This window comes from Paenibacillus sp. FSL M7-0896, from assembly GCF_037975415.1.
Lineage (GTDB): Bacteria > Bacillota > Bacilli > Paenibacillales > Paenibacillaceae > Paenibacillus_AQ > Paenibacillus_AQ silagei.
This window is the reverse complement of sequence record NZ_CP150250.1, coordinates 2,421,315-2,882,687: the sequence shown is the minus strand read 5'-3', so window position 1 is coordinate 2,882,687 and position 461,373 is coordinate 2,421,315. Positions and strand designations below refer to the sequence as shown.

384 protein-coding genes, 1 tRNA gene, 3 pseudogenes and 2 other annotated features (2 of these 390 running past the window's edge) are annotated in these 461,373 nt (G+C 53.4%); of the genes and pseudogenes, 101 read left to right on the top strand and 287 right to left on the bottom strand.

Features of this window, described 5'->3' with window-relative positions; translation table 11 throughout:
• A protein-coding gene (locus MKY12_RS12085) for an ABC transporter permease (RefSeq protein ID WP_036729369.1) crosses the window boundary here: on the bottom strand, positions 1-913 show its 5' portion. Its footprint begins 17 nt before the window's first position; 913 of the gene's 930 nt are visible here — the first part of the coding sequence; its start codon is at positions 911-913; the stop codon falls past the left edge of the window.
• A gap of 69 nt (positions 914-982) precedes the next feature.
• Positions 983-2,059, bottom strand: a complete 1,077-nt coding sequence (locus MKY12_RS12080) for an ABC transporter substrate-binding protein (RefSeq protein WP_339256065.1) — start codon at positions 2,057-2,059, stop codon at positions 983-985.
• A gap of 326 nt (positions 2,060-2,385) precedes the next feature.
• Between MKY12_RS12080 and MKY12_RS12075 the strand changes: the two genes are divergently transcribed.
• Positions 2,386-3,321: an NlpC/P60 family protein gene (locus MKY12_RS12075; protein WP_339256063.1), complete on the top strand. Its 936-nt coding sequence runs from the start codon at positions 2,386-2,388 to the stop codon at positions 3,319-3,321.
• Between the two features lie 149 nt (positions 3,322-3,470).
• Here the strand turns inward: MKY12_RS12075 and MKY12_RS12070 are convergent, their stop codons facing one another.
• Entirely contained in the window at positions 3,471-3,806 is a 336-nt protein-coding gene (locus MKY12_RS12070; protein ID WP_339256061.1) for a DUF2500 domain-containing protein, read from the bottom strand.
• A 266-nt stretch (positions 3,807-4,072) separates the two neighbouring features.
• Here MKY12_RS12070 and MKY12_RS12065 point away from each other — a divergent pair, with 266 nt between their 5' ends.
• Both MKY12_RS12065 and MKY12_RS12060 read left to right on the top strand, forming a co-directional pair.
• Entirely contained in the window at positions 4,073-4,447 is a 375-nt protein-coding gene (locus MKY12_RS12065; RefSeq protein ID WP_036729375.1) for a hypothetical protein, read from the top strand.
• A gap of 61 nt (positions 4,448-4,508) precedes the next feature.
• Entirely contained in the window at positions 4,509-5,381 is an 873-nt protein-coding gene (locus tag MKY12_RS12060; RefSeq protein WP_339256058.1) for a YitT family protein, read from the top strand.
• A 114-nt stretch (positions 5,382-5,495) separates the two neighbouring features.
• On the opposite strand, the gene MKY12_RS12055 is transcribed toward MKY12_RS12060, so the two are convergent.
• From MKY12_RS12055 to MKY12_RS12040, 4 genes are all read right to left on the bottom strand, one after another.
• Complete coding sequence (locus MKY12_RS12055; RefSeq protein WP_036729378.1) at positions 5,496-5,783, bottom strand: stage VI sporulation protein F; 288 nt, start codon at positions 5,781-5,783, stop codon at positions 5,496-5,498.
• A 66-nt stretch (positions 5,784-5,849) separates the two neighbouring features.
• Positions 5,850-7,901 (bottom strand): ATP-dependent DNA helicase RecG, encoded by a 2,052-nt coding sequence (recG, locus tag MKY12_RS12050; RefSeq protein ID WP_339313937.1) that lies wholly within the window; start codon positions 7,899-7,901, stop codon positions 5,850-5,852.
• Positions 7,902-7,916: 15 nt separating this feature from the next.
• Entirely contained in the window at positions 7,917-8,777 is an 861-nt protein-coding gene (locus tag MKY12_RS12045; RefSeq protein WP_036729383.1) for a DegV family protein, read from the bottom strand.
• Between the two features lie 50 nt (positions 8,778-8,827).
• Entirely contained in the window at positions 8,828-10,612 is a 1,785-nt protein-coding gene (locus MKY12_RS12040; protein WP_339313936.1) for a DAK2 domain-containing protein, read from the bottom strand.
• Between the two features lie 191 nt (positions 10,613-10,803).
• Between MKY12_RS12040 and rpmB the strand changes: the two genes are divergently transcribed.
• The gene (gene rpmB, locus MKY12_RS12035; protein WP_076074411.1) at positions 10,804-10,992 is read left to right on the top strand and encodes a 50S ribosomal protein L28; all 189 of its coding nucleotides are present in this window, start codon (positions 10,804-10,806) and stop codon (positions 10,990-10,992) included.
• Between the two features lie 173 nt (positions 10,993-11,165).
• On the opposite strand, the gene spoVM is transcribed toward rpmB, so the two are convergent.
• From spoVM to MKY12_RS11955, 16 genes are all read right to left on the bottom strand, one after another.
• Entirely contained in the window at positions 11,166-11,246 is an 81-nt protein-coding gene (gene spoVM / locus MKY12_RS12030) for a stage V sporulation protein SpoVM (protein ID WP_020431362.1), read from the bottom strand.
• A gap of 213 nt (positions 11,247-11,459) precedes the next feature.
• Positions 11,460-12,131: a ribulose-phosphate 3-epimerase gene (gene rpe / locus MKY12_RS12025; RefSeq protein ID WP_339256048.1), complete on the bottom strand. Its 672-nt coding sequence runs from the start codon at positions 12,129-12,131 to the stop codon at positions 11,460-11,462.
• Between the two features lie 4 nt (positions 12,132-12,135).
• A complete protein-coding gene (gene rsgA / locus MKY12_RS12020) occupies positions 12,136-13,041 on the bottom strand; it encodes a ribosome small subunit-dependent GTPase A (RefSeq protein WP_036729391.1) in 906 nt (301 codons plus the stop codon).
• 125 nt (positions 13,042-13,166) lie between these two features.
• A complete protein-coding gene (gene pknB, locus MKY12_RS12015; protein WP_339256046.1) occupies positions 13,167-15,431 on the bottom strand; it encodes a Stk1 family PASTA domain-containing Ser/Thr kinase in 2,265 nt (754 codons plus the stop codon).
• A complete protein-coding gene (locus MKY12_RS12010) occupies positions 15,428-16,204 on the bottom strand; it encodes a Stp1/IreP family PP2C-type Ser/Thr phosphatase (protein WP_036729396.1) in 777 nt (258 codons plus the stop codon). Before MKY12_RS12010 ends, pknB begins: the two co-directional genes overlap by 4 nt.
• A gap of 6 nt (positions 16,205-16,210) precedes the next feature.
• Positions 16,211-17,251, bottom strand: coding sequence for a 23S rRNA (adenine(2503)-C(2))-methyltransferase RlmN (gene rlmN / locus MKY12_RS12005; protein ID WP_036729399.1), 1,041 nt, complete (start codon positions 17,249-17,251; stop codon positions 16,211-16,213).
• A gap of 152 nt (positions 17,252-17,403) precedes the next feature.
• Positions 17,404-18,891 (bottom strand): 16S rRNA (cytosine(967)-C(5))-methyltransferase RsmB, encoded by a 1,488-nt coding sequence (gene rsmB / locus MKY12_RS12000; protein ID WP_339256043.1) that lies wholly within the window; start codon positions 18,889-18,891, stop codon positions 17,404-17,406.
• Positions 18,888-19,829: a methionyl-tRNA formyltransferase gene (fmt, locus tag MKY12_RS11995; protein WP_339256041.1), complete on the bottom strand. Its 942-nt coding sequence runs from the start codon at positions 19,827-19,829 to the stop codon at positions 18,888-18,890. Before fmt ends, rsmB begins: the two co-directional genes overlap by 4 nt.
• A gap of 5 nt (positions 19,830-19,834) precedes the next feature.
• Positions 19,835-20,320 carry a peptide deformylase gene (gene def, locus MKY12_RS11990; RefSeq protein ID WP_036694508.1) on the bottom strand — a complete coding sequence of 162 codons (486 nt, stop codon included), beginning with the start codon at positions 20,318-20,320 and terminating at the stop codon, positions 19,835-19,837.
• Between the two features lie 122 nt (positions 20,321-20,442).
• Entirely contained in the window at positions 20,443-22,974 is a 2,532-nt protein-coding gene (gene priA / locus MKY12_RS11985; protein WP_036729405.1) for a primosomal protein N', read from the bottom strand.
• The gene (gene coaBC / locus MKY12_RS11980) at positions 22,974-24,206 is read right to left on the bottom strand and encodes a bifunctional phosphopantothenoylcysteine decarboxylase/phosphopantothenate--cysteine ligase CoaBC (protein ID WP_339256037.1); all 1,233 of its coding nucleotides are present in this window, start codon (positions 24,204-24,206) and stop codon (positions 22,974-22,976) included. Before coaBC ends, priA begins: the two co-directional genes overlap by 1 nt.
• Before the next feature lie 271 nt (positions 24,207-24,477).
• The gene (gene rpoZ / locus MKY12_RS11975; protein ID WP_036694519.1) at positions 24,478-24,678 is read right to left on the bottom strand and encodes a DNA-directed RNA polymerase subunit omega; all 201 of its coding nucleotides are present in this window, start codon (positions 24,676-24,678) and stop codon (positions 24,478-24,480) included.
• Between the two features lie 55 nt (positions 24,679-24,733).
• Positions 24,734-25,303: a guanylate kinase gene (gene gmk / locus MKY12_RS11970; RefSeq protein ID WP_036694520.1), complete on the bottom strand. Its 570-nt coding sequence runs from the start codon at positions 25,301-25,303 to the stop codon at positions 24,734-24,736.
• Between the two features lie 18 nt (positions 25,304-25,321).
• Positions 25,322-25,582, bottom strand: coding sequence for a DUF370 domain-containing protein (locus tag MKY12_RS11965; protein ID WP_006209218.1), 261 nt, complete (start codon positions 25,580-25,582; stop codon positions 25,322-25,324).
• Positions 25,583-25,634: 52 nt separating this feature from the next.
• Positions 25,635-26,525, bottom strand: a complete 891-nt coding sequence (locus tag MKY12_RS11960; protein ID WP_339256034.1) for a YicC/YloC family endoribonuclease — start codon at positions 26,523-26,525, stop codon at positions 25,635-25,637.
• 38 nt (positions 26,526-26,563) lie between these two features.
• Positions 26,564-28,438, bottom strand: coding sequence for a bifunctional homocysteine S-methyltransferase/methylenetetrahydrofolate reductase (locus tag MKY12_RS11955; RefSeq protein WP_036729413.1), 1,875 nt, complete (start codon positions 28,436-28,438; stop codon positions 26,564-26,566).
• Between the two features lie 166 nt (positions 28,439-28,604).
• Here MKY12_RS11955 and MKY12_RS11950 point away from each other — a divergent pair, with 166 nt between their 5' ends.
• Positions 28,605-28,862 (top strand): hypothetical protein, encoded by a 258-nt coding sequence (locus MKY12_RS11950; RefSeq protein ID WP_339256031.1) that lies wholly within the window; start codon positions 28,605-28,607, stop codon positions 28,860-28,862.
• Here the strand turns inward: MKY12_RS11950 and MKY12_RS11945 are convergent.
• The 5 genes from MKY12_RS11945 to MKY12_RS11925 all read right to left on the bottom strand — a co-directional run bounded on the left by MKY12_RS11945 (position 28,835) and on the right by MKY12_RS11925 (position 36,769).
• Positions 28,835-29,935, bottom strand: coding sequence for a GerAB/ArcD/ProY family transporter (locus MKY12_RS11945; RefSeq protein WP_339256029.1), 1,101 nt, complete (start codon positions 29,933-29,935; stop codon positions 28,835-28,837). The genes MKY12_RS11950 and MKY12_RS11945 overlap by 28 nt on opposite strands.
• A 40-nt stretch (positions 29,936-29,975) precedes the next feature.
• Positions 29,976-31,181, bottom strand: a complete 1,206-nt coding sequence (locus MKY12_RS11940) for a Ger(x)C family spore germination protein (protein WP_339256027.1) — start codon at positions 31,179-31,181, stop codon at positions 29,976-29,978.
• Positions 31,171-32,838 carry a spore germination protein gene (locus tag MKY12_RS11935; protein ID WP_339256025.1) on the bottom strand — a complete coding sequence of 556 codons (1,668 nt, stop codon included), beginning with the start codon at positions 32,836-32,838 and terminating at the stop codon, positions 31,171-31,173. Before MKY12_RS11935 ends, MKY12_RS11940 begins: the two co-directional genes overlap by 11 nt.
• 168 nt (positions 32,839-33,006) lie before the next feature.
• A complete protein-coding gene (dapF, locus tag MKY12_RS11930) occupies positions 33,007-33,843 on the bottom strand; it encodes a diaminopimelate epimerase (RefSeq protein WP_339256023.1) in 837 nt (278 codons plus the stop codon).
• Between the two features lie 115 nt (positions 33,844-33,958).
• Entirely contained in the window at positions 33,959-36,769 is a 2,811-nt protein-coding gene (locus MKY12_RS11925) for a calcium-translocating P-type ATPase, SERCA-type (RefSeq protein ID WP_339256021.1), read from the bottom strand.
• 191 nt (positions 36,770-36,960) lie between these two features.
• On the opposite strand from MKY12_RS11925, the gene MKY12_RS11920 reads away from it, so the two are divergent.
• Positions 36,961-38,847, top strand: coding sequence for an NFACT RNA binding domain-containing protein (locus MKY12_RS11920; RefSeq protein WP_339313935.1), 1,887 nt, complete (start codon positions 36,961-36,963; stop codon positions 38,845-38,847).
• 572 nt (positions 38,848-39,419) lie between these two features.
• On the opposite strand, the gene MKY12_RS11915 is transcribed toward MKY12_RS11920, so the two are convergent.
• The 11 genes from MKY12_RS11915 to MKY12_RS11865 all read right to left on the bottom strand — a co-directional run bounded on the left by MKY12_RS11915 (position 39,420) and on the right by MKY12_RS11865 (position 51,107).
• A complete protein-coding gene (locus MKY12_RS11915; RefSeq protein WP_339256017.1) occupies positions 39,420-40,331 on the bottom strand; it encodes a PHP domain-containing protein in 912 nt (303 codons plus the stop codon).
• Between the two features lie 72 nt (positions 40,332-40,403).
• Positions 40,404-41,303: a selenium metabolism-associated LysR family transcriptional regulator gene (locus tag MKY12_RS11910; protein WP_339256015.1), complete on the bottom strand. Its 900-nt coding sequence runs from the start codon at positions 41,301-41,303 to the stop codon at positions 40,404-40,406.
• Positions 41,304-41,388: 85 nt separating this feature from the next.
• Positions 41,389-41,832 carry a hypothetical protein gene (locus MKY12_RS11905; RefSeq protein WP_339257441.1) on the bottom strand — a complete coding sequence of 148 codons (444 nt, stop codon included), beginning with the start codon at positions 41,830-41,832 and terminating at the stop codon, positions 41,389-41,391.
• A gap of 112 nt (positions 41,833-41,944) precedes the next feature.
• The gene (locus MKY12_RS11900; RefSeq protein ID WP_339313933.1) at positions 41,945-42,913 is read right to left on the bottom strand and encodes a GGDEF domain-containing protein; all 969 of its coding nucleotides are present in this window, start codon (positions 42,911-42,913) and stop codon (positions 41,945-41,947) included.
• A gap of 239 nt (positions 42,914-43,152) precedes the next feature.
• The gene (locus tag MKY12_RS11895) at positions 43,153-44,403 is read right to left on the bottom strand and encodes an MFS transporter (protein WP_339313932.1); all 1,251 of its coding nucleotides are present in this window, start codon (positions 44,401-44,403) and stop codon (positions 43,153-43,155) included.
• A gap of 159 nt (positions 44,404-44,562) precedes the next feature.
• Positions 44,563-45,054, bottom strand: coding sequence for a MarR family transcriptional regulator (locus MKY12_RS11890; protein ID WP_339313930.1), 492 nt, complete (start codon positions 45,052-45,054; stop codon positions 44,563-44,565).
• Positions 45,055-45,119: 65 nt separating this feature from the next.
• Positions 45,120-45,383, bottom strand: a complete 264-nt coding sequence (locus tag MKY12_RS11885) for a YlbG family protein (protein WP_036694997.1) — start codon at positions 45,381-45,383, stop codon at positions 45,120-45,122.
• A 42-nt stretch (positions 45,384-45,425) separates the two neighbouring features.
• On the bottom strand, positions 45,426-45,863 hold the full coding sequence (locus MKY12_RS11880; RefSeq protein WP_036729443.1) for a YlbF family regulator: 438 nt from the start codon (positions 45,861-45,863) through the stop codon (positions 45,426-45,428).
• Between the two features lie 46 nt (positions 45,864-45,909).
• Positions 45,910-48,030 carry a helicase-associated domain-containing protein gene (locus MKY12_RS11875; protein WP_339313929.1) on the bottom strand — a complete coding sequence of 707 codons (2,121 nt, stop codon included), beginning with the start codon at positions 48,028-48,030 and terminating at the stop codon, positions 45,910-45,912.
• Positions 48,030-49,742, bottom strand: coding sequence for a DNA repair helicase XPB (locus MKY12_RS11870; protein WP_339313928.1), 1,713 nt, complete (start codon positions 49,740-49,742; stop codon positions 48,030-48,032). The genes MKY12_RS11875 and MKY12_RS11870 overlap by 1 nt, the downstream gene beginning before the upstream one ends.
• Positions 49,743-49,925: 183 nt before the next feature.
• Positions 49,926-51,107: an amidohydrolase gene (locus MKY12_RS11865; protein ID WP_339313927.1), complete on the bottom strand. Its 1,182-nt coding sequence runs from the start codon at positions 51,105-51,107 to the stop codon at positions 49,926-49,928.
• Between the two features lie 240 nt (positions 51,108-51,347).
• On the opposite strand from MKY12_RS11865, the gene MKY12_RS11860 reads away from it, so the two are divergent.
• Entirely contained in the window at positions 51,348-51,695 is a 348-nt protein-coding gene (locus MKY12_RS11860) for a YugN family protein (RefSeq protein WP_339313925.1), read from the top strand.
• Positions 51,692-52,960 (top strand): putative lipid II flippase FtsW, encoded by a 1,269-nt coding sequence (ftsW, locus tag MKY12_RS11855; protein ID WP_339313923.1) that lies wholly within the window; start codon positions 51,692-51,694, stop codon positions 52,958-52,960. The genes MKY12_RS11860 and ftsW overlap by 4 nt, the downstream gene beginning before the upstream one ends.
• A 98-nt stretch (positions 52,961-53,058) precedes the next feature.
• Here ftsW and MKY12_RS11850 read toward each other — a convergent pair whose 3' ends face one another.
• Complete coding sequence (locus MKY12_RS11850; protein ID WP_036695005.1) at positions 53,059-53,424, bottom strand: Asp23/Gls24 family envelope stress response protein; 366 nt, start codon at positions 53,422-53,424, stop codon at positions 53,059-53,061.
• 154 nt (positions 53,425-53,578) lie between these two features.
• Here MKY12_RS11850 and cax point away from each other — a divergent pair, with 154 nt between their 5' ends.
• Complete coding sequence (cax, locus tag MKY12_RS11845) at positions 53,579-54,649, top strand: calcium/proton exchanger (RefSeq protein ID WP_076074340.1); 1,071 nt, start codon at positions 53,579-53,581, stop codon at positions 54,647-54,649.
• A gap of 144 nt (positions 54,650-54,793) precedes the next feature.
• On the opposite strand, the gene MKY12_RS11840 is transcribed toward cax, so the two are convergent.
• The 5 genes from MKY12_RS11840 to MKY12_RS11820 all read right to left on the bottom strand — a co-directional run bounded on the left by MKY12_RS11840 (position 54,794) and on the right by MKY12_RS11820 (position 59,875).
• Positions 54,794-55,096 (bottom strand): YlaN family protein, encoded by a 303-nt coding sequence (locus MKY12_RS11840; protein WP_036695007.1) that lies wholly within the window; start codon positions 55,094-55,096, stop codon positions 54,794-54,796.
• Positions 55,097-55,277: 181 nt separating this feature from the next.
• Positions 55,278-55,520: an HPr family phosphocarrier protein gene (locus MKY12_RS11835; protein ID WP_036695008.1), complete on the bottom strand. Its 243-nt coding sequence runs from the start codon at positions 55,518-55,520 to the stop codon at positions 55,278-55,280.
• A gap of 139 nt (positions 55,521-55,659) precedes the next feature.
• Positions 55,660-56,775, bottom strand: coding sequence for an aminopeptidase (locus tag MKY12_RS11830; protein WP_036729456.1), 1,116 nt, complete (start codon positions 56,773-56,775; stop codon positions 55,660-55,662).
• Positions 56,776-56,872: 97 nt separating this feature from the next.
• Positions 56,873-57,736, bottom strand: coding sequence for a hypothetical protein (locus MKY12_RS11825; RefSeq protein WP_155991624.1), 864 nt, complete (start codon positions 57,734-57,736; stop codon positions 56,873-56,875).
• Positions 57,737-57,868: 132 nt separating this feature from the next.
• The gene (locus MKY12_RS11820) at positions 57,869-59,875 is read right to left on the bottom strand and encodes a sensor domain-containing diguanylate cyclase (RefSeq protein ID WP_339313922.1); all 2,007 of its coding nucleotides are present in this window, start codon (positions 59,873-59,875) and stop codon (positions 57,869-57,871) included.
• Positions 59,876-60,348: 473 nt separating this feature from the next.
• On the opposite strand from MKY12_RS11820, the gene rpsD reads away from it, so the two are divergent.
• Positions 60,349-60,948 carry a 30S ribosomal protein S4 gene (gene rpsD / locus MKY12_RS11815; protein WP_036729464.1) on the top strand — a complete coding sequence of 200 codons (600 nt, stop codon included), beginning with the start codon at positions 60,349-60,351 and terminating at the stop codon, positions 60,946-60,948.
• A 226-nt stretch (positions 60,949-61,174) separates the two neighbouring features.
• Positions 61,175-64,159, top strand: a complete 2,985-nt coding sequence (locus MKY12_RS11810) for a transglycosylase domain-containing protein (RefSeq protein WP_339313921.1) — start codon at positions 61,175-61,177, stop codon at positions 64,157-64,159.
• A gap of 77 nt (positions 64,160-64,236) precedes the next feature.
• On the opposite strand, the gene acsA is transcribed toward MKY12_RS11810, so the two are convergent.
• Positions 64,237-65,961, bottom strand: a complete 1,725-nt coding sequence (acsA, locus tag MKY12_RS11805; RefSeq protein WP_339313920.1) for an acetate--CoA ligase — start codon at positions 65,959-65,961, stop codon at positions 64,237-64,239.
• 160 nt (positions 65,962-66,121) lie between these two features.
• Between acsA and MKY12_RS11800 the strand changes: the two genes are divergently transcribed.
• The gene (locus tag MKY12_RS11800; RefSeq protein WP_209877641.1) at positions 66,122-66,754 is read left to right on the top strand and encodes a GNAT family N-acetyltransferase; all 633 of its coding nucleotides are present in this window, start codon (positions 66,122-66,124) and stop codon (positions 66,752-66,754) included.
• Between the two features lie 21 nt (positions 66,755-66,775).
• Here MKY12_RS11800 and MKY12_RS11795 read toward each other — a convergent pair whose 3' ends face one another.
• From MKY12_RS11795 to MKY12_RS11785, 3 genes are all read right to left on the bottom strand, one after another.
• Complete coding sequence (locus tag MKY12_RS11795; RefSeq protein WP_339313919.1) at positions 66,776-67,471, bottom strand: 5'-methylthioadenosine/adenosylhomocysteine nucleosidase; 696 nt, start codon at positions 67,469-67,471, stop codon at positions 66,776-66,778.
• A gap of 94 nt (positions 67,472-67,565) precedes the next feature.
• A complete protein-coding gene (gene ccpA, locus MKY12_RS11790) occupies positions 67,566-68,576 on the bottom strand; it encodes a catabolite control protein A (RefSeq protein ID WP_036695017.1) in 1,011 nt (336 codons plus the stop codon).
• Between the two features lie 318 nt (positions 68,577-68,894).
• Positions 68,895-69,332: a hypothetical protein gene (locus MKY12_RS11785; protein WP_339313918.1), complete on the bottom strand. Its 438-nt coding sequence runs from the start codon at positions 69,330-69,332 to the stop codon at positions 68,895-68,897.
• A 232-nt stretch (positions 69,333-69,564) separates the two neighbouring features.
• Between MKY12_RS11785 and MKY12_RS11780 the strand changes: the two genes are divergently transcribed.
• Positions 69,565-70,089, top strand: coding sequence for a type 1 glutamine amidotransferase domain-containing protein (locus MKY12_RS11780; protein WP_339313917.1), 525 nt, complete (start codon positions 69,565-69,567; stop codon positions 70,087-70,089).
• A gap of 93 nt (positions 70,090-70,182) precedes the next feature.
• Here MKY12_RS11780 and MKY12_RS11775 read toward each other — a convergent pair whose 3' ends face one another.
• The 8 genes from MKY12_RS11775 to aroA form a co-directional block, all read right to left on the bottom strand.
• Positions 70,183-71,592: a DUF4179 domain-containing protein gene (locus MKY12_RS11775; protein ID WP_036729482.1), complete on the bottom strand. Its 1,410-nt coding sequence runs from the start codon at positions 71,590-71,592 to the stop codon at positions 70,183-70,185.
• Position 71,593: 1 nt separating this feature from the next.
• Positions 71,594-72,118, bottom strand: coding sequence for a sigma-70 family RNA polymerase sigma factor (locus tag MKY12_RS11770; RefSeq protein WP_051478334.1), 525 nt, complete (start codon positions 72,116-72,118; stop codon positions 71,594-71,596).
• Positions 72,119-72,330: 212 nt separating this feature from the next.
• Positions 72,331-74,097 carry a phosphoenolpyruvate--protein phosphotransferase gene (gene ptsP, locus MKY12_RS11765; protein WP_036729485.1) on the bottom strand — a complete coding sequence of 589 codons (1,767 nt, stop codon included), beginning with the start codon at positions 74,095-74,097 and terminating at the stop codon, positions 72,331-72,333.
• Entirely contained in the window at positions 74,094-75,980 is a 1,887-nt protein-coding gene (locus tag MKY12_RS11760) for a glucose PTS transporter subunit IIA (RefSeq protein ID WP_036729487.1), read from the bottom strand. Before MKY12_RS11760 ends, ptsP begins: the two co-directional genes overlap by 4 nt.
• Before the next feature lie 408 nt (positions 75,981-76,388).
• On the bottom strand, positions 76,389-77,060 hold the full coding sequence (locus MKY12_RS11755; protein ID WP_339313916.1) for a hypothetical protein: 672 nt from the start codon (positions 77,058-77,060) through the stop codon (positions 76,389-76,391).
• Positions 77,061-77,282: 222 nt separating this feature from the next.
• A complete protein-coding gene (locus MKY12_RS11750; protein ID WP_036729492.1) occupies positions 77,283-77,717 on the bottom strand; it encodes a CoA-binding protein in 435 nt (144 codons plus the stop codon).
• Between the two features lie 161 nt (positions 77,718-77,878).
• A complete protein-coding gene (locus tag MKY12_RS11745; RefSeq protein ID WP_339313915.1) occupies positions 77,879-78,379 on the bottom strand; it encodes a GNAT family N-acetyltransferase in 501 nt (166 codons plus the stop codon).
• Between the two features lie 53 nt (positions 78,380-78,432).
• Positions 78,433-79,725 carry a 3-phosphoshikimate 1-carboxyvinyltransferase gene (gene aroA, locus MKY12_RS11740; RefSeq protein ID WP_339313914.1) on the bottom strand — a complete coding sequence of 431 codons (1,293 nt, stop codon included), beginning with the start codon at positions 79,723-79,725 and terminating at the stop codon, positions 78,433-78,435.
• Between the two features lie 126 nt (positions 79,726-79,851).
• On the opposite strand from aroA, the gene MKY12_RS11735 reads away from it, so the two are divergent.
• Positions 79,852-80,160 (top strand): rhodanese-like domain-containing protein, encoded by a 309-nt coding sequence (locus MKY12_RS11735; RefSeq protein ID WP_209877658.1) that lies wholly within the window; start codon positions 79,852-79,854, stop codon positions 80,158-80,160.
• 37 nt (positions 80,161-80,197) lie between these two features.
• On the opposite strand, the gene MKY12_RS11730 is transcribed toward MKY12_RS11735, so the two are convergent.
• The 4 genes from MKY12_RS11730 to MKY12_RS11715 all read right to left on the bottom strand — a co-directional run bounded on the left by MKY12_RS11730 (position 80,198) and on the right by MKY12_RS11715 (position 84,787).
• Positions 80,198-80,704 carry a shikimate kinase gene (locus MKY12_RS11730; RefSeq protein WP_036729499.1) on the bottom strand — a complete coding sequence of 169 codons (507 nt, stop codon included), beginning with the start codon at positions 80,702-80,704 and terminating at the stop codon, positions 80,198-80,200.
• A 191-nt stretch (positions 80,705-80,895) separates the two neighbouring features.
• A complete protein-coding gene (gndA, locus tag MKY12_RS11725) occupies positions 80,896-82,308 on the bottom strand; it encodes an NADP-dependent phosphogluconate dehydrogenase (RefSeq protein WP_339255976.1) in 1,413 nt (470 codons plus the stop codon).
• Between the two features lie 264 nt (positions 82,309-82,572).
• Positions 82,573-83,169, bottom strand: a complete 597-nt coding sequence (locus tag MKY12_RS11720; RefSeq protein WP_209877659.1) for a hypothetical protein — start codon at positions 83,167-83,169, stop codon at positions 82,573-82,575.
• A 328-nt stretch (positions 83,170-83,497) separates the two neighbouring features.
• Positions 83,498-84,787 carry an MFS transporter gene (locus MKY12_RS11715; protein ID WP_339313912.1) on the bottom strand — a complete coding sequence of 430 codons (1,290 nt, stop codon included), beginning with the start codon at positions 84,785-84,787 and terminating at the stop codon, positions 83,498-83,500.
• A 144-nt stretch (positions 84,788-84,931) separates the two neighbouring features.
• Between MKY12_RS11715 and MKY12_RS11710 the strand changes: the two genes are divergently transcribed.
• Positions 84,932-86,407: an aminotransferase class I/II-fold pyridoxal phosphate-dependent enzyme gene (locus tag MKY12_RS11710; protein ID WP_036729506.1), complete on the top strand. Its 1,476-nt coding sequence runs from the start codon at positions 84,932-84,934 to the stop codon at positions 86,405-86,407.
• A gap of 75 nt (positions 86,408-86,482) precedes the next feature.
• On the opposite strand, the gene MKY12_RS11705 is transcribed toward MKY12_RS11710, so the two are convergent.
• The 6 genes from MKY12_RS11705 to MKY12_RS11680 form a co-directional block, all read right to left on the bottom strand.
• A complete protein-coding gene (locus MKY12_RS11705) occupies positions 86,483-86,806 on the bottom strand; it encodes a DUF1292 domain-containing protein (RefSeq protein ID WP_036729508.1) in 324 nt (107 codons plus the stop codon).
• Between the two features lie 83 nt (positions 86,807-86,889).
• Positions 86,890-87,444, bottom strand: coding sequence for a copper amine oxidase (locus MKY12_RS11700; RefSeq protein WP_339313911.1), 555 nt, complete (start codon positions 87,442-87,444; stop codon positions 86,890-86,892).
• A gap of 258 nt (positions 87,445-87,702) precedes the next feature.
• Positions 87,703-87,939 carry a DUF3892 domain-containing protein gene (locus tag MKY12_RS11695; RefSeq protein WP_036695032.1) on the bottom strand — a complete coding sequence of 79 codons (237 nt, stop codon included), beginning with the start codon at positions 87,937-87,939 and terminating at the stop codon, positions 87,703-87,705.
• 91 nt (positions 87,940-88,030) lie between these two features.
• Entirely contained in the window at positions 88,031-88,474 is a 444-nt protein-coding gene (locus MKY12_RS11690) for a GNAT family N-acetyltransferase (protein WP_339313909.1), read from the bottom strand.
• Positions 88,475-88,597: 123 nt separating this feature from the next.
• Positions 88,598-88,813: a hypothetical protein gene (locus MKY12_RS11685; RefSeq protein WP_339313907.1), complete on the bottom strand. Its 216-nt coding sequence runs from the start codon at positions 88,811-88,813 to the stop codon at positions 88,598-88,600.
• 70 nt (positions 88,814-88,883) lie between these two features.
• The gene (locus MKY12_RS11680) at positions 88,884-89,960 is read right to left on the bottom strand and encodes a site-2 protease family protein (RefSeq protein WP_076074247.1); all 1,077 of its coding nucleotides are present in this window, start codon (positions 89,958-89,960) and stop codon (positions 88,884-88,886) included.
• Positions 89,961-90,142: 182 nt separating this feature from the next.
• Positions 90,143-90,412: a binding site (T-box leader), on the top strand.
• A gap of 49 nt (positions 90,413-90,461) precedes the next feature.
• Between MKY12_RS11680 and metG the strand changes: the two genes are divergently transcribed.
• Entirely contained in the window at positions 90,462-92,180 is a 1,719-nt protein-coding gene (gene metG / locus MKY12_RS11675) for a methionine--tRNA ligase (protein ID WP_339313906.1), read from the top strand.
• Between the two features lie 41 nt (positions 92,181-92,221).
• Here metG and MKY12_RS11670 read toward each other — a convergent pair whose 3' ends face one another.
• Both MKY12_RS11670 and MKY12_RS11665 read right to left on the bottom strand, forming a co-directional pair.
• Positions 92,222-93,175, bottom strand: a complete 954-nt coding sequence (locus tag MKY12_RS11670) for an aldo/keto reductase (protein ID WP_339313905.1) — start codon at positions 93,173-93,175, stop codon at positions 92,222-92,224.
• Between the two features lie 155 nt (positions 93,176-93,330).
• Positions 93,331-94,140: a helix-turn-helix transcriptional regulator gene (locus MKY12_RS11665; RefSeq protein ID WP_339255961.1), complete on the bottom strand. Its 810-nt coding sequence runs from the start codon at positions 94,138-94,140 to the stop codon at positions 93,331-93,333.
• A 238-nt stretch (positions 94,141-94,378) separates the two neighbouring features.
• Between MKY12_RS11665 and MKY12_RS11660 the strand changes: the two genes are divergently transcribed.
• Positions 94,379-94,450: transfer RNA gene (locus MKY12_RS11660), tRNA-Val, on the top strand.
• Between the two features lie 151 nt (positions 94,451-94,601).
• On the opposite strand, the pseudogene MKY12_RS11655 reads toward MKY12_RS11660, so the two are convergent.
• Positions 94,602-95,153 (bottom strand): annotated as a pseudogene (locus MKY12_RS11655) (Rpn family recombination-promoting nuclease/putative transposase); the annotation flags it as partial.
• 123 nt (positions 95,154-95,276) lie between these two features.
• Entirely contained in the window at positions 95,277-95,819 is a 543-nt protein-coding gene (locus tag MKY12_RS11650) for a hypothetical protein (protein WP_339255959.1), read from the bottom strand.
• Between the two features lie 316 nt (positions 95,820-96,135).
• On the opposite strand from MKY12_RS11650, the gene MKY12_RS11645 reads away from it, so the two are divergent.
• Positions 96,136-96,666: a GNAT family protein gene (locus MKY12_RS11645; RefSeq protein ID WP_339255957.1), complete on the top strand. Its 531-nt coding sequence runs from the start codon at positions 96,136-96,138 to the stop codon at positions 96,664-96,666.
• A gap of 84 nt (positions 96,667-96,750) precedes the next feature.
• Here MKY12_RS11645 and MKY12_RS11640 read toward each other — a convergent pair whose 3' ends face one another.
• From MKY12_RS11640 to MKY12_RS11610, 7 genes are all read right to left on the bottom strand, one after another.
• Positions 96,751-97,146: a LytTR family transcriptional regulator DNA-binding domain-containing protein gene (locus tag MKY12_RS11640; RefSeq protein WP_209877684.1), complete on the bottom strand. Its 396-nt coding sequence runs from the start codon at positions 97,144-97,146 to the stop codon at positions 96,751-96,753.
• A 17-nt stretch (positions 97,147-97,163) separates the two neighbouring features.
• The gene (locus tag MKY12_RS11635) at positions 97,164-97,298 is read right to left on the bottom strand and encodes a cyclic lactone autoinducer peptide (protein WP_081751311.1); all 135 of its coding nucleotides are present in this window, start codon (positions 97,296-97,298) and stop codon (positions 97,164-97,166) included.
• A gap of 2 nt (positions 97,299-97,300) precedes the next feature.
• Positions 97,301-97,828, bottom strand: a complete 528-nt coding sequence (locus MKY12_RS11630; RefSeq protein WP_339255954.1) for an accessory gene regulator B family protein — start codon at positions 97,826-97,828, stop codon at positions 97,301-97,303.
• Positions 97,821-98,444, bottom strand: a complete 624-nt coding sequence (locus MKY12_RS11625; protein WP_339255952.1) for a hypothetical protein — start codon at positions 98,442-98,444, stop codon at positions 97,821-97,823. The genes MKY12_RS11630 and MKY12_RS11625 overlap by 8 nt, the downstream gene beginning before the upstream one ends.
• Before the next feature lie 182 nt (positions 98,445-98,626).
• A complete protein-coding gene (locus MKY12_RS11620) occupies positions 98,627-99,172 on the bottom strand; it encodes a hypothetical protein (RefSeq protein WP_209877689.1) in 546 nt (181 codons plus the stop codon).
• Positions 99,173-99,356: 184 nt separating this feature from the next.
• Positions 99,357-100,028 (bottom strand): stalk domain-containing protein, encoded by a 672-nt coding sequence (locus MKY12_RS11615; protein WP_036729545.1) that lies wholly within the window; start codon positions 100,026-100,028, stop codon positions 99,357-99,359.
• 83 nt (positions 100,029-100,111) lie between these two features.
• Positions 100,112-100,246 (bottom strand): hypothetical protein, encoded by a 135-nt coding sequence (locus MKY12_RS11610; RefSeq protein WP_339255947.1) that lies wholly within the window; start codon positions 100,244-100,246, stop codon positions 100,112-100,114.
• 244 nt (positions 100,247-100,490) lie between these two features.
• Between MKY12_RS11610 and MKY12_RS11605 the strand changes: the two genes are divergently transcribed.
• Complete coding sequence (locus MKY12_RS11605; protein WP_339255945.1) at positions 100,491-101,768, top strand: hypothetical protein; 1,278 nt, start codon at positions 100,491-100,493, stop codon at positions 101,766-101,768.
• Positions 101,769-102,216: 448 nt separating this feature from the next.
• On the opposite strand, the gene MKY12_RS11600 is transcribed toward MKY12_RS11605, so the two are convergent.
• From MKY12_RS11600 to MKY12_RS11570, 7 genes are all read right to left on the bottom strand, one after another.
• Positions 102,217-103,134, bottom strand: coding sequence for a glycoside hydrolase family 43 protein (locus tag MKY12_RS11600; RefSeq protein ID WP_339255943.1), 918 nt, complete (start codon positions 103,132-103,134; stop codon positions 102,217-102,219).
• A gap of 40 nt (positions 103,135-103,174) precedes the next feature.
• Positions 103,175-104,824 carry a hypothetical protein gene (locus tag MKY12_RS11595; RefSeq protein WP_339255941.1) on the bottom strand — a complete coding sequence of 550 codons (1,650 nt, stop codon included), beginning with the start codon at positions 104,822-104,824 and terminating at the stop codon, positions 103,175-103,177.
• Between the two features lie 78 nt (positions 104,825-104,902).
• A complete protein-coding gene (locus MKY12_RS11590) occupies positions 104,903-106,228 on the bottom strand; it encodes an extracellular solute-binding protein (RefSeq protein WP_339313904.1) in 1,326 nt (441 codons plus the stop codon).
• Between the two features lie 30 nt (positions 106,229-106,258).
• Positions 106,259-107,098, bottom strand: coding sequence for a carbohydrate ABC transporter permease (locus MKY12_RS11585; protein WP_339313903.1), 840 nt, complete (start codon positions 107,096-107,098; stop codon positions 106,259-106,261).
• A 3-nt stretch (positions 107,099-107,101) separates the two neighbouring features.
• The gene (locus MKY12_RS11580; RefSeq protein WP_339255937.1) at positions 107,102-108,016 is read right to left on the bottom strand and encodes a sugar ABC transporter permease; all 915 of its coding nucleotides are present in this window, start codon (positions 108,014-108,016) and stop codon (positions 107,102-107,104) included.
• A 64-nt stretch (positions 108,017-108,080) separates the two neighbouring features.
• The gene (locus MKY12_RS11575) at positions 108,081-109,721 is read right to left on the bottom strand and encodes a response regulator (protein ID WP_339255935.1); all 1,641 of its coding nucleotides are present in this window, start codon (positions 109,719-109,721) and stop codon (positions 108,081-108,083) included.
• Entirely contained in the window at positions 109,696-111,522 is a 1,827-nt protein-coding gene (locus tag MKY12_RS11570) for a sensor histidine kinase (RefSeq protein WP_339313902.1), read from the bottom strand. The genes MKY12_RS11575 and MKY12_RS11570 overlap by 26 nt, the downstream gene beginning before the upstream one ends.
• 232 nt (positions 111,523-111,754) lie before the next feature.
• Between MKY12_RS11570 and MKY12_RS11565 the strand changes: the two genes are divergently transcribed.
• Both MKY12_RS11565 and MKY12_RS11560 read left to right on the top strand, forming a co-directional pair.
• Positions 111,755-112,810 (top strand): LacI family DNA-binding transcriptional regulator, encoded by a 1,056-nt coding sequence (locus MKY12_RS11565; protein ID WP_339313900.1) that lies wholly within the window; start codon positions 111,755-111,757, stop codon positions 112,808-112,810.
• Positions 112,811-112,915: 105 nt separating this feature from the next.
• Positions 112,916-115,351, top strand: coding sequence for a glycosyl transferase (locus MKY12_RS11560; RefSeq protein WP_339313899.1), 2,436 nt, complete (start codon positions 112,916-112,918; stop codon positions 115,349-115,351).
• Between the two features lie 92 nt (positions 115,352-115,443).
• Here the strand turns inward: MKY12_RS11560 and MKY12_RS11555 are convergent.
• Positions 115,444-117,357: pseudogene (locus tag MKY12_RS11555) on the bottom strand (beta-L-arabinofuranosidase domain-containing protein).
• A gap of 249 nt (positions 117,358-117,606) precedes the next feature.
• Between MKY12_RS11555 and MKY12_RS11550 the strand changes: the two are divergent.
• On the top strand, positions 117,607-118,479 hold the full coding sequence (locus MKY12_RS11550; protein ID WP_339313898.1) for an AraC family transcriptional regulator: 873 nt from the start codon (positions 117,607-117,609) through the stop codon (positions 118,477-118,479).
• 12 nt (positions 118,480-118,491) lie between these two features.
• On the opposite strand, the gene MKY12_RS11545 is transcribed toward MKY12_RS11550, so the two are convergent.
• The gene (locus MKY12_RS11545) at positions 118,492-118,707 is read right to left on the bottom strand and encodes a hypothetical protein (RefSeq protein WP_339313897.1); all 216 of its coding nucleotides are present in this window, start codon (positions 118,705-118,707) and stop codon (positions 118,492-118,494) included.
• Positions 118,708-118,823: 116 nt separating this feature from the next.
• On the opposite strand from MKY12_RS11545, the gene MKY12_RS11540 reads away from it, so the two are divergent.
• The 3 genes from MKY12_RS11540 to MKY12_RS11530 all read left to right on the top strand — a co-directional run bounded on the left by MKY12_RS11540 (position 118,824) and on the right by MKY12_RS11530 (position 120,736).
• Entirely contained in the window at positions 118,824-119,405 is a 582-nt protein-coding gene (locus MKY12_RS11540) for a YitT family protein (protein WP_339313896.1), read from the top strand.
• Between the two features lie 98 nt (positions 119,406-119,503).
• On the top strand, positions 119,504-120,271 hold the full coding sequence (locus tag MKY12_RS11535) for a threonine/serine exporter family protein (protein WP_081751313.1): 768 nt from the start codon (positions 119,504-119,506) through the stop codon (positions 120,269-120,271).
• Between the two features lie 27 nt (positions 120,272-120,298).
• Entirely contained in the window at positions 120,299-120,736 is a 438-nt protein-coding gene (locus MKY12_RS11530; protein ID WP_036729575.1) for a threonine/serine exporter family protein, read from the top strand.
• Between the two features lie 112 nt (positions 120,737-120,848).
• Here MKY12_RS11530 and MKY12_RS11525 read toward each other — a convergent pair whose 3' ends face one another.
• The 11 genes and pseudogenes from MKY12_RS11525 to MKY12_RS11475 all read right to left on the bottom strand — a co-directional run bounded on the left by MKY12_RS11525 (position 120,849) and on the right by MKY12_RS11475 (position 130,689).
• A complete protein-coding gene (locus MKY12_RS11525; protein WP_209877713.1) occupies positions 120,849-122,879 on the bottom strand; it encodes a Na+/H+ antiporter in 2,031 nt (676 codons plus the stop codon).
• 180 nt (positions 122,880-123,059) lie between these two features.
• Complete coding sequence (locus MKY12_RS11520) at positions 123,060-123,926, bottom strand: VOC family protein (protein ID WP_339313895.1); 867 nt, start codon at positions 123,924-123,926, stop codon at positions 123,060-123,062.
• A gap of 245 nt (positions 123,927-124,171) precedes the next feature.
• Complete coding sequence (locus MKY12_RS11515; RefSeq protein WP_339313894.1) at positions 124,172-124,837, bottom strand: DUF4085 family protein; 666 nt, start codon at positions 124,835-124,837, stop codon at positions 124,172-124,174.
• A 30-nt stretch (positions 124,838-124,867) separates the two neighbouring features.
• Complete coding sequence (locus tag MKY12_RS11510; RefSeq protein ID WP_339313893.1) at positions 124,868-125,263, bottom strand: hypothetical protein; 396 nt, start codon at positions 125,261-125,263, stop codon at positions 124,868-124,870.
• Between the two features lie 30 nt (positions 125,264-125,293).
• A pseudogene (locus MKY12_RS11505) lies at positions 125,294-125,842 on the bottom strand (GNAT family N-acetyltransferase).
• Between the two features lie 386 nt (positions 125,843-126,228).
• Positions 126,229-126,651: an Rrf2 family transcriptional regulator gene (locus tag MKY12_RS11500; RefSeq protein WP_036729584.1), complete on the bottom strand. Its 423-nt coding sequence runs from the start codon at positions 126,649-126,651 to the stop codon at positions 126,229-126,231.
• Between the two features lie 107 nt (positions 126,652-126,758).
• Complete coding sequence (locus MKY12_RS11495; RefSeq protein WP_036695137.1) at positions 126,759-127,046, bottom strand: carboxymuconolactone decarboxylase family protein; 288 nt, start codon at positions 127,044-127,046, stop codon at positions 126,759-126,761.
• Positions 127,047-127,410: 364 nt separating this feature from the next.
• On the bottom strand, positions 127,411-128,157 hold the full coding sequence (gene map / locus MKY12_RS11490) for a type I methionyl aminopeptidase (RefSeq protein ID WP_339313892.1): 747 nt from the start codon (positions 128,155-128,157) through the stop codon (positions 127,411-127,413).
• A gap of 96 nt (positions 128,158-128,253) precedes the next feature.
• Positions 128,254-128,883 (bottom strand): SGNH/GDSL hydrolase family protein, encoded by a 630-nt coding sequence (locus MKY12_RS11485; RefSeq protein ID WP_339224502.1) that lies wholly within the window; start codon positions 128,881-128,883, stop codon positions 128,254-128,256.
• A 158-nt stretch (positions 128,884-129,041) separates the two neighbouring features.
• Positions 129,042-130,220, bottom strand: coding sequence for an NAD(P)/FAD-dependent oxidoreductase (locus MKY12_RS11480; RefSeq protein ID WP_076074185.1), 1,179 nt, complete (start codon positions 130,218-130,220; stop codon positions 129,042-129,044).
• A 31-nt stretch (positions 130,221-130,251) separates the two neighbouring features.
• Positions 130,252-130,689, bottom strand: a complete 438-nt coding sequence (locus MKY12_RS11475; protein WP_339313891.1) for a DUF1641 domain-containing protein — start codon at positions 130,687-130,689, stop codon at positions 130,252-130,254.
• A 323-nt stretch (positions 130,690-131,012) separates the two neighbouring features.
• Between MKY12_RS11475 and MKY12_RS11470 the strand changes: the two genes are divergently transcribed.
• The gene (locus MKY12_RS11470) at positions 131,013-131,630 is read left to right on the top strand and encodes a nitroreductase family protein (protein WP_339313890.1); all 618 of its coding nucleotides are present in this window, start codon (positions 131,013-131,015) and stop codon (positions 131,628-131,630) included.
• A gap of 72 nt (positions 131,631-131,702) precedes the next feature.
• Here MKY12_RS11470 and MKY12_RS11465 read toward each other — a convergent pair whose 3' ends face one another.
• The 9 genes from MKY12_RS11465 to MKY12_RS11425 form a co-directional block, all read right to left on the bottom strand.
• A complete protein-coding gene (locus tag MKY12_RS11465; protein ID WP_339313888.1) occupies positions 131,703-132,311 on the bottom strand; it encodes a hypothetical protein in 609 nt (202 codons plus the stop codon).
• Positions 132,312-132,947: 636 nt separating this feature from the next.
• Positions 132,948-133,928, bottom strand: a complete 981-nt coding sequence (locus tag MKY12_RS11460) for a hypothetical protein (RefSeq protein ID WP_339313886.1) — start codon at positions 133,926-133,928, stop codon at positions 132,948-132,950.
• Positions 133,907-134,500, bottom strand: a complete 594-nt coding sequence (locus MKY12_RS11455) for a sigma-70 family RNA polymerase sigma factor (RefSeq protein WP_339313885.1) — start codon at positions 134,498-134,500, stop codon at positions 133,907-133,909. Before MKY12_RS11455 ends, MKY12_RS11460 begins: the two co-directional genes overlap by 22 nt.
• Positions 134,501-134,677: 177 nt before the next feature.
• Positions 134,678-138,055: a X2-like carbohydrate binding domain-containing protein gene (locus MKY12_RS11450; protein ID WP_339313883.1), complete on the bottom strand. Its 3,378-nt coding sequence runs from the start codon at positions 138,053-138,055 to the stop codon at positions 134,678-134,680.
• Positions 138,056-138,568: 513 nt separating this feature from the next.
• On the bottom strand, positions 138,569-138,796 hold the full coding sequence (locus tag MKY12_RS11445; protein WP_339255897.1) for a hypothetical protein: 228 nt from the start codon (positions 138,794-138,796) through the stop codon (positions 138,569-138,571).
• Positions 138,797-138,844: 48 nt separating this feature from the next.
• Positions 138,845-139,111, bottom strand: coding sequence for a hypothetical protein (locus tag MKY12_RS11440; protein ID WP_339255895.1), 267 nt, complete (start codon positions 139,109-139,111; stop codon positions 138,845-138,847).
• 500 nt (positions 139,112-139,611) lie between these two features.
• Positions 139,612-140,262, bottom strand: a complete 651-nt coding sequence (locus tag MKY12_RS11435) for a DUF1775 domain-containing protein (protein WP_339314855.1) — start codon at positions 140,260-140,262, stop codon at positions 139,612-139,614.
• Positions 140,263-140,329: 67 nt separating this feature from the next.
• Entirely contained in the window at positions 140,330-140,995 is a 666-nt protein-coding gene (locus MKY12_RS11430; RefSeq protein ID WP_339313882.1) for a response regulator transcription factor, read from the bottom strand.
• On the bottom strand, positions 140,964-141,836 hold the full coding sequence (locus MKY12_RS11425; RefSeq protein ID WP_209877781.1) for a histidine kinase: 873 nt from the start codon (positions 141,834-141,836) through the stop codon (positions 140,964-140,966). Before MKY12_RS11425 ends, MKY12_RS11430 begins: the two co-directional genes overlap by 32 nt.
• A gap of 240 nt (positions 141,837-142,076) precedes the next feature.
• Here MKY12_RS11425 and MKY12_RS11420 point away from each other — a divergent pair, with 240 nt between their 5' ends.
• The 4 genes from MKY12_RS11420 (at position 142,077) to MKY12_RS11405 (ending at position 145,463) form a co-directional block, all read left to right on the top strand.
• Positions 142,077-142,772: a response regulator transcription factor gene (locus MKY12_RS11420; protein WP_339313880.1), complete on the top strand. Its 696-nt coding sequence runs from the start codon at positions 142,077-142,079 to the stop codon at positions 142,770-142,772.
• Entirely contained in the window at positions 142,765-143,862 is a 1,098-nt protein-coding gene (locus tag MKY12_RS11415; RefSeq protein ID WP_339313878.1) for a HAMP domain-containing sensor histidine kinase, read from the top strand. The genes MKY12_RS11420 and MKY12_RS11415 overlap by 8 nt, the downstream gene beginning before the upstream one ends.
• Positions 143,863-144,042: 180 nt before the next feature.
• On the top strand, positions 144,043-144,900 hold the full coding sequence (locus tag MKY12_RS11410; RefSeq protein WP_339313877.1) for a M15 family metallopeptidase: 858 nt from the start codon (positions 144,043-144,045) through the stop codon (positions 144,898-144,900).
• 47 nt (positions 144,901-144,947) lie between these two features.
• Positions 144,948-145,463: a VanZ family protein gene (locus tag MKY12_RS11405; RefSeq protein ID WP_339313876.1), complete on the top strand. Its 516-nt coding sequence runs from the start codon at positions 144,948-144,950 to the stop codon at positions 145,461-145,463.
• Between the two features lie 29 nt (positions 145,464-145,492).
• Here the strand turns inward: MKY12_RS11405 and MKY12_RS11400 are convergent, their stop codons facing one another.
• From MKY12_RS11400 to MKY12_RS11390, 3 genes are all read right to left on the bottom strand, one after another.
• The gene (locus tag MKY12_RS11400; protein ID WP_339313875.1) at positions 145,493-146,509 is read right to left on the bottom strand and encodes a hypothetical protein; all 1,017 of its coding nucleotides are present in this window, start codon (positions 146,507-146,509) and stop codon (positions 145,493-145,495) included.
• A 19-nt stretch (positions 146,510-146,528) separates the two neighbouring features.
• Positions 146,529-147,452, bottom strand: coding sequence for a cysteine synthase A (cysK, locus tag MKY12_RS11395; RefSeq protein ID WP_339313874.1), 924 nt, complete (start codon positions 147,450-147,452; stop codon positions 146,529-146,531).
• A gap of 540 nt (positions 147,453-147,992) precedes the next feature.
• On the bottom strand, positions 147,993-151,889 hold the full coding sequence (locus MKY12_RS11390) for a discoidin domain-containing protein (RefSeq protein ID WP_339313873.1): 3,897 nt from the start codon (positions 151,887-151,889) through the stop codon (positions 147,993-147,995).
• Between the two features lie 241 nt (positions 151,890-152,130).
• On the opposite strand from MKY12_RS11390, the gene MKY12_RS11385 reads away from it, so the two are divergent.
• The gene (locus MKY12_RS11385; protein ID WP_339313871.1) at positions 152,131-153,213 is read left to right on the top strand and encodes a nucleotidyltransferase domain-containing protein; all 1,083 of its coding nucleotides are present in this window, start codon (positions 152,131-152,133) and stop codon (positions 153,211-153,213) included.
• A gap of 53 nt (positions 153,214-153,266) precedes the next feature.
• On the opposite strand, the gene MKY12_RS11380 is transcribed toward MKY12_RS11385, so the two are convergent.
• The 3 genes from MKY12_RS11380 to MKY12_RS11370 form a co-directional block, all read right to left on the bottom strand.
• A complete protein-coding gene (locus MKY12_RS11380; RefSeq protein WP_339313870.1) occupies positions 153,267-154,970 on the bottom strand; it encodes a methyl-accepting chemotaxis protein in 1,704 nt (567 codons plus the stop codon).
• Between the two features lie 166 nt (positions 154,971-155,136).
• Positions 155,137-155,835 carry a cyclic nucleotide-binding domain-containing protein gene (locus MKY12_RS11375; RefSeq protein ID WP_209879837.1) on the bottom strand — a complete coding sequence of 233 codons (699 nt, stop codon included), beginning with the start codon at positions 155,833-155,835 and terminating at the stop codon, positions 155,137-155,139.
• 64 nt (positions 155,836-155,899) lie between these two features.
• Positions 155,900-157,438 (bottom strand): DUF4173 domain-containing protein, encoded by a 1,539-nt coding sequence (locus MKY12_RS11370; RefSeq protein ID WP_339313869.1) that lies wholly within the window; start codon positions 157,436-157,438, stop codon positions 155,900-155,902.
• Between the two features lie 123 nt (positions 157,439-157,561).
• Here MKY12_RS11370 and MKY12_RS11365 point away from each other — a divergent pair, with 123 nt between their 5' ends.
• Positions 157,562-159,238 (top strand): ABC transporter substrate-binding protein, encoded by a 1,677-nt coding sequence (locus tag MKY12_RS11365; RefSeq protein ID WP_339313868.1) that lies wholly within the window; start codon positions 157,562-157,564, stop codon positions 159,236-159,238.
• A 16-nt stretch (positions 159,239-159,254) separates the two neighbouring features.
• Here the strand turns inward: MKY12_RS11365 and MKY12_RS11360 are convergent, their stop codons facing one another.
• The 3 genes from MKY12_RS11360 to MKY12_RS11350 all read right to left on the bottom strand — a co-directional run bounded on the left by MKY12_RS11360 (position 159,255) and on the right by MKY12_RS11350 (position 161,764).
• Positions 159,255-159,728: a DinB family protein gene (locus MKY12_RS11360; RefSeq protein ID WP_339313867.1), complete on the bottom strand. Its 474-nt coding sequence runs from the start codon at positions 159,726-159,728 to the stop codon at positions 159,255-159,257.
• Between the two features lie 324 nt (positions 159,729-160,052).
• Positions 160,053-160,898: a DUF1835 domain-containing protein gene (locus MKY12_RS11355; RefSeq protein ID WP_339313866.1), complete on the bottom strand. Its 846-nt coding sequence runs from the start codon at positions 160,896-160,898 to the stop codon at positions 160,053-160,055.
• 38 nt (positions 160,899-160,936) lie between these two features.
• On the bottom strand, positions 160,937-161,764 hold the full coding sequence (locus tag MKY12_RS11350) for a copper amine oxidase N-terminal domain-containing protein (protein WP_339313865.1): 828 nt from the start codon (positions 161,762-161,764) through the stop codon (positions 160,937-160,939).
• A 228-nt stretch (positions 161,765-161,992) separates the two neighbouring features.
• Between MKY12_RS11350 and MKY12_RS11345 the strand changes: the two genes are divergently transcribed.
• The 3 genes from MKY12_RS11345 to MKY12_RS11335 all read left to right on the top strand — a co-directional run bounded on the left by MKY12_RS11345 (position 161,993) and on the right by MKY12_RS11335 (position 163,997).
• Positions 161,993-162,295 carry a hypothetical protein gene (locus MKY12_RS11345; protein WP_339313864.1) on the top strand — a complete coding sequence of 101 codons (303 nt, stop codon included), beginning with the start codon at positions 161,993-161,995 and terminating at the stop codon, positions 162,293-162,295.
• Positions 162,279-162,674, top strand: a complete 396-nt coding sequence (locus MKY12_RS11340; RefSeq protein ID WP_339313863.1) for a hypothetical protein — start codon at positions 162,279-162,281, stop codon at positions 162,672-162,674. The genes MKY12_RS11345 and MKY12_RS11340 overlap by 17 nt, the downstream gene beginning before the upstream one ends.
• 417 nt (positions 162,675-163,091) lie before the next feature.
• The gene (locus tag MKY12_RS11335; RefSeq protein ID WP_339313862.1) at positions 163,092-163,997 is read left to right on the top strand and encodes a helix-turn-helix domain-containing protein; all 906 of its coding nucleotides are present in this window, start codon (positions 163,092-163,094) and stop codon (positions 163,995-163,997) included.
• A gap of 409 nt (positions 163,998-164,406) precedes the next feature.
• Here MKY12_RS11335 and MKY12_RS11330 read toward each other — a convergent pair whose 3' ends face one another.
• The 13 genes from MKY12_RS11330 to MKY12_RS11270 form a co-directional block, all read right to left on the bottom strand.
• Positions 164,407-165,231, bottom strand: a complete 825-nt coding sequence (locus MKY12_RS11330) for a carbohydrate ABC transporter permease (RefSeq protein WP_036729652.1) — start codon at positions 165,229-165,231, stop codon at positions 164,407-164,409.
• The gene (locus tag MKY12_RS11325) at positions 165,224-166,120 is read right to left on the bottom strand and encodes a sugar ABC transporter permease (RefSeq protein ID WP_209879802.1); all 897 of its coding nucleotides are present in this window, start codon (positions 166,118-166,120) and stop codon (positions 165,224-165,226) included. The genes MKY12_RS11330 and MKY12_RS11325 overlap by 8 nt, the downstream gene beginning before the upstream one ends.
• A gap of 110 nt (positions 166,121-166,230) precedes the next feature.
• On the bottom strand, positions 166,231-167,559 hold the full coding sequence (locus tag MKY12_RS11320) for an extracellular solute-binding protein (protein WP_036729658.1): 1,329 nt from the start codon (positions 167,557-167,559) through the stop codon (positions 166,231-166,233).
• Positions 167,560-167,753: 194 nt separating this feature from the next.
• Complete coding sequence (locus MKY12_RS11315; protein ID WP_339313860.1) at positions 167,754-169,529, bottom strand: sensor histidine kinase; 1,776 nt, start codon at positions 169,527-169,529, stop codon at positions 167,754-167,756.
• A 5-nt stretch (positions 169,530-169,534) separates the two neighbouring features.
• A complete protein-coding gene (locus MKY12_RS11310; protein ID WP_339313859.1) occupies positions 169,535-171,238 on the bottom strand; it encodes a response regulator in 1,704 nt (567 codons plus the stop codon).
• A gap of 445 nt (positions 171,239-171,683) precedes the next feature.
• On the bottom strand, positions 171,684-172,583 hold the full coding sequence (locus tag MKY12_RS11305; protein WP_339313858.1) for an alpha/beta hydrolase: 900 nt from the start codon (positions 172,581-172,583) through the stop codon (positions 171,684-171,686).
• A 13-nt stretch (positions 172,584-172,596) separates the two neighbouring features.
• The gene (locus MKY12_RS11300) at positions 172,597-173,040 is read right to left on the bottom strand and encodes a GNAT family N-acetyltransferase (protein WP_339313856.1); all 444 of its coding nucleotides are present in this window, start codon (positions 173,038-173,040) and stop codon (positions 172,597-172,599) included.
• A 37-nt stretch (positions 173,041-173,077) separates the two neighbouring features.
• Positions 173,078-173,644, bottom strand: a complete 567-nt coding sequence (locus MKY12_RS11295; RefSeq protein ID WP_339313854.1) for a histidine phosphatase family protein — start codon at positions 173,642-173,644, stop codon at positions 173,078-173,080.
• Positions 173,645-173,656: 12 nt separating this feature from the next.
• Positions 173,657-174,094 (bottom strand): hypothetical protein, encoded by a 438-nt coding sequence (locus MKY12_RS11290; protein ID WP_339313853.1) that lies wholly within the window; start codon positions 174,092-174,094, stop codon positions 173,657-173,659.
• 28 nt (positions 174,095-174,122) lie between these two features.
• A complete protein-coding gene (locus MKY12_RS11285; protein ID WP_339313851.1) occupies positions 174,123-174,662 on the bottom strand; it encodes an AAA family ATPase in 540 nt (179 codons plus the stop codon).
• A 190-nt stretch (positions 174,663-174,852) separates the two neighbouring features.
• Positions 174,853-174,993, bottom strand: a complete 141-nt coding sequence (locus MKY12_RS11280) for a hypothetical protein (protein WP_339313849.1) — start codon at positions 174,991-174,993, stop codon at positions 174,853-174,855.
• A 161-nt stretch (positions 174,994-175,154) separates the two neighbouring features.
• Positions 175,155-176,561 (bottom strand): NAD-dependent malic enzyme, encoded by a 1,407-nt coding sequence (locus MKY12_RS11275; protein ID WP_036729678.1) that lies wholly within the window; start codon positions 176,559-176,561, stop codon positions 175,155-175,157.
• 81 nt (positions 176,562-176,642) lie between these two features.
• Positions 176,643-177,134, bottom strand: coding sequence for a hypothetical protein (locus tag MKY12_RS11270; RefSeq protein WP_339313847.1), 492 nt, complete (start codon positions 177,132-177,134; stop codon positions 176,643-176,645).
• 140 nt (positions 177,135-177,274) lie between these two features.
• Here MKY12_RS11270 and MKY12_RS11265 point away from each other — a divergent pair, with 140 nt between their 5' ends.
• The 3 genes from MKY12_RS11265 to MKY12_RS11255 all read left to right on the top strand — a co-directional run bounded on the left by MKY12_RS11265 (position 177,275) and on the right by MKY12_RS11255 (position 180,332).
• On the top strand, positions 177,275-178,267 hold the full coding sequence (locus tag MKY12_RS11265) for an acryloyl-CoA reductase (protein ID WP_339313846.1): 993 nt from the start codon (positions 177,275-177,277) through the stop codon (positions 178,265-178,267).
• Positions 178,268-178,441: 174 nt separating this feature from the next.
• Positions 178,442-179,896 (top strand): prolyl oligopeptidase family serine peptidase, encoded by a 1,455-nt coding sequence (locus MKY12_RS11260; RefSeq protein WP_339313844.1) that lies wholly within the window; start codon positions 178,442-178,444, stop codon positions 179,894-179,896.
• A gap of 37 nt (positions 179,897-179,933) precedes the next feature.
• Positions 179,934-180,332 (top strand): MerR family transcriptional regulator, encoded by a 399-nt coding sequence (locus tag MKY12_RS11255; protein ID WP_076074036.1) that lies wholly within the window; start codon positions 179,934-179,936, stop codon positions 180,330-180,332.
• A 107-nt stretch (positions 180,333-180,439) separates the two neighbouring features.
• Here MKY12_RS11255 and MKY12_RS11250 read toward each other — a convergent pair whose 3' ends face one another.
• The 6 genes from MKY12_RS11250 to MKY12_RS11225 form a co-directional block, all read right to left on the bottom strand.
• A complete protein-coding gene (locus MKY12_RS11250) occupies positions 180,440-181,201 on the bottom strand; it encodes a cupin domain-containing protein (RefSeq protein ID WP_339313842.1) in 762 nt (253 codons plus the stop codon).
• Between the two features lie 618 nt (positions 181,202-181,819).
• Positions 181,820-182,371: a YfiT family bacillithiol transferase gene (locus MKY12_RS11245; protein ID WP_339313840.1), complete on the bottom strand. Its 552-nt coding sequence runs from the start codon at positions 182,369-182,371 to the stop codon at positions 181,820-181,822.
• Between the two features lie 19 nt (positions 182,372-182,390).
• Positions 182,391-183,098, bottom strand: a complete 708-nt coding sequence (locus MKY12_RS11240; RefSeq protein WP_339313839.1) for an HAD family hydrolase — start codon at positions 183,096-183,098, stop codon at positions 182,391-182,393.
• 196 nt (positions 183,099-183,294) lie between these two features.
• Positions 183,295-184,035, bottom strand: coding sequence for a GTP pyrophosphokinase family protein (locus MKY12_RS11235; RefSeq protein WP_076074027.1), 741 nt, complete (start codon positions 184,033-184,035; stop codon positions 183,295-183,297).
• Positions 184,036-184,274: 239 nt separating this feature from the next.
• Positions 184,275-185,309, bottom strand: coding sequence for an HD domain-containing phosphohydrolase (locus MKY12_RS11230; RefSeq protein ID WP_339313837.1), 1,035 nt, complete (start codon positions 185,307-185,309; stop codon positions 184,275-184,277).
• A 154-nt stretch (positions 185,310-185,463) separates the two neighbouring features.
• Positions 185,464-185,922, bottom strand: a complete 459-nt coding sequence (locus tag MKY12_RS11225) for a hypothetical protein (protein ID WP_339313836.1) — start codon at positions 185,920-185,922, stop codon at positions 185,464-185,466.
• 81 nt (positions 185,923-186,003) lie between these two features.
• Between MKY12_RS11225 and MKY12_RS11220 the strand changes: the two genes are divergently transcribed.
• Positions 186,004-186,303: a Dabb family protein gene (locus MKY12_RS11220; RefSeq protein ID WP_339313835.1), complete on the top strand. Its 300-nt coding sequence runs from the start codon at positions 186,004-186,006 to the stop codon at positions 186,301-186,303.
• On the opposite strand, the gene lepB is transcribed toward MKY12_RS11220, so the two are convergent.
• From lepB to MKY12_RS11170, 10 genes are read right to left on the bottom strand one after another with little or no spacing between them, the layout of a single operon-like run.
• Positions 186,300-186,797, bottom strand: a complete 498-nt coding sequence (gene lepB / locus MKY12_RS11215; RefSeq protein WP_036729709.1) for a signal peptidase I — start codon at positions 186,795-186,797, stop codon at positions 186,300-186,302. The two genes, MKY12_RS11220 and lepB, sit on opposite strands and share 4 nt — an antisense overlap.
• Before the next feature lie 25 nt (positions 186,798-186,822).
• Positions 186,823-187,224: a DUF4265 domain-containing protein gene (locus MKY12_RS11210; RefSeq protein ID WP_339313834.1), complete on the bottom strand. Its 402-nt coding sequence runs from the start codon at positions 187,222-187,224 to the stop codon at positions 186,823-186,825.
• A 33-nt stretch (positions 187,225-187,257) separates the two neighbouring features.
• Positions 187,258-188,130, bottom strand: a complete 873-nt coding sequence (locus MKY12_RS11205) for an SDR family oxidoreductase (RefSeq protein ID WP_339313833.1) — start codon at positions 188,128-188,130, stop codon at positions 187,258-187,260.
• 16 nt (positions 188,131-188,146) lie between these two features.
• Positions 188,147-188,749, bottom strand: a complete 603-nt coding sequence (gene pgsA, locus MKY12_RS11200; protein WP_339313832.1) for a CDP-diacylglycerol--glycerol-3-phosphate 3-phosphatidyltransferase — start codon at positions 188,747-188,749, stop codon at positions 188,147-188,149.
• A 34-nt stretch (positions 188,750-188,783) separates the two neighbouring features.
• Positions 188,784-189,929, bottom strand: a complete 1,146-nt coding sequence (locus MKY12_RS11195) for a GNAT family N-acetyltransferase (RefSeq protein WP_339313831.1) — start codon at positions 189,927-189,929, stop codon at positions 188,784-188,786.
• Positions 189,926-191,242, bottom strand: a complete 1,317-nt coding sequence (locus tag MKY12_RS11190; RefSeq protein WP_339313830.1) for a F390 synthetase-related protein — start codon at positions 191,240-191,242, stop codon at positions 189,926-189,928. Before MKY12_RS11190 ends, MKY12_RS11195 begins: the two co-directional genes overlap by 4 nt.
• Complete coding sequence (locus MKY12_RS11185) at positions 191,239-192,093, bottom strand: MBL fold metallo-hydrolase (protein WP_339313828.1); 855 nt, start codon at positions 192,091-192,093, stop codon at positions 191,239-191,241. Before MKY12_RS11185 ends, MKY12_RS11190 begins: the two co-directional genes overlap by 4 nt.
• Complete coding sequence (locus MKY12_RS11180; protein WP_339313827.1) at positions 192,090-193,082, bottom strand: SDR family NAD(P)-dependent oxidoreductase; 993 nt, start codon at positions 193,080-193,082, stop codon at positions 192,090-192,092. Before MKY12_RS11180 ends, MKY12_RS11185 begins: the two co-directional genes overlap by 4 nt.
• The gene (locus MKY12_RS11175; RefSeq protein WP_339313826.1) at positions 193,079-194,296 is read right to left on the bottom strand and encodes an ATP-grasp domain-containing protein; all 1,218 of its coding nucleotides are present in this window, start codon (positions 194,294-194,296) and stop codon (positions 193,079-193,081) included. Before MKY12_RS11175 ends, MKY12_RS11180 begins: the two co-directional genes overlap by 4 nt.
• The gene (locus tag MKY12_RS11170; protein ID WP_339313824.1) at positions 194,286-195,287 is read right to left on the bottom strand and encodes a beta-ketoacyl-ACP synthase III; all 1,002 of its coding nucleotides are present in this window, start codon (positions 195,285-195,287) and stop codon (positions 194,286-194,288) included. Before MKY12_RS11170 ends, MKY12_RS11175 begins: the two co-directional genes overlap by 11 nt.
• A gap of 298 nt (positions 195,288-195,585) precedes the next feature.
• On the opposite strand from MKY12_RS11170, the gene MKY12_RS11165 reads away from it, so the two are divergent.
• Positions 195,586-196,410 (top strand): hypothetical protein, encoded by an 825-nt coding sequence (locus tag MKY12_RS11165; protein WP_339313822.1) that lies wholly within the window; start codon positions 195,586-195,588, stop codon positions 196,408-196,410.
• 23 nt (positions 196,411-196,433) lie between these two features.
• Here MKY12_RS11165 and MKY12_RS11160 read toward each other — a convergent pair whose 3' ends face one another.
• The 7 genes from MKY12_RS11160 to MKY12_RS11130 all read right to left on the bottom strand — a co-directional run bounded on the left by MKY12_RS11160 (position 196,434) and on the right by MKY12_RS11130 (position 201,048).
• Positions 196,434-197,225 (bottom strand): lipid II flippase Amj family protein, encoded by a 792-nt coding sequence (locus MKY12_RS11160; RefSeq protein ID WP_036729737.1) that lies wholly within the window; start codon positions 197,223-197,225, stop codon positions 196,434-196,436.
• A 120-nt stretch (positions 197,226-197,345) separates the two neighbouring features.
• On the bottom strand, positions 197,346-197,735 hold the full coding sequence (locus tag MKY12_RS11155; protein WP_339313821.1) for a DUF2809 domain-containing protein: 390 nt from the start codon (positions 197,733-197,735) through the stop codon (positions 197,346-197,348).
• Between the two features lie 34 nt (positions 197,736-197,769).
• Positions 197,770-198,246 carry an NUDIX domain-containing protein gene (locus MKY12_RS11150; protein ID WP_076073992.1) on the bottom strand — a complete coding sequence of 159 codons (477 nt, stop codon included), beginning with the start codon at positions 198,244-198,246 and terminating at the stop codon, positions 197,770-197,772.
• Positions 198,247-198,300: 54 nt separating this feature from the next.
• Positions 198,301-198,588, bottom strand: coding sequence for a hypothetical protein (locus MKY12_RS11145; RefSeq protein WP_339313819.1), 288 nt, complete (start codon positions 198,586-198,588; stop codon positions 198,301-198,303).
• 387 nt (positions 198,589-198,975) lie between these two features.
• Positions 198,976-199,563, bottom strand: coding sequence for a putative ABC transporter permease (locus MKY12_RS11140; RefSeq protein ID WP_339313818.1), 588 nt, complete (start codon positions 199,561-199,563; stop codon positions 198,976-198,978).
• A 260-nt stretch (positions 199,564-199,823) separates the two neighbouring features.
• On the bottom strand, positions 199,824-199,997 hold the full coding sequence (locus tag MKY12_RS11135; protein ID WP_209992293.1) for a hypothetical protein: 174 nt from the start codon (positions 199,995-199,997) through the stop codon (positions 199,824-199,826).
• 148 nt (positions 199,998-200,145) lie between these two features.
• The gene (locus tag MKY12_RS11130) at positions 200,146-201,048 is read right to left on the bottom strand and encodes an ArsR family transcriptional regulator (RefSeq protein ID WP_036729749.1); all 903 of its coding nucleotides are present in this window, start codon (positions 201,046-201,048) and stop codon (positions 200,146-200,148) included.
• 149 nt (positions 201,049-201,197) lie between these two features.
• Between MKY12_RS11130 and MKY12_RS11125 the strand changes: the two genes are divergently transcribed.
• Complete coding sequence (locus MKY12_RS11125; RefSeq protein WP_339313817.1) at positions 201,198-202,706, top strand: alpha-N-arabinofuranosidase; 1,509 nt, start codon at positions 201,198-201,200, stop codon at positions 202,704-202,706.
• A gap of 18 nt (positions 202,707-202,724) precedes the next feature.
• On the opposite strand, the gene MKY12_RS11120 is transcribed toward MKY12_RS11125, so the two are convergent.
• The 3 genes from MKY12_RS11120 to MKY12_RS11110 form a co-directional block, all read right to left on the bottom strand.
• Positions 202,725-203,414 carry an LrgB family protein gene (locus MKY12_RS11120; RefSeq protein ID WP_209875602.1) on the bottom strand — a complete coding sequence of 230 codons (690 nt, stop codon included), beginning with the start codon at positions 203,412-203,414 and terminating at the stop codon, positions 202,725-202,727.
• Positions 203,411-203,827: a CidA/LrgA family holin-like protein gene (locus MKY12_RS11115; protein WP_339313816.1), complete on the bottom strand. Its 417-nt coding sequence runs from the start codon at positions 203,825-203,827 to the stop codon at positions 203,411-203,413. The genes MKY12_RS11120 and MKY12_RS11115 overlap by 4 nt, the downstream gene beginning before the upstream one ends.
• Positions 203,828-204,065: 238 nt before the next feature.
• Positions 204,066-204,752, bottom strand: coding sequence for an NAD(P)H-dependent oxidoreductase (locus MKY12_RS11110; protein WP_339313815.1), 687 nt, complete (start codon positions 204,750-204,752; stop codon positions 204,066-204,068).
• 150 nt (positions 204,753-204,902) lie between these two features.
• On the opposite strand from MKY12_RS11110, the gene MKY12_RS11105 reads away from it, so the two are divergent.
• Positions 204,903-205,289 carry a winged helix-turn-helix transcriptional regulator gene (locus tag MKY12_RS11105; protein WP_339313814.1) on the top strand — a complete coding sequence of 129 codons (387 nt, stop codon included), beginning with the start codon at positions 204,903-204,905 and terminating at the stop codon, positions 205,287-205,289.
• Positions 205,290-205,638: 349 nt separating this feature from the next.
• Here MKY12_RS11105 and MKY12_RS11100 read toward each other — a convergent pair whose 3' ends face one another.
• Entirely contained in the window at positions 205,639-206,016 is a 378-nt protein-coding gene (locus tag MKY12_RS11100) for a YkvA family protein (RefSeq protein ID WP_339313813.1), read from the bottom strand.
• A 111-nt stretch (positions 206,017-206,127) separates the two neighbouring features.
• Positions 206,128-207,090, bottom strand: coding sequence for an acetylxylan esterase (locus MKY12_RS11095; RefSeq protein ID WP_339313812.1), 963 nt, complete (start codon positions 207,088-207,090; stop codon positions 206,128-206,130).
• Positions 207,091-207,187: 97 nt separating this feature from the next.
• On the opposite strand from MKY12_RS11095, the gene MKY12_RS11090 reads away from it, so the two are divergent.
• The 3 genes from MKY12_RS11090 to MKY12_RS11080 all read left to right on the top strand — a co-directional run bounded on the left by MKY12_RS11090 (position 207,188) and on the right by MKY12_RS11080 (position 210,186).
• Positions 207,188-208,030, top strand: coding sequence for a sugar phosphate isomerase/epimerase family protein (locus MKY12_RS11090; RefSeq protein ID WP_339313811.1), 843 nt, complete (start codon positions 207,188-207,190; stop codon positions 208,028-208,030).
• 123 nt (positions 208,031-208,153) lie between these two features.
• Positions 208,154-209,236: a glycosyltransferase family 4 protein gene (locus MKY12_RS11085; protein ID WP_339313809.1), complete on the top strand. Its 1,083-nt coding sequence runs from the start codon at positions 208,154-208,156 to the stop codon at positions 209,234-209,236.
• A 185-nt stretch (positions 209,237-209,421) separates the two neighbouring features.
• Positions 209,422-210,186 carry an SGNH/GDSL hydrolase family protein gene (locus tag MKY12_RS11080; protein ID WP_051478358.1) on the top strand — a complete coding sequence of 255 codons (765 nt, stop codon included), beginning with the start codon at positions 209,422-209,424 and terminating at the stop codon, positions 210,184-210,186.
• A gap of 50 nt (positions 210,187-210,236) precedes the next feature.
• Here MKY12_RS11080 and MKY12_RS11075 read toward each other — a convergent pair whose 3' ends face one another.
• Entirely contained in the window at positions 210,237-211,334 is a 1,098-nt protein-coding gene (locus MKY12_RS11075) for a glycosyltransferase family 2 protein (protein WP_339313808.1), read from the bottom strand.
• Positions 211,335-211,519: 185 nt separating this feature from the next.
• Here MKY12_RS11075 and thiD point away from each other — a divergent pair, with 185 nt between their 5' ends.
• Positions 211,520-212,332 (top strand): bifunctional hydroxymethylpyrimidine kinase/phosphomethylpyrimidine kinase, encoded by an 813-nt coding sequence (thiD, locus tag MKY12_RS11070; RefSeq protein WP_339313807.1) that lies wholly within the window; start codon positions 211,520-211,522, stop codon positions 212,330-212,332.
• Positions 212,333-212,447: 115 nt separating this feature from the next.
• Here thiD and MKY12_RS11065 read toward each other — a convergent pair whose 3' ends face one another.
• The 3 genes from MKY12_RS11065 to MKY12_RS11055 all read right to left on the bottom strand — a co-directional run bounded on the left by MKY12_RS11065 (position 212,448) and on the right by MKY12_RS11055 (position 214,791).
• Complete coding sequence (locus MKY12_RS11065) at positions 212,448-213,353, bottom strand: hypothetical protein (RefSeq protein ID WP_339313806.1); 906 nt, start codon at positions 213,351-213,353, stop codon at positions 212,448-212,450.
• A 74-nt stretch (positions 213,354-213,427) separates the two neighbouring features.
• Positions 213,428-213,958, bottom strand: a complete 531-nt coding sequence (locus MKY12_RS11060; RefSeq protein WP_339313805.1) for a GNAT family N-acetyltransferase — start codon at positions 213,956-213,958, stop codon at positions 213,428-213,430.
• Positions 213,958-214,791, bottom strand: coding sequence for an AraC family transcriptional regulator (locus MKY12_RS11055; RefSeq protein WP_076073962.1), 834 nt, complete (start codon positions 214,789-214,791; stop codon positions 213,958-213,960). Before MKY12_RS11055 ends, MKY12_RS11060 begins: the two co-directional genes overlap by 1 nt.
• 120 nt (positions 214,792-214,911) lie before the next feature.
• Between MKY12_RS11055 and MKY12_RS11050 the strand changes: the two genes are divergently transcribed.
• Positions 214,912-216,372, top strand: a complete 1,461-nt coding sequence (locus MKY12_RS11050) for an alpha-L-fucosidase (RefSeq protein WP_339313804.1) — start codon at positions 214,912-214,914, stop codon at positions 216,370-216,372.
• Positions 216,373-216,393: 21 nt separating this feature from the next.
• Here MKY12_RS11050 and MKY12_RS11045 read toward each other — a convergent pair whose 3' ends face one another.
• Positions 216,394-217,188 (bottom strand): AraC family transcriptional regulator, encoded by a 795-nt coding sequence (locus tag MKY12_RS11045; RefSeq protein ID WP_339313803.1) that lies wholly within the window; start codon positions 217,186-217,188, stop codon positions 216,394-216,396.
• Between the two features lie 159 nt (positions 217,189-217,347).
• On the opposite strand from MKY12_RS11045, the gene MKY12_RS11040 reads away from it, so the two are divergent.
• From MKY12_RS11040 to MKY12_RS11030, 3 genes are all read left to right on the top strand, one after another.
• Positions 217,348-220,461: a glycoside hydrolase family 2 TIM barrel-domain containing protein gene (locus tag MKY12_RS11040; protein WP_339313802.1), complete on the top strand. Its 3,114-nt coding sequence runs from the start codon at positions 217,348-217,350 to the stop codon at positions 220,459-220,461.
• 268 nt (positions 220,462-220,729) lie between these two features.
• The gene (locus MKY12_RS11035) at positions 220,730-221,275 is read left to right on the top strand and encodes a MerR family transcriptional regulator (RefSeq protein ID WP_036729788.1); all 546 of its coding nucleotides are present in this window, start codon (positions 220,730-220,732) and stop codon (positions 221,273-221,275) included.
• Positions 221,276-221,363: 88 nt separating this feature from the next.
• Positions 221,364-222,338, top strand: coding sequence for a phosphotransferase (locus tag MKY12_RS11030; RefSeq protein ID WP_339313800.1), 975 nt, complete (start codon positions 221,364-221,366; stop codon positions 222,336-222,338).
• Positions 222,339-222,348: 10 nt separating this feature from the next.
• Here the strand turns inward: MKY12_RS11030 and MKY12_RS11025 are convergent, their stop codons facing one another.
• Complete coding sequence (locus MKY12_RS11025) at positions 222,349-223,092, bottom strand: glycoside hydrolase family 16 protein (protein ID WP_051478359.1); 744 nt, start codon at positions 223,090-223,092, stop codon at positions 222,349-222,351.
• Positions 223,093-223,241: 149 nt separating this feature from the next.
• Here MKY12_RS11025 and MKY12_RS11020 point away from each other — a divergent pair, with 149 nt between their 5' ends.
• The 8 genes from MKY12_RS11020 to MKY12_RS10985 all read left to right on the top strand — a co-directional run bounded on the left by MKY12_RS11020 (position 223,242) and on the right by MKY12_RS10985 (position 235,072).
• Positions 223,242-224,162, top strand: a complete 921-nt coding sequence (locus MKY12_RS11020) for an ABC transporter permease subunit (protein ID WP_339313798.1) — start codon at positions 223,242-223,244, stop codon at positions 224,160-224,162.
• 34 nt (positions 224,163-224,196) lie between these two features.
• Complete coding sequence (locus tag MKY12_RS11015; protein ID WP_339313797.1) at positions 224,197-225,081, top strand: carbohydrate ABC transporter permease; 885 nt, start codon at positions 224,197-224,199, stop codon at positions 225,079-225,081.
• A 45-nt stretch (positions 225,082-225,126) separates the two neighbouring features.
• Positions 225,127-226,797 carry an extracellular solute-binding protein gene (locus tag MKY12_RS11010; protein ID WP_339313796.1) on the top strand — a complete coding sequence of 557 codons (1,671 nt, stop codon included), beginning with the start codon at positions 225,127-225,129 and terminating at the stop codon, positions 226,795-226,797.
• 148 nt (positions 226,798-226,945) lie between these two features.
• A complete protein-coding gene (locus MKY12_RS11005) occupies positions 226,946-228,787 on the top strand; it encodes a histidine kinase (protein WP_339313795.1) in 1,842 nt (613 codons plus the stop codon).
• A 2-nt stretch (positions 228,788-228,789) separates the two neighbouring features.
• Complete coding sequence (locus MKY12_RS11000) at positions 228,790-230,361, top strand: response regulator (RefSeq protein ID WP_339313794.1); 1,572 nt, start codon at positions 228,790-228,792, stop codon at positions 230,359-230,361.
• Positions 230,362-230,749: 388 nt separating this feature from the next.
• Entirely contained in the window at positions 230,750-233,407 is a 2,658-nt protein-coding gene (locus MKY12_RS10995) for a family 16 glycosylhydrolase (protein WP_339313793.1), read from the top strand.
• A 211-nt stretch (positions 233,408-233,618) separates the two neighbouring features.
• Complete coding sequence (locus MKY12_RS10990) at positions 233,619-234,113, top strand: RNA polymerase sigma factor (protein ID WP_339313792.1); 495 nt, start codon at positions 233,619-233,621, stop codon at positions 234,111-234,113.
• A 62-nt stretch (positions 234,114-234,175) separates the two neighbouring features.
• Entirely contained in the window at positions 234,176-235,072 is an 897-nt protein-coding gene (locus MKY12_RS10985) for a hypothetical protein (protein ID WP_339313791.1), read from the top strand.
• 86 nt (positions 235,073-235,158) lie between these two features.
• Here MKY12_RS10985 and MKY12_RS10980 read toward each other — a convergent pair whose 3' ends face one another.
• From MKY12_RS10980 to MKY12_RS10970, 3 genes are read right to left on the bottom strand one after another with little or no spacing between them, the layout of a single operon-like run.
• Positions 235,159-235,701 carry an AAA family ATPase gene (locus tag MKY12_RS10980; protein ID WP_339313790.1) on the bottom strand — a complete coding sequence of 181 codons (543 nt, stop codon included), beginning with the start codon at positions 235,699-235,701 and terminating at the stop codon, positions 235,159-235,161.
• Positions 235,698-236,237, bottom strand: coding sequence for a hypothetical protein (locus MKY12_RS10975; protein WP_339313788.1), 540 nt, complete (start codon positions 236,235-236,237; stop codon positions 235,698-235,700). Before MKY12_RS10975 ends, MKY12_RS10980 begins: the two co-directional genes overlap by 4 nt.
• Entirely contained in the window at positions 236,234-236,653 is a 420-nt protein-coding gene (locus MKY12_RS10970; protein WP_339313786.1) for a MerR family transcriptional regulator, read from the bottom strand. Before MKY12_RS10970 ends, MKY12_RS10975 begins: the two co-directional genes overlap by 4 nt.
• A 239-nt stretch (positions 236,654-236,892) precedes the next feature.
• Here MKY12_RS10970 and MKY12_RS10965 point away from each other — a divergent pair, with 239 nt between their 5' ends.
• Both MKY12_RS10965 and MKY12_RS10960 read left to right on the top strand, forming a co-directional pair.
• Positions 236,893-237,234 (top strand): hypothetical protein, encoded by a 342-nt coding sequence (locus tag MKY12_RS10965; protein ID WP_339313785.1) that lies wholly within the window; start codon positions 236,893-236,895, stop codon positions 237,232-237,234.
• A 214-nt stretch (positions 237,235-237,448) separates the two neighbouring features.
• Positions 237,449-238,333, top strand: coding sequence for a LysR substrate-binding domain-containing protein (locus MKY12_RS10960; RefSeq protein ID WP_339313783.1), 885 nt, complete (start codon positions 237,449-237,451; stop codon positions 238,331-238,333).
• Positions 238,334-238,354: 21 nt separating this feature from the next.
• Here the strand turns inward: MKY12_RS10960 and MKY12_RS10955 are convergent, their stop codons facing one another.
• The 7 genes from MKY12_RS10955 to MKY12_RS10925 form a co-directional block, all read right to left on the bottom strand.
• Positions 238,355-239,344 carry an aldo/keto reductase family protein gene (locus MKY12_RS10955; protein ID WP_339313782.1) on the bottom strand — a complete coding sequence of 330 codons (990 nt, stop codon included), beginning with the start codon at positions 239,342-239,344 and terminating at the stop codon, positions 238,355-238,357.
• Between the two features lie 181 nt (positions 239,345-239,525).
• Positions 239,526-241,955: an RNA polymerase recycling motor HelD gene (gene helD / locus MKY12_RS10950; protein WP_339313781.1), complete on the bottom strand. Its 2,430-nt coding sequence runs from the start codon at positions 241,953-241,955 to the stop codon at positions 239,526-239,528.
• Positions 241,956-242,236: 281 nt separating this feature from the next.
• Positions 242,237-242,830 carry a flavin reductase family protein gene (locus MKY12_RS10945; protein ID WP_036729833.1) on the bottom strand — a complete coding sequence of 198 codons (594 nt, stop codon included), beginning with the start codon at positions 242,828-242,830 and terminating at the stop codon, positions 242,237-242,239.
• Positions 242,831-242,861: 31 nt separating this feature from the next.
• Positions 242,862-243,800 (bottom strand): ring-cleaving dioxygenase, encoded by a 939-nt coding sequence (locus MKY12_RS10940; RefSeq protein WP_339313780.1) that lies wholly within the window; start codon positions 243,798-243,800, stop codon positions 242,862-242,864.
• Between the two features lie 410 nt (positions 243,801-244,210).
• Positions 244,211-244,696, bottom strand: coding sequence for a GNAT family N-acetyltransferase (locus tag MKY12_RS10935; RefSeq protein ID WP_339313779.1), 486 nt, complete (start codon positions 244,694-244,696; stop codon positions 244,211-244,213).
• Between the two features lie 18 nt (positions 244,697-244,714).
• Entirely contained in the window at positions 244,715-245,200 is a 486-nt protein-coding gene (locus tag MKY12_RS10930) for a GNAT family N-acetyltransferase (protein WP_339313777.1), read from the bottom strand.
• Between the two features lie 33 nt (positions 245,201-245,233).
• A complete protein-coding gene (locus MKY12_RS10925; protein WP_339313775.1) occupies positions 245,234-246,112 on the bottom strand; it encodes a MerR family transcriptional regulator in 879 nt (292 codons plus the stop codon).
• A gap of 198 nt (positions 246,113-246,310) precedes the next feature.
• Positions 246,311-246,567 (top strand) — a binding site (T-box leader).
• A gap of 44 nt (positions 246,568-246,611) precedes the next feature.
• Between MKY12_RS10925 and MKY12_RS10920 the strand changes: the two genes are divergently transcribed.
• Positions 246,612-247,613: a tryptophan--tRNA ligase gene (locus tag MKY12_RS10920; RefSeq protein ID WP_339313774.1), complete on the top strand. Its 1,002-nt coding sequence runs from the start codon at positions 246,612-246,614 to the stop codon at positions 247,611-247,613.
• A gap of 108 nt (positions 247,614-247,721) precedes the next feature.
• Here the strand turns inward: MKY12_RS10920 and MKY12_RS10915 are convergent, their stop codons facing one another.
• The 8 genes from MKY12_RS10915 to MKY12_RS10880 form a co-directional block, all read right to left on the bottom strand.
• Positions 247,722-249,320, bottom strand: coding sequence for a hypothetical protein (locus MKY12_RS10915; RefSeq protein WP_339313773.1), 1,599 nt, complete (start codon positions 249,318-249,320; stop codon positions 247,722-247,724).
• On the bottom strand, positions 249,313-250,026 hold the full coding sequence (locus MKY12_RS10910; protein ID WP_036729857.1) for an ABC transporter ATP-binding protein: 714 nt from the start codon (positions 250,024-250,026) through the stop codon (positions 249,313-249,315). Before MKY12_RS10910 ends, MKY12_RS10915 begins: the two co-directional genes overlap by 8 nt.
• 74 nt (positions 250,027-250,100) lie before the next feature.
• On the bottom strand, positions 250,101-250,859 hold the full coding sequence (locus MKY12_RS10905) for an ABC transporter ATP-binding protein (protein WP_339313771.1): 759 nt from the start codon (positions 250,857-250,859) through the stop codon (positions 250,101-250,103).
• Positions 250,860-250,868: 9 nt separating this feature from the next.
• Positions 250,869-253,187: an ABC transporter permease gene (locus MKY12_RS10900; RefSeq protein ID WP_339313769.1), complete on the bottom strand. Its 2,319-nt coding sequence runs from the start codon at positions 253,185-253,187 to the stop codon at positions 250,869-250,871.
• A gap of 3 nt (positions 253,188-253,190) precedes the next feature.
• Entirely contained in the window at positions 253,191-254,471 is a 1,281-nt protein-coding gene (locus tag MKY12_RS10895; protein ID WP_036730223.1) for an MFS transporter, read from the bottom strand.
• Positions 254,464-255,129, bottom strand: coding sequence for a TetR/AcrR family transcriptional regulator (locus MKY12_RS10890; RefSeq protein ID WP_339313768.1), 666 nt, complete (start codon positions 255,127-255,129; stop codon positions 254,464-254,466). The genes MKY12_RS10895 and MKY12_RS10890 overlap by 8 nt, the downstream gene beginning before the upstream one ends.
• A gap of 356 nt (positions 255,130-255,485) precedes the next feature.
• The gene (locus tag MKY12_RS10885) at positions 255,486-255,836 is read right to left on the bottom strand and encodes a metalloregulator ArsR/SmtB family transcription factor (RefSeq protein ID WP_339255713.1); all 351 of its coding nucleotides are present in this window, start codon (positions 255,834-255,836) and stop codon (positions 255,486-255,488) included.
• A gap of 47 nt (positions 255,837-255,883) precedes the next feature.
• A complete protein-coding gene (locus MKY12_RS10880; protein WP_209875689.1) occupies positions 255,884-256,339 on the bottom strand; it encodes a MarR family transcriptional regulator in 456 nt (151 codons plus the stop codon).
• Positions 256,340-256,514: 175 nt separating this feature from the next.
• On the opposite strand from MKY12_RS10880, the gene MKY12_RS10875 reads away from it, so the two are divergent.
• The gene (locus MKY12_RS10875) at positions 256,515-257,483 is read left to right on the top strand and encodes a zinc-binding alcohol dehydrogenase family protein (RefSeq protein ID WP_339313767.1); all 969 of its coding nucleotides are present in this window, start codon (positions 256,515-256,517) and stop codon (positions 257,481-257,483) included.
• Positions 257,484-257,661: 178 nt separating this feature from the next.
• Entirely contained in the window at positions 257,662-258,267 is a 606-nt protein-coding gene (locus tag MKY12_RS10870) for a histidine phosphatase family protein (protein ID WP_339313766.1), read from the top strand.
• Positions 258,268-258,381: 114 nt separating this feature from the next.
• Here MKY12_RS10870 and MKY12_RS10865 read toward each other — a convergent pair whose 3' ends face one another.
• Entirely contained in the window at positions 258,382-259,428 is a 1,047-nt protein-coding gene (locus MKY12_RS10865; protein ID WP_036729879.1) for an aromatic ring-hydroxylating dioxygenase subunit alpha, read from the bottom strand.
• Between the two features lie 348 nt (positions 259,429-259,776).
• Here MKY12_RS10865 and MKY12_RS10860 point away from each other — a divergent pair, with 348 nt between their 5' ends.
• From MKY12_RS10860 to MKY12_RS10840, 5 genes are all read left to right on the top strand, one after another.
• On the top strand, positions 259,777-260,607 hold the full coding sequence (locus MKY12_RS10860; RefSeq protein WP_339313765.1) for a PRD domain-containing protein: 831 nt from the start codon (positions 259,777-259,779) through the stop codon (positions 260,605-260,607).
• 139 nt (positions 260,608-260,746) lie between these two features.
• Positions 260,747-262,654, top strand: coding sequence for a beta-glucoside-specific PTS transporter subunit IIABC (locus tag MKY12_RS10855; RefSeq protein WP_339313764.1), 1,908 nt, complete (start codon positions 260,747-260,749; stop codon positions 262,652-262,654).
• 28 nt (positions 262,655-262,682) lie between these two features.
• Positions 262,683-264,140: a family 1 glycosylhydrolase gene (locus MKY12_RS10850; protein ID WP_339313763.1), complete on the top strand. Its 1,458-nt coding sequence runs from the start codon at positions 262,683-262,685 to the stop codon at positions 264,138-264,140.
• Positions 264,141-264,145: 5 nt separating this feature from the next.
• Positions 264,146-265,096: a 2-keto-3-deoxygluconate permease gene (locus MKY12_RS10845; protein WP_339313762.1), complete on the top strand. Its 951-nt coding sequence runs from the start codon at positions 264,146-264,148 to the stop codon at positions 265,094-265,096.
• A 196-nt stretch (positions 265,097-265,292) separates the two neighbouring features.
• Positions 265,293-265,835, top strand: a complete 543-nt coding sequence (locus MKY12_RS10840) for an NADPH-dependent FMN reductase (RefSeq protein WP_339313761.1) — start codon at positions 265,293-265,295, stop codon at positions 265,833-265,835.
• 129 nt (positions 265,836-265,964) lie between these two features.
• Here MKY12_RS10840 and MKY12_RS10835 read toward each other — a convergent pair whose 3' ends face one another.
• A complete protein-coding gene (locus MKY12_RS10835; RefSeq protein ID WP_339313760.1) occupies positions 265,965-267,026 on the bottom strand; it encodes a LuxR C-terminal-related transcriptional regulator in 1,062 nt (353 codons plus the stop codon).
• Positions 267,027-267,149: 123 nt separating this feature from the next.
• Between MKY12_RS10835 and MKY12_RS10830 the strand changes: the two genes are divergently transcribed.
• Entirely contained in the window at positions 267,150-268,286 is a 1,137-nt protein-coding gene (locus tag MKY12_RS10830) for a saccharopine dehydrogenase NADP-binding domain-containing protein (RefSeq protein WP_339313759.1), read from the top strand.
• Here MKY12_RS10830 and MKY12_RS10825 read toward each other — a convergent pair.
• From MKY12_RS10825 to MKY12_RS10810, 4 genes are all read right to left on the bottom strand, one after another.
• Positions 268,249-269,022 (bottom strand): DUF817 domain-containing protein, encoded by a 774-nt coding sequence (locus tag MKY12_RS10825; protein ID WP_339313758.1) that lies wholly within the window; start codon positions 269,020-269,022, stop codon positions 268,249-268,251. The two genes, MKY12_RS10830 and MKY12_RS10825, sit on opposite strands and share 38 nt — an antisense overlap.
• Positions 269,023-269,051: 29 nt before the next feature.
• Entirely contained in the window at positions 269,052-269,267 is a 216-nt protein-coding gene (locus MKY12_RS10820; protein WP_036729893.1) for a helix-turn-helix transcriptional regulator, read from the bottom strand.
• A 10-nt stretch (positions 269,268-269,277) separates the two neighbouring features.
• Positions 269,278-269,766: a DUF2975 domain-containing protein gene (locus tag MKY12_RS10815; protein WP_339313757.1), complete on the bottom strand. Its 489-nt coding sequence runs from the start codon at positions 269,764-269,766 to the stop codon at positions 269,278-269,280.
• A 99-nt stretch (positions 269,767-269,865) separates the two neighbouring features.
• Positions 269,866-270,750, bottom strand: coding sequence for a LysR family transcriptional regulator (locus tag MKY12_RS10810; protein ID WP_339313756.1), 885 nt, complete (start codon positions 270,748-270,750; stop codon positions 269,866-269,868).
• A 146-nt stretch (positions 270,751-270,896) separates the two neighbouring features.
• On the opposite strand from MKY12_RS10810, the gene MKY12_RS10805 reads away from it, so the two are divergent.
• On the top strand, positions 270,897-271,580 hold the full coding sequence (locus tag MKY12_RS10805) for an O-methyltransferase (protein ID WP_339313754.1): 684 nt from the start codon (positions 270,897-270,899) through the stop codon (positions 271,578-271,580).
• 112 nt (positions 271,581-271,692) lie between these two features.
• Here MKY12_RS10805 and MKY12_RS10800 read toward each other — a convergent pair whose 3' ends face one another.
• The 12 genes from MKY12_RS10800 to MKY12_RS10745 form a co-directional block, all read right to left on the bottom strand.
• Entirely contained in the window at positions 271,693-272,613 is a 921-nt protein-coding gene (locus MKY12_RS10800) for a metal ABC transporter substrate-binding protein (RefSeq protein WP_339313753.1), read from the bottom strand.
• Complete coding sequence (locus MKY12_RS10795) at positions 272,610-273,452, bottom strand: metal ABC transporter permease (RefSeq protein WP_209875708.1); 843 nt, start codon at positions 273,450-273,452, stop codon at positions 272,610-272,612. The genes MKY12_RS10800 and MKY12_RS10795 overlap by 4 nt, the downstream gene beginning before the upstream one ends.
• Entirely contained in the window at positions 273,445-274,188 is a 744-nt protein-coding gene (locus tag MKY12_RS10790; protein WP_339257435.1) for a metal ABC transporter ATP-binding protein, read from the bottom strand. The genes MKY12_RS10795 and MKY12_RS10790 overlap by 8 nt, the downstream gene beginning before the upstream one ends.
• A 466-nt stretch (positions 274,189-274,654) precedes the next feature.
• Positions 274,655-275,968, bottom strand: a complete 1,314-nt coding sequence (locus MKY12_RS10785; RefSeq protein ID WP_339313752.1) for an ectonucleotide pyrophosphatase/phosphodiesterase — start codon at positions 275,966-275,968, stop codon at positions 274,655-274,657.
• A 1-nt stretch (position 275,969) separates the two neighbouring features.
• Positions 275,970-277,196, bottom strand: a complete 1,227-nt coding sequence (locus MKY12_RS10780; protein WP_339313751.1) for an MFS transporter — start codon at positions 277,194-277,196, stop codon at positions 275,970-275,972.
• Between the two features lie 516 nt (positions 277,197-277,712).
• Positions 277,713-278,834, bottom strand: coding sequence for an acyltransferase (locus tag MKY12_RS10775; RefSeq protein ID WP_339313750.1), 1,122 nt, complete (start codon positions 278,832-278,834; stop codon positions 277,713-277,715).
• 83 nt (positions 278,835-278,917) lie between these two features.
• Positions 278,918-279,538, bottom strand: a complete 621-nt coding sequence (locus MKY12_RS10770) for a malonate decarboxylase holo-ACP synthase (RefSeq protein ID WP_339313749.1) — start codon at positions 279,536-279,538, stop codon at positions 278,918-278,920.
• Positions 279,532-281,205: a biotin-independent malonate decarboxylase subunit beta gene (mdcD, locus tag MKY12_RS10765; protein ID WP_339313748.1), complete on the bottom strand. Its 1,674-nt coding sequence runs from the start codon at positions 281,203-281,205 to the stop codon at positions 279,532-279,534. The genes MKY12_RS10770 and mdcD overlap by 7 nt, the downstream gene beginning before the upstream one ends.
• Entirely contained in the window at positions 281,195-281,494 is a 300-nt protein-coding gene (locus MKY12_RS10760; RefSeq protein WP_339314853.1) for a malonate decarboxylase subunit delta, read from the bottom strand. The genes mdcD and MKY12_RS10760 overlap by 11 nt, the downstream gene beginning before the upstream one ends.
• 78 nt (positions 281,495-281,572) lie before the next feature.
• Positions 281,573-282,400, bottom strand: a complete 828-nt coding sequence (locus MKY12_RS10755; protein WP_339313747.1) for a triphosphoribosyl-dephospho-CoA synthase — start codon at positions 282,398-282,400, stop codon at positions 281,573-281,575.
• A gap of 4 nt (positions 282,401-282,404) precedes the next feature.
• Positions 282,405-284,051, bottom strand: coding sequence for a malonate decarboxylase subunit alpha (mdcA, locus tag MKY12_RS10750; protein WP_339313745.1), 1,647 nt, complete (start codon positions 284,049-284,051; stop codon positions 282,405-282,407).
• Positions 284,048-284,887 (bottom strand): acyltransferase domain-containing protein, encoded by an 840-nt coding sequence (locus MKY12_RS10745; protein WP_339313744.1) that lies wholly within the window; start codon positions 284,885-284,887, stop codon positions 284,048-284,050. Before MKY12_RS10745 ends, mdcA begins: the two co-directional genes overlap by 4 nt.
• Before the next feature lie 207 nt (positions 284,888-285,094).
• Between MKY12_RS10745 and MKY12_RS10740 the strand changes: the two genes are divergently transcribed.
• A complete protein-coding gene (locus tag MKY12_RS10740) occupies positions 285,095-285,994 on the top strand; it encodes a LysR family transcriptional regulator (RefSeq protein ID WP_339313743.1) in 900 nt (299 codons plus the stop codon).
• 98 nt (positions 285,995-286,092) lie between these two features.
• Here MKY12_RS10740 and sbnA read toward each other — a convergent pair whose 3' ends face one another.
• On the bottom strand, positions 286,093-288,375 hold the full coding sequence (gene sbnA, locus MKY12_RS10735; protein WP_339313742.1) for a 2,3-diaminopropionate biosynthesis protein SbnA: 2,283 nt from the start codon (positions 288,373-288,375) through the stop codon (positions 286,093-286,095).
• A 111-nt stretch (positions 288,376-288,486) separates the two neighbouring features.
• Here sbnA and MKY12_RS10730 point away from each other — a divergent pair, with 111 nt between their 5' ends.
• Positions 288,487-289,323, top strand: coding sequence for a YheC/YheD family protein (locus MKY12_RS10730; RefSeq protein ID WP_339313741.1), 837 nt, complete (start codon positions 288,487-288,489; stop codon positions 289,321-289,323).
• Between the two features lie 49 nt (positions 289,324-289,372).
• On the opposite strand, the gene MKY12_RS10725 is transcribed toward MKY12_RS10730, so the two are convergent.
• The 5 genes from MKY12_RS10725 to MKY12_RS10705 all read right to left on the bottom strand — a co-directional run bounded on the left by MKY12_RS10725 (position 289,373) and on the right by MKY12_RS10705 (position 295,448).
• Entirely contained in the window at positions 289,373-290,080 is a 708-nt protein-coding gene (locus MKY12_RS10725; protein ID WP_036729911.1) for a response regulator, read from the bottom strand.
• Positions 290,077-291,804 carry a sensor histidine kinase gene (locus MKY12_RS10720; RefSeq protein WP_245368352.1) on the bottom strand — a complete coding sequence of 576 codons (1,728 nt, stop codon included), beginning with the start codon at positions 291,802-291,804 and terminating at the stop codon, positions 290,077-290,079. The genes MKY12_RS10725 and MKY12_RS10720 overlap by 4 nt, the downstream gene beginning before the upstream one ends.
• Positions 291,805-291,918: 114 nt before the next feature.
• Positions 291,919-293,496 carry an extracellular solute-binding protein gene (locus MKY12_RS10715; RefSeq protein ID WP_235192010.1) on the bottom strand — a complete coding sequence of 526 codons (1,578 nt, stop codon included), beginning with the start codon at positions 293,494-293,496 and terminating at the stop codon, positions 291,919-291,921.
• Between the two features lie 69 nt (positions 293,497-293,565).
• Positions 293,566-294,447 (bottom strand): carbohydrate ABC transporter permease, encoded by an 882-nt coding sequence (locus tag MKY12_RS10710; RefSeq protein ID WP_036729917.1) that lies wholly within the window; start codon positions 294,445-294,447, stop codon positions 293,566-293,568.
• A 17-nt stretch (positions 294,448-294,464) separates the two neighbouring features.
• Positions 294,465-295,448: an ABC transporter permease subunit gene (locus MKY12_RS10705; RefSeq protein ID WP_036729919.1), complete on the bottom strand. Its 984-nt coding sequence runs from the start codon at positions 295,446-295,448 to the stop codon at positions 294,465-294,467.
• A gap of 190 nt (positions 295,449-295,638) precedes the next feature.
• On the opposite strand from MKY12_RS10705, the gene MKY12_RS10700 reads away from it, so the two are divergent.
• The gene (locus MKY12_RS10700; protein ID WP_339313740.1) at positions 295,639-296,481 is read left to right on the top strand and encodes an AraC family transcriptional regulator; all 843 of its coding nucleotides are present in this window, start codon (positions 295,639-295,641) and stop codon (positions 296,479-296,481) included.
• Here MKY12_RS10700 and MKY12_RS10695 read toward each other — a convergent pair.
• The 10 genes from MKY12_RS10695 to MKY12_RS10650 form a co-directional block, all read right to left on the bottom strand.
• Positions 296,390-296,938 (bottom strand): hypothetical protein, encoded by a 549-nt coding sequence (locus MKY12_RS10695; RefSeq protein WP_339313739.1) that lies wholly within the window; start codon positions 296,936-296,938, stop codon positions 296,390-296,392. The two genes, MKY12_RS10700 and MKY12_RS10695, sit on opposite strands and share 92 nt — an antisense overlap.
• Before the next feature lie 253 nt (positions 296,939-297,191).
• The gene (locus MKY12_RS10690; RefSeq protein WP_339313738.1) at positions 297,192-297,830 is read right to left on the bottom strand and encodes a hypothetical protein; all 639 of its coding nucleotides are present in this window, start codon (positions 297,828-297,830) and stop codon (positions 297,192-297,194) included.
• A gap of 552 nt (positions 297,831-298,382) precedes the next feature.
• On the bottom strand, positions 298,383-299,414 hold the full coding sequence (locus MKY12_RS10685) for an endo-1,4-beta-xylanase (RefSeq protein ID WP_339314851.1): 1,032 nt from the start codon (positions 299,412-299,414) through the stop codon (positions 298,383-298,385).
• A 95-nt stretch (positions 299,415-299,509) separates the two neighbouring features.
• Positions 299,510-301,072, bottom strand: coding sequence for a glycoside hydrolase 43 family protein (locus tag MKY12_RS10680; RefSeq protein ID WP_339313737.1), 1,563 nt, complete (start codon positions 301,070-301,072; stop codon positions 299,510-299,512).
• 29 nt (positions 301,073-301,101) lie between these two features.
• Positions 301,102-303,024, bottom strand: a complete 1,923-nt coding sequence (locus tag MKY12_RS10675; RefSeq protein WP_339313736.1) for a carbohydrate-binding protein — start codon at positions 303,022-303,024, stop codon at positions 301,102-301,104.
• Positions 303,025-303,228: 204 nt separating this feature from the next.
• Complete coding sequence (locus tag MKY12_RS10670; protein ID WP_339313734.1) at positions 303,229-304,290, bottom strand: ABC transporter substrate-binding protein; 1,062 nt, start codon at positions 304,288-304,290, stop codon at positions 303,229-303,231.
• 190 nt (positions 304,291-304,480) lie between these two features.
• Positions 304,481-305,449, bottom strand: coding sequence for a galactofuranose ABC transporter, permease protein YjfF (gene yjfF, locus MKY12_RS10665; RefSeq protein ID WP_339313733.1), 969 nt, complete (start codon positions 305,447-305,449; stop codon positions 304,481-304,483).
• Positions 305,439-306,467 (bottom strand): ABC transporter permease, encoded by a 1,029-nt coding sequence (locus MKY12_RS10660; protein ID WP_339313731.1) that lies wholly within the window; start codon positions 306,465-306,467, stop codon positions 305,439-305,441. The genes yjfF and MKY12_RS10660 overlap by 11 nt, the downstream gene beginning before the upstream one ends.
• 19 nt (positions 306,468-306,486) lie before the next feature.
• Positions 306,487-307,998, bottom strand: a complete 1,512-nt coding sequence (locus MKY12_RS10655; protein ID WP_339313730.1) for a sugar ABC transporter ATP-binding protein — start codon at positions 307,996-307,998, stop codon at positions 306,487-306,489.
• A gap of 305 nt (positions 307,999-308,303) precedes the next feature.
• A complete protein-coding gene (locus tag MKY12_RS10650) occupies positions 308,304-309,344 on the bottom strand; it encodes an ABC transporter substrate-binding protein (RefSeq protein ID WP_036729933.1) in 1,041 nt (346 codons plus the stop codon).
• Positions 309,345-309,613: 269 nt separating this feature from the next.
• Between MKY12_RS10650 and MKY12_RS10645 the strand changes: the two genes are divergently transcribed.
• From MKY12_RS10645 to MKY12_RS10635, 3 genes are read left to right on the top strand one after another with little or no spacing between them, the layout of a single operon-like run.
• A complete protein-coding gene (locus MKY12_RS10645; protein WP_339313729.1) occupies positions 309,614-311,416 on the top strand; it encodes a sensor histidine kinase in 1,803 nt (600 codons plus the stop codon).
• A gap of 2 nt (positions 311,417-311,418) precedes the next feature.
• Positions 311,419-313,017: a response regulator gene (locus MKY12_RS10640; RefSeq protein WP_339313728.1), complete on the top strand. Its 1,599-nt coding sequence runs from the start codon at positions 311,419-311,421 to the stop codon at positions 313,015-313,017.
• Positions 313,014-313,976 carry a substrate-binding domain-containing protein gene (locus MKY12_RS10635; RefSeq protein WP_339313727.1) on the top strand — a complete coding sequence of 321 codons (963 nt, stop codon included), beginning with the start codon at positions 313,014-313,016 and terminating at the stop codon, positions 313,974-313,976. Before MKY12_RS10640 ends, MKY12_RS10635 begins: the two co-directional genes overlap by 4 nt.
• A 3-nt stretch (positions 313,977-313,979) precedes the next feature.
• Here the strand turns inward: MKY12_RS10635 and MKY12_RS10630 are convergent, their stop codons facing one another.
• From MKY12_RS10630 to MKY12_RS10595, 8 genes are all read right to left on the bottom strand, one after another.
• Positions 313,980-315,335: a hypothetical protein gene (locus MKY12_RS10630; RefSeq protein ID WP_339313726.1), complete on the bottom strand. Its 1,356-nt coding sequence runs from the start codon at positions 315,333-315,335 to the stop codon at positions 313,980-313,982.
• A 522-nt stretch (positions 315,336-315,857) separates the two neighbouring features.
• Complete coding sequence (locus MKY12_RS10625) at positions 315,858-323,972, bottom strand: endo-1,4-beta-xylanase (protein WP_339313725.1); 8,115 nt, start codon at positions 323,970-323,972, stop codon at positions 315,858-315,860.
• Between the two features lie 306 nt (positions 323,973-324,278).
• On the bottom strand, positions 324,279-325,196 hold the full coding sequence (locus tag MKY12_RS10620; RefSeq protein WP_339313724.1) for a carbohydrate ABC transporter permease: 918 nt from the start codon (positions 325,194-325,196) through the stop codon (positions 324,279-324,281).
• Positions 325,197-325,211: 15 nt separating this feature from the next.
• Positions 325,212-326,129: an ABC transporter permease subunit gene (locus MKY12_RS10615; RefSeq protein ID WP_339314849.1), complete on the bottom strand. Its 918-nt coding sequence runs from the start codon at positions 326,127-326,129 to the stop codon at positions 325,212-325,214.
• 97 nt (positions 326,130-326,226) lie between these two features.
• On the bottom strand, positions 326,227-327,909 hold the full coding sequence (locus MKY12_RS10610) for an ABC transporter substrate-binding protein (RefSeq protein WP_339313722.1): 1,683 nt from the start codon (positions 327,907-327,909) through the stop codon (positions 326,227-326,229).
• A gap of 133 nt (positions 327,910-328,042) precedes the next feature.
• On the bottom strand, positions 328,043-329,767 hold the full coding sequence (locus MKY12_RS10605) for a sensor histidine kinase (RefSeq protein WP_076073747.1): 1,725 nt from the start codon (positions 329,765-329,767) through the stop codon (positions 328,043-328,045).
• 8 nt (positions 329,768-329,775) lie between these two features.
• A complete protein-coding gene (locus tag MKY12_RS10600) occupies positions 329,776-331,335 on the bottom strand; it encodes a response regulator (protein ID WP_339313721.1) in 1,560 nt (519 codons plus the stop codon).
• 107 nt (positions 331,336-331,442) lie between these two features.
• The gene (locus MKY12_RS10595) at positions 331,443-332,795 is read right to left on the bottom strand and encodes a glucuronoxylanase (RefSeq protein WP_339313720.1); all 1,353 of its coding nucleotides are present in this window, start codon (positions 332,793-332,795) and stop codon (positions 331,443-331,445) included.
• Between the two features lie 240 nt (positions 332,796-333,035).
• Between MKY12_RS10595 and MKY12_RS10590 the strand changes: the two genes are divergently transcribed.
• Positions 333,036-333,902, top strand: a complete 867-nt coding sequence (locus tag MKY12_RS10590) for an AraC family transcriptional regulator (protein ID WP_339313719.1) — start codon at positions 333,036-333,038, stop codon at positions 333,900-333,902.
• Between the two features lie 151 nt (positions 333,903-334,053).
• Complete coding sequence (locus tag MKY12_RS10585) at positions 334,054-334,554, top strand: GNAT family N-acetyltransferase (RefSeq protein WP_339313718.1); 501 nt, start codon at positions 334,054-334,056, stop codon at positions 334,552-334,554.
• 369 nt (positions 334,555-334,923) lie between these two features.
• On the opposite strand, the gene MKY12_RS10580 is transcribed toward MKY12_RS10585, so the two are convergent.
• Positions 334,924-336,900, bottom strand: a complete 1,977-nt coding sequence (locus MKY12_RS10580) for a hypothetical protein (protein WP_339313717.1) — start codon at positions 336,898-336,900, stop codon at positions 334,924-334,926.
• A 149-nt stretch (positions 336,901-337,049) separates the two neighbouring features.
• On the opposite strand from MKY12_RS10580, the gene MKY12_RS10575 reads away from it, so the two are divergent.
• A complete protein-coding gene (locus MKY12_RS10575) occupies positions 337,050-337,895 on the top strand; it encodes an AraC family transcriptional regulator (RefSeq protein WP_339313716.1) in 846 nt (281 codons plus the stop codon).
• Positions 337,896-338,411: 516 nt separating this feature from the next.
• On the opposite strand, the gene uidA is transcribed toward MKY12_RS10575, so the two are convergent.
• From uidA to MKY12_RS10555, 4 genes are read right to left on the bottom strand one after another with little or no spacing between them, the layout of a single operon-like run.
• Entirely contained in the window at positions 338,412-340,223 is a 1,812-nt protein-coding gene (gene uidA, locus MKY12_RS10570; RefSeq protein WP_339313715.1) for a beta-glucuronidase, read from the bottom strand.
• Between the two features lie 36 nt (positions 340,224-340,259).
• A complete protein-coding gene (locus tag MKY12_RS10565; RefSeq protein ID WP_339313714.1) occupies positions 340,260-341,609 on the bottom strand; it encodes a sugar ABC transporter substrate-binding protein in 1,350 nt (449 codons plus the stop codon).
• A gap of 27 nt (positions 341,610-341,636) precedes the next feature.
• Positions 341,637-342,467: a carbohydrate ABC transporter permease gene (locus MKY12_RS10560; RefSeq protein ID WP_209875756.1), complete on the bottom strand. Its 831-nt coding sequence runs from the start codon at positions 342,465-342,467 to the stop codon at positions 341,637-341,639.
• An 11-nt stretch (positions 342,468-342,478) separates the two neighbouring features.
• The gene (locus MKY12_RS10555) at positions 342,479-343,423 is read right to left on the bottom strand and encodes a sugar ABC transporter permease (RefSeq protein WP_036729966.1); all 945 of its coding nucleotides are present in this window, start codon (positions 343,421-343,423) and stop codon (positions 342,479-342,481) included.
• 190 nt (positions 343,424-343,613) lie between these two features.
• Between MKY12_RS10555 and MKY12_RS10550 the strand changes: the two genes are divergently transcribed.
• Positions 343,614-345,413, top strand: a complete 1,800-nt coding sequence (locus MKY12_RS10550; protein WP_036729969.1) for a histidine kinase — start codon at positions 343,614-343,616, stop codon at positions 345,411-345,413.
• Positions 345,403-347,010 (top strand): helix-turn-helix domain-containing protein, encoded by a 1,608-nt coding sequence (locus MKY12_RS10545; RefSeq protein WP_339313713.1) that lies wholly within the window; start codon positions 345,403-345,405, stop codon positions 347,008-347,010. Before MKY12_RS10550 ends, MKY12_RS10545 begins: the two co-directional genes overlap by 11 nt.
• Positions 347,011-347,102: 92 nt before the next feature.
• Here the strand turns inward: MKY12_RS10545 and MKY12_RS10540 are convergent, their stop codons facing one another.
• From MKY12_RS10540 to MKY12_RS10510, 7 genes are all read right to left on the bottom strand, one after another.
• Positions 347,103-348,221, bottom strand: a complete 1,119-nt coding sequence (locus MKY12_RS10540; RefSeq protein WP_339313712.1) for a GNAT family N-acetyltransferase — start codon at positions 348,219-348,221, stop codon at positions 347,103-347,105.
• A gap of 79 nt (positions 348,222-348,300) precedes the next feature.
• On the bottom strand, positions 348,301-349,608 hold the full coding sequence (locus MKY12_RS10535; RefSeq protein ID WP_339313711.1) for an extracellular solute-binding protein: 1,308 nt from the start codon (positions 349,606-349,608) through the stop codon (positions 348,301-348,303).
• A 100-nt stretch (positions 349,609-349,708) separates the two neighbouring features.
• Positions 349,709-350,539, bottom strand: coding sequence for a carbohydrate ABC transporter permease (locus tag MKY12_RS10530; protein WP_339313710.1), 831 nt, complete (start codon positions 350,537-350,539; stop codon positions 349,709-349,711).
• Between the two features lie 11 nt (positions 350,540-350,550).
• Positions 350,551-351,462 (bottom strand): sugar ABC transporter permease, encoded by a 912-nt coding sequence (locus MKY12_RS10525; RefSeq protein WP_339313709.1) that lies wholly within the window; start codon positions 351,460-351,462, stop codon positions 350,551-350,553.
• Between the two features lie 63 nt (positions 351,463-351,525).
• Complete coding sequence (locus MKY12_RS10520; RefSeq protein ID WP_339313708.1) at positions 351,526-352,836, bottom strand: sugar ABC transporter substrate-binding protein; 1,311 nt, start codon at positions 352,834-352,836, stop codon at positions 351,526-351,528.
• 412 nt (positions 352,837-353,248) lie between these two features.
• On the bottom strand, positions 353,249-354,835 hold the full coding sequence (locus MKY12_RS10515; RefSeq protein WP_339255625.1) for a response regulator: 1,587 nt from the start codon (positions 354,833-354,835) through the stop codon (positions 353,249-353,251).
• Between the two features lie 2 nt (positions 354,836-354,837).
• Entirely contained in the window at positions 354,838-356,658 is a 1,821-nt protein-coding gene (locus tag MKY12_RS10510; RefSeq protein WP_339255623.1) for a sensor histidine kinase, read from the bottom strand.
• A gap of 434 nt (positions 356,659-357,092) precedes the next feature.
• Here MKY12_RS10510 and MKY12_RS10505 point away from each other — a divergent pair, with 434 nt between their 5' ends.
• From MKY12_RS10505 to MKY12_RS10495, 3 genes are all read left to right on the top strand, one after another.
• Positions 357,093-362,363 carry an S-layer homology domain-containing protein gene (locus MKY12_RS10505; RefSeq protein ID WP_339313707.1) on the top strand — a complete coding sequence of 1,757 codons (5,271 nt, stop codon included), beginning with the start codon at positions 357,093-357,095 and terminating at the stop codon, positions 362,361-362,363.
• A 204-nt stretch (positions 362,364-362,567) separates the two neighbouring features.
• Complete coding sequence (locus MKY12_RS10500) at positions 362,568-363,125, top strand: XRE family transcriptional regulator (protein WP_339313706.1); 558 nt, start codon at positions 362,568-362,570, stop codon at positions 363,123-363,125.
• Positions 363,126-363,179: 54 nt separating this feature from the next.
• A complete protein-coding gene (locus MKY12_RS10495; RefSeq protein ID WP_339313705.1) occupies positions 363,180-363,659 on the top strand; it encodes a YbaK/EbsC family protein in 480 nt (159 codons plus the stop codon).
• A 540-nt stretch (positions 363,660-364,199) separates the two neighbouring features.
• On the opposite strand, the gene MKY12_RS10490 is transcribed toward MKY12_RS10495, so the two are convergent.
• Together MKY12_RS10490 and MKY12_RS10485 are read right to left on the bottom strand one after the other, a co-directional pair.
• The gene (locus MKY12_RS10490; RefSeq protein ID WP_339313704.1) at positions 364,200-365,624 is read right to left on the bottom strand and encodes an alpha-L-fucosidase; all 1,425 of its coding nucleotides are present in this window, start codon (positions 365,622-365,624) and stop codon (positions 364,200-364,202) included.
• Positions 365,625-365,862: 238 nt separating this feature from the next.
• A complete protein-coding gene (locus tag MKY12_RS10485; RefSeq protein WP_339313703.1) occupies positions 365,863-367,878 on the bottom strand; it encodes a beta-galactosidase in 2,016 nt (671 codons plus the stop codon).
• A gap of 213 nt (positions 367,879-368,091) precedes the next feature.
• Between MKY12_RS10485 and MKY12_RS10480 the strand changes: the two genes are divergently transcribed.
• Genes MKY12_RS10480 through MKY12_RS10460 form a run of 5 tightly spaced genes read left to right on the top strand, consistent with a single transcriptional unit; the run spans position 368,092 to position 374,934 of the window.
• Entirely contained in the window at positions 368,092-369,738 is a 1,647-nt protein-coding gene (locus tag MKY12_RS10480) for an extracellular solute-binding protein (RefSeq protein ID WP_339313702.1), read from the top strand.
• A 39-nt stretch (positions 369,739-369,777) separates the two neighbouring features.
• A complete protein-coding gene (locus MKY12_RS10475; RefSeq protein ID WP_339255609.1) occupies positions 369,778-370,689 on the top strand; it encodes an ABC transporter permease subunit in 912 nt (303 codons plus the stop codon).
• Between the two features lie 19 nt (positions 370,690-370,708).
• Positions 370,709-371,578 carry a carbohydrate ABC transporter permease gene (locus MKY12_RS10470; protein ID WP_339313701.1) on the top strand — a complete coding sequence of 290 codons (870 nt, stop codon included), beginning with the start codon at positions 370,709-370,711 and terminating at the stop codon, positions 371,576-371,578.
• Positions 371,579-371,609: 31 nt separating this feature from the next.
• On the top strand, positions 371,610-373,370 hold the full coding sequence (locus MKY12_RS10465) for a histidine kinase (RefSeq protein WP_339313700.1): 1,761 nt from the start codon (positions 371,610-371,612) through the stop codon (positions 373,368-373,370).
• On the top strand, positions 373,348-374,934 hold the full coding sequence (locus MKY12_RS10460) for a response regulator (RefSeq protein ID WP_339313699.1): 1,587 nt from the start codon (positions 373,348-373,350) through the stop codon (positions 374,932-374,934). Before MKY12_RS10465 ends, MKY12_RS10460 begins: the two co-directional genes overlap by 23 nt.
• A 147-nt stretch (positions 374,935-375,081) precedes the next feature.
• Here MKY12_RS10460 and MKY12_RS10455 read toward each other — a convergent pair whose 3' ends face one another.
• The 17 genes from MKY12_RS10455 to MKY12_RS10375 all read right to left on the bottom strand — a co-directional run bounded on the left by MKY12_RS10455 (position 375,082) and on the right by MKY12_RS10375 (position 398,691).
• Entirely contained in the window at positions 375,082-375,285 is a 204-nt protein-coding gene (locus MKY12_RS10455; protein ID WP_036724896.1) for a hypothetical protein, read from the bottom strand.
• Between the two features lie 31 nt (positions 375,286-375,316).
• A complete protein-coding gene (locus tag MKY12_RS10450) occupies positions 375,317-376,483 on the bottom strand; it encodes a glycoside hydrolase family 27 protein (RefSeq protein WP_339313698.1) in 1,167 nt (388 codons plus the stop codon).
• A gap of 257 nt (positions 376,484-376,740) precedes the next feature.
• Positions 376,741-377,337 carry a hypothetical protein gene (locus tag MKY12_RS10445; RefSeq protein ID WP_339313697.1) on the bottom strand — a complete coding sequence of 199 codons (597 nt, stop codon included), beginning with the start codon at positions 377,335-377,337 and terminating at the stop codon, positions 376,741-376,743.
• A gap of 11 nt (positions 377,338-377,348) precedes the next feature.
• Positions 377,349-379,055, bottom strand: coding sequence for an RICIN domain-containing protein (locus tag MKY12_RS10440; RefSeq protein ID WP_339313696.1), 1,707 nt, complete (start codon positions 379,053-379,055; stop codon positions 377,349-377,351).
• Positions 379,056-379,203: 148 nt separating this feature from the next.
• On the bottom strand, positions 379,204-380,847 hold the full coding sequence (locus tag MKY12_RS10435) for a response regulator (protein WP_339313695.1): 1,644 nt from the start codon (positions 380,845-380,847) through the stop codon (positions 379,204-379,206).
• The gene (locus tag MKY12_RS10430) at positions 380,816-382,573 is read right to left on the bottom strand and encodes a histidine kinase (RefSeq protein ID WP_339313694.1); all 1,758 of its coding nucleotides are present in this window, start codon (positions 382,571-382,573) and stop codon (positions 380,816-380,818) included. Before MKY12_RS10430 ends, MKY12_RS10435 begins: the two co-directional genes overlap by 32 nt.
• Positions 382,574-382,606: 33 nt before the next feature.
• Positions 382,607-384,256 carry an extracellular solute-binding protein gene (locus tag MKY12_RS10425; RefSeq protein ID WP_339313693.1) on the bottom strand — a complete coding sequence of 550 codons (1,650 nt, stop codon included), beginning with the start codon at positions 384,254-384,256 and terminating at the stop codon, positions 382,607-382,609.
• 161 nt (positions 384,257-384,417) lie between these two features.
• Complete coding sequence (locus MKY12_RS10420) at positions 384,418-385,668, bottom strand: endo-1,4-beta-xylanase (protein WP_339313692.1); 1,251 nt, start codon at positions 385,666-385,668, stop codon at positions 384,418-384,420.
• A gap of 19 nt (positions 385,669-385,687) precedes the next feature.
• A complete protein-coding gene (locus MKY12_RS10415; protein ID WP_036724912.1) occupies positions 385,688-386,638 on the bottom strand; it encodes a carbohydrate ABC transporter permease in 951 nt (316 codons plus the stop codon).
• 16 nt (positions 386,639-386,654) lie between these two features.
• A complete protein-coding gene (locus tag MKY12_RS10410) occupies positions 386,655-387,560 on the bottom strand; it encodes a sugar ABC transporter permease (RefSeq protein ID WP_036724913.1) in 906 nt (301 codons plus the stop codon).
• Positions 387,557-390,121, bottom strand: a complete 2,565-nt coding sequence (locus tag MKY12_RS10405) for a DUF5696 domain-containing protein (RefSeq protein WP_339313691.1) — start codon at positions 390,119-390,121, stop codon at positions 387,557-387,559. The genes MKY12_RS10410 and MKY12_RS10405 overlap by 4 nt, the downstream gene beginning before the upstream one ends.
• 14 nt (positions 390,122-390,135) lie before the next feature.
• Positions 390,136-390,762, bottom strand: coding sequence for a YIP1 family protein (locus tag MKY12_RS10400; RefSeq protein ID WP_036724916.1), 627 nt, complete (start codon positions 390,760-390,762; stop codon positions 390,136-390,138).
• Positions 390,759-392,219 (bottom strand): hypothetical protein, encoded by a 1,461-nt coding sequence (locus tag MKY12_RS10395; RefSeq protein ID WP_339313690.1) that lies wholly within the window; start codon positions 392,217-392,219, stop codon positions 390,759-390,761. Before MKY12_RS10395 ends, MKY12_RS10400 begins: the two co-directional genes overlap by 4 nt.
• Positions 392,220-392,237: 18 nt before the next feature.
• The gene (locus tag MKY12_RS10390) at positions 392,238-393,119 is read right to left on the bottom strand and encodes a carbohydrate ABC transporter permease (protein WP_036724919.1); all 882 of its coding nucleotides are present in this window, start codon (positions 393,117-393,119) and stop codon (positions 392,238-392,240) included.
• On the bottom strand, positions 393,116-394,081 hold the full coding sequence (locus MKY12_RS10385) for a sugar ABC transporter permease (RefSeq protein WP_076073655.1): 966 nt from the start codon (positions 394,079-394,081) through the stop codon (positions 393,116-393,118). Before MKY12_RS10385 ends, MKY12_RS10390 begins: the two co-directional genes overlap by 4 nt.
• A gap of 18 nt (positions 394,082-394,099) precedes the next feature.
• The gene (locus tag MKY12_RS10380) at positions 394,100-396,994 is read right to left on the bottom strand and encodes an extracellular solute-binding protein (RefSeq protein ID WP_339313688.1); all 2,895 of its coding nucleotides are present in this window, start codon (positions 396,992-396,994) and stop codon (positions 394,100-394,102) included.
• Positions 396,995-397,302: 308 nt separating this feature from the next.
• Entirely contained in the window at positions 397,303-398,691 is a 1,389-nt protein-coding gene (locus MKY12_RS10375; RefSeq protein ID WP_339313687.1) for an extracellular solute-binding protein, read from the bottom strand.
• 253 nt (positions 398,692-398,944) lie between these two features.
• Between MKY12_RS10375 and MKY12_RS10370 the strand changes: the two genes are divergently transcribed.
• The 4 genes from MKY12_RS10370 (at position 398,945) to MKY12_RS10355 (ending at position 404,217) form a co-directional block, all read left to right on the top strand.
• Positions 398,945-399,715, top strand: coding sequence for a helix-turn-helix domain-containing protein (locus tag MKY12_RS10370; protein ID WP_339313685.1), 771 nt, complete (start codon positions 398,945-398,947; stop codon positions 399,713-399,715).
• Positions 399,716-400,639: 924 nt separating this feature from the next.
• The gene (locus tag MKY12_RS10365) at positions 400,640-401,413 is read left to right on the top strand and encodes an ABC transporter permease subunit (protein ID WP_339313684.1); all 774 of its coding nucleotides are present in this window, start codon (positions 400,640-400,642) and stop codon (positions 401,411-401,413) included.
• Entirely contained in the window at positions 401,410-402,375 is a 966-nt protein-coding gene (locus MKY12_RS10360) for a carbohydrate ABC transporter permease (RefSeq protein ID WP_081751123.1), read from the top strand. The genes MKY12_RS10365 and MKY12_RS10360 overlap by 4 nt, the downstream gene beginning before the upstream one ends.
• 45 nt (positions 402,376-402,420) lie before the next feature.
• Positions 402,421-404,217, top strand: coding sequence for a hypothetical protein (locus MKY12_RS10355; RefSeq protein ID WP_339313683.1), 1,797 nt, complete (start codon positions 402,421-402,423; stop codon positions 404,215-404,217).
• A gap of 549 nt (positions 404,218-404,766) precedes the next feature.
• Here MKY12_RS10355 and MKY12_RS10350 read toward each other — a convergent pair.
• From MKY12_RS10350 to MKY12_RS10340, 3 genes are all read right to left on the bottom strand, one after another.
• A complete protein-coding gene (locus tag MKY12_RS10350) occupies positions 404,767-405,543 on the bottom strand; it encodes an alpha/beta hydrolase-fold protein (RefSeq protein ID WP_339313682.1) in 777 nt (258 codons plus the stop codon).
• A gap of 164 nt (positions 405,544-405,707) precedes the next feature.
• Positions 405,708-406,607: a GNAT family N-acetyltransferase gene (locus MKY12_RS10345; RefSeq protein ID WP_339313680.1), complete on the bottom strand. Its 900-nt coding sequence runs from the start codon at positions 406,605-406,607 to the stop codon at positions 405,708-405,710.
• Between the two features lie 305 nt (positions 406,608-406,912).
• Positions 406,913-407,056 carry a hypothetical protein gene (locus tag MKY12_RS10340; RefSeq protein WP_339313679.1) on the bottom strand — a complete coding sequence of 48 codons (144 nt, stop codon included), beginning with the start codon at positions 407,054-407,056 and terminating at the stop codon, positions 406,913-406,915.
• A gap of 78 nt (positions 407,057-407,134) precedes the next feature.
• Here MKY12_RS10340 and MKY12_RS10335 point away from each other — a divergent pair, with 78 nt between their 5' ends.
• The 3 genes from MKY12_RS10335 to MKY12_RS10325 all read left to right on the top strand — a co-directional run bounded on the left by MKY12_RS10335 (position 407,135) and on the right by MKY12_RS10325 (position 409,894).
• Positions 407,135-407,449 (top strand): helix-turn-helix domain-containing protein, encoded by a 315-nt coding sequence (locus tag MKY12_RS10335; protein ID WP_339310606.1) that lies wholly within the window; start codon positions 407,135-407,137, stop codon positions 407,447-407,449.
• Positions 407,450-407,454: 5 nt separating this feature from the next.
• Entirely contained in the window at positions 407,455-408,387 is a 933-nt protein-coding gene (locus MKY12_RS10330; protein WP_339310604.1) for an IS3 family transposase, read from the top strand.
• Positions 408,388-408,694: 307 nt separating this feature from the next.
• A complete protein-coding gene (locus tag MKY12_RS10325) occupies positions 408,695-409,894 on the top strand; it encodes an IS256 family transposase (protein WP_339313678.1) in 1,200 nt (399 codons plus the stop codon).
• Positions 409,895-410,140: 246 nt separating this feature from the next.
• Here the strand turns inward: MKY12_RS10325 and MKY12_RS10320 are convergent, their stop codons facing one another.
• The 7 genes from MKY12_RS10320 to MKY12_RS10290 form a co-directional block, all read right to left on the bottom strand.
• Positions 410,141-412,165, bottom strand: a complete 2,025-nt coding sequence (locus MKY12_RS10320; RefSeq protein WP_339313677.1) for a right-handed parallel beta-helix repeat-containing protein — start codon at positions 412,163-412,165, stop codon at positions 410,141-410,143.
• An 89-nt stretch (positions 412,166-412,254) separates the two neighbouring features.
• Positions 412,255-413,196, bottom strand: coding sequence for a carbohydrate ABC transporter permease (locus tag MKY12_RS10315; RefSeq protein ID WP_339313675.1), 942 nt, complete (start codon positions 413,194-413,196; stop codon positions 412,255-412,257).
• A gap of 16 nt (positions 413,197-413,212) precedes the next feature.
• Positions 413,213-414,127, bottom strand: a complete 915-nt coding sequence (locus tag MKY12_RS10310) for an ABC transporter permease subunit (RefSeq protein WP_339314847.1) — start codon at positions 414,125-414,127, stop codon at positions 413,213-413,215.
• A 158-nt stretch (positions 414,128-414,285) separates the two neighbouring features.
• Positions 414,286-415,998 carry an ABC transporter substrate-binding protein gene (locus MKY12_RS10305; protein ID WP_209875808.1) on the bottom strand — a complete coding sequence of 571 codons (1,713 nt, stop codon included), beginning with the start codon at positions 415,996-415,998 and terminating at the stop codon, positions 414,286-414,288.
• A gap of 102 nt (positions 415,999-416,100) precedes the next feature.
• Entirely contained in the window at positions 416,101-417,843 is a 1,743-nt protein-coding gene (locus MKY12_RS10300; RefSeq protein ID WP_339313673.1) for a histidine kinase, read from the bottom strand.
• A 19-nt stretch (positions 417,844-417,862) separates the two neighbouring features.
• Positions 417,863-419,464 carry a response regulator gene (locus MKY12_RS10295; RefSeq protein ID WP_339313672.1) on the bottom strand — a complete coding sequence of 534 codons (1,602 nt, stop codon included), beginning with the start codon at positions 419,462-419,464 and terminating at the stop codon, positions 417,863-417,865.
• A 78-nt stretch (positions 419,465-419,542) separates the two neighbouring features.
• Positions 419,543-421,357 carry a family 43 glycosylhydrolase gene (locus MKY12_RS10290; RefSeq protein ID WP_339313671.1) on the bottom strand — a complete coding sequence of 605 codons (1,815 nt, stop codon included), beginning with the start codon at positions 421,355-421,357 and terminating at the stop codon, positions 419,543-419,545.
• A 171-nt stretch (positions 421,358-421,528) separates the two neighbouring features.
• On the opposite strand from MKY12_RS10290, the gene MKY12_RS10285 reads away from it, so the two are divergent.
• Complete coding sequence (locus MKY12_RS10285; RefSeq protein WP_339313670.1) at positions 421,529-422,314, top strand: AraC family transcriptional regulator; 786 nt, start codon at positions 421,529-421,531, stop codon at positions 422,312-422,314.
• A gap of 743 nt (positions 422,315-423,057) precedes the next feature.
• Here the strand turns inward: MKY12_RS10285 and MKY12_RS10280 are convergent.
• Positions 423,058-425,040 carry a glycoside hydrolase family 31 protein gene (locus MKY12_RS10280; protein WP_339313669.1) on the bottom strand — a complete coding sequence of 661 codons (1,983 nt, stop codon included), beginning with the start codon at positions 425,038-425,040 and terminating at the stop codon, positions 423,058-423,060.
• Between the two features lie 125 nt (positions 425,041-425,165).
• Between MKY12_RS10280 and MKY12_RS10275 the strand changes: the two genes are divergently transcribed.
• Entirely contained in the window at positions 425,166-426,056 is an 891-nt protein-coding gene (locus tag MKY12_RS10275) for an AraC family transcriptional regulator (RefSeq protein ID WP_339313668.1), read from the top strand.
• Here the strand turns inward: MKY12_RS10275 and MKY12_RS10270 are convergent.
• The 13 genes from MKY12_RS10270 to MKY12_RS10210 all read right to left on the bottom strand — a co-directional run bounded on the left by MKY12_RS10270 (position 426,053) and on the right by MKY12_RS10210 (position 444,680).
• Positions 426,053-427,564, bottom strand: a complete 1,512-nt coding sequence (locus tag MKY12_RS10270) for a glycoside hydrolase 43 family protein (protein ID WP_339313667.1) — start codon at positions 427,562-427,564, stop codon at positions 426,053-426,055. The two genes, MKY12_RS10275 and MKY12_RS10270, sit on opposite strands and share 4 nt — an antisense overlap.
• A gap of 18 nt (positions 427,565-427,582) precedes the next feature.
• Positions 427,583-429,016, bottom strand: a complete 1,434-nt coding sequence (locus tag MKY12_RS10265) for a glycoside hydrolase family 43 protein (protein WP_339313666.1) — start codon at positions 429,014-429,016, stop codon at positions 427,583-427,585.
• Positions 429,017-429,061: 45 nt separating this feature from the next.
• Positions 429,062-430,081: an endo-1,4-beta-xylanase gene (locus MKY12_RS10260; RefSeq protein WP_209880078.1), complete on the bottom strand. Its 1,020-nt coding sequence runs from the start codon at positions 430,079-430,081 to the stop codon at positions 429,062-429,064.
• Between the two features lie 116 nt (positions 430,082-430,197).
• Positions 430,198-431,718 (bottom strand): response regulator, encoded by a 1,521-nt coding sequence (locus tag MKY12_RS10255; protein ID WP_339313665.1) that lies wholly within the window; start codon positions 431,716-431,718, stop codon positions 430,198-430,200.
• On the bottom strand, positions 431,711-433,519 hold the full coding sequence (locus MKY12_RS10250; protein ID WP_339313664.1) for a histidine kinase: 1,809 nt from the start codon (positions 433,517-433,519) through the stop codon (positions 431,711-431,713). Before MKY12_RS10250 ends, MKY12_RS10255 begins: the two co-directional genes overlap by 8 nt.
• Positions 433,520-433,543: 24 nt before the next feature.
• Complete coding sequence (locus tag MKY12_RS10245; protein ID WP_339313662.1) at positions 433,544-435,076, bottom strand: response regulator transcription factor; 1,533 nt, start codon at positions 435,074-435,076, stop codon at positions 433,544-433,546.
• Positions 435,077-435,207: 131 nt separating this feature from the next.
• Entirely contained in the window at positions 435,208-436,119 is a 912-nt protein-coding gene (locus tag MKY12_RS10240; RefSeq protein WP_036724944.1) for a carbohydrate ABC transporter permease, read from the bottom strand.
• Between the two features lie 14 nt (positions 436,120-436,133).
• Positions 436,134-437,120 carry an ABC transporter permease subunit gene (locus MKY12_RS10235; protein WP_036693453.1) on the bottom strand — a complete coding sequence of 329 codons (987 nt, stop codon included), beginning with the start codon at positions 437,118-437,120 and terminating at the stop codon, positions 436,134-436,136.
• A gap of 111 nt (positions 437,121-437,231) precedes the next feature.
• On the bottom strand, positions 437,232-438,914 hold the full coding sequence (locus tag MKY12_RS10230; RefSeq protein WP_339313660.1) for an extracellular solute-binding protein: 1,683 nt from the start codon (positions 438,912-438,914) through the stop codon (positions 437,232-437,234).
• Positions 438,915-439,362: 448 nt separating this feature from the next.
• A complete protein-coding gene (locus tag MKY12_RS10225) occupies positions 439,363-441,612 on the bottom strand; it encodes a glycoside hydrolase family 95 protein (RefSeq protein WP_339313658.1) in 2,250 nt (749 codons plus the stop codon).
• Positions 441,613-441,630: 18 nt separating this feature from the next.
• Positions 441,631-442,650, bottom strand: a complete 1,020-nt coding sequence (locus tag MKY12_RS10220) for a zinc-binding alcohol dehydrogenase family protein (RefSeq protein WP_036724958.1) — start codon at positions 442,648-442,650, stop codon at positions 441,631-441,633.
• Positions 442,650-443,609, bottom strand: coding sequence for an aldo/keto reductase (locus tag MKY12_RS10215; RefSeq protein ID WP_339313657.1), 960 nt, complete (start codon positions 443,607-443,609; stop codon positions 442,650-442,652). The genes MKY12_RS10220 and MKY12_RS10215 overlap by 1 nt, the downstream gene beginning before the upstream one ends.
• A 228-nt stretch (positions 443,610-443,837) precedes the next feature.
• Complete coding sequence (locus tag MKY12_RS10210; protein WP_339313656.1) at positions 443,838-444,680, bottom strand: amidohydrolase family protein; 843 nt, start codon at positions 444,678-444,680, stop codon at positions 443,838-443,840.
• A 131-nt stretch (positions 444,681-444,811) separates the two neighbouring features.
• On the opposite strand from MKY12_RS10210, the gene MKY12_RS10205 reads away from it, so the two are divergent.
• Positions 444,812-445,681 carry an AraC family transcriptional regulator gene (locus MKY12_RS10205; protein WP_339313654.1) on the top strand — a complete coding sequence of 290 codons (870 nt, stop codon included), beginning with the start codon at positions 444,812-444,814 and terminating at the stop codon, positions 445,679-445,681.
• 54 nt (positions 445,682-445,735) lie between these two features.
• Here MKY12_RS10205 and MKY12_RS10200 read toward each other — a convergent pair whose 3' ends face one another.
• Entirely contained in the window at positions 445,736-448,162 is a 2,427-nt protein-coding gene (locus tag MKY12_RS10200; protein ID WP_339313653.1) for a TIM-barrel domain-containing protein, read from the bottom strand.
• Positions 448,163-448,281: 119 nt separating this feature from the next.
• Between MKY12_RS10200 and MKY12_RS10195 the strand changes: the two genes are divergently transcribed.
• Positions 448,282-449,175, top strand: coding sequence for an AraC family transcriptional regulator (locus MKY12_RS10195; protein ID WP_339313651.1), 894 nt, complete (start codon positions 448,282-448,284; stop codon positions 449,173-449,175).
• 108 nt (positions 449,176-449,283) lie between these two features.
• Here the strand turns inward: MKY12_RS10195 and MKY12_RS10190 are convergent, their stop codons facing one another.
• Positions 449,284-450,711 carry a family 43 glycosylhydrolase gene (locus MKY12_RS10190; RefSeq protein ID WP_339313649.1) on the bottom strand — a complete coding sequence of 476 codons (1,428 nt, stop codon included), beginning with the start codon at positions 450,709-450,711 and terminating at the stop codon, positions 449,284-449,286.
• A 71-nt stretch (positions 450,712-450,782) separates the two neighbouring features.
• Positions 450,783-452,600 carry a family 43 glycosylhydrolase gene (locus MKY12_RS10185; RefSeq protein ID WP_339313647.1) on the bottom strand — a complete coding sequence of 606 codons (1,818 nt, stop codon included), beginning with the start codon at positions 452,598-452,600 and terminating at the stop codon, positions 450,783-450,785.
• 225 nt (positions 452,601-452,825) lie between these two features.
• Here MKY12_RS10185 and MKY12_RS10180 point away from each other — a divergent pair, with 225 nt between their 5' ends.
• Positions 452,826-453,968, top strand: a complete 1,143-nt coding sequence (locus MKY12_RS10180; RefSeq protein WP_339313645.1) for a glycosyl hydrolase family 8 — start codon at positions 452,826-452,828, stop codon at positions 453,966-453,968.
• A 368-nt stretch (positions 453,969-454,336) separates the two neighbouring features.
• Here MKY12_RS10180 and MKY12_RS10175 read toward each other — a convergent pair whose 3' ends face one another.
• From MKY12_RS10175 to MKY12_RS10150, 6 genes are all read right to left on the bottom strand, one after another.
• Positions 454,337-454,633 carry a hypothetical protein gene (locus MKY12_RS10175; protein ID WP_339313643.1) on the bottom strand — a complete coding sequence of 99 codons (297 nt, stop codon included), beginning with the start codon at positions 454,631-454,633 and terminating at the stop codon, positions 454,337-454,339.
• 210 nt (positions 454,634-454,843) lie between these two features.
• Positions 454,844-456,463, bottom strand: a complete 1,620-nt coding sequence (locus tag MKY12_RS10170; RefSeq protein WP_339313642.1) for a response regulator — start codon at positions 456,461-456,463, stop codon at positions 454,844-454,846.
• Positions 456,450-458,246 carry a histidine kinase gene (locus MKY12_RS10165; protein WP_339313640.1) on the bottom strand — a complete coding sequence of 599 codons (1,797 nt, stop codon included), beginning with the start codon at positions 458,244-458,246 and terminating at the stop codon, positions 456,450-456,452. Before MKY12_RS10165 ends, MKY12_RS10170 begins: the two co-directional genes overlap by 14 nt.
• Positions 458,247-458,297: 51 nt before the next feature.
• Positions 458,298-459,185, bottom strand: a complete 888-nt coding sequence (locus MKY12_RS10160; RefSeq protein WP_051478002.1) for a carbohydrate ABC transporter permease — start codon at positions 459,183-459,185, stop codon at positions 458,298-458,300.
• A gap of 47 nt (positions 459,186-459,232) precedes the next feature.
• The gene (locus tag MKY12_RS10155) at positions 459,233-460,132 is read right to left on the bottom strand and encodes an ABC transporter permease subunit (protein ID WP_076073578.1); all 900 of its coding nucleotides are present in this window, start codon (positions 460,130-460,132) and stop codon (positions 459,233-459,235) included.
• A 72-nt stretch (positions 460,133-460,204) separates the two neighbouring features.
• Positions 460,205-461,373 carry the 3' portion of an extracellular solute-binding protein gene (locus tag MKY12_RS10150; RefSeq protein ID WP_339313638.1) on the bottom strand. It continues 559 nt past the right edge of the window, so 1,169 of the gene's 1,728 nt are visible here — the last part of the coding sequence; its start codon lies beyond the right edge, outside the window — the gene reads right to left on this strand; its stop codon occupies positions 460,205-460,207.

Sequence of the window (461,373 nt, the reverse complement as noted above, 5' to 3'; positions counted from 1 at the left end):
CGGCCCCTCCTCTCTGCTTACTGCGCTGAGCCAGCTCAGCAAGCTCTGCCGTCCGTCTGCGGGCCGTGCTCTTCTGCTTCACATACCGCTGAACCGACGGGAAGACGAGGGCAATAATGACGATAATTGCGGTGATCAGCTTGAGATCGGAAGGCTTGAGCCAAGACACCCGGAGTGCCAGAGCGACAACGATCCGGTACACGATGGAGCCGAGCAGCACAGCCAGTGTCGCCCGGAAGACGTTCTTCGCACCGAAGATCGCTTCCCCGATAATCACCGACGCAAGCCCGATGACAATCATACCGATCCCCATCGACGCATCGGCGAAGGAAGAATACTGGGCGATCAATGCGCCCGAGAGCGCCACCAGCCCGTTCGACAGGCTGATCCCCAGAATCGTTGTTGTATCCGTGTTCACTCCGAAGCTGCGGATCATCCGCGAGTTGTCGCCGGTGGCCCGCAGGGCCAGTCCCAGATCGGTGCGCAGGAACAGATCCATCAGGATTTTGACCAGTACAACGATAAAAGGCATGACCAGCAGCGGATTCATGGAGCTGAACAATGTGTCATCTCCCATCAAGGAGACATTCGGCTTCACCAGAATCCGCAGATTGATCGAATACAAGGCAATCATCATCAGAATCCCGGACAACAGCCCGTTGATTTTCCCTTTGGTATGGAGCAGACCGGTACACATCCCTGCCGCCATTCCCCCGAGCATTGCGCACAAGGTCGCCAGCAGCGGAGAATAACCGCTGCTGATCATCACTGCAGCAATCGCGCCGCCGGTTGTAAAGCTTCCATCCACCGTCAGATCGGGAAAATCCAGAATACGGAAGGTAATATACACCCCAAGTGCCATGAATGCGTAGAGCAGGCCCATTTCCAGAGCCCCGATTAATGAATTATACATTGCTGACTTCCTCCCTCAAGCGGCAAAGGGCGCCCAGCTCGGACGCACCCTGTTTATGAACTCTGTAGGTTATTGAATAATATTATTGCCCGGATCAGCCACTTCAGCCTTCATAGCATCCGTTACTTCAATTCCCTGTGCTGCCGCCGCCTTGAGATTAAGGACCAAGTCCAGCTTCTCCTGCATCGTCACCTTCATATCACCGGGACTTTTTCCGTTCTTAAGCACTTCTACCGCCATTTGGCCGACCTGATAGCCATGATCATAGTACTTGAAGCCTACTGTAGCAAAAGCACCCTTCTCCACCGTATCACGGTCTGCCGAGAAGAACGGAAGCTTGTTGTCGTTGGCCGTCTGGATAATCGCGTCTACGCCGCTGACCACGGAGTTATCGAGTGTAATGTACAGCGCATCCACGCGCCCTACAAGCGATTCCGCAGCCTGCTTCACTTCCGAAGTATTGGTAATCGCCGCCTTCACCAGCTCGATCCCGTGCTTGTCCAGCTCACCCTTTGCGATATCAGCCATAACTACAGCATTGGGCTCCCCTTCATTAATAACCAGACCAAGCTTCTTCACCTTGGGGAACTGCGTCGCAATGAAGTTCATCAGGCGGGTAATCGACTCCGGATTGGTATCCGATGCGCCTGACACATTACCTCCGGGATGCTCCAGATCACTGACAATCTTGGCATCGAGAGGGTCGGTTACCGCAGCGAACAGTATCGGAGTGTCCTTCACATTCTGTACGACAGCCTGAGCCGAAGGTGTAGCGATCCCCAGCACCAGATCGTTCTTGTCGCCGGCAATCTTCTGGGCAATGGACAGGTTGTTGGCCTGATCCGCCTGAGCGTTCTGAAGATCCACCTTCAGATTCTCCCCTTCAACAATCCCCGCATCCTTCAGTGCGGCCAGGAATCCCTCACGGGTAGCGTCCAATGACGGGTGCTCCACATATTGCGAGATGGCAATCTTGTAGGACTTGGCATCGCCGGAGCCTGCATTTGAGGCTGGAGCTTCTGTTGCTGCGGCCGGGGCATTCCCGGTGCCCGCGTCATTCTTCACTGCTGCATTATTGTTCCCGCAACCGGCAGCTACGAGCATCAAGGCCATACTTAGCCCCATCCAAATCTTCTTAGTCTTCATCAGATTACCCCTCTTCTTGTACGGGTTCAGCGCGAGAACCTGGGCTAGCGGTCCAGCATTATCGCTTTCATCTTTAAAAGCATTAAAGCGAAGACCCGCAGCCTGTCCCCATCCGCTCCCCGAATCTATTAAACATATATTATATGTAGGTTGATTTCCCGTCAATCATTTAAGTGAGGTCCATATTTTACAAAATACGCACAATGAGTGTCTCCTCGCTTCAACAATCTGCGGTTTCTCTTGACATTGTTTGCTAAGGCCTGCAGCACATAAAAATAGCGGTCCTGCACAAACTTACCTTAAAGTTTGAAGATGGAGCGTGCCCCATGCCAATAATCAATCTGCGTACCAGTAAAATTTTATTATCCTCCGCCATCCTAGTTACCGCCATTGCCGGAACAACCGCCTGCAGCTACACCAGCAAGGACAGCACTCCCAAGGTTAACTCGCTGACGCCAACCGGAACGTTCGCAGGCAGCTATTATGAGAAGAATTCTTTTACCGACAAAGAAGGAAAGTATTGGATTCCGCTCAAACCGGCTGTCGCCTCTATCGGCTTCCGGATGAAGGATGACACGGCAAGCGGCGGATACACCAAGCTCGGCTATAGTGATGTCATGTATATGCTGCGGCCGGATTCCAGCCAGGTGTTCTCATTGGGCCAGAAAATCACCCTTCCCGATGTCCCCGTCCGCCGCGAAGGTCAAATCTATATCACCCCCACCGCCTTGTCCAAGCTGCTGCAGACTGAGGTCGGCTGGAATCCCGTTACTGGCGAGATCAATATCGCGACTCCTTCCGACAGGGAGAATACAGAGGACTCCGCCAAGGTGGAGGCTGCGAAGCCGCTGCGGATTCAGAGTGTATCGAATGTGGACACGGGCGAGCTGATTTCTTATGCCAAAAAATTTCTCGGTGTACCTTATGATTTCGGTGCCGGACCGTATGAAGAGACCAAGCGCTTCGACTGCTCGTCCTTTACACGCCATGTCTTTCAGAAATTCGGGGTGGATCTGCCCCGGCTGGCCAAAGATCAGGACAATATCGGCAGACGGGTATCGCGCAGCTCGCTGGAGCCCGGCGACCTGGTCTTCTTCACCGTACCCGGACGTTTCGAGAGCGACGCGGTTCCCGGTCATGTCGGTATCTACATCGGCGGCGGGAATTTCATTCACACCTGGGGCGACCCCGGCGTGCAGATCAGTGAGCTGGACAGCGGATACTGGAGCAACGTAATTCTGCACATGCAGCGCGTGCTCTAGAACAGGACACAATAAATGCAAGGCAGCTTGCCCGGGCTCGCTCACTTAGCGACCGGTCCGCTTCCTTGCATTTTTTTTGCTGCAAATAAATGCTATTCCAAAGGTTACTCCCGGCTCTTCATGGAGGCATTCTCCGTTCGCTTCGACAATCACCCGCTATCCCTCTGCATCCCTGCCCGCACGAACCCTTTGAACCGGCTGCCCTGGTATGACAGTTCACCCCGGTCCCCCTCTACAATCATGGCATATGCCCTCGGCTTCACTTCAAGCTCTCTGCGGCTGCCATTATGGAATTCAAAGGTCACATAATAACTCGTATGCGTCCCCATATGCCCTCTTCCGCCCCAAACCTCTGTCCGTTTGGCAACAGCCGTAACTACCCTTGATTGCAGAGGGCTGGTCTGGTTCGTCATCCAGGTCTTGAGCCCTCTCCAAATCGTGTAAGTAACAAAGCCCGCGATCAGCAGCAGAATGAGCTTTAACAAGAATGGCCCCTCCGTGAAAAATCCGCTCTGGCTGCTGGCAACTGCCGGGTACAAACCGTTAAATACGCCTGCATTATGCAAATTAACCGCTCCTTCCGAACATTTTTTCACAAAAAGTTCAATTTACTAGAGAATACGCAGCGTAGCAGCTCCGGTTTCGTTATTCCGCAGTCGCAGGCCTTGAAATAATAGCGTATTATATTTGGTCCTGCTAAGATCCTATGATATGCTTTAACTGCGATGTACAAAAAAAAGGGGGGGTTCTCATGAGGAGAGATTGGACGCGTCTGACGCTGCTGGATCTGCTGAAGGCTGTGTTCCTTCCGGTGCTGCTGCTGATTTTTCTGATCATGGCCCTCCAGATGCTGCATGAACAAGAGCCTGAGATGCATTCTGTAAGGCCGGACCGCTATGAGCATAAGCTGGCCCAGCCAGTGCGCGTACATCATACGCAGATTTATGACACCCAGGCCGTCCGGCTTGCTCCCCGTGAGAACCCGCTAACGCTGGAGTCCGGACCTCCCGGGCTGCTGCTCTGTGTATCTCTGCTCCCCTTCATTTACATTCTGCTGAAGCGGCTGTTGCTGATTCCGCTGAAATATAATTCACATTTCGTAGGAGTACGGCTGTACGCTGAATGAAGCTGCAAGCGCCGTAATCCGCAACACAAATTCCGGTTTCCTGCTGAAAGGAGGAAATCTTATGAAGGTCAGATATAGAAACGCTGCACCCTTACGTTATTCCAAGACCTTGCGTCTGCTGTCCACTGTAGGCGGAGGATTACTTGCAGCCGTGGGTCTGGAGCTATTCCTGATGCCGCATAAGCTGCTTCCGGGCGGCATTGCCGGATTATCCGCCCTGCTGTCCCATGTGACAGAAATGCGGCTTGGATTATTCCTGTTCCTGTTTAACCTTCCGTTTATTCTGATGTCGCGCAGGCAGATTAATCTCCGCTTTGCCTTGTATACGATGCTCGGCCTGATCTGTCTGACGGCAGGGTCTCTGGCCTTGCACCATTTCCCGGCGGCAATCAGCGAGCCGCTGCCCGCGGCTATTGCCGGGGGACTATGTCTCGGGTTCGGCCTGGGCATCTCTGTACGCTTCGGTGGGCTGACCGCAGGAAGCGAGAAGCAGAGCGTACGGCTGCTGAATGGAGGGCCGCCCAAATCGGCTGAGATGCCGATCATGCTGTTCAACATGCTCATCCTGCTCTACGGCGGATCATTATTCGGCTGGGATCAGGCGATGTACAGTATCATTGCGTATCTGCTTGCCTTTGAAGCTCTGCGGTTCTCCTTAAGGGACCTCTCGCTCACGCAGGCGGTGTTCATTACCAGCAGCAAATGCGAGGAGATCCGCCGCAAGCTCCAGCAGACACTGGACCGCGAAGTGAAGCTCGTAAGGTCCACTGGACCGGAGGGTGAGCCAGGTACGGTATTCTGCCTGGCAAGCAGGCTGGAGGAAGAACAGCTCGCCTCTATCGTGCATGACTGTGATCAGAACAGTAAGATTGTGATCAATGCCGCGCGGAACAACCGCATCTCAGCGCTTTTCCGCAATAAGCCGCCGGGCTAAGCCGGATAGCCTTCAAGGATGGCGAAGAACAAGTAAGAAGCGTTCCCGTATGTTACTTACGGGAACGCTTTTTAGATTACAAAACTATCGGAGCTTCCTGAATCCCGCTATTTGTCAGCGGAACATCCCCCATAAGCGGATTAAGTGAAACGTATTGTTCGGATCAATCTTTTGGGCAATGACGAATTTCACAATTTGCTCTTCCTGTGCGTTCGTCAGCTTCTCATGCATCACCGACGAGGCATTACGCACCAGCTTGCGCACGACTGCTGTATCCTGCAGCTCCTGTTTGGAGATGCCGGTAATCATATTCTTGACGCGTTCCTTGACCGCCGGATTCTTCATTTTCAGCTTGATGCGATCCACCAGCTGCGGACTGATTCCATATTGCTGATAACCCAAGTACAGCACCTCCTGTCATATCCAATCATTCACAGTATATGAGGGCAGGTGCCCGGATGTGCCTGTTCAGTCAATTAAATCCCCCTGGAAAATTTGTTCCTGCTGCAAATACCCGCGCAGCGGCGCAACATCCGCAGAGGTCCAGAATGAAGCCTCCCGCAGCAGCTCAGCGGCATCATCGCGCGCCAGCTCCAGCGTCTCGAAGTCAGCGGTCATATCCGCCAGCCGGAATTCCGGCAGGCCGCTCTGCTTCGTCCCGAAGAAATCCCCCGGTCCCCGCAGCTCCAAATCCCGCCGTGATACCTCGAATCCGTCATCCGTATCTGTCATCGCGGTCATCCGTTCACGCCCGATCTCCGACTTCGGATCAGCCATCAGCACACAGTAGGAAGCATGCTCCCCTCTGCCGACCCGGCCGCGCAGCTGATGCAGCTGAGACAGCCCGAAGCGGTCAGCATCCATGATGATCATCAGCGTAGCATTCGGGACATCGACACCGACCTCTACGACCGTTGTAGACACCAGAAGCTGCAGTTCGTTACTGTAGAAGTTCCGCATTACTTCATCCTTCTCAGACGGCGTCATTCTCCCGTGAAGCAAGCCCACCTTATAATCCGGAAAAGCCTGCGACATCTGCACATGCAGATCAATCGCATTCTGCACATCCAGCTTCTCCGACTCCTCAATCAGCGGACAGATCAGGTAAGCTTGCCGCCCCTGCCCGATCTCGCGGCTGATCAGGTTCATCACCCGCTCCATCAGATCCGGCTTCACCCAGTAGGTGGTAATCGGCACACGCCCCTTCGGCCGTTCGGACAGCGTAGACACATCCATATCGCCAAAGACGGTGATCGCCAGCGTCCGCGGAATCGGAGTAGCGGTCATCGTCAGCACATCCGGGTTGTACCCCTTGCGCCGCAGAACACTGCGCTGGTTCACCCCGAAGCGGTGCTGCTCATCCGTAACCACAAGCCCCAGGCTGCGGAAGAAGACATCCTCCTGAATCAGCGCATGGGTTCCGACAACCACATCCAGCATACCCATCTGTAGAGAGGCCAGCAGGTCTTTCCGTTTGCGGCCGGATACGCTCCCGGTCAGCAAGCCCACGGTGATGCCAAACGGTTCAAACATTCTCGTGAGCGAGCGCATATGCTGCTCTGCCAGGATTTCAGTCGGGACCATCAGTGCACCCTGAAATCCGGATCTTACAGTCGCGTAGAGCGCTATGGCCGCGAGTACAGTTTTGCCGGAGCCCACATCGCCTTGAAGCAGCCGGTTCATGCAATACCCTGAACGCATATCCTGCAGAATCTCCAGCTCCACATGCTTCTGGGCATCGGTCAGCTCAAACGGCAGGCTGCGCACGAATTGCCTTACTGTTGCATTGTCCACCGTATGAACTACACCATCCATCCGGCCACGGTTCAGCACGCGGAAGGCTTGTACCTTGAGCTGGAACAGAAACAGCTCCTCATACACCATCCGGCGCCTTCCCTGCTGGCCCTCGCGCGTATCCTCCGGCTGATGGATCGTGGCAATGGCCCGCTTGCGTGACATGAAGTCATATTTGCGCATAATGCTGTGCGGCAGAATCTCCGGGATCAGGTCCCCGTACTGCTGTAGAGCCTGGCCGATAATTCTGCGAATCCAGGACTGTGTAATTTTGCCCCCGACGGAGTATACCGGTTGCAGTGTTCCTGTCTTGCCTTCGCCCCTGTCCGGGAATTCATAGTTGGTCACCGTAATCTGATTGCGCTTCTGGTCCCACTTCCCCGTCAGCACCACTTCACGGCCGACCGTCAGTTGTTCACGCGCATAATGCTGGTTGAACCACGTAGCAGTGAACATCCACGGCTCCGCCACCATCTTGCAGCTCATGCGGGACTTGCCTCCGAAGCGCTGGAGTACCGGAATACCGATGACCTTGGCTACCACGGTTGCCTTATCGCCGTGCTTGACCTCACTAAGAGATTTCGGACGGAAATCCTCATACCGGAAAGGGTAATACTCCAGCAAGTCCTTCACTGTAAAGACGCCAAAGGCGTGAAGCTCACTTTGCTTTTGAGCGCTCACGCCAGTTATTTGTTTCACTTGAATTGAATCCAAAGTAAGCACCATGTTCATCCCCTATACTTAGGCGGGCCAGATGAATACGGCTAAGGTTCCGTTCCCGACATGGCTGCCCACGACAGGGCCGACATTAGTCAGAACCTTCTCTTTCAAGGTGAAATGTCCGGCTAATTCCCGCAGGAACTCTTCGCCGGAAGCCGGTTCAGCTGTATGACCCACGGCCACATGTATTGTATTCACACCCGGCAGATCTGCCTTGAACAGCTCGATCATGCGGGCGACTGCCTTCTTGCGTCCCCTGACCTTCTCTACCGCATAGATAATGCCTTCCGCATCAATGGACAGGATCGGCTTGATATTGAGCAGCGTACCCAGGATTGCCGATGCCTTGCCGATTCTGCCGCCCTTTTGCAGATATTCCAGGGTATCCACGAGAAAATACAGCTTGCGGGATTGGCGCAGACTCTCCACCTTCGCCAGAATCTCCGCAGGAGCATGCCCCTGCTCCGCCAGCCGGGCGGCTTCCACGACCATGAACCCGAAGCCGTAGGAGGCGGAGAGGCTATCTACCACGGTGATAGCTTCTCCCTCCTCTTCCAGCATGGATTTGGCCATGACAGCAGACTGGTAGGTGCCGCTTAAGCCGGAGGAGATGTGGAAGGACAGGATTGAGCTGCCCGGATGCTGCTCCTGTATACGGCGGTACACATTCATATATTCTACAGGAGAAGGCTGCGAAGTGGTCGGCAATTGCGGCGAGCGGGGAAGACGCTCGTAGAACTGTTCCGGAGTCATATCCACATTATCCCGGAATGCCTCTTCGCCGAACATCAGCGTCAGCGGAACGACTTCAATGCCGTACTGCTCCGCCAGAGCAGGCGGGATATCGGAGGTGCTGTCGGTAACGATTACGGTACGATTCATAATGTTCCTCCCCATGCTATGATTTGGCTGCGCCACTCATCTAAGAGATTCTACGGCTCAACTGAGAAAAGATAATAGTACAGCGGCTGGCCGCCTTCATGAATCTCTACCTCAACCTGCGGGTACGTCTCTTCCAGCCAGCTGCCGAGGGCATCCGTAATATCCGCCTCAGTGTCTGCACCGGTCAGCACAGTAACGATCTCGTCACCATTCACCAGCATGCTTGACAGCAGCTGCTTGCTGACCGTAAGCAAATCATCGGCAGCTGCAACAATCTTGGAGCTCTCGATGCCGATATACTGACCGGATTTGATCTCCAGATTCTCCATCACGGTATCCCGTACAGCATTGGTAATCTGTCCGGATTTGACCTGGGCAATCGCCTCCAGCATATTGCTGGTGTTGGTATCAACCGCATCCTCTTCCTGGAAGGCAAAGGCAGCCGAGATCCCCTGGGGGATACTCTTGCTTGGAATCACTGTAATCTCACGTTCGCCCTCCAGCAGCTCCTTGGCCTGCTGCGCAGCCAGGACGATATTGGAGTTATTCGGCAGAATGTAGATATGCTTGGCCGAAATGGAAGAGATCGCATTCACGAAATCCTCTGTGCTGGGATTCATCGTCTGGCCGCCGGCCAGGATCGCATCCACACCCAGACTGCGGAAGATATCCGAGATTCCGTCTCCTGAGGAGACCGCAATGAAGCCGTACGGCGCCAGATCATCTGCAGGAGGAACCGCCGGCGCCGGCACGCTGGCCTTCTCTTCCGGGATATCGGCGAAGACATCCGGCATCGGTGCGATGTCCATGCCGGCAGTCAACAGATCGCGGTGCTGCTCACGCATGTTAAGGATGTGAATCTGGGTAATCTCCCCGTGGACGAGCGCCAGGTTAAGCACCTCTCCGGGAGTCTTGGAATGCACATGCACCTTGATTGTCTCATCATCCGAGATGACGATGATTGAATCCCCGTTAACTGATAACGCTTTCCGAAAAGCTTCCTCATCAAAATCCGTTTTCACGGATGCGCCAAGCTGACGGTTAATGAAAAATTCCATATCATATAAAAATTCAATGTCTTCCGTATGGAGCTGTGATTGCGCGGAAGATTGTACGGAGGACAACGCATGCTCAGGTTTGGATAGCACAGGCGCCGGCACAGCTACAGGGGCCGCAGCTTGTCCTTGCACAGGAGTCTGTGCAGGTGCTGAGACTGCTCCGCTGGTCAGATGCTGGTGGAAGCCTTCATAGATATAGACCAGACCCTGGCCACCCGAATCCACCACGCCCACTTGCTTCAGCACAGGCAGCAGCTCAGGTGTATGCGCCAAGGCTTCCTTGGCTTTGGCCAGGACTTCGGTCATCAGCTCGATAATATCCGTTGTGCGGCGTGCATAATACACTGCATGTCTTGCAGCTTCCTTGGCAACCGTAAGAATGGTGCCTTCAACCGGCTTCACCACTGCCTTATAGGCGGTATCTACCCCGGTCTGCAGTGCTGCAGCGAACTGCTGTGTGTTAAGCTCATCATATTGGGCCGCATAACGTCCAAGACCTCTGAACAGCTGTGACAAAATAACGCCGGAGTTCCCCCGCGCGCCCATCAATAGTCCCTTCGACAGCACTCCTGCACATTGACCGACAGAGGCTGTGTTGTTTCTCTTCAATTCGTTCGCGCCTGCGGTCATAGTCAGATTCATGTTCGTGCCCGTATCGCCATCCGGCACCGGAAACACATTCAATGAATTGACATGCTCGGCATGCTGCTGCAGCATTTCCGCACCGGCTAGTACCATTGCGGTAAAATCTGTCCCGTTTATAGAACGCTTACTCAATGAGAATTCCCCTTCCTAACTTCATGCCTAATCAATTCGATGATCAACTGGACATAATGCACTAATTTATATTGTACTATAAGAGTCTGCAGAAATAAATGTTTTTGAATCGGTTGACGAAGCAATTTTTGCTGTGATATGATATTCAAGTATTGTTTTACGCAGGTGTAAGTAACAAGGAGGTGTAATCTATGTCCCGCACATGTACAGTAACAGGCAAGAAACCGGGCAGCGGTAACCACGTGTCTCACGCTAACAACCGCAACCGTCGCTCTTGGGGAGTTAACGTTCAAAAGGTTCGTATCTTGGTGAACGGCAAACCGAAACGCGTGTACGTCAGCACCCGTGCTTTGAAATCCGGTAAAGTTGAACGCGTCTAGTTTCCGATCATTACCGGGCCTGGCGATATCTCATACCAAGTAGAAACGGACATGCCGTTCTTACACAGACGGTATCCGTTTCAGCGAGAATAGAAGAGATATTATATTTGTAGCAAAAAGCACCCTTTACATTCGTAAGGTGCTTTTTTTCATATTTACTTGTCTTCTTTAACCTAACTCTTCTGAAACGTGTTCAAAATCGCTTTAACAAAACCTCCCAAAAATCTTGGCAGCTTGAACGTATAAAATTTCATAATTAACCCTCCCATCAATTCATGCCGTGCAGTAGGAGACTATCCTGTCTAGATGAAAAATATACCATCGATTGCAGACCTCCGCAAAAAAGGCTACATGAGATTTCTGCTCATGTAACCATATTTATGCGACCACAACTTGGCCTATACCTTCCGTATGCGAATGCAGCAGATTGAGGGTCAATTCGTTCAATAGTAAATGGGCGTCATTACCTATTGCCGGACAGCGTTGTCCGCCGCCTCTCGAATGGCCTTGATCGCTCCTGCACGGTCGCTGCGGCCGAACACTGCATTACCTGCCACAAGCACATCCGCCCCTGCTTCAGCAACAAGCGGTGCCGTAGCTTCGGCTACTCCGCCGTCTACCTCGATAAGCAGACCCTTGTGATGGATCTCTTCAGCCCACTCCCGGAGCTGCGTAATCTTATGCAGTGTGCGCGGAATGAAGGCCTGCCCGCCGAAGCCCGGATTGACGGTCATCACAAGCACCATATCCACATCCTCCAGGACCTCACGCACCGCAGCAGCCGGCGTAGCCGGATTAATGGCCACCCCTGCCATCAGGCCGAGCTCCTTGATCTGATGGATTACACGATGCAGATGCACGCAGGCTTCGGCGTGTACCGTAATCACAGAAGCGCCCGCTGCCGCAAAATCAGCGATATAGCGTTCCGGGTTCTCAATCATTAAATGTACATCCAGAGGTAAAGAAGTATGGGATCTCACCGCGGACACAATCGCGGGACCCAGCGTAATATTCGGCACAAAATGTCCGTCCATCACATCTACATGAATCCAGTCCGCACCGCTGGCTTCCGCTTCGGCCACCTCTGCGCCCAGCGCTGCGAAATCTGCTGACAATATGGAAGGAGCAATTTTTACCATAAGTTTAGTACCTCCGCTTTTTATCTTTCATTTCATTAAAGAACAGCTTGTAATGCTCGTAACGGCTATCTGCAATATCCCCGGACTTCCAGGCTTCTATCACCTTGCAGCCCGGTTCATGCAGATGGCTGCAGCCGCGGAATTTGCAGTTCTCCGCATAAGAGGCGAACTCCCGGAAGCACACGGACAGCTCATCCACTCCCAGCTCCAGGAAATCCAGCTGGCTGAAGCCCGGAGTGTCGGCCACAAATCCTCCATTACCTATATCCATCAGCTCTACATGGCGTGTGGTGTGCCGTCCGCGCCCGAGACGGAGGCTGATCTCTCCTGTCTCCAGCGCCAGGCCCGGTACAAGGCGGTTGAGCAGTGTGGACTTCCCTACGCCCGACTGCCCCGAGAAGACGCTGATGATACCGGCCAGACGCTGACGCAGCTCATCCGCACCTGATCCGTTCAGCGAGCTTGTGACCATGACCTCGTAACCAATCTGCTCATATAGAGCTTTGACAGCTTCCGTAGCCTGTCCTTCATCGTCGGCCAGATCCTGCTTCGTGAGCACAATCAGCGTCTCCAGGCCGGAATGCTCGATATGAACCAGGAACTTGTCCAGCAGATTAAGATTCATATCCGGCTCCCGCACGGAGAACAGCAGCACCGCGAGCTTCACGTTAGCCACCTGCGGGCGGATCAGCTCCGATTCACGGGGAAGCAGCTCATCTACCATGCCCTCCCCGTTCTCGGTCAGCACATAGATTACCCGGTCACCGACCAGCGGCGCAATTCCTTTCTTCTTCAGAATGCCGCGCCCCCGGCACTGTACCGCCTCTTCCTCAGTTACAATCTGTTCATCCTTGAGCGGCTTAACATAGTAATATCCGCTTAACGCTTTGATTATGATTCCTTCAGGCATACATGCTGAGCCTTCCTCTCCTGATATTTACGCAAATGACCCAAGTGTGTAGAACCCCGGGTCATTTCGCTGCTTCAGCCCTGCCCGTATTCCCGGCAGCCCGGCTGAAGCTTATCTCTGTTCTATTATTTATGGCCTTTATCTTTGCCAGGCTTGTTGTCAGAGCCCTTACCGTTAGCTTTTCCCTTACTGTTGCCCTTGTTGAGGGCGGAAGCCAGCTCATTGTTATTCTGTCCGTTACCCGGAACATAACCCGTCTGGTCCGTCTCGCCCGTCACCTCTCCTTCTCCAGTGTCCGGCGGAATAATCGCCGGCTCTGCTGTCGGCTCGGGAGCCGGAGTCTCAGTAGGCTGAACAGGCTCGGTAGGAGCAACTGTCGGTGCAGGCGTCTGTGTCTCCACCGGAGGCGGTTCAGGCTGCTGCACCGTGTTATTCTTGACATCGACATAAGTGATCGGATAAGTCTCCAGGAACTCCCCGTCCCGGTATACAGATACCATGCCGTCTTTATTAGGGGCAAGCAGCATGTTCACGGATAGGGTCTGGCTTTTGCCAATCGTGCGCGTGCCCCACTCCTGGTTCTCGCCTCCGTTGCGCGCATCGGCAAACACAATACGGATCTTGCTCTTCTTGCCTTCCGCAGCCGGTGCTACCGGCACATTGAACGTAAATTCCAGAGCTTCCGGAGGATATCCTGTGCTGATATAGATCGTGATCTTCTCACCTGGAGGAACCAGATCCCCCGGCTCATAGGCCCATTGCTTCGTTACCTTGCCCTTCTCGTGGATGAAGCTTGGCTCTTCCTTGACCGCGTCCAGCACTAGACCTACACTCTCCAGCGCAGCCTTGGCTTCCTTCTCCGTCTTCCCGATGAGATCCGGCATTTGGGTGCTTTCTTTACCTTTGCTCACGATTAGCTTGATAGTTACCGTATCAGGATCATATTCAGTGTCTGCGGCAGGCTCAGAGCTAATGACCTTACCCTTGGCAAATTCCTCACTGAAGCGTTCATCAGGAGTGATTCTGCTCTGGGCTATGCCAAGCGCGATTAACTCCTTGACGGCATCGTCATAACTCAGGTTAGAGACATCCTTAAGCTTGGGAAGAACCTTGGCGGCACTTACCGTCAGAATAATATGAGTTCCTTCTTTGACCATCGTATTGGTCTTGTTCTGCTTCCAGACAATATTCTCTTCGAAATTAGGATTATACTCAACCAGCGCGGGCTCCTCGGCAAACAGCCCGACAGCCTCAAGCTCAGCCTTGGCCTCCTGGAAGGTCTTACCCGTCACCGCAGGCACCGAGACTTCATCGACCGACAGCTTGGAATTGACATACCATACAATTCCGGTCATGGCGATTAACACGACCAGCGTAAGGCTGATCCACAGCGCTGCACGGCTCTTGCGCTTCACAGCAGCAGGCGGCGGAGCTTCCTCCATACTGCGGATTCGCTCCTCTCCGCCGCCACGGCTGCTAAGCCCGCGCTGCAGCGGCTTGATCGCCGGAATGATGCGTGTTCTGTCCTCATCATCATCGTCCTGGAACAGCATCTTGGCTTCGCTGCGCCGTTCAGGCAGCAGACAGGTCTCCAGATCCTGCAGCATTTGCTTGGCCGACTGGTAGCGCTCCTCTGGGTTCTTGCGCATCGACTTCAGGATTACATTCTCCACGCTTTGCGGAATTAGCGGATTCAGCAGTCGCGGCTCCTCGAATTCCTCCTGCAGATGCTTCAGCGCCACGCTGATCGGACTCTCCCCTAAGAAAGGCAATACACCCGTAAGCATCTGATACAGTACGATGCCCAGGGAGTAGAGGTCCGACTTCTCGCCTGTAGTTACGCCCTTGGCATGCTCCGGCGAGAAATAATGCACGGAACCGACCACAGACCCCGTCTGGGTAATCGTAGTGGACGTAACCGCCCGGGCGATCCCGAAGTCGGTAACCTTAACCCGCCCGTTACGTCCAATCAGAATATTATGAGGCTTAATATCGCGGTGAATAATCTGGTTCATATGCGCATGGTCCAGCGCATCACAAATCTGCGAGGCAATCCGCACGGATTCATCCACCTGCATCGGTGCCCGCTCTTTGATAATCTCATTCAGGTTCTTGCCTTCAATATATTCCATAACGATATAATGGACTTCATCTTCCTGGCCGACATCGTATATGCTGACTACGTTGGGATGAGATAATGATGCAGCTGATTGCGCCTCCCGCCGGAACCGGCGGATGAATTCCTCATCATGCACAAATTGATTGCGCAGTACTTTGATAGCAACATTCCGGTTAAGCAGAATATCATGGGCTCTATAGACAAGCGCCATGCCTCCTCCGCCGATCCGTTCGATGACTTGGTAACGGCCGCCCAATTCGTGACCGATCATCTTTCCCACTCCTTTGTCTCGGGCACTGCGGCCTCTCCTTGGTGTTCCAGCATAGCAACGCTTATATTATCGCTGCCGCCCGCAAGCAATGCCAGTTGAAGTAATCGCTCTGCTCTTTCTTCCAGAGATATTTCATTGATTCCGGCTACCTTGCCCAGATGCTCCAGACTGACATAATTGCTGAGTCCATCACTGCACAGCAGCAGGAGCTCACCAATTGCAAGCGTAACATATGCCAGATCCGCGGATACCACTGTATCCGTCCCCAGCGCCCTGGTAAGCACATTGCGGCGCGGATGATTATCCAGCTCCTCCAGACTGATCTGGCCGTTCCTGAACAGCTCATTCACCAGCGTATGGTCCTCGGTTAGCTGCCTGGCTTCACCGTCCCGGATCAGATAAGCCCTGCTGTCTCCGATATGGCCGATATAGCCTGCCGACCCTTTCAGCAGTGCAGCAACGATGGTGGTCCCCATATTATGGAGCTTCTCATCGCTCTGAGCTTCTCTGTGAACTGTGTTATTGGCTTCCATGATGGCGGTAGTCAGCGCTTCCTTCAGCTCTGCCTCCGGGAGATCAGGCTCCAGCTGATCCAGAATACCCCTGACCGTCTCAAGTGCAAGCCTGCTCGCGGTATCGCCAGCCAGATGCCCCCCCATCCCGTCGGCAATAATGCCGAGGGTATAACCGTGGCGCGTAGCGCCGATCCAGACTGAATCCTCATTGACGGTACGTACCCGGCCAATGTCGCTGGCTTGAACTGTTCTGATCAAATATCCTCACCCCAACTCCATATGTTTGGCGCGCAGCTGTCCGCATGCGGCCGCAATATCATGGCCCTGCTCACGGCGGATGGTAACATTCACGCCATGATCGGCCAGTATACGCTGAAATTCAAAGATATCATTGCGGGAAGTCCGGACATACTTGCGCTCAGGCACATGATTGACCGGAATCAGATTCACATGGCAGAGCATGGTCTTGAGCACACCCGCCAGCTCCTCTGCATGCTCCTTCTGATCATTCACGCCGCCGATCAAGGCATACTCGAAGCTGATCCGGCGGCCTGTCTTAGCCTGATAGTAGCGCAGGGACTCGATTACATCGTCGAACGGATAACGGCGGTTCACCGGCATCAGCTTGGAACGGAGCGTATCGTTAGGAGCGTGAATCGAGATCGCCAGATTAATCTGTGTATCTTCATCCGCGAATTTGTAGATGTTCGGCACAATTCCGCTGGTGGATACGGTGATATGGCGCTGGCCAATATTCAGGCCCTTCTCATGGATCATCAGACGCAGGAATCTCATGGTTGCATCATAGTTCTCGAAGGGTTCGCCTGTACCCATAATGACAATGCTGCTTACACGTTCGCCGCGAGCATCAAGGATCTGCTGGGAACGGACAACCTGGGCAACGATCTCCCCTGCAGTCAGGTCCCGCTTGAGACCGCCAAGGGTAGAGGCACAGAAGGTACAGCCGATCCGGCAGCCTACCTGGGTGGTCACACACACGCTGTTGCCGTAATTATGCTTCATAATGACTGTCTCAATCGCATGATCATCATGCAGACCGAACAGGAATTTCACGGTGCCGTCCTTGGACTCCAGCTTCGTAATCTCGGTGAGTGCCGAAATACTGAACTGATCTACCAGCTTGGCTCTGAGTGCCTTGGAGAGGTTGCTCATGGATTCGAAATCATTGACCCGCTTCACATACAGCCAGTCAAAGATCTGCCCGCCGCGAAAAGCCGGCTCTCCATTGTCCTTGGCCCATTGCTGCAACTCTTCTAAAGAAAAATCATATATTAAAGGTTTCATTGTATTTTTGCACCTGTGCTTTCATAAATTATATGCGTATTGTTTCTCATTCTTCCTATTTTAACACAAAACTCAGAACCGGTAAAAGAAAAGCCCGCCGCGCGGAGGAATCTGCGGGCGGGAAGCTGTAGTCCTGAAGCACAATCACTATATTACAAGAGTCGCTCCAGCCGGGCAATATAGAAGCCGTCGCTGCCATAATGATGCGGGAGCAGCTGCATGCCGTCACCGGCAGCAAGCGCGGTTCCCTCCAGCCGCTCCCAGACGGCTGACTTGAAGCTGACCTGCGCGAAGCCGGGATTGCGCTCCAGGAAAGCAGCGACAACCCGGCTGTTCTCCGCCTGCTCAGTAGTACAAGTGCTGTAGACCAGCACGCCTCCCGGCTTCAGCAGCCCGGAGACCGATTGCAGCAGCTCAAGCTGCAATGCAGCTACGCTTGCAATATCTTCCGGCTGCTTGCGCCATTTCAAGTCAGGCTTGCGGCGGATGACCCCAAGCCCCGAGCAAGGAGCGTCCAGCAGAATCCGGTCATAGGATTCCGGCTGGAGGGCTGCACCCAGTTCCAGGGCATCCCCGCTTGCGGTGGTAATGCATTCCAGGCCGAGGCGTGCTGCCTGCTCGGCAATCAGCCCCGCTTTATGCTCATGCAGGTCATTGGCCAATATGGAGCCTTCGTCCTTCATCAGCTCGCCCATATGGGCGCTTTTGCCGCCGGGGGCAGCGCAGCAGTCCAGCACCTTCATTCCGGCTTCGGGAGCGACAACCTCGGCTACCAGCATAGAGCTCTCATCCTGAACGGACAGATAGCCGTCCCGGTACCAGGAGGTCAGCGCCAGATTGCCGCCGCCTCTGATGACCAGCCCGGCAGGACTCACCTTCGATTCTGCGGCATCCAGACCGGCTTCAAGCAGTTCTGCCAGCATGGCCTCCCGGCTAATCATCGTTGTATTGACACGGACACTGACTGCGGGCGGCTCATTATTCGCCGCACACATGGCTTCTGCCGTATCCGGGCCGTATTCCGCCGACCAGCGCTGCACCATCCACAGGGGATGGGAGTGCAGGATGGAGATCCGCTCTTCCCGGCTCAGCCCCTCAGGCAAGACCGGCAGCTCTCCCGCCCGCAGCACACTGCGCAGCACGCCATTGACCATACCCGAGATGCCCTGATGGCCGCGTCGCTTGGAGATATTCACAGCCTCGTTAACGGCTGCATGCGAAGGAACCCGGTCCAAATACATGATCTGGTACAGGCTTAACCGCAGCAGACTCCGTACCCAGGGCTCCAGCTTGGCCATCCCTTTGCTGACGAAGCTGCTGAGGACATAATCGAGGGTAATCATCCGTGAGAGGGTTCCGTACACCAGCTCTGTAGCAAGTCCCGTATCCTCCCGGCTGAGGTCCGCTTTCTGGAGGCTGCTTCCCAGCAGCAGGTTGCTGTAAGCACCCTGTTGCTCTACGCGCACCAGAATATCAAGAGCAACCTCACGCGCAGAAGCTGGCGCAGCAGGCTTGCCGCCCGGCCGATTCCGGCCCGCTCCGCCGGTTCTGTCGGAGGCAGGCTTTGTGCCGGAAGCCGCAGGCTGATTGCCGGAAGTACGCGGACGCGGTCCGCCGCCTCCCTTACCGCCCGCGCTCAACCGAGCACCGTGCCGGGTGCGAGGGTTGCACCACGGCTGAAGTCGGCTGCACTCATGGCTTTTTTGCCGGCAGGCTGGACGCTTGTAAGCCGAAGCGTCCCGTCACCGGTCTTCACCTCAACGCCGCGTTCGCTCACGGACAGCACGGTGCCCGGAGCCGCGCTACCGCCCGGCTGTTCCTCCGCCTGCGGCTTCACCGCTGCCCATGCCTTGAAGGTCTCGCCGTTCCACAGGGTGAACGCACCCGAGAACGGCACCAGGCCGCGAATCTGGTTGTATAGCTCCAGCGAGCCCCGGCTCCAGTCGATCCGTTCATCTTCCCGGTTTAGATTCGGCGCATAGGTTGCTTCACTGTCATCCTGCACGGCAGCTTCTACACGGCCGGCAGCCAGTCGCGGCATCTCTGCCTTGAGGAGCTCCCGTCCGGCCACGCTTAGCTTCTCGAACAGCGTTCCTGAAGTGTCGTCATCCTCTATCGCTACCTCCACCCGCGAGATCATATCTCCGGTGTCCAATCCTTCCGCCATATACATCAGCGTCACACCGGTCACCTTCTCGCCGTTCATGATACAGCGCTGTATCGGAGCACCGCCCCGGTACTTGGGCAGCAGGGAGCCATGAACATTCACACAACCGTTCGCCGGCAGCTCCAGAACACTCTTCGGAAGAATCTGTCCATAAGCGGCGGTAACAATCAGATCCGGCTCATAGGCAGCCAGCTCAGCCACCGATTCAGGGCGGCGCAGCCGTTCGGGCTGAAGGACAGGCAGGCCCAGCTCCAGTGCAGCCGCCTTCACCGGGGATGGGACCAGCGTCTTCTTGCGGCCTTGCGGCCGGTCCGGCTGAGTCACCACAGCCACTACCTCATAGCCCTCTTCCAGCAGCATCCGCAGGGAGGGGACTGCAAAGGCCGGTGTTCCCATGAACACTATTCTCATTTCATTCACTCCTCAGTTTCACTGCGTTCTGCTGTGTATTCATAGACCTTCTCAGCAATGTCTGTGAACAGCACGCCATTCAGGTGGTCGATCTCATGCTGAAAAGCCCGGGCCAGCAGGCCGCTTCCGGTAATGGTCACTTCCTCGCCCTCGCGGTTCAGGCCGCGTACAGTTACTGTCTCCGCACGGCGGACATCCCCGTTCAGGCCGGGAATACTCAGGCAGCCTTCGGGTCCGAACTGCTCCCCGTCCATACTGAGAATCTCGGGATTGATCAGCTTGATCAATCCATGCTCCTCATCGGCATCGATTACAATCAGCCGTTTCAGAATTCCTACCTGCGGGGCTGCGAGACCTACGCCTTCCGCGTCATACATCGTATCTGCCATATCATCGAGCAGTTTTTGTACATTGGGGGTAACGGTGGTTACCGTCTTCGCTTTTTTGTGCAATACTTCATCCGGTTCTTTCACAATCAGCCTGATTGCCATTTACACTAACACCATCCTTGTTCAAATATAAGAATGTATAGGTTTCACGCTATACATTATCCTTCTATTTCTCGCCGAAACGGCAGGGCAAAACCGCCTTACCATTGTAACATGCCCGAGAATTACATCAACATCTGCGGATCGACATCGATGCTGATCTGCAGCCCCTTATCGCGGACAGAATCCTCCAGCTCCTCCGCCACCTGGCGGGCCAGCGCAATGGCGTCAATCGCACCGCGCCATTTGATAATACACTGGAACCGGTAACGCCCCTTCAGCCGGGGCAGCGGCGAGGCCACCGGTCCCAGCAGATCCAGCGCATCCGAGGAGAGCTTGTCCAGACTGCCGTACCAGCGCAGCTGTCTGGCTTTGCCCTGAATGCTGAGCGCATAATTCTCCGCAAGCTTCAGCAGCAGCGGAAGCTGCTCATGCGACAGGGTGACCAGAATCAGACGGCAATAGGGCGGGTAATGCAGCTCTTTGCGGTGCTTCAGCTCATCCCGGACGAATGAACGGTAATCATGCCCGCTGGCATGGATAATCGAATAATGCTCCGGTGTATACGACTGGACCACCACCTCGCCGGGGAGCTGATGCCGGCCCGCGCGGCCGGCAACCTGCGTCAAGAGCTGAAAGGTCTTCTCCGCCGCCCGGAAATCAGGCAGATTGAGTGCAGAATCCGCAGTAATGACCCCAACCAGCGTTACATCGGGGAAGTCAAGTCCTTTGGCGACCATCTGTGTGCCCAGCAGCACATCGGCCTTCTTGTCCCTGAACTGGTTCAGGAGCTTCTCATGCGAGCCTTTCTCCGTGGTCGTGTCCACATCCATACGTATAACCCGGATACCGGGGAACAGCTTGCCCAGCTCTTCTTCTACCCGTTGCGTCCCTGTCCCGAAGAAGCGGATATGCTCACTGCCGCATTCCGGGCATACCTTGGGTGCAGGTTCTGCATGCCCGCAGTAATGGCAGCGCAGATTGTCGCTTCGGCTGTGATAGGTCAGCGAGATATCGCATTCCGGGCAGCCGGCAACGTAGCCGCAGCTCCGGCACATGACGAAGGTCGAGAAGCCTCTGCGGTTGAGCAGCAGCACTGTCTGTTCGCCGCGCTCCAGCCTGCTCACCAGAGCGGCATGCAGACTGCGGCTGAACATGGAGCGGTTACCTTCCTTCAGCTCCTCACGCATGTCAACGACAGCCACCTTCGGCAGCTCGTTGCCCAGTGCACGGCTCGGCATCTCCAGCAGAATCGGCGAGAAGTGGATGTCACTCTGCGATCTGGCGGCATGATAGCTCTCCAGTGAAGGTGTTGCAGAACCCAGAATTACCACGGCCCCGCCCTGCTCTGCCCTGCGGACAGCCACATCACGGGCATGATATTTCGGGTTCTCCTCCTGCTTATAAGAGCCTTCATGCTCTTCATCCATGATAATCAGGCCCAGATTGGCGAACGGGGCGAACACGGCTGAGCGTGCTCCGACCGCAACCATCGCCTTACCTTCGCGGATCTTGCGCCACTCGTCATAACGTTCGCCGACAGACAGGCGGCTGTGCATCACCGCCACCCCGCTGCCGAACCGGCCCTTGAACCGTTCCACCATCTGCGGTGTCAGCGCAATCTCAGGCACCAGCACCACTGCCTGCCGACCCTGCTCGATACAGCGCTGGATCGTCTGGAGATAGATTTCCGTCTTCCCGCTGCCGGTCACCCCGTGCAGCAGGAAGACTTCATGCGTCTGCTGCTCGACAGTACCCACAATCCGCTCATAGACCCTCTCCTGCTCCGCTGTCAGCGGAAGCGGTGTGCTTGGCTTGAAGTCCCGTCCCCGGTAGGGGTCACGGTAGACTTCGATTTCGCTGATCTCTATATACCCTTTGTCCGCAAGCGTCTTGAGCGTGCCCGCAGTGACCTGAAGGATCGCCAGAATATCCTTAAGCGGCATCGGCAGCATGGCTTCCATATCAATCAGGTAGGAGAGCACTTCCTTCTGGCGCGCTGAACGCGCGGGGAAGCTGGAGAGCGACTCCCGGGCTGCTGACAAGCCAATAGCCAGGTCAACGGCCTTGAGCTTCTTTTTGCCCATCTTATCCTTGATCGACTGGCTCTCTGCCAGGACTCCGCGCCGCACCATGAACTTGATCGTCTCCGCAGCCTCGGGGAAGGTACGGGTCAGCAGCTTCATGGATACTTCGCTGTGACGCCTAACGAAGTCAATGATCTGCTGTTCTTCGTTGTCCGCCTCAAGAAAGAGCGGAAACAGCTCATCTGCGGGGGCGCTGGACGCTTCCTCTGTATCTCCAAGCGAGATCAAACGCTCCGCTTTGCCCTTCAGGGCAGTCGGAAGCATCGCCTGCAGTGCGGAGATCCGTCTGCAGGCGTATCTTTGGCTCATCCAGTCGGCCAGCTCAACCAGCTCCGGCGATAGGGGAGGAAGCAGATCCAGTACTTCTACAATCGGCTTCATCCGGGAGACACTGCCGGTCTCCCCTGATTCCAGGGACACTACGAACCCCTGGACCGTACGGGGGCCGAACGGAACAGCGACTCTGCTGCCCACTTCAATCCACAGCTTCAGAGCATCCGGGATAATATAGTCAAACGGCCGGTCGGTGCTGCGTACAGGAACATCGACAATGACCTTGGCAATATCCATTATAATAAGGCTCCGGCAACACGCTCAGCCGCCAGCCGCAGAATCCGGCGCGCCACCTCATCCTTGGAAGCCAGCGGAAGATCAAGCACCAGGCCTTCGGCATCATACACTTTGACGATGTTGGTATCCGTGCCGAATCCCGCACCCTCCATGGCCACATCATTGGCTACAATCAGATCGAGGTTCTTGCGGACCAGCTTGTCCTTGGCATAGACCTCAGCATTTCCGGTCTCGGCAGCAAAGCCGATCAGGAACTGCTTGTCCTTGATTCTGCCCAGGCTCTCCAGAATATCAGTCGTCTTCACCAGCTCAAGCGTCATGGTGCTGCCGCTCTTCTTAATCTTCGAGTCACTGCTCTCGCGTGGACGGTAATCCGCAACCGCCGCTGCTTTCACAAGAATATCGCAATGACTCCAGCGGGCCATGACTGCATCGTGCATCTCCTGTGCTGACTGGACGCGGACCAGATCGATACCGGCATCACGGGGCGGCGCCTCATCGGTACGTGCGGCAATTAGCGTCACCGCAGCACCCATGGCGCGCGCGGCGCGCGCGAGGGCGAAGCCCATTTTACCCGAGGAATCATTGGAGATATAACGGACAGGATCAATACGTTCTACCGTGCCTCCTGCGGTAATCACCACTTTTTTACCGGCAAGCGGTCCGGAGGTCTTCTCCTTCTGCAATACAAAAAAGTTCTCAACCACCTTCACGATCTCTTCCGGCTCCTCCAGCCGTCCCTTGCCCACATACCCGCAGGCCAGCAGCCCTTCACCGGGCTCAATAAACTGAACACCTCGGTTATAGAGGGTATCCATATTGCTGAGGACCGCCGGATGCTGATACATATGGACATTCATCGCCGGAGCTACCATAATAGGCGCTGTTGTAGCAAGCAGCGTGGTGGACAGCATGTCGTCTGCCAGCCCGTGGGCCATTTTGGCGATAATGTTGGCCGTAGCCGGCGCAATCAGGACCAGGTCGGCAGCATCAGCCAGATCAATATGTGAAATCGAAGACGGGTCCCGCTCCTGGAACGTATCACTGTACACCCGCTGCTTCGACAATGACTGGAGCGTCAGCTCCGTAATGAACTGCTTGGCCGATGACGTCATAATGACATGCACCTCGGCGCCCTTCTGGGTAAGCTTGCTGGTCAGCGCCGCGGCCTTATACGCAGCAATCCCGCCGGTAATTCCGAGTATAATCGACTTCCCTTGTAAGCTCTTCAATCTGATCTCCCTCCGTTCCTCAATCTGCACCCATTCTATATCCAGCTATGAAAAGAAGAAATGAAAATCTTCATATTTACGGCTTCGTTATGTCATATTTACGCTAAAAGAAGCCTGCGCTTCAAATTTTCTTTATATATAGAGAAAAAAATAACAACCTTCCGGTTGTCAGGAACAGCCCGGTACGGGCCATTATCACTTCATTGTGCAGCTTAAGCGGGCAGAAACGGCTGCGCCGCCCTTATTCAAGGGACGGCACCATTTCAGGGGACTATTCCTCGCCGCGCGTTACTATAATACGGTCTTCATAGATTTCTTCAAGTGCAACACCGACATACTTATGCGATTTAGGCGCAACGATATCGGTCTTGCCGCCTTCACGGAGTGCTCTGGCCCGGCGGGCTGAAGCGACTACCAGGGAATACTTGCTGTCGACCTTAGTCACCAATTCGTCAATGGATGGATATAGCATGTAAGGCACCTCTTCATCTTTTACTGTAAATATGGACCAATCCTGTAGAACTTGTTCATCGCACCTTACAATGTTCGGCGATAATAATGCTTTCTATTCGCTTGCAGGCCAGATCAATCTCATCATTCACCACGGCATAATCATAATGCCGGATCAAACCGATCTCGTCTTCTGCCACAGACATGCGGTGACTGATTACATCAGGATGCTCTGTTCCGCGTCCGCGAATACGGTCCTTCAACTCGTCCATGGACGGGGGAAGAAGGAATACAAAGATCCCTTCGGGAAATTTCTCTTTGACCTTGAGAGCTCCCTGAACCTCGATCTCCAGAATAATATCTCTTCCGCTCTCAAGTGTTCTCTCTACAAAGTCACGCGGAGTACCGTAATAATTGCCTACGTACTCCGCATATTCCAGCAGCTTGTCGCCTTCAATCATATCGGCGAACTGCTCTCTGGATTTGAAAAAATAATTGACTCCGTTCTCTTCACCTGCACGCGGAGAGCGTGTGGTGGCAGAAACGGAATAGACGAGTTCAGGCATCTTCGGCCGCAGCGCTGTGCATACCGTACCTTTGCCGACACCGGAAGGGCCGGATAGTATAATCAGCAATCCTTTTGACATAGTACACTCCAATTGTTGTTATTCGTCGTTATCGTCGTCTTTGCTGGATAGGCGGTGAGCTACCGTCTCAGGCTGTACAGCCGAGAGAATCACATGGTCGCTGTCGGTAATAATGACAGCCCGCGTCCGCCTCCCGTAGGTGGCATCGATCAGCATATGCCTGTCTCTGGCCTCCTGGATAATTCTCTTAATCGGTGCCGATTCCGGGCTGACAATGGAAATAATGCGGTTCGCTGACACGATATTCCCAAAGCCGATGTTGATTAATTTGATTGCCATGTTCCGGTTGTTCCCCCCATAAGTAACATCATAGCTTGCTCCCTGGTTCCTGTCATTCCAGGTTCGCCGCCTGCTCCCGAATCTTCTCGAGCTCCGCCTTCATATCAAGCGTCAGATTCACAACCGCCAGATGACTGCATTTCGACCCTATTGTGTTGGTCTCCCTGTTCATCTCCTGGATGAGAAAATCAAGCTTGCGTCCGGCAGGCTCGCTGCCCAGCAGCAAGGCCCGGCACTGGCCGAAATGGCTGTGAAGCCGGGTCAGCTCCTCATCTATATTGCAGCGGTCGGCGAAAATAGCCATCTCCATGCCGAATTTATGCTCATCCCAGGGGAAGCTCCCGTCATTCAGCAGGTTAAGCCGTTGCCGCAGCTTCTCGCGCTGCTCCTCCACAACCAGAGGCGCATATCTGCTGATTCCGGCATGCAGCTCTTCCAGACGGTCAAGTCTGCGCGTCAGATCGGCCGCCAAATAGGAGCCTTCCCGTCCGCGCATCTCCAGCAGGGCCTCCAGACCAAGCTGGAGACCCTGCTCCAGAAGATCTGCAAGTTCTCCGGAGGAGTCAGCAACAGCCGTCTCTTCCTTCGGTTCCATTACACCGGGCATAGCAAGGATATCCCGCAGGGACAACTCTCCCTTGAAGCCATACTCCCGGACCAGTACCTCCGCTGCATCAAGATAGGAGCTCACCCTGCGGCGGTCCAGCACATGCGTGTCAGCCGCCCCGTCGGTGAGTTCTCTATTAATAATAACATCTACCCGTCCCCGTCTGATATGAGCCTGAACCATTCTGCGCAGCCTATCCTCATACCCCGTCCATTCCCTGGGCAACCGCAGCACAACTTCGCAGTACCGGTTATTCACCGATTTGACCTCGAACGTTATCTTGTGTCCGCCGTATTCCAGGGCTGACTGACCGTATCCGGTCATACTATATGACAACGGAATCACATCCATTACACTATTGTAATTGATTATTACTAGCGAAACAAGGGGGATAACTTACGTCCCTGCTTCTCCCAAATATACTCCAGCAGCTGCACGCTCATATCATAGAACATAAACGGCGTAATCAGATAGATTCCGTTAAAATGTGCAATAGCCGCATCCAGCAGCTCCTTGGCGATCAGCACCCCTTCGGCCCGTCCCGCTTCGCCTTCGAGTCCGGCCATCCGGCTGCGGACCTCGGCGGAGAGCTGAATGCCGGGAACCTCATTGTGCAGATACTCTGCATTGCGTCCGCTGGCCAGCGGCATAATGCCGATGAAGATCGGAATATCCAGGTGCTCAGTAGCCTTGGCAATCCGGGCAATCAATTCAGGATCATACACAGGCTGGGTCATAATATAATCCGCACCCGAGGCAATCTTCTTCTCCAGGCGCTCGACCGCTTTGTCCAGATGCTTGACATTGGGATTGAACGCTGCGCCGATGACGAACTTCGCGTTCTGCTTGAGCGGCTTGCCGGAGAAGGCCACGCCGTCATTGAGCTGCTTAATCATACGTATAATTTCAAATGAAGTCAGGTCATAGATCGAGCTTGAGCCGGGCAAATCCCCGAACCGGGCAGGATCTCCGGTCACGGCCAGCACATGGTCAATCCCCAGCGCGTCGAAGCCCATCAGATGCGACTGGGTGCCAATCAGATTGCGGTCACGGCAGGCAATATGCACCAGCGGCCGCAGGCCTGTGCGGGCCTGCACCAGATGCCCCAGCGCCATATTGCTCATCCGGGTGACAGCAAGCGAATTATCAGCCAGCGTCAGCGCATCGGCTCCGGCCCGGCGCAGCGCCTCTGCCCCCTTCATGAACTTCGCGATGTCCAGATCGCGCGGAGGGTCAAGCTCTACGATAACGGTGTGGCGTTCCTTGACCAGATCGACAAGCGTCGGTTCGCCGCCTCCCTGTCCCCCGTCATCCGCCAGATGCTCCTGCACCGCAATTCTCTCAGGCGCACTGAAGGCAGCGGGCTCAGGCAGCGGCTCCACCACATAGCCCTTCAGGGCAGCGGAGATCTCAGCGATATGCTTGGGGGTAGTCCCGCAGCAGCCCCCGATAATCCGGCTGCCCATATCCGCGAACACCGGAGCCATCTGTCCGAAATACTCCGGCGAGGCGCCATAGCGGTACTGGCCGTCTACATAATCGGCTACCCCCGCATTCGGATAGATCGACACCGGCAGCGCCAGCTTGCCCTGTAGCGTACCCAGCGCACGCTTGATCCCGTTCGGTCCGGTGTTGCAGTTGAAGCCGATCACATCGGCTCCGTCCTGCTGCAGAATATGGAACGCTTCCGGCAGGGTTAATCCATCCAGCGTCCGCGCCGAATCGTCCACAGCCAGCTGGCAGATTACCGGCAGCGTACTGAGCTTACGCACAGCCTTCAGCGCCAGATGAAGCTCCTCGACATCATAGAAGGTCTCCAGCATGATCCCGTCCGGCGCTTCCTCCAGAAGCGCGGCAATCTGCTGCGAGAAGAACTTCTTCAGCTCGGAGGAGGACAGATTCGCCCGTTTGCCTGCGCGGATCGAGCCGATGGCTCCGACTACATAACCATTCTCGCCTGCAGCCCGGCGGGCAATGCGGACTCCTGCCCGGTTGATATCCGCTACCTTGGCTTCCAGTCCGAACTTGGACAGCTTGTCGTAGTTCGCGGAATAGGTATTACTCTCCAGCAGTACAGCACCTGCATTGATATAGCTCCGGTGCACATCCTCAATGACCTCCGGTGAGGTCAGATTCAATTCCTCGTAGGAGATGCCGACAGGGAAACCCTTTTGATACAAAAAGGTTCCCATCGCTCCGTCTCCGACCAACACATTGTTCTCCCATGCAGAGCGCAAATCCGGCTTCACCGCAAGAACCTCCCCTTGACTGACATTAGTTTCATACTAATGTAACATAAATCGGGATGGATGATAAGCTTTAGCAGGCAAAAGAGGCGACCGTCCGTTATTCTTGTATGCCAGTCCGGCAAATGATTCATACTACGCTTAATCTTGCCAGAAGGAGACTGTAAGAATGAAGAAAAAAATAAGAAAACTGCTGCTGCGCAAATATGCCGTAATCCTCCTGCTGTCGGCGCTCTCGCTGCTGTACCTGTACATGCTGGACTGGATGTTCGGCTACGGCACGGAGAATATCCGCTATATACTGAATTATCTGCTCTATACTACCTCGGAGAAGCTGACTGCGGCTGTGCTGGTGCTGCTCCTTATCATACCTGATGTCATCTATTGGGTTAGCGGCCGTCAGCCCGGCCGGGGGGCGGAGAAATGATCGCGGACCGCCGTTACTATTACCAGCAGCGCCGGAACGACTATCATTAAATAGGGATACACCTTGTACAGCAGGGTCCCGCCCTCATCCAGATGTTCAATGAAGCTTCGTGCATCCAGCATCGAGGTGAAGAGGATAATCAGCGCACAGGGATAGAGCATTTTCCGGTACGGTATCTTGAAGAGGTCCGAAATTCCGATAAGCGCGGCAGCGAAGAAGACAGCCATTTTGAAAAACACCCCGATGATCAGCACCATCACCACGAAAATATCCACCCGCTGGATGATATCCGAAATGGAGATCTTGCTGATTGTCGGCATCAGCGGGAGCGGCGAACGCTCTACAATATCAGCACCCAGAACCGAAACATTCAGCGCCATGGTGAAGCTGAGCAGCAGCGCGGAGAACACCATGGCGGCGGCGATAATCCAAGGCCCTTTTTTGACACTGGACAGGTACGGCATCAGCATCGTGAAGCACACCATCTCCCCGAACGGAAACATATAATTCTGATGAATCACCGAGCGAAGCACGGGCTGAAAGCCATTCTCCAGTACAGGCAGCAGTCTGTGCAGATTAATCGTACCGGAGAGTATCAGCATCACGGTCCCGAACAGGCCGATCCCCAGAACGACAAACGCAAATACCATGGACGTTCTGCTCAGCACCTCCAACCCCTTATGCAGCACATAAGCTCCCGAGAGCAGCATCAGGGTGCTTAAGATAAACAGCGGAGTATGATGCATGGTTGACATTGCGAGCATGGTGCTGCCATCGCGCAAATCCCTGGCGGCCAGGTTTATGTAGAGAATAATGTAGAGCAGGCCTACAGGTGCCCCGATATATTTTCCGAGAATTTGCCGTGTATAAGCTGTAAAAGGCTGGTCCGGATGCTTGCGGTACAGATAGGCGTATCCCGTGAACATCATCAGCCCCGCCGCGCAGCCGAGCAGGATCGAGAGCCAGGCATCCCGGCCTGCCCCCATTCCCAGATTAACCACCAGCGCCGTGCCCAGCTCGAACAGCACCGTCAGGCTGAAGAATTCGACGAGTCCGATTTTGACCTTACCCATATTCTGTGGTCCTCCCCACCCGGTTACCTTACCGGCAGACTTAATGAATCTGAAAAGAGTTGCTGCGCATATCCGTATGCCGGATGACTACATCCGCATCGAACCGGATTTCACAGTCTGCGAATACGTCCTCCCAGTGGTCCCTGACCTTCTTCCAGCCGCGCGGATCCTTCCGCTGCAATGCCCGTCCAAAGCCGAGATAATCACTGCCCAATTCTTTGGCTGTGCTTATGGCTGCTTGGATATGCTTGACGCTTTCTTTTATGAGCCGGTCTGACAGCTCTTCCAGCACTTTAGGCGAGGTAAGATCGAGCGGATTCGGAGCTTCCTTGAGCGCAGCCTGCTGCGTGATTTTGACCGTAAAGACAGGATGCTCCGGGTCAGACGACTCGACGGCAAGTGACACCTGGGACTGATAGATGTTGAAGGAGAGATAACGGCCCTCCTGCTGCTTGAGCAGAACCGGGAACTCTTTGATCCGATTATGCAAAAGAACGGTACCGAGAGCAGCGTCACCCGTAAGCCAGCCCTTCAGCTTGTCATCCTTGAATGCCGCAAGGGAGGAGACTCTCAGGATCGACCGGGGTTCGATATTCTTCAGGCTGTCATTGCTGCCCGATGAGGGAGTCCACTCTCCTCTGGTGTATACCCCGTTGATCACCGGACCGCCTCCTCTGATCTGAATGCCCCGGATCACATCATCCACGGCCATCCGGAAGTTATAGCCGAACTGCTTGGAGGTCGTCTCCAGCTTCTCCACAAGATCATTGGCCGGGATTTTGCTGAACACGGTCATTGTGGACATGATCTCACGCGCAGGCTGTCCCTTGGAGATGAAAATCAGGCTGTTCAGCCGGGTATCGCTCTCCCGCTCCAGCACATCCAGAAGGTCCTTGATGCCTTCGCGGGCGAACGCCTCCGAGATCACCAGCACCCGCACATGTCCCAGGGAGAGGAAGCGTGCCGTCTGGCGGGAAGCGTCTGCCAGCGCCTCGAACATCGTGCGGCCTGTTCCTGTGTACAGCGCAACCGGCGATATACCTCTGCTCTTCTCTCCGGAGATTTCCTCCGCCACAATCACTTGAAAGGACAGCTTGTACCGCTCTGCCTCAGAGTCGCCCTTGTCGATCGCTACCCCCGAGACAATTGCCCGCCGGTTGAGTTCAACACTGTCCCAGCAGCCGGTAAGCAGCAGCATTGGAAGGACAAACAGTACACCTATGCCGCCGAAGATTCTATTCCTCACGGTTCTCCTCCTCAGTCCTGCTATTCTTGCGGATTAACGGGGGGAGCTGCTCTTCATGACCAGTCGTTAGCAGCATGTAGTCCGGCATTTCCTCGCGCATTTGTGCCGGCGGCTTGTCCGCGCCGTTCAGCCAGAGCGGCATTCTGAACAGTGTGTCCTTATGCCCTTTAATGGAGAGCGGCACGAAGGGGAAGAGATAAGGAACACCGAAGGATCTTAGGCTGCTCATATGTGCCACCAGCAGGATCAGGCCCAGAGTAATTCCATAGAAGCCGAATATACTGGCCATGATCAGAAAAGCAAACCGGATAATTCTCCCGGCAATCGCCAGGTTGTACGCCGGAAGGGCAAAGCTGGCAATCCCGGTCAACGCTACGACGATGACCATGATGGGCGCAATAATCCCGGCCTCTACCACCGCCGTTCCCAGGATAAGTGCACCGACCACAGAGACCGTCTGCCCGATGGCACGCGGCATGCGTACCCCGGCTTCGCGCAGGATTTCAAAGGCCAGCTCCATCAAGAGCAGTTCCACAAAGGCCGGGAAGGGCACATTCTCCCGCTGGGAGAGCAGATTGATCAGCAGCGTCGTCGGAATCATCTCATAATGATAGGTAGTCAGCGCAAGGTACACCGAAGGACCCAGAATCAGCACGAGGAAGCTCAAATAACGGACCAGCCGCATCAATATGGTAATGTCGAACCGTTGGGAATAATCCTCGGCAGATTGAAAAAACTGCGTAAACACCGCCGGAAGAATCAGTACAAACGGCGTTCCGTCCACGATAATTACCACCCGGCCTTCGAGCAGATTGCCTGCAGCCACATCCGGCCGTTCCGTATTGTAGATCGTAGGAAACGGCGTGAAGGTCTTGTCCTGAATTAATTCCTCGATGTACCCCGATTCCAGAATCTCATTGATGGAAATCTTGTTCAGCCGGTCTCTGGCTTCGCGGATCAGATCCTCCCCCGCAATCCCCTTCATGTACATCATCGCCACATGGGTATGGGTCTCCGAGCCGAGCTTCAAGACCTCCAGGTGCAGCTTGGCCGATTTGATTCTGCGGCGGATCAGGGCGATGTTCGTGGCCACTGACTCGACGAACCCGTCCTTTGGCCCCCGTACCACGAGCTGGGAGGTTGGCTCACTGACCGCCCGCTGCTCCCCGCCCCTGGTCCCGCACAGAATCGCTGCCCGGCAGCCCTCCAGCAGAATCGCAGTGTCCCCGGAGAGAATAGCAAGCATGATCTCCTTCCATTCCTCCTGGAGCAGCGCCTCACCTGTCTCCATTGCACGGCTAAGTATCTGCTGCGGAAGTGAAGCTTCTTCCCCGCGGCTATCAGCACCGCCATCCCTTCTGTCAAGGAACAGCTCCTCTGTATGATTCAGCAGTGAACCGAGTACGAATTCATTCACTGCCGCAGGGTCCGCCAGTCCGCTCAGATGAACAGCGGCCGCTTCCAGGCGGCGTTCTCCCCCGATCTGGATTCTGCGGATCTGGAGATCTGGACTGCCGCCAAGCTCCGTCTGAATATGGAGCAGACTTTGGGCGACCGTATCCGCAAGGCCCAGGGCAACACCACCCTCAGGTTGTCCCGGTCCCGGTGCAGTATCTGCTCCCGCATTCCGTGCTTTTCGGTTGGACCCTGACTTCATCTCCGCTCCTCCTCCCTGATTCTATGCAGAGTTCTATTATTCGCGGATATGCCTGCCATTATTCGGCTTTCATTTCATACTCCAGTTCCATACCGGCTCTGAATTACATAAAAAATCCCCTGCATCTGGCATGCAGGGGATTGCAAGTGGTTATATGGGAATCAAATATCAGATATCCACTGAGCCGGTATATACCACCTGGGCAGGGCCGGTCATATAGACATGATTGTCTTTCTCGTTCCATTCGATGAACAAGTCGCCGCCCTTCAGGCTGATGACCGCCGAGCGGTCCGTCACTCCGTTCAACACGGAGGAGACCAGAGTCGCGCAGGCGCCTGTTCCGCAGGCCAGGGTAGGCCCGGCACCACGCTCCCAGACGCGCATGTCCACGTGGCTGCGGTTCACTACGGTGGCGAACTCCACATTGACCTTACGCGGGAAGAGCGGGTGAACCTCCAGCTTCGGTCCCCAGCTTGCGAGATCGAACGATACTGCATCATCCACATAAATGACTGCATGCGGATTCCCCATGGAGACTGCGGTGAATCTGAACGCTGTGCCGTCCGCTTCAATCGGCTGGTCGAGCACAGGCTCCGCGTCGATCGCTACAGGAATCTGTAGTCCGGACAGGACCGGCTCACCCATATCCACCGTTACACTCTCCACAATCCCGTCCTTCACCTTCAGAGAGACCTTCTGTTCTCCGGCGCCAATCGTCTCAATGACAATCTGCTCCGATTCCACCAGACCATGCTCATATACATATTTGGATACACAGCGGATCGCATTGCCGCATTGCTCAGCCTCAGAGCCATCGGAGTTCATGATACGCATCATGTAGTCGCCGCGCTGCGAAGGGAGAATGTACACCAGTCCGTCTGCGCCGATGCCGAAGAACCGGTTGCACAGCTTAACTGCCAGCTCCGGGGCATTGCCCGGCAGCTCATCCTCGCCGAATACGATAATAAAATCATTGCCCAAACCGTGCATTTTAGTAAATTCCATTGTCAGGTCCACTCCTATAAGTAAGATCAGCTGTTTCCACATTCCTGGTTCATCATAAACCAAGCTTCTCAGTGAAACCAGCATACCTTATAGGAGTGGAGTGAGGCTATTGATTTTATGCTGAAAACTTTGTACTTTTTATCATCTGGCGTCCACCGCTGCGGCTGCGGTTCTTCTTGCCGCCCCAGACGCTGCCCGCTCCCATCAGGAAGGTCGGGATTCCGGACATCACCAGCACCAGGCACCATTCACGGAAGCTGAGCGGAACGGTCTTGAACACCGGCTGAAGCACAGGGAGGTACATTACAGCCAGCATTAAGAGGACAGAGGACAGGACAGCCAGGACCAGATATCTGTTCTGGAACGGATTCCGGTAGAAGACCGAGCGCGAGCTGCGGCAGTCGAACACATGAATGAGCTGTGCCATCACAAGGGTGGCAAAAGCAACCGACTGCGCGCGGATCAATTGCTGCGCGCTGCCTGGATCAATCCGCAGCGTCAGCCAGAAGGCGGCCAGGGTACAGAGTCCGATCAGCAGCCCGCGGCTGACAATCTTCCAGCCCAGCCGCCGGGCAAAGATGTTTTCTTTTGCACCGCGTGGCTTGTGCTCCATCAGATCCTTCTCCGGCTGGTCTACGCCCAGCGCCATTGCAGGTAAGCCGTCTGTAACCAGATTGACCCATAGAATCTGGATCGGAACCAGCGGCAGCGGCAGCCCGAGCATCATGGCGAAGAACATGGTTAGAATCTCGCCGACATTCGAGGCCAGCAGATACCGGATGAACTTGCGGATATTCTCATAGATATTCCGTCCCTCTTCAATGGCGGCCACGATGGTCGAGAAGTTATCGTCCCCGAGGACCAGGGCCGAAGCCTCCTTCGTCACATCCGTACCGGTGATTCCCATTGAGATCCCGATATCGGCGGCCTTAATTGCAGGCGCATCGTTTACTCCATCGCCAGTCATCGCTACGACATGGCCGTGGCGCTGCAACGACTTGACGATCCGCAGCTTATGCTCCGGAGATACCCGGGCGTAGACGAAGACATTGTCCGATACCTTATCGAGCGCATCATCGTCCATCCGGGTAAGCTCGCTACCAGTCAGAACCCTGCCGCCGCGCTGCAGAATGCCAAGCTGATGGGCAATCGCCTCTGCGGTCGTCCCATGGTCGCCGGTAATCATGACCGTCTTGATGCCTGCCCGGCGGGTCACGCTGATCGCATCGCGCACTTCCTTGCGCGGCGGATCGATCATCCCGGCCAGGCCCACGAAGACAAGCTGGCTCTCCGCCTCCTTCTCGCTGCCGGCCGTTTCTCCGCTCCGCAGATCGCGGTAAGCCATCCCAAGCACACGCAGTGCGCCGGAAGCCATCTGTTCATTGGCATCCAGCACCTTCTGGCGCAAGGTCGGCGTGCAGGGCACGACTCCGCCCTCCCACAGCATATACGTGCAGCAATTCAGGAGCACATCGGGTGCGCCTTTGGTGCAGATCATCCGGCCGCCGGGGTGATTTACAACCACCGACATCAGCTTGCGTTCAGAATCGAACGGAAACTCCGTCTCCCGGGTATAGGTTACAGCAAGCGTTTGGGCAGTTAGTCCCATCTTGGCAGACAAAGCGACCAGCGCACCTTCCGTAGGATCGCCCTTCAGTTCCCAGACCGGCTGAGCGTTAGCCCCTTTATCGGCCTCTGCGCCTTTGCCTTTCTTTTTGCTGCGCGTGTCGGGGAAGCTCTCATAAATCTCTGCGTTGCTGCATAATGCACCCACCTGAAGCATGCGCCGGAGACTCTGGTCATTCTTCAGATCAACGGGCCGGCCTTTCTGGAGCACACTTCCTACCGGAGCATAACCTTCCCCTGATACCTCAAGGGTCCGTCCGGCGTTCCAGAGCTGGGTGACTGTCATTTTGTTCTGCGTCAGGGTTCCTGTCTTATCCGAGCAGATGACGGAGGCGCAGCCCAACGTCTCTACCGAAGGCAGCTTGCGGACAATCGCCTTGCGCTTGATCATCCGCTGGACACCCAGCGCAAGCGCAATCGTCACAATGGCCGGAAGTCCTTCGGGAATAGCTGCCACCGCCAGACTCACCCCGGCCAGGAACATCGCCGTTGCCGGCTGACCATGCATAATTCCTGCCAGGACCACAACAATGGTCAGCCCCAGTGAGACGTAGATCAGAATCTTGCCAAGCTGCTCCAGACGGTGCTGCAGCGGGGTCTCCTGGGATTCGGTGTTCTGGATCAGATCGGCAATCTTGCCCATCTCGGTAGCCATACCGGTGCGGATGACCACAGCCCGGCCGGTTCCCCGGGTCACCATCGTACCCATGAAGCCGATATTCTTCTGATCGCCCAGCGGGATGTCTTCAGCATAGATCGCCGAGGCATGCTTGGAGACCGGCAGCGACTCCCCTGTCAGCGCTGACTCTTCGGCATAGATGCTGCTGCACTGCAGCCAGCGGACATCTGCCGGTATCCGGTCCCCGCTCTCCAGCAGGACGATATCTCCGGGGACCAGCATTCTGGCGGGAAGCACCTCCTGCTTCCCGCCGCGCATCACTTTGGCCGTAGGCGCGGAGAGCTGCTTCAGTGCTCTTAACGAACGCTCGGCGCGGAACTCCTGCACGAATCCGAGTACCCCGTTAAGCAGAATAATCGCGATAATCGTAATGGCGTCTAAGTATTCGCCGAGCAGGCCGGATACCAGAGTCGCCCCCATCAGCACCAGTACCATGAAATCCTTGAACTGATTGAGCAGCAGCGTAAAAGGTGATACCCTTTTGCCCTCAGACAGCTCATTGTACCCGCTCTCTTTGAGTCTTGCGGCGGCGTCCTCGGCGCTTAGCCCCGTTCCCGGCTGAACGCCGAACATCTCCTGCAGCTCCTCTGCACCGAGCCGGTGCCAGCTTTTTTGTTCCATAACTAATCTTTCCCCTCCCGGTCGTTTCTTGACTTCCGGCGGCGCACAGCTTTTCCACCTGTTCATGTCCAAGTGTATTCATGGTCGTCCCAAAATATCACCGCATCTGGGTTTCTCCTTTTGCGCGAACCGGTAAAAGTATGGCATCATAGAGGGAGTACTTTATTATCAGGCGACAGGAGAACCTTATCATGGCATTAGACGGCATTGTTACCCAAGCGATCGTGCATGAGCTTCAGCCCTTCATCGGTGCACGCGTCGGCAAAATATATCAACCCAGCACACATGACCTCATCTTCACCCTGCGCGGTGCGGGCGGCGGCGGCAAGCTGCTGCTGTCGGCGAACCCGACCTACCCCCGGCTGCACCTGACCGAGAGAAGCAGCATCAACCCGGCGGAAGCGCCGATGTTCTGCATGCTGATGCGCAAGCATTGTGAAGGCGGCACCATCGAGAGCATTACCCAGGTGGGGCTTGAACGAATTATTCATATCACCATCAGAACACGGGATGAGCTGGGGGATGTCTCCGCCAAAAAAATCATCATCGAGCTGATGGGACGCCACAGCAACATCATTCTGACCGAGCTGGCCACGGGGACGATTATCGACGGCATTCATCATGTCACCCCGTCAATCAGCAGCTACCGGGTCGTTATGCCGGGAGCGGCTTATACCCAGCCGCCGCAGCAGCATAAGCTGAATCCGCTGCAGATCAGCCAGCCGGATTTCCTTACCCTGATAGCCTCGGCAGAGGAAGCGGCCCGCTACGCCGCCGAGCATCCTCAGGAGCCGGAGGAGGATATGATCGAGGGCGAGATCGCCGGACTGCTGGCCTCACTTGAGGCACCGCAGGCTGACGGCTCCGGCGGCCCGGCCCCTTCAGCCGATCCGGCCGGCTGGCTGGTACACGCCTTCAGCGGCCTGAGTCCGCTGATCGCCGGAGAGATCCTCCACCGGTACAAGGAGATAGGCGGAGAAGCTGAGGATTTCAGCAGCGGGATGGATAAGCCCGATCAGCTCTGGGAAGCCTTCCATTCCGTCATGGAGCCGGTCAGCAAGTTGGAATTCGCTCCAGTCACCGGTTGGAATGCCAAGGGCAAGCCGGTATTCTCGGCCATTCCGCTGAAGCTCATGAGCGGGAATGTGAAGCATTACAGCTCCATAAGCTTGTGCCTGGAGGATTATTACGGGGACAAGGCGGAGAAGGACACGGTTAAGCAGCGGGTTAGCGACCTGATCCGCTTCCTCAGCAACGAGCGCAGCAAGAACATCAAGAAGCTGGCCAACCTGCAAAAGGATCTGAACGAAGCCGAGGATGCAGACCAGTTCCGGATCTGGGGCGAGCTGCTGTTCGCTTCCCTGCACACCGTGAACAAAGGCGACAAGGAAGCAAAGCTAGTAAACTACTATGATGAGAATCAGGCGGAGATTACCGTTCCGCTCGACCCGCTGCTAAGCCCTACAGACAATGCACAGCGGTATTTCAAAAAATATAACAAGTACAAGAACAGCCTGCGGGTGATCGGCGAGCAGGTCAAGAAGACACACGAAGAGATTGCCTATATGGAACTGCTGCTCCAGCAATTAGCCCATGCCTCACTGAATGACATTGAGGAGATCCGCGAGGAGCTGGTTAGCCAAGGCTATCTCCGCGACCGCAGCAAAAAAGGCAAGAAGAAAAAGAAGGCTGCCAGACCTACGCTGCAGGTATTCACTTCCTCTGAAGGGGTTGACATCTATGTCGGCAAAAACAATCTGCAAAACGAGTATGTCACCAACCGCCTCGCTGCTCCGAACGATACCTGGCTGCATACCAAGGATATTCCCGGCTCGCATGTGGTGATCCGCAGTGAGGAATTCGGCGATGCCACCCTGGAGGAAGCTGCTCAGCTCGCCGCCTATTACAGCCAGGCCAAGCAATCCAGCAGTGTGCCGGTGGACTGTACGCTCATCCGTTACGTGCGCAAGCCGAGCGGAGCCAAGCCGGGCTTCGTCATCTACGATCATCAGCGGACACTCTTCGTCACGCCCGATGAAGAGCGGATCAAGCAGCTCCCGAATGTGCTGCGGAGTTAAGCGGAAAACCGAACAGCAATGAGTTCGCTCAAGGCGCACGGGCCAAATGTATGTGGAAAACAGCATACATCATCCTCGCTCAAGGCGCACGGGCCAAATGTATGTGGAAAACAGCATACATTGGGTTCGCTCAAGGCGCACGGGCCAAATGTATGTGGAAAACAGCATACATCTGGCTCGCTCAAGGCGCACGGGCCAAATGTATGCGGAAAACAGCATACATTGAGTTCGCTCAAGTCGAGTGGGCCAAATGTATGTGGAAAACAGCATACATCTGGCTCGCTCAAGGCGCGCGGGCCCAATGTATGTGGAAAACAGCATACATCTGGCTCGCTCAAGGCGCACGGGGCCAAATGTATGCGGAAAACCGAACACAATAGTAGGTGGTTTCCTCTTACTAATCATGCGCTTTACTAACAGTAAGGATTGCTCCTACCAAAAAACCTCCGTCCTGTAGCGCCTGCGCTAAGGGTCGGAGGTTTTTAGTGTCTTGTGTCTTGTGTCTTGTGTCTTGTGTCTGGTATCTGGCGTTTTGTGTTTTTGTATCCTGCGCTCTTTGCTGTGTCCTACAGTCAGCCTCTGGCAGCCTTAAGCTGCTCCAGCACAGCGGCAGGCACACTCACACTGCCGAGATCCCCGTGGAAAACAACGCCCTGCCGCGCACCATGGAAATCCGAGCCGCCGGTTACCCGTAGGCCGAATTCCGCAGCCAGTGCAAGGTAGCGCTCATGCTCTGCCGGGCCATGATCGGAATGATACACCTCGATGCCGTCCAAATCACATTCCTCCACGATTCTGCGCACCAGTGCGTCATCCCCGTAGATTCCCGGATGGGCCAACACCGCTGCACCTCCTGCTTCACGAATCCACTGGCAGGCCGTCTCCGGGGTAATGCGCGGAGGCGAGACATAGGCCGCCGCCCCTTCACCCAGATACTTGTCAAAAGCATCCCGCATATCCACGGCTGCGCCCAGCCGCACCAGCTCATCCGCGATGTGCGGGCGGCCGATGCTCTCATCAGGCTTCAGCTTCCGGCCAAGCCCTGACACTACCTGCTCCAGGGTGATCGCAATGCCCAGCCCGCGCAGCTTCTCCAGAATTGCTTCATTACGCCCGAGCCGGATACCCCGCTGCTCCTCCAGGCGGGACAACAGCAGTTCCTGTTCTATGTCGATATAGTAACCGAGGACATGGATCTCCTTGCCGCTCTGCCGTGTGCTGATCTCTACACCGGGAACTACAGTAATCCCGTACCGCTTGCCTGCTTCCAGTGCTTCCGCTACTCCGCTGACCGTATCATGATCGGTAATGGCTAACGCTGCCAATCCAGCGTCGTAACCAAGCCGCACATTCTCTGCCGGCGGCTGCATGCCGTCCGAGGCCTGGGTATGGGTGTGCAGGTCGCATCTGCCGGCTATATCAGCAAGACCCGCTGTAGCTAACTCCGCCTCTGAATGCCCGCTATGACTTGTAGGGTCTGTCATGGAATTCCTCCGTTCTTTCAAGTAAGTTTACATGCTTTCATGCAGCTACACGCAGCTAGCTATGCATATCCGTTACTGTCCGCCGGCATGCTGGCGCAGAAAGCCTAGGAAGGTTACCGCCGAGATCGGCAGCAAGGTCGATTTCAGATGAATAGCGTAGAATTGCCGTTTGAAGGAGGCATCCGTCAGATTGACAATCTTCAGCAGGCCGAGCGCTACTTCATGCTTGACCGAGGAGGTCGAGATAATTGTAATCCCCAGCCCTGCCTCTACCGCCGACTTCACCGCCCCGGTACTGCCCAGCTCCATCACAATCTGCATCGCTGCAGGGTCAAGCCCGTTAGCCTCAAGCTGCTCCTCCATCACCCGCCGTGTGCCCGAGCCGCGTTCGCGCAGCACGAATGGATAGGCGAGCGCCTGCGCCAGCGTCACTTCCGCCTGACCGGCCAGCGGATGCTCATGGGGCACAATCAGCTTCAGCTCGTCGCCCATTACCGGCTCAATCACCATGTCCGGGTGGGAGACCGGCGCTTCAATCAGCCCGAAATTCAGCTGATGCTTATGAATCTCATCCATAATCTGTGAAGTGTTCATGACCTTCATCATAATTGAGATATTCGGATATTCCTTGCCGAAGGGCCCCAGCAGGCGGGGAAGCACATATTCACCGATGGTCAGGCTGGCTCCGAGCATCAGGCGGCCCTCCAGCATGTGGGTGAAGGCCGACATCGCCTGATCCGTCTCGCGCATCAGCTGCATGCTGCGCACCGCGAACGGCATCAGCGTCAGGCCGGCCTCGGTGAGTATGATTTTTTTGGTGGAACGGTCGAACAGCTTGGTTCCGAAATAATCCTCAAGCGCCTGAATCTGCATCGTCACCGCAGGCTGGGTCATATGCAGAGTCTGCGCCGCCGCCGAGAAGCTGCCCCGTTCGGACACGGTATAGAAAATATGAAGCTGATGAAAATTCATACGTTACTGACTCCTTCGCTAATTTCAGTCTTCAAGCAAAAAGGCACGCAGCCCTAAGCCGCATGCCTCCCTCGTTTCAAGTATCCTACTTGCGCCTGCGGCGTTTCTTGGACAGCTTCATGCGCCGGGAATGTCGCAGCCAGGAATAGTATCGCTTGAGATCCCGGAGCTGCGGAGTCACCGATATTTTGCCCAGAAAAGATACGATTACCATGACATACAGCGGCTCTCCGGAGAGGGCCGTGACGCCCTCAAGCTGCCTGAAATCAACCACGATCACCGTATCATTATCGATCAGATAGGCATTATAATCACTGTTCGAGTAAGGCCTCAGCCGGTTCTGCTTCAGGGCCTGCCAGATCCAGGCGGTCACCTCCACATTTCCGCTGTCCTCAGCAGCTACCCGGTCCGCATAACGGCTCTTGGCATGCCGGGTCAGCACGATGTCGGCAATCCCGTAGTTATTCAGCATGATATGGAAGGGTTCGTGCACCCCCCACCAGTCCATCCCCTTGCCCTGCATAGTCATCACACTCCACGTAAAAAGGGTCTTGGCATGCTCTTATTGTTGTCAATCTTACCGCATTGACGGCCGTTGTTCAAGCATACCGCCATCCCCGTGAGAGTTACATGGCGAAACCTCAGCTGCCCGTCCGGTGCATACTGATATCGCTGTCATCGACGTAGCTGCTGCCTCTGATCATTTTGCAGCTTTTTTTGAAGCGGGCCGCCTCTACAGACAGCTCCTCAATGGAAGCAAACCGGCGGCTGCGGTTCGTAACCACGGCAATCGAGATCGAGACCAGCGGGATCTCCTCCAGTTGTCCCGAACGGCTCTCGGTCAGCACGTATTTCTGGGCCAGATGTCCGGCATGATAGAAATCCTTAACCGCCGTATCGAACGCCGCGATGATGCTTCTGCAGCATTCCTCGTAGTGATAATCGCTGATAAAAATAATAAAATCATCCCCGCCGATATGCCCCAGGAATCCGTTCATCCGCAGCGCCTCATGCTTTAGCAGCTCCGCAGTGGCCTGAATCATACGGTCGCCTTCCTTGAAACCGTAGGTGTCGTTGTACGCCTTGAAATGGTCAAGATCGATGTAGAGCACACTGAATTCATCCTGCAGCAGCGACTTCACCATCCACTCGGTAATGCTGATATTCCCCGGGAGGCCTGTTAACGGATTCAGGAAGCTGGCGGCCACCGCCTGAATCTCCGCGAAGTTAAGCAGCAGATCCCGTACGCTAACCGCTCCGAACAGGGCCTTCTCATGAGTCACGATCACATAGTCGTACAGATTCTCATCCTGCCTCGACATCGCCTGCCTGCTTACCTCGATAATGGGCGTGTTATAGTCCACCACCAGCGGATTCTTGTCCATCACCAGTTCCACAGGTCTGCCCATATAGAGCGTGTACCCATACAGCGTACCTATTTTCTGATAAAAGCTGATCCTCATAATTAATCCGGCAGTCCGCCCGTTTTCCGTTACGGCTACGCCTTGGAGCTGGGGATTGCTTTTGAAAATCTGGTCCACAAACCCGCATTTGTGATGAATCGAAATGTCCGGGATTTGTTCAGCGATTTCACCGATCTGCAGAAACATGCTTACACCCTCCCTTGACTGGATACTGGAGCACCGGAGACGGAAGCGCTCCACGCTCAGGCCGATGAGCCGGTCTCCCGAGCACATAGCCAAGGGTCCCTGTCTTATTCATCTAATCCCCCGTATGCTTGTCTTCCTGAATTCAATAACTTCTCTTCAGCATAGATTGGAATTATTAAGCAGGGATAAACTTCGGGCCAGGGCATTGCCTTCTGCGCACCTTTTTTCACACTAACGACCTATTTCGACAATGCTCCTGCCCGGTTAATCGTATACAGCACAGGGATCGCCGCTCCAATGAGGATCACCCCCATGAATGCCGGTGCAGCCGGTCCAAGCGACACATAGAGCTGTCCGCCAACCAGCGGCCCGATCATTCTCGCCAGCGCCTGAATCGATTGGCTGCCCCCTTGAACCCGTCCCTGCTCGCCCGCTGCGGCAGATTTGGACAGCATTCCGTTGAACGAGGGCCCGAAGACCGAATCGCCGAAGCCGAAGATAAACATCCCTGCGATAAAAAGGGGATAAAAGGCGAACAAGGCCGACAACGCAAACAGGACATATCCAACAATTTCCGAGACCATTCCGAGGAGGGCGATTTGCCGGTCACTGTATCTTTTCAGGAGCTTCGGCATAATGAATCCTTGGGACAGAATATCCTGCAAGCCCATGATGGAGAACATCAATCCGATGATCACCGGCTTCCAGCTGAAATTATCCAATGTGAACTGTGAAAAAATAGCCTGGAATGAGCCATTCGGTATCCACAGCAGGAAGGCGGAGACAAACAGCCTATTGAGGTTCTTCATGGTCAGCAGGTTCGCAAGCTGCGTGAAGGGGTTCAGCCTGACTAAGGGGATTGCCTTCAGTCTCTTACTTTTCTCCAAACTCTCCGGCATGAACAGGAAGCCATAACCCACATTCAGTAATGTTACCGCTGCGCCAGCATACATGGGCACCGAATACCCGAACTTGGCCAGCAGCCCGCCCATCGACGGACCAATAATAGTACCGGCCCCTACCACCGCGCTCACCCAGCCAAAGTACTTGGTCCGTTGCTCCGGCGGAAGAATGTCTGCAAAATAAGCGAAGATTGTACCGATGCTCCCGCCTGTGATCCCTTCAATGATCCGCCCGGCGAACAGCACCCATAAAGCCCCTCCAAGGCCAAATATGAAGTAACCGGCAGCCGAACCCAGCAAGCATAGCAGAAGCAGCGGACGTCGTCCGTATTTATCACTCAGCGCACCCAGCACAGGCGCCGCACAGAACAGGCAGGCCGCATACACTGAGGTCAGCAGGGTAATCATCACCGCTTGTTTTCCGGGATCGCTAATGTAAGGCTGGACGAGGAATGGAACCACAGGAGCTATGATACTGAAGCCTATTCCGCATAAAAATACTGAGATTAGACCGAATATAAGCGCGTGCTTATCTACTTTTGGTTCTGAAGGTTGATCTTGATTGTCAGCTGGTTTGGATGTGGACATGTATCTTCTCTCCTTAGAGTTTATGATTTGTTTCCCAAGAAACAATATTATCCTAGCACACTTTTGATTCCAAGGAAACAAAAAAATAAACATAAAAAAACACCCTGCCGGGTGAAAGTAACTCTGCCTGTAATATTCTGCTGAAGTATAGAGGGGAAATTAATCTTCTTCCGTGCTGTTCTCCAGCTCCAGCTCCTGCTCCTGCTTCTTAATCTCTTCATCCAAATGCCTATTGTACTTCTCCATGAAGCTGAGCATACCGGCATACTGGCTATCGGTCACCTGCTCAAACACGGGTCTGTCCCGCTCCCGGAACTCACGGTGCAATTCGTCATGGATCTGATACACAGCCTTCCCTTGACCGGTAAGCCTGAAATAGATTTCCTTCTGATTGTCCGGCTTCTGATAGCTCTCGATAAGCCCCTTGTGCAGGAGCTTCCGTGTAATCTTGCTGATCGCCCCTCTGGTCATGTACAAGGCCTCTGCAAGCTTGGTCACGTTGACGTCTGCATGTCGTCCGATGTATTCAATACAGTGCACCTCCGAGGGTTTATTGCCCTTAAGACTGATCTCCATCTTGGACTTGTTCAGCCAGCTCATCTTATTGAATAATTCCCGGAAAGCGGTTAAGACCTGTTCCTCTTTGTTCATTGGTGGTCCCCCTCTTAAAAAAACAGACGCCAGCGGCGTCTGTCTAAATAACCCTTATCCCTGAACTACAGACCGTAGTACTTGGACTTGTCCGGTCCGTTGCTGGTATATTCCGTCTTCAGTTCATTGCGGTACGAACGCTCAATCTTGCGCACATAAGAAAGTCTGCGGACATTCTTCATGACTTCCTCGGCGCGCTCCGCATTGACGTACATTACCGCATAGTGCATTTTACGGGAAACGTAGTGCAATGTGCCGTACTTCTCCAGGTTGCGCGCCGCCTTGACGTCGCTAACCCATACAATATAACCTGTCCGTTCCGCAAACATAAGCTCATCCGCCTCTCTTTCTCTATCTCCTCACGGGTCAGCTTATCCGCAGGAGCATTTGCCGCCGCTGCCGCATCCGCCTTTGGGGGACGGATCATTGCTGGGAACCTTAATACTGTCCGAGACCGAGAATGCGATCGCCTCAGACATGGAATGAAGAATATCATCCAGCGTCTTCTCCGCATTCTTGAAGCGGACCACCGCTTCGAACTGCTCCAGCTCCCGCTCTACAGCCTCAACCTCATCCTTGGCCGAGTGATAGTTCGGGTGAAAATGACCAAACCGCTGTGTCTCGTCAAACAGCTCCTTCTTGCCTTGCAGCCGCTTGATCATGGCCTGGATTTGGGGATGGTTATCTACCTGTCCCTTCCAGTATAGGTAATCCGACACTTCTGCGGATTGATTAATCATATCGCCTAATTCATAGGCGTATGTCAGCACTTCAGCCATATCGACCGTATTTAATTCCGCTACGCTCATGAACTTCAACTCTTTTCTGCATTTAATGTTCTACCGCAGCGATAGACTACCTTATCATAACATATCCGCCCGCCTCAGCAGAAGAAGAATTTCTGTGCTTAAGCGGATGCAGCAGCTGAATTTCCTGCCAGTCCTCCGCTGCAAGCTCCGTCTCCTCTGCTGTCTCCGTTCCCGGGAGCAGCAGAATGCCCCGTACCTTCCATGGGCGTCCGCTGATCCGTTCAGGAATGAAATCCGCCGCCTTGCCCCCGTAGGAGAGCCGGACCTTGATTCCCCAGCTTAGGGCCTGCTCCATTACCTTTTGCGCTGTAGTGACATGATACTGCCTCCACTGATTGAACCACATCTGCGGCACGGCCTCCTCACCCGGCAGCTCCAGCATCGGGGGGCCGCCCCTGTCCAGCGGCAGGAGCTTCGGGGACGGGCCCGTTCCCAGCAGGCCCCGTTCCCCGGCTGCGGCAGGGAGCTCGTAGCGCAGCACTGGCTCGTCCGGCCCAGACAGCCCGAACAGCCGCTGCTGGCCCGCAGCCCCGTTCAGGTCCCCTGTCCTTACGGACGGCGCCAGACCGGCGGCTGCTAGCTCCTTGCGCAGCTGACCGGCAGCCTCCGGCCGGACGATGAAGTGGAGCGGGCCGATGCGGGTAACGATGTCCTGCAGCCGGGGATGGGCGGCGATGATCTCGCCCTCCTGCTCTCCGGCGCAGGACAGCAGAAGAACCTCCGCCAGTTCGGTCCGCCCGATCGCTCTGGCCCACTGCCGGAGCGCCAGTAGGACCTGCTCCGGCAATCCTCCGGCGGCATGGGCGTTCAGCCAGGAGATCACTTCACCCGGGGCGAACCCCTGGTCCGCCGCGGCTTCCAGCCGCTCACGGGTCAGCCGGAAGCTCCAGAGATCCTCGTGATGCAGCAGCTCCGCACACCCGGCCAAGGTCCAGCGGACCGTATAAGGGACCTCCGGTGGTACCAGCACCTCGAAATCCGGCTGAACAATGAAGCCGGGGGACGCGGAAGCCGATGCTTGCGGCAGCGGGCTACATGCGATTTCAGCTGCTACGGGTCTCTGCGGGCTGAGGACGGTATCTTGAGCTTCGGCGGCGCTGTCCAGGATTGCTTGGCTGTGTGAGGCTATGCTTGGACTGCTGCTGGCTGTTTCCGGGTTACTGTCCGCTTCTTCTGCACCCTCTTGATGCTGCGGGGTTATTCCTAGGCTATGTCTGGTCAGCTGCGGCTTCCTTGCCTTCCAGCGGAAGCACTCCGCCCTTTCTGCTGAAGACCCCAGCTCACACCAGCCGAAGGCGGCCAGAAGGCGAATCCAGGCAAGTGACGCCTGCTTAAGCCCTGAGTCTGAGCCTGTCCCTGCTGCCCCCGGCACAGGCTGCTCCCCGGCTAGACCATTCTGCCTTATCCAGCTTAGAACAGGCTCTACCGCAAACCACTCGTCCGTCTTAAACTCTGCTGCCGAGAGCAAATGTCTGAAATGCTGCTCTTCAGGCAGCGGAGCACCGTAGCGGCTGATTACCAAGGTGTAGAGCGTATCCGTCATCTCTTGTGCGGTAAGAGCCAGCCAGCGTTGCAGCATCGGTCTGTCTACTCCATACCCGCTGTTATCGCGGGTAATCAGCCCCAATACGCTCAGCAGATCAATGATTAATGTAACCGGCAGCGGATAGCTCTGGTGACCGGCCGAGGACTCAAGGAGGGCCAGAGACTCCTCCGGTATGGACAACCTTCCGGCTAACCGGCCAAGCTGCTTCTTATGTATCACTCCCTTAGAGGTCAGAGGCAGGCCTTCCTGGGCTATGAACAGCAGTCCCTGAAATAGCTCCCCTGCCAGTTCTGAACACGCTGCATGCTCCACCCGGACTGCCCCCTCCACCCGCACCTGCGGGCAGCCCGTCCAGAAGCTCCGCAGGATCAAGGGATACTGCTGCTGCGGAATCTGATACAGCCGCTCCCCCCACACCTTCTGACGCAGCTCCAGCATCCCGGTGTGAAGCAGTTCCTCCAGGGCCAGCGACTGCTCGGCTCTACACAGGAATTCAGGCCGCAGCCGCTCTGCAGAATCCGCTGTACATAGCGAAGCCGCATGCTCTGCCGCTATCCGCAGCAGCACTTCACAAGCATCCGCAGACAGCTTGCTGATATCATTTGCCGGTTCCAGTTCCATCAGAGAACAGCTCCTTCCGCCGGGTCCAGCATCCGGACCCCGTATTCGTAGCCTTGCTCTGTCAGGAACATCCGGCGGCGCAGGGCGAAGTCCTGCTCCCGGCTGTCTCCCGTGACCAGCGTGTAGAAATACGCCCGGTTATCCCCCGGCTTCGGACGAAGGATGCGGCCCAGCCGCTGAGCCTCCTCCTGCCGGGAGCCGAAGGCGCCGGATACCTCAATTGCTACTGAGGCATCCGGTAGATTCACAGCAAAGTTCGCAACCTTGGAGACAATCAGCACCGGCAGCTTGCCATCATTAAACGCAGCGTAGAGCGCATTCCGCTCCTTCTGCGGAGTCTTGCCCGTGATCAGAGGGGCCGCCAGCTCCAGCGCCAGCTGCTCGAGCTGGTCGAGGTACTGGCCGATCACAAGAATCGACGCTGCGGGATGCGCCGCAGCAATCTGCGCTGCAGCCTGCGCCTTAGCCTGATTAACGGCCGCCAGCCGGAACTGTTCCTTCGCACCGGCATACATATATTGCTGCCGCAGCTTCTGGTTCATCGGAACGATGACCTCGATGCAATCGACAGCTGCAATCCATCCCTGCCGCTCCAGCACCTTCCAGGGCAGGTCGTAGCATCTCGGGCCGATCAGGGAGAACACATCCCCCTCCCGCCCGTCCTCCCGGACCAGCGTTGCTGTCAGCCCCAGCCGCCGCGTAGCCTGAATATCTGCGGTCGCCCGGAAGACAGGTGCCGGAAGCAGATGGACCTCGTCATAGATAATCAGCCCCCAGTTTCGTTCATGGAACAGATTCATGTGGACAAACGCTCCTCCCTTGGAGCGCCTGTGGGTCAGCATCTGATAGGTTGTAACGGTTACCGGCCGCACCTCCCGGTGCTCTCCCGTGTATTCCCCGACCTCATCTGCGCTCAGCGTGGTCCGCAGCAGCAGCTCCCCGCGCCACTGTTCTACTGAAGTCGTGCTTGAAGTAATGATCAGTGTCTCGCACTGCAGCTGCTCCAGCACCGCAAGGCCGACAACTGTTTTGCCTGCCCCGCAGGGCAGCACGACCACACCGCTGCCGCCATGTCCGCCGGTTCCCTGGAACTTTCGGACAGCCTCCCGTTGATAATCCCGGAGCCTGAATTCGGCGCTGCTCTCTTCACCCGTTCCCCTTAGAGTTTCCCGCCAGGCCATCTTCAGCATCTGCCCGTCCCGGTACCCGGCATAGTCAAGAACCGGATAACCCAGTCTGGCCAACTCCTGCTTCAGCAGACCCCGGTTCATCTTCGGACAATGGCTATGCAGCTCCCCGGTCCGGCGCAGGCCCAGCTCCTTCAGCTTCTGAGAGTCATCCAGTTCATCCAGCCGGCTCGCCCGGTCAGCGGTTAACGTAACAAGCTGCGGATCACTCTCATCCGCATGCAGATGCAAGCTTCCGTAACGGGACATCAGCAGCTCCATCTCCGCCTCGACCCCAGAAGGAATGCCCCACCTGGACAGCCTGCGCAGTCCTTCAATGACCTCTGCCGCTGTCTGTCCCCCGGCTGCGGCGTTCCATAGGGACAACGGCGTGATCCGGTAAGTGTGGTAGGCTGGAGGACTTTTGACAAGCTCGGCGAATCCGCTTAGAACAGCCCGTGCCTCCTCAAATCCCGGATGTCCGCATTCCAGCAGAATTGTCCGGTCATTCCGTGTGATGCATGGCCCCGCCCCTGCTCCGCTCATCCTATTCCCTCCTTGTGTGCTATAGTGGTTCAATTTGTCCCTACAACGAAAAAGCCCACCTCCGCCTAACGGATATGAGCCATTCGTCATTCTATTAATGCGGCTGCTGCCGCTGTCAAGAATGAACCCTCCTGTCCACGTTACCATGGCATTTGAGAGTAGTTTTTCCTGGAGCGGTAACATTTATACGGATAAGGACTCATTGAGACAGGAATCGGCCATAGCGACCAGCAGCTTCACGCCATAGAGCATAGCATCCTCATCGAAATCAAATTTGCTGTGATGGTGTGGATAGACGGCATCCTTGGCCGCATTGCCCGCACCGACGAAGATGAAGCAGCCGGGAATCTCCTGAACATAATAGGAAAAGTCCTCCGCCGGCATAATCTTCTCCATCAGCATCACTTGAGCATCTGTACCCAGCGCCTCAGGGGCAACACGGGCGAAGCGTTCATACTCAGCAATGTCATTCACCAGCGGCGGGTACCCCATCAGATAGTCCACCTTCGCCTCCGTCCCATAGGCTGCGGCTATGGACGCCGCCAACTCTTCAATGCGGCGGCGGATCAGATGACGTGTCTCTTCATCAAAGGCCCGCACCGTCCCGGTAATCCGGCAGCGCTCGGCAATGATATTCTGGGCGGAACCGCCTTGCATCGTTCCCACGCTGACCACAGCAGGACGCAGCGGATCAACGTTGCGGCTGACAATCGTCTGCAGCCCGGTAACCAGTGCCGCACCGGCCACAATGCTGTCTGCTGTACGGTGGGGCATGCCGCCGTGTCCGCCCCGGCCGGTCAGATCAATGAAGAACTCATCGGCCGAAGCCATCAGCGGCCCCGGCGCACTGCCTACCGTCCCGAGCGGGAACGGCGTCCACAGATGCAGCCCGTAGACAGCATCCGCACCCGCAAGCACGCCTTCCGCAATCATGTCCACTGCACCGCCGGGACAGACCTCTTCCGCCGGCTGGAACATAAAGCGGATCTCCCCCCTCAGATCCTCCCGGCGGGAGCTGTAATACGCCGCCGCAGCCAGCAGCATGGCGGTATGCCCGTCATGCCCGCAGGCATGCATAACCCCGGGATGCTGGGAAGCATATTCCCGGCCGCTCTCCTCCGTAATACTCAGCGCGTCCATATCTGCACGCAGGACTACCGTTCTGCCAGTCTCCCGGCCCTTAAGTATGCCTGTCAATCCGTAGCCTGCTGCACTCCGCCGGACCTCAATTCCCAGCTCCGTGAGCCTTGCCCCGACATAAGCGGAGGTCTCCTTCTCCTGATAGGACAGCTCCGGATGACGGTGCAGATGGCGGCGCCATTTGATCATTTCCGGGAGCAGTTCCCCGATCTCTAACCTCTCCATAACTCTCCATTCCCTTCTCTGACAGCATCCTGCGGATAAGCCTGCGGGGCAAGCCCTTGAGCTCTGTCCGCTCCGCAGCCTGCCAACTTTCTTTTATTGTAGCAGAAACGCAAAAAAGTGGGTATTAATCAGCCTGTTCTACCTTGCACAACCCCGGGAAACAGACTATCATGAGGAAGAACAATAACAAATTTTAATTACAAATGAATCATTATACTTCATTAAGGGGAGTTGTGCGCTATGATATTTGAGAACACGGGCCTCGAAGGACTGAAGAGCGACCTTCTTTATCTCGACGAGAGTGCAGCAAGGGCAGGATTCATCAGATGGCAATGGGAATACTACCGCGCGACTTATGACTGCAAGATCGAAGACCGCAAGGACGGCGGCGAATACTTCCTGCGCATTAATACCCGTGCTGTGGAGGGGAAGCTGGAGAAGGCGGACGCGGTACTGGCGATTGAAGCCGTCTATCTGGGCAAGGCCACATTCCCCCACGGGCTGGAATATGAATCCCCGGTGCCTCAGCCGGTGCTTGAGGTAGCCCGGAAACATATCAATGAATTGAAAGCGCTGCTGGAAGTTTGAGTGCCGCGAAGGGAAAGACGGCCTCCAAAGCCCGCCCGCCCAAAAGAGGAACGCCCGATTTCCAGCTGCTTATTCTCACCCTGCTGTTCGTGGGCTTCGGCCTGCTGATGGTGTTCAGCTCCAGTTCCAGCTTAACCCTTGCCAGTGAGAAATACAGCAATAATGCATTTTTCTTCGTCAAAAAACAACTGATCTGGGCTGTGCTGGGCAGCTTCATCATGTTCGTTGTCATGAATATCCACTACAGCAAATTCAAGAAATGGTATGCCCCGATCTTCGTGATTACACTTGTACTGCTGCTGTTCGTAGCAACCACCGAGGGGATTAACGGCGCCAAGAGCTGGATGAGTATCGGAACTCTTGGCATTCAGCCTACCGAGCTGGCCAAGATCTCCATCATTCTGTATCTGGCAGCCCTGATCACCAAAAAAGGCGAGCGCCTGCGCGATTTGCGGACAGGGTATATCCCTGTCATGATTATCGTCGGCATCGTAGCCGGACTGATTATGCTTCAGCCGGATTTAGGTTCCTGTATGATTCTTGTCGCAACCAGCGGACTGATCATCTATGCCGGCGGCGCCAGTATGAAGCACATTATGGGCTCGATTGGCCTACTGATTCTGGGCGTGGCTCTCGTCTGGGGAGCCAAGACCGCCATTGACTCCCTGTCACCGCACACCGAGAAGGCTGAGATTAAGCAGGATTACCGTCAGGGCCGTATTGAAGCCTTCCTTGATCCGGCGAAAGATGCCTCGGGCAACGGCTATCATATCATGCAATCCCTTATCGCCCTAGGCGAAGGCGGAACACAAGGCTCCGGGTTTGGTAAGAGCATCCAAAAGCTTCACTACCTTCCTTATCCTTACACTGACTTTATATTTTCCGTCATCGGTGAGGAGCTCGGCTTCGTGGGAACAGCCTTGTTCCTGCTGCTCTATCTGTATTTTATCTGGAGAGGGATTCTGATTTCACTGCGGTGTACCGATCCCTTCGGCACCCTGGTCGGCATCGGAATCATGGGGCTCATCGCCATTCAGGCCTTCATCAATATCGGCGGTGTGACCAATACCATTCCGCTTACAGGGGTTACACTGCCCTTTATCAGCTACGGCGGCTCCTCGCTGCTTGTCACCATGCTCTGCATGGGGATCATGCTCAGCATCTCACGGGAGACCAACCGTCCGGCCAAGGAGGAAGTGGTGAAGTCTGTGACTACGGTCAGACAGGTACGCAACAACAGAAGTGCTGGCACCCGCGCACGCTAAGAGGCTACCTACATACAAATGAGGGTTGAGCCAAATAGAAAGGCAGTCCGGAATATATTCCGGACTGCCTTTTGCATGGATGCCTAATATAATTGTGCTTAAGAAATCTCGTCGTTCTTGAAGGCTACGCCTTCGACCTTAACGTTAACCTCTACGATGTGAAGCCCGGTCATACTCTCCACAGCCTCGCGGACATTCTGCTGAAGCATGCGGCACACTTCATGAATCGGCGTCTCGTACAGTACGATGATGCGTAAATCTACTGCAGCTTCCAATTGGCCAACTTCGACAGTAACACCCTTTTGCACGTTCTTGCCGCTCAGGCGCTTTGCCCAGCCCTCTGACAAACCGCCAGACATGGCTGCAATTCCGGGAGTCTCAAGCGCGGCCAGGCCGGCAATTTTTGAGACAACGTCATTCGATATCCGTATATTACCCAATTCCAGTTGAAGCTGTTCTGCCATGCCATATCCCCCCTACTCTCATTATCAATTATTGTAATTCCAAAGCGGCCTAAAAAGCAAATGACTTTCTCTCACCCCCGTTTACAGTCAGGAACAATTTGGGTATATTGATTATGAATTCAACCTACATATAGAGACTGGAGAGTGCTTAACCTTGAAAAAATGGATCTCACCGGCGCTGCTGGTCATCAGCTTCATCCTCAGCGCCATAGGGCATTACGCGAACTGGGATCATACCCTTCAGTTCATATTGTCTGCCGTTTCGGTCATCTTCGTGGCCGGGTTCCTCGGCCGGGCCACAGAGAGTGTAGCCCACTATGCCGGACAACGGCTTGGAGGGTTCCTGAACGCAACCTTCGGCAATGCGGCCGAGCTGATCATCGCCTTCTTCCTGGTCAAGGAAGGATTGTTTGACATGGTCAAAGCAAGTCTGACCGGCTCCATCATCGGCAACCTGCTGCTCGTCCTCGGACTCAGTATTTTTGCCGGGGGCATGAAGTTCAAGGTTCAGAACTTCAATGTCACACTCGCTGGTCTGAACGGCTCACTGATGATCGTTGCGGTTATCGCCCTGTTCGTCCCCGCCATGTTCTTCAACACGCATTCCATCACCGAGAAAGACACCAATGTGCTTAGCCTTGTCGTTGCCGGCCTCCTGATTGCCGCCTACCTCGCCTGGCTGGTCTTCTCCATGATCACACACAAGAAATACCTGGCGGATGTTACAGACGATACTGCGGAAGAGCTGCCGAATGAGCATGCTCCTGTCTGGTCCCGGAACCGTTCAATCCTCTACCTGGTCCTTGCCACAGTCATGGTCGCCTTCGTCAGTGAGTGGCTGGTCGGCACGCTGGAGACTCTCACCGAACGCTTCGGCTTCAGTGAGCTGTTCGTCGGCGCATTCCTTGTAGCGATTATCGGTAACGCCGCAGAACACAGCGCTGCCATTATGCTCGCCATGAAGAACAAGATCGGCGCCGCAGTCGAGATCGCCGTAGGCAGCAGTCTGCAGATTGCCCTGTTCGTCGCCCCTGTGCTGATCTTCGCCAGTTACTTCATGGGCAACACCATGTCGATTGTCTTCACCACCATTGAGATTGTAGCGATTGCCGTATCGGTGTTCATCGCCAAATCGATTATTCAGGACGGCGCAACCAACTGGTACGAAGGTCTCCTGCTGCTGGCGGTCTATTTGATTCTCGGTGTATCGTTCTATCTGGTCTGAAACACAAAACTTATAAATAATTGTAAAAAAACGCACATGATCGACCCCCGGGTCTTTCATGTGCGTTTTGTTGAAAATATAAGAATTAAACGGTACCGTCCTTTAACAAGGACGGCAAAGCCGTTTCCACTTGATGACCGGGACTTACATCTCCCGTTCCTCAGCCTTCTTGTTCAGTGCCTCGTATAGTACAGCCAAATTACGTTCCAGCTTGCTCAGCACCTGCTTGCCGGTAAGCTCCGGTACCAGCCCCGCTCTGACCGCAAAATCGACCTCTCTGGAGAAGCCGTACATCTGGGTATCCAGCACTTCCTCATAGAGAGGGCAGTAACGGGTTGCCAAATTCTCCATCTGTACTTCAATGAGCTTCTGAATTTTATCGGCATCTTCTTGAAGAAGATTGATTGCTTTGATATTGAGCTGTTCCTGCAAATCCGATGAAGTCATGCATTTTCCCCCCCATGTCCAAAAGTTACAGCAGCGATTGCTTATTATTCTTAATATTAGTCGAAATTAGGACCTAATACAAGATTGCAGTTTGGGTTATTCCTGAAGTTCCTGCAAAATCACCTGGTTCCACAGCAAAGACGCCCAGCCGCAAGGCCGGACGTCTGAGAAGAAACTGGAATTACTCTGCTACTACTGTAAAATTCAAATTGTGTTTGGCGAAAACTTCACTCATGGCTTTCTTGGCTTCCTCGGCATCTGTGCCATGTACATGCAGCTCATAGCTTTGGCTGGATACCAGGGTGGTGAACAAGCCCAGGATGCTCTTCACATCAATGTACTTGTTGTCCGCTTGAAGAACGATAGATGAATTAAATTGGCTTGCTGTCTGTGCAATATCCACGATTGCCGCATTGTTGGACATAGGAATCCCTCCGCAACTTGATTATATACTTATGTTCACTTGTTACCAATTCCATGATACATTGAATCCGCTTACTCACGCAAGGTGTTTCTTGGAAACCGGCCTTTACGTGCTTTTGGAATCCGGCTTTTGTACCATTTTATTTCAGGTTCTCCGGATTCAGACCTTCCAGCTCCGGCACCACAAAAATTCCGTCCTTACGGATCAGCACATCGTCGAAGTAAATTTCGCCGCCGCCGTAATCAGGACGCTGAATCAGCACGAGGTCCCAGTGAATGGACGAACGGTTGCCGTTGTCCGTCACATCATACGCCTGGCCCGGTGTGAAGTGCAGACTGCCGGCAATTTTCTCATCGAACAGAATATCCTTCATCGGATGCAGAATATAAGGGTTGAAGCCGATGGCGAACTCACCGATATGGCGCGCCCCGTCGTCGGAATCCAGAATTTCATTCAACCGCGCGGTATCATTGCTGGAAGCCTCTACGATCCGGCCGTTCTCGAACGTAAACTTCACATTCTCGAAGGTCACCCCGTTATAGATCGATGCGGCATTATAGCTGATCGTTCCATTCACGGAATCGCGGACAGGCGCGCTGTACACTTCTCCGTCCGGGATATTTTTCTGGCCGGAGCATTTCTCCGCCCCGATTCCCTTGATGGAGAATGTAAGGTCTGTTCCGGGACCTGCGATACGCACCTTGTCGGTTCTGCGCATAAGCTCAGCCAGCGAATCCTGGGCTTTATCCATTTTGGCATAATCCAGGTTGCAGACTGCGAAGTAAAAATCCTCGAAGGCCTCAGTGCTCGTGTTGGCGAGCTGAGCCATACTGGCGTTAGGATAACGCAGCACCACCCATTTGGTGTGCTTGACACGCTGCTCGCTATGTACCGGGTGGGAATACAGGGAGTTGTAGAGCTTCATGTTCTCTTCCGGCACATCGGACAGATCATTGACATTCTCACCTGCACGGATGCCGATATAGCAGTCCATCTGCTTCATCCGGTTCAGGTCGATCTCCGCCCAGGTCTTGATGCCTTCAGGTGTTGCATATTTGAGCATACTGCGCAGAACAGTGCGGTCGGTCAGCTGCACAAATGCACGGCCTCCGGCCTTCCCCACTTCCTCCACAACGGCTTTGATCAAATCTCGTTCACTGCCGATCATTTCGACGAGCACATTCTCGCCGGGCTGTACGTTTACGGAGTAACCTACAAGGTTCGCCGCAAGCTTTTGAATCCGGGGATCATTCATCAGTCTCTCTCTTCCTTCCTCTTGCTGAAAATAAACATACCGTTATATTGTAGCACGCCTGTCATAGAGCGCAAGCCATCTGCGGGAAGGGAACCGCTCACTTATAACCATAGAAATCCACCTGCGTAATGTAGGCTTCTTCCGTGGTCGCACCGCCCTTTCCGGGGTAGGTTAGGGTGCGGTTCGAGGTCAGCCGGGTGGGCAGATTCCGCTTCGGGTCAACCTTAAGATAATATACCGTGCGGATATCCGCCTGGTTCAGCCTCTGCTGCAGCTCTGTCTGCTTCTGTTCCCACAGTGCGGTCTTAGCCGCAAGTGCCTTAGCCTGAGTGTCAGCAGGCGCAGCAGCACCTATTCTGGCAGCCGGCTTGATTGCCTGCATCTTCTGCGCAAGCTCTGCCGAGAGCTGTCTGCGCGCCTCCTCTGCCGTTAATTCAATCCGCAGGACCCGTGTCCCTCTGGCGCTGCCCGCTTCCTCCGTCACCTTCTTGCCCATCTTCTCCAGCTCCTCCAGCTGACGCAGCGGATTCAGCGCCTCCAGGGGATTACTGCCGGCCAGGGCCGGAGAGGCCTGCTTCATCGTCCATTTCCCGTCCTCCTTCACCATCCGGGTATAGTAGACGGGCGCATCTCCCGAGCCCTGCTCCAGAGAACGCGGACCGGACTCCGCCGCAGAAGCGGGATGTCCGCCGTCCGGCAGGAGCGAATAGAGGCTGACCCGGTTATGATCTGCTACCTTTCCCCCATAGTAGAGCGAGGATTCCGGGATCGTTTTCCCGTCGATCAGAAGGGCAGCCGCCCCTTCAAAGGACACCCCGTCAGTGCCATCCATCCCCGCCATTACCAGATTCAAATCCTCCGCAGCCGGTTTGTCCTTCACACCCGCGCACCCGCTGAATGCAAGGCTGGAGAGCATCAGCAGGGCAAGTGTTCCCGTGCGGACGCATTGTAAGTTCATCATGGCCATCAAGCCCTTTCCGCAAGAAAGTAGAGTGTACCTGTATTCTACCTAGGGTCTCCTTGAATGCAGGGCTTATACGCCGGATGACGCCCCCCCACAAAGCAGGCTTTTGCACAAAAAAATCCTTAAGGCCTAAGCCCAAGGATTCTTCGAATTATTCTCTACGGTTTTGTTATCGATCACTACCTGGTTGCGCCCGTTGTTCTTGGCTTCGTAGAGCGCCATATCCGCCCGGTAAAAGAGAGATTCGACACTGACCCGGTCATCGGTCCAGCTCCACTCGGCGACTCCGCAGGACACGGTCACACGCGGCTCTGTCTCTCCCATCACACGCTTGCGGATACGCTCCCCTACGAATACGGCCTGCTGCACCCCAAGCTGAGGCAGATAGACTGCAAGCTCTTCCCCTCCCCATCTGGCGGCGACATCCCCCTGGCGGATCGAGGTCTTCACGATGTCGCTGACCTGCTTCAGAATTTTGTCCCCCTTCTGATGTCCATAGGTGTCGTTCACCATCTTGAACTGGTCAATGTCCACCACGATCAGGGTTCCGCAAAAATCACTCGACTGCCGCTGCTTAATCTCTTCATCCAGATAGTGCCGGGCAAAAAGTCCGGTCAGCGTATCCCGGTTCGCCAGGCGGTGCACCTCGGCATGAAGCCTCGCATTTCCGACAGCCAGCCCGATATGACCGGCCATCGCCTGCAGCAGCCGGTAGCTGTCATAGGAGAAGAAGTGGGCCTGCTTATGCGCCAGCATAATGGCTCCCCGCACTTCTCCCCCCACATTCAGCGGAGTAGCGATCAGCGACTGTGAGCCGGTAGCATCCATCAGCGTCGAGGTCTGCCCCGCAGCATACTTGTAATCGGACAGCAGCAGCGGCTCTCCCGTAGCATAAACCTTACCGCCGAGTCCCTGACTGCCATCCAATATTTCACCCAGCAGCGGCAGATAATTGCAGGCGATTACCTCAAGCCCGCCGCGTTCTTCATTCTTATGGAGGATACAGCAATAATCCGCCTCGAACATTGCCAGCAGCTCTTCAAAAGCAAACTGGAAAATATCGCCGAGCCTGAGGCTCTGATTCAGCCGCTGGGTAAGCTCATTGCTCATGCGCAGCTCCCTGATCAGCTGGTTGGAGCGTTCATACAGCTTCGCATTCTCAAAGGCTGTACCGGCGGTATCCGCGACCATGGTCAGGAAGCTAAGATCCAGCTCATGGAAGGACGCTTTGTCCATAATCATATGAAACACACCGTATACCCCCTGCTTGCCGCCGAGCGGAAGCGCTACCTCAACCGTCCCGTTCTCATCACGCCCGGCATGAAGCGTGACCCGCCCATCCTTGAAGGCCCGGTCACAGACATCATTGCCTGCCCATGTCAGCGGAAGCGGCTTGACCTGAGGATGCGTGCTGCGGTGGTCCTGGGACATGAACAAATCAAGCCGCGCCCCCGGATACATCGCAGCGATACTGTCAATGACCTCCGTCAGCACGGCATCTACATCAATGTTGTCATGCATACGCTGGACAATCTGAAAAAGCAGCGAACGGCGGCTGCCCTCACGCTCGGCATGCAGATGAATTCCCGCAAGATCCGAGACAAACACATGCTCAAACCGGTGATAAAAGCAGGTCTGGAAATGCATCGACATCGCTTCAGCCGTATGCTTCCCGCCCGACTCGTACTGCTCAGCAGGCATTCTGCAGCCAAGCACGGCAAAGATTTCCCGGTGCCCGCGCGTAAATACCGGCAAAGCCAGAAGGGTATAGGCTCGTCCTTCCTCCAGAACCTCGGCGGCATACATCCCTCCTGTCTGCAGGCAGATTCCCGCCGCTTCTTCCCACTCTGCTCTCCAGCGCCCCTGCCGGAATTCAGAGCCGGGTTCAATCCAATCACCTTCATAATTCAGCACACACCAGCTCCAGGCCTTCGCGAAGGAGGGGACTCCCTGTCCTTGCCATTCCCTAAAGCTCTCGGCAATCAAGCTGGCGGCGTAGGGGAAATCGTGAGATACGATATCCGTCTCCTTCAGCCAGGCGGCGGGATCTACATCTTCTCCGCCGGATTGCCTCATGTCCTGTAACAGCATACGGCTGTCCCGATCCTTATGGCCGTATGCCTCCTGCTCTGACATAAAGAGGACCTCCTTTGCATCTTCAATCAGGCCAGACCGGAGTACGCCCCCTGATTCTATAGTAGAGACATTACCAATCCAGCGTAAATATAGTCAGGATATTTGAAATCACAGTTTTCCGATAACATCCAATTAGTTATATTTTACTCCCTTTCTTGAGGTATTGCATTATATTTTCCGCAAAACCGGGATTTTTTTTAGGACCAAAGAACTAACGACAAACATAGACAAAAACTCTTTTAAGTTGCGCTTGACTTTGACTGTCATTTTCATATAATATTTATTGTTGAACAAGACTGTAACAAGTCTTATTGGGCGTAACGTTGTGTCACCCTCTACGCATTTCGTTACTGCCAGGGCAGCGGCTGAACTTCCCTCGGCAGTGTGAAACCATTTAACGCTTTCACGGATACGAATTGCGGCGCAAATAGGCCCTACAATAAATTTTTTCATTAAAAGGAGTCTACTATAATATGGCACGTTACACCGGACCTAAATTCAAACTCAGCCGTCGTCTGGGCATTTCCCTTAGCGGTACAGGCAAAGACCTGAAACGCCCTTTCCCACCAGGACAGCACGGCGCTAACCAACGCAGAAAAGTAAGTAACTACGGAATGCAGCTTTTGGAAAAACAAAAACTGCGTCACATGTACGGCCTGGGCGAAAAGCAGTTTAAAACTCTTTTCACTAAGGCACAAAAGCTCCAGGGTATTGCGGGCGAAAACTTCATGTTCCTGCTCGAAAGCCGCCTGGACAACCTGGTTTACCGTCTTGGATTCGCTAACTCCCGTGCAGGTGCACGTCAGTTGGTATCCCACGGCCACGTAACCGTTAACGGCAAAAAAGTCGACATCGCTTCTTACCGTGTAAGCATTGGCGACGTTATCGGACTCCGCGAAAGAAGCCGCGCTATGACTTCGATCAAGGAAGCTCTCGAGAACCGTAACCACCTTCCGGCTTACCTGGAATATGCTGACGGATCGTTCGAAGGCAAATATATCCGTTTGCCAGAACGTGCTGAGCTGTCCCAGGATATCGATGAGAAGCAAATCGTCGAGTTCTACAACCGTTAAGATTCGCTTAGAGCGGAATCTGATCAAAGCTCCCGGATTTCTATCCGGGAGCTTTTTTTATGATAAGAATGTATATGTTTTTGGGCCCCCGCAAAGTTTTTGGGTCATCATCGCAAGTGGAAGTCCCCACTTTGTGGGGTTATTTTAAAAATCCTCTCCGGCAGAAGCGCATTCAAAATCGCCAAATTGTGCTATAATAGTTCCGTTAAAAGGAGGATTATCGTCGATGGTTGAGGAGAAGAAAAAGAAGACCGCAAAACAGCGTCCACCGCGCAGATCCTGGCTCCGCAGGTTCGGTTCAGTTGTGAAGTGGATGTTCATACTCGGTATACTCGGCTGCCTGTTCGCCGGCGGCGCTGTAGCCGGCTACGTCACTTCAATAGTGAAGGACGACCCGGTCCGGCCCGAAGAACTAATCCAGCAGCAGGTTGGGCTGAACGCCATTACCGGCTTTGCCTATTTCAGTGACGGACAGCCGATCGGCCAGCTCCGCACAGAAGAAGACCGCAGACTTATTGAATTCAACGATATTCCGCAGCTTGTGATTGATGCCGTTCTCGCTATAGAGGACAATAATTTCTACAATCATAAAGGGGTGGATTTCAGCGGCACCCTGCGGGCCGTCAAGCAAAAGGTACTGAATGAATCCGTTCAGACCGGGGGCAGTACCCTGACCCAGCAGCTTGCACGGCGCGTGTTCCTGAACCTGGACCGCACGGAAGACCGCAAGGTGAAGGAAATCCTGCTCTCCCTGCGGCTGGAACGTTTCTTGTCCAAGCAGGAGATTTTAACGGCTTATTTAAATAAGGTTCCTTTCGGGAACGGTTCCAACGGCTATAATGTATTTGGTATCAAGGCCGCCGCCAAAGGTATCTTCGGCCTGGATGATCTGGAGAAGCTGAATGTGGCCCAGGCGGCGTATCTCGCCGGCTTGCCGCAGCTCCCTTCCAAGTATTCTGCGTTCAACGGCGTAGGCGAATTCAACGAGACGGCCTTCGGCCGGGCGATGGACCGCCAGAAGCTGGTCTTACGGCGGATGCTGGAGGAGAACAAAATTACCACCTCCCAATACGACGAGGCGCTGCTCTTCGACATCAAGAGCTCTCTTGCACCGCATACGAAGAAGGCCTATGCCACCTTCCCCTATCTCATGATGGAGACCGAACGCAAAGCGTCCGAGATCCTGCTGAAGCTGAACCAGGGCACGGCAGACAAGGCGGCCACTGCTGCCGATTCCGCCCAGCTTCTGGAGGAAGCCCGCCAGCAGCTGATGACCGGCGGCTACCGGGTGTACACCACCATAGACAAGAAAGTGTACAGTGCGATGCACAGTGTCTCGGATGACAGCAGCAATTTCACCAAGGACAGCAAGGCTAGAGGCAAGGAACAGACAGCCGGCATGATGATCAACAATAAGACCGGCGCGATTCTCGGCATGATCGAAGGGCGCGATTTCAACATCGAGCAGATGAACTATGCCACCCAGATGATCCGCCAGCCCGGCTCTACCATGAAGCCGATTGCAGCGTACCTGCCTGCACTGGATGCAGGGCTCATTCAGCCTGCCGGCATTCTGGATGATGCGCCGATTGTCATGAAGGACGGGGGCAAAGGCTACCACATTCCCAAGAATGCCAACAACCGTTATCAGGGTCTGGTTACCGCCCGGTATGCCCTGAACAAATCCCTGAACCTTCCCGCCTTGAAGCTGTTCAACGACAAGGTGGGAATTGAGAAGGCCTGGGCCTTCTCCAAGAAGCTGGGGATTACCACCATCCAGGACAATGACTATAGCGCTCAGACCGGGGTTATCGGGGGGCTGCGTTACGGGGTATCCGTGGAAGAGCTGACTAATGCTTATTCCTCCATCGGTAACGGCGGTGCCTTCAATGATGCTTATATGATCGAGAAGATCGTGGACAGTCAGGGCAAAATCGTCTACCAGCATAAAGTCAACCCGGAACAGGTCTTCTCCAAGCAGACCGCTTATCTGATGACGGATATGCTGCGTACCGTAATTACTGACGGAACAGCAACTACAGTGAAGAGGAACTACAAGCATTTCAAGGAAGTTCCAATTGTCGGCAAAACCGGCTCCACCCAGAACTACGGGGATGTCTGGTTCATGGGCTATTCCCCGGATGTCACCCTTGGAATTTGGGTGGGCTACAAAGAGCAGGTCAATACCCTTCAGGGGGATACGCAGAAGCGTCAGGCGCAGACCCTGTGGACCAAGGTAATGAATACAGTGATTGACAAGCGTCCCGAGCTGTTCACCACGAAGGAATTCGCCCAGCCGGAAGGCATCGTCAAGGCAACAGTCTCGGCATACAGCGGCAAGAAGCCTTCCAAGCTGACGGATAGATTCACAACGGATCTGTTCAACGCGAAATTTGTTCCTAAGGAGAGCGATGACGGAATCTCCAATGCCAAATACATCACTTATAACGGGGTGAACTACATCCCTCTTGAAGGAACTCCTGAGGATTTCTTGAAGGAGAAAATCGTAGTCAAGCGCGAGAAGCCGATTCAGGAGCTGGTCAAAGAGCTGCTGGCCGCCTTCCCGGCGATGAAATCGCATGAGTCGCTATCGTACTACATGCCGCAGGATGCCAAAACCGACTATCCGACGGAGGTCGATCCGCGGGTCGATGACGGCAACGGGCCAAGCGCTCCCGGTGAAGTCATGGTCTCCTACAGCACAGGCAAGGCTGTAGTTACCTTCACTCCAAGCGGTTCGCCGGATGTTGTCGGCTACCGCCTCTACCGTTCCCTGAACGGCGGATCTTTCCAGAAGCAGGCTGTTCTTGCGGCTGGAGAGAGCACCGTCTTCAGGCCGGGTACTCCGGCAGGTGCTAATGCTACCTTCTATGTGGCTGCCGTGGACGTAGCCGGACATGAGACTGCTTCCGGCAGTGTGGCTGGCGGCATTAAGCCTACACCTGAGCCGACACCAACTCCGGAACAGACGCCGGACGCTGAGCCGACACCGGACGCCGGAATCGTCCCTGACAGTACGGAAGACCCTGGCATGATCATTGTTCAGCCGCCTGCTGTGGATACTTCTACTCCATTAGGCGGTACCAATGCTGGCGGCGGGAATGCCGCTGGGAATACCGGCGGGAAGCCTGCAGGCAATGCCAACGGGAATACGGGCGGGAATGCCGGAGGCAGTACCGCTACTAACGCACCAGGCAACTCCGGACGTTAAGCTCATCAGGCAGACTTCAGTAAAAGCTTCAAAAGCCCGTTCCCCGGGATAGGGGAACGGGCTTTTTTAAATTCTGCCTAGTCTTCGATGGTAGACAAATCGCCTGCCGGAAGATGCAGCTCCCAGGCCTTCAGTACACGGCGCATAATTTTACCGGACCGGGTCTTGGGCAGCTTATCCTTGAACTCGATTTCGCGCGGTGCAGCATGGGCAGACAAGCCCGCTTTGACAAATGCCGCGATCTCTTCCTTCAGCTCAGCAGTTGGACTGTATCCATCCCGCAGCGAGATGAAGGCCTTGATGATCTCTCCGCGCATGACATCCGGCTTGCCGATTACCCCTGCCTCCGCGACAGCCGGATGCTCCACCAGCTTGCTCTCGACCTCGAAGGGTCCGATCCGCTCCCCGGAGGAATTGATCACATCATCAATCCGGCCCTGAAACCAGAAATAACCGTCTTCATCCATGTACGCCGAGTCCCCAGAGATATACCATCCGGGAATTCGGAAGTATTCATCGTATTTAGCCTGGTTATTCCACACTTTGGCCATCATAGACGGCCAGGGAGTGCGGATGGCCAGATTACCCATGGAATACGGCGGCAGTACGTTGCCGCGGTCATCAAGAATAGCTGCTTCAACCCCCGGCAGCGGCCGTCCCATGGAGCCGGGCTTGATGTCCATTCCCGGGTAGTTGCAGATGAGCTGCGCTCCCGTCTCGGTCATCCACCACGTATCATGAATCCGCTGCTGATAGATTTTATCGCCCCAGCGCACGACCTCCGGGTTCAGCGGCTCGCCGACAGACAGCACATGACGCAGACTGCTGAGATCGATCCCCTCCAGCGTCTCCTTGCCAGCCCCCATCAGCATCCGGAAAGCCGTAGGCGCACTGTACCATACCGTCACCCCGAAGCGCTCGATCGTCTTATACCAATCCAGCGGACTGAAGCGGCCTCCCCGGACTACATTGGCTACTCCATTCAGCCAGGGAGCAAAAATTCCGTAAGAGGTTCCGGTCACCCAACCCGGATCGGCTGTGCACCAGTACACATCATCCGGCCGCAGGTCCAGAACTACCTTGCCTGTATAATAGTGCTGGATCATGGCTCTCTGCACATGGTAGATGCCTTTGGGCTTCCCGGTGGAGCCGGAGGTATAATGCATAATCAGTCCATCCTCCAGGCTCAGCCATTCCGGTTCCAGCTCGGCGGAGGCATCAGCCATTTCCGCTTCATAGCTCAGCAACCCCGCATCCTCATCAGCAGAGGCTCCGACTACAAAGATATGGCGCAATCCGGGGAGCTGCTCCCGCTTCACCCGGTGCAGCAGCTCCGGCGTGGTCACCAGCGCCACCGCTCCGCTGTCCTCCAGACGGTCCTTGACCGCCGTCTCCATGAATGCCTCGAACAGCGGACCCGCCACTGCCCCCGTCTTCAGAATGCCAAGCAGGCTGAAATACAGCTCCGGAGTACGCGGCATGAAGATGAACACCCGGTCGCCTTTGCCGATTTCGTATTTGCGCAGTACATTACCGAACTTATTCGAGCGTTCCCGCAAGTCAGCAAAGGTGTACCGTTCCTCGCGCACCGCATCGCTGTAGATCAGTGCCGTAGCAGCCCCCCGCCCCTCTTCGACATGACGGTCTATAGCTTCATGTGCCATATTCACCTTACCGGTCCCATGCCAGGAGAAGCTGCGCTCGACATCCTCCCACCGGAATTCATCAACTGCCCGGGAATAATCCTCCATATTCGAATGCTGCACCCGGCCCGGTAAAATTTCGCCTTGAACTTGCCCCATTACTCTTGCCTCCCCTACTGGTTTGCTTTAAGCTTTAAGGGTACCCTCTAATTCTATTAATTCCGTCAATGCTCTAAATGTGAATATTCCGTGTCGGAATCAGTATATCACAGGAAGCGGTTACATTCCATATTATAGTGAACCGGAAGGGAGCCCAAGCATGGAGCACCATAAAATCCCTGTATCCCATACCATAGAGCATCAAGGCCGGCTGATTTCTGTCCGTGGACCCTTATCTCCCGAAACGCTCCAGACCTTAAGCATGCACCGCGATCTGGACGCCTTCCGTAAGCCGCAGGAGCAGCTTGAAGCCTTGATCGAAATATCTGGCTTGCCCGAAGGGCGCATCGTAGCAGCAGTGGTCTCAGACGTTATCGTGGGCTATGTTACTTTTCATTATCCGGATGAACTGGAGTTATGGTCTCAGGGCGGGATGGAGGATCTGATTGAGCTGGGAGCCATCGAAGTGGCTGACGAGTATCGCGGAAGCGGGCTTGCGAAGCTGCTGGTTTCAAGCGCTTTTGAAAAGGGACAACTGGAGAACTGCATCGTATTCACAACCGAATATTATTGGCACTGGGACCTCAAGGGGAGCGGTCTTAATGTATGGGAGTACCGCCAGATGATGGAGAAGCTGATGAAGACGGTAGATATGGTGTGGTATGCCACAGATGACCCGGAGATCTGCTCGCATCCGGCGAATTGCCTCATGGTCCGCATGGGCCAGGATGTGCCGCTGTCCTCCCGCGAGACCTTCGACCGGGTGCGCTTCAGACAGCGGTTTATGTATTAATTCAGGCGGCCTGCCTGCAGGTTACATAGCCTTAAGCATATGCTCCAGAATGGCATGGGAATGCTGCGAGGCCGTTACGGTGAACTCACTGTAATTCACATGGGCTGAGCCGTCGGCTTTGTCCGACATTGAACGTACGATTACAAAAGGGATCCCGTTCATATGGCAGACTTGGGCGACCGCCGCACCCTCCATCTCTGCACAGGCCCCGTCCATCTGCTCACGCAGCATAGCTACGGACGCCCTGCTGGCAATGAATTGATCCCCGGACAGCACAATGCCTGTTACAGACTTCTGCTCCAGCTCTAGACAGGCCTCTTCTGCTAACTTCACCAGCAGCGCATCTGCCTGGAAGACGGAGATCTCCTGATACGGAATCACCCCTCTGGCATAGCCGAGCGCTGTAGCATCCATATCATGCTGAATGCAGGAGGACGAAATCACAATATCTCCGATGTCCAGCTCAGGATGCAGCGCCCCGGCCACACCAGTGAACAGCACCTGCTCCACGCCGAAGCTGTCCAGCAGAATCTGTGTGGTTACGGCGGCGTTCACCTTGCCTACCCCTGATTTGCAGACTACAGCTGCCTTCCCGAACACTGTCCCTGCATAAAAGGTAATTCCGGCCTTCACAGTGGTCTGCCGATTCTCCATCTCTTCCAGCAGCAGCTTGATTTCTTCATCCATTGCGCCAATCAGACCCAAAACTCCGCTCATTTCATATCCCCCTCGAACTTTGTGTCCGCAAACATAAAAAGCTCCCGAAGGAGCTTCTTAAGAAACCTATGTTCACGAGCTAAACGTACTGAACTTATTTGTTGACATGGTTGACAGACAGACGAAGAATGGTCTCATGCGGCAAAATAACCCGCGGATTCTCAACCGTCTCCTTCTTCATCAGCTTCGTCAGCAGTCTCATCGCTACAGCACCGAGATCATACATCGGCTGTGCTACAGTAGTGAGGAGCGGGCGAACCATTGAAGCCATCCGGATGTTGTCTACACTGATAATCGAGAAGTCATCCGGCACCTTAAGGCCTTCATCCTGAATACTGTGAATGGCGCCAATCGCCATCTCATCGGTAGCAGCAAAGATAGCTGTCGGCTTCTTCTTCAGACCCAGGAAGTACTTCATGGCTTCGACACCGGATTCGTAACGATAGTTACCGATGCGTACCAGATCCTCCTGATACTCGATACCTGCCGCCTCCAGCGCCTTCTTGTAGCCGTGGAACCGGGCATAGCCGTTCGCAGGGTCCTGCAGCGTACCGCTGATCATTGCGATCTCGCGGTGTCCATGGCGGATCAGCGTATTCACTGCATCAAATGCAGCCGTCTCATGGTCGATATCCACGGAAGGATACGTTCCCTTCTCATCGCGGGTCGCACAGAGCACGATAGGCACAGCAGAGGTCTGGAACGCCTGAATATGCTCTTCCGTAACGGTTCCGCCCATGAACAGCAGCCCGTCCACCTGCTTCTCGAGCAGTGTGTTAATGACACGAATCTCCTTCTCTTTACGCTTGTCAGCGTTACAGAGAATAATGTTGTAGTGATACATATTGGCAATATCTTCAATCCCGCGTGCAATTTCCGCAAAAATCGAGTTTGAGATATCAGGGATAACAACCCCTACGGTTGTCGTTTTCTTGCTGGCGAGACCTCTCGCCACCGCATTCGGACGATAGCCCAAACGCTCAATCGCTTCAAAAACCTTCTTCCGGGTCTGCGGTTTCACGTTGGGGTTATTATTCACAACCCGTGATACCGTAGCCATAGATACGCCTGCTTCTCGAGCTACATCGTAAATGGTTACCGTCAAATTACTCTCTCCATTGCGATAAATTTTATCGTTCGACTAATTAAAATTATGATACGACACTTTGTACAATTGTGCAATGATAACGCTTCATTTTCCTTTCAAAATTTCTTTCAAAGGTTGAAACGCCAGTCCTGGCGCGGCTTTGACGCCTTCCGCCAATTCCTGATCCTCCAATAGCTTCCAGTGGAAAGCCCTTAAAATTTCAAGAATTCTGTATGCTTTCTCTATCGTATCAAAAAGCGCGTGAAAAATCCAACATTCGTTGAAAGTTTTTCATTGTTTTTGCAGACTTTTTTTCAAAATGTCAAAAAATGCTCTTTATTTGGCACTTTCTGCCGAATGAGCCGTCAACTGGGAGAGCCGCAGGCCGATCTCTTCCATCCACTTCTTGTCGGACATATCCGCCGCCGTGCGGTATACATCCAGCAGCAGATCAATCCGGCTCTGCATAGCCTTGCGGATAGCCTCCTCCAATTCCGGCAAGCCGCCGGCAAACAAGCCCGCAGCAAAGGTATCCTTCAGCACACTGGCCCACTCATTACGGTCCGCAAAGGACAGATGCAGCTTGTCCGCAGGGCGCTCTCCAAGCTCCCGGATCAGCAGGCCCAGGTCACGCTTAATAACCGGCAACGGCTCATAACGGGCGCATTGCCCGCAGGTATATACAGGGACATTAGTAATTTTGATCTTCGCACTATAAATCAGCGTGTGCATATGTATGGTCATGATCCCGCCGCAGCCACAAGACTTCTTCATTAATTGTTCCTTATACATCTCCCACACCTCAGAATGATCTTTTAAAAACGCATAGCTTTGCCTTTTCCCTCTCTAGTATTCGACTTCATCCCCCTGAATCCCTGCAAGTTTGCATATCATGTTTTAATTGGTAATTGTCGTAGGAATTTCCATGTTGAAAAGTGACTTCAACTCTCTCTTTTGATAGAATGACATAGATATCAGGAAGTTAAGCCGAAGGGAGCTGTACAGAATGAGACTGTCTGGTAAAAAAGTCATTGCGCTGGTGGACGATGAATTTGAAGACCTTGAGCTGTGGTATCCCGTATACCGCGTGCGTGAGGAAGGGGCCGAGGTACATCTGGCAGGCCTTGAGAAGGGCAAGAAGTATGTAGGCAAATATGGTGTACCCGCCACGGCTGAATACAGCTGGGACGAGCTGAAGGCTGCCGATTATGACGGCATCCTCGTTCCCGGAGGCTGGGCACCCGACAAAATCCGCCGGTACAGCGCAGTGCTGAAGCTGGTGCAGGATTTCAATACTGCGAAGAAGCCGATTGGCCAGATCTGTCATGCCGGCTGGGTCTTAATCTCCGCCAAAATTCTCGAAGGCGTAACGGTCACCTCCACGCCGGGCATCCGTGACGATATGGAGAACGCCGGAGCCATCTGGAAGGACGAGCCGCTCGTCCAGGACGGACACATCATCTCCGCCCGCCGCCCGCCGGATCTGCCGCCTTACGGCAAAGCGTTCTGCGATGCGCTGGCCGGTGAGTAGCAGGCAACATGAGATCTGCTATAAACAACAAGCCCTGCCCTGTCGTCTGACAGGGTTCAGGGCTTGTTGCCGCTTTTGCTTTTATATGGGGGATTAGCGGATAGGGACAGACAGCTTCTCTTTGATCAGGGCAGGATACGCCTCAATAGTGAACGTCAGCGGCTGCGGGTATTTATTGCTGCCCAGACCCCGGTAGTACATGTGAGGGATGGACTTCGCATTCTCCGGCTCAGTGCGCTGCGGAATATCGATATCAAATTTATCTGCTGAATGAACTGTACCTGCTCCATCGGTAAATGTTTGTCCCAGCATAAGGTCATTGTAGATGCTGTTACTCTGTGCTTGAGAATCATATTCCAGCACCATCGTGGAGCCCTTCTCCGTGTTGTGAATGGACATTTGCAGATTGTGATCCGGAGCCTTAATAATTTGTTGCTTATCCGTATCAATAATTAATTGGGTTGCCTGCTTATCCAGCGCCAGAATTCCATTGATTTGCAGCTGGAGCGATTGTGTCGAGCTCCTGTCGTTGGCAAATATCAGTCTGCCTCCACTGTCCGTAAAGCTGGCGGCGCGTAAAGCCAGATACGAATAATCACCGCTGCCGCCTGCTAAGAACCCCGGTTTGTACATAGAGAAGATCTGTTTGGAGTTCAGCGGGTCGCAGGTATAGTCCAGATAAATGCCGGAGGCGGCCAGATAGACCTCATTAATTTCAATTTTCTGACCGTCTATTTCCAGTGTTTTGTCTACATGTATGGTTTCTCCTGCCTTGGCGAGCTGCTCCCGGTCCAGCGGAAGAGCTACAGAAAATTTAGCGAGAGGGCTATCTGCTGAAGCTGGCGTGAACTGCTTGTACTTACCAAGCTCAAGCTCAAACTTAATTTGATTGGGAAGAGCGCCTGCATCATCACTCTCCCACTGCCTTACCTCATAACCGTAGGTTATACGTTTTGGGGAAATTGAATTATCAGGCCCCAGGGATGTATGCAAAGGATTTGAAACAGCTGATGTTAACTGAATATGTGCTACTCGGGCATTCTCATCAGTCTTATTCTGTAATGAATACAAAACGATAATCCCCTTCTGATCCGCAGCAATTCCATCTACAGTCAGAACAAATCCGTTATGCTCCGCAGTAACACCCGTGACGCGCTGTACAAGGCCATCCTCGATTGCCGAAGATACAGCGTTTGTGGTCATCACAGCTGGAATATACTTTTCAAAGGGTCCGTAGCTCTGAAATATTGCTGCCTGATCCGGAGCTGCCCCCTGTGACTTCAACACCTCACTCGCCCGGGGAAAGGAGAATAACAGCACAAGTCCAAGTACTGCCGCCGCTGTAGCCAGAGCATAACGCTTCCTTAATGACATAGAGCTTCTCCGGGAACGTGTTATGCCTCTGCGGATTGCCGTGTTCAGCCGCATTTCCGGGACCTCCTCCGCTTCTGCCGACAGACTGTGGTAATACTCCTTCAGCAGCTCTTCTTCTGTCTTGACCATGCTATAGTCCCCCTTTGATTTTCATTTTGTCACGTAACTGCTTAAGTCCCTTGTTCAGCCAGGTCTTGACCGTTCCTTCCGGCTTGCCCAGCACCTCGGCAATTTCTGTCAGTGTCATATCCCGGTAATACTTCAGCACAAGCACCTGACGGTATTTGGGCTTTACCGCTTCCAGAGCCTGCTCCATATCCAGCTTACGGTCACTGGTCATCTCCTGCAGTCCAGCGCTTGCCTGTTCCGGCACAGGAGCCGCTAGCCGCTTCCTCCGTTTCAGTTCGTCCTTGCAGCAGTTGATCAGAATCCGGGTCAGCCAGGGTGCGAACCGGACCTCATCCTTCAAGCTCCTGCGCTTTACCCAGGCCCGGTATGTAGTTTCCTGAACCATCTCGAGTGCCTCCGCCTCGCTGCGCAAGTAGCTGTACGCAATACTGTAGAGTATTTTCTTCTGCTCCAGTACCCGGTTGATAAACAGCTGCTCCTGTTCATTCAAGTGGCGCACCTGCTCAGCCTCCCATGTATGCTCCATCCAGGCTTAGTCTCCCCTTTCTTTTTTTGAATTCTGTATATACTGACTGTCCAGCAGTCCAAACGGTTTTACTTTTTTGCACGGCAGGCCTGTTCCCTCAGATCTCAAAACAAAAAGTCCGGTGTGTGGCCCCCTTGACCCTCACCCGGACTTTATTTAGATATTCTTGCTGCTTGTCCTTGAAAACCCGATAACGTTCAGCCGTTACCCGGCTATGATGTCTTCTCTTTGGAATCACCGCCGGCGCCCAGCGGGAATCCGCTCCGTGAGGCAAAAGCAGTAAGCTGCTCCTCTGTCTCGGAGCTGGTGCGGTTGCGGAAGCAGACCTTCGCAATCTCCCTGGCTTCAGAAGCCAGTGTGTTCAGTGTGCGGTGCTTCACCTTCAGCAAGGCTTGCGGTGACATGCTCAGCACATGGATCCCCAGTTCCAGCCAGAGCGGCAGTGAGCGCTCATCTGCGGCCATCTCACCGCATACACTGACATCGATGCCTACGCTGCGTGCCGCATCCACCGTCATGCGGATCATACGCAGCACTCCCGGATGGTACGGATGATACATATGGGCAATCTGCTCATTCATCCGGTCCACAGCCAGTACATACTGCACCAGATCATTCGTGCCGATACTGAAGAAGTCCACTTCCTCCGCCAGCAGGTCGGCAATCATCACTGCGGCCGGAACCTCGATCATTATACCTACCTTCATGTCACGGTTATACGGTACACCCCGGCTGTCGAGCTCGCTCTTTACCTCGTTCAACACTGCTTTGGCCGCCTGCACCTCTTCGACAGAAGAGATCATCGGGAACATCATCCGGACATTGCCGTAATGACTGGCCCGCAGAATGGCTGTAATCTGGGTTTTGAACATGTCCTTGCGGTCCAGGCTGATCCGGATGGCCCGGTAGCCGAGGAACGGGTTCTGCTCCTCCGGCAGCTGGAAGTAATCCAGATGCTTGTCTCCCCCGATATCAAGTGTACGGATGACTACGGTCTCCTTGCCGACTTTTTCCGCAACCAGCTTATAGACTTCGAACTGTTCATCCTCTGTCGGAAAAGTACTACGGTCCATGTACAGAAACTCTGTACGGAACAGTCCCACTCCCTCGGCCCCGTATTTCAGTGCCATGTTCAGCTCCTTCACGGAACTGATATTGCCGGCCAGCCGCAGAGACACACCGTCCTTCGTCACGGCTTCGACGGTTGCAAGCAGCTCCAATTGCTCCCGCTTCCGCTGCTGCTTCGCACGTCTGGTGTTGAAGTCCAGCAGTGTGGATTCATCTGGATGAATCATAACCGCCCCGGTCTCCCCATCGAGCACCAGCATGTCCCCTGTCTGAATAGGAGTCAGGATCTTGTTCTCCAGGCCTGCCACCAGCGGAATGCCGAGCGCACGGGCCATGATGGAGGAATGCGAGGTTTTGCCGCCCATCATCGTCACGATGCCCAGCACATACGCCGGATTCAAATGCGCCAGCTGTGAGGGGGACAGCTCCTTCGCTACCAGAATGTACGGCTGGGTATCTGACGGCAGAGTGACCTCCGGCGCACCCAGGAGATGCTTCAGCAGGCGGTTGCCGACATCCTTGATATCCACTGCACGTTCTTTCATATATTCATCGTCGAGCAAATCGAACATCGCCACGAAGTGGTCGATCGCTTCCTTGACCGCCACCTCGGCTGCCTTGTATTGGCGTTCGATAATGCCGCGGATTTCGCTCATGAACACCGGATCATCCAGGATCGCCAGATGGGCATCGAAAATGCTCGATTCCTCCGGTCCGACGACCTCGCGGAATTCTTTTTTGATAAACTCGATTTCGTCCTTGGAGGTCCGAATGCCTTCGTACAACCGTTCGAACTCCTTAGCCAGATCCACCGGATTCACCTGAGTGTCCGGCAGACTCCATTCCCAGTTCGGCAAGACAAAGGCCTTCCCAATGGCAACACCTGCTGCGGCGCCTACGCCTTGTATCATGCTTCGATCCCTCCAACATTGCTTTCATGTAGTACCACGGACATGACGGAAGACTGCCCCTTTTTCACGTTTTTGAATGGCGCGTAGCTCCAGGATTTGACCCGGTCCGGGTTGGTAATCACCATCGGTGTCGCCAGCGAAGCGGCATGCTCCTTCAAGAAGGCCAGGTCAAACTTGACCAGCAGCTGCCCCGGCTCCACGCTGTCCCCTTCCTGTACAAGCGCCTCAAACGGCCCTTTAAGCTGCGAAGTGTCGATCCCGATATGCATGAGCACCTCCAGCCCTTCGGGCGTAGCAATGCCCACTGCGTGCATCGTAGGGTATACGTGCATCACCTTGCCGAATACAGGCGAGACCAGCTCTCCTTTTTCCGGGACAAAGGCCACTCCATCCCCCACCAGCTTCGCGGCAAAAATATGATCCGGCACCTCTTCAATCGGCATCATCCGCCCCTGAATCGGCGCACTGAACAGCACCTGCGGCAGATCGCGCAGCATCAGCTTGTCGATCTCTTCGCGGATCAGCTCCGAATACGTCCCGAAGACGACCTGCACATTGCCGCCGCCCAGCTTGATAATGCCTGCGGAGCCCAGCCCCTTAAGCGCCCCTGTATCTATGAAGCGGTCATTATGCACCGTTAATCTCAGCCGGGTGATGCAGGCCTGAACCTGCACAATATTCTCCTTGCCGCCCAGCGCCTCCAGAATCAGCGGAGCCTGATACGGGATATTACCCGCCCAGTCGCCCAGCTCAGAGCCTTCCTCACGGCCAGGGGTAGGAATTTGAAACCGGCGGATCGCCCAGCGGAACACGTTGTAATACACAATGCCATAGCCGATCCCGATTGGAATCAGCAGCCAGGCCCGCTGGGACAGATGCATGTTGAGGAAGAAATCGATGGTCCCCGCCGAATAGGAGAAGCCGTGATGAATCCCGAGCGAGTAGGTCAGCACCATCGCAAGCCCGGACATAACCACATGCAGCGCAAACAAATACGGCGACGCGAACAGGAAGGCAAATTCAATCTGCTCCGACACACCGGTCAAAAAGCACACTAAAGCTGCACGCAAAAAAGTCTTCTTGATCTTGGGCTTGAGGTCCTCGCGCGCTTCCTGAATGATTGCAAAGGCAATTGCGGGCAGGGCGAACATCATAATCGGGAACAGTCCGGCCATGAACACACCCGCTGTAGGATCACCGGCAAAAAAGCGCGGCAAATCCCCCTGTACGACTGCACTGCCGTCAGGCGTCGTAAAGGAGCCTAATTGGAACCAGAACACATTATTAAGAATATGGTGCAGGCCAAAGGCCGTCAGCACCCTGTACAGCACCCCGTAGACGAACACTCCATAGCCGCCGGTCACCTGTACTACCCTGAATAGCTCATTAAGCAGCTCCTGCAGGAGCGGGGACACTCCGAGCATGACCCAGGCGAACAGCGCCGAGAATAAGCCCATGAACAGCAAAACAAAACGCGACCCGCCAAAAAACTGGATCGCCTCCGGCAGCTTGATATTCTTAAACCGGTTATGCGCTACACCGGCTACAATCCCCAGGATAATCCCAATTAATGTTGCAGGCTGTACAGCCCCGTCTCCCATGTTGGACACAATCCGGTCATAAGTGAACATCCCTGCGAGTGCGGCCAGTCCGGCCGGTCCGGCCTGATTGGACAACCCCCACGCCACACCGACAGCAAACAAATAAGGCATGAAATAGAATATTCCTTGCCCCGCGTACGTCGTCACTTCGGATACCGAAGAAAGTCCCCATGCAGACCACGGTAAGCTGCCCAGACTCAGCAGAATCGCTGCCGCCGGAAGCACCATGGTAGGAAGCATAATGGCTCTGCCCAACTGCTGCAAAGATCCGAGCCAATTCAAGGCGACCCTCTCCTTTCTTTCTATATTGAATGGTAAGCGTTACAGCAGTTTTTGTCAAAAGAATCTGGGCGTGAAAAGGACGACTCCTGCGACTCCTGCGACTCCTGTGACTCCTGTGACTCCTGTGACTCCTGTGACTCCTGTGACTCCTGTGACTCCTGTGACTCCTGTGACTGGATAAGTGTAGTTTGTACAACTATATTTGGCAATACGACCTTATATTTTACTTTAACTGCACTCTGTGCAACTATTTTTGGACAATTTAACTCTAATCGCAATAATGCGTATTTTTAGTTGTACGAAGTGCGATTAAACCCAATAAACACCTTATCCAGCGCATTTTAGTTGTACGAACTACACTTAAGCCGATTATCGCATAGATTACATGTTACATCTTGAGCTCCTCCTTCACCATATTTGATCTAGCCGCATGGAATTCACCTCGTAATACCGTATCCGTTCTTTTGAAGAGACTGGTTTGATGAAACCCTTATCACTCAACGCCACCAGCAGCTTGTGTGCTGTCCGGTAATTAATGTGTAAAGATTCAATTAAGTCTTTAGGCCGAAGCGGTCTAGAAATCCGCCATGCCAGCCTTAGCACATCCATTTCTTTTGACAATAGTTGCTCCCTGCTGGACGAACTCCGCGCCAAATACGGCGCCAGCGCCAGCTGCAGCAGCATCCGGCACACTTCGGGACGCTGCTGGATGTCGTCGAACGAGAAGTGCAGCATCTTCCAGCCCATCCCGGTCAGGAAGGTGTCCCGGTTAAGCGCATAGTTGAACTTCTCCCGGTCCATATCCTTGATATGGCTCTGATAGCCGTCACACTCAATCCCGAAGCGGGTCCCGTTCTGCGGCAGAAAGGCAAAATCCAGAAACTGCGATTTCCGGTTCCAGTCATACACCTCATATTCCGGGTGCAGCTGCTCCAGTGACTCGAATAGCGGCCACCATACATTCTGCAGAAATAGCTTCTCCGCATAGTTATGTCCGCGCAGCAGCCTCCCCCGCCGTTCACCCGTTCTTACAATCGTATGTGCCTCCATAAAGCTGCTGTGTACCTGCTCAAATTCCATATCTACTTCCCCCTCCCTGAAAATACAAAAAACGCCCTTTCCCCATTTAAAATGGAGTAAAGGACGTTCTTCGTCTGTGTCAAGTATAGCAATACTTATTAGTGAAAACTAATCGAGAATGCAGCAACCAGGTCTGAGGTACGTTTGGCAAAATTTAATCTGGATAGCTCTGAACTACAAGTATATCCGGATCTGTGTACCTGATCATGCATACGATTCGTCTTACCCCCGGCTCCGGCCCTTCATCGTGATCGCTTCCTCCACCTTGATGCAGCGGTCCATGATTGCGATCATATGATTTGCAGCGGCAATGTCCGCCGCCTCCTCGCTGATGATCCCCTGCTGCAGCCAGAGAACACGCGCGCCGATATCAGCAGCCTCCTGAGCTACAGCTGCGCAGTATTCGCTGCGGCGGAACACATTCACAATATCCACCGGCTCCGGAATCTCCGCCAGCGTATGGTAGCATTTCTCGCCCAGGATCTCCCCGTCTACTAACGGATTGACCGGAATGATCCGGTAGCCCCGGCTCTGCATAGCGCCTGCAACCATATATGAGGTACGGTCTGTTTTGTCGGATAGGCCAACAACAGCGATATTGCCTGCCGCAGCCAGAATCTCGCCGATTTCTTCCCTGCTTGGGTTCTCAAAGCTCATGTCTTATTCCCCTTCCGTCTGATTTCTTCCATGCCCTCCGCAGCATTACTGCCGCTTGAGTCACAGTTTTATCATTTTCAGCAACAACTACATCATACAGCGCTGCACTAGAAGTTCCAAATTCTCATCAGCTTGTGTAACCTGTCAATTCATCTCTGTGCCTACGAATCCTCCGGGTCCCCCACGCTGCATAGCCATACCATATGAACGGAACCCGGTCCCCAGTAATCCTGCACTGCTGCATAGGGCGTTCCGAATTTCCGCAGCCATCTGTCCTGGGCCCGCTTATATCCGCTGTCCAGGCAGAATTCGGAAATTCCCCGCTTTCTAAAAAATCCCATGACCTCATCAATTAACGCTGAGCCCACACCCTTGCCTTGATTCCCAGGCAGCACATACAGACTTCCCAGCTCACCCACAGCGGACAGCCGGTTATCAGTGCAGTTCCGTATGTCCTCTCCGCAAGGCGCGTAAGAAACGGTGCCGACGATCGTTCCATTGGCTCTGGCAACCCAGAAATACACATCCGTCTCCAGCGGATTCAACGAAGCATTAGCCATCCTTATCTTGGCCGCAATCTCCTCCCGGATGTCCGCCTGCAGGTGACCCAATCCTTCCTGTTCGAAGGCATCGGCGATCGTCACCTTGAATAGATTCGACACAGAAGGAATATCTTCCGGGGCAAGAGGTGTAATGCATAAAGAACCTAAAATGCTCACTTCACCCATTCCACATCCGCACCCAGCAAGCGCAGATGATCGAAATACTGCGGATAGGACTTCGCCACATGATGGGCATCTTTGATAAGCAGCGGCTGGCGGGCCCGCAGACCAACTACAGTAAGCGCCATAATCACACGGTGGTCATAGTGGGCATTAATCGTTACGCCGCCTTCCACGCCTTCCGGTGTACCATGCACAATGATCTCGTCCCGGCGTTCCTCAACCTTCGCACCGGCCCGGGTCAGCTCTGCCAGATAATCCGTGATGCGGTCGCATTCCTTGTAGCGCAGATTCTCCACATTGTAGAAGCGTGAGGTCCCCTCGGCAAAAACCGCCGCCGCTACCATAGCCAGCACCGCATCAGTTGCCGCATCGCCGTCGAATTCCACCGCCTTCAGGACCCCGTTCCCCTGCACGTGCACTGTTCCGTTCTCATGGGTGAGCGGCACCTCCATCATCCGCAGCACATCAACAATGGCCCGCTCCCCCTGCTTGCTTCTCTCCGCCAGCCGGTGAATGGTCACATCCGACTTAGTCACCGCAGCGGCCGCAAGCACTGCGGCTGATCCCGGATAATCGCCTTGCACCGTATAGGTCTTGGCAGCATAGCTCTGGCGTCCAGGCACCTTGAAGGACAAATAGTCGTCCGCCGCATGTACGATAATCCCTGCCTGCTCCAGCACCTCCAGCGTCTGCCCGATGACCACCTTGGATTTCAGATCATCCAGCACGATGATCTCACTGTCTTCTTCAAGCAGCGGGGTCAGGAATAAAAGTGCGCTGAGATACTGCGAGCTGACGGCACCGGAGACGGTAATCCGTCCGCCCTGCGGCTTGCCGCCGCGGATCGTAATCGGCAGTCTTCCGTTATTATGCTCTACTTCCACACCGAGCTGGCCAAGTGCGAGGATCAGGTCGTCATGCGGCCGCTTGCCCAGAGAATCGGGATACGTATTCACGAAAGTAACCTCCGGGCTAAGCGCAGCCACCGCCATCAGGAAGCGCAGCACAGCGCCGGCATTACCGACATTCAGCTCCTTTACGTCACGGGGATGGCGGCCGAACCCCTGCACGATGATTTTCTCATCATCTTCGGTCAGGACTGCGCCGAGATCGGCGATACATCTGCGGATCGCGTCGCTGTCCTCGCTGTGGGCAGGATGGTAGATCGTGCTGACTCCTTCAGAGAGAGCGGCTACCAGCAGGTAGCGCGTGGTGTAGTTTTTGGAGGACAGGGCTCCGAATTCTCCTTGCAGCGTCGGCGTAGGCCTAACAATAACGTCCATAGTATAAGCGCTCCTTCATAATATATAGTCTGTATGTACGGGCCTGTTTGACAGGGTAATCCGCAGTTGTGTTATTATTGCGTGAAGAGAATCCATTCCCATTCGGGCAGAAAAGAGGGTACTACCATGAATGAAATTCCGCAAATTACACCGCAGGAGCTGCGTAAACGGCTCGCTGCCGGCGAAGAGCTTGTACTGATCGATGTCCGTGAAGAGGATGAGGTTGCCTTCGGCATGATTCCCGGCGCTCAGCATATCCCGATGGGCCAGATCCCGCAGCAGACGGACAAGCTTCCGTCAGACACTGAGATCATCTTCATTTGCCGTTCCGGCAACCGCAGCCAGCGGGTCTGTGAATATCTGCAGCAATTCGGCATTCAAGGCTCTAACCTGAGCGGCGGCATGATCGAGTGGGATGATACCAGCGCGGAATAGCTTCATCCTGATGCATAGCACCAACACACATAAAAGCTCAAGCGCGGTAACGCAGTAAAATGTATTGCGAGACCTCAGCCACATTCAGCTCCGTTGTATCGACCGTGCAATGCGCGAAACGGTAAGCTTCCCTGCGCTGTTCCATAATGGAACGGACCCGATTCGCCGCATTGCCGGCGAGCAGCGGCCGGTTCTCATCCCCGCTGACCCGTTCAATAATGGTATCCTCCGAAGCTGTAAGGGCCACTACGAATCCATGCTCCAGCATGACTTCGGCATTCCCCGGCGCAAGCACCGCCCCTCCGCCTGTAGAGATCACTTTGCGCTCTCCCTGCAGCATTTCCTGAAGTACCGCTGATTCAATACTCCGGAATGCCTGCTCTCCGCCTTCCGCGAAGATATCCGCAATACTGCGGCCCTCTCTTCCGGTAATCACTGCATCCAGATCAACCAGTTCATAGTCAAGCTCCTCGGCCAGAATGGCGCCTACTGTGGATTTCCCCGTAGCCATCATCCCGACGAGAATGATATTTCGATCGTCCATAACAACCTCCAAGCCGCGACATTTGTCATATCATAACACAGGGTGAAAAGTTTGCACAATGCCGGCAGCCTTCATTTTCAGGCGGGCTGTGCCTGCCATGGCTATGCCTCATGGATGCAAAAAACCCGAAAGCCCTCCGCATGAAGCGGAAAGCATCTCGGGTTCCTAAGCAATAAGCTGAACGCTGCCTGTTACTCTGCCAGCCAGTTGTGGTGGAACACGCCTTCTTTGTCCACACGCTTGAAGGTGTGAGCGCCGAAGTAATCGCGCTGTGCTTGCAGCAGGTTCGCTGGAAGACGTTCTGTACGGTAGCTGTCGTAGTATGCAAGGGCGCTGGAGAATCCCGGAACCGGAATACCCAGAGTTACAGCCGAAGCGATAACCTTGCGCCATGCCGACTGGTAGTTGTCCATAACATCCTTGAAGAACGGATCAAGCAGAAGGTTCTTCAGCTCTGCATTATTGGCATAGGCATCCGTGATGTTCTGCAGGAACCGGGAACGGATGATGCAGCCGCCGCGCCAGATCTTGGCCAGCTCGCCGTATTTCAGATTCCAGCCGTATTCGTCAGAAGCCACACGCAGCTGGGCGAAGCCCTGGGCATACGATACGATCTTGCTGGCGAACAACGCTTTACGCACGTTCTCGATGAATTCAGCCTTGTCACCATCGAATGGAGCCGCAGCAGGGCCGCTCAGCACCTTGCTGGCTTCAACACGTTCTTCCTTCATGGCAGACAGGAAGCGGGAGAAGACGGATTCGGTAATCATGGACAGCGGCACGCCGAGATCCAGCGAGCTTTGGCTTGTCCACTTGCCGGTACCCTTTTGTCCAGCAGCATCAAGGATGACGTCCACCATCGGCTTGCCGGTCTCTTCGTCATACTGGGCGAAGATATCCTTCGTAATCTCGATCAGATAGCTGTCCAGCTCGCCATTGTTCCATTCTGCGAAGGTGCTGTGCAGCTCCTTGGCATCCAGACCCAGGACGTCCTTGAGCAGGTGGTAGGCTTCGCCGATCAGCTGCATGTCACCATACTCGATGCCGTTATGCACCATTTTGACATAGTGTCCTGCACCGTCCGGCCCGATATATGTACAGCAAGGCTCTCCGCCCACGTGGGCTGAAATCGCCGTAAGGATAGGTTCAACCAGCTTATACGCACTTTCTTGACCGCCTGGCATAATCGAAGGGCCCTTGAGTGCGCCTTCTTCACCGCCGGATACGCCGGTGCCGACGAAGCGGAAGCCTTTGTCTTCAAGATATTTGCTGCGGCGTACGGTGTCAGGGAAATAAGCGTTACCGCCATCGATGATGATATCGCCTTGATCCAAGTACGGCAGAAGCTGCTCAATGGTGGCATCCGTAGCCTGACCTGCCTGAACCATGATCAGAATCTTGCGCGGTACCTCCAGTGACCCTACGAACTCTTCAACGGAGAACGTGCCCACCAGGTTCTTGCCTGCTGCTTCTGCAACCAGATCATGTGTCTTCTCCGGGGAACGGTTAAACACGGATACGCTGAAGCCTTTGCTCTCGATGTTAAGAGCCAAATTTTTGCCCATTACCGCCAAGCCAATAACGCCGATTTGTTGTTTTGACATCTGGTTCTCCACCCTTTGCACCCTGTATTTTTGTGAAATCCATTTCTCGCAGTATAAGAATACCACCCTTTGTCAGAGACAGCAAAGTTCTGCCTGCGAAAGAGAGATCAATTTCATTGACAAACTTCGATCCATCAGGGAAATTGCTCACAATGACTATTTTAACGGTTTTGTCCGCAGAAGTGAACCCCCTCCACCAGAAAGGCACAATAAAAGGACACCCCATTATGGGATGCCCTTAATTGCCTAAGTTCACTCAGTGCACTACCACTCCAGCGCTGCCAGCTCCCTGGTCAATTGCTCAAGCCTCGCTGTGCTGGCCGCCACCGCTTCCGTATCTCGCTCACGCATAGCTTCATTCAGCAAGTCGAGCTGTTCATCCACGGCAAGCCTGCGGTCACGGATCCGCTCTTCGCCCTCTATGGAGTAGAACAGCTTCGTCAGTTCCTGATCCGACAGCAACGGCCCCTTCTGGTACAGCACACGCTGCTGATAACCGGAAATCTCCACCAGGCGGATGACTTCACCGAATAAAATATTCTCTATAATGATCTGACGGTCGCGGAAGCGCTTGACAACGGCATGACCTCTCATATCCCCAATCAGCTTCTCCATCCATTCTGACAGGCGCGCATCACGGATCATGTAGTCTCCCACCAGCTTGAAGCCGTCCTTAATCCGCTGGAAGCGCAGCTTCACAAGCTTGCGGCCGGTGCGCACCGAAATAAGAAAAACAGTCTCGTTCTCACTCCAGTACAGGGAATAACCTTCCTTGATCAGGTCCTTGATTAGATCCTGGATATGCTGTCTGTCGAACCGCAGCTCCAGATTGCAGTACTCCACTTCATCGTTTTTGTTCACGGCACTCCCCCCTAACTGCTTGATTTAAGCATAGTCAGCTTCACGGCCTAACCTAAGAGTAGAACAGACTGCCGGACCTCCGCTTGCACCTTGATGCTTTGTGTGGCTTACACTTATTTTATACTTCATAATATGTAGCGGTAACTTGGTTTATTGACTATTTTTACCCGTTTTTAGCCTTTTCCAAACGCTGGAACCCGTTTTAGGAGAGTTGAACCAGCCCTTTTATATGCAAAAACAGCAATAAAGCCGCATTGCGCCTCCTTTTCAGGCAGTCTACGGCTTATTGCATTTCCACACCGGCTTCCCCCCCCTGTGTCCGCTCTACTCAGTGCGCCCTGGTGTGCTTCAGCTTCGTCCGGTGGACGATCAGCAGATGCAGGCCGAATAACACAACCATTACTCCCGCGCTGGCCAGGAAAGGGGCACCGTGGCTGACCGTATCCCACAGCTTGCCTGACACCACCGGACCGGCAACCATCCCTGAGCCCTGCAGCGTCAGGAAAAGCCCCCAGACGGTCCCGCGCTCGCCCTCCGGCACCTGCTTGGCCAAGAAGGCGTTCCACGCCGGGAGAATCAGCGCATAGCTGATCCCGACCAGCGCCACCGCCACGAAGGCCAGCGGCAGCCAGCGGACCTGTGAGAAGAAAGCCATGGAGCAGGCTGCCAGCAGGAAGCCGATATTAAGGAAGATGGAGGTGCCGACCTTATCGACCAGCTTCCCGGCGGGTATAAGGGTTAGCACGGTAATCCCTCCTCCGGCAATCAGCAGCAGGCTGAACTGGTTGGGGGTGACATGCAGCTCCGAACGTGCGAACAAGGTGACCACCGGGGTCATAAGCCCGATCGCAAAAGCCTGCAGGAACAATGCCGGGAACAGCAGGCGGCTTACCTTCAGGGAGGAGGTGACCTGCTGCCAGGTCCGCTTCAGACTCTCCAGGGGCCTTACCGGCTTACGCGGCACCGGTGGCCCTTCCGCCGATATCTCTCGGACAACGCGCGGCGCATGACCGCCGATCTTCGAGGGCAGGAACAGCGCCACGGCTACAACAGCAGCAGCGAAGCCCATCAGCACCAGGAAGACCGTCCGGTAGCCCTGTCCGCCATGATCCATCATGAAGTTGACGATAATCGGACCGACGCCGGTTCCGGCCAGTGAGGCCATCTCCACCGCCCCCATGGCTGCGCCGCTGCTGCCGCTCCGGGTAGAGCCTGCCAGCTCGGTGATACCAGTCATCGTACAAGGCCACAGCGGCGAGGTGCCGATCCCCAGAATCAGACAGGCGAGGGACAAGCTTACGGCATCTTTGGCATAGATAATCAGCCCGACTGCCACCAACAGCAGCAGCAGCGCTCCTGTCATCGTCCAGCGGTAGCCGATCCGCTCCATGACCCAGCCGAACGGGCTGCGGAACAGGTTATCCCCGAGATACTGCAGCGCGAAGGCGAACCCGACCACCGTTACGGAGAGGCCCAGAATATTCTCCATATAGACCGGCAGCAGAGCTACCAGCAGCGATCCTTTGACGAATTCGACCAGGAAAATAATGATCCACATTTTTAATATGAACGGTGAGGCTAAACTGATATGCATACGTTCCGCTGCTTTGCCAGACATTTCATCACATCCTAGTATTATGTTGATTGATTTGTTATACTGATGCTTGCTCAAGTAGAAATAGGTATTCTGTCCCTCCGGGGACGCCTTTTGCTTCAGCGAAATCAAAAAACCACTCTTCGCGAAAGGTTGTGACAGCATTAAATGAATCAACAAGCTACTCCCCTCTTCACTGCTCTCAAAAAGCATGCCGCCGGAAATCCAGTTCAATTCCATATTCCGGGACATAAGAAGGGGCTAGGGACCGATGCCGAATTCCGTGAGTTTATCGGCGATAACGCTCTATCCATAGATTTGATCAATATTGCACCGCTTGATGATCTTCATCAGCCCACCGGGGTTATTCTTGAAGCTCAGAAGCTGGCTGCAGAGGCTTTCGGCGCCGATTACACGTATTTCAGTGTACAAGGCACGAGCAATGCCATCATGACTATGATCCTCTCTGTCTGCTCAGAAGGAGACAAAATTATTGTGCCGCGCAATATTCACAAATCGGTAATGTCGGCCATTATTTTCTCCGGAGCCAAGCCTATTTTCGTCTCTCCTGTACAGGATGAGAATCTTGGGATAGACCACGGCATAACCACCAGCTCGCTGGAACGGGCTTTAAGGCGCCATCCGGATGCCAAGGGTGTCCTCGTTATCAATCCGACGTATTTCGGCGTATGCGCCGACCTCCGTTCGATTGTCGACCTGGCCCACAGTTACGGGGTTCCCGTACTTGTGGACGAGGCACATGGAGTACTGATTCATTTTCATGAGGACTTACCGGTATCGGCCATGCAGGCCGGTGCAGATATGGCAGCAACCAGTGTGCATAAGCTGGGCGGCTCCATGACGCAGAGCTCGGTACTGAACCTCAATGCCAAGACGGGTCTTGTCAACCCACAGCGGGTACAGACCATTCTCAGCATGCTGACCACCACTTCAACCTCATATATTCTGCTTGCCTCTCTGGATACCTCCAGACGCAACCTTGCCCTGAACGGCCATGAGATGGCGGCGAGAACCATCGCCTTGTCCAATTATGCCCGCAATTCGATCAACGAGATCGAGGGGCTGTACAGCTTCGGCAAAGAAATTCTCGGAACAGAAGCCACCTTCAATCATGATCCGACGAAGCTGAACATTCATGTAAGGCATCTGGGTATTACCGGTTACGAGACCGAGAACTGGCTCCGGCAGAAGTACAACATCGAAGTTGAACTCAGCGACATGTATAATATTCTTTGCCTGATTACCCCTGGAGATACTAAGGAATCTGTAGATAAGCTGCTTGCGGCGCTGCAGGTGCTCTCAGCGATCCATTACAGCAAGGGTGAGATCTATGAGCTTAAGGTACAGGTGCCGAATATTCCGCAGCTGGCCCTAATCCCGAGAGATGCCTTCTATGCGGATACGCAGCTGATTCCCTTCCGGGAGTCTGCCGGCTACATCATTGCAGAATTCATCTACGTCTATCCGCCGGGAATTCCTATTCTTCTCCCTGGAGAAGTTATTACCCAGGATAATATCGACTATATCATTGACCATGTAGAAATCGGATTGCCCGTCAAAGGACCCGAGGACCGCAGCATTACCAATATAAAAGTAATTGTCGAAGCTGAGCCGATCTCCTAAGGCTTGTCCTATAGCAGTGCGACATACAAAACCCCGATACGTATAGTATCGGGGTTTTGCATGAATGCCTGAAATCTATTCTTGCTGGGCAAGCAGCTCGTTATAAGCTTCTTCAACAGCTTTCCATTCAGTTTCATCTTCAATGTTGTACAGAACCATTTCCTCGTCTTCTTCTTCCATACGAAGGATGATTCCGTCTGCTTCCGGATTCTCGCGCTCAAGCAGCAGGGCGTACAACTTCTCGCCTACGTCGAACGTTTCTACCAGTACCATTTCTACATCTTCGCCCTGCTCGTTCGTCAAGGTCAGCACAAACTCCTCGTGCTCATGGTCGTGATCATGTCCGCAACCGCATGCTTCACCATGTTCATGGCCATGCTCATGTTTGTGATCGCTCATTGTAATACCTCACTTTAATTGAATTATCCTACATTTGGTATCGTAACACGTAAGATAAGGACAGGTCAATTTGCAGGAGAGACTTAATTCTTGGATGAAGCCGTAACTACCTTCTCGGACACAAGAATGTAATCTCCGTTCTTCGACGCCTTCATGAAGAAGCCTACGCTATATTTGCCCGGTTCCTTGAAATCATAGGTGAATTCCGGTGTGGAGAACCAGAAATCCTCATTCTTGGAGCCGACGGCATCCTCGAGAATATCCTTCACATTCCCGGCAGGATCAGTGATTGCCACCTTCACGGCAGCGATGCTGTCCTTCAGGCTGTCCACCTGCGTCAGAATCTTCATCTTCAGCTTGCCTGTGTTGACATTGCCGAATACCGTGTCGCCTTTGAACAGGACGATATGAACATTCGGCTTGAGGATCGTCACTCTGCCCGAGCCGTCCCAGTTGACGACACCCCCGGCCTCCCTTGCGGGAATGTAGGTCTTGCCGTCAATCAAATAGCCGCCATCGGCTATTTCCTTTCCATTGCTCCATACTTTGATCTTCTGGTTCACAGCGTCCGCGAACAAATAGGAGCTTCCCATCATGAAAAACACAACCGTGCACAGAGCAATTTTTCTCCATCTCATTGTAAAGCCCCTCCAAATAATTCATGCTGTTAATGTATACTGCTAAGCCTTCGACAAGTTGCGCAGAATTCAGGGATTTATTTCTTTTTGCAGAAGAAAAGAAAAACAAGCCCTTCAGCAACCGGTTTCGGCATGTACAGCAGACCTTAAACGAAGTATTTTCAGAGAAGCCGGAGTCCCCCTTAGCACATAGAAACGGCCGGACTTCAGCGCCTGTAAGACGCCTGTCCGGCCGTTCCCCCTCTTATCTATGCCCGGCTAAAATTGCGGAAGCTGATCCAGATTGTTCGTAGGATCTCCATCTGCATCGCCGCGGATATACATTTCGCCGTCTTTGCCCTTAAATACATTGACCCCTGCGATGCTGCCGGACTGAACCTCCTGAAGTGCCTGCTGATAATCCAGCACGCGTCCGGAGGAGGTCTGGAACCCGGTCAGGTCCCCGTCACCGTTACGTTTGGCGGCAATAAAGCGTTCCCGTTCTTGATTCATCACTTAGGATCGTCTCCTTCGCACTAGAGTTAGCCAGCTATCCTGGCCCGATTCTAGCTTGTCCATAGCAGCGGAAGAGTATGTACCCGGCAGATTACAGGGCCTTGCTCATTCTGACATGCAGAATCCCGGCATCATAGAAGGGCTCCTTGGAGATCACTTCATAGCCGAGCTTGCGGTAAAAGGGTTCTGCTTGACACTGGGCATCCAGAATGGATGCCTGCAGACCCAGCTCACGTGCCCGTTCTTCCATAGCCAGCAGCAGGATACGTCCGCATCCCTTGGCGCGGAAGGCTTGGTGTACGGCAATCCGCTGCATCTTGGCGGTGTCCGCTTTATAATAGATCAGCCGGCCGGTTGCAGCCGGCTGCCCGCCCTCCATGAGCAGGAAATGATGCACATGCTCACTGATGGCATCATATTCATCGATCTCCTCTTCTACCGGCACCTTCTGTTCTTCCACAAACACCTTCTTGCGGATCTCCAGCGCCATTTGAAGCTGCTCCTCTGTAGTAACATGTACGATTTCCACTGCCATCTCCCTGGCTCCTCTCTATAGCTCCAATCAATATGGAGCATTATACAGAATTATTAATATCCTGTATAGAGCCTGAGAGCTTCAGGGCAAGGCCCTTGGACAGGGAACCTCCGACCACCTTGTTTACGGAGTCTCATAGACCTCCTCGGGAATCGAGCGGTCATACACATCCCGCAGAACCGGCGAGGTCAGGCTATCCCGTGAATTCAGACTCCCGTCCAGTCCAGTCATCCTGTGAACATCCGTATATTCAGGAACCTGCTCACCTGCCGTACATCCGGCGATTCCCAGAAGGAGACATGCTCCAATCCATAAGAGACATACTCTTGCCAACCGCATTGTTGTTAACCTCCTCATCCTTCTCGGCTCTTTACAGCTTTGACGAATCGGGAGGTTCATAAACGAAGCTTTACAGATTTACATTGCCAACTACATGGACAAGATACATCATACCCCCAAGAACTCCGGCAAGGACAAAATACGCGGCCCCATATCTCCAGCGGGTAGCAGCCGGTACTTCATAGTACTTGTCATTGTCATATACCGTGAAGCTGATCTCACAGGTCATCTTCATCTGCAGGCTGGCATCCACATACAGCTGATCGAGCTGCACGACTTTGACTTTTCCGATCAGCGACTGCACCGGCATGGTCGTCGTTCCATAGTAATCCAGGTTATCCCAGCGTACGCCGACAAACTGCTGGCGGTTCAAATCACTGTAGGTGGTGAACGGCAGCTCCCGCTTATGCTCGGGGCCGGGGATCAGATATCCTTGCTCCTGCAGATCCCCGATGGGGATCAGGAAGCTTTTGAGCACAGTATGCATCTGATTCTTCGTCCGCCGGCTGATGTACTTCTTATACATATCATAAGCGAACATTACCCAGATGATGGAGAACAGGATGGATTTCAGATAAATAATTACAGCCAGGCCGCCAACGAGCCCTACCAGCCATAACCAGCGTGTTACCGCCGTGGCAATTCGCCCCCCATCCAGCGGATGGATCGGCAGCAGGTTAATCAAGTTAAGCAAGAACCCGACGTATGCCAGCGAGTATAACAAAGGACTATGATAATAATAAGCCGCTCCGAATACTACAACCGCACCAATACTCCCGAGTATAGGGCCGCCAAAAGCTACATAAGCTTCCTGTCTGGCATCCAGCGGCTGCCGCTTCATCGTAATGAGTGCACCCATAAACGGAATAAACAGAGGCGCGCTCACCGGCAGCCCAATCCGCTTGGCAGCGATCACATGGCCGATCTCATGAACGAACATTAAGGCAACGAAGCCCACCGCGAATTGCCATGGCGAGATCAGGGCATAAGCCCAGATCGATACCATCATGGAGATCAGCGGACCTGCGATTTTCCCGAGCTTGAGCAGAGAGATAATGGCCTTTCCCTTGAGCAGCAGCAGTACCGCCCCGCTGCCCAGCCACCCCCATGCCCCCGAGCTTTTTTTCTCCTGTTTGTTTTCCTGCAATAGTCTCAATCTCCTTTTGATCACTGTGTCGCTTCACTTCCAGGCCAGGATCAGGCACTCCTCTGCTTCCCGTTAGCCCTTACTCTCTACTGTCGCACAGGAGTGCAGTGGATTGCAAATAGACTTACGGTGTTGACAAATCTCCCGGCCTGCGTATATGATATCCAGTAATTAGGATAACCACAATAGCTGCGAAGAGAAAGAGTACCCTGGCAATTCTTCCACAGAGAGCTCCGGATGCTGAAAAGGAGCAAAGAAAACCCTCGGGAATATGGTCTCAGAGCTGCGCATCGAAGCCCGCATCGCCGGGACGTAGGCTGCGCCGGAACCCGCATCCGTTAGCATGCTAGGGTATACCCGCTTTAATCTGCGGACGTACCTGAAGAGGTGGATGCTGCGAGGCATTGATGAATTTGGGTGGTAACACGTGAGCACAGGCTCTCGTCCCTTTAGGGGATGAGTGCCTTTTTTGCGTTCACATCATTTGAGGAGGAGAGAAATATGACTAACATTTTTATTGGAGGGGCTTGGCCTTATGCCAACGGCTCCCTGCATCTGGGCAGACTCGCCAGCATTCTTCCGGGAGATATTCTGGCCCGCTACCACCGTGCTAAAGGTGATGCTGTGCTCTATGTATCCGGCAGTGATTGTCACGGTACCCCCGTTGCTGTACAGGCGGCGCAGGAGGGTGTAGCCCCGGGTGAATTCGCCAGCCGGTATCATGAGGAGTTCGCCGCTTGCTTCCGCGCCATGGGCTTCACTTATGACTTGTATACCCGGACCGATCAGGCACATCACCACAATACGGTGCAGGAGCTGTTCCTTAAGCTGCTGGATCACGGGTATCTGTACCAGAAATCGAGTCTCCAGTGTTATTGTGAGCAGGACCAGCGCTTCTTGCCGGACCGTTATGTTCATGGCCTCTGCCCGGTATGCGGACAGCAGGCCCGGGGAGACCAATGCGATTACTGTTCAACGATTCTCGATCCGGTGGATCTGCTGGAGCGCACATGCGCCCTCTGCGGCTCTACGCCTGTGCTGCGCTCTACTCAGCATTACTATCTGTCGCTGTCCAGCTTCCAGCAAGCACTCACAGAATATACTGATTCCGCGCAGGGCTGGAGAGACAATGCCGTCCGTCTAACCCGCAGATATCTGCAGGAAGGCCTGCAGGACCGCGCAGCAACACGCGATCTGGACTGGGGCGTGGATGTCCCCACCCCAGGCTTCGCAGACAAAAAAATCTATGTCTGGATCGAAGCGGTCAGCGGTTATCTGTCGGCCAGCAAGCAATGGGCCGCCGAGACGGGGGGCCGCTGGGAGGATTTCTGGTCTGTAGCGTCCGCACAAGATAACGATGGGCAGCCGCCTATAACCGCTTACTATGTGCACGGGAAGGACAATATTCCTTTTCACAGCCTAATCTGGCCTGCTATCCTGCTTGGAGCTGAGGAACTACATCTGCCGGACCGGATCTTCTCTTCTGAATATCTGACCCTGGAAGGGCAGAAATTCTCCACCAGCCGCAACTGGGCGGTCTGGGTGCCGGATATTCTCAGCCGGTATGACCCGGACTCGGTCCGTTATTTCCTGACTGCGAACGGTCCCGAGAAGCGGGATGCCGACTTCTCCTGGAGAGAGTTCATCTACAGCCATAACAGCGAGCTGCTGGGCGCATTCGGCAATTTCGTCAACCGCAGCCTCGTATTCGTGAATAAGTTCTGGAACGGCAGAGTTCCAGATGGAGTCTTGGATAAAGCATGGGTTAGCAGTCTGGACCAGCTGTATAAGGAGGCAGGAAGGCTGACCCAAGCCGGACACTTCAAGGAGGCCCTGGAATTCATCTTCTCGCATATCCGCCAGGCCAATAAGTATTTCGATCAGCAGCAGCCGTGGCTCCAGATCAAGCATGATCCTGCAGCCGGGGCTAACACGCTGTACACCTGTGTTCAGATTATTGCCAATCTGTCTAACCTGCTGAACCCGTTCCTCCCCTTCTCCTGCGAGAAGATTAGAGGCTTCCTGTCCATAGAACAGCCCGTATGGCACCCGGTATCCGTCCTGGCAGAGCAGCCTATATTGGAGCTTGAGCTGCTGTTCGAGCGGATAGATGTAGAGCGCATAGAGGAGGAAATAGAGCGGATGAAAGACAAAAGCGTCCTGCCTCTCATACCGCTCACGAAAGCAAGCGGCGAAGGCAAGGACGCTCCGGGGTCTTAATATTGATGAATACACAGCGGCTGTCCGCTCTGTGTGATAACTTAGTTCTGGCCGGGGTAACGTGCTCCGGCTGCAATACCTTGCGGGGATATCCGCTCAATCCGGGCGAGATCCTCTGCCGTCAATGTAACCTGAAGCGCTCCGAGGTTCTCTTGTAACCGCTCCAGCCGCTTCGTGCCGGGAATCGGTACAATTTGATCTCCTTGTGCTAGAAGCCAGGCCAGGGCTAGCTGTGCCGGGACGTAGCCTTTCTCGGCCGCCATCTGCCCGATCAGCGAGACGACCTCCAGGTTCCGGGTGAAGTTCTCTCCCTGGAACCGAGGGTAATGGCGGCGGTAATCATCCTCCGGCAGATCATCGAAGCTCATGATCTGTCCAGTCAGAAAACCGCGGCCCAGCGGGCTATAAGGAACGAAGCCGATGCCCAGCTCCTTGACCAGCGGCAGAATCTCATCCTCCACCTCCCGGCTCCAGAGCGAATACTCTGTCTGCAGGGCGGTCAACGGATGCACCGCATGTGCCCGGCGGATCAGTTCAGGCGAAGCCTCGGATAAGCCGATATAACGGATCTTCCCTTCCTTGACGAGGTCAGCCAGGGTACCGGCGGTTTCCTCAATAGGCGTGTTCGGATCGGGACGGTGCTGATAGTACAGATCGATATAATCTGTGCCGAGATGATAGAGGCTGGCATCTACGGATTTTTTGATATAGGCCGGGTCTCCCTTGGGTCCCTGAGTATGCGTAATGCCGAATTTGGTCGCAATCACAGCCTGATCTCTCCGGCCCTTAAGCGCCCGTCCGAGAAGCCGTTCATTGCCGCCGAAGCGCTGCTGCTCGAAAGCTCCGTAGATATCCGCTGTGTCCAGCAGGGTTACGCCCAGGTCAAGCGCGCCATGAATGGTTCGTACAGACTCTTCATTATCTGGCATCATCATCGTTCCGAGTCCCAAAGCCGATACGATCAGCCCTTCGTTCCCAAGTGTTCTTGTGTGCATATGGTTGCCTCCTCTTGTCCCTGTAATAGATCTTATGAACATGACCTTATTCTAACCGTCCTGCCGTGGAGCAGCCACAGTACGTTCATGCTAGTAAGATCATTACCAGGGAGCAGCAACAGACCTGTAAAAATGCGCCTTCAGATGATTCTCTACTACGTTATGACAGGGGTATAGATACAAATATGCAGACCCGGGTGATCCGCCAGATTGGCCATCGAATTGATATCGTAGACTACAGGCTGGCTCGTGCCAAGACTCTCTATGACCACACGGTTGACCTTCTTGCCTTGAATATTGTGCTGCTTCCACATCTCAGCGAAATCCGCACTGTCCTCCAGGAGCTGATCGACCATCTCCTTGTACCAAGGATCGTGCAGGTTCATGTCATAATAGGTTCTGTACACCCCTACTGAATAGATTGCGAACTCCTCCCAGTTCCGCATCCGGCGGCGCAGCTCCAGATCCAGGAACAGAAGACGCATCATAATGCGCTCTGAAGCAGGCAGACCTCCGAAATCACTAAGCACTTCACTCGCTTTATCATTCCAGGCCAGTAACTCAGACCGCTCATTCGTAATAAAAGACGGATAAGTCAATTGGCGGATAATATTCCGCCACTGCGGATTCAGCTCCGGACTGGCTGTATCTATAGAAGCAAGTGTATCCGGCAAGCCCGGATTCCATAGCTCAAACAGATGCTTACGCTCATCTGCCGACAACCGCAGCGCCTGACTGAGACTCTCCATGACCTCTCTGGAGGCGGTAACCTCCCTGCCCTGCTCCAGCCAAGTATAATAGGTGCTGCTGAGACCAGCCAGAACCGCAACCTCCTCCCGACGCAGCCCCGGTGTTCTGCGCTGACTGTTCGTTTCCTTGATCCCTACAGCTTCAGGCTGCAGACGTTCCCGGCGTGATCTCAGGTAGTCGCCAAGACGCCTAAACCTCGTAATCTCGTAACTCATGAGCTGGGCCTCCTTTCGGCATTACTTTAAATTTTACAATCATGATAGAATTCCACCTTTTATGTTGGTTAAGTAACTTCCAGACAAGCGCCAATATTGTAATTTAATAAAGGTGGGGTGTCGTGGGTTTTTGTCATTGTGGTGGTGTGGGAGAGTTATGATTAAAGGTATCATTTGTATCATAGTAAAAAATATCTTGCCATTCCCTTACGTCCTGTGTTATTATAAATTTCGTTGCAGGACGGTAGCTCAGCGGGAGAGCACTATCTTGACAGGGTAGGGGTCATGGGTTCGAACCCCATCCGTCCTATATATGGAGAGTTTTAAAGAAACGAAGCCGATCATAAGATCGGCTTCGTTTTTCGTTGTTATCATTGCAACAGTTTTAAATTTTTAATTCCATTGCTCCATTGCCAAGAGCTTTCTAGAAGTTTCTCTTTTTCTCATCGGTTCATTCATGGTCAGTGTCTACCCATTAGTGATTTCAAGCTTAAAACTTCTTGCTCTGAGAGGCCAGAGGCTCTAACAATAATGGAAGTTTCCACTCCAAGAGCAAGAAGTTCACGCACCATTGCCTCTGCCTTTTTTCGTTCACCCTCTACTCGCCCTTCTGCTCGTCCCTCAGCTCGCCCCTCAGCCTTAGCCCCATTCATCCGTGATGCCTCATCACGCAAATACTTCATCCGGGCTTCATACTCCATCCTTGTAGCGGCATCCTGACTCAGGAACTCGAGCGTATCCATTGCTTTTTTCAACATCGGTTCATTCATGGTTAGCACCTCCCAATTTGGTTGTTCAACACCCTTTAGGAATAATAACCAGTTAATCAGACCACCAGTTAATGGAACGGCCTGCTCCTCAAGCTTTGTTAATTCCATCACATGAATCTCAAGATCATTGTTAAGAGATATCCCGGTATGATCTTCCCGAAGATGAAACACATTATGATGACGGTCATTCGGCAGACAGGAGTAGTTCAGTATATTGATCGTCACACACTTCTTCAAACACTGATTATATCATGGCAGAACTACTCGTTGTAGACAAGGCCAGCTTTTTGGGCTCCATATACTGCTATTCTGTCCCCTAAGCGCTATGAAACATACAAGAACATGTTTTATCTTTCAGCCCCCCCTCTACCTTAATGTTATCGCCATTCGCTTATCCACCAATACAACGGCGTCTGCTTCACCCTTACCGTTGAACATGGCTGAAATTACATATATTTTCGTGTCATCTTCCGCTTTCGCCACCCACTCTTTCTCCTGCAAATATCGCTTGTTGGTGGCATCGTAAGCATAATCCAGGTTGCGCTCCATCTCCTTCAGATATTGATCGCCATAGATTTGTTTGAAGTCATCCTTAGACATGCCAATTTTAAAACCGCCAGTGGTTTCATATGTATCTTTCGATTCCTCTGCCAGAGTAATCCCTGCCACTTTATCCTCCCGGTACATAATCCTCACGCCAGAGCTATACATGACTGAATTCGCAATATCCTTATCCTCCCCCTTGCCCAATACCTCTTCCACTTCTGCACGGCTCATTCCATACTCAACAACGGCTTTATGATCGTTCACCTTTTGAATGGCTAAGTCTTTGGTGGTTACCCCGTCCTTTGAATCCGCACATGCCGTCAATACGAACAAGAACAACATTACCAGTACCGTTTTTCTCATAATACCCTCCAGATCCTTTTATCTAAAGTTTACCTTGTTAGGAGGAATACGAAACAGTAGCATCCCTGACAGGACTGACCGTAAGCCTCTTTTTTGCATGGTTGCTGACAGATATTTATCAAAACCTGAGATCGCCACCAAGCAAAGCACCCTTCTTTATGAAGATTTGTTGAAACGGTCCTGAATCGATCTTAACTTCCTCCCTTGCATTCTATATAATAGAGGTAGCTTACACACGGAAAGGACTGAACTATGCGCAGATATCAATAGTTGCACCTCACCAATACCATATATATTTAATGGAGGTAACTTATTGATGATTACAGAATTACAAACCGAGAGATTAGTATTAAGACAAATGCGCACCGCCGATTCAGCCAGCCTGTTCCCGATCTGGTCCGATCCTGAAGTCACCCGGTTCATGAATATCAGCAGCTTCACGGATGAGAGTCAGGCCGTGGAAATGATTGAGCTGCTGGGTAAGTTAGCCACCGAGAATCAGGCGATCCGCTATTCCATCACGGAAGCAGAATCCGGCCGGATTATCGGCTCCTGTGGTTTCAATGCGCTGGACTATGACAATGCCAAGACAGAGATCGGTTATGACCTTAGCCGCGAGTGCTGGGGAAAAGGATATGTGCCTGAAGCCCTTCGCGCACTAATAGATTATGCGTTTGATACACTGGGCTTCAATAGAATAGAAGCAAAGGCCCAGCCTGCTAATATCAATTCTATTAAGGTACTGCAGAAATTAAACTTTTCGCTGGAAGGAACACTGAGGCAGAGTGAGCGGTCCAAAGGAAGCTTCATTGATCTGTGTATGTATTCCAGATTAGCTGCAGATTAAGCTAACCTGAACAAGGGCTGACCCAAGCGCTACAGAATGAACTGCGCAGGGTCAGCCTAATTTTATATACCATAAAAAACAAAGCTACCACTGGGGCAGCTCCACTAATTGAATATCCGATGCGGATGTCTTTACGTATTTGAGAATTTCTTTATAGCCCTTCTCTGACAGAAAACACTTTTGCTCGACTCCTCTGTGGTCTTCCCCAAAATAAGCAATATGAAACGTCTTATCCAGCTGGATAATGTTAGAAACCTGAATTAACGTGTTTCTATCTGCTAGAACGAAATTATATCCTGAACTGGCCAGGGTATTAAGCCAATATTTCAGCGTACCTACTGTATAAAAGGTCTGATCGTACGTATGGACAATGATCCGATAGATAGTCCGTTCAAATTCCATAAAAGTTATTTTTTCAATATCGAGTGAGAATACACCAGTGTTTCCCTCTGTGTCTCTAGTAACAGATATCGTGCTCAAAGGGATCAACTCCAATGTTATTTAAGTAACTCTTCAGGAACCTCCGGTTGATTAATGTATAATACACTTGCTGTAACCAACACGATAAGGGCAGCCAAGGCGGACAAACCAGAAGCAAGCTTATACACTACTTTGCGCTGCAAAGCTCTCATTGTCAGATGTTCACCTCCCTTCTAGCTATAATCAGACTGATGGATTGTGCCAAAAAGCTGGCTGCGATAACAGATGAGCCTATAACGATATTGGCAGCTACCAGCAGTAACGCCAAGATTCTCAGCTTAGGCCAGTGCCGCCTCGGAATCCGGGTCTGTCGTTCAATCCCAATGGGCGCCAGCCAGAAAACTATTAACAGACTCGCTGCATTCAATAACATAACGTAGAAGGAGCTAAGCTCCACGAAGGACAGTACTGTGAACAAGCTTACCGTAAACAAGACACAGGCTATACCAGATTTTAGATGGACCCCGCCCGACACCTGACGTAATACGGCAAAGGAGATCAGAATCTGCAGAGCTTCACTTGTCCTGCCCGTCAACAGGGATACTACCAGCGTCAGCCCAATAATAAACACCACATTAAGCACTACGCTAATAGCAAATTTCAGGACAGCGTAGGATGCCGGGTGCTCAGGTACGATATTTTTAATCGTAAATGCCAGCTTGCCGGACATGAATTCAAGCATCTTCCCGCTCCCTCCGGGTGGAATAATATAGAAGGAATACAGTCATCACCAGGAAAATCAAGGCATTTAGCAGAATATCATTATAGTAGAGTAGCACTGAAATCCCTATTACGAAGCCGAAAATCAGCAGAGACAGCAGAATATCCTCTATCTTAAAGCGGAGTTTATCCAGATCGAATGTGAAGCCCTTGCCTTTGCGGTACAGAAACCCGAAGACACCAAACACCATGGCCGCAGTCGCCACCTGTAGAAAATATCCGTTCGCGGTACTACCAATATTCGATATAGATCCGAACATGAGCAGGGTGAGCAGCGTCTGAATCCCGGCAAAAATAGCAAATCCTGATATTGTTGCGATGATGGATAGAATGAGCGGCATCCTCACCACCGCAGCGAAGAAGAAGATAAAAATCAAGATTAAAACAAGTGGTGCAACATTCGACATACCCAGTTCATTGCGTAACAGATAGCTTTGCAGATTGTTCAGCAAGATGACAAATAAAGCCTGCCAGATGTACCATCTCCACTTGAATCTATAGAGAGACATAATCAGATAATAGAGCGCAAGCGTCTCTATCGTTGAGAAAAACATAAAGCCTACAGGTTCCCACGACAAACCATAACACCGCCTGACTAATTTTCGTTCACAAGATTAATTATATATCCCCGCCGCACCTGACGTATACTACTTAATTACAAAATTCGACACTTTTTATCAAATCAAAAAAACATCCGTTGGCCGCTCTGAATCGAGCCTCAACGGATGTTCCTCTGTGTACAGCAGCTTGGCTGTCCGTACTAAATTTCAGACCAAATGACGTTAACCTCCACGGTTCCCTCCTGAGACGCAAGCGGACCGCCAATGATTGACCAGCTCTGCTTATCGTCCTTGGTCTTGCCTTGAATGATCAGGTTCTTGGGATCGATAGTCTTCACGGACTGATCGCCCAGCTTGGAAGCCAGATAATCATCATAGAGCTTCGTTACCGATTCCATACTATCCGTTGTTCTAAAAATCAGCAATGCCGTCTTCTTGCCCTCATTCTCCTCCGCATTCGAAAGAATGGTCTCCGTTACATTCTCCGGCATCGGGAAGTCCTCCGGCAGATATTTTGGCAGGTCCGCAGATCCGGCAGCCGTCTCGTTACTTCCGGCCGTCGCCTCAGGGGTCTGCTCCGGCTCTGTCGTTGGTGCTGGAGTCTGTTCGGCCTCTGTTGTCGGCGCTGGAGTCTGCACAGTCTCTGTTGCCGGTGCAGTGGTCTGCATCGATTCGGTGGACGGCTTATCCTCAGCATTACCGCAGGCACTGAGGGCCAAGAGGGACAACGTCAAGGATAAGGACATTATTAGCTTTTTGGTGTACATCTTCTCACTCCTCGTCAATTCATTGAAAGTTACATGGCCAGTTAGATTCACAGGCTTACCGGATAGTACCCATTTTCTTTTTCCTCAAAACAACGAATAGACAAAAAGAAGCCCGGAAACCAAGGCTCCCGGGTCATTCGTGAATGATGTATAAGTTCAGAATTTATTTATAATACGATGTCGTAAGCGGAACGAAGACCGAGGTTCCATCCTTCACATCTCCGTTGACATACAGGCTGCTTACTCCGGCAATATCCACTTCGATGGTAGTAAGCCCGCTGGCAGGGTCAATGGTCTGCTTCTTCAACACAGTATTGGTGTCGCTGTCTTGTACCGCGAAGTCTTTAATCTCTCCGCCGATCGCGGCTACCTGGAGATAAAGCTTCTGATATTTTTTGTTCGGGTGGAGCATGAATGAAGTGCCTCGGTCACCACTGGCGTTATCGAAGAAGACATCCTTGTAATCCTTGTCCTTGAAGACCGTCTTGCCCGGATCTTTGGTGTGATACATGTCGTCAAAACCTGTAGCGATTGGTACGCCCGCTGTCTGCTCCCCCAGAGATATGGTGTTGGTTGCAGCATCGAACTTAACGGTAACTCCCAGCAGATCGGATACGGAACGGACCGGCAGATACGTTGTGTCCTTATAGGAAATTGGGGCAACCACCGCACCGCTGCCATTCTTAAGCTGTACGGGCTGGCCGTTCATCTTGAATTTGATGCTTGGATTGAGATATGCCTTGATCTCCTGCAGGTTGGCTCCGGCGTACACACCTGTGCCCATTCCTCCAAGTACGGCAAATGCAGTCAGTGCAGCAGTCATCTTCTTCTTCATTCGATCATACTCCTCTCCATTTATAACAAATTTGAATATTCCTTATTGGGAGTATAATAAATCCTGCCATCAGATGCAATCATTCAGAACTCATCTCTCCGGTGAGCCGCTTCGTAACGTTCGCGTATCTCCAGATTTTTGGAGTGATTGTACAAATCCAGCGCAATGATTCCCCTGCGGGCAAGCTTCACCACCAGCACAAATAAATATATCCCCATTCCCAGACAACTCAACCAGAGTAAAAGAGCAAAAATACTGAACCCTCCAGCGAGCAAGGACCCAAAACCTGTCATATACACAGCTTACATCCCCCATTCAAAATGATATAAGATCTATATCCTAATCATAACAAGTTTGGCACGTTTGTGTAAGGAATGCAAAGTTCTATTAAATTTCACTGTAGAAATAATCCAATTTTGCTATACTGGCTAAGTATGATTAAACATTTGGGGGAAATTACTGATGTACGAAAAATTATCCAAAATGACTTTAGCTTTTGCTCTTTTAGCTTCACCTGTGATATTGAGCGGATGTGGCGGGTCTGCTGAGATTACTCAAGCCGAAACGGCGACTCCTTCTGCTGCTCCGACTGCTTCTCCTACTCCAGCGCCAGAGCTGAAGAACTTCTCAGTGAAAGATAAGACGCAGGAATACCTAGAGAACTTCGGTACTAATTCATGGAATATTGAGTCGTCCAAAGAAATTGCCAATAACATCCGGATTAAGGCCCGGGAGGATAAAGAGAATACCTTCACTTACCTGGAGATTGCTGACTCTATTGAGAAAAATGATGTGCAAAATGTAAAGAAGCTTTTCACAAAAATTGGTGGAGTTCTACCTGCTTCCGTTGCCAGCCGCTACCCGGATCCCACACCTACACCCGATGAAACGGATGTACCCTCTGGCGGAGATACGGATATGACCTACCTAGAAGCAGATCAGGAGTTTGGATCGAGAGGACTTAATTTAGCGAAAAGCTATCTGGAAAAGGAGATTACCCAAGAAATTAAAGATGATATTTCAGCATATTTTCTCAGTAGCGTGGATTTTATAATTAAGGAAAATCAAAGCAAATACAAGGAAATGGCTAATGCCATTCAAAAGGATGACAAGGCAACTGTTGAAAAGCTATACGCTGAGCTGCTGCCGTTATACCAAGGGATACCTAGTTCAGCCACATCTGCAGCCGCTACGCCAGCGCCAGCAAAGGACGAAGTCATACATCTCAAAGGGAAAAAGGACCAGGCTACAGAGTTCTTCTATTTGAACAGCGGGATCGCCATAATTGAGGCAACAGACAACGGGGATTCTAACTTTGTGATCTATATGTACGATGAAACAGGAGATACCAAAAAAATGCTCGTGAATGAAATTGGGCCTTACAAAGGAAAATCTTTAGCCGTGATTCCTGACGGCGGGAAATATATGCTGAAGGTGGAGTCGGATGGCTCGTGGAAAGCAGATATTAAGCAGAGCATCCCTGAGAACGTCAAGAGCGCTCCGGTTAAATTATCCGGTAAGGGGAACGATGTTGTGTTTGCAAGGCTGCAAAGCAAGCTGACCCGGTTCACATCTAAGCACACGGGTGAATCCAATTTTGCTGTCAAAGTGAATGATAGCCTCTTGCTGGTTAATGAAATTGGGAACTACTCCGGCTCCACAGCGGAAAAAATCGAATCCGACGGAATTTATGTCTTTTCCGTGGAAGCAGACGGACAATGGAGCATTGATATCGAATAAGCTTCCGCAGGTTACCTGCACCCAAAAACGATTGCCACTTTTTAAAGGAGGGCAATCGTTTTGTTCGTTTACAGGCTTAGGTTACTCCGATAGTGCAAATCAAACTTCACCCGGGAATGGGCAGCGTTTGGAAGATAGTTGTATTTTGTACAGCTAAATGACGGCGAATTGGCTGGCGCGCAGGGATAGTTGTATTCTGTACAGCTAAATTTGAGGAAAACGCTCTTTCCCGCCATGAGAGTAACTTATAAGTGTACAGAGTGCAACTAAAGCTCTCCCTGCGCAATATTTGCCCATTTTAGTTGTACAAATTACATTTAGAGCCTAAATCGCAGGGAGAGTGATGTTCTTGCCTCGTTGCTGATTTGTTGCTGAACCGCCGCTGATTCCTCGCAGACTAGTTACCCGCAGATTTGCCCTCCCCCTGCCCGCCTGCCCGCGTAAGTGCCTACGCCTTCACTCTCATCTCACCGTCCTGCTCCTCCAGCTCCACAAACACCGGCCGTTCATCAGGCGTCTGATTCGGCGTGTGGATGGCCAGCATCAGCTGACCGCTGAAGGTGCGGAAGACCATGGCGTGACCGCCGTCCTGCTGGTAGAGCGCTTGCTCCTGATGAAGCCAGGGTCCGGTTATCTCTCCGCTCCCGGAACGGGCGATACCCAGCGCGTAGGTATTATTAATGAAGCTGGCCCACAGCAGATACAAGGTGCCGTCCGCTGAGCGGAACAGGAACGGCCCGTCCGTGACATAATTAAGCTGATTCGCATAACGCTTGGATTCAAACGGAGTGGTCCACGGGGCTTCGGATGCCCGGAACAGAACAACAGGTTCCCCAGCGGCACTCCGCAGGTCCTCTGTTAGCCGCATGGCGCAGACCTCGCCGTCCCCGGTCTGCTGCCACTCATGGCAGAAGACCATCCACGGCTGGCCCTGCCGGTCCACATACAGCGTTCCGTCGAGTGAACTCCACTCCTGCGGAGTCACCGGCCCCTCACTATGCGGGATGAACGGACCCAGCGGATGCAGCGATATCAGAACGGCGGTGCCCAGCAGATCATTGTCCTTGCGCCGGAAGGTGGCGAACATGATGTAATTGCCGCCATAACCATAGACCTCCGGTGCCCAGAAATTCCGCTCCGCATAGAAATCCGGCTCCGGCCGGAAGACCGGGAACGGGCCATCCCAGTGCTCCAGATCTGTGCCGGTGTAGGCGTTGAACCCCGTGCCCGTGCCCCAGATATTGCTGTCGGTGCTGCCATATAAATAGTAGGTGCCCGCCTCTTGCCCCTCTCCGGCCAGCGGAAGCACATACGGATCTCTGATTTGCAGCTCGCTATTCGCTGTCGTTCTCATCGGGTGGTTCATTTAGACCCTCTCCTCACTTCGCTCTTATACTCTCCCTGATCTACCTGTATTCCGGCAGTACCACTCCAATATCGCTGACGCTCACGAAACCGCCGTCCGCATATTCAAGTTGCTCGTTGCCCTTGATGGTGAACGGGAGCGTCTGGCCCTCATAGCACAGACTCCCTTCGATCTGGCGGACACTCATGCCGATCAGCTTCAGCAGTTGTCCGCCCCGGCCCAGGACCACACGCACACCATATGGAAAGGTCAGGTACTCCTCTTCATTACGGTAGATTACAGACCGCTCACGCGTAGTAACCAGCTCGAAGACCGTGTCGTCCACGGTCCGGCGGTATCCGGTCTCATGGGCCACCTCTTGGCCATGATCCATGTCATAGGGAAGCAGGCCGGTGAACCATAGCTCCTCTCCGGCTACCGGCACGATCCCGCATAGCCGCTCCATATAGTCCAGCAGGCAGAGAATCGCAGGTGAATAGGTCTCCGTATATCCCTCTTCCCCGGTCCATGGGCTTAACGTCTGCCCGAACCGGGTCATCCGCGAGAACGCTGCGAGGATCGGCAGGATGACCCAGGTCAGCTCGACATAACGCCCGTGCTGCTCGAAGGCATGCGGCGCACGGATGAGGCTGAGGAAGTTCGACGAACCTCCCCAGGTGTTATAGCTGGAGAAAGGGTCGAACCTGGGATCATCCATCGCAATGGAGGTGAAGGGATATTTGGCAAAGAACTTGCCGGTATTGAGCAGGTAACGGCGGAGGGCTGACGCAAAAAACACCCCGTCCCCCACCTCGCAGGCCAGCACACGCAGCAGAACATCCGATTGTACACGGACGAACCGGCCTCCGCGATCCCGGTCATAGAAGAACTCATCCTCTTCGTCATAGCAATGGCTGAACAGGCTGTGGCTGCTTGCCGCTGCCCGGGCACGCCATTCGTCCCCGCTCCCGCCAAGCTCCACCGCTATCTTGGACAGGTAGAGCCGCTGACAGTAGACATTGGCCGTTAAATCCGGGGCCAGAAAAGGCAGCAGCGGCGAATCCGGGTTATATTGTCCCGCATCCTCCAGATGGGGCGTGTCGGGGACATGCCAGAAGCGCGGCGAGAGGTCATGTCCGGTATCGAACGTGCAGAAGGCTTCGACGCAGCCGGTCCCTCTAGTGTTGCGGTACATATGCAGCCAATGGTCGAACCGGCCCATCGCCTGATACATGGAGCGAAGGAAGCTCTTATCCCGCCCGTTCTCCAGATAATGATTCCAGACGCTGCGGGCCAGCGGCGTCACCATCTGAATCTGCCGGTAGGCCGGTCCCGCAGGCGTCACCTTGTAGGGCATCAGCCCATCCTGCCGCTGCTGGTCGGCGAACAGCCGGAAGGTCGCTCCCGCCACCTCCGGCATGAACCGCGACAGCCGTTCAGCGCAGATCGTACCCGTGCTCTCCAGCCAGCTCCCGAGATAGACCCCGCCTTCATGCAGCACAAGTCCGCCTCCGTCCATCGGCACGATACAGTCCAGCAGCTTGTGCAGCGCAGAGTAATAGACATTCTCCATGTTCTCCGATGAAGCCGCGAAGGCCACGCCCGATTGCTTCCACTCCTCCAGTGAATCCCGGTCCGCCGCTTTCTTAAGCACTCTAATCCGGTCGTCCACCGCTATCCTCCGCAGTCTCTCCAGTACACTACCCGTCATTCCATTCCCTCCTGTAACTTTAGTTGCTCTCCAGACAGAGAAGCAGACTGCCGGGGGCAGCCCGCTTCCGGGATATGACTACTGGGCTCCGAATAACTGCGTCGCGCCTGTATAGAAATCCTCTACCCCTTGCTTGACATCCTTTTGCTCAAAACCGATCTCCTGTACAGCGGTCTCCGCCAGCTTGGTGAATTCGGTGAAATTCGGCGGGTTATAGCTGACGGCAAACGGCTCCTTCTTCGTCGCTTCGGATACACGGCTTGTGAAGTCGTACACGGTCTGTTCCAGCGGCGTAGCCTCCTTCATCAGCAGGTCACGCATCTTGGAGGTCACCGGCACGCCGCGGTCACTGCCTAGAATCTGCGCGGCATCGGGATCATTGATCCAGAAGTTCATCAGCTCCGCGACCTCCTTCGGATGCTTGGTCTTGGCATAACCGGACAACCCTTGACTGGATTCAAAGACAACCCCCGTTCCCTTCGGCCCGCGCGGCACCTGAATCATGGTCAGCTTATCCTGAGTCAGATTCTGATGAGCGGCGAACTGGTTGGACGGAATCAGGCTCATCGCCACCTTGCCGGTAACGACCAGGGATTTACTTGTGTCTCCCGGAGGATTGGATACCTGCAGGGATGGAGTGACCATTCCGCCGTTCTTAGTGATCCCGTACCAGTAGTTGAACCACTCCTCTGCATCCTGCTGCCCGAAGCCCAGCGCCTCCTTCTCCATATCATAGACCTGCTTGCCGCGCTGCTTCATATAGATGTCCATCCCCTCAACGGTAAAGTTGTAGGTGCCGTAATAACCCTTGCCCAGCTTATCGGAGATTTCCTTGCTGATGCGGGCGTAATCCTCCCAGCTCCAGCCGTCTGCCGGAACCTCCATTCCAGCCTTCTTGAACAACTCCGTATTGAGTACCATCCCCCGGGCATTCGCCCCGGCTGAGATATGCACCAGCTTGCCTCCCAGCGTTCCGTACTCCACCATCGTCTGGTCCATATCCGTCAGATCCAGCTCTTGGCCGACATAGGGCTGTAAGTCCAGCAGCACACCTTTCGCGGCGTAATCAGTTACGTTCCCTCCCAGGAAAAACACATCAGGCGCTGTGCCCGAAGCGAGCTGGGTATTAAGCTTGTCGAAATACCCGGAGTTCGGAGCAAACTCCCCGACCACCTTAATGTTCGGGTGCTTCGACTCGAAGGCCCGCAGCGCCTCGTTCGTCTTATCTGCGCGCTTCTGGTCGCCCCACCACATAATCCGCAGCTCCACCTGATCCGCAGAAGCTCCCGCACTGCCGGAGTTGCCGGCCGCCGCAGGCTTGCCGTTATTGCCGCCCGAGCAGGCGGTTGTGGCTGCCAGCAGCAGGACACTCAGCGTAAGACCTAAGCTTTTCTTCATAAACATATCCCCCCAAGAATAATTGTAATCGCTTGCTCATTTCAGGCCGGTCGTAGCGATGCCCTCCAGGAAATGCTTTTGGAAGAGCATGAAGATCGTCATAATCGGCACCAGTGACAGCACCGACATCGCCAGCAGCGCGCCCCAGTCGGAGGAGCCCGAAGGATCATAGAGCGAGCGTATACCCAGTTGCACGGTGAACAGATTGATCCGGCTGAGGTAGATCATCTGGCTGAAGAAATCATCCCACGACCAGATGAAGGTGAAGATCGCCGTTGTAATCAGCGCCGGAACCAGCAGCGGAATAATGATCCGGAAGTACAGCTGGCCCTGGCCGCAGCCGTCAATCGTGGCACTCTCGTCCAGCTCCTTCGGGATGCCGCGGATGAACTGAATCATCAGCAGAATGAAGAACGAGTCATGCGCCAGCCATTTCGGCACGATCAGCGGCAAATAGGTGTTGACCCACTCCAGCTTGCTGAAAATAATATATTGCGGAACCAGCACGACATGGTAAGGCAGCATAATGGTCACCAGCATGCAGGCAAACAGCACACTTTTGAAGCGGAACTCCAGCCGGGCGAACGCATAAGCCGCCAGCGAGCAGGTCAGTATGTTCCCGATGACCGACAGGACAGAGATCGTGGCAGAATTGAGGAAAAAGCGGCTAAACGAGATGCCCTGCAGCCCCTTCCATCCGTTCACGTAGTTCTCCAGCGTAAATTTCCCCGGCCACAGCCCCGGTTCCGAGAAGATCAGCGCATTCGGCTTGAAGGAGCTAGACAGCAGCCACAGCACCGGATACAGCATCAACAGCCCGAACAGAATAATGACGCCATGTTTGCCTAGCCTAAAGATCATTTTGTCGTCTGTCATGAATTATCGCCCGTCCTTTCCGTCGCCGTAGAACACCCAGAATTTGGAGCTCACGAACACTATGGAGGTGAACAGGCCGATGATGATCAGCATGATCCAGGCCAGAGCGGCAGCATACCCCATATCGAAGAAGGAGAAGCCTTTGAGATACAGATACAGCGTGTAGAACAGGGTGGAATTCACCGGACCGCCGCGCCCGTCTCCAATGACATATCCCGGAGTGAACACCTGAAAGGAATTGATAATCCCCATGACCAGGTTAAAAAAGATCACCGGTGAGAGCATCGGCAGCGTAATCCGGCCGAACTGGCGCAGCTTCCCGGCTCCGTCCACCTGCGCCGCTTCGTACAGGTCCGCAGGAATCTGCTTAATGCCGGCCAGGAAGATGACCATCGCGGAGCCGAACTGCCAGACGGACAACGTGACGATGGTCGAGAGAATATAGCTGGGATGGGCAATCCAGGACGGGCCTTCGATCCCGAACCAGGCCAGGAAGTGATTAATCAGCCCTTCCCCGTCGAAAATCTGCCGCCAGACGATGGCGATTGCCACACTTCCTCCCAGCAGGGACGGAATGTAATACACCGTTCTGTAGATGCCCAGCGCCCGGATGCCTTTGTTCAGGACGATGGCGACCAGGAGGGCAAAGGCCATTTTGAGCGGAACAGAGAATAGCACGTACTTGAACGTCACGGTAAGAGACTTGTAGAAGTATTCGTCTGCCGTGAAGATGTGCCTGTAATTGTTCAGGCCCAGCCACTGCGGGGCATTGAGCAGGTCGTACTTGGTCAGGGACAGATACAAGGAGCCCAGCATAGGCCCGAGTGTCAGTCCGAAAAAGCCGATCAGCCAGGGAAGCAGGAACAGGTAAGCGGTACCGCTCCTTCTCCACATCGCCGATCTGTGTGCTGTCTTCATATGCGCCTTCTCCTTCTTCATGGATATAGGCTCATTATAGAAAGCAACGCTGCTTGCTTGAATGCTATTTCTTCGGCTGTTGACTACTGAATTTTTCAGGTGGATGCTGGCGGAAGTCCGACGGGGAGGTTCCATACATTTTTTTGAATCTGGAGCTGAAGTAGCTGGCATTCGAGAAGCCGGTCAGCTCGGCGATATCCCACAGGTTAAGCGTTGTCGTCAACAGCAGATGCGTGGCCTGGGCCATGCGGATGTCAGTCAGGTAGACCATGAAGCTCCGGCCCACCTTGGCCTTGAACAGCTCCGAGAAATAGGAGGAATTGTAATTGAACCGTCTGGCAAGCTGGGTCAGGTTAAGATCATACATGTAGTTGCTGTCGATATATTGCGTCGCTGTGCGGATGACCGAATCCTCGGCATCGCCGGCCCCCTGCATCATTCGGTACACGGAGACCGCCCGCTCCAGCAGGAATTGTCCGGCCTTGTCCACCGAATCCAGCTTGTGAACCGCCTCAGGATAGAGCCATAGCTCCTGGGACTGGATGTTGACGTCTGCAGCCTCTGCACCCGCCCCGTCCACGAGCAGGCAGAGCTGGAAGATCAGCTTCACCAGGCAGGAGCGGGACTGGGAGAACGCCTGCTGCAGCTCCTGGCGGATGCTCTGCCCGAAGGCGTCCCATTCCCCCTGGATCAGAAGCCTGCGCAGGGTCCGTGTCAATTCCTCCGTAAGCACCAGTCCCGGCTCGCTTCTTCCTTCGGCCGGCGGCTGGGCCGCATTCTCCGAGAGGTTCCAGGCCAGCAAAGATTCCAGGTAGCCTTCCTTCCAGCGGAGGAATCCAAGCTTCCCGCCGCTGTAGCCGATCACCGGATTGAAGCCCAGATGGGCGGCGACGCATTCCGCCAGCTCTGCACAGAAGCGGTCCATATCGGTCAGCGCATCCTGGAGAATGAAGTGGACCAGCCCTGGATAGCTCGGGTCCCGCAGCACCTGGCAGCGCTCCCCGGAGCTGCCCGCGAATTCCCTGGTCAGCAGCTCGAACGGCAGCCGCAGCTTGCCCGGCGTACGCTCCGGCAGCGCTGAACCTTTGCCGTGCCCAGGCTCCGGCACCGCCGCCGCCTCCCCCGCACGCTCACGGAGTCCGGCCGTTACGAACCGCACCTGCGTCAGGTCCCAGCCGTCCAGTTCGAACAGCGCAGCGCGCTCCTTCAGCGCATGGACCGGCTCCACTTCCTCTTTGACAAGCTGCACCAGGAAATGCTCCTTCATCTCCTTGTAGTACTGGGACAGCCGCCACTCATTCACCGCCTGCCGGTCACGGTCATTGCGCTCCTGATCCAGCTCGTCCTTCAGCTTCTGAAGCACGGCCGTCAGCTCATCGGCGGCCACCGGCTTGAGCAGATAATCACGCGCCTGATTGCGGATCGCTGCCTTGGCATAATGGAAATCTTCATAGCCTGTAATGACTACCAGCTTCAGCTCCGGGTACAGCCTGCGGCAATCGTCCAGGAACGATACGCCGTTCATCACCGGCATGTTCATATCCGTAATGACAATATCAACCGCCTGGCCTGCCAGCCGTTCCATGGCCTCCATGCCGTTGCCCGCCTCTCCGGTTACGCTGAGGCCCAGCGCTGCAAAGTCAGCCTTGAGCCGCAGGCCCTGGCGGATCTCCGGCTCATCATCCACGATCAATACGCGGTACATGGTCATTCCTCCTCTGAAGGGGCAGGCCCAGCGTGATGCAGGTGCCCGCCTCCTTGCTTGATTCTATGCTTAGGGTGAAGAGCCCTCCGTAATACAGCCGGCATCTGGCCAGTACATTGCGCAGTCCAATCTGATGGGTCATGCTCTGCAATAACTGCTCCGGCTGCTGGTGCATCGCCTGATCCTTCAGCTCGCGCAGCAGCTCCGGGTCCATTCCGATTCCGTTGTCGGCGACGGAGAGAACCAGCTGGTCCTTGTCCGCTCTGACGGTAATCCGTACCTTGGCCTTAGCCTGGTGAATGAAGCTGTACTTCACCGCATTCTCAATCAGCGGCTGCAGCAGGAACTTGACGATCTCCAGATCGTATGGCGCCTCCTCCTCGTCCAGCCGCAGATCCAGACCCGCACCGAAGCGGACCTCCAGGATGGACATGTAATAGCGCACGACCTTCAGCTCCTCGCGCAGCGGGATCAGATCCTCGCTGATCCGCAGCGAGAACCTGAGCATTTTGCCCAGCGATTCTATGACCGTAACCGTCTCCTTCGTGCGCTGCTGGATCGCCAGGCTGCTCATCAGCTCCAGCGTATTGAACAGGAAATGCGGATTGATCTGCATCAAGAGCGCCTTGTATTCAGCCTGCTGGCGCAGGAGCTTCTGTTCAAACTCGGTGCGGATCAGATGCGATAGCTGCTTGACCATATTGCGGAAGGTGACGGTGGCATAGTCCACCTCACTCTGGATTCTGCGCTCCGGCAAGGTAAGCCGCTCGGCTTGGGCGAAGTCGCCCTTCTGCACATGGCGCATGGCCGAGACCAGCCGCGAGAGCGGCTTGGTAATGCCCGCTGAGATCCAGTAGGCCAGCGCAAAGGCGGCCGCCAGCATCAGCGAAGCGAATACTATAATGCTGTTACGGAGCTTGAACAGATTGGCGTACAGGTCCTGCTCCGAGACGAAGCCGACCAGCAGCCAGTTGGTGATGGCCAGCTTTTTGTAAACGAGAATATGAGATGCTCCCTGCCCGTCCTTCAGGTAGACCACGCCTTGCGCCTCCCGTCCAGCCCGCACCCGCTCCACCTCCTTCGCCGCCTCCGGATGGGTGCTGTATTCCTGCTGGGACAGAATCGGACTGCCCTGCTCGTTGAGCAGGAAAATGGTACCGCTTTCACCAAGATGTATACGATTCAGCGGCTCCAGCAGGTAGTCCGCCTTGATGTTGACCTTCATCACATTCCTCGCCAGCGAAGGCTCGAAGATCCCGATCGGCAGCAGCAGGCTCACCACCTCGTATGGCTTAGCTCCCTTGATCTCCGCCTCATCGGTATGGGCCGGAACCCAGTGATTGCTGTGTTCGATGAAGTTGCGGTACCACGCTTCCTGCCTAAACGAGCTATCTGCCACCACCTGATTCTCGGCCCCGACCCGCAGCCCCTCCTTGCGGTAGATGTTGACCGAGGAGACGATCGAATAATTATTCGTCGTCTGGGTCAGGAACTTGCTCATGTTGATGCTGGCCAGCATCCTCTGCCCTTCGGTGGAAGCCGGCTGGGTAAGTATCGCATCCCACTTCTGGGTGATATCGCTGTTATAGACCAGAGAGGACAAGTCATAGCTCTGCTGGAGCGCCATATGAATAAAGGACCCGTATTCGTCCATCTTCTCCAGTGCCGACGTTTCGATATAAGAGCGGATAATCGAGCGCGCCTGATTGAACAGCAGCAGCGACATCGTGCCGAAGGACAAGACAAGCAGCACAACGAAGAATGCGATCAGTCGGTTTTTCAGCGAGTAAAAGATAGCCATCCCTCCTTCTCCTTGCTCAAATGCGAAGCGGATGCCTGTATCATGATCTGTTCCTGCCTTTCCCGTGGTACATTTTGTTTACTGCATTTATTTGTAACGCAGAACGGAGAATCCGGCAAGTGGAAACCGCTTGAATGCCTAGGTAAAAATATTGCAGAGGACGATTGACCTGCGGACCGGTTTATTTTACAATAAACTCATAAACGCGCGTTTACATTAGAGGGGGTACATTATGCGAAGCGAAGATATTGCCAAGCTAGCCGGGGTTTCGCGAAGCACCGTATCCCGTGTGATCAACAACTATTCCAATGTCCCTGAAGAGACCCGGGCCAAGGTGCTGAAGGTGATTGAACAGCATCAGTACGAGCCGAACAGCTTCGCCCGGGCGCTGGCCGGCAAGAAGACCGACACGATCGGGCTGTTTGCCATCAGCATGAACGAGAAGGAGAATGCGACGCGGATCTATCAGAACAATTATTTTGCCCCGTTCGTCGATGCTGTGGTAGATACGTCGAATGCCCGCGGCTGTTATGTTCTGATTCACACCGTCTATTCTCCCGACGACTTCCTGAAGGTCAAGCAAGCCTTCCTGCAGAAACGGATTGACGGCGGCATTATTGTCGGGACCCAGAAGGATATCGGGATTGTACGGGAAATGGTCGGTCTCAGCGCTCCGCTGGTGCTGATCGATTATGACATTTCAGAGATTATGTCAGAGCATCTGGACCGCAATCATCTCGCCATTGTGAATTCCAAGGATTATGAAGGTACGGTAGAAGCCATTGAGTACTTAATCGGTCTCGGCCATCAGGAGATCGGCATGATTTGCGGACGGATGAATACTTATTCCGGACGGGAGCGCTACATGGCTTACGAGAATACGCTGAAGCGCCATGGCCTTGCCCTGCGGAAGGACTTCGTCCTTCCGGGTGATTTTCTCAAGGAAACCGCCTATCAGGAAGTGAAGAAGCTGCTGGATTCCGGCGGCCCGCTGCCGACAGCCTTCTTCTCTTCCAATGACGATATGGCTATCTCGGCGATGGAAGCGTTCTCGGAGCATGGCATTTCCGTGCCGGAGGATATCTCCATTGCGGGGTTCGACGATGTGCAGCTTGCTGCGCGGATTCATCCCAAGCTGACCTCCGTCCGTCTGCCGATTTATGAAATGTCCAAAGCCGCTGTCGAGAAGGTCATTGAGCTGTGTGATTCACAGCAGCCTACCTTCAGCACCATCAGTTTTCCGGCGCGTCTGATTACCCGAGATTCCTGTCAGCCGCCGAAGAAGTAGAGCTACACTCCGATTCAGACAGATCCAGAAAAATCCCTTGCCCCGAGGGAATTTTTTCTCCGCTCTGTAAACGCGCGTTCACAATCGAAAGGAGACTTGTCTCTCATGAAATTCGGAACTTTTGACGACACCCGCAAAGAGTATGTAATCAACACCCCCAAAACACCTTATCCTTGGATTAACTACCTCGGCAACGAGCAGTTTTTCGGCCTGATCTCTAATACTGCCGGGGGCTATACCTTCTACCGCGATGCGCGGATGAGACGACTTACCCGTTACCGGTATAACAATATTCCGCTGGATACCGGCGGCCGCTATTACTACCTGTACGATGGCGGGGACTTCTGGACCCCGGGCTGGATGCCAGTGAAGCGGGACCTGGACTTCTACGAATGCCGCCACGGTCTCGGCTATACTTCTATCACAGGGGAGCGTAACGGCATTTCCGTGAATCAACTTGCTTTTGTACCGATGGGCCATAATGCGGAAGTCCACCGTCTGGTTGTTAAGAACACAGGCGATGTGAAGAAGACCGTGAAGCTGTTCTCTTTTGCCGAGTTCTGCCTGTGGAATGCCAATGATGATATGACCAACTTCCAGCGTAACCTCAGCACCGGCGAAGTAGAAGTGAAGGATTCCGTCATTTATCACAAAACAGAATACCGCGAGCGCAGAAACCACTATTCCTTCTATTCTGTAAATAAAGAAATTGCCGGCTTCGATACGGACCGCGAATCGTTCGTGGGCATGTACAATGGCCTGGATGCTCCGCAGGCGGTTGCTGCCGGTGAGGCTACTAACTCTGTCGCCAGCGGCTGGTCACCGATCGGCTCCCACGCCCTTGACATCACGCTGGAGCCTGGCGAAGCTCAAAGTTTCATCTTCGTGCTCGGCTACATCGAGAACCCTGAGGATGAGAAATGGGAAGCCCTGAACGTGATCAACAAGAAGCCGGCTCAGGCTGTTATTGATCAGTTCGCTACAGATGCCCAGGTGGATGCCGCCCTGGAGGTTCTGGCTGCACACTGGGATAACCTGCTGTCCAAATATCAGATTAAGAGCGGGGACGACAAGCTGAACCGGATGGTGAACATCTGGAATCCGTACCAGTGTATGGTTACCTTCAACATGTCCCGTTCCGCTTCCTACTTCGAATCCGGCATTGGCCGCGGTATGGGCTTCCGCGATTCCAACCAGGACTTGCTCGGCTTCGTCCACCAGATTCCAGAGCGCGCCAGAGAACGTATTCTCGATATCGCCGCTACCCAGTTCCCTGACGGCAGCGCGTATCACCAGTACCAGCCGCTAACCAAGAAGGGCAACAATGAAGTCGGCTCCGGCTTCAATGATGATCCACTCTGGCTGATCTCGGGTACAGCAGCCTATATTAAGGAGACCGGCGATTATTCGATCCTTGATGAGCAGGTTCCTTTTGACAGCAATCCGGATCACACTGCAACCCTGTTCGAGCATCTGAAGCTGAGCTTCGAGCATGTCACGAACAACCTCGGGCCTCACGGCCTGCCGCTGATTGGACGCGCGGACTGGAATGACTGTCTGAACCTGAACTGCTTCTCCACCGAACCGGGCGAATCGTTCCAGACTACGGAGAATATCGCAGGCGGCGTAGCGGAATCCGTGTTCATTGCAGGTCTGTTCGTCTTCGTTGGACCGGACTATGCCGAGATCTGCCGGATGCGCGGACTGGATGATGTAGCCGCTGACGCTGTTGCCAAGATCGAGAACATGAGTGCCATCACGTTGTCCCACGGCTTCGACGGCGACTGGTTCCTGCGCGCTTATGACCACTATGGCGACAAGATCGGCAGCAAGGAGAACGAGGAAGGCCAGATCTTCATTGAGCCGCAAGGCATGTGCGTAATGGCCGGAATCGGTGTAGAGAACGGTGAAGCAGCCCGCGCCCTGACTTCCGTGCAGGAACGTCTGGATACGGACTATGGTATCGTTTTGCAGCAGCCTCCGTATTCCAAGTACTATCTGAACCTGGGTGAAATCTCCACGTACCCTCCGGGCTACAAAGAGAATGCGGGGATCTTCTGCCATAACAACCCTTGGATCATGATTGCGGAGACGGTCCTTGGACACGGCGACAGAGCCTTCGAAATCTACAAAAAAATCGCTCCGGCTTACCTGGAAGACATCAGCGAAGTGCACCGGATGGAGCCTTACGTGTACTCTCAGATGATCGCCGGTAAAGATGCTGTACGTCACGGCGAAGCTAAGAACTCCTGGCTGACAGGAACAGCAGCATGGAACTATGTAGCGATTACACAGTCCATCCTGGGGATTCAGGCAGACTTTGCCGGGCTCAAGGTTGACCCTTGTATCCCTGCAGAATGGGACGGCTTCGAGATTACCCGCGTCTTCCGTGGCGACACTTATGTAATCTCGATCCAGAATCCGAACCATGTATCCAAAGGCGTAGCCAGCCTGACCCTCGACGGCGCTGCCGTGGAAGGCAACATTATCGCTCCTGTGGGCGACGGTGCTGTTCATCAGGTTGTAGTCACTCTCGGCTAATTATCTATCACTCCTATAAAAGCATAACAACCCGGTTGTCCGCTTAGGCGGTACAACCGGGTTGTTCGTTCATGGACAGGCGGCCCCCGGAATTACTCCGGTATCCATACCTTCATCTCTCCGCTGCCGCGGTTGCCCCACAGATAGTACGGAATTGCCGTTACTTCCATCGGCTGTACTGCCGCCCTGGTGCTGCCGTAGAGTCCGCCACTCCAGCTCTGCTCCTCCACCCTGTAGCCCTCCGCCCGGATTACTACAGCTCCGCCAAGCAGCTCTTCATCATAAGCCTCCTTGAACCTGCCCTCCTTGCTTAGAGATATTGAGCTTAGCGGCTCGCCGTTATCCGCAGATTCCAGACAATAGACCAGCGGCCCGTACTGAATAGCCGTCTTCCCGGCATTAGCCCGCAGTTCCGGGTGGGCGTATACACGGTGCGCTTCCATTGGAAGCATCAGCTCCACTATGTCACCGGGCTGCCATTCCCTGCGGATTACCGCATAACCCTGCTCCAAAGCATCAAGTGCTGGAAGGAGCCCGCCATTGACGCTGATCCGGACCTTTCCGCTGCTCCACGATGGAATACGCAGGGCGATACCGAACACCCCGGCTTCCGCAGGATCAACCTTCAGTGTGACTATGCCCTCCCATGGAAGCTTGCTGGACTAAGTGACCTTCACCTCTGTTCCTCCAAGTAGGGTTATAAGCTCACTTCCGATATACAGATTCGTATAGAGCGTATCGCTGTGTTCAGTGTAGATATACTGATTCAATGAGGTCAGCAGGCGCGCCACATTCGGCGGGCAGCAGGCACAGCCGAACCAGCCCTGGCGCTGCGCCTTCACATGCTGTTTGCCGGGATTACAGGTGCAGGCCTGCGGCCAGACCTCCAGCGGATTGACGTAGAAATAATGCTTGCCGTCCTGCGCCATCGAGCCGAGTACATTATTATAGAGCGCACGCTCCATCACATCGGCATAACGGCTATCTGGAGTCAATTCCAGCATTCGTCTGGCAAAAAAGATCAGCCCGATCGAAGCACAGGTCTCCGCATAGACCGTATCGTTAGGCAGATCGTAATCAAAGGTGAATGCTTCGCCGTGATGGGTGGAGCCGATTCCGCCAGTGATATACATCTGTCTCTCTGTCATATTGTTCCACAGGCGCAGGCACGCCTCGCGAAGTGCTTCATCTCCGGTCAGGCGGGCCAAGTCGGCCATGGCGGTATACATATAGACGGCGCGGACAGAGTGGCCTAGGGCTACCGTCTGCTCACGGACCGGTATATGGGACTGATTGTAGGCCATATCGATTTGATCCGTCTGGCCGCCCCAATGTGTAACCCTGCCCCGGCCCTCCCATTCCTGGCGCAGGAAGTTCGGCTCCTGCCCGCGCTGGTCAATGAAGAAGAGGCTGAGCTTCAGATACTTCTCTTCCCCTGTCAGCCGGTACAGCTTCACCAGCGCCAGCTCAATCTCCTGATGACCGTCGTAGCCCTTCAGCTTGCCTTCCTCCGTTCCGAAGACAGAGTCGATATGATCGGCCATACGGCGCATAATACTCAGCAGCTTGTCCTTACCGGTCGCTTCATAATAAGCCACTGCAGCTTCGATGAAATGTCCGGCGCAATACAGTTCATGGCAATCCTGGAGATTCGTCCAGCGCTTGCCCGGTTCCTTGACAGTGAAGTAAGTGTTCAGGTATCCGTCGGCCTGCTGTGCTTCTCCTACCAGATCGATCACCTCGTCCGCCTGGCGTTCCAGCTCCGGGTCCCGCCGGATGCTGAGGGAATAAGCCGTTGCCTCCAGCCACTTGGCTACATCGCTGTCCTGGAAGACCATGCCCCCGAACTTACCCTGTCTTCTTCCGGCAGCGATTTCAAAATTGGCAATGGCATGGCTCGGTTCAGCCCCGGCCACGCGGTCATGAAGCGCCTCATATTGATAAGGAATCACTGTCTCCTGCACCAACCGGATATAACGGCCCCAGAATTCATCCTGAACGTGCACTCTGTGGCCTCCCTGATCCGAATGACCGGAATGATCTGGTTGAACGGTTGTCCGAACCTTTGCACCTTCAAATTGACTCATTGTAGCATCTCCTCTTCAGCATTTCGTCCTCGCTAATTGCCATTATAGACGGTACAATATAACAAAAACAGAAGCATAAACAACCCCGTTTTTGTACTATTTCACACAACTTTTATATAAGGCTTAGCGAAGTTAATTCAGGACACATGCCTTTCCAAGGAGCTGCTAATGACACTTAATTCTTCCTATATTCATCTGGCCGCACCACCCTTCCCCTATTTCCTGGAATGCGGCCGTACCGTCTATTTGCCCGGAGACCAGCATCCGAACCGCAGCCGTATGGGCAAATTCGATCTGATCATCGTGGAGCAGGGATGCCTGCACATTGGAGAGGAGCATACAGAATGGGCAGTGGGCGCCGGGCATACCCTGCTGCTGCTGCCTGACCGCTACCATTATTCAGTGCAGCCGTGTGAAGCAGAGACGATCTTCACCTGGGTTCATTTTCACACGGTGGGAGAATGGACAGAATCAGCGGGTGAGCCGGTATATGCGGACCGGGAAACGCATTTCCGGCAGTTTCTTACCCACCCTTATACCATCCGTATTCCCCAGTTCGGACCGCTACCTGCCCCCTTCGCACGAAGCGGCCAGGCAGGGCAGTTGCTGCAGCTGAACCATAATAGGCGCTCAAGCGCCGTGTGGCAGCAGCAGCGTATCTTCGAGGAGATGCTGCGGACGATGGATCTGGCCCGGCAAGATACGGCCGGAAGCCAGGCAGACGAGATTGCCGAGCAGACGGAGGCCTATCTGCGGAATCATTATATGGAAGAAGTCACGAATACCTCTCTGGCGGATGCCCTGCATTTTCACTACAATTACCTGGCCCGCTGCATGAAGCGTGTCTACGGGCTTACGCCCATGGAGTACCTGACCGATTACCGGCTGGAGCAGGCCAAGCTTCTGCTGCTTAAGACAGAGATCCCGATCGCGGCAATCGCAGAGCGCACCGGCTTCGAGAGTACAGCTTACTTCTCCCGGCGCTTCAGCCGCAAGGTCGGAATCTCTCCGCTGCGCTTCCGCAAGCGATATTCCCGCTGAGCATGAATGCCCTTAGGCGGAACCCGGGGCAAGGATACGGAATTCGTGCAGTTCCCGGCAGTAGGATAACCCGCGAATCCGTACGGACTGGGGCGTGTAGGCTCTGATCGGGCCCGCTTCCAGCTGCTGCTCCGGCCCGCTCTTCAGCCACACTGCCACCGGCACCTCCGATAGTGCAGCAGCCAGCAGCTCCATATCAGTCTCCAGTATTTTATAGAAATAACCCATTTCAGACTTCACCTGCTTTATGGTCAATTGATTCGGGCAGCGCAGAACTTTTAGCTATTTTTTTCCAAATGGGCGCATAAAGATTAAGACATGCCTCAATTCCGGAGATGTTGACTATGCGATCCTTCCCAAGCTATATTATTATTCTGCTGGCCAGCCTGCTGATTGCAACAGGAACGAACTTCTTCCTGGTCCCCTATAAAATCCTCGATGGAGGAATTATCGGCATTGCCCTCATTATTAATTATATCTCCGGCACCAAAATCGGACTGTGCATTATGCTATGCAGTCTGCCTATCTTCCTGCTGGCCTGGTTCCGGCAACGGGAAATCTTCTACAATAGCATTCTGGGTCTGCTGGCTTCCTCCCTGCTGATCGAGCTGCTCTTTCCGCTTCAGTATTACTTCCTGTACTATATTGAGCTGGGCTCCATCTCAAGCGCCATTATCGGCGGCTTCCTGATGGGTACCGGACTCGGGCTGATGCTGCGCTTCAAAGCCAGCACAGGCGGAACAGACCTCCTCGCCAGATTCATCCAACGCTACCTGCCGCTGAATGTCGGCCTGATTATCTTCCTGACGGACTTCCTGATCATCGGCGCTGGCGGAATTCTGATCTCCAAGGAGACCTTTTTCCATTCGATTCTGACGATTGTTTCAGGAGGGGTCGCTACGGGATTATGCACGCTGGAAGAGTAAAAACCCGGAATTTGCCGGATGCTATGAATAAAGGTTGAAATTTTCAGACTTTCAGGCGACAATCGAATAGATAACATTCCCGGGGAGGATTAGCGAAGTTGGATAGTACAAGCACGAATAGCAACACTTCCATACATGACATTGTCGATCTGTGCCTGCTGGCAGGCAAGATCATGCTGCAGAGCGGTGCAGAGACCTACCGTGTGGAGGATACCATGAGCCGGATGGCGGCGGCACTCGGCTTCCCCGGTGCGCATAGCTATGTCACGCCGACGGTCATTATGTTCACCACCAGCCGGACCGAGCCGGTGAAGCTGTTCCGGATCGCCGAACGGACGACAGACCTGCAAAAGGTATCCGAGGTCAATGACATCTCCAGGCGGCTGACCGAGCGCCAGCTGACAGCCGCAGAAGCGCGGGAGCGGCTCGGCGTGGTCGATGACGCAGCCCATGCTTACCCGGTATGGGTACAGATCGCAGCGGCAGCCTTGACCGGAGCCTGCTTCACGGTCATGTTCAAGGGCAGCCTGCAGGATGCTCTGCCGTCGCTGCTGATCTCCGGTACAGGCTTCGCAGCGGCCACTTATCTTCACCGTCTGGTGCAGTTTCGCTTCTTCGCGGAATTCATTGCTTCCTTCATTATCGGTCTGCTGGCCTTCTTCTCCGTCAAGCTCGGCGTGGGACGGGAGATGGACAAGATTATTATCGGCTGTGTAATGCCGCTCGTACCGGGGCTGCTCATCACCAATGCGGTCCGTGACCTGATGGCCGGGCATCTGGTATCCGGCATCTCCAAAGGGGCCGACGCCTTTCTGACTGCGTTCGCCATCGGGACCGGCATCGGGCTGGTCCTGTCCATTTTTTAACACCCACTTGAAAGAGGTCGTCCTGCCATGATTTTGCAATTGATCACCAGTTTCATCGCTGCCTCAACCTTCTGCATTCTATTCAATGCACCGGTGCGCGCGCTGCTGCAATGCGGCTTCGCCGGAATGATCGGCTGGATGCTGTACCTGCTGCTGGATTACAGTTCCGATACTGTCGTCGCAACCTTTGGTGCTACCGTTGTGATCGGACTGATCAGCCAGTTTTTTGCGCGTTCCTTCAAGATGCCGGTCATTATCTTCAGTGTCGGCGGCATCATCCCGCTTGTGCCGGGCGGTCTTGCGTATGATGCCATGCGGAGGTTCGTGGAGAATGATAATAACCTCGGCATCCAGTATGGGGTTCAGGCGCTCCTGCTGTCCGGAGCCATTGCGGCTGGTCTGGTGCTAAGCGAGGTGCTCGGACAGATGTTTTTGCGTATCAAGAAATTGCCCAAACAACCGTAACGCTCCATTCCACAGACAAGCCCGCTTGCAGCAAGGACCCCGGGTCCCTGCGCAAGCGGGCTTTGTATATTGTATCAGGTAAAATATATTGCAACACCGGCGTTCTAACGGTCTAATCCTCCCAGATTGAGGTTTCGAGCTGGTCGACGAACCGCCGCAGCCTGCCGGCAATCTTAAGATTAATTGCCCCGTTCTGATACATCTCCTGTACAGTATTCCGTTGCTCCTGAATCGCCTGCAGCTTCAGCTCCAGCTTGTCATCATCCAGTACGCCGTCATTGCTCCAGCCTTCCCCCTGCACCAGCCTGGATTCCAGCCGTTCGTACTTGTCGATGACCTTCTGTGAGGCGAGCCGGTTCTCATCACTCATTCCTGCACTAACGGCGGATACTGCCGCCTGGCACATCGCAATCTTCGCCGTCCGCGCACTTTCGGCATTCTGCAGGGCGAGCTGTCCTTCTTCCCCGCTGAGCTTACCTGAGAACAGTCCAGAGAACAGCCGCTGAATTTCTGTTAAAGAGAATTTAATCTGTGTATTCAGCCGTTTGCACAGCAGAGACTCCGTATGATCCAGCAGCTCCTCCATCTTCACGGCAACAGGCTCCGGCAGCGCCCCGTTCTCCATGATCCGCCGCAACTCCGTGCGTTCGGCTTCGAGCGCACTCTTGCGTGCCTCGACACCCAGACGGAGGAACTGCTCATGGGCCGGGTCATGATCCGGTCTTGCAGCACATAGTCTATCAACCTTATCTGTAAATTCCAGCAGCACAGGCTGTGTTGAGCGCTCCGGGCTCTCAGAGACCAGGCTGCGCAGCATCGACATCCCGGCATCAATGACCACATTTCTGGCTGCCAGCTCCGTATTCCCGTATACAGCTCCGGCGCTCTGAACTACGGTCTCTTCACTGTCCGCAAGCAGCGGAAGGAAGATGCTGGCGATGACCAGCGACATCAGAATCACACCTGCCGCCAGCGCAATAATGAGATCCCGCTCCGGAAAAGGTGTCACCCCGTCCCCAAGCACCAGCGGAATGGAGAAGGCACCTGCAAGGGTTACAGCTCCCCTCACCCCTGAGATCGAGGTAATAATCTGTGACTTCAGCGGGGCCTTCTCTGCCTTCAGCCGCTTGCTCTCCCATAAGGAGTAACCATAGACCCACAGAAACCGCAGCACAATCAGCAGCGCCGTGATTGCCAGAACATAGCCGGCAACCATGAAGTTATTCAGCGTCTGATCCCGGTAAATCACCTCGATCACATCCGGAACGGACACACCGAGAATCAGGAAGACCAGCCCGTTCAGCACCAGCAGCAGTACAGACCAGGTACTGGCGGATACCAGCTGAAGCTTATATTGCGGGGAGACGGCCCGGTCCTTCTCAATGGCGTACATGACACCCCCTGCCACAACGGCCAGAATGCCCGAGACCCCGATCTCCTCGCTGATCAGATAAATAATGAACGGCGTAAGGATCTGCAGCAGCACATGGATGGTCACATCCTCCATACCGAACCTGCGGATGAACACGCTGAGCCGGATCAGCAGGAATGACAGCACTGCACCAAGCAGCAGTCCTCCTGCGGCAATCAGCACAAAACTAAACGAGGCCTTAGGCAGAGAGAACACGCCGGTAACCATGGCTGCAATCGCAAATTTAAAGGCGACCAGGCCGGAGGCATCGTTCATCAGCGATTCTCCTTCGAGAATCCGGTGGATGCTTTTGGGAAGATGAACCCGTCCAGCCAGCGCGCTTACCGCTACCGCATCCGTAGGAGACAGAATAGCCGCCAGTGCGAAGGAAGCTGCCAGCGGAATCGAGGGAATCATCCAGTTAATCGCATAGCCCGCCACAAATACCGTGACAAATACAAGTCCCAGCGCCAGCAGCAGAATCGGTGCCCTAAGGTTCCACAGCTCACCGCGCGGCGTCCGCCGCCCGTCATTGAAGAGCAGCGGAGCAATGAATAGTACAAAAAACAGCTCAGGCTCGAAGTGCATATGTATTCCCGTCGGAATTAGTGCAGCAATGATTCCTAGTCCGATCTGAATCAGGGGAACCGGGACAAACGGAATGAAGCGGTTCAATATATTCGATACGGCGATTAATCCAAGCATCAACAGCACAGCCAGAAAAGTCTCCAAGTCCATCATCTCCCCGTCTGATAATCAATTATATTATTGCAATGACCCGGCTAACGTCAACAAACGGAAGGCACAGCGGAAATTACAATCTCCGCCCGTACCTTCCGTTGCCTTATCATTTACGGCTTCCGCCGCTGGTCTAGCAGTAAACAGTAACACGATGCTGTCCGCCCTGTTATTTTAGCTTTTCACTAGCAGCTGTATGCCTATATTCCACGGGTCCCTTAGAGTGATGATACCGCCCTCTTCTTCCACACGGTATCCGGCACGCTTCACACGTTCAGCGGCTTCATGCACATCCTGAATGTTCGGGAGCAGCAGTGTAAAATAATCGATGCCCGCCGCATTCGCCGGAGCCGCCGGAGCCCCCTTGCCAGCCCAGGTATTCAGTCCCATATGATGATGATAGCCTCCAGCCGAAATGAACATGGCCGCATCGCCGTAATGGGCGGTCACCGTGAATCCAAGCGCATCCACGTAGAATTTCTTAGCCTCTGCCAGATCGCCCACATGGAAGTGAACATGACCCATTACAGTGCCCGCAGGCAGCCCGGTCCAGCTCAGGCCCTCCGATGCAGCCAGCAGACCGTCCACATCCACCGGATCGGTGGTCATGACCACATTGCCTGTTGCTTCATACTTCCAGGTGTCACGGGGCCGGTCGCGGTACAGCTCGATTCCGTTATGATCAGGGTCTTCGATGTATAGAGCTTCGCTGACCAGATGATCCCCCTGGCCCACCGATATCCCGGAATCGATCAGATTGCGCAGCACCAGTCCCAGAGAAGGCCGGTCCGGCAGCAGAATCGCAAAATGGTATAGTCCGGCCACCGAGTTCCGGCGCAGCACCTGAGCCTGCTCAATCTCCCGCAGGACAAGCAGCACCTGCTGGCCATCCGCCGTCAGCTCTACCACGCGCCCTTGCTGCCGCAGAATCTTCAGTCCGATTACATTCTGATAAAAGTTGAGCGAGCGTTCCAAATTACTTACACGAATCTGTACAAGTCCAATTTCCAGTTGTTGCGGTAATATAGCTGTTGCTGTCATAGGAATCCCTCCTGAAATGAATATAGGCTAATTCAAATAAAGTCCCTGGTACCAAAGCACGCATAATAACGGTTAGTGTTGACTGTTCCTATCCTGTCCATGCAAAGGTAATTTCAATTTCCGTTACACATTAACTTACTTAAGTATAGTTGCGATCTATATGTTTGTCAATTACTTTTACAATACACATTAGAGTCTACAAAAAAAGCCCAGCCGACAGGCCAGACTCCGAAGCAGTCATTTCGTTATTGAGATTCACCAAGGATCTCTATCAATACATCCTGTGCAGTAATTCTTAGTTCACTTGGCGGGGAATCCATTAGAACCCGAAGCTCGAACCCCTGCTCCGCGGCATAGATCTCGTCATACAGCCAATATTTCTTCACAAGCGGTTCAGGCAAGCGTAGTCCGCTCACACCTTTGAACTTTAGCTTGATCTCACATTGGTAATGCATCGCCCCGGCGCAGTCCAGAATCATCTCCAGCACACCTTCTGTAGGCATAGTATAGGAGATTACTCTGGCATCATGCAGACTCTTCTCGACTAACTGTACGGCGCTTTCCGGGAGTTCATGCTTAATGGCTTCGTACCCTTTGCGGTATTCTCTGAAGATCGCCTGCACCCGTTCATCATATTCCCAGCCCCACTGCAAGGCCCGTTGCTTGAACTCAGGCGCAGGATAAGTGGAATTTATCGTTCCGTCATGTATTGAAGCGTGGAAGTACCCGGGTAGATATTTCAGCAGATCTTTTTTCATATATTCCAGAAAATCCTTGGCCCGCTCCTCATAGCTGATCCCCTCCGCCGCATGCCAAGCCACATCCTCCACCCAATCCTGCTCCGTCTCCGGGAAGACCATGAACCCGCGCACCTGCATTTCTTCATACCAGGATATAGTGAAAAATTTCATTCTGAAGCTTCCTCCACTCTGTAGCGATCCTTAATTCCCGGCCAGCTTCTCCCCCAGATATACCCGGTGCTCCTGCGAAGCCGCCACAATCCAGACCGTCACTTGCTGCTTGCTGAACAGGAACTCGCTATCTACTTTGAGATACGGGAGCTTCGTCCCTCCGAAGGGTCCGTCATTACGCAACATTGAATTTTCCGCCTTCAAAATATTCTTCACCTGATCTTCGCTCAGGCGCAGGAACTGCGCAGTCTCTGCAAGTGTCATCAACGGATGGTCCTCAGCTTGGCTTTCCGTCTGCGCTCCGGCAGGTGTCTGGTGCTGTAACTCATAACCCGCTCTAATCCGATCGCCGATCACGAAACTGCTGGTAACCAGACACAGGCCCAGAATCAGGGCAGCTCCCAGGATGGTATAATTGTTCTTCATGGGCAAAATCTCCTTATATGTATGCTTGAATCAATGTGCAGGAGTATAAGTAAGGAGCCAACAGTCCCTCCACTCCCCTTCATGCAGTTCATGCTCCGGTAAAAGCTTGCTGCGTACAAATCCGATTTTCTCATAGACTCTGAGTGCCCTGTGATTCCAGCACTGCGGGTCCATGACAATGAGTTCTGCCTGCTCTGCTTCGAGCAGATGCTTCACCATCCCACCTACCAGTAGCGAACCTATCCCCTGGCTCCATAGCTGCGGCTCACCAATGAACTGATCCATTCCGTAGACCTTTCCCGTATAATCTGCTTAGCCGTACTCCGTCAGCTCTTCCCTGCCAACAGGATAGAACTGGATATAACCTATATCCTGACCCATGTACTGCACGATCCCACGGTATAATCCCTCTTCTTCACTTTCATAAAAATTCGTCTGTACCCGTTCCAGATCATGCGGACAGTCCCGGCCTTCATAATACTCCAGCACTGCCGGGTCCGAGAGCCATCGTACGAGCAGCGGTGCATCCTCCTGTTCCAGCCTGCGGACACTGAGGTCCCCGTTCTTAAAAAGAATCATTATGAGATCACTCCTTATATTCCTATAGTCCTGTCACATATGTGTCAGTCTAAACGATAGAAATCGCAGTGTAAAGTCAGCACCAAGCAGCTGCTCATCAAAAAAAGTGGCCCCGCCGGTAACCGGCAGGGCCAAAAGTCTATTGTAAGGGGGTCATGGGTCTACTATACTGAGCGAAGCTTAAGCCCAGATGAAAAACACATAAAGGTTTAATGAAAATAGACAGAATTCCGCAAGGATCAAAGAAAGACCCTGCCGAGGCACGGCGGGGTCTTCCACAAATGGTTCCACTGGGGGGTGGAGAACTTCACTATACTCCCCGAACCTTAAAAAAACATAAAACGGGGCTGAAGGTTTCCTTAAATTTACGTACATCAGATCCTGTCTCAAGCCACAGGAAGCTGATGTACGATCTGATCCAGGGTGACCTCCTGCAGCACATTCTCCATCGCCTTCTGTGCAAGAGAGAATACTGGAACAATAGCGCCTGCAATGTTCTTGCCTACCGGACACTCCGGGTTCGGATGCTCATGGACAGAGAACAGCGAGTCCTCTTCCACCGCATTCACCGCCTTATAAATCTGCAGCAGCGTAATATCAGCTGCACTGCGGGCAAGCTTCGCTCCGGCCACACCGGGACGAACCTCCACAAGTCCTGCCTTATTCAGCATACCCGTAAGGCGGCGAATCACTACGGGGTTCGTATTCACGCTGCCGGCGATCCACTCGGAGGTGCTTTTGCCGTCTTTGTTGCTGTCGATTAAGGTTAGAATATGAATAGCCACCGCAAATCGCGTGCTAATGTTCATAACAATCACTCCTTCACACTGGCCGGAATGCTTCCGCCAGATGCAACTATAATAGTTACATTTAGGACAATTGTCAATCCCATGAGGAGTGTGCAGACAACAGAACACTATTCACTGTCATACGCCTGCAATGCCACCGGCAGAGCTTGAATCACCACATTACCCACTGCCGGAAGGGGCAGCAGCACTGCGCTGATGATCTCATCACGGGTTGCGCCTAGTGCTTTGGCATGCTTAACATGAAAGGGGAGCCCGCTCTCCAGCCTAACCGCCGCGAGTACAGAGATATAGGCAATCTCCTCGGTTTTGGCATCCAGGCTGCTTGCGGCATCCAGCTTCTTCACAATTTCGCCAAGGGCCTTTTGCTGCTCCGGCGCTTCCTTCATAAATGTCATAAAGGCATGACTGACTTGCGGTACATTATCCACTTTAATTAACCCTCCGATTCTGGAAACAGATTCTTGCATTCCATATGATAACATCATCTTTAGTATGAGGGTTTCTTGCGTAATGCATACATTACAACTGTTAAATATTCCTATATATAAGATGCACTTAAGGTTCAAACTCTAATTTGGGTCGTCGCTGCGGTGAACATTTGGCCCTCCGGCCGCTGTTGTGTTTGGATTTCTTCATACAAACCGCTCCTCACGGTAGAAATCCAAACACAAAGGCGGACGCTATCGCTCCTCCAGTTCCAAATTTCCCCTCCACTTCTTTTTGCTTTTTGTTAATAGCTTTAGTGCGTCTTATATATCTTCACGCAGTAGTCAAAATAATCGGCTTGCCCTTGGTGACCACAATTGTGTGCTCAAACTGGGCCACGCGGCTGTTGTCGGCAACGCTGAGTGTCCAGCCATCCGGCTGCTGCTCTACGAAATCAGTGCCTGTGGACAGAAACGGTTCGATGGTAATGACCTGGCCTTCTTTCAGCACCGTCGTTACACGCGGATTATAGAAGGGCAGAATCTCAAACGGCTTTTCATGCAACGCTTTGCCAATGCCGTGGCTGCACAGGTTACGCACGACTTTATAGCCGCGCTTCCGTGCTTCCGACTCCATAACCCGGCCGATCTCGTTCACCTTCATGCCCGCCCGGAGATGATTAATCACGCTCATCATGGTCTCTTCCGTACTCCGGCAGAGGTGAATCAGCTTCTCATTATAAGGAGGCAATTGAAACGATACCCCGGCATCGCCAAAATAACCGTTCAGCTCGGCGGAGACATCGATATTGATCAGATCTCCGGCCTGAATGACACGTTGTCCCGGAATTCCATGCGCTACCTCTTCATTCACACTTATACAGGTCGTTCCGGGGAAGTTGTAGGTTACCTTTGGAGCAGATTTTGCGCCAAAATGGTTGAGAATCTTCGCCCCCACCTCATCCAGCTCCGCAGTCGTCATTCCGGGAACTACACTTTTCTTCATCTCAGCAATGGTGTGACCTACCACTGCACCCGCCGCTTTCAGCCCTTGCATATCCTGGAGCGTCTCGCTCGTCATCCCTGCTCACATTCCTCTCGTTATCAAAGCTTCACCTTGAGTATGTATCCTACAAGTATAACAGCCTTGTTACGCAGAGTGAAATCAACGTACCTCTTAGCTTATTGCACCTACGGCCTTCATCCAGGCATCAGCGATTAAGGCATGTCCGGCAGGCGAAGGGTGTACCCCATCCCCCGCCCAGAAGGCAGGTTCAGCCTTGACGGATGCCGCTGCGAACAGGCCGTCCAGCGGCACCAGCACAGCGCCGTATTCACGGGCCAGCTCACGGACTACGTGGATTTTGGGGTCCAGATCCTGACGCCAGCCCTTGCGGTCTTCCGGCACCGGCAATACGAACGGCTCCACCAGCACCAGCTTGGCATCCAGATGCTGCTTGGTCCGTTCAATCAGATCACGGTAGGACGACTCGAATTCAGCCGCTGTAGTCTCCTGCCCGGAATCATACCACCGCCAGGTATCATTTATGCCAATATAGATAGACACCCAGGTTGGCTTCAGCGCAAGACAATCCCTCTCCCAGCGCTCCTGCAGATCGACCGCCCGGTTGCCGCTAATTCCGCGGTTCAGGAACGTAAGATTCTTCTCAGCATACTGAAGGCCAAGCCGGGCACCCGCCATCAGCGCGTAACCTACACCCAGCGATGAAGCATCGGCGTAATTGCGTCCACAATCTGTGATACTATCCCCCTGAAACAGGATGATATCGTTCTTTTGAAATGGCATGCCTGAAATCCTCCTATGAAACATCTATAGTATGTAAACATGATCATTATAGCAAATCGGCTTTCCTGCGGACACGTTTTCATTGAAAATTATTCCTAAAACAGAAAACCCCCTAAGACTGCCATATGACAGTCCCAGGGGGATCTTAGAATAGAAATTTAATAGGCCAGGCTGAACAAGCCATGGATATGAGTCAGGTAACGGATGTTACTGGCTTCCTTCATCAGCGTTGCCGGCAGACCCTTCAGCGGAGTGGAGTTACCGCCGACAATGGCTACCCCGTCTTTGCGTCCGAGGCTGGCGAGTGTGCCGGAATTGACCGGGCTGAAGGCCTCCTGCGGTTTATCATTAAGATAAGCGAACAGATTGTAGCCAATCAGCTCACCCATCTGCCAGGCGATCTGTGCCGTTGGCGGATAAGGACGGCCATCCGGTGCAAAGACAACAGCGCTATCTCCGGCAACAAATACATTAGGGTGTGAAGTAGACTGCAGGAATTCATTCACCGTGGCCCGGCCGCGGTTGACTTCAAGACCGGATTCGCCAACCAGCGGATTGCCCTGTACCCCGCCGGTCCAGACGAAGGTGTTCGCCACAATCTGCTGCCCATCCTTGAGATCAATCTTATTATCGGCCACCTTCGTTACCGGAAGTCCCGTCAGGAATTGCACCCCGCGCTTCTCCAGGCTGGCTGTAGCGCGCTCAATCAGATGATCCGGCAGGACAGGGAGAATCTTCGGACCCGCTTCAACGAGCAGAAGCTTGATCTCAGCAGGATTCACTCCATATTGCTTCGTCAGCTTAGGCAGAATATCGGCAATTTCGCCTACTAGCTCTACGCCAGTCAGTCCGCCGCCGCCGATCAGAATTGTTGCATCTGCTGCGTTGCGGGTTTTGGAGTAGTCACGAATCCGGTCTTCAATATGACGGCGGATCCGCAGCGCATCTGCTGCTGATTTCAGCACCATGCTGTATTCTTCAAGTCCCGGAATACCAAAGTATGCGGTGGTGCTGCCCAGACCGACAACGAGAGCATCATAGGTCAGCATGACGCCGTCCGAGAGAATAACCTGCTTGTTCTCCGGGGAGAACGAATTGACCTTGGCGATTTTCAGATCAATATCTTTACCGGCGAACAGCTTCGCCAGCGGCATGGCAACCGCCTGTTCAGACGCACTGCCAGCTGCAAGCCGGTGCAATTCCGTAATAATCTGATGTGTCGGATACTGATTGACGACCGTAATTTTGGCTTCCGCTTTGCTCATATATTTACGAACGGTTAAGGCACTGAGCAGACCGCCGTAGCCTGCACCTAGAATCACTATATGTTTTGACATGATAATTCCTCCATCATTAAGTATTACGGGCTTATTTACCCGATTGACGTTCACCGCTGACCTGCAGATAGGCATTCATGAACCGGAGAGCCTTCTGTACCTGCGGGTCCTTGATCATCTTCATCATGCCGAACAGGCTGACTGTTTCGCTGCTTGCATCCGCGCGGTCCTTCGCTTCAATGACAGTAGCCGCCAGATTCTTGGCAGTGCCCACCACAGGACCCGCCATTTCCTTGATCGCACCAACTGTATCATTCTTAAGTACTTCATCCGTGGCAACTGACTGCACAAAATCTAGTGATTTGGACAATACACTGACCATTTGTGTGATCTGCGGCAGCTGCTCTACCAAAAGAATCAGAGATTGCTGCACCTCCGGCTTCAAAAGCTCTTTCAGCACATCCTCTCTGGGAAGAGCTGCTTCTGGTATTTCTTGTTCAGGCAGGGTTTGGGTAACGGTTTCTGACATATCGAAGTCTCCTTTTACAAATCGTATTCTTGCACAATGACATCCAGGTGAAACTATGTGACTATTATAACACTCTATTTGTTATTATTGTCACAATCTTTTTGCCTTTGCAACCTATTTTTGTGATTATTATCACTTCCTCATCGGTTTTATCGAACTCAGTCGTTTAATCAGGTTAAATTTACAAATTATTATGTTTTTCCTCATTGACGTATACAAAGAGTCGTGATATCTTAAGCAAGTAACTAAATGTAAGTTCATTAATTAATATCAGCAATTGATTATTACTAAGCAGCATACATATTAGATGGAGGTAATGACTTATGAGTACTTTTTCCGAATTGGTGCAGTCCCGCAGATCGGCTAATAATTTCGTGGAAGGTGTTACCATTCCGCAGAGTGAGCTCGAAGAGATGTTCTCCCTGGCCCGCCTGGCTCCCTCGGCTTATAATCTTCAACACACCCATTATAAGGTGATCAGCGATGACAACGTAAAGGAAGCCATCCGCAAGGACGCGTATGGTCAATACAAGATCCACACCGCATCGGCTGTTATTGTGGTGCTGGGTGACAAGAATGCCTATCTGCAGGCTCCTGAAATCTATAGCGGGCTTAAGCTTCTGGGAGCGATGAGCGAGGATGCATACGAGCAAACCATTCAATCTATCAACGATGCTTATACCGGGAACGATACTTTCCAGCGGGATGAAGCGATCCGCAATGCTTCTCTGTCAGCGATGCAGTTCATGCTGATTGCCAAGGATAAGGGCTGGGATACCTGCCCGATGATCGGCTTTGATCCGGAGGCTGTGAAGGCTACCCTCGGTCTCGGCGACCATATGGTTCCGGTGATGCTGATTACAATCGGCAAGGACAACCAGCATAAGATCAGACCGCGCGGCTACCGCAAGCCGGTTAATGAGTTTGTTGAATTCATCTAATAAAAAGGGTCTTTCGGCTACTATGCCGAAAGACCCTTGTCTATATCATCCTGCCGTATTCTCAATCCATACTCACCGCGCATACTGCAAAATCGCCACAGCCGCACGCTCCTGCCGCTCTACATCCGTGCTGTTCAAGGCTGCCTTCAGGACAGCCAGCGCCTGCGCTACTGTAGCTTCATCCACCTGAACCGGACAGGCACCGGCGGCATTCCCGCCATCCCCTGCCTGATTCCCCAGCCACAGATCGATTCGGGCTGCGGGCAGCACTCCTGAATAGGCAGTTATTCTGCTGTCAGAGGCAAGCAGCCCTGTTACAGCCGGATTAACCGCAGCGAGGGGCAGACTCTTCAGCCAGGTGACACCGCGCCGGTGGGCTGTACTATCCTCTGCGCCGCTGTGCCGGGTATCATAGAAGTAATCACCAAGGTCCCCGAGATACACCCATTCTTCATCGGCGATCAGCACGTAATCCCCATCCTTCATCGCATTGACGAAGGTATCCAGGGTATTCGTTGCACTCTCCAGCTCATGCCCGTCGTAAGCAGCGGCAGCTAACTTGCTGCTGATCTCTTCTCTGCTATGCTTCTCCAGATCACCCGTACCGGGATAGCCCGCACATATATAATTATCCTCCAAAAAGGACTTCAGCAGCCCGCTGCCGAGTTCCTCAAGCTTCATTGCATACAAGCTCATTTCCGTTTCCTTTCCCTCCAGGCAAAGCTGCCGGAGTCTACGCAGCATTGAAACCATCCTTTTCATTATACAGCAAAGGCAGCGGGATTTGAATTCGGCAGATTCTAAGGAAAACGCAGAATAACAGCGCTTACAATACCTTTTTCCAAACTGGGAGTGCAAATTTAAAAATTTCGGCTTTTTACTATTCCCCGCACGGACGGTATAATTCAGGTATCAGCTCAAGGAAACAGACACTGCAGGAAGAACGTAAGCCAGGACAGAATCTCCGGCAGCTAATCTTAAGCAGCGCTCCTCCTTGTGACTGAGACTATATCTTTGATCCTGGCATTCCCGTCTGAAGTGAGTCCCTGCACGAAACGGTATGAGCTTCTTAAAGCTCACAGGCTTCACAACCCCATCCTATCGTGGTAAGCGGATCAGTTTAGAGCAGTTTGAATGTGCAGGATAGGCAAATATACTGCCGCCTCGGACCATTTCTACCCGGCTGAGTACAAAGGATAGGATAAGGAGTCTGAGACTAACATGGGTATAGTGGTAACAATATAAACCTCTATTGTTGATGTACTGATCAACGATAGAGGTTTATATGTGTCTGCACGGTCTTACCGCCGCTCTAGGTTAACGCAGGCCTTCCGCCACTTGTAGCAGCATCTCTCTGGTGACTTCAGGCGATCCGGTCCCTACCTCATGCAATATATTTCTCTCCTCGTTCTCCCGAACCTCAATCCAACGGATGTACGCATAATAGCCGTTGCTGTTATTCTCATAGGCTTGGCGGTTTTCAACATACAAGGCTTCCTGAGATTTTACCTTCAGATGCTCAACCTTTGTATCCGCCCAAACATCAGATGTAAGCTGTGCCCACGGAGTAAGCGGGGAATAAGTAACGGAGATGTAATCATTTTCTCCCTTAGGACCTTGGTACACCAGCTCAGGACTGACCGTCCCGGCCTGCTGGTTGGGCACATTGAAGCTCTTGATCCAGGCGTAATGCTCACCGGGCTTCAGCCGCTTGGTAAGGACATTGGTGTATTTTTTAACCCAGGAGCTATCTGTAATGCCCACTGTACTGTCGGATCTTCCTTCGGCAAAATGGTATGCTTCCGGCATTCTGCCCGGCACGGCCAGCTTACCTGTGACAGGCTCTGTAGCCTTCTTCCAGCTTTCGATATCTGTGAATATCTGCGGACGGTTGATCATACGGAGCTCCTTCATCCCGTTTGATCTAGCAATTAACAGCATAGCCGATTCATTATCAGCAAGCTGAGACTGAATCTCTGTAATCACCCGCCGGGTCTGGTTGGCAAAAGCTGTTGACTCATTAGCGCCCTCATGAATATCCACTTCCAAACTGGTTGCACCATAGGTAACCTGCCATAGCCGCTCCGCACCATAGACCACGCCTCCGAAGAGCATCAGTCCGCAGAGTACCAGGGCGATCCTCGCTGTCCCGCGCACGCGCACGGGCCTATTTCCTCTCTGCTGCGGCTGCTGGAATTGCTCAAAGCTCGCTGCTAACCGCTGCTCCAGCGGCTCCGGCATCGCTGTATGTTGTTTATACCTGTTGAACTCCTGCTTCAGTTGATTTCCGATAGACATGTCCATTCCCCCTTCATCTCATCGTCCGCTGTAAATGCCGCATTCTGCCGCAGCTTGCGCAGCGCCTTATGGTGCCTGGATTTGGCGGTTCCCAGCGGGATGCCCAGGGCCGCAGCAATCTCGTCATAGCTGCACTCTCCGTAGTAACGCAGGACAATTACGCTGCGGAGCTTAGGCGGCAGTCCGCTGACCAGCTGCATCAGCTCTCCCTGCTGTTCCTGGACCAGAAGCTGCGCGTCCGCTCCCGGATACAGACTCTCAGATGCATGCTCCCGGCTGCGGTTCATGAGCCGCAGCCTGCGCCAGCTTCTGCGGTTCCAGTTGCTGCATTGCCTGACGATCATACCGTTCAGCCAGGCTCGAAAAGGCCGTTTGCCATCGTACTGCTGCTGGCAGCGGAATAGCTCGATGTAGATTTCATTGACTACATCAGCCACATCAGCTGGCCGGTTCACCAGCAGGCTGACGGTTCCGTACACCTGCTGCCTAATGGTGTTATGTAGTAAGGTGAAGGCTTCTTTATCTCCATGTTCCAGCCTTTGCAGACATTCCCGAAGCTCTTCTTCTGTCATCTTCCTCTCCCCTCTCTATCTTGCTTACACTCTATATTGGTCCGCTGGCGGTGGAAGGTTCCCTTGATATGCAATTTATTACATCCTGACATATCAAAAACCGGCTGCCCATGAATTTCATCATGTGCAACCGGTTCTTTTGCTGCCGCCGGAACCTCCCTGGCTATGCGTTACAGATTACAAGGGCTCATTCCCCCATACCAGACTGCCGGAGATATAGGCCGGAAGCTTGGCCCAATCCGCAGGAGCTGTACCTGCTGGATTAAAGGAATAATCGCCGGTCTGGGAGTAATTGCTCCAATCTGCCTTGGAGGCCCGCATCTGAATATCTATGCTGGCTCCCGGAGCAAGCGAGCCTGCTGCTGCTGTGAAGCCCAGCTCCAGGTAATGATCCGCGCCGCTCAAGGCTGCCGGAAGCTTCACGAACGTCCCAGTCACATTGGCGCTCCCTACCTGGGACCAGTCACAGAAGAAATTCTGGGCCTGCTCGCCATCACTGGTGTAATAATATCTGAGCTTCACATCAGCGAGGGAGACCGCAGCAGTACTGGTATTCACCAGCTTGATCCGCGGGCTGAGGGCATTGACAGCATTAGCCGTGCTGCTATTGAACATCTGGACCTTCAGACCGCCATCCACTGGTGCTGTCGTATCGGCTATTGTAATCGCCAGCGTCTTCGCGGCTCCGGCACTGAACTGGAAGCTCAGCGTTGTTGTCCCCAACGGCTGTGCCGCCAGATAAGCTTTGTGGATCGTCACAGCCGATCCGCTCACCGTATAATCCGTTCCAGCGGTTAACGCCGCCGAACCGTTTTTAATAGAAGCTAAAGTATTCCCGTTCAAGGTCATCGCTACTTCGATGTCGCTCTGATTCCCCGTTTTCTTGTCGAAGCTGGCCGTGACCGGTGTTATGGTTGAATCATTAGCCGTTGTTGTCGTATCCGCCACCGTAACCGTTAAGGTCTTCGCAGCTCCGGCACTGAAATGGAAGCTTAGCGTTGTTGCTCCGACGGGCTGTGCCGCCAAATAAGCCTTGTGAATCGTCACCGTTGAACCGCTGACTATATAATCCGTGCCAGCAGTTAGTGCAGTTGCACCATTGGTAATGGAATCCAGGGTATTTCCGTTCAGGGTCATCGACACTTCGACGTCGCTCTGATTCCCAGTCTTCTTATCGAAGCTGGCAGTGACCGGCGTAATGACGGAGCCTGCTGCCGGAGGGTTCACCGGATCAGCGTACAAGGTGCCGCGTCCGTTGGTTCCCAGATACACGCGTCCATAGATCCGCGGATCGCCGGTAATCGCCATGTTGATTCTGGCATACTGGTGTGCGTCATCGTTAATCCGCACCCAGCTGGCTCCGGCGTCATCCGAGCGGAACACTCCTCTTACTCCGTCAATCTGGGCTACAGTATATAGGGCCATATAATTCTCACCCGGCGCGGCCTTTCCGAACCCGATCAAGTCCGCTTCTTCCACATTGCTCAGCTTGGTGAAGCTTGCCCCGGAGTTCGTAGAATGCCATATGCCGTACTTATCCTGCGGATGTCCTCCGGCAAACCAGATATCGCCTTCCACGCCCGGCATGGCTTTCAGGCTCACTTGCGCCTGGTTCGGCTGCAGGCCGTTCACGTTATTGGCTGGCAAGCCGGTCGCAGCCGTAGCTGTGAAGGTGGCTCCGCTATCTGTACTGACATAGAGCTTGCCCTCATAGAAGCCATAGAATTTATTCGGATTCACCCGGTCGGATGCTATCTTCGCTCCGGCAGGAATTCCGCTGCTCGCCGTCCAGGAGTTGCCGCCTGACTTGGAGTAAAAGACCCCGATATCCGAGGTGCTCCACAGAAGCGCATTCCCACTGGCAGATACAGCTACCTGACCCTGCCCTACCGTGGTACTGCCTCCTTTGGAGGGTTCTGCATTCGGCATGTACCAGTTCTTGCCGTTGTCATTCGAGATCCCAATCGACTTACCGTTCGGATATTTCTCTTTGTCCACACCACCGACACGGACAACATAGGCCGGGTCCAGCTCCGCATAATCGATACTGTTCGTGCTGGCCCAGGAAGGGCTGGTCTGGAACTTGACTGGTGCCGCTGTCAGATCCTCATACCGGAAGCCGGATACATCGCCAAGCGCGGTAATCAGGTGGGCACCCGCTGGCGGGCTGATCAGCCCAAGCACTGCCGTCTCTTCTACCCCTTTGGCCATCACGGATATCTTAACCTTGCCGCCGGTGTCCCAGGCTCCGAGGTTATTCGTACCGTAGATCGTAGCACCCGTGCCGTACATCATCCGGTCCGAGTTGAACGGGTCAATCTCAAGGTCCCCGATCATCCAGCCCATCTTCGGTGCAGGATCAAGCGAGCTCGAAGTCAGCCCAAGATTAAGCCACGGCGCCGCCGTGATATCCATCTCGAACTTGTAGTTGCGCTCCGGATAGAAGCCCCAATCCCAGATCCGGCTCCAGGTCTCCCCGCCGTCCTTACTGCGGAAGATCACCTCGTCCGGCCACCAGGCATTGAGGCTGGCAACCATAAGCGTACCCGGATGCTGGGCATCCAGCGCAAGCCCCCCGAAGCCGTAGAAGTTGTCAGCCCCTGTTGTCGGGCTGATGTTTTTCCAGACCCCGCTGGTTGTGTTATACTTCCAGACCTCGCCTTTGCGTCCGTCATACGGCCCGACCCCGTCACTATAGGAAATGTACAGATCGCCGGTTGCCGACAGCTCCCCATGATGTGGAAGCAGGCCTACCGGCTGCCCCGGCAGCGCTGACCAGGTTGCACCTCCATCTGTACTGCGGAACACACTTTTGGCGGTATCCGCGACTCCGACATAGATCGTCTGGGTAGCTTGTCCGGCAGAGCCCGTGCTTTTATCAAAAGTAATCCAGGACAAGCCCACGATATCACTCTGATACTCATTCCCCGGATCTTGGATGTACGTCCCTACGTTAGTGAAGGAGGTAACCTTGGACCAGGTCACGCCGGAATCCACGCTCTTCCACAGACCGTTCCCGCTCCGCGCGCCGAAGAACAGAATGCTGTTCTTATTGGGGTCAATGACCAGCCGTTCCCCGGCCGAACGTCCCGGCATATTGCCTCCAACCTTGAACGGTAGCGGCGCAGATTGCCAGGTATCCCCACGGTCGTTAGAGCGCATAATCTGCCCGTTTCCGTCCCAGGAATTCGTGTAGGTTCCGGTTGCCATATACACCTTGTCCGGATCAACCGGATCGGTAGCCAGCGCATCGACACCATTCTTGTTCCAATCCGCCCACCCAACGCTGTCCGTCAGCGGAATCCAGCTACCGTCCGCCTCGTTCCAGCGGTAAGCCCCGCCAATATCCGTCCGCGCGTAGATCAGATTCGGTTCACTCTGGTTGAAAATAATCCCCGGCACAAAACCGCCGCCCGCACCGGTAACCACACTGTTCCAGCTGTAATCTTCACTGGCTGCGGCATGGGTTACAGCGGGAGAAACGTTAAACAAAGAGCCTGACATCGCTGCCAGCAGGACGAGTGTTCCTAGTCTTCGGATACGTTTTCGACTCATGATCCTAACCTCCCCAAACATACTTTGGTAACGCTTCCATTATAGAGCAGGTTTCGCCCGTTCCGTGAGAGAAAATGGTTGATTATGCGGGAATTTTGTCAGCAATTAGCGCACCATTTTCACACTTGACGAAATTGGGGATTAGGGTAGTACGTAATGGACAAAATCATCCTAACGGATAACTAAAATTACCTTTGCGCGAGCACAACGTATACTGTTTTTCACATACATTCAGGCCGATGTCAGCTTGCGAACACAATGTATACTGTTTTCCACACACATTCAGGCCGTGTATCAGCTTGCGAACACAATTTATGTTGTTTTTCACATACATTCAGGCCGTGTATCAGCTTGCGAACACAATTTATGTTGTTTTTCGCATACATTCAGGCCGTATGCCTGCTTGCGAGCACAACGTATACTGTTTTTCACATACATTTGTTCCAACACACCTTCTCCAAGGCAGGAAACTATAAAAAGCCTTGCGATCAGCAATCGCAAGGTAGTTCAGAGCTAGTTCTCTGTTGGCGGCGGCAGCACAATCGGCTGATAACCCAGCGCAGCATCAACAATCTCCTCCGGCGTCAGCTCCGGCTCATGCCAGAAGATCAGATCACTCACACCGGGATGAGGCACATTGCTCGCTACGACCTCCAGCCACTCGTCCAGCTCCGCCTCTGTTCCTTCGGCGTTCACGATCTTGGTTACGAGTGTGATCAGTTGTTGTCGGGATAGGGACATTTTGGGGCCTCCTTTTAGGGTGCATTTCAATCAATAAACATAACACATTTAGCGGCTTAGAATATCCCTAACATACACAGAGCATTCATGAACCAGAGCATGTAGCATACCCGCTTCTGTACAACGCTTTTCTAACAACGGATTCTCCCAATCGTAAGCTCTAATTACATATACCGCGAACTCTTTTCTATACCAGCCAACATCAAGAGTATACTTTCCTTCGAAATAACTGACTTGAAATATATCCTCTTGATCCAAGTACCTCGTTTCAATATAAGTAATTAGACCCGGTGAAAAATCAATGTCATCAAACATAAATGCACTCCCTTATTGGAAATATTTCTGAGAGATAACTTACTTAGGGTAAGTCTTTTCAGGTCTTAGACTCCGTTATCTGCAATTATAATAAAAGGTGCTGGTAATGGATATAGTGTTAGCTCCTCTATACATTCACAGATGATGACTCCCTTTACCCTCCAAACAACAATTGGATTTCCAACACTTATTCTCTCTTTCTCCACCACAACACCGACAGCAATTGGATAAACAGCACTTAATTCTGGTCTAATTTACTTATTATCTACTTTCGGCTAAATTAAGGAGCATTTATCCAACTGTTAGCCTGTTTGTAGGGATTTCAGCGAAAATAAATGCTGTTTTTCCACTTAGCCTCATGTTGCTTAACGGATAAGGAGCCGCGGCTTCAGCAGTATAATTTGGCACACTGGATATACCAACCACAAACAACCCCGCAGCAGAATTCACATCTGCTGCGGGGTTCTTCCATACAAGTCAACCCGCCACTTACCTCCAGCCTACTCCGTGCGGCCCCGAAGCAAAGCGATCGCTGCCAGCAGGAAGGAGACCAGCGAGATGCCGAGGGTAATGTAAACCATCGGCGAGGTGCCGGTGCTGGTGCCTTCCTTCTCCACAATGGCCTGATGCTCGTCCATGGTCATCGTGCCGTTGCCGGACATGTCTGCGGCACCGTGGCCGTGACCGCCATCGGCGCTGCCGGAGGCTTCAGCGATGGCGGTGATGGAATGCGGGGATTGCGAGCCGGGTTCGCCGGACCATTGCACGAGGCTGCCATCGGCATAGTGCTGATAGGCATCCCAGGCGATATCGCCTGCGGAGTCCGGGTTTTTGGCTGTGAAGTAGAAGCGCTGGAACTGTCCGGCCTGTATGCCGCCATCCTTGGCAATCCAGCTTACTTTATTCCCGTCCACTGTTACCTCCCAGCCGGGAGAGGCTTCGTATTGCTTAAATTCCGCGCCTGCCGGAATCCGCAGATCCACCTGCACGGTGGCGCTTTCTTTTTCAGACGGCACTTTCAGGGTATACGTCTCCCAGGCCCCCGTGCTGGACTGGGCTGGACTAACGGTTACGTGGGCACTCGCCACGGCTGCGAACAACAGTAGTGCGGCGGCTGCCGGTGCGGCCAATGCTGCTATTTTGCGAAACATTCTATTCAATGAAATCTCCCCTATTCTCTAATAATGGATATTGGGCCTGTCTACGCTATCTTAAGCTCTATCTCTTCCCCGGAAAATCCCGCTCCCGCGAAGCCAGCCCCTGCTCCAGGGCGTACCTTGTGAGCTGCGTGCGGTTCTGAAGCTGAAGCTTCTGCAGAATGTTCTTCAGGTGATTCTTGACCGTATGCTCGGAGATCCCGAGGGTGGCGGCAATCTCCTTATTGGTAGACCCGGAGGATACACAGCCCAGTATCTCCTTCTCCCGAGCCGTTAATGCCTCCCGCTCCTCCTTGACAGAGGTGACGGCGAACTCCTTCAGAATCTGGAACGCCAGCTCCCGGCTCAGCGGCACCTCTTCGCTTACAATCGCCAGCAAATATTCGATCCAGGTAGACGGAGCCAGGTTCTTCAGGAGGTACCCCTGCGCTCCCTGCTTCAGCGCTTCGAACAGATAAGAGATCTCATCCGACACGGTGACGATGACAATCCGGACATACGGATATTCCAGCTTAATGCGCCGCGTGGTCTCCAGACCGTCCATTCCCGACATTTCGATATCGATCAGGATCAGGTCCGGCATCCATTGCCCGGTCCAGACGATTGCCTCCGCTCCGCTGGCCACCGCACCGATCACTTCAAACCGTTCATCCAGCCCCACAATCTCGGTCATCGCTTCGCGTGCATGCGCATGGTCATCGACGATCAGCACCCGGCAGCGTTCCATCCTGCGCACCCCCTTTTACAATTTCTACAGTGGTTCCGTCCGCTCCTGAGTGAAGCCTAAGCGCCCAGCCCATACTACGGGACCGTTCCCTCATAATCTGCAGGCCATAGCTGCCGCTCACCGCAAAAGGATCATCATGCTCAATCCCCGCACCGTCATCTGCAACGGTTACACGCCAGCCGTGCTCATTCCCTTGACCTGATACGGACACCCTGCCCGCACGTGTGTGCTTACGCACATTAATAATCGCTTCACGAATGCAGGACAACAGCTCTGCCTGTTCCGCCGCTGTCAGCGCCCGCTCTTCCAGATGCCAGTCCAGCGATACCTCGATCATGACTTCTCCGGCTATTGCCGCCAGCTGCTCATGGATAGAACGCTCCAGCGAGAAGCTCTCCGCGCCGCTCAACGGCACCTTCAAATTGGCAATGGCCTGACGTACATAACGGTTAACCTCGTGAACGGTCTTCTTGATCTGATCCACACTGTCCGCGCTGATGCCGCCATCCTTGCGGCCGTGCTCCAGCCGGTCGATCCGTACAGAGAGCAGGAACAGGGACTGGGCCATGCCGTCATGCAGCTCTTTTGCCAGTGCCTCCCGTGCTTCCATCGCTCCGGTTGCCGCCCGCTCCTGCTCCAGCTCCCGCTGATTGCGCTCCATGAGGCGAAAGAGCGGCAGCAGCAGAATAATACTGAAGAGAAATACCAATACAGGTGTTAAGAAGTTGCCTGTGTCCATAGAGATGTACGGCATCAGGAACTGATGTCTCACCCACTCCCAGATACCCACCATGACCGTTGGAATCAGCAGAATAAGCACTTTAATTCGGGTATACGTCACAGTTCCCTCCCCAATTTCTGTTCGTTATTTTACCATTTCCGGGTGATCTCCGGCATGACTCTTTCGGGCTATGTTCGTCCGCATATGTTACAGAATTAAGTATTTAAAAGTTAAATCATTCTCTTCATAGCTCCCATCGTCCTATCATAACAGTTAGCGAAACAATATCCGATAGGTTACACTAGGAATGACATTTAATCAAGAATACATTCATACTGACACTACAGGAGAGATATTGAAATGAAACGGATTACGATTCTAATCGCCGACGATGATCCCGACATTGCCGATCTGATCGGACTGCATTTGGAAAAAGAAGGCTACCACCCCATAAAGGTTACAAACGGCCCGGCAGCGGTGCAAGTCATCCAGTCCAGGCATATCGACCTGGCGATTCTGGATATTATGATGCCCGGGCTGGACGGGTATGAGGTGACCCGGCAGATCCGGGAGCAGCATGGGCTGCCGATTATTTTTGTGAGCGCGAAGACTTCGGATCTGGATAAAATCACCGGGCTTGTCATCGGCGCCGACGATTATATGACCAAGCCCTTCAATCCCATGGAACTGGTCGCCAGAGTGAATGCGCAGCTCAGACGTTCCATGAAGCTGAACCAGCCGGTTACCGAGCAGAAGGCCGTGGTCGAAGCCGGGGGGCTGATCGTCGATCCGGACCGCCGTTCCGTGACCTTGTATGGAAATGCTGTGGAGCTGACGCCGAAGGAATTCGATATCCTGTATTTGCTCGCCAGCTACCCGAAGAAAGTATTCAGCGCCGAGCAGCTTTTTCAGCAAATCTGGGGTGAGGCTTATTATGAAGGCGGGAACACCGTGATGGTCCATATCCGCACCCTGCGCAAAAAGCTCGGCGATGACCAGAATAAAAATACATGGATCAAAACGATCTGGGGAGTAGGGTACACGTTCAATGGCTAAACTTGTCCGCAGCTTCCGCTTCAAAATGATATCGCTGCTGGTACTCAGCATGATTTGCTCCGGTGCTATTACCTTTGTACTCTACAAAAGCCTGCAAATGTATTATACCTCTCAGGTGAAGTATGAAGACAAACTGACCCGCTTCCGTTATCTGATTGCCGATTTCGGCGACCTGAATTTCTTCCTGATCTTCTTCATCCCGCTGGCGCTGCTGTTCTTCTTCCTGTTCACCAAGCCGTATGCCCGCTATTTCAAAGAAATCTCGCACCATATCCGCCTGCTGGCTAACGGGGATTTCAAAAGCCGGATTCAAATCCATTCTAACGATGAATTCGAGGATATTGCCGCCGATCTTAACCAGGCCAAAGACAAACTCGAAGAAGCGGTGGAACGCGGGGACTTCGCGGAGAACAGCAAGGACAAGCTGGTGCTGAATCTGGCTCATGATCTGCGGACTCCGCTGACCTCTGTGCTCGGCTACCTGGATCTGGTGCTGAAGGACGGGGAGTTAACCGCTGAACAAGTGAAACATTACACCACGATTGCCTACACCAAATCACAGCGGCTGGAAAAGCTGATCGACGAGCTGTTCGAGATTACCCGGATGAACTACGGCATGCTTACCGTGGAGCAGCGCCCCCTGGATCTGAGCGAGCTGCTGGTCCAGCTGAACGAGGAGTTGTATCCTCTGCTGGAGAACAACGGGCTGACTGCCCGCACCCAGGTCACTCCGCAGCTCAAAATTACCGGAGACGGGGAACTGCTGGCCCGGGTGTTCGAGAACCTGCTGACCAATGCAGTACGTTACGGCAAAGACGGCCGTTATGTCGATGTCCGCTGCTACCCGGAGGGTGAGACGATCGTTGTCCAGGTCATGAACTACGGAGATAGGATTCCGGCGGAGGACCTGCCTTTTCTGTTCGATATGTTCTATACAGGTGACCGGGCACGGACCCATCAGGAAGGCAGTACGGGACTGGGGTTGTTCATTGCCAAAAATATCGTCGAGCAGCATCAGGGGACGATCTCCGTACAGAGTGACACGATCCGCACGGTCTTCGAGGTCCGTCTGCCGGGTCTGATCCACTAGTCTGGTCCTGCTATAGCAGTGTTGCCGTCCTTTTAGAATTTAGAAGGGCGGTTTTTTGCGTTGACACTTCAGGTGGAAACGGCTTTAGTTTTATCTTTTAAGAAAAACTTTATCTTTCCCCCACTTCTATTTAAACACACTCCTCTATGCTTAAGTCATTGAAACAAGGAGGACGAGAACATGAAGAAATGGTTAGTAATCATCGTAATTGCCGGACTGCTCGGAATGAAATGGATGGATAGGGACCAGGAGACCGCAACGAATGAACTGAATATAGAGACGGTACAGATGAGTGCAGATAACAGCTCCAAGAATCTGACGGTTATCCCCGAAGAGCAAATCTATCAAGGGAACCTGCTGCTGGTCAACAAGGATTACCCCGTTCACGATACAGGAGTCAGCCAGGACATCGTCCGTCTGCTCGATCATGAGGAGCTGACTTCCGGCTACCTGCTGCTGGATCACAAAACGCTGCTCTCCAGGCAAGTCGCGGAGAAATTCACAGAGATGGTACATGCTGCAGCCGGAGAGGACATCAACAGCTTCCTGATCAGCAGCGGATATAGGGACAATGACAAGCAGCAGCAGCTATACGATGAAAAAGGGGCCGACTACGCTCTTCCACCCGGATACAGCGAGCATAACCTGGGCTTGTCGCTTGACATCGGTTCCTCCCAAATGGCCATGAGCCGTGCCCCCGAAGGGCAATGGCTACGGGACAATGCATGGGACTACGGCTTCATTCTGCGCTATCCCGAAGATAAGACCGATATTACCGGCATCAAGTATGAGCCATGGCATTTCCGTTATGTAGGGCTTCCGCACAGTGTGATTATGCGCGACAAGAACTTCACGCTGGAAGAATATCTTGAATTCCTAAAGGAGCAGAAGTCGATTGCCACTACCGTTAACGGGGTTGAATATCAGATCTCCTATATCGAAATTAACGGGAATACTCCTGTCCCTACCCCTGACGCCCAGCACGTTGAGTTCTCCGGCGACAATATGAACGGTGTGATTATGACGGTCTATCCTTAATGACTAACCCATATAACAGTACAATCTACAGAAAGCGGTGATGTAAAATGAATCAGGCACACAAGCAGACAAAGTACGGTTTGCAGGTACTGTTTACCGTCTACGTGTATATTTTGTTTAAAATCATTTTGTTCAAATTCGGGTCGATGGATCTCCCATTTCTATGGCAGCAGCTTCAGCACAGCCCGGGCCATATTGCGGCCAGTCTGCAACGCGGAAATCTGATCCCGCTGGCCACTTTGACTAACACCTATCACCATATCAGCACTAGCACCGTCGTTAATTTCTTGGGAAATATCGCCTTGTTTATCCCTTATGGCATCTTCCTGATGCTGCTCAACCCGAATGGAAAAGGCAGCGGCTCCTTCACCGGTGTCCTGCTGTGGTCCTTCGCGTTAAGCGCGGTGCTGGAATGCTCGCAAGCCGTCTTCTATATTGGAACGTTTGATGTGGATGATCTGCTGTTGAATACCTTCGGAGGTATACTGGGATACATGCTGATGAGGCCAATCCTGACGATCTACATGTCAGGCAGACAAGGCTCCTCCGTCACCCAGAAGTGACGGGGAGCCTTGCTGTCCGTTCACCCTGCTCACAAGGGAGAGATATAGCGGCCATATTCGATTGCTAGCTCTGTGAAGCCATTGCCTTCCTGCTTCAAGAAAAAGCTGTTCACACCCTCCGCTCCCCACCAGTTCAGCCCAAGCAGTAGTCCCTCTGCCGATTGTGCCGCCAGCAGCAGGGAGAACATCTGCGGGTTCACCTCACCGCCGTCATCGACACGCCAGACTGAATATTCATTATCCGTAATCTCCGCAGGATAGTCCTTGAAGCTTAGCTTCCCGCCTTCCTCCAGCACAAGACTAAACAACATATCCTTATCTTGTCTTACGAATTGCACCAGATAGAGCTGTCTGTCCGGGCCAAGCCCGGCCAGCTTCCAGGCTGCCTGGATCTTCCGCCCTTTGGCAGTTTCTACACTCTTACGAAGCGGATCACCAGCTGCAAGCTGCGGGCCTGCCGGGTCAGCGGGCTGAAGCTCCAGCAGGGCTGCCTGCGGAAAGACCGCAGAATCAACCAGAACATAGGTCTCATCCCGCATCGCTGCGCCACCCTCTACCTTGAACAGATACCCGGACAGGTTCGGAATATTATTCGCCAGCTCCCGTCCGTTGTTGTTCTCGTTACCCGTCTGCCACTTCTCCAGCTTCACAGCCAGCACCTGGCCCCCGTTCCCGATGGCAGTGTTCAGGGACTTCATCTGCTCCCCGGCCCCCTCCTCTTCCCTGGTGACCATGATATGACTCCCGGTCTCACTCGCGAATCCGAAGACCGGCTGCAGCTTGGCAGGGTCGAGCAAGGCAGCCGGGGCTGGAGAGGCCGTAGCTGACGATGATGCTGTCGGAACCGCACTTGGCGGGCTATCCGTCTGCTGAGCAGCTGGCGATGGACTGCCGGTAGACGGCCCGGCCGAAGCTGCTGCACTGCTGGCAGTGTCATTGCTATTCGTCCGGGCACACCCGGTCAGGCTAAAGACTATGGCTGCTGCAAAAATAAGACTTCCGGCCGCTCTTACCCTGTGCCGGAAACTGTGCTTCGCTTGATTCATAACGGTCCTCCAATATGATTTAGTCGAAAATCCCCATGCTGAGGTAACGTTCCCCGGTATCGGGCGCGATACATAACACCCGCTTTCCCCGTCCCAGGCGCCGCGCCTCCTGCAAGGCCGTCCAGATTGCGGCTCCGCCTGAAGGTCCGAGCAGAATTCCCTCGGTACGGGCCAGTTCTCTTACCATCTCCAAGGCATCCTCATCGGATACCTGCACGATCTCATCATAAACGCCGGTATTCAGAATTGCCGGCACGAAGCCCGGGCTGGTCCCCACCAGCTTATGGGGCCCTGGCTGGCCGCCGGACAGCACCGGCGAACCCTGCGGCTCCACGACAACCACGCGCAGCTCCGGCAATCGTGCGCGCAGCGCCTCGCCGGTTCCGGTAATGGTGCCGCCTGTCCCGGAAGTGGCAACGAAGACATCCAGCCGCCCCTCCATCTGCTCCAGAATCTCCGGCGCGGTGGTGGTGCGGTGAATGTCCGGGTTCGCCTGATTCTCGAATTGCTGCGGGATGAAGCTGCCGGGGATCTCCCGTCCCAGCTCCACCGCCTTGGCAATCGCGCCGGGCATCCGCTCCGCCGCCGGAGTCAGCACCACCTCCGCCCCGTAGGCCTTCAGGATATTGATCCGTTCCTTCGTCATATTATCCGGCATGATCAGGATCGCCTTATACCCCTTCGCTGCCGCGTTCATTGCCAGCCCAATCCCGGTATTCCCGCTGGTCGGCTCGATAATCGTCCCGCCCGGCTGCAGCCGTCCGTCCAGCTCCGCCTGCCGGATCAGATTATAAGCCGCCCGGTCCTTGACGCTGCCGCTGGGATTGAACATCTCCAGCTTCACATACAGCTCCGCGTCCTCCGGTCCGGTTACCCGGTTCAAGCGTACAACCGGCGTGCCGCCAATCAGCTCTGTAATATTATTGACTACCCGCTTCGTCATGGGTGTGCCTCCTTTGTTTCGGTTCTTATCCTATGCACCATATAACACCCATTGTATAGTTACGGGATAGCATTTGTCGATTTTAAAGAATTGCAGCCACGATCGGTCCTGTGACTTGATCAACATAACCCGGCAATTATGGTGAATAGCAGCTTAGGTAAGCTCCACCATAAGAATTGTGGAATCTGCAACACCGGCAATGTTGTACATTGTGCAGGATTTCCAGCCGCCGAGTAGCTCTGATCCCCGATTGTTGCACATTTTGCAGGAATAATCAGCAGATCGGGAAGTCTGAGTCCACATTGTTGTAATTTGTGCAGGATTTCCTTTTTGGAGGCTATAAAGAGACTGATTTGTTGTAAAAGATGCAGGATTTCCTATGACCAGGCGGGATATGAAAGGTAACATACGTGTACGAGTAGTCATGGGTATGATGTAAACCCAAGTACCTACGGCCGATTCAACAAAAAAACCGCCTCCCGGACACATGGGTTGCGGTTTTTTTGTGTGCTGCATCACAGAAGGCGTTACTTCGTTCCCCTACGGATTCACCGTTATCGTGAACGTGGAGGTTGTGTTTTTGATCGGCGTTACCGTGTTCAGAATCTTCAGGTTGTTGAAGACAACGCTGCCCACCGCCGGCCCCTGGCCGGGCTCCGGCAATTCATTAGCCCAGATGCCGACACCGGATTTGGCGTCGAAGGCGTCACCACTCTTGAGGGCACCGGAAATCGTAATGTTCGAGAAGATCGTATCGGCTACGGGGAACTGCGGCGTAGAGCCGGAATAGTTCGTCTGGAACATGATTCCGTGATAGGTCGGGTCGATGATGTCCACATCGCTGACCCGGATGCCCTGGAACACCTTGGAAGCGGAGAATACCCAGATGGCCGGGAAGGTCTGTGCGCCCCAGAAATGTCCGCCTGAGCGGACGACGGAGATATTCTGGAAGATCGTCGTCGGTGATGCCCCGAAGCCGTTCATCGGATAACCGAAGTCCAGCGAGCTGATCGTAATCCCCGAGTAGCAGAGAGTATCCGCAATATAGATGTTGCGGAAGGTATTCGCATACCCGCCGTAGACGGCAAGACCGGCTGCCCGCCAGGTCAGGATGGACGTCAGATTCTCATAGACATTGTCCTTCATGTCGGAGCCGCCGGAATCGATCGCCGAGAACAAGGCGAAGCTGTCATCTCCGGTTGCCCGCGCCTCGATGTTAGACACGAGATTGTTCGTGCTGCCGTTGGTCATATTGATGCCGTCGGCAAAGGTATTGCGGATGCGCGAGTTTTTAATGATCATATAATCGGTATTCGCGCCCCAGTACATACATACCTGATGCTCCGTCCAGATGTTGTCGATCGTTATGTTCGCCACATTGGAGAAGTCGAACACCTTGCCGGGGCCGTCAATCCGTGAAGTATAGTTGCCGAAGTAAGCAAACCCCGAGAAGGTTGAGCCATTCGCTGAATCTGTCGCGCGGAAGCCGATGTCTGTATTCGACTGGTTGAGCGGTGCGTAGAACCGGGTATACCACGGTCCGGCTCCGATGATCTTCACTGCCTTGCCGTAGACCTGGAATTTATTCGAGGTCTCATAGTTTCCGGCAGGAAGATAGACACCCGCAAGATTACCCGTTGTATCCATACGGACCTTATCCAGCGCATTCTGCACATCCTGATGCGTGAATCCAAGCGGAACGGTATACTTGGCCGGGTCTGGATTGGCTATCGGCGAGACCTGCTCCAGGCTGATGAAGTCAATGGCATATTGCGAAGTATTGGCTGCATCCTTCTGCAGCCGGATCGTGCTGCCTGCCGGAATCGTGCTGTCGAACATGATATTCGCTTCGTCATAGATGTGGCGCGGGGATCCGGCACTCGGCGAATTGCCGGGACTGGCCTCCGAGCCATACAGCCAGGCGTATTTGGAGGTCAAGGTAATGGCCTTGTTGAACACTCCATTGACGTAGATATTGAGTGTAGCTGTCGTGCCGTCACCACCCGGAGCATCGGGAATAGAGAACCGGGTAACCAGGGTATTCGTGCTGGCTTTGGTCGTGAATTCAACATAGCTGCCTGTGGTATTCAGCGTAACGGCCCGTCTGCCTGAAGCTTCACCGGCCAGATCGCCGATATTCCGGTTCGGTGCCAGCTTGACAGCTCCGCCGCCGATCACTCCATCTTCTGCCTCATACATGTCGTAAGGCATATTGGCCCCGCGTCCGATGTAGAGCGACTGGTTCTGGATGTTGTTGGCCCGCTTTACCGCCAGTTCGTTGCCATCCACGGCAATTTCTGTTTTGACATTATATTTTCCGTTCACCGCCGTCCAGGTCCCAAGAGCCACAGGGGCCGTAGTACTTCCGGCAGCAATGACACCGTTATAGGAGCCAGTCAACGTTCTGAGGACTGCGCCTGTCGTAGCATCGGTCAAGGTCAGCGTAATGTTGTGCGCACCGCTGGCTGAGGCCGCCGTTCCCTGATTCTTAATGGCTACCGAGAAGCTGACCGTGTTGCCTGCTGCCGGGTTGCCGGGAGACCAGCTTACCGGAGAAGCAATCAGATCCGAGCTGGATACCGGATTCACAGTAAGGCCCGTAGGATGGGCATAGCTGTTATTGCCCTCATTCAGCTCAATGACATTGTTGTTCTCGTCAACCTTGGCGCTTACCGTATAGGTTCCGGCATCCTTCGCTCCGAGGCTGAAGGATACATTCGCGGAAGCTCCTGCGGCGAGCGCACCCACCGGTGCTGTCCCGGCAAGGGTGGTGCCGACATAGAAGCTGACTGTGGTTGCGGCCGAAGCCGCTGAGCCGATATTCTTGACGCTGGCACTCAGCGTGAGGGCATCGGTCTCCACCGGAGCGGACGGACTCCATGACATCCCGGTTACCGTCAGGTCAGGATTCGCCGCCGGTGTGCCGATGACCTGTAGCTCGGCTACCTGTCCGGCGCCTGAACCGGAATTCGCCGTGATTCTGAGTTGCAGCTCACTGACTGTAGCGGTCATCGGAATGGTCACTGAATTGCCGCTGGCTGGATTAAACGTATACTCCGCCGCAGGTACCAGACTGGTGAACGTTCCTGTGGACTGGTTATGTCCCAGCACCTGGATCGTCTGGGTACGGGTTGACCAGGCGGCTGCCGGATTGAGCTTCACGACCACCGAGGTGACATTGGCATTCGCGCCGAGGCTGACAGTCAGCGTATTCGGGTAGCTGCCGCCCGCACCCTCCCAGTAGGTAGTGACATCTCCATCATTGGCATTGGAGGGGACGAAGGTGAAGATAGAAGAAGAAGCATGGATAGCCTTGCCGACCGCCAGATTCGAGCCGGGACCCGTGCTCGGGGTGGCCGTTGGCGTGATCGTCGGAGCCGGAGTCGCCGTTGGGGCTACAGTAGGTGTAGCCGTCGGTGCAACGGTCGGCGCGATCGTTGGAGCTACGGTTGGCGTAGCCGTTGGGGCTGCGGTCGGCACAGCCGTCGGAGCTGGCGTTGCCGTTGCCGTCGGCGTCGAGGAAGCGCTCAGCACAAGCTGATCCAGATTCACATTGCCGGAGTCAGACGCATCATATTTGTAAGCAATGGTGTTGGTGCCGGCGTTCAAGGCAAGAATCTCTGCCTGTGTCGACCAGGTATCCCAGTTCGAGAGATTGGCAAGCGAGGTCTGCTTGACCTTCGTTCCGTTCACGTAGATACTGAGGGTCTTCGTACTGCCTGAGGCATTCGCATAACGCAGAGCTGCGCTGTAATTCCCTGCCGCCGGAGCTGCTACCGTGAAGGTTGTAGCTGCCCCCTGCGTCAGGTAGCCATCTACGAAGGCCGCACCGGTATAGCCGCTGTGATCGGTATTCGTCTTGGCCCCGCCGGATAAGGCAGCGGCCTCCGCTTCATAGGTTCCGGGTGGCGAGGCCGTGGTGCCGTACACCTCAATCTCCGACAGCTGCGCTGCGGGCCAGCCGGTGTTGGCCGTGAAGTTGATTTTGACATACCGGGCGGTTGCAGCTGTGAAGTTGATGGTGACGGAGTTCGCACTGCCCGGATTGAAGGCATACCCCGCAGACGCCGCCAGATTGCTGTAAGACGCATCATCCGTACTGCCTTGCACAGACAGCGTCTGTGTTCTGGCTTCCCAGCCCGCAGGCAGCTTCAGTACAACCTGATTCACACTGCTGCTGGCACCCAGATCCACCTTGATCCATTGCGGAAAAGCATTGCTGGCACTCTCCCAGTACGTACCCTGGTTACCGTCATTAGCATTCGCTGCTACATACACATCACCGACTGAGCTTGCGTTGATCGTCTTGCCCTGAGCCAGATTGCCTGCCGCCGCCCCCACTGCCGGAAATAACGCGAGCTGTCCCACACATAACACAAGCATCAGACCGTACATCAGGAACGTCCTTGCTACCGAAGACCTGGTTCTGCTGATCATTTGACAACCACCTCCCATAGATTATGGTGCCACCTTCGAGTATGCGCTTTCATAAAACAAATTATGGTAATAATATAAGATAGAGCCTGGCTCAGGTCGATGGCGTATTCTATGAAAAGTATGTGCGTACATACGGAGCGCTCAGGGAGAGAACGGACATAACTGAAGTCGGCATACCCGCGGACGGCAGATCCTTTTACAATGAATACAACAACAAGCCACAGCGCAGGAGGAAACAGCTATGAATGAAAGTACCAAGAAGGAGCTATTATCCAAAAACGAAAAACTGATCAACATGGTGATCGAGCGGGCCAAACGGGATTATCCAGAGGAGATTGCGGTGATCGGGCTTACGGGCTCTTGCCGTACCGGGGATTATCATGAGAAAAGCGACCTGGATCTGATCATCATCAATAATAACAACCAAGGCTGGGGCATCTCGTCCTGCTTCATTCTGGGGGATATCGGTTATGATATCTACTGCACTCCTTGGGAGACCCGGATCGAAGAACAGGCCGCGCTTGAAAGTCCGATGATCTCCTCTCTAATAGATTTGCAGGTGCTCTACTATGCCAAGCCTGAGGATCTGGAGAAGCTTAGGGTCTATCAGCAACGGGCGCTGGATGCTCTGGCGAAGCCCATGGGACGCGATTCTCTGGAACGGGCGAAGAAGTGGATCGATCTGGCCAAGCAGGAATATGCGAATATTTGTCTTGCGGAGGATAAGGGAGCCGTAAGGCTGGCTTCAGCGGAGTTGGTCTACAATCTGGTGAACGCTTTGACGCATATGAACAATACTTATTTGAAAAGAGGGCTGAAAAGATACCTGGAGGACACCGCAGCTTACCGCTACCTCCCTGTGCATTATGAAACGATCTATATGAATGTGATCTGCGCGATGACGACGGACGAGATCCGAAGTACCTCCGGCATTCTGCTCAAAAGTATCCTCGATCTGTACAGCACCCTATATCAGAAATATGTGGAACAGCCTGTTCCTACCTATGATAATCTGGCGGGCACCTATGAGGAATTATGGTGCAACTACCGCAACAAGATCATTGCCAGCGCTGAAAGTAAGGATGCTTCTTACGCCTTCTACGCCGCCATGGGAGCGCAGGGTCTGCTGGATGAAATGACTGAGTCGCGGGGAACCCGGAAGTTCGAACTCATGCAGTATTTTGATGCAAGTAATCTGGATCTGTTCAAGGACCGGTTCCTCCTGGCAATGGATGACTATCTGGAGGAATATCAGCGGGTCGGCCGGCAGCCCCAGCGTTACGATACTTGTGAAGAGCTGTACCGGCAATATATGAAAAAGTAACAGATAAGCAAGATCAAGCCCCCTCCCTTCGTTCAGGTTGGGGGCTTGCCTAATTATACATTGAAGCGTGCTACCAGACCTTGCAGACCTTGCGCCAGCATGCTGAGTGCACTGGCAGAAGAGGCGATCTGTTCCACTGAAGCCATCTGCTCTTGTGATGCGGCGGATACTTGCTGTGTACTTGCCGCTGTAGTCTCCGAGATATGCGTAACGTTACGGATAGAGTCTACAATCTCTTCGGTCGCTGCCGTGATTTCTTCTACCGCGCCGGATACCTCCTGAACCTGTCCCGCTAGTGAATCAATCGAATGGCGGATGGCATTGAAGGACTGCCCGGCCTCTTCTATGATCCGGGTTCCCCCCAGCACTTCGTTCATGCTGTTCTTCATCACCTTCACTGCATGATCTGCATCGGCCTGGATACCGGTTGCCATTTCAGCAATCTGATTGGCGGAATCTGCGGACTGCTCAGCCAGTCTGCGCACTTGATCGGCTACCACAGCAAATCCTCTGCCGTGCTCTCCGGCCCGGGCCGCTTCTATGGTCGCATTCAGTGCCAGCATATTCGTCTCCGAGGCGATCCCCTTGATCACCCCGACAATGCTGCTAATGTCCTGTGAACGCTTCACGAAGCCCATAACCTTTTCCGATAAGGACTGAATGGATTCGTTGATGGATTCCATCTGCCGGACGGCAGATTGCAGGGATTGATCCCCGGCAACGGCATAATCTGCAGAACGCAGGGAAGCTTCCGAGATATCCTGTACACTGGCAGCAATCAGCTGGATACCGTCCGACATTTCAATAATGGTGTTCATGTTAGTCTTCAGGTCATTCATCTGCATGCCCGCACCACTTGCGACCTCACCCATAATTCCGGAGATCTTCTCGGTCGTTTCGGCGGTCAATCCGCTATCCGAGGTCAGCTTCACAGAAGAAGCCGCCAGACCGTTCGCGGATAGCTTCACCTGGGTGATCATCGTTGCCAGATTATCGGTCATTGTATTGAAATTCCGGGCCAGCTCACCGATCTCATCCTTCGTCTGCACACTAAGCTTGCGGGTTAGATCGGCATCGCCGTCGGCAATCTCCTGAAGCTGCCTGTTGACATCCTTCACCGGCTTCAGTATCCGTGCAGACAATACGAATGCGATCACCAGAGCCAGTACCACCGATAATCCCGTCACCCCCATGCTGGTAATCATAGAGGAGCTGCGGTGGGTTGCCGCCTGACTCTGTTCCTTCATAATTTCATCATGCAGCATCGTCTCGAACACCAGCTGTGAATCGATGATCGTCGTAAGGGAGAGGCTTGTGAACGACTTCTGCGCTTGCGGAAAGTTCCCTTCCTTGGCCAAGGCAAAAGCCTGCTCCAGCACCGTCAGATAATTGTCCCATTCTCCCTCCAGATTCTGAATTCCCGCAAGCTCCGCTTCATTCAGACCGGCTCCCTTAAGATCTTCGACTGAGGCTGTAATCTCTGGTATCTTGGCTTCATAGGCGTTCAGATTGGCTGTTCTCTCCTCCGTGGTATTACTCATCACATACCTTGCGGCCAGACCGTCCGCCGTCCGGATATCATCGGTTAATTTCTGTACCATCGACAGCTTGCTGTAATTACGGTTGATCTGCTCTGTAAGCATAGTCACCTTAGCCTGAAAAATAGTACTGCCTAGTATAGCGAGAATGAACACGATAATTACAGCGGCGAAGCCAAACATGATTTTGGCCCGGATTCCTCTAAGTCTGTTGAACATTATAACTACCTCCACTCGATATGTAAGCTCTACTGTGTAACCTCTACGTATCGTACATCATCATTCTTAAATGAAACTGAAATACGCTGCCGGGAGCACAAAAAAACCTCCACCCCTGCCAAAAGCAGGAATGGAGGTTCTATGAATTACGTCCCTTAATTCCGGTTCAATCATACAGATTCCCGTTCGCAAGCATTGCCAGCCGCTCCTCATCCCGCACAATCAGCCGGCCGTTCCTGCGTTCAATAATCCCATCTTCAATCAGGCGGCGCACTACCCGGTTCAGATGCCGGTAGCTGGTGCCGAGCAGATCGGCGGTCTCTGTCAGTGTGGAGGTGCGAATCTCTTCAACGCGCTGGGCGCCAGTGTTGTCCGCGAACAGCGACATCAGGTAGCTGGCGAACCGGTTCTCCACCGGATAGAGCACATTCATGGCTGAGGTCTGGCCGAGCGTGTACATTTTGTGGCTCAGCTCTCCGACCAGGAAACGCAGCAGCGCTGTATTGTCTTCAATCTCCCGGAGCAGCAGCTTCCTTCCGGCGACAAGCAGCAGGCTGTCCCCTACGGAGACCACCTCATTCTTGACGGGATACTGGCGCAGCAGCTCCACATCCCCGATCACTGACATCGGCCGGGCGAACCGGACCAGCATCGACTTGCCGTTAGGCAGCAGCGTATGAATCTTCAGCTTGCCCTGCATCAGGAAAAACATATGCTCCAGCCGGTCGCCAACCGAGCAGACTGCCTCCCCTCCGCCGTAACGCCGAAGCTCCATCTGTGCAATGGCGCTGCTGCTGAACATGGCTGTGAGACCATTCTGCTCGGTAAGGCTTCGAACCGCCTCCGGATTTATAATCGATTGCATGCGCTTCTTCTCTCCTTGTGTCATTTCTGCTGAAATTACTGTATCACAAGTCTGAGGCCGGAAGCTATTTCTGCATTACTTCTCCTGCAAAATACTCCGCAAGCGCTCTGCGCTCCCGGTGATTCGCCAGATTGAATGATGGCCAGCTCTGCTTAGGCTGAGTACGGTAAGACAGTCTGCTGCGCAGCGCCTCGTCCAGAATCCCCTTCTCCTGCTTGCTGAATTCGATCAGCTCTGGAACCACATCTGCGGAGAGTCCGGCCAGGTAACCGGCATCCAGTGTGCCGCTTGCTTCATAACGCTGGATATTCTGCTTCGCAATGATATAATCCATCCCTATATAGTTCATCAGCACATAGGAGAGCAGGCCGAGCACAATGTAACATTTTAGAAGCGGGAAGGGTTCCCGGCTAATCCGCACGGCCGCCAGCACCAGCAGCAATCCGAGGAAGATCATGAAGGCATGCACCAGGAACCGGATGTAGGTGTAACCGTACGCCTCTTCATATAGAGTCAGCCGCGAGTACGCAGAATACAGCATGACCATGGAGCATAACACCAGAATATACAGCAGGACCTGAATGACCCGCTTCAGAATTCCGCCCGCTTTACGCACTGCCAGCAAGGACAACAGCAAGATCGCGAAGTTAATGGATGTGACCAGAATCAGCTCCAGAAAACCGCTCCGCGCATAGTCCGCATACGTACTATTCTCCGGCAGAATCCCGTCCCAGGCCCCGAAGAGATACGAGAACTGGACACTCACAAACAGCATGTACACCGCATTAATTGCGGTCAGCACGGTAGTGATAATGACCGGGTCATCAAGACCGATACCCTCCTCCCCTGCTTCAGCCGCTTCCAGCTTCTGCCCCATCGCATCAAACTCACTGACCATAGGAGTGCGGATATAGGATTTACTCTGTACGAACCCCCAGACGAAGCCGAACATGCCCAGCCCGAGCAGCAGAACCCACAGACCCCGGAAGATCCAGTCCCCCAGTGAAATATTGTCAAAAATCCTCGGGAGTGCTTCCAGCAGCTGACTGAACACTCCGTCCGCCGTAGAGAGCAGCGAGATCACAATCAGCAGCAGCGGGACGGAAATCAGCAGACCGATCAGCACCCGCATCAATACCTGCTTGCGTTCATTCGGTAGCCCGCCTTTGCCCCGGCGCAGCAGCCTCAATGCCGTGGCCCAGTTGCGCAGACTTTGCGGGAACAGATGCTCAAGCGCCGCGCCGATCAGTGCGGGTCCGCTCCAGGCGGGCTTGCGGTAACTAAGCATATACGTCATATGTAATAGAATAAGCACCGGAATAACAACGATATTAAGCGCAAAGAAAAACCAGTTGCCGAACAGCATATAGGTCAGGGACAACAGAAATATGGACACCATCCAAACATAGCTGAACCAGGTCTGCTTGCGCAGCTGCTCCTTGGCGAAATAGAGCATAAAAGCATAAAATAAGACCACAAAAATCGGGTATGAGATCCCCGGCATCTTGCCGTAAAACAGGTACTGATGCACAATTGCAAGCAGAAATGCGGCCAGTAAGGCTACACGCCCAAGCCCCGGTTTGGATACCGTTTGTTCGTCCATGGTAAATTCCCCCATCTTTTTACTGTCATATCCTGATTCTAGCTGATAAAATAAGAAGAAAAAGAGAAATATAATATTATTAATTTCCTATTTTATAAATTAGGCAGGAGGTGAATGTCCCAAATGAAGCTGCACAGTCAATTCCTGAAGCTGCATTCGCAGCATGGAGGTCCGGCCGAGATCTCCGTCACCCTGGACGAATTGGCCTTGACCCTTGGCTGTACCCACCGCAATGCACTGCATGTGATCCGCAAAATGGCCGATCTCGGCTGGATCACCTGGACCCCCAGCCGGGGACGGGGGCGGCGCTCCAAGCTGGTGTTCCTCGCGGCGGCCGAGGACATTGCCCTGGAATCCATGAAGCAGGCCATAAGCAGCAAGGATATCAGCAGTGCCCTGGAGGGCATCCGCGGACATGCCCGCACCTCATCGCTGCAGGACACACTGCAAGGCTGGCTGCTGGCTTACTTCGGGCATCATGCCGAGGTGCACAGCGACAAGCGGATCGATACGCTGCGGCTGCCGGTCACCCAGCAGCTCCATACCTTCGATCCGCTCTATATGAATTTGCTGGCGGAGTCGTTTGTCTCGAGCCATGTTTTTGACGGGCTGGTCGGCCGCAGCGGTGAACGCGGCAAGGTGATCCCCGGCCTGGCCCATGCCTGGGAGATAGACGGGAGCCGGACGGCCTGGACTTTTCATCTGCGCAAGGAGGTCTTGTTCCATCATGGCAAGGTACTGACCGCCGAGGATGTCGTCTACTCGTTCGAACGGATGATGTCTACCTCGCAGCGCATGCTGTACAGCTATATTGTCAAAGAGATTCATGCAGTCCAGGCCTTGAATGCCTCTACTGTCCGCATCCTGTTGAAGAAGCCGAATGAGCTCTTCCTTCCCTTCCTCTGCACCAGCCGGGCGGCGATTGTGCCCCGCGATCTGGAGTCCATTGGAGAGAATCTGTTTGGACGCAGGCCTGCGGGCACCGGTCCGTTCAAGGTCGTAGAGATGAATGAGGATACCTGTGTGCTGGAGGTGTTCCCTTATTATTTTCAGGGGCGGGCCCATCTGGACCGTGTGGAGATTATCTATGTCCCATGGAGCCTTGACCGGGAGCCCTCAGAGACCGGCTCTGCCTTCCATGTCATCCCGAATCCGTCAGCAGCAGGCACAGACTCTCTAAGCAGAATCCACTCTGAGTCCTATGTCCGCAAATTCGTAACCTGCAACACGAAGAAAAAGGGACCGCTAAGCGATCCCCTTCTCCGTGCCGAACTGCTATCCTGTCTGCATGAAGCGCCGAGAGTTCCCTTCCGGCATTTCGCAGCGCCTCCGGCTGAAGTCTTGCAGATTGCCACGATCCCGCAGTACGCCGGGGATGCCGAATACATCGCCGCAAGACTAACGCAGCATGGATATTCCTGCAAGGTATTATCCGTGTCGCCGGAGGAATTCAAAGGTCCGATCCGCCTGAAATCCGACCTGATCGTCTTCTCGCTGCTCCGCGACCAGGACGAGCAGCTCCGGCTGTACGACCTGTACCTGACCCTCTCGCAGCACATCGAACCGCGCACCCGTGCGGGCATTGAGGGCAGGCTGCGCCAGATCTCGCGGGAGCCTGACGCCGCCGTTCGGGCGGAAGGCTTCCGGGTGATCGAGGATACTCTAACCCGTGACCACCAGCTGCATATTCTCTACGAACGGCCTGCCGAGACCGCCTATCTGCCCTCCGTGCGCGGGGTGACCTTCAACAGCCAGGGCTGGGTCGATCTGCGCCATCTGTGGTTTCCGCCGGAGCTGTAGGGGAACAGGAACGGGGCTACTTCTCTAGCCCCCGGCCGATCAGATTAGGCGAGACCGGCTTCCGGCCGAGTTCCCTTGACCAGATGGAGAGCTGGCCGATATGATGGATCTCATGGGCGATAACGTGGCGTATCACTTCGCCCCAGGTATGCTGGACAACCTGTCCATCCGGCCGCTCATCCCTTAGCTTCCTCTGCTCCAGCCCTTCATTCCAGGCCACTACGAAGGACTCCAGTTCGGGCCGAAAGCGTGCGTCCACCTCTCTGATTTTCTGCAAAGTGTTGTACTCCGTAAAGTCTAAACGGATATCCGGCTTACCTTCCATATCCCGGACCCAGCTTAATTCCACATCCACAATATGCACCAGCGTCTGCAGGATTCCGCCCACCCCGCCAATGCGTGTCTTCACCAGTTCTTCTTCCGGCAGTTCCCCGCACCATTGATACCATTCCTCGCGGACCTGCCAGTTATAACGAAATAAGGTTTGCATGGTTGTCCTCCTTTTGTCTCTATAGATTTAAACCCAAAGCTTGGTCGTCGCTGCGGTGAACATTTGGCCCTCCGGCCGCTGCCCAGTTTGGATTTCCAGATTATAACCGCTCCTCGCGGTAGAAATCCAAACACAAAGGCGGACGCTATCGCTCCTCCAGTTCCAAATTTCCCCTCCGCTTCTTTTTGCTTTTTGTTGATTGCATTAATGCTTCTTATAAAGCGGAAAATCCCGTGACATAGCGGGTGCTATCGCCCCCAGAGTTCCAAAATCCCTCTCATATTCTTTTGCTTTTTGTTAATTGCTTTAGTGCTTCTATATACCTTACCCTTTTCTGCGCCGGATGCTATAGAATCTCATCGCTGTGGGAACACCCTTGATCTCCAGCACCCCGCTGTAGATCAACTCTCTCACCCTGTACTCAAAATAAGCATCACCGACATACTGCTCACAGTATCCGAGCGCCTCTCCGACTAGCCGGGCTGATTTCAGGAATCCATCATCCCCTGGCGGCGGCTGAAGCGAGTCCAGCTTCTCCAGCAGATAGCTGTCGTAGTAATCAGCGGGCACCTCCAGCACAGTATCCTCATGCCAGATTCGCAGGACGCCGGACTGCCTGGTGATCTCCTTCCATTCCTGAGACAGCCGCGCAATATCCACGGCAGTTAGCCTGCTGCCGTCATTAATCCGCAGAAGCGCTTCCCGGAGCTTGTCTGACGGAATCTCACCGGAATGATAGTAGTTTATAAAAGCATGCGGCCGGTTGAACAGTTCCTCACAGATTGCGCAGGCATCACACACTATGATCTCGTTCGGTCTGTTCCCCAGCAGATGAGCGGTTAGACGCAGCGCAGTCTGCTCGCAAGCATTGCCACTGGTCCAGATTATAATCTTAGCCTGCTCAGGAATCTGCTCCAGATTGTCCAGCAGCTCCGTGTACTCTTCTTCACAATCATATGAGACATTATAGTTTTCCGTTATATTTTGGCGGAACCAGTCGCTGCGCAGTTTCCTCCCTACTGGCGTATCCAACTGCTCCAGCGGACCTATAGCATAATTCTCCCGCAGGATAATCAGCTTATGCGTATCCGTCCAGCCAAATTCTTTAAGCACCTGCTTCATGCTGCCCCCGAAGGAGTCGCCGCAGATAATGTGAATATGAGTGTCCATCAATCGAATTCACCTCTGATTCAAAATCGAAATTGAAATTAATTCCCGGAGCGGTCGAGCAGGCGCCCTTTTACAAGTAAATAAGCTGGAGTACTCGGTGTTTCGGTTTTAACGGTAACCTCAATCGTTCCATCCTTACGCACAGCCGGTCTTTCCCGTTCCTGCGGCGGCAATTGAATTAGTTCATCATAAAGTATATACGCGGCAACATCCGCCGCTCCTTCAGGAACATCCTTACCTGTTATATTCTTCGCCTTCACCGTGAAGCTTCCTTTTGCAGAGTCAAAGGTGTAAGAAACTGGCCGGAATGCATCATCGCTAATGATCTTCCCCGGTGGGGAAGTGAAGGGTCCTTTCTCAGTGTCCTCTAACGAAAGCTTGATGATATCCGTCTGCATCAGGGTTTCACCCGTCAGCGTGTAGAGCTGATTCGCCTGATCCCATTTGCTCACAATGCCCAGACGTCCGGCCAGCACACTGACCGGAATGAACATCGAATTCTGCTCCATCACCGGAACCGTGTCCATCGACCCGGCAACTCCGTTAACCGAAATAGATTTGGAACCAATTGTGAACTTAACTGTTACACTATCCTTTTCGATGGCAGCCGTTCTAGCCTTGGCATCATAGCTGACCTTCGCCCCCATCAGCTCGCTAATGGAGCGAAGCGGGATCATCGTCCGGTAGTTGGCATCCACATATGGCGCCTTCGGTGCCGTATAGAGCACATAATAATCGTTGATTTTCAGAAGCGCAGGGTATTTCTTAGCCGCTGCCTCTACCTTTCCCGGATTCACACCCGTCAACATGGCGAAGCTCAACCCCGCAGCCAGTAAGGCTGTCAACACTTTTTTACCTGTCTTCATCCCAAACATCCTCTCTTTTCCTCTATTTCATATTTTTCTATCATCTTTCTTATTACTCCAAATTTCCACATCAGTTGCGCCTCTCTACTAAAATCTAACAACCGGCACAGGGATGCAGTGTCATTTTCGTGACATGCCTTTTCTCAGCTTGAACACGTAAAAGCCGTTTGAATACTGACTTGATATATTTATAATTAGAGTGAAGTTATTGCAAAGGAGATTATTATTATGAGCTATGATATTCATATTACAAGAGCAAATCATTGGACAGAGAGTACGGAAAACCCCATTTCACTTGACGAGTTAAAGGATATATTTTTGAATAAAAATGATTTCGAGTATTCGAATATTTTCACAACATCTGGCCCATTTCAAATATCAATAAGTGGTGATTTTTTCATATGGAAGGTTGATGAAGTAACGGTTCCTTTTCGTTATTCTAATGGTAGACTTACAGTTTCCGGAGCCGATGAAGGCAATGTGATTGATAAGATGAAGGAGAATTATACTAAAAATGTCCAGAATTTATAAACCGCTCAATGATCTCTCCAGCGAGGAGATAAAGGACCGTCTAAAAAGAAATGACACCGCTGATCTTCTAACGCTCCCTCTTTCTGTCGGTGAATACCACTCGAACTGGAAGTTCGCTCAAGATATTTGTGCCCGGCTCTCTAACCATGAATCAGCTGCTGTTCGGGCTAATGCGGTTTTGGGATTCGCATATATTGCAAGGACAAAGGGACAATTAGAGAAACACATCGTTAAACCCATTGTTCTGAGAGAGCTCCGCGAAAACAAAGAGTATGAATGGAGAGTTCGCGATTCGATTGAGGATATTAATTTATTCATGAAGTGGAACATCGGAAATAGAATTATTTACGAATGCGGGGACGAGCATATTGGGTGTTAATAAAAAGGGAAGAAGAAAGTTCGTTCATGGCGAAAAGAGTTATTTCTGGTATGTTAGAGAAGATGATGAAGACTACGGACGGATCAAACTATTTATTGTTTCGGAAGATAAAAAATTCAATGTTTCCTATGAAGTTGTGGGATGACAACGTTATAACGCCGGGCCTTGTGAAAACTATAATTGAATGGAGCCTGATGGATAAAGAAAATCTCAATTTCGTGGATTGGGAGGAGTGGCGGAAGGGATGTTTGGAACTGTAGGAGCCGCAGCGTCCGAAAGTCCAAACGATCCCTGGAGCCAAGACTATTCCCAAAGTAAAGCGGCTCCAGCTCAGATGACCACCTGACAATATGCTGCATGGATAATCAGGCTACGATTACTACCGGATGATATGCTTCTTACGAAAGGAGGGATTGCGTGGAGTGGCTGGAGCGAATGAACCGGGCGATCAGCTATATTGAAGATAACCTGGAACAAGACATTGACTACGATCAAATCGCTAAAATCGCCTTATGTTCGGTTTACCAGTTTCAACGTATGTTTTCATTTGTACTTGATGTCCCCTTATCCGAATATATCAGGCGCAGAAGGCTGACACTGGCTGCGTTTGATCTAAAGGACAGAAAAAACACTGTGATGGAGATAGCCTTGAAGTACAGGTATGAATCACCGGAAGCCTTCTCCCGTGCATTTCAGAATCTGCATGGAATGACGCCTACATTAGCGCGTAATGCCGGAAGTGAGTTAAGAGCCTATCCGCGCATCTCCTTTCAAATCATCTTAAAGGGAGTGACCGGAATGAATTACCGGATGGAGAAACGGGATGCTTTTCAAGTGTATGGGCTGGAGGACATCTACCAGTACGACACTATTGCGAATGAAGCGGGCGTAACGATCCCGGAGGTTTGGCAAAATATCTGCAAGAATGGTGAGTTCGAACGTTTAGCCCAATCAGTAAGCGGGGCTTGGAGAGACGAAGGCAATTTCAGCAAGGAACTTGGAGCAGTCTTTGCCTTCGATGCCTACACCTTCACAAGCAACATGACCTTCCCTTATCTAATCGGGTGCTACAGAGCGCCAGGCAGCCAGGTGAACGGATACACTGTCGTTGATGTTCCCGCGTCTACGTGGGCCGTGTTCTCAACACTCCATGACGGGAACGGCAGCGGCAAATACGATCTGCAGTCATTGAAGAACCGGATCTTCTCGGAATGGCTGCCAACCTCAACCTATACGATTCTGGACGGTGGTAATTTCGAGATGTATGGTACAAGCGCAGACGGCTATGAATATTGTGAGCTCTGGTATAGAGTCGGGGAATAGTTATGGAAAAGCGCGGTGTCCGGAATGTCCGGTCACCGCGCTCTTTTTGTCTTTAGAAGTACTTCTGCAAAGTTAGTAAAGCATCAAATTCAAAATCACTGAACACAAGATGTACCGAGTGCAATTAAGCAAACCCTTTTGCTTTTGCTTTTGCTTTGCTTTTGCCTTTACTATTGCCTTTCCCCCTGCCCTACCCCAATAGTAAGTGAACTTGGTTCTCCCCCATTTGGGAGAAGTGGCGGAAGGGATGTTTGGAACTGTAGGAGCGGCAGCGTCCGCCTTTAGATTTGGATTTCTACCGCAGACTATGCGGCATAAATCAGGAAATCCAAATCTAACAGCGGCCGAAAGTCCAAACAATCCCTGGAGCCACGACTATTCCCAAGGTGTTGAATTGCCCATGTTCACCTTACTTCACCGACCCAATCATCCCAGCCACAAACTGCTTCTGCATCACAAAGAACACCAGCGCCGTCGGGATCGTGCCGATTACAATTGCGATCATAATCATCCCGTAGTCCGGGGCGTAGCCCGAGCCGAGAGTGGAGATGAGCAGCGGCATGGTCTTGGTCTGCGGAGTCTGCAATACGATCAGCGGCCAGAGATAGTTGTTCCAGCTCGACATGAACGTAATGATCGCTCCGGCGGCGTAAGTCGTCTTCATGGTCGGCAGGTAGATGCGCAGGAAGATGCCCAGCTCGCTAAGCCCATCCATCCGCCCGGCCTCCAGCAGCTCCTTTGGGAACATCTTCGTACTCTGGCGGAAAAAGAAGATCAGGAACGCGGTAGTCACGGTAGGCAGAATGACCGAGGTCATCGTATCGATGCCCATCCAGGGGAAGACGTTCGAGATCTGGCCGAACATCCGGTACAGCGGGATCATCAGCGCGGCGAACGGAATCATCATCGACAGCAGCAGAATGTTGAATACAATATCCTTCGAGCGGCTGCGGAAGACCTCGAAGCCGTAACCGGCCAGCGAGGCAATCAGCAGCGCCAGCAGCGTGGTGGTTATGGAGATTTTCGCTGAATTCATCAGGGATAACTGCAGGTCCGTGGTGTCCAGCAGCTTACGCAGATTCTCCAGCAGATGAGTGCCCGGCAGCAGACGCCCGCGGGTGACATCCACCGACTGGTTCGTCGAGCTGACGACCATCCACAGGAATGGAAAGATTGAGACAATAGCCGCGATGCTCAGGAACAGATACATGAAGACACGTTTACTTTTAGCCATTTTTATCACCTGCCACTTTGAACTGGATGACCGACAGCAGTGCGATCATAATGACAATCGAATACGATACGGTGGCTGCATAGCCGAAGTCTGCTGCATATTTGAATGACAAATTGTAGATGTACTGGGAGATCGTCTGGGTCGCGTTGCCCGGGCCTCCCTTCGTAATATTCATGACCTCGTCGAACAATTGCAGAGTCCCGATCGTTGAGGTAATCGAGGTGAACAGGATGATCGGCTTCAGCAGCGGGACCGTAATTCCGAAGAACTGGCGGGAAGAAGATGCCCCGTCAATTTTGGCGGCCTCGTAGATGGAGTGATCGATATTTTGCAGGGCCGACAGGTAAAAAATCATATTGTAACCCGTCCAGCGCCAAGTGATCGCTAGGATAATGGTGATTTTGGCCCAGAACGGATCGGTGATCCATTCGATCGGGGCACTGACCAGATGGAGCTTCAGCAGCATCGTATTCACCAGGCCATTGCCGGAGAACAAATACTTGAATACCACAGAATACGCAACCAGTGAAGTGACACAGGGCAGGAAGATCGCCGTCCGGAAAAACCCCTTAAATCTCAGCTTGCTGTCATTCAGCAGTACCGAGATAAACAGCGCGAGGATGATCATCAGCGGCACTTGAACCAGCAGATAGATGAAGGTGTTCTTAACCGATACAATGAATGTCTTGTCAGACAGAAGCCGTGAATAGTTATCGAAGCCGGTGAAGGTAAGATTGCTGCCCGTTCCCGTCTGGAACGACAGAATAAGTGCCTGAAGCATCGGATAGAAATAGAAGACGAAGATCAGAATGACCGCAAGCAGGACGAAGGACCATCCGGTCAACACGCTTTTGGTGCGGAATCTTAGTTTGGAATTAGTTTGATGCACAGCTGCCCAGTCCTTTCCTTATCATTTAAAATAAACCCCGGGCACAGCCCGCCTCCTGAACTCCCGGAAGCTGCAGGCCACGCCCAAGGTTCACGGTGTGCACAACCTAACTATTTAATCTGTGACTCGGCCTGGGCCTGGGCATCGCTCAGCACGCTGTCAATATCCTTGCCGTTCAGATAATTCTGCATCTCTACAATCAGGATGTCTTCAATCGCATACGTGTTGATTCCGTAATTGACGCTTGGGATCTGCTCCGTCCAGGCGGCGAAATCCGATACAATCTTCTGGCCGCTGAAGAATTCATTGGCCTGGCTGTAAGCCTCTCCGCCCGCAGCCGCTTTGAAGGTACCGATGACACCGATGTCCGTGAGCAGCTTCTGGTACATTTCCACATTCGAGCCGAAGGTCTTCGCCATGAAGTCTGCTGCCGTCTCCTTACCGTCCACATTCATGACATACCAGGAGCTTCCGCCCAGGTTCGAGGCATGAACGGATTTGTTCGCAGTCAGCTTAGGAAGCGGTGCGATTCCCCACTTGCCGGATTGAGAAGCTTCAGCCGTAATCGAAGGGGTGATCCAGTTGCCTGTCGGCACGGAGGCTACATCGCCGCTGTTCAGGGCGGCTACGAACTGACTCCAGTCTGCATGTACCTTAGCTACGTTTGATTCAGTCAGTTCCTTATAGATTTCAAAAGCTTCCTTAAGCGGTGCATTCCCCGCCAGGTTCGGTGTTTTGCCGTCTTCCTTCAGATACCACTCGCCTGCGGATTGAATCATCACCCGGATTAGTCCAAGGTCGTTCGGGTCCAGTGTAATCAGCGCTTTGCCGGTTTTCTCTTTCACGGCTTTGCCGATTTCAATATATTGCTTCCAGTCGATATCCTGCAGATCGGCCAGCTTGTAGCCTGCCTGCTCCAGATAGTCCGTTCTGACATAGAGTCCGGTAACGCCGGAGTCAAAAGGAACCCCGTACTGCTTCCCGTCCAGGCTGGTCGGCCCGCTTTTGTAATCTGCGAAGTCAGCGCCCTTGATCGAGCTGCTCAGATCGTAGAAGGAATCCTTGTACGATTGCAGGAAGCTCTGGGAACGGTAATCCTCAATCAGCACGATGTTCGGCAGACCCTTGGTGGTCCCGGAATTCAGCCCCGTGTTCAGCTTCTGGATAATATCAGCCTGTGCATATTCCACAATGTTAATTTTCACATCCGGGTTCGTCTTGGCATATTCTGCTTTGGCCACTTCCAGTGCAGCGATGTTGAATGCAGGGTCCCAAGCCCAAATGGTGATTTCCTTCGCCTGTGCAGGCTCTGTAGCTGCTGTATTCTCTGTCTTTCCCGTGTCCGCAGCGCTATTGCTGGTGTTCTTCGACCCGGAGTTCGAGCTGCAGGCCGTAAGCAGAAGCAGGCAAATCAGGACTAACGCAAAGCCTTTTTTCATTGGTAAGCCTCCCCTTTAATGCGCTTTACTGTCTCTCGCTTGAATGTAAGCGCTTATTTATTACATAAATAATCTTATCACCCGCCCCCGGGGAGCCGTTAGAACTTACTTTATGGGGATTGGTCATTTTATCGCCTGATTGTAAGCGTTACCTTGATTGCCGTTTGTTCTTTTTTTGGAAAATGGTAATAATCTCACTTCTTCATCAGCGGCAGGCGGATTCGGATCGCACTCCCCTCCCCCGGCGCACTCTTAATGGTGACTCCATATTCTTCGCCGTACATCAGCACCAGCCGGTCATGCACATTGCGGATACCGATTCCGGTGAACAGCTGGCGCTTCCCCGCAAGGCTCGACATAGGCAGATCAGCCGCTCCAGTATCCATCCCGTCCCCGTTATCCACCACCTCACAGAGCAGAGATCCGGCATCCTGGGAGATGAGGATATGGATATATCCGCCGCTTTTGCGCGTAAACGCATGGAAGAAAGCATTCTCAATGAACGGCTGAATAATCAGCTTCGGCAGATGGTATTCCATACAGTCCGGGGAGATGAAGAAATTCACCCTGATCCGTTCGCCGTACCGCACATGGTTGATGAAGACATAGGATTTCAGATTCTCCAGTTCCTGCGTCACCGTAATGCTCTCACTGACATTGCTCAGCGCATTCTGCAGCATTGAGATCAGTGCATGAATCGTCTGCACCGCCTTCTCCTGACTGCCCTGCTGCACCAGGAAGTTGACCGAAGCCAGCGTATTGTACAGAAAATGCGGGTTAATCTGATGCTGCAAGGCCGCAAGCTCGGCATTCCGCTGCTCCTTCTGCGTCTCCACCAGCTTCTCGACATATTCATTCAGCTCGTCCAGCATATAGTTATAGGCATGACCCAGCTCCTGAAATTCAAAGCTTCCCGTAACCGTAATGTAATTGTGGAAGTTACGCTCGGTGATCTTGGACATCTGCCGGGTAAGCAGCGTGAGCGACCGGGTCAGCCTTCTGAAGATCAGGAACACCACGATCAGGGCCACGGCCACGATGGCTGAGCAGAAGAGCACGACCATTTTACCGTTGACCATCTGGCCGAGGGCCGTCTGCTTATCGATCAGGTTCACAATATAGAAATCATAAGACGGCAGGTAATCCGCAATCAGAATCGAATCGGTGCCCTGGAAATCGGTGTTCTGGTAAGCAAGCTGCTGCTCCTCAATCTGCCTCGCCACCTGCAATAGATCCTCTGCCCGCTGGCCCATCAGATCACTACGGTTGCTGGACACTATCATCCCCTGCTTATTCAGGATCACCACATCGTTCCCGGTACTGACAAAGCTGCCATAGAAGGAGCGGAAATCCTTTTCATGAATGGTAAAATACAGCGTCCCGTAAATATCGCCCGTCGTCCGGTCCATCAGCGCTTTGCTGCCTACAATCACCGCTTCCTTCTGCGCCGAATCCGGCATCGTCTCTTCATAGAACTGATACATCAGCCGTTTCGGTTCAGCCAAAGTATTACGTGTCAGCTCATGCTGCTGCAGCTCCCGGTCACTCATCAGCAGATTGTTCGTGTTGGTGGAGTAACTGCGGCCGTTTTTGCCCATGATTTTGATCCCGACCTGGTAGGCATCGAGCGTGGACTGAATCTTCTTCATCTGTGTGGTCATATTGTAATAGGTCCGCAGCATCCGCAGGGAGTCCGAGTCCTCCTCAGACAGGAAGGAACGGATCGTGCCACTCAGCTGGGTATTATTAGTAGCCGTAACGATTGAATAATGAAAAGCTTCAAAGCTCGCCTTAATCTGGCTGATCACCTTGGAATTCGTAATGCTGAAGGTATTCATGAACAGCTTCTCCGACATGCGGACGGTCGTCCAGGAGGAGGCGATGGCTACGGCGATGATGCTGAACAGCATAACGAGGAAGATTTTGATGAACAGGCTGTGGAATTTAAAACGCTCCCAGTATCTGCGCATACGCTCTACTCCTGCCTGTAATGCTGACGCCGGTAGCCGCTCGGGGACAAGCCGTAATATTTCTTGAACACTTTGCAAAAATAGCTGTGATCGCCATATCCGACCATGCTGCTAATCTCCGCTATGGGTGCCTCCCCGGCCCGCAGCAGCTCTGCCGCCCTGCCCGTGCGGACCGTGTTGAGATGCTCCTTGAAGCCCTCGTGATTGTAGGTCGTGAACAGGCTCGACAGATACGAAGGGTTGAAATGAAAATGACGGGCCAGCTCCGTAAGGGTCAGCGGCTCAGTATAATGCTCTTCTATGTACTGAAGCAGCTTCGTCATACTGGCATTGCCGCCCGGTGCCGGCGCTGCCGATGCAGTCAGCTCCATGATCCGACGCAGGTAATCATCCAGAATCTGCATGGCCTGCTCGGCCGTGCCCGCTTCATCGATGGCCCGGAACAGGCCGTATTTCCCCTCCTCCAGCTCCTGCAGATGACTGAACTGATTCGTAATATTAAAAATCATATTGCTCAGGAAGGACTTAAACTGATACACATCTCCATCATTCTGGCGGCTGAGCGCATCCACATGCTGATGCAGGTCACCGAATGCTTCCGCCAGCTGCTGACGCTTCAACTGCTCGGTGAATTGCGCCAGATTGAACTTCGGCAACGGAGTCTCCGGATCTGGACGTTTTTCCTGGATTAGCAGGGTCTGCTCCGGCCGGAAAAACCGGCACTGCTGTAGTCTCGCATTGCTCTCCTGCTGGACGGCCGCAAGCTCGCTGAGGGAACTGAATCTCCGGCTGAGCGTCAGACGCAGCTCCACTTCCTGCCCGGCCATCGTATCGGCCGACTGGTGTACAGCCTTTAGCAGCTGCGGCCAATGGGCTTCCTCCAGATTGATCAGCATGAATGTAGTGCCCGAAGGCTCTGCGACTGGAATAATACACTGCACCCGTCCCGGTACACACTGGTTTAGTTCACTGGTGATAGTGGTGATGACGGTTGCGGATGCGGCCTCTTGTGCATTGGCTGCGCTGCTGGCAGTATTGATGGTGATACGGTTCATGGCATTGCTGCTGTTGACTGCGTTAATAGCGGTATGATTCATAGCGTTGTCGCTGCTGACCGCGTTTATGGCGGTATGGTTCATGGCTTCGCCGCCCGGTGCTTGCTGCACCGGTTCCCAGCCCAGCAGCGCGAAGGCGTGATGCGGAAGCTGCTGCTTCACATACACTTCGCTCTCCGGCGGCAGCCGGTAACCGGCCAGCATCCGGCCGAGCAAGGTATCCAGCGGCTGCGCTTCTGCCTCTGTTTGTCCTCCCGCGGCACTGAGTCCCGGGATGCGGTCCCGGGTTTTTTGTAACACCTGCAATAAGGCCCCGGCTTCCAGCTTCGGCTTCAGAATATAATCTGCCACCCCATGCTGGAACGTCGAACGCACATAATGGAACTCGCTGAAGCTGCTTAACACAATGACCTCGGTAGCCGGATAATCGCGCTTCACCAGCCGGGTTAACTCCTCGCCATCCATCACCGGCATGACAATATCTGTAATGATGATATGCGGCTGCAGGATCTGCAGCGAATTCAGCGCTTCCTGCCCATTGGCCGCTTCACCCACGATCTGAAATCCTTCCTGCTCCCAGTCCAGCACATATTTAATCCCTTGCCGGACCAGGATTTCATCGTCCACAATCAGCACCTTGCATATTGGATTCATGATTCTCCCCCGCTTTCTGTAGTCTTGACCTCTGGCCCTAGCCACTATGAACGGATTATAAAGCGCTATCATGGAGATGGTCAAACTTAAATTCTGGGATTTGTGGTGATAGAGCTTTCGGGACAAGTGTTCAGAGACTAATGCGGGGATGAAATCTGATGAAGTCTATAGGCTAGAGGATAGTTGTATTTCATACAGCTAAAAACGGGGAAAACCAGAACTTTTCTACTTTTATTGTATTCTGTACAGCTAAATCCAAGTAAACTCCCTCTTAAGGAGAACACTTAACATTCTAATTGCTGAAAATACAACTAAATCTCATTGAGCACTCCAATCTAAGTTTTTAATTGTAGTAAATACAATTAGAGCCGGAACTTAAACGTCCCAGCTACTGAGAATACTGAATGGTGAAGGGTAGGCATACAACCACGCTTCATCAAATGAATCAAGTAAGAATTCCAAGCATCTGCTCTATTGCATCGATAATAACCTGCGGTTTCTCAATATGTATGTTATGCCCACTGCCCTGTGCTTCAACTAAGTGACCGTTAGTGGAGGTATGCTTCAGCTCATTTGCCACTTCCTGCAGCTTCTCTCTTATGATCCGCTTCGTATCTTCCGAAGTCCCCGGATAGAAGTCATTGACTATTTCCGATTTGATAACGGTCAATGGAATATCGGTTTGCTTCAGTTCCCTAACCTGCTCATAGCCGGGCTGAACATTAGAGAACTCGCTGTGCATGGCCGCTATAGTCTTTTTTTGAAAGGATAATCTCCATAACAGCGCTTGCGTCTGCTTGGAAAAAGGCTTAATAGTAGCAGAGAATCCGGGGAAGCTTCTCAATGCGGAAAAGACCTTTAAAAATCCAGTTCTGGACAGCAAATTCAAGGCCCGATAGAACCTCACCGCCAAAAGCTGCCCCTTCACATGCTCTTCCGGAAACCGCGCTGTGACTTCATCCTCATGCATCGAATCTACCAGCACCACTCCCGCCACTAGCCCCGGGTATCTCCCCGCAAACAGCCTTACATTTAATCCGCCATAGGAATGACCGACCAATATGTAAGGCCCCACAACTCCAGATCTTTGCAACAGCTCGTACAGCTCGGATACGCACTGTTCATTGGTACGCGGGAACGGGCCTGCCTCGCTCCAGCCATAGCCCGCACGATCATATACGATCACTTGTGTGACCTTAGCAACCTCAGGAGCAACAAGCGACCAGAACAACGCGGAAGAACCACAGCCATGCTCCAACACTACTGTAGGCAGGCCTTTGTCCTCACCAATAATACTGATGTACAACTTGTGCTGTCCTACACTTATAAGTTTCCCGTGATCCATATTCTTCTCCATCCTAATGCGAGCTAAGATGCTTCCTATACCCCTCGACCTTCTCTTCCCTATACCCCATCGCCTCATAGAAAATATGCGCTTCCTTCCGCTTCTCCCCCGACACGAAAATGATATAGTAACAGTCCCGTTCATGCGCAATCGCTTCGATCGCAGTCATCAGCTTCTTGCCAAGCCCCTGCCGCCGTGCGCGCGAAGACACGACCACGTTCTCAATCACCATGAACGGGCGGCAATCGCCCACCAGATCCTGGCAGACGATCCCCATCAAGGAGCCCAGCAGTTCCCCGTCTACAAAAGCACCTAGCAGCACAACCCGCTCATCCTCCCGGATTGTCCGATAAGCGGTTTCCAGCTTCACCGGGTCCGTCGGCCCGCCTATTAATTCATGGTAAAGTGTGTTTAATGCTTCAAGCGATTCAATTCCGATTTCTTCTATGGTTACCATGACAGGTGGCCTCCGCTTTCATATGGTTGTGGAACTATCACTTCATTTCATACATAAATAATTGACCATTGCGAGGATAACGCATACGTTCAGCCTCATAGCCCCTGCGCCGGAGCCTGCGGTCTAGTACTTTCATGAATGCACCATGACTGACAATTAGCACACAACCTTCTTGCGCACACGCCTCATCAACAAGCAAAGCATCAATTACTCTATCCGCTCGCCGCAGTACAGCGACTCGGCTCTCCGGTTGAGAAGAATGACCTACCGACCAGAACAAACGTCCAAGTATAAGCCAGAAAGAAACAGGCAGACGCAGTCGGCTAAGCCTAATTCTCCCGAGCCGCAGTGCTGCCACGCTAATCTCCCTTAACAGCTCTGTATACACAAACCTCTGAGCCTCAAAATAACTTGCCGTATGTACCGCCCTCGCCTGATCACTACACAGACAAAGGGTCCAACGCTGCCCCCCAATCTCATGTTCAGGAGCTTGAATTGGTGCTAATTCATACTCTTGAAGCCACTGATCGAATTGTACCCCTGTCAGCCAAGTCCGCTGCGGTTTAAGGTCTACTTTGAAATGCCTAATTAGTCCCAGCTTCAATCTTCTAATCCCCTATTTCGCATTTCTCAACTCAAACTCCTCACTCTTCCCGTCCCACTCGACAGTGACTTTAATGACGGAGTCCTCATATTCAAACGCACCATTCCCATGTCCCCCCATATGCAGCATATCCCAGCGCACGGGTCCTTCCTCCGTCCGGGTGCTGCCGCCGCTGGTGCCTTTGTAGCCATATTTGAACTGCTTGATTTCTCCCAGATCAGACTGCTCACCCTTATATTTCAAATCGAAGGTATATTGTTTGGAGCTTTCACTTGTCACTTTATCCTTCTTCGTAATCAGCTTCTGGCTGGCCTCCTGCTTATAGACGCCCGACCAGGTGCCCCCCTCGCCCTTGAAGGTATAGTTGAAATGGGTCGTTTCCGTATTGCATGACGTTAGCAGCAGTATCAGAATTGCCGGAAGCAGCAGCGCACGCAGTATCTTCTTCATGGTCAGCCCCCTTTTCCCATAGATTACATTAACGTGAACGGGATAGGTATTGTAGTACTGCCTCCACCCGTTCCTCCACCGTAAGGTCTCCTTCCAGCCGCAAAAGATCGCCGCTTAGTCCGGCCATCCACTCCTCATGCAGCATCCGGCTGCGGATCTCCATTCCGCCCGTATCGTACAGCGCTGCCCAGTCAATGAAGCTCTCAACATCCTCATACTTGTCTCCGCCCGGCAGACCCTCATCCCCGTAACGTTCATACTCCCGCGCCCGCAGCCGTTCCAGACGAATCTCCTCCGGAATCCACAGGAAAATCACCAGGTCAAAGGTATCGCGCAGCGAATCCCCCCAGCCGCAGACCGCACCGGACAGAATCCACGGCTCATTCCTCGCCATATCTGCCTGCAATTTGTTCAGACGCTCTGCCACAACACTTTGCTTCGTATATTTCTGCTCCCAGAAATAATCGTCACTATCCAGATGTACATGCGGAAGCCTCGCCGCCAGCGCCTTGCCCAAGGTTGTCGTTCCCGCCCCGGAAGCTCCCATAATATGAATTTTGCGGTACATAAGCCCTCCTGAATGAAAGAATCATTGTATCCATTTGTATATTTTACCATGCTGCCCCTTATATATAAACAGCGAAGCCTGATTTTAAAGGAATCCAATCCTCCGGTAGGAAGCAAGTGGACAAACGTATCTTAATTTCTCGAATTTCGGGGATTTCCGGGAAACAAGTGGAAAAAGCACAACTGTTAACTCAACTTTTGAACGCTTTACTTGAATTACGATAATTAAGTGTTGTTAATCCAATTGTTGTCGCGCCATGCCCCAAACAGCCACCAGCAAGTGTACAAAATCCATCTAATTCCTGCCAGTCGTCCCCTCCCACCTCTCCCATAAGCACCGGCGTAAGCCGTAGTCCACAACCCTTCGCTCCCAGGCCCCTGGCATCCCGGCTCCCACATTGGTCAACTATATACTCCTGCGCAAAAGCAGACGCAAACAAAGCCGCAGCCTAAGGCCACAGCTTGTTCACCTTCCTAATGCTCAGCGTGCTCCTCAGCTCACATCCGGCGGGATGCGCCGGGCGATGCCGGTTGCGATAGCGGCCCGGATGACAGCCAGACGTACCTGCTCCACGACCTTTTCGTTGAAAATGCTCGGAATAATATATTGCTCATTCCGCTCATCCGGGTGCACCACTGCTGCAATGGCCTGCGCCGCTGCCAGCTTCATCTCCAGATTCACCGTCTTGGCCCGGCAGTCCAGCGCCCCGCGGAAAATCCCCGGAAAACACAGCACGTTATTAATCTGGTTAGGGTAATCGCTTCTGCCGGTTGCCAGCACCCGGACGTAAGGCTCCGCCAGATCCGGTTCAATCTCCGGGGTCGGATTAGCCATAGCGAACACGATGCTGTCCTGGGCCATGCTCTGCAGATGGCTAACCTGCAAAATCCCTCCCCTGGATACGCCGATGAAGACATCTGCCCCACGCACCGCCTCATCCAGTCCTCCGCTCAGATTCTCGGGGTTCGTTGCTTCGGCCAGCCAGCTCCATTCAGGATTGGTGTAGGCTTCGCTGCGGTTCAGAATCCCTTCCTTGTCTACTGCGTAGAGCTGCTTAGCGCCAGCCGCCAGCAGCAGACGGCAGATCGACACACCTGCCGCACCGATGCCGACGACTACAATTCTGGAGTCTGCAATCGACTTCTCCACGACCTGGAGCGCGTTCAGCAATCCGGCCAGAGCAACTACTGCCGTTCCGTGCTGGTCATCATGGAAGACTGGAATATCCAGCTCCGCCGACAGCCGCCGTTCAATCTCGAAGCAGCGCGGAGAGCTGATGTCTTCCAGATTGATCCCTCCGAAGCCGGGAGCAACCGCTTTCACAATCTGAATGATTTCTTCCGGGTCCTTGGTATCCAGACACAGCGGGAACCCGTCAATATCCGCCAGCTGTTTGAACAGCATGGCCTTGCCCTCCATCACCGGCATCGCCGCCTCCGGTCCGATATCGCCAAGCCCCAGCACAGCGGTGCCGTCGGTGACGACCGCTACCGTATTTCTTTTCATCGTCAGGGAATATGCCTTGGACGGATCTTCGGCAATCGCCGTACAGACACGGGCAACACCAGGGGTATACACCAGTGACAGATCCTCCCGGTTCTTGATCGGCATCTTCGGGGTGACTTCGATTTTGCCGCCGAGATGGGCCAGGAAGGTACGGTCGGAGACATTGATGACTTTGATTCCAGGCATATTCTTCAGCACACTTATAATCTCTTCATTCGCCGCATCCTGCACATTCACAGTCAGGTCACGGGTCGTCACATCCTTGCCGCCACGGATTACGTCAATCGCTACAATATCGCCCCCGGCTGCTGCCAGCCTGGACGCCACATCACCAAAAGAAGCTTCGGCCTTGCGGATTTCAAGCCGGATAATCATCGTTGTTGCAATGGACATAGAGTATGCCTCCCTCGTCAGACGGATGAATTCTATCCTCAATATACTACAGTTCACATGTTGTTCACAATTAAATCCGGGTTAACCGGGAATTTCCCAGTTTTCAGCCAGCTTTAACAGCTCTGCTTCCGCAGCCTCTTCATCTTGCCCCAATACTTTTGCTTCTATATAGTAGGTGACCGTATCATCGCTGTCACTCTTGCCGGGACGCTGATAACACAGCCAATAATAAGTAACTTCAGGAGCAGGATAGACCGCGCTTCCCCCCTGTACGAACTTGATCAGCTCCCCTTCACCTTCCGGAGTCGGCACCGGCTTCCTCGATAGCAATTCTGTATGATTAGGGATGCTGATATAATTACCCGGACGGCTCTGATCGCCAAGGGACAGCTCCAGCTGATCTTGAGTTACAGCCTCCAACCCTTGCAAATACCGCGCAGGCTCGTCCTCACTTAGACGCAGCCGGTGTACCGCTGGGGCGGAATCAGATGCCGCGAACCCGTATAGCGCTCCCCCGCCCAGAACGAGGCAGATTGCTGTGGCAAGCACGGTTTTACGTATTTTTACTCTCATATAAACGCTCCTTTGTAAGCATTTAGTGTAGGATATCATTGTGTTTCCTTAATTGACAGGGCACAATAGTAATGGCGCGAAGCCTATGAATTCTTATCTTTGAACCAAACAAATATAACACGGATTAGGAGAGAGAAGATATGACGAACCCTTTTCAAGCATTGGTAGTGGACAAGACAGAACCATTCTCCGTAGAGGTCAGACCGGTAACGCTGGAGGAACTGCCCGCCGGTGAAGTGTTAATTAAGGTAGCTTATTCCAGTGTAAACTATAAAGACGGGTTGGCAAGCATCCCGAATGGGAATATTGTGCGAAATTATCCGTTCATTCCGGGGATTGACCTGTCAGGGACGGTAGTTTCTTCTACTGACAGCCGCTTCCGCGAAGGCCAGTCTGTCATTGCCACCAGCTATGGGATCGGTGTCTCCCACTTCGGCGGCTTCAGCGAATACGCCCGCATCCCTGCGGACTGGGTTATTGAACTGCCAGAAGGCTTGACGCTGCGGGAAGCGATGATCTACGGCACGGCCGGATTCACGGCGGCACTGTCTGTGCAGGCACTGGAAGCTCAAGGAATGACCCCTGATCAGGGAAAAGTGCTCGTCACCGGTGCCACCGGCGGTGTCGGAGGTGCGGCAACCGCTATCCTGGCGAAGCTGGGCTATCAGGTCACTGCCAGTACCGGCAGAATGGATGAAGCCGGATATCTGCAGGCGCTGGGCGCTGCTGAGGTGATCTCCCGCGAAGAGGTCGCGGGCAGTGCGGTGAAGCCGCTGGACAAGCAGCTCTGGCAGGCCGCTGTAGATTCAGTCGGAGGCGCCCCGCTTGCTGCGGTCCTGAGCAAAATCGCCTACGGCGGCGCAGTGGCCGCAAGCGGCTTAACCGCAGGCACGGCTATCCCGACTACCGTCCTACCGTTTATCCTGCGCGGAGTCAGCCTGCTCGGCATCGATTCCGTAGCTTGTCCTATGGAGAAACGGGCCAAGCTCTGGCAGCGCATGGCAGGTGACATGAAGCCGGAGGTGCTGGATACGCTGGTGGACCGTGAGATTTCCCTGACTGAGCTGCCTGCCGCGCTTCAGGATATTCTCCAGTCGGGCACCCGGGGCCGGGTGCTTGTCCGCTTATCTTAGTCACACTTGATGAGGGTATAGCAGTATCGATGGCAGTTCGCTTCCGAATCTGGAACGGGCTGCCGTCTTTTTTTGCAACTGTGCCCGGCATCTTAAATTTAGCCTTGACCCTGAAGTATACTTCAACCTTTATACTCTAGTTATTCCAGATGAATAGAGTTGGAGGGAGTACAAATGAGAATATTTGAGATTATAGTCATTGTGGTGATTCTGGCTGTTACAGCAGGAATGATAGGGACCAAGAAAAACCGGAGACTGGATACCCTTATGCTGCTGGCTGTCGTTATGGCTGTGGTGATGCATGGGGTGCTGGAGAATTACCGTATCCAGATGGCTCCGGCCTACGCCGCAGTGCTCGGGCTGTTGAGCATACTCGGATTCAGACTTGTGAAGCGTCCCCGGACGGGCCAGCCTAAGCGGTATGCGAAGTTATGGAAGAGTCTACTGCTTATTCTCGTCCTCCTTCTTTCAGGAGTATCCATCTATGCGTCCAGGCTGCTGCCGATGTTCACGCAACCTAAGCCAACAGGGCAATATGCCATCGGGACGATCGCACGCGAGCTTACCGATGAGCAGCGTGACGAGACGCTGAGCGCTGAGGAAGGCGGCAAACGTAAGCTGATGGTTAATGTATGGTATCCGGCCGATCCTGACCAGACTGAGGGTAAGCCTAAGGAGCATTACCCTTCCGCACTAGGCGAAGCCATTAGCCTTGTATTCGGATTGCCGAAACAGCTATTCAGCCATGTGACCGATATTCCTACTCATGTTACAGACGGAGTGAAGCTATCGGCACAAGAACCCAGCTATCCGGTCCTGCTGTTCTCGCCGGGAATCCGCTCTACCCGATTCCAGAGTATGTCGATTATCGAAGAATTGGTCAGCCACAGCTATATTGTCGTAGGGATCGATCATCCTTACACCTCAGCCAAGGTCACTTACCCGGACGGCGCTTCGGCCTACTACGTGCCTGATCCAAAGTTCGATACTTCCGGAGAGCTCTACAACTACAATGTGAGCGGAATTGCCATCCGTACAGCGGACGCCAGCTTTGTGCTGGACACCCTGACGGCTTGGAATACCCAAGACCCGAATGGATTGTTCCAAGGCAGGCTTGATCTCAGCCGTGCGGGGATCTTCGGCCATTCCTATGGCGGGGCGACAACCGCCGAAGCTTTAGCCCAGGACAAGCGGTTTAAGGCCGGTGTCAGTCTGGAAGGCGGGTTCTGGGGCAAGGTTGCCCGTGAAGGGCTGACGCAGCCTTTTATGTATATGATGTCCGGAACGACTGCGCAGAATCTTGCACATCCTGAAGCGAACACAGATCCCCTGATCTATGAAGAATTCACGCCGGATCTGAAGTCAGTTATGGGCCGCAGCACCCGGGATACCTATTATCTGACAATGGATCATTTCATTCACCAGAGTTTTACGGATATAGCCCTGCTGTCGCCCTCCTTATTCGCCAATGGCCTTGATCCGGTGCATACTGTAGATATAAGCAGAACCTATGTCCGGTCATTTTTTGATCAGTATCTGCTAGATGAGCCGCAGGCGCTGCTGAACGGTCCATCGACCGAATACCCGGAAGTAAACTTTGAACCGGCCTACACGTACAAGAGACCATAGGAGCAGATTGATATCTAAATACAGGAGGTAATACCAGATGAAGGGAATGACCCGTGGTGAGCTGGCGCGGCAGGCGGGGCTGAGTGCGGCAACCATCCGTTACTATGAGGACAGCGGCATCCTGCCAGCCCCGGAACGGACCGCTAAGGGATACCGGATCTACTCTGCAGATATTCTAGTGAAGCTGAAGTTCATCAAGGATGCCCAGTCTCTGGGCTATTCACTGAAAGAAATCCAGGCGGCACTCGCCCTGCTCGGCTCGAAGATGGATGAAGATACCTTAAAGGAACTCGTCCGCGACAAAATCACCGAAATCGACGAAAAGGTTGCTGCCCTGTACGCTATTCAAAACATGCTGGCCGGTCTGCTTGAGACCCCGCAGGAAGATATTCAGAATTATCTGCGTTCCTTCCAGGTTCCAGATCAGCATCATTGAAGACAAGTTATCGTGTGAAACATATAATTTCTTATATTTGCAAAAAAATCGGCAGCGTCATTCTGCATTCACAGAATACGCTGCCGTTTGTGCCCTCTGGATCTCTGTTATTCGGCCCCCGCCTCATGCACTGCTTGCGGAGGAGCCTGGACGTATTGCTGCTGGCGGTAGGGCTGGGCATACGGCTGAGCATAATAACCGTGTACCGCCATCGGCTGGTATCCGAAGGATTGCGGAGCCTGCTGCGGGTGCATGTAAGACGGCATGTTCGCATTAGCCATCATCGGCGTCATATTGGCAGGAGCGATGTGGGTTCCCTTCATATTCTCGGTTGCCGCCTTCACAGGAGGACAGCAATCCGCAGGCGGACCAATGAAGGTCTGAGGCTTCACCGGAGCGAGTGCTTCCTTAACCAGCGCTTCATTAAGGCAGTAGGTATGTGCCAGCACATTAGCCGGGGTTAAGCTCAGAAGATCCGAGCCGAGAATGACCTCCGGTGTTGGAGCATCGAAGATCGCCAGCAGATGGGTGCAATCCATCGTGGCCACTTCATAGTGCCACCAGCCCTGCGGCACATTGGCAACCTGGCCCGGGGTGATCGGAAAATGCAGCAGCTCGTTCGTAAACGGGTTGATCAGCGACACCACAGCCGCGCCTGAGATACAATACACCAGCTCAGCGGCATTTTGATGATAATGCGGCTCTACCACATTGGATCTGCTGAGATAGATATCGAGCAGCGAGGTATTCTCCAGGGTGTTCAGATTTTTGATGCCCAGTACGTTGATATAATTGCAGTCATCCTTCTTGAATAAGGTGTTGCCGTTCATATCAAACGTAAACTGTGTATTGGGCGACGTATAGTCCATATAAGAGGTCACACAAATCCGTCCTTTCCTCGGGGCCGTTTTTTATCGTTCTGGTTATAGGATATGTATCCGCCCATGCCCAGGTGACGATGAATAGCACCGCCGCACAGTAAATTTGCCCCTTAAGCCGAATAATTAGCTGGACAGGTCAATTCGACAATGGATTGGGCGGACGGGCTGGATGGGGCTGCAACCATAAAAGGAGTAACGTCTCACATGCCCCGCAGCCTCACGAATGTATACTGTTTTCCGCATACTTTTGCCCGGAGCCCCACTTCCGCCCGAATGTATACTGTTTTCCGCATACATTTTGACCGGAGCCCCACTTCCGCCCGAATGTATACTGTTTTCCGCATACATTTTGACCGGAGCCCCACTTCCGCCCGAATGTATACTGTTTTCCGCATACATTTTGACCGGAGGCCCCGTATCTGCCCCAATGTATGCTGTTTTCCACATACATTCGGGACACCATGCCCATTGTATTCGGTTTTTTGTATACATTCCAGACTCCCCGTTTACTCGTCGGGCCTCCACACCCTTTTCAGGTCCCGGACAAAATAAAAAGACGGAGGGTACACACCCTCTCCGTCTGTTCATGGTACAACAAAGTTATCGTTACCAGCCGCTTCGCTGGATCAAAGCTGTAATCTGCGCGATATGATGGCGGCTGTGCCAGATGTACCTCTCCACTGCGGTATCCAGTGTCATCTCACCAAGACCACCGCTTACAAAGGTCCGGCTATAGTCCTCAGGCTGCAAGGATTCCAGTAAGTTCGCGAATCTGCGGTTAAGCAGTCCGATGAGCTGGAGTGAGGATTCCACCGGTTCGTTGGAAGAATCGCTCAGCTCCGCCCACAAATCCTGTCTATAGCTTGGAACCTGCGGTGCTTCCTCCGTCAGACCCCGCTTGAAGCGGAGGTATGCATACATGCCCGTATCGGCGAGATGATGCACGACCTGAACCACAGTCCAGCCGCCCGGCCGGTAAGGGGTATGCTGCTGTTCCGCCGTTAGCGGTTCTACTGCTGCCCGTAGCTCTTCTGCCAACTGCCTAAAGACCGCAACCGATGCTGCCCGCACTTCTGCTGTCCGGTTCCCCTTAGCGGCGAATCTTCCAAGCGGGTATTTTAACAACTCCAGCTCCTGCTCTTCCACATTGTCGTTCATTTCGCTCACAGCTCCTTTGTTATTGTTGTTTGGATATCATACCATTTTCGGGTGACAACAGCGCATAGGCCTCTTCCAGTGTTCCCGCCGTAACATCCGGCTTCACTTCCAGCTCCCAGGGCTGTCCGTTCCGGTTGAGCCAGCAGGACTTGATTCCGGCTCTGGCTGCTCCAAGAATATCTGACGCAGAATCTCCAATATGGATAATTTGCTCCGGCTCCACCCCATAATGGGCTATCACCTCAGTGAACATACGGTTATGCGTGTCATTCTTATACGACTGATACGTCTGCGAAGTGAACAGTAAGATTGGATAATTCCGGTAGAACTCAGGAAGCATAAGATCATCTGTATCACTTACAATACATACCTGATAATCCCGGCATATGCGCTGTAAGAACGCCTCGGTATCAGCGTACATTTCAGACAGCCGATGCTGGGCAAAGAGGTTATCCACTGCCTGCTCACAATCGTAATCCAAGCCGGACTCCTGAAATACGCTCTGAAACCCTCTGTAATAAATCTCTCTGCTGCTGATAAAAGTACCCGCCTCCCGGGCTTCGCAGGCTGCTGCATAATAACGGCTCAGCAATTGCTTACCGAGCTGGAGTGCCCTTGCTTCACTGAACTTCTGCTGGAGAATTGGCCTCCAGACCTCTGCCCGCCTGCTCTCAATATTCACCAAGGTCTGGAACATATCCAGACTAATCACTTTGAATGACTGCATGGGCCCGTCTCCTTATCTAATCAGCAATTGAATCTTGCCGTCACGAACAATGCCGGTGAATTCCAGTAGACTGTCACTCGCCATAGCAGCCCTTCCCCCCAGCCGAAGCTGTATTTGGGAAAGGCCACTTGGCCAGCTCAAGGACCGTTCCCTTCTTGACTCCTGTATGTACATGTCTTTCTTGTGAAACCATCATCTATTCCTTCAACAGCTTAACAAAGTTATCCGGCAGACTGAACTGTTGATTGTTAAGAATCATATCCCGCAACTCGGAGAATGGATCTTCGTCCTCCTGCGAATCCTTGATTTCCTTAATTTCACGGTGCAGCCGCTCCATCTGCAGATCGAGCTCGTACGCCTTGTCAGCCGCATTCTTAAGTTCACGGGTCAGATGCTCGGGAACCGCCTGGCTGTATTTATAGAAAATTTTATGCTCCAGACTGGCCCAGAAATCCATAGCAATCGTGCGGATCTGTACCTCAACACAGACATGCTCCTGACAGTCCGACATGAATACGGGAACCTCGATAAGCAGATGCAGACTCTGATAACCGTTGGGCTTCGGGTTTTTAATGTAATCCTTAACCTCAAGCACCTTGAGATCGTCCTGCTTCTGCAGCATAGCGCTAACCTGATAAATATCCGAAATGAATGAACAGGTGATCCGCAGTCCGGCGATATCCTTAATACTGGATCTGATCTGCGGGAGGGACAGTTCACTGTTCTTGCGCAGCATTTTCTTCATAATGCTCTCCGGGGATTTGATCCGGGACTTGGTATGCTCAATCGGGCTATAGTCGTGAAGCAGCTGGAATTCCTCTTTGAGGATATCAATCTTGGTCTCCATCTCGGCAAGAGCGAACTTGTAAATCATCATAAAGCGGGTAAGCTCATATTTGAGCTGCTTCAATTTCTCTAACTGGTTGTCGGTATGCATCTTCATTTCTCCTTTATGCTGCTGTACAGAATGACTATAATCTCCATACAACTCTTCCATCTCTCATTAATCATAGCCAATCTATGACGTGAACACAAACCTTCCTCCGGTCACCGGGACCCTCAGTTCTGTCCTCCTTCCTTCTCTCTGCCTACGAAAAAAAGCCAAACCGTCCAAAAGGACAGTCTGGCCGTTCTTTAGAAGCGGACGCTGTTGACAGCGTCTCTTCATCTGGTTATTCAGTTCACCACTTCATCGATGGACAGGCTGCGTTCACGCGACAAATCCCGGAAGCCCTCGCCTACTTTTACCAGCGGCTTAAAGAGGTCCAGCGGGTTATTCATGACGATCATACCCACTTCGCCGTTGCTGAGCTGTACATTCTTGCCCACGAAGCTAGGCAGTAAATGTCCGGTCAATGCCTGCACCACCGTCTCGTTCAGCTTGCCGAAGCCCATCTCATGCACCTTGCGCAGCACCGTAACCAGCCCCTGCTTGGGACGGTTCGCAGTAGAAGTGGTGAGCGACATATAGATGTTGGCTACCGAAACAATCTGGGCGTACGGATGAATCTCTTTTTTGAGCAGCTGATTCGGATAGCCTGAGCCATCCTCATACTCATGATGCTGTAGAGCTACCAGCGCGGTAACCTCGTCCATCTGGGAGCCGCGGATCAGATCATAGCCATAGAAGGTGTGGCGCGCCAGCTCATCCTTCTCGGAATCCGTCAGCAGACCCTGCTTGTTCAGGATCGATAGTGGCACTTGGCTTTTGCCGATATCATGCAGATAGCCCGCACGGCTGATCTGGTAACGCTCCTCCTTGGAGTAACCCATCCACGCTGCAATGTAATAGGATAATAAGCCCACCTGTAATGAGTGGTGATATGTATCGATGTCATCCCGGTCCAGCAGGAGCAGCAGGGAGACAACATCCTTTTGCCCCTCCAAGGTCTCCAGAAGCGGCTTCAACGTATCATCGACTGCAGACTGCGAGAAGCTGCCCTTCGTCAAGGCTTCCAGAAAAATCGCTTCATAATTCAAAATAGCGAGATCAAAATCATCGTGCAGCCCGTGGCTGGGCTCAGGTTCAGCGTCCGTATACAGCCCGCTGCGCGGCTCGATATCGACATAATCAATTTTGTGCCGGATCAGGATACTAATCTCTTCCCGCTCCACACGCGTCCCCTTGGGGAGAACGTGCAGCCCTACACCATTGAAAGTGTCTGCCATGAGACAATCACCGTGCTTCAGATCCGTGACATGTACTTTCAAGTACCAGCACCCCTTTTGTATGATAGGAATATTCCGTTATGCTCCACTTGATCATAGTCAACAGACGGTAAAGTAACAATCCGGTCAAAGTCACAAACTCCCCGTAATCTAGTGCTATAGAATCCCTGTCTTTAGACGCCTTTCCATATTCTGTTCAGAGCCATCTGACAAATCTCTTGTATTTTAGCCTAATTTCGTTCTCTTCTGCCCAGTACATTAGTCTCTTCCTTACCGCTACCGTGTCTTCTGTGAACCTGAAGCAGAGATTAACCGGGACAATCCATTTGCCTGCAGGCAATATTCCTACTATCGGACCATCTATGTAAATGGCCTTAATCCCTTGCGCGGAGATGCGCTTTTTGCGAATAATAAGCGAATCTGTCCCCCACTGAAGCTGACCTTCCTTACGCAACGCGTTGATGAGAATGAAGAGGCAGGCCGCGATGCTGAGTCCAACCCATACCTGTATGATGTAGTTTAAATAGAATTGTCTATCCGGGTCGGGGTTAGGGGGCAGTCTCAGAATAATAATGGGAATTAGCACACCTATCAAGACTCTAACAGGGTTAGGCGCTTTGATTCGGTCGGTTATGGCTAGAGAATCTCCGGTCAACGTATTCAACCTCCGTCCGGCTAATTTGTAGTATAATCGCTAATGCAGTCCAACACTTTGTCCAAGGAGGATCATTCCATTATGTATGAGCATCTCGTCGTCTTCCGCTTCAATGAGCAATTCGAACCAAGCCAGGAGCATGCCCTGTTACAAGCACTGCTGGCGCTGAAAAAGCAAATCCCCGGCATCATTGACCTTACAGCAGGCGTTAATGTAACCGAGGAGCAGGAGAATGTCCACGGCTATACGCTGGGGCTCCGCGTGACCTTTGAGAATCAGGAAGCCCTGCGTGCATACGGGCCGCATCCGGCCCATCAGAAGTTCGTGTCCATGCTGGACGGAATTCTGGAGAACGTTGTGGTGGTCGACTACCCGATTTAGAACAACTGGTTCACATCGAACAGCACTTTGCCGATCAGCGCATCCTTGTCTACGAACGGAGTCTCCCATAGGTGAGCATCATAGCTGACGTTACGGTTGTCGCCCAAGAAAAAATACTGGTCTGCGGGAACGGTGACCGGCCCGAAGGTATAGGTCATCTTTTCCTGCAGGTATGGCTCATCGACCGCCTCATGATTACGGTACAGAGTGCCTTCCTTGATCTCAATCACATCGCCCGGCAGTCCGATCAGCCGTTTTACATATCTTTTATGTGCATCTTCAGCGACCGGCGGATGGAACACCACGATATCACCATGCTTCAGCGAGGTATTCCAGAGCATTTTGTCTACCACAAGCCGGTCGTTAATCGCTATCGTCGGAATCATCGAGCCGGTAGGTACACGCATTGCTTCTGCTACGTAGGTACGGATAAATAGGGATAGAATAATGCCAATGGCAATACTCGGCACCCACTGCTTCAAGAATTTTTTCAACTTCCTTCACCTCAGCTTCGTATAATTAGCCTTCAAAATGCTCAATAATCTGTGACATTTCCAGCTCCGCGTCTACTAGAGAGTGCTTCGGCAGATAAATCACCAGCAGGCCGCCGAAGATCTGCTCCCATCTGCCCCCATGCTCTGTAACCCGCTCCGTGAAGCTGCGGATCTCGCCGGAAGCCGCCGCCTCTTTGCTGAGCAGCCAGGCATACCGGACAAGTCCGGACTTCTTCACCGTCTCAACGTAATAAGCGATCCCCTCACGCTCACTCACTCGGATAATATCGCCAAGCGCAATCCCCGGGTTGAAAATCGGCGTCTCCTCAATCCGGTAGATATCCTTGTCGACCCGGGTCACATCCAGCACCTCAATCTCCCGGCCTTGCTCATCAAAGCATATATGTAATCCAACCGTTCCCGGCAAAAGCCTCCACCTCAATTCTGTTCTGTCATGCTATCATTTCATCGCCCGAAGTGTCCTCGAAATGATGCCCTCGAGCACCTTCCAGGGAAGCAGGGCCTTGCCGATCATCAGCACCCGCGAGCCCCGGCCTACAGGATAGCGTAGCTTCGGCGCACGTAAGGCAGTGATCCTTCCAATCAGATCAGCCACCTCCTGCGGATCGGGAGCCGTCTCGGACGCCCGCCGGGAGTACCGCAGCACCTCTTCAAGCCTGGTGTGATAAGGGGAGCCTTCACTTCTGTGCATCCCCGTAATCCCTTTGTCCCAGATGGGGGTACGGAAGGAGCCCGGTTCAACCAGTACAACGCGGACGCCAAAAGAGAGCATCTCCTGACGCAGACTCTCGCTGAACCCTTCCACCGCAAACTTCGAGGCGGCATACGGACCATAGCCCGGGAATCCACTCAGGCCGCTGACACTGCTCACGTTAATGATCAGGCCGCTGCGCTGGACCCGCATGTGGGGAAGCACCGCCTTCGTTACGGCAACCAGTCCGAAAAAGTTAGTCTCCAGCTGCCGCCGCCATTCCTCCATGCTGACCTCCTCCACGAATCCGCCTACGGCGAAGCCGGCGTTATTCACCAGCACATCCATTCTGCCGGCAAGCTCAAGACTCTCCTGAATAGCAGATGCAATCGAAGCTTCGTCGGTGACATCCAGTGCCAGCAGATGAATGCGCTCCCGTACCCCCGCCTGTTCAGCCTGCTGAACAAGCTCCTTGCTGCGGCCAAGATCCCGCATGGTGGCAATGACCCGGTACCCTCTGCGGGCCAGCGTAATTGCGGTCAGCAGCCCGAATCCGCTGGAGGTCCCTGTAATCAGCGCAACCGGATCAATTCCTTGGGGCTGGCTTGGATTAGAGTTCATTGGGCACCTCCTTTTTTTAATAATGTGATGTATGAGCTTCCAATTTCAGTAGATGATAATTGTTCTTAATGTAGTTGTAACCCGAGTATACGGTTATTACTAATGCACCATACATCAGGGTTAGGTCGACAGGGAAGGAAGTGAACAGGCTGAAGGGCGCATTATTCAAAAGCATTGCAGAAATAGCGACAACTTGCAGGACCATTTTCCATTTTCCGTATTTATCAGCTGCCAATGCTACCTTCTGCGCTGAAGCGGCAATACGGACACCCATCATTATAACTTCCCTTGCTAATATTAAGAAAGCAATCCAAGATGGGATCATATGCAGACTCACCATTAGAATCAGCGCGGCAGCAACAAGCAGCTTATCTGCCAACGGATCAAGCAGCTTCCCTAAATTTGTGGTCTGGTTATATTTTCTCGCCACGTACCCGTCCAGCTTGTCTGTTATAGAAGCCGCAATAAAAACTATAGCTGCATAAAAAACACCATGTACCTCTAAATAGGCCAGGATCGAGAATTGGTTGACCCATGCTTCCGGATAAATGGGAAAAAGCGCAATGAACAGCGGAATCAGCAATATCCTGAACAAGGTAATACGGTTAGCTAGATTCATCTTCTGCCTCCTGTCTCACATTCATGGTTCCGATCTACAGCTTCAGCCTCTGAATAAGCGGCATGCCGATCCGCCGGAGCAGCAGCTCCAGGAAGGACCAACCGCAGCGGTTGAGCAGTGAGGTGCCCCGGTCATACACCGCCGAATATTCGGTGGCTCCAGCCGCTCCCCGGTTGCGCTTGAACTGGCCGACGCCGGAGCTCTCGTGCAGTAATAGTTCTCTGCTGCCCGCAAGCCCGATCAGGACGGCGGACAGCATACGGTAGAGTCCTAGAGACTGAGGCAGACTTGTGTCATAACCGAATAATGGCGCAGTCATCGCGCCCTCCCGCTCATAGAAGCCAAGCACCGCATCCAGCCTTCCCTCCTTGCGCAGACCGTAGATTTGCAAGGTGCGCCGCTCCAGCGCCAGGGCAATATAGGCTTCGGTGAACTGCGGATTATAGGTCGAATATTTATCGATATACAGCAGTCTGTACAGCTCCACGATCCGGGGAATGTCCTCCCGTGTAATCTCCTCCGGGCCCACCTCAGTATAGCCGTGCTTCGCCAGCAGATTCCTGTCGCGTTTGACCAGCCACCTGGCCTTCGAGCCGGAGGTATTCGGATGCAGCAGGTAGATCTGACGGCTTGGAACCAGCTTGCAGCCATATCCTTGCAATTTGACAATGTGTTCTCCCGAAGTCTCCCGGCTAAGCGAACGATACATTAAGGTATAACCCGGATAAGTCTGCCGGAGGTAATCCAGTATCGCCGTCAGCTGTTCCGCATTTAAGGCAGGATACAGATTGGTGGACAGCAGCCAGTTATTCACCTGAACCACCCGGTTGAACCGTGCTTGTCGCAGCATCCAGCCCATGCCTGAGAGCATTAGCGACAATAGGCCCTCTAGAAGCCGGTTATTGAGCAGCGCCAGCTCCTCACGCGCATAGCTGACATAGTGGGTATAGGGTGAGCATACATACGAATTGTCATAGTCTGCTTCGTTGACCGTAATCGGAACCGGCAGCCCATCGATGGTCAACACCTTAACAGTTGTACTCACATTATCGATAAAAGGTTGCGCTCCCCGCTCCAGCAGCGGTGTAAGATACTCCCGGGCATACCGCCCGTACTCCGTATCCGGCCAGTCCAACCCGGCAACAGAATCGCGGTCATATTGCGTTACCCGGTCCTTCACGGCTTCCAGCCCCTCTCCACCCGGCGCAGCTTCACAGTTCCGGGCACGAAGCTGTAGGCGGTAAAAGTCAGCTGCGGCGGGATGCAGGACAGCCTGGCGAACAAGCGCGTCAGTTCTGAAGTAATCTGCTGCTCCGTCCCTTGATCAGTGCCGGTTCGTGTACAATAGGAGATTTCCAGCTCAGTGAGGCTGTGCTGAATGACCCGGTAATGCTCAATGTCTGCGGAAGCCGCCAGCACAGCCCGGGTAACGAAATCAGGGAATACTGTAACGTGCGTGCCGTCTGCCGTATGGGGCAGATACAGGATATCATCACAGCGTCCTTCGATCCGCTCAATGGCCGTGAACAGTGAACCGCAGGGACACGGCTCTGCCGTTTCGGTCAGAATATCATTCAGCCGGTAGCGGACGATGGGCTGCACACTTCTGGAGAAATCGGTCACGATAGGCACGAACCGGCGTGATTTTTCATCCAGTATTTCTTTTTCGATATGTACAATATCTTCGTTGAGATGCAATGTTCCGTAACTACAGGTAGCTCCGAGGAAGCCCTCGGTACACTGATAAGCCTGATGCACCTTCTGCCCGAAGGTCTGCTCAATCTGCTGCCGGTCGAGCGGGTCAAGCACTTCCGCAACCGCAATGATCCGGCGGGGATGCAGATTCATCTCACCCGATTGCTGTGCCCCGGCAAGCAGACGCAGCATGGACGGCGGTGCAATCCAGATATCCGGCTGGTACTCCTTCATACGGGTCAAGAGCCGGGGAAGCGGCTCCAGCAGATCGAAATACCGGAACTGCAGCCTTCCCTGCTTCACGGATTCATACAAATTACTATTTGCCCGCAGAAAAAATGCAATGCTCGCCCGCTTCCACAGTCCACCCGGCAAAAGCTTTGCCAGCACCGTGCCGGTCCAGGCAGCCTGCTCTTCTTCGCCAACGAGAAAAATCCCCCGGTTGCCGGAGGTTCCCGAGGACAACCCGACGGTGACGCCTTGCAGCGTAGGCTTGAAGTTCCTGCTGTTCTCCGCTTCATAGGCCTCGGCAAAGGCCTGCTCCTTCGTAATACCCGCAGTGTTAAGCTGATCGAAATTCTCCATCATCTCCGGCTTCCCGATCACAGGGAAACTCCGCCATTCCTTGGACGGAATGCCTGCCCACAGCTCCCTGTAGAACTTCGAACGCTGCCTCACCCTCTCTACATGAAGCCGGATACGCTTCTCCTGCCACTGCTCGAGTGCTGCCCGGTTCTTCCAGCGTCTGCCCCACTTGGTGAGGATGTAATGGGTGATTACCAGCCTGAGCCGCTTCATGTCACCCCTCCCGTTCCCCAGTGCGCAAGCGCCTCGCGGCAATGGCTGGGCACAATCCGAAGCTTAGGAAATTGTTCATGCAGCTGGCGCAGCCGCTCGAAATTGCGGTGGTATTCTGTGCGGCTGGACATGATCAAGCCTGCTGCCAGGTGCGGCTTACGGTTCTCGCGAAACGCGCGGCTGGACCAGACCGTATCTGCACAGAGCAAATAATCATGCTGGGTGGTGGAGACGAATACGCCGATCATCCCGGCGGCATGGCCGGACAGCTCAACCGCCAGCAGGCTGCCGTCTCCAAGCAGATCATAGGCGTCCGTGAACGGAAGGCCTTGCGGCAACGCACGCTTCGCTGAGGCTTCATCCACAGGAATGGAGCGGAGGATGAAGTCATCCGGCAGCAGCCCGGGCAGGAATCCCGCTTTCGTCGCCCGCACCGGACCCAGCCCGCTTACGGCATCGTAAGATTTCTGCAAATAAATATACTGTGCCTGCGGGAAATCCCGTACCCCGCCGATATGGTCGGCATGAAAATGCGACAGCACCACATACCGCACCTCCTCCGGCGAGATCCCACCTGCCTGCAACCGCCGCACTGCACTCTCTTCCTCTCTATAGACAACCGGAGTAATCTTGCGGTATAGAGAAGCTGGCAGACTAGCTGTCTCCTGAAAGAAACGCGCGCTGTAGCCTGTATCGAACAGGATGGGGCCGTATTCCGGATGCCGGATCAGGGCGTAACCTGCCGGGAAGGCAACCGGCTTCAGTGTGCCTCCACGCAGCGTCAGACGCTCGGGATGCAGGCAATAGCCCGCAGACAGTATAGATAATTCAACTGGAATTTCTGTAATCATTGCTGTTCCCTCCACCATTCTGCAAAGGCACGAAGTCCCTCGTCTGTTGTTATACGCGGTTGATAACCCAGCTGCTCGCGGGCCAGTGTAATATCCAGTGTCTGGGAGATTCCGAGTGCGGCTGCAGAATAACGGGTCAGCAGCGGCTCACCCGGAATAGGCAGCACCTTGTAGATCCCCTCCATTAAGGCCGCTGCGGTATAAGCTACCGGGTAGGGCAATCGCCGGGTGTGCAGCGGAACCCCGAGCAGTGAGAATAGCCGGGTGACCAGCTCTTCGAACCTTAGCGGCTCACCATTAGTAATATTGTAGACGCTGCCGGAAGCAGACACCGGGGCTTCACAGCAGAGCAGCATGGCATCGACTACATTTTCTACGCAGGTGAGATCAAGCCTGGCCGCTCCGCCATTCATCAGCGGCACCCCCTTGCTCTCATTCGCTGCCAGCAGCCGGGGGAACAGGGCGTTGTCCAGCGGGCCGAATATGGCTCTAGGCCGGAGCATGAAGGCGGTAAGCCCTTCACTCGTAGCTTGACGGACAATTTGCTCGGCAATCAGCTTCGTTGCTGCATAAGCATTGGCCGGCCGGCCGGGAAGCGGATCACTCTCCCGGATGCCGAAGCGGGGCCGCTGGCTGGAATACACACTGGGCGTGGAGATATGAACCAGCCTTCCTACGCCATGCCGTTTGCACCCCTCAACTATATGGCTTGTAGCCTCCACATTGCATGTATAGAACTCCTTGTACTTCCCCCAGGGTGACGACAAGGCTGCACAATGGAACACCACATCCATTCCCCGGCAAAAGCCATAGGCAGTCTCCGGGTCACGCAGATCCCCGGCCAGGAACACTGCACCTTCCTGCTCCAGCTGCTTTCCCTGCTCCGGGTTGCGTCCCTGCGCGTAGACCTCCCAGCCCATCCGGGCCAGCCTCCGGGCGGTATGCCGTCCAAGAAATCCGGTTGCACCTGTTACCAGCGCTTTGGTCATGCCTCACCATTCCATTCTATATCTTCAGTTAACGCCTCTGTGATCGAGATGCGGTGCCGCCTGGCTGTCTTCCAGGCGGCGTATACTATGCGGAACTGCTCGCGGGCAGGGCGGCGGTCTTCCTTGCGGTAGACCACATCTGCTGCTCCAAGCAGCGCTTGCCGCCAGCTGCCGAAGCCCCCGGGTCCCGGCTTCAGCCCGCAGCCCAGCATGGGCAGTGTCAGCATAGCTGTGCGGGCTGAACGCGGAACAATGACTGTTCCGCTCTGCACGAGCAGACCGGGATTCAGCAGCGCCTCCGTCAACCCTTCCTCCGGCGAGAACAGATGAATACCGCTTGTAGCGCGCGGATTGCATTCAATTGGATACAGCGTCCCGTTCTCCGGTTCGATGAAATCGAATCCGATCTGGCCGCTGAAGCCGGTTGCTGCGGCGAACCGCTGGACCCATTCCAGGGCCGCAGGATGCTCCAACGGTTCAAAATACACGCTGGCCCCGCTGCGTCCCGTCCTGTACCTGCTGTCATACGCAGCATGCGCCACAACTGTGCCCTCGTGAAGTATGCTGTACGTACAAATCGCTCTGCCTTGAATGTACTCCTGGGACACCCAGGGAGCCTCAGCCGATAATCCGGCTGGAGGCTCTATTTCTCCCGGAACGCGGTTATGCGGATTAGTTGAAGCGGATCTTTTATCCGGGAGAATGACCTTCGAGGCAAAGCGGGAATATGCAGGTTTGTAGACCCGCTGCTCTCCCTCCTGCGCTGCCTGCATCACGGCTCTCCGCCACTCTTCTGCGCTGCTGATCAGCATCGTGTCCGGGATCTTGAATCCGAGCGAACGGAGCAGGATCATGAACTCCCCTTTATGGTGCAGCCCGGCCAGAATACTCCGGTCTGGCGTAAGTACGCGGCACCCCGTCAGATGCTCAAGACCGGCAGAGATATAGAATATCTCCTCGCAGGTCGGAATCAGGCAGTGAATGCCCAGTTCTTCCGTTAACGCAGCCAGGCGCTGGACATAAGCCTGCGGGTGATGCCTTGGGGCAGGCACCCGGAAGCTGGCTTCGACGGCAGAGGATACCCGGCACAGATGATACTCTGCACTTTCTGCCACATATACCCGGTGGCCTGCCGCCTTGAACAGCCTTGCCAGCTCCAGGGCCACCGGGGCGCGTCCGCCGGTAATCAGAATATGCCGGGCCTCAGTAATCAATAATCATGCCTCCCAGAGACAGCCCTGCCGCTGTGCCGAGCAGCATGATCCGGTCTCCGCGCGTTATCCGGCCCTGACGGATAGCTTCATGCAGCCCCATCGGGATGGACGCTGCAATCGTATTGCCATGGCCTGCGGTATTGTCGAGGAAGCGGTCCTCGGCAATTCCCAACTTTTTACGAAGGAGACGCATCGCCATTGCACTGCCCTGATGGGGAATAACCAGCCTGAAGTCGTCCATCTTATTGCCTGTGGCATTCAGCATGTCAGCAATGAAATCCGGAAGCAGCTTGGACGCTTTGCGGAATATAGCCTGTCCATCCATATGGAACAGATAAGGCAGTGCATCCTCTGCTGTATAATTCTGGGGATGCAGTCTGGTCCCGCCCCCGGCAATCTCCGAATAACGCGCACCACTGCTGTAGGTTTTGAGCGAAGCATGGAGGATCCGCGAGGAATCACCGGTCTCCGCAGGCCCGATCACCACCGCTGCCGCTCCGTCACCGAACAAGGCCGAGCTCTCCTTATCCTGCCAGTTCAGCCCCACCGATGCAATCTCAGTGGCCACCAGCAGCACATTCTTATATCTGCCCGCTTCCACCATGTAGGACATCACATCAAGCCCCACCAGAAAGCTGAGACAAGTCGCATCGATATCAAAAGCCGGCACACCGGAATCAGCCTGCCCCATGGCCTGCTGAATGAACACGGCGGTACTCGGCAGCGGCTGCTCCTTGGTTCCGCTCGTACACACCAGACAATCGACCTCACTGAAGCTGAGGCCTGCATCGGCGAGGGCCGCTTCAGCAGCTCTTGCGCCCATGAAGGAGGCGGTTTCATCTGTATTGACATAATGGCGGGTGCCGACGCCGGTGATTTTGTTCACCCAGCCCGGTGTTGTGCCAAGGATCTGATCAAGCTCTGCATCACTAACTACACGCTCCGGCAAATATTTGCCTGTTCCTTTTATTTTCACATGTCTAAGCTGCATAATGCATCTCCCATTCGTGTGAGTACCAAGATGTCGAACTTTATATATTATTGTAAACTACAGATATATTCTACTAGATTTTCCGGTTGAGTCATATACAAAAAGAAGATAAATATCCCATTTCGCGAACTAACGTTCTTAAAATGCTTGACGGCGCAGGTTCACGGGGTTATAGTAAATGCACAGGTAACACATATTAAGCGGGAGAAGCACCTCGTCAGGACAGGCAGTTCATGCCTTTCTTGGAGGTGCTTCTTTGTGTTTACTGCCAAATGAACAATCAGAGGAGCTGAACGCAATGTTTAAATTCATGGGCTTGACGAATTGGAGAGGGATGGGAGTTGTAACACCTTTCTCGGGAAGAGCTGTAAGAAGGCTGTTTGTGCTGGTGATACTGCTGTCACTTTGTACATCTCCCATGTCCGGTGTCTCCGCCGATTCCGGGTGGGATGCTGCGCTGGACGAGATTCATAATCTGTATACAGACTATACGGGTCTACAGGCATCGCTGAAGTCTGACCTCCAGCGAAATCAGGAATTGCGCAAGCAGAATAACGCCGCACTTGCCGCAGTGAACAAGCAGCTTCAAGCCACTAATGCTGCCCAGCTCGCCAAGCTCAAGGCTGCCGCGGAAGCGGTGCAGAAGAAGCATGCTCCGCTCCTGGACCAGTATACTGCTCTCAGCAAACAGATCACCGCTGCCCGCAAGGTAAGCAATCTGAAGAGTGCCACTGTGCTTGAGCTGAAGCGCAATAAGCTTAAGGCTGCTGCTACCGCAGCACGGGCTGAAGTGAAGAAGGCCACCTCAGCCTTGGCAGAAGCCAAAGCGTTAACTGCCGCGAAGAACAAGCCGGCTAAGGATGCCCTTGCCCCCATCACCCTGCTCAAGAAGCAGATTGCCGCTCAGAACAAGCTATTCTCAGCCGCACAATCAGAAAGAACCGAAGCCGACAAGCGCTACAAAGCCGCTGTCCAGGCGGGAGACGCTACCCAGGCTGCGGCTGCAATGAAGCTGTCTTATAACCGGATGAAGGAGATCCGTACTATGGCCGGACAGTTGTACGGCTGGGAGCAACAGATCAGCACGGCGCTCCGTGCCGCAGAGCTTAAGCTGCCGAAGTAGCCGAAGCAGCATATTCATCAGGGTCAGAGCAGCTTCACCAGCCAGGTGATAATGAAGGCTCCCGGTACAAGCAGGGCTTGCCCCAGCAGAGATCCCAGGAAGCGCGAGCCCATCAAGAGTACATAGATCTTCCCGAGCTGGTCACGGTATTCCGCATTCTCCGTTGCCTTATGGGTGATGATTCCCAGCTGCGGATCGATGAACACCGTCAGCAGTATCGTTGCTATCCCGTTAATCAGGCCGGATGCCTGGGAAGCAGTGGTGCTGAACGCCGGCAACAGTTTGGCCGCATACATCGAGGATAACACACCTACGGTGTAGAAGGCCGTCACGAAGACATTCATCACAATGAAGCGCTTGGGAATTCCAAGATAACGGAAGCTGCTCAGCCTGACCTTCGGTCTGCGGATATATTTGCGCGTATTCTTAAGTTGGCTGACTGTTACACTCGTCAGCAGCTTAGGGATAGATCCTTCGATCTCCAGCTTGGAAATTACTCTTGCGAACAGTCCTACGAAGGTTGGAAACAAGGCGATGGCGATCAATGTACCCAGTGAAGAAGCCAGCATAATAATCCGCAAATAGTTGAGCAGCGGGAAGCTGTCGTCAGCTTTGGCATAATCTACGAACTTCGCCGTTAAGGGGCCTTGTACCATATTTGCGGTTCTGGAGACCAGCACGATAATTCCGGTCAGGGATAAGGCGATGGCGATCTTGTTCAGCTTCACTCCGGCAAAACGCACCGAATACGACAAGGTCTCCGCCGTATGAATAATCAGAGTCAACAGACATACCACTAATAAGCTGTTCGTCATTTACGGTTACTCATCTCCAAATCAGGCAGCATTCGGCAGATGACCGGCATTCTTGTTCCAGATTATTACAGACCGGATCGCCTCACTTAATATATATTCTTCTTCCTATATAATCCAGAATCAATTTTGTAAGATTTGGTCAACCGTCCAGCAGAACAGAATTCCGGCTGTATACCGGACCAGATCAATCCAGAGAAACCCGTGGCCGAGAATCAAGCTGCCAAGGGTTGTAGCACGGATATGCACAATCCACTCTGCCTGATAGAGCTGGCTGAACTCAATTCCGAAGCTGAAGCACAGGCTAAGGACAAGCGACATCCATAGCGGATGCCGGATCAGCAGCACCCGGGAGGCAAGGTAGATCATCCCTGCCCAGATCGCATCCCCAAAGTGTTCGCTGACAAAGTGCGGCAGCGAGTTCCCGTATGCCCTGGTCGCAAGACCCAGCAGGGCGGCTAGCAGTACTGCACCGCAGTAGATCATTCTGGATTGTAAATTCAAAATCAGCAATCGTAACTACTCCTTCATTAATCAAATACAACCTTCAATCAAATATAACCTTCCTGGGCGCAGCTGCATCCCGCATGAACAGCTTCGGGGGATAAGGGATTGTTAGCCCGGGCAGTTCATCTTCCTTGAAGAATCTCAGCTCTTCCGCCTCCCCGTCCAGGCTCCTGAGCTGGCCTTTAACAATGACACATTCAAATACAATAACCGTGTACTCTACCTGATCCCCGTTGCTATATTCATATCTGAATTTCTCACCGCCGAATACGCCGATAATCTGTTCAGGCGTAACCATTAAGCCGGTCTCTTCGAACACCTCTCTGCGCAGCGCCCTGGACGGGGTCTCTCCAGGTTCAACCGCTCCGGCTGGCAGGCCCCATAAGGTCTCATCCTTTTTGCGGATCAGCAGAATCCGATCCTGTTCATCTCTTACTACAGCCGCTACAGACGGCATCATTAACAGCCCGCCTCCGGCCTTCCCGCGCAGCTCCCGGTAATACTCAGACATTGACATGAAGCATCCCCCCACTTTATTTCAATTGGTCCCTATATCATTCTTAATTCCAGTTTATAGCTCATCCTTGCGGAAAGAAACCGGATGAACCACGAAATCACCCGGCTGATTCTCACAATCCGTCAGCTCTACCTTATAGAATTCCTCGGTCTCGGCAAGCCGGATCACTCTGCACACATATTCAATCTTCCCGCCGTCGCCTGCCCAGTCCCGGCTGTTGTCCACCGTCCAGTGCAGTACCCTGCCATCGTTGTAGAAATCATGAATATACGGCCCGCTGTCAACACCCCACTCCAGCATGGTGAGGTTATCTCCCTTACCTTCCTTAAATCTATGTATCATTTCTGTAATTCTGTCCAAATCCAGCTGATCAAAATGCGTAATCAAGTTCCGCTGGTCCCTGACCAGAGGGGCTGGCTTGTTGACTTCCCGTATCAGCAATAGTGAGAGTACCGCAATAAGTAGCGTTTCAAGAATTATAATAGTCCGACTGTATTTGCTAAAAAAGTTGTTCATGTGCCCTCCCGCTCCATGGTTTATGAATAAACCGGTTTAGCACTATATTTGACATGGTTGTATGATATTCCTTGTCTGATCCACAATTGTGATGCAAGTGAATAAAAACTGTTACGAAACAAAAAGCCATGCAACCCAAAAATACCTCCAGACATACGCCGGAGATATCTTTGGGTTCTTTTGTTTTTTGTATTCACATTCGTCACTAATTCCTTAGCCTTCGCCAAGCTCCGGTGACTCCAACAGATGATCCAGCAGTTGCAGCCCGCGGCGGCGGGTGCGGAACGTCCACAGCAGATCAGCTGTGAATATAAGTAGGACCACGGGCAGTACAGGCATCCATACCCTCTCTATTTGCAGATACAGGAAGTGTACCAGCGGATGCAAGCCGAACATGCAAGCCACTGACAGTCCCCACCAATACAGCGAGAATTTCAGGCAGATATGCCCTTGCAGCTGAAACGGCATCCCTGAATAATCCCACCATTGTCTACGAAAGATCTCCTTAAGCAGCCAGCCGCTAATAAACTCAACCGCTGAAGGGACAATCAGCGCAAGCAGCAGGAATAACGGCAAGGGAAGCCTGATTTCATGTGCTGCCAGCAGTAGTAGCGGTGCGCAGCCATACATGGGTTTAAATGGCCCTTTGAGGAAGCCTTCTTTCCGAAAGGTCCCCGTGCTGTAGAGGTTATAGCTGCCTTCAAGGACCCACCCCAGAAACGAGTACACAGTGAAATAGAACAGATAGGGACTTGCCACAGCCACTATACTGTAACTTTGCTGTAAAAGTAAAGGTGTCATCGTAGTTATTCGCGCCTCCGGTCCCAATTATTTTCCAATTGGAGCTAGTATGTCTCCAAGAACGGGACATTATGACGGGAATATCTGTCGGTTTTTCTCATACATTCCAGACTCCTTATTAACTCCGTCGGCCTGCGTCCGGTGAAATCATAATCCCTATACCAGAAAAAAGACTGCCCCGTGAGGAACAGTCTGTAACATGCATATGCCTTATACCTTATGCTGCCTTATGACCTAGCCGCATGCCTTATCCCTATCCCCTAATTCTTAGGAAGCGGGTCAGGATGGGCGGTTTCGGCCGGTTTGGCTTCCCAATCATCGGCTTCAGGTTCAATATCCACACCATTCTCCATCTTTTTGCGTTCTGCGAGTGAATCCCCGTCTTTATTCTCCTTGTTGCGGATGTCTGCTTCATTTTGGGATTGATCCGACATGTGAATTCCTCCTTGTATGCAAGTTGTGCGCGATTTGGATTACTTAGTTATAGTTACCCGCGAACCCCTTTTGCAAACATCCCGTCTGAACAAAGCTCCTTTTTCCTTGTCTTATCCATTCACTTGCCATTCGGCGAACAGGTCCCTCTTATTCATAATAGACACGAAACACAATGTCCTGCTCGTAATTCCCGAAGCCGCGCCCGAATAACGTTAAGCCGCCCCGCCTTCGGGTCGTGTCTTCTGCCGTGAACCTGAAGCTCCACTGGTCCTGCTGCCAGCCCACCTGATCAATGGTAACTGCCGATATCTGCTGGCCGTCTATATAAGTTCCCCCTGCATTAATTCTGAGCACCTTGAGCAGCCCGTACTGGTTCACATCCGATTTCCACCAGGCTGGAGTCAGCCGGCCTCTCATTACGCCGAAGTCTCCGGGGCTGGTCCATTTGCCAAGCGAAATGCCATTCATCATAAAAGAGATATCCGAAGGCCACTTCTCGTTCACACTCGGTGCCTCCGAGCCGATCTCCATGGAAATCTCAATCTCCTGGACCGTCTGATCCATGAACAGATAATTCGGAACCTTATATTCCACGTATCCTTTGGCGAACCAGAGAATGCCGGCATCCACCCGCTGCGGGTCCAGGAAATAACGCGGGTCGTCATAATACCCGATCAGCTTCTCGGTTGTGGCAATGCCGCAGGTCGGTGAAGCTGCAAGGTCGGTGTAATGGCCCACAGGGACAGAGACCTCCACTACTTTGCGGGCGATGCCTTTGGCCCCGGATAATTTAATCTGCAAGAAATTCGCGGAAAGTGAGCAGAATTTATAAGTCCCCCCGTCGATCCGCTTCATCTGGGAGCTGACGATGCCGGCCTTCTGCAGCTTGGCAACATGCGAGCTGACAATGGCACTGCTGAGATACAGCCTGGCCGCAATCTCCTTAATATGCATCTCCTCGCTGCTAAGCAGATCGATGATCCGCAGCCTCACTTCACTGGCAAGTGCTTCATAGACCTTCAACGATTCGGAATCTGTGGTTAAATACATCGGTGGCCCTCCGCGCTCTTTGAATTAGTTATTAAGTTAATCCTGAAATTAGTTATTGCTTAGTATACCCCGTAATTCGTATCATGTAATCATAAACGGGCTTGAACGATTAGCTATTTCATTAATCTAATACAAAGGAGCTTCTAACTATGAGCATTCAATCCAAGATGATTGTCGACAAAGACTTCAAGCTGGCCGAGGTAGATCCAAGGCTGTACGGTTCCTTCATTGAACATCTGGGCCGGGCCGTCTATGGCGGAATCTATGAGCCGGGACATCCTACCGCTGACGAGAACGGGTTCCGCGGCGATGCCCTCCAGGCTATCAAGGCACTACGCGTACCGATCATCCGTTATCCGGGAGGCAACTTTGTATCCGGTTATAACTGGGAAGACGGCGTTGGACCCAAGGCGGAACGGAAGCGCTCTCTTGAACTTGCCTGGTGGGTTACAGAGACTAACCAGGTAGGCACGAATGAATTCGCCGATTGGGCCAAGCTGGCCGGTTCTGAAGTGATGATGGCAGTGAACCTGGGCACACGTGGAATCGACGCTGCAAGGAATCTGGTCGAGTACTGCAACCATCCCTCCGGTTCTTATTGGAGCGACCTGCGGATCTCCCACGGCTATAAGGCACCGCATAATTTCCGCACCTGGTGTCTGGGCAATGAAATGGACGGTCCATGGCAGATCGGAGCCAAGACTGCAGTCGAATACGGAAGACTCGCCAATGAGACCGCCAAAGCGATGCGCTGGGTGGATCCTTCTCTGGAGCTTGTCGCCTGCGGCAGCTCGGGCAGCAACATGAGCACTTTTGCCGAATGGGAAGCTACAGTTCTGGATCTCACCTATGATAATGTCGATTTCCTGTCGCTGCACACTTACTACAATAACAATGATGGGGATACAGCGAATTTCCTGGCCCAATCGCTTGATATGGATCAGTTTATCGACAGCGTAGCAGCAGTATGTGATTATATCAAGGCTAAGAAGAAAAGCAAGAAAAAGATTTACCTGTCCCTTGATGAATGGAATGTATGGAAATCGCAGGGCTCTAGCCGTGCCGAGCAGCACTGGCAGATTGCACCGCCTGAATTCGAGGATGTCTATACCCTGGAGGATGCGCTGGTAGTGGGCTGCTGCCTGATCAGCCTGCTTAAGCATGCAGACCGGGTCAAGATGGCCTGTATCGCCCAGCTCATTAATGTCATTGCACCGATTATGACGGAGGACGGAGGACCGCTCTGGCTGCAGACCACTTATTATCCTTACATGCATGCTTCCATCTACGGCCGGGGAACGGTGCTGCACCCGCTGATTACAAGTTCCAAATATGATTCCAAGGATTTCACCGACGTTCCATATCTGGAAGCGGTCAGTGTATATAATGAGGAGCTGAACGAGGTTACTGTGTTTGCAGTGAACCGCCATCTGAGCGAAGGCATGGAGCTGGCGGTTGATCTGCGGAGCTTCGGCGCTGTAGAGGTTATTCAGCACACGGTTCTTGAGCATGAGGATCTTCAGGCGGCCAATACCCGCTCCAACCCGTCGAATGTACTTCCGCACAACCGGGGAACAGCAGCCGCAGACGGCGGCCGGGTGAGCGCAATGCTTCCGGCTGCTTCCTGGAACGTAATCCGGCTGCGTGTGAACGGCTGATTACTGAATGCTGCAAGCTTAATGGTACATGATCCAGGCGACTAGCGGTCCGGCGATGGAGCCGACAATCGCGCACACAGTCATGGCTACAGAGCTCATGGACACCGACTCTTCGCCGTATTCCAGTGCCTTGGCGGTGCCGAGGGCATGGGAAGCTGTGCCCAGGCCAATGCCGATCCCCGACTCGCTGCGGATTCTGAACAGCTTAATTATATAGGGGCCGCCGATTGCTCCCGTGAAGCCGGCAACCATCACGAACACGGAGGTCAGCGATGAATCTCCGCCGAGATTGCTGGAGATCTGGATCGCTACAGCGGTGGTAATCGACTTGGGCAGAATGGACAGCACATACAGCTTGGAGAAGCCGAGTCCGGCTGCCATCAGCAGCCCGCTGAACATTCCGACCATAAGTCCGGTGACCGTTCCGCCGAGAATGGCAGGGAGATTCTTCCACAGTACATGCCGCTGTTTGTATAAGGGATAAGCCAGCGATACTACCGCTGGTCCCAGCAGGCGGTTAATCCAGTCGCCGCCGATCATGTAAGTCTCATAAGAGATATGGAAGCCCATGAGCAGCACAACCACCGTGAACGTTGCGGTCAGCGCGGGCAGGAGGACAGGAAGACGGTAACGTCTGTACAGTATGGACATGACCAGATAGATCACCACGTTCATCAGCACGAAGCTGGCAGCCAGCAGAATTCTCATGCTTCCTTCCCCTTCCCTTGGACATTACGGGCACGGTACGTCCGGCGTGTTAAGCGTTTGACGCTGCGGGCGGCAATCCACTGGCTGGAATGTGCTGTAACAACCATGGTCAACACACTGCTGATGACGAGAATGCCGATCAGAAGCAAGCCTCTTCCGCTAAAGATATCCAGATGGTTCATGATGCCTGCGGTGGCCGGGATGAAGAACATGGGCAGATACGCCAGAATAAAGGACGAGCCGTTCTCGATCAGCTTCACGGGCACAATCTTTAGCAGCAGCAAGACGAAGAGCAGCAACAGTCCCACGATACTGCCTGGAATCGGCAAATGCAGCAGCTCTTGCAGATAGTCTCCGGCCAGGAAGAACACATACAGCAGGCAGACCTCGGCGATAATGCGGATGATTTTCATAATGCAGGAATCCCTTCAATCTTGAAATGACGATCATAAGCAGCCGCTTACCGGCAGCAGGCTGACTTCCTAAGAGTAGCAGAGTTTTCAGCAAATTTTCAATAAGTTTTCGACTCTTCTATGTACTTTCATTATTGATCTAATATTTCAAAAAAAAGAAACGGATGCAACCCCTCAGGGCAGCATCCGTTTCTTTGTGATCCTCATAACAGCCTCCGGCCCGCAGGCCTTATCGCCCTTAGACCCACTCTACCACCTGCGAAGCGTTCTGCCGGGTCTTCACACGCGGCTCACCGCTCCGGTAGCCGAAGGCTACCATGCAGGCCAGCCCGAAATGTTCAGGGTCCATAATCCCCTCGTCGGCCAGAAGCTGCTCCATTTTCTGCTTATCGAAGCCTTCAATCGGACAGGAATCGATGCCGATCAGCGCAGCTGCGGTCATCATATTGCCAAGGGGCAGATAGGTCTGACGCGCGCCCCACTCGAAGATCGCCCGCTCATTGCCAGCCAGGCCGAAATCGTTTTTCAGGAATGCGCCGTAGACCCGCTGCTTGCCCTCTGCAATCTCAACCGGCAGCTTCTGTACCTCCGACATCATACTCTGAATATATTCTGAGTCAGCTGCCAGATCACGCGGCTGTCTGGCCAGAATAAGCACGAAATGGCTTGCGGTCGGAAGCTGCTTCTGCGCGCCCCAGGCGTATGGCAGCAGCTTCTGCCGGAGCTCCGGGTTCTGGACAACTACAAACTTCCAGGGCTCGAAGCCAAACGAACTCGGTGACAGACGTCCCGTCTCCAGAATGAAGCCGAAATCCTCCCCGCTGATCTTTCTGTTGCTGTCGAATTCCTTAGTCGCATGTCTGTACTCATAGGCTGCCAAAATCTGCTCTTTCGTCATTTGAGTTGCTGTGCTTGTGTTCTCCATCCTCCATACTCCCTTTCTGTGTACCGTTCATGATAAGGAATTGACGTTTTCCTGTTCCCATGCCTATAGTAATGGATATACAACACATTTAGAAGTACGCACATTTTTGTGATGTAGTATACAAAATGATACTAAGGAGCGTGTTCAGTAATGCGCAACCGTAAAGGCGGTTTCGGCACTTGCCCTGATAGCAATGCCTTTGCTTGTCCTGTAGAATTCACCCTCGATGTTATCGGCGGTAAATGGAAGGGTGTGCTGCTGTACCATATGATGGATTCCACAGTCCGGTTCAACGAATTCCGCCGCATCTGCCCCAGCATCACCCAGCGCATGCTGACCCTGCAGCTCCGCGAGCTGGAGGAGGATGGCGTCGTACACCGTGAGGTCTATCATCAGGTGCCGCCCAAGGTCGAGTACTCCTTGACTGATTTCGGCCGGTCTCTGATTCCGATCATCAAGCTGATGAGAGATTGGGGTCTGGAGTACCAGGCGAAGCAACAGACTTCAGAGCGTCCAACTATAGACACCGGAGTGTAACGGGGCATAGCAGAATAGGGACTGTCTCAAAGTAGATATTCTATAGACGGGTCAGATCTCAGATGTTTCAAAGGATTCAAATGTTAAAAAAGCAGCGATTCTCTCATATTGGAGAACCGCTGCTTTCTGTTTTTGTTGAAAAAATATATTTTCGTATCCCACTTAAACAGCGGAGAGGACGAAACGATTGTGTAAAAGCGTCAGCGGTCGCCTTGTTCTCCGGATTTTCACCGCTAAGGGGAATGAAAAAAATCTGGAGACCACAGCGATTGGAACAACGGTTCGTTCACGCAGCGTCCACCCAAGTACTCACGTTAATCCTGCTTAAAAAAAGGGGCCGTTTTCCAGTCTATTTTGAATCTTCGAAAAACTCCTCCGCCTTCTGCTTATGCTCCTCCTTGACCTGTCCGGCAATAGCCCGGATGCCCGCCGCCATGACGGCAGCATCGTCTGTGAAGCCCAGGCCGATCAGCGCATCGGGAATAGCATCAATCGGGGAAATGAAATACGCCAGCGCTCCAAAGGCAATCCCTTTCGCCCATAGCGGTGTTTTGGCATCCATAGCACAGTAATACATGGCTATCGCTTCTCTGGTGAAGGGGATTTTACCGGCGGCTTTCCTGGTTTTGCTCCAGAAGCTCTTCTTCACAAGCTCCTCATTCTTCTTGTCATACTCAAAGCTCTCCACCAATACTCCTGCCGGCAGCTTACCTGTCTGATTGTCCATCCGTAGTTCCCTCCCGGTGATTAGACTGCCTATATATGGCCTCGCGCCTACCCTTACTATATCTTCACACCATTCCCTTGCGGCTAATCACTGTGGCTTATAATGCTTCACTTAGGAGCCCAGATGCTCCTGGAAGAACAACGCCGTCTGTCTGCGCTGGAATTCGCTCACCTCATGCCCGGAGAACGGATAATCCATAATCTCCTTAGGCGATTCTATCCGGTTATACGCGGCATAGATCGTCTCCGGCATACATACCGTATCCTTCCAGCCTACGGACATCTGAACAGGGACGGTGAAGCGGTGAGCCAGATTGACGATATCGAAAAAGGCCAGATTCTCAAACACACGCTCCAGATGCTCCGGATAGCGCTTCAGGTATTCCGCGATCTCAGTAAGTGAGCTGGTGGAATTCAGCACCCCGAAATCCAGCCGGCACAGATTAGGAATATCTGCGGCTACCGCAGCCACGCGGCGGCTGAGCGCTCCCGCCAACAGAGCGATCCCTCCGCCCTGGCTGGCTCCTGTAATCGCAATACGCGCCGGATCAACCCCCGGCAGCTGTGCTGCCGTCTCTATAGCCCGTACGGTATCTATGGCTAACGCCAGATAGTAGGACTGCTCCTTCTCCAGCAGCCCCTGGGTAATCCAGCCTCTGACAATCCCGTGCTCTTGCGGCAGCAGATTGCCGGTCTCTCCAAGCTGACCACGAACATCTACGGCCAGTACTGTGTATCCAAGCAGCAAGAAATCTGCGTAACGCTCGGGATATCCCCGGTCACCGGTGTAACCTGGAAAGGTCACAACACACGGCCGGTCTCCCATGCCGTCCGTATCACCGGCAGGCTGGATATACCAGGCATTGATCGTAGTCTCCCCATAGCTCATATAGCTGACCTTGCTCACCTTCATGCCCGGATAGGGGGTATCTTCAGGGGTGATGCTCAAATCCAGCGGCTGCTCTTCATCTTCCGCGAGCAGATCATTCCAGAATTCATCAATCGTCTCCCGGTCCAGTGTAGGCTCTGGACGGCAGTTCTCCAGCTCTTGCTTACGCATCTCTATTGCATTCATCTCAATTCCTCCTGTGTTGCATGCATTCTTAAAACCTTGCATGTCTATGTAAGCGTCATTAATATTATAGATATAAATTCATAGAATTCCAAAGGAGTTGTTTATTATTCGTTACGGAACGTTGGCACACACTGCCGGCTGCCTGCCGCTTAAGGAATTGACCGCCGCTCTTCAGACCTACAATATTGACTTCGTACAGCTAGCCTTATCCAAAGCCATACAGGACATTGACCTCTCCCCCGGCAAGCTTAGTCCTGGACTGGCCTCATACATTGGCGAGCAATTCGACAGGGCTGGTATCCGCATCGGTGTGCTTGGCTGCTACATTAATCCGATTCACCCCGATCCTGCGGTCCGCCGGTCGGAGATTAACCGCTTCAAGGAGCATCTGCGCTACGCCCGCCAGTTCGGCGCGCCTATGGTCGCTACGGAGACGGGGGCATTTACGACCTTCCAGGAAATCGACCCTTACCGCTATGAGGAGATCGGTTGGGATGCCCTTAAGGCAACCATCGAGGAGCTGGCAGAGGAGGCGGAGAAATGGGGCGTATTCCTAGGTCTCGAGGGCGTCAGCACTCACACCCTGTCCTCTCCGGCCAAAATGCGGCGTATCCTCGACGAGGTGCCTTCGAGCTCCATCGGTGTCGTATTCGACCCATGCAACCTGATCGGTCAAGAGGTTCATCTCCAGGATGAGATCGTCGATCAATCCTTCAGCCTGTTCGGCGACCGGATCATCCTTGCCCATCTCAAAGGAATCTATGAGGACGGCGGACGCATTCGTCACGGCGCTCCCGGAACCGGACTGTTCCACACCGCTGAGTTCCTGAACAAGCTTGAGGCGCATAAGCCGATGATCGATGTCTCGCTGGAGGATGTCACCAGCCTGGAGATCCGGGACACTGTGAATCTGCTGCGTAATCTGCGCAAATCGTTATAATCCGGCCATAACCCCATTTCCTCCAAAAGTACCGCTTAGCGGTACTTTTCGCTTTTCACTGAATAAAATAGTATACCTATCGCAATTTTGCAGGGCGATGGTGCAGAAAGGAAGGGATCACAGATGCGGTTCACTTTCCCCATTCTTACCTTAAGCCATGGCGGGGCACAACGCATGCTCGTGGAGCTTACGAACGGTCTTACTGCCCGGGGCCACCAGGTTGTGATTGTCATGCCGCTGGGAGGGGATGTTTCCTATGACGTCCGTTCCACTCTGCTGATTACCGACTACCCGCTGCTTCGCGAATCCGATTTTCCGGTCAGTGATATCATCGTCTCCAATTTCTACACTACGGTTCCGGTCTCACAGGCAGCCAGCCTGAACGGCAAAGGTATGCATATCCGCCTCTCCTTGTGCTATGAACCTCTTTTTCTGCCGCAGAACGAGGTATCCTTCCCCTCCTATCATATTACTGATAAGCTGATCGTCCTCTCCAGATGGCAGCAGGAGTTGATTAAGCTGGGGCACGGAATCAGCGGAAGCATTGTGCCGGTAGGGATCAGCTCTTCATTCCGGAATATGAATATCCGCAAGGAGCTTCAGGAGCCGCTGAACATTACAGCGATCCTGCGCAAGGTGGAGCACGGCTTCTCCTGGCACCGCGAGCAGGATTACCTGGTGAATCAGCTGGATATCGTGAAGCAGAACTTCCCGTGGGTCAATATCAATTTCATCAGTCCGCCGGATGAATGCTTCACCTCCGATTCGCTAAAAAGGATGATGAACAGCGGCAAATACCGCTTCTTCACGCCGCTCAATGACGAGGAGCTATGCTATCACTATAACGGTGCTGATATTTTTGTCAGCTCCAGCATTTTCGACACCGGCTCGTTGCCCGGGCTGGAGGCGATGCGCTGCGGGGCGGCGTTGGTCTCTGTCTATGCGGGAGGAAATCTGGAGTATGCCCGCCATGAGGAGAACTCCTTGTTGTCCTACCGGTATGAGAACCGGCTTGCAGCGGATGTGATGCGGCTTATTCAAGATCCCGCACTCCGGAACCGGATCGCCGCGCGCGGGGAGAGCGATTCAAGATCATGGACCTGGGAGAACAGTGTCAAAATCATGGAACGGACAGCCGCTGCCTTTTTAAAAGGGAACGGTGCGGGAAAATCGCGCTCCGGCCGACCTTTTGCAGAGAATGGGTAGAGGCTCCGGAGAATGCAGGAAAAGGTCCAACTTATGAGGATGGGGTTGAACCTTTTCTGTATTTTCCACTGATCCGCCAGAATACTGCCGGCAAACCTAAGAACCCATGACATCTATACATAGGCACGGCTGCACGTATGGTTTACACTGATTGTATATATACTAGGGTTATCGGAGGCGGGAGCATGAACAGGAATGAGGAGCAGCAAGAGTCCATGGGGTCTCAGTTCAAATATATGGTCAGCGGGGATTCTATCTCCAAGGGCGTTGTGTATGACGAGACCCGAAGCAAATATGTCATTCTGGAGGATAATTATGTATCCATGCTTCAGGGCAAGCTCAAGGGAGCTATGCGCAATACTGCCAGATTCGGCAATACGCTGATGAAGGGCTTCGGTAATCTGAAGCGCGATGTCCTGAAGGAGAAGCCGGATGTGGTGCTGATTGAATACGGCGGCAATGACTGTGACTACCACTGGAGTGAGATTGCGAGCAATCCCGAGGCAGAGCATAGTCCTAAGACGGATTTTCCGGCCTTCGAGCGGATGCTGGCTGATATGATTCATTTCCTGAAGAACCAGGGGATCACGCCAATCCTGATGAGTCTGCCTCCGCTGAATGCGGACAACTACTTCAAGTGGGTCAGCGGCAACAATCCCGATTCCGAAGTGAACATTATGAAGTTCCTCGGCAGCGTCACCAAAATCTACTGGTGGCAGGAGCGTTACAACTCCGCTATCCTCAAGGTCGCCGAGAGCACCAGGACCAAGATTATCGATGTCCGGGGCGCCTTCCTGCAGCAGCCGGATTATACCAAGTTCATCTGCCGGGACGGCATCCACCCCAACCGGGAGGGCCACCGGATTATCTACGACAAGGTGCTGGAATTCATCCGCATGAGTGAACCCCAGCTGCTGCTGGAGCCTGCGGCAATGCCTGGACATCCGTAGACAATAACAAGCGCTCCCCCAGCCTCGGCAGGGGAGCGCTTGCTATGTGTTCAAGGCTGCTGCAAGGAGACATACTTGTCGCCCAGTAGCTTCTGGAAGTAATTCCGGTTATACAGCATGCTGGGATGGCTGGGGGAATGAAGCAGCGCAGTCTCATTATAGCGGTTGGCCCGCTCATGCTGGCCCAGCCGGTCATAGCAGAGCGCAAGCTGCAGATTCGGAATCCAGGTGGCGAAGGCCTCATTCTTCATCCCCATGGACTCCGCCTGTCCGGGCAGCTGAATAGCAAGCTCAAACCAGTAGATGGCCGGATGAAGCTGGCCCTTCTCCAGATGCCAGGCCCCCAGCCGGCAGCAGCCTTCGGCACGCGGGGCATCATATTGCAGCGTGCGGGTGACCGCAGTGAAGGCCGCTTCCTTGTCCCCCAGCGCTTCCAGGCATTCGGCCAGCCGCAGGCAGGCCTGAATATTATCTTCAATCCAGCCCTGCCCGCCGCTGAGGAACAGCTCGTAATACCGGCAGGCCTCCCGGTGAATTCCGTGGTCGCGCAGCTCATTGGCGTAATAATATTGATCGCGCGCAGAGAAGCTCTCGCCTTCCGCTTCCCGTCTGCGGTAGATCCGCAGATTACGGTCCGTGTACGCCTTATCCTTCTCATGGGTAACACAGACGGTACTTGCCAGCGATGGGCCGTACACCTCCAGATATTCATGCACCGGACCGATCCATTTGAACCCGCAAGCCCGGCGGACCAGCCGGTTGCGCCGCAAGGAGGCCGTCACTCTCCCTTCCCCGTCAAAAGCGAGATTATACTGCATATTCACACTGTCCACCTGTCCCGGCAGCGAAGACTTCAGCTCCTTGAACAGTACCTGATCCTCTTCTTTCAGATAGTCGTCCGCATCCAGCCAGAAGATATAGTTCCGGGTCGCCTTGCTGAAGGCGAAATTACGGGCAGCAGAGAAATCGTCAATCCAGGTAAAATCATAAATTACGGCTCCAAAGGCAGCGGCAATGTCCTTGGTGCGGTCTGCCGATCCCGTATCCACAATAATGATCTCATCGACCAGCCCTTCCACAGAAGTCAGGCAGCGGGACAGGCTCTTCTCCTCATTGCGGACAATCATACATAAACTGATCTCAATCATGGCAGCCTCCTGAATACATAATCCACTAGACTATCATGATATGCAGTACAGCAGAGCGGGAACCCTTGCTCTCACCTAAGGGCTGCGGGGCGTTTTTGGAGCTTATACTTTTTTTGCGGACTAAGCCGATGATTTTTGTTATAATAAGCAGCATACTATTCATATACAAGAAGGGGACGTTACCTTTGTCAAAAATCATTAAGACATTAACCATTGCCGGCAGTGACTCCAGCGGAGGCGCAGGCATTCAGGCAGACCTCAAAACCTTTGAGGAATACGGCACTTACGGCTTCAGTGCCCTGACTACCATTGTGACGATGGACCCTGACCGGGGCTGGCACCACAATGTATACCCTATCGATGCTGCCATCGTTGCCGAACAGCTCAAGACGATCTTCGCCGGTGGTCCAGTAGATGCCATGAAGACCGGTATGCTCGGCAGTGTGGAGATTGTTAAGGTGGCTGAACAAGCCCTGAAGAACAACAAACAGACCAATGTCGTGATCGATCCGGTTATGGTATGCAAAGGCGAGGATGAAGTACTGAACCCGGAGAGTGCAGATGCCATCCGTGATCTGCTGCTGCCGCTGGCTACCGTGGCTACTCCGAATCTGTTCGAAGCCGGAGTGCTCTCCGGTCTCGGCAAGCTGACTACGCTTGATCAGATGAAGGATGCTGCCCGCCTGATCCATCAGCTTGGCACCCGGAATGTTGTCGTCAAGGGCGGCAAGGCGCTGGGCGGCGACAAGGCGATTGATATCTTCTTCGACGGCAGCGAATACCTCGTCCTGGAGACTGCGAAGATCGAGCCTGCCCATAACCATGGAGCCGGTTGCACCTTCGCCGCAGCGATTACCGGCGGGCTGGCTAACGGCTTGTCGGTGAAGGATGCAGTGGTGAAGGCGAAGGATTTCGTATCCGCCGCCATCCGTAACGGATATGCGTTCAATGAATATGTCGGCCCTGTATTCCACGGGGGCTATCGTCTGGAGCAGTAAGGCTGGACCCTTAACAAGCATGTAATTGAGCAATAGGCATACCAAAAACCTCTCTTCCTGATGACTGTCCAGTTCATCGGTGAAGAGAGGTTTTTTGGTGTACTGTATATCCTGCTTACTTAACGGTCGGTTCCTCCGCAATATGCTTCACGAACTCCAGCATCTTATCCTTGTCCTTGTCATTCAGTACTCCCATAATGATGGATTTCGCATTATAATTGATAGGCAGCTCCGAGATGAACGGGGATTTCAGAATATCCACACCGTACAGCTCATTCTTGCCGGTGTCCTCATTGACTCCCCACTGCATGCGGGTATCATCCGCGGCAAGCTTCCCGTCCGCCGTGATTGCCTCCAGATTCTGGAATCCGGTCTGCCCGCCAATCCACTTGACAGTGGCCTCATCCAGCACGAGAATATCCGGCCGGTTCGCCGCCAGCTCCACAACTGCCTTTTGCATATAGTTCATATCCAGCGAGTCGGAGCCGTCGCCCGTTCTGGGCAGATACGTCATCACCGTCTCCACCCGCTTCCATTCCGGGTAAGCCGCGATGATCGCCTTCTCCAGCTCCTCAGTCTTGCCGCTGGTATCCGTGACTCCGAAGCTGCCGATGAACATAATCTTAGCATCTACTGGCGGCAGAGAAGCTAGATATTGTCTATGCTGATAATTGTCATAGAGGGCCTTCCCGCCAAAAATCACTACCAGCAGCCCGATAATGCCGAGGATCACATGTGTCCGGTATAGCCGCATGAAGGTCTCCCACTTGCTTGCCGTACCGGAGAAGCGTCCATACTTGGCAAGCCGTTCATCTTCAGCCTTCTGGATCTCCTGCTCATCCCAGGTATCGAGAATCAGCTTGTACGCCCGGAAATCCGCTTCGTAGGCTGCTATCTCCTCCTCTGTGGTCAGGGCGCGTCTTCGCTTCAGGAGCAGATCGAACCGCTTGTTCAGTTCCTCTCTGGTTACGGTTTCAGGTAATCCTAACTGTACATACGCTTGCTTCAGGTTCTCGTTCACATTGAATTCTCCTTTGATATGGATGATGCCGTAGTTCTATATTAACAGACTTCACCCTGAATTCTCCACTCGCGCTATAGGCGGGCAGCAATGTCCCGGGTCTCCATCAGCAGGAACTCCATTTCGCTGTCCCCGTGCTGATGTACGAAGCTATGCCGGAGGACGAAGCCTGCCTTCTTATACACGCTAACTGCCCTCAGGTTGAAGGCAGCCACCGACAATCTGAATCTCTTCGCGTCATACGTCCGCTCTGCAAACTTCATCCCCGCTTGCAGGAAGGCCAGTCCTCGGCCCTGCCCGGTCAGATCCGGCCTTAGCCCCAAGCCGATATCGAGGGAAGTTCCATCCAGGTAGAGTCCGCTCTCTATCCCTTCCCCCACCTGCGCGTTCTGTCCGTAACAGAAGAACCCAATCAACGCTCCGTCCGCCGCAGCTACACTGAAATAAGAGCCGTCCAGCAGCTCCTCGATATCCTCTGCGTCATCAGCCGCGTCCAGCATATTGTACAGGGCATATGGCGTCTCGTATCTCCAATTAACAATCTCCCTGGCCGCCTGCTCATCCATTAACCGGATCTGATAACCTCTGCTCTGTTCCAGAATCACTATATCATCCCTCCGCTCTTGTGTTTCCTGAATTCGGTGGGCGTAAGCCCGGCATGCTTCTTGAACTGCTTGGAGAAATAGAACAGATCGCCGAAGCCGAGCTGGTCGGCAATCGCACTGACCGAACCGGAAGTGGTGGTCAGCAGCTCTTTGGCCTTTTCAATCTTTTGCCGGGTAATGTACTGGATGGGGGGCACGCCGATCTGCTGCTTGAACAGGCGCATGAAGTAGTTCGGGTGCATGTATGCAATCTCGGCAAGATCATGAATGGTCATATTCTGCTCGATATTCTCCGCGATATAATCCAGGACAGCCGTCAGCTTCCGGGCCGCCCCGAGATTCTTATAAGACAGCTCATCCAGCTTGAGATTCATCATGTAATAAGACATCAGCTCAAGCAGCTTGCTTCTCGCCAGCAGCGGGGCGTAGACCGCATCAGATCTGGCACTATCGGTGATCCCCTTGAACGCCGCCTCAACCGCAGCGGGATTCTCAGGAATACAGACATGACTCAGCTCAAGCACACGGAACAGGTTCATCTCCCCGACCTTGGCACTGAAATGACACCAGTATTTGAGAAAGGGACGTTCGCTGATGCAGGCATAGGATTGCCTCACACCCTCCGGCATTAGAATCAGCTCACCCGGCTTCGGATAATACTCCTTATCCCCGATCTTCAGCCAGCCTTCTCCCCCGATTATGTAATAAAACTTGCTGTAATCCGGAGTATAGTCCAGATCCCTCCAGTCCGTAGAGCATTCGTTATAGTCCGCTACGATCAGGTCAACCTTGAGATTGGCCAGGTAGCTGGTAAGCAGAGTATGGGAGTCCATGGGACAGACCGCCTTAAAGGTTATTTTTGTACATCAAAAAGTTAGTGCCGTACATTCTTACCTGTCCTGCCGTCCGGTACAATGAAGGCATTACCTCATACAAAGGGAGATGACTGGCGCATGATGAACACAACTGATTATCTGCAGGTTATTGACGAGACGATTAAGAACGGCCCTTACAAGGCGAATTGGGAGTCGCTAAGCGCTTATGAGGTGCCGCAGTGGTACCGCCAGGCCAAATTCGGGATCTTCATTCACTGGGGGCTGTATTCGGTTCCGGCCTTCAGCAATGAATGGTATTCACGCAATATGTACATTCAGGGCACGAAGGAATATGAGCATCATCTGGCAGTCTACGGGAACCACAAGGAGTTCGGGTACAAGGACTTCATTCCCCTGTTCACAGCGAAGCAGTTCGATCCGGGCGGGTGGGCTGCACTGTTCAAGGCCTCCGGCGCCAGATATGTCATTCCCGTGGCGGAACACCATGACGGCTTCCAGATGTATAAAAGCGCTGTCTCTCATTATAACACTTATGACATGGGTCCCGGGCGGGATATTCTCGGCGAGCTGAAGGCGGCCTTCGCAGAGCAGGGGCTGGAGCTGGGCGTCTCCTCCCACCGTGCGGAGCACTGGTTCTTCATGTCCCACGGCAAGGCGTTCGACTCCGATATCCGCGAGCCGCTTGTCCGCGGCGACTTCTACTGGCCGGCTATGCCGGAACCGGATCATCATGATCCCTATGGCTCTCCCCCGTCCGGGGAGTATCTGGAGGACTGGCTGATCCGCTGCTGCGAGCTGGTCGATCAGTACCAGCCCAAAATTTTTTACTTCGACTGGTGGATTGAGAATGCGGCCTTCCGGCCCTATCTGCAAAAGTTCGCGGCCTACTACTACAATCGCGCGGCAGAGCGCGGAATGCCGGCAGCTATTAATTATAAGCATGATGCCTTCATGTTCGGCAGTGCGGTCCCCGATGTCGAGCGCGGGCAATTCGCCGAGCTGAAGCCCTTCTTCTGGCAGACAGATACGGCGGCAGCGCGTAATTCCTGGTGTTATACGGAGAATAACGATTACAAATCCGCCGCAGAAATCATCCGCGACCTGGTCGATATCGTCAGCAAGAACGGCAATCTGCTCCTGAACGTGGGGCCCAAGGCCGATGGCAGCTTCGCAGAGGAGGATCAGGCAATTCTAACGGCCATCGGCAGCTGGCTGGGAACAAACGGAGAAGCGATCTATGATACCTCCTTCTGGCGCATATTTGGTGAAGGGCCGACACGTATTGAAGAAGGACAATTTACTGATGGCCAGGCCAAAACGTTCACACCGGAAGACATCCGCTTCACCGTGAAGGGTAGCTGCCTGTATGCAACCGTCCTGGTGTACCCGGAAGATGGTATTGTGCGCATCCAGTCGCTCCGGGAGAAATCCCCCTGCTTCGAGGGAATCCTGAGGGACATTACAGTCCTCGGGTTCAGCGAGCAGCCGGCCTGGGAACGGGATACTGAGGCCTTAACGATCCGCACCACTGCGGTCACAAGCGCCTTGCCGGTTGTGTTCAAGCTGGAGCTGGCGTGAGCTATCTTTGAAGCCGCTCCTCTAGTCCAATCCGTGCAGTCCTCTCCACTCTTCCGGCTGCATGCCGGTAATCCGTTTGAAGACGGCGCAGAAATAGCTGACATTCTCGAAGCCTGCCCGCTGGGCGATTTCATAGATCCGTTGACCCCGGCTGCTGAACATCAGCTGCTTGCTCCGGTTGATCCGCTGCTTGTTAATATAGGCCACCGGACGTTCACGGACGGTCCGCTGGAACAGCCGGCACAGATACTGCGGCGAGACTGACGCCACTTCGGCCAGCTCCTTCAGCAGCAGCGGGCGGTGCAGGTGAAGCTCAATATATTGCAGGACCGGCTTCATCCGCGCAAGCTCATTGTCCTCATTCGAGTCCGGAAGCAGGCTGCGCTTCAGATCGAGCAGCAGCGCGTACAGCAGCTTGGAACGCTCCATGTTGTCCTGAAGCTCATTGCCGCAGGAGAGCGTAAGCATCTCCTCAAGCGGAGCAAGGATGGATTCTGCTCTGAGACGTCCCACCCCGGACTCCCGTATTCCGGCGTAGAGCAGCATCTGGGCTGCTTCTCTTCCGTTGAAGGAGATCCAAGCCAGCTCCCATTCGCGGGTAAGCGGCGTATAAGAGTGGGGCACATCCGGGTAGAGACAGAAGATATCGCCCGCCTCGGCAATATAGGATTTCCCCTTGATATTCACTTCACCCTTGCCGCCGAGGACCTGGTGCAGCTGATAATCCGGGAAGCCCGCAGGCCGGGACATCTCCCCCTGATGCTCCCAATACCCGATGGTCATGGGATACAGGGGCAGCAGAAGCATATCTTCCATTTCGCAAAAGATCATCGTACTGTCCATAGCAGTCTCCCTCTAGATGCAATCTGGCATCACTTAGTTTCATATTCTATTATATCTAAACAAAATCATTATATATACCCAGAACATTTCCCATTCTATAATATGAATATAACAATATAAGGAGATGTTAACTTGCGCAACAAACTCTCATATCAGCAGCCTGCCAACGGATATCCCGAATGGAACAATAATCCTGAGATTTTTCAATTGAACCGTATAGATGCCCACGCCTCCATGATGTCCTTCCCGGCAGCAGCCGACGCTCTGCAAGGGGATAAAGCGTCCTCATCCCGTTACCAGACGCTCAACGGAACATGGAAATTCGCATTTGCCGAGACACCGGATGCACGGATCAAGGACTTCTATAAGGCCGGATACGACGCTGCCGGCTGGGCAGATATCGCCGTCCCTTCCCACTGGCAGTTCCAGGGATATGATTATCCCCAATACACCAATGTACGCTATCCTTGGGAGGTATCCGAGCCGGATCTGAAGCCTCCCTTCGCTCCGACGGTATACAATCCCGTTGGCTCCTATATCCGTTCTTTTAGCGTTCCGCAGGATTGGGATGGACAGCCGGTATTCCTCAGCTTCCAGGGTGTGGAATCCGCCTTCTATGTATGGGTGAACGGCGAACTTGCCGGATACTCTGAGGATACCTTCACACCGTCAGAATTCGATATCACCGCCTACCTGCTTCCCGGCGAGAACAAGCTGGCCGTTGAAGTCTACCGCTGGTGTGATGCAAGCTGGCTGGAAGATCAGGACTTCTGGCGTCTGAGCGGAATTTTCCGCGATGTCTATCTCTACACTGCGCCTCCAGTACGGGTAGCCGACTTCTTCGTCCGCACCGAGCTGGACAAGAGCTTCACCGATGCGGAGCTGCAGGTCGACCTGACTCTGGAGAACTATTATAACCGGGTCATCGGGGCACACACCGTTGAAGTACAGCTCTACGACAGCAAGCAGCAGCCGGTATGGGCAGCGCCGGTGTCAGCCGGATTTGCTTTTGAACAAGAAGGAACTCAGCTGCTTAAGCTGTCCGCAGCCGTAAAGAACCCGCTGAAATGGAGCGCGGAGAAGCCTAACCTCTACACCCTGCTGATTTCGGTGAAGGACGATCAGGGACAGCTGCTGGAAGCGCTCAGCTGCAAGACAGGCTTCCGGACCTTCGAGATCCGGGACGGCCTGATGAAGATTAACGGCAAACGGATTGTATTCAAGGGAACGAACCGCCATGAATTCTCCTGCGATACCGGCCGTGCGCTCTCCAAGGAAGATATGATCACCGACATTAAGCTCATGAAGCTGCACAATATCAATGCCGTGCGGACCTCCCACTATCCGAATCAACCGGTATGGTACGAGCTGTGCGATGAATATGGTCTCTATGTGATTGACGAGACGAACCTGGAGACACATGGCTCCTGGCAATACGGGCAGAAGGAGCTGCATGAGGGGAACGTTCCCGGCAGCCGCCCGGAATGGCGCGCGAACGTCATTGACCGCTGTAACTCCATGATGCAGCGCGACAAGAACCACACGTCCGTCATTATCTGGTCGCTTGGCAACGAATCCTTCGGCGGCGATAACTTCCTGGCCATGTATGACCACTTGAAGCAAGCTGACCCGACCCGTCCGGTGCATTATGAAGGCACTTATCATTACAGACCTTCGGACGCGGCCAGCGATATTGAATCGACGATGTACATCAAGCCGGATGAAGTCGTGGAGTACGCTCTCAGCAATCCGAAGAAGCCGTACATTCTATGTGAATACAGCCATGCCATGGGCAACTCCTGCGGCGGCCTGCATCTGTACACGGAGCTGTTCGACAAATATGACAGCATTCAGGGCGGATTCATCTGGGACTGGGTGGATCAGGCGATCCGTACAACCACTCCTGAAGGCGTGTCTTATCTGGCTTACGGTGGGGATTTCGGAGAGAAGCCGCATGACGGCAACTTCAGCGGCAACGGGCTGCTGTTCGCGGACCGCAGCGTGACGCCTAAGCTCTACGAGGTGAAGAAATGCTATCAGAATATCACCATCACCGCACTGGATCTGAAGAGCGGGAGCTTCGAGGCCCGCAACAACTTCCTGTTCACGGATCTGGCAGACTATCAGCTGAGATGGACGCTGGCGCTGAACGGCGTAGCGGCCCAGGAAGGACAATTGCCGCTCTCCGCAGCACCTGGCGAAGCGGTCAGCTTCACGGTTCCGCTGGATTCAGCGCTGCTGGAATCTGACAAGGAAGCTGTACTTACGGTGTCGTTCGTTCAAGAGGACGCAACCGACTGGTCTGAGGCCGCGCATGAAGTTGCCTGGGAACAGTTCGTGTTAACCCCGTATATTCCGTCCCGTAACCCGGAACTTTCGGGCGGCACCCTGCAAGTGAAGGAGCAGGATGGATTCGTGAACTTCGAGGGCAACGGATTCACGCTTGCCTTCGAGACAGCAACCGGCGCGCTTGTCTCGCTGAAGTCCTCCGGGAAGGAAGCTCTGCACGCACCGGTCAGACCTAACTTCTGGAGAGCTGTAACCGACAATGATCTGGGCAACAAGCATCCTGAGCGCTGCGCGATCTGGAAGGAAGCGTCCTACGAGCGTCAGCTGGCCCGGTTCAGCTGCCGTGTGGAAGGGGGCCTCGGCTTCGTGACCGCTGACTATCTGCTGGGTACGCAGCCGCAGTCCACCCTGCGTGTTCATTACGAGATTCGTACGGATGGTTCGGTCGAGATTGTACAGGAGCTTAACCCGGGCAGCAGCACCCTGCCGGAGATCCCGGAATTCGGGATGGTCTTCGAGCTGGACAACAGCCTGGACACGATTCTCTGGTATGGCCGCGGGCCGCATGAGAACTATTGGGACCGTAAGGCCGGAGCTCCGCTGGGACTCTACACAGGCAAGGTCAGTGAGCAGTTCACGAATTATCTCCGCCCTCAGGAGTGCGGCAACAAGACCGATGTACGGTATGCTTCCGTCACCGCAGGAAGCGAAGGACACGGATTATCCGTGGAAGGGGCCGTACCGCTTGAAGTCAATGCGCTGCCTTGGTCTCCGGCAGAGCTTGAAGCCAGCGACCACGGCTACAAGCTGCCAGCCTCTGACAAGACCGTGCTGCGTGTCAATTACAAGCAAATGGGCGTGGGCGGCGATGACAGCTGGGGTGCGCCAACCCATGAACAGTTCACTTTACCTGCCAACCGTCCGTATACCTTCAAGTTCAAGCTCTCCCTGCTATAACTAGCCTTCTCCCTTAAGACAGCTCAGCACAATGTCTGTAATGAACTGAAGATAGCTTTTCATAATTACCCGGAAGGGGTTATGGAAAGCTTTTTCTTTTTTATAGATTCTACCTCCGTAATGTAAGTATTGCACTGCTCTCTAGAGAGCAAGAATAGTCGTAATACCACTTTGCTTGGCGAATCAGCACTTCCTTTGTCACCTGTGCAGGGAGCCGCCGAAGAATAACGAATTACTCATAGAAGACTACTACACTGGAGGGATTGAAATGGAAATTCTGAAAACTAAGGAAGCTGCGGAGCTGCTGTCCGTTAGCCAGACTACGATCAAACGCTGGGCGGCCATGTTCCCCGATTTCTTTCCAAAGGACCGTCTTGGACATTATACCTTCTCGGAGCAGCAAATCAGCCAGCTCAATCATATTAAAGACCGTATTAATCAGGGGGAAGCACTGGAAGGCATAGATCCGGATCTTACGAACGACAAGCTGCCAAGGGGCCCGCTGCATGAGAATCCAAGCCTATATACAGACGGTGATCCTATGAATAAAATATGGTCCCGGATCGAGTATATTGAACATGCACTGGATCAAAAAGCGAGCGAGATCGTTTCGGTACAGCTGCTCCAGCAGCGTGCAGAGCTTGAGGATATGCGAGTAATGATTAAGGAATTATCCGCATCGCTGGAAACGATGCAGAAGCCCGGCAGTCCATCCCTCTCCCCGCGTGAAGAGCTTTATCCGGTTGCCGCTGGCAGGCTGACGTCTCCACCAAGGAAGCGAGGTCTATTGCGCTCTTTTTTTCCATTCCTGTAACCCTATCTCTTTCAGCATTACAGAGATTACACTAGTGTGAACACTTCGCTAACCCAGCCCCTATATTACCCCGGTGAGGAGATATTGTATGTCAGACACCGCCGCAAGAATCCGGGATGAGATCCTTGACTCCATGACACAAAGATTCGGGTTGCATGTCACTGAAGCGGTCCAGATCGATCAGGGCTTCCTGAATCTGAAGTGGAGGCTGGACAGTGATCAAGGCCGTCTGTTCGTGAAGCAGTACAGCAAGATCCGTTACCCTGAAGCCCTCACCCTCGGACTGGAGGTCTCCTTAAGCCATCAGGATCATCTGTACCTGGAAGGCCTTCCTGTTCCGAAGCTATTTTCGCATGAGGGAAATTATGTATTGAGAACGCCTTCACAGGAACGTTATGTCCTGATGACCCTGTGTGACGGGCACAGTATTGCCCCCGGATCGGCCACGGAGCAGCAGATGTATTCGTTGGGCAGGGTGGTCGGCCGGATGCACAAGTTACTTAACGCTCAGCCTGCTTCGTTGCCGCTGTACTGGGAGGTCCGCAGTAAGGCGTCAATGGTGAGAAACTGGGAGGCACGCTATCATCAGGCCACCGCCCGGCAGAGCGAGGATACTCTATCGGCGCTTGAGCTTCAGCGGAGGATCATCGACCGGATGGACACTGGCATCTTCGCGGACTGCGAACGGGGCTGGGGGCACCGGGACCTGTTCGTGGATAATATGCTGTTCAGCGCAGATCAGGTGGCGGCGATCCTTGACTTCGACCGGCTGCATTTCGTCTACCCGGAATTCGATATAGCCCGGCCGATCCTCTCCTGCGCGTTATCTGAGGACGGAATCGGGCTGGACCGGGTACGGGCCTTCGTGACGGGCTACCGTGAATATACCCCCTTGCCCGCAAGTACACTCATCCGGTCGCTTAAATTAACCTGGTGGAAGGAAGCCGAATGGATTGCTGTGCCTCAGCAGGATGAATTCCCTCCGCTCGTCCGCTTCCGTCAGGAGAATCGTTGGATCGCGGCCAACTGGGACCGCTTGAATGATATTTTTGCCGGGATCTGAGAGATAGTCCTTAGCTCTGATACAGCCGGATGCCCGACACCGTCATTACCGCAGGCAGCGCAGCTTCATCTACCGCGACAGGGTCATACCATCCGCCAACGGCAAGATTAAGCAGCAGATAAAAGGGCTGGTCGAACGGCATCCCCGGCTCAAGCCGCCGCTCGGCGAAGCAGTGCCCGTCCACCAGCCATCTCATGGAGCCTTCCTGCCATTCCAGCGTGTAATCCCGGAATTCTTCAATCGTTCCGCGCTCTAATTCGTAAGTGAACTCTTCAACAATCTTCCGCTCGATGTCTGCACCGTAATGCAGAGTTCCGGCTATCTTCCGGGGCAGACGCCCCTTCGCCTCCAGAATATCGATCTCGCCGGAAGCCGGCCAGGGTCCATACGCCTGATCCTGCGGAAGCAGCCAGATCGCAGGCCAGATTCCCTGCCCGGCCGGCAGCTTGGCGCGCACGGTCAGCCTGCCGTAGCAGAACGCGAAATGATCTCTTGTATCGATCCGGGCCGAGGTATAAGCGAAGCTCCGCCCCTCCTGCTCTGTGACCTCACGGCGCGCACACAGCCGCAATCCCTCCTCGCCAACCGACAGATTCCCCCGCCGCCCCGTATAGAATTGCTGCTCTCCATTCCCCCAGCCCGGGAAGATCGCTTTCCCGTCATTGTCCAGCAGATCATTGCCAAGGCGGATGTTCCATAGCTTCAAATCAGCAGTTCCCCCTTGGAAATCCTGCTCCCATACCAGTCTGTTCATCGTTTGGCCCACTCCCTTCATGTATTCACAGCATACTGAATTTCCGGCCCCAGCGGGAGGAATCCAAAAAATTGGGATAGGGCCAATAATCATGGCCTTTTTTTCCGCCAGCCTTTTTCATACGATGAAGAAGGAAGGGGGTACAGTACATGTTCCACACCCGAACGGGACAAATGAAAGCGCTTCTTAGGCAGTGGCAGCTGCAGAGCATGGTGATCCCGGGCATTCTCTGGATGTTTATCTTTTGTTACATCCCCATGCTCTGGCTGATCATAGCCTTTATGGATTTCAGTATCGCGAAGCCTATGCTGGAATCTCCGTTTGTCGGGCTGAAGCATTTCCGCGATTTCCTGACAGATGACCGGTTCTGGCGCTCGATCCGCAACACCCTCGGGATGAGCAGCATCAAGCTCGTTCTCGGTTTTCCCATCCCTATTCACTTCGCCCTGCTGCTGAATGAAATCCGCAGCCTGCGGTTCAAGCGCACGGTGCAGACGATCTCCTATCTGCCCCATTTCATCGCCTGGACGATCTTCGGCGGCATCGCGCTCAACTGGCTGGACGAAGGCGGTGTCATTAACCAGCTGATGATGGCGCTGGGGCTTCAGGACCGGGATATCCTGTTTAACAGTGAGCCGCAGTACTTCTGGTGGATCACCTTCTTCACCGATACGCTGAAGGAGACCGGGTGGAGCGCGATCATCTACATAGCCGCCATTGCTGGCATTGATCCCGGGCTGTATGAAGCAGCGGAGCTGGACGGCGCGAACCGCTGGCAGCGGATGTGGCATATCACGGTGCAGAGCATCCGCCCCACGATTGCCATTCTGTTCATTCTCGCCGTCAGCGGAATACTCGGCAGCAACTTTGAGCAGATCTTCATGCTGAAGAACAACATGAACATGAAGATGGCGGAGAGTCTGGACCTCTACATCTATAACATGGGGCTGGTCTCCGGGCGCCATTCCTTCTCCACCGCCGTCCTGTTCGCCCGCTCTATTGTAGCGCTGGGACTGCTGCTGTTAGCCAATCAGAGCTCCAAGAAGCTTACGGGGGACAGTATTTTTTGAACATACATTCACTTGGAAAGGAGACAACCGATTCATGGCAAGACGCGGAAGATTCCGGCGGATTGGTGCTTTCGAGATCGGCAATACGCTCTTGATGCTGGCCGTCTGCTTCCTAACGCTGTACCCGATGTGGTTCGTGCTCGTCAATTCGCTGAATTCGCCGGAGCAGGCTTCACTCGGCACCGTCAACTGGTTCCCCTCCGAGCTGTCGCTGGCCAGCTACAGTGTGGCTTTTAACGATAAGACCTTGATGAACGGGTTCTACATCACTACAATGCGCACGTTGATCGGAACGGTGGTGCATGTGCTCTTCACCGCAATCATCGCTTACGGAATCAGCAAGACGAATCTCATCGGCCGCAAGCTCTATCTCAAAATCTCTCTGATCACCATGCTCTTCTCAGGCGGGCTCATCCCCTCCTTCATTCTCATGACCAAGCTCGGCCTGTATGACAGCTTCTGGGTGTTCATCATCCCGTCCATGTATACTTTCTTCAATATGGTTATCTTCATGAGCTTCTTCCGCACCATTCCTGACAGCCTGGAGGAGTCGGCCAAGGTTGACGGCGCTTCGGATTACGGCGTGCTATTTCGGATTGTACTGCCTAACAGCATGGCGGTTATTGCTACTATTGCGCTGTTCTCCGCCGTCTATCACTGGAATGATTATTATCAGGGTGTGATCTACATCCATTCCCAAGAGCTGCTGCCGCTGCAGACCATGCTGTACAAAATCATCGCCGAGAACTCCATGTCCTTCATGCAGCAGCAGGCTATGGCCCAATTCGGTGCCCGGCTGCCCGGCAACTCCATCAAATTCGCCTCCATGATGGTGGCTACGCTGCCGATCCTGATCTTCTACCCCTTCATTCAGCGTTATCTGGTCAAGGGCGTGATGATCGGCGCGATTAAGGGATAACCGTAGGAAGTCTAACCACACCTAACCCGAAAGGATGATTATGCTGTGAAAAGCAAACCTGTACGCCCCATCCTGGCCGCAATGATGACTGTAACCTTGGCATTAAGCATAGCCGCCTGCAGCAGCAATTCCGCCACTAAGGAGAATATACCGACGGCTGCCCCTCAGGCCGAAGCGTCAGCGGAACCGCAGACCGAGACCAAGCTGAATGCGGAGGAGCCCGCCTGGAAGCTCGATACCAGTCCGGTGGATCTCACCTGGTTCGTCGGCGCGAACTGGTATGCCCACACCTGGGGTGAGAGCCTCGCCTCCAAATATGTCACCGAGAAGACGGGCGTGAACGTCAAGCTGGAGGTCCCTTCCGGGGAAGCGAATGAGCAGGTTACGCTGATGATGACCTCCGGCAAGCTGCCTGACCTGATCAGCATGGGCTCCTGGGAGACCGCTGTCAAAAAGCTGTGGGAAGGCGATCATGTCTATGCGCTCAATGAACTGGCCGACAAGTATGATCCCTACTTCTTCAAGGTTGCCGGTGACGGCACGCTGAAGTGGTACCGACAGGAGAACGGCAACACCTACGGGGTGCCGAATGATTCCTACAGCCCTAACCTGATGCACGAGACCGGCATGACGGCGGCCAACCAGACCTTCCTGGTCCGCAAGGATCTGTACGAGGAGATGGGCAAGCCGGACCTCAGTACCCCGGAAGGCTTCCTGGGTGCGCTGCAGCTGCTGAAGGATAAGTACCCGGAGTATAAGGGCCAGCCGATCAGCCCCTTTTTCGCCCAGGGCAATGTGCCTTACGGGATGACGGAATATCTCCAGAATCTGCTGGCGGTTCCACATGAGAAGGATGGCAAAGTATATGACCGTATTACCGACCCTGATTACATCGCCTGGCTCAAAACCTTCCGCACCGCCTACGAGCGCGGACTGATTAACGTCGATTTCCTGGTCGATTCCGATACCCAGGTAGAGGAGAAAACGAACAACGCCCGCTACTTCATGATGATCCGCGAATGGACCGGCATGTCAGCGGTCAATCCGATGCTGGCGGCGGGGGCCAACCCGGACTCCTACTACATCGCGGTTGACGGGCCGCAGAATAACAAGGGCGAGAGCGCCAAGCTGTTCCCCGGCAACATGGACGGCTGGATGGTGACCATGATCAGCAAATCCACGGAGAATCCGGAGCGGGCGATCCGCTTCCTGACCTACCTCGCCAGCGAGGAGGGCCAGCGCGACCTGTTCCTCGGCAAGGAAGGCGAAACCTGGGATTCCGTGGACGGCAAGCCGCAGCTGAAGGCCGAGTTCGCCGATATGCTGGGCAGTAATATCGAGAAGCTGGAGAAGGAATACGGCATTCTGGACACTTACTGGATGATGCGTAACCCGGTCATCGTCAACCAGTGGAGACCGGAGAAAGCCCCGGTCATCAAGCAGATGGAGGACTTCGCGAATGCGCAGGCCGATATTGACAGCGGGATCTACAAAGGCCTGGACCCGCTCGGCGATTCTGATGTGGCGGTCGCCTGGTCGCGGATCTCCCAGAACTGGGAAGAGGTGCTGCCGGAGCTGATTACGGCCAAGGATGAGGCGGCTTTTGACAAGGTGTTCGAGAGCTTCCGCTCCCGCCGCGACGGCTACGGGTTCGCGCAGGTGATGGAATACCGCCAGACCGAGCTGGATGCGCGCAAGGCTAAGATGGCGGAATAACCCGCCAAAGTAATGGAGCTGTACCGGCGGCCGTGAGGCCTGCCGGTATTTCCTGCATCGGGGAGATTCTGCTTAGGGCTGCATTGCCTTATTCCCTACCAGCCTATTTGTAATCTATACTATATTACAGGGACGGGAGGGGTTACCGATGAAAAGGCTGCTGATCACAATACGAAGACTATACCGCAATGCCCCCATCTCGCAAAAGCTGTTCCTGGCCTTCAGCCTGATGATTGCCGTTCCCGCTGTTGTGGTTTCCTTCCTGTTCATCCGCAACCAGGAGAGCCAGCTGTTCAAGCAGGCCATGGCCGAAGGCAGCAATCATGTGGCCCGGCTGAACGAACGGCTGCGCAGCCGGCTTGAACTTCTTGAGAACGCTTCCGCGACCGCCCTGACCCAGAAAGGATTCGTGGATTTCATCCACTCCAATATGCGCGCAGACGGCCTTAGGCTTGTGAAGTTCAAGCAGAACCAGTACGAACAGATGCATAACATCATTCAGAGTCATGAGATGATCAGCAGTCTGAGCTTCTATGTGGATAACCCTGAGGTCTATGAGATCTGGCCGGAAATCTATCATTACTCCAAGTTCTGGCCGCAGGACTACTGGATGACGCTGCGGGATGAGGGCGGCGCGGCGTTCCGGCTGTCTGCCTTCAAGGATGGCGCGGATACGCTGTCTTATTACAGGCTGGTGCGGCTTCAGGGCCAGCAGCAGAAGCTGCCCACCATTATGGAGGTCCGTGCGAAGCACAACGTGCTGTTCAATGACCTGCTGGAGGACAGCGGGCGCGACTTCTTCACGGTAATCATGGACGGCGCGGATGCTTCCAGCAATGTGTATCTTTCGGGGCATGAGCTGCCGCAGAAAGCCGGAGCGAAGCTGGACGATATCCTTAGCCGGGTTCATGCACAATTGGACGTACTGGAGCAGAAGAGTCCCGTTACCGTCCAGTCCGGGGATCAGTCCTACTATGCGCTGTACCGTTACATCGCTCCCCTCAACGCCTATGTGGTAGACATCGCTTCCCGCCATGAGCTGACAAAAGGTCCACGCGACGGATACCTGCTGGTCATCGCGATCACCTCCTCCGTCCTGCTGCTGATGCTGCTGCTGGTATCGAGGATGACCCGGCGCATCTTCCGCCGGCTGGAGAAGGTGCTGGGCTCGATGCGCAAGGTGCGCAGGGGCCAGCTGGATGCCAAGATTGATACCGGCCTTGGCGCGAACGAAACCGGTGACGAAATTGACTATGTCGCCGTCAGCTACAACAGTATGCTGGACGAAATCCAGCAGCTGATGACACAGGTAGTAGATAAGCAGCTTATTGCCAAGAACGCGCAGCTCCACTCTCTCCATTCGCAGATCAACTCCCACTTTCTGTACAATGCGCTGGAATCTATCAGAATGCGCGCAGAGGTGGAACGGCAGCCTGCCATTGCAGGCGCACTGGTCTCGCTGGGCTCCCTGCTGCGGTACAGTATGCAGTGGCGCAGCGATACGGTCGCGCTCAGCGAGGAGCTGGCCAACATCCGCAGCTATATCCGGTTCATCAACTTCATGGAAGGCGGGAGCATTGAGCTCGCGGCAGATCTTCCGCCGGAGGTGCAGCGCTACCGCATCCCCAAGATGTGCATGCAGCCCATTGTCGAGAACGCCGTACACCATGCGGCCCCTTCCGGCGGCAGTATTCAGATCACCATTTCGGTACGGGTAGAGAATGACAGCCTGCTGCTGATCGAGATCCGCGATGACGGCGCCGGGGTAGCTCCCCGGATGCTGGACAGCCTGCAGTCTGTGCTGCGGGGCGATTCTGACACCCCGATTATCAGCAGCAGCAGAAGCGGGCTGGGGCTGGACAATGTACATAAGCGCCTGCAGCTCCATTACGGCATGGATTGCGGCCTGTGGATCAGCAGCGTTCAAGGGGAACATACCTGTGTAACCCTGAGGCTGCCCTGGGAAAATGAGAATCTTGGAGGTTGGTAGGCATGATCAATATTCTGGTGGTGGACGATCAAAAGCATATCCGCGACGGGCTGCAGGCGATGCTCTGCCAGTTCCCGCAACAGCCGGGGCATATGTACAGCGCCGCTAACGGGCTTGAAGCCCTGGAGCTTCTCCGGGCGCATAGCATCCAGCTCGTCATTACCGATATCCGCATGCCGGATATGGACGGCCTTGCGCTTATGGCGCAAAGCCGGCAGGAAGGCCTGAAGGCGGATTATCTGATCATTAGCGGATACAGCGATTTCGCCTATGCCCAGAAGGCCATTGAGCTCGGAGCCAAAGGGTACCTGCTCAAGCCTGTGAAGCGTGAAGACCTGCAGGTCTCGGTGGAGCATGTCTGGCAGGAGATCGAGACGCGCAGATTGCTCACCAGCAATATCGAGCGGCTCTCGCAGCGCGCCCGGGAGACGGACCGCAAGGAGCTGCGGATGTATATGCAAGGTGCGGCGGGCGATGAAGCGTGGATTGCCGCGACTGAGCAGCAGAACCCGGGGCTGTGGCGCAGTTACCGCCTCTGCCACCTGCGCGAGGAGCGCTGGATTAACCAGCCGGGGGCCAGCAGCAGTCACAGCATCGAAGCCGTGGCCTACCGTGTGTACGGCAGACAGAGCTGCATCTGTCTCCAGCACCGCCCCCACCTGGTCCTGGCCGTGGATGCAGCCATAGATCCGGGAGCCTTGCCTGCTGCGCTCAGTGAAGAGCAGATCGGGGCCGTCACGGCCATGACTGATCCGCACCAAGGATTAAGCACTCTGCCGGGCAGTTATACACAGGTGCTTGATCTGTACCGCCACAGCTTTCTTTTCCCGGATACGCGCTGCCTTCTGCCTCAACACATCGCGCGGCTGGAGCAGCACTGGGAGCTTCCTTATGAGGAGCTGTATGCCCTCTTCCAGTTAACCGGCACAAGTAACAGCGGCAGAATCAGCCAAGGGATCTCCAGCCTCTTCCACAAGGAGGTGCTTCAGCGCTATCACATCCGTTACACCCAGCAGCTATGCCGCGCCGTTGTCCGGATGATGGAGGATTATGAGCGTGTCATCCGTCCTTATCTGGGTGAAGAAGCGCTGGATCTGGAGTGTCTGCGCAATCTGTTCGACTATCCCGGCATCCGCGAATATATCCAGGCCTTACAGCAGCAGCTCCTGCGGCTCGACCAGTTCTATTATGAATATAAGTGCAGCTACCGCAGCTCGCAGGATCTGAATGAGGCCATCCGCTTCATCCACGAGAATTACCACAAGCCGCTGGATCTCGCGATGGTGTCCAATCATGTCTCGCTGAATTACGCCTACTTCTCCAACCAGTTCAAGAAGAATATCGGCAAGGGCTTCGCCGAATACCTGCGTGATGTGCGTCTGGGCAAAGCGCGGCGTCTGCTGGCCGAGACCGACCACAAGATCATCGAGATCGCCGCCATGGTCGGCTACGAGAGCTACAAAAGCTTCACCCGCGCCTTCCGCGAAGCCATGGACATGCAGCCGACCGAATACCGTCTGCTGATCCGCCGGAAGCCTGCCATTGAAGAAGATTACCGGGACACGGTGCTGTGAAAAAAGCTGATCCCCAGTGGGCCCGCGCGGGTAGCGCGAGCTCACTGTATGCTGTTTTCCGCATACATCTGGCTACACGCCTCGCGCCAGCCCAATGTGTTCGGTTTTTCGCATACATGCGGTCCACTCGCCTCACGCCAGCCCAATGTGTTCGTTTTCCGCATACATGCGTTCCACTCGCCTCACGCCAGCCCAATGTGTTCGGTTTTCCACATACATTTGGCCCACGCGCCCCGCATCAACCCATCACTGGCAGCAGAACCCAAAAAATTGGGTTAAAACAAAAAGGATTGTCCCTTTTAGCAGCTGACAAGTTTCGATAGAATAAAGATGTTCTCTCATATGTAAGCGGTTACCTTCACTACCATTTAATTAAAGGAGGGCAAGTATGAAGCGACTTTATACTATGCAAACGCAACCCGGTTTCAAGCAGAAGGTGCTTAGTCTGTTCCTGGTCCTGCTGCTGCTGTCCGGCATCGGCCAGCTTCCTGCTTCAGGCATTCAGCGCGCAGAGGCCGCAGGAACTACAGTTAGCTCAATGGCTTATTTCTCAGCGGCAGACGGTCCGGTCATCTCCAAATCAGGCGTCGGGCAGGCGAGCTACGGGTTCGTGATGCCGGTATTCAACGGCGGGGCTGCGTCCTGGAGCGATGTTTCGGATGATGTAGGCGTCAAAGTGAAAGTAAATGGCAATTGGGTAGACATCGACAGCGTTGGCAGCTTTGTCTACAACCAGAACTGGGGACACTGGAGCGACGGAGGCCAGAACGGCTACTGGTTTACCCTCTCGGCTACAACCGAGATCCAGCTCTACTCCAAGGCGAATAGCGGGGTTACGCTGAATTATACACTGGCTTTTCAGAACCTGAACAAGACCACCATCACCGCAATGGCACCGACCCAGGGCCCGCAGATTACAGCAGGCTTCACGGGCGGCGCAGGCTTCACCTACCCTACCTTCAATAATGATCCGGCGCTCACCTATGAAGCTGTGGCCGATGATCTGAAGGTATATGTGAAGCCGGTGAACAGCAGCACCTGGATTGACATTGATAACAATGCAGCCAGCGGCTGGATCTACGACAGCAACTTCGGCCAGTTCACCGAAGGCGGCGGCGGATACTGGTTCACCATCACCGAATCGATCAATGTGAAGCTGCAATCTAAGACCTCATCAGCCAATCTGATCTACACCCTTACCTTCAACCAGCCGGTCAGAAATTCCTATGTACTCACCGCCTATGAAGGCACAGCTTTCACTGCAGATAACAACGGATCAATTGGTTTCCCTTTGCCGAAGATTGACGGGGGTGCACCAATCGGCAGCGAGCTGAACAAATATGTGTATCAGATCAAAATCGGCGGCCAGTGGGTCGATCTGAGCAGTTCCGCCCAGAGCGGCTTCGTCTACGCAGGCAACGGCTATAATAATATGTCTGCGGCGAACCAGTGGGGCTATTGGGCAGATTATGTGTATGGATTGTGGTTCCAACCGATCCAGGAGAATATGGAGATCCGCATCGGCTATCCGTTAAACGGCCAGCAGGGCGGAAATATCGGCAGCAATTATGTGTATTATACCTTCACCGGCAATCCGAATGCCCCGCGTCCAGATGAAAGCGATCAGGAAGATATTACGTTGGGTACTCCATCAGATCCTGCCGTAGCGGGCATGAACCTGCTCTGGCAGGATGAGTTCAGCGGAACCGCACTGGATACCAGCAAGTGGAACTATGAGCAGGGTTACTATATCACCAATGACCCTAACAGCTGGGGCTGGGGGAATAACGAGCTGCAGCATTATACGAATAGTAACGAGAATGTATTTGTCCAGAACGGACAACTGAATATCCGGGCCAAGAGCGATCCGAAGTCCTTCCCGCAGGACCCGAACCGGTATGCACAATATTCCTCCGGCAAAATCAACACTAAAGACCATCTGTCCTTCCAGTACGGCCGGGTGGACATCCGTGCCAAGCTGCCGACAGGGAACGGGATCTGGCCCGCCCTGTGGATGCTTCCACAGGATGCGTCTTACGGTGCCTGGGCGGCATCCGGCGAGATTGACATTATGGAAGCCAAAGGACGGCTGCCCGGCACGACCAGCGGCGCGGTTCACTTCGGCGGACAATGGCCGGTGAATAAGTACATCGCCGGGGAGTATCACTTCCCGCAAGGTCAGACCTTTGCGAACGACTATCACGTATATTCCATGGTCTGGGAAGAAGATAACGTGAAATGGTATGTGGACGGCAAATTCTTCTTCAAGGTCAATAGAGAACAGTGGTATTCTGTAGCGGCACCGAACAACCCTAATGCTCCCTTCGACAAGCCCTTCTATCTGATTATGAATCTGGCAGTGGGCGGACATTTCGACGGCGGACTGACTCCGGCTCCGTCCGATATCCCGGCAACGATGCAGGTCGATTATGTACGGGTGTATAAGGAAGGCAGCGGCGGCGGAAATCCCGGGAACCCGGGCAATCCGGGTTCCGTTCCGGTTAGCGGCATTACCGTAACTCCGTCAACCTCCCAAGTGGAGATTGGGCAGAATGTCCAGTTAACAGCTAACGTAGCACCTTCCGGTGCGTCCAACAAACAGGTAAACTGGACTGTAGCGAACAGCAACATTGCATCAGTGAGCCAGAGCGGTCTCGTCACCGGACTGGCTACAGGCACCACTACCGTAACAGCCACAACCGCTGATGGCAGCAAAACCTCGAGCAGCAACATCACTGTAGTCTCCCCTCCGCCAACAACCATTGTGATTGGAGATCAGGTGCGCGGCTTGAAGAAAACAGGCAATAACCTGCTCTTTTATGTGAACGGCGCCACCTTTGCCGATCTGCATTACAAGATCAACGGCGGCGGCCAGCAGAACGTAGCCATGACCTCCGCAGGCAACAGCAATTACACCTACGCGGTCAATAACGTGCAGCAAGGCGATTCCGTAGAGTATTTCTTCACTTACAATCCGGGCCAAGGGGCGCTGGACACCCCCTGGAAGACTTATATACACGGGGTAACCCAAGGAACGCCGGAGTAACCGCGGGATTGCTTCAAACAGACAAGTGGCCGGATGAGCCGGCTGCTTCATACGGCCTCTATCGCAGGGGATGAGGAAGTCTTGGACTTCTTCATCCCCTGTTTTTTGCTGTATCAGGGTGAGCTTAGAACAAGCAGAATAAATTCCCGGAAACAAAATGTGACCGGATGCCGTCCTAAAGGGTGTTATAGATAAAGGAGGGCATAACCTCATGCAGCAACCCATGACCCGGCCGGGCCATCCTGTGATGAAGAGCTACGAACAATATGCAGATATGCTGTACCGGATTGCTCTGATTCATCTGGGCAGCCGCCAGGATGCCGAAGAGGCTACGCAGGACACCTTCATCAAGCTGATGGAGAAGGCTCCCGTATTCAAAGATGACGAACACCAGAAGGCCTGGCTGATCCGGGTCATCACCAATCATTGCAAGAATCTGCTGGGCAGAGGCTGGCGCAAGCGCGAGGTCAAGCTCGAAGGGGTGGAGCCGGTTACGGCCGATAACCCCGAGGAGCTGGCGGTCTTGCAGCTCGTGCTGGCACTGCCGGTGAAGTATAAGACTGTCATTCATCTGTACTATTATGAGGATTACCCTGTCCAGGAGATCAGCAGAATTCTGCAGATCAGCGAGTCTGCCGTGAAGATGAGACTTCAGCGCGGACGGCAGCTGTTAAGACTGGAGCTGGAAGGAGCAGAAGCGGAATGAAGGAAGATCAGTTTCGAACCCAATATAAGAAAGCGGTGGATACTATGAGTTCAAGCAGAGAAATGAAGCAAGGTTTTGAAGGTAAAATGGAACAAAAGCGCCGTCCGCGTAAAATGGTCTATATCGCAGCAAGCGTGTTGGTCGCCGCCGCAATCGGCTTGGCCGGACCAAGCGTGATGAAGCAGCTGGGCGGAACGTCTTCCCCGAATCAAGTAGCCCAGGTAGATCCGGGCACATCTGCGGCCGGGAATTCTGCCGGAGTCGTCATTCCCAAGATCGAGCTGCCGGATAAAAGCTCCGGTGCTGTGGCCGATATGATCGGCCTGGTCGTCTACCAGGGCAATATATATACCCAGGCGGCGATCCGCATTGAAGCAGCCGATGCGGCTGCACTGCGCGGGGAGAAGCTGGGCCGCACCACCAGCGGGATTGATGAATGGAGCGGCAAGGATGCGTATACGGAGCTGGCCTCGAACATCGGAGAGACGGATATCTATGCTGTCAAAGGATATGATTCCGGCTTCCTGGTCATGTCCTATACAGAGGTGGACGGCCAGGTGTTCGCCGAGCTGTACGAGCATACGAACGGAATTACCGTGAACAGCGGAGCCGATCTGATCGGCAAGCTGAACCTGGACGGGCGCATTGCCTCTGCCCAGTGGGAGAGCTTCGATAGCTGGAACAACGGCAAGCAGCAATACCTTCCGCTGCCGGAAGGCGCAGCGCTTAACGGCTTCCTGAGCGCGCTTAATGCCGCCAAGCCGCTGTCCGCAGACTCGCTCATGGCGCAAGGCATCTATGACAATGAGGACCGCAAGCTGGTTTACCTCGAACTTGCTGACAAAGCCCGGGTAGAGCTAACCTTGTTCGGCAAGGGACTTGTGCGCTACGGCAATGCGCCAGTATTCTTCGAGGTTGAGCCCGGTGCCTTCCAGGCGCTGTGGGATAACCTAAAGTAGTTCAAAGGCCATCCCTGCCGGGATGGCCTTAAGCTTTTACACACGAATAGAAAGTAAACCATCCTATACACCGCAGATTTATTCACCTAAGAGACAATTCCCGTGCTACCCTTCCATTTTTCCTTAATATACTCCTTGATCTGTTCCGCCAGCGCGGCCGTAGGTGTAGAAGTGGTGTCAAAAGTCGGCATCGGCGGATCATATTCCGTATCGGCATGGTCCAGCAGCCACTGCGCGAATTCCTCGTGCTGCCTGAGCATATCTTCGGTCCAGGTCGTTGCATCCTCCCGGCCCCGCAGGCGGGCATTTCGGGTGGCATCGTCACAATGCAGGTTAATAAAGTGAACTTCGCTAAACGCATCGTAAACATCACATTTCTTGGCATCCCAGGGCATCATCGTCCCGCAAATAATCGTCCCTCTCCCCGATAATGCAACCGCACGCGCGCAATGCAGCAGCACATTATACCGGTCCTGATACTCCAGCTTCTTCCCCGTGCTTCCGAAGTTATCATCATCCGTACTGAACAGCACAAATTCCGGCATCTGTTCCCTCAGCTCGTGCATCACCGTTGTCTTCCCTACACCACTGGCTCCGGTGATAATGAATAATGGTAATTGGGTTCTCATATGCTCTCGATCTTAGCCCCTTCCACGCGGTATTTCTTCTCCCATTCCGACATAGCGTTGGAATCAAGCCTGATTAGCTTGGCCGGGGTGTATTCGTTATACTCATTCAGCTCACTTTTGTCTTGTGGAAGTCGCAGTTCTTTAATTCTGCGCACCACTTCCTCATCGGTATGAATCTCCACCGACTCCTCCTCAGACACGACCTTCAGCGGAATCACCTGCTTAACACTGGTACCGGTTCCATCCCTGTCCGTGTAAGACAATTCAACCGCCAGACTATTCTCCCCGCAAGGGACTGGCTCCCGGGTGAAGATTTCAACGTACAGGTCCGTTACTGACTGCGTATCATCAATCCATATTTTCCCACTTCTGTCTTCAACAGCACCATTCAGATTCGGGGACCGGTGAAGCCCTGCCGGAAGGATTAATTGTAAGCGGGCATTCTGCACTCCGCCGGGCAGCGCGATGTGAAGCCAGAGATGATTCATTCCTTCTTCCTGCTCTATAGCAGATTTTGCAAAACGCATTTGGATCATACCTGTCCCTCCTCTTGAACTAAACGGGTGAGCGCTTCAACCATCTTCATTTTGAGCGCCGGAGTGATCCGCGGGCTAATAGAGAGAATGACATCCTCACTAACAACATGCATCTCACTCTGGAGCATCTGATCCGATTGGTAGAGCCGCAGGTTATCGCCCAGCTTCATGATTTCGTCCATCGTCAGTCCGGCTAACTTCTCTTGGGCCGAGGCCAACGTCTCGCCACTCCTGGTTAATACAAGGATCGCCCGTAAATAATGCAAATGACTATCTGTATACGCCCTCTTATTGCCCACCAGTTCCAGAGGCGGCAGCATCCCGATCTGCGTATAATACCTGACCGTCCGCAGATTCATCTGCGGATCTTCATTCTGTAACACCTCAGCCAACTGCTTAGCAGTGTACGTATGCATCGTACTCCCCTTTCTTATCCAAACAAAAAAAGTTACACTACACTGTATATGTTACAGTTTAGTGTAACTATATTGTGTTGTCAATATTCATGTTTTGACAGAGTGAAGTGGAATAATATCTCATCCTAATTCCCTTTATTAATAAATTAATTCATATTTTTATGTATAATCCTTTACATATGGATATTTCTTCTGTAATATTTAATAATATCCTAATATTTGAAATGGAGTGAGAATTTATGAATAAGAAATTGCTCCCCGGGTTATTGACTGTATCTGCCTGTTTTTCTTTAGGATCAACATCCTTTGCTTCTAGCGTTGAAACTACTCTGGCTCCCAACGCATTCCTTCCAACTAATGTTGCTCAATCCGCGCCTAATGATTATGTTCGCGATTTAACAATTGCTGTAGGTGAAACTGTTGAATTTTACCCTTATCTATGGCATTTCCTTCGGTGGGATGGCAGTTTGCTAGTAACAGAAGATGGAAGATTCATCGGTCTTTCTCCAGGATATTCGGTTGTAGCTGCTGAGATCACTCCACAAGGTGACAGATTGATATTTAAAGTAACTGTACAATAACTCCTGATATTCATAATTTATTCAATTATTAAAATCATAAAACACCCTCTCTGACCAGGGACTGTCCCCTAATGTTGGTAAGGGTGTTTTTAGCTAATAGTTTCCTGGTCGAAAGAATTTACAACAATAAATTAGGCCCATACAGCGCAGCCAACCCCCTACTTCCCTTATGATGCTATACTAGCTTTATCTGTAGGAAAAGAGGACCACAACAATGGATATACGAAAATTACAATACTTCATTGCGGTTGCGGAAGAGCTTCATTTCCATCGTGCCGCAGAGAAATTAAATATGACACAGCCTCCGTTGACCCAGCAGATTCAAGCTCTGGAACAAGAACTGGGTGTGAAGTTATTTGAACGGAATAAACGTCAAGTCCGCCTCACACCAGCGGGGTCTGTTTTTTGGGAGGAAGCCAGCCGGGTTTTAGCTCAACTGGAGCGGTCTATTCAAACTGTACGGCTGGCTAGCCAAGGCATCATTGGACATTTGAACATTGCATTCATCGGTTCAGCAGAAGGCGGAATCATGGTCGATGTACTCAAAATATTCCGGCAACGGTTTCCTCAAATACAGCTGAACCTGCTGGAGATGACTTCTGCCCAGCAATGGCAGGCGTTGCATGACGGTACCATCCATATTGGATTCATGCGCTTCATTGAGCCGGCACAGAATATTAATCATTGCAGCTTGATCAACGAAACTCTGGTTGCCGTATTGCCTGATCAACATCCGCTCGCCAAGCTGCCTGCATTGCCAGTCTCCGCTTTGCGTTCCGAGCCTTTTATCTTCTTTCCGCGTAAGCACGGTCTTCCTTTTCATGATCTGATTATGGGCTTTTGCGCTGAGCATGATGTCTACCCTCAGGTTGTACAGGAAGCCGTGCAAATGTATACCATTGTGAACCTTGTGGCAGCGAACCTGGGGGTTTCCATTGTCCCTTCTTCAGTTTCCGTCTTCCAGCGCAGCGGAGTCGTATTCAGACCCTTTGAAGACAATGTCCCGCCTGTCCCCTTCTATGCCGCCTGGAGAACGGATACGAATCAGGCCATCCTCACTGCATTTATAGAGATTTTACAAGAACATAATTCCAGGTGAAAGGTGAGCGGACAGCGTTATTCACCCGGTTTTTGCAGGATCACGCTCAACTAGCCCCTCTAATATTCTGTCGATCTCACTCAGCAAATCAGATCCAAGACGCACCCCTGAAGCCTTAACATTCTCTTGTACCTGCTCTGGTCTGGATGCCCCAATGATTGCAGCCGATACCTGCGGATTCTGCAGCACCCATGCGATGGCCAATTGCGGCAGTGTCAGCCCCGCTTCGTGTGCAAGTGAGGACAGCCGGGAGACCGCCGTAAGAACCTCTGTGTGCAGCCACTGGCCAGCCAATCGTTCGAAGAACGGAGAACCCGCCGAAGTCGAAGCGCGGGACCCCTGCGGGACCGGTTGATTCGGCAGATATTTTCCCGACAGAATACCTTGGGCCAGCGGTGACCAGACAACCTGCCCGATCCCTTCCCGCTCGGAAGCCTGGATAACCTCCGCTTCGATCACCCGCCATAACATCGAATATTGCGGCTGGCTAGCCACCAAGGGAACCCTCAGCTCCCGGGCCAACACCGCAGCTTGTGTGATCTGTTCCGCCGTCCATTCGCTTATCCCCACATACAGAACTTTCCCTTGACGCACCAGATCGGAGAAGGCCAGGAAGGTCTCCTCCAGCGATACCTTCTTGTCAAATCTATGAGCATAATAGATATCTATATAATCCGTCTGCAGCCTTTCCAACGAGGAGTTACAAGCTTCCATGATATGCTTCCGGGATAATCCCCGGTCATTGGGGCCTGTTCCTGTAGGCTGATAGACCTTGGTACATAACTCGATGCTCTCCCGCCGCACACCTGTTAAGACTTGTCCCAGCACCGTCTCAGCCTTCGTATCCGAATACACATCTGCGGTGTCAAATGTAGTAATTCCCGCGTCCAATGCAGCATGAACACAAGCTTTGGCTGTGTCATTGTCCACTTGAGCCCCATGCGTAATCCAGTTTCCAAAAGCAATCTCACTGACCGATAAGCCGCTGGCACCCAATTTCCGATATTCCATCTTCTTACCTCCTTTTTAATAGCCATTTAAGCGTAACAAATCACTATTAATAGGTGAAATATCATTTAAAGAGTATTTTGATATGAAAAAAGTATCACAGATCCATTCAATGCATTCTCATAGGTGAACCAGGCTCAACATGCAAAGACCCCTCCATTAAATTGGAGAGGCCTTCTTAGATCTATAGCGTAGCTACTGTCTGCTCATACAACGCCCCATCTACCCCACCGACAAACGGCGTCCACTCCCCTGTAGTATACAACTGCAGCCGGTGCATAGCCCGAGTACATGCCGTATAAAAAAGCTTCCGCTCGCTCTCCCTGTGATACGTCTGCGGGGAGGCGTCGTAGATCAGTACGGCATCGAACTCCACGCCTTTGGCAAGATAAGCGGGGATCACCTGTATTCCTTTTTCAAAAGTGGGCGTATTCTTCGTAATCAGCCTCAGCTCCGGGGCGCCACCTTGGGCAGTCAGGCACTCATAAGCTTCTCTGCTCTCTGCGGCCGTCTTCGTAATCACAGCGATGGAGCTATAGCCTTCAGCCTGAAGCTCCGCGAGATCTTTCACGATGCGCTCTGCCTTCAACTCACGATTGTCCAGCTTAGCTAATACCGGCTTCCGGCCCCTCCGCTCAAAAGCCACAATCGCCTCGCCGCCGGGCAGCAGCCGCTTCGTAAACTCCACAATCTCAAAGGTCGAGCGGTAGCTGCGGACCAGCAGGAACTGGCTAGTCTCTTCTTCTCCATAGAGCTTCAGCAGCGGTGAGCTGCTTCCATACAGATTCGTCGCCTGCGTGAAGATCGCCTGGCCAAAGTCTCCCAGCACCGTCATGCGGGCACGCGGAAACAGCTTTTTGAGGAACTCATACTGGAACATGGAATAATCCTGGCCTTCATCCACAAAAATATGCCGCACCTGCGTATTCGTCCGCACACCTTCGATTAGCTCTTTTAAATACAAATACGGGGTCGCATCTTCATACCAGAGTGTCCCGCTATCCAGCATCTTCCGGGTCTGCCCGCAGATCTCCAGCCACAGCTCCGGCACCTCTGCTTCCCCTGTCATTTCCCGGTAGGCCCGCTCATCAGTGAACAGCTCGCGGTATAACCCGTTCATGTCGATAAAGGTGAACTTCCTGATCCCCCGTCTCAGCGGTTTGAACTGCTCCTTCACGATCATCTGGGCCAGCAGCTCTTCCTCCCGTTCGGCGAAATCAAAGTCACTCTCATCCTGCTCGCGCTTGTGGACCAGCAATTCCTGAAGGCGGAGGTATTTCTCGGCAAAATCAAACACGCCCCGTTCCCTGTGCAGCATTCGGTATACTTCAGCGTATTGGTCATTGTCGAGGTAATTCATCTCTTCCTCTACCCAGGAGGCTCCCTGCTCCAGCTTTTGCAGTCTGGTCAGCTCTTCGAGCAGCCATTTCTGCACCAGCGTAATCCGATTAGGCAGACGAATCGAAGGATCAAAGCTGTATAGCTTGCTCTTGATTAGCTCCCCCGAGATTAACACGCGGTCCCGGAAGCAAATGTCCTTGAACAGCATCCCCTCCAGCTTCAGCCACTGTGCATAACCCTGAAGTGCCCGGAGGAAGGCTTCCGACGCCTTATATCCGACTCCCTTGAGACGGGCTTCATACCCCTCTTCTTGCTGAGCGGTAAGCACGTATTCCATCTGATCGAACGAATCTTCAATCCGGTAATCCTGCCCCAGCCATGTTTCCAGATATTCCTGAAAGGTGACCTGCTGCATATTCTCTTCACCCAGCTCCGGAAGAACGGTAGATACATAGCTGTTGAACATCGGGTTAGGGGAAAATAACACAATCTGATCCGCCGTCAGCCGCTCGCGGTGTTTGTACAGCAGGTAGGCTACGCGCTGGAGCGCTGCCGAGGTTTTGCCGCTGCCCGCCGCTCCCTGCACAATAAGCATCCGGCTCGTATCGTTACGGATAATCGCGTTCTGCTCCGCCTGAATCGTGGCTACAATGCTCTTCATTTGTGAATCTGCGCCTTTGCCAAGCACCTGCTGGAGCAGCTCATCTCCGATCGTAACGCTCGAATCGAACAAATGCTGGAGCTGACCGTCACGGATCTGGTACTGCCGCTTCAGTTCCATCGTTCCGCTAATCCGTCCTCCGGGTGTGTCGAAGGCTGCTTTTCCTGGCGGATAGTCGTAGTACAGGCTCGCAATGGGGGTCCGCCAGTCATAGACCACGAAGCTCAGACCATCCTCTTCGATGAAGGAGGACACTCCGATATAGACCTGTTCCACAGCCTCCTGACCCTCCTCGTGAAAATCAATCCGGCCAAAATAAGGCGACGGCAGCAGCCGCTGCATATTCTTCCATTGCCGCAGCTTCCGCGCATGACTGCGTTCCCGTTCTGACAGGACTGCGTCCTGCTGGGTAATGGTGAAGAAGCTCTCTTCGAAATCCTCCTCCGTACTCGTATTGACCGTAACCTCTTCCCAGAATCTCCGGCGGATGTCTGTGGCCTGCTCCTTCAGCTGGCCAACCTCCGGCTCCAGGCTTGCGATCCCCGATTTCAGCTTCTCTTTGACCTGCTCCAGCCACTCCTGCTCCTGCTCCCAGCTGCTTACCTTCTCCATCACCTGATCACTCCTCTTTCTTGAAATAGTCCCAAACAGGCGGGTTGACAAACCGGATGTCCCTTTGCTATAATTAAGATATAAATAAGATGCGTTACCTCCGATCTGATTTCTGAAAATAGTCAACAGTCTTCTAACATTAGCATATTATTTCTTTGTATGCAATACTTTCTGAATCATAATTAACCCTGGCGCAAGCGCCAGGGTCTTGTTGTTTAGGTGATAACCTGTCCTTGTATTCCCCGCTGAATCGGCTAACCGTCTGCTCACCAGCACAGCCGTTACACCGGTCTCTCGATCTCAAAAATCTCCCCAATCCCCGCATAGTTATTCCCTGCCAGACGGCTGACCGCCCCTAAGGCCACCGGATTAATTCTTCCCTGTTCGTAGATCGCTTCATCCAGATGAAACTGCACGATCCTGCCGATCACTAGGTCATTATTCGGCAGCTCCAGGCAATGCTCCAACACACATTCCATCCGCACCTTCGCTTCCTGGACGCCGGGGACCTTAATTCGCTGGCTATCCACAGGCGTCATACCTGCTAAGGCGACCTCACTCTGGTCAGGCGGCAACGGTGCAGCAGTCATATTCACTTGTCTGACATTCTGCTCATCCACAATATGAACCACAAACTCCTTCATGTGCTTGATGTTGCGTGCAGTATCCTTGGACTGACCCCCGGCATGCTGAATAGAGATAGAGATCATCGGCGGGTTGGAGGATACAATATTGAAATAGCTGAACGGTGCACCGTTCAAGACCCCATCCTCCGACAAGGTGGTTACAAAAGCAATCGGACGCGGAATAATCGTCCCGACCAGAAGCTTATAATTATCCCGTTCGGTGCCCTGCTGCGGATCAATAGTGATCATGCTCGTGCCTCCTTTTTAATGTCAAAGCAGATTAGTCAAGCTCTCTTACAGTAACCGGCAGCAGAACTTGTTCAATCTGTGCTCTGTGCGGCTCGTATTGTTCCGGCAGCATCAGGCTGGTCCCCATCGTCTCCGGCGTTTCATCATGAGCGAAGCCCGGAGGATCGGTAGCGATCTCGAACAGAATCTCCCCATGCTCTCTGAAGTAAATGGCGTTGAAATAATTCCGGTCCTGCACAGGCGTTACCCCATATCCATTATCATGCACAACTTCCTGCCATTCAAGCTGATCCTGATCATCCTTCGCTCTCCAGGCGATATGATGTACGGTGCCGACACCCATTTCACCGCGCGGTACAGCCGTTACCTTCAGCTCAACCACATTTCCCAGATCCGCAGCCGAATGGTAACGGGCGACATCACCTTCTTGCCCCGCGAATGTAAGTCCCATCACCTTCTCCAGCAGCTCCGCCGTTTGTTCAGGTTGAATGGACAGCAGTGTTGCGCCGCCGAAGCCCTTGATCGCCACCTCGGGGGTTACCCCGCTGAAGGTCCATTCATTACGCTCACCCGCCTCCCGTTCCACCAGCTCCAGATGCAGACCGTGCGGATCATCGAATTCCAGGTAGTGCTCTCCGAACCGCTCCATCTCTGTGTAAGCCACCTTGAATGCCGTGAGCCGCTCTCTCCAGAACGCCATCGCCCCAACCGGAATCACATATGAAGTCACACCAACCTGCCCGCCGCCGATCTTACCCTGATACGCATCCGCCCACGGGAAGAAGGTAATAATCGTTCCCGGCTTCCCGCCATCATTGCCGAAGTAGAAGTGATACGTTCCCGGATCGTCGAAATTGACCGTTTGCTTCACCAGCCGCAGTCCCAGTACCCCTGCATAAAAGTCCATATTCTCCTGCGGATGCCCGACAATAGCGGTGATATGATGAATACCCAAGGTTTGCTTGTTCATTTGAATTGCCTCCTAAGTTAATAAAATTGAATAATATCTTTACTTTAAGATATTTGGTTGAACATTATCTTTAAGTTAAGATAATTTATATCCTCACTTTACTTTCTATAGTTACAGTTGTCAAGTACTTGAGTACAATAAATAGCCCCTTCTTAAGAAGAGGCCGCTGAACTAATAGTTTTTGAACACATTTTACTAGATGAACTGTGACAATCCTGCACATATTGCAACATTCTGCTCACTCTATGGCCCGTAATCAAAAAATGTTGCACAAAAGGCAGCTTTCCGCATCCACCAGACAGCTGGACGGAACTATTCCTGCTTTTTATACAACATTTCTCCCGAATACTTAGGTATTAATCAACCAGAGTTGCAATTTATGCAGTATTTCTTAGCTATCAGCATTAACTTTACTTAACAAGCTTTTTCTCATAAAAGCACAAGGTCAGCCTGTCGTTGATCTGTTGGGTCTCACCCGTCCTTCTGTAGCCCAGCTTTTCATACAAGTAGCAGTTTCGCTCCTCCTGCACGACGGTCGCCAGCCCCCACGTTTTCGCATCCGAATAGATCTCTTCAATCCGGGCGAATGCCTGCTGGGCGATGCCTTGGCTTTGGGATTGCGGAACTACACATAATTGACCGAGCCAGTAATGATGCTCATCTGTCTTCTTGACCCTAATGCTACCTGCTGCGACACCGGCATACCGGATGATGTAATAATCTACAGAAGCCTGATTAAGCCGTTCCGCCACTCTCTCCACCGTTTCATTGGCCGGGCTTGTCTCATAATCCTGATATTTCTCCAAGAGCGGCAGAAAGGCCTGAAGCTGCATAGCATGAATATCCGCCGCATCCTCCAACGTAGCTTTACTTAATGTAACCTCTGACTTTTCCATTGTATGTACCTCCTGGCTTTATACCCTATACACGTAGTCCCAATGTTCACCCTTAAGTACAGAGCCAGGACCCATGTGCCGTTTCTGCTGCAAAACAAAACCAACGCGCTCATACATCCGCTGCGCGGGGATCAGATCATTATTAGTGGTCACCCGAATCTGCCCGACTTTATTCCGCAGGATTCGGTCGACCGCTTCTTGAAGCTGCATGGTACTGTAGCCTTTGCCTTTGTGGGCAGTCGCAATACAGTTATGGCCGATTTCAGCGTATCTGGGCATCTGCCTCGGGTCCCAGGATACGAAGCCAATAGCCTTACCATGCAGCGTAGTCATGAACCCATATTGATCCGCAAGTTGCAGATTGTCAAAGAAAAAGTGGTCGAACTCCTGCCAATCCTCCAGACAGCTCTGCTCATACCTGCGGTCGAAGGAATAAGCATCCTTCAATAGTTCAAGCAATGTTCCCCGTTCAAACAGGCTGATTTTACTGAATTCAATGCTCATTTACTTCCCTTCTTTTCTTGTGTATAGTTACTTTCACTTCAACACTACAGGTTCCAGTAAACTCAAGTCATACAAATTTCCACCGCCCGCAGGGCTGTCATTGCGGATATGTTCTTCCAGACAGAGTCTGCTGCGGTCAGAGCGGTACTTTTGGCTATGCACCAACTGATCCATCAGCATCTTCCAGGAACCTCCAATGTCTTCACTGCTGTCCAGCTTGGCATATAGCCCGCCGGGCAGGATCATTTCCTCGAAAGGCTCGGGGACGCTGATTCCTTCAGGAATTGTCGCACACATTCCATAGCCATAGGGTTTACCTGCACTACTTGGCATAGGCTTCATATTCCCGCCGAATAACCGCGCCGTGCCCAGGAGATTTGCGGATTCCAACCAATCCATGATAGGACCCATCGCTTTGTCTTCCGGAGAAACGTCTACCACGATATGAAAGGCTACCCTCATAGTTGGCAGTGTAATCACTTTAAATGTGGACTGTCCGGTTACATTACTCATAAAGACATTCTCCATTTCGCTAAGCAGTTCCTCCTGAATGGAGGTTCTCTTATTGGAATTATTCAGGTAATCGAGTACCTGATGTAATTGCTGTCCCATCTGTTCTAGTTCTTCCCGGTGCACCTGTAGAGCAAGTATCCTGTTCTGTATAACCTGCTTAAGCACAGGCACAGAACTTTTATCCAAGACAGCCTGTATTTCTCTGATCGGGATATCCATTCTCCGCAGCAGCGCTGTGATCCTGATACACTTAAGCGCATGTTCATCGTAGATACGCCAGCCGGAAGATACCTCTCTCTTACTCTGAAACAATCCTTCTGCTTCCCAGTGCCGCAAGGTGCGGCTCGTCAGCCCGAGTTGCTCCGACAATTGCTGTATGCTAACAACCGTCCTGTTCATTTCTCCCTCCTTCCTGTGATCACATCCCTATCCTATCACTTGACGCAGCGGCAACTTCAAGGAGGAATTTGGATTACTGCCGTATGCTCCTCCAGCTTTGCTCGTATGGTCTGCATGGAATCACTCCTAAACCTACGCGAACTAAAGTTTGACATTCTCCAGAAAGTACTGTATAAATACACTAATTCAATATTATATAGCTTTGCAATGACGAAGAGAGTACGCATAACGAATACTTCAGAGAGCTGATGGTAGGTGCGAATCAGTGTAGGGAATATGCCGAAGTGGGCTTCTGAGCATCCAAACCGAACCTTCAGGAAGTAGGCTTTGGCGAAAGTCTCGTCGTTACAAGAGACGCGTATTCAAACCTATAGTGAGGTTTCGATACGTTCAAGCGGTCCGGATCACCGTTCGGACTAACTAAGGTGGCACCACGGGGTTTTCTCGTCCTTTTCAGGATGAGAAGACCCCTTTTTGATTTTATAGACGGAGGGATAATATGAGTAATGACATTGTATTAACAGGAATTAAACCTACGGGCAAAGTCCATCTGGGGAACTACATCGGAGCAATCAAGCCTGCACTGCAAATCGCCGGGGCCAGTGATTGCACTTCACTCTACTTCATTGCCGACTACCATGGGTTAAATTTTATACAGAATAGAGACGAGTTCAGAGATCTGTCTTATAGTATCGCAGCCACTTGGCTGGCACTCGGACTCAACCCGGACCGGGTGATTTTCTATAGACAATCTGATGTGCCGGAGATCTTCGAGCTGTGCTGGATTCTAGCCTGCCTGACGTCCAAAGGACTGATGAATCGTGCCCATGCCTACAAAGCGATTCAAGATCAAAATGAACAACTGGGCGTGGATGCGGATACTGGTGTTAATATGGGCCTGTTCACCTATCCAATTCTGATGGCTGCGGACATTCTGCTGTTTCAATCAGACAAGGTCCCTGTCGGTAAAGACCAGATTCAGCATGTAGAGATCGCCAGAGATATCGCCGAAAGCTTCAACCGGGTTTATGGAGATACGTTCAAGCTGCCTGACTATATTGTCGATGAGAGCACAGCGGTGATTCCTGGTCTTGACGGGAGGAAAATGAGCAAAAGCTATAACAATACGATTCCGCTGTTCGAAACGCCAGAGAACCTGAAGAAGCTGATCAGCAAAATCAAAACAGACTCTACACTTCCGCAGGATCCGAAAGACCCGGAAACCTCTAATATTTTTTTGTTGTATAAAGAATTTGCGACACCCGCTCAAGTGCAGGAGTTAAGAGACAAATATCTAAGCGGCATTAGCTGGGGGGAAGCCAAGCAGGAGCTGTTCCAGGTGGTTAATGCTGCTCTGGAGGAGCCACGGAAGAAATACTACGATCTCATAGCAGCGCCAGAGCAGATCGACACAATCTTGAGTGAAGGCGCCCGGAAGGCAAGAGCCCTGGCGGGACCATTGCTTAAGAAGGTTAAGTCGAGGATAGGACGTTATTCGTAGACCTGACTTAAGGCATAGGTGATCATTTGTTTGTCTTTGAATACACAAAGAAACCACTCTTGGAACAGGTCAGGTCTCTTCCCGCTCCAAGAGTGGTTTCTTCAGCAGCTACAGCTTCGCAAATAACCGCTCCCCGTTTGTCTGGATATATCTGTACATGCCGGCGCAGACCGCTGCCATTAGAATGCAGTATCCCAGCAGGATGAGATTTCCGCCCCCCCCAGGAAGAAGCATGAACAGTACGGCGGGAACAGCCAGCGTGAGAACGCCGATAACCATCGTTACCAGCACCGACGCACTCTGCTTGATCGCCGCAACTTCACTGGTCCAGTCCAGCTTGGGTAGCTTCAGGTTCACCATAACGCCCAGCAGCGCAGAATAGCAGGCATAGATTACCGGAACGGCCAGCATCAATATACTCTCCGTCAACCCAACACGCAGGGTATAGACCAGCAGCCCCCAGCTTACGGCTGTAACCGGTACCGTAATAGTGAGATTCACCGCCACCTTGCTGAATACAATTGCCGGTTTGGGCACGGGGGAGCTGGTCAAGATCCACAGATGATTGCCTTCCAGCGAAATAGAGCAGGCTGTCGTACAGCTCAGAACAACGAATAGAGAGATCACCAGCGGACTCAGCGTACTTAGGGAGTCCGACAGCTGCGGGATGTCAAGTATAGTTCCCAGCTGCTCTGAGCTGACGAATAATAAGGAAATGGACATCATCAGGAGCAGCACCATCCCGATCCCTGTGTTCAGCACATAATTGACCGAGCTGAAATAACGCCGCAGCTCCTTAAGATACAAGGCCTTGAATGCTGAATTCGCCTGCAGCGGCTTCATCGTGTATCCGCGGCTTGCGCGGCTGGTCATAAGCCCTGTATGAATTGCCTTGTACCGGGTCGCCAGCAGGACTGAGAACAGCATAAAGACCAGCACAGACACCGCGATGAAGAAGAGCAAGGCACTTACCCGGTACGAGCAGACCGCATCAACGTACAGGGAAGCCGGAGGATACACCTTGAAGATCATATCACCCAAGGCGGCTCCAACATCTGCAATCGCCTGCTGCCCTTGATTGAGCGTGAACGAGCCCAGCATCAGCACAATGATGAAGGCGAACGTGAGGATCATATTCAGGATTTTGCTCGACCGGAACCGGGAAGAGACCCAGCTAATGAGGGTGCCCACAAGCGTAGCCGCTATAATCGGCAGCTGAGTAATGAAGAAGAGCGTCAATAGGAAAAACAGATAGAACAGCACGCCCGGCTTCACATATATCGCATACACCGCCCCCGCTGGAAGCATGACCAGCAGCGTGAAGAACAGGTTCATCACATAAAGCTGAAGCACCCGGCTCGCCACCACATGGCTGGTCTTCACCGGGAGAGACATGATCATATCGTAGTCCTTATAACTGAATAATACCCCGCTTGCCTTATAGACCGTAGTGAAGAAGCCGACCAACGAAGTGGCCGCCATCATCACTGCCAGCAATAAGTCCATCCGCCCAAGCTGCTCGAACGACTGCGCCATCATGAAGCTGTAGCCGAATGACACGGCTCCGATCATGAGTATCCCGGCTATCATCGCGATGCTGAGCAGCAGCGCCTTCCGTCTCTGTGCAGAGTCTTTCGTATGCAGCGCTTTATTGAGGCCGAAGGAGGATAACAGCTGCAGCTTCGTTAATCTCCAGACATTAATCATGATCGATCAGCTCCATGAATACATCCTCCAGGCTGTTCTCGCCTCTGACCTCTTCGGTCTTACCATGGGCAATCAGCCGTCCGCCTTTGATGATCGCAATCTTATTGCAGAGCTTCTCAGCGGTATCCAGCACATGCGTGGAGAAGAAAATCGCACTGCCTCTGCTGCACACATCTGCCATGATCGTCTTCAGCGTATGCGCCGCTTTCGGATCAAGCCCCACAAAAGGCTCATCCAGCACTAACAGCTTCGGCTCATGGATCAGGGCAGAGATAATGGCCAGCTTCTGCTTCATGCCGTGGGAATATGAGGAGATCAGATCGCCCAGACTCGCTGTAAGCTGGAAGGCATCGCCGTACTGCCCAATCAGCCGCTCCCGGTTGGCCCCCGATACACTGAAGAGATCGCCGATGAAATTCAAGTATTGAATCCCCGTCAGGTGATCGTACAAGTCCGGGTTATCCGGGATGTAGGCAAGCTTCGCCTTGCAGGCTAACGGATCTTTTTTAATTGAGATGCCGTCAATTTCAATCTCCCCTTGTTCAAAATCAAGCACGCCCACCACAGCACGGATAGTCGTGGTCTTGCCAGCGCCGTTATGGCCGATGAAGCCATAGATGTCTCCCCGCTCGACTACCAGACTGAGATCATCTACTGCTTTTTTGCCGCCCTTATAGCTCTTCGTAAAATGTCTAATCGTCAGCATTTCCTCTCACCTCTTCCTTGGTGTTAGCAAATAACTATAATACGAACAGCCCGGGCTAATGGTTCATTTCAATATTAAATCCCATTCTCCCGCATTTTTGCCGTGATTAAGTTCATGCGGGGCTCAAGCGTTCCTCCGCTGTATTTCGGCAGGCGTATCTCATCGACAATCCGGCCGTCGCACATGAACATAATCCGCTGCGTCCTGGCTGCCACAGTGGCATCATGGGTGACCAGCATGATGGCCGTCCCTTCCTCATTGATTCCGGACAGCAGGGCCATGATCTCCTCGGCTGCCTTCAGATTCAGCGCACCGGTCGGCTCATCCCCGAAAATAATGCGCGGACTGCCCATCAGCGCGCGGCAAATGCCGGCCCGCTGCAGCTGTCCGCCCGAAGCCTCCGTGATATCACGCTTCGCCAGCTCCGCGATGCCCACCTTCTGCATAAGCTGCTGCGCCTTATCCGTAATCGCGGCAACCTTCCGCCGGTTGCCGCGCATCGACGGCAGAATGATATTATCCAGGATGTTCAGATTCTTCATCAGCGTCGGCTGCTGGAACACGAAGCCCATTTCCGTTCTGCGGAGATCCGCAAGCTCATCCTCTTCAAGTATCCCCAGATCCCTGCCCTCAAAAGTAACCAGGCCCCCGTCGATCCGGTCCATTCCGCTCAGTGCAAACAGCAGCGTGGATTTCCCTGAGCCTGAAGGTCCCATCACCGAGACGAATTCACCTTCGTGAATATCGACGGATACTTCGTCCAGCACCTTGCGCTGCTCCTCGCCGGTGCCGTATTGTTTGGTTATATTTTCACCCGAAATAATCTTCTTCATCTTCTTGATCTACTCCTTAATATTGCCGGATATTTGAATGTGGCCGATGCCCGATGTGCCGATAACCGCCCCGATGAGTACAGAACCGGTCATGATCAGCGGACACAGCAGATACGCCGAGAGTGGATTGATCACGAACTTGAACGACGAAGCTCCGAAGGAGGAGATCACAGCCCCGGCGAGAATCTGCCCCAGAGTGTTCGCCAGCAGGATGCCCAGAGCCATTCCGGTCACAAGCACAAATATAGAACGTGCATAATACTGTACAGTCAGATCGGAATTCCGGAAGCCCATGGATTTCATGACGGCTATAGAGTAACGGTCCTTGGCTACCAGCATCCGCATGAACAAGAGTGTAATCAGTACATTCAGAACCAGCATCACGGCTAGAGCAGCCCATGCAGCCTTACCGACTGAGCTAATGGTAGAGCCGAAGGTCTGCGTCACATATTCCCCGATATCGGACACCTTCGCATAACTGAACCGCTCTGCATATTCGCTCACCTTGCTGCTGATTAGCATGGAATCTGCAAGCTCCGCATAAATCACGGCCCACATGGCCTGATCAGAAGTCGTGGTGAAGGTGGCCTTGGCTGTTTTTCCGCCGTTGGTCACATCCGAATAAATCCCGGACACCGTAAGCTCCTTCGCTTCTCCGTCTACGAGCAGGGTCAGGGAATCACCGGCTTGCTTGCCCAGTTCCTTGGCATTCGCGGCGGAGAGGGCAATCTCATTCGCTGCAACCGGGCCATGTCCTTCACCATAGGCAACCGGAAAAATGGAATGGTCACCCAGCTCAACCTTTATCCGCTCAACGACACCATTGTCCAGCTTCACGTTCAGCGCCTGAGTGGTCAGCACGGCAAAACGGAAGATCATCACATCCTGCTCCATCACCCGCGCAATATCTGCGGCCTTCTCTGCAATATGGTCCGTCTGCTGGATATCCATGCGCAGATCACTGTCACCGATGCCCATGTATGTAATGAAGCTTGGAGAGGAGATCGTATGATAGAGATTCTGGGGCACAATCATAAGGAAGGAAGAGATGACGAGCACCGCAAGCATGGTTGCGTATAGACTTTTTCTGGACAAAACATCCTTAACGCCCAAGTAGACATTCGTGTTCAGCAGCCGGTTGCCGCTCAAGGTAAACCGCCCTGAGCCCGTCCGTGTCTGCTGGGATGTACCGAAACGAATGGCTTCGACCGCCGAAATCTTCCGGAAACGCTTCAGCACCCTGTTCACATAGGCAACAATAACGAGGAATACGAGCAGTACGCCAAGGATGCCGCAGGCCAGAGCAAGTGCCGGATGCGCACTTTCGCCCATATACAGCCTGATATTCTCAAGCAGCAGACCTCTGAAGCTGAACGATAATGCCAAGCCGAGGATACTGCCCAGAGCTGCTATCGCTGCATATTTGGCCAGATAGATTTTTTTGAGATCCGAGACGCGCAGGCCGATGGCCTTCATGACACCGATCTCCCGGTAATCGCTCTCGATGGTTGCCATGAGGGTGAACCGTATACATAGAAAAGCAATAATAACAACCAGCACACTCGCCAGCAGGATCACCGCAATCATCAGCCCGTCCGAGATCGCATTAAGCACTCTGAACAGGGGATATGTAATCACCGGACCGTTCCCCTCAAGTCCTGCTGCGGTATAGTCGGTCTCGAAGGCTCCCAGCATCGACAGGTCCTTCAATCTGAACTCAATCAGATATTCCGTGGTTCCGTACTGCGCCAGCTCCGCATAATCCTCCGTGCTGACGAGGAACCGCTTCGATGAAGCGAGCAGCGAGTTCATCTGTGAATCCCGCAGGAACCCCGCTACGGTGAGACTTGTGTCCCCCACGGTAACCTTCCCTCCGGCCTTGACGGAGCCATCCTTCATATAACTGATCGGGACATACACCTCGCCGCCCCGTACATCAATCACATTCCCGTCCAGATCAAGCAGATAATCAAACTTCCCGCTCTGTGTGCTGAAGCCGTTATCCTGAACACTGTCCGCAAGCGTATGCCCGTCCATGACAATCCTCGGGCCTTCTACATTGAGGAAATCAAGCACCTGGTATTCTTCCACCTTGTTGTTCTGCTCTGCAAAGGCCTTGAGCCGGGCTTGATCCAGCTGGCCGGAATGCATCTGCAGGAAATGCGGCGTCTTCGCCTGTGTCATTAAATGATCGATGGCCCCGCTCAGATTGACGACCAGAATGGCTGACAGAGAGACGAGCATGGCTGCAGCTGCTACGAACAGCATAGTCGTGAGCGTAATTCCCTTACTTGTACGGATATCTCTGCGGATGATTCGGTAAAACATAAGTTACCCCCTGCTCTCAAGACTTGTAATGGATTTGAGCCGATAGATCATGACCGAAGCAGCGCTTAACAGCAGCCCGGCAATGATGATGAGAAGTCCCATCCCCCGCCCGCTGCCAGTGCCGATGATCCGCCCCACACTATCCGCCAGAACTCCGCCGCTCACCAGCAAGGGAGTAAATACGTAGTCTGCCAGCACACCTGCCAGCATATAAGCCGCCACGAATCCCAGCTGTGAGAGCAGTCCGATCAATGACCAGGCCCTCCCCTGAACGGAATTGTCAATATTGGTGCGGACCAGATAATCCAGGGCCGTGTTCGTAAAGGGCAACATGGCAAAAAACATAAATCCGGCAGCGCCAATCAGCACAATATTCTCACGCAGTCCGAAGACGGCGATACTGATTCCTGAGCAAAAAAGCGACACTGTCAGCATGCGTACGAAATTTTTTTGTATATGCAGCATCCCTATAATGACACTCGACACCAGCATTCCCGATGCCATGACCGTCTCAAGCGTCCCCAGGACCGCACTGCTGGAGAACGCCAGAATCATCGGCATCGACAAGGTCTCGATGAACCCGATGAAGAAGGTCATGACCGAGGTCATAATCACCAGCACCAGTACTCCCCGATTCCCGGAGACTGCTCTCCAGCCTTCTTGAAATTCACGGATAAAGGCCGGTGCCTGCTCCGTCTTCTTGGAGGTAAGACCGCTGCGGACCGCAAGCGTAGTAGGCACGGTTAGAAAAAAAGTACAGATGTCGATAATCAGCAGCAGCTTCACATCAGAGACTGTAAGCAGCAGCCCGGCAATGAGCGGCGAAATCAGATATTTGGCGGAGCCGGCAATCTGCACAAACCCGCTGGCTTTCGTATACTGCTCCTCGGTAAGCAGATCCGTTATCGTAGCCTTATAGGCGGGATCAAGCAAGGAGGAGAATACCGAGCTTACAGTCACCCCTAAGCAGATCTGCCACAGCTGTGCATCTCCATTCAGCAGGCAGACCAGAATATAGATCAGACCTAAGGCAGAGAGCGTATCCCCCAGCACCATCAGCAGCCTGCGGTCATAGCGGTCCGCTAGCACGCCAGCGACTGGACTGAGTAGGAGGGAAGGCATGAATGCCAGTAATGTCACCAGCGCCATAGCCGAAGCCTGCCCGGTCTGCTGTAAGGTATATATCCCCAGCCCGAACGCGGTGAGCCCGCCGCCGATAGCTGAGATCAGTTGTCCTGACCACAAAAACAGGAATCTGCCGAAGCCTGTGCCGGATCTATTCATCACCATTGCCCGCTTCCACTCCACCGGAGGCGCCGAACATCTGCATCACGCTCATCAGACTTCCGCTCCCGGCACCGAGCAGCCTTTCCACATTGGCGATGAAGGCCAGAATGCGTGACATTCGCTCGTCCTCCGTCATTTCGACCATATCTTGGTCAAAAATGGTGGTGGCGTAGACCACAACCATCTCCATACATTCATACGGATAAGGCGTATTGAATATCCCCTGCTCGATCCCCTCGCTGATGATGGAGGCCAGAATGGGCGGAACGCTGCGGATGACCGCCTTTTGTACCTTCTGGTGCATCAGCGCATTCTGCGGCTTGTGGATATGCTCCATAATCTCCGTGCTGCTGCCGTCTCCGCCGCTGATGTTCAGCGCCATGACCGCACGGAGAATCCGCTCAATGACGGGGATGCTCTTGTCTTCAGCAATCTGCTGCGCGGCATGAAGGATAGTGGCATTCGTCCGCTCAATCAGCGCGTCCATAATATCCTCCTTCGACTTGAAGTGATAATACAGTGTCCCGCGCGCAATGCCGACCTTGCCCAGAATATCGCCCGTGCTGGTACCGTCGAAGCCCTTCTGTCCGAACAGCTCCTCTGCTGCATCCAGAATCTCATTTCTGCGGGCTTCTGCTTCTTTTACAACTCTCATGGTCATGTCTCCTTATGTGAAGGTGGGATGATACTAAGTTTGGGAGTAACTGTGATTGTAAGTGTACATGTAATTTTGGGTGTAACCTTGGCTGTAACTTTGGATGTAGCTGTGGATGCAACTTTGGTTTTAGCTTTGGCTGGAACTTTGCTGGAACTCCGGCTGTAACCGTAACTTGATCTGTAATGAATTATTTACTGACCGACTGTCTGTCGGTAAGTGATTATAGCATAGCATGCTTTTCTGAAACAAGGTAGCTTAAATTTTGCATATACATTTGTCCTGTGCACCCACGCACCTCACAGCAGCGATTGTATTCGGTTTTCCGCATACCGCACAGCAGGGATTCTCCATAATCAGAGAATCCCTGCCTCACGCTCGCATTGTGCCAGAACCTTCTCCAGCCCGCTCACCAAGCTTTTGAGCACCATCAGCTTGCTTCCGGAGTCCAGCCGGTAATAGTTGCGGGTGCCGTCTTTTCGGACGCTAACAATTCCGGCCTCTAACAATATTCTAAGATGATGGGACACGACCGGACGGGAAAAATGGGTGATCCCTCTTATCTCGCCTACACGCATGCCCGGATCTTGCGGCCCTTGCAGCAAGGCCATCAGAATGGCTTGCCGGGTCTCGGCACCGACCGCGTTCAGCACCTTCAGCGAATTCTTGAATTGAGATGCCAGCTCATTCATAAGCTCCTGATCCATGAAAATCCCTCCTATGTGCTTCATCGTCACGAATCCTATCGTTTCGTTCAGCGGCTCATCCCTGGAGCAGTGACCAGAATCTTGCTGGCCAGGGCTATTATCTGTGCCCGCTCCTCCCCGGTAAGACCATCGGTTACCGCCGTAATCTGCCGCTCGATCTGCTCCCCGACCTCGTGAATAATCTTCCAGCCTGCCGGAGTAGCCCTCACATTGAATGCCCGCCGGTCACTCTCTGATACGGTACGCTCTACCAGCCCGCGGCGCTGCGCCCGGTCAACGAGCCCTGTAATACTGGATTTGTCGAGGCCCAGATGCTTGGCCAGCTGCAGCATTCCCGGCTCCCGGTCGCGCAGTATCCCCAGCAGACGGATCTGAATGATCGACAGATCATGCTCCGTTCCTATCCGGGCAAGGATATTCTGCACCAGGAAGGATAGCTGCACAAGGCTGTCTACCATCGACAGATCATCCAGCTTATCAAAAGAATTATCGTAACCGCTCATTGATTTCACTCCGCACTTTTGTATATTTCAGACCTGTTCGCTCCTATTGTACCACAGCAGACGTTGACTTTGTACGTAATACAAACTATTATTGTTTGTATTACAAACCTTTTAGTTTGTTTCACAAACCAAAACACTCACCCGGGTAACTATCCGGGTAAATGGAGGCCTATTTATGTACGCTGCTATTGTAAGATCATTCGATTCAGGTCCGAAATACGAAAAGGTTGAAGCTCCGGTACCTTCAGGAGAACACGAAGCTCTGGTGGATGTGCTGGCTGCCGGATTACATCTCCGGGTCCGGGCACAAGCCAATGGTTCTCACTACACGAGTACGGATGAACTTCCGTTAATCCCAGGAATTGACGGCGTGGGACGGCTCCCGGATGGCAAGCTGGTCTATTTTGTAGCCCCCGATAATGCCCTGGGATCGTTCGCAGACCAGACCCTCATCGATCTTCGCCGTGCTGTCCCGCTACCCGGAGATGCTGATCCCGTGCTCATCGCCGCCGCGATGAATCCGGCCATGTCCTCCTGGGTAACTCTCCGCCGCCGCGTTCAGGCTAAGCCCGGGTTCAAGGTTCTTATTCTGGGTGCTACCGGCAACTCCGGGCAGATGGCCGTGCAGATCGCCAAGCTTATGGGAGCCAGTCAGATCATCGCTGCCGGGCGGAACCCGGAACGTCTGCGTTCGCTTACACAGCATGGTGCAGATGTAGTCATATCGCTTACCGGAGATCCCGGGGCAGTGGCCCGGAACCTCGGCGAAGCCTCAGCTGAAGTGGATATCGTTCTCGACTATCTGTGGGGTGATCCTGCTGCACTCTCCATGCTCCCGATATTAACCCGCCGGTCCGACCGCAGCCGGCTGTTAACCTGGATTCAGATCGGTTCCATGGCAGGCGCGGACGCCGCGATTCCTTCCGCTGCACTCCGTTCTGCCAACTTCCAGATCATCGGCAGCGGCCAGGGGTCCGTTACGCCTGCCGGATATCTGGCCGAATTCCCGGCGTTGATCCAAGCGATTGCAGAGGGTCAGCTTACAGCGAACCCTATCATTTATCCGTTATCTCAGATTGAACAAGTATGGAAGAATCCGCCAGACAATCAGCAGCGTATTGTCTTCGTGCCGCACAACAAGTAGTTTCCCGAACCCTCCAAGCAAGCTGTGTCCAGGTATTGTCAAGCTACGTTACTCCTACTGTAACTTCTGTTCTTGAACATTCTGGAAAGTAAGTGATAGACTTAGCAGGATATCCTTTTTGAAGGAACCTTTTAAGGAATCATACTTACGCATCATAGAACAGGGGGCCGAGGAGCAGTTGGCGATATATCTGGTAAGACACGGCAAGGATGACGAAGGATATCGCGGCGGATGGAGCCAGCGGGGGCTGAATACCCAGGGTTACCGACAAGCCGAGAAACTTGGCCGTTTTTTGAGAGAGAATTCGGCTTCATTCCCTATACAACGTATAGTTAGCAGCGATTTGCAGCGGGCGCTGGATACAGCCGGCGAGCTGGCAAGAGAGCTGGAGTTACCCTTAGAGCGCAGTATGGACTGGCGGGAGATGAACAATGGTGTGATCGCCGGTATGCCGAACGAAATCGTCAATGAACGGTACCCCGGCTTATACTTCTCAGGACTGCGGATGGACGAGTGTTACCCTGACGGAGAGAGTCCGCTCGATTTCTTCACCCGTATTCAAGAGACCTTCACCCGGCTCTGCGAAGAGCATTCGGACAGCAGCCCCGATGATAACATAATTATTGTTACACACGGCGGTGTCATAAATATCATCTATCACATCATCAAAGGGATCGATTGGAATAACCGTGGCAGTAAATTCCCGGCTTCCTATGCCAGCCTGCACAGAATTGAGCTTGTGGACGGAAGATGGAGCCTTTCTCTGGAAAATTATACGGTCTAGCTGCCGCCGCTGACTCGAAGTTACGCAGGCAGCCTAGACCCAATCAACACAACAGCACACGCCCGGCTGACGAGCTTCTGCTCTCTGCTGCCGGGCGTGTGCTGTTAATAATGCTCAGGACGTATAATTCTGCCCCAGCCCTAGACTGCTTAGCAGCTGTCTATAAGCAATGGAGGTGCGGTCTGCCGGAATATGGGCTTCAGCCTGCAGATCCAGCGGGAGATCCTCCGGCGTCTGCGACTCCACCATCTCCGCATCCTCCTGGAACACCTGCAGATTGAATTTCACCGTGTCCTCCAAGGGGGCGTTCTTGTCAAAATTCCGCGAGATCGGGCAGAACAGCCGGGTATAACGGGCCGACACCGGAGAAGCACAGTTCAGAATCTTCAGCCTGCCCTCATCCGGGAAATAGACAGTTAGCGAAGCGGCGAACGGTGCGAATACACGGAACTCCCGCAGCCACTGGAAGCCTTCCGGCGCAGGATTCTCCTGCCCTTTGCCATAGTTGCTGACCGTGCTCCAGTATTCGGCCACCAGCTCCGTCTCCCCTTCACGCCACACCTTGTACTGGGGGACCTCTGTATTATTGCGGTCACCGAAGGTTGCCGTATGCACGTAAGCGAAATGGGATACATCAAGGAAGCCTTCCATCTGCCGCCCGGACGAGCCGGCAATATCGAAGCTCGGGATCAGAATATTAATATAGTCGGGATCATCCCAGGCCGGGAAGGCGGGAATCTGCTCCGGCGCATCTGCCAGGCAGGTCCAGATCAGACCGTAGCGTTCGATGGCCGGATAGACAATCAATTTCAATTTGGGCGAGATTTTGGCGCTTGGATGTGCCGGTACCGCAGTACATTTCCCCTCACAATTATAGCGGAACCCGTGATACGGGCAGACAATCTCCCCGTTCTCCACCCATCCCTTACTCAGCGGTGCTCCCCGGTGAAAACACAGATCCCGGGCAATAACCACCTTGCCTCCGCTGCGGTAGCATACCAGCTTCATATCCAGCAGCTTCACGGCCACCGGCTGATCCTGTACCTCAGCTGCTGTAGCCACCGGATACCAGTACTGGGCCAGAATACGCCAGTCTTCTGGCGAGAAGGTGCAATCACGCGGGAGTTCAAGCTCTGCCTGCCGTTTCTTTTCCTCTATCATGGCTGCCCCACCTCTCCATATATTATAGATACATAAGATTCCTTAATTATATGTCAGAATAACTGACTTGTTGAGTGTATTTTAAGCTAATTTCATCATGACAATCAATTATTTCGCTGAATATTTTGTATCCGAGCCTAAAACCAGCCATTCAATGTTATGCAAAATGACATATAAATTGATTTCTAATACCCATAAAATGCATGATTGACATTTCGAAGCTGCTGATTATAATAAGGTTATATTCCTTACACGGACTGTTACTGGGCAACCAGGCATGACCGAAAACGATTACATTTTTTTGTAATCCTTTTCGGTCATTTTTATTTGGCGGGGAGGTGAGTATGTATGAAGGTCATCAAAAAAGTGAACAACAATGTAGCTATTGCTATTAATGACAACAATGAGGAAGTGTTTGTGGTTGGCAAGGGCGTTGGTTTCCTAAAGACCCCCTATCAGTTGACTGAAACCGATATGGTGGTGGAGAAAATCTTTGTCGCTCCCAAAAACATCCGCATGTACGACTTGTTGAACAGCATTCCGATTGAGCATATCTATCTGGCGGAAGAAGTCATTACCATGGGCAGCGACATTCTCCATAAGACGTTCAATACCAATCTGCTGCTCACTCTCTCTGACCATATAAGCTTCGCTCTGGCCCGTACCCGTGAAGGTGTCTCCATCAAGAATCCGCTGGAATGGGAAGTGCGCACCCTATACCCGGATGAGACCCGTGTAGGTGAAGCTGCAGTCCGGTTAATTGAAGCTACAGCGGGAGTCCGCCTCCCGGCAGCCGAAACGACCCTGATTGCCTTACATTTTGTGAATGCCCAGGTGGGGTCTGGAGAAATGAGCGATACAACCAAAATTACCACCGTTACCGGCGAGATGCTGTCCATCATCAAATACGCGCTGAAAATTGATTTTGAGGAAGAGTCCATTCACTTCATGCGCTTCGCCACCCATGTCCGCTATTTCATCATGCGGCAGATGAGCGGCAAGTCGCTGAAGAAAGAGAATGAAGCGTTGTTTGAGATGGTAACAGAGAAATTCCCGCGTGAACTGGAGTGTGTGGAGAAGATCGCGGCATTCCTGCAGAACAATTACGGCTGGAGCTGCACCAATGATGAGAAGCTGTATCTGATTCTTCACATTCAAAGGTTAATCTCCAACGACTAGCCGGCCCTGCCCGATAATTGCATACTATGAATTGGACTGTTACTGATTCGATCAGGCATGACCAAGCACACGGGAATGACGATTCCCTTGGCTTGGTCATTTTTTTATTCCCAGACTACTTTATGTAAGGAGAATGGTCATGAACAACAAGGAATTGGCCCAAAATGTACTGGAGCTTGTAGGCGGCGAACGTAATATCTCATCGCTCACCCACTGTGCAACACGGCTGAGATTCGTGCTTAAAGAAGACAGAAAGGCCGATCTGAAGGCGCTGGACCGACTCGAAGGCGTACTGAAGGCGCAGAATGCAGGCGGGCAGGTTCAAGTGGTGGTCGGGAACAAGGTAGATGCTGTGTATGCTGAGCTGCGCAATCTCACCTCGGAGAACCTCCAGAGCGAAGACGGGGATGCAGCTCCCAAAAAGAAACAAAATCCGGTAAATGTGGTCCTTGAGACGATTGCAGGCATCTTCACTCCAGTGCTCCCGGCCTTGATCGGCTGCGGTATGATCAAGTGCGTGGCTACAGTATTGGCAGCGCTAGGATGGATGGAAGGCTCCGGGTTCCTGTCCATCGTCAATATGATTGGCGATCTGATTTTCTACTTCCTGCCCTTCTTCATCGCTGTAAGTGCTGCCCAGAAATTTAAAACCAATCCGTATCTGGCCGTTGCGCTTGCTGCCGGATTAATGCATCCCGTGATTCTGGATGGCGCAGCCAAAATTGCCGAAACCGGCGTGAAAACAATCGATTTCCTCGGCATGCCGATCCTGCTGATGAAATATTCCTCGTCGGTGATTCCAATCATTCTGGGCGTGTGGGTCATGAGCTACCTCTACCCTGTAGTGGACAAATTCATTCCCAAGTTTCTGCGGGTGCTCTTAACTCCAATGATTGTATTGTTCATCATGATCCCGCTGGAACTGATCGTACTTGGACCGGTCGGCTCTTATATCGGTACTTGGCTGACCGACGGCATCAACTACCTGTATGCAACCGTTGGCGTATTGGCAGGTACGATTCTCGGGTTCTTCAAGCCCATTATGGTTATGTTTGGCATGCATTACGCCATTATGCCGATCCAGATTCAACAGATTGCCAGCATAGGCTCGACCATGCTGCTGCCGGCCTCTCTTGCAGCTAACCTGGCCCAGGCGGGAGCCGCCTTCGGTGTTTTCGTTCTCACCAAGAGCAATACGATGAAATCCGCAGCCGGGTCAAGCGGTTTCACCGCCCTGTTCGGTATTACCGAGCCGGCGATTTACGGCGTTAATCTTCGTTACAAACGGCCGTTCTTTGCCGGGTGTGCGGCAGCCGGAATCGTAGGCGGTTTCTACAGTATTGTTCATGCGAGTGCAAATGCCATCGCCCTTCCGGGAGTCTTGGCCCTGGGAACGTATACAGCAGACCGTTACGTCTACATTGTGATCGGGTCCATCGCAGCAGTCGTTCTGGGATTTGTATTCACCTTGCTCGCAGGCATCAAGGAAGATGCGGACGGGCAAGCCACTACGAAGGCTAAGAAGAATGCCGCTTCGCCGGCATCCGCTCAGGATGCCACCCCTTCGGCATCCCGCGCTGCGGATACCGCTGGTATGCTGATCGTCAGCCCGATGACAGGTGAAATTAAGCCGTTAGCCGAGGTTGAGGACCAAGCCTTTTCTCAGGAGCTGATGGGTAAAGGCATTGCCATCGTGCCAAGTGAAGGCAGAGTGTACGCACCTTTTGACGGAGTGGTTGAGGCATTGTACAGAACCAAACACGCCATCGGGCTTAAAGCAGCGAACGGCGTGGAAATACTGATTCATATCGGCGTAAATACGGTGAGCCTGAAAGGCAAGCATTTCAAATCCTATGTAGAGCAAGGTCAATCCATTCAGGCAGGCGACCTGCTGGTGGAATTCGATTCCGAAGGAATTATTGCCGATGGCTACCCTACAATTACCTCTATTGTCGTGACCAATATGCAGCAGTTCGCCGATGTACTGACGGCCTCAGATAGCGGTCCCATCCAAGAAAGCGGAGCACTGCTCAAACTGATTCCATAACTCATACCAATCAAGGAGGAACAATATCATGACACAATCTCTATTTCCGGAAGGCTTCCTGTGGGGAGGCGCTCTCTCCGCCTGTCAGGCGGAGGGTGCTTACAATATAGACGGCAAGAGCCTGACCATTCCTGATGTGATGAAATTCAACTCCAATAACGATCGTAAAGTAACCAAGCAGATGAAGATTAACCGCGAGATGATTGAAGAGGCCAAAAACGATCCGGATACGATTAAATATCCAAAACGCCGCGGCATCGACTTTTACCACACGTTCCGTGAGGATATCGCTCTGTTCGCCGAAATGGGCTTCAAGGTCTTCCGTTACTCCATCGCATGGGCCCGTGTATTCCCGGGCGGAGACGATGCCGCCCCGAACGAGAAGGCATTGCAATTCTACGATCAGGTGATTGAGGAGTGCCTGAAGCACGGCATGGAGCCGCTGATCACCATTAGCCATTTCGATACGCCGATCGTGCTGATTGACAAATTCGGCGGCTGGTATAACCGCAGGCTGGTGGACTTATATGTCAACTACTGCGAGGTGTTATTCAAGCGTTACAAGGGCAAAGTAAAGTATTGGGTTACGTTCAATGAGATCAATATGAGTGTCAAAGCCGGAGCAAAAACGCTCGGAATTATCGAATACGATGCACCGAATTATGAGGAAATGCTGTTCCAGGGGTTACACCATCAGTTCGTGGCAGCCTCTAGAGCGACCAGACTGGCGCATGAGATTGATCCGGGTAACCAAATCGGCAGCATGGTCGCTTACTTCACGACCTATCCGTACACCTGCAAACCGGAGGATGCCCTCCAGATGCAGAAGGATGACCAGATGAAAAACCAGTTCTTCCTCGATGTCTTGAACCTGGGCGAATATCCTTATTACGCCAAGACTTATTTCAAAGACAAAAATATCACGCTGCACATCGAGGATGGCGATCTGGATAGCATCCGTGCACATACGGCGGATTACGTCGGTATGTCCTACTACAACTCCATGATCTCCAGCAGTGACACAGAGCAGCTCGAACTGACGGCAGGCAACGTACACAGTGTCTATAAAAACCCGCATTTGCCGGAAAATGAGTGGGGCTGGCAAATCGACCCGGTGGGGCTGCGGTATACGTTGAATCTGGTGTATGACCGCTACCACAAGCCTGTGTTCATTCTGGAGAACAGCTCAGGCTTCTACGACAAGTTGAATGAAGACGGTACTGTGAACGATCCTTACCGCATAGAATTCTTGAGAAAACATATCGAACAGATGGGGCTGGCCATTCAGGATGGTGTCGAAATGATAGGCTATACCATGTGGGGGCCGATTGACATGATCAGCTCTTCTACCTCGGAAATGAGCAAACGTTACGGGTTCATCTATGTGGATCAGGATGACTACGGCAACGGGACGATGAAGAGAACCCGCAAGGATTCCTTCTATTGGTATCAGAATGTTATCCGGACGAACGGGGCCGAGCTGTAGGCAGTATGAATATACTACGGTCTGTCCAAAAAATACCTGGCGGTCTGCTCATCGTCCCCATGCTGCTGGCAGCCGCCGTCAACACGGTGTTTCCGCAGCTGTTCGGCATTGGTGATCCTACAACCGCTCTGTTTACCTCCAGAGGAACGATGGTGCTTATCGGCTTGATCCTGTTTGTATCCGGGACGCAGTTGGACCTCCGCCTGCTCCCTGCTACACTGAAGCGCGCCGGGGTGCATGTTCTGGCAAGAATCCTGATCGCCTGGATGTTTGGATGGGCATTCGTTTATGGATTCGGCATCGAGGGCTTTGCCGGCATTTCTGCCATTGCCTTCATCGCAGTGCTGACTAGCTGCAATCCGGGCCTTTACCTGGCGCTGATGAATTCCTACGGAGATGAAATGGATCAGGGAGCCTTTGGTATTTTGAACCTGATCGCCGTTCCGGTCATTCCGGTCATGATTCTGAACTCGGCCAGCGGGGCAGGAATTGATTATCTTAGCGTGGCGGCCACGCTGCTCCCTTTTGCCGTAGGTATACTGCTTGGCAATCTTGATGCTAACCTTCAGAGGATGTTTGCTCCGGGAACAGTGATCCTATTGCCATTCCTCGGCATCAGCTTCGGGTCTAGCATCAACCTTAGCCTGGCCTTCCGGTCGAGCTTATCCGGCCTGCTGCTAACCTTACTCTTCTTCCTGCTTTGTCTGCTGCCGCTGGTTATGATTGACCGTCACTTGTTAAAACGCCCGGGGTATGCAGCGGCGGCTACCTGTTCAGTCGCCGGTCTATCGATGGTTGTGCCCGGGATGGCTGCCGGTTTTAACCCGGCTTATGCTCCTTATGCGGATACAGCTATAGCACAGATTGCTTTTACTGTTATCCTGACTTCCATCACCATACCTTATGTGGTTAAACGGCTGGCTGGAAAAGTGAACTCGGCCGAAGCCGGCCATTAGCTGCAACCAGAGACATAATACCAATTGCGGTCCATTGCCTTCCCAGATTCGGGTCTGCGATTGGGCCGCTTTAATTTTTAGCTAAAAATTTAACTAGGTTTCAAAATTTCACTTGCTTTATTAAAGTTATCAGCTATAATAAAAAACATATCAAGCAAAACAAATTACGGAAAACAAAATTCGAGGAGGAATTACAATGACAGCACTTAATATCGGAATTATTCTTGGAAGCACACGCCAGGGCCGCGTTAGCCCGCAGGTAGGCGAATGGGTGAAGGGGATCGCTGATGCCCGTGGAGATGCTAATTACGAAATCGTAGATATTGCTGACTTCAAGCTGCCGCTGCTCGGGGAGAGCGACAGCTACGCTGAAGCTCAGGCTTGGGCAGCTAAGCTGGCTACCCTGGACGGATTCGTATTCATCGTTCAGGAATATAACCACAGTCTCTCCGGTGCACTGAAGAACGCACTGGATTCTGCCCGCGAAGAATGGAACAACAAGGCTGCCGGAATCGTCAGCTACGGCTCCGCCGGTGGCGCCCGCGCCGCTGAGCATCTGCGCGGTATTCTCGGCGAATTGTCCGTCGCCGATGTTCGTGTCCACCCGCTGCTCTCGCTGTTCACCGACTTCGAGAACGGCTCGGTGTTCAAGCCGGCTGACCTGCATGCTGCCAACGTCAACGCTATGCTGGATCAGGTCTTGGCCTGGAGCGGCGCGCTGAAGACACTGCGCCAGTAAGAATTCATTCGAAGCAGTTCCAGATCTATACAAGTCCGAACATGAAGCAAGGGGAATCTCCAGCCAAAGGCTGTGGAGATTCCCCTTATTTGTTCTACATTAGTAATTCACATAAGTAATTCTCGACCCTTATCGCGGAAGCAGCCGGCTGATCAGCTCTCTGCGGCTGGATACGCCTGTCTTGGCGAAAATGGATTTCAAATGATCCTGTACCGTGTAGGCGGAGATATGCAGCGATTCGGCCAGCTCCTTGGTCGATAACCCCAGCGCCAGCAGCTCTGCCAGCTCCTTCTCCCGCGCGGTCAGGGCGAAGGCTTCGGCCAGCAGCCGGAAAACATCGCCGGAGCGGGCACTTACCAAGGATACAGCGAGCTGTGTCTGCGGGCCGCCAAGCAGGCTTGCGGTAACCGTCAGATACGCCCCGTCTCCGATTGGAAGACTTATTCTTGCCTGAGAAGTCCCGGCTCCGGCGGGCTTCTTCGCGCCGAGCACCCGCAGGCAGACGGCACGCACCGGGCCTGGAAGCTGCCCTTCTTCCAGCTGCTCCAGGTTCCAGATCTGCTTCAGCCAATAACGGGCTGCTGCATTCGCACTGACCGGGACCAGCCGCTCACTCAGCACCAGAATACCGTTATCCTCCGGCACTACCCGGTCCGCTCCGGATACCGGCAGGATAGAGGAATACGCACGCAGACGTTCAGCGATCAGCGAAGCTACCGAAGCCAACAAGGCACATTCCTGCTCCTGAAACGCCGGCTGGCCCAACTGACGGAATAAGGTCAGGAACCCCCAGCAGACCCCGCCTGTGCGCAGCGCTACGCGCAGCTCATCCCCGAATCCGGCGGGCTGCAGCACCTTGCGGTACCGCGCGCTTTTCTCCAGGCTTCCCCCGGTCACTCCGCTTAAGCAGACTGCCGGAATATCCGACACCGCTAACTGCTCATACTTCATATAATCCTCATGCAGATATTCATATTCGAACAATAGCGGATGAACCTCTTCAAGTCCCTGCTCCGTGACTGCCCCTGTGGTTAAAAGCGTGTGCGGGTCTACTGTCGTACAACAGGCCGCAGCGAACGGAACCAGCAGGCGGAGCCTGGCAATTACCGCTTCGCGGTACTGCTGTGAATCCAGAACCGGACCACCCCGGACAGGGTCAAGCTGTAATAGGCTATGTACTCCCTTGTTCATCTTCTGTCCTCCCCGAAATCCCACAAATGTGGGATAGTCTGCCGCCCGCCTTAGCAGGATAATGATACGTAACGTTAATTATACCGCAGATTCTGCAATCCACCACGAAGGACGGGAATACTTATGAAAACAGATATTGTAGTAATCGGCGGCTACGGGCATGTCGGGTCACAGATATGCCGGCTACTCGGGGCACAGCACCCCGGCAAGGTCTACGCGGCAGGAAGAAACCTGAACAAGGCCGAGGAATTCTCCCGCAGTACCGGCGGATATGTGAAGCCGCTGCGCCTGTCGGCAGAGAAGCCGCTTCCCCCAGAGCTGCTGGGGAAGGTCAAGCTGGTCGTCATGTGTCTGGACCAGCAGGACACCCGGCTGGCCGAAGCCTGCCTCCAGAGCGGCACACATTATGTAGATGTCTCGGCAAGCGGAGACTTCCTGACTATGCTGCAAAGGCTCGACCCTGTGAAGCATAAGCTCAAGGCGGCAGCAGTGCTGAGTGTCGGCCTCGCACCGGGGTTAACGAACCTGCTTGCGGCACGGGCTGTCCAGGAGCTGGACCATACAGAGCAGATCGACATCTCGATCATGCTGGGACTGGGTGACAGCCATGGACAGGCGGCTATGGAGTGGACGGTGGACAACCTTGGAGCCGACTTCGAGATTACCGAACACGGCGGACCGCGCACCGCCTCAAGCTTCACGGAGGCTAAGACTGCGGATTTCGGGTTTGCTCTGCGGACGCATAGAGCCTACCGGTTTCCTTTTTCGGATCAGATGACTCTACCTCAGACCCTTGCCGTACCTTCTGTCTCGACCCGGCTCTGCTTCGATTCACGGAGCATGACCTCAGCCGCAGCGCTGCTGCGCCGCACCGGACTCTCCCGTCTGCTGCGTAACCGGACGCTCCGCAACCTCGCGGTCCAGGCGTTCACCCGCTTCCGCTTCGGGTCCGAGCGCTACGCGGTCAAAGTCGATGCCTGTGGCATGAAGGACGGTATACCCGCCTCCAGAGAATACGGAATCACAGGCGTACATGAAGCATCCATCACAGCAGCAACGGCTGCTGGAGTCGCCTTGAGACTCTATGAGTCAGCACCGTCTCCCGGTGTCTATCACATTGAACAGCTATTCTCCCTTGATTCCAACGGGGAACAATGTTCGCTAATCCCTTCCGTCTCCGGCGGAACGGGACCATCCTTCCGTTATCCGCTGGACGGACTGGCTATCTGGACCCGCTCCGGCCGGCCTTCACATGCTTAAGCTGGGCGACAATAATCACGCTGATAATCACCAGCAGGAACCATGAGCTGATCTTGCCGAAGCCTACCAGCTGCCAGCTCTCGTGCTGGTCCGGGTATTGCCACGCCCCCAGGAAGGTCGCAATATTCTCGGCCAGCCAGATGAAGAAGCCTACAATGGCAAAAGCCAGCACAAGCGGCATCCGGTACGTCTTGCCCTGCACCCGGTAGATGATCCAGGTTCTCCAGAATACCACTACTACCAGGGATGTCAGCCACCAGCGGAAATCCGGAATATAGTGGTGGGTGAAGAAGTTCAGGTAGATCGCTCCGCCCAGCAGTCCCGCAGCGGCAAGACCCGGCCAGCCGGTCAACTCCATCTTCAGTCTGCGCCAGATCTGGCACATATAGCTTGCCACACTGGCATACATGAATCCGCTGTACAGCGGCACACCGAGCAGCTTCGCATAACCGGGTTCCGGGTAGGCCCAGGAGCCCATTTTTATTTTATACATCTCCAGCACCAGTCCAATTACATGAAACACACAGATGACCTTAAGCTCATCCAGCGTCTCCAGCCCGCTCCGGTACATCAGGTACTGCACAGTAAGCAGAATTAGCAGAATCAGATCATAACGGTGGATGAACGGCAGCTCGATTGTGCGGGTCAGGATTAACGTTCCAAAGATCGCTACAGGAAAGATACAGCTCATCGCCTGATGATACCCGAAGTGCAGCAGCCGTGTCATGACTCTCAATACCGTCCCCTCCCCACTCCCGGTGCCCATTATTCTATAGCATCCGCTGTGTATTCCAGAATATCTCCCGGCTGGCAGTCCAGCGCCTTACATATCGCCTCAAGCGTTGAGAAGCGGATCGCCTTGGCCTTGCCGTTCTTCAGAATGGACAGGTTCGCCATCGTAATTCCCACCCGCTCCGTAAGCTCGGTTACGCTCATTTTCCGCTTAGCCAGCATGACATCAATGTTGATTATAATCGCCATGGTCGTCACCTCAGACTGTCAGATCATTTTCAAATTTCAGTTCAATAGCGTCTTTCAAAAGCTTCTGGAGAACTGCCGCGAACACGGCAATGACCAGCGAGGCAAAAATAAGGATCATCCCGATGACGATGATCCCCGGGGCATCATCCTTCTCCGCCATCAGATAGAACAGCGGCATACCTATAACGAATATCCCGCTGATGGCCACTGCGCAGTGCTTGATATTCTTCAGCACCTGTACCGAAGCCTCCGAGAAGGCCATGTTCTGGTCAATATACCCCAGCAGCCTGAAGGTCTGATAGAGCGCAATGTAGAAAGGTACCGCCGCCCCGTATAAATCAATCATGACCAGAGCCTTGAGGTACGCATGCTCAGGATACAGCTCGGCTACAAAGCCGGCGATGGACGGAACCGCAAAGATGCACAGGGCCAGTGCACCCATGCCCAGCAGAAGAATCACAGCCTTCAAAAAAGTGGTTGAAGCGGGTTTACGTTTCATCAAGATAAGCACCTCACTCATTAATTGTGAGTTCAATTTAACACAGTATTTATCGTTTATCAATATATTTAGATCGAATAATAATATTTAATTATTGTTTTATTGTTCCCGGCAGATGTCAATAAACCGCTGTAGCCCGGCTGACAAGGCCTCATTCTTGCGTGTACAGACAGCAATATGATTGCTAAGCTGAATGCCCTCCACCTGTACCCGGCATAACTGCTTCCACTCCACATAGTCCCGCACAGCCAGCGAGGAGATGAAGTTGGCACCATACCCTGCCATGACCGAACGAATGACTTCGCCCAACCCGCTGAATTGCAGGGTCACACGCGGCGGCTTCAGGCCGTAGGTTGTACAGAGCGAGACCAGACGCTCCCGGGTGGAGCTGCCTTCCTCACGCATCACGAACGGCTCCTGCATCATCTCCGGCAGCGATACCGTACCATTGGCAAAAGGATGGGAAGGGGCCACTACGAACCACAGCTCATCCTCAAACAGCTCCAGCCAGTCAACATCCTCCGGCTTCTCCTTGGCTCCGCCCCCGTAAAAGGCCACATCCGCTTCATGACGCTGCAATTGTTCAAAGGCCTGCGTGGAATTGGTCGTGGTAATCTCAATCTCCATCTCAGGCTGCCCCGCCTTGAACCGGGCGGCCCAGCCCGGGACCAGGAAATTCGCCGGAAGATAGGTGGCGGCAATGCGCAGCTTCCCCTTCCGTCCCTGGCGGTAATCCTCTACGAACTCCTCAATCCGTTCTTCATAGGTGAAGAGATTGCCTGCCTGCTTCGCCAGCTCTGTCCCGAAGGGAGTCAGCGAGATTCCCCGGCCGCTGGGACTACACAGCGGCAGCCCCAAATCCTTCTCCAGTCTCTTGATCTGGCTGGTCACCGCCGGCTGGCTGATCCTCAGCCGGGCAGCCGCCTTGGTGACGCTTCCCGTCTCGGCTACATAATAAAAAAGCCTCAGTGCATGAATGTTCATAAATGCGCTCCTATTCATGGGTTGTATTCATAACCTATACTTATGATTATACCATTAACATATATTAGTATTATGAATGATAATCCTTTATATTTAAAGCAGTTCTAATACACCAATACAAAAAAACAACTAACGGAGGGATTCACATGGAAGAACAGAACAAATGGAGCAACGTAGACGCTTATTTCAATGACCGATTATTGGCGGCAGATCCGGTCCTGGAAGCTGTGCTGGATGCGAATACAGGGGCCGGCTTACCGGCGATTGATGTCGCTCCTAATCAGGGGAAGCTTCTGCATCTGCTCGCCCTTATGAAGGGAGCGTCCAACATTCTGGAGATTGGCACCCTGGGCGGTTATAGCACCATCTGGCTGGCGCGGGCGTTGCCGGAGACGGGCAGGCTGGTCTCGCTGGAATTCGAGCACAAGCATGTCGTTGTAGCGGAGGATAATCTGAGAATGGCGGGGCTGGCAGACAAGACAGAGGTAATTGAAGGCCCGGCGCTGGATTCGCTGGCGCTGCTGGAAGCCCGGGGCTATGAGCCGTTTGACTTCATCTTCATTGATGCCGACAAGCCTAATAATCCGCATTACCTGAAGTGGGCGCTGAAGCTGGCCCGGCCGGGCGCAGTCATCATAGCCGATAACGTGGTGCGTGACGGCGAGGTTATTGACCCGGGCAGTACAGATGACCGGGTTCAAGGCATCCGGCAGTTCATGGAGCTGCTCGCCGCAGAGCCGCGTATAGATGCTACTGCTATACAGACAGTAGGCAGCAAGGGCTATGACGGCTTCGTGCTCGGGATTGTCACCACACAAAATAACCCCTAAGGATAACGAATAACCCGCAGGCAAGGATAGCAATGCTTATCCGGCCTTGCGGGTTATTTGTTGTTTCGTGTTATTTGTTGTTGCGGGCTCTTTTTCGCACACAGGCATCTGCCTATTCCTTCGATAAGCCCTCAATCACCTGATCGATATTCCACTTAATCATCTTCAGATAGGTGTCTCCGTCTTCGCCTTCCTTAGCCAGAGAATCCGTGAAAATCTTGGAGTGCACCGGCACACCGGTCTCGCGGGAAATCGTCTCCATCGTCTTGGGGTTGACGCTCGTCTCCAGGAATAACGCCGGAATCTGCTTCTCCTTAATGATGCCGATGATCCGGTTCATCTGCTCCGGTGTTCCCTGGCTGTCCGTGTTGATCTCCCAGATGAAGGCGGACTCAAAGCCATAGGCCTGGGAAAAGTATTTGAAGGCCCCTTCACTGGTAACCAGCACGCGCTTCTCCTGCGGGACCTTGCTCACAGCTTCCTTGGCATACTGATCCAGCTCCGTCAGCTCCTTCACATACGCGGTCTGGTTATCCAGATAATACTGCTTGTTGTCCGGGTCCCTTTCGATCACACGAGCGGTAATGACATCCACATACTTGACCGCGTTCTGTATATCCAGCCAAGCATGAGGGTCAACCTGAGACTCCTTCCCCTTCTCGGTTAGATACATCGGCGTGACCTCTTCGGAGACGGCAAACGCGGCCGCTTCCTTTTTCGTCACCTTGAGCAGATCCTGGAACCAGCCCTTGCCGGTCTCCAGATTCAAGCCGTTATAGAAAATCAGGTCCGCACTCGAGACCTTGCCTGTATCTGCGGGCAGCGGGTCATACATATGCGGGTCAGTGCCGATAGGCACCATGCTGTAGACCTCCGCTTTATCTCCGGTGATATTCCGGGTCATGTCTGCAATAATCGAATACGTGGCCACGATCTCCAGCTTACCGTCATCCGCTCCCCCCTTACTGGTGTTGGAGCATGCTGCTAGTAGTAGAATGAGTACGGATGCCGATAGTATTTTGAACAGTCTCATGCTTGCTTCAATCCTTTCCGCAGAAAATTATTCTTGGGCGATATGATGAATGAAATGCTGAACAGTGTGACGCCTACCAGCACGATGGTTGCACTTGTCGGCAGATTGTAGCGGAAGCTCACGTATACACCGATGATCCCCGAGGCTGCCCCTACTGCGGAGGCTAATACGATCATATGCAGCAAGGAATTGGACCACAGATACGAGGTGGCTGCCGGGATGACCAGCATGGCGATGACCAGCACAATCCCAACCTGGGACAGGGAGGAGACGGTCACTACGGAGAGCAGCATCATCAGCAGATAATGATAGAAGCCGGTCTTCAGTCCGTATGCCTTCGCTACCACCGGATCGAATGAGCTGATCAGCAGTTCCTTGTACAGCAGTGTAATAATAGCAAGCACCGCCAGCATGATGATGAAGGATTGCAGCAGCTCGGATTGCGGAACGGCCAGAATGTTGCCGAACAGAATATGAGTGAGATCCAGCCCGCTGCGGGCGAACGTAATCAAGACAATGCCGAGTGCAAAGAACGAACTCAGAATGATGCCGATGGAGGTATCGCTCTTGATATTGCTGCGGCTGGTGATGAATTGAATGAGAATAGCGGCTAACAGGCCGAACAACGAAGCGCCCAGCAGGATGTTGATGCCCAGAATATAAGACAGGGCGACGCCCGGAAGCACCGCGTGAGATAAGGCATCGCCCATCAGCGACATTTTGCGCAGAACGATGAAGCTGCCGAGCGCCCCCGAGACAATCCCGAGTATAATCGCAGATAACCCGGCGTTCAGAGCGTATACCGGAATATTCAGCAGGCTGGATAAGGACTCAAGCATGAGCGGCACCTCCCGCCCCCTGGATCATTACATTGCCGAGGGATGTACCATAAGCTCTGCGGATGTTCTCCGTGGTGAAGGTATCCTGCACATCTCCGAAGGCAATTAGCTGCTTGTTGAGCAGAATGATTTTGTCAAAATATTCTTCGACCTCATGCAGATCATGATGCACCACCAGGATGGTCTTGCCTTCCTCGCGGAGCTGCTTGAACAGGTTCACAATGATGCGCTCGCTGACCATATCAATGCCGACAAACGGCTCATCCAGGAAAAACACACTAGCCTCCTGGGCCAGCGCCCGGGCGATAAACACCCGCTGCAGCTGCCCGCCGGACAAATTGCTGATCTGCTTATCCGCAAGGTCACCGATCTCCACCATCGCCATGCTGCGCTCTGCAATCGCTCTCTCCTTCTTCCCCGGACGCCGGAACAGCTTCAGGTTCGGATAAGTTCCGGTCAGGACCGTATCCTTCACTGTAATGGGAAAAGTCAGGTCGATGTCATTCTTCTGCGGCACATAGGCGATATTCCGTCTGTACAGGGCAATGTCCTTCCCCTCTGCCTTCACCGTTCCGCTTCTCTTCTTGATCACGTCCAGCAGCGCCTTAATGAATGTGGATTTACCGGCGCCATTGGGCCCGATAATGCCTACCGAATGCCCGAAGGGGATATCGAGCGTCACTCCTTCCAGCGCCGAATGGCCGAAATAATCAACATTTAAACCTTTAATCTGAATCATGTCAGCACCCCGTCTCTTGTTTAGCCTATCTGATCTTTTTAGGTTTTGGGATTGGCCGTGACTCCAGAGAAGTGTTGGACTTCCGGCCGCTACGCTCCTCCAGTTCCAAAATTCCCCTCCGCCACTTTTCCCGCAACTTGAATTATTCAGTTCAAACTATATGGCCTATTAATGTGTCTATTGTTTCTCATCTGCATATATGTTTCCTTGAGGAAACTTTTATTCTTATGGATAATATATTTGATCATAGGCAAATTGTCAACGGTAATTTAAATTTAAATTACAGTCGTGGCGAGCTTGGGCAATGCCCATCCGTGGTCTGTCTGGTTAGAAAAGAATCATATTGGTCTCTGCTATCAACAACAAAAAAAGCCCAACCCGGTTGCCGCGTGCGCGGACATCCTGATCAGACCGATGGAAGTTGCTCTATTCATCATTCATACTACCATTACTATCCCCCTAGCTATGCCTCAAAAATCTCCTCCAACACCCGCCCGTCCCCCGGCCTGAACTCCATCCCCAGAATCCGTCCCATCGTCGGGGCGATGTCGACCATCTCCAGGTCACCGATAGGGTAGCTCTGCTTGATCCCAGCCCCTGCGATGACGACATTGCAGCGGTACCCGCTTGCATCCGGCGAGTAGCCATGCGTAGCATAGCGTATACCCTCCGCCTGCAGATCGGTGATCAGCGTGTCCGCCAGCGCTTCATCGAAGCTGTAGCCCCGCTGTGCTTCAAGCATGACTTTTGCCACCGGACTGGCGTGGAGCTGCTTCAGCGTCTCTTCCGTATATACACTCTCAATTCCTGGTGCACCGTCACGCCTATATTCATCCACCACCGCCAAGGCCAGCCGCTGCGCTTCCTCATCTCCGGGCTGCACATGCAGATAAGCTGAACCGCCGCCGCTCTGGAAGTAGGCCCGCCACTGCATCACGCCGTCCTTCTCATAGATCAGCCCCTTAGCCTGCAAAAGATTGTTCAAATGCACCTTGTAGCGCACGTTGAACTGACCATGGTCGCCCAGTACCATAATTACCGTCTCCTCCCGGATTCCGGCATCCTCTACCGCCTGCATGATCTCACCCAGCCGGTTGTCCATCCGCAGGAGGACATCGTCTACTTCACCGCTATCCGTGCCGTACATATGCTTGGTGTCATCCAGGTCGATTAGATGCATCATGAGCAGGTTCGGCTTATGCCGCTTAATCGTATCGGCGGCGCATTTCGTGGTGAAGTTATCGAGCTGCGGCTGGGCGATGCCCTGCCTGATCCGTCCGTATTTCAGCTCCAGCCGGGCGCAGTACAGGGGACTGCCGCTTCGCAGTATCTTGAGCGCCTGATTTTCTCCTTTTAACGCCCGGATCTCTGGAATATTATACTGAATCGAGGACTTGCCGCTTACCGGCCACAGCAGTCCCGCCGTACTCAGCCCTGCCTTACGCGCGGCATCATAGATCGTTGGCACCTGGACCGCCTCCCGGAACCAGAACCAGCGCTGCTCCTCCTCCGGCACGAACGGCTGCAGCGGATTGTTATGATAGATGCCGTGTTTATCCGGGTAGACGCCGGTAGCGATGGTCGTATGTACCACGTAAGTGAGCGTGGGATAGACACTTCTGAGACGGTTGCTGCAGGCACCGCTGGTGATCAGCTTGGACAGATTGGGCAGGCGGCTGGCCATCTCCCAGTGATCTTCAGAGAAGGCATCATAGGAAATGACGATCAGATGCTTGGCTGCTGAGGGTGGTGGCGGTTGCAGTCCAGTAGATTCCATACTATGTCCCCTTTGGCAATGTGATGAAGATGAAGAAGCCGATCAGAAAGAGCGGAATAATCGACAAAATACTGTAGCGGGCATCCCCGGTCAAGGTAGTGGTCAGAGACATTAAAGCAGGGCCGAGAATCGCCGCGAACTTGCCGAAGATATTATAGAACCCGAAGAATTCGTTGGAATTCTCCTTCGGGATGATTTTGGCGAAATAGGACCGGCTAAGCGCCTGAATACCGCCCTGTGCCGAGCCGATCAGCGCACCCAGCAGGAAAATATGCCATACCGAGCTAATGAAGAACGCTGCGATACAAGAAATAACGTAGGTGAAGATCCCGGCAATAATCAGATTCCGGGCGGAGTAGGTTTTAGCCAGGTTGCCATAGAGAATCGCGCAGGGAAAGGCAATAATCTGGATGATGAGCAGAATTCCCAGCAGCGTGAAGGTATCCAGGGCATCTGTGCCGAGGACGGAGGTGGCGTAGGGCACAACCATTTTGATAATCGTATCTACTCCGTCAATGTAGAAGAAGTAGGCGAGCAGGAACACAAAGACGATTCGGTGCTGGCGGATATTCCTGAAGGTGGCAGCGATACGCTGGAAGCTCCGGGCAACAGGCTTCGGCTCAGGCTCGATATAATATCTCTGCTTCACATCGCGGATCATTGGCACCGTCAGCAGCCCCCACCAGAGCGCCGTAATAATGAACCCGATCTGGTAGCCGATGGCCTTGTCCATTCCCAGCAGGAAGATCAGCAGCAGGCTGATGCCGAACGGAATACAACTGAAGATGTAGCCGTAGGCGAACCCTCGGGTAGACACCTTGTCCATCCGTTCATCCTCCGTAATATCCACCAGGAAGGAATCATAGAAGATGTTGGACCCGGCGAAGCCGACCGCTGACAGAATGTAAAAGGCGATGAGCAGCTGCCATTGACCACTGGCCGGGGACACGAAGGCCAGGGAGGCGGTGGCAAGGATACCGAGCGCAGCGAAAAAAATAAAAAACCGCTTCTTCCGGTCCTTATAATCCGCAATCGTACCGAGAATCGGGCTGAGGACCGCGACCAGAATACTGGCGATGGAGTTGAAGTACCCCAGGTCCATGCTGCTGCCCACATTATCGAACATCCCGAAGATAATCGGCAGCAGCGCCGTAGTCACGGCCATCGAATAAGCGGAATTCCCGCAGTCGTACAGAATCCACGATCTCTCCTCTTTGCTTAGCTTCATCTCATCTTCTCCTCTTATAACCGATTGTTTCAGTTATATCACGCCAACATATTAAGGATGTTAATGGGGTGTAAAATCACAGAATCCCGTGCATTGCAATGCACATGGTCATTATAACCTGAATTCCCAAGGGATAGAGTAAAAGAATATAGGTCTATATAAGAAATCTAAGGCCAGCAGCGGCCGGAAGTCCAAATATTGATCGCAGTGACGACCAAGCTTTAGGTTAGGTTCTTAAGTTCACCTTCTATAACTCACTGGATAGATGCAGAATGGCAAAAATACTTTAGAAATAAATGTTGTAGATTTTGCAACTTAGAATCATTGATAATCAGGTATTAAGATGGATTGTTGCATAAAATGCAGGAATAATTCTGCTAAGCCGCTTGGACAAGGGGTGAATTCTGCCTTTTGTACAACATTTTTCGATTGGAGGTGATAACGGCTATCGACGTTCTCCGGCAGCACTCCAAAGAGGCCCATGCATAATCGCATGGGCCTCTCCTATGTCTAGCCTTAATGATCCGCTTGCACAGCAAGCTCATCCTTCCTGAATGTCCGCTTGATCCAGGCGTAAGCTTTGGCAAAAGCATAAACGATGCAGAAGGAGCAAGAAATTGTCGTCAAATAGACCAGAACCAGCGCTACAAAGAACGGCAGCTGGTCAACCAAACCGCCAAACAGCTTCAATACGAAGTATAGAATGAACACATTCGCTGTAAACGCGCGGTACGCATACGTGGACAACCATTTATAGAACGGAAGCGCGCGTGAGTTCTTGTGAATCAGATGTCCGGCAAGCATGTGAATAAGGGCGATGACTACCAGACTGTACAGGGTCATGGATGGTTTCAGGTAGATCAGATTGCCGAAGCTCATATCCTCGAATCCGAAGCTGAAGAATTCATGGTTGGTCCATATGAGCAGCAGCAGCATGACCGGAATAAGAATGAACTGGAAGCGGCGGAGTATTCCGTCGAATTGCTCCTTATGCACCCAGGCGATTCCGCCGAGCAGGGCATAAATAAAGTAGCTGACGAACACGCGGTCCAGATACCGCAGACTGGTGGCATAAGCACCGTGGAACACATACGTATCATACATCCACAGCCACGCACCAAAGATGATGAAGCTTACAGCGAGCAGCGGGATCACACGTGACGGCTTGGAGAGGAACTTGTAGCAGATATAGATCAGTACCGGCATCAGCAATTGGAATTGCAGCATCATAACCGTATACCAATACTGGGGCGAAGCGTTGCCGACAACGTAAGATTCAATCAGCGTCCAGAAGGATGTCGCATGCCGATTGACCTGCACCCCAGGAATGAAGATCAGGCTTGCTGTGGCCCACAGGAAATACGGAATCACCAGTTCATTGAATTTCTCTTTGTAAAAATGGCCCGGCTTCGTATGCTGATTCCCTTTCACCATTCCATATACAATTGCGAAAATAAAGACAGGCGCGGTGTATTTGACCATAGTGTAAATTACGGCCAGCAGGGCCATATCCGAATGGCTGTGGGCATGCTTCAGGAACATTCCCAGTACGCTTTGCAGAATGGCTCCACTGACGGCAAACACCTTGAGTATATCGCTTTCGTTAATATTAAGTTGTGAGTCCACTGTATTCTCCATAATTTGTACGTAACCGTCTGAGGAGGACGGGTTTCCTCCCCCACGGTAGTACTTCCTCCCTTAGTCTCATTGATAGAATCCACTTACCGCCACGGATTCCTGACCAGCCGCGGACCCTGTGCAGTCCGCAGCATTACCGTGTCTGCCCGTCTGCCGACCAGTTCACGCAGGATGTAGGCGCCTTCCGGTGCCTCCAGCTGGATGTCGATCCGGACTCCGAGCTTATCCAGCCCGCACAGCAGGATTTCCGCCTGCTTATCATCGGTAGCTACCGGAGTATTGATTACAACATCAAGGTCGCTGGTTTCCTTCATCGCAGGATAACCTGTAACCATTTCGAAGCCCGCACTGCCGGTCGGTCCCCATTGCCAGTCTCTCATTAACTCCGCTACCCGATCCATGATCTTGGAGACAGGCAGCCCTTGCCTTTCAGCAGACAATGCCGTCCACATCCGCCGTTCCGTAATCTCATAAGGTGTAATGCTCCTCCCTATCCCCTGCGGAGCAAGGAAGGCTGCGTGCCGCTGATTCCGCTCTGTTCCCCTAATCCCTACGGGGATGCTGCCATCCTGGAGAGGCTCTGCCCTGCGGCCAACTACAAAGGGAGTTTGCTTCAGTGAGGCGGCTGCCCACATCGGGACCTCCTCGGAACGCAGGCAGGACAGACTGCTGACTTCAATTAGATCATGCGTCCGGATTACCATTGCTCCCTGAGCAAGCTGCGCACTTTAAGTGTTGCCAATCGGCCGCCGGCCAGAGCTTCGTCCGTCTGCAAGCGGAAGCTCAGGTCACGGGGTGCTCCCTGGGTGGACCCAATCGCTTCAACAATAGTCTGCTCAACGGTAGCAATATCACCTGCCTGAGGTTCGTCTGCCTCAATGCCGGACAGCAGTGTATACAGGGGACCCAGCGTGCTGTAACTGTTCACATCATAAGCCATAGCCGGAACCTTCTTGCTTGCCTCCTCCAGCTCCTCAATGGTCCGCTTCGTGATTCGTGCTGCGGAGGCCTTGGACATCGCCTGAATATTGATCTTGGAGTCATCAAGTGCAATCAGCCGGTTCGATTGAAGACCGTGGGAGAGGAAGGCTCCGGAGATCGCATTGCCGACAATCACGCCGATGACCGGATGACCCTTCAGTCTTGCCGTTGCGTACGCATCGGTGCTGGCTGCAAGCGCCAGGCTGATGCCGACCATCTCTTCCTTATAGCCATAGGCTTGACTTGGCACATCAATAACAGCGATGATCGGGCGTTTGTGCTCTTTGTCTTCGTCTTGCTTGATGGCATCTCTTACGATCTGGGCCAGTGTCCAGCCTTCCAGCAAACCAACCTCCCCAGCGCGGGCGCGCTTGAAACGGCTGCCGGAATCAGGAACGACCGATATTACCCTGCATAATTGCCCATTCTTCTCTACGTCGGCAGCAAGTACGGAAGGAACCTCACTGACCGGATGGGCAATCCCTGTCAGATGGGAGAACCAGCGGTATCCCCTGCCGTCCGCAGCATCCGCCGAGCCCTCCCGAGCCATTGGAACAGGCTGCGGAGCGGCTGTCTGCTGCTTGTAGAATTCCCGGTAGCGTTCAGGCGTCCATTCCGCTTCAGTATCCAGATGGTTCAGCAGGTTAAGATAGAACTCTACTTGCTCAGTTCTAGCAGGCTTGACTGGTGCTTCCAGAGCTGTAAGAACAGCTGCAATGACCGCTTCAGTCGCATCTTCTACAACCTCATCTACAAGACCTGTAACCAAACGCTGATTAGCGCCAATCGTATTCCAGATCAGGGCCTTGTCGCTGGCATCAAACTCCATAACCCCGGCTTCCTGTTCGATAACCTCAGGGCCGTTCAGACCGAGTCGGGCTTTCTTGGTAGCGATGAGGGTCGTGAACAGCTCCGCCGTAATCGACATTCCGCCAAAGGCTCCGACGCGTCCGGGAATCAGTCCCACTACCGGAACAACCTTCCGCAGGGCCACAATTTGTGTACAGATCTCTGAGATCGACAGCAGCCCATAGTTCGCTTCCTGAAGCCGGACGCCGCCGGTATCAAAGATCATCACCGGATACAGCTTATTGCCTCTGAGGTTCTCTTCCAGCGCCAGCTCCAGCGCACCGGCAATTTTGGCGCCGCTGACTTCCCCGATGCCTCCGCCCTGGAAGGCACCCTCCATTGAAATGACCAGCACCTTCCGTCCCCGGAGCTCGCCGAGTGCCAGCACAATTCCGTCATCGCTCTGCGGGACAATGCCCTGCGGTTCAAGATGCGGGGATTCCATCTTGTCGAGCGGGCCCAGCAGCTCACGATAAGTCCCTTGATCGAGCAGCGCTCTGGCACGTTCGCGTCCATTCAACTCTACAAAACTATTCTGCATAATCCAGCACCTCCAGCACCTGGGATAATCTTAAGGCCACTACTCCCGGAGTAGCTCCGAAGTCATGTACTGTAACCTTGGCGTGAATCGGATAACGTGTGAAGAACCGCTCCAGTACGTTATTCCATACCTGTCCAAAGCCATCGCTTCCTGTAAGAACACTGACGGTAGTGAATTCGCCTTCGGCCGGTTCCATAATAATCTCCAGATCTCCTGATCCAACAACACCGATATGCGCCGGTTTCTCAATCGGCTTCGTAGTTCTATATTGAAATTGCAGTTTCTCCATCTGCAGGAACACCTCCGTAAAATTCTTATAATTCAAGTAGAAACGCCTTTGCCCGTCTTTAATAAGGGCGGTGCCGTTTCAGTGTCTATCTAGAAACAATGTCGCGGCGAGAAGATCAGCACTGCCTCCAGGCGAAAGCCTTCTAGTATGGCAGTATTCAGACAATCGGCAGAATACTTCCCTGCCTGTCTGTGAGCTGAAGCCTCCTGCACGGAGGAAGGCTCTGGACGACTGCTGGATCACTATCAGATCCGACCAGCTTCCGCGGTGCAGGATGCAGGTGTCTTCGACGGAAGACATCAAGGCGAGAAGGGCCTCAATCCGCGCTTCCTCCTCTGTCTTTCCAGCGGCTCTGGCCCGGAGTAAAGCGGGCAACGCAGCCTCTTTGATATGCGGGAATCCCCGCTGTGCTTCCTCGGCGGCTCCAGCTATCTTGTATTTCCGCTTAACCGCCTGACCGTTGGTAGACCCGGGCGGTACATCGCGGTCTTCAAAGGAGGCAAGCTGTCCGGCGATGCTCATGATCCGGTTCGGATCATGTTCGCCGGGACAAGCTGCACGCACACTGGTCAGCAGACCAAGCGCCCAGATGGCCCCTTTATGCGTGTTCACACCGCCTGTAGCAGCAAGCATATGCTGTTCGCCTTCGCGTCCGATGACAGCAATCTTCTCACGCAAGGACTGATTCACCGGATGGAGATACGAGACATCCGCAATTCTCTGAAACGTCCCTTCGAGTGCATGGGCCGATGCCAGCATAAGCCCGACGGACATATCCGTATGGGAGCCACTGTCCCTGGCATCGACAAGTCCAGGCTTCGGCGTTAGCAGCGCCTCCTCGACCAGAGCCTGCACAGCTTTGGCGGCCAGACCAGCTCCGAACGTTGTACTTGCTGCGGCTAACATAAGCCTAAGACCAGGTCCGGAACTTCGCCGGCGGCTGGTACAAGCCACCCGACCAATCCACCAGATCATTAATCGTCTGTGCGGCCAGCAAGGAGCGTTTGGCTTGTCTGCGCATGATTCCGAGATCCTCTGGCAGAGCTATAATACCTCTGCTGCGCAGCTCGGTCACATCCTGCTCACTGCTTGTCATGCCAAGCGGCGTAACTCCGGCAATGGCAGCCAGCGCCTGCTTCCGTTCCTCCAGACTGTCCGTTTTGTACAAGTAGGCAATGCCTTCTTCTGTGACGGTGTGAGTAACATCATCCCCATAGATCATCACCGGCGTAGTTGCCAGACCGGATTCATCCTTCACCTTAATGGCATCCAGCGAATCCACAAAGACCGGCTTCTTGTTGGCGCCATAAGTCTCGATCATCTGCACGACCAGCTTGCGCCCTTTGGACAGCTCATGCGGATGCTCAATCATATCCAGCCAGGCCGGTGAGGCATGGCGGCGTCCGCGTGGATCATGCCCCATGTTCGGCGCCCCACCGAAGCCGGACAGGCGGCCTGCAGTTACTGTGGATGAATTGCCGATCGGGTCCATCTGCAGAGTCGAGCCGATGAACATATCTACAGCGAACTGGCCGGCAACCTGACCCATTGCCCGGTTGGAGCGCATCGTGCCATCCTTACCTACAAAGAACACATCAGAGCGGGCTGAGATATATTTCTCCATCCCCACTTCGCCGCCGAAGCTGTGAATGCTCTCTACCCAGCCGGTTTCGATCGCGGGGATCAATGTCGGATGCGGGTTCAGCACCCAATGCTTCGCAATTTTGCCCTTAAGTCCAAGCTGTTCTCCATACGTTGGCAAGAGCAGCTCTATGGCTGCGGTATTGAATCCGATACCGTGGTTAAGTGACAGCACCTGATGTCTGCCGTAGATGCCCTTAATCGCCATCATCCCCATCAGAATTTGCAGCTCTGTGATGTTCTGCGGATCACGGGTGAATAACGCCTCCAGCGCATAGGGCTTATCCGCCTGAACAATGATATCTACCCAGGATGCCGGAATATCCGTTCTTGGCAGCACATCAACAATTTCGTTGACCTGTACAATCACCAGGCCGTCCTTGAAGGCGGCGGCTTCCACAATCGTCGGCGTTTCTTCCGTATTGTACCCGGTATACAGATTGCCTTCGCGGTCAGCCCTGTCTGCAGCCACCAGAACCACATCCGGGATCAGATCGACGAAGAGGCGCCCGAATAATTCAAGATACGTATGAATGTCACCGAGCTTCAGTGTTCCATCCTCAATCATTTGGGCGACACGCAAGCTCTGGGAGCCGCAGTAAGAGAAGTCCAGTTTGCCCGCTATGCCTCGCTCGAAGATATCCAGATGCTCGGGTCTCGAGATGCTGGACATAATCATGTGCAGATCATGAACCTTCGCCGGGTCCACCTCCAGAAGCTTCTGGGACAGGAACGATGCCTGCTTCTGATTATCCCCCTCCAGAACTACCCGTGCGCCAGGCTCAATCAATGCCTCCATGAGTTCGACAATCCGCGAAGGATCGACGTATTTTCCATCCAGCCATTTCTGGACCTTGGTTAATTTCTCAAGCTTCTTATCGCGTTTTTGTGACCAGGAACGCTGCACCTTATTCATTCTTCCTGCCCCTTCCATTTTTTGATTAAATACTGCGTTGCTTCAAGTCCTACCTCATCCAGGGTAATCTGCCGGGTATCCGGGTGCGCTTGCTTCACCAGACGGGACAGCGTGTTGCCGGGAGGCATTTCAATGAAACAATCGGCTCCAGCTTCAATGCATACACTTGCCATGTCCATCCACCGCACCGGATAAGCCACATTTAGAGCCAGATCCTCGGCAATTTTCTCCTTGACCCGGATGATCCTGCCCGTATGGTTGGACAAGTAAGGAATCTTCGGCTCCTGCAGCGGAACCTTTGAGATTAATTCTGATAACTCCTGGGATATACTTAACATCAGAGGAGAATGGGAGGGAATAGGTACCTTTAACAGCATAGTCTTAGCCGCTCCCAGTGCTCTGGCATGTTCAAAGGCAAGGCTGATTCCCGCAAGTGAACCTGAGACCGCAATTTGCTGAGCCGCATTCATATTGGAGAGATACACCGGCGCCTCCTGGGTATGAGACAGAGCAACGGCTTGCTCCACTTCATTTCGCGTAAGGCCGATAATGACTCCCATCCCATAGCCCCGGCTATAGGCGGAATCCATCAGATTGGCCCGCCGCCAAACGATTCGCAGCGCATCCTCGAAGGAGAGCGTCCCTGCAATTACCGCTGCCGGAAAAGCGCCTATCGAATGTCCTGCCACGAATTGCGGGGTAATACCCTGTTCCATCAGCCCGCCCGCCGCAGCGATTCCCTTAATGAACAACGCCGTCTGAATCCAGACGGTTGAAGCCAGCGCCTCTGCATCATCGCGCGGTTCTGTCCCTAAGACACTTGTTGCTTTTTTCACATACTCGGATACGTCTTGCAGCATACCGGGAATTTGTGAGCCTTGACCCGGAAACATAAATACTATATTCAGAATCACACCACCTTTAGCTTTGTGCGGATTCGAGCTAGTTACATTTACAATTGTATAGAGCAGGAATAACCCTGTACAATACATAGATGCATATATTATTGATAACCTGATGGTTATATAAAGGAGCCAGGTTCAATGGAACTTCTGCAGCTTAAGTATTTCCAAATCACGGCAAAATATGAGAACGTAACCAAGGCTGCGGGTGAGCTGTTTATTTCCCAGCCGGCGCTCAGCAAAATGATCAGAAATCTGGAGACAGAGCTAGGCGCTAAGCTGTTTGACCGCGAGGGGAAGCATATTGTACTGAACGCATACGGGAAGAAATTTCTCAAGCGGGTGGATCAGGCGATGTATGCCCTGGAGCAGGGCCTTACCGAGGTCAAGGATATGAAGCAGGTGAAGATTGAGATCATCACTCTTTATATCGCTGTAGGCTCCATGCTGCTGCCAAACATCGTGCGGCAATTCCGCGAGCGCTATCCGCATATCCGTTTCAACCTGACCCAGCATCAGGCCCAGATTAGGAAAGGTATGGCTTACGACTTCGCAATCACCTCCGAGATCATCGAAGGCAGCGAGCAAATTGTTCTGTTAGAGGAAGAAATATTGCTTGGCGTTCCTGTCTCTCACCCGCTTAGTACCTTCAGTACCGTAGCCTTAAAAGATCTTGAACATGAGAAATTCATCAGCCTGACCACCGGAAATGCACTGCGCAGAACTACAGACCGCTTCTTCGCCCATCTCTCTTATGATCCAGATATTGTATTTGAGAGCGATGATCCGGCTACGGTAAGAGGATTAATCCAGTCCGGTCTCGGCATCTCTTTTATCCCTTCCGTGCTGTGGAATAAGGTACTCACCGAGGACATCAGGTTAATCCCGATAAGCGAGCCACTTTGTATGCGTACCATCTATTTGTCCTGGTCTGCCGGGAAACCGTTCACGGACACGGAGAAGTCGTTCTTCGAATTCATCATCCAGCTGTTCAGAGATATCAGCTCGTCCCCGGAGCAGCGAATAGCGAAGGGGGATTAATCACGCAGTGAAACATTTAGCAGACATTCCCCCGGCATACGCTGGCATGGCAATGATCCGGTTACGGAGATTCTTATACCTGTCTCCTCCTTCTACGGTCAAGGTAGGAACTCTTCATCTGCTACCGACAGCTCCACTCCGAATTGGCTCTGCACCCAGGTGTCCGAGTATACCGTATCGAGATACCGTTCTCCCTTATCATGCAAGATGGCGGTGCAGACTGCGCCGGGAGGAATCTCCTCCTTAAGTTGCCGAATAGCAGCAAGCACTGCCCCGGAGGAGGCTCCGGCCAGAATGGATTCCCTGCGGGCCAGCGCCCGGCAGCCCTTCACCATATCGGCGTCGGCAACATGCACAATCCGGTCGATCAGGTCCAGTCTGCATAACGGGGGCACAATACCGGCACCCAGTCCAGGGAAGAGCCGCTTCTTCGGATGGCCGCCAAAAATAACGCTACCCTCTGCATCCACCGCCACAATCCGGGTCCGCAGTCCATTGTCCTTCACGTATTCTGCCAGTCCGTTTATCGTCCCGCAGGTACTGACACTACAGAACAGGTAATCGACCTGCCCCAGCTCCGTCACGATCTCAGGCATGGTCGTATCATAATGTGATAGATAGTTATTGGGATTGGCATACTGATTTGGCCAATAGCTGCCCGGTATCTCCGCGAGCAGCTGCTGCACACGCTTCAGCCGGGCCGGCAGGAATTCCCCGGTTTCAGGATCAGGGCGGTCAATGAAATCAATGTCCGCACCCAGAGTCTTCAGCAGCTGAAGATTCATCCCGGTGGTTCTGGCATCCACCACACTGATGAAGGTCATCCCGAGCTGCTTGCATATCATGGCCAGGCTGATCGCCATATTCCCGGAGCTGGATTCAATAATGACGGTCCCCGGTCCGATAAGGCCTTCCTTCCAGGCTTCCCGGATCATCCGCAAGGCTGGGCGGTCCTTTGCGCTTCCTCCCGGGTTCATCAGCTCCAGCTTGGCGTAAACGCTGAACCCGCTGGCAGCAAACAGATTATCCAGCTTCAGGAGTGGTGTATGTCCGATAGCCGATAAAATCCCGCTGTTAAGCTGAGGCTCTGCCCGCTGCTCCACTGTCTGCTGCTCCGTTTGATCTTTCCGGTAATACAGCTTCTTGTTCTTCACCTGCCCGCCGATAAGCTCTTCGTCCTCTTCCGTCAGAATGACCTCAATATCGTCAAGCAGGTGATTTGCGATCATCAGACCAATCTCCGGGATGCACGCCCTGATCTCTTCCCTGATGACCGGAATGCAGGAGGGAGCTGCTGACCTGCTCTGGATATACACGGATAATGCATTATGGCTGACCCCGACCCGGACCCTGGCCTGCTGAAGATGACGGTAGACCACCTGTTCAATATCGTAGATGCTGATTTTCTCCCCATGCTTCAGCTCACGGCCCACCCGTTTGACGATGGACTGGAAGCTCTGCCGCTCCACGCCGTCTACCTGCACGGTCCTGAAATCCCTCACCACATCATAGGTGACAAACCGGAGGGCAGGCAGCAGCTTACGCACGGTTGAGGTAAGGACGAGAATGCCTTCGCCGTTACCCAGCGGGTCGAGTCCTTCCCCTACGATCTCCGTTCCCACAGCTTCGGCAACGATGCCTTCAGCCAGCAGATACCGGCCCAGCTCATGCGAATAATAAGCAATCGTGCCGATTTCAATCGACCCGTACGTATCGGTAATATCCTGCGGCCTCAGGCCGAACAGGCGGGCCATATTCTGCTGCCACTCCCGGGTGGCGATCTCGCCGACCAGAATGATTTTGCGGATTCCAAATGCCCGGGGGTCCTCCGCAGCATATACGATATGATCCAGGATAGAGGGCATGGTGTACAGCAGGTCGGGCTGGAAAGCCTGAATACGCTCAATATGCTGTTCTACCGGCAACTCGAAAGGAATGGAGCTGTTAACCAGTCCCAGCCGTGCAAAAATAGCCAGCGCCGTATTCGCAGCATGTCCGGTCCCCATATCCGCCAGCGCCCGGGCACATCCGCTTCCCTGAAGCAATTTTTCGAACAGGCTGGTTTTGATATCGATATAATGCTGTTCATCCTCTTCCGAATAGACGATTGATTTGCGCCGTCCTGTACTGGTGCCCGAGGTCCGGTAGACGGCAAGAGAAGCATCGGGTTCGTTATTATAATAATGAGTATCCAGCAGATCCGAAGTCATAAGGGGAAGATGCTCCAGACTGTAATTCACGTGCTCATTGCCGATAAGATCCTTGTACCAGGGGAAGTACCTGATTACTTCGTTTACTTTATCCCGCCACTGCTCCGCCATTCCTTTCGACGCCTCCCGCACCGGTTGCCTGAACGCAGCCTCCCGGATGAATACCTTCAATAATCTATGTAATCATCTGCCTGTGTGTTCAGCCCCTGGGCATCCGCCCAAGCCAAATCCGGCTCTGTACCGTACTATAGCCTATTAGAGTCCATAGAACGGGGGATTGGCATGAAGGAGCAAATCAGCCGAATATCCAATAAATTAACGAAGACAACGATACTGGCGAAGAAGTCTGAATTAAAGCGGCATATCCCGGAGACCCGAAAACTAAGCCGGAGAGTACTCCAGGCCATGCTGCAAAATCATCAGATGGTCTATATTAAGCCCTGCTGCGGTTCGTTAGGCGAAGGGGTCATAAGGGTTGAACAGCGGATACTGCGGAGCAATAGCGGCGCTGGCGGAAGCGGGGCTGATTCGGGGAACGCGCGGTCCTACCGCTATCAGGCAGGGACAAGGATAAGCACATTCGGTAATTATAACGAGGCCTATCAGTCCCTCCTGGCGGAGACCCGGGGCCGGTCCTATCTGGTACAAAAGGGCATCCGGCTGCTGACTTACGGCGGACGGCCTTTTGATATCCGTGTGATGGTGCAGCGTAATCTTCAGGGAAAGTGGGAGGCTACAGGAGCGGCGGGACGCGTGGCGCATCCGCAGAAGGTGGTTACGAATGGCAGCCAGGGCGGAACCATCTATCCGGTGGAGACGCTGCTGAAGGCTTACACCCGTTCCGAGAAGCACAAGTCTCTGCTTGCCCAAATGTACGGACTTGGCGTGAAGTGCGCCCTCCAGTTAAGCTCTGCCTATCCCGGACTTAAGGAAATCGGCCTGGATGTGGCCTTGGACCGGCGGCTGACTCCCTGGATTCTGGAAGTGAACACCGCCCCTGATCCCTGCCCGTTCACCAAGCTGAAGGATACCCGGATGCTGGACCGGATCGTGAGATACGGCAAAGCCTACGGGCGTACGTACAATCTGAAGTGCCGGAAGGCCAAGAGAGGCGTGTAGGTACAGCATGCCCCATCCTTGCTCCCGGCCTCCCGGCCGAGCGCATGCTTCAGTGGTCTTCCCGGTAAGCCCCCGGGGTGCTGCCGGTGTATTTTTTGAACACCTTGTTGAAGTAATGCTTGTTCTCATACCCGACCCGGCGTCCGATCTCGACTATCGGCAGATCCCGGTGGAGGCTCAGCAGCTTCTGCGCTTCCTTGATCCGGGTGGTATTCAGGTAATTGACAAAGGTATCACCCGTGACCTTCTTGAACAGGCTGCTGATGTAATTCGGATGAAGGTTCATCAGCTCGGCCAGATGATCCAGGGACAGGTCATTCATATAATTCAGCCGGGTATAGGCAAGAATCCGCTTGGCATGAGGCGGACAGTCCGTACTGTCCAGGGAGGGAAGATTCCGGTTCACCTGACTCAGCAGCCGGGCTACCTCCTCCTTATCCACCGGCTTCAGCAGGTAGTCCACTACCCCGTAGCGGAGCGCCCGGCGGGCATATTCGAAGTCATCATGTCCGGTAAGAATAATGAAGCGCTCACATAAACCGTTCTCCTTCGCCTCCTCCATCATCTCGAACCCGTTCTTCTCCGGCATATGCAGATCGGTTACCGTCACATCCGGCATGTATTCCTTCATAATCTGAAGCGCCTCGAAGGCGTCACCGGCCTCGCGGATCTCAGCCCCGACCGGCGCGGCTCCGCCAATCACCTTCACCAGCCCTCCAAGGATAATCGGCTCATCGTCTACGATCAGAATTCTCATGCTTGCTCTGCCGCCCCTTTCGATAGGATGATGGTCAGGCAGGTCCCCTTGCCCTCCTCACTCTCAAGAACCAGCCGTGAGGTCCCGCCATAAAATGATTTAATTCGCTCGCTGACATTATACAGGCCCACGCCTCCCTCCGCCTCTTCCTGAGTCTTCACCTCTTCCCCGCGGGATAACCGAGCTTGAATAAGCCGCACCTGGTTCTCAGGAATGCCAATGCCGCTGTCGGATACGCTGATTCGGATCTCCTCTGCCGTCTCCTGCGCTTGAATCAGGATATGGACCGGCCGCAGCGTCACAGCAGCTCCGTGAATAATACTATTCTCAACCAGCGGCTGGAGGATGAATCTTGGACAGATCAGGGTCTTCGCAGCCACAGCGATATCGACCTCATAGGTAAGTCTTTTTTGCAGCCGCATTTTGTGAATATTGAGGTAGAAGACCACGGTCTCAAGCTCCTGGGAGAGAACGGTATGATCGTCCTGGGCGGACAGGCTGTAGCGCATCAGCTTACCGAACCAGTAAGAGATCTCCGCCACTTCCTTGTCGTTGTTCGATTCAGCCAGCATGCGGATGGTCTCCAGCGTATTATAGAGAAAATGCGGCTTGATCTGGGCCTGGAGCACCTTGTAAGCGGCTTCCTTATTGCGCAGCTCGGCCCGGTGAACATTGTTGATCAGCTCATCCATACGCAGGAGCATCGAATTATAGGTCTCAGTCAGGAAGCTGATCTCATCTCTGCGGCCCGGCTTATCTTCCTTGCTGATGGACTGCTTCAGATTATCATCATTCAGGTTGCGCATATGTCTGGCGAGCCGGAGTACGCGCTTCGTAATCGTTGATGCGAGTGTGTAATAGGCGAACGACAATAACGCAAGCAGCACCGCGAATGTCGTAATCATCACCAGCTCCTGGCTCCGGATCGAGCGGAACACCTCGGATACCTTGCCGATGACGGCGACACGTACGCCCAGTTCCTTCATATATAGCTGATTAACAATGACCTCCCGGTTGATAAAATAGGTCTGCGCTTCTCCCGAAGTCAGTCTTCTCCAGGTGGCATCGTCCACCGCTGCGGGGATACCTTCCCGCTCCAGCGGCCCGCCCTCTGCCGGCAGAAGCAGCGCGGTCCAATCCCCTCCGCCTGTCGCCCGGTAGAATTTGCGGATCAGCTCACTGCCGACCCGCAGCTCCAGCAATCCCACAATCTCGGTAAAGTCATTGTTATATATTTTCTGGTAGAATACCAGCGGGGGCGCTTCCACCTCAGGATCGGGAATGATCCACTTGCCCTGTCCCGGCCGCAGCATACGGGTAGCCTCGGCACCCTGTTCATCCAGCGCCGATAGTTCGAGCAGCCGGTCAGTAATGGGCAGCACGCCCTGCTTGGTTATATAGATTCTGAACGTGTCGATCTCAGGACTGATATTAAGCGATTGCAAAATCACCGGATTGATATAACGGTTATAGGCATATATGCTCTCTGAGTCCGTCTCATAGCTGCCGTCCAGATAGTCAGTGACATACGGGTTGTACTGCAGCATACGCTGGGTGGAATCAATCCGGGCCAGATCCGCCTTCATATTGGCATAGGCCTGCTCCAGTATCTTTTGACGGCTCTCCACAAACTGGCTGCTTACACTGTCATAGATCTTACTATAATAATAGTAGCCAAACGTAACTACAGGAATAAAAATCAGAAAGATATATCCTACTATCATCTTGCGTACGATGCTCACGGCAGTCTGTCCCTCCGGTGCCCGACTTGTGTTCTCTAATCCTACCATGAACATGTAAAACCCGGTAGAGACAGGTCTCTACCGGCAGGAATTCGCTTACTTGAACAGTTCTTTCTTCTTCTGATAGGTCGCATTCGCCCAGTCGGTCAGCTTCTGCAGGCCGATGTTCTCTGCGTTCTTCAGCATATTCTCATAGGCTGCTACTGCGGCTTCCTCCGATTCAGCCAGATAGATTTTGACCTTCTCATTCTTGACCATCTCATCGATCTTGGTCTTAATGGTCTTCTCCTGTGAATCCGGCTGGGTCTGGATCAAGCCGAGCTCCGGCTTGTAGATACGGACCGCCTTCAGTTCCATCAGCGCCTGGGTCTTCTGCAGCTCAGGAACATAGGACAGCATACCTTCGGTAACCCCATCGTTATAGAGATACCACCATTTAATCCCGTTGCTGTTCACGAAATCAGCGTCGGACGGATTATATTTGAAGTCGGGGTGACCCTCCTCATTCCAGGTCCAGTGTACCCCTTCGACTCCGAACATCGTCAGCTTCTTGCCTTCATCGCTCGCCAGATACTGAAGGAATTTGATGGAGGCCTCCGGGTCCTTATTCTTCTTGGTGATGAAGGTTCCGGAGAAGCCGAGTCCTGAGCTGACTACCTTGGCATCCTTCGACAATACGCTTGGCAGCATCTTGAAGGAGAAGTTCCCCTGATTGCTCTTGATCTTGATGTTATCGGTATCTGCCGTGGATACCGTATGGCTATGGGCGAAGGCTTTGCCGCCCGTAGCATATTGATCATCAATCTGGTCATTGGCCAGTGCGAAATTCTCAGCCAGGATATAGCCGTTGCGGTACAGGCTATTCATGAACTTGAAGAAGTCCAGCATTTTGGGCTGTCTGATCGCATATTCCACCTTGCCGTCCTGTTCATACCAGCCGTCGAGCAGAGTCTCCGTACCGAACTGGGCCAGGAAATACTGTTCGATCCAGTCCTTGTCCATGATCAGCGGGACCATCTCGGGATATTTCTCCTTGACCATGCCCAGCACCTTGACGAAATCATCCAGGGTCTTGATCGGCGGATTCCCCAGCTCCTTCAGAATATCCTCCCGGACCGCGATGCCCGGGTTGCCGTCGCTGCCTAACGAATATTTACTATTCTTCATCTCCTCCTGGGTCGCAAAGGAGTTCCGCACGGTATAGAACTTGCCGTCATCCATGGTATGAATGGCAATCCGGGTCTTGTCAATCTTGAAATCCGGCGCATATTTCTCAATCAGCTCATTCCAGGAATATGACAGCTTCGAGTCGGATAACCGGTCTATGTTGGAAGAGGTGAACACCAGGTCCGGCAGGTCACCGGAGGCAATCATCAGCGGAAGCTGCTTATCATCGGTAGCGACCGTAACCTTCAGCTTGACTCCTGTCTTCTCGGTAATCATGTCGGCGACCGGGCCCTTCCATTCCGTAACCGGGTACCACGACGCATCGATGAAGAGGCTTAACTCCTTCACCTGTCCGGGCTTGGCCGGCGCATTCCCGCCTGCTGCGGCGTCCGGGCTGCCGGACGGGGCGGGCTGGCCGGTATTTCCCCCGTTACCGCCGCAGGCGGATAACACGACGGCCATTGAGAGTGCGGCTGCAACGATCTTGAAGCTTCTGCTTTTGTTCAAGCTAATCCCTCCATGATTGAATTAATGAGCTGTATGTGCAATGGAACATTTGAACGCTGAAGCACTGGCCTAGCCTTTTACCGAACCCAGCATGATGCCATGTACGAAATACTTCTGCAGGAACGGGTACACACAGATAATGGGAACAATCGACACCACCATTGAAGTGACCTGTAAGGAGAAGCTGGTCACACCCGCCGAGGCACTGTTGGCTACCGCCAGCGAATCCATCGGAGAGTTGCTCTTGTTGATGACCTCCATCATGCGGAAGGCCAGCGTACGCAGCTCCTCGGACTGGACGAAATAAGCCGAATCCAGCCAGGAATTCCATTGCCCGACCCCCATGAACAAGGCCATAGTTGCCAGCACCGGCGTTGAGACCGGCAGGATGATGCGGAAGAATATCGTAAGCTCACCGGCCCCGTCTATGTGCGCAGATTCTTTTAGCTCAGCGGGAATTTCACGGAAGAACGAGATCGCAATGAGCAGGAAGAACGTGCTGAGCATAGACGGGATAATGTACACTGCAAAGGAATTTAACAAGCCTAGTGAACGCAGGACTACATAATAAGGGATCAGCCCGCCGGAGAAGTACATGGCGAATACGATCACTGTGAAATAGACCTTGCTGAATAACAGATCTCTATGGGATAGACCGTAAGCGACGATGCTGGTGAGCAGCAGTCCGAGCAAGGTGCCGGACACCGTCCGCAGTACGGAGATCAGGAACGCCTTCACCCACTTGGGATCATCCATGAACACCCGGTAATTCTCCAGGGTAAAGTTCCGGGGCCACAGATACACACCGCCCAGCAGCGAGTCCGAGCCTTTATTGAAGGAAGCAATTAACACATAATAGAACGGATACAGCATTGTGAGCATAATAATGAACAATACCACATAGATCACGCTGTCAAAAACCAAATCCTTCTGCCGCTGACTCTTCAGCATAGCCTTCCCTCCTCTCTCTAAAACAGACTGGAGCCTGATACCCGCTTGGCAATATAGTTACTGGAGAATATCAGCGCTACCGAAATCACCGATTGAATTAAATCTATCGCCGCTGCATAGGAGAACCGCCCGTCGCTTAACCCCACCCTGAATGCGTAGGTCTGGACAATCTCAGAGGTTGGATTATTGATACTGTTGCCTAACAGGTAGGCCTGCTCGAAGTTGGAGCCGACCAGTCCGCCGCCGAGAATACTCCCGATGGTCAGCACCAGCACAACAACGATGGTTCCCTTCATCCCCGGCAGGGTGATATAACGGATTCGCGCCAGCCTTCCGGCACCGTCAATCTCAGCAGCCTCATACTGGGAAGGACTGATCCCCGATATCGCCGCCAGAAAAATAATCGTCCACCAGCCCATCTCCTTCCACACCGCACTCCCTACCGCCAGCCCCCAAAAGTAATTCGGACTGGTCAGGAAGGCCAGCGGCTCATCCGTGAAGCCCATCGCCATCAGTGCTTTATTGACCACACCGACATCGGCGGACAGGAAGGCATAGGATACGCCAACCACGACCACCCAGGAGATAAAATGCGGCAGATAGCTGATTGTCTGCACAAACCGCTTGAAGGCCATGTGCTTCACTTCGTTCAGCATGATCGCCAGCAGGATCGGCGCCGGGAAGGCGAAGATGACCTTCAGCAGACTAAGGACCAGCGTGTTGCGGACCAGCTTGCCGAATTGATAGTCATGAACGAATTCATCGAAATACCTCAGCCCGACCCAATCGCTGGTGAAGATTCCTTTGATGCCGCTGGAGATGCTGTAATCCTTGAACGCCATCAGTATGCCGAACATCGGAGTATACGCGAAGATCAGCAGATAGATCATGCCTAGCCCGACGAACAAATGCAGTACTTTCTGTTTTTTAAACCGCTTCCATAATATCGACCGCCGGCCGCCGCCGGTTCCGAGACTTCTTGGCTGTGTTTCCAATTCCATATGCGCTCCTCCCTCGTACCTTTAGTTTACCTGCAAGCCCGGGGACGGCGTAAGCCAACATTCTTAAGAAAGCGTTGTCATTTTTGAATACGCTTCCTTTGTTTATTTGTTGTATTCGTCTTATAGTATAGAAGACAGACTTAAGATTCTAATAACAGAAGTTCTAAGATGAAGGATATAGGTGCCAACTATGAACTCTAGGGAATATGGACTCAATGAGGGTCCAATGGTAAAAGGGAACGGGTACAAGCCCCCCAATCTGCACAGATGGGGACCCGGCGTCCGTGATGTATATGCGTTGCATTATATCGTGAGCGGCAGAGGTTACTTGAAGACCGGCCAGGCGGTACACCCTGTGGAGACGGGTGAGAGCTTCATGATTTTTCCGCAGACGGAGGTGTATTATTATCCTGATCCGCAGGACCCGTGGGCGTATTGCTGGATTGAATTCAGCGGGGCGGAGGCTCTGCGCTTGCTTGCCATGATTCATATCTCACCGGACCAGCCCGTTGTAACGGCTGCCCCGCAGGATTTCAGAACTATGTTCGATCAGGTCAAGGGGTATCAACAGGAGCCGTATGCACGGGAGCGCTCGGATGCGGCGCTTCATCTGCTGCTGTCGTATTACATGGAGTATTATCCGAGTGAGCAGGCCAGTCTCAAGAAGGACTATGTAGGGTCAGCGAAGGCCTATATTGAGAGTAACTATTGGAAGTCTTCCTTGTCGGTGCTGGATGTGGTGGAATATGTGTCGATTGAGCGCAGTTACCTGTTCCGGCTGTTCAAAAAAGAGACGGGCACCTCTATCTCCGGCTACCTGACCACCGTGCGCATCCGGCGGGCCTCCGAGCTGCTGGCGGAGTCGCGGTTGTCGGTGAAGTCGTTGTCTTACTCAGTCGGCTACCACGACCCGCTGTACTTCTCGAAGATATTTAAGAAGGTCACTTCGTACACGCCTTCACAGTACAGGAAGGTGTATAGGGAGGGGACGCTGTCCCTTCCTTCGGCGGATGGGGGTGGGGGTAGCGGATAGGGGCCATTGTAATCGGTTTTCCGATTACATTTCCATCTACGCCACCCATCCAGCTGATTGTAATCGGTTTTCCGATTACATTTCCGGCTACGCCACCCATCCAGCTGATTGTAATCGGTTTTCCGATTACATTTCCGGATACACCACCCATCCGGCCGATTGTAATCGGTTTTCCGATTACATTTCCGGTTACGCCACCCATCCAGCTGATTGTAATCGGTTTTCCGATTACATTTCCGGCTACACCACCCGTCCGGCTGATTGTAATCGGTTTTCCGATTACATTTCCGGCTACGCCACCCGCCCGGCCGATTGTAATCGGTTTTCCGATTACATTTCCGGCTACTCCACCCGCCCGGCCGATTGTAATCGGTTTTCCGATTACATTTCCGGCTACGCCACCCGCCCGGCCGATTGTAATCGGTTTTCCGATTACATTTCCGGCTACACCACCCATCAAGCTGATTGTAATCGGTTTTCCGATTACATTTCCGGCTACACCACCCGCCCGGCTGATTGTAATCGGTTTTCCGATTACATTTCCGGCTACACCACCCGCCCGGCCGATTGTAATCGGTTTTCCGATTACATTTCCGGCTACACCACCCGCCCGGCTGATTGTAATCGGTTTTCCGATTACATTTCCGGCTACGCCACCCGCCCGGCCGATTGTAATCGGTTTTCCGATTACATGCAGGTGACACTGTTTATCAGACCAGATCTGGACTTTGAATTGTACCTATGTACTCGTAATATGTAACTCGTGGAGATGTCCCTCTCGCTATAGGGCGGAATTTCCCCTTATCCACCAGCATACGGCTGTATTTAATAATTGTGGTGTAGTGTAGCTCAAGCTCTCTCGCTGCATCGCCGGGACGAAGGACACGATAGTTACGGATAGCTAACCTCATCAATTCTCGTTCAATTCTGGAATAGGATTTCTCTGTGCTTCTATTAGCAGTTCCTGCCAACAAATAAGGAGACAGAACGTTCCGCAGTGTGGAGAGGACAAAAGACGGATTCTCTTTCATCTCATCCAACGAGATATAGAGAACCATGTAGTCCTGTGATTGCAGGAAGAGGCCGCGATTCAAGTCCATCCGGTATTTGCTCCGGTCCGTTCCATGCGATCCGTAATCCATAATCTCAAATGCAATACGCGAGGAACCCGCCATCCACAAAAAATCGATAAAATAGGATCTGCCGCGCCAGTCCTTAACTTCATATTCCGGATGGAGTCCGTGAAAATGTCCGGTAAGCGGCCACCACACACATTCAACGAATAAGCGGTTACCGTAGCTATGCCCCCGCTTAAGTGCATCGAGCCGCTCCCCCTTTCTTCGTTTCAAATGCTTGCTTAACCATTGGTCATGTTCTTCTGTAAAGCCCACTTTAATTCCCCCGCTCTGCAATGAAATTATTCTCTAAACGCACAAAACCCCGCCTCCTTCTGCAAGAGAAGGGAGCGGGGCATTCTTTGCCACGTTTGACATATCTAGCACTAGTGTGCCACTTTTGGTCAGCGAACGCAAGATAAAGATCACAAGGAGCCTTACGGTCCATCTGCAAACGCACATTGTGTTCGGTTTTTCGCCTACATTCGGCCCACGCGCCTCCGCACTAATCAATGTGTTCGCTTTTTCGCCTACATTTGGTCCACGCGCCTCCGCACTAACCAATGTGTTCGCTTTTTCGCCTACATTTGGCCCGCCCACCTACGCACTAACCAATGTGTTCGGTTTTTCGACTACATTCGGCCTATGCACCTCCGCACTGCATCCCACCAAAAAAAGGCTGCTCCCGGCGCATCTTATCACGCTGGGGAGCAGCCATATTCATACATCAGTAACAGCCTTGTTCACACTTTGGCAACAGCCCTTATGGTGAAGGCCTACCTCAGCTTACTCGGCCGGAACGGGTTCCAGCACGGGCTGGAGATCCAGTTGCAGGTCTGGTTCAACCACACTGTCCGGCTGGATCAGACTGTCGGTGATGTCCTGGGTGTCGGTGGTTTCCATCAGGGCTGACGAGCCGCCCAGGTATTGCTTCAGCCATTTCAGGGCAGGGCGCTCTGTACCGTTGGAATTCACCAGATGGGTATTGGCTGCCCAAGTCTGATTCTGGATGTAGCCCCAGAGGGTTACGCCCTTAACGGAAGGATGGTTCCAGAGCACAGGGAATTTCTGTTGGTATCTGGCAAGCTGGGTGTTGTCATCACCGGTAATATCCAGCTCGGAGACATAGATTGGCAGGCCTGTTGCAGCAAGCTTACCCAGTACAGTATTCATGGTGCTCACACTTACGTTATCCATATTGAAATAGTGGCACTGAATACCAATACCATCGATCAGTCCTCTGGACTTCAGGTGATTGATAATGGTCACATACTTATCGGCCGCACTGGGGTCACCGATAATGCCATATTCATTGATGAGCAGCTTGGAATTCGGGAACGCCGCCCGGGCTTGCTGGAAGGACCAGATGACCCAATCCCAGCCGGTGCTTCCGTCACCGCCGATGGCATTGCGGTACGAAGGCTTGGCATGCAGCGGTTCATTGACGACATCCACGAAGGCTGACTTGGCCGAATAACGCTGCCCTGCCTGAGTAATGAATGAGCTGATCTCCGCCTTCTGCTCCGCTGCCGACAAGCCGGCAACCCAGTTAGGCTCCTGGCTTCCCCAGACCAGGGTATGGAACTTGAACGGGATGTTTTTGCTAATCGCATAGTTATAGATCATGTCCGCATTGCCCCAGTTCATCTGGTTGCGGTTGCCTTCAATCGCTCCCCATTTCGTGCCGTTCTCAGGGGTGACCTGATTCCAATAGGTGGTGAAGTTGCTGGGCGCACTGCCTGCAATAATATTCCCCAGGAACTTCGATCCGTTGGTAATTGCTGCGCTGGCATTGCCTGCCATCACAGAGGTGAGCAGGACACTCGCTAAGGCAAGCCCGCCCACAACCTTCTTGATTCTATTCTTCAATTGAATACATCTCCTTTTTCTAATTGGGTTGAAATTCAAACAAGCTATTCCAGACGCAGATAATCAAAATCCGCATAGCCGCCCGCTGACTTCGTCGCATAATTAAACAGTGCAAACCGGTAGCCCATAAAGTGAGGCAGCGTATAAGACATCTGCAGCGTATTCCCTATGGATGTCCAGTTGTTGCCGTCCAGACTATAGGAGAAGTACGCCTTATCCGTCTGATTAGTGAAATCGCAGAGCACCTTCAGATAGACTCTGTTCTGGCTGAGCGGCACATTAGCCACTTGAGTCATAGACCCGGAGCTGGCATTGACCATCACAATGGATTTGGAATTGCCGGACATTTTCACGCCGACGAACCCGTATTTCGCCTGAAAAGCAGCCAGTCCGGCAACGTCCCCGTCCTTCATTCCGCCCGTCTCCAGAGCCGTGACGCCTGTGCTCTTCGGTCCGAACGTCCGCTGGGTCAGCGTGTTCCGGGCATCCAGCAGACTTGTGCTTACCTTGCCGGTCGTCAGCCGCATGAAGCCTTGGCGCTGAGTCAGCGACCACTTCGAGTTATCGGGATTGTGGTTCCACTGCCAGACCTTAGCCAGCCCTGAGCCTGAAGATGGGGCTGTGAACTCGTCTGACGCGTACACCTTCTTCACCGGATACCCTTCGGCAGGCAGGTTCAGGGTCCGCGGCGCCTTGCCCCCGCTTCCGAAGACCGGCCAGTTCCCTGACCAGGTTACCGGCACCAGATACGGCATCCGCCCGACCGCCCCGCTGTCTCTGAAGAGCATCGCGTACCAAGAGCCGGATGGCGTGTCCACGATTCCGCCCTGGGCAATGCCCGAGTCGTTAAGTGACACCTGCCCCGTATAGCCTCCAGTTAAGCTGGTGGAGCGGTAAGTCAATTGGGTGCGTCCGCTTCCCGAAGGCCAGCAGATCAGGAACACATAATAATAGCCGTTGATCTTCTGGATATGCGCGCCTTCGGCCTTCACGATGAAGCTCGAACCGGCAATATTGCTGGAATTCGGGATGATGACCTGACTGATTCCGCCAGACTTAATGGCCTTGGCATCTGCCGTCAGCTCAATCAGGCTGATATTATCCACTCCGTACACCAGGAAGACCCGGCCATTGTCGAACAGCAGCGACGCATCGTGATAATAGCTGTTCAGGACCGATGAGGTCCAGGGGCCATTTTCAATATTCGAGGTCTGATAGATATAAGTCCGGCCGGTTGAGTTGGACCCGAAGGACACATAGTAGATCCCGTTATTGTACCGGATGCTGCTGGCCCAGGAACCCTTGCCATACTCATTCTGTCCGTTGTTCAGGTTCTGGGAATCCCCGTTCGCATACGTATCGTAGACATAGTTCACGATTTCCCAGTTCACCAGATCATAGGACTTCATGATAGGGACTCCGGGGGTCATATGCATGGTGGTACTGGTCATGTAATACACATTGCCTACCCTGATGACATCATTGTCCGGGGCATCGGCATAGATAAACGGGTTGGTGAAGGTCGCCGCCGCAGCCGTAGAAGGATTGAACAGGATGCCAAGCATGAGCGAAATTGCCAGCAGGTACAGCCCTGCCTTTTTAGCCATAATCCCATTCCTCCCGCCCCATTGCCTCGTCACTGGCTCCATTCAATATAATCCACATAGGCATCCCAGCTTCCATTGTCCGTGGTTACGACCAGCTTGACCTCCTGATTGCCGGTGGCGTGGGCCACGTTGGTCAACGTCTGTACCGAGGGCGTTGTGCCGCTGAAATTGAAGGAGCCAACGTTCACACCGCCGATCAGCAGATCCACCCGCGCCGTAGAGGAATTGTTAGAAGCCCCCCGGACCGAGAAGTTATGCGTACCGTAGGCATAATATTGATTGAATGCAGCAGCGTCATCATTCCCGTACAGCGCCACTCCGCTGAAAGGGGAAGTGATCTTGCCCGCATAGGTCCCGCTGAGCGTCATGTCCTCCGCTTCCACCTTGCTTACCGGAGGAGGTGTCGTGCCGCCATCGCCGCCCGTAGAGAACTGCCAGTAATCGAAGTTGAACAGATTGCCGGAGCCTGATCCGGTGAAGACCAGATAGAGTCTGTGCACCCCTGTCGCATTGCTGACCGTAGTCTGTACCTCCTGCCAGGACTGCGCTCCTCCTGTATTAGGAACATTCAGCGTGCCGACCAGCGGGCCGGTTGCGCTGTCGAGCCGAATTTCGATTTTACCGCCGCCTGTGGCGGAAGCCACATTCGCCTTGAAGCTGGAAGCGCCGGAGGAGCCGAAATCGGCATTGCCCACAGCAACCCAGTCTCCATTGTTAATATTGGTCACATTCATATTGCTGACAGGACCGCCCGTAGCCTGCGTACGTTCCGTTGTAATGCCTGCATTCCAGCCGATCGTCTCGGCTTCCACCCGGGTGTACGGATTGAGATTGGCAATCTGGGCGATGCCCGCCATGTCTCCCTGAACCTCCTGGATGGTTCCGTTCGAATTATGGACCAGCTTGTTGATATGCGGAGAACGGTAGCCTTTGCCGTCACCAAGGACAGCCTTCGCTACAGTCTGGGCGTGATAGACTACGTACCATTGGTTGTTGAAGTTAAATACCGCATGGTGGTTGTTGCCGCCTACCCCGAAGAAGGTGTAAGGATTCTTCAGGAAATGCCCGGTGTACGTAAAAGGTCCCATCGGACTGTTGCTGACCATATACCCGATTTCACCTGCCGGATAGGCAGCCGGGTGCGTGCCGGAGAAGTTGAAGCAATACGAGTAATAATACTTGCCTCCGTACTTGTGGATGCCCGAATCCTCAAACATATAGGGAGCATCAATAGTGGAGGCGCTTCCAACAATGCTGGTCATATCCGCACCCAGTCTCAGCACGCGGGCTGTCTTGGGACTCGCAATCGATGCCGGGTCCGAAGTGTTGGGGATGCCCCCGCCCGCATACAGGTAGCCGCTGCCGTCGTCATCGACCAGCACCGCCGGGTCAAACAGCCAGGTCACCCCGGACATTCCCGGTGTACTGCCTGTCACCAGCGCTTTACCGAGCGGATCGGACCATGGGCCAATCGGAGAGTTGGCTGTCAGTACCCCGATGCCTGACGCCCCGTTGGCGAAGTACAGGAAGAATTTATCCTGGCCGTTGATTTTTTTGACGGCTGCTGAAGGTGCCCAGGAGAGCGAGGCCCATTTGGCAATACCCGCAGAACCATTGACATTATTGGCTCCGGCAACCGGGATGGCGCCATGGTCTGTCCAGTTCACCATATCTGCCGAAGAGATGACATTAATTTTGTTCAGTGCGCTGAAATCATTATCCTTCACGGTTCCGTTGCTGTTATAGACATAGGCATCACTCGACATATAGATATAGACTCTTCCGTTGTACGTCAATGCGAAGGGATCGGCACCCAGCTTGTGGTCCATCAGCGGATTGGAATTTCCCGGCTGTTTGGCTGTGGCATTCCCTGCCGCCTGAGCAGACAGCATAGGCAGACAGCCCAGCAGCAGAACAAAGGTGATCGCAAGCACCGAGAGCTTTTTGAACATCGGCATTCTCCTCCATTACAATTTTTTGTAAACCCTTTCAATCGGATGCGTTACTTATGCCGGAAGCTCACAATCCTCCCCTCCTATTGAATTACTTGAATGAATCTACTAATATTTGTTATTCGAGATCATCTTAATATACTTCTGCCCAATGAACAATGTAGATTTTTGTTTGAAAAGTTGAAATTTTTTGGTTTTTTTGTCTTAATATTTGCGGTTGTTGATCTCTATTACAGCCAGCTCCTGGGTGTATATATCCTCCGGGGTCACCATCCGCTTCGGCAGGGTCCGTCCGGCCATAATCTCCTTCACGGCCTGCATGAGCAGAGGCCCGAGCAGCGGATTACATTCGACCACCGCGTTGATGCTTCCCGCCACCATCTGCTCGAATGCCCGCCGCGTCCCGTCCACCGACACAATGATTATATCCTCCCCCGGCACAAGCCCGGCCTCCTTAATGGCCTCTACCGCGCCGATCGCCATATCGTCATTGTGGGAATAGAGTACGCGGGGCCACTTCTCCTTCGGCTGCTGCAGGAAGGCCTTCATCACCTCATGACCACCGCTGCGCGTGAAATCCGCCGGGGCGCTCAGGGTAATCCGCAGGTTCGGCTGATCCGCGATCAGCTTGCGGAACCCGCGCCCGCGGTCGATGGACGGCGTTGAGCCTACGGTTCCCTGCAATTCGGCAATGCGGATCTCTTCGCTGTGATGGCGCATCTTGTCCCTCACATACTTGGCCGCCTTCACCCCTTCTTCGTAGAAGTCAGAGCCGATGAACGTGACATAGAGCGAGCTGTCCGGTACATTCACTGAACGGTCCAGGATAATCACCGGAATTCCGGCCTGCTTAATCTCCAGCAGAATTGGCTCCCAGCCGGTCTGCACCACAGGCGCAATGGCGATCACATCGACCCCGCTGCGGATAAAAGAGCGGATGGCCTCGAACTGCTGCTGCTGATCCTGTTCGGCGTTCTTCAGCAGCAGCGTAATCCCCGCCTCCCCCGCGGCTTCGCGGATCGAGGCGGTGTTCGCTTCCCGCCAGGTACTCTCCGACCCGAGCTGGGAGAAGCCCAGCACGATAGGCTTGTTGTCAGCGGCACTCTCCGCTGCGGATGGCAGCAGGCCTGTAAGGGCCGCAGGCGAAGGCTCGGACATGGGAATAGACTCTTGCCCGCTGTTATTCCCGCCACCCGTGCAGCCTCCCAGCAACATCAGTGTTAGGACGAAGAACAGCAGCACCAGGCACTCTTTTACCGTTCGCAAGCAGATCCCCCCTTCCGTATGATAGCGATTACAATTATATAGCAAGTGGAAACGGCTTTGCCATCCTTTTAAAGGACGGTACCGTTTCGGCGAGAAATAGAAGGATAATGTATAGCGTGAAACATATACATTATATTTCAAAAAAATGGAGAGACAAGTATAAATTGTCTCTCCTCTCTATGCGCAGTGCTTATTCTTTTAAAGTCAGCCGCCTGGAGCTTAGCACCCGCTGCAGCAGGATGAAGATGAACAGCAGCAGGCCGATGACGATCTTCGTCCACCAGGAGCTGAGTGTGCCCTCGAAGCTGATAATCGTCTGAATCACGCCTTGAATCAGTACACCGAAGAAGGTACCCAGCACATAGCCTACACCTCCGGTCAGCAGTGTGCCGCCAATGACGACCGCCGCGATAGTATCCAGCTCGAAGCCGACGGCATGCAGCCCATACCCCGACAGCATGTAAAAGGTGAACACCACGCCTGCCAGCGCCGAGCATAGCCCGCTAAGCGTATAGACCAGCACCTTGGTTCTCGCCACAGGCAGCCCCATCAGCAGTGCCGATTGCTCACTGCCCCCAAGGGCATACACATTGCGCCCGAACCGGGTATAGTGGGCCGTGAAGATAGCGGCTGCTACGACAAGTATAGCGATAACCGCGCTGATGGAGAGGAAGCTGCCGCCCGGCAGCGGAATTCGCGTCTGGGCCATGGCGGTGTAGAAGGTGTTATCGATGGTGATGGTATCGATGCTGATGACATAGCATAAGCCCCGGGCCAGGAACATTCCGGCCAGTGTGACGATGAACGGCTGGATGGCGAAATAATGGATAATCGCCCCCATGACCGTGCCGAATACGGCCCCCATCAGGAGTACCAGCGGGATGACCACGGCGGGCGGCCAGCCCTGCTGCTGCACGAGGCTTGCCGAGACCATTGTGGATAACGCAATCACCGAGCCGACCGACAGATCGATGCCGCCGGACAGAATAACGAACGACATGCCCACCGCCGTGATTAGCAGAAAAGCATTGTCCACCAGCAGATTCATCAGCACCTGTAGGGAGAAGAAGCCGGTGTACCGGAAGGAACCGGCGGTGAACATGACGATGAACAGCAGAATGGTGACAACGATCGGAATATACTTGCGGTTAAGAGACATGACGGCTCATCTCCTTCTCAGCGGGGTAATGCCGCGACTTCCAGCGGGCGGCAATCGCGGCGCGGAAGGTATCCGACTGGATCAGGCAGACGGCCAGGACGACACAGGCCTTAACAACCAGCGTAATCTCCGGCGGGACGCCGATCATGTAGATGGTGGTGGTCAGCGTCTGGATGATCAGCGCTCCGATCACGGTGCCGGTAAGATAGAAGCGGCCGCCGTTCAGCGACGTCCCGCCGATGACCACGGCGAGAATAGCGTCCAGCTCATACCAGAGACCGGCATTATTGCCGTCAGCGCTGGAGACATTCGAGCTAAGCAGCAGGCCGGCGATACCGGCGCATAAGCCGCAGAACACATAGACAGACAAGATAACTAAGTGGGCACGGATGCCGGACATCTTACTGGCGGCCGGATTGCAGCCCACCGATTCGATGAACAGGCCGAGGGCCGTCCGCCGGGTAAGCAGCAGAGCGATCACCAGAACCAGAGCTACGACAAAAATAGAGAAAGGCAGCGCCGCCAGTGAACCGGACCCGATGTACGCATACTTGGTGCTGGTTACCGTAATAATCTGTCCGCCGGTAATGAGCTGGGCGATGCCTCTTCCCGCAACCATCAGAATCAGCGTGGCAATAATCGGCTGAATCCCGGCCCCGGAGACCAGCAGTCCGTTCCAGGCCCCCAGCATCAGGGACAAGCCTGCGGCGAGCAGCACCGAGGTCAGGATCAGCCCCAGACTGTTCTGATCCGCTGCTCTGCTGATGCTCAGACAGGCGATGGCGCCTGAGATGGCTACTATGGAACCGACCGACAGGTCGATCCCCTTGGTAGCCACTACCAGCGTCATCCCGATAGCTACCAGAATCAGCGGGGCACCGAAGTTCAGAATATCGATCAAGCTGCCGTATAAATGCCCGTCATGGACGGTGATCGAGAAGAAATCCGGCGAATAACACAGGTTGAACAGCAGCAGTGCAGCCAGAACGCACAGCGGCCAGAATAAATGATGCTTCATTATTGAGCTCATGATCGGTTCAGCCTCCCGCAATCGCCTGCATAATCTGCTGCTGGCTCATGTCCTTCTCTGAAATTTCCTTCACCTTGCGGCGGTCGCGCAGAATGGCGATCCGGTCGCTGACCCGCAGCACCTCCTCCAGCTCCGAGGAGATGAACAGGAACGACATCCCCTGCCGGGAGAGCGTCAGCACCAGCTTCTGAATCTCTGCCTTGGCTCCGATATCGATGCCCCGCGTCGGCTCATCGAGGATGAACAGCTCCGGCTCCGTCAGCAGCCAGCGGGCCAGCAGCACCTTCTGCTGATTGCCGCCGCTGAGGTTCTTGATCAGCTGGTCCGGGCTGGGAGGGTTGATATTCAGCATACGGATGTATTCTCCGGCCAGCTCCTCCTGCCGCTTGCGCGGGATCGTCTTGAACATCCCGTCCTTGGCCTGGAGCGCCAGAATAATGTTCTCTCTTACTGTCAGATCGCCGATGATCCCCTCGGTCTTGCGGTTCTCCGAGCAGAAGGCAATCCGCCGTCCTATGGCTTCCCGGGGGGAGTGCACCCCACCGCCAGTTGACGGCAGGATCACATGCCCGAAGTCCGGCTTGTCGGCACCGAACAACAGCCGGGCCGCCTCCGTCCGCCCGGAACCCAGCAGCCCGGCCAGTCCGACGACCTCTCCCTTACGGATATTCAGGTCGAACGGCTCGATTCCGCCCCGGCGGCCCAGCCCTTCCGCCCTCAGCAGCTCATCGCCCAGGCTGTTCTTGTCCTGTGCCGCAAGCTCAGGCAGCTCATCCAGCAGATGAAGCTCCTTGCCGATCATTTTGAGTACGAGATCCAGGCGGCTTAGCTCGTTCGCCATGTATTCTCCGACCAGCTCACCGCCGCGCAGAATGGTGACCCGGTCGGAGATTTCATACATCTGGTCCAGAAAATGCGTCACAAACAGGATCGACAGCCCCTCCTGCTGAAGCTTCCTCATAATGCGGAACAGCTGATCCACTTCGTTCTGATCCAGGCTTGAGGTCGGCTCATCGAGAATCAGCACCTTCGCCGAGATATTCAGCGCTCTGGCAATGGCAACCAATTGCTGAACTGCTACAGAGTAGCTCTGTAGAGGCAGGGTGACGTCAATGTGCAGATTCATCCGTTCCCGGAGCAGCTCCGCTGCCTGAAGGTTCATCTGCTTCCACTGAATGCAGCCGAACCGCCGCGGCTCCCGGCCGATGAAGATATTCTCAGCCACGGTCAGGTTGGGGCACAGATTCACCTCCTGATACACGGTGCTGATGCCCGCAGCCTGCGATTCCTGCGGGCTGCGCATGGAGATGGCTGTGCCCTCCATCTCCACAAGGCCTTCATCAATTGAATAGACGCCGGTCAACACCTTGATCAAGGTGGATTTACCAGCGCCATTCTCGCCCATCAAGGCATGAACCTCGCCGGGGAACAGGCGCAGACTCACATCTGTCAGAGCTTTCACCCCCGGAAACCGTTTATGGATCCGGGTCATTTGCAGTATGGGCTGCTGTGTGCTCATAGCTATATCCACTCCTTCTTCTCCATAGACAACCGCTCCGGCGGTTCAAGGACCGCCGGAGCAAGTTTTCTACCCGACTTACTGCTATATAAAACACACTTAAGGTTTGAACTCGAAGCTTGGTCGTCACTGCGGTGAACATTTGGACTTCCGGCCGCTGCCCTTCAACAGATTTCCTGATTTAATCCGCTCTTCGCGGTTGAAATCCGTTGACAAAGGCGGACGCTGCCGCTCCTCCAGTTCCAAATTTCCCCTCCGCTTCTTTTTGCTTTTCGTTAATTTCTTTAGTGTGTCTTATATAGTATTTAATACTGGCGGCTAGGCAAAGCTTCCTTGGCCTGCTCGGAAGTGAAGGTTGTCTCCTCGGTCACGATCCGGGCCTCTACCGGCTTGCCGTCGACCACATCTTTAACTACCTGCATCAGCTGAGGTCCAAGCAGCGGGTTGCACTCGACGATGAAGTTGATTTTACCTTCACTGGCCGCCTGCATGCCGTCCTTCACGGCATCGACAGAGATAATCTTGATATCCTGGCCCGGCTTCAGACCTGCTGCTTCAATCGCCTGAATCGCCCCCAGCGCCATATCGTCGTTATGGGCATACAGCACATCGATATCCTTATTGGCCTTCAGAAAGGCCTGCATGACTTCCTTGCCCTTGGCGCGGGTGAAATCGCCGGTCTGTGAAGCAATGACCTTGAGGTGCGGGTTATCCTTAATGGTCTCGGCGAAGCCTGCCATCCGGTCATTAGCCGGAGCTGAGCCTGTAGTTCCCTGCAGCTCTACAATGTTAACGTCCTCGGAAGCGTCCTTATACTGCTCAGTCAGCCACTTCCCTGCCTTGCGGCCTTCTTCCACGAAATCGGAGCCCAGGAAGGTAACATACAGTGAGGTGTCCTTGGAATCTACCGCACGGTCTGTCAGAACAACCGGGATGCCCGCAGCCTTCGCTTCCTTCAGCACCGTATCCCAGCCGGATTCTACTACCGGAGAGAAGGAGATGACATCGACCTTTTGCTGGATAAAAGAACGCAGCGCCTTGATCTGATTCTCCTGCTTCTGCTGGGCATCCGAGAATTTCAGCGTGTAGCCTGCTTCCTTGGCTGAATCCTGAATGGACTTCGTATTCGCGCTGCGCCAGCCGCTCTCCGCCCCAACCTGTGAGAAGCCGAGCGTGATGTCCTTGGCCTCTTTGGTGGCATTTGCCGCCGGCGCCTTCGTTGCTGCACTGTCTGTCTTACCCGCATCCGCCGCCGTGTTCCCGCCGTTATTGCTGCTGCATGCCCCTAACAGGGTCATGGACAGGGTCAGGGCCAGCACAGCCCCCACTTTTCCAAGCTTCTTCATATCTCCTTATTCCTCCCCCTTGACGTTCACCTTGTTCCGGTGTTGTGCCCATTATAGAACGCTTACAGAAGAGCATTATACGGGCAGCCTTTGGCGTTTACTTTCTAATTTTGGGTTTATTCCCTCCGAATAGGTATTTTGGTGTACTTTTTTATTCAAAAGGTGGATATTTTGTTTGCGCTTTCTTTTTTGTTTCGGTATTCCAATATTTGTTATAAAATAGAGTTAGGAACGGCATCTACTCTACTTGTGAAAGGGAATTCCCGATAATGCGGATTACACGCTGGATCTCCTCCAGTCTTAGAGCCAAACTGCTGGCTTTGTTCATAGTGCTGTCCACCATACCGCTGATTGCCGTCGGCCTCATTTCCTACCAGAAATCCTACCAATCCATTTCCAGTCACAGCAAGGCTTCAAGCATGCTTCAGGCCGAAATGCTGGGAACGAATATGGACAACCTGTTCAAGGATACCGAGCGTCTGCTGGAGCTTAGCAATAATCCTCAGGTCATCCACTTTCTGTTCTCACAGTCGGAGACCTATCAGGAGGCCAAGGACATTCTGCAGACCTTCACCCTCTACCGGGACACCTACAAGTATGAGAATGTGCTCAACATCAGCCTGATTAATCTGTACGGCAAAGGCATCAGCGAGCGCCGGGGAATCTTCCAGTCGGCTAGCAACCCGCTGCGCAATCCGCATTTTCAGGCGTTATCCCAGCATCCGGAGCTGATCCTCCGGGTGCCCCCGCCGCTGATAACCGGCTATGACCGGGTGGACGGATTCACCTACGGGGACGAGGGCGTGATCTCGATTATGACGGCGGTCAAGCAGCGGATTACGCATGAGGTCATCGGTTATATCATTGTGGATCTGAGCGATTCCTTCATTAAAGAGTTCTGCGACAAGGTGACGATCGGCACTACCGGATTCTTCTACCTGCTGGACGAGCAGAACAATCCCCTCTATGTTCCTCCTGTGAGGGCGGGAGAACTTGCCGTTATTCAGGACAACCTGATTCCTGCGGGGGAACGGGGCAGAAGCGGCAGCTTCGTGCTTCAGATGGGCGGACCGCCCCGGTTCATCGTCCATACCTCGTCGCTTGCAACAGGCTGGACGATTATCGGCATAGCCCCGCTGCAGGAGATCGTGGCCGAGGCGAACCGGATCAGGCAGCTGATTATTATCAGCGTGGCCTTAAGCATTATTTTTGCGATTACGCTCCATTATCTGTTGACCCGGCGGCTAACCCGGCCCATCCAGCTGCTCCAGCACAAGATGCGCCTGACCGCAAGTGGCTATCTGGAAGCCAAAGTCAAGCCGGACGGTACCGATGAGATCGCCGATCTCGGACAGAGCTTCAACATCATGGTCGAGCAGATCAAAGAGCTGCTGGCCCAGAGCATCCGTAAGCAGCAGCAGCTGCAAAAGGCAGAGCTGCGGACGCTTCAGGCGCAGATTAACCCTCATTTTCTATATAACACGCTGGATTCTATTGTCTGGATGGCGGAAGCGGGGAATCACGATGGCGTGATCCGGCTGGTGAAGGCGTTATCCGCGTTCTTCCGGCTTAGTCTCAACAACGGGCGCGACTGGATACAGATCCGCTCCGAGCTTGCCCATGTGCAGAGCTATCTGATCATCCAGCAGATGCGCTACCACGACATCCTGGAGTTCAAGGTGGAGGTGGCGGAGGAACTGCAGGAGTATCCGATTCTGAATATGACCCTGCAGCCGCTGGTTGAGAATGCCCTGTATCACGGAATTAAGAATAAGCGGGGCATGGGACTCATCCGCATTGGCGGGTACACCGACGGAGGCACCATTATGCTTACGGTCTCGGACAATGGCATCGGCATCCCCGCCGGGCGGCTGGAGGCGCTAAGGGAATCGGTTGAGCATCCCATTCAGTCGGAGGAACCCGAGGACACCGGCCAGGGCGGCTTCGGCCTGCAGAATGTGCATCAGCGGCTGCGGCTGTATTTCGGGCCCGAATATGGTATCCGTCTGGACAGCTCGGAAGGCTATGGCACACAGATTACGGTTCGCATACCCAAGAACAGGGGGGTCTAGTGATGAAGAAGATTATGCTGGTGGATGACGAGATCCTGATCCGCGAGAATATAAGGGAATGTATCGATTGGGAGAAGGAGGGCTTCCTCTATTGCGGTGACGCTCCCGACGGTGAGCTGGCGCTGCCTATTATTGAAGCGCAGCTGCCCGACATTCTGATTACCGATATCAAAATGCCGTTCATGAACGGCCTGGAGCTTACCTCTGTCGTCCGCCAGAAATTCCCGCAGATCAAAATCATCATTCTCAGCGGCCATGATGACTTCCAGTATGCCCAGCAGGCGCTGCGCCTGGGGGTCGAGGATTACTGCCTGAAGCCGTTCAGCGCAGCCGACCTGCTGCAGCTTCTGCACAGCGTCAGCGCCCGGATTGATGAGGAATTACGGATCAGGCACAAATATGCCTACACCCCCGAGAATCTGTTCGCCGATCTGTGCGGAGGCCTGATCAGCACCGCTGCCGCCTATGAAGCGGCGGCCCAGCTTGAGCTGCAGTTAACAGCTCCTTACTACGCCGCCGCTATATTTACTCTGCATCCGCCCAATATGGAGGAGTCCCCGGAGCTTCCCCCTGCTTCACCGGATGCTGAGGCGCTGTTAGCAGGCCTGCTCAAGGAAGCGGCCGACAGCTTCATCTACAAGCGCAGCCGCATGGAGATGGTTCTGATCTACAAAGGCAGTGATCCGCTCCGGATGAACCATACTCTGGATGACCTGTGTGCGGCTGCGAAGAAGCGGCTGAGGGAAGGCTGCGGGCTGGAGCTGTCCGTCAGCCGGGGCAAGGTCTGCGAACGTCTTCAGGGCATTCACCTCTCTTATCTGGAGGCTGAGAATGACCGGATGTTCAAGCAGATGTCCAGAATGCATTCCGCCGCTATGCTTGAGGCGTATTATGACCCTAGCGCCCATGGGGTTCTGCTCGACAGAAGCCGGCTGGTCCAGTTCCTGAAGTCAGGCGACCACAGGCAGATGTCCGGCTTCCTGCTGGAGCTGTCCAAGGAGCTTGAGCAGATGAACTGGAACTCAGGATATGCCTGTTACCTGATGAACGATATCACCCTGGAGCTGGTGCAGACGGCGAAGAACGGGTTCCGCGCAGCCGCAGGCCACGCCGGCATACTCCAGGAATTGCAGACAGAGCTGAAGCAAATCTCCAGTAGTGATGACGGCCTTCAGTATCTCAAGCAGCTGTACGAGCGGCTGTGGGAATGGCGGTCCGAAGGAGCAGACAAGCACCGTGAGCTGATCGACCGGGTGAAGCAGTATATCCGTGAGCAATACGACAAGGAGCAGCTCTCCCTGAATGACATCTCCAAGGTGGTCAGGGTCAGTCCCAGCCATCTGAGCAAGACCTTCAGTCAGGCGACCGGGCAGACCATCACGGAATTCCTGACGGCTACACGTATGGACCGGGCCAAGGAGCTGCTGAAATCCACGGGGCACAAAACCTTTGAAATCGCCTATCTGGTCGGCTACAATGATCAGCATTATTTCTCCAATCTGTTCAAAAAAGTAACGGGGATGACGCCCATGGAATTCCGCAGGCAGGGAAATACCGGGGAGCAGCTGCACACGATCCGCAGAGGGGCGGGACATGCGTGAGCGTAAACAGGCTTAGGGGATGGTCCGTGGTTCTCCTGCTGCTGACGGCAGGCTTCCTGCTTGGCGGCTGTCTTAAGGCAGCCGGAGCAGCGGATATTCCTGAGAAGACAACGGGAGATTCTCCGTTAAGTGCAGGTGAAGAACCTCCGCTGACCTTCGGCATTATCTACCCTATGGTGAATGCCACTTACGAGATGATCACCGGAAAAGCGGAAGCGGTAGCCCGGAAGCATAATGTAGAGCTGCTGGTCCAAGCTCCCGATGAAGCCAATCTGGAGCAGCAGATCCGCATCATGGAGATGATGATTAAGCGGGGGGTAGACGGCATTGCGATTGCTCCGGTGGATTCGCAGGCGCTCACCGCTATGATTAACAAAGCGGCCGCCCAAGGAATTCCTGTGGTCTGCTTCGAATCGGATTCGCCTGCCAGCCGGAGAGCAGCCTATATCGGGGCGGATAACCGGGCAACCGGCGCAGTGATGGGACAGACGGTGGAACGTCTGCTAAGCGGCAAAGGAATGATTCTGGTGGAGTCCGGAATGTCCCGGATGCAGAGCACCCGGGAACGACTGCTGGGACTTGAGACTTACCTGACTCAGCATACGGACATTGATGTACTGGAGATCCGTCACAATGACGGCAGTGAGGAGCGGGCTGCCGGGCAGCTGGAGCAGATGATCTCGGATCATCCCCATTTCAGCGCACTGGTTAATCTGGATTTCGTCTCCAGCACCAGCTCTGTCCTGGTCTGGAAGGCCAAGGGGCTGAAGCGTTATAACCTCGCCCTCGGCCTGACCCCGGCCTTGCAGCAAGCGCTGGATAACGGCCAGATTACCCGCGTAATCTCACAGAACGAGCAGAACTGGGGCGAGGATATTATTAACACACTGCTTCTACAGGCCAAGAGTGTAGACACAGCCAAATGGATCAACACGGATATTGCGATTATTGGGGAGTAGCCATTAATAAGACCCGGCGCTCAGCTTCAGAATCGTGCCGGTGGAAGCCGGAAGGACGTCGGCATAGCTCCCCAGTCCGAAATAGAAATCGCCACCCTGTTCCTCGAAGGAACGGGCGAACGTATCCCGGCTGAAGTGGAAGACCTGGCTCCAGCCTTCCCCGCCGGCTGCGAAGCTGGAGGTGCTTTTGCGGTAGACGTAATTCGTATATTGTCCCGAGGCTTCCTTGACATAACCGAGCACATATACCGTCTCCCCGCGCTCCAGAATATCCATAGGCACTACAGCAGAGTCAGGCAACAGCTCCTTGCGCACATTCTGGAAGTTGGCCGCTGCCGAGTACAGCCCTTGCGGAATCGATTGATGGTCGTTATAGATCACACCCGGAATATAGAGCAGCCGGTCGTTCACCGGGGTCGTACGCAGGAGCTTCAGCCAAGGCTGGCCGCTGACACCGGGAACATTCACTTCACCCGCTTTGATAACGAAGCTGAGACCCGGGAACAACTGGGTACTGGTAAAAGTCAGCTTGGACGTCTGAATTCCCCCGCTTGTGCTCTGCTTGATGGAGGTCATATACCCCTTTTCATTTGGAATCCCCTGGGTCTTCCCTGCCGTGGCTGAGGAAGCGAACAGTGTGTCACCCAGCTCGAACAGATTGTAGGCACGCATAATCCCGTACTGCGAGACGGTACCGAAGCGGGTCCAGGTGCTGCCTCCGTTAGAAGATACGTAAATCAAGGGCCCCTCGTTAGCGCCGAGTGCTGCGTAAAGCTTGCCTTTGTAGTAGGCCATATCGTACACATGGATGCCTCCGGGAATGTTCATGTATTGATCCCAGTGATCCCCGTTCAGGCGATAAAAATTCCCGTAAGCCCACCCTGGTACCCTGGAGTCATGCCCGGGAATATACAGCTCCCCATTCAGCACCTTGAAAGTGTCGATCTGCTCATCCATGACATAGACATTGGTGGTCACCTTGCCTGTCGCCGGGTTCGTATACGTAACATCCTGCACAGAGAATTTATTCTGGGCAAGATCCCAGTAATAGATTGGAACCGGCCCCGCATTGGGCGAAGGCGCATTGTTGCTGCTATTGCCGTGGCCCAGATAGATTTTGCCGCCAAAAAGCTGCATGTCCCAGACATTACGCGCATAAACCGCTTTCTTGAACGGGCTGCCCAGCACTGTAATGGAAGAACTGACGTCCACAGCAGCCAGAGCCGCTGCCCCTGTCCCGATAACCTGTCCACTCTGGACAGGCGAACCCAGTACCTGCTCCCCTCCCGCATATGATACAGCACCCAGCAGCATAAGCCCCGCACACAATCGGCTTATATGTTTTATTACTCCATGCATAGTAAATCCTCCTAATCTTTGGAATGAAGCAATGATAAACTAATTATTTGTAAAAAAGAAGATGCAGAGGAAATATTAGTACTTCCGGTATAACAGCAAGGTAAACGCGTAGCGGCAGGTCTGGGCGGGAAGACCCAGAGTTGCGGGATGCGGGATGCCCGATGCTATGTATTAGAGAGGATGAATAGTTGAGTAATTCAAGCAGTAAACAAATGGAAAAGTGTATCTTAATTCGCCGGTTTCCGTGAAATGTCCGGAAGCAAGTGGATAAACAGCATCTAATTTTTCCAGTTTCGCTACTTTGGATGAAATGGGATAAATTAAGTGTATTTTTTCCAACTGCTATTGTAATAGAGTCTATTGGTTCATCAGCAAGTGTACATTATCCAACTAATTCCGTTCTTGTTAGCCTTCATACTACTCAAAAAACCCTCCGGCCAGCCAACGTCCATCCCATCTTCCGATGTCTGTAGACGTTGACTGCCATAAGGGTTGTGCTTCTACGGATCTAACTATGGATTGTTACTTCTGCAATATGCGGAAGATCATGACGGCGGCTTCCGCCCGCGTGGCTGTTCCAGTGGGATGAAGGGATTTCCCGTCTCCCCGGACAATTCCCTCTTGGACCAGTGCTGCTACACTATCAATGGCATACTTCGCCACCTTCATTCTATCTGTGTAGCCGACCAGGTCTCCGGCACTGCCGCCGGCAGATAATTTGTTCACCACCTTCAAGGCTCTGGCTGCAATCACCATCATATCCTGCCGCGAGATTTCGCCCTTCGGATTGAAGTTGCTGCCGTCTGTTCCATTGATAATCCCCAGCTGCTTCGCAATACTGAGCGCTTCATAATAGTAGGCTCCCTGGCTTACGTCTGCAAAACCGGAAATGGATTCCGCTTCGAGACCCAATGCTCTCACTACCAGCAGCACAAAGTCCGCTCTCGTAATATTCTTCTCCGGGCTGAAGGTGGCCGCGGAGGTTCCTTGGATGATGCCCAGACTGTACAGTGTGTCTATCGCCTCCGAAGCCCAGCTGTATTTGGCACCTACATCTTTGAACGGGCTGCTTGGCACTGGTGTCTGCGTAGGTGCTGGTGTCTGTGACGCAGCCGGTGTACCTGTTGCTCCCGGCGTCGATGTTGGTGTCGGTGTTGGCGTAGCTGTTGATGTTGGTACTGACGTCGGTACTGGCGTCGGCGTAGGTGTTGGTCTTGTTGTTGGTGTTGGCGTCGGCTCAGACGGACCGCCACTGTCTTTCAGCGTAGTTACAGAGAGGGCAGGACCATTATTGCTCCAGTTCCCGGCTTCATCCCCGGCCTGCACCGAGAAATGATACTCTGTTCCCGCAGCAAGCCCGGTTACCTCGTACCGCAGCTCTGTTCCAGACAACGCAGCGATTTCCTCTGCCCCCCTATAGACTTTGTAGCCGTTCACTCCCGTATCGTCAGCAGCCCGCGTCCAGGTTAGTGTCAGACCGGATGCTGTGATCCGTGAGGCTTCAAGCTTGCTTCCCTCCATCCAGACCGGAGGTGTGGTGTCGGTAGCAGACAGTGTCATCGCTGACACAGAAGGCCCACCCTCGCTCCAATTGCCGCCCGTGTCTCCCGCTTCTACTTTGAACGTATACTGCATACCCGGCTGTAATCCCGTTACTTGATGACTGTATACAGCGCCGGTTACGGTCTCCGTATACACAGCATCTGTAACCGTAATCGGCTTATCTCCGGTTCCATTCGTAATCCGGTACCCGTAGATGCCGCTGTCATCTGTGGCCGTAGCCGACCAGGTCAGCGTCAGTCCGCTACTCGTGATACCGGAAGCGGCAAGCGTGCTTCCTTCCGCCCAGACCGGCGGCGTGATGTCTTCACCCGGAAGGGTGTTCACCCTAAAGGACGGTCCGTCCATACTCCAGTTCCCCGCAGCATCGCCTGCCTCTACCTTGAAGGTATATGACGTGTTCGGCAGCAGTCCAGCTACCTCATAACGATATACGGCTCCGGTTGCGGTCTCCACCGGCTCAATGCCGGTTACAAGCACCGGCTCGGAATCGATCCCGTTGTAGATACGATAGCCGGTAACACCAAGATTATCCATTGCAGCCGGCCACGATAAGGTAACCCCTGTACGCGTAATATCGGCAGCTTCAAGCTTGCTTCCCTCAGCCCACACGGGCGGAGCTGTGTCTCCCTTGCCGCTGAGGGTAAGGTTGCCGAACACCTCTGTTGATTTTGCAGCCCGGCCCAGCAGATCATTCCAGGTGGCTACACCGATCAGATTGGACCCGGTTGCATTGTTCACCTGCGCATCGAACCGGATCTGTGTCCCGTTCTCCGGCCTCAGTGTGCGGAATGGAATCTTCATCTCCACCGTATAAGCCGTTCCTTCGGTTACCGCCGCCGATTCAAATCCCGGTGAGACCGCCGGTGTCGAATTACTGAGGAACTTGAAGGACTGCTCCCCGGCATAGTTGACCCGGTATTGCCCGTCATCCTCGCGGTATGGCCAGGCGTTGATACGGTCTTCGTCCACATAAGCTTCCACGGAGTCCTGCTTCGTCTTATCCGTGCTGGCTTTGCTTAACTGCGTATCTTTGACCTGGAACAGCACATAGAGATTCTCTTCATCCCACAGCGTCCGGGCGGTTCCTGTGGTCTCCGCTGTCGCCATCAGATGATTGTCAATCCGGATCTCCGGCGCATTCGCCCAGAGGTCGTCTATGCTTCCATCAATGTCAGGGGTACCATACAGCGCCGTAGAGCTCTTAGTCTCTGGAGTCACATAGAGCGGATGCCCGGCCAGATACTTCTCAGGATCAAGGATGGCATAATACGCCGGCTTCGGTGCCAGCGAGCTGATGAACGGCAACGGATTCTGACCTGCTCTCCAGCTCGCGCTGTCTGCATATCCCCAAAGGGTGACACGCGCGATTACATCCGCATGCTTCTTGTAGATCTGGAACAATTGGGCATACAGGTTCGCCTGCTTCTCTGCCCACTCTGCTGAGAGGGAATAATTCATGCCTGCCAGCACATCCAGCTCGCTGATGGAGAGCTCCACGCCCAGGGAAGCATATTTCTCAATCGCCGCTTCCACATTGGCAGGCTTGGTTCTCATGTCGTAGTGGGATTGCATCCCGATGCCGTCAACCAGCAGCTTGCCGGGATGGGCCAGCGCATAACGGTCATTGATCTCTTTGACCATGTCATAGATGGCATCCCGCTTCTCCGGGAAATCATCGTTGAAATCATTGTAATACAGCTTGATATTCCACGACGGATGCTCATCCAGCACTTCCCTGGCGGCAAGGAATGCCTGCTCTACAAAGTCAGGGCCGACAGAATAGTACCAAGGTGACTTACGCAGCGCATCCTTCCAGTCCGTTACGGCCGGAGGACCATCCTGCATCGCCTCATTGACCACATCCCAGGAGATCACCGAATCCTTGTAATGCTCCATGACCGTACGGATATGGGTTTTCATATTTGCCAGAGCCTCACTGCGGCTGAGATAGACCGGATTCCCCGTCCCATCCTTCACGGCATTGCCTGAGGCATCCACCTGCTGCGTGAACCACGCCGGAGTCTGGCTATGCCATACCAGCACATGCCCATGGACCTCCGCCCCCATCGCCCGGGATTTGGCAACCATATCGTCTGATTTGTTGAAGGTAAAATTACCTTTGGTCTTCTGCAGCGCGTCCGGCTTCATCTCGTTCTCGAAGGTCACGGCATTGAAGTGATAATTGAAGAACGCATTCTGCCCGTTGCCCGGATTAAGATCATTAGTGCCGGGTATATTGCCTAGCAGGAAGTCGTTCTTATACACTTCTTGGAGCGGAAGAATGCTCTCCAGACCAGTGTCTGTGAAGCTGAAATCATCGATATAGTAAGATGCAGTAGTGCTATTAGGGCTCTCTACATATAAAGTGACATCATCATGCAGATATCGGTAGGTTCCCTCCAGCTTCACCCAGTCTCCGCTTGCACTGACCGTCTGTGTAGCCAGACTGACATAGTACGGCGTAGGTGCATTGACCTGTGCCGTCAGCTTGAGCTGTGCGCTTGCAGGGCTGATCAGCTTCACCCATACCGCCGCTTTGTACTCGTTGCCGATGGTGACGGTATCCTTGACCTGGACCGCAGGTCCGTCCGGGTTAGCCGCTCTGCCTGTGACCTTCAGGGCATAAGCGCCGCCCGTGGTATGGTTAGCTTCCTTGGTGACCTCCAGCTTCACGCCAGCACTTCCCTTCGGCTGGAAGCCTTGCACGGTCCCATCTTCGAAATCTCTTACCGCCTTCATCCCCGCTGCAACAGTGAACGGGCTGACCTTTATACTGACACTTCCCTTAGTTACAGTCAGCGTGAATCCGCCTCCCTGGAGAGTAATAGCGGTCTTAACTCCCAGTTGCTTCAGCGCTTCATTGCCATCCAGAATCGCCTGTGCTTTGGCCATCAGCTTAGTGTTATCTTCACCCTCCACTGCATTAGGAACGGTAATCCGGTTGCCAATCAAGGCCGCCGCTTCCTCTACAGCCTGTTGATCTGCAGTAATTTCCCCCGTCTCTCCCAGGGTCTTCACAAGGGTAACCCCCGAGAAGGTGACTTTGAAGTCCGTTACAGCGCTCGTATTGGTTCCATACAATTGCACCTTGGCAGCCTTGAAGAATTCCGGAGTATAGGTGGACGGATTGCCCATCGCGGTCCAGGAAGAACCGCTGTTGGTCGAGAAATAGCCTTGCACCACATTGCCTTCTTTTACAATCCGCAAGAAATAATTAGTACCGCTCAGGTTAGTCTGGTTCGTATTGTTGGTGAAGGATTGGGTGCCAATTTTGCCTGAATTATTGACTTTGATATTGCTGCTGACCTTCCTTGCATTGATTCTGTAAAATTCTCCGCTTGCAGTAGCGCTGATGCCAAGTCCAACCTGGGCATTCTCACCCATGGACGGATCATTCAGCGGTTTGTCAACGGTGAGCTTCGCTGTCAGCGTCCAGTTGCCTTCAGCAGAGCCCGGAAGCTGCAGCATATTATGGCTGCCCGGATAGTCCGTATCGCTCTTCAAGGTCTGAATGGCCGCACCCTCCGCGCTATAGCCAAGGGCAGTCTGCGGATCAGCCGGATTGATGACTTCCCAGCCCGCCGGAAGGCCAGCCGCGAAATCAATGACTTCGTTCGTACTGAAGAAGATTTTATAAGTCTTGATCTGTTCTCCTTTGACGAACCGGACCACTGCCGTGCCCTGCGCACTGTCCGCCTGCGAGATACTCACAAGCTCAGCCGGATCGCTGGTTACCGCTGTAACCTTCGGAATGGCGTTCCCGGTGACTGTATATTTATATTCATGCTTCGCTTCGTCAAAATCAGACGGCTGAACGCCATCAATAAAGAGGTTGTGCGACACGACCGCCTCAGGAGTAAGCGACATTTGATCAGCATACAGGATGTTCGCATCCTTCGCATACACCGCCAGGACCACCTTCGCTGTGCCTGCGGGTTCCTCATACGTGAATGGCTGATTAGGCGTCTCATGCCAGTCCGCCACCTTCACATCCACGGGCTGGAAGGAGCTTAAGCTAAGCGGCCCGCCCTCAAGAATGCGTCCGATGAATTTGCCGCCCGCCCAGTATGCAGGATCACCGGCTTCACGGGCTGCGTACGGTTCAGGCATATCGCGGCCATTGATCGGAGTCATTCCGAGCTGATTCCCGTTCCCGTCGTAATACACCAGAGCCGCTTCAACATCACCCGGATGCTCCGCAGCAACATCATAGCTATCCGGGCGGCTCATCATCGAGAGGAAGTATCCCTTGAAGTTATAGCTCTCCCCCTTGTTCAGCTTACCGGTAACATCCTGCCACATTCCATCATACTGCTCCGCAGCGTCGATGCGGCCACCAAGCTTGCCGGAACCGGCAACCTTCGAGGTCGAGCTGTTCTTCAGGTAACGTGACAGACCCGAATAGCTTTGTATGGTATCCGCCGTTAACACAGGTCCTGCGGCAGCAGGCTCAAAGGTTCCCTTGTTGTAACGTCCGGCAGACCAGTTGTCTGTATTGGAAGCGGTTGCCGTATCAAAATCCCCGTTGAGCAGCAGATTGCCCGGAATGGATACTGTAGAATTGTTAGCGGCAGTACTCCAGTCGGAATCGCCTGCTCCGAACAGGAAGCGGTCAACGGTAATGGTACCTTCAATTCCATTGGGCTCAGCCACAATATAGAGATCCTTATGGCCGTAAGCACTAAGATCGCCTGTATCGACCATGTCCTGGAATTTGCCGTAGCTGTCATTGGCCGGTACCGGAATCTCTGCGACCCGCGTACCTTGGGACAGGATATCGGCGCTGCTGCCGGCAGGGGTTCCCACCGGAAGCACATAAGCAGCAAGCTTGCCTCCCTGCGCCGACTTCGTCTGGGCGGTAAGATACAGCAAGTGTCTGCGGACCACACCGCCGTTCGCCGAGCCGTCTGCAAAATTCACATTGTTGTAAGCGAGGTAGCCGCCTGCCCCCAGCGTCACTGCCTCATTGGCACGGCCCGCATTACCTGCACTATCGCCGGGCACGCTGTTGTCATTCCCCTCTGCTTCCAGCGTGGAGAAGATATCGCGTTCCCCGTCCAGCCCCTGATAGGTGGCAAAGGTTCCCTTGGACGGAACAACCGTCACAACGCTTGCGGGCGGAATATCAATGACGAACTTGCCGCCCGATACAGGAATCGTACCCAGCTTCTTCTGGTTCTCGCTTCCCGAGGTGCGGAACACCGTTACACTATCTGTTCCTGCCGGGAAGTCCTTCAAATTGAATTCCAGCGGCTGAACGCTGTCATCGTTGTTGGCATTGGATACCGTCATCGAGAAATCACCCGTAGCCGGATTCTTGAAGCCGACCACATTCAGATCAGGCGCCGGTACGCGTGTAACCTCAAAGCGCACATCGCCGGGATTCATGAACCGGGAGAAATGCCCGTAGCTGTAAAAGCGCTTGAACAACCGGTATTCACCGGTCAGTGTGCTGATCCGTCCAGGCTCCTGCTGGGAATTGGTCGTCACGAAGCGGATGAGGTCAGAGCCGTCTGCTCCGTTGCTGTCCCACATGCTCCACCAGACAAAGCCGGTGAAGCCCGGGTTGCTGGTGAACATATTGGTCATCAGATTAGACCAGCGCACGGCATCATTAATATTCTGATTACCGTAGCGCTGCGTATACGCTCCAGCCGAACCGTCACCGGTGTCCTGGTTCATGAATTCTGCCTGCCAGAGCTTATACTTAGTAAGATATTCGGGATACTTGCTTCCATCCTTGGTATAATCCAGAGGATTCTTGGAGAAATCCCCGGTGTGGTACAGCTTGGTCTCATCCGTACCGATGCCAACTGTACCGTAGAGATGGGTAGTGAATACATCGAGATAGGGATTCTTGTCGAGCGCATTATCCGGGTCCGTCTGCGAGAACACCTCGCCGCCTCTGCTTAAGGAAGCGCCCAGATTGGTGCCGTCCACTGCGGCAAGCTGGGGAATGAAGTCAATGAGCTTGCCTTCCGGGTTCTTAATATCATAGAGGTCGCCGCCAGGCTGCATCGATTTTTTCAAAGCAGGTCCGATGTAACCGTTAATCAGTTCCGTAACGTAAGCAGCTGAGCCGCCCGCCAGATCGACTTCGTTGAAGGGATTGATGTGGGTAACCGGAATCCCATACTGCTCCCACATGCCGCGGATATAATTGACAAGATAATCTGCATAGGCCTGATAGTATATTTTTACCGGTTTTCCGCCAATGGTGGCGATGTCGCCACGGACAATTTTGCTGGGAGAATTGGTGTTGGACTGGCTCATCCAGTAGGGTACGGTCCAGGTGCAGGCGTAGAATTGCTTGACGCCATACTGCTGTGCCTGGCGCATGGTCCAGACCTGATCGATATCGAACAGCTCTTTGCGGGTACGCGGGGAATTCTTGATGACTACAGGCTGTTCACCGGGCTTACTGAGGAGATTGGTCGGGCCGCCGTCGTCATTGCCGATCGGCTGATTCCAGGAGGGATAATCCCATACAAAGTCTTGCACAGGTACAAGCGTTCCAGGAGCATGCTCCGGTTCAACCGGCCAGATGCTGTCGGTATTGCCGTCATAATAGCGGTTCTCCGCTTCGATCTTGTAGCCGTATTGTCCTGCTGTTCCACGCATGGGAATGGCATTCCCCTCAATGTCGAAGCCGGGATTATTCACATCGGCCAGGAGACTGGTGAGCGGGTTGAACCCCGGGCTTGCCGCAGTAGCCCCGGAAGTCGTCAGGCCGCCGTTGTCACCGATGATCACCCGGACAATGTCGTGACCTGTACCCTTCTGTTCACTGAAGGTCAGATCCAGCAGATGCCGGACCGTATCCTGATGGCCGGCCGAAGCGAGCTGCAGCATATGGACGGAATCCGTATACGCATAGGCGGCTCCTACACCATCCATCGTCTGATAGCTCTTGTACCAATCGGCGGTTACCTGTGCCGGAGCAATAGCAGCCTGCATGGCAGCAGCCGGAGCAGCTTGAAGCGGGTTAGAGAATGGCATAGGGGTAATAACGGATAGCAGCAGCACACCAGCCATTGAAACTGAGAGTGCCTTTCTCCTGATCTTTTTACTCATCCTAGAGATTCCTCCTCTTGTATGCGCTTACATTGTTTTGCCTGGTAATATCCTAACAAATCAGATTGTACATTTATAGAAGAAGGATGCACGATTCATTTTAAAATAACACTAAAACACTTTGATTTTTAACGATATGAGAACTTCATGTTAAAATCATGTATCCAGCTTGCCACTGCTTGTCGTTGTGCTATCAGGGAGATGCCTCCCGGATGTACAAACGGCTGCACCATCCTTGAACAAGGAAGGTGCAGCCGCTTCAGCAAAAAATCGTATCTATATAGTCCGACATAACCATACCCGCAATCAGCCCTTTACGCCGCCGACCGTCATCCCCTGCACGAAATATCTCTGCAGGAACGGATAGACTACCAGAATCGGAACACTGGCGATGATCGTCATCGTTGCCCGCAGCGAAGTAGGCGTTACCCTCACAGCATTTTCTGCGGATTGGTACGCGTCTACCGCCCCTGCGGTCGCAGAGGTGTTGGTGGTCTGCAGGATTTTCATCAATTCGTATTGCAGGGTACTTAATTTAATATTGGAGGAATTGTACAGAAAGACGTCGAACCACGAATTCCATTGCCCCACCGCGACGAACAAGGATACGGTTGCCATTGCGGGAATGGTGAGCGGCAATACCACACGGATAAAGGTAGTGAATTCTCCCGCACCGTCAATCCGGGCCGATTCCAGAATCCCTTCGGGAAGGCCTTCGATGAAGGAGCGGATAATGATCATATTGAACACCCCGATCACCCCCGGAACAATATAGACCCAGAAGGAGTCTGTCATGCCCAAATTACGGATCAGCAGATATCCGGGGATCAGGCCTCCGCTGAAATACATGGTAATGACGAAGAAAAGAGTGACAAACTTGCGCAGCACAAACTCCTGGCGGCTGACGGTGAAGGCCAGCATTGCTGTACAGAAGACCGACACCGCCGTACCAATCACGGTGCGCAGCAGTGAAATTAAGGTCGCGTGATAAATCTCCGATTCTCCGAAGATATATTTATAGTTGTTAAAGGTCCACTCGCGCGGCCACAAATAAATACCGCCTCTCACGGCATCATTGGCATCGTTGAAGGACACGGCGATCATATTAACAAAGGGATACATCGTGACAATCATCAGACAAATCATAAAGATTACATTGCAGATATCGAATATCCGGTCCCCCGGACTGGAGTTCCGTAAGCGGGACGCTTTACTTGATTGCATGACATAAACCTCCTTTTAGAATAATCTGCTTTCTCCCATTCTCTTGGCAATATGATTGGCGGAGAAGAGGAAGATAAAGCTGACTACGGTTTTGAATATGCCTGCTGCGGTCCCTAAGGAAAAGCTGCCCATTCCCAAACCATATTTCAGAACAAAAATATCCAGGTTCTCCGAGTATTCCAGATTCATCCCGTTCCCCAGCAAATATTGCGGCTCAAATCCGGATTCAAGAATGTTACCCAAATTCATAATCAGCAGGATAATGATCACCGGCTTGAGTCCGGGAAGCGTAATATTGAGCATCCGCTGAAAGCGGCCCGCCCCGTCGATTTCAGCCGCCTCATATTGAGAAGGATCGATTGCTGTAATCGCTGCCAAATAGATAATGGTGTTCCAGCCTACGTCTTTCCATACCTGGGTTCCCGCGAGAATCCCCCAGAAATAATTTCCTTTCCCCATCCATAGCACCGGTTTGTCCAGGAGATGCAGCTTCGTCAGCAGCAGATTCACGATCCCGTCCGGCGATAACACGGTCAGCACTATGCTTGACGCCACAACCCAGGAGATAAAGTGCGGCAAATAGCTGATGGTCTGAACCACACGTTTAAACACAATATTTTTAAGCTCATTCAGTAAAAGAGCCAGCGTAATTGCGGTTACGAAGCCCAGCACCAGCTGAAGGGTGCTCATCACCAGCGTGTTGCGCAGCACCCGGTAGAAGGTGCTGTCTTCAAACAGAATCCGAAAATGCTTCAAGCCCGCCCATTCCTGCTCGGAAAAGCTCCTGGCCGGCTTGTAGTTCTGAAAGGCCATGGTCCAACCCCAAATGGGCAGGTATTTAAACACAAACGCCCAGATTACGAATGGAATACACATAAAGGCCAGCGTTCTCTGCTGGACAAGGCGGCTAATGAACAAACTGGTTTTATTTATGCCCCCTCTATTATTCTTAAGGCTTGGGGGTACAGAATTCACTGGTTTCTCCACTTGATCTTACTCCCTTCCGGCTCCCTGCTGATTAATCTCTAGATCACCATTTACCGGCGACGCGGTCCTGTACCTTTTGAGTAATGAAGTCCTCATAGGTCTTCTTATCCAGCTTGTTGAGCTGATTCATGTAATCGTCCCAGTTCTTGCCGAAGTTGGCCGGTGTGTCCAGAATCATCGAAGGCAGGTGGTTCCGCTGGAGATCATCTGCTTTGGTGATGAACATCTGCTGGGGCGATCCCTGTTCAAGGGCAATCGACCACGCGGGGAACCATGATCGCTCGTCCGGATTGCTGAACAGCTCACTGAAGGTCTTCACCCCATATGCTGCAAGGAGCTTCTTGTCACCCTCCGTGTAGCTGAAGGTTGCCACCTCCGGCTGGCTGCCGGGACCATAGGCGTTGCCGTCCTGAAGAACAGAGGCGTTTCCATAACGGGGCCAGCTGTAATTGAAGTAGTCGAACCCGAATTTCATGCTCTTTTCAGGATCTTCATGCATTTGCCGTTGTTCATCGTTGGCATACGTGAAGCGGCCGTTCTCGTCAACTGCATAGCTCTGGTCCTTGATGCCCCACTGGACCAGAATCTGATTCTCTTCTTTCAGCAGGTTATCGAAGTACTTGATAATGCGGACCGGATCTTTGGCTTTGACGGTAATGCCAACCCCGTAATTGTTGACAAAGCCGGGAGGATCAATATATTGATCCTTCGTTCCTTTATCGAACACGATGGGCAACGATACATACCGTTTATCATCATTGCCGGCTTTCTTCAGATTGTTGGTTGCGTCCCCAACCTGCCAGGAGTAGCTGAAATAACCGAGGACGCGTCCGGAGGTCAGCTTCGCCAGATACTGGTCCTTGTTCATGGTGAAGGACTCCGGATCAACCAGCCCTTCGGCATTGGCCTCATTCAGCTTCCCGATCCACCGCTTCTGATATTCAGAGCCCGCCACCAGCTTAGCCTCATGGGTCTTCATGTCTATGATGGAGCTGCCGTCGTTAGGTGAGCCTGCCAAGTGCATGGCCGGATTCTGGAGGGTATAGAAGCTGCCCTGCTCACCGGCAAGAGTAGCGAAACCGATGGTATCCTTGCCCTCTATCTGAGGGTGCTTTTCCTTGTACTGCTTGATCAGGTCGAAATATTCATCCAGAGTGGTGATTTTAGGGTAATTGAATTCCTTCAACACGGAACGCTGGATATAGAACCCCGTCTGGAAGTTAGGCTCGGACAGGTAACCGATATTGGCTCCGTAAGGGAAGAAGTAGATTTTACCGTCCTTCTGTCTGAATTTATCAAAATAAGGGCCATAAACACGCTTGATGTTGGGTCCATACTTCTCAATCAGATCATCCAGCGGAATGAAGGCCCCTGCTTCCATCAGCTTGGCCATTTGGCCGCTGGAATCAATAATGTCAGGATAATCACCGCTGGCAATCATCACTCCAGCCTTCGTATCCCCATCGCCAACCAGATATTCAATGTTCCAGTCCACGCCGGTTTGTGTCTGCAGCTCTTTCCCGATCATGGTCTCACTGCCCAGGACCTGCTTCTTCGGCCCGCCAAAGCTGAAATACTTGTACGTAACCGCTGCGTTATCTTCTTTTCCTTGATCCGTGGTACTGTTCGCTGCACTGTCAGACGAATTATTGCTGTTACCGCAACCTGCCAAAGTCGCCGCCAACACGAGTGCCAAACCAGCGGTCATAATCCTGCTTTTTAACATTTCGACTAAATCCCCCTTATGATTCTTAAATTCCTTCAATGCTGTAAGCTCTTTCAATATAACAAGTAAACGCTTTCTTGATTACCCAACAAACCATACCTCATACTTAGAAAAACATATCCAAGTACATTCCTCATCCCGGCTTCTCTTCCATAACAGGAAGCGAAATTTCAATAGATGTCCCCTCCCTGTAGCGGGCATTCATTGAAAAAGCAAAGCCCTCCCGATAACAAAGCTTCAGACGGCAGTATGCGTTCTTCATCCCGACATGCTCGCCGATATCGTCGCCATCCTGCAGATACCGGTGAAGCTCCTCCAGCTTGTCTGAATCCATGCCGATCCCGTTATCCTGGAATCTGAAGATCAGCCTGTCCGCCTGCAGAGTGACTGAGATTACGATACTCCCCTTATCCGGACTTGATTCAATGCCATGGATACTGGCATTCTCTACGAACGGCAGCAGAACCATCTTGGGAATCCGCAGGCCGAGTGCTGCCGGTTCAGCAACAATGCTGTATTCCAGCTTGTCACCGAACCGGTATTGCTGGATCGTGAGGAAGCTCTCAATCAGCTCCAGCTCCTCGCGGACGGTAACATCGTTATGACTCCAGGAGAGCGATTTGCGGAACATTTTGGCCATATGCTGGATGATCTTCGCGGTCTCCTTCTCCCCCTTGATGATGCTGCGCATACGGACCGATTCCAGAGAATTGAACAGAAAGTGGGGATTGATCTGGCTGTGCAGGGCATGAAGCTGGGCCTGCTGCTGCTTCAGCTCCAGATTTTTCTTCTGAATATCTGCCACATAGACCTCATTGATCAGACTGTTGATCGTCTCGGTCATCCGGTTGAATTCGGCGGTCAGCTGTCCGATCTCATCTCTGGCATCTTCCGGGGGAATTGTCTCGAAGTTCTGCGCCTTCACCTTCTTCATATGCCGCAGAATCCGCACCAGCCGCACATGAATGGACCTCGACATGACGGCTATGATGATCGTTGGCAGTACAAAGTTGATGCATGCCAGCCATATAACAAAGGACCGCGACTTGCGGACCTCCTTCAGCACGCTTTCCTCGTCCATCACGCCTTTCAGGGTCCAGCCCTTTAGATAATTAATGTCACTGTACGCTTCATCAAAGATCCGAGAGCTGCCAGGAAAGCTGATCTCATGAAAATAAATATCCTTCGTGAGGTTCGCCGTCACATTCCCGAACTGTACTCTGCCCTGAGGGTCCACCAGATAGACCTGGCCGTCAAATCCGCTTCCCTCAAAAATCTGGTGAATCTGCTCCATATTCAGGTCAATCTTGACGAGCTGCTCGAAGCCGCCGGTATTGTAATTATTCAATCTCTGAATCAGGCTGAACTTCTGGTCTGTATAGATAAAGGTTGGATAGGAAGCAGAGGAGGCCAGGGAACGGGTATACCAGCCGGACTTTCGGATCTCGCCGGTTAACCGGTCCATATAGCCGGAGGCTAAGATGGTGGGATTATCCGTATATACCTGATACCAGCGGACCCCCTGCATATTCTCATCGGCAAGCGCGCCCCTCAGGTAGGAATTGAAGGTATCCACATAGTCTTTCTGGCTGGTGAATTTACGGGTAATGGTTTTGTTGAAGATGGAATCGGTATACAGGGAATACGAAAGTCCGACCCCCTGATCGATTGTCACCCGCAGGTCGTTTTTCAGATTATTCAGTGCCATGTCCGCATCGCGGATTTTTTGATTACGTATATTGGATGTGGTCACGTTATAGAACACTACATTGGTCAGTACGATAGGAATGAACACGGACAGCATATACATCAACAGCAGCTTGTCGCGCAGCTTCAGGTAATTCAGGAAGTTCTTCATAGGCCCCCCTATTCTTTGCCGATCAGCATATTCCGGTATTCAGACGGCGTCAGCTGTTCCAGCTTTTCAAATTGGGTTACGAAATAATCAGCATTCTGAAAACCGACCCTGCCAGCAATCTCGTACATTCTCAGATCGCTCTGCCGAAGCAGCTTCTTGGCTTCCTGCACTCTAAGCTCCAGGAGATATTCATTGAAATAGACGCCGTAAGTCTTGCGGAACAAGCGCCCCAGATAGACTGCATTCATATAAAACATGGCTGCGATGTTCTTCAGGCTGATATTCTCATGGTAATGGGTGTCAATGTACTGCTTGATCGGTTTGATTCCGCCCAGACTGTTCAGCTTGCGGAGCCGTGCAATAGATTCCGCTGCTTCTTGTATAGCCTGCTGGAAATGCTCCTGCAGCATGGCCAGACTCCACTGCCTGTGCCCCCGTTCAGCCAGCTCCTTCAGCCGGAGAATTTCCGCTTCGGTGCCGTCCATCTCCTTGATCACGCCAAGAATACCTGCCATACACCGGGCGAGGGAGCTGCTCACGGCTTGCGGGGTGAAGCGCTGCTCATGGAATAACGTGAACATGCCGTTCACGGTTTGCTGATAGTCCGTCATGTTGCCCTCCTCCAGCTCCAGAATCAGCTTGCTTGCCAGTACCGGATTCATATCAAACACGTACAGTGCTTTATCCTTAATCTGTGCATATGTAATGACTCCAGTATTCTCGGCATATTTGTGCCTGGCTGCTTCGTTAGCCTCTGAATAAGAGCGGTGGACATGGGCCAGCGTGTCAACAGGATCACCGGCATACAGGCTCAGCTCCATATATAGCCGCCCCGCGAGGGCTATGCGAAGCCGCTCCAAATGAAGCGCAAGACCTCCACATCCGCCTTCGATCCGGTCCGTACAGAACAGCATCCCGAAGGTCCCCGGCTGCTGTTCCAGGACAGGAATGCCGGCACCTCCCACCTCTGGGGAGTACAGCGCCTCCTGGAATTGCTTCAGGGTGGTTGGCTTGTCCTGCCCCCCTCCCGCATGAATCTCGGTCATGGTGTAGAGAAAGCCGCCCACTCCTTCCAGACCCAAGGCTGCTGCATAAGGTTCGGCCTCCTCCGGCTGGAGACTCTCCTGCACGAGCGCTTCCATGATTGCACTGGTCGTAAGATCATCATTAGTCAGCGAGGCAATCCGCTTCCTGCCCATGGCATACGACAGCTTGCGCAGCGCAGCGGTCATCTCCTCTTCATCTATGGGCTTCAAGATGTAATCATGAACCCCGTAGCGCAAGGCCTGCTGCGCATAGTTGAAATCGTGGAAGCCACTGATAATGATGAAGATCAGAGGAAGTCTGGCCTGTGCATACACACTGCGGATCAGATCCAGCCCGTCCAGAGTAGGCATGCGGATATCCGTAATCACCAGGTCAGGCTCCAGCTGTTCAATCATCTCCAGCGCTTCAGCGCCATTATTGGCCTCTCCCACAACGCTGAATTTCAACGCTTCCCAAGGAATGATTTCAAGCAGCCCTTTGCGAACATACACCTCATCGTCTACCAGCAACACTTTGAACACGATACCCCTCCTTATATTCTAAAAAATCCCGGCCCGCAAACGCACTGTACAAGCTGCTGTTTACAGGCCAGGATAAGGTTGCTTATGGAAACTGGAGTGAATGGTTTCTATTCTGCAACGATTAATGTAGTGTCGGCTTCGACTTCGGTGTCGGCCTCATAAGTAGTATCCGTTACTGAGCTTTTGCTGCTTCCGAGTGTGGCTACGAAGGTAGTTACACTAAGAGCCGGGAGTTGGGCAGTGAAGGCACCATTCGACACATTAATGTTAGAGCCGGCGGCTACCTTGCGGTTGGCGTCTGTGGTCCATGGGGACACACTCGATGCGGAGCCATTTTGCAGGACGAACCGCTGGCTGACCGCCGAATTGCTTTTATTAATAGCGACAATCACTGCCTTGTTACTGCCCTTGTAAGCCGAGACATAGACATTGGTGTTAGGGTTCTTCGTAGCATCAACTCTTACATAACCCGGGCGGACGAACTTGGAGAACTGGGCCATGCTGTCCCCGCGCTTACTGATACTGCCGTCTTCATTCATCGGGCTGTATTGGCGGCGGATATACCACCATACATAAGCCTGGAAATCCCCTTCCACCAGCGCATTGTGCATATGGTAGGCTACTTCCAGCGCTTCCGGCCACAGGTTGGCCGAGTTGTTATTGCTGTTCGGGTAATAGACCTCGGTCATCCACAGCTCTTTGCCTGCACCCTTCTGCTTGAAGAGCGGATAAGCGAAGTTGTTCACCTGAGTTCCATACAAATGTGCCCCCAGAATGTCCATATTGGCCAGCGCCTGGGAGTCATTCAGAATCGGGTCAGACATATTCTTCAGATATTGGAAGGACTCAGGAGCAATGACCCGGCAATTGATGGAACCGGCATAATTCTTCATAAAGTTCAGGACTTCGGCAGGTGTCCACCAGGTCCAGGTCTCGGCATAGTCCGGTTCATTCTGTATCGAGATCGCATACAGGTTAACCCCGTTATTCTTCATGTATGTCACGAAGTCATTCAGATGCTGGGCGTATGCGCCGTATTTATCATATCTGAGCCGCTTGGCTGACGTATTCCCATTGTGGTTGAAGGTCTCCGTCATACTTGCAGGAGGATTCCAGGGTGAAGCGAAGACGATGGCTCCCTTGGCAACGGCCGCCTTGGCCGTGTCCAGCTCCTTAGACCAGTTGTTCTTGTTATCGTCCACAGAGATTCTCAGAATGGATAATCCCAGCTGGTTCGCTCCGTTGCCGAAGGCGGTCTCCCGCTGCGCGGCCGTCAGATCGCCGATCCAGACCGGGTGGTTGATGCCCCCGAATCCGCGGATCACCTGCTTCTGGGCGGACAGATTGACCGTCACATCGCTGGCTGCTGAAACTTTGGGCGGCGGTGGCACCACCAGCATAGACAACATAGTTACCGTTGCCAGCAAGGTACATAGTGATTTTTTAAACGTTGATTTCATTGCTTCATCTCCTTATTATATGATTTCTGCACAACATTCCTGCCGAATTCTGCCTCTGGTCGCACCCCCTGTCTAATCGAAGCGGCAGCTGTACCCTGTACAGGCTCGTCCTTTTTCCTTGCAACACTTGCAAGCGCTTCCTATTCCTGTATTATATTAAATAGTTGCTATATCGTCGTTGCATATCAGCGATACTATATTGCGCGGATACCGATAATCCTTATATATCCAATTAAAGGAATGGATGCCATGGAGCAGCTTGCCCAGTATGTGTTCTCCCCGATCCCCGAAGAAATAATCTGCTTCCACAAATCAACCACCACGGAGCAGCTCAGCCCGGCTCAGCCTTACCACCGGCACGATGCCTACGAAATCTACCTGTTCCTGAGAGGCAATACCTATATGTATGTGGAGCAGTCCTGCTACAAGCTCTCCCCCGGCGATCTGATTCTGATCCGTCCAGGTGAGATGCACCGCTGTGTCTGTGCCGACAACCAGACCTATGAACGGATCGGGCTGAACCTGCGAAGATCTGCCCTGCGGCGGCTGTCCAGCAGCCGTACGAACCTGTTGGCCTGCTTCAACGCCTTTCCCTCGGGGCTGAACACGCTGATCCGGCTCTCCCGCGACCAGTGCGCCTTCTATTCCAGACTCGCGGACCAATTGATCTATAGCCTGCACTCCGAGGAGTACGGTCAGGATCTGCTGGCCGATTCCTATGCCACCCGGCTGCTTGTATTCATCAACACTCTGCAGCAGTCCTCTGCCGCTCTGCCGCATAATCTCATGCCGGAGCTTGTCCGCCGGACGATGGCTTACATCGAGGAGCATCTGCTCGAACCGATCTACTCCGCCCAGCTGGAGCAGGAATTTCATTACAGCGGCAAATATATAAGCCAGCAGTTCAAAGAGCACACGGGACTTACCGTCCGATCCTATATCGTTAACAAGCGCGTCTCCCTGGCCATGAGCCACCTTACCTCCGGCAAGAGTGTCGCGGCCGCCTGCGAGCTGTCCGGCTTCAGCGATTACGCCAACTTCATCCGCAGCTTCACCAAGGTGGCCGGCATGTCTCCGGGCAGGTACCGGGCCAGTATGCTGCCGTAAGTGCCCGGGCATTCTTTTGAAAAAGGTAACGTTAGTTATAGCTGTCTTTTCACCTTACGTTCGACGTAATGTGTGATACTGTATCGTTAGGGTAGCAAAGGTCCCCGTCAAACAAAGGGCACTGAAAAGAAGATAATATATGGGGGTTAAGATGAAGGCGACAATTCAACAAATAACAGAAACAAACAAAGAACCATTTGAGAACTTATTTAATTATTATCTCTATGAGCTTTCTGCTTACTCACAGGAGGATATTGGAGCAGAAGGTACATTCGAAATGGAAGATATCTCGCCATATTATAGGGACGAACGGTTGTATCCTTACTTCATCACGTTTAATGACAAAATCGTTGGCTTTATTCTGGTTACCTCTCCTCCTTATGTTGCAAAGGAAGTAGACTATTCAGTGCAGGAGCTATTTGTATTGCCCAAATACAGAGGCACGAATATAGTCAAAGATGCTGTCATGCAAATCTTCCAACTGCATTCTGGCCGCTATGAGGTGGGGATGTTCAAATCGAATGTAAAAGCTGTTAAGTTCTGGACGAAGTTGATATCAGCACTTGAAATTCCGGTCTTCGTAGAAGATGGTTCCACTGAAATTCAAGGAAATGCAGTGCAGACGATGGGTATGAAATTTACGATAGCTTAATTGGAGCTGTCCCTGAAGCCATGAAACGGCTGCTTGGGATAGCTCTTTATGCTGGAGTAGATTCAGCGTAAGCATTTGGGGGAGTGGGACGCTCCATGCGCGCCAGCAAATGTATGCTGTTTTTCGCATACATTCAGGCCTCACGCCTGCGCGTCAGCAAATGTATGCTGTTTTTCGCATACATTCAGGCCTCACGCCTGCGCGTCAGCAAAATGTATGCTGTTTTTCGCATACATTCAGGCCTCACGCCTGCGTGCCAGGCAAATGTATGCTGTTTTTCGCATACATATTTTCCACGATAAAAGAGGCTGTCCCTTTTGGGACAGCCCCATCTTTTTGGCAGAATATCAACATTGAGAATTAATAGCGTTACTCGCTGTCCGCCTCCCAGTACTCGCCAACCAGACCTTCAATAATACTGCCGCTGGCCCAGGGCATCAGGCAGAACCAGGTGCTGGCCGGTGAACCGTCACTGTAGGTCTCGGTTACCAGCCCCTCGGAATGGCAGAATCTCTCGGACATCCAGCCCGTCAGGCCGTGATCGAATTCCCGGTCATACCGGTTGTAGGTCTGACATCCCCAGCCGACGGTATCCAGCATCCGCTGCTTCACATACGGATCTTCACGCTGCTTCACATAATAATACAGCTCATCTACTACGCTGCTCGACATAGGATGAATATGCGGATTGGCGACGGAGGTCACGCTTCCCCCGCAGCTCGACCACCCCACCGTGCTTAGCGGCGGCACCTTCACTGGTGAATTGTAAGCAAATTTAAAGGTAAATTCGTAAGCAAGCGCATCCCTCATATGATCCAGATACAGCTCATCCCCAGTGAGGGCGTGCAGATATCTGACCGCCCGGATATACGCCAGAATCCCTTCAGAATCTACCGCCTTATCTGCATCAAGCGGCGCCCCGTAACATTCCATTCGTTTCACATAGGTCTCATAATAATGCCGCTCACTGCGCTTCAGGCTGTCCAGATGCGACCGGTTTCCGGTTAGCCAGCTATAGTAGGCTATGGCAGCCATGATCCAGGTCCCGCTGAAGGAATCATATTCAAGCCCGGCACCGGTTCGCTCAGAGAGAATCGTAGGGTATTCACCATCCGAATTCCGGCTTCTCTCCAATACAGGGAGAATCTTCCGCACGAAGTCCACCCACTCCTCGTGAACGACATGCTTGAGCCGTTTCTCGTATTCATAGGCCTTCATAATATAGAACAAGGCCTGGCCGCATAGATAAGCGGAATGTCCGGGCGTGCGCATCCCGTCAAACCACCAGCCGTGAATACTCCATTTCCCGTCCTGATAAGCCTCATAGGGAAGACCGGAAGCCGGGTTCAGGGAGTTCCCGATGATATGCTCAATGCAGGAGAGCGCCTGCCCGCGCATAGGCTCATCTCCCAGCCGCAGCGCAGCCATCAGCATAGGGGTGGCTACAGTCAGACCGTTTGTCCAGCTGATAGAGATGATTTTATTGTACCGGTACCCGCCCGTCTCCTTGTCCTCATAGACAAAGGTTGTGTAACTCCGGTCCTCAGGCAGCCACGCATACTGATAGATGGCCTTCGACAGATCGGCCGCAACGCTCCTGATCCCGCTCCCGGGTCTTGGGGGCTGATGATAGCGGGAATAGATCTCTTCCAGTGCAGCATTGATGCCTAGCTCAGACTCAGCCTTGTAGTCATACAAATCCAGCATGAACGCTACTGACTCTGAGGCCGCCAGTTCGAAGCAGTTCTCCTCCAGCGCTGCCCGTTCCTTGACAAGACGCGATTTGATGAACAGAAGCGGAGCATTCTCATACCCCAGCGTATAGCCGACCGTTCCCTTGGCAAGCGAGCAGGTGAAGCCGCCATACTGCAAGAACTCCCCCTCTAGCCCAGGCTTCCACTGGATCTTCTCCCCCTCCCTGTATATAAAATAAGGGCTGGCGCATAATCCGTACACTTTGCCCGTGTCATATACCAGCGCCGCCGGATGCGACAGCCGGTCGCTCCGGACCATCCACCAGGAAGAAGAAGGACGCGCGGGCTGCCCCTCCCTTAATCTCGGAAACTCATTCGGAACATTCTGCGGAGCTTCCCCCCGGTTACGGCCATACATAAATGCGGGAAGAAAAAAGCGCGGATCAGCCTTGGCAAACGGCAACTCCACATGAATGACGCCTGACCAAGGCGTGTCGTTCAGATTCGCGATCTGTACAAGAGCCTGAAAGGGATGCTGTGCACTGCCTGTCCCGCCTGTTATCTCAACGGATGCATGTAGTCCATGCCCGTTAAGCCCGGTATATTCAGGATCTTCCTGAGTCTTGCTTCTTGCCGTTATGATCAGTTCCACTATCCTGTCCTCCAGTCTGTTGTAATACGATAAAAGGGTTGCAAATCATATTCCTGCATGCTAGGATAATGTCATTTTAAAGTAGTTCCAGAGAATAATCATTGCAGGTTCCGCTGTTATTATTGCGCGAAATGATCCGGAGGTTACCCATGAACGAGCCATTTGAGCTTCGCTATGATCCTATCCATAAAGATTACCTCTACCTGCACAGGACAACCACCTATAATATGGGAACCTTCTATCACCGCCATGAAGCGTATGAGCTGTACATATTTCTGCGCGGCAACGTCAAGTTCTATATTGAGAACAGCTGCTACCACCTGCAGCGCGGAGATCTGCTTGTGCTGAACCCGGAAGAAATGCATCGTTCCTTCAGCCAGGATGAATCGGAATATGAACGGATTACGATCAATCTCCAAAAATCTTATCTGCACCGCCTGTCTACTCCGGCTACCCCTCTATCCTGGTGCTTCGACTACCGCCCGAAGGGTAAGGGCAACATCGTGCATCTGGAGGAAGACGAGCTTCAGCAGGCTCTCAGGTTGACCGGCGATCTGGAGGAGGTCCTCTCATCGGATGCGTATGGGGCAGATATCCTCGCCAACAGCATGCTTGCTCAATTATTGGTGCTGACCAACACCGTGTTTCATAGAACAAGCATCGTTCCTGCAGATATCATGCCGGAGCTGGTCCGCAGGACGATGGAGTATATTGATGCCCATCTGGGCCAGACCCTCACGCTTGAGCAGCTTAGCAGCACCTTTCATTTGAACAGCACCTATATTAGCCGCCAGTTCAAACAGCACACAGGCTTAACGCTCCGTTCCTATATCCTGGACCGCCGGATTTCGTTAGCTAAGGCCTGCCTCCGCGAAGGGCTTAGCATCACCGAGGCCTGTTATCAATCCGGCTTCAGCGATTATGCCAATTTCATCCGCAGCTTCACCAAGGTGGCCGGCATGTCCCCGGGCAGATACGCCAAGCAGGAACTGTAGGATGTCTCGCGGGAAGTGGAGCGGGCAGGCGCAGTGTCTGCGGAAGGCGGGACTGGATCATTAGTGGGCTGGGGATTTACAGATTCGAGAGAGTGTTGCTTACAGTTGAGAGCGCGGGGGACTTACAGCGTCTGACTCATGGCGGCGGACTTATACAAGTGGAAATTGTACATCTAATTTGGCGGTAAAGGGGTACGTAAACTAATTAGTTGGAAAAATGCAGCTTACTCAGCCCGACTTCTGCTAAATCCATCGGATTCCAGGAATTAAGTGTACTTTTTCAAACTGCTTGCTCTCAACCCTCGATTTCGGCAAAATTAAGTGCCTTTTTTCCAACTATATCCGCCCTTCCCTCTTGCAACGTATCACATAAGGCCCCCAGCCGAGCCGGGGGTTATTGTATAAAAAAAGCCTCCCATAACGGGAGGCTTGAAGGGTTGGAGACTTGCAAGCTTCGAGGCTTCGAGGCTTGCAATCTTGAAGGCTTGCAAACTTACGTTGCAACTTAAACTCAAATTACTTCTTATACCCAAAGTCCGGTATCTCCGTCCATCTCCGGCGCAGCTCGTGGGCTGCCGCCTTGGGCTTGCGGTCACGGGTGAAGATGCCTTTCTTGTTCCCCTGCACCCGGATGATGCCCTGGCTGGTGGCAAAGTCGGCAAAATTCCATACCTGCTCGCCCACAAACTCCTGGAACTCGTCGAAGACCTCGTGGTTAGCCTTGTAGAACGCCACCTGATACTCCTCTGTGAACATGATCGGCTCCACATCATGCAGTCCGGCCACGGTATCGGTTCCATATTCGGTCATCATCATCGGCTTGCCGGGGCACCGCCGGCTCCAAGCTTCCAGCTCCATCCGCAGCTTGACCTTCGCTGACTCCAGATCTCCCCCGTCTACATACCAGCCGTAGTACCGGTTGAAGGCCAGCACATCGATCAGCTCAGAGATTCTGTCGTTCGCCGGGGATGCCTCAATATGCGTCACCAGGGTCACCGGACGGTGCTGCGGATCTTCCTCCCGCAGCTGCTCAATCAGCGGCTTGAAGTATTCGTACGCTCCGTCCTCATAAGATGCCGGTTCGTTCGCTACATTCCACATCACTACACAGGCATGGTTCTTATCCCGGTTAATCAGCTCCCGGATCACCTGCCGGTGATGCTCGAAGGTCTGGACCTCTGCCCAGGTATCCTTCTTCGAACCTCCTGAGAACATCACCAGGAAATTAAGATCCAGGCCTACCGCCGGAGTCTCATTAATCACGACGAAGCCTTCACGGTCGGCCAGCCGCATCACTTCCTCGGCATACGGATAATGCGCCGTGCGGAAGGAGTTGGCCCCGGACCATTTCATCAGATTGAAATCCATAATGTTCGCCGCTTCATCTAGACCCCGTCCATGGAACGGAGTATCCTCATGTCTGCCGTAGCCCTTGAAGTAGAACGGAACGCCATTGATCAGGAACTGTCCGTCCCGCACTTCGACCGTCCGCACGCCGAACGGCAGCTCATAGACATCAACCACCTGCTCCGCTTGCAGAAGCTCAATCTTCAGGGTGTACAAGTAGGCGTTCAGCGGCTGCCATAGTCTGACAGATGGAATATCCAGTACACCGGACGGCTCCGTCCCTGAGCAGACCGTGTTCCCATCTTCATCCAGTACCGTAACCCGGACCTCGGCTTCGCCGCTAATGTCCACGCTATAGCGGATTATCCCTTGCCTCTCCTCCCCCTGCTCCTCCTTATAATCGGTCACTACAGTGACGTCCTGAACGAAGGTGAGTGGCGTGGAGTAGATTCTCACCGGCCGCTGCAATCCGGCAAAGTTGAAGAAATCAAAGTTCGGCTGGTTCTTCACCCTAAGCTTCCCGTCCGGTCCTTCGGTCTCCGTGTACAGGCCAACAGGCAATGTGGTGTAATCCACGACGTTATGAACAGCTACCGTCAGCCGGTTCGTTCCAGGCCGGATATAGTCATTAATCACTCCCTCGAAGGGAAGGAAGCCGCCGGCATGCTCCATCACCAAGCTTCCATTGATAAATACCTTCGCCTTATGGGTCGCCGACCCGAACCTCAGGACAAGCCGCTCATTCATGACGTTACGCGGAAGGGACAGCTCCCGCTCATACCAGACCCAGCCGACATGATTACGAATCTCCGGGCTTACGCCAAGATCATTGTAAGCCGAGGGCACCGCCATAGGGATCGTATCTGTGAGCTTCGATGCCTGCCAGCTCTCGTCCCAGCCGGAGCCATCGTCCAGCTTGAAATTCCATACCCCGCCCAGATCGTACAGACTGCGGGTTTCCGTCATTATTGGATACAGCACGGGCAGCACTCCTATCTAATCTGTGATATCTGCTTCTTAGGATTTGGAATCAATAATCTTCTGAATCTTGGTTTGTGCATGCTGAATCGTATCATCGATACTTTGACCGGACAGCATCATTTTGTCGAACTCCTCCAGCAGCACCTTCTCCAGCTCAGCATGATAAGGTACTGCCGTAGCTGCAGTAGTAGATTTGGTATTCTCCAGAACATAGAGCAGGGAAGCTTTGTCGATCATTTCCGGGGTCTTGCTGCCTGCGATGATCCGGTCCACCACATCATTCAGATCAGCTTTTTTCCAGGACGGGATATTCTTGCCTTGCAGTACAATCCCTTCCGTGGAGAACCAGCGGATGAAGGTGTAGGCTTCGTCTTTATGCTTGGACTTGCTGTAGATGCTCAGGACATCCCCGCTCACGTTCGATGACATTGGATCTTCCGCTTTCATCTTAGGCAGCGGAGCGAACACGGTCTTGAAGGTAGCTGGAATGGTATCCGTTCCGCCAGTCTCCGGGATCAGGAAGGTCCCCGTAACAAGCATACTGGTGTCCTGGTTGAAATATTGCGGTCTGTAGTTCAGCTTCTGGCTGACCACCTCGGAATACGGGGTTGCGGAGCCTTCCGATTCTCCCCGAAGCCGCAGCTCAAGCGACTTGCGCATGAACGGATTGTCAATATTGGCGGTCTTGCCGTCATCGGTAGTCAGATTCGCATTCACCGGCTGGCCGAAGTTCTGCACCACGTAGCCATATTGAATCCAGCTGTGGAAGTAGGTTCCGTACCGGGTTTTATCGCCCGTTTTCTTCGTCATCGCCTTGGCGTATTCCATATACTGATCCCAGGTCCAATCCTTAGGCAGCTCAAGTCCGGCCTCCTTCAGGTGATCCTCATTGATAATGACCAGACCCTGGGAGGACTTGCCGGGCAGTCCATAGATTTTGCCGTCAATGCTGGTATCGGATGTATATTCATCCTTGAAATTAATGCCGTCCTTAGCCAGATAATCATCCAGCGGCTGGATCATGCCGAGCCCTGCACGCTGGGACAGGAAGGTCATGTTACTGAACATGAGGATATCCAGATCATCGCCCCCGGCCACCGCCAGGTCGAGCTTCTTATAATACTCGTTGGAGTTGTTGTCCTCTGCAGAGGCGAATTCCACCTTAATGTTCGGATGCTGCTTCTCGAACTCGGCAATGACGATATCCCAGTTGTCCATTTTTTTGGCATACCAGTTGCTAAGCTTAATGGTTACCGCTTGTTCTGCACCTGTTCCGGCACCTGTTGCCGCCGGCTCCTTCTCTGCATTGCCCGCGCCTCCGCAACCGGATACCAGCAGGGATAACAGCGGTACAGCGATGAATAGATTGCGTTTTACTTTTGACATGATTTGGCCCCCTGTAATGTAATTAGTCTAGCCTTTGACACTGCCCATCGCAACTCCCTCAATCACCTGCTTCTGGCCGATCATGAAAATAATTAACAATGGCAGAATGGCTGATACGGCACCTGCCATCATTAAGGAGTAGAACTCGCCGCTGAAATCAGCGAATTTCCGGATGCCCAGCTGCAGGGTAAACAATGAATCGGAACGAAGGAAGATCAGCGGATTCTGGTAATCATTCCAGGTCCAGATAAAGCGGAGAATCATATAAGTAGCAAGGGCTGGCTGCACCAGTGGCATGGCAATCCGCATGAAGATCGTCCAGTGGCCCGCTGCATCAATCCGCGCCGATTCAATAATTTCATCATGGATTCCCAGGAAGAACTGTCTCAGCAGGAAGGTTCCCAGCACGCCGGAGGCGGCAAGCAGCACCAGCCCGAAATGGCTGTCGAACAGTCCAAGCCAGCGGTACATAATGAACTGCGGAACCAGAATGGCCTGCGTCGGAATCATGAAGGTGGCCAGGACAACCAGGAAGAGAATATCCCGCCCTTTGAAAATGATTTTGGAGAAGCCGTAAGCTGCCATAGCGGAAATAATCAGCGACAGCGCTGTAGACATCAGGGTAACCTTCGTCGTGTTCCAGTAATAGAGTGTGAACGGCACGGCTCCCGCCCATACCTGCTTGTAGTTCTCCACCGCATTCCATTTCGAGGGAATCCATTCTATCGGATATTTCATGACATCCAGCTCGGGCTTGAAGGAGGCGGAGAGCATCCATAAGAACGGCATGATGAACAGGATGCCCGCAACCCCCATGAAAACGGTAACAATAACACGGTTAAGCTTGATCGATCGCATGTGTATACCTCCTAGTAGTTGACCCATTTCTTTTGTCCGACCCATTGAAACAAGGTCACCAGCAGGATGAGGATCAGCAGAATAATGCCCATCGCCGAAGCATAGCCCGACTCCAGATTCACGAACGCCACCTCATACAGGTAGTAGACAATGACAGAGGTTGAGCCTGCCGGGCCTCCGCCGGTTAACACCATAATCAGATCGAAGACCTTGAAGGACCCGACAACTCCTGTGATAAGCAGGAAGAAGGACGTAGGCGACAGCATCGGCAGTGTAATTCTGAAAAATTGTCTGAGCGGTGAGGCCCCGTCCACATCGGCGGCTTCATACAGATCCCGTGAGATATTCTGAAGGCCCGCCAGATAGATGACCATATTGAAGCCGAGTGAAGTCCACACCATAATAATCATGACCGAGATCAGGGCGAACTTGGGATCAGCCAGCCACATGGGCGGATGCTCGAACCCTATAGATCTGAGGAAGCCGTTGATCGGACCGTTGTTCGGGTGATAGAGTACTCTCCAGAGCAGGGCGATGGCCACGAAGCTCGAGATGAAGGGCATGAAGTAGATCACTTTGAAAAAGGTTTTGAAATAGGTTGCCTTGTTGATCAGCACCGCCAGCACCAGCGCCAGGAACATCGCGACCGGAACGACGGCAATCATGATCAGGTTGTTGTAGAGCGAGCGGTGAAAGGACTCGTCCTGCACCAGCCGGGTGTAGTTATCCAGACCGACAAATTGAAACCCGTCCAGCCCGGATACAAAGTTCCAGTTCGAGAAGCTGATCACACCGGATAGTAGAATCGGAATAATTACCAGCGTTACGGTCAGAATGAGCATGGGAGCAATGAATAAATACCCTGCAATATTGTCGTAAAAGGATTGCTTGCGCATCTTGCTTATCCCGGGGCTGCCGGACCGTTTTGCCGTCCCCTCTTCAGTAATAACCTCCACTTTATCCACCTCTTTTTATGTTTGTAGCTTTATTATAGAAGGGCAAATTTCATAGCACATGCAACGAATTTATCTGTGGCGAAAACTTTGTATAGCATTATTTTTTCTAAATCGAAAAAATTATTGGATGAGCCGAACCGCAGAATCAAGTACCATAAGTCTGTGAAGGTCTACTACTGGAGGGATATTAATGAAAGAAAAGCACAGGCTCAGTCAGCTCTCCTTCCGGCAAAAGCTAATCCTTACCTCCATTGCCTGCCTCGTAATTCCGGCACTGGGGATGCTCTATATTACCAATGTCTATTCCAAACTGATTATCCGGGAGCATTCCCTGGAGAAGTCCACGCAGTCCCTGAGGATTGTCCAGTCGCAAATTGATGTAATCTTCGAAGAGATGGTCTCGGTGTCGAACTTCGTCCATTTCGATCCGGAGATCAAGACCCTGCTGGAGGATGCCAAGACCAATCCCGTAGCTGCGCGGAACCTGACCAGCCGCCTGGAGCAGGTGGCCGGAGACACCATCGATCTGAGGATCACTCTGCTGGATAAGGAAGGACATGCCTATTCCGATTATTCCTTCTATGATTATGATCCCCGGCAATTTTTGAAGCGGCGCTGGTTCTCCACTCTGGAGCAGCTCCCGCCGTATGACACCTTATTTATGGGAGCAGAAGACAATTACCTGACCTCCCTGCAGGCTGAGCAGCCGTATATCTTCATGACAGCGCGTGCCTTAAGAGAAGAAACGACTGCCGCTCCCTACGCCTACCTGATTGTCAGCCGCAGTGAGGCTTCGATCCGTGAGCGGTTTGCTTCAATGGAAGAGGATGTGTATCTGCTGGATGAAGAGGAGAACATTCTGTCGAACCGGAACCAGGAGCTGATAGGCACAAGCTTTGATCAACTGCTGCCTGTAGATGAGCTGGTCTTCCCTGACATCGTCAAGTTCAAGGGGCAGAATCAGCTCCTCCTTGAACTGCCGCTGAAGTTTGCCAGATGGAGACTCATCAGTGTCGCTCCCTATGAGCAGCTGACGGAAAGGTTGAACGGGATTAACCGGACCGGCCTGATTATTCAGACGATATTTGCGGTCAGCTTCTTGTTCGCGCTGACGGTTCTGCTGCGGAGATTCACCAAGCCCGTGCTTGTCCTGGGCAAGGCAGCCCGCCGGGTGGAGGATGGGGATCTCATGGTGCGCTCGGGCATCCGGGGAGCCGATGAGATCGGCAGCCTGGGGCACTCCTTCGATAACATGCTGGACCGGGTACAGCTGATGCTCAGGCAGGTGGAGACGGAGCAGGAATTGAAGCGCCAGGCAGAGATTGCAATGCTGCAGGCCCAGATTAACCCTCATTTTCTATTCAATGTACTTAGTTCGATCCGGCTGAAGCTGCTGATGAAGCAGGATGAGGAGAATGCTGCGATCGTCGGCTCCCTCTCCGCTATGCTGCGGGCCAGCTTCTCCAGCCGGGAGGAATTCGTCTCCATTGCCAGTGAGCTTGATTTCACGAAGCAGTATATGGAGTTAATGCGGTTCACGATGAGATATCCTACGGAATATGCAGTGCATGTGGACAAAGAGCTGCTGCTGGAGACGGTGCCGCGGTTCATCCTGCAGCCCATTATTGAGAATGCTTACAAGCACGGGTTCTTGCAGAGCGGAGGGCGGGTCGTCATCACCATCGGACTCGTTCAGTCCAGGCTGACCATTACCATCGAGGATAACGGCACGGGAATGGAGGAGCATACGCTCGCAGCCCTGCTTCAGCACATCAGGCAGAAGGATGCGGAGTTAGGTGCCCTGAGTGCTGACGGGACGCCAGTGGCAGAGTCCGCTCACGGCATCGGATTAATCAACGTCTACCAGCGGCTCAAGCTAATCTACGGGGAGCGCTTCGAGATGAACATTGAGAGCATTCACGGGCTACGCACCACCGTACAGTTAATCATGCCCGTGAAGCGGATAGGAGCAGATAATCATGACCTATAAAGTAGTACTGGCAGACGATCATTATCCGGTGTTGGAGTATTTAAGCACTTCGATTCCCTGGGACACCCTCGGCCTTGAACTATCGGCTTGCTGCTCGGACGGCAGACAGGCCTGGGAAGCCTGCCAGCTGCATCAGCCGGATATTCTGCTTACGGATATCGGCATGCCGGCGATGAATGGACTGGAGCTAATCCAGAAGGCGCGGGAGGTGAACCCTCAGCTGCAGACGATTATCCTGTCCTGCCACGGGGAATTCGAATATGCCCAGAAGGCTGTGAAACTGAACGTGGCCGAATATATATTGAAGGAGAGTCTGCAGATCGATCAGGTGATTGCCGTATTGACGGAGGCGGTGGCCCGGCTGGAGGTGAAATTGAAATCCCGTAACCACTATCTCCAGATGGAGAAGCTGGTCAGCCAGAACCATGCCGCCATCCGGACCCGGTTCATCCGCATGTTCGTGGAGCAGCCGGTCTGGGATGAAGCCGAGTGGTACGGACAAGCCGAAGCGATGGGCATCAGCCTGCACACAGGCACACCGTATCTGCCTGTACTGGCGGTCCCGGAGCGCTCCTATGAGCTGGAGAGGCGGTTCGGCGGAGTGGTGAACCTGCAGTTCGTGATGGATAATGTGCTGCAGGAATTCCTGGAGATAGACGGCATTATCCAGTTCGCGCTGACGGAAAGGCAGTTCATCCTGTTCATTCCTTTGCCGCATATCCTCGTCCGCAATCTTTATGAAGAGTTCCGTGAACACTTCCGGCATGTCCAGAGAATGGCGAAGCTGCATCTGCGGATGGGAATTTCCTTCTTTTACGGGGAGGCTACTACAAGTCTGATCGACATTAAGAAGCAGATTCAGGCGCTGCTGGATTCCCATGCCCTGCGCTTCTATACCGCCGAGGGAGCGATTATGAAGCTTGCGCCTGTCCAGACCAGCGGCGAGGACCTGTTCATCCATTATTCGGAGATCCTTCAGCAGCTGAGGGACTGCATTCAGCAGGAGGACAGCTCACAGCTTGCAGCCAAGGTCAGGGAGATCAAGCAGTACATCGGGGACCAGAAATATCCGGTGGAGAGTGTGAAGAGCTGGCTGCTCAAGATGGTGATGGAGCTGGAATTGAAATATGTCGTCATGCAGAACTTCGTCAGCAACTTCAACAGTGAGCGGCTCCAGCGCTCGATCCAGGAATTCGAAACGCTGGAGCAGCTCATGGAATGGCTGGAGGAATTCCTGAAGGATAAAATACTCATGCTAAGCTCCATGTGGAAGCAGAATGTCCGCAAAGAAATAGCCGAAGCCAAACGTTATGTAATGAATCATATCAGCGAGAAGGTTGGCATGGAGGAGATGGCGAAGCGTCTGGGCCTGAACCCCACCCATTTCAGCCGGTTATTCCGTCTGGAGACCGGGCTGACCTTCATTGAGTATGTAACCAGGGTGAAAATGGAGCACGCCCGTGACCTCCTCAATCAGACGAACCTGACCATCGTTGAAATTGCGGAGCAGCTGGGTTATGACAACGTCAGCTACTTCATCAAGCTGTTCCGTAACTTCTCCGGCATGACTCCGGCGGAATTCCGGAAGTCCTTCTAGACTGGTGTAAAACAATAAGCCGGAAGCAGACTCTAAGGGTCCGCTCCCGGCTTGTCCATTGTCTTATTTTGAATTATCGTGAAGTATGATACTCAGTATTTATCAATCTTGTACCAGAACAGAGGCAGCGGGAACCAGCCTGCGGGTGCATCCACTGCCATATATCGGCCATGCTGGGTAAGCAGAAGCGTCTGAGCCTGCTGCTTGCTGAGGACAACTGCATCCGGCATGGCAGACCGCTCGACACTCACGCCCTCTTCGTCCACCCGCGCCGTCACCGGCTGTCCGTCCATTACTGCGGAGAATTCTCCCGGGATAATGCCTGTGGTCTTGAACTTCAGCGTAAGGTAAGCCTTCAGGATGTTGGCGAAATCCAGAATATGATACATATCCGAATTCTCGATTACGAAGTCTTCGGCAATGCTGCCAAGCGCTGTGTTCAGCGGCAGGTCATATTCCGGCGCATGCAACGTTATTCGCCCGGCTCTGCTGTAGGCCATGTAAGCCTTAATCGTACGCTGAATATCATCCGCTTTCTCCAGCGCGAATTCAGCTATATCATCGCCCGCTTCGTTGACAACCACATACCCGATCAGCTTGCCCTGATCCAGAACGCCAAGTGCCTTTTGACAGAGTGTACCGAAAATCAGTGGCAGTTGCTCTAAGCTGCGTTCAACATAAGCAAGCCGCGAGGTGTTCAGGTTATGCACAAATTCTGCTCCTCCTTCAACCTCAAATAGCGGACTGAAGGTTATTCCGGTGTCATTCACCCCTCTTAAGCCATGGCGCACATTGGCCTCTGCCACGGTATATTTGAACTTGACACCGCCAAGCGTGAAGCCGAAATACTCATATCTCTGCCGCTGTCCATATAATACAACCATATCACAGGTACCCCGCAGCTCTTCAAGCCACAGGTTCATAAGCGCTTTCATATGCCCTTCGCCTCGCGCACGCGGATGAACAGATACCGTACCCAGATAGCCGGTGCGCAACGTATGATCACATACCGTCAGTGACTCTGGAAAAACAGCCACCAGCGCACGCAGCCTGCCCTGCTCGTCCACAGCAACCTTATGCATGGCGGAAGAATCTACACTTTTGTCATAAGCCTTGGGCATCAGGACCTCAAAATCAAAGCGGAAGGCAAGGTTGGCCAAATCTATGTATTCCTCGCGTTCGTGCGGAGCTGCCGTTCTGTATTTAACCATTGTGTCCTACCCTTTCAGTCTATATATTCAACTGCCTCCCTGACTATATTCTAGAGGCATCTCCTATCTCCTGCTCAGGTCACTCAGATTTCCGCCGCTTGGCCGCAGCCTCATCAATCGCCTGCTGGATATTGGCCAGTGCGGTCTCCAAGGGCTGTCCGGCAAGATACTGGTTGACGCCCTCCAGAATCTTCACCTGGAGCGACTCGGTCGATACCGTATGCGGCCAATAGAGCGTGGCGTCCTCACGCGTTACCGCAGCGGCAATGGACGAGACTGAATCGCTCCGGTCCGTCGGGGCCGAGATGACCGAAGGCACTGCCAAAGCGCCTGCGGCCAGCTTCTCCTGCGTAGCCCTGCCGTTCATGAACGCCACGAACTGCTTGGCCTCCTCGGGATGCTCCGTCCGCGAGCTGATCACCCGGTACGTGCCGACATTGATATTCGGCACCGTCCGCACACTGCCCGGCACCATCATAAAGCGGATATCCTGAGCCGGATTCCGCTCCTTGATGCTGGGGATGTCCCAGGTTCCGGTAATAATCATGGCCGCCTGGCCTGTGCCGACCAGATCCTTGGCCTGCTCATGCTTCAGGCTCTTCCAGTTCGGCGGCACGAACCCCCGGTCGATAATCTCCCGGTGCTTCTGGATGGCATCCACGAACACCGGATCATGGGTCCGGATCTCCCCGCTCTCCAGCTTCTTCGTCCAGGCGGCATCCGCCCCGTTATCCGACATGATAGACCCCCAGAAGAACTGGGCTGTGGACCACTCCGCATCCATTGCCACCGGAATAAGCCCTTCCTGCTTCAGCTTCACGCAGAGCGCAAGGAACTCGTCCCAGGTGCGCGGAACCTCCAGCCCGAGAGAGTCAAACAAGGTTTTGTTGTAGAGCAGCCCGTCACTGTGCATGACCTCCGGCGCTCCGTATACCCGGCCGCCCACCGTAACTGGCAGCAGGGAGTTCGGGTAGAATTCCTTGAGAAAATCGGCTCCGGTCAGATCCAGGTACATATCGCTCCGCAGAGCGCGGAATTCCTCGAACAGGCTGGGCGACCACGTATCGAATACATCCATCGGCTCACCGCCAAGCAGCCTGATCTTAATCCCCGCCGTATAATTATTGTTCTGGATGAAATCTGCATCGATCTGGATATGGGGATACAGCTTCTCGAATTCGGCAATCGCATCAAAATACACTTTGCCTGCTTGCGCCGTATCCAGCAGATAGCTGGAGTACCGGAGGATGACGGGTTCGCGGGTGTCTGAAGCTCCGCCTCCGCCGGACAGCAGGGAAGCGTCTGTACTGCTCCGGGTATCACAGCCGCCAATCATGAACAGCAGCAGAACAATGCTGCCCCCGATACCGGGTCTCCACTTCTTCATGACGCTTCCCCTTCCTTAATCTATTCTCCGTTCGCTTCTGTAACGTTCTTGCCCTATCGTTATATTCTGACCGATTCCATAGATTGCAGTCAACGGACAATCAGAGCTTCCCCCCCGAAGTTGCAATGCCTTCGATAAATTGCCGCTGGAACAGGATGTAGATAAGCAGCATCGGCCAAATGGCCAGCACGGAAGCCGCCATGAGCTCCGGATAGTCCACGGCGAAGGCGCTTTGAATCTTAGCCAGGGCCGAGGAGAGGGTCGCCGCGTCCGAGCTTGTGTTGACAATCATCGGCCACATCAGGTCCTTGAAGGAGAAGAGGGCCGTGAATATCCCGAGGGCCACCAGACCGGAGCGGACCAGCGGGAGCATGATTCTGGCGAAGGTCTGGCCGATATTGCAGCCGTCGATCTTCGCCGCCTCCTCCAGCTCCTTAGGCAGGCCCATGAAGAATTGTCTCAATAAGAAGGTGCCGAAGGCACTGACCAGCCCTGGAAACAGCAACGCAAAGATCGTATTGCGCATCCCCAGCGCATCGACCATCAGATATTGCGGGATGATGAAGATCTGGGTCGGCACCATCATCTGGAACAGCACCAGACTGAAGCAGAAGTCACGCCCCGGAAATCTTAGTCTGGCAAAAGCATACGCCGCCATCGCGCTGAACATCACCGCGCACAGCACCCTTAGCGCCATCATCGCAAACGTATTCCAGTACAGGATCAGGAAGTTATTCTGCCGCCATACCTCCAGATAATTCTCCACCCGCCAGGTCTTGGGGAAAAAGATAAACGGATTCATCGAGGTGGACTCCGTAACCGACTTGAACGAGGTCAGCACCATCCAGACGAACGGAAGAATCATCGCGGCTGCTCCCAGGAGCAGCACAAGGTGGGCTAAGATACGGTTAAGTTGTTTATGTTTGGCCATAGTGCCGCCTCCTACATGTAGTTGACCCATTTTTTTTGCGCTCGCATCTGGAAGAAGGTGATGATCATGATCAGCGCGAGCAACACCATTACAATCGCTGAGCCATAACCCTTGTTCGAGTACTTGAACGAGTTATTATAGAAGAGATACACAAGCGATACTGTATGGTCATAGGCCGGGTTACTCACATCGATCATCATATAGATGACATCGAACACTTGCATGGCCTGGATAATCGTGGTCACCACAACAAAGAACAGGGTTGGCGTTACAAGCGGCAGGGTAATCACGAAAAATTGGCGCACCCGGCTGGCTCCGTCGATATCCGAAGCCTCGTAGTAGTCCTTCGGGATCTCCTGCAGACCGGCGAGCAGCAGCACCATATTATAGCCGATGACACTCCAGATTCCGATCACCGCGATGGATAAGATCGCTACCCTCGGGTCCGTCGTCCAGTTGACGGCCGGAAGGCCCAGCTTGGACAGCCCGTAATTAATGAGGCCGTAGTGCTGGTTATACATCCAGCGCCATACCATGGTCACTGCCGCAGGAGCGGCGACCATCGGAATGAAATAGATCGTGCGGTACAGCGAGCGGCCCGCGAGCTTACCGTTCAGCAGGACGGCCACCAGCATGGCGATGGCAATGCTGACAGGAACGACCAGCAAGGTGTAGAGCAGTGTATTGCCGACAGCATGCCATACCTGGGGATCTTGAATCAGCTTGCGGTAATTGTCCCACCCGATGTAGATGTTGCCTTTGCCGAAGTCTCCGCTCTTGAAGAAGCTCAGGTAAGCGGTCTGCACTATTGGAATGAAGTTGAGGACGATAAGGCCGATCATCGTTGGCGCAATCAGGAACCAGCCCCAGGACCATTCATTCCAGGTTTTGGCTCCAATTTTCCTCTTGACGGTATGATTCATCTGCTTCCCTCTCCTATCAAACTTGCGGCAGCCCTATGGCTGCCGCAGGCATATGACTCTTGCTTATTTCTCTTCCGCCAGACTCTCATTCATCACCTTCGCTGCATTACGGGCTGCTTCCTCTACGGACACCTTGCCGGAGAACGCCGGCTTCAGCGCTTCATAAGCCTTGTCTTCCCAGACAGCCGTTGTATTGGAATACGGACGGATTACGCCATAGCTGACCATGTCAACGAATGCCTTGATGTTGAAGGTCTTGTTCGAATCCACCCACTTGTCAGCCGCGCCTTTGTACGCCGAGATGGCAACGCCCAGCTCCGCCTGGCGCTCCTGGCCGGTCTTGGAGCTTAAGTATTCCACGAACTTCCACGCTTCCTCCGGATGCTTCGTCTTGGCGTCAATCGCATTGCCCAGACCATTGTAGATGGAGGCCTGCGCAGCCTTCTTGGGCAGGACGGCCACATCGAAATTCTTCGCCATGAATTCGTTCTCTGTGAACCCGCTCAGGTTCCATGAACCGAACAGGCCCATCGCCGCCTTGCCGTTCTTCAGCAGATCGGCACGCTCGGCATCTCCGTACACCTCAGGGGACAGTCCGTCACGTACGAAGCTTATATAGAAATCCAGGGCTTCGATCGTCTTCGGATCGTCATAACCTGACTTCTTGTCCGCTGTAATAATGGTGCCGCCATTCTGATAGACGAAGTTGTAATACCCCTCCTGGTTATGCATCGGCGCGAGGAAGCCGTATACCCCATCCTTCGTGAGCGCTTTCGCGGCGCTGTGAAGATCATCCCAGGTCCAGTTCTCATCCGGGTATTTCACACCCGCCTGGTCAAACAGCGTCTTGTTGTACCACAGCCCGATGGTGTCGAAATCCTTCGGAACCGAATATTGCTTGCCCCCCAGATTATAGATCTGGTTCAGTCCTTCCGGGTAATTCTCCAGCTTGACGTCCTCGCTCTTACTGATGCGGTCTGTCAGGTCAAGCAGCATGCCGTTATTCGCATAGCGGTAGATCTCATTGGAATGCATCCAGAAGACATCCGGCAGCGAGCCGCCGGTGGCTCCCGCTTCCAGCATCGTCCAATAATCGGACCAGCCGGTCACCTCGATATCGACCTTGATGTCCGGGTTCTTGCTCTCGAATTCATCGGCAATGGTCCGCAGACCCTTCTCCTGATTGGAATCCCAGATCGCGTAGGTCAGCTGGACCTTCTCTCCGCTTGCCGCCTGGGTGGCCGCTGCGGCATCCGTTGCCTCTGCCGGTGGTGAAGCCGATGTATTGCTGTTGCCGCTGCCACTGCCGCAAGCGGTCAAGGTGGCCGCTGCAAGCAGGATGGACAATACGGTTGCTAAGCTTTTTTTCTTCACTAGAATTACCCCCAACTTCCATTTAGGATGTGCTGCATCTGCTGCACCTCCAATAGTAGGTGAACCCAGCCGCTCCCGGAATGGCCGTTTTTTACGGAAACATTCCCTTTTTTGACCAATCCCCGGAAGATGCAAAAAGTGCACCCGCAGCGGATGCACTTCTTTTACAGACTCTGTTCTTTTTTTGACAATTGCCGTTCTAGTACAGCGTCAGATTTATACTGGTGGATGGGCCACTATCCTGTCTGAATGACTAGAGGAGTGGAGCGCCCCTTCAGGTGCCATTCCCAGATGAAGACGGGAGTTGTCCATTAAAGGCGTAATAGCTCGGCGTAACGGACTGAGGCGCGCTTATTCTGGTTTAACATTACCACTTGGGCAAGTAACGGACTGAATTAAATCTAATACTTTTCTAGCCCCGGTATTCCTCGGGACTCATCCCGCTCAGCTTCTTGAACAGCTTACTGAAATACGCGGTGTTCGGATAACCCACACGCTCAGCAACCTCATAGACCTTGATGTTCCTGTCCCTGAGCAGGCTCTTGGCCTTCTCCATGCGCAGCCGGGTCAGGAAGCTGACGAAGTTCTCGCCGGTCTCCTGCTTGAATACCCTGCTGAGATAGGAGGCGTTCACGTTGATCCGGTCCGCTACGGATTGCAGGGAGATATCCTCCGCATACAGCTGCATGATGAGTTCACTCGCTTGCTCTGCATAGCTCCGGGAGGATTCGCCTTCCGACATCTGCGCCCTGCACTGCTCCAGATAACCGGCGACGGTCTGGTGCAGCCCCTCCAGACTCTCTTCATGGAGAATGCTCTCGTACACCGTAAGCCCGGCTTCATTCGGCTCGGGAAGCGCCGGGAAGCAGGACAGAATGGCGCCAAGCATCCGTATGTAGGTCGAACGCGCCGCCTGCTTCGTGCAGCCCTCCAGCAGCATAGTATCCTTCAGGCTGTTCAGGAAGGCAAGCGCCCCTTCGCTTCCGCTCTCGGTATCCTGCCTGAACTTCCGCATGCAAGGCTTGTCGATGAACAGCCGCTCCCCCCTTCTCTGACGGCTCCTGGCCTTATCATAGAAGGACAGGCCGCTCCCGCTGGCGAAGAACAGCTCGTCAAGCGCCATGTCCGCCTCCTGATAGGCCTGCTTCAGGCCGCCAAAGCCGGGAGCCGGACCGCTGACGCCGATGGACAGCGTCAGCTTCAGGAAATCCTTCATAGCCGCCTGAATCTTGGCGGCCGCGCGTTCAATCTCCGCGCGGACAATGCGCCCCTCCGGCCCGAGGTCCAGCAGCAGCACATATTCCGCAGAGTTCATCACAATGATCTCCTTCGCCCGCTTGCGCGGAAGAATCTCTTCAAGAATATTGGTGACTGAATAACGCAGCAGCTTCTCATCCTGCTCCACATACTTGCGTCTATGCTGTTCAAAATGGTTAATCCGCAGCTTCAGGAGCACCATCGGCGCATCTGCCAGGCGGATGCGCAGAGATTCGCGGTTAACCCGCACATCCCCGGCGGCCTTGAAGCCGCTGATCAGCTCCTTAAAGAGCGTCTCCTTCAAATACCCGATGCTCTCCTTGTAGGAGCCGGGGGGCATTCCGGAGGAGCTGCCTGCGGAGAGGCGGACCGCCCGCTTCTTAACCGTCTCCAGCACATGCACCAGCTCGTGCGGCTTCATATCGCTCTTGATCAGATAGTCCGCCGCCCCGAGCCTGAGCGCCTCCTGGGCGTACTGGAATTCCTCCAGACAGCTAAGGATGACGAATTGCCCGCCGATGTCCAGCCGCCGGGCCTCCCGGATCAGCTCCAGACCGTCCATCACCGGCATTTTGATATCCGTAATAATCAGATCCGGCCGGTGGGTCCCGGCCAGTTCCAGCGCTTCGCGCCCGTTAGCGGCCTCCCCCAGAATCGTAAATCCCTCATCTTCCCATTGAATAATCGATTTCAAGCCGATACGCATTAGCAGCTCGTCATCCACGATAAGCACACCCAGCATACTCAATAGGCCCCCTTCCTGTCCCGAATGGGAATTGTGATTACGAATACCGCACCTTGCCCCGGACTGCTCTCGAACGATACCCCGTACGGCTCGCCGTATAACCGGCGTACCCGCTGATGCACATTGATAACGCCGATGCCGCCGCTGTCCTCTGCACCGCAAAGCCTGCTGCGCAGCTTCGCTGCCGCCTCAGCGCTCATGCCCGCACCGTTGTCTCTGACCGTAATGGTGAGTTCAGCATTACCGGCCCGCCGGACCTCGATAGACAGCAGCCCGTCCTCCTGGTCGGCAATTCCGTGAAAGATCGCATTCTCGACCAGCGGCTGGATGCTCAGCTTCGGAATCTCCTGCTCCGCAAGCGTCTCCTCCACTTCCGAATGGAACTCGATCCGGTTGAAATACCGCACCTTCTGAATGATTATATAATGGCCGATGTGCTCCAGCTCCTCACGGATCGGCACCAGCCGGTTGTCCGTCTTGGCAGTATAACGGAGCATGGAGATCAGCGCTCCGGTCATCTCAACAATTTTCTCCGACTGCTGCATGGTGGCGATCCATTTGACTGAATTCAGCGTATTGTACAGAAAATGCGGACTGATCTGGGCCTGCAACGCGCGAATTTCAGCCTCGACCTTCTGCTCCTGCTCCACGTAGATCCGCTCCACCAGCTGCTTGAGTTCAGCGGACATCTGCTCGAACCGGCTGGCCATGACACCGATCTCATCATTCGAGCGGACCGCCGGGAGATTATCGAATTTCCCTTGCTCCACCAGCGTCATATTGCGGATCAGCTGCTTGATCGGCCGGGTGATCAGATTCGACATGTACACCGAGCTGGCCAGGGCGAACAGGATAAGCACGACAGCAATCGTCCACAGATTCCGCTTCAGGATGTCGCCTTCCACCGCGAGCTCTTCCACGGGCATATACATATAAGTCTTCCAGTTATGTTCCTCAAATGGCGACTGGATCAGAATATAGTCCTTGCCGGATACACGGACAATCTGCCTGCCTGAACCTGCGGCAAGTTCTTCCTCACGGACCGGGAAAAGTGTCCTGAACGGCTTGCCGATCAGGTTATAATTGTTGTTGAATATAATTATGCCGCTGTCATCGGTAACAGTGAAGGCCGAACGGTTGCCTGCCTCCATCCGCTTGTTCAGCCGGTTGATGAAATCTATGTCTACACTTACCGCCATTACGCCGATCAGCTTGCCGTTCTCCATATCGAAGATTTTGCGCAGATTATAGATCGTCCAATTGCTGTCCGCCTTGGTCTGCAGGTCCAGCCGGGTCGGCAGATCGCGCGTAATATCGTCAGAACGCAGGAATTCGGCGAACCAGTCCTCCTCACGGGGGTTATACGTATAATCGACAGGCTTGTTCGGGGCCACATAGAGGTCGCTGCCGTTCACCAGATTGTAGACATAGATAGAGATGGCGCGGTCCTTCATAGTGATGTAATTCATCAGCAATTGCGTGGCCTGCAGTTCGTTCGTCACGGAGCTGTCGTGCAGATAGTTCTGTACCGGGTAGTTCTCCTGCGAGACCGCTGAGATGTAGCTGTTAATCCCATAACTGGCGATGAGAGAAATCTGCTTCGTGTCCTCCAGGAATTCCTCGATGCGGATATTCGACTGTCTCGTCACATCGGCCAGCAGGTCCGTATATTTACGTTCAAGCATCTGCTGGGAGGAGATATAGGAGTTAGCGAACAGAATCACGACCGGAATCAGAATGGCCAGCAGGAAAAAGAACAGCATCTTGTTCTTCACGCTCACAAAACGGCGGCTGGGCTTCAAGGTGAAGGGAGCTTTCAAGTCATAACCTCCGGCGGCAGAGTTGGTGGAATACCTTTGTAGAATACCTTTAATGATAGACTCCCGGCTGCTTTCCCGCCACCCTGCTCTGCATGTCTTTTTTTTACTCTTTTCGTTCCCTTTTTTACATGTAGGGGGATTACGGGGAAAGGGCTGGCAGGATTCTACGGCTCCCGCCTCAGCTTCCCTGTCTGCCCGCTCCAGGCAGTAACCCAGAGACGTAAAGAAAGGAACAAAAACAGTAAAAAAGCTTGATTTTATAGTAAGGGTCATTCACTTAACATTCTCGGTGAAGCGAACAGCCATGACAGGGAGGTTGCGGTGCCTATGCGGAGATAGCGGAGATAAGTGTTAGTGAATAGAGAATTGTTCAAGTGCGCAGACCGTTCTATTAGGACAGGTATCCCCAAAAAAACAAAAGAGGTGAGTATCTATTGAGGCTATATCTTAAGCGTTCACTGATATCTATACTGGCAATTCTGACTCTCCTGCCCTCCAGTTTGGCAAGCGCTTCCACAGCTCCGGCCGCAGACCCGGTTCCTGTGGAAGATTCTGTATGGATGACTGATTCGGAGTTAGTGACCAATCCGGTTACGGCACCTGATTCCGATGAAACCCCTGCTTCCCCGGCGGAGCCGGAGGCTGCTCCTGTTCAGGAGACTGCGCCGGATCAGCTCCAGTTGAAGACCGCTGCTGAGGCGGCTCCGCTGTTCCAGTGGAGCTTCCGCTCCGGGCAGGTGCTTGACCGCACCTCGGTGGTAAACAGCGTCTACCCCGATGCGGCCGCTGAACGCGCCGAGCTTAAGGGAGTAGCAGCCATTGTCTATGACGACCAGCGCGGAGACGTCCTCTCTTTACCCGGCGGCGGGAACGGTACTGCCTGGCTGAAGCTGCCCGATCAGCTCTACAGCAGGATCAAGGATGAACTGTCCATCTCCTTTTGGGCCAACATCGACTCTTCGGCTAACGCCTATAACCGTCTGCTGTCCTCCACAATTGCCGAGAAGGGGCTGAGCAATGCCGGGGGAAGCGGCTGGCAGGACTCCGAGTTCATTATCATCGCCGGGGACGGCACGTTCAGCAACCGGATCTATACCGGCACGAATCCAAGTCAGATTGCCAGCTACAAAGGCGATATCGTCTGGAACCGTAACCCGGCCAAGGGCAAGTGGCAGCAGGTGACCGTCACTATGACCAGCAGCGGGGCCTACGAGGTATACCTGGACGGTGTTCCTGTTGGCATCAAAGGTCTGGATCAGAGCAAAAGCTCATCAGGAGCGACCATGCCCTCCGTTCTGGAGCATTTCTTCTCGCGTGATTATCTGAACGCCCTGAAATTCAATGATTTCGGCAGATCGCTCTATACCTCGGATGGAGATATCAAGGGGAAATTCGACGATCTGCGGATCTACAATGTCCAGTTAAATGCCAATCAGGTCAGCGCACTCTATGCAGAGACGAAGCATGAAGAGAACACTTCAGCCAAGCCGGCCAAAATCTCGGTTGATCTGGCAGACCGCTCGCTCGGACCTGTATTCCATGGCTCTTCCGGCGCACTGTATGCGATCAGCGAGCCGAATGTGCCGGATATCAATACACTGATTCCGATCAAGCCCTCGCATATCTCCCAAAAGCCGCCGAACGGCATCCAGCACCCGACTGGTGACGCGCTGCGGGTGTCGGACTATTTCTTCGAGGCTGGCGGGGAAGCTGTCAATATTGTCATGCAGGATTATTATCAGCATTGGTACTATCCGTCCAGAACGGCTAACGAATATATTCAGGAAGCCGTCATTCCGATTACAACGGCAGTCAAAGCGTATAAAGAGCAATGGGCGGCGGCGAATCCGGGGCGGGATGCGGATGCCAGATTCATCTATATCCCGTTCAATGAGCCTGAGCAGAACAATACCCGTTATCCCCAGCTGCTGGCGGATAACCAGACAGGCAAGAATTCAAGAGCTGTATTCAACAGCGACTGGCTGGCGGTAACGAAGAAAATCAAGGAGATTGACCCCGGTGCAGTCATTTCCGGAGTGAATCTGACCCAGTACGGAGCCAAGGTATTCGAGGATTTCATTCCCTACTGCGTAGAGAATGACTGTCTGCCGGACATTATCAGCTGGCATATGCTGTGGGACAAAGCCTTCAACCAGGCTCCCTCGAACGTAGCCACCTTCCGGACGGTGGAAGCGGGGTCCGTGCAGCGCTATAAAGAGCTGTACCCGGACCGGACGGTTCCCTTCCCGATCAAGGTGGACATCAACGAGTATGCCGCTACCTCGGAGATTGCCGTAGGCGGCTCGCTGATTCATTACATTGCACGTTATGATGAGCTGAAAATGAACAGCATGCTGCCGTATTGGAACACGGCCAACTCCTACGGGTCCCTGCTCGCCGGGCAGAACGAGCCTAACGGGGCATGGTGGCTCTACAAGTGGTATGCCGATATGATGGGCGGCGACATGGCCAAGATTGAGGTCATCAACGCCAGACATGAGAATGATGCCTTCGGTCCCGGCTTGTACGGGCTAAGCTCCATTCAGGACAACAAAAAGCAGGTCAGTATCGCGTTCGGAGGCACACAAGGAGACGGCCAGATCGTGTTCAATAACGTGACCGGCAATGGGAACAGCCCCTCCTTCCTCACAGAAGCAGAAGCGGTGCATATCACCGTATGGCATGCTGGATATACGGGCTTGACCGGATTTCTCGTAGAGCCTACCCAGATCCTGGACCGTGATTATCCCGTCAAGAACGGCTCGGTCACACTGGATGTCAACCTGAACGATTACACCTCGGCGTATTATGCAGTCATTACTCCGGCTGTAGATCATGCCCCGAAGGAGACTTTCTATAAGCGCTTCGAGGCTGAGAATGCGCAGGTGCGGACCAATGTGACCCTGACGGATCACTATCCGCGCAAGAGTACCGGACGCTCCGCCTCGAACGGCCAGTACGTCCAAGGCATCAAGGCTGCGGACAGCCTGGTGAAGTGGACCGATGTTACGGTTCCGGCAGACGGGAGCTACCGTCTGGATCTGATTGGCGGCAGCGGCGCAACCTCCACCCTGCGCAATCAGTCCAATACCGGAGATGCGAATCAGCGCATCAATTCCGAATGGTTCATCAAGATTGACGATCAGCCGGCAACGAAGGTGGTTCTGCGTGCGGATTACAACATGCAGCTGCTGGGAGGCAATACGATCTTTGCCGATCTGACGCAAGGAACGCATTCCATCGGCATCAGCAAATATAACCCGGATACGGGAGAAGCAGGCCAGGGCGAATCCACCCTTGACGCAATCGAACTAACGTATAGCGGCTTACCGGGCGCACACCCCAACTACCGTGTGCAGGCGGAATTCGCCGACTACGACCCTGCGCTGGGGTTGTCGAGAGAGAGCAGCCTTGAAGGCTTCGAGGGCGCCGGATATGTGACCGGTTACGGCAGCAGCCAGGACGCCAATACCCGCTTTGTGGTAAGTGTGCTGCAAGACGGCATGTATGATCTGCAGATTCGCTATGCCGCATCGGGCGCAGGCAAAATGCAAATTCAACATGACCGCAAGCCGCTCGTGGATCTGCCTGTTACGGATACTGGAGGACAATGGCAGACCGCTACAGTACCAACCTTCTTACGCACAGGCATTAACCTGGTTGATGTACGTTCCAGCGCTGCGCTTAGTCTCGATTATATTAACGCAGCCTTCGTCAGCCAGACTTCTGTATATTCCGTTGAGGCAGAGGCGGCAACGGTCGTAGGTACTCCAGCCGGCTCCGAGCTGCCGCTCATCCGTGAGGATGCCTTTGCCAAATACGCTTCCGGCGGCAAATATGTGAACGGCATTACCTCCTTCGACGGAGCAGAGCGGTATCTGGAGCTTAAGGACATCACGGTGTCCAAAGCAGGCACTTATAAACTGGTTGTTACCTACGCGAACGGTGAAAGTGCGGGGACACATGCCTACAACAATGACGTTGTTGAACGGTATGCGCAAGTAAGCGTCAACGGGGGCGAGCCGCAGACGGTCTTTTTCAAGAACACCATCTCATGGCAGCAGTTCGCCACACAGACCTTTGATGTTGAACTGAAAGCAGGCACCAACAGCATCCGTTTCTCCAATAATAATACGTATGACGGCGGCTCCAACCCTTATGGAGGAACCGGGGCGCAAGGATTCACTCCTTACACGGCGGTCCCACGCCAATACGCGCCTGCATTCGACCGGTTCGATATTTATGCGCGGCATACGCTTGCGATTGACGACGGCGGCAATAACGGCGGCGGTGATCCTGGCGGCGGCAACAACGGCGGCGGTGATCCCGGCGGCGGCAACAACGGCGGCGGTGATCCTGGCGGCAACAACGGTGGCGGTGATCCTGGCGGCGGCAACAACGGCGGCGGTGATCCTGGCGGCGGTAACAACGGCGGCGGTGATCCTGGCGGCGGTAACAACGGCGGCGGTGATCCTGGCGGCGGTAACAACGGCGGCGGTGATCCTGGCGGCGGTAACAACGGCGGCGGCGAAACTGGCGGCAGTAACAACGGCGGCAATAACGCCGGGAGTGGCAACGGCGGTGGCACTACCGTTGGTTCGGTCACCCCTGTTCAGCCGGAAGCACCAAGCGGCAGCGGCCATTTGACCGTCGAAGCAGAGGTTACAGGAACTACTGCTACAGCCACACTGGATGCGCAGAAAGTAAAAGCGGCAGAACAGATCACCGTCTCGTCTCCGCTCGGCACCTTCCACTTCCCTGTAAAAGCGGTTGATACCGCAGCTTGGGGACAGCAATTGGGAACCGGGGACTGGAAGCTTAAGGTCAGTATGACGGTCCTGCCGGAACAGCGGCAGCAAGAGATCCTTCAGGCTGTTCTGGCAGCCCAGGGCAAATTAATCAGCCCTGCCATTGAATACACGGTAACGGCTGAAGCCAACGGACGCACAGTGGAGATTCCAGGGTTCAAGGGCAGCTATTCCCGGGGCACCCTGCAGCTCGACAGTCCGGCAGACAGCCGGAATACGACCGTGGTCCGGATCGGGAAGGACGGAAGCTTCACCTTCGTCCCGGCGGTCTTCAACGGCACCGGTGTAACCTTCTACAGTCCGAACAACGGCACATTTGCGGTAATTTCAAGCAACAAGACATTCGAGGATATCAAGGGGCACTGGGCACAGGCATCCGTCGAAAAGCTGGCCTCCAAGTACATCCTCACCGGCTTAACGGACAGCAGGTTCGCACCGAACGCTACCACAACGCGCGCGGAATTCGCAGCGATGATAGTTCGTGCGCTGGGCTACTCCTCCTCCGATTCAGCAGATGTTTCGTTTAAGGATACCCCCTCCGGCGCATGGTACACCGGAAGCGTCGGAACAGCCGTAGAGCTGGGTCTGGTGCAGGGCGGAACGGACAATAATTTCCGGCCGAACGACATCATTACCCGCCAGGAGATGACCATTATTCTGGTTAAGGCGATGGCCCTTGCAGGCTCGCCGCTCCCGGCTTCAGAGCTTCAGCCTGCAGCCTTCAAGGATGCAGACAAAATTTCGGGCTGGGCGCAGCAGGATGTGGCCAAGGCGGTTCAGGCAGGCCTGATCACCGGTACACCTACCGGGCAATTCCAGCCGGGTCAATCCGCAACCCGTGCGGAAGCGGCAACCGTCATCCTCCGCTTGCTGTCACAAGCGAAATTAATGAACTAAGCTATGCTATCAACACCATAAAAATCAAGCAGAGCAGCGATTCTCCAATAACAGGAGAATCGCTGCTCTGCTGTTTTTGGTTTATGGAGGCTTGTTTATAGAAGGCAGCTTACATTTCTTGCACTTCATTTATTGGTCTTGCATCTGTGGTTTGTATGTTATAATATATTAAAAAATGTTATGACATACGTCAGGAGTGATGCAGTGCAATCGCCAGTATTAGCTATTGGAGAACGGTTAAAAGAAATACGAGCAACTAGAAATCTTACACTTGAAGATGTTTCTAAACTTACCGATGTAAGTAAGCCCATGCTTGGACAAATTGAAAGAGGGCAGTCTTCACCAACTATTACAACTCTTTGGAAAATCGCAGTGGGCTTAAAAGTTCCTTTATCTTTATTATTGGAAGAGCTAGAAGAGGAGTGCAGTGTGGTTGATACACTGTCCAAAAACGCTATCCTCGAAGAGGATGGAAAAATGAGAGCCTTTCCTGTTTTTCCTTTTGACCCTACCCGTAACGTTGAAATATTCTATATCGAATTTGATCCCGGATGCCAGCATCCATCTAAAAAGCACCTTGATGGTGTGGAAGAATATGTTTTTGTGGAGCAAGGTATGTTAGAAATGGTAGTCAACAACAACAAAATTGTTCTAAAAGAAAAGCAAGCACTCCGCTTTCGGGCTAATGTTTCTCATTCCTACAATAATCCCTATCAAGAAACATGTGTCATTTACAACATGATTTTTTACCCAAGAGCATAGGCAAGTTTCATCTAAGATCTTCTAGAAAATATTTAAAAATGAGGTGTGATGATTATGGCAATTGAAAAAGTAAAAGATTTTTTCAAACAATATGGGATGGATTCTCAAATTAAAGAATTTGAAGTATCTAGTGCAACCGTGGATTTGGCTGCATCTGCATTAGGTTGTGAGCCAGAGAGAATCGCAAAAACACTTTCTTTTATGGTAAATGGACAAGCTGTTTTAGTAGTTGCCGCCGGGGATGCAAAAGTGGATAACAAAAAATTCAAAGAGTATTTCAAAACAAAAGCAAAAATGCTTTCTCCAGATGAAGCCATTGATAGGGTTGGTCATGCAATTGGAGGTGTTTGTCCATTTGCTATTAAAAATGATGTTTCTGTTTATCTAGACATCTCTTTAAAACGTTTTAAGACAATCTATCCAGCTTGCGGGAGTAGCAACAGTGCGCTTGAACTTACAATAAAACAATTAGAACAATACTCTAGTTATTCAGTGTGGATTGATGTATGTAAAGGATGGAATGATTGCACATAAAACCGGAGTTTCCTTGGTATCTAAACGCATAGCAAGCCGCTACAGCTCATTTTGCTTCTTCAACAATCTTAGCCAATTTCTTTTTACTTTTGATGGTAGATCGTGTACGGTAGTAGCATATAGCTCGCCCCATAGCGGCCCGTAGCAGACTTTCACCGCCAAGTTTTCATCCATGGGGACGCTCTCATAAGTGAATTGGAGGTGTAATTAATGAAACTAATTCGTTTAATGAAATCATTCCGATTTTGGTTAGTTTTAATTTCATTTGTTGCTATTGTTATAAATATTTCAGGGAATGACGACTATAACATCCTGTTGGCCATAACTAGTCCGTTGGTCTGGATATACGAATCATCTCATTTTGTACGAAAAACAGGCATTCCAATAGCAGTAGTCTATCTCACAACATTAGCTTTCTGGTATCTTGTTGGTTTCATTCTGGATCGACTGTTACAAAAAATAAGGAACAACAAATCCTAGATAAGGGGGCGTCCCACGCAGCCATTACATGGCTTATGGGACGCCCCCTGCTGTCTCGGCTTACTCCACCGCGCTCAGATACACTTCAAATGCGGATAAGGTCGGGCACCAGCGTGATTGATCTATGGTCAGGCGGATATGCCTTGCTGTAACCTCCGGGAATTTGAGAATACGCTTGTGTCCGACAACCGTACATTCACTGAACCTTTTCCAGATAGCTCCGTCCAGATATTCCAAATGAAGCTGTTCGATACGCTGACCTGACTGGATATGCTCCTTGAGTACAATCGTATCGAAGGACTGCTCCACAGTCAGGTCAAGCTCAATGGAAGCCTGCTCCGTTCCTTCCTTGGGGCACCAGAATGTATCTCTGTTCCCGTCCAGTACCCGGCCGGCCGCATTGGCCTCTCCCGCCGTCTCCGTTGCGGTAGCCTGAGCCCCCGCAGCCAGATTATATTCGAAGGTGGACCGAATCACCTCTCCCAGCTCGGCCATTCGCCGGGCATCGTTCTCATGAATGAGACCGCGCTTGTCGGGCGGAAGATTGAGGAGGAACGTCGAGTTCCCGCCAACCGACTTATCATAGATGTCCAGCAGCTCTTCGAGGCTGCGGACCTGGTCGTCCTCAGCAGCGTGGTAGAACCAGCCGGGCCGGATCGAGGTATTCACTTCCGCCGGATACCAGACGAGCTCCTTCCCGGCGATGGCTTCCCGGCTCCCCAGATTCTCATCGCGGGAGTTGCTGCGTCTGGCGAATTCGCCGTCGTCCACATGCTGCGACTCTTCCTGGATTTTCTCGCAATCCTGCAGCTCTGCCGGAACGACACTCCACTCGGACTCACGGGTATGGCCGGCCTCATTGCCGCACCAGCGGACGTCCGGACCGCATACGGAGATCACCGCGCCCGGCTGCAGCTCCCGGATCACCTCATAATATCCGTCCCAGTCATAGACCTGCTTCAAGCCATTCGGACCTTCACCGCATGCACCGTCGAACCAGACGCAGAAGATGTCCCCGTACCCGGTTAACAGCTCACGTAATTGATCCTTGAGATATTCGTTATACTCCGAACTCCCGTACCGGCTGTCATGGCGGTCCCACGGAGACAAGTACACCCCGAATTTCAGTCCTCCCTCACGGCAGGCATCCGCTACCTCCTGTACCATATCGCCTTGGCCATCACGCCATGGACTGTGCTTCACCGAATGCCCGGTATGGCTGCTGGGCCAGAGACAGAACCCGTCATGATGCTTGCAGGTCAGGATCAAGCCTCTCATCCCCGCCGATTTACACACCTCCACCCACTGCTTCGCATCAAATTCTTCGGGATTGAAGATCGCCGGTGCTTCGTCGCCGAGTCCCCATTCCTTATCAGTGAACGTATTGACGCCAAAATGTATAAATGAATAGAATTCCAGCTCCTGCCAGGCCACCTGCCGTGGAGAAGGTACTACTTGCGCTGCGTTTCTGATATTAACATTCATCCCTATGCTCCCCTTTGATAGTAGTCTATATAAGACGCACTTAAGATTTGAACTTGAAGCTTCATCGTCACTGCGGTGAACATTTGGACTTCCGGCCGCTGTTGTCACCAGATTTCTTGATTTTGAACCGCTGTAAACGGTAGAAATCCGGTGACAAAGGCGGTCGCTACCGCTCCTACAGCTCCAAATTTCCCCTCCGCTTCTTTTGCTTTTTGTTTATTTCTTTAGTGCTTCTTATCTAGTAAGTTACCAGCTCTACCTCATAAGCGCCCAAAGTCAGCGAATCCGCGAAGCGGCTGCCGGACAGCAGCCCGGATGCCTCCCTCTCCAGCTGTATGGTCTGCTCTATACCGGTGGTGTTCACACAGAGTAAAGAGCCGTCTTCCAGGCTGCGTGCGACCACGCCTGAAGGGGTAACCGGACCTTTCTGGATGCCAAGCGCCGGGTACAGCCTATCGAGAAGCAGACTTAGAAAATCGGCATCCGCCGGTATCGCGACATAGATCGCCTCTCCCTTGCCATAACGGTTCCGCGTGACTGCGGGCGACTTCTCGAGTGTATTCGTGAACGAAGCCACAGTCTCGGCTGTACGGGCTTCCAGTATCTCGTAATAGCTGATCTCAGGCTGATATTCCTGCTCCCCGAGCAGAATAGCCGGCTTTTCCCGTTCCAGATGGAGCTCTGTCTTCTCAAGACCTCCGGCATTCTCCGCAGGCGTATGGCTTCTGGTTCTCATGAAGGCTCCGCTGCGGATGCCGAAGACATCGCTTAGCCCGCCGGGCATCGGGGTATCGAACACGCGGTTATGCTCATTGACCTTCGCAGAATACGCCGTCATCACAGCGGTGCCACCTGCCTCAACGAAGGTGCGAATAGCGGCTGCTGAGGCTGCATCCATAACGGCATGTCCCGGCACGATCAGAAGCTTATAATCCTTACGCAGACTGCGCAGATTCACAATATTACAGTCCAGATTGGCCCGCTCAATAGCCTCATAGGCCTCCAGGACTTGCCGGGTATAATCGGTTTTGTAGTAGCTCCGGTTGCCGTCCATCACCTTCAGGCTCTCGTACGAGTAGGCAATGGCAATCTGCGGAGAGGTCTGTCTGGGAAGCCCGCGTTCCTGCAGCAGCTTGAATTCCTCCGCGATTTGTTTGAACTCCTCATACTTCCAGCCCGGCGTGCCGTCATGATCCACCAGACCAAATACATATTGCTCCTCACCGCCCAGCATCGTCCGCCAGGTCCATGCGCAGACAGCCTGAGCCCTGTGGACAAGCGAGAGATAGGCATACATTCTCATGGCCAGGCGCGGGGAAGCGTAGCCTCCGAAGTCGCCAGTCTGGAATTCAAGACACCAGATGGGCTGGTCAAGCTCGCCAATGCGGTGATCCATGAAGAAGCAGGCGGCGGTCAAGGCCCGTCTGTCCTCGGGATTGGTGCCGGGGTAGAACCCGATACCGGGGAGATCAACGATCTCCTCATATTGCTTCAGATAATCGAACCCGTAGCCGGGATTCTCTGACCAGTGATTCGTCGATTCCCTGGCTTCAGGCGCGAACTGCCTGACAATCCGGCTCAGACCCTGCATATAAGCCAAGACTTCATCGGAATAAAATCGCCACATGTCCAGCACCCGTTCCGGCGCGCCTTGAATCTGGCCGGAGACTGGAAGCACGACATCGTGGAAGCTGCTCAATTTGCGCGACCAGCGCTGGGTAGTCCATGCCCGGTTCAACTGGTCTACCGTGCCGTACTTGTCTTTCAGCCAAGCTTCAAAGCGGTCTCTGGCCTCTCTGGAATAGGAAGGCGCTCCCGAGCCCAGCTCATTGCACAGTCCGAAGGCATACAGGGCCGGATGATTCCGGTATTTACATACCAGTGTCTCGGCGAACTTATACGCGTATTCCTGGAAGGCCGGGTGGCCGATATCCTCCATATAGCGTGTTTGCGCTTCCATACGGATGCCGTTTGTATCGGTCCGGTCAATCGCCGGATACTTCTTGTGGAGCCATGTCGGAGCCGGGCGGGTTGCGATATCCAGCACGACCTGTATACCCGCCTCGTGAAACAGATCCATGACTTCATCGAACCATTCAAACGTAAAGTTGCCTTCAGAGGGCTCAAAGCTGTCCCAGCACAAATGCCCCAGCCGGACAACGTTAAAGGATGCTGTCCGCATCCATTCAATATCTTGTGCCCATCTCTCCTTGGGCCAGTCATGCGGATGGTAATTCGCTCCTGCATACAACAATCTAATCACCGCCATATAAAAATAGTAAAATACACAAACTATATTAAATGCTGCCTTGATAATATGAAATATAATAAATGAATCAATTCATATAATAAAATGAAAGTAAAATAGAACGGCCAATATATTTGCATGAATCTCGCAATATTGTTATTTATCCCTGGGTCCCATGGGCGATATACTAAACAGCATCACATACAGGGAGGTCAATACATGAAGATAAAGTTTGCGAAGCAGGCGTCTATCGCCCTAGTGGCCGGAGTCCTGCTGACAGCTGTTGCCGGCTGCAGTGCGGCATCCGATCCGGGTCAGGCTGCACAGGGGGATCAGGGAAATACCGGGCAACAAGAGGCTACGATTACCTTAGGCCGTGTGGTCGGCTCCGACAACAAATTCAAGAATGGGGAGACCATCGAAAATAATGTCCACACCAAATGGGCCAAGGAGAAGTTCGGCATTGACTTTAAGGTAGATTGGACCGTAGGAACCGGAGATGCTTACACGACCAAGCTCCGCCTTCTGCTTAACTCCAATGAAAAGCTGCCGGATGTCTTCACCCTGAACGATCCGACGCTTGAGAATCAGGTCGTCGATTCCGGCAAGGTGATGGATATCGACGAGGCTTTTGACAAGTACACTTCGCAGCGGCTTAAGGATCTGTACGCCCAGTACCCCGAAATATGGAATACGGTTACTTATGACGGCAAGCATTACGGCCTGCCCACCTTCAACGCCAACAGCTCTTTCAGCGTGCTCTGGATTCGCCAGGATTGGCTGGATACCTTAGGCCTGAAGGCGCCCAAGACTATCGCGGATATGGAAGCTGTAATGGATGCGTTCGTCAACCGCGACCCTGACGGCAATGGGATCAAGGATACCCTCGGATTATCCCTGTCACTCAAAAAAGGCGTCACGGCCGTGAAGGACACCTTCATGGTATCCAGCGATTTCCTGTTCGGACATTCTGCTATCCCTACTTACTGGACAGAGGGGCCGGACGGCAAGCTTCAGTACGGCTCTGTTCAGCCTACAGTCAAGGAGGGCCTGATCAAGCTTAGCGAATGGATGAGCAAAGGCTATCTGGATAAAGACGCCGGGATCATGGATGAAGCCAAGGCGGCGGAGAGCTTTGTTCAGGGCAAATCCGGCATGGTCTTCGGCCCGACCTGGATGGCTTCCTATCCGTTCAGTGCGGATATGACCTTTGATTATGTACCGGTTCCCATTCCTGCAGGCATTGACGGCAAAATGGGCTTTGGCAGTGAACCGCAATCCTCCGTCCGCTTCTATTTCAACAAGGATTTCAAATATATGGAGGCCTTCTTCAACTATCTGGACGCCATCATGGGACCCGGCTTCTACGATCCTTCCTCCGAACTGGCTAACGGCTGGGCCGAGGGCTACGACTATGTCATCGTGGACGGCAAACCGGTCTATGACCAGGACAAAATCCCGGGCGGATGGATTGATGTGAAGAAATACACCATCTACGGCAACGACATTCAGACGCCCAAAAAGGAGCTGGAGGTCATGGCCAAGCTCGGCCAGGGCAAAACACCCGAAACCCCTTACGAAATGTATTTCTCGGCCAGACCGAAGAAATGGGCAGAGGCTGCTGCCGTACTGCAGACTTACATCGACGAAGCTTCCGTATTCGATAAATATACCGGCCCTCCGACAGCAACCATGGCCCAAAAGGGCGAGCTGCTCCGCAAAATGGAAAGTGAAGCTTTCCTGAAAATTATTTACGGGCAAGAATCGCCGGATTCGTTCGACAGCTTCGTGGAGAAATGGAAGTCCTCCGGCGGAGATGATATTACCAAAGAGGTGAACGAGTGGTATCAGGCGCTTAACCACTAGAAGACTTTTGCCAAATGAACCTATAGAGGAGTTGTCCGGATGATGGAATGGAAGAAGAGCAAGACGCGATTTACTCGCCAGCTACCTCTTCATTTGCTCATACTGCCATCTGTAATCTGTCTGCTGATCTTCAATTATGCGCCTATGGCGGGGCTTTTGATGGCTTTTCAGGACTTCAAGCCCCGGCTTGGGTTCCTGCATTCACCATGGGTTGGCTTCGAGCATTTTCAATATATGTTTACTTATCCTGACAGCGTGCAGGTCATCTATAACACCCTGCTTATCGCTTCGCTCAAGATCACGGCCAACATTATAGTCCCGATCCTCTTTGCCTTGCTGCTGAATGAGGTTCGCGCGCTGCTGTTCAAACGGTTCGTGCAGACACTCGTATATCTCCCGCATTTCCTGTCCTGGGTGATTCTGGGAGGGATTCTGACAGATATCCTAGGCAACAAAGGAATTGTCAATCACCTGCTGACGCTCCTTGGCACCGATACTGTATTTTTCCTTGGAGACGGAACCTGGTTTCGGATCACCGTAGTGGTCAGTGATGTCTGGAAGGAGTTCGGCTTCGCCGCAATTATCTATCTCGCCGCCATGAGCGGCATCAATATGTCGCTGTATGAAGCCGCCGAGATCGACGGCGCAGGCCGGTTCAAGCAGACGCTCCATGTCACCTTGCCGGCGCTGGTTCCCGTTATCCTGGTTGTGGGCACGCTCGCGCTGGGCAATATCCTCAATGCAGGCTTCGACCAGATCTTCAACCTGTACAATCCGCTGGTCTACCGTGAAGGAGATATTATAGATACCTTTGTATATAGGGTAGGTCTCATGAACGGCTCTTTCAGCTTCGCGACCGCCGTCGGCTTATTCAAATCGGTCATCAGCTTCATCCTGATCGTTACGGCTTACCGGCTGGCCTACCGGTTCGGAAATTATCGCATCTTTTGAGTAAAGGCAGGCGGAATCTATGTATCGGAAAACAATCTCTTACCGCTGGTTTACAGTGCTCAACACTGCGCTTCTTGCAGTCCTGGCCGTATTATGTATCCTTCCCCTTGTGCATGTTGCGGCCGTATCCTTCAGTTCCAGTGCGGCGGCTACGGCTAATCAGGTGTTTTTCTGGCCGGTCGGATTCACGGCTGAAGCCTACTCCAGAACGCTTACGAATCCCTTGTTTCTGCGTTCCTTAATTCTATCTGTGGAAAGAACGCTCGCCGGAACCCTGCTGTCTATGGCGTTGACCGTTACCGCCGCTTATACCCTGTCGCGTTCATTTTCCGGCAGAAGCTTCTACTCCTGGTTCTTTGTCTTTACCATGCTGTTCAACGGCGGCCTGATTCCAACCTATCTGCTGATCACGCAGCTTCATTTAACCAACACGCTGTGGGTCCTGATTCTGCCGTCTGCGGTGAACGTGTTCAATACCATTCTGATGATGCAATTCTTCCGCGCCATTCCCAAAGAGCTGGAGGAGGCGGCAAGCATTGACGGGGCGGGTTATCTGAGGTCTCTGATCACGATCTATCTTCCCTTGTCGCTTCCCTCCCTGGCCACCTTATCCTTGTTCTCGATGGTCTGGCATTGGAACTCATGGTTTGACGGGCTGATCTATATGACTGATTACCGGCAGTATCCGCTGGCGACATTTCTGCAGACGATCATTCAGAGCGGCGACATGCGCAACACGAACATTGACCCCAGTCAGCTGAAAATTCTGTCGGAACGCACGGTGCGTTCTGCGCAAATCCTGATAGGAGCATTGCCGATCCTGCTCGTCTATCCGTTCCTGCAGAGGTTCTTCGTACAAGGGTTGACGATGGGCGCAGTTAAAGAATAAGATAAGCACAAAACTTAGGAGTCAGAAGCAGATGGGCAACAAGGAACGTAGTCTTTTCTCCAAGCTGGTCGGCTCGCTGGTGTTATTATTGCTGCCTGTTCTGATCTTGTCGGTGTATTCGAGCAGAGTCAATGAGAATGTCATCACCAGTCAGATCAAACAGTCGGGCATCAGCAGGCTATCTACCTTAGCCACACAACTGGACAGTATTATTACGCAGCTGGAGACCTTCACCTACCTCCTGATCCGTGATCCGAACGTCATTGAATTTCAGGATCTGTCCCTGCTGAACTCCAGCTACTACGAACAAATCAGCCGCAAAAAGCTCATTCAGGATAAGTTGTATCTGCAAAGCGCCTCGACGGAATGGATCAATGAAATCACGGTCTATTCGCCGCGTTCAGGGCAGACCATATCTACGGTCAACGGAACCTCCTATGATCTGGAGCGTCTTCAGCGGCTGAGCAAGGACAACTGGAATTTCATTATGGATGACGATCACGGAGATAAACAGGGCACGGTCATCCACTTGACCTTTGAGCCCTACCAGTCCAGCAGCGGCATCGCCAGAGCCAATTCGATCATTGAAATCAGCTTTCACATGAACCATGTGATCCGGATGCTGGAGCAGTTTCAATCGCAGGGAATCGGGGAAGCGCTTTTTTATAAACCTGATGAAATCTTCTTGTCCACGCCCTCTTGCCCGCCTGAGCTTCTCCAGGAGGCTGTATCCGCCTTAAAGAGGACGCAGCTGACGCATGAGGGCAATATCACTCTGGATGTCAGCGGAATTTCCTACCTTCTGTCCTATTCCGATGTGCAGGTGCTGGACGGGTATGTGGTCAACATTGTGCCTTTATCCGAGATTCTGACGCCACTTAGGGTGACCAACCGGTTCGCCTATCTTGTCCTCGGACTGATCCTCATCGTGGGCATTGCCTTATCGTGGCTGCTATACCGGAATGTTCAGGTCCCGCTGCGTGCTCTGGTCAGAGGGGTTCAGCTCATCAAGATGGGACAATATAAGACCAGAATTCCGCTTCAGGCAAATAACGAATTCCGGCTCATTGTATCCAGATTCAACGAAATGTCGGCGCAAATCCAGCAGCTGATCGAGAATGTGCTGGAGCAGCAGCTGCTCACGCATGAAGCTGAACTGAAGCAGCTGCAGTCACAGATTAATCCCCATTTTCTGTATAACAGCCTGTCCTACGTGATCAGCATGACCAAGTTGGAACGGAAGGATGCCGTGCTGCAAATGGCCTATCACCTGTCCGATTACTACCGCTATACGACCCGGGTGGAGAATCAGGTGGTGAGACTGGCGGATGAGCTGAAGAACGCTGCCGATTACCTCAGCATCCACCGGATGCGGATGAGCCGCATCCGCTACAGCATCGAGGTGGCGGACCTCATGCGGGACCTTGAAGTTCCCCGGCTGATTCTCCAGCCGATCGTCGAGAATGCGCTGATTCACGGGATTGAAGCCCTGGAGGGCCCCGGGAGGATAACGATTAGCGGGAGCCTGGACGGCAGCGGATATTCACTGATAGTTGACGACAACGGCGGCACTATGACCACTGGCCGGCTTCAGGAGCTTCAGCAGCTGCTTGCGAACCGGTATGGAGAACGGCCGGAAGCCTGCGGCCTGCTGAATGTGCACCGGCGGCTCCAGCTCCGGTACGGGGCGGATTCAGGGGTGAGGCTGTCGGTCAATGCGGACTCGGGACTGCGGGTAGAGCTGTACTGGACAGAGAAGGCGGTGGAGAATGAAGCTGTTAATTGTGGATGATGAAGAGCACTTAGTGGAGAGCATGACCGCAAGCATTGCCTGGGAGACGGCTGGCATTACCAGCGTATTCTCTGCCTATTCCGGCAAGCAGGCTATGGAGCAGATGGACAAGAACGCCGCAGACATTGTGGTGACCGATGTCCGTATGCCCGGCATGAACGGCATTGAGCTGATCCGGGCGGTCAAGCAGAAGTGGCCGAGGACGGTTAGTATTCTGCTTACCGGCCATGCCGAATTTGAATATGCCCAGCAGGGGCTGAAAGCTAAGGCGGCACATTATTTCCTCAAGCCTGTGAAGGATGAGGAGCTGCTCGCTGCCGTCTCTGATGCGGCCCGTGCGCTGCAGGCAGAACGGGAGCAGATGACTGCCTACGTGCAGTCGCAGGCAATGGTTCACCGCAATCTGCCTATCCTGCGCTCCAACCTGCTGAACCATCTGATCCAGGGACGCATGTGGACTGAACGCAAATTGACAGAGCAGCTCCAGTTATACGGCCTTCCAATCGGATTAGGCGATACGATCTCCCTGATTCTGATCCGCATCGAGGACCCGCAGAAGCGCTACGATCCGTCCGATATGTCGCTTCCGGGCTTCGCTGTTACCAATATCGTGGAGGAGCTGGTGTCCCAGCACTTCAAAAGCTGGAGCTGCGAGGATGTATACGGCCATCTTCTGTTCATTGTGAATGGCGGCGGGGACGCAAGCGGCCGTCAACTGGAGCAGACCGCGGATGAGATGAGGCAGATTGTCAGCCGGCTGCTGCATCTCACGGTCTCGGTCATTCTCTCCCCTTCCGGGACCTTTCCGGCCAGTGTGGAGGAGCTGTATCAGCGCTGCGTAGCCACGGTCCGCTCGCAGATCGGCTACGACAACGACTTCGTCGTTCAGCTCGGCGGTCACCATGTCAAACCGGCCTCCCTGGTGGTCGCTTCCCTCTACTCGCCTCCCTTATTCCCGCATCTGCTTGAGGCCGGGAACTGGGAGGCGGCAAGAGAGAAGCTCCAGGAGGTGTTGCTGGAATGGGGCACGAAGTATAGCGGCTCGCATGAGCATTTATCGGAGATTTATTACGCCTTGAAGTCCGCGTTCTCCTACTTTGTGCATAAGAACGGCGGTCTGCTGACAGACTACCGCCTGCATACGCCGCTTGATATCAGGAGCATCGGAGAACTGGAGTACTGGGCAACGGGCTTGCTGGACAGACTTCAGCATGAGATGAACACTGAGCTGTCCGCCTCCCGTCACTCCGTTGTCGCACAGATTCATCAATTCGTACAGGAGCATCTGTCGGAGGATGTCTCCCTTCAGGCGATCGCCGAATATGTATATATGCACCCAACCCATGTATCCAAGGTCTTCAAGCGGGAGACGGGAGAGAACCTGTCCGATTACCTGCTGCGTCTGCGGATGGAGAAGGCTGTATTCTTGCTGAAGGACAGTAAATACAGAGTTTATGAAATAGCGAACCGCCTGGGATACAAGAACCCCACGTATTTCATCAAGGTCTTCAAGGAGCATTTTGGCGTCACACCCCAGGAATTCAGGGAGAGCACGCTTCTCTAATTGAGATCCCGGTAATTCTGGGCCAAAAAGCCCACCAAAGAGGCAATCGCCTTGACGGTGAGCTTTTTGTCGTTCTATATATGCGAAAAATCCACTACCGGCAAGCACGCGGTCCACAACAGCCTGTTCGCTGCTGTCTTCCGGTGACTAACGGAACAGCACGCATTTCCCCGATTCCCTGAAGTACTTGATCAGCCGCTCAATCGGCTCGCGTCCGCATTTCAGCTGCTCGCCAAGACAGTCAATACACAGGAAATCCTGGGCATTGCGCGTGACCAGCTTCAGGTAAATCGCCACATCATCCGTCATCAGAGGGACCCCGCATTGTCTGCAGGTTCTGTTCATGCTCATACGCTTCTCTTCTTTCTTATCTCTAGACCAATCAGACCAATTTCGCCCGCACGATCAGACAGTCATGGGCTGGAACGACCGGAGCAAACCGTTCTCTGAACACCCCAAGCTCCTTGTGCTCCCAGCAGTCATACAGCGACAGCGATTTGCCGGAGGCATACGGAAGCCCGAAATCCCAGAATTGCAGCGACATCTCTCTTTGACCATCACTCAGATTGAAGAATCCGATCGCGAGGTCACCATCCGCCAGCACTTTGACCAGCATGAATACTTCATTAGTATGGAACCACTGCGGCTCAGGCTTAATGCGGTAAGCTCCGCGGCCCTCGATATCCTGGTTGATGGCAATCAGATCCGGGTTCAGCAGAATGTTCTTGGTCGCTTCATTCGCCTTGCGGATGTCACTGCCGATCATCAGCGGAGAGCCCAGCAGGCTCCACAGCGAGAAGTGCGTCTTGTACTCCACATCCGTGCAGCCGCCGATCTGGCTGCCGATGAAGTCACTGTTGCTGCCCCCGTACATGCCGACTACCAGCATATCCAGATCGTTATGGCAGTAGGCCCCGGTGTAGGCGGCTTTATCAAGCTGTGACAGCGCCAGCGTCTTGATCGATTCCCAGCTGTCCTGGATATCGCCGGTGGAACGGTACATATGCGCGCCGGATTCACGAATCCACTGGTAGACGTTATCTTCACCCCAGTTACATGCGGAGAAAAGAATGTCTCTTCCGCAGTTCTTAAGTGCGAGACTCATCCGCTTATACAGCAGCTCCCCCGACATATGTCTGGGTTTGAAGCAGTAGTCATACTTCAGGAAGTCTACACCCCATTCCGCCAGCGATGCGGCATCCTGGAATTCATGCTCGAAGCTGCCCGGATACCCGGCGCAGGTATGCGTTCCCACACAAGAGTACATGCCGAACTTCAGTCCCTTGGAGTGAATATAATCTGCAACCGCCTTCATTCCGTTCGGGAATTTGTCCGGATCGGCCACCAGCTTGCCATCCTTGTCCCGTTCCTTCAGGCTCCAGCAGTCGTCAATCACAATGTATTCGTACCCTGCATCCTTATAACCGTCCGCCACCAGCGTATCGGCCGCTTCCCGGATCAATTGCTCATTGATATCCCAAGTAAAAGTATTCCATGAATTCCATCCCATCGGCGGCGTTAAGCCAAGCTGTTGCTGTTTGTCCATCATTCGTATTCATCCTTTCGAGTCCATCATTAAATAAATAGTTACCAGCTAGTAGTCATCTGCATAAATGCTGTATTCTTTATGTATTTAATCATACTGGGGCCTTGCATTCTATAGCTTGACGTTGCTTTCATATCGACAAATGTTGCTTTTGAGTGTGATGCTTATCTGCCTCCTTAGCCGCCATCAAAACTGCTTGATCCGTCTCCACTTCTAGACATAGATGGAAAAGGGTATCTTAATTTTCCGTATTCTCAGGATTAGGCGGGAGCAAGTGGATAAAGAGCATCTAATGGGTTTGATTTCGTCACTTTAGTGGAAATGCGCAAAATTAAGTGTTGTTTATCCAACCATTGCCGTAGGAGGAGCCTTTTGTTCACCAGTAAGTGTATAAAAGGCAACTGTTTCCCTCCACACCTTTGCGCCCGGCACTCCAGCCTTCGCCATCCGTCCTCCACACCTCCTCGCCCGCCGTATGTATTCGGTTTTCCGATTACCTTTCGCCCGCGCGCCTCCGCAGCGTCGAATGTAATCGGTTTTTCGATTACATTGAGCCCACGCGCCTCCGCAGCGCCGAATGTAATCGGTTTTTCGATTACCTTTCGCCCACGCGCCTCCCACACGCCGAATGTAATCGGTTTTTCGATTACCTTTCGCCCACGCGCCTCCATCCTGCCCAATGTAATCGGTTTTTCGATTACCTTTCGCCCACGCGCCTCCATCCTGCCCAATGTAATCGGTTTTTCGACTACATTCGGCACTCGCGCCTCCCGCACGCTCAAAAAAGCCCCCTTCCCCCCGCGTGGCAATCCGGTACTGTCCCGGACCGCCCCGCAGAAGGAGAAGGTGGCTCTCACGTCTAACCTTTTTAGTTCACCTGAACCAGCTTCCACTGCTGGTGCAGATCGCCGCGGTAGAGGTTCTGCTGGAGCTTCGCGCCGTCTGCGGTGGAGGCTCCTGTGACTTCCACTGCCTTGTTACTGTTCACATTTAGAATGCTCCAGTAGCCGTTGCTCAGCTTGATGAGCCGGAACTGCTGGGCGGTGTTGTTCAAATCCTGCATCAGCTGGATGGCTTCGCCGTTATTCTTCGTGCCGTTACGCACATCCATCACCTTATTGTCGGAAGAATTCACGCTGCGCAGCCGGTAAATATTATTGTACGTGCCCATATCCGTAACCGTCCATTGCTGAGCCAGCGCGGTGTTCTCCGGCCACTGCTGGAGCTGAAGGGCGTTCGTATTCTGCCCGTTCGGAACGTCAATCGCTTTGCCTGACGCCCGGTTGATCAGCTTATATTTCGCATTGTTGGTGACCCCGTTCCACACCCCATTCCAGGGGTTGAACTGTGCCCGCTCGTAGTACCATTCGAAGATAAAGCGCGCCATGCCGTCCCGGGTGGCGTTGCCGTCATAGAGCAGCCCGCCGTCCGGATCGGCGAAGGAGCTTTTGGGACCGGGATCGAGCAGGAAGCCGTTCATATGGACGGCAATGCTGACATTGCCGGCGGCGGTGAAGATCGCTTTGGTATTCTTGCCGAAGCCTGCATTCGTACCGTTGAACAGATCCCAATACGCGGAGTCGCCCGGCTGGTTCTTGAACCAGGTCGTTTCAGTAATATTGATCGGGTAAGCATCGGCAGCAGGCTTGATGCTGCTATCCCAGATCTGCTGAAGCGAGTTGAAATTGTCATAAGCGCCGTAGCCCGGGTACCAGTGAACGGCATAGCCGTAATTATTCAGCGGGTCAGTCAGCGGACTGGATGCCGTCAGCTGATAATGCTGATCCCAGCCGAGTCCTGAAGCCCAGATCACATTATCCGCGCCCTTGCTGCGGATCGTGGAGATCATGGAGTTCTGGAAGTTCTTCAGCGAATTCCAGAACGCTGCGAAGTTAGGCTGGGAGGGATTGCCGCCCCATTGTCCGTTCACATCGCTCAGCACCGGCTCGTTGACCAGCTCGAACATGACATTATCCGCGCTCTTGAGTCCCGGCTGGGAGGCCAGGTAACCCCAGATCTGATTGAACTTGTCCAGATTGGCCTGGGTGGTCGCCTTGTTGTCCAGCAGGGTGAAGTCCAGCCCCAGTGTGACATACAGCCCCTTCGTCTTCGCATACTCCACATAGGGAATGATCAGATTCTGGGTAGCTGCCTGAAGGCCCGCGAAGTTATACGTTCCTGCTGCGACATCACCCATATCCTCCCGGTCGATGAACAGGCGGACCTGATTCGAGTACCAGCCGTGGCTGTTGCCGTATTTGCCGGAGGTGCTGGTGAAGGTATCCGTGATCTCCTTCAGGTACTCCAGAGTGGCCTTATGCCGGTTCCCGCCGTTGCGGTTCAGATAATAATTGCTGTTCTGATACGTCCAGTAAGCCCCGGTAGGCTGATGCCAGCCGCTTAGCAGCACAGGCTGCCCGCTGCTGTTCACCAGCTGATTGCCGCTTACATGCAGCTTGGGAACAGGCGAACCCTCCCAAGCGTTTGCAGTGCCGCCGCCGGACTGCATCGGCGTCAGCAGCAGGGCCAGCATCACCAGCAGCTTCATGGATAAGCTTAACTTCCTTTTTCTCACAGATACCCATCTCCTTCTCATTTCGTGAAATCGGCGGATGCCGTCTTAATGAAAGCGAATACATCTGAATTGTACTCTGCGGGGAGACGGGCTGAAACCTGTGTGATTATAGTTGATAGACTTACAAATTATAGTTGATAGACTCAGATTATAAATTTACATGCAGAGACTCCCTGTATTCCTGGGGGGTCATTCCCGTTATTTTTTTGAAGAACCGGGTGAAGGAATGGTGGGCCTCATAACCGACATACAGCGCCACATCGCGTATTTTGAGCGTTTCATTTCCCAGCAGCTCCTTCGCCTTGACAGCCCGGCATTGATCGATGTACTCAGACAGGTTAATGCCCTGCTCCTGCTTGAAGAAGCGGGACAGGTACGACGGATTGAAATAATGCAGCTCGGCCAGCCGCACCAGAGACAGGTCTTCGCCCAAATGGCTGTGGATATAATCGCAGATCCGTTCAATAACCTCCGAGGAGCGCTCCTTCTCGGCTGTGCTTCTCCGCTCGAAGAGATCGGAGGCCAGCCTCTCCAGATAATAGATGCCCTCCCCCAGGGAAGAATGCTCGTCCAGCCGCATCAGCTTCCCATATTCATTGACAAGGCCGTAGAGCTCCGAGCGGTTCATATGGGACAGCAGCACAAGGGCAACTGTATAATACAGCTCGGCGGCTTCTTCCACGGAGACGCCCGAATGAATGCCTTCCCGGATCTCCTCCAGCGTCTCAGCGAACCGCTCCCGCCGTCCGGCATCCAGATGGGCCGCAAGATTCTCCACCCGCTGTTGGAGCCGGACCCCAGTCTCACGGACTGCGTCAGACTCCGGCGGACCGCTGCGGTCAATCTGCACCATGGAGATGCCGTCCCCGATCTTCATCTGCTGCAGCCGGTGAAGCCGCTCGTAATGGCGGCCGGTCTCTGTCCAGGCACAGGCCGAGCCGCTGACCGTAAAAGCAACCGGCAGGCCCAGCGTCTGCCGGCAGGATTCCTGGATCATCTCCAGCGTCCCCTCCAGATACCGCGCGAAATTCCCGCCGAAGGCAGCCCCGGCATTATGCAGAGGCTGCAGCAGCCACAGAAGATCCCCGTGCCTGTCAAGCACCCAGGCATGCCGGGTCATCTCCGCCAGATGGGAATTCCAGATCAGCCGGGAAGAGGTCAGAAGCTCACGCCGGTCCATGTAAGAGATGCCCTCCGGGTAGGTAAGCCGTCCAAGAACGAGCATGACCGGGGTATCCGCATTAAGGCTGATACCCAGCTTGCTGAAGTCTGCACGTAACGCATCCGTATCCTTACACAAGGCCTGGCTGTCTTGAAGCAGATGGCGGAGATAATCGCCCTGCGCCGCCGTCTCCATGGAATCGCGCTGCTCCCTGGACTGCTCCAGCAGCTCGCTCAGCATATTGCCCTGTTCAATCTCCTGCAGCACCTCCTGCACCGTCTCAATAATCTTGTCGAAGCCCTCCGTCTTCAGCAGATAACGGGCCCCGGGAAGCTGCAGCGCACTATAGGCATAATCGAATTCACTGTAGCCGGTCAGAAAAACAATCCGTGACCGCGGCCAAAACTCTCGGATTTGCTCAGACATCTCCAGCCCACTCATGCCGGGCATGCGGATATCGGTCAGCACAATATCGATCCGGGTGCGCGAGAGCCACTCCAGGGCCGCTTTGGCCGAATAGACCTTGTAGACATCAAGCTTGTCCGGAAGCAGCTGGTTGAACGCCTCGTATAAGCCGTCTGTTATTATCTCTTCATCATCAACGATCAATAGTCTGTACAAGACCTTCACCTCCCGTCAGCCTAATCCGGATCTCGACCCGGAGGCCGTTTAACATGCTTCTGTCCAGGAACAGGCCGCTGCCTTCCCCGTAGATTAATTGGATACGCCGGTGGATATTGCTCATGCCGGTGACTTCATGCGTTCCGCCGTTCTGATTCAGCCGCCTTCTCAGGGTCTCGATCCGTTCATCGGTCAGCCCACTTCCGTTATCCTCAACAATAATGCGAATCTCCCGTTCCTCCTGTTCAAAAGAAACCCGCAGCTCCCCATCCTCCGCCTGCTTCTCCAGACAATGCTCATAGGCATTCTCGATAAGCGGCTGGAGAATCAGACGCGGCACCCGCAGCTCCTCCATGTCTTCCGGCAGCTCATCGAACTGAACCTGAATGCGCCTGGAGAAGCGCATCTTCTGGATCTCCGTATACATCCGGGAATGGCGCGTCTCCTCCGCAAGCCGGACATTATCCTCTCCGTTACGGGTGATGAACCGGAAATATTCGCCCAGCATGCCGGAGAATTCCTCAATCCGGGAGCTGTCCCCCTGCTTCGCCAGGGCGCTGAGAATGAAGAAGCTGTTATAGAGGAAATGCGGATTGATCTGTGACTGGAGCTGCTTCAGCTCCGCCCGCTGCATCATCAGCTTCTGGGTGTAATCCTGGTCAATCAGCATCCGCAGCCTACTGAGCATCTGGTTGAACCGTAGATACAGATAGCCAAATTCATCCTTGCGGGCATGGTCAATCTGAATATCAAGCGAGCCGCTCTCCATCCGTTTGAAGCTGCGGATCAACACAAGCAGCGGTTTCTGGACGAACTTATAGGTGGCGTAGGAATAGATCAGCACCGCCAGGAAGGACGCCGCCGCGAACAGCCAGGCCCAGACCACGAACTTGGTCAGCGGGCGCTTGACCGCCTTCTCCGGCAAATAGGTAGCAACAGCCATCCCCAGCTTGTCCGAGGTGAAGCTGTCGATATGATACCGGATTCCGTCCAGCTCCCAGTTGTACAGGTTCCCTTCATCGATCGCCTGGTGATAGCTCTCAATCAGCTCCGGGGAGCTGTTCTCTGTGCCGAGTGCATAGTCCGTCAGCCGCGAGACCAGCAGCGAGCCGCTCTCCTCGTACGCGTTAATCGCCCGGAGCGAATCCTTCAGCTTCTCGTTGTCCAGCTCAATCTGCACGATGAAGAGCGGAGGCTCATTCCTCCTGCCGCTGGATTGGGTAACGCTTAGCTCCAGGAAGTTGTTCCAGTTGATCAGCCGGCCTTCTTTTCTGAGATCGACGGACCGGAAGAAATTGAACTTGCTGCTGTCAAAATCATCGATGCCGTTCATCGCGGACAGCGTTTTATTAATGGTACGGATATGAACGAACACATCGCCGATGTAGGCGCTGCTGTTCTTCAGAGAGGTGAGCCGCTGCGAGATGTAGTTCAGGCTCTCCCGCTTTTGAACATCGTCCATGTAATTCCAGGTCACGGCAATCTTGTTCAGCTCGGTATCCTGGGCAAGATCATACTGCTGGATCTCCATCCACTCCACCTCGCGGTTCAGGTCCTCCAGATAATAGGTTAACTGCGACAGGGTCGCTCTGGACAGGTCCTGACTTGCATTCCTGTAGCTCCAGTTGTAGAGGTAGAGTCCCAGCAGCAGAATCGGCAGAATAATAGCAAGATAAGTGACAACCATCCGGATAAAAATCGTGTGGCGCATCGACACCGCAGGAAACTTAAGCATGTGTACCGCCTCCACTCGTCTGCTCAGGTCCGGTCATTTGCTGCTCCCGCCCTTCTCTGCGTACCAGTCGTTGACCTCAGCCGTAATCTGCTCGCCGCCCAGCTTGTTCCACTGTGCCACGAAATTATCGAACTCGCTGAGCGGTCTGCCCTGAATGATATCAAGAAAGGCATCAATCTGAAGATTATTTAGAATATTCTGCTTCTCGATCATCGTCTCTGTAGGTGCGCCAACGAAGCTCTCATAGAGCAGCTGAGAATTACGTTCATACCCGTCCAGGATGGAAAAAGCGCCCGAAGGCCCGTACGTCCGCTCCCAGCCCCAGCCTGTCTCGCTGTCCGCACCTCCGGCCTCGTAAGCGGCTATCCGCTTCTGGATCGTCTTCGCTTCATCCTGAAGCACGGAGGCATCGCCGTTGCGCCGGAAGGTCTCCAGCTCCCGGAAGGCCTCCAGGTTCTTCTGCACCGGAAACGGCGTCACCGGCGACAGCTTCCACACCGCCTGCGGAGCGTTATAGTACCGCTCCACCTCACTCGTAGCCCCCCAATTCTTCTCCAGATGCAGGTTAATCAGCTTAATCAGCGCCTCCGGATGCTGGACGCCTTGCTTGACCGCCAGGAACTGGTTGGTGCTGAACGGAAGCGGCACCTTCGGCGCGGCACCCGACTCCGAGACCAGCGGGAAGGCTTGCCACTCAGCCTGCGGATTATGCTCACGGCTGGACTGCACGAGGAAGGAGCCCCACTGCTCCCCATACATCATTCCAACCTGCTCATGCTCAATCCAGTCGCTGGCCTTGACCCCGTCCTTGAAGGCGAATTCCCTGTCAATCTGTCCTGTCCGGTACAATTCCTGAAGCACCTGCAGGGCATGCTTGACCTCCGGCTGGATCCCTCCATAAACCAGCTTGCCGGTCTTGTCCTTAATCCAGATTCCGGGATACGCACCATAACCGGCCATGAACCCGGTAAGTCCCATGACCGGGTCCCACAGATATTTGGTGGCCGCAAGGCCATAGGTATCATGCTTGCCGTTACCGTCAGGATCTTGCTGCGTAAACGCTTTCGAAATAGCCAGCACCTCTGCCATCGTCTGCGGGGGCTGCAGGCCGAGACGCTCCAGCCAGTCCGTGCGAATCCACAGGAACATCGCGCCCTCAATGGACGAATTGGTCTCCGGGATCGCCATAAGCTTGCCGTCAAGGGTAACCGTCTCGAACGGGCCCGTTCCTTCCTCGCTCAGCACCTTGCGGGTTAACGGGGTTGCATACTGGTCATAGACTTCGCTCAGGTCCTGGATCAGCCCTGCATTGCTCAGCACCCTGAGCTGCGAAGCATTCACCCGCACAATATCAGGGATATCCCCGGAGGCCAGAGATACCCCCAGCTTGCGGGAGTAGATGGAGCTCCACTCCGTCCAATCATAGGTGACCCTAATGCCGAGCACCTCTTCATACAGCTCGGTCCAGCGGTTATGCTCCAGCGACTCTCCCGGCAATTCCTTCAGTATTTCTTCCAGCGCATCGTTGTTCTCACGTACGAACGACAGCTGGATGGGCGGATCATATTTGCTTAGACCCGGCTCTTCATATAACGAAGCGCTCCCCGGCTGTCCCTCAGGAACCGGAGAACGCTCCGCAAGGTTATTGCTTCTCTCACAAGCGGTTAACAGTTGTACGGCCATGCATGCAGCGACAGTCCAGGCCATTGTATTCTTGATTGTTTTGGGCACCAGTTGCAACCTCACTTTGCAAGATTATTTATTACCGGAATATTATATTATCCCGGCAAAAATAATGAAATTGTAAGGTGCATTTCTTGTTTGACTTACCCGTTCTTTACCATTTAGAAATTGGTGACCGCCTGGAAGGCCGGTTTGGGCTGATGCTGCCTGTCGAACAGCATCGGCGCCTCGGTCCGCTCAGTCGGGAACGTGCTCAGCCAGGTATGATCATCCGCAATGCCCCAGAACATGACCCCGCTTAACAGCTCCTTCCTGTCTCTTAGAGCAGCGAATAGCTCGCCGTACCGCGCAGCCTGCCGCTGCAGGATATCCTCAGGAACTACAGGGCCGACATCGCTAAGATCGTTATAGACATACAGGCTCATATCCAGCTCGGTGATCTGATTATCAAGGCCGAGGGCATGGAACTTCTCCATGGACAGGGTAATACTCTCCACCGAAGGATAGTCCAGATTAATATGGGTCTGGTGGCCAACCCCGTCAATCGGCACCCCCTTCGCCAGCATGTCCTTCACCAGCTCGTAGAGCCGGTCCCGCTTCTCGGGATTATCTGTGCCGTAATCATTAATATACAGCTTAAGCTCCGGCCCTCCAGCCTTGCGGGCCGCCCGGAAGGCTGTCTCGATGAATTCGGTGCCGGTAATCTTATACCAGTCGCTGGCCCGCATGCCATCCGGGTCTCCAGGCTCAATCACCTCATTCACTACATCCCAGGAGGAGATGTCGTCCTTGTAACGGCTGACAACAGCGGTGATGTAGCTGTCTAGCCGCTTCAGCAGCAGCTTCTTGTTCGCTTCGCGCCCTGCTGCATCGGTCTCATCCGCCATTGCCTGACCGGCTTCATCCCGGAAGAACCATTCCGGTGTCTGGCTGTGCCACACCAGGGTGTGGAAGCGCAGCCCCATGCCGTTCGCCTTCGCGAAGGCGACGATCCGGTCGGCCCGTTCCCAGGTGAAGGTGCCCTCAGCCGGTGCGATTGCATCCGGCTTCATGGCATTCTCGGCCACGAGCCAGTTCACATGCCGCTTCAGCAGCTCGGCTGCGGGACCCTCCAATTGGTCCGGTTCCACCGCAGCTCCTATAGGAAAGTAATCCGCATAGGCTGCCGCCAGCGGCGGAGCCTCCTGCTGCACCGGAGCTTCTGCCGCAGCTTCAGGCGAAGCTGTAGCGGCAGCGGACTGAGTCCCGGCGGGCGAGGCCGCCGGGAATGACGCTACATTCCCTGGCGGGGATGCAGCAGGAGCCGCATCCCCGCCAGGAGCGGAGCAGCCGGATAACCATAGAAGCACGGCTGCGAAGACTATACTCCGGGCTAGTCTGGCCGGAGTGCTTGTTCTGTTCTTTTGGCGCACAGTCATCCTCCTTCTACGGTTAACCCACAATCCCGGTACGCTCAATACTCTCCACGAAATACCGCTGCACGAACAGGTAGATAATGATCAGCGGCAGAATCGCCAGCAGAATCCCTGTATCCTGGACCATGCTGAGGTAGAACGGATCAGCCTTGGAATTGGCGCCGTCCTCCAGCAGAATCGCCAGATTATACGGCAACGAGCCGAGCTGGGTCGCCATCACCTTGCTGGATGTCAGATAAGTCGTGGTGAAGAAGCTGTCGTTCCATTGCCACACAAACGAGAAGAGCAGTACCGTAACAATGGACGGTATCGCGTTAGGCAGCATAATCCGGTAGAAGGTCTTGCCTACCCCGGCCCCGTCGATATAAGCCGCTTCCTCCACCTCTTTGGGAATCCCCCGGAAGAACTGCCGGAAGATGAAAATGTACAGCCCCGCCTTCAGCGAATTCGCCGTAGCAGAGGTTAGAATAAACGGCCAGTAGGTGTTGAGCAGATTCACCGATTTGCCGCCCGTTAAGAGCGGAATCAGCCCCATCAGGCTGAAATCCTTCAAATTCAGGTAGACCGGAATCAGAATCGTGATCGGCGGAACCAGGATGGTCAATATGACCCCGGCGAACAGCAGCTGGCTCCCTTTGAACTTCAGCCGGGCGAAGCCATACCCTGCAAGCGCACAGGAGATGGCGGTCAAGATTGTAGTCAGCGCCGACAGGGTGAAGGTGTTCAGCAAGGCCTGCCAGTAATCCATTATTCCAATCGCTTTGACGAAATTGTCGAGCGTGTAATTCTCGGGAAGCCAGACGACAATCGGTGAATACAGATCGCTCTTGGCCTTGAAGGCCGTGGATATCTTCTGGAGTACCGGATAGAGGATCACGAACGACAGGCCTGCAATGAGCGTCAGCCGCACGAAGGACCATATCCATTTCTTCCAGCGTTCGAGCGACAGTAAGCGGGTCGCATGCATTAGTCCCATCCTCCCTTTAATCATAGTAGAAGACCTTCTTCGAGATCAGATAGCTGCTGACGGCCAGAATTAAGGCCACTGCGGCGAAATACAGCCAGGCCATCGCAGAGCTTAGACCGAAGTTGAACTGGGTGAAGCCGGTCTCCCGGATCAGGTCCGTCATGGCGTTATTCGAGAAGGAATCGATAATTGTATAGATGGAATTCACCAGGATGAGCGGGCTGACCATGGGAAAAGTGATTTTCCAGAAGGCCTCATAGCCGGTTGCCCCTTCCATCTTGGACGCCTCATACAGCTGCGGCGAGATAGTCTGGATACCTGCCAGGAAAATCAGAATCTGTACGCCGGACTGGCTTACAATACTATAGATGCGGCTCACGGCGCTGGTCAGATAGTTCACTACCCATTCGCTTAAGCCCGCATCCAGCATCAGCCCCTCCAGCTCGAAGGTGCCCAGTCCCTGAATCGCTCCCGCTCCCGCATTCTGATCGTTGACCGCCTGAATCAGGCTGGTGCTCTCCAGGCTCAGAATGACCCCAGAGGCCAGAATAACGGGCAGGAAGAAAATCGAACGGGCCAGCGATCTGCCGATGAACTTCTGATTCAGCAGCACCGCCAGGAACAGGCTGAAGATGACGATCAGCGGCACATTGATGACCATATTCATAATGGCATCGGCCAGCGAGCGGTTGAATTCGGTATTCACCGTCAGTGCTTCGACATAATTCTGGAAGCCGCTGAAATGAACAATCAGTCCGTCGGAATTAGCCTGCACCGAGCTTAAGCTGTAGCGCAGCGAAGACAACAAAGGAATCAGGAAGAAGAAGATGAACCCCAGCAGCCAGGGCAGCACATAGAAGAAGCCCATTAATGCCTTTTGCTCTTTGTAGGATCTGCGGTCCAGTCTAAGTATGGATTTCAAGATTGCTCACCACCCGTAATATAGCTTTCGGCTTCAACCGTCCGGCCTTCGGCAAGGACTGCGGTCTTATTGTAGTTGACGATGACAGACATCCCGTTACCGTAAGTGCTTTTATAGACACCGTCTGCCAGCTTCTCATGACCCGTCAGCCGCTGATTCTGAACGTTCTTCATCACTCCGTTCACTTCAGTGTACATATCGGCTGCCTGGTTGATCCACTGCTCGTAATTGACCGCATACAGGTTATCGAAGTCGGTATCCTTCACCTTGTAATTAGGCGCATACATCCATTCATAATAGATACCGGAGCCGTACTCCAGACTCTTCAGGATATACTGCCTTGGATTCGTGAACGTGGACAGGTTAAAAGGCTTGCCGGTGTAATTCACATATCCCCGCACCACCATCGGATAGAACGGAATCTCCTCATCCTCCAGCTTGAACCGGCTGCTGGACACCGGAGCATCCGTAATGTCAGAGAGATACGGGAGGGCGTAGGCATTCCCGCCGTCCGCGAGAATGCGCAGGGACTGTCCGGTGATCTTCTCCAGCGATTGGACCGATATCTGCTCGGACGCAGACCGGTCAATTTCTTGATTTTTACGGAAATCGCTGTTCAATTGATCGGCCATATCCCTGAGTGAGATGCCCCCGGTCTGAAACGGCGCAATCTCCTTCAGCGTGGCATCGACATATCCGCCGACCCTGCTTGGCGAAATAATGTAGGCAGGCGTGAAGGAACGGTCCCGCCGGTTCAAGGCCATATTGTACGGATAGACGGCTGCCGGAATCTCACTGAGCATCCGGGAAGCCTTCTGGTTAATCCGGAAGCCGGAGGTCTGGTTCGCCCGAAGCAGAGCCACGTCAGGGAAGAGCTGAATATCTTGCTCCTTAGCGTATGCTGCCAGCCGGTTCAGTCCCTTGCTGCCGCCGATCGCCTGATCCACAGACAGCCGGTCCGGCACCTTGTGATCGAGGCCCCGGTTGAACCAGCCGGCATATTTCAGCTTGATATGATCAATGCCGCGCTGCTTCATCTGCTCCAGAATGCTCTGGGCCTCTTCGAAGGTGGTCAATGCCTCCAGCGATTGATACGGAATACCCAGGACATGCTTGGTCTTCGTGATTCCGCCCACCAGCTCCAGATAGAACGGCGTATTCACAGGAGCTTCTGCGGAAGCTGCCGGCTGCGCCTCAGGCAGTCCGCCATGCTCCGCCAGATAGCTCTGGTAATAACGCGCCATGCCCGGATAAGAGGCCTCTGCTCCGCTCAGGAACGCGTAACGGACAACATAATCTGTCTTAGGCGGCTCCTGCTGGAATTTCGGCAGGGTGCGGTTCTGATCGCTTGACGTCAGGGTAAGATCTCCCTTCGCAATCAGGGTGAAGCTCGGATACACATAGTTGTAGCCGTTCAATCTGCCGCTGGTATCCGCGTTGATGGTAGCCAAGGAAGCGCCTTGTTCAATAATGCCCAGCATGGCGCCTTCCTCCCGGATCAAGCCGAACACCGGCAGCTTGACCTCCTGCTGCTGCGCATAGGCATCTGTGGTCTCCATCGTCCCATCCACACCATATACCGCCTGCTTATATGCGGGATAACGGGTCTTGCCGTTATTGAAATGAATCAGTGCTCCTGAGCCGTCCGGCACCAGGATGGAACCCGAATCCTTGCTCCCTCCGGCACCCAGGAAGCTCAGCAGGGAGATGTCATTCACCGGATAATCCGCAGGATAGCGGATATCCGCTGCCGGAACCTTGACGACCAGCTGATCCCCGTCCAGGGCGTATTCAATGGCGAGCTGAAAAATACGCGGCGCAGGCTTGGTCTGGCTGAGGTTGTTCTCGGCGATGTCCTGCTGCAGATCTTCCTCTGTGTACCCCGCCTTCTCGAAGCCCTTCAGGGTCCGCTCCAGCTGAAGCCCCTTCAGCGCTTCATCGTTTCGCGTATATACCCCGTTCTCCTCATCGAAGGTGTAGGCAATTTTCATCGTCCGCTGCCCGGTCTTATCCATCTTGCTCATGATCTTCTCCTCGAACCGCTCCTTGCCCATCTTCATCGGCAGATCCTCCGCTGTTGCAGCGGTCGTTCCTAACTGGTAGAAGACCTTGACGCCTTCCGGCGTCAGTTCCATCTTCATTTGCTTATGGGCCACGCTGTCCGTATATGAATTGACAGAGCTGACTTGACCCAGGTTGTTATAGAAATCCAGCTTGAGCTGCGCGGACAGCAGGTCTTTATTATCCCCGCTGGCCTTGGCATCCGCTTCACGGTCCAGCGGGTTGCTGTACCAGACCGTCCCGTCCGACAGATTCTTGACGGCAATCCCTCCGGTAGCTTCATCCATGAACAGCCGGAGCTGCGCGTTCTCGAGCACCCCTGTCATGCCGCTCACCCCACTATCGGTGAAGGCAGATTTCAGCGCGCTCCCTTCCGTAAAGGACACTTCAAGATTCGGTTCATGCCCGCTGGCCTGGCTGCCTGAGCTTGACGCCGAACAGCCGGCCAGCACACTCATACTGAAGAGAATCGAGAGCAGCATGATTAACGGCTTCCTCATTCCCGGTCCTCCTCCTATCTCCTCAAGACAATTTCTTGGTATATGGTCGAGACGAATGCAATCATCTGCTGAACCAGACTGAAGAACAGCAGGGTCAGGAAGGCCATGAAGGCCATAGCGAGCAGCGTCAGCAGAATCGTCCCGATCGTTTTGGACGGGGAGAACTGATGAACGGTCATAATGCCCACATACAGCAGCAGTCCCGACCAGAGAATGGCAAAGTTTTTGAAAAAATAATAAAAAGAGCTCTCCTGGGCCGAGATGAAATTGCTGATCCAGATCCATGGGAAATTAATCAGGACAATCGGAACTAGGGCGAAGCAGGTGGTAATAAAAATCTCCGTGAACTTCCCCTCCCCGTCCATCAGCGTAGTCAGCGACCAGTTTGCCACACACCAGAACAGAACAGGAACCAGCACATAGACCGCTTCCAGCAGGCTGTTCAGATACCGGGGATTATTCATATTGACCAGGAACCCGCTGTATTGATTGCCCAGAACATTGGTCAGAATCAGCATAAACAGAATGCCGAAGGAGATGATCAGACTGGTTTTTTGACTGCGTTCATATTTGAGGTCCCAGTATCCGTTGAACGGATGAACCATCACATACAGCGGATGTTGCAGCGCTTCTCTGTTCAATGGAGCTCCACCTTCTTTCTGGCCTTCATTTTCCGGTACATTCTCAGGCCCAGCCATAGGGCCACCAGCGCGATCAGAGCCGTCATAATGGTGGAGAAATGTCCGCGAAGCACTTCCTTACGATAGAGCAGGAACGCTTTGGAATAGTTGGTCCGGTCCATGCTGCGCTCGAAATACTCCGCCGACTCCTTGTACTCGCCTTGCCGCAGATACGCCTTGCCTATACCCGCATAGGCATACTCCATATTCGCATTCAAGTTGACGACCTTGCTGAACTCCTGGGAAGCCATCTCCTCATCACCGTTATAGTAGCTGCGCACAGCACTGTTCAGCGTTCTTCCATACTCTGTGGTCTGGAATACCGTGATTTCACCCAGCGCCTGATCCAGCACCAGAATATCGTCACCGCTATGCTCAATGGCAACCGGGGTGTTGAATTCGCCCAGACGGTTACCAATTCCGCCGAAAATGTACAGCAGATAGCCGTCCCCGTTGTACGTGAACACCCGGCCCCGGCTGGCATCCAGCACCGCGTATATTTCACTGTCGCTCACATCAATATCCACGAGCCGCGGGGCACCCCCTGAGCGCGTGGAGTAGAGCAGATCACCGCTGGGCTTGTAATAGCCCTCTCTCCGCAGAATATCTGCCCCCTGCGCGTTCAGCTTTTTGATCGGGTCCCCGTAATCGTCACCGTTGGTAGCGTACAGAAAGCCTTCGTCATTAATGTCGAGATTCGTGAACTCGGTAGGCGTATACATCACCATCTGCTCACGCTGCGCCTTGGTGGAGATCGATTTCCAGAAATACTCTACCGCATCGACATGCACCCGGTTCGCGCCAATGAACGATTTGAACACGCCGTCCGCACCGAATTCCATGAAACCGTCGAAGACGCCGGCCGACATCACATAGATGCGGTCCGCCTTGTCTACAGCAACACGGACAGGCTGAAATTCAAAGTTCGCCTGCAATAGCTCGGACTTCGGGGCTTCAATGATCCCCACAGCCTTGAAGTCGCTGTCGAGATGGACGATACGCTTATTGCCCGTATCCGCGACATACACTTCCTTCTGCTGCGTCACATAGATGCCCTGCGGATTGTTGAACTTCTCCGCCTTCCCCTTGAACTGGAATGCATTTACCGTCTTGACGGACTTATAGTCCTGATCCAGAATCACAAACCGGTTATTGCCGCTATCCAGAACATAAATCTGCTTATCCGCCGTAACCTGAATATCCTGCGGATTGTTGAATGGGCCCGCACCGGAGCTGGCACCCGTGATGAGCGTAGTAGCCTGGTAGGCGGACGGAGCCGCCACCGCATTCCCCCAGTATGAATAATTGTAGGAAGGGGCTGCGCTCTCTGCCAGGGCCAGCTCTCCGCCAAGCCCCAGACTGACCAGGCAGCACAAGGCCAGCAGACCGGTTCTCAGTTTCTTTATCCTTGCGACCATTGTCACCGTTCCTCCTCTCTACTCTTTCATACCGGATGTGGCCATCGTCTGGATGACACTGCTCTGTGAAATAATGAACAACAGAATCGGCACGGTCATCAGCAGCAGAGCGACGGCCGCTCCGACCCCGGCACGCGCAATCCCGCCCTGGATGACCTGGCTGAGCGCGTAGTGAAGTGTCTTCAGGTTCTCACTGTAGATGAAGCTTCCTCCATCTGTGCCCCACAGCGCCGGAAATTGCAGAATCATCAGCGTCAGCCAGGCCGGCTTCACATTCGGCATTACGATTTGCCAGAACACGCGGTACTCGTTCGCACCGTCGATTTTGGCCGCCTCAATCAGCGCATCCGGGATCTGCTCCATGAACTGCTTCATCAGGAACAAACCTAGTGAAAAGGCCAGTGACGGTACGATAATCGCCGCCTGGGTATTGATCCACCCCAGCTGCGACATGACCAGATAGTTCGGTATTGCCGTAACATGCGGCGAGAACATCAGGGACAGCACTACAATCTTGAACAGAATGCTGGAGCCCGGGAATTTGAACTTGGCCAGCGGATACGCCGCTGCCGACGCCAGCAGGATATGTCCTGCGGTTCCTACCAGTGTGATCAGCAGTGTATTCGCAATGTATCTGGTGAACGGCACCCAGGAATTGCCCATGATCACCATCAGATCGGTGAAGTTCTCCAGCGTCGGGTTCCGCACCAGGAATCTCGGCGGGAAGATGAACAGCTCATCCAGCGGCTTGAAGGCATTGTTCACCGTATAGATCAGCGGAAGAACCATGAACGCGCCGAAGCCCAGCAGCAGGCCGAAGAGCATAAAGCTGACAGCAAAGGAACGGTTCAGTCTTTTTTGAGGGCGAAGGGCCCCTATCACTCTTGAATACAGGGTCATTCACCCACCTTTCGAAGCAGCTTCTGGGTCATCATGTTGGTTCCGAGCATAATTGCAAAGAGAATAGTGGCAATCGCAGAGGCATAGCCCATCTCAAAGCGCAGTGTCCCGTAATCCATCAGATGCGTGACCACCGTATGTCCCGCATAGTTAACGCTCGGGAAGCCCGCCAGCGCAATAGAGACTTCGGCCACCGCGAAGGAGGCGGTAATCTGCATGACCGCGCCGAACATCAGCTGCGGGCGCATGGACGGCAGGGTAATGAACCACAGCTCCTGCCAGCGGTTCCTGATTCCGTCCATCGCTCCGGCCTCGAACAGCGTCTGGTCCACGGTCTGAAGTCCGGCAATGAACGCCAGGAAGCTTGTGCCGAGACTCAGCCAGAGCTGCACAATAATGATAATGGGGAGAATGTACTTCTCATTCTGCAGCCAGATAATCGGCTCCAGCAGCACCCCGATCTTCATCAGGAAGCCGTTGAGGTAACCATAGCTGTCCCCCGAGAAGACGATCAGCCAGATGAAGAACACATTGCCCGAGATCGAAGGCGCATAGAAGACCAGCGTCATCAGCGACCGGACAAAGGGGGACAGCTCATTGATCAGCCAAGCGAACAGGAAGCAGGCGATATAGCTTAACGGGCCTGTGATGACCGCGAACAAAAAGGTGTTCTTCAGCGCGATCATGAACACATCATCGCCCAGCAGCAGCCTGGAATAGTTCTCCCAGCCTATGAATCTTGGCGTCTCCAGCATATTGAAGTAGAAGAAGCTCAGCCCGAAGGAGACGACCACCGGGATCACCGTGAACAGGAAGAAGATGATCATATAGGGACTCATCATGAAATAATAATGCTTGCTCTTCTTGATATCTCTCCATAATTGCGCCAGGCGGGATTCCTTGACCGGACCGCCAGCCAGCCCTGGCAAGGCTGGTTCAGTGGTATTCTGTATTTGTACCATCAGCTTACAGCCTCCAACCTAATACGGAAGTTTGAATTCCTTCCGTTTGATCTGAATTTCATCGTTAATGTAGATCAGATAATCCGACAGGGCTTCACGCGGATTCACATTCCCGTTGACCACCTTGCGGAACGCATTGTCCAGATGCCGGCCTGTGAAGTACCCGCCGGGAACCTGAGGGTTACCCTTCACCCATTGCCACTGGCTCTCCAGCTCCTTGTAATCCTTCACCGGCCACGGCAGCTCCTCCAGCGCTTCAATGTTCGCGGTCGGATAACGTGCCGCCGCTCCCATCAGCCCTTCCATTTCCCGGCCGTACTGGACCTGGGTGTCCTTGTCTGTCCACCACTTCATGAATTCCCAGGACGAATCCTTGTCCTTGGCATTCTCCAGCAGCATGACACCGGTTGTATGGCTGGCTACGCTATGGTCCACCGTGCCGTCCGCCTGCTTCGTTCCCGGCACCACCGTGAATTCCCACAAATTGCGGATTTCCGGCGCCATTACTGTCAGGCTGTTATAGATGGTGTAATCGGCAATCCCGATTGGGATCTCGCCTGTACGGAAACGGTTCGGAAAGTCCACCTTCACCGGGAACTTGTAATTGGTATAGAACTGGGTCCACTTGTTAAATTCACTCATGGAGGTCTCCGAGTTCAGCGCGCTTCGCTTCTGGTCGTCCGTGTAGAGCTGCCCGCCGTTCTGGTAGAGCAGCATGGTGAAGGCCGCATTGGGCACCAGCGTCGCGTTGTTCAGTGTATCCTCCAGGGGAAGATAGAACTCCAGATTATGTCTCTGCAGCACAGAGACGACATTGTAGACTTCCTCCCACGTAGTAGGGGGCTCCAGGCCAAGCTCCTGCAGAATATCCTTCCGGTAAAAGAGCATCGGGAAGATCTGCTGCTCAGGCAGCCCGTAGACGCTTCCATTGTACTTATAAGGCGTAAGGGCGCTGTCGCGGAAGCGGTCAGCCACTTCTTTGAAATCGGCGAACTGGGACAGATCGGCCGATGCTTTGCGCATCGCATAGTTCACTGGAAGATCCTCGCCGATCTGCATGGCTACGTCCGGCCCTTCGCCCGCCAGGGTTGCCGGCAGCAGAATGTTCGGAGGCACCAGCCGCAGTGCCACGGAGATGCCCGAATCCGGCGTGAAGGTATCGTCAATCATGCTCTTCATCACTTGAGCCTGATCCCGGCCGGTCGAAATCCAGACCGTAATCGCCTTCTGGTTCTTCGTCACGTTACCGATACTGTCATTGTCTTCGGTATACGAGGCGCCATACGCTCTCAGCTCATGCTTCAGCTTCTGGAAGAAGGTCGCCTGCGCAGACGGAAGCGGCTTATCCGGCGCCGAGACCACCAGTGAATCCAGTGTCAGCGGCTGTTCCCGCACGCTAAGAATCCAGGTCCCCAGTCCGCCGACATTCGTCTTGAAGGAGACCAGCCGTTTGGCTACCGTGTCCGGATGCTTAGCCATATCCTCCAGCTGGGTAACCATCGAGTACAGCACGGATACCTTGTCGCTGCGTTCCCCGGTGGCCTGCTCCAGGTATTCGCCGACACCGCGGATAATCTCCGCCTGCTCCCGGAATACCTTGGTCATCTCCGGTATCCGCTTCTCCAGCTGATAGTCACGGAACTTATCCGGGTTGTTGGAGGTAATCGCCAGAATATTGCGGTACATTTCATTCAAGGTCAGGACACTGGACTGGACGGTACGGACCAGCGGCGCGATATCGCCCAGGGTCACGGTCAGTCTCAGCTTGTGCGTCCCTTGTGTAAGATGGAACAGATAAGGCTCTTCCCCGCCGAGTACATTCATCTGCCAGCCGGGAGAGTAATTGAAGCGGATCTGCTTCATCTCGGTGAACGGATATTCACCATCAATAGTCAGGCTGCGGTTGGCATAGACGCCCCGGAGCTGATTCTGCTTCTCCTTGAGCGCTATCCGGTACAGACCTTCTTCAGGGACATCAATCTCCCATTCGATCCATTGCCCCGGAAGCTTCCAGTTCACCCCGCCGATGGTGTTAATCCTTAAATTTGAGACGGCATAAGGAACCACTGCCGGGCTGGAGCGGTCGGATAACGGGTATAAGGTAGGCGAGGATTTGGCGGATGCCGCTTCGGCCTGGACCTCGATATAAGGCTCTTGTACCGGCTGAAGGCCCTTAGTCTCATACTCCTGCTTAGCCTCTGCATAGGAGCGCACTGTCCGGTCCTGGAACAGCTCAATATAATCAATGGCCATCGGCTCACGGAGTGCGGTCAGCGACAGGGTCTGGTTCCCCTGCTCTAGATAGAATGCATACGGCTCCTCATAGAAGCCTTCACTGTCCGCAATGACCGTGGACTGCCACACCGGCTGCTCCACCTGTCTGGGGCGCAGATCGTTGCCGCGGTCATCCTGCTTAATGACCTCCTCACGGTTCCCCCAGACCCGGTCGAAGAGCAAGGTATCCGCTCCCTTGAACGGCACCTCCCGGTTGATGGATAAGGAACGTTCAATGGACGAGCTTTTGCCTTCCACCGGATAATAATGAACCCGGATGTTGTACAGCCCGGATTCCGGAACCGGCACCTCCCAGGAGATGGTTCCCGATTCCGGGGTAATGACTGCTGCTCCGTCAAGCCCCTCGAATTGCTGCTTCACCTCAAAGACATCTCCGCTGCCGGGTGAATAGCTCTCCCCTTCGATGCGGATCTCCCGGTCAGGGCGCGGGGCATCCCCGTGTTGCTTCAGATAGGCTTCATAGCTGCCTTCTTCAGCATCCTGCGCGGCTGCCGTAAACTTGCCTACTGCGGGAGAGTCGGAATGCACAGGCTGCCCCGAGGAATTAAATATCCAGATCGTCCCGGCCAGCAGGACAACAACCAATATAATCGCTATGTTCCTGATTCGAATATTCAACGTACTCCTCCCTTTAAGCGATGGATCATAAGTTTATATAGATCGAACCAAGAAAAATCCCACTTAAAGGGTTAGTCGTGACTGCAGAGCAGGTTTGACTTTCGGCCGCTGTTAGGTTTGTATTTCCTGATTTAAACTGCTGTTCGCAGTAGAAATACAAACCTAAAGGCGAACGCTATCGCTCCTACAGTTCAAACCTCTCTTCCGCCACTTCACCCTAAGTGTATATTTCAAGTTCCAGCTATATAATTGCTGCAAGAATGGGAACAACAGTCCGCGGGGGACTGTTGTTCCATGCGGATATCCGTTTATTTTTTGTAGACTGCATCTACAGAAGCCTGAACCTTCGCCTTGTACTTCTGAATGACAGTAGATGCCGAGGTTCCCTTCTTCAGTTCGTCAATCATCTCGTAGTAAGGCATGGTTGAGAAGGTATTATGGTTCGTGAGCAGCATGCCGCCTTCGACCAGCTTCGCGTTGTTGATATCATCCTCGTTGTCATACGTGCTCTCCAGGGAAGCCTGCTTCGGATAATCGTAGATGGACTCGATATCGTTGATCTTCTCCCAGATATACAGCAGCTGATCCGGATTCTCGGCCTTCTTCGGGATGGTCAGGAACTGGACATTGGATTCCACACTGTGGTATTCGGTAGCATTAGGTCCTTTTGGAAAAGGAACAAAGCCGATATCATAATCCTTCATATCCGTCTTGAAGCCGTTCGCCTCATAATCTGCTCCTGCATACATCAGCGTGTTCCCCTGACGGAAGAACTGCGCCGGTTCCTGCCAGTCCCCGCCTTCTGTCGGCCGCGCTACCTTCTCGGCACCCAGCTTGGCGATGAACTTGAAGACCTCCAGCAGCTTGGGATCATCGAGATTCTGTTTATCGTCAACGGTCAGATCGGTCTCGTTGGAGGCCAGCGCCATTTCCAGGAACCCGCCTGAGGCCAAGCCCCAAACATCAAGTTTTCCGTTGTTATCTGTATCCTTGTTCGCTTCTTTGGCGACTTGGGTGAAGGTCTCCCAGTTCCAGTTATCCTCGTTCACATATTCCTGGAGCGGCTTCATGCCCAGCTTCTTCATCAGGGTGCGGTTATAGAATACTCCACTGATCAGGTTGCCCGCATTCTCCGAGAAGCCATAGCCCCGGCCCTCATATTGCGAGAATTCTGTAGTCATACGCTGATTGAAGGCATTCTCATTCTTGGTGTACTCGTCAACCGGCCAGAACATATCCTGCTTCGTCAGCACCGGAATCATATAGCCCTTGCCCATTCTGACAATATCGCCAAGCGGTTCACCGGCGACCAGTGAAGCCACAACCTTCTTCTGGTATTCACCGAAGTCCAGCGCTACATATTCAACCTTGAAATTATGCTTGGCCATCAATTCCTTCAGATTCTTCGAGCGCTGGATATTATCAGGATTGTCCTCGGGAATCGTCATATCCCACCAGGACACGATCTTGATCGTTCTGCCGCCCATATCGAAATCTTTTTCCGGTGTAGCATTGCTCGGCTCTGCAGTCGGTGTAGCTTCTGCAGTGGCTTCAGCTGCCGGAGCCTCCGTAGCCGCCGCCGGCTGGGCTGACGCTCCCCCGCCGGCGTTCCCGCCGTTCCCCGCTCCTCCACATGCCGTCGTTGCAGCTAATAACAACATACTAATGAATACTGACATTACTTTTTTTGCCCGCATAATCTGTCCCCCCAAGTATGAATGACTTACCTCGAAAGTTTAGCGCTTACATTTTCAGGCAGCAACCCGTCTAACTTCAGGTGTTCACCTGTCAAATTATAGGTCCGGCCCGCAAGTCCTTATCCACCGGGCAACCGGATTTCGATCAGGTAAACAAATGGAGCCTGGTGCAAGAATTGCACATTGTAGCGCCCGGCTCTGTTGCACATAATGAATGAAGGAAGCTTAACTTCTCTCTGAAAGCGGGGTCTTCATGTTGTACAGAATCTTATGTGTAGAGCGAAACGCCCAAGTGCGGGAGATCGCTTCTTATATGGCAGGGAGCAGACTTAAGAATTTCATCATTCATGCGCATGCTGATTATTCATCCGATATTCTGCGGCTGATCCGCAGCGAGGGGATATCACTAGTTCTTCTGAATATCAGGGATGCCCATACGCCGGGCATGAGAGTCTGTGAGCAGATCAGGCAGGGAAGCTCCGTTCCGATTATTCTGCTCGGGGGCAGCGGAGATTTCGGGCTGGCGCGCCAAGCCTTACTCTATAATGTAAGCGATTACTTAGCAGACCCGGTGGACCCGGCTGAGCTGGGCGGAAGTCTGGAGGCGGTTAGTCGGGTGCTGGCTCAGGCTGGCAGACCCGCTGCTGTAGAGCGGGATTATGCTCAGTTCACCATTCAAAAAGAGCCGTCCTCCCCGTGTCCGATCGTCAGTACGATCAAGCAATGCGTGGATGAGCAGCTCCATCATAATATTACACTCAAGCAGATCTCCGACACCCTGAACTTCAATTGCGCCTATCTCGGACAGAAATTCAAGCAGCAGGAGAAGATGTCCTTCAACGAATACCTTCTGCGCCAGCGGATGGAGAAGGCCAAGCTGCTGCTGGAAACGACCGACATGAAGATCTATGAGATTGCAGATGCTGTCGGATATTCGGAAATCGACTGGTTTTACAAGAAATTCAGAGAATACACGGGAACCAGCGCCAATGAATACCGCAAGCAATGCTTCGTCATTGCCTGAGACAGAGGGGGGGAGGGAGCGGCCTGGACGAAATCTGGAGCAAGGCTCTGAATAAGTACGCCCGCTGCCTGCCAGACCATCGAAGCGCTGCTCCCCGTCCATTTGATGAAATCAGGGGCACTAATGCCCCTCATTCGGCTCATCCGCCCACTTTTGATGAAATCAGGTGCACTAATGCCCTTCATTCAGCTCATCCGCCCACTTTTGATGAAATCAGGTGCACTAATGCCCCTCATTCGGCTCATCCGCCCACTTTTGATGAAATCAGGGGCACTAATGCCCCTCATTCGGCTCATCCGCCCACTTTTGATGAAATCAGGGGCACTAATACCCCTCATTCGGCTCATCCGCCCACTTTTGATGAAATCAAGGGCACTAATGCCCCTCATTTGGATCATCCGCCCAACTTTGATGAAATCAGGGGCACTAATGCCCCTCATTACTCTCACGTTTTCCACTTAGCCTCCCGCATTCCTTTCTTCCCACTCCTAAAAACTCCCGTTTCGGCTCCGACTCCTGCTTCTCTCACTCGCCCCTCCCATACACTTTCCCTTCTCATCCGCGTCTCCTTCACCTGACAATAGATCAATAATTGGTGAGGATCGGTCATTGTAGGAAGATAAACGATAACTTATTATAGTTTCATACATGAAAGCGTTATCAAAAACGGAAGTTGCTTACTGAAGAAGGGGGATGACAGACAGACAAGATGCCCGGGATTGCTTGCCCCGGCTTAGCTTCAGGAAGCAATCATACAAAGAGAATATGATGAGGAGTGAAACAATGCGCAGCCAGAGCATGAGAAGCAATTCGTTCCGGAAATTCCTTTACATCTCTCCCTTTATGCTTTTACTCGCTGTCTTTGCGTACTATCCGCTCTATGGATGGGTATATGCATTTTTTGACTACACCCCGCCTATCCCGTTGTCCCAATCTGAGTTCGTCGGCTTCAAATGGTTCCATTCGCTGGTCGAGAATCAAGTCAAGATTGACCAGTTAATGCAGGTCATCTGGAATACCTTCGGCATCAGCGGACTGGGCATCCTCTTTTCCTGGCTCCCGATGATCTTCGCCATCTTCCTGACCGAGATCAAGGCGGTACGTTTCCGCAAATTCATCCAAACGGTCACCACGCTGCCGAACTTTATCAGTTGGGTGCTTGTGTACTCCCTCGCCTTCTCCATGTTCTCCAGTGAGGGGATGGTCAACGGCTTCCTGCATATGACCGGGCTGACCGATTCACCTACAATGTTCCTGCAGAGCTCGGAGCATGTCTGGTGGACGATGTGGGCCTGGGCTACCTGGAAGACACTCGGCTGGTCCGCCATTCTGTACATCGCGGCCATCATGGGCATCGACGAATCGCTGTATGAAGCGGCTTATGTGGACGGGGCTACCCGGATGCAGGTTATCCGCCATGTCGTATTGCCAAGCATGATGCCAACCTACTTCGTCCTGCTGATGCTCCAGATTGCAAGCTTCCTGAATAACGGATTGGAGCAATATTTCGTCTTCCAAAATGCGTTTAACAAGGACACTATTCAGGTTCTTGATCTATATGTGTATAACCTCGCCATGGGCGGCGGCAGCTACTCCGTCTCCGTTGCGATCAGTATGCTGAAGAGTGTAATCAGCGTAGTGCTTCTCTTTTCGGTGAACGGGCTGTCCAAAATGCTGAGAGGAGAGGGCATTGTATGAGTGACAACCAGACCAGTCTTACGCCAAACACCCGGGAGATCGACATCACCAAAAAAACGGTAAAAATGCAGGTCAGCGCTACCGATAAAATCATCTCTACTATTATTTATATCCTGTTCTCACTGTTCGCCTTCATCTGCGTTTATCCGTTCTACTCGATCATTATCAACACGATCAGCGCGAACGACCTGAGCGCCAAGGGCGAAATTATTTTCTGGCCTAAGGGCATTCATTTCCAGAATTATATCGATGTGTTCAAAATCCCGGGTCTGGGCAATGCGTTCATGATCTCCCTCGGCAGAACTGTGATCGGTACACTGCTAACAGTCGGCGCTTCGGCCTTCCTCGGATTCATGTTTGCCCAGGAGGACATGTGGGGCAAGAAATTCTGGTACCGCTTCACCATCATCACGATGTTCTTCAATGCCGGGATTATCCCTTGGTATCTGACCATGAGATCGCTGCATCTGACGGACAACTTCCTGGCTTATATTCTTCCGTCCGTTGTTGCTCCTTTCTTCATTATCCTGGTCAAAACCTTCGTGGAGGCAACACCGAAGGAGCTTCAGCAGGCGGCCAGCATTGACGGTGCAGGAATCTTCACGATTTTCTACAAAGTCATTCTGCCGATCAGCAAACCGATCCTTGCAACCGTTGCCATTTTCTCGGCAGTCAACCAATGGAACTCCTTCCAGGATACGCTCCTGCTGGTAACGGACAGTAAGCTCTACAGCTTACAGTTCATACTGTATAACTACATCAATCAGGCGAGCTCCTTGTCCACCATGGTCAACCTGCAGAATGCCGGCTCAACGGCGATGGCTACTCTGGCGACCAAGCAGACCTCTACCTCCATCCGCATGACTGTAACCATTATCGTAGTCGCACCAATCCTGCTGGTATATCCGATCTTCCAGAGATTTTTTGTCAAAGGAATTATAATTGGCGCCGTGAAAGGCTAACGGACCTGCGCCATTATGATACATTAATCATTCGGGGGGCTACACATGAAAACACACATTAAGCTGGGCAGAAAGTCCGCGCTGTTACTAGGGACGACCATCCTGCTGGTAACAACGGCGTTAAGTGGTTGCAGCGGTAATTCCAACAATGGAGGAACTGCTGCGGGGACGGCCGAACCCGGAACACCTACTGAGTCATCCGATCCGGGCGCAAGCACAGGCATTGATCACAGCAAACCTCTAACCATTACGGTATTCGACAACGCAGCTAACTATCAAGGCGAGCAGACGGGATGGTACGGCAAGCTGCTGAAAGACAAATTCAATATCACGCTGAACATTCTGGCTCCGCAGGTAGCGGGCGACCAGCTGTACAAGACCCGCTCGGCATCCGGCGACCTCGGCGACCTCCTGATTATTGAGAACAGCCAGCTCGAGGAACTGATTCCGGCAGGCATGATTATGGATCTAACCGACATGATTAAGAACACGGAGCATCTGTCCCAATATGTAGACAATCACTTCAAGCCGTTCAATGTGGCCTTCGAGAAGCAGAATCCTGACGGTAAAATCTATGCCCTCCCGGCCTTCACCGCCGATACTTCGCCAACGACTTTCTCAGAAGAGCTGCCTTACTCCAGCCCGATTATGCCTTGGGATTATTACAAGGGAATCGGCGCGCCGAAGCTGAATAATCTGAACGACCTGATGACCGCCCTGAAGGACATGCAGGCTAAATATCCGAAGACTCCGGATGGCAAGCCGATTGTTCCGATCACGCTGTGGAAGGACTGGGACGGCGGCAGCATGGAGAATGTCCGGTGGCTGAGCAACTGGTATGGCTATGAGCAGCCGAACGGCACGACAACGATTCAATTGAATGCCAAGGGCGATATCGTTCCGATCGTGGACGACAACAGTATGTACAAGAAGATTCTGCAGTTCTATTATGACGCTAACAAAATGGGTCTCGTCGACCCGGATTCCCCTTCCCAGGACTGGAACAAGGTATCTGAGAAGCTGACCAACAAGCAGGTGCTGCTCCTGTGGTACTCCTGGCAGAGAGGGTTCTACAACACGATTGAACGCGGCAACCAGGGCGACGGCAACGTAGCCGTTCCGATCGGCGATACCCACCTGATCCAGAACAGTGATGCTTATTTCGGGAACGGCAGAGTGTTCGCTATCGGCTCCAAGGCGAAAGAGCCGGAAAGAATTATGGAACTGATGGACTGGATGTCTTCACCGGAAGGTCTGCGTTACTATACCAACGGCTTCGAAGGCTTCAACTATGAGAAGACACCGGACGGCAAATTCAAGCTGACCGAAGTCGGCCAGACGGCATTCCAGGAAAACACCCCGGTCCCTGCCGAATACGGCGGCGGCGGTTACCAGGACGGCCAGAGTAAAGTCAACTCAATGATTATGAGTGATTTCGTGACCGACCCGGAAACCAAAGAATTCTACAACAGCACCTACTGGGCATCAACCATTGAAGCCAACAAGACTGCGCTGACTACAGACTGGCAGAAGACCTATGATGCTACTACTCCGACCGAGTACTATACGAAGAACAACATGATCGACATTGTGCCGAATATCAATACCAGTCTTGGCTCCGATTCTTCTGACGTCAAGAACAAACGCAGCCAGATCTCGGATTATGTCAAGAACACCTCCTGGAAAATGATCTTCGCCAAGGACCAGGCCGAATTCGACCAGCTCTGGACCAAGCTGAAGAGCGATGTCGAAGGGCTCGGCTGGAACGATGTGTTCGCCGTAGACAAGGAAAGAGCAGAGAAAATCGTTAAAATGCGCGCTGATGCGGTTGCCAATAAGTAAGCAAATGAGCGTTACTGCGTAAGCTGTAAAAGTAAAAGAAGAGGCAGCCCCGGAGCCATGGAAATGGCTTGGGGCTGCCTCTCTTGCGCTTAAGTATGTAGAGCAACTTCTCCGGCTAATGAAACCCCTCGTCGGCAATCTGCCTACTCACATCCAACCAATCAAGCCCACTCATTGGCAAGCAGATGGAAAAAGGTATCTTAATTTAGCTGATTCCGGCGTTTACAGATAAGCAAGTGGAAAAACAGCATCTAATATTGTTTTTTTACCCACTTTGGTTGAATTGTGATGGATTAAGTGTTGTTTGTCCAACTACTGTTCCCGGAAGGCAGATTTGTTCACCAGCAAGTGTAGAAAATCCAACTATTTCCTCATAACGTGCTCATGGTCGCGTGCAGTGCAGTCTTGTGCAATTGGCGGACGATAGGTGATTGATTAGTAAGTGATTAGTGAGTGATTAGTTGGCGATCGGCGGACGTTGGGTGGGTGACTAATAGGCGATTGACGGAGCGGCATACGAGACGCCCATTTCGAACGCCCCCTAACCATTTAGAAAATAAGCTGAGCGAACTGATACAGCCCGTTCTTCCAGACCGGCCAGTCATGGTCGCCCTGCTCTTCTACCCAGATATGCGGTACGTTATGCTCTGAGAAATAAGCATGGGTGCGGTCGCTGACATACTTGAGGCTGTCGAGGTCTCCGCAGGATAACCAGAGCAGGTTAAGCGCGTCCGCTACCTTCTGCGGGTCGGGTACCAGCAGCTCAGGCTCCTTCGTGTTAGGTGCCGCAGAGAAGGCTCCCACCCAGGCGAATCGGTCCAGGTTATTCAGACCCATGTTGAGCGATTGCCCTCCGCCCATGGACAACCCGGCCAGCGCACGGTGCTCCCGGTCCGTCAGCACAGAATAATTCGCTTCAATATAAGGGATCAGATCGTTCAGCAGATCAGACTCAAAGGTTGCAAAGGCTTCCAACTTGTCAGGAGCGAAGATGTCACCCTCCGCCCGGTCATTCAACATCGCCCGCCCGTTCGGCAATACAACAATCATGGGCTTCAGCTTGTGATCAGCATAAAGGTTGTCCAGAATAATCTGTGGCGTGCCGTGAGTGTACCATTCGTCTTCATCTCCGCCAATGCCGTGCAGCAGATACAAGACACTATATTTCTCTGTGCTAGAGTATCCAGGCGGCGTATAGACTCTGGCCTTCCGGGTGTTGCCTACTGTGGCAGAGTGGTATTCGATCATTGTGATCTTACCACGCTCGATCCATTCTCTCTCCTGATCATATCCCGCTGCTTGTGTTGTATACTTCTGATGGTTCATGTCCAATGCTGCTCATTCCTCTCTTGGATTATATGTACTCCTCTACACTTAGTTTATTCAATAAACTAAGTGTAGAATCCTGCTGAGGAACCTGTTGCAGAAAAAAATATATGTAGGATAGAAGGTCTTCTGCTTTTTCCTACATTGGACAGTCCCGATTGTATTTAATCTTCGTATACATACGAATGCATCGTAGTAATCTCCACCGGCTGCAGGGATTGATATAGAGCATTAGCCTCAGCAGAAAAACCCGTTATATAAGCAGTTGTCACACCTTGCTCCTTCAGCCGCAAGAAGCAGGCAGTAACAACCGCCTTGCCGAATCCGCGTTGCCGGTAATCGGGGTGGGTCCCAATGGTCTCTATGACCGCAATCCCGTTATCCTGATCCACGAACCCGAAACAGAAGGCAATATGCCGGCCCTTATCATCAACCACAGAGAAATCAAGCTCCGCAAGATAGGACGGCAGAGTTTTTCTCCAATACTCTACCTTGACTGGGCCGGAATCAGATGGAGAGAAGATCTGTTCAATCAACTCGCCCTTCGATTCTTCGTCTGCCCCTTCCGCCATGCACCGGATGTAGAAGCCTTCTTCCAGGTTCAAAGTGTACTCAGTATGCACAAGATCGTATCTTCTTGTATTCCCAATATGGGAATCCTGCACAAAACCATGGTCTAATAATGCCTGAACCTCCAGACCGTAGGGATAGCAATCGGTGTTGAGCTTCTTTTTCTCCTTGCCCCATACATTCCGGGTCCATGCGACCATCTCGTCCGCCAGATGCGGATAATCCGGATGAACGATTAAACTGAAGAAACCGCCTCCAGATTCGGAAATGAACAGGCCTGTGATCTCACCTGCTTCATTCTTCCATAGGTGTGCATTATACTCCATGAAATTAGGGTCTGCACTTTTGGGCGCTTCGTACCGGTTCCAGAACTCGAATCTGACAAATTCCCAGGTTTGAAGCTGCCCTGTCAAGGTAAGCGTTTTGCTAAGAAAGGCATGAACGTTGATGAAATTCTCCGGGGTGTCTATGTACTTTTCATTGAACGCCGTCATCTTCGCATCTCCATTCTTTCGACTCTAATCATTCACGCTTCTTCTATTATACGTAGGGCCACTTTTCCTTTATAGGCAGAGATCTGTTAGGATCATTTATTGCATTGCTCTGTATAGAACAAATTCACCCTGCGGGTGAAGGATGCTTTGTGCCTCATTGTATACTGTGACTTAGGCCGCATTGCTGCATTTCTTGCAGGATTTCTCTAAAAGGGTACGGGCTGCGGAGATGGGGCCCATCCCTCAGCGCAGCGGCACCGATTGTGTTCGGTTTTCCGCATACATTTGGCTTACGTGGCGCACCCTCACACCCTCGACGCACCGATTGTGGTCGGTTTTTCGACCATATTCCGCCCACGCACCCCCGCCGTGCCCAATGTGGTCGGTTTTTCGCCTACATTGGGCTCGCGCACCCTCGGCGTGCCCAATGTGGTCAGTTTTTCGACCATATTCTCCACAGCCCCCTAAAGAAGTTGGAGTCCTCCCCCACAAAAATGTAGACTAGATATAGGAGGAGGATGAACGGTATGGGACACTTAACAGGAACAAGAGAGAAGGCAGCGCAAGAGGTGTTGTCTGGCATTAAGGCAGCGGTGGTTGCCCGCAAGTATGGGGTGACCCCATCGACGGTGAATCAGTGGGTGAGGGACTACCGAGAGACCCATGGGGAACAAGATCATCCGTATCCCCAGGAGCAGGTGGAGGAACTGAAGCGCCTCCTGGACGTGGAGCAGAAATACGAGAAGGCCGTCAAGATCCTCGGCGAAAAGGAGTTAGAGATCGAGATTCTGCGTGAACTGCTAAAAAAGCCAACCCCTGCTTATCCGAAAAAATCGAGGTAGCCGACATGTTCATTAAGCAGGGGAATACCGCAGCGTTGGTACTACGTCTCGTGGGGCTAGCAGAGTCTACGTATTACGACCGTAAGAAACGCAAGAAGCAGGATGCACAGGCCGTACCCCAGGGGCGCGGAAGACCCGTACCCGGCTATTCCCTGACCGAGTCTGGAGAGAAGATTAGCGACGAGGAAATCCAGGAATGGCTGCTGGAATTAATTGCTGGAGAGGAGCACGTGTACGGGTACAAACTGCTGGCCAAGTGCTTGTGGAACCAGCACGGGCTGAGGCTCAATCACAAGAAAAGCTACCGGCTGTGTCAGGCGCTGGATATCCTGCAGCCGCAGCGTCACAAGCGTTTTAAGCACCCTCGGAAGCTGCCGGAGAACCGGGTCATTACAGGGGCGGGCCAGCTCTGGCAGATGGACATTAAGTACGGTTACGTGGCGGGCCGCGATAGGCATTTCTTTGTCCTTAGCATTATCGATGTGTTTACCCGTGTCATCGTCGGCTACCACCGCGGATCGTCGTGTGAGGCCAAGCACGCCTGCCAGACGCTGGGACGCGCCATGGAGCAACACTGCGCCCCTGACAGCGCACGCCCGGTGATCCGCACCGACAACGGCCCACAGTTCGTCAGCCATCTGTTTGGCGACATGTGTGAAAGCTGGGAAATGACCCATGAACGCATTCCGCCTCGAACGCCGGATTTAAATGCTTTTATTGAATCGTTCCACAGTAATATCGATCGGGATTTATTCCGCAAAGAAGCCTTCGACACGTTCGAAGAGGCCTATGAAGCCGTGGACCGGTACATGGACTTCTACAACAATCGCAGAATGCATACAAGCCTTCGGAACATGCCGCCAGCTACCTTTGCGGAATGGGTCTTGACCCTAGAAGACCGCTCCCGCTTCTTCTGGCCGAGAGAAAAAGCGAAATAAAGAGCATATCTACGACAAGTACCGATTTTATACGGAGGACTCCGGGATAAGGGGGTCGCACCGTATTCCGCCCACGCGCCCACGCCGTGCCCAATGTGTTCGGTTTTTCGACCATATTCCACGCACGCACCCACGCCGTGCCCAATGTGGTCGGTTTTTCGACCATATTCCGCCCACGCACCCACGCCGTGAGTCGAGTCCATATAATTGTGTAAAATGGCTGTTGGTAAACATTAATAAAAGCCATGTTGAGGGTTCTCTCTTAGAATGAGGTTGTCGAGACAACATTCATAGGAGGAACAACAACATGACTCAGTTTCAGATTACACTAAATACAGAGCTTTTACACCAGTTGTTTATTGGAGATTCCAGAGATGCGGGTATAGCCGCTTTATTGGAAACCGTCCTGAATCAAGTGCTTAAAGCGCAGTCCGTCGAACAAGTAGGGGCGGAGAAGTACGAACGTAACGAAGATCGTACCACCCTTCGCAATGGGTATTATGAGCGTGGCCTGACGACAAGAGTAGGGAAGTTAACGCTTCACGTGCCTCGTCATCGAGACGGGAGTTTCTCGACGGAGTTGTTCGCCAGATATCAAAGAAGCGAACAAGCGCTGTTGTTATCCTTAATGGAGATGGTAATTCAGGGCGTCTCCACTCGCAAAGTCGCGAACATTACGGAGGAACTATGCGGAACGGAATTTTCAAAGTCCACCGTAAGTGAGCTTTGTAAATCCTTGGATCCGCTCGTTCAGGCCTGGAACAACCGTCCGCTCATCAAGGCGTATCCCTTTGTCCTCGTCGACGCGATATACGTCAAAGTGCGTGAGGATGGTAGAGTGCGCTCCAGAGGCGTCCTGGTCGCTACCGGAGTCAACATGGAGGGAAAGCGAGAGATTCTTGGCTTTGCGATTGGAGATACGGAGTCAGAGGCTACGTGGGGCGCGTTCTTTACGCAATTGAAGGACAGGGGGCTTAGCGACGTCGACATCGTCACGAGCGACCAGCATAGCGGACTTGTGAACGCAGTGAGGCAGCAGTTCCAAGGGGTGACTTGGCAACGGTGCCAGACCCACTTCATGCGCAATATTTGGGATGCCGCTCCGAAGGCGTTACGTGATGAGTTGAAGAAGTATGTACGACGCATTTTTGACGCCGCGGATATGCCTACCGCTCGGACGTTGCTAAAACAAACGTATGAACGTTTTCAAGACACCGCGGCCAAAGCTATGCAGATTCTTGAAGAAGGCTTCGATGATGCTACAGCGGTGCTGGAGCTGCCGGAGGCGTGCCGAGTAAGAACGCGGACAACCAACATGGTCGAGCGTTTAAATCGCGAAATACGGCGTAGGGAGAATGTAATTGGTATTTTTCCCAATCGTGACTCCGTCATCCGACTGTTGGGATCGGTGCTCATGGAAGTAGATGAAGGCTGGGGAGATGAAAAACGATTTATAGACATGCGGGCATACGCGGCATGGAAAAAAGAAAAAGGTAGCCGAACGTAACCTATCCGGCTGACCTCATCTAAAGAGAATTTACACATAAATTTGGACTTGACCACGCCGTGCCCAATGTGGTCGGTTTTTCGACCATATTCCGCCCACGCGCCCACGCCGTGCCCAATGTGGTCGGTTTTTCGACCATATTCCGCCCACGCATCCTCAACGCACCGATAGTGTTCGGTTTATCGCCTACCTTTCTAAAGGAACACAAAAGCCTGTCCTCACGGACAGGCTTTCAACTATTCTAACTTACAGCACAATCTTCACCGGACTATTATCGGATAATTCAAACGGTCCAGGTGTCACATTCGAGTCCGGGCGCTGCTTACCGAAGAAGTCGCGGTCGAACCGGTACGCCGAGCCGTCCGGCTCCTCGTAACGCATCTCAGCGTGATAGCTTCGGCCCAGCAGATTCGTGGTGACCACGGTCGGCGCGGCAGCACGCAGCAGCTCAGGGTTCACAATATGCACCTGCACCTTGCCGGAAGCCGGATCAACCTCGATCTCAAGACCCTTGTCGGCATAGACCTTCGCGTTCGGCTCATGCGCACCCGGCACCGCATCTTTCAGATACAGATTACCTTGAATGGCTACAGGAAGGGCCATCTGTTCAGGATGGAACGGCTTGCCGGAATCGATCATCGCCTTGATCTCTTCCTTGGTCAATTCCCACCACTGCTTATGCAGCGCATTCGGGTGCTCGTCATAGCCGCCCAGTCCAACTGGATGCAGATAACAGCGGGAATTATCAGGGATACCGTCCATCACCCGTTCACCGTTATCATTAAGCTGCTCTCTCGGGGTAAGCGGCAGATGCTCGAAGAAGGTCATCGGCACTACCTCATTGCCCGTATCCTCATCACGCAGGAAGATATTGTTATAATAGCGGTCATCCCCGCCCGCGATATTGCTGTAGCCCGCAACCGCTGTCTCATGCGGCATATGGTACGGTGTATATCGGGTAAGCTCGGGGCGCACCACGAATCTTCCGGCGAACAGGTTATGGACGAACGCGCCGCCCTGGGCCATATTGCGGAAGTTCATCGGCGACAGGAACAGGTTGTGATCCACCATATAAGGACCGTGGCACACCTCCATGAAGAAATCCTCGGACAGGTTGTCGTAGAACACATTCCGGCTGATCCGGGTGCCCTGTGCCTGCCAGTCCAGCCATAACGCCCGGTAGGAGCTGTAGATGACATTTTCGCAAATCTGGGTATCCAGTGAAGCATGGAGCTTGATTCCGCCTACCTCTGCCCCGTGGAAAATCCGTTTATGATGAATATTATAAATACGGTTCTGGACAATCTGGCTGAAGGCCCCGCCCAAATGGCCGACAACTCCGGCCTGCTCACAATCATGAATTACATTATTGCGGACGATATGACTTCCAATGTTGTCCTTATGCCAATCCTGGCGGAGTGCGCGAAAAATAACCTCCTGCTCCCGCTGCGTCCCGCCCTTCATCCGGCCATTTGACCACTCGTTATGCCCGGTTGAGATTTCTTTGCCCAGGCTCACCCCTGTGCATTTGGACTCGCAGATGTGGTTGTCCTCAATGATCCAGCCTTTGCTCCAGTGGGGGCCGATCAGCCCTTCCTGCAACGCCGTCGGCGGTGCCCATTGGGGAGAAGCCTGGCGGAGCGTGAAGCCCTTGACGGTTATATAACCCCGTCCAGTCTGCTCCGGCCAGAAGCAATAAGGGCGAACGCTGATCTCCACATTCTCCCGGCGCGGGTCCTTGCCCCCGAAGCTCGCCCAGATCCTGGTGGAAGCCGCGCCTACTTCTGCATACCACTGGAGCAGAGAGTCCGCCGGGTACTTGGCCTGCGGCCATACCTGAGGATCGCGCAGCTTGGTAACGCTGTCACATTCATACAACGATTTGCCGTCCAGGTAGACCTCCCCCAGATGCGGTTCAAACGCCCCTTCGAACAGCCAGTCGCCATACAATTTCTCCGCAAAAGGATTGCGCACAGCAAACAGGCTGTTCGGCACCTCTGTACTCCAGACACCATCCCCTTCATCCTGCCAGTCTGCCACGGGCTCAGCACCTGTGATGATGACCTCCCCATCCCCGGCAGCCTGATAGACAATCCGCTGTTCCTCTGTTCCTCCGTTAGCCGGGCTCACCCATTCCCTGTATGTACCCGCCTGAACGGTAACCGTATCTCCAGGCTCCGCCAGCGCCGCAGCGCGGGAGATGGAGCGAAAGGGCCACTGCGCTGTACCGGAAGCCTGATCGCTCCCTCGCAATGCAACATGATATTCCATATGAGCATCCTCCTCTTTCTTGTATGTCATATGGACATTTTAAATGAAAATACTTTATTTTGCTATAACCATGTATACAATTAGACAACCTAACCTTTGACCCCGCCGACCATCATGCCTTTGACAAAATACTTCTGCAGGAACGGATACACCATAATAATCGGCACGGACGCTACTATCGTCATCGTTGCCCGCACGGACATCGGAGTGACCGCATTCTGCTGGCCTCCCGTTGCCCCCTGAATCATCCCGTCGAGCGATGAGGTGCCGGTGGTGGTATTGGAGTTCTGCAGAATTTTCTGCAGCTCATATTGCAGGGTACTCAGCTTCTCATCCGAGGAATTGTAGAGGAACACATCAAACCACGAATTCCACTGGAACACCCCTGAGAACAGCGCCACCGTGGCAAGGACAGGCACTGTTAGCGGCAGGATGAGGCTGAAGAAGGTCCGGTAATCCCCCGCCCCGTCAATCTTGGCCGATTCAATAATGCTCTCCGGCAGATTTTCAATGAAGGAACGGATAATAATCAGGTTGAACACCCCGATGATCCCCGGAAGAATGTAGACCCAGAAGCTGCCGACCAGTCCCATATCCCGTATCAGCAGGTAATTGGGAATCAGGCCGCCGTTGAAGTACATCGTCATGATAAAAGCTACGGTGATGAATTTGCGCAGCACATAATCCTGTCTGCTAAGCGTGTAGGCCAGCATGGCCGAGCAGAAGACAGTGACGACCGTTCCGATCACGGTGCGCAGCACTGAGATGAAGGTCGCATGAAAAATCGTGGCCTCTCTCAGAATATAACTGTAATTCGCAAGCGTCCATTCTCTCGGCAGCAGGTAGATCCCGCCTTTGATAGAGTCTTGCGCGTTGTTAAGCGACACTGCAAGGACATTCACGAACGGATACAGGGTAACAATCATTAGTGCGATCATGAAGCAGTAGTTACAAATGACAAACAAGCGGTCGCCGGTGGAAGAGCTTATGGGGGGCTTGCGTTTTTTCTTATGGACAGCTGCGGTTTCCATGCCTGCGCCTCCTTTATTAATACAGTCTGGCTTCGCCCATGCGCTTCGCCGCATTATTCGCCATGAACAACAGGATGAAGCTGACGACCGTCTTGAACATTCCCGCTGCGATGGACAGGGAGAAATTACTCTGGGCAATTCCGTATTTCAGTACGAATATATCAATGTTCTCGGAATAATCCACATTCATGCCGTTGCCCAGCAGGTACTGCGGCTCGAATCCCGATTCCAGCAGATAGCCGATATTCATAATGAACAGGACAATCACAACAGACTTGATGCCCGGAAGCGTGACATAGATCATTTTCTTGAACCGGTTCGCGCCGTCGATCTCCGCTGCTTCATACTGTGTGGGATCAATCGTCGTCATAGCGGCCAGGTAGACGATGGTGTTCCAGCCGATATCCTTCCAGACAGAGCTGGCTCCGAAGATGGTCCAGAAGTATTCCGGGATACCCAGGAACAGGATTTCATTGCCGCGGTCAAGGAAGCCCAGACCCACCAGCAGCTGGTTAATCGTACCATCCGGGGACAGCGTCGTCTGAATGATGCTCGCCGCCACGACCCAGGAGATAAAATGCGGCAAATAACTGACAGTCTGCACTACACGCTTGAAAGCAATATTGCGTATTTCATTAAGCAGCAACGCAAGGGTGATCGCGGTGACGAAGCCGAAGAACAGGTTAATCGAGCTCATCGCCAACGTATTGCGGAGCACCCGGAGGAAGCGGTCATCCCCGAACAGAAATTTGAAATGCTCGAAGCCAATCCAGGTCTGCTCCATGAACTTCCTGGCCGGCTTATAATCCTGGAAGGCAATGCTCCAGCCCCACAGCGGCAAGTATTTGAATACAAACAGCCAGATTAGAAAAGGGACTGACATCACTGCCAAGGCCCGCTGCTGGCCCAGCTTTTTGAAGAACAGCCTCATCCGGCCCGGCTCCTTATCCGCCGCCGGCCGGGATAACGCGGGTACCGTATTTTTATCCATCCGTATCTCTCTCCTTCAGCGCACCGGGGTGTCTAAGCGGCAAGCAGGAAAGACCAGCATCTCGGTACAGCCCTGGTCTTTCCCGCCGATTCCGGCGGCTATTGGTTCGCCAGTTCGACCTTCGCTTTGACTTGCTCAGTGGTCCATTTCTCATAACCCGCAGTATCGAGCTTGCCGAATTCCTTCATGTATTCCTCCCAGACTGCTTCGAACTTATCGGGAGTCGTCAGCACCAGCTTTGGGAAATATTTCTTCGTCATTTCATCCTTGCTGGCTTCCCAGAGCTGTTCCGGGGAATTCTGCTCCTTCGCGAAGCCCCACGCCGGGAAGTATGGACGCGGAACCGGTTCAGCGAACAGCTGGCTGTAGGTCTGTACGCCGTATTTTTCTAAGATCGCCTTATCCTTGTCGGTCAGCGTCATCTGAAAGACCTCCGGCTGGCTGGCAACATTCTTGGCATTTCCGTCAGCCAGAGTAGAAGTGGCATTATACATCGGCCAGTTCCAGCTGAAGTACTTGAAGCCGAAGCTCTCTCTGAACGGCTCGTCAATCTTGTCGATCTGCTCCTGCGTACGGTAGTAGCGGCCCTGTTCATTCACTTCATACGTCTCGCCCTTGATTCCCCAGGACATCAGGGTCTGGTTCTCTTCGGTCAGCATGTTGTCGAAGAACTGGATGATGCGGACCGGGTCTTTGGCACTGACGGTAATCCCGATTCCACGGTTTGTTACCAGACCCCCAGGCGGATCAAGATAAGCATCCGGCGTGCCTTCCTCGAAGGTTACCGGCAGCGGGAAATACTTGAAGCCGTCCAGGGAAGGATCTTTACGGGCGGCGTCCTTCAGCACATTCAGCGCATTATCCACCTGCCAGCGGTAGTCGAAGAAGCCGAGCACCTTGTGGGAGGTTAATTTGGCAATGTACTGGTCATAGTTATCGACGAAGGAGGCTTTATCGAACAGACCGGCAGCATTGAGGTCATTCAGCGCCTTCAGCCACTTTTTGGTGGACTCGGCACCGGCATAGGTCTTGGCTTCCCAGGTGTTCGTATCCACTGTAACGTTACCGTCATTCGGATAGCCCATCAGATGCATCGGCGGGTTGGAGGTGGCGAAGAATCTCCAGTCATGCGTAAGAGAGACCATCCCCGTCAGATTCTCATCCTTATGCTTGTCGCGGTAATTCTTAATCAGCTCTATATATTGATCCAGCGTCTTGATCTTCGGATAACCCGCTTCCTCCAGCACACGGCGCTGAACCCAGAACCCCGCACCGGCTTCCGGCTCAGGAATGAAATCGTTCACCTGGGCGGCAATCGGCAGGAAATAGATTTTACCGTCCTTGGAGCGCATCTGATTCAGCGATTTGCCGTAGACACGCTGGATGTTCGGCCCGTACTTCTCAATCAGCTCGTCGAGCGGGATGAATGCACCGGCATTCAGCACTTCCTCTATAGCGGCATCGGGAATCAGCACATCCGGGTAATCGTTGGCGGCAATCATGGTTCCGATCTTAGTATTGAGGTCACCCACCACGAATTCCAGCTTGAAATTGACACCGGTCTGATCCTCCAGCAGCTTGCCGATGGTCGTCTCATTGGTATTTCCGTCCTTCGAGCCGGCCACCCCGTTGAAGATTTTGAATGTTACCTTATCCTGCTTGGGTTCGGTCTCTGTGGTAGCGGCAGCGCTTGTCGGCTCCGTCGTCCCCGTATTCTTCTTGGCATTATTAGGCCCCGAGCAAGCCGTCACCACGGATAATGAGACGACTGCCGTCAGAGCGAGAAGCCATATTCTCTTGCTTTTACCCATTGCCTGTACTCCCCCTTGTATATTCATGGTTTAGTGCTTCTTTAGTATAAAAGCGTTTTCATTCTTCCGTTACCCGTGAAATTATGGCTTCTCCTTTGAAAACTATGGATTAACTGGAATTCTCAGCTCAATCTGTGTCCCTTCCCCCGGTCTGCTGTCCACCTGGAAGATTGCGCGCCTGCCATACAGCATCGTTACTCTGTAGATAACATTCTGTATTCCGATACGCTCGCCGATAATTCCTTCCATGTCGAGGTATCCGTACAGAGTGTCAACCTGCTCACTGCTCATGCCAATCCCGTTGTCCGCCACTTGAAAGACCACCTCATCCCCCTCCACGCTGATGCGGATCTTAATGCTTCCGCCTTTTTTGAGCGGCTCGATGCCATGAATACTGGCGTTCTCCACGAAGGGCAGGAACACCATTTTGGGGACAACGCAGGCGTAGGCCTCAGGCTGCACATCGATATGATAGCTCAGCTTATCCTCGAACCGGTATTTCTGGATATCCAGAAAACAAAGAATGAAGCCCAGCTCCTCCTCCACGCTCACCCACTCCTTATTCCAGGTCAGCGAGCTGCGCAGGATCATCGCCATGCTCTGGATGATTTTGGCCGTCTCGTTCTCCTGCTTCAGCAGGCTCCGCATCCGAATCGTCTCCAGCGCATTGAACAGGAAGTGCGGGTTAATCTGGCTCTGCAGAGCATTCAGCTGCGCCTTCCGCCGCTCCAGCTCCAGCGACTTCTTCTGAATCTCTGTAAGATACACATCGTTAATCAGAGCCTTAATCTGCATAATCATACTGTTGAACTCCAGGGTCAGCTGGCCGATCTCATCGCGCGATTCCCCGTGCATGATCATCTGGAACTGCTGCGTCTTCACCTTTTTCATATGCTTCAGGATCTCAATAATCCGGAGGTTGATCGAACGGGTAATGATCAGAATAATAACGGTGGGGACAATCATCATCAGGCAGGCCGACCAGAGGATGAAATAACGGGATTTCAGCACCTCCTTGATGATCTCCTTCTCATTCACTGTGCCGACAATCCGCCAGCCGGACAGATAGCTGATACTGCCGTATTCCTTCTCGAAATCAATGAGTTGCTCCTGCTTCAGGGAGGCATACCGCTGCCGGTCCTTCCCCTGCCAGTCTATGGCCCGGTTCGTCGTATATTCAATCCGGCCCTCCGGCCCCAGCAGATACACATCCCCCTGCACGTTCAGATTGGCGAAGACCTCCATCAGATCAATCGTCTTAAAATCAATCTTCACCAGCTTCTCCTTGACCATGCGGTCCGCGAAATAATCCATCCGCCGCAGCAGCGAGAACGACTGGAACCGGCCGCCTGCATCCTGGGTGCGGACGAACATCGGCTGGGAAGAGGCCTCCTGCATCCACTCTTTATACCAGACACTCTCCCGGACCTCCGCAGACAGAATCCCGATATTCCCAGAATTCAGCAGCGTGGGGTTATCCACATAGATGGTCTTGTTTTGCAGCGAGGAAGAGAACGGGGAATAGTTGTTCAGGGTGGACCTGAGATAGAGGTCGTAAGCCTCGACATAGTCTTCGGTCTGTGTGAAGTTACGGTCCAGCACCTCATTGGTCTTGTAATCCGCATAGAAAAAAGAGGACAAGCCCACGGCCTGATCCACCATCAGCCGGAACTCATTCTTAATCTGTTCCACCGCCAGATCGATGTCCTTGATCCGCTGCGCCTTCACATTTCCGGTAATCGTGTTGTAGAAGATCACATTCGTGAGAATAATCGGAGCGATGACCCCGAGGAAATAGACGAGGAACATTTTATTCCTGAGCCGGATATTATTCAGCAGCTTCATGCAGCGCCCCCTCCTGGCATTAACGGTTGCCCGTCCGGTTTCTATATTCTGTAGGCGTTCTCTGCTCCAGCTTCTCGAACTGGGTGACGAAATAATCGGCATTCTTGAATCCGACCTGCTCGGCGATTTCATAGATCCGCAGATCGGTCTGCCGCAGCAGCTTCTTGGCCTCGGTGATACGCAGCTGGAGCAGATAGTCATTGAAGTACATGCCGTAATTCTTCTTGAACACCTGGCCAAGATAGGCTGAGTTCATAAAGAACTGGCCTGCGATCTGCTTGAGGTTCAGGTTCTCATGGAAGTTCCGGTCCACATAGCACTTGATCCGGTACAGCCCGCTGCTGCCGTAGCTCTGGTACAGCTCTTGAATCCGCTCCGCCGCTTCCAGCGCAAAGGCTTCGAACAAGGACCTCAGCTCCGCAAGGGTGATGTTATGATCCGGCCAGTTCATCATCGGGACAAGGCTCGCCAGCTGCTTCTCATCCCCCTCCATGCTCCGTATAGTATGCAGCACACTATGGACGCATTGAATGGCTACGGCCTTCATCGCTTCCCGGGAGACCAGCTTCTCCTGAAATTCTGCGAACAGCTTACCGATCCCGCCCATGATCTCCGTGTGCTTACCCTCCTCAATCGCTTCAATCAGCGCCTGAAACACCCTACTACTGGTATGGATGTAGTTCAGGGACAGACCGGCAATATCAGAGGACAGCAGAATCGGCTGGGCAGGCCGGACATATTTGTACTCCACAGTCTGCTTGGCCGAGGTATACGAATGCTTCAGCTCCTGAAGCGTGCTCACCGGCCTGCCCGCATACGCTTGAACCTGCAAGGGATAACGCTGATAGAGCTTGCTCAGACAATGCTCCAGGAAGCTGCGCAGCTCCCCTTCATGGTTCGCCAGATAATGTTCCGGCACAATGAAGCCGAAGAACCTCCGGTGCTCATAGATTATAGGCGTCTCTGCTGTGAACTGCTGCACCGCCTGCCGGATCGCATCCTTCAGCTCCGCCTTCCCGGGCATGGACTGCCCGCTCCAGGGGAACACATTGTTCACCTCCAGCAGCACATAGGTGAACTGGCGGGACCCCGCCTCTATCCACTGCTGCTCCCAGGCGTCAAGCACTTGATCCGCCGCTTCCCCCCGGATCAGCGCCTCCACCCGCTTCACTCCCTCATGAATGCTCAGCCGGTCCTGGAGCTGCTTGCGCGCAGTGAATAAATCGCGGAACTTATGAAGCGCTTTCACAATTTCGTGCTCATTAATCGGCTTCAACACATAGTCCAGCACGCCATACCGGACCGCCTGCTGGGCATACCGGAAATCGTTATATCCGCTGATAATGATAAATTCCGTTCCAAGCTGCTCCGCGGTCACAGCCTCAATCAGCCCGATGCCATCCAGGACCGGCATGCGGATATCGGTGATTACGAGCTGCGGCCGCTTGGCCCGGATCAGCTCCAGCGCATCTTCCCCGTTGTCCGCCTCATCCACTATCCGGAATCCGCTGCCCTCCCAGTCAATCATTCCGATCAGGCCCTTGCGGACAAACAGCTCATCATCGACAATAATGATCCCGTACACTTCAGCATCCACTCCTCCGGTAAGATCGTGAAACAAAGGGAATCCCCGGCCTAAGTAAACGGTCAAGGATTCCCCGATGATAAGGAATATTATAGAGTTAGGCGGGCCCGTAGTCTAGCCTACGATGACTTCCATGGATACCTGCTTCAGGCCCGGATTCAGGTCCTTCTCCTCGGTAAGATCCAGAACTGGAGCACCATCAATGTCAAAATGCACACGGCGCAGGCCGGAGCTGCGCGGTCCCTCGATTCCCGGTCTGGCGTGGTAGGCGTTCCAGATGACCCCGTCCTCGTCCGTCACATAGGAATTATGACCCGGCCCGTATTCTCCCGGCACGCTTCTGGAGGTCAGCAGCGGATAATTGCCCTTAGTCCAGCTCTTAATATCCAGCAAATCCGCCCCCTTGTCTGCGGTGAGCAGACCGACCACATAAGTAGCATCCACCGCTGCACTGGCAAAAGTCACGTACAGCTTCTCATCAGTGTACAGAGCGAACGGACCTTCATCCACGAACGTATGGTTATTGGCCCAGCCGTAATCGGGCCGGGTCAACAGCACCGGATCACTCGTCAGCCTCCACGGCTCCTGCGGGTCAATCGTGGCGATATAGACCCAGGCTCCAAAATCCACCGGCAGGAATTGGCGCTCCGACCATGCCGCATAGAGCTTACCATTCCAGCGGATGACCGTCATATCCAGAGAGATCGTCTTGCCTGCTTCGCACAGATAGCTGCCGTCCTTCTTCACTACCCGGCGGGGCCTGGACCAGTCCGCAGCATTCATGGGATTTCCGCCGGGGCTCAGCTTCATCACATGCGACTCTTCGTGGAAGAATTCCCCTGGCGTTGCGGCATGGAAAATATACAGCTCGTCTTCAATGATATGGAGTTCCGGTGCCCACAGCAGGCCGCCAATCTCTTCATACGTGGAGGAATCGAGGATCAGGGCTTCCTCGGCAGTCACCAGCCCGGGAATCGTATCGGCTTCTCTCATATACAACGTATGTTCCTTATCCGCATCATTAGTCGCAATGAAATAATATTTCCCCCTCCACTCTGCAATGCAAGGGTCTGCACGGTTAAGTGCAACCGGGAATGGAAAGTGATCCTGATGGATCTTCCCGGAGATGCTATAGGTTCCGGCCTTGTCCCAGTTGATGGCATCCGTGTTCCAATGGACTTTTTTGGCAGCCTGCGTTCCATCACTATATAGGGCCGTTGCCCGGACCCCCTTCACATCCTCCACCGATGCCGCATTCACACGGTCCGGTACTACGACAGCAATGTTCTCCGGTACCGTAAGCTTACAGAAGAGTCTGCGGGCTATCTCAGGGGAGACAGCGATCCTATTACGCGGCTGGATTCCTTCGATATCAATCTGCACTGCTTCCAGCGTGAACGGCTCCGCCTCCACCGGTGCTGAGACATTCGTAAGGCTCATGATGTCGGCAGTGAAATTCTCGTAGCCCTGACCCTGCCCGTCTATCCATTGGATCAGGTAACCGTTCCGCTCCGGGTCGTAGGTACAGGAGACATCGCTTACATGAGTGTCTGCCTTAAGCTCCAGCAGTCCAATCTCGCTGTATTGCAGCAGATCGGGAGAGGAGAACAGCAATACCTTGCCCTTGCTTTGTTCATCTGCTTCCCCGTCAGCCTCAGTGCGCACGGCGAGGACGCCGAAATTCCCGTCTGCCAGGTAGAAGAGATACGGCTGCTTCAGGCTTTTGGCCCGGAGCGTCCCGTCCTCATTCTCCGTCGCCTTGGCGAACAGGACACCCGAGTTATGATTCAATGCCTGATACTGGCTCCCGTCGGTCTTGTAAGCCAGGTGCATACTATAAGCCAGCTTCGATGCATACACGATATCCTCCTGCGGCAGTCTTGTATAGCAAAGGATATCTTTCCGATCTTCGTTTTGTTGTGGTATCATGAATTCATAACCTTCCTTCATATTGATAATTACTAATAATAATAATCACGCACTGTTCGGTTAACCTTAGAATTCACTCTTATATCCACTATAAATTATAGAGATTCACCGAAATTCTAACAATGATATTTACTGACCATTAATTGATCTATCCGCAGAAAGGAGAAGCCCATGCCCACAATTCATTACGTGGAATACGATGCCGCACATCCGGCCAATTTCGTCTACAGTATCCCCGAAGGACTGGACGCCTGGCTTCTTGTCCTGACCCAGACCCCGGCGGTGTTTGAAGTGGATGGTGAATTGAAGGAATTTCCCGCTCACTCTGTCGCTTTGTATCCTCCAGGGCGCAACATCTATTACCGCGCCTGCTCCCGGAGGTATGTCAACGACTGGGTGCGTTTCGATGCGGATGAATCGTATATCACCGAAAGCGTCCTGCCGCTGGGCAGCCCGTTCTCCCTGCCCGATCCCGGGTATTGCCATCAGCTGTTCCAGCTGCTGACGCTGGAGAACTCGTTCCAGAACGATTACCGGGAGCTGTCCATTGACTACCTGTTCCGTCTCTTGTTCAACAAGCTGTCCGAAGCGTCCCAGGACAAGCTGACGCCGCAGTATTATAATCTGCTGGAGCTGCGCAAGACGCTATACAGCAATCCGGGCCACCCTTGGACTGTATCCTCGATGGCCGGGTATCTGCACATCAGCACCGGCTACCTCCAGACCATCTACAAATCCGCCTTCGGCATCTCCTGCATGGAGGATGTCATCCAATGCCGGATTCGGCTGGCCAAGGAGAAGCTGGGCTTCGGCCAGCATAAAATCGCCGAGATCGCCGCCCTCTGCGGCTACGCCAATGTCGAGCATTTCTGCCGCCAGTTCCGCCAACTGACCGGCTTCTCCCCCCGCGCCTACCGGGAGCGTCTGGCTTCCAAGCAACCGCTTAAATTGAACTAATGGTTTTATGTTTTGGGATTACCGTGACTCCAGAGAAGTTTTGGACTTCCGGCCGCTGTTGTATTTGAATTTCCTGAATAAAACCGCTCTTAGCGGTAGAAATCCAAATACAAAGGCGGTCGCTACCGCTCCTCCAGTTCCAAAATTCCCCTCCGCCACTTTTCCCTTAACTTAAGTTTTTAGTTCAATCTATATAGTTGGAAAAAAGTATCTTAATTGTGATCATTCGCAGCATCTGAAGGAAATAGTTGGATAAACGTCATTTAAATTCAAGGATTCCCTCCACTTTGAATGTTCCGCTTCAGATTAAGTGCTGTTTTTCCATCTGCTCTCTGGCTAGCGCTCCTCCGTTCCTTAACACGTGGATAATTTCCAACTAATCCTAGTTAGAGGCATGGCAAAACCCTTGCCAAGGCTGTTTCTAGCTTGTATACCCCCCAATAATGCTTTACTTTTCGCTATCTACCTTCGCCCACGCCCAATGTGTTCGGTTTTTCGATTACATTCCGCTCTCACGCCCCACGCCGCCCATTGTATTCGGTTTTTCGCATACATTTGGCCCACACGCACTCGCGCTGCCCAATGTGTTCGGTTTTCCGCATACATTCGGCCCACATAGCAGAGCAGCGACCCTCCATTATCAGGAGAATCGCTGCTCTACTTAGCTTGTACAGTTGTGAGCAAGGCAGAGTGAGTATAGCCTTAATCAATGGCCCTACTCTTCTTGCCTTATATTTTCCGCCTTACTCCTCCGCCCCGCCAAGCAGCGGCAGCACGGCACCGTCCCGCACAAACAGCGGAATCTGCGTAAGCGGCGCATCGACCATAATAGCCTGTCCGCCAGCATAGGCAGTGCCGGTATAGACATGAGTCCACTCTGAGCCGGACGGCAGGTACACCTTACGCGCCCGTTCACCCTCGCCCAGCACCGGGGCGACCAGCAGATCAGGACCGAACATATACTGGTCTTCGATATCCCAGGCCGCCGGGTCCTGAGGGAAATCATAGAACAATGGACGCATAGGCGGCGTGCCCTTCTCATGTGCCGCCTGCATCAGCCCGCGGATATACGGCTTCAGCCGCTCCCGCATCTGCATGAACTCCTTGAAGATGACATACGCCTCATCCCCGTAGCTCCACACTTCATTATCCGAGCCGCTTCCGCATACGCCCCCGCCCCGCGTTCCGGTAGGCTGAACAAAAGGTGAACGGTCCCCGTGCAGCCTGAATACCGGAGAGAACGCGCCATACTGGAACCAGCGGACCATCAGCTCCCGGAAGGAGGCGTCTGCCGGATTACCGCCGTGGAAGCCTCCGATGTCGGTGGTCCACCATGGAATCCCGGCCATGGCCATATTCAGTCCGGCCCGCACCTGAATGCTGAGCACCTTGAAGCTGGAATGAATGTCTCCAGACCATACAAGCGCCCCGTAGCGCTGGCTGCCCGCCCAGGCGGTACGGACCAGATTGATGATATTCTCCTGGCCTTCAGCCGCCATGCCGTCATAGAAGGTCTGGCTGTATTTCATCGGATAGATATTGCCGATCTGCTTGCTGGAGCCGATATGATAACGGTAGATATCATGGTCATAGACCGTCAGCTCCGGCTCTGCCTCATCGAGCCAGAAGACCTTGATCCCTTTGTCATAATAATTCTGCTTAATCAGTCCCCACAGGAATTTGCGGGCCTCGGGATTCGTCGCATCGAAGATCGCATTCTGGCCGAGGAACTGGAATTGTGTCCGCACCCCGCGGTCCGAGCGCAACAGGTACCCTTTTTCCAGCATCTCCTTATAATTCTCACTCTCCGTCTGGACCGTCGGCCAGACCGAGACCATCAGCTCAATGCCCAGCTCCTGCAGCTCCTGCACCATCGCCTCAGGATCAGGCCAATATTCCGGGTCGAACCGCCAATCGCCCTGATTCGTCCAATGGAAGAAATCAATAACGATGACGTCAATCGGCAGCCCCCGCCGTTTATGCTCCCTTGCCACCTCCAGCAATTCCTCCTGCGTACGGTAGCGGAGCTTGCATTGCCAGAACCCCATGCCATACTCCGGCATCATCGGCACGGTTCCCGTAGCCTTGGCATATGCCTCCTCGATCTCGGCAGGCGAGTCACCGGCGGTGATCCAATAATCCAGCTGCTTGGTGGACGGGGCTGTCCATTCGGTCACATTCAGGCTGAAATGCGCCTGTCCGATCGCCGGATTATGCCACAGGAACCCGTAACCGGCGCTGGACAGCACGAACGGAATGCTAATCTGGCTGTTGCGGTGGGTCAGCTCCAGCGAGCAGCCCTTCAGGTTCAGGAAAGATTGCTGATACTGCCCCATGCCATACAGCTTCTCTAGCGGGTCCGCCTCCAGCCGGAGCTTCACGGAGAAGTCACTGCTGCCGGGGATGGCGCTTAGCTCTCTGCCCCCGTATTTTAACTGATAGGTATCCTCCGTCTCGTTAAGAAGCAGCTTGCCATGCTGGTTGTAGAAGAAGATCTGTCCCTTATCTGTTATTTCCGCCCGGATATTCCCGTTCACAATCGTCGCACGTTCTGGGGTAATTGATATATGACTCAGCGTCTGCACAGCAGGCAGAAGTGCCCACTGCTCATCGGTAATCTCCGCATACGAAGCCCGGATACGCAGCGAATGCTCTCCCCAAGGCTCTATCCAGACTCTCTCATGGTCATATTCTCTGATTAGTCTGCCATTCTCTTCACGAAACATAGCGCGATCCCTCCAACAGTTCTATAATAAGGTTGCAACCACATTATAAAGAGTGCAAAGCCGCTATACTATACATAAAAGTACGCATCTATCATACGATATTACGATTGTGTGGAGGGAATAAGATGAGTGGAGCGTTCGAGGACAAGCCGTATCCATGGAAAAAAGAGCACACGGAAATTCCCGAGGGCCTGTTTCCCATCAATGTATTTCATATCTGCTTTCCGGACCGCAGTATTATTCCGCCTCACTGGCATGACCATCTTGAATGGATTCTCGTGACCAAGGGCCGCTTCCGCGTCCAGGTCGGCCCCCACTCCAGAGAGCTGGTGCAGGGTGAACTTGCCTTCGTCAGCCGTCCGCAGATTCATGCGGCCTACCCGACAGAGGATGGCAGTGAGCTGTATGCGGTTGTCTACAACGAAGCGCTGCTGAACGGTATACGGGACCTGACTGAGCTTCAGCATATCCGGCCGCTCCTCTCCGGTGAGATCCGGCTGCCCGCCTTCTATGGGGTGGACCAGCCGGTTACCCGCCAGATCAGAGGATGCATTGAACAGATTATTTACAGCTACCAGAGCAAGAGCCCCGGGTATGAATTATGTATCAAAGGCGGCCTGTTCTCTTCCCTGGGTCTAGCTTATCCCCTGGCAGAGTTCACAGCACCGCCTTCCAAAAGAGACCGGCAGGAGACGGGCATCCAGCCCCTGCTGATTCACCTTAGCAACCATTTCCATGAACCGCTGACTGTGGAGGAGGCCGCACGGATCTGCTGTGTGACCCCCAACTACTTTTGCCATCTGTTCAAAAAGAATACCGGTAAGACCTTAATCGAATATGTGAACATGCTGCGGGTGCATGAGGCCAGCCGCCTGCTCCAGCTTCGCCGGCATTCGATTCAGGAGGTGGCCTTCCGGGTCGGATTCACGGGCCTGACGTATTTCGGAAGAATATTCAAACAGCATACATCGATGACACCCACCGAATATGCATCCCATTTCCAGACCCGGGCTTAATCCTCTCTGTGATAACGGAAATAATCGAAATCGGCATAGCCGCCGGTCTGCCGGGTCGCATAATTGAACAAGCCGATCCGGTAGCCCATGAAATGATCCAGCGAATATTCCATATGCAGCGTCTGCCCGATGGAACGCCAGACCTCCCCGCCTTCTGAGTAGAAGAACCGGGCCTCGTCCACACCATCCTTGAAGTTGAAATCAATCCTGAGGGAGATACGCTCACCCGTGAATGGGATACTCTCCAGCACTTCAACGCCATCGTCACCCTGGATACACATATCCACGGTGAACTGTCCCTGCTCTCCGGCGGTTACCTCAACCGTGCCGTACCCGGACTGGAGAGCAACCATGCCGGCCCGGTCCCCTTCGTTCATGCCGCCCAGATACAGCAGCGTCTCGGCACTGCACGCCGGACCCTCCGTCCGCTGGGTCAGCGTATTGCGCGCCGTTACGACACTTTCAGCTGTCCGGCCTGTATGCAGCCGCAGACAGCCCGGCCGCTCGGTAACCGACCATAGCCCGTTATCGGGATTATGGTTCCATTGCCACTGAAGCGCCAGCCGGTTCTCCGTATACTCGAACTCATCGCTGATTACAAGTGGCTTCGCCTCCCCGGCGGGAAGCTTCGTATCGAAGGCCAGCGGAGCCTTGCCGCCATCCCCGATCACCGGCCAGTCGTTCTCCCAGCTCACGGGGAATACGCAGGGAACGCGTCCAACCGCCCCGTGATCCTGGAACAGCACAGCATACCAGTCGCCGTCCTCAGTATCGACCAGCCCGCCTTGCGCTAGACCTCGATTCTCGTAGCCCAGGTTGTCGTCCAGAATAACCCTGCGCTCATACGGACCCAGCAGCTCCCGGGACCGGTAGCACAGCTGGCGTCTGCGCATGTTGCCCTCTGCAGGCCATTCGATGAAGAACAGGTAATAATACCCGCCCCGCTTATGGGCATGACAGCCTTCCATCCGCAGCATAATGCCCTGCCGCTCGCCTTCCAGCAGCAGTTGCTCCGTTCCGAAGCGCATCCAACCTGTAAGGTTCTCATTCAGCTCCCGGATGCGGATGTCCCCGTTCCCGTAGATTACATAGTTGCGCCCGTCATCATCCAGCAGCAGCGCCGGGTCATGGTGCAGGTCCGGGATGACCGAACGCTCCCACGGTCCGTGCTCAATATCACGGGTCTGGTAGATATAGAACCGGTCCGTGTCATTGGAGGAGAAGCATACGTAATAGATTCCGTTCTTGCACCGCAGCGAGGCAGCCCAGGAACCGCCGCCGTAAATGCCTTCGCCGTCCTCCAGCCGGAAGGCCGGAGTGTCCTCGAAGGTATCAAAGACGTAACTGACAATCTCCCAGTCCTTCAGATTCACCGATTTCATAATCGGGCAGCCCGGCATAGAGTGCATGCTGGTGCTGACCATATAGAACACAGGGCCGACCCGGATGACATCCACATCCGGGACATCTGCCCATATCACTGGATTGGTAATTCTGGCTGTATTCAATGTTCTGCCCCCTTGAAGTTAGTGTCCTTGCGCAGTGAACTGCCAAGCGGCCAGCTTGAACAGGCTCTTATTGCTCTCTCCTGTGAACACCAGATAGAGGTTGTGAACTCCCTCTGCTCCCTGGACCTCTGTCTTCAATTCTACCCATTCCTGCGAGCCGTCCGCCGCCGGAACCGTCAGTCTGCCGATAACCGGACCCGCAAGCTCATCCAAATGCAGCTCCAGCACGCCGCCCGCTTCCAGGCTCAGGACCGAGACTTGGAACGACTCAGCTCCGCTGCCGAAGTCTACCCCGGAAAGTCCGATCCAGCCGCCCTGCTCCACATCCGTGACCGCCTGAACTCCGCCCTCGGCCAGGTATTCTGTCTTCACCCCTGCGCTCCAGCCCATCGTTGCCGCCGGAATCCGTTCATACGGGTTCAACGCTGCAAGCTGCTGCACACCTTCGTAATCCGCATGAATCTCGGGAATGGACCCGTCCTCATGATGAGTCAGGCGGTTAAGATGGGTGGAGCGGTAGCCGTTCGCAATCCCTTGGGCCTTGGACAAGGTCTGGGCGTGATAAGCTATATACCAGCTGTCATGGAACTGGAAGACCGCATGATGGTTATTCCCGGATACGCCGAAGAAATGTCCCGGATTCTTCAGGATCGTCCCCTGATAAGTCCATGGACCCATTGGGCTGCTGCTCGTCATATACGCGATTTCTCCCGCAGGAGGGCTGCCTTCCGGCCGCTGCCCATCATAAAAGTTCGAGCAGTAGGTATAATAGTAGACTCCGTTCCACTTATGGATTCCGGCATCCTCGAACATGAACGGGGCCGGAATCACTGCAGCTGTACCCGCCACACTGGTCATGTCCTCACCCAGCGGCATTACCCGTGCTGTGCCCGGCTCGGCGAACTGGCCTTCCGGGACACCGCCTCCGAAGTAGATATACCCCTTGCCGTCGTCGTCCAACAGCACTGCCGGGTCGAACAGCCAGGTCACATCCTCTACCCCAGGCGTGGAGCGCAAAATCAGCGCCTCCCCGATCGGGTCCACCCATGGACCCACCGGACTGTCACTCGACAGAACGCCGATGCCGCTGGCATTATTGGCGAAGTAGAGGAAGAACTTGTCCTTACCGTCAATTACGGTATGAAGTGCTGCCGGTGCCCAGGACTGGGTTGCCCATTTCGCTGCACCCTCCGGTCCGGCTACAGCTATCGGACCATGATCGGTCCAGTTCACCAGGTCAGCGGACGAGATTACGGTAATCGTATTAATGCTGCTGTAGGAGTTCTCCTTCACCACACCGTTCTCATCATACTCCAGCGCATCATTGGTCATGTACAGATAGACTCTGTCCCCGAATACCAGGGCATAAGGATCGGCTCCGTATCTGTGTGCCACCAGCGGATTGCCATTTGGCTGTACCTTGCCGGCAGCCTGCTTCAATTGAGTTGTCATTGGATTCCCTCCAGAAATAATATGGTGTCCAGCTTGGGACGAATATTAAGATTGCGAAGCCGCCAGCTCGGCCAGCCGGGCGAATGAAGCCTTCGGCTGCTTCTGCTCATCGAACAGGAACGGCCAGTTCTTGCGTCCCCGGACGGGGAAGCCGTCCAGCCAGGTGTAGTCATCGGCCACGCCCCAGAAGGTCACCGAGTCAATGGAGTCTCTGAATTCCAGCAGAAGAGCGAAGATCTCGGCATAACGCTCCTCCTGAAGCTTCAGCATTTCAGCTGTTGGCGCTTTCAAATCCGTGCGCTTGTCGTCATGACGGAACACGGAGAGGTCCAGCTCGGTAATATGGATCTTAAGCCCCAGCGACGCGTAGAGCTTAAGAGCACTGCGGATTTCCTCAATGGAAGGGCCGTAGATATTCCAATGTCCCTGCATTCCGATCCCGTGAATCGGCGTATTCTGATCCAGCAGGCTGCGCACGAGCTTGTAGATTTTGCCGCTTTTGACAGGATCGGTCTCATTATAGTCGTTGTAGAACAACAGCGCATCAGGATCTGCCTGATGTGCCATTTCAAAGGCCTGACGGAGATAATCCTCGCCGATGATCTCAAGCCACCGCGTATCCCGCAGATACTGGTCTGTTTTATCCTCAATCGCTTCATTCACTACATCCCAGGCATAAGCCCGTCCCCGGTAACGGCCCACTACCGTGTTAATGTGGGTCTGCAGGCGGGCAAGCAGCTGCTCTCTGCTGCAGGCTCCGCCTTCCGCATCCTTGAACATCCAGTCTCCGGTCTGGTTATGCCACAGAAGCGTATGCCCCCGGACACCGATCCCGCGCGACTCTGCGAATTCGAAGATACCGTCCGCAGCCTCGAAGGAATAGCTCCCTTCCTCCGGCTGAACCTCTACCGGCTTCATTTCATTCTCGGCTGTAATGCTGTTGTAATGCTTGGCAATAAAAGAACCCTGGGCAGCTATAATGCCAGTACTGACGGCAGCCCCTATTTTAAAGGCCTCCCGGAACATCTCATGTAATGCAGGAATTTCGCTGCTGGCTTGCTTCATCTTTTTTAACCTCCATTGAATAGCAATTTTTGGACAGCTATCTCTATCATAACGTATTTGAATGCGTTTACCATCACCATAGTAAAGACTTGGACCCTAATAAATAAATGGATACCCTAGCCTTGTTCAGATTGGGCCTGTGCCCGGAACTGAACGGGCTTCAGCGCCGTCCGTTTCTCGAACTCTCTTAAGAAATGGTGATAGTGTACGTAACCGACGCTCTCCACAATGCTTCTGACCGTATCCTGAGTGTCGATCAGCCGCTTCTTGGCTGCTTCGATCCGCAAATTATGAATGTACTCCAGAATGCTGATGCCGTGCTTTTTGATGAAGGCCTGGCCCAGATACACCGGATTGATATAGAAATGCTCTGCAATCTCTTTCACCGTCAGATGCTCCGGATAATGATCCCGCAGGAAGCATTCCACGCGGGTCAGCGGGTGCTCGGAGTTACGCTCCTTGTGCTGGCGGATATAGTTCATACTGGTGGAGAGCGCTGTCTCCAGGGTGACCTGCAGAGCTTCCAGGGACCTCGGCTCGGTTCTGAAAAAATCAAGCGTGCCGATCCACTGATCGTCCGCGCCTCCAAATTCCTTCAGCAGTTCCATGCTCCGCAGCATGATATCCATACCCGTCATCTGGACGACTCCCGGATCTGTCCGGTTCTCCTTGAACTCGCGGAACAATTCGCCCAGCTTCTCCGCAGCCTTATGCTCATGCAGCCGCTCCACTGCGCTGATGATCTCCTCAATCAGCTCTGCGGAAGGCAGCGTGTAATTAACCTGGCCCTCGGCTTCACTGGCCGAATCCACGGGACCGCACCCGTCCGAATAGAAGTAGTGGCGGGCCGCAGCGTCTGCCGCTTCGCGGTAGGAGACCGGCAGCTCGCGGAGGGACCGCACACTTGGCCCGATGCTGACCGAGCCCTTTACTCCGCTGCGGGTCAGCCCGGCGTATAGCTGCTCCGCCAGCCCTGCCGCCGCCCCCGAGCTCTCCACGACCAGCCCGGCCTGATCCCCGGGCAGATCAATGAGCATCGCACCGGCCGGTCCGGCAAGCTCCCGGCACAGCTCCGTAATCCGGCTGCTATTGCCCTCCACATGCACATACGTCCACCCAGTGGCCGCCTCATCCAGGCGGTCCATCTGCTCAGCAGCTTCTTCATCCGGCTCCGCCCAGTGTCCCTCAAGCATGCGCGCAATGGCAAGCGGCAGCAGACGGCTGGACAGCATACTCTGCTGCATCGTCTGCTTAAGGCGCAGCTCCAGCTCATCCGTAATGTCCGTAAGCACCTTATCCCATTCCGCATCCATAACCGGCTTCAGCAGGTAATGCCTTACCCCGTAACGGATGGCTGTTCTGGCATATTCAAATTCGCCGTAGCCGCTGAGCACAATGAAGACCGGCTGCTCCATATCAAGGCTGCGTACGCGCCGGATCAGCTCAAGCCCGTCAATCTCGGGCATGCGGATATCCGTAATCACAAGATCCGGCGAGCTGCGGATAACGGCAGCCAGTGCTTCCTCCCCGTTCTCACAGGCGCCGCATACCTCGAAGCCCAGTTCCTCCCAGTCGGTCAGCGTCCGCAGCCCCTCTAAGGCAATGGTCTCATCATCTGCGAGCACTACTTTATACATGAGCTCCCTCCCCCATCGGAACCAGACTCAAATCCTCGGGAATCTGGATAGTAATGACCGTACGTTCGTATTCGGTGCTCTCAATACTGAATTCGGCTCTGCCGTTATAGTACAGCATGAGGCGTTTATACACATTGCGGAGGCCAACATTCTGTCCCGTATCCTCTTCTGTCTCCAGATGAGATTTGATCCATTCCAGCTTCTCCTTCTCGATTCCTTTGCCATTATCAGTCACCACAATCAGCAGACCTGTCTCATTCCGTGAAGCGGACACGTGAATTTCCCTTGCCCATTTGACCGATTGCAGGCCATGCTTGCAGGAATTCTCCACCAGAGCCTGTATACTCATCTTGGGAATGCGGCAGTTCAGCACCTCAGGCGCAATATCCAGCACATAAGAGAAGCGGTTCTGGAAGCGGAACTTCTCAATCTGCAGATACATCTCGATGAAGGATACCTCCTCCTCCACCGTAATCAGATCATCCTTCCAGCTCAGCAGCCTGCGCATAATCAGGGCCAGATTCCTAATGACATCGGTAACCTGCTCATATTTATACTTCTTACAGATGACCAGGATCGCATTCAGCGTATTAAAAAGGAAATGAGGGTCTACCTGACTCTCCAGATATTTCAGCTCTGCCCGCACCCGTTCCAGCTCCAGATCCTTCTTCTGGATCTCCAGCTTGTAGACATCATTGATCAGATTGCGGATTTTGCCGGTCATCAGATTGAAGCTGCGGATCAGACCTCCGATCTCATCCTTCCCCTCATACATATCAATGCTCTCGAATTGTTCATATTTGACCAGCTTCATATGCTTGTAGAGCAGCCGTACCCGCAGATTGTAGGAGCGTATAATCACAATCATGAGCAGAGTGGGAAGGATGATCGTCAGCAGAACCAGAATCAGCGAGTTCCTGAGCGCGCGTTCCATCTCATGGCTGATCTTACGCCCTTCCGGCGTTCCGACCAGCCGCCAGCCCTTGGTATAGGCCGCACTGCTAAGCGCCCGGACAATCTGCTTGGAAGGCTGGTCAATACTGGTGTCCACATTGAGCAAGGCACTCGCATCCAGCGAGGAGAAGGAACGGTTCGAGTCCAGCACAACCCGGTTCTTCTCGTCCAGCAGCTTGAAATCCAGATAGTCACGTTCCTTCTGGAACAGCTCCTGTACATTGTTCAGCCGCAGATCAATCCTCAGATATTTCGTGTAGGGCTGGCCCGTGAAGTTATCCAGCTTGCGGATCAGGCTGACCAGCACCTCCTGCTGCGGCGGATTCAGCGGGTCGGTTCCCTGATAAGAAGTGAGCAGCACCTTACCTGTGCTGCTTGAGATTTTGCGGTACCATTCACTCTGCTTATCCGCGTACGAAAGAATGAAATAGCTGTTGCCGTTCTGGATGGTCGGATTAGAGGTGTATATGCCCATCCACGAAATATAGGAGTGGAGCGTGCTGTACTGCCGCAGCTTATCCTTCAGAGAATCATTATAGGCATCATAATAAGCCTCATTATCCGGGTAGGCGTAATCCATCATCTCCATGTAAGGCCGGTCCGCAGCCACCGTATTGCTGATCGCCAAGCATTCGTTCACGATCTGCATCAGGTCATAGGCCACCCGGTCTACCGAAATCTCCAGATTCTCCCTCTCCCGTGCCTCCACATTACGGCTGATCTGCACATAAAAGAGGGCATTGATGCTAAGTATGGGGACGAGCACACACAGTAAGTAGATAAACAAAAACTTGTATTTAAGCGGAATATCATTGATGAAGGCAGATGGCTTCCGGTTATTCTTCATGCACGCCCCCTCCTCCCTCATGAATTAACTCTTCTTGTACACGGAAGGTGTAACTCCGTTAAGCGCCTTGAACTTGGCGGCGAACACATCGGCGTCTGAATAGCCCACTCTGCTTGAAATATCGGAAATACCCATATCGGTCCGGCGGAGCAGCTTCTTCGCCTCTTCAATGCGGAATTCATGGAGATAATCGTTAAAGGAGCTGCCGTAATATTTCTTGAACCGTTGTCCCAGGTAGGCCGAGTTCACATGCAGGTGCCCCGCAATATCCTGCAGCTTCAGCTTCTCCTGATAATGCCCGCGGACATACTCGATCGCTGCGGCCACAATCTGATCCTCCGCCCTGCCGTCCGCAGCCGCTGCGAACCACTCTGCAGCCTCACACAGCTCCTCCTCTATCTGACGCTCAAGCAGCGGCAGGCAATTGGCTGTATGCCGTGACGGGAACCATTTCTGCACCCACTGCGCATAGTCTCCCCCTCTGGCGGTAATTTCACGTAGCAGCTCAGCTTTGACATTGGCCAGAAAAGCGTCGATCCAGGAGCTGGACGCCACCTCCGCCGAGAAGATCTTGAACACCTCGCCAAGCTGATCCGTGAGATGCTCTACCTTCCCTTCGGTGACGGATTGCAGCAGCGATCGTCTCAGCTCTGCCGGAAGCATGGCCATCTGCGACTTATCCTGCTTCTCGAAGAAGCCGGCGGCCTCGCTCCCCGTGGTATCGTGCCTGCACAGCTCAGCAGCCAGCGCCTCACGGTATGCCGTATTCAAGGCCTCCTTGCCCTGATGCTGGAGACTTGCCGCGAAAAAGACCGGCGTGGTGTACAGCGGCCGCATCTCCTCCATCCACCGGGTAAGCAGTGTCCGGTCGAGCGCCGGCCCTTCCTGCGGTGACACCAGCAGATACCCGTGCTTCCCGCTGCCTGCGGTGAACGGATAGACTGAAATACTGCGCAGCGGCTCCTTGCCGCTCATGGCGGCGACCTGCTTGCGCATTTGCAGGCTGTCCGGCGCGGCTCCATGGACCAGGACACAGCATAGCCGCGAGGCAGGGCCGATCCCCAGCATATTCAGCCCCTTCTCCCGCTCCTCCTCCGAATTCTCCCGCATCAGGAGCCGGGATACCGTATCCTCCTGCATCAGAGCCGAGAGCGCGTCACGCCGTGAGGATGCCTTGTGTTCTTTAAGAATCTGTTCGGTTACTGTATGCAGCGCCTCCGTCAGCTCCTTTTCATCCAGAGGCTTGGTCAAATAGTTGGAGACTCCGTATTTCAGAGCCCGCTTGGCATACTCAAAGTCAGCATAGCCGCTAAAAATAATAAACTTCGGGCGGCAATCGCCTTCTGAGGATCTTCGAATGAGCTCAAGGCCATCGATGACCGGCATGCGCACATCGGTGATGACCAGATCAGGACGGGTGCTGTGAATTAGCTGCAGCGCATCCTCCCCGTCCAGCGCCTCGCCGCATACTTCATAGTTGAGTGCCTTCCAGTCCACCAGAAAGCGCAGCCCCTCCAGCATAATCGGCTCATCGTCGGCAAACAGTACCTTAAGCATGGAATCACCATCTTTGTTCTAGTTTTTTTATGATCTGCTGGCTCACCACTGTTGAACAGGAGAAACCGCTTCGGCTGCACCCGAAACGGTTATAGTATACATATTTTTCTTACTATAATACGTATTGACAATTACTCTTTTACGCTACCCAGGTTCAATCCTACCACGAAATACTTCTGCAAGAAAGGGTAGACGAACAGAATCGGAACTGCTGTAACGATCGTAATGGCTGAACGCATGGAGGCTGGCGTAACCAGCGACTGGACCTGATTGTTCTGGCCTCCCGCAAGCATCGACGGATCATTGTTCGCACTCATAATCGAGCCGAGCATCTTCATCATTTCGTATTGCAGCGTGCTGAGCTTGATATCCGAGGAGGCATAGAGGAATGTGTCAAACCAGGAATTCCATGAGCCTACCGCGATGAACAGTGCGACGGTTGCCAGGACAGGCGTACAGAGCGGGAAGATGATTTTCCAGAAAATCCTGAATTCACCTGCTCCGTCAATCTTCGCTGATTCGGTAAGGCTGAACGGAAGCCCGCGGATATACGTCCGCATGATAATCAGGTTGAACGCGCTGACCAGACTCGGCAGGATATAGACCATGAAGTTATGCAGCAGGCCCATATTCTTGATCAGGAAGTAGTTCGGAATCAGCCCGGCATTGAAATACATGGTCAGGATGAACAGCAGGCCGATCTTTTTGCGGAAAATATATTGCGGCTGCGCCAGTGCATACGCCAGCATCGTAGTAAGGAAAACACCAAGCACCGTTGAGATAATCGTACGGGATACCGAGATAAATGCGGCATGATAGATCGTTCCTGATATAAAGACCGCCCGGTAATTCTCCAGCGTCCATACACGGGGCCAGAGGTAGATTCCCCCGGTAAGCGTGTCACTTCCGTCATTGAAGGATACGGCCAGCGTCTGGAGGAACGGATAGAGCGTGACAGTAACCACAAAGAGCATAAATATCGTGTTGAATGTATGAAATACAACCGGCTCAATCCGGCTTGAACCTTTGGTCCCGGCTTTCATATGGGCTTCCTCCTCTATAGTAATCGCTCTTCGCCGAGGCGTTTTGCGACATTGTTTGCGATGAATACGAGAATGACACTGACAATCGTTTTGAAGATCCCTGCCGCCGTAGCCAGCGAGTAGTTACCCATAGCCAGACCATACTTCACTACAAAGATATCAATGGTTTGCGAATAGTCCACAGTAAGTCCGTTGCCCAGCAGATATTGAAGCTCGAAGCCGGCATCCAGAATATGTCCAATGTTCATAATCAGCAAAATAACGAATGTAGCCTTGATTCCCGGAAGCGTGATATAACGCATCTTTTGAAACCGTTTCGCGCCGTCAATGGACGCTGCCTCGTACAGGGAAGGATCGATGGAGGTAATAGCAGCCAGATAGATAATTGTCCCCCAGCCCACCTCTTTCCACACGTTCGATGCCCCGATAATGCCCCAGAAGTATTTCCCTTCACTAAGCCACATAATCGGATCTTTAATCAGGTGAAGCTTCATTAGAACGACATTGACAATCCCGCCATCGATGGAGAGTGAAGTGGACACAATCCCCGCAGCGATAACCATGGACAGAAAGTGCGGCAAATAAGAAATCGACTGAACCGCACGCTTGAAGAACTTAAGCTTGATCTCATTCAGCAGCAGAGCCAGACCGATAGCCGTAACCGTACCCAGTACAAGGTTAATAAAACTCATCGCAATGGTATTGCGAAGCACCAGCATAAAGGTATCATCAGAGAATAAAAACTTGAATTGCTGCAAGCCTACCCATTCCTGCTGGCCGAAGGACACCGCCGGGCGGTAATTCTGAAAGGCCATGAGCCAGCCCCAGATGGGAACATAGTTGAAGATAATCAGATAGAGTGCAATGGGCACGGACATAAAAATAAGCTGTTTCTGTGTTTTCAGTGTTTTCCAGCTGAGTTCCACACCGATTTCCGGATCGATTTTGCTTTTTCGGGTCTTCTGTTTTTTGACCTGTTTGTCCAGTACGGCATCAGACATGTTGTATTCCCTCCTGTAAAAATCATTCTCTCCACGTTGTCCTATTCACGCATTCCTATTTAGGAAGAGCGGGAAACAGCATTTCCCGCTCCTAGTTCTGTATTGAATGGTTTATTTAACACTCCATTTCTCGATACGCTGCTGAATGCCTTCATTCATCCGGTCCTCATAGGCCTTGATGTCCAGCTTGTGGATTCTGTCCACATAATCCTGCCACACGCCGTCGAACTCAGCAGGGCTGGCCATAATGGCTTTCGGCAAATACTTAATCATGAGGTCATTCAGTTTGGACTGTGCGAGCTGTGCAGGTGAACCATCCTTAAGCACGATGGAATACGCAGGGAAGTAGATATTGTTCTCTTTCGGTTCCTTGAAGAATTCGGACCATGATTTCTTGTTGTACGCCTTCAGAATCTTCTGATCGTAAGGCTTCAGGCTGTCGAAGAATTCCTGAGGCTGTGTACCGGCATCTGCTGCGTTGCCGTCGCTGTACGTACCTTGAATCTTAGGCATGTAACCGAACATCCCTGAGATTTTGTTAGCAACCTGCCAGCTGGTCTGATCCGCATTGGCCCGTTGCTCAGGTGTACGGTAGAAGGAGCCGTCTGCATTCACTTCATAATCTTCGCCTTTCACGCCCCATTGAAGCGTCTTCTGCCAATCCTCGGTAATCATCTTATCCCAGAATTTGATAATGCGGACAGGGTCCTTGGCATTGATCGAAATTCCGAATCCGCGGTTGGTGCCGACCGCTCCGCGGTCACGATACCATTCTTCTGCGCCCGGATAGAGCAGAGGGAAGCCGATATACGTATTTTCCAGCTTGCCTTGGGAGATCAGGGATTTCTCGCCGTCCTGGAAGTTCCAGTGCTGGTCGAACATCCCGATGACCTTACCGCTTGCTACCTTGGCGAGGTACTGGTCATAGTTCTGTACGAAGGCTTCTTTATCCATCAAGCCTTGAGCATTAATCTCATTAAGCTTTTTGTAGTAGGTCTTGGAGATATCCTTGTCGGCAAAAATCTGTGCTACATTGTTATCTACAATAACGGCCCCGTCATTCGGATGCCCCGACAGATGCTCTGGGGGATTCTGCAGCGGGAACACGCGCCAGTCGAAGTTGAGTGATTCGAACCCGATCATATCCGGGTGTTTTTCTTTATATTTGGCAATGATGTCGAAATACTCATCCAGGGTCTTGGGAGTAGGGTAGCCCATTTCCTCAAGCACGCCTTTTTGCAGCCAGAAGCCTGGTCCCTGATAAGTAGGCTCGGTAATTTTACCTTGATAGACGCCATAGCTTGGCAGTACATAGATGTGGCCGTCACTCTCATCCTTGATCTGGTTCCAGACCGCACCGTAATGCTTCTTCAGGTTGGGAGCGTACTTCTCAATCAGATCCTCCAGCGGAATGTAAGCCTTGGCATTGATTAATTTGTCGTCACCCGACAGGATGTCCGGATAATCTCCCCCGGCTATCATGACCCCGAGCTTCTGCTGCAGGTCGCCGACCAGGAATTCCTGGTTGAAGGTGATTCCGGTCTCGTCTTTGATCAGCTTCAGAATCTTATTGTCAGGCGTTGGCTGTTGTCCGGGACCGTTCATGAATACCGAGAACGTTACCGGAGCCGTGTCGTCTCCGGCTGCTGCCGGGCTGGCGTTTCCTCCAGTGGCGGTATCCTTGGTGCCGGTGTTGCTGGTGTTATTGCTTGATCCACAGCCTGTCAATGCCAGTGTGAGTGCTAATACACCGGCCGCAGCGGCTGCTGCTGAACGTTTTGCCGTTTTGTGCATGTTGTTATGCCTCCCCTTTTTGGCTAATCGCTTATGCTTCTAATTTCTCCTGGTGACAACTTTAATTATACGTTTTCAGAATGCGCTTACAATTCATAGAATATAGGTCTTCCCCCCTGAAAATTCATAAAAAGAAAACGCTTGCTTGCAGCGTGGCAGCGGAATTGCCGTTCTTTCAGAGCTGGCTGCGCTTGGGGATGAGCCTGCTTACGGCCTGCTAGGGTTGCCGGATTTTGGCGAAATCCGGCGGATTCCGGCGAAATCAAAGGCATTAATGCTCTTCATTTGGTCCACGCGCCGCTCCCGGTTCCATTGTGATCGGTTTTTCGATTACATCCGGCCCGCTCGACGTTCTAGCCAACCACGCACGCAAAAAGGACTGGCGCAAATACGCCAATCCCACATTACTATACTATCCTATTCGTCAACTAGCCAGCCTAATATTAATCTACCCGGTGAAGGTATACGAACTGCCCGCTTCTCCAGCGAACGATACCGGAGCCAGTCCCGGGCCTTCCAGGCGGCATGTGCCGGATACCGTACAAGTAACAATCACTTCAGTAACATGTCCGTCCGCCCACGAGAAGTCCAGCGTATAGCCGCCTCTTGCCCGCAGTCCCTTGACACTGCCCTCGTTCCAGTCCGCAGGCAATGCAGGCAGCAGTCTGATTCTATCTGTATGACTCTGCAGCAGCATCTCCGCGATGCCCGCTGTTCCTCCGAAGTTCCCGTCAATCTGGAACGGTGGATGGTTATCGAATAGATTCGGCAAGGTGGAATGCTCCAGCAGCGCCCGTACATTCGTATAAGCCTTGCCTTCATCCTGGAGCCGCGCCCAGAAATTAATAATCCACGCCCGGCTCCAGCCGGTATGTCCTCCGCCGCTGGCAAGTCTGCGTTCCAACGTCGTACGGGCAGCTGCCGCCAGCTCCGGTGTATGCTCCACTGTGAAGGCATCCCCCGGATATAGCGCAAACAGATGCGAGATATGACGGTGCCCAGGCTCTACCTCTTCATAATCCTCCATCCATTCCTGAATCTGGCCGTATTTACCGATCAGCGGCCCCGGCAAGCGGTTCAGCGCTGAGCGGAGCTCTTCGCGGAATGCCTCATCCCGTCCGATGATTTCCGCGCTCTGAATGCAGGCCTTGAACAGCGCCTCAATAATCTGGAAGTCCATGGAGGCTCCGGCACACAGCACGCCCGATTCCCCGCCGAGAAGCTGGTACGTGTTCTCCGGCGAGACGGACGGGCAGGTAATCAGCCGGCCCGATTCATCCTCTATCAGGTAATCCAACAGGAACTGTGCAGATTCCTTCATCGTATCGTAGGCATTCGCCAGATACTGGCGGTCCTGGCTGAACCGGTAATGTTCCCACATATGCAGACACAGCCAAGCTGCTCCCAGCGGCCAGAACGAGGCTGACATATACGTATCCTGAGGAGCAGTATCTGCCCAGATGTCTGTATTGTGGTGTGCCGTGAAGCCGCCGCAGCCGTACATCACCTTCGCGGTCACCCGTCCCGGCTCACGCATCCGTTCGATCAGATCGAACAGCGGCTCATGGCATTCCGCCAGATTGCAGAGTTCAGCCGGCCAGTAATTCATTTGCGCGTTGATGTTAATCGTGAATTTGCTGTCCCAAGCCGGGGTGAAGCTGTCATTCCAGATGCCCTGCAGATTCGCAGGCAGAGAGCCGGGACGGCTGGAGGCGATCAGCAGATAACGGCCATACTGGAAGTAGGTTGTAATTAGCCCGTGATCCTCTCCCCCCTGCCGGAACCGATTTAGCCGTTCACTGGTCGGCAGTCCGCTCAGCTCCGGGTTCTCCGGGAGCGTCAGTGAGGTCCGGCCATATAGGCTGCGATAGTCCCCGACATGGCGGGCAAGCAGCTTGTCATAAGGAACGCTGCTTAGCTCTTCAAGCTGCAGCTTGGCATGCAGCGCCGGATCAGGATGGCGGAACGTGGTTCCTGCGGCAAGCAGCAGCGTAACCGAGCTCGCCCCCTCCACCAGCACATATTCGCCGATGTTGCGGCAGGTTCCGTCTTCTGTGACGGCCTTGAGTACGGCAGCGAAGGAGCTGCCCCCGCGCCCGCCGCATTCTCCGCCCATCACCAGCCCGCTGTCATTCCATTTCTCGGTTTTCTCCAGCATCCTCCAGTTCTGGCGGTTGAATCTGGCCTTCAGGGAGATTGCGTTCTTCCGGTCAGCGGTAATCCGCACCACGATGGCTTGATCCGGGAAGCTGGCGAATAGCTCACGGGTATACCGCACTCCGCCGGTGGAATAACTCACCTGGGATACACCGGATTCGAGATTAAGCTCCCGCTGATAGTCCTGAGCAGGCTGCTCATGTCCGCCGAACGACAGTAGCAGGTCGCCAAGCGGCAGATAATGGCGCTGCGCTTCCGGCAGCCCCATCATCGTCATGGCCGCCAGCTCCTCCGCCTCCCTCAGCTTGCCTTCCAGAATCAGCTGGCGGAGCTTCGGTAAGTGGGGCAGCGCATCTTCATTGTTGCGGTCACGCGGACCTCCGTACCATACGGAATCCTCATTAAGCTGCAGCTTCTCCTCAGCCACCCCGCCAAAAATCATCGCCCCGAGCCGGCCGTTGCCGATCGGCAGCGCCTCATTCCAATTCTGTGCCGGTTCACTATACCATAACCGCTGGCTGTGTTCCTTGGTTGTCATCATTGCTTCGCTCCTTCGCAGTTAATTCAGTTCCACCAGCGCCTTGATCACCTTGGTTTCAGGATTCAGCCAGCTCTCGAACTGCAAGGTCATCTCCCCGAAGGAGCAGCGGTGGGAAATATAGCGGTCCACATCAATATAACCGTCCCTAATGGCGTTAATCACCCGTTCGAAGTCCTCGCGGGTCGCATTTCTGCTGCCCTGCACCGTCATCTCACGGGCATGGAAATCAGGGTCACTGAAGGTAATGTTCCCTTTAACCAAGCCGACATAAGTCAACGTACCGCCATGCCCGACCAATCCGAAAGCCCCTTCCATAGAAGAGATGTTGCCGGTGGAATCAATGACATGCGGCAGGAAATTGCCGTCTGTAAGCGCCGATAGCTGTTCCTTCGGCTCCTTCAAGGCGCTTACCGTATGCTCTGCCTGCGCCCAGCCCTTGCAGAAGGCCAGACGTTCATCGTTGACATCCATCGCAATGACCTTCGCCCCAGCGTACCGGGCCATGGCCATCACGCCCAGTCCGATCGGTCCGGCCCCGATCACCAGCACCTGCTCCCCCTCACCGACACCCGAGCGCCGCACCGCATGGGCACCGATCGCCAGCGGCTCCAGCATGGCCGCCTGATCCAGCGTCAGCCCGTCTGTCTTCAGCAGATTGCCGACAGGCAGACTCACCCGTTCCCGCATTCCGCCATCCAGGTGAACACCGAACACTCTCATTTTCTGGCAGCAATTCGTTTTACCGCTCAGACAGGCCCGGCACTCTCCGCAATGCAGATACGGAATGACACTGACCTGGTCACCGGCCTGTAGCCCTTGCGCGTTGTCGCCAATGCGCTCAATAATCCCGGACAGCTCATGCCCCAGCACACGCGGATAAGTGAAATAAGGCTGGTTGCCCCGGTAAGCGTGCAGATCTGTCCCGCAGATGCCTATCCGGCGGATGCTTACAACCGCTTCCCCGTCCACCAGTTCCGGCTCCGGCAGATCTTCCCTGAATACGAACTTTCCGATCTCCTCACAAATAATTCCCTTCATTATAAGCGCTCCCCGTTCCGGCCTGGTGCTTCGTTCCATTCTGCCCGGCCGCTCGGCCAAGTAGCCCCATCAATCGGCTTCAGAATATCGCGTACTTCTGCCAGTAATTGTTCGTCCATCGGCTCTTCGGTCCACTTGATATTGTTGCGGATATTGGCTGGTGTCGCCGTGCTGACCAAGGTCGTAGGAATCTGCTCGTTCGCGGTGGAGAACTGGACCGCCAGCTTGGCGATGTCTTCTCCCTTGTCCCTGCAATACTCAGCGGCGCGCTGACATGCGGCCTGAATCTCCGCTCCTGCCGGATGCCAATCCGGCACCTTACGGTTGCTGAGCAGCCCCATCGAGATGGGCGACGCATTCATCAGCCCTGTGCCGCTCTCCTCCAGCAGCGGAAGGAGCCGGAGCAGTGTGGTATCGTTGAGCGAATAATGGCAATAGGACAGAATGACATCCAGCCTGGTCTGCGGCAGCACCTTCTCGAACACACTCAGCGGCAGGCCGCTGACGCCGAAGTAACGGATTTTGCCCGCCTGCTTCAGCTCTTCCAGCGCCGGAATCCCCTCCTCCATCACCTGTGTAAGCGAGCCGAATTCAACATCATGCAGCAGCAGAATATCCAGGTAATCTGTGCCCAGTCTGCCCATACTCTCTTCCGCGCTGCGGATGATCCGCTCTCTGGAGAAATCGAATTCCCCCTCGCCGTAACGTCCGGCCTTCGTGCTCAGGATATACTTGTCGCGCGGTACCGTCTGGAGTGCCTCACCCAGCACTGTCTCCGCCTTCATCAGGCCGTAGTAAGGGGAGACGTCAATGAGGTTAATCCCCAGATCAATCGCCGTATGAACCGTGAGGATAGCCTCATCCTTCGGAACCTCCCGGAACACGCTGCCCAGCGAAGAGGCCCCGAAGCTTAATGCGGAGACCTCCAGTCCCGTGTTGCCCAGCTTTCTGTATTTCATATCGCTCAACCTCCTATAATTAGTGAATCTATATAACAGACACTTAAGTTTTGAACTTGAAGCTTAGTCGTCACTGCGGTGAACATTTGGCCCTCCGGACGCTGTTGTCAACAGATTTCTTTGATTTTTTCCCGCTATTCGCGGATGAAATCCGTTGACAAAGGCGGACGCTACCGCTCCTACAGTTCCAAATTTCCCCTCCGCTTCTTTTTGCTTTTCGTTAACACCTTAGTTCTGCTTATCCAGCTTATAAAATCTAGCAGCATTCGCTCCAAATACCGGCTCCATCTCTTCCGCAGACAATCGTCCTTGCAGTGCTGTGCGCAGAATCCCCACAACCTCCTCATAGGTTGCCGCCATCAGGCACACAGGCCAGTCGCTACCGAACATCACCCGCCCGGGTCCGAACAGCTCCAGCACAGCATGTACGTAAGCCGTGAAATCCTCCTGCGTCCAGCCCTGGGGATCTGCTTCAGTGACCATCCCGGACAGCTTGCAGTAAATTCCCGGATGCTTGGCAACCTCTGCCATTTGGCTTCTCCACGGCTCCAGGCTACCCGATGCAATCGGAGGCTTGGCCAGGTGATCAATGACTCCCCGCAGTCCCGGAACCTGTTCCAGCATCTCAATGAGCTGCGGAAGCTGATCGGCCAGCACCAGCAGGTCTACCGGCACATCCCGCTCCGCAAGATATGAGAGCGCTTCTATATAAGGCCGGGTCAAAAGCACACCGGGGTCCGCCATCTCCTGAATCATCACCCGCAGCCCGGTGAACTTCGGATGTCTGCTGAGGCGCTCGAATTCGGCCTGGAAAGAAGGGCTTGCCAGATCCAGCCAGCCAATCACGCCCGCGACAGACTCCGCCTGCCCGCTGAGTTCCAGAATATATTCCGTCTCCTCCACCGTAGGCGCAGCCTGTACGACAATCGTACGGCTGATCCCGTGCTTCATCAGCTCCGGCTCCAGATCAGCGGGCAGATAATCCCGGAACAGCACCGGAATCTCCGGCGTAATCCAGCCATAATCATTCCTGTCTATCTTCCAATAATGCTGGTGAGCATCAATATACATGATAACGCCTCCATTCCACCTTATTGTAAACATCCGATAAAGGAATAAAAATAGCTTAAACAAACAAATCTATACCTTATTTTGATATGATGTGGGTAAGAATGCAGAGATATAACTCAGGGGGCGACTTCATGGAACCGATCCGCAGGCATTTTGACCATCAATTGCCGGTTACGCTGCTGCTGGACTATAAGGAAACGAAAAGTCCTCAGCGCGAGCTGCCCGACCACCAGCATGACTGGTACGAATTCATTTACGTATACGGCGGCAAAGGAAGCTTTTTCATTGATCAGACCTTTTATGAGATGCATCCGGATGACATTATTGTCGTTCCCGGAAACACGGTACACCGGGGATTTCCCGATAATGAGGAGCCGGTGACCTCCTCTGCCCTTTTTTTCAGCCCGGCTCTGGTCCATAACCATACCTACAGTGAGTCTTATCCCTATCTGAAGCTGTTCGACGCTGCCAAGACTAACAAGCAGTACAAGTATACCCTGTCTCCAGAGCATGCTGAAATTCTGCAAAATGATATCGATGCGATCCACCGGGAACGCGATCAGAATCAGCCGGACGGCGGGCAGGCGCTTACGCTGCTGCTTCATCTTACACTGCTGCATCTGAACCGCTACTGTCTGCCGCAAGCCGCTGAGCCTGTCGCTTCAAGTCCCTTGCTGCCGGAGTGGTTCCGTGAGGCGCTCAGCTATATCAACGATCATCTGGATCAGCCGCTGGAGCTAAGCTCTCTGGCTGCGCGGGCGTCGATCTCACCGGCCCACTTCAGCCGGGTCTTCAAGCAGCGTCTGGGCATGAATGTGACGGATTATATTGCGACGAAGCGGATTTTTGCCGCCAAGGACAGCCTGCTGCAATCAAGCTATACCATCGAGCAGATTGCCATGGCCTGCGGCTTCGAGAGCCTGCCCCATTTCTACCGTACATTCAAAAGAATCACCAGCATGACACCCGCCGCCTACCGCAAGAGTAACAGAGCTTACTAGAGCTTCTCTATCCAGCTTACAAAACGTTCAAGTTGGTTACAATGAACCTCAAACTTATCTCTGCAGGTCCGCTTCACGGACAATTACAGCTTCCCCCTCATAAGTGACAATACGGCTTCCCGCATAACCGGCCAGCTCTACGGCAAATTGCCTTACCGCCTGCATTCCGGCATAGTCTCCGGCCCGCTTCCCGATAGTCAGGCTGCGGTCCGCTTCACACCAGCTCAGCTCAATCATGGCATAGGCGCCGGTCTCATAATTATAATTATCGCCTTCATCTTCATACAGGGTGAAGGCTGCATCCTTGCCGCCGTATACCTTGAGCCTCGTCACTGCCTCCGGCTGTTCATCCGTATATTGAACATCGGGGCCGAGCGGAACAATGGACCCGGCACGGACATACAGGGGAAGCGTCTCCAGATCCGCCTTGGCTTCAATCGTCACGCCGCCTTCCAGCCGTTCATCGCTCCAATAATCATACCACTCGCCTTCAGGGAGGTAGACCGGGCGCTGCTTAAGAACACCCTCAAGCTCGCGGGAGCCGGGACCGTAATACATGGCCTCTGTCACAGGAGCCACCATGAAGGCCGGACCGAACATGAACTGGTCGCCGATGGCGTGGACCCGCACATCCTCCCGGTAATCGAAGGCCAGCGCACGGAACATAGTATAGCTGCGGTGTGCCACAGCTCCGGCCAGGGAGTAGATGTATGGCATCAGCCTGTAACGGAGCTTCAGATAGTTCACCAGCGTATCATACATCAGCTCCCCCTCCTGGCCGAACTGCCATATCTCTCTCGGCGTATCCGTGCCATGGGAACGGAACATCGGCAGGAAGGCTCCGAGCTGGAACCAGCGGACATACAGCTCCCGGTAGCCCAGATCCGCAACACCTTCGTCATAATCCCCGCTCCAGAACCATTGCTCCTTGGGATTCTTCACGAAGAACGCTCCGATATCCAGCGTCCAGTATGGCGAACCGGTCAGGCAAAAGTTAAGGCCGTCTGCTATCTGCTTCCTCAGTGTCTCCCAGTTGGCGGCTATATCGCCTGACCATGTAATCGTGCCGTAGCGGTGCTGTCCTGCGAACGAGGAGCGTGTCAGATTGATCACCCGTTTCGCTGAGGTCGCTGCGCGCTGGCCTTCATAGATCCCTTTGGAGTGCTGCATGGAATAAGCATTGATCAAGCCCGGATCGAGATACCGCTTCGATTCTGCCGTATTAATCAGCAGCCGCTGCTCCGGCTCCGGCTTCACCGCGCCCTTCCAGTCCGCTTCGAAAGGCTCGGTGCAATCGCACCACCAGGCATCAATGCCGTGGGCGAACAGCCCTTCGTTGGCCTGCTTCCAGTACAGCGCACGAGCCTCCTCCGAGAAGGCATCATAAGTCGCCTGATTGCCGAGCAGGAAACCGCGTGCCTTCATCTCTTCATGATTCTCCCCGCCCGCGCCCATAATCGGCCAGATGGATACCATCAGCTTGGCGTTCATAGCGTGCAGGCTGTTCATCATCTGCGAGGGATCGGGGAAGCGCTCAGGATCGAAAGTCTTTTGCCCCCACAGATTGCCCGTCCAGGACTGCCAGTCGAGTACGATACAGTCGAGGGGAAGCGAACGCTCACGATACTCTTGTACGATGGCGATCAGTTCCGCCTGAGAGACATATCTTTCCTTGGACTGCACATACCCGAAGGACCACTTCGGCAGCATTGGTGCTTCTCCGGTCAGGTAGCGGATTCCCGCCGTAATCTGATCGAATTCCGGACCATAAATGAAATAGTAATCCATCTCTTCATCCGCATCGCTCCAGAGGTACGAGCCAAAGGCATCGTCATGAAAAGTCATATAAGACCCCGAATCTACCAGAATCCCGTAGCCGCGTGTAGACACCATTACCGGTACAACCGCCTTCATATTCTGCTGGTACAAGTATTGCTGCCGTCCCCGGAGGTTCATCATCCCCTCTTCATGGGAGCCGAGTCCGTACAGGGCCTCCCCTTCCTGCCATTCGAATTCCAGCTTCGTATGAAAAGCCTCCCGGTCCAGCCTCCGGTTGACGCCCTCCGCTCTTGCCCGCAGCCCATCCGCACCCTGTCCGGTCTCTACCGTGTCTGCCGAAGCATCGAATACCGTATGATAGACCTCTGTGCGCTCCAGGGTTTTGCCGCCTCTGGCCGGCTCCCGTGTCAGCAGCGTGCCGTCCGCAGCTCTGTAGCTGAAGGCACAGCTCTCTTTATCCACTTCAACCGTTAGCTGCGCCGTTGAGATCTCCAGATGGCCGGGCAGTTCTGTGATAGTGTAAGGTACGGTCTCGGCTTCTGGCCGGCTTACCACCATCAGACTCTCTTTACCGCTCAGCTCAGCATTCAGCGTATAGCGGATTCTGGCAATCCCCGGCGTACACCAGCCGATATGCATTATTCCCTCACTAGTCTCCAGCCTTACGCCAGCCTCGCCGGATTGAACAGTTATCAGTTTCATTATGGTTCCACCCTTCCTTATGACTTCCTCTGGTTATAATGATATTATTATTGATAGCGGTTCATCTATCATATATTTGCGCGATATCATCACAATATAGCGATTCAGAGGAGGGCATCATGTACGAACACCGTTACCGGGAGAACAAGCTGCACGGCCAGCCGGAATTCCCGCTGCATATCTACCGGGTGGAGCATCAGGCCCGCGTGCATTCCATTCTTCCCGTGCACTGGCATAACGAGATGGAGATTATCTATCTGGCGGAAGGCCGCGCTACCTTCCATATTGAGAGCCGCGAGTTCTCCATTCAGGCTGGAGATGCCCTGATCGTTCATCCCGGTGAGCTTCATTCGGGCATGGACACCGCAATGGGCGGCACCTGTTATTATTCCATCGTGTTCAAAAGCTCCTGGTTGTCTTCGCCGCAGCCCGACCGCGTACAGGAGCTGTTCCTGGACCCCGTCCTGCAAGGGAAGGTCCGGCTTCCCGCTCTGTTATCTGCTGCAAATGCCGCCCACTCCCCCTTGCTTCAGCTGATCAGGGAGCTGTTAAGCCGCTATGAGCGTAAGCCCGGGGCATACGAAATGAGCCTGAAGGCGCTCTTACTGCTGTTCATCGCAGACAGCTATCAATACGGGCTAACCAGGCTGAACCCGGCGGCGGAGACACGGCACGGCCGGGAATATAACCGGCAGATCCGGGAGGTGCTGAGCTATATGGAGGCGCATTCCCGCGACAGGCTGGAGCTGGATCAGCTTGCCGCCGTGGTAGCGCTGAGCCGCTCGCATTTCTGCAAGTTTTTCAAGGCTCAGACGGGGATGCGCCCGATGGAGTATCTGAATTATATCCGCATCAGCCAGGCGGCCAGTCTGCTCCGCAGCGGATCATACAATGTGCTGGAGGCTGCACTGGAGTCAGGCTACCAGCATGTCAGCTATTTCTCCAAATGGTTCAAGCATTATATGAACATGACCCCCTCAGAGTACAAGGCCCGGTATTCTTCCGGCGTGTAGCAGCAGGCTGAGAGCGTACGCTCTACGATGTGAACGACAAAACAGCAGCACCGGGAACACACTCCCTGGTCCTGCTGTCTGTGTCATGCCTGGTCTGATGCCTCCGGTCTATTCCAGTGTAAATGAAGCAAACTGCGCGCCGCCGCCTCCGGTGTATGTGAAATACAAGGCCTGCACGCCGTCCGGAATTTCCACTTCCGCAGCATATTTTTTCCAGACATTAGTGAAGCCTACCGGAATAGAAGCAAGCGCAGGTCCGTCCCAAGCCGTCTTCACCTGGAACTCCCCATGGCAATATCCCCGCACCTTGATGGAGACCCGGCTAACTCCCTTGCAGTCAAAATACTTGAACCCGGCGGTCGCCGACTCCGTCATGTTGGCAATATAGCCAACCTCTTCGTCGCCGTCTCTGCCGTCCTGGGTAATCTTCGGGAACCTGCTGTCCATCCAGGCACCCACCTTGCCAAACCCTCCGGTATACATCTCCTGATCCTTCGTGAACAAATGACAGGCCAGGTAGGCCGGATATTCTCCGCGTCCTTCCAGCGGGCCGCCGTTCGGGCCGGAGGTTGTGATCTCCACCTGCGGGATGGTTCCGTCTTCACGGAACGTAATCGGCTCGATGCAGCCCTGGCGCGAGAACGCGGTCCCGTTGGTATGCCGGTGATAGAAGATATACCACGCTCCATTAACCTCCACGATGCTGCCGTGGTTATTGCCGCCGTAATACATCGTCTGGTCCGCAGGCTTATACGTATCGATATGCAGATCACAGTTGCTCACAATGACTCCCTGGTACACGAAATCCCGGGTAGGATGGCTGCTGGTGGCATAACACAGCTCATGCATGGAGATTGAGGAATAGACCAGGTAGTAGATATCTCCTCTTTTGCGGATGGAAGGGGCCTCGAAGAACTCATGGCCCTCGAAGCCGGTCCCCTGGCTGTAAGGCTGGCTCGGTGCAACGAACACAGGCTCCTCAATAATCGTAAGCATATCGGGACCCAGTACGGTAGCCATCGCGCCGTGTCTGGACTTGTCGCCGTATCCGCAGAAGCCGGTGTACAGGTAAGTGGTGTCTCCTTCGGTCAATACCCCCGGGTCAAACTGCGGCTCATCGCCTTCCCGTTCGCCCAGACGCGTGCCGTCCCCGTAGGTGACATAGCCGTAGAATTCATATTTGCCGCCCGGCTTATCGCAGACCGCTACCGATACGACAGAAACCTTGTCCAGTACATAGTAGAGATAGTAGCGCCCGTCCGGTCCCTGTGTCACATCCGGTGCATAGAGACACATGCTGCCTTCCGGGTTGAGCGGGTCATCTGTCGTCTGGTAGATCCCACCTTCATACTGCCAATCAGCCAGATTGTCCTCCGGCGCTGACCAACAGACATAATCGTTCAGACAGAAGGCGTGTCCGTTGAACCGGTCATGCGAGCCATAGACATATACTCTTCCTTCAAAAACATATGGTTCCGCATCCGGCACGTACTCCCAGGAAGGCAGATATGGGTTGAATCCTTGTTGTTGTGTCATTCTAACATCCTCCATTTGTTATATAGATTGTCGTTGTTAATTTTTCATTGTGGGATTGCCGTGACTCCAGACTAAGCAAGCACCGTCACCTGTATCGTGCAGTCGGCGTAATCCGGGTGTACATCCCTCTCCCCGGCCACATCCAGCAGAGGGACGCCATTACTGTTGTAATGGACTCTGTGAATCGCCGAGCATCTCGTTCCATGCTTCACCAGCTGCTCTTCCCCGTGGTAGAGAACCAGCGTAGTACCGTCTGTATCCTGGAAAAAAGAATTATGCCCGGGGCCGTACACCCCGTCCAGCGAATAATAAGAAAGTGCAGGCGTGCCCGCCTTGCTCCAGGCACCGCCATCCAGAACATCGCCGCCCCGTGGAATGCTTAACCAGCCCACCGCATAGGTATATCCCGTTGCCGCCCCGCCGGAATAGGCAATATACACGGTATCTTCCGTAAGGAGCGGATACGGGCCTTCGTTATTGATCGTGCCCTGAACATTCTCCCAGCCCAGCAGCGGACGCGACAGCAGCACCGGCTCACTGGTTAATACCGCCGGGTTCGCTTCATCTACAGTGGCGATGTATAGCATGGAGCCGGTATCCAGCGGCGTTCCGATCCCTTTGCGGTAAGACCAGACTACACAGGAGGTACCGTCTGCCTTGAAATAAGTCATATCCAGCGTAATGCCGTCTGCGGCCAGTGGAGTACCGTCCATCCGCTTCACCCGGACCGGCGTGCTCCAATCCCCGGCCTTCATAATATCGCCGCCGGGGTTCAGCTTCATCAGATGGCATTGCGGTCCCCATACCTTACCGCCAACAGCGAACAGGATGTACAGCTCCCCGCCGATGACATGGAATTCCGGTGCCCAGAAGGTCTGGATGAAGTTCAGCTCCTCATTCAGGTCCAGTATAACGGCTTCCTGGAAGCCCGGAGCGAATAAGTCCTGCAAGGTATCTGCCACGCGGACATAGATGCCGATATTATTGACATTGTCATTGGTGGCCAGGAAGTAATACCTGCCGTTCCAAGGGAGAATTACAGGGTCTGCATAGCCGCTTGCTAACGGGAACGGCAAGTCGTAAGTGACTACCTTGCCATGTATGGTATGCGTTCCTGGCAAGGTAAAATCAATTCCTCCGGTATCCCAAGCCACCTGCTTATCGGCAGTAGAACCGTCAGAATATAGTGCTGTGGCTCTGACCTTTGTCAATTCATCGGCAGAGTGAACACTGACCTGCTCTGCCACTCGAATACCGGTGTTATGCACCGGGGTCCAGGCCGCCTGAACCTTACGGCCGGCGGGACCGTCCACGGTCAGCACATTCCCCGGACGGGTTCCGGGCAGCGGATGAGCGGTCCGCTCTACTGTGTAAGCTTCCGCAGGCTCCGGCGGCGAGATCCCTTCCGGATTCCGCAGGTCGGCCAGCCGGTTCACATAATAGCTGCCGTCATTGTCCTGCCAGCGGATCTCATATCCGCCAGTGCTGTCCAGTGCGCAGACTGCTTCTTTTACATAGCGTTCATTATCGAGCCGGACAAGCCGCTGGGCATCGAAGGTCACCAGATCCGGCGAGGTCCACAGCAGAATCTGCCCCCTGCTCTCCCCGTCATCCTCCCCCGAGGCGTCAATCCTTACCGCAATCATCCCGAAAGCACCATCCTGTGTGCGGAACAGATAGGGGTTTTTGAGTCCTTTTTCATGAATCACATTGTTCTCATCCACGGTGGCCACGGCAAATAATAGGCCATAGTTCCGGTTCAGCGGCTGAAATTCGTTAGGGTCATCTGCACAGGCCATATGAACACTGTTGGCGAGAGACCCGGTGTAATCCTGGTTCGGTATGCGCGTGTAGACTGTAAGCTTCATTAGCTCTGCCATCTCATTCATAGCTCTATCACCCTTACCTTGTTATTCATCTTGCAGCATGTCCCTATCAGTATAGAGAAGCTTTTGGCGTGAAGTCCATGACATATAGACACCTAAGCTTGATCTATCCTTAGATTATGGGCCGGAGCCGGAATCCTCTATAAAATATCTGGAAAACGCTTTAATCTCTATACTGCCGCTTATGATATACTTGGGCAAAATAAAATTCACCTGGAGGATGTTATGATGAATACTACAGAGGGCTCTTTTTACACAGGGGAGTACAGAAATCTGTTCCTTGAGAACGGACTGCGTCCGGAGGCGATTCAGCAGCGGCTGGAAGATACCTGGAACGAAATGTTCTACGGCGCCCCTGATGTCCGGCTCTATCATACTATGGATGAGGATAAGGGTTATATTGTAGATACAGGCAATACCGATGTGCGCACAGAGGGCATGTCCTACGGGATGATGATGGCGGTTCAGCTGGATAAAAAGGAGGAGTTCGACCGGCTCTGGAATTTCGCCAAGGTATTCATGCAGCATACGGAAGGCCGTTACAAGGATTATTTCGCCTGGCACTGTAAACTGGACGGTACACGGCTGTCTCCCGGTCCCGCGCCGGATGGAGAGGAGTTCTTCGCGATGGCACTGTTCTTCGCTTCCCGCCGCTGGGGTGACGGAGCCGCGCCGTTCAATTATTCCGAGCAGGCCAGAATCATTCTCCGCGCTTGTGTGCACAAGGGAGAAGAGGGGGAAGGCCATCCGATGTGGGACCCGGAGACCCGGCTGATCAAGTTCATCCCGGAGACTCCGTTCAGCGATCCCTCCTATCATTTGCCGCATTTCTATGATTTGTTTGCGCTGCAAGCGGATGAAGCAGACCGGGCGTTCTGGAAGGATGCCGCTGCTCGGAGTCGGGATTACCTGCATCTGGCCTGCCACCCGGTTACCGGGCTGTCGCCGGAATACGCCAACTATGACGGAACTCCGGCGGAACCTCAACCGCATGGCGACTTCCGCCACTTCTTCAGTGATGCTTACCGGGTCGCCGCCAACATCGGGCTGGATTATGAATGGTTCCGCTGCGATCCTTGGCAGGTAGAGCAGTCTAACCGTATTCAGGCTTTCTTCCGCGATATCGATCCGGCTGATTACCGGCGGTATACCATTGACGGTCAGCCGTTCGACGAGCCTTCGCTGCATCCGGTCGGCCTGCTATCCACTCTGGCCATGGCCTCGCTTGCCGCCGATGGCCCGGATGCCGGGCATTTCGTCAAGCTATTCTGGGACACCCCGCTGCGCACCGGAGAACGGCGGTATTACGACAACTGTCTATACTTCTTCACCATGCTTGCGCTGAGCGGGAATTATCGGATTTACTTATAAAAGAAACTAACTAAAGCTGGCCTCACTGTCCTCCATTGGCCTACTTCTGGCGGGGCTGATGGAGTATGCAGAGTGAAATCAGGTGCACTTCTGCACCTGATTTGTTCGTTTAGCCAACTTATGCCGATATCAGGGGCACTTCTGCTCCTGATTTGTTCATTTAGCCAACTTCTACCGATATCAGGGGCACTTGTGCTCCTGATTTGTTCATTTAGCCGACTTCTGCCGATATCAGGGGCACTTGTGCTCCTGATTTATTCATTTAACCGACTTCTGCCGATATCAGGGGCACTTGTGCTCCTGATTTATTCATTTAACCGACTTCTGCTGGAATCAGGGGCACTTCTGCTCCTCATTCACTCATTTAGCTAACTTCTGCTGATATCAGGGGTACTTGCGGTGCTCCTCGTTACTCTAATACCATCACTGTCGGCTGCATTAATGGGATTTATCCCTTTCATTTCCCCATCCAGCCGACTTTTGGCTGCATTAATGGGATTTTTCCCTTTCATTCGCCCATCCAGCCGACTTTCGGCTGCATTAATGGGATTTTTCCCTTTCATTTCCCCATCCGGCCGACTTTTGGCTGCATTAATGGGGTTTATCCCTTTCATTTCCCCATCCAGCCGACTTTTGGCTGCATTAATGGGATTTTTCCCTTTCATTTACTCTCCTCAACGAACAATCGCTCCCCCGGACGATGGAGGCAACGCCATCCATCCCGAAGGAGCGACTATATCTTCCTCTAATATTTCTCATCCAATGTATCTCATTCTTACGTCTCTCATCCTGTCGCTCTCACCCAATGGACCTTCCCCGTTATCTCTCCCCTGCTCCACCCTCGCTCGTGGCCGCCAGCCACGAGCGCAGGACATTTACCCGCCAACCACATCCATACGGTATTCCTGCGGCGTGGTTCCGGTCCACTTTTTGAATACGCGGGTGAAGGATTGCGGGGTGACGTAGCCGATTAGCGAGCCGACCTCCGCCACTTTCAACTCCCCCCTCCGCAGCAGCTCCTTGGCCTGGCGGACGCGCATATCCTCAATATACTCGGACAGATTGATCCCCCGTTCCTGCTTGAACAGGCGGGACAGATAGGAAGGATTGAAGTGGATCACATCGGCCAGACGGACCAGCGACAGGTCCTGGTCGAGATTCTCTTCTATATATATGCAGATCCGGTCGATAACACCCGCCGCCCGCTTCTGCTCGCCGCTCCTGCGGACAGAGAACAGATTCCCGGCGGTGTCCTCCAGATAACGGAAGGCTTCTCCCCATGTCCGGTGGACCTCCAGCTGCATCAGCCCGCTTGCCCCGATCTCCTGGTCCGCTTCCCATCTGTTCGTATACGACATGAGCATCAGAGCAATGGTGTAATACAGCTCAGTCAAATAAGGGTTGCCCCGCGTGCATTCCTGCCCCGCAGGTTCAGCCATCTCCCTGAACAGCCGGAGGAATTCCTCCTTACGGCCCGCCTCCAGATGTGCAGCCAGAGTCTCCACCTTGCCCTGCATGAACCGGTCACGCATGGTATCCGGCGCCGCCGCTTCATTCAGCTGCACCTTCTGCACCATCCGCTCTCCGTCACCTGCCCGGTAATGCTGAACCTGCCTCGCTTTATCGTACACTACCTGAAGCCTGGACCAGGCAGACTCCTCCGCACTGAGAGTGATGGCCATCCCGACCTCCAGCGATTCCCTGCACGACTGCTGAATCAGCTCGAAGGTGCCTTCCAGGAATTTAATCATCTGCTCCAAATCCTCCGGCTGCGAAGCCTCTCCCGTCCCGCCCGGCTGAATCAGCCAGATCAGGTCACCGTACCGGTCGATAACCCCAAGGCTGACCGTCCGCTCCTTCAGCAGCTTCTCCGACAGGAACTTGACCGCAAGCGCTGTCTCCCGGCGGTCCATATACGTGCGCGAGGATTCAGGATCACTGATGCTGCCCAGAGCGATCAGCACCGGCCGCGAAGCATCAAGCGGAATGTTCAGACGGACGAAGTCCCCGGCCATATCCTGATCCGCCTTGACGCTGTGAATGAGATGGCGGAAATAATCGCCCTGTGCCAAGGTCTCCAGCGTGTTCAGCTGCTCCTTGGATTCACGGATCAGATCATTCACCTGCATGGTGTCGTTCAATTCCTGTAGCGCACGCATCACTGCTTCAATCAGCTTCGGATAACCTTCATTCTTGAGCACATACTGGACGCCCGGAGCCTGAATCGCCTGGTAGACATAATTGAAGTCGCTGTGTCCGGTCAGGAAGACGATTTTGCATTGCGGCCAGCTCCGGCGGATATGCTCCATCAGCTCCAGCCCGTCCATCTCGGGCATGCAGATATCAGACAGGACAATATCCACCCGGGTCCGGTGCAGCAGATTTAGCGCTTCACGGCCCGAGTAGGCCTTGTAGATGTCCAGCTCAAGCTCCATTTTGCCGAAAATTACCGCCAGTCCATCTGTGATAATCTCTTCGTCATCAACGATAAGCATCCTGTACATCAGCATTCTCACCTCCAGCTCTAAGCAGGATGGTTACCCTTAGTCCGCCCAGCTCACTCCGGTCCGCCAGCAAGCCGCTCTCTTCCCCGAAGGTTATGCGGATGCGCCGGTGAATGTTCACAAGGCCGGTGGTCTCCGCCTGCTCCTGATAGACATTAAGGGACTCTTTCAGTTGCTCCAGCATGTCATCGCTCAGCCGGTCCCCGTTATCCTCAACGATAATGCGGATATCCGGGCCTTCCTGCGCGAAGCGGACAATGATCAGGCCCTCCATGGCTTTCTTTTCCAGGCTGTGCTTGAACGCGTTCTCAATAATCGGCTGCACAATCAGCCGCGGAACGGACACCTTCTTCAGCTCCTCCGACAAGGCATCGAACCGGACCCCAATTCTGCGGGAGAAGCGCATGGCCTGAATCTCTGTATACATCCTTGCATGGTGAATCTCCTGCTCCAATGACACCAGATCGGAAGCGTTCCGGGTGACAAACTGGAAGTATTCCCCCAGCATCGTAGTAAGCTGTTCGATCCGCTCGGTATCGCCGGTCTTCGCCATTGTGTTCAGAATGAAGAAGCTGTTGTACAGAAAATGCGGGTTAATCTGTGATTGCAGCTGCTTCAGCTCTGCCCGCTGGGCCATAATCTTCTGCTTGTACACCTGGTCGATCAGGGAGTGCAGATTGCTCACCATCTGGTTGAAGCGGCTGTACAGATAACGGAATTCATCCTTCGACTCATGCTGGATATGAATGTCCAGATCACCCTGCTCCATTCTCCGGAAGCTCTTCACCAGCGTCAGCATCGGCTTATGAATGAACTTGTAGGTCGATAGTGCAAAAGCAATGATGATGGCAAGCGCAGCCACGGCGAACACCCAGGCCCAGGTATAGAATTTGCTCAGCGGATTCTTGATAATATCCTCCGGGATGATCCGGTAGATGGACAAGCCAAGCTCCTGTGAGCCGGTCTGGACGATATAATAAGGTGCACCTGCGATCCTCAGCCTCTCCCCGGAGGCCACCGCGCGGATATCCCGGGCATACTGGGACGGTTCCGCCTGCGCCAGCTCGCCGGTCATGCTGTAGAGCGCGAATCTCGCACTATCGGAGAGCAGCAGCGTTCCACTGCCGGGATACGTATTGAATTGGCCCAGCGCCGCCCGCAGCTCCTGGGTGTCCAGCTCAATCTCAACCGTCAGCAGCGGCTCCGCCCCCTTAATGCCCCGCTGCTTCATCGCACTAAGGTACAGGCCGCCATCCCACTCAATCACCTGGGAACGGCGGTCCCCGAAGACCGAGCGGATCTCGCGGAAGCGCTTCAGTTCAATCTCACGCACGCCGCCGACTGATGATATGGTCCGGCCTATAGTCATGATATGAACCCTGACGTCCTTGATATACGTGCTGCTGTTCTGCACGATGAACAGCCGCTTCATCAGCGAATTCAGATTCTCCGTGCGGTCAATGGTCGGCAGCGTCTCCCAGGTCAGAGCCAGCTTGTTCAGATCCTCATCCTCCAGCAGACTGTATTGCAGCAGCTTCATCCGCTCGATCTCATTCTCCATATCATTTAAGTAGAAGACGGTCTGGGCGCTGGCCGAGCTTCGGATATCGCTGCTGGCTGTTTGCACAATCCACTGATACAGATAAGCGGCGAAGACAAGAATAGGCAGCATAATGAGCAGAAAGGTCACAATCAGCCGCAGAAATATCGTATTGCGCAGTGAGTAATCCTTTTTGAACAACAGTCCCAGGCCCCCAGCAATCATTTTCACCATTATAGCCTGAATCCGGGGAGAGCCGCAGGCTTATGCATAACTTCCGGGAGGTTAACCTTTGACACTGCCGAGTACAATTCCCTTCACGAAATATTTCTGCAGGAACGGATAGGCCAGAATAATCGGCAGGGAGCCGAGGAAGATCTGGGAAGACTTCAGCGTCCGGTCCGAGATCAGCGCCAGATCAAGCATGGCATCACGCGACATATTCGACAGGTTCTGCTGGATTACAATCGTCTGGATATAGCTTTGCAGCGGATAGTTGGCCGGATTCCCCATGAGTAGCAGGCCGTCGAACCAGCTGTTCCAGTGCTCCACCATTGAGAACAAGGCCAGTGTAGCCAGCGCAGGTTTGGAGATCGGCACGAAGATAGACCAGACCGTCCGGAAGTGGCCGGCCCCGTCAATCAGCGCCGCCTCTTCCAGCTCCTTCGGAATCTCCCGGAAGAAGTTAAGCAGCAGCACCACGCTGAACACAGGAACTGCGCCGGGCAGCACCAGCGCCCAGATGGAATCCAGCAGGCCGTACTCCTTGAGCGTGGTATACCAGGGGATCAGCCCGCCGTTGAACAGCATCGTGACGAAGAAGGCCCAGGCATAGACGCTGCGGAACCGCAGCGCGTGTGATTCCTTGGATAGCGGGTAGGCCACGAGGATCGTCAGCAACAAGTTCAGCGGCGTCCCAATCCCGATCCGGGTCAGCGATACAAGCATTGACTGCCAGAATTCTGTGCGGCTCATCGTATACATATACGAGGCGAAGGTGAAATCTACCGGCCAGAGCCTGACATACCCTGCGGAGGCGGCCGCGCTGGAGCTGAAGGACACCGCTATAATATGAATAAGCGGGAGGATACAGAGCAGTGAGACCAGAATGAGAAAGGTGGCGTTCAGCACCGATATCCCGTCGAACTTTTTTGAACGGTGAACAGTAGTGATGTCTGTCTGTTTAGGCGTAAGCGGTTGCTGCAAGGGATATCCCTCCTCTAAAAAATCCGGTATTTGGCGAAACGGTAAGCCAGGAAATACGAGCTGGAAATTAAGGTAAGCGATATGATCGATTTAAAGAAGCCGACGGCAGTCGCTACGCCGTATTGTGCGTCGAGCAGACCGATCCGGTAGACGAAGGTATCCAGGATATCCCCGCTCTCATAGACCTGCGGACTGTACAGATTGAAGACCTGATCGAAGCCCGCGTTCAGCAGTTGACCCAGACTGAGTACCGACAGCAGGACGATGACCATGCGTATGCCCGGAATGGTAATATGCCAGGTCTTGTGCCACCGGTTCGCACCGTCAATGGTAGCTGCTTCATAGAGTCCGGGATCAATGCCCGTTATAGCCGCCAGGTATACAATCGTGCCGTAGCCGAAGTTCTTCCACACATCCGAAGCAATCAGCGTGAAGGGGAACCAGTCATTGTCGCCGAGGAAGAATATCTTGGAGACACCGAACCATCCGAGGAATTCATTCACAATCCCGCCCGATGGAGACAGAATATCAATCAAGATGCCGCCAAGCACGACCCAGGACAAGAAATACGGCAGATAGATCGCTGTCTGTACGGAACGCTTGATTACATTACTGGCCAGCTCGTTCAGCAGAATCGCGAATACCAGCGGAATAATCAGGCCCAGAATCAGCTTGAGACTCGAAATAAACAGCGTATTCCACAGCACCTGTGTGAAGCTTGGCAGGTTCATCACATATTCGAAGTTATCGAGGCCCACCCATTTTTGATCCCCGAACAAGCCCTTGGCAGGGATGAATTTCTGGAATGCAATCATGACACCAGCCATGGGGACGTAGGAGAACAGAAGGATCATCACCAGTCCCGGCAAAAGCATCAAATGAAGCGGCAGTTCTTTTCGCAGTTTTGTTCTCATCGTTATCCTCCACATCTGCAGGCAAGAATGGAATGGAGGAAGAAAAGGTCGTTTTCTTCCTCCAGGGGTGCTTTATTTCTTAGTCGCTGCGTACCATTCGTTGACCTCTTGCGTAATTTGATCGCCGCCCAGCTTCTGCCAGTCCTTCACGAACTGATCGAACTTTTCGATAGGGTCACCCAGAATGATTTTGACAAACATTTCATTCTGCTGCTTCTCAAGCGTTGTCTTGCGCTCGACCATGGTCGGAGTCGGAGCGCCGACGAATTTCTCCTGCAGGAACTGGTCATTCTTGATATACTGATCAGCTATGCCCATGGAGCCCTGCTCTCCATAGATCCGCTCCCAGCCCCACAGGGAGAAGCCCTCCGTTGAACCTGAAGCATAGGACTCCAGCTTCTCCTGGATCGTCTTGGCTTCACCCTTCAGTGTAGAGAAGTCACCGGCCTTGCGGGCAGCATCAATCTCACGGAACGCATCTACATTCTTCGTGACCGGATACGGCGTAACCGGAGACAGCTGCCAGACACTTTCCGCTTCCGGCGGTGCATAGTACTTATCGAATTCGGCCGTCTCGCCCCAGTTCTTCTCCACATGCAGGTTGAACAATTTGATCACCGCTTCCGGATGGGCAGCGCCCTTCTTGACTGCGAAGAAGCGGGTTGTGCTGAACTTCAGCGGCACCTTCGGCGTGTCGCCCGATTCCGAGACAATCGGGAAGGCCTGCCACTGCGCCTTGGGATCATTGTCACGGTTGAGCTGCAGCGGCCAGATGGAATTCCACTGCTCGCCGTATTCCATCCCGATCTTGCCGGCCGAGATCAGCTCGGAGACCTTGCCTCCATCCTTGACACCGAACTCCTGGTCAAGCTGGCCCTTCTTGGCCATATCCTGCAGCACCTGAAGCGCTTTCTTCACTTCCGGCTGAATGCTGCCGTAGACCAGCTTGCCGGTTCCGTCATCCAGCCAGATGTTCGGATAGGCATTATACCCGGCCATGAAGCCTTCCAGTCCCATCGCCCCGCCCCAGAGATCCTTGGTGATGCCAAGGCCATAGGTATCCTTCTTGCCGTTACCGTCGGGGTCCTTATCAACGAACGCTTCAGAGATCGCCAGGACATCTGCCATCGTCTTCGGCGGCTGCATACCGAGCTTCTCCAGCCAGTCTGTCCGAATCCAGATATACATCGAGCGTTCAATGGAGGATTCCAGGCTCGGAATTGCCATCAGCTTGCCATCGA

What these genes read in the sequence shown, in the direction of transcription:
- MKY12_RS11320 (WP_036729658.1), bottom strand. Translation starts at nt 167,559, where the DNA reads ATGAAAAAAGGCTTTGCGTTAGTCCTGATTTGCCTGCTTCTGCTTACG.
- MKY12_RS10540 (WP_339313712.1), bottom strand. Translation starts at nt 348,221, where the DNA reads ATGGTTAAATACAGAACGGCAGCTCCGCACGAACGCGAGGAATACATA.
- MKY12_RS11475 (WP_339313891.1), bottom strand. Translation starts at nt 130,689, where the DNA reads ATGTCAGAAACCGTTACCCAAACCCTGCCTGAACAAGAAATACCAGAA.
- MKY12_RS10560 (WP_209875756.1), bottom strand. Translation starts at nt 342,467, where the DNA reads ATGCGATCGATCAAGCTTAACCGTGTTATTGTTACCGTTTTCATGGGG.
- MKY12_RS11565 (WP_339313900.1), top strand. Translation starts at nt 111,755, where the DNA reads ATGCGAAGCGAAGATATTGCCAAGCTAGCCGGGGTTTCGCGAAGCACC.
- MKY12_RS10220 (WP_036724958.1), bottom strand. Translation starts at nt 442,650, where the DNA reads ATGAAGGGAATTATTTGTGAGGAGATCGGAAAGTTCGTATTCAGGGAA.
- MKY12_RS10925 (WP_339313775.1), bottom strand. Translation starts at nt 246,112, where the DNA reads ATGAACAGGACGGTTGTTAGCATACAGCAATTGTCGGAGCAACTCGGG.
- MKY12_RS11390 (WP_339313873.1), bottom strand. Translation starts at nt 151,889, where the DNA reads ATGATCAGCAGAACCAGGTCTTCGGTAGCAAGGACGTTCCTGATGTAC.
- MKY12_RS10630 (WP_339313726.1), bottom strand. Translation starts at nt 315,335, where the DNA reads ATGCATGGAGTAATAAAACATATAAGCCGATTGTGTGCGGGGCTTATG.
- rpe (WP_339256048.1), bottom strand. Translation starts at nt 12,131, where the DNA reads ATGGTAAAAATTGCTCCTTCCATATTGTCAGCAGATTTCGCAGCGCTG.
- MKY12_RS11005 (WP_339313795.1), top strand. Translation starts at nt 226,946, where the DNA reads ATGAAAAGGCTGCTGATCACAATACGAAGACTATACCGCAATGCCCCC.
- MKY12_RS10390 (WP_036724919.1), bottom strand. Translation starts at nt 393,119, where the DNA reads ATGACCCTGTATTCAAGAGTGATAGGGGCCCTTCGCCCTCAAAAAAGA.
- MKY12_RS10310 (WP_339314847.1), bottom strand. Translation starts at nt 414,127, where the DNA reads ATGAGGCTGTTCTTCAAAAAGCTGGGCCAGCAGCGGGCCTTGGCAGTG.
- MKY12_RS10285 (WP_339313670.1), top strand. Translation starts at nt 421,529, where the DNA reads ATGCCCACAATTCATTACGTGGAATACGATGCCGCACATCCGGCCAAT.
- MKY12_RS11330 (WP_036729652.1), bottom strand. Translation starts at nt 165,231, where the DNA reads ATGGCTAAAAGTAAACGTGTCTTCATGTATCTGTTCCTGAGCATCGCG.
- MKY12_RS11345 (WP_339313864.1), top strand. Translation starts at nt 161,993, where the DNA reads ATGAGCTATGATATTCATATTACAAGAGCAAATCATTGGACAGAGAGT.
- MKY12_RS10240 (WP_036724944.1), bottom strand. Translation starts at nt 436,119, where the DNA reads ATGAAAGCCGGGACCAAAGGTTCAAGCCGGATTGAGCCGGTTGTATTT.
- MKY12_RS11545 (WP_339313897.1), bottom strand. Translation starts at nt 118,707, where the DNA reads ATGGGTTATTTCTATAAAATACTGGAGACTGATATGGAGCTGCTGGCT.
- MKY12_RS10360 (WP_081751123.1), top strand. Translation starts at nt 401,410, where the DNA reads ATGAGTGACAACCAGACCAGTCTTACGCCAAACACCCGGGAGATCGAC.
- MKY12_RS11950 (WP_339256031.1), top strand. Translation starts at nt 28,605, where the DNA reads ATGAAGAAAAAAATAAGAAAACTGCTGCTGCGCAAATATGCCGTAATC.
- MKY12_RS10550 (WP_036729969.1), top strand. Translation starts at nt 343,614, where the DNA reads ATGAAAGAAAAGCACAGGCTCAGTCAGCTCTCCTTCCGGCAAAAGCTA.
- rlmN (WP_036729399.1), bottom strand. Translation starts at nt 17,251, where the DNA reads ATGAAACCTTTAATATATGATTTTTCTTTAGAAGAGTTGCAGCAATGG.
- MKY12_RS11910 (WP_339256015.1), bottom strand. Translation starts at nt 41,303, where the DNA reads ATGAATTTTCATCAGCTTCATATTTTCTATACCGTGTCCGAACGGGGC.
- dapF (WP_339256023.1), bottom strand. Translation starts at nt 33,843, where the DNA reads ATGGAATTTACTAAAATGCACGGTTTGGGCAATGATTTTATTATCGTA.
- MKY12_RS10645 (WP_339313729.1), top strand. Translation starts at nt 309,614, where the DNA reads ATGCGGATTACACGCTGGATCTCCTCCAGTCTTAGAGCCAAACTGCTG.
- MKY12_RS10910 (WP_036729857.1), bottom strand. Translation starts at nt 250,026, where the DNA reads ATGCTGACGATTAGACATTTTACGAAGAGCTATAAGGGCGGCAAAAAA.
- MKY12_RS11150 (WP_076073992.1), bottom strand. Translation starts at nt 198,246, where the DNA reads ATGTCAATGTCTGAGTATTACCGGGAGCTGCGCGGGAAGGCCGGAGGC.
- MKY12_RS10760 (WP_339314853.1), bottom strand. Translation starts at nt 281,494, where the DNA reads ATGGAGAAACTGCAATTTCAATATAGAACTACGAAGCCGATTGAGAAA.
- MKY12_RS11795 (WP_339313919.1), bottom strand. Translation starts at nt 67,471, where the DNA reads ATGAGCGGAGTTTTGGGTCTGATTGGCGCAATGGATGAAGAAATCAAG.
- MKY12_RS10375 (WP_339313687.1), bottom strand. Translation starts at nt 398,691, where the DNA reads ATGCGGGCAAAAAAAGTAATGTCAGTATTCATTAGTATGTTGTTATTA.
- MKY12_RS11385 (WP_339313871.1), top strand. Translation starts at nt 152,131, where the DNA reads ATGAATGAAAGTACCAAGAAGGAGCTATTATCCAAAAACGAAAAACTG.
- MKY12_RS11115 (WP_339313816.1), bottom strand. Translation starts at nt 203,827, where the DNA reads ATGAAAATCATCCGCATTATCGCCGAGGTCTGCCTGCTGTATGTGTTC.
- MKY12_RS10930 (WP_339313777.1), bottom strand. Translation starts at nt 245,200, where the DNA reads ATGAGCATTGAATTCAGTAAAATCAGCCTGTTTGAACGGGGAACATTG.
- MKY12_RS11260 (WP_339313844.1), top strand. Translation starts at nt 178,442, where the DNA reads ATGAGAATATTTGAGATTATAGTCATTGTGGTGATTCTGGCTGTTACA.
- MKY12_RS10595 (WP_339313720.1), bottom strand. Translation starts at nt 332,795, where the DNA reads ATGAAATCAACGTTTAAAAAATCACTATGTACCTTGCTGGCAACGGTA.
- MKY12_RS11015 (WP_339313797.1), top strand. Translation starts at nt 224,197, where the DNA reads ATGGCAAGACGCGGAAGATTCCGGCGGATTGGTGCTTTCGAGATCGGC.
- MKY12_RS11890 (WP_339313930.1), bottom strand. Translation starts at nt 45,054, where the DNA reads ATGAACAAAGAGGAACAGGTCTTAACCGCTTTCCGGGAATTATTCAAT.
- MKY12_RS11205 (WP_339313833.1), bottom strand. Translation starts at nt 188,130, where the DNA reads ATGAACTCTAATCCAAGCCAGCCCCAAGGAATTGATCCGGTTGCGCTG.
- MKY12_RS11120 (WP_209875602.1), bottom strand. Translation starts at nt 203,414, where the DNA reads ATGAGAATTCTGCTGGCTGCCAGCTTCGTGCTGATGAACGTGGTGATC.
- MKY12_RS11405 (WP_339313876.1), top strand. Translation starts at nt 144,948, where the DNA reads ATGAATCAGGCACACAAGCAGACAAAGTACGGTTTGCAGGTACTGTTT.
- MKY12_RS11750 (WP_036729492.1), bottom strand. Translation starts at nt 77,717, where the DNA reads ATGAGCTTTGAGAACCCAAGCAGGGAAGAAATCGGCGAGATTCTGGCT.
- MKY12_RS10335 (WP_339310606.1), top strand. Translation starts at nt 407,135, where the DNA reads ATGGGACACTTAACAGGAACAAGAGAGAAGGCAGCGCAAGAGGTGTTG.
- MKY12_RS11130 (WP_036729749.1), bottom strand. Translation starts at nt 201,048, where the DNA reads ATGTATTTAACCACAGATTCCGAATCGTTGAAGGTCTATGAAGCACTT.
- MKY12_RS10820 (WP_036729893.1), bottom strand. Translation starts at nt 269,267, where the DNA reads ATGGCGATTATAATCAACATTGATGTCATGCTGGCTAAGCGGAAAATG.
- MKY12_RS11370 (WP_339313869.1), bottom strand. Translation starts at nt 157,438, where the DNA reads ATGGACGAACAAACGGTATCCAAACCGGGGCTTGGGCGTGTAGCCTTA.
- spoVM (WP_020431362.1), bottom strand. Translation starts at nt 11,246, where the DNA reads ATGAAATTTTATACGTTCAAGCTGCCAAGATTTTTGGGAGGTTTTGTT.
- MKY12_RS11375 (WP_209879837.1), bottom strand. Translation starts at nt 155,835, where the DNA reads ATGCAATCGATTATAAATCCGGAGGCGGTTCGAAGCCTTACCGAGCAG.
- pgsA (WP_339313832.1), bottom strand. Translation starts at nt 188,749, where the DNA reads ATGAATCTAGCTAACCGTATTACCTTGTTCAGGATATTGCTGATTCCG.
- MKY12_RS10325 (WP_339313678.1), top strand. Translation starts at nt 408,695, where the DNA reads ATGACTCAGTTTCAGATTACACTAAATACAGAGCTTTTACACCAGTTG.
- MKY12_RS10535 (WP_339313711.1), bottom strand. Translation starts at nt 349,608, where the DNA reads ATGAAGAAGTGGAGACCCGGTATCGGGGGCAGCATTGTTCTGCTGCTG.
- ptsP (WP_036729485.1), bottom strand. Translation starts at nt 74,097, where the DNA reads ATGATACAAGGCGTAGGCGCCGCAGCAGGTGTTGCCATTGGGAAGGCC.
- MKY12_RS11025 (WP_051478359.1), bottom strand. Translation starts at nt 223,092, where the DNA reads ATGAACAGACTGGTATGGGAGCAGGATTTCCAAGGGGGAACTGCTGAT.
- MKY12_RS10905 (WP_339313771.1), bottom strand. Translation starts at nt 250,859, where the DNA reads ATGAAGAAGATTATTTCGGGTGAAAATATAACCAAACAATACGGCACC.
- MKY12_RS10840 (WP_339313761.1), top strand. Translation starts at nt 265,293, where the DNA reads ATGACAGCACTTAATATCGGAATTATTCTTGGAAGCACACGCCAGGGC.
- MKY12_RS11715 (WP_339313912.1), bottom strand. Translation starts at nt 84,787, where the DNA reads ATGTCTGGCAAAGCAGCGGAACGTATGCATATCAGTTTAGCCTCACCG.
- MKY12_RS10245 (WP_339313662.1), bottom strand. Translation starts at nt 435,076, where the DNA reads ATGCTTAAGGTACTGTTTGCCGACGATGAGCCGATTATGCTGGAGGGG.
- MKY12_RS11685 (WP_339313907.1), bottom strand. Translation starts at nt 88,813, where the DNA reads ATGCGGTTGGCAAGAGTATGTCTCTTATGGATTGGAGCATGTCTCCTT.
- MKY12_RS10875 (WP_339313767.1), top strand. Translation starts at nt 256,515, where the DNA reads ATGTACGCTGCTATTGTAAGATCATTCGATTCAGGTCCGAAATACGAA.
- MKY12_RS10235 (WP_036693453.1), bottom strand. Translation starts at nt 437,120, where the DNA reads ATGTCTGATGCCGTACTGGACAAACAGGTCAAAAAACAGAAGACCCGA.
- MKY12_RS10425 (WP_339313693.1), bottom strand. Translation starts at nt 384,256, where the DNA reads ATGGCCGTACAACTGTTAACCGCTTGTGAGAGAAGCAATAACCTTGCG.
- pknB (WP_339256046.1), bottom strand. Translation starts at nt 15,431, where the DNA reads ATGATCGGTCACGAATTGGGCGGCCGTTACCAAGTCATCGAACGGATC.
- cysK (WP_339313874.1), bottom strand. Translation starts at nt 147,452, where the DNA reads ATGACGAAGCGGGTAGTCAATAATATTACAGAGCTGATTGGCGGCACG.
- MKY12_RS10955 (WP_339313782.1), bottom strand. Translation starts at nt 239,344, where the DNA reads ATGGAATATCGGAAATTGGGTGCCAGCGGCTTATCGGTCAGTGAGATT.
- MKY12_RS11550 (WP_339313898.1), top strand. Translation starts at nt 117,607, where the DNA reads ATGACACTTAATTCTTCCTATATTCATCTGGCCGCACCACCCTTCCCC.
- MKY12_RS10785 (WP_339313752.1), bottom strand. Translation starts at nt 275,968, where the DNA reads ATGGAATCTACTGGACTGCAACCGCCACCACCCTCAGCAGCCAAGCAT.
- MKY12_RS10315 (WP_339313675.1), bottom strand. Translation starts at nt 413,196, where the DNA reads ATGGAAACCGCAGCTGTCCATAAGAAAAAACGCAAGCCCCCCATAAGC.
- MKY12_RS11305 (WP_339313858.1), bottom strand. Translation starts at nt 172,583, where the DNA reads ATGGATCACGGGAAACTTATAAGTGTAGGACAGCACAAGTTGTACATC.
- MKY12_RS11430 (WP_339313882.1), bottom strand. Translation starts at nt 140,995, where the DNA reads ATGGAACGCTGCCGGGTGCTGATCGTCGATGACCATGCGCATGCACGC.
- MKY12_RS10705 (WP_036729919.1), bottom strand. Translation starts at nt 295,448, where the DNA reads ATGGAATTGGAAACACAGCCAAGAAGTCTCGGAACCGGCGGCGGCCGG.
- MKY12_RS10475 (WP_339255609.1), top strand. Translation starts at nt 369,778, where the DNA reads ATGATGGAATGGAAGAAGAGCAAGACGCGATTTACTCGCCAGCTACCT.
- priA (WP_036729405.1), bottom strand. Translation starts at nt 22,974, where the DNA reads ATGGATATTGCCAAGGTCATTGTCGATGTTCCTGTACGCAGCACCGAC.
- MKY12_RS11220 (WP_339313835.1), top strand. Translation starts at nt 186,004, where the DNA reads ATGTATGAGCATCTCGTCGTCTTCCGCTTCAATGAGCAATTCGAACCA.
- MKY12_RS10170 (WP_339313642.1), bottom strand. Translation starts at nt 456,463, where the DNA reads ATGCTTATCGTTGATGACGAAGAGATTATCACAGATGGACTGGCGGTA.
- MKY12_RS10565 (WP_339313714.1), bottom strand. Translation starts at nt 341,609, where the DNA reads ATGTCAAAAGTAAAACGCAATCTATTCATCGCTGTACCGCTGTTATCC.
- MKY12_RS11495 (WP_036695137.1), bottom strand. Translation starts at nt 127,046, where the DNA reads ATGACATTTATGAAGGAAGCGCCGGAGCAGCAAAAGGCCCTTGGCGAA.
- MKY12_RS12065 (WP_036729375.1), top strand. Translation starts at nt 4,073, where the DNA reads ATGAGGAGAGATTGGACGCGTCTGACGCTGCTGGATCTGCTGAAGGCT.
- MKY12_RS11365 (WP_339313868.1), top strand. Translation starts at nt 157,562, where the DNA reads ATGAAGCTGCACAGTCAATTCCTGAAGCTGCATTCGCAGCATGGAGGT.
- MKY12_RS11245 (WP_339313840.1), bottom strand. Translation starts at nt 182,371, where the DNA reads ATGAACGACAATGTGGAAGAGCAGGAGCTGGAGTTGTTAAAATACCCG.
- MKY12_RS11280 (WP_339313849.1), bottom strand. Translation starts at nt 174,993, where the DNA reads ATGGGAGAGGTGGGAGGGGACGACTGGCAGGAATTAGATGGATTTTGT.
- MKY12_RS11730 (WP_036729499.1), bottom strand. Translation starts at nt 80,704, where the DNA reads ATGGACGATCGAAATATCATTCTCGTCGGGATGATGGCTACGGGGAAA.
- MKY12_RS11440 (WP_339255895.1), bottom strand. Translation starts at nt 139,111, where the DNA reads ATGTTTGATGACATTGATTTTTCACCGGGTCTAATTACTTATATTGAA.
- MKY12_RS11100 (WP_339313813.1), bottom strand. Translation starts at nt 206,016, where the DNA reads ATGGACAATCAGACAGGTAAGCTGCCGGCAGGAGTATTGGTGGAGAGC.
- aroA (WP_339313914.1), bottom strand. Translation starts at nt 79,725, where the DNA reads ATGGACGTTATTGTTAGGCCTACGCCGACGCTGCAAGGAGAATTCGGA.
- MKY12_RS10650 (WP_036729933.1), bottom strand. Translation starts at nt 309,344, where the DNA reads ATGAAGAAGCTTGGAAAAGTGGGGGCTGTGCTGGCCCTGACCCTGTCC.
- def (WP_036694508.1), bottom strand. Translation starts at nt 20,320, where the DNA reads ATGGCAATCAGGCTGATTGTGAAAGAACCGGATGAAGTATTGCACAAA.
- MKY12_RS11250 (WP_339313842.1), bottom strand. Translation starts at nt 181,201, where the DNA reads ATGGACTATACGTCGCCCAATACACAGTTTACGTTTGATATGAACGGC.
- MKY12_RS10755 (WP_339313747.1), bottom strand. Translation starts at nt 282,400, where the DNA reads ATGTTAGCCGCAGCAAGTACAACGTTCGGAGCTGGTCTGGCCGCCAAA.
- MKY12_RS11185 (WP_339313828.1), bottom strand. Translation starts at nt 192,093, where the DNA reads ATGATTACAGAAATTCCAGTTGAATTATCTATACTGTCTGCGGGCTAT.
- MKY12_RS10625 (WP_339313725.1), bottom strand. Translation starts at nt 323,972, where the DNA reads ATGAGTAAAAAGATCAGGAGAAAGGCACTCTCAGTTTCAATGGCTGGT.
- MKY12_RS10255 (WP_339313665.1), bottom strand. Translation starts at nt 431,718, where the DNA reads ATGTATAAAGTAGTGCTCGCAGATGATGAGACCATTGCCTTAGAGGGG.
- MKY12_RS11165 (WP_339313822.1), top strand. Translation starts at nt 195,586, where the DNA reads ATGTTTAAATTCATGGGCTTGACGAATTGGAGAGGGATGGGAGTTGTA.
- MKY12_RS11690 (WP_339313909.1), bottom strand. Translation starts at nt 88,474, where the DNA reads ATGGCAGTGGAAATCGTACATGTTACTACAGAGGAGCAGCTTCAAATG.
- MKY12_RS10720 (WP_245368352.1), bottom strand. Translation starts at nt 291,804, where the DNA reads ATGATAGTAGGATATATCTTTCTGATTTTTATTCCTGTAGTTACGTTT.
- MKY12_RS10180 (WP_339313645.1), top strand. Translation starts at nt 452,826, where the DNA reads ATGAATACTACAGAGGGCTCTTTTTACACAGGGGAGTACAGAAATCTG.
- MKY12_RS10915 (WP_339313773.1), bottom strand. Translation starts at nt 249,320, where the DNA reads ATGATTAATGTCTGGAGATTAACGAAGCTGCAGCTGTTATCCTCCTTC.
- MKY12_RS11780 (WP_339313917.1), top strand. Translation starts at nt 69,565, where the DNA reads ATGAGACTGTCTGGTAAAAAAGTCATTGCGCTGGTGGACGATGAATTT.
- MKY12_RS10780 (WP_339313751.1), bottom strand. Translation starts at nt 277,196, where the DNA reads ATGAAGCTAAGCAAAGAGGAGAGATCGTGGATTCTGTACGACTGCGGG.
- MKY12_RS10205 (WP_339313654.1), top strand. Translation starts at nt 444,812, where the DNA reads ATGGAACCGATCCGCAGGCATTTTGACCATCAATTGCCGGTTACGCTG.
- MKY12_RS11875 (WP_339313929.1), bottom strand. Translation starts at nt 48,030, where the DNA reads ATGGAACTGGAACCGGCAAATGATATCAGCAAGCTGTCTGCGGATGCT.
- MKY12_RS10465 (WP_339313700.1), top strand. Translation starts at nt 371,610, where the DNA reads ATGGGCAACAAGGAACGTAGTCTTTTCTCCAAGCTGGTCGGCTCGCTG.
- MKY12_RS11085 (WP_339313809.1), top strand. Translation starts at nt 208,154, where the DNA reads ATGCGGTTCACTTTCCCCATTCTTACCTTAAGCCATGGCGGGGCACAA.
- MKY12_RS10885 (WP_339255713.1), bottom strand. Translation starts at nt 255,836, where the DNA reads ATGGATCAGGAGCTTATGAATGAGCTGGCATCTCAATTCAAGAATTCG.
- MKY12_RS11515 (WP_339313894.1), bottom strand. Translation starts at nt 124,837, where the DNA reads ATGAAATTTTTCACTATATCCTGGTATGAAGAAATGCAGGTGCGCGGG.
- MKY12_RS11630 (WP_339255954.1), bottom strand. Translation starts at nt 97,828, where the DNA reads ATGCTTGAATTCATGTCCGGCAAGCTGGCATTTACGATTAAAAATATC.
- MKY12_RS10490 (WP_339313704.1), bottom strand. Translation starts at nt 365,624, where the DNA reads ATGAATGTTAATATCAGAAACGCAGCGCAAGTAGTACCTTCTCCACGG.
- MKY12_RS11080 (WP_051478358.1), top strand. Translation starts at nt 209,422, where the DNA reads ATGAACAGGAATGAGGAGCAGCAAGAGTCCATGGGGTCTCAGTTCAAA.
- MKY12_RS12075 (WP_339256063.1), top strand. Translation starts at nt 2,386, where the DNA reads ATGCCAATAATCAATCTGCGTACCAGTAAAATTTTATTATCCTCCGCC.
- MKY12_RS11705 (WP_036729508.1), bottom strand. Translation starts at nt 86,806, where the DNA reads ATGAGCGATCACAAACATGAGCATGGCCATGAACATGGTGAAGCATGC.
- MKY12_RS10895 (WP_036730223.1), bottom strand. Translation starts at nt 254,471, where the DNA reads ATGAATAGATCCGGCACAGGCTTCGGCAGATTCCTGTTTTTGTGGTCA.
- MKY12_RS11180 (WP_339313827.1), bottom strand. Translation starts at nt 193,082, where the DNA reads ATGACCAAAGCGCTGGTAACAGGTGCAACCGGATTTCTTGGACGGCAT.
- gndA (WP_339255976.1), bottom strand. Translation starts at nt 82,308, where the DNA reads ATGTCAAAACAACAAATCGGCGTTATTGGCTTGGCGGTAATGGGCAAA.
- MKY12_RS10970 (WP_339313786.1), bottom strand. Translation starts at nt 236,653, where the DNA reads ATGCATACGTACACTGCTAAGCAGTTGGCTGAGGTGTTACAGAATGAA.
- MKY12_RS10640 (WP_339313728.1), top strand. Translation starts at nt 311,419, where the DNA reads ATGAAGAAGATTATGCTGGTGGATGACGAGATCCTGATCCGCGAGAAT.
- MKY12_RS11450 (WP_339313883.1), bottom strand. Translation starts at nt 138,055, where the DNA reads ATGAGTCGAAAACGTATCCGAAGACTAGGAACACTCGTCCTGCTGGCA.
- MKY12_RS10610 (WP_339313722.1), bottom strand. Translation starts at nt 327,909, where the DNA reads ATGTTAAAAAGCAGGATTATGACCGCTGGTTTGGCACTCGTGTTGGCG.
- MKY12_RS11575 (WP_339255935.1), bottom strand. Translation starts at nt 109,721, where the DNA reads ATGTACCGCGTATTGATCGTGGATGATGAGCCGGAGATCCGCCAGGGC.
- MKY12_RS10345 (WP_339313680.1), bottom strand. Translation starts at nt 406,607, where the DNA reads ATGACGGCGTTCAATGAAAAGTACATAGACACCCCGGAGAATTTCATC.
- MKY12_RS11735 (WP_209877658.1), top strand. Translation starts at nt 79,852, where the DNA reads ATGAATGAAATTCCGCAAATTACACCGCAGGAGCTGCGTAAACGGCTC.
- MKY12_RS11935 (WP_339256025.1), bottom strand. Translation starts at nt 32,838, where the DNA reads ATGAAGTCAGGGTCCAACCGAAAAGCACGGAATGCGGGAGCAGATACT.
- MKY12_RS11560 (WP_339313899.1), top strand. Translation starts at nt 112,916, where the DNA reads ATGAAATTCGGAACTTTTGACGACACCCGCAAAGAGTATGTAATCAAC.
- MKY12_RS10200 (WP_339313653.1), bottom strand. Translation starts at nt 448,162, where the DNA reads ATGAAACTGATAACTGTTCAATCCGGCGAGGCTGGCGTAAGGCTGGAG.
- MKY12_RS10210 (WP_339313656.1), bottom strand. Translation starts at nt 444,680, where the DNA reads ATGTATATTGATGCTCACCAGCATTATTGGAAGATAGACAGGAATGAT.
- MKY12_RS11095 (WP_339313812.1), bottom strand. Translation starts at nt 207,090, where the DNA reads ATGAATGCAATAGAGATGCGTAAGCAAGAGCTGGAGAACTGCCGTCCA.
- MKY12_RS10320 (WP_339313677.1), bottom strand. Translation starts at nt 412,165, where the DNA reads ATGGAATATCATGTTGCATTGCGAGGGAGCGATCAGGCTTCCGGTACA.
- MKY12_RS10770 (WP_339313749.1), bottom strand. Translation starts at nt 279,538, where the DNA reads ATGGTAATCCGGACGCATGATCTAATTGAAGTCAGCAGTCTGTCCTGC.
- MKY12_RS10250 (WP_339313664.1), bottom strand. Translation starts at nt 433,519, where the DNA reads ATGAAGAATAACCGGAAGCCATCTGCCTTCATCAATGATATTCCGCTT.
- MKY12_RS11510 (WP_339313893.1), bottom strand. Translation starts at nt 125,263, where the DNA reads ATGAAGAACAATTATACCATCCTGGGAGCTGCCCTGATTCTGGGCCTG.
- MKY12_RS11290 (WP_339313853.1), bottom strand. Translation starts at nt 174,094, where the DNA reads ATGAAGAAGATACTGCGTGCGCTGCTGCTTCCGGCAATTCTGATACTG.
- MKY12_RS11885 (WP_036694997.1), bottom strand. Translation starts at nt 45,383, where the DNA reads ATGTTTGCGGAACGGACAGGTTATATTGTATGGGTTAGCGACGTCAAG.
- MKY12_RS10355 (WP_339313683.1), top strand. Translation starts at nt 402,421, where the DNA reads ATGAAAACACACATTAAGCTGGGCAGAAAGTCCGCGCTGTTACTAGGG.
- MKY12_RS11965 (WP_006209218.1), bottom strand. Translation starts at nt 25,582, where the DNA reads ATGGCAATCAAATTAATCAACATCGGCTTTGGGAATATCGTGTCAGCG.
- MKY12_RS10350 (WP_339313682.1), bottom strand. Translation starts at nt 405,543, where the DNA reads ATGAACCATCAGAAGTATACAACACAAGCAGCGGGATATGATCAGGAG.
- MKY12_RS10660 (WP_339313731.1), bottom strand. Translation starts at nt 306,467, where the DNA reads ATGAAGCATCATTTATTCTGGCCGCTGTGCGTTCTGGCTGCACTGCTG.
- MKY12_RS11055 (WP_076073962.1), bottom strand. Translation starts at nt 214,791, where the DNA reads ATGGACTCCCATACTCTGCTTACCAGCTACCTGGCCAATCTCAAGGTT.
- MKY12_RS11870 (WP_339313928.1), bottom strand. Translation starts at nt 49,742, where the DNA reads ATGAGCGGAGCAGGGGCGGGGCCATGCATCACACGGAATGACCGGACA.
- MKY12_RS10395 (WP_339313690.1), bottom strand. Translation starts at nt 392,219, where the DNA reads ATGGTCGCAAGGATAAAGAAACTGAGAACCGGTCTGCTGGCCTTGTGC.
- helD (WP_339313781.1), bottom strand. Translation starts at nt 241,955, where the DNA reads ATGGAGAAGGTAAGCAGCTGGGAGCAGGAGCAGGAGTGGCTGGAGCAG.
- MKY12_RS11770 (WP_051478334.1), bottom strand. Translation starts at nt 72,118, where the DNA reads ATGGAGCATACATGGGAGGCTGAGCAGGTGCGCCACTTGAATGAACAG.
- MKY12_RS11310 (WP_339313859.1), bottom strand. Translation starts at nt 171,238, where the DNA reads ATGAATCCAATATGCAAGGTGCTGATTGTGGACGATGAAATCCTGGTC.
- MKY12_RS10810 (WP_339313756.1), bottom strand. Translation starts at nt 270,750, where the DNA reads ATGAACATTCATGCACTGAGGCTTTTTTATTATGTAGCCGAGACGGGA.
- MKY12_RS10480 (WP_339313702.1), top strand. Translation starts at nt 368,092, where the DNA reads ATGAAGATAAAGTTTGCGAAGCAGGCGTCTATCGCCCTAGTGGCCGGA.
- MKY12_RS11050 (WP_339313804.1), top strand. Translation starts at nt 214,912, where the DNA reads ATGATGAACACAACTGATTATCTGCAGGTTATTGACGAGACGATTAAG.
- MKY12_RS11915 (WP_339256017.1), bottom strand. Translation starts at nt 40,331, where the DNA reads ATGACAGACCCTACAAGTCATAGCGGGCATTCAGAGGCGGAGTTAGCT.
- MKY12_RS10940 (WP_339313780.1), bottom strand. Translation starts at nt 243,800, where the DNA reads ATGAACAAGCAAACCTTGGGTATTCATCATATCACCGCTATTGTCGGG.
- MKY12_RS10460 (WP_339313699.1), top strand. Translation starts at nt 373,348, where the DNA reads ATGAAGCTGTTAATTGTGGATGATGAAGAGCACTTAGTGGAGAGCATG.
- MKY12_RS10935 (WP_339313779.1), bottom strand. Translation starts at nt 244,696, where the DNA reads ATGGAAAAGTCAGAGGTTACATTAAGTAAAGCTACGTTGGAGGATGCG.
- MKY12_RS10795 (WP_209875708.1), bottom strand. Translation starts at nt 273,452, where the DNA reads ATGCTTGAGTCCTTATCCAGCCTGCTGAATATTCCGGTATACGCTCTG.
- MKY12_RS11410 (WP_339313877.1), top strand. Translation starts at nt 144,043, where the DNA reads ATGAAGAAATGGTTAGTAATCATCGTAATTGCCGGACTGCTCGGAATG.
- MKY12_RS10860 (WP_339313765.1), top strand. Translation starts at nt 259,777, where the DNA reads ATGAAGGTCATCAAAAAAGTGAACAACAATGTAGCTATTGCTATTAAT.
- MKY12_RS11945 (WP_339256029.1), bottom strand. Translation starts at nt 29,935, where the DNA reads ATGGGTAAGGTCAAAATCGGACTCGTCGAATTCTTCAGCCTGACGGTG.
- MKY12_RS10605 (WP_076073747.1), bottom strand. Translation starts at nt 329,767, where the DNA reads ATGAAGAACTTCCTGAATTACCTGAAGCTGCGCGACAAGCTGCTGTTG.
- MKY12_RS10815 (WP_339313757.1), bottom strand. Translation starts at nt 269,766, where the DNA reads ATGAAACGTAAACCCGCTTCAACCACTTTTTTGAAGGCTGTGATTCTT.
- MKY12_RS11670 (WP_339313905.1), bottom strand. Translation starts at nt 93,175, where the DNA reads ATGCACACAAGAACACTTGGGAACGAAGGGCTGATCGTATCGGCTTTG.
- MKY12_RS11700 (WP_339313911.1), bottom strand. Translation starts at nt 87,444, where the DNA reads ATGAGATGGAGAAAAATTGCTCTGTGCACGGTTGTGTTTTTCATGATG.
- MKY12_RS10470 (WP_339313701.1), top strand. Translation starts at nt 370,709, where the DNA reads ATGTATCGGAAAACAATCTCTTACCGCTGGTTTACAGTGCTCAACACT.
- MKY12_RS11595 (WP_339255941.1), bottom strand. Translation starts at nt 104,824, where the DNA reads ATGACGGGTAGTGTACTGGAGAGACTGCGGAGGATAGCGGTGGACGAC.
- MKY12_RS10165 (WP_339313640.1), bottom strand. Translation starts at nt 458,246, where the DNA reads ATGGTGAAAATGATTGCTGGGGGCCTGGGACTGTTGTTCAAAAAGGAT.
- MKY12_RS11865 (WP_339313927.1), bottom strand. Translation starts at nt 51,107, where the DNA reads ATGGAGAGGTTAGAGATCGGGGAACTGCTCCCGGAAATGATCAAATGG.
- yjfF (WP_339313733.1), bottom strand. Translation starts at nt 305,449, where the DNA reads ATGTCTCTTAACCGCAAGTATATTCCGATCGTTGTCACCATTCTGCTG.
- MKY12_RS11415 (WP_339313878.1), top strand. Translation starts at nt 142,765, where the DNA reads ATGGCTAAACTTGTCCGCAGCTTCCGCTTCAAAATGATATCGCTGCTG.
- MKY12_RS11035 (WP_036729788.1), top strand. Translation starts at nt 220,730, where the DNA reads ATGGAAATTCTGAAAACTAAGGAAGCTGCGGAGCTGCTGTCCGTTAGC.
- MKY12_RS12060 (WP_339256058.1), top strand. Translation starts at nt 4,509, where the DNA reads ATGAAGGTCAGATATAGAAACGCTGCACCCTTACGTTATTCCAAGACC.
- MKY12_RS11105 (WP_339313814.1), top strand. Translation starts at nt 204,903, where the DNA reads ATGCGCAACCGTAAAGGCGGTTTCGGCACTTGCCCTGATAGCAATGCC.
- MKY12_RS10890 (WP_339313768.1), bottom strand. Translation starts at nt 255,129, where the DNA reads ATGAGAGTTGTAAAAGAAGCAGAAGCCCGCAGAAATGAGATTCTGGAT.
- MKY12_RS11775 (WP_036729482.1), bottom strand. Translation starts at nt 71,592, where the DNA reads ATGGTCAAGACAGAAGAAGAGCTGCTGAAGGAGTATTACCACAGTCTG.
- MKY12_RS10175 (WP_339313643.1), bottom strand. Translation starts at nt 454,633, where the DNA reads ATGAAAGGGAAAAATCCCATTAATGCAGCCAAAAGTCGGCTGGATGGG.
- MKY12_RS11420 (WP_339313880.1), top strand. Translation starts at nt 142,077, where the DNA reads ATGAAACGGATTACGATTCTAATCGCCGACGATGATCCCGACATTGCC.
- MKY12_RS11755 (WP_339313916.1), bottom strand. Translation starts at nt 77,060, where the DNA reads ATGGAATTTGAGCAGGTACACAGCAGCTTTATGGAGGCACATACGATT.
- recG (WP_339313937.1), bottom strand. Translation starts at nt 7,901, where the DNA reads ATGGTGCTTACTTTGGATTCAATTCAAGTGAAACAAATAACTGGCGTG.
- MKY12_RS11300 (WP_339313856.1), bottom strand. Translation starts at nt 173,040, where the DNA reads ATGGTAACCATAGAAGAAATCGGAATTGAATCGCTTGAAGCATTAAAC.
- MKY12_RS10985 (WP_339313791.1), top strand. Translation starts at nt 234,176, where the DNA reads ATGAAGCAAGGTTTTGAAGGTAAAATGGAACAAAAGCGCCGTCCGCGT.
- MKY12_RS10865 (WP_036729879.1), bottom strand. Translation starts at nt 259,428, where the DNA reads ATGATAGAGGAAAAGAAACGGCAGGCAGAGCTTGAACTCCCGCGTGAT.
- MKY12_RS10385 (WP_076073655.1), bottom strand. Translation starts at nt 394,081, where the DNA reads ATGGTACAAATACAGAATACCACTGAACCAGCCTTGCCAGGGCTGGCT.
- MKY12_RS10835 (WP_339313760.1), bottom strand. Translation starts at nt 267,026, where the DNA reads ATGAACAAGGGAGTACATAGCCTATTACAGCTTGACCCTGTCCGGGGT.
- MKY12_RS11400 (WP_339313875.1), bottom strand. Translation starts at nt 146,509, where the DNA reads ATGAATCAAGCGAAGCACAGTTTCCGGCACAGGGTAAGAGCGGCCGGA.
- MKY12_RS10775 (WP_339313750.1), bottom strand. Translation starts at nt 278,834, where the DNA reads ATGGAGAATACAGTGGACTCACAACTTAATATTAACGAAAGCGATATA.
- MKY12_RS11880 (WP_036729443.1), bottom strand. Translation starts at nt 45,863, where the DNA reads ATGAGCGTAGCGGAATTAAATACGGTCGATATGGCTGAAGTGCTGACA.
- MKY12_RS11270 (WP_339313847.1), bottom strand. Translation starts at nt 177,134, where the DNA reads ATGAGAGTAAAAATACGTAAAACCGTGCTTGCCACAGCAATCTGCCTC.
- MKY12_RS11650 (WP_339255959.1), bottom strand. Translation starts at nt 95,819, where the DNA reads ATGAGAAAAACGGTACTGGTAATGTTGTTCTTGTTCGTATTGACGGCA.
- MKY12_RS11840 (WP_036695007.1), bottom strand. Translation starts at nt 55,096, where the DNA reads ATGACTTCATCGGATTTGCAGGAACAGCTCAATATCAAAGCAATCAAT.
- MKY12_RS11160 (WP_036729737.1), bottom strand. Translation starts at nt 197,225, where the DNA reads ATGACGAACAGCTTATTAGTGGTATGTCTGTTGACTCTGATTATTCAT.
- MKY12_RS11500 (WP_036729584.1), bottom strand. Translation starts at nt 126,651, where the DNA reads ATGAACATTAGCACGCGATTTGCGGTGGCTATTCATATTCTAACCTTA.
- MKY12_RS11570 (WP_339313902.1), bottom strand. Translation starts at nt 111,522, where the DNA reads ATGGCTATCTTTTACTCGCTGAAAAACCGACTGATCGCATTCTTCGTT.
- MKY12_RS10695 (WP_339313739.1), bottom strand. Translation starts at nt 296,938, where the DNA reads ATGGGTGGTGTAGCCGGAAATGTAATCGGAAAACCGATTACAATCGGC.
- MKY12_RS10155 (WP_076073578.1), bottom strand. Translation starts at nt 460,132, where the DNA reads ATGAGAACAAAACTGCGAAAAGAACTGCCGCTTCATTTGATGCTTTTG.
- MKY12_RS11615 (WP_036729545.1), bottom strand. Translation starts at nt 100,028, where the DNA reads ATGAAGAAGAAGATGACTGCTGCACTGACTGCATTTGCCGTACTTGGA.
- MKY12_RS10855 (WP_339313764.1), top strand. Translation starts at nt 260,747, where the DNA reads ATGAACAACAAGGAATTGGCCCAAAATGTACTGGAGCTTGTAGGCGGC.
- MKY12_RS11380 (WP_339313870.1), bottom strand. Translation starts at nt 154,970, where the DNA reads ATGTTCAACAGACTTAGAGGAATCCGGGCCAAAATCATGTTTGGCTTC.
- MKY12_RS10405 (WP_339313691.1), bottom strand. Translation starts at nt 390,121, where the DNA reads ATGAGGAAGCCGTTAATCATGCTGCTCTCGATTCTCTTCAGTATGAGT.
- MKY12_RS10260 (WP_209880078.1), bottom strand. Translation starts at nt 430,081, where the DNA reads ATGAAGCAAGCCAGCAGCGAAATTCCTGCATTACATGAGATGTTCCGG.
- MKY12_RS11435 (WP_339314855.1), bottom strand. Translation starts at nt 140,262, where the DNA reads ATGTTTCGCAAAATAGCAGCATTGGCCGCACCGGCAGCCGCCGCACTA.
- mdcD (WP_339313748.1), bottom strand. Translation starts at nt 281,205, where the DNA reads ATGCAGAATAGTTTTGTAGAGTTGAATGGACGCGAACGTGCCAGAGCG.
- MKY12_RS11170 (WP_339313824.1), bottom strand. Translation starts at nt 195,287, where the DNA reads ATGCAGCTTAGACATGTGAAAATAAAAGGAACAGGCAAATATTTGCCG.
- MKY12_RS11850 (WP_036695005.1), bottom strand. Translation starts at nt 53,424, where the DNA reads ATGGCAGAACAGCTTCAACTGGAATTGGGTAATATACGGATATCGAAT.
- MKY12_RS11465 (WP_339313888.1), bottom strand. Translation starts at nt 132,311, where the DNA reads ATGAAGCTTGAGGAACTCGGCAGCGGGCTGCTGAAGTCCTTTTTGGAG.
- MKY12_RS11030 (WP_339313800.1), top strand. Translation starts at nt 221,364, where the DNA reads ATGTCAGACACCGCCGCAAGAATCCGGGATGAGATCCTTGACTCCATG.
- rpoZ (WP_036694519.1), bottom strand. Translation starts at nt 24,678, where the DNA reads ATGCTATATCCATCCATTGACGAATTGGTGACTAAGGTCGACAGCAAG.
- MKY12_RS12080 (WP_339256065.1), bottom strand. Translation starts at nt 2,059, where the DNA reads ATGAAGACTAAGAAGATTTGGATGGGGCTAAGTATGGCCTTGATGCTC.
- mdcA (WP_339313745.1), bottom strand. Translation starts at nt 284,051, where the DNA reads ATGAATAAGGTGCAGCGTTCCTGGTCACAAAAACGCGATAAGAAGCTT.
- MKY12_RS11480 (WP_076074185.1), bottom strand. Translation starts at nt 130,220, where the DNA reads ATGTCAAAACATATAGTGATTCTAGGTGCAGGCTACGGCGGTCTGCTC.
- MKY12_RS10370 (WP_339313685.1), top strand. Translation starts at nt 398,945, where the DNA reads ATGTTGTACAGAATCTTATGTGTAGAGCGAAACGCCCAAGTGCGGGAG.
- MKY12_RS11905 (WP_339257441.1), bottom strand. Translation starts at nt 41,832, where the DNA reads ATGACTATGCAGGGCAAGGGGATGGACTGGTGGGGGGTGCACGAACCC.
- rpsD (WP_036729464.1), top strand. Translation starts at nt 60,349, where the DNA reads ATGGCACGTTACACCGGACCTAAATTCAAACTCAGCCGTCGTCTGGGC.
- MKY12_RS10880 (WP_209875689.1), bottom strand. Translation starts at nt 256,339, where the DNA reads ATGAGCGGTTACGATAATTCTTTTGATAAGCTGGATGATCTGTCGATG.
- MKY12_RS11580 (WP_339255937.1), bottom strand. Translation starts at nt 108,016, where the DNA reads ATGAAGACAGCACACAGATCGGCGATGTGGAGAAGGAGCGGTACCGCT.
- MKY12_RS11810 (WP_339313921.1), top strand. Translation starts at nt 61,175, where the DNA reads ATGGTTGAGGAGAAGAAAAAGAAGACCGCAAAACAGCGTCCACCGCGC.
- MKY12_RS10430 (WP_339313694.1), bottom strand. Translation starts at nt 382,573, where the DNA reads ATGCTTAAGTTTCCTGCGGTGTCGATGCGCCACACGATTTTTATCCGG.
- MKY12_RS11045 (WP_339313803.1), bottom strand. Translation starts at nt 217,188, where the DNA reads ATGGAAGATATGCTTCTGCTGCCCCTGTATCCCATGACCATCGGGTAT.
- MKY12_RS10620 (WP_339313724.1), bottom strand. Translation starts at nt 325,196, where the DNA reads ATGCAATCAAGTAAAGCGTCCCGCTTACGGAACTCCAGTCCGGGGGAC.
- MKY12_RS11635 (WP_081751311.1), bottom strand. Translation starts at nt 97,298, where the DNA reads ATGAGAGCTTTGCAGCGCAAAGTAGTGTATAAGCTTGCTTCTGGTTTG.
- MKY12_RS10225 (WP_339313658.1), bottom strand. Translation starts at nt 441,612, where the DNA reads ATGATGACAACCAAGGAACACAGCCAGCGGTTATGGTATAGTGAACCG.
- MKY12_RS10330 (WP_339310604.1), top strand. Translation starts at nt 407,455, where the DNA reads ATGTTCATTAAGCAGGGGAATACCGCAGCGTTGGTACTACGTCTCGTG.
- MKY12_RS10575 (WP_339313716.1), top strand. Translation starts at nt 337,050, where the DNA reads ATGAACGAGCCATTTGAGCTTCGCTATGATCCTATCCATAAAGATTAC.
- MKY12_RS11645 (WP_339255957.1), top strand. Translation starts at nt 96,136, where the DNA reads ATGATTACAGAATTACAAACCGAGAGATTAGTATTAAGACAAATGCGC.
- MKY12_RS10995 (WP_339313793.1), top strand. Translation starts at nt 230,750, where the DNA reads ATGAAGCGACTTTATACTATGCAAACGCAACCCGGTTTCAAGCAGAAG.
- MKY12_RS10195 (WP_339313651.1), top strand. Translation starts at nt 448,282, where the DNA reads ATGTACGAACACCGTTACCGGGAGAACAAGCTGCACGGCCAGCCGGAA.
- MKY12_RS10710 (WP_036729917.1), bottom strand. Translation starts at nt 294,447, where the DNA reads ATGCTGAAGAGTCAGCGGCAGAAGGATTTGGTTTTTGACAGCGTGATC.
- MKY12_RS11830 (WP_036729456.1), bottom strand. Translation starts at nt 56,775, where the DNA reads ATGAATGATCCCCGGATTCAAAAGCTTGCGGCGAACCTTGTAGGTTAC.
- MKY12_RS10545 (WP_339313713.1), top strand. Translation starts at nt 345,403, where the DNA reads ATGACCTATAAAGTAGTACTGGCAGACGATCATTATCCGGTGTTGGAG.
- gmk (WP_036694520.1), bottom strand. Translation starts at nt 25,303, where the DNA reads ATGTCAAAAGGATTGCTGATTATACTATCCGGCCCTTCCGGTGTCGGC.
- metG (WP_339313906.1), top strand. Translation starts at nt 90,462, where the DNA reads ATGACTAACATTTTTATTGGAGGGGCTTGGCCTTATGCCAACGGCTCC.
- MKY12_RS11900 (WP_339313933.1), bottom strand. Translation starts at nt 42,913, where the DNA reads ATGTTTCTGCAGATCGGTGAAATCGCTGAACAAATCCCGGACATTTCG.
- MKY12_RS11275 (WP_036729678.1), bottom strand. Translation starts at nt 176,561, where the DNA reads ATGTCCATTGCAACAACGATGATTATCCGGCTTGAAATCCGCAAGGCC.
- MKY12_RS10965 (WP_339313785.1), top strand. Translation starts at nt 236,893, where the DNA reads ATGAATAAGAAATTGCTCCCCGGGTTATTGACTGTATCTGCCTGTTTT.
- MKY12_RS10495 (WP_339313705.1), top strand. Translation starts at nt 363,180, where the DNA reads ATGGCAATTGAAAAAGTAAAAGATTTTTTCAAACAATATGGGATGGAT.
- MKY12_RS11125 (WP_339313817.1), top strand. Translation starts at nt 201,198, where the DNA reads ATGAGCATTCAATCCAAGATGATTGTCGACAAAGACTTCAAGCTGGCC.
- MKY12_RS10305 (WP_209875808.1), bottom strand. Translation starts at nt 415,998, where the DNA reads ATGGGTAAAAGCAAGAGAATATGGCTTCTCGCTCTGACGGCAGTCGTC.
- rpmB (WP_076074411.1), top strand. Translation starts at nt 10,804, where the DNA reads ATGTCCCGCACATGTACAGTAACAGGCAAGAAACCGGGCAGCGGTAAC.
- MKY12_RS10945 (WP_036729833.1), bottom strand. Translation starts at nt 242,830, where the DNA reads ATGATCACTATTGATCCGCAGCAGGGCACCGAACGGGATAATTATAAG.
- MKY12_RS11785 (WP_339313918.1), bottom strand. Translation starts at nt 69,332, where the DNA reads ATGAAGAAGTCTTGTGGCTGCGGCGGGATCATGACCATACATATGCAC.
- MKY12_RS11020 (WP_339313798.1), top strand. Translation starts at nt 223,242, where the DNA reads ATGTTCCACACCCGAACGGGACAAATGAAAGCGCTTCTTAGGCAGTGG.
- MKY12_RS10920 (WP_339313774.1), top strand. Translation starts at nt 246,612, where the DNA reads ATGAGTAATGACATTGTATTAACAGGAATTAAACCTACGGGCAAAGTC.
- MKY12_RS11235 (WP_076074027.1), bottom strand. Translation starts at nt 184,035, where the DNA reads ATGCATACCGACAACCAGTTAGAGAAATTGAAGCAGCTCAAATATGAG.
- MKY12_RS10960 (WP_339313783.1), top strand. Translation starts at nt 237,449, where the DNA reads ATGGATATACGAAAATTACAATACTTCATTGCGGTTGCGGAAGAGCTT.
- MKY12_RS10830 (WP_339313759.1), top strand. Translation starts at nt 267,150, where the DNA reads ATGAAAACAGATATTGTAGTAATCGGCGGCTACGGGCATGTCGGGTCA.
- MKY12_RS11265 (WP_339313846.1), top strand. Translation starts at nt 177,275, where the DNA reads ATGACGAACCCTTTTCAAGCATTGGTAGTGGACAAGACAGAACCATTC.
- MKY12_RS11460 (WP_339313886.1), bottom strand. Translation starts at nt 133,928, where the DNA reads ATGTCTATCGGAAATCAACTGAAGCAGGAGTTCAACAGGTATAAACAA.
- MKY12_RS11520 (WP_339313895.1), bottom strand. Translation starts at nt 123,926, where the DNA reads ATGACAGCAACAGCTATATTACCGCAACAACTGGAAATTGGACTTGTA.
- MKY12_RS10725 (WP_036729911.1), bottom strand. Translation starts at nt 290,080, where the DNA reads ATGAGAATTCTGATCGTAGACGATGAGCCGATTATCCTTGGAGGGCTG.
- MKY12_RS11360 (WP_339313867.1), bottom strand. Translation starts at nt 159,728, where the DNA reads ATGCAAACCTTATTTCGTTATAACTGGCAGGTCCGCGAGGAATGGTAT.
- MKY12_RS11110 (WP_339313815.1), bottom strand. Translation starts at nt 204,752, where the DNA reads ATGGAGAACACAAGCACAGCAACTCAAATGACGAAAGAGCAGATTTTG.
- MKY12_RS10655 (WP_339313730.1), bottom strand. Translation starts at nt 307,998, where the DNA reads ATGAGCACACAGCAGCCCATACTGCAAATGACCCGGATCCATAAACGG.
- MKY12_RS11665 (WP_339255961.1), bottom strand. Translation starts at nt 94,140, where the DNA reads ATGAGTTACGAGATTACGAGGTTTAGGCGTCTTGGCGACTACCTGAGA.
- MKY12_RS10515 (WP_339255625.1), bottom strand. Translation starts at nt 354,835, where the DNA reads ATGCTGGGTGTGCTTATCGTGGATGACGAGCTGCTAATGCGTATCGGC.
- acsA (WP_339313920.1), bottom strand. Translation starts at nt 65,961, where the DNA reads ATGGGGCAAGTTCAAGGCGAAATTTTACCGGGCCGGGTGCAGCATTCG.
- MKY12_RS10680 (WP_339313737.1), bottom strand. Translation starts at nt 301,072, where the DNA reads ATGGCTAAAAAGGCAGGGCTGTACCTGCTGGCAATTTCGCTCATGCTT.
- MKY12_RS11355 (WP_339313866.1), bottom strand. Translation starts at nt 160,898, where the DNA reads ATGGACACTCATATTCACATTATCTGCGGCGACTCCTTCGGGGGCAGC.
- map (WP_339313892.1), bottom strand. Translation starts at nt 128,157, where the DNA reads ATGACGAGCGAGACGCTCCAGGATATGCAAGGGCTGAAAGCGGCGGGT.
- MKY12_RS10280 (WP_339313669.1), bottom strand. Translation starts at nt 425,040, where the DNA reads ATGTTTCGTGAAGAGAATGGCAGACTAATCAGAGAATATGACCATGAG.
- MKY12_RS11255 (WP_076074036.1), top strand. Translation starts at nt 179,934, where the DNA reads ATGAAGGGAATGACCCGTGGTGAGCTGGCGCGGCAGGCGGGGCTGAGT.
- MKY12_RS10340 (WP_339313679.1), bottom strand. Translation starts at nt 407,056, where the DNA reads ATGGTCGAAAAACTGACCACATTGGGCACGCCGAGGGTGCGCGAGCCC.
- MKY12_RS10700 (WP_339313740.1), top strand. Translation starts at nt 295,639, where the DNA reads ATGAACTCTAGGGAATATGGACTCAATGAGGGTCCAATGGTAAAAGGG.
- MKY12_RS10900 (WP_339313769.1), bottom strand. Translation starts at nt 253,187, where the DNA reads ATGTTTTACCGAATCATCCGCAGAGATATCCGTACAAGTAAGGGAATT.
- MKY12_RS12045 (WP_036729383.1), bottom strand. Translation starts at nt 8,777, where the DNA reads ATGAATCGTACCGTAATCGTTACCGACAGCACCTCCGATATCCCGCCT.
- MKY12_RS10980 (WP_339313790.1), bottom strand. Translation starts at nt 235,701, where the DNA reads ATGAGAACCCAATTACCATTATTCATTATCACCGGAGCCAGTGGTGTA.
- MKY12_RS10805 (WP_339313754.1), top strand. Translation starts at nt 270,897, where the DNA reads ATGGAAGAACAGAACAAATGGAGCAACGTAGACGCTTATTTCAATGAC.
- MKY12_RS10845 (WP_339313762.1), top strand. Translation starts at nt 264,146, where the DNA reads ATGAATATACTACGGTCTGTCCAAAAAATACCTGGCGGTCTGCTCATC.
- MKY12_RS11540 (WP_339313896.1), top strand. Translation starts at nt 118,824, where the DNA reads ATGCGATCCTTCCCAAGCTATATTATTATTCTGCTGGCCAGCCTGCTG.
- MKY12_RS11445 (WP_339255897.1), bottom strand. Translation starts at nt 138,796, where the DNA reads ATGTCCCTATCCCGACAACAACTGATCACACTCGTAACCAAGATCGTG.
- MKY12_RS11585 (WP_339313903.1), bottom strand. Translation starts at nt 107,098, where the DNA reads ATGACAGACGACAAAATGATCTTTAGGCTAGGCAAACATGGCGTCATT.
- MKY12_RS11825 (WP_155991624.1), bottom strand. Translation starts at nt 57,736, where the DNA reads ATGATGAACTTACAATGCGTCCGCACGGGAACACTTGCCCTGCTGATG.
- MKY12_RS11315 (WP_339313860.1), bottom strand. Translation starts at nt 169,529, where the DNA reads ATGCGCAGATACTGGGAGCGTTTTAAATTCCACAGCCTGTTCATCAAA.
- MKY12_RS10675 (WP_339313736.1), bottom strand. Translation starts at nt 303,024, where the DNA reads ATGTTCAAAAAGCTCTCGGTGCTTGCGATCACCTTTGTTCTGCTGCTG.
- MKY12_RS11140 (WP_339313818.1), bottom strand. Translation starts at nt 199,563, where the DNA reads ATGACACCTTTACTTTTACAGCAAAGTTACAGTATAGTGGCTGTGGCA.
- MKY12_RS10300 (WP_339313673.1), bottom strand. Translation starts at nt 417,843, where the DNA reads ATGAAGCTGCTGAATAATATCCGGCTCAGGAATAAAATGTTCCTCGTC.
- MKY12_RS10990 (WP_339313792.1), top strand. Translation starts at nt 233,619, where the DNA reads ATGCAGCAACCCATGACCCGGCCGGGCCATCCTGTGATGAAGAGCTAC.
- MKY12_RS11240 (WP_339313839.1), bottom strand. Translation starts at nt 183,098, where the DNA reads ATGCAGTCATTCAAAGTGATTAGTCTGGATATGTTCCAGACCTTGGTG.
- MKY12_RS11530 (WP_036729575.1), top strand. Translation starts at nt 120,299, where the DNA reads ATGATTTTGCAATTGATCACCAGTTTCATCGCTGCCTCAACCTTCTGC.
- MKY12_RS11075 (WP_339313808.1), bottom strand. Translation starts at nt 211,334, where the DNA reads ATGATTGAGATCAGTTTATGTATGATTGTCCGCAATGAGGAGAAGAGC.
- MKY12_RS11895 (WP_339313932.1), bottom strand. Translation starts at nt 44,403, where the DNA reads ATGTCCACATCCAAACCAGCTGACAATCAAGATCAACCTTCAGAACCA.
- rsgA (WP_036729391.1), bottom strand. Translation starts at nt 13,041, where the DNA reads ATGCCTGAAGGAATCATAATCAAAGCGTTAAGCGGATATTACTATGTT.
- MKY12_RS10800 (WP_339313753.1), bottom strand. Translation starts at nt 272,613, where the DNA reads ATGAGACTGTTCAAAATACTATCGGCATCCGTACTCATTCTACTACTA.
- MKY12_RS11800 (WP_209877641.1), top strand. Translation starts at nt 66,122, where the DNA reads ATGGAGCACCATAAAATCCCTGTATCCCATACCATAGAGCATCAAGGC.
- MKY12_RS10450 (WP_339313698.1), bottom strand. Translation starts at nt 376,483, where the DNA reads ATGATGGACAAACAGCAACAGCTTGGCTTAACGCCGCCGATGGGATGG.
- MKY12_RS10730 (WP_339313741.1), top strand. Translation starts at nt 288,487, where the DNA reads ATGAAGGAGCAAATCAGCCGAATATCCAATAAATTAACGAAGACAACG.
- MKY12_RS10530 (WP_339313710.1), bottom strand. Translation starts at nt 350,539, where the DNA reads ATGGCCAAACATAAACAACTTAACCGTATCTTAGCCCACCTTGTGCTG.
- MKY12_RS11925 (WP_339256021.1), bottom strand. Translation starts at nt 36,769, where the DNA reads ATGGAACAAAAAAGCTGGCACCGGCTCGGTGCAGAGGAGCTGCAGGAG.
- MKY12_RS10230 (WP_339313660.1), bottom strand. Translation starts at nt 438,914, where the DNA reads ATGCACAAAACGGCAAAACGTTCAGCAGCAGCCGCTGCGGCCGGTGTA.
- MKY12_RS11860 (WP_339313925.1), top strand. Translation starts at nt 51,348, where the DNA reads ATGATATTTGAGAACACGGGCCTCGAAGGACTGAAGAGCGACCTTCTT.
- MKY12_RS11605 (WP_339255945.1), top strand. Translation starts at nt 100,491, where the DNA reads ATGTACGAAAAATTATCCAAAATGACTTTAGCTTTTGCTCTTTTAGCT.
- MKY12_RS11920 (WP_339313935.1), top strand. Translation starts at nt 36,961, where the DNA reads ATGGCATTAGACGGCATTGTTACCCAAGCGATCGTGCATGAGCTTCAG.
- MKY12_RS11485 (WP_339224502.1), bottom strand. Translation starts at nt 128,883, where the DNA reads ATGCCATTTCAAAAGAACGATATCATCCTGTTTCAGGGGGATAGTATC.
- MKY12_RS11600 (WP_339255943.1), bottom strand. Translation starts at nt 103,134, where the DNA reads ATGAACCACCCGATGAGAACGACAGCGAATAGCGAGCTGCAAATCAGA.
- MKY12_RS11340 (WP_339313863.1), top strand. Translation starts at nt 162,279, where the DNA reads ATGTCCAGAATTTATAAACCGCTCAATGATCTCTCCAGCGAGGAGATA.
- MKY12_RS11135 (WP_209992293.1), bottom strand. Translation starts at nt 199,997, where the DNA reads ATGTCGGATCAATCCCAAAATGAAGCAGACATCCGCAACAAGGAGAAT.
- MKY12_RS11590 (WP_339313904.1), bottom strand. Translation starts at nt 106,228, where the DNA reads ATGTTTATGAAGAAAAGCTTAGGTCTTACGCTGAGTGTCCTGCTGCTG.
- MKY12_RS11620 (WP_209877689.1), bottom strand. Translation starts at nt 99,172, where the DNA reads ATGTCCTTATCCTTGACGTTGTCCCTCTTGGCCCTCAGTGCCTGCGGT.
- MKY12_RS11285 (WP_339313851.1), bottom strand. Translation starts at nt 174,662, where the DNA reads ATGTACCGCAAAATTCATATTATGGGAGCTTCCGGGGCGGGAACGACA.
- MKY12_RS11710 (WP_036729506.1), top strand. Translation starts at nt 84,932, where the DNA reads ATGAATCAACAAGCTACTCCCCTCTTCACTGCTCTCAAAAAGCATGCC.
- MKY12_RS10190 (WP_339313649.1), bottom strand. Translation starts at nt 450,711, where the DNA reads ATGACACAACAACAAGGATTCAACCCATATCTGCCTTCCTGGGAGTAC.
- MKY12_RS11190 (WP_339313830.1), bottom strand. Translation starts at nt 191,242, where the DNA reads ATGAAGCGGCTCAGGCTGGTAATCACCCATTACATCCTCACCAAGTGG.
- MKY12_RS10185 (WP_339313647.1), bottom strand. Translation starts at nt 452,600, where the DNA reads ATGAATGAGATGGCAGAGCTAATGAAGCTTACAGTCTACACGCGCATA.
- MKY12_RS10290 (WP_339313671.1), bottom strand. Translation starts at nt 421,357, where the DNA reads ATGATACCACAACAAAACGAAGATCGGAAAGATATCCTTTGCTATACA.
- MKY12_RS10850 (WP_339313763.1), top strand. Translation starts at nt 262,683, where the DNA reads ATGACACAATCTCTATTTCCGGAAGGCTTCCTGTGGGGAGGCGCTCTC.
- MKY12_RS10740 (WP_339313743.1), top strand. Translation starts at nt 285,095, where the DNA reads ATGGAACTTCTGCAGCTTAAGTATTTCCAAATCACGGCAAAATATGAG.
- MKY12_RS10265 (WP_339313666.1), bottom strand. Translation starts at nt 429,016, where the DNA reads ATGACAACTCAATTGAAGCAGGCTGCCGGCAAGGTACAGCCAAATGGC.
- MKY12_RS11455 (WP_339313885.1), bottom strand. Translation starts at nt 134,500, where the DNA reads ATGACAGAAGAAGAGCTTCGGGAATGTCTGCAAAGGCTGGAACATGGA.
- MKY12_RS10455 (WP_036724896.1), bottom strand. Translation starts at nt 375,285, where the DNA reads ATGAGCATGAACAGAACCTGCAGACAATGCGGGGTCCCTCTGATGACG.
- MKY12_RS10415 (WP_036724912.1), bottom strand. Translation starts at nt 386,638, where the DNA reads ATGCATGCGACCCGCTTACTGTCGCTCGAACGCTGGAAGAAATGGATA.
- MKY12_RS11835 (WP_036695008.1), bottom strand. Translation starts at nt 55,520, where the DNA reads ATGTCCAACAATGCGGCAATCGTGGATATTGCACAGACAGCAAGCCAA.
- MKY12_RS11820 (WP_339313922.1), bottom strand. Translation starts at nt 59,875, where the DNA reads ATGTCAGAGCAGGAGGCATACGGCCATAAGGATCGGGACAGCCGTATG.
- MKY12_RS10590 (WP_339313719.1), top strand. Translation starts at nt 333,036, where the DNA reads ATGGATGCCATGGAGCAGCTTGCCCAGTATGTGTTCTCCCCGATCCCC.
- MKY12_RS11350 (WP_339313865.1), bottom strand. Translation starts at nt 161,764, where the DNA reads ATGAAGACAGGTAAAAAAGTGTTGACAGCCTTACTGGCTGCGGGGTTG.
- MKY12_RS10525 (WP_339313709.1), bottom strand. Translation starts at nt 351,462, where the DNA reads ATGAATCATACCGTCAAGAGGAAAATTGGAGCCAAAACCTGGAATGAA.
- MKY12_RS10585 (WP_339313718.1), top strand. Translation starts at nt 334,054, where the DNA reads ATGAAGGCGACAATTCAACAAATAACAGAAACAAACAAAGAACCATTT.
- MKY12_RS11610 (WP_339255947.1), bottom strand. Translation starts at nt 100,246, where the DNA reads ATGGGGATATATTTATTTGTGCTGGTGGTGAAGCTTGCCCGCAGGGGA.
- MKY12_RS10215 (WP_339313657.1), bottom strand. Translation starts at nt 443,609, where the DNA reads ATGAAATACAGAAAGCTGGGCAACACGGGACTGGAGGTCTCCGCATTA.
- fmt (WP_339256041.1), bottom strand. Translation starts at nt 19,829, where the DNA reads ATGAGAATAGTGTTCATGGGAACACCGGCCTTTGCAGTCCCCTCCCTG.
- MKY12_RS11145 (WP_339313819.1), bottom strand. Translation starts at nt 198,588, where the DNA reads ATGATACATAGATTTAAGGAAGGTAAGGGAGATAACCTCACCATGCTG.
- MKY12_RS10975 (WP_339313788.1), bottom strand. Translation starts at nt 236,237, where the DNA reads ATGATCCAAATGCGTTTTGCAAAATCTGCTATAGAGCAGGAAGAAGGA.
- MKY12_RS10275 (WP_339313668.1), top strand. Translation starts at nt 425,166, where the DNA reads ATGAGTGGAGCGTTCGAGGACAAGCCGTATCCATGGAAAAAAGAGCAC.
- MKY12_RS11470 (WP_339313890.1), top strand. Translation starts at nt 131,013, where the DNA reads ATGAGTACTTTTTCCGAATTGGTGCAGTCCCGCAGATCGGCTAATAAT.
- MKY12_RS11000 (WP_339313794.1), top strand. Translation starts at nt 228,790, where the DNA reads ATGATCAATATTCTGGTGGTGGACGATCAAAAGCATATCCGCGACGGG.